This window comes from Variovorax sp. RA8 (assembly GCF_901827175.1).
Taxonomy (GTDB): Bacteria; Pseudomonadota; Gammaproteobacteria; order Burkholderiales; family Burkholderiaceae_C; genus Variovorax.
In genome coordinates, this window is sequence record NZ_LR594662.1 from 3019857 (window position 1) to 3473723 (window position 453867).

A 453867-nucleotide genomic window follows, 5' to 3' on the forward strand; every position below is an offset into this window, starting at 1 on the left:
CTTGGCCAGGATCTCCAGGCCCTTGTCGCGGCCGGGGCCGCGGAAACTGGTGCCCGAGGAGCGGTTCGCCTTGTCGAAGCTGCTCTTGAAGATGAAGGGGATGCCGAGCGAGCCGGTGATTTCCTTCAGCATGCCGGCCGTGTCCATCTGGAGCTGCTCGGACTCGACGACACAGGGCCCGGCGATCAGGAAGAAGGGCTTGTCGAGGCCGATGTCAAATCCGCAAAGCTTCATAGATCCCCCCACGCTTGCCACTTCGTGTGCTGCGCTGCCCCCCAGGGGGCTTCGCGGCTTGGTCCGGCGCCGCTCATGCCACGACCTTCAACGCCTGCTTGTCCGCGCCTTGATGCTCGAGTGCCGCCTTGATGAACGCGTTGAACAAGGGATGGCCGCTCCAAGGCGTGGACTTGAACTCGGGGTGGAACTGCACGCCCATGTACCAGGGATGCACGTCCCTCGGCAGCTCGACGATCTCGGTCAGGTGCTCGCGCTGCGTCAGCGCCGAGATCACCAGGCCGGCGCGGCGCAGCTCGTCGAGGTAGTTGACGTTGGCCTCGTAGCGGTGGCGATGGCGCTCGGTCACCACGTCGCCGTAGATGCTGTGGGCCAGCGTGCCGGGCGCCACGTCGGAACTCTGCGCGCCCAGGCGCATGGTGCCGCCGAGGTCGGACTTCTCGTCGCGCAGCTTGATGGTGCCGTCGCGATCCTTCCACTCGGTGATCAGCGCGATCACGGGACAGCTGGTGTCGGGATCGAACTCGGTGCTGTTGGCGTTCTTCAGGCCCGCCACGTTGCGCGCGTACTCGATGGTCGCGACCTGCATGCCCAGGCAGATGCCGAGATAGGGAATCTTGGTCTCGCGGGCGAAGCGGGCCGCGGCGATCTTGCCATCGACGCCGCGCTGGCCGAAGCCGCCGGGCACCAGGATGGCGTCGTACTTGCCGAGCCGGGCCACGTCCAGCGGCGAGATGGTCTCGGAGTCGATGTAGTCGATCTTCACCCGCGCGTGGTTCTTCAGGCCGGCATGGCGCAGCGCCTCGTTGAGCGACTTATAGCTGTCGGACAGGTCGACGTACTTGCCGACCATCGCAATGCTCACTTCCTTCTGCGGATGCTCGACCTCGTAGACCAGGTCGTCCCAGCGCTTGAGCTTGGCCGGCGGGGTGTTGATGCGCAGCTTGTCGCAGATCAGGCCGTCGAGGCCTTGCTCGTGCAGCATGCGCGGGACCTTGTAGATGGTGTCCACATCCCACATGGAGATCACGCCCCACTCGGGCACGTTGGAGAAGAGCGAGATCTTCGCGCGCTCGTCGTCGGGGATGGGCCGGTCGGCGCGGCACAGCAGGGCATCGGCCTGGATGCCGATCTCGCGCAGCTTCTGCGCCGTGTGCTGGGTGGGCTTGGTCTTGAGCTCGCCGGCCGCCGCGATCCACGGCACATAGCTCAGGTGCACGAAGGCCGAGTTGTTGGGGCCCATGCGCAGGCTCATCTGGCGCACGGCCTCGAGGAAGGGGAGGGACTCGATGTCGCCCACGGTGCCGCCGATCTCGACGATCGCCACGTCGACCTCGTGTGGCGTGCCGATGCCGGCGCCGCGCTTGATGTATTCCTGGATCTCGTTCGTGATATGCGGGATCACCTGCACCGTCTTGCCGAGATAGTCGCCGCGGCGCTCCTTCTCGAGCACAGACTTGTAGATCTGGCCGGTGGTGAAGTTGTTGGCCTTGCGCATGCGCGTCGTGATGAAGCGCTCGTAGTGGCCGAGGTCGAGGTCGGTTTCGGCGCCGTCGTCGGTGACGAAAACCTCGCCGTGCTGGAAGGGCGACATCGTGCCGGGGTCGACGTTGATGTAAGGGTCCAGCTTGATGAGGGTGACTTTGAGGCCGCGGGACTCGAGGAGTGCGGCCAGCGAGGCGGAGGCGATTCCCTTGCCGAGGGAGGACACCACACCACCGGTGACGAAGACGAATTTGGTCATGCCAGTTCCGAACCTGCAGGTCCGGGCAGTGGGAAATGCAGATTATAGGTGCCGCCTCATGAGCCGCACGGCCGCTCCGAAGACGAACGCGCGCGTAGTGGGGCTGCTACATTGCCGGCTTATGCAAGTTCTGCAAGACCTCGCCGGCAAGCACATCGTCCTGGGCCTCACCGGGGGCATCGCCTGCTACAAGTCGGCGGAGCTGTGCAGGCTGCTGGTCAAGGCCGGCGCCTCCGTGCAGGTGGTGATGACCGAGGCCGCGACCCAGTTCATGACGCCGGTCACGATGCAGGCCCTGTCGGGACGGCCGGTCTACACCTCGCAGTGGGACGCGCGCGAGCCCAACAACATGCCGCACATCAACCTGAGCCGCGAGGCCGATGCGATCGTGCTGGCGCCCGCCAGCGCGGACTTCATCGCGCGGCTGGTGCAGGGGCGTTCGGACGAGCTGCTGAGCCTGCTGTGCCTCGCGCGCCCCGCCGATCGCGTGCCGCTGCTGATCGCGCCGGCCATGAACCGCGAGATGTGGGTCCACCCTGCGACCCAGCGCAACCTGCGCCAGGTCGATGCCGACGGCGCCCGCGTGCTGGGCGTGGGCAACGGCTGGCAGGCCTGTGGCGAGACCGGCGACGGCCGCATGCTCGAGCCCCAGCAGCTGTTCGAGGAGATCGTGGCGCAGTTCCAGCCGAAGGTGCTGGCCGGGCGGCAGCTGGTGGTCACGGCGGGGCCGACCTTCGAGGCGCTCGATCCGATCCGCGGCATCACCAATCACTCCTCGGGCAAGATGGGCTTCGCGATCGCGCGGGCCGCGCGCGAAGCGGGCGCCGAGGTCACGCTGGTGGCGGGCCCGGTGCATCTGCCCACGCCGCGCGGCGTCGCGCGCATCGATGTCACGTCCGCCCGGGAGATGATGGAGGCAAGTCGGCAGGCCACGCAGGAGGCCGCGGTGTTCGTCGCCACCGCGGCGGTGGCCGACTGGCGGCCGGCGTCCCACAGCGAGCACAAGATCAAGAAGGACGGCAGCGGCAGCGCGCCAACGCTGCAGTTCGTGGAGAACCCGGACATCCTGCTGACGATCGCGCAGGGCGAGCGTGCCAGGGCCGGCAAGCTCTTCTGCGTGGGCTTCGCGGCCGAGAGCGAGAACCTGGTCGCGCATGCCAAGGCCAAGCGCGAGCGCAAGGGGATTCCGCTGCTGGTCGGCAACATCGGCCCGCTGACCTTCGGACAGGAGCACAACAGCCTGCTGCTGGTCGACGACAAGGGCGTGCGGGAACTGCCGCGTGCGCCCAAGCTGGCGCTGGCGCGCGAGCTGGTGGCCGAGATCGCGGCACGCCTGCCGCCAGGGAGTCCGTGATGAATCCGCAATGGAACACGCCGCCCGACGGAGATTTCGCAAGCTACGTCGAGCGCCTCGCGGAGCAGGCCTTGCAGCCGCCCCGTCCGCCCCAAGAGGGCGAGCATGGGCTCGATGTCGGCATGACGCAACGATCCGACGCGCTGCCGGCCCATCCGCCGCAGGCGCAGGCACGCGCGCCTGCCGCTGGCACCGGCCCCGGCCGCAATCTGCTCAAGGGGCTGGGCATTGCCTGGCTGCTGGCCCTGATGGTGCTGCTGGCGGCCGATGCGCCCCTCGGCATCGTCCTGGGCCTCTTCGCGGCCGGCCTGTGGCTGGGCTACAAGCTCAAGCACCTGGTGTTGCCGGCCGGCGCGGAAAACTGGAAGCAATGGCTCGAAGAAGCCGCCAAGCGACAACAGCAACTGCAGCAGCAACGAAAGCGCAATTCCAAGTGAACGTCGACGTCCGAATCCTCGATCCCCGCATGCAGGACCAACTGCCTGCCTACGCCACCCCCGGCAGCGCCGGGCTGGACCTGCGCGCCTGCCTCGATGCGCCCATCACCCTGGCGCCCAACGCCTGGCAACTGGTGGGCACCGGCATCGCAATCCACCTGGCCGACCCCGGCTATGCGGCGCTGATCCTGCCGCGCTCGGGGCTGGGCCACAAGCATGGCATCGTGCTGGGCAACCTCGTCGGCCTGATCGACAGCGACTATCAGGGCGAGCTCAAGATCAGCGCCTGGAACCGCAGCGACACGGCCTTCGTCCTGCAGCCGATGGAGCGGCTGGCGCAGCTGGTGATCGTGCCGGTGGTGCAGGCGCAGTTCCGGGTCGTGGCGGAGTTCTCGCCCAGCGAGCGCGGCGAAGGCGGCTACGGATCGACCGGCAAGCATTGAGCGCGAGTGTGTAGGCGGGCGCCTGCGACGTCGGGGCCGTGTTGCTCACAGGTAAAGAACGGAACCGGCCCTATGCCGTTCGCGTCGAAGGTTTCAACATGTGTTGACGGTCATCGCGCCGAAGCGTGATGCGTTGGAACCCATGGAGGGCGCATCGCGCCGATCTGTTCGAGGAGTACACACCATGAAAATCCCAACTCGACTTGCTTGCGTCACTGGCTCCGCGCTTGCGCTGGCTGCGTTGACTGCGTGCGTGGCGCCGCAGCCTGTCTACGAGACATCGCGCTACCCCTATCAACCCGCCTATCCCGCGGCGCAATCGGCCTACGTCGAGTACGGCCATGTAGCCAACATCGAGGTGATCCGTAGCCAGAGCTCCGGCGCAGGCCCCAGCGGCGGCGGTGCCGTTGCGGGTGGCGTCCTCGGCGGCGTGGTGGGCAACCAGTTCGGCCATGGAAGCGGACGGGCCGCAGCCACGGCGCTGGGCGTGGTTGGCGGCGCCCTGCTGGGCAACAGCATCGAAGCCAATGCCAACGCGCCGCGCGTCTACGAGAGCTACCGTCTCTCGATCCAGACCGATCACGGTGCCTATCGTTCGTTCGACGTGCCGAGCCCGGGCGACCTGCGCATCGGCGACCGCGTGCGCATCGACGGTGGGCAGATCTCGCGTCTTTGAGTGGCGTGGCCGCAAGGAAAAGCCGGGCAGCGCCCGGCTTTTTTCGTCCGTCCGTTTATCGCTTTTAGCTGGCTATCTGAGCGCGACCCTTGAGATCGCGGAGGGGGCCAAGAGGCTACGCCGGCGTGCCGAACAAGGTGCCGACGCCGGCCGTGATCGCCATGGCCAGCGTGCCCCAGAACGCCACCCGCCCGACGCTCCTGGTCACAGGCGTACCGCCGATCTTGGCTGCGACGGCACCTAGCAAAGCCAGAAAAACGATGGCGGTTGCAATGGTCCATGGCAGCAACGATGCGTGCGGGGCCACTGCTACCACGGCAAGTGGCATGGCGGCACCTCCGGCGAAGCTGGCGGCGGAAGCCAGGGCCGCCTGCAGCGGCCGCGCGCTCAGCGCCTCCGAGATGCCAAGTTCATCGCGCGCATGCGCACCCAGGTCGTCGTTCGCCATCAGTTGCGTGGCAACCTGGCTGGCGAGCCCGTGCTCGAGGCCCCGGCGCACATAGATCGCCGTCAACTCCCGTTGCTCTGCCTCGGGGTCGGAGGCGAGCTCGAGGCGTTCGCGCTCCAGGTCGGCTGTTTCCGTGTCGGCCTGGGAATAGACCGAGACGAATTCGCCAGCTGCCATCGACATGGCGCCCGCGACCAGGCCCGCCACGGCCGTCGTCATGATGGTCGTGTGGCTGGCATGCGCCGCCGCGACCCCCACGACAAGGCTCGCCGTCGAGATGATGCCGTCGTTGGCCCCGAGCACGGCGGCTCGCAACCAGCCGATGTGCTCGGTGCGGTGGCGTTCGGGGTGCGCGCGATAGTGGAACGATCTCATTGGTTGTCGTTGTTCGGTGGCTTGTTGTGACGCCACCACACGAGGTGAGGGCCCGCGAGGCGCAGACGGTGGCTCAGCAAGAGGGGATCCATGTTTCTGCCCGGTAGGGGCAAGGGGAATATGGTTTGTCGTGGCGGCCAATTTTTCTGGGATCAGCGCCCGTGTGTCAGTGCAGCGTGTCGCCCGGCGCCATTGGCGTCACCTTGAAGAAGCCGGTACCGGCCGTGCCACGGCCGATCTCCTCCTCGGTGGCTTCGCGCACCGAGCGCACGACCAGGTCGATCCGCAGCGCGATGCCCGCGAGAGGGTGGTTGCCGTCGAGCACGAGGTGCTCGGGGTAGATCTCGCTCACGGTGTAGATCGTGTCCCTGGGGATGTCGGGATTCACGCCGGCCGGCAGCGCGGCGCCATCGAAGGTCATGCCTTCCTCGATGCCTTCGGGAAAGAGGGTGCGCGGCTCGAGGAAGAGCAACTGGTCGTTGAAGTCGCCGAAGGCCTGCTCGGGCTCGAGATGCAGCTGCACGCGCGCCCCGGGCTCATGGCCGAGCAGCGCGGATTCGATCGCGGCGAAGAGATCGTCGCCGCCGACCAGGAACTCCACCGGTTCCTCGAGCACGTCCAGCACGTCGCCGAGGGTGTCCTTCAGCGTCCAGGTCAGGCCGACCACGCATTGTTCAGAGATTTCCATACGAGAATTCTCCCATGGAGATTGAACGACCCCTGGCCCTGCTCGGAGGCCTCAGTGCAACGCAGTTCATGCGGCGCCACTGGCAGAAGAAGCCCTTGCTCGTGCGCCAGGCCGTTCCCGGCATGGTGCCACTGATCGGGCGCGAGGCGCTGTTTTCCCTGGCCGGCCGCGAGGAGGTCGAGTCGCGGTTGATCCGCCACGGCAAGAGCGGCTGGACGCTCAAGCACGGCCCTTTAGCGCGGCGCGCGCTGCCTTCGCCGAAGCAGGCCGCGTGGACCCTCCTGGTCCAGGGCGTGGACCAGCACGACCAGGGCGTGCATGAACTGTTGCAGCAGTTTCGTTTCGTGCCCGACGCGCGGCTCGACGACCTGATGATCAGCTATGCGAGCGACACCGGCGGCGTCGGAGCGCACTTCGACAGTTACGACGTGTTCCTGCTGCAGGCGAGCGGACGCCGCCGCTGGTCCATCGGCAGGCAGCGCGACCTGCGCCTCGAGCCCGGCCTGCCGCTCAAGATCCTTGCGCATTTCGAGCCCGAGCAGAGCTTCGTGCTCGAGCCCGGCGACATGCTCTACCTGCCGCCGCGCTATGCGCACGACGGCGTGGCCGAGGGCGGCGACTGCATGACCTATTCCATCGGGCTGCGCGCACCGGCGGCCGCGCCGCTGGGCGCCGACCTCCTGGCTCGCATTGCGGAGGCGCAAGCCGAGCTGCTGCAGGACGCGCCTGCCGGATCGGCCGTCCACTACAAGGACCCGGCGCAGCCCGCGGTGCCCACGCCGGCCGAGATGCCGCCCGCGCTGCAGGCATTCGCACGCGAGGCCGTGCTCGCAGCCCTGCGCGATCCCGATGCCATCGAGCGCGCCTTGGGCGAATCGATGACCGAGCCCAAGCCCACCGTATGGTTCGAGCAAGGCGAGGCGCCGGCCGCATGGGCTGGCGTGTCGCTCGACCGCCGCACGCGCATGCTCTACGACGCGCGCCATCTCTACATCAACGGCGAGAGCTTCCGTGCCTCCGGCCGCGATGCCCGGCTCATGCGTCGCCTGGCGGACCAGCGGGCGCTGGCGCCGCGCGATCTTGCGACGGCGAGCGAGGACGCGCGCGCATTGCTGGAAGACTGGTGCGAAGCGGGGTGGCTGCATGCCGACGAATGAAATGCCCATCGACAACGGATTGCCCGAGGGCGCCGTCGACGGCCGCCGTGCCTTCGAGGCGCACCTGCACGCCGCGCTGGCCGCTGCTGCGCGCGAGAACTGGCGCGAGATCGTGTTCGCCGATCCGGCCTTCACCGACTGGCCGCTCGGCGAGCGCGCCATGGCCGAAGCCTTGCAGGCCTGGTCGGCCGCCGGGCGCAGCTTCGTGATGCTGGCGCAGCGCTTCGACGTGTTCGAGCGCGAGCATGCGCGCTTCGTGACATGGCGGCGCATGTGGAGCCACATCATCGATTGCCGCGCCTGCGATGGACCCGGCCTGCCGCAGGTGCCGAGCGGCATCTGGACGCCGGCCTGGTTCCTGGCGCGTATCGACGTGGAGCGCGTGCGCGGCGTCTGCGGCCGCGATCCCGAGCGCCGGCGCGTCCTGCGAGAGCGCATCGACGAATGCCTGCGTCATGCGAAGCCCGCGTTTCCGGCCACGACACTGGGCTTGTAAGCCAATGCCGCGAATCGCGATGCAACAGGCCGTTCACCGAGGGTAGAGGTCTAGAATTTTTTCTTCGAGACCCATCCAAAGGAGCCCTGTAATGAGAAAGTCCGCCCTGCTCGCCTCGTTGACCGTCGTGGTGGCCCTTGCCGCCTGCGGCAAGAAGGAGGAGCCCGCGCCGGCCGTCGTGACCCCGCCGCCTGCCGCGGTCACGCCGGCACCCGCTCCAGCCCCGGCGCCCACCACCCCCGATACTTCGGCGGCGACACCGGCCCCATCGCCCGGCGCGTCCTCGGCGCTCGACGCCGCCAATGCAGCTACCGAGGCCGCCAAGAAGAAGGAAGAAGCACCCAAGCAGTGACGCTGCGCTTCAGCTTCTGCGCAAGGCCGCCCACGGGCGGCCTTTCTATTGCGTCGGGGCCATTTTCATGCCCGCAGCTCGAGCCAGGCTGAGCCTTCGGCCGCGTTGGCCGTCAGCATCTCGTGCTCGCTCGCGCCGAGTGCCTCGGCCATCGCGCGGCGCACGAGCTCGGGCCGGTTGTTCTGTTCGCTGAGGTGCGCGCCCAGCATGTACTGCAGGCCGTCGTGGCACAGCGCCTGTGCGATTGCCGCTGCGGCGGCGTTGGACAGGTGGCCGTAGTTGCCGCCCACGCGCAGCTTGAGGAAGGGCGGATAGGCCGAGCGGGCCAGCATGTCGCTGTCGTGGTTGAACTCGAGCATCAAGGCGTGGATCCCGGCCAGGCGCGCGAGCACATGCGGCGTCGCATGCCCCAGGTCGGTCAGCACGCCGAGGCTGCGCGCGCCATCGCTGCAGCGCAGTTGCAGCGGTTCGCGCGCATCGTGCGGCACCGTGAAGGGCTGGACCAGGATGTCGCCGATCTCGATGTCGGTGCCGTCCCGCGCGAGGTGCAGGCGCCCCTCGAAGTCGTGCCCGCCGGCTGCGAGCCAGGTGCCCTCGCTCATCCAGACGGGAATGCGATCGCGCCTGGACAGCGCACGGGCACAGCCGATGTGATCGCCGTGCTCGTGGGTGATGAAGATCGCGTCGATGTCGCAGGCCGCGAGGCCGGCGCGCGACAGGCGTGCATCGAAGTGCTTGAGACCGAAGCCGCAATCGATCAGCAGCCTCGAGCGGCGCCCGCCGCTGGTCGCCTCGACCAGCGTGGCATTGCCTGTGCTGCCGCTGCCCAGGCTGCGGAAGCGCAGCACCTAGATGGACCCGAATTCAGGTGGAACACCGCGGAACCGGCTTTGCCGGGCCGCTGGTGTTGCCCCCGGTGAGGGGGGTGGCGTAGCGACACGAAGTGCGCGAAGCCTGGGGGGGAGCGTCATTTCAAGTCGTCGGCGATGACCTGGACGATGCGCTGCGCGTTGGCCGAGGTTTCGGCTGCGCCGCTGTCGTTCTGCACCGACACCGTGCTCGTCTCGCCCTGGCCCTTGACCAGGATGCGGAACTTGAGCGGTGCTTCGGTCTTGCCTGAGCTGAAGATCTTGGAGAAGAAGCCCGGCTCCTTCTTGTCGGGGTTCGGCGGAACGTAGCGCACGAAGTACACGCCGGCGGCGCGGTCGCGGTCCTCGACGGTGAAGCCGGTGCGGTCCAGCGCCAGGCCGACACGGCGCCAGGCGCGGTCGAAGTTCTCGTTGATCTGCACCATGGGCTGGCCGCCGACGTTGGAGATGCTTGCCGTCCGTGCCGGCGCGCTGGTTTGCGCAACGAGCTTCGCCTGCTCCTGGGAAACGCCCAGCTTCACCATCATGCGGCGCAGGAATTCGGTCTCGAGTTCAGGGTCGCTGGGGCGCGGCTGCCACACGGTCTGGTCCTGCCTAACGTTGGTGTAGACCTCCTGCATGCCGCGATGGCTGACGAAGATCTCGGTGGTGCCGTTGGGGCCGCGTTCGATGCGGGTGCGGAAGCGGTCGAGCTCGCCGGTGGAGTAGATCGCGTCGACCAGTTTGCCCAATGCGCCGCGGATCACGTCCTGCGGCAGCTTGGCGCGGTTCTCCGCCCAGTCGGTTTCCATGATGCCGAGGTTGCGCTGCTCGGTGGTCAGCAGGAAGCCGCTCTCCTGCCAGAAGTCCTTGAGCGGTTCCCAGAGCTGGTCGGCCGGGCGGCTGACCACGAGCCAGCGCTGCGTGCCCGAGCGCTCCATGCGCACGTCGCCGAGATTGGAGACCGCCGTCGGAATGCTGGGCGCGTTCGCGGCGCCGGCCTGGTAGGCGTTGGCCGAGACCGCATTGCCGGGCACCGCGTAGCGGTTCTCGCGCGACAGCTGCGTGAGGTCCGGCGGTACTTCGAGCGAAGGGGCCTTGCCGGCGCTCTTGTAGTCGATCTTGTCGCTCTCGAGGACCGAGCAGGCGGCGAGGCTGGCGACCAGCGCCAGCAGTGCGAATCGCGAAAGGGTATTCAACGTCATCTTCCTTGTGGAATGTTTAGCGCAATCGTCAGGCGGCAGCGCCGCTGTGTCAGAGCGCCGGCCCTGGAAAAGGTTGCCGGCGTCGAGATGCGGCAGGTAAAGATGGGATCAGTCCTTGAGGAGGCCGGTGGCACGCAGCGCGGATTCGACGATGGGCCGGGCGGGCTCGGCGAGTTCCGTCAACGGCAGGCGCAGCGCACCGCCGCACAGGCCGAGCCGCGCCATGGCCCACTTCAGCGGAATCGGGTTCGGCTCGACGAACAGATGCCGGTGCAGCGGCATCAGCTCGAACTGGATCTGCATCGCGCGCTTGGTGTCGCCGGCAAGGGCCGCCACGCACAGCTCGTGCATCTTGCGCGGCGCCACGTTGGCCGTGACGCTGATGTTGCCCTGGCCGCCGCACAGCATCAGCGCGACTGCGGTCGGGTCGTCGCCCGAGTACACGGCGAAGTGCTTCGGCACGTCGCGGATCAGCCATTGCGCACGCTCGATGTTGCCCGTGGCTTCCTTGATGCCCACGATGCCGGGCACCTGCGCCAGGCGCAGGACGGTGTCGTGCGCCATATCGGCGACCGTGCGGCCGGGCACGTTGTAGAGCACGATGGGGAGGTCGCCCACAGCCTCGGCGATGGCCTTGAAGTGCCGGTACTGGCCTTCCTGCGTGGGCTTGTTGTAGTAGGGCACCACCTGCAGCTGCGAATCGGCGCCGACGCCCTTGGCGAAGCGGGCGAGCTCGATCGCCTCCTGCGTGGAATTGGCGCCGCAGCCGGCCATCACGGGCACGCGGCCCCGGGCCTGCTCGACCGACACCCGGATGATCTCGCAGTGTTCCTCGACGTTCACCGTCGGCGACTCGCCGGTGGTGCCGACCACGCCCAGGCAATCGGTGCCTTCGTCGATGTGCCAGTCGATCAGCCGGCGCAAGGCGGGATAGTCGACGCTGCCGTCGTCGTGCATCGGCGTGACGAGCGCGACGATGCTGCCTGTCAGTTGCTCCAAGGGGGATCTCTTTGTCGGTTGCGGAAAGGCAGCCATTCTACTGACTGGCCCGGCAGGCCGGTCAGAGGGGGTAGCGCAAAGGGCTGCGAGCCAGGCCTTCCGGCGGCCGCACGGCTGCGATCCGCTGCACGAAGCGTTCCGGGTCGGCGAGAAATCCGTCTTCGTAGGCGACCACCCGCAGCCCGGCGCAGGCGGCCAGCAGCTCGCCCGGTTGCAGCAGGAAGTCCGGCCGCGAGGGCTTGCCCACGCTCTCGTTGCCGGCAGCGAAGGTCTCGTAGAGCAGGACGCCGCCGGGCGCCACCGCCGCCACGATGTCGGGCAGCCGCGCCCGCCAGAGATAGTTGGTGACGACCACCGCGCCGAAGAGCTGGCCGGCGAAAGGCCAAGGGCCGTCCTCGATGTCGGCCAGCATTGCGTGGCCGAAGCGGGACGCGGACGCGATCGCCTCGGGTGCCCGATCCACGCCGGTGGCCGCATGTCCACGCTGCGCGAACCATTGCATGTGCCTCCCCGCGCCGCAGGCCACGTCGAGCACGGTGGCGCCCGGGGCGAGCAGGTGCGACCAGCGCGCGACCCAGGGGGAGGGCGGGAGATCGTGGCTCAGAAGCAAGCCCAGAGCTGGTCGACCAGCGCCACCAGGAACGCGGGGCGGGTGTAGAGGCCGAACACCGCCAGGAGCGCCAGCACCGCGGCCGTCAGCCAGCTGGCGTGCACGAGATGGTGGCGGGTGCTCGGGCGCATGAGGTTCAGGCCGGCTGAGGGGCCGGCCGGCGCACGATCGCGCCTTCCTTGACCGGCAGGTTGACCAGCGCTGCGGCTACGCCCAGCGCGATCGCGAGATACCAGACGATGCTGTAGCTGCCGGTGCTGTCGTAGAGATAGCCGCCGAGCCAGACGCCGAGGAAGGAGCCGACCTGGTGGCTCAGGAACACGAAGCCGCCCAGCATCGAGAGATGCGCCACGCCGAAGATCTGTGCCACGATGCCGCTGGTGAGCGGCACGGTCGACAGCCACAGGAACCCCATCACGCTCGCGAAGACGTACACCGACAGGGGCGTGATGGGCGCCGCCAGGAAGACCGCGATGGTCGCAGCACGGCTGAAGTAAATCGCGGCCAGCAGCTTGCGCTTGGGGAGCCGTGCCCCGAGCGAGCCGGCGACATAGGTGCCGAACACATTGAACAGGCCGACGAGCGCCAGCGCATAGCTTGCCACTTCGGGCGAGAGCCCCTTGTCGCGCAGGTAGCTCGGCATGTGCACACCGATGAAGGCCAGCTGGAAGCCGCAGACGAAATACCCCGCCATCAAGAGCACGAAGCTGGGGTACTTGAAGGCCTCACCCACGGCCTGGAGGATGGTCTGGTCGCGATGGGCGACGGCGGCGTGTCCGAAGCGTGGCTCTCGCAGGCCGAAGGCGAGTGGCACGATCAGCAGCACCATGACCGCCAGCACCAGCAGGGCCGTATGCCAACCGAAGCCCGCGATCAGTTGCCCCTCCACCGGGACCATCAGGAACTGGCCGAAGGAGCCCGCCGCGGCCGCAACGCCCATGGCCCACGATCGCCGCTCGACCGGGATCTGCCGGCCGATCACGCCGTAGATCACGGCGTAGGTGGTGCCGGCCTGCGCCGCGCCGATCAGCACGCCGGCGGTCAGCGCGAAGATGAGCGGCGTGGGCGACAGCGCCATGCCCGCCAGGCCGACGGCGTAGAGGACGGCGCCCGCCACCAGCACGCGGAAGGCGCCCAGCTTGTCGGCCAGCATGCCGGCGAAGACGCCGATCACGCCCCAGGCCAGGTTCTGGATGGCGAGCGCCAGCGAGAAGCCCTGGCGCGACCAGCCCTGCTCCTGCGTGATCGGCTGGAGCCACAGCCCGAAGCCGTGGCGGATCCCCATCGAGAGGGTGACGATCATCGCGCCGCAGAACAGGACCTGCTTGAGCGAGAGCGGCTGGGATTGACCGTGCATCCGGCGACTGTATCCAAAAGAGAAAGGCTGCATCGGCCGCGGCCGCGACACGGATTGTTGATATTTTCGGGCGGCGTTGATGCGCCCGGCGCATCGGCGTCGCTCTGTATGTCCATCCAGGTTTTCGGGAAGCCCACGCATACAATCCGCCCCCATGGCGACTCTCCCCAAGACTCCCCCGGCCTATTCCGAAGGCTCCATCCGCGTCCTCAAGGGCCTCGAGCCCGTCAAGCAGCGGCCGGGCATGTACACCCGCACCGACAACCCGCTGCACATCATCCAGGAAGTGCTGGACAACGCGGCCGACGAAGCGCTGGCCGGCTACGGCAAGAAGATCAAGGTCACGCTGCACACCGACGCCTCGGTCAGCGTCGAGGACGACGGCCGCGGCATCCCCTTCGGCCTGCATCCCGAAGAGAAGGCGCCCGTGATCGAGCTGGTCTACACCCGGCTGCACGCGGGCGGCAAGTTCGACAAGGGCGCGGGCGGCGCCTACAGCTTCTCGGGCGGCCTGCACGGGGTCGGCGTGTCGGTGACCAATGCGCTGTCGAAGCGGCTCGAGGTCCAGTCCTTTCGCGAAGGCTCGGCCGCGCGAATCGTGTTTGCCGCCGGCGATGTGGTCGAGCCGCTCCAGGTTCGTCCAATTGAAACCGGCGAGCGCCGCCAGGGCACCACGGTGCGCGCCTGGCCCGACCCCAAGTACTTCGAATCCGGCACGCTGCCGGTCAACGAGCTGACCCATCTGCTGCGCAGCAAGGCGGTGCTGATGCCCGGCGTGACCGTCACGCTGGTGGTCGAGAAGACCAAGGAGACCCAGCAGTGGCTCTACAAGGGCGGGCTGCGCGACTACCTGATGCAGACGCTCAACGCCGACCCGGTGATCCCGCTGTTCGAAGGCGCCGGCCATGCCGACAAGAACGCCGACAACTTTGCCGAAGGCGAGGGCGCCGAGTGGTGCGTGGCCTTCACCGAGGACGGCCAGCCGGTGCGCGAGAGCTACGTCAACCTGATCCCCACCAGCGCCGGAGGCACCCACGAGAGCGGCTTGCGCGACGGCCTGTTCAACGCGGTCAAGAGCTTCGTCGACTTGCACTCGCTCCTGCCCAAGGGCGTGAAGCTGCTGCCGGAGGACGTGTTCGCGCGCGCGTCGTACGTGCTCTCGGCGAAGGTGCTGGACCCGCAGTTCCAGGGCCAGATCAAGGAGCGGCTCAACTCGCGCGATGCGGTGCGGCTGGTCTCCAGCTTCGTGCGCCCGGCGCTGGAGCTGTGGCTCAACCAGCACGTCGACTACGGCAGGAAGCTCGCCGAGCTGGCCATCAAGGCCGCGCAGACCCGCCAGCGCGCCGGGCAGAAGGTCGAGAAGCGCAAGGGCTCGGGCGTGGCGGTGCTGCCGGGCAAGCTGACCGATTGCGAGAGCAAGGACATCGCCCACAACGAGGTCTTCCTGGTCGAAGGCGATTCGGCCGGCGGCAGCGCCAAGATGGGCCGCGACAAGGAAAGCCAGGCGATCCTGCCGCTGCGCGGCAAGGTGCTCAACACCTGGGAGGTGGAGCGCGACCGCCTGTTCGCCAACACCGAGATCCACGACATCTCGGTCGCCATCGGGGTCGACCCGCACGGTCCGGAAGACTCGCCCGACCTCTCCGGCCTGCGCTACGGCAAGATCTGCATCCTCTCGGACGCCGACGTCGACGGCTCGCACATCCAGGTGCTGCTGCTCACGCTCTTCTTCCGGCACTTCCCCAAGCTCATCGACACCGGCCATGTCTACGTGGCCAAGCCGCCGCTGTTTCGCGTCGATGCGCCGGCGCGCGGCAAGAAGCCGGCGTCCAAGGTCTACGCGCTCGACGAGGGCGAGCTCACCGCCATTCTCGACAAGCTGCGCAAGGACGGCGTGCGCGAGAACGCCTGGAGCATCAGCCGCTTCAAGGGCCTGGGCGAGATGAGCGCCGAGCAGCTGTGGGAGACCACGCTCAACCCCGACACCCGCCGCCTGCTGCAGGTGCGCCTGGGTCGCTTCGACCTCCTGGGCACGCAGGGCGAGATCACCAAGCTGATGGGCAAGGGCGAGGCCGCCGCGCGGCGCGAGCTCATGGAGCTGCGCGCCGACGACGTCGAAGTCGACGTCTGAAGGCCCGCGCCTTCAGGACATGAAGGCGCCGGGCACGGGCGCCTCGCCGAGCGCGTTGCGCAGCACCGCCCAGTGCATTGCCTCGTCGCCGAGGATGCTGGCCGCGGCCTTGGCCAGCGCGCGGTCGTCGAACAGCGGCACCGCGCCCAGGTAGGCGCTGACCGCGCCTTGCTCCAGCTTGGCGGCAAAGCGCAGCACATCGGCCTGCGACTTCAGCTGCGCGGTCGGGAAGTCGTACTTCGCCTTGGCGCCCACGGCCTTGCCGCCGAGCTTCTCGACCGTCGCCGCGAGCAGCGCGGCATGGGCCCGGTGATGGCCCTGGAAGGTCAGGGCCAGGTCGAGCACGGGCTTGTCGAGCAGCTTGCTCTCGGCCCCGACCTGGTAGGCCGCGATGGCCTCGAACTCCGAGCCGAGCGCGGTATTCAGGATCTGCGCATCGCTTGCCGCGTCGCCGCCGGCCTGGGCCGCCAGCGTGTCGTTGCCCGCCAGCAGCGCGACGGCGGCACCCGACAGCAGCAGGCCCGAGCGGCCGAGGAAGTAGCGTCGCGCGGCGACGGGCGTGGGCATCCGGAAAAAGGACATGAGAGTCTCCTGTGAAGTGGGATCAGGCGGGTGGGCGCGCTTGCGCATCGGTGATGAGGGCCATCACGCGCGCGACGATCTCGTCGCAGCGCGCGCCGGCAAAAGTGAAGGCGTCGCCGATCGCGACGTCGATCTCGCGCGACAGGGCTTCGCGCAGCAGGCCCCGCGCCCGGAAGAAGCGCGAGCGCACCGTGGCTTCGGGGATGCCGAGCGCGGCGGCCACTTCCTCGATGCTCAGGTCCTCGACCGCGCGCAGCACGAAGACCGTACGGAACACCTCGGGCAGCGCGTCGATGCCCGCCTCGATCAGCTTGCGCGTCTCGCCGCGCATCGCGCGGTGTTCCGGCTGTTCGTCAGGGTCTGCCTGCATCCACGTGCCCTCCGGGGTTTCGCCTGCCTCCACGGCCGTATCGAAGGGGATGACCTGGGCGCTCCCGCGCTGCCGCAGGCGTCCCAGGGCTTCGTTGGCCACGATGCGCACCAGCCAGGTCGAGAGCCGGGCCTCGGCGCGAAAGGAGCCGAGCGCGCGCCACGCGCGCAGGTAGGCGTCCTGCAAGGCGTCCTGTGCGTCGTCGTCGTTCTTCAGGATGCTGCGGCCGGTGCGAAAGAGCAGCCGGTTGTGGCGCCGCATGATGAGCTGGAAGGCGAGGGCGTCGCCTTGCGCGGCTCGCGTGGCGAGCTCGGTATCGGTCGGCGGCGAGTGGCCGTCCGCGTCGTGGATGCGTTCGAGGGGGGGCATGGTGTTTTCGTCGTGTTGCCCATTGGATGGACGGGGACGCAATCCTGTTCCCAAACGTAAATCGGCAGGCATGGACGACAATCCGCCCGGCGATGAAATTCCGACATGCTCCCGGCCGCTGGTGGCGGCTCCCGCTCCTGCTGCTCGCACTGTGGTCATGGCAGCCGCTCGTGCACGCGTCCGACATCTTCGGCTACGTCGACGACAAGGGCGTGGCCCACTTCGCCTCCGAGAAGGTCGACGAGCGCTACCAGCTCTTCTTCCGCGGCGGCCAGGCCTTCGATACTGCCCAGGGCATCGGCCCGCTGGCGCGCGGTCGGGCGGGCCGCATCGATGGCAAGGTGCCCCGCGCGTCGCAATCGCTGCTCGCGCTGTTCGAGGCCTCGCCCAACTACAAGCCCGCACAGAAGGCGCTGCGCGAAGCGGCGCGGCGCCATGACATCGACTACGAACTGCTGCAGGCGCTGGTCGCCACCGAGTCCGGCTTCGATGCGCAGGCCGTCTCGCCCAAGGGCGCACGCGGCCTGATGCAGCTGATGCCGGCGACCGCGCAGCGCTACGGCGTCGGCGCCGACAAGCGCGGCTCGATCGAGAAGAAGCTCTTCGATCCGCACATCAACATCGCGGCCGGCGCGCGCTACTTGCGCGACCTGATCGCGATGTTCCCCGGCGATATCGAGCTCGCGCTGGCGGCCTACAACGCGGGCGAGGGCGCGGTGCAGCGCGCGGGCAACAAGATCCCGAACTACCGCGAGACGCAGAACTACGTGAAGACGGTGCTGCAGCTCTATGCGTACCTCAAGCCCTCGGCGGCTGCCGGCCGGGGCAACGCGCCGGGCCGCGTGCGCATGGAGCTGGCGGCACCGCGCGGCGGTGCGCTGGGTCGCGGGAACATGCCCTCGCCATCGGGTGCGATGCCGATGTTGCCGGACCTCGCCGAGGCACAGCAAACGGCCGAGGTGGACGCGAGTGCCGCGGCGCTGAAGCTGTCGGATCGAATCTCGACAAAGCCGTAGAAGCCCCGCGATGCAGCGCCGACGACTGGTCCTCGCGAGCGCGGCCATGGCCCTCGGGGGCGCTGCACGTGCGCAGTCGCTGCCCCCCGCGCCATCCTCGCCCGAACCCTTCGCGCGCCTGCAGGGCGGCGTTCCGCACCACATGACCCCCGAGCAGGAGGCGCAGCGCGTCACCGACAGCCCGGCGCCGGCCGGTGCGCCCGGCCGCTGGCTGGTGCGCGCGGCGCTGCCGATCCCGCGCAGCGAAATGGCCTGGGCCACCGCGACGCAGGGCCGGATGCACGTGGTGGGTGGCTACGGGGAGGGCGCCGTCAACCGCGACTACCACCACATCTACGACCCGGCCAGCGACCGTTGGTTGTCAGGCGCGCCCCTGCCGCGCGGCGCCAACCACGTGGCGGTGGCGTCGGAAGGCGGGCGCGTGTGGGCCCTTGGCGGCTTCACCGAACAGAACCGGCGCTCCGACGACAAGGCCTTCGTCTACGACACCGCTGCCGATCGCTGGACCGCCATCGCGCCGCTGCCGCGTCCGCGCGGCGCGGCGGCGGCGGTGGTGCTCGACGGCATGCTGCATTTGATCGGCGGCGCCTCCGAGCCGGCTGCCGAGCGCGCCAGCGTAGGCTGGCACGAGGTCTACGACACGCGGGCCGATCGCTGGTCCGCGCGCAAGCCCTTGCCGGCTGCGCGCGACCACGTCGGCTGCGTCGCGCACAACGGGCAGATCCACGTGATCGGCGGCCGCTTCAACACCTTCGAATACAACACCGAGCTGCACCATGTCTACCTACCGGCGCGCGACACGTGGGAGTTGCGTGCCCCGCTGCCGACCGCACGCTCGGGCCACGGGCTCGTTGTCTATCGCGAACGCCTCTACGCGATGGGCGGCGAGGGCGGCTTCCTCGTCGGCGGCGTGCCGCGCCAGGCCAAGGTTTTCGGCCAGATGGAAAGCTACGACCCGCGCTCGGACCAGTGGCAGCGCCACGCGCCCATGCCGACGCCGCGCCACGCCGTGGGCGCGGCCGTGATCGGCGACTGGATCTACGTTGCGGGCGGTGGCGCCGTGCTCGGCGGCAGCGTGCAGTCGGCGGTGCACGAGGCCTTCACGCTGGGCTGAGGCTCAGGCAGGCCCTGAGGCCGGGTCTGCGACTTCCGCATTTCCGGCCGCCGTCCCTTTCGGGAGACTGGGCGCATGCCCAAGTCTTTTTCCCCCACCAAGTCCCTCTGTCGCAGCCGGAGGCGCGTGTGAGCGCGCCAGCCCCGGAAGGCGCCGCCGTCTGGGTGGCCGTCGCCGCGATCTTCATGCTGGCCGGTGCGGTCAAGGGCGTCATCGGGCTCGGACTCCCGACGCTGTCGATGGCGCTGCTGGCGGTGTGGATGTCGCCGGCCGCTGCCGCGGCGCTGCTGATCGTTCCCTCGCTGGTCACCAACGTGTGGCAGTTGCAGCCCTGGCGCGGCCTGGGCAGCCTCGCGCGCCGGCTCGGCGGCATGCAGCTGGGCATCGTCGCCGGCACCTTGCTGGGGGCCTGGCTGTTCGGCGCGCCGGACGGCGCAGGCGCAAGGGTGGCGCTCGGCGTCGCACTCGTCGCGTATGCCGCGTGGCTGCTGCTGGCGCCACCGCTCGCGCTCGATGCACGGCACGAGCCATGGCTGGGGCCGCTGGTGGGGGCGATCACGGGTGGGATCACGGCGCTGACCGGCGTGTTCGTACTGCCCGCGGTGGTCTACCTGCAGTCCTTGTCGCTGTCGCGCGACGCGCTGATCCAGGCGATGGGACTCTCGTTCACCACCTCGACCCTCGCGCTCGCCCTGGCGCTGGCCGGCCGCGCCAGCTATTCGACGCCGCTGTTCGGCGCGTCGCTGGCGATGCTGCTGCCGGCGCTGGCGGGGATGGCCTTCGGCCAGTGGCTTCGCGTGCGCATGCCGCTGCCGGTGTTCAGGCGGTGCTTCCTTGCCGGGCTGGCGCTGCTGGGGGGCTACATGGTCGCACGGGAGCTGATCCGATGAGGGGGCGGGCACGGCCACTACACTTGCCGCTCTCACAAAGTCTCTCTCGCAATGGATTCCCAACCGCCCCTCGATTTTCAGAACCCCGAAGAGGACGGGGCCCTCACACTGGCCGATTACGCGCAGACCGCCTACCTCGAATACGCGCTTTCGGTCGTCAAGGGCCGCGCGCTGCCTGACGTCAGCGACGGCCAGAAGCCGGTGCAGCGGCGCATCCTCTACTCCATGTCGCGCATGGGCCTCGGCTTCGGCGGCGCCAACGGCACCGTGGGCGCCAAGCCGGTCAAGAGCGCCCGTGTGGTCGGCGACGTGCTGGGCCGCTTCCATCCGCATGGCGACCAGGCCGCGTACGACGCGCTGGTGCGCATGGCGCAGGACTTCTCGCAGCGCTACCCGCTGGTCGACGGCCAGGGCAACTTCGGCAGCCGCGACGGCGACGGCGCCGCGGCCATGCGCTACACCGAGGCGCGGCTGTCGCGCATCACCAGCCTGCTGCTCGACGAAATCGACGAGGGCACGGTCGACTTCATCCCCAACTACGACGGCTCGACCGAGGAGCCGCGCCTGCTGCCCGCGCGGCTGCCCTTCACGCTGCTCAACGGCGCCAGCGGCATCGCCGTCGGCCTCGCCACCGAGATCCCGAGCCACAACCTGCGCGAGATCGCGGACGCCTGCGTGGCGCTGATCAAGTCCAACGGCAAGTTCTCCGACGAGGAGCTGTTCGCGCTGGTGCCCGGCCCCGACTACCCCGGCGGCGCGCAGATCATCAGCGGGCCGGCCGAGATCGCCGAGGCCTACCGCACCGGCCGCGGCTCGCTCAAGGTGCGCGCGCGCTGGAAGATCGAGGAGCTCGCGCGCGGCCAGTGGCAACTGGTGGTCAACGAGCTGCCCCCCGGCGTCAGCACGCAGAAGGTGCTGGAGGAAATCGAGGAGCTCACCAACCCCAAGGTCCGCGCCGGCAAGAAGGCGCTCACGGCCGAGCAGACCCAGCTCAAGGCGGCCGTGCTCGCGGTGCTCGATGTGGTGCGCGACGAGTCCAGCAAGGACGCGCCGGTGCGCCTGGTGTTCGAGCCCAAGACCTCGCGCATCAGCCAGGAGGAGTTCATCACCACGCTGCTGGCGCAGACATCGCTGGAGAACTCCGCGCCCATCAATCTCACGATGGTGGGCATCGACGGCAAGCCGACGCAGAAGTCGCTGCGCCAGATGCTCAACGAGTGGATCGCCTTCCGCGAGATCACCGTAGAGCGCCGCTCGCGGCACCGGCTCGGCAAGGTGCAGGACCGCATCCACATCCTCGAGGGCCGGCAGCTGGTGCTGCTCAACATCGACGAGGTGATCGCGATCATCCGCGCCGCGGAGGACCCGAAGGCTGCGCTGATCGCGCGCTTCGACCTCAGCGAGCGGCAGGCCGAGGACATCCTCGAGATCCGGCTGCGCCAGCTGGCGCGTCTGGAGGCCATCAAGATCGAGCAGGAGCTCAAGGGCCTGCGCGAGGAGCAGAAGAAGCTCGAGGACATCCTCGCCAGCCCGGCCGCGCTGCGCCGCCTGCTGGTGAAGGAGATCGAGGCCGACGCAAAGAGCTTCGAGGACCCTCGCCGCACGCTGATCCAGGCCGAGAAGCGCGCCGTGGCCGAGGTGCGCGTGGTCGACGAGCCGGTGACGGTGATCGTCTCGCAGAAGGGCTGGGTGCGCACGCAGAAGGGCTGGGCCAGCGAGCGCGCCGCGGGCGCCGCAGCACCCGAGTACAGCTTCAAGTCCGGCGATGCGCTCTACGGCGCCTTCGAGTGCCGCTCGGTCGACACGCTGCTGGTCTTCGGCACCGCCAAGGACAAGAGCGTGCGCGTCTACAGCGTGGCCGTGGCATCGTTGCCCGGCGGGCGCGGCGACGGCCAGCCGGTCACCACGCTGATCGACCTCGAGAGCGGCACGCATGTCGCGCACTACTTCGCGGGCCCGTCCGGCGCGGCGCTGCTGCTGTCGAGCACCGGCGGCTACGGCTTCATCGCCTCGGTCGAGAACATGATCTCGCGGCAGCGCGGCGGCAAGGCCTTCATCGACGTGGGCGAGGGCGAGCAGCTGTGCCGGCCCTCGCTGGTGGGAGGCGCGAGCGGCGCGGAGCCGATGCCGCCGGCGACCCACGTGGCCTGTGCCTCGACGGGCGGGCGCATCCTGACCTTCGAGATCCTCGAGATGAAGGCGCTGCCCAAGGGTGGCCGCGGGCTCACGCTGATCGACCTCGACGCCAAGGACACGCTGGCGGGCGCCGCGGCCTACACGCGCAGCGTGAAGATCGAGGGCATCGGCCGCGGCGGCAAGGAGCGCGAGGAGACGCTGGAGATCCGCACCCTCAACAACGCCCGCGGCAGCCGCGCGCGCAAGGGCAAGGCGGCCGACCTGGGCTTCAAGCCCAGCAGTGTCGTGCGCGTGCTCTGAGGAAGACTGCACATGGATTTCGGGCCGATCGGTCTCTTCGTCCTCGTCGTGACCAGCGCTGCGAGCTTCCTGCTTGCGCGCTGGCTGTCGAAGCGGCGGCGTGATTCGAAGCGCGAGCGCGAGCGGCGCAGCGAGGAGGCCTCGCAAAGCCGCCAGGTGCGGCGGGCGCGTGAGCGCAGGCGGCAGCGCCGCTGAGCGCCTTGCCTACTTGAGGCCCTCCCACCACAGCGCATTGCTCCGCGGCCGCCCGATCGTCAGCACCTCCCCGATCACCGGCGTCGCCAGATCGATGTTCTTCGCCAGAGCCAGCTTCGCGATGCGGTCCAGCGGATCGCGCCAGGTGTGGAAGGCGAGGTCGAAGGTGCTGTTGTGCACGACGTACAGCACCTTGCCGCGGAGATCCTCGAAGGCGCGCACGCTCTCTTCGGGCGTCATGTGCACCGAGGGCCAGTAGGCGTCGTAGGCGCCGTTCTCCATCAACGCCAGGTCGAAGCCGCCGAATCGCTCGCCGATCTGGCGGAAGCCCGAGAAGTAGCCCGAGTCGCCGCTGTAGAAGATGCGCTTGCCGCCACTCTCGACGATCCACGAAGCCCACAGCGTCTTGTTGCGGTCGTTGAGCGTGCGGCCCGAGAAATGCTGCGCCGGCGCGGCCGTGAGCCGCACGTCGTCGTGCTCGGCGGCCTGCCACCAGTCGAACTCGGCCACGCGCTCGGGCGGCACGCCCATCTCCAGCAGCCGGGCACGCACGCCCAGTGGGACGAAGTAGCGCTGCACGCGCTGCGCCAGGTACTCGATGGTCGGGACGTCGAGGTGGTCGTAGTGGTCGTGCGAGAGGATCAGGCCCTCGATGGGCGGCAGCTGCTCGAGCCGCAGCGGCGGCTTGTGGAAGCGCTTCGGCCCGATGAACGAGAAGGGCGAGGCGCGATCGCCGAAGACCGGATCGATCAGCCAGTACTTGCCCCGCAGCTTGAGCAGGTGCGAGGAATGGCCGAGGCGGATCACGTGGTTGGCGTCGCGGTCCAGCGCTTCGAGCTGCGCTGCGTCCAGTGCCTGCACGGGGATGGGATCGACCGGCACCGTCCCCGTCTTGGTGCCGGCAAGAAAGCGAGACCAGATCTTCCACGAGCTGGCCGAGGGGAGGGCCTGCGGGTTCGGCAGGTTCTGGAAGCTGCAGTCCTTGAACTGCGGGGAAGTCGCGTATTGCGTTTCGCAGGCGCTGCTCGCGGTGCTGGCGCAGCCGGCGACCAGGCCCAAGGCCGTGGCCAGGATGAGGCTCTTGCAGAGGAGGGCGGTGGTCATCGGCGCCTTGGATGGACGGAGGGCACTTGCGGCGAGGGCCGAGCTTACCTGCGATCCGGCATAGACCATTCGCGGCATTGCCGCCCCCTGCCAAGCATGAAATATTCCAAGCGGAACGACGAGGAGCCGCATGGACGAAGCGATCCGGAAGCTGGTCACGGCGCGCCGCGAGGCGCTCTCGGGCGCCGACGACGGCCGGCGGCCGTGGGGCCTGGCGCTGTCGGGCGGTGGCATCCGCAGCGCGACCTTCTGCCTGGGCCTACTCAAGTCGCTGGCCGCGCGCCGGCAGTTGCTCGAGTTCGACCTGGTCTCCACCGTCTCGGGCGGCGGCTATGTCGGCGCCACGCTGGGGCGGCTGTGCTCCAACGCGAAATCGGCCGACGAGGTGCGCGAGATCGAGCGTGCCTTCGGCGACGTCGACCGCGCGCGCTTCGGCTGGTGGCTGCGCGGCAACGGCCGCTACCTGATTCCGGGCGGCTTGCGCGACACCCTGTTCGCGGGCGCGCTCTACCTGCGCAACCTGCTGGGCACGCACATCGAGATCGCGATCGCCGCCAGCCTGATCGGCATGGTGCTGGCTGCCATCAACCTGCTGCTGTGGGACTCGGTGTTCCGCGCGGTCGATCTCAACAGCGTGCCGCCCGATTCCGTGGTCGGCGTCAGCGACCTCGGCAGCGTGCATTCGCTGCGCCTGCTGGTCCAGTGGGCGACGCAATGGCCCACGTTGTGGTTCACGCTGGTGGGGCCCTTCCTCGCCTCGATCGTGCTGGCCTGCGCCTACTGGTCGGTGCGCGACAGGAAGTCCATAGGCTCGATGTTGCTGCAGGTGGCGATGTGGTGCGCGCTCGCCGCCGGCGCCTGCTGGGTCGGCCCGCAACTGGTGCGCCACTACAGCGGCCCGCTGTGGCTCGCCCCGGCCTTCGTGGGCTTCGCGCTGTGCTGGGTGCTGGCGCTGCTGTGGGTGCTGTGGCGCAGCCAGAAGCGCTCGCCGGCGCAGCTGCGCAACGAACTGACCGACGGGCTCGCCTCGGTGATCAACACCGCGCTGCTGATCGTGATGCTGGGCCTGCTCGACCGCGTCGGCTGGTGGATCGCGGCCGAGAGCCAGGACCTGCGCGCTTCCTACGGCGCTGCCCTGCTGCTGGTGGCGGCGGCGCTGCGCGGCGTGCTGCCGATGCTGCTGTCGCAGAAGCAGCAGGCACCCGGCATCGGCAAGACGCTGATGCTCAGCCTCGCCAGCCTGGCAGGCCTGCTGCTGGCCTTCTGCCTCGCGGCCTGGTGGGTGGGCGTGGTGTATGCGGCCACGCTGCTGCCGGTGTTCACGCCGGCCGGTCTGGACTTCTCGCGCGGCTGGGTCTGGCTGGGCACCATCTTCGTCATCGTCTTCAGCTATGCGCTGGTGACGGGGCGCAACTTCGGCTTCCTCAACGTCTCCTCGCTGCACATGTTCTACAAGGCGCGGATCGTGCGCGGCTATCTCGGCGCGGCCAATGCGCGGCGCCTGGGCGCGAGCCCGACCGAGCAGGTCTCGGGGCTGGAGCCGCCGCAGGTGCCGGTGGGGGAGGTCGACCCGGAGGACGACGTTTCCCAACTGCGCTACGCGCCGCATCTGCACGGCGGGCCGGTGCACCTGGCCAACGTGTGCATCAACCAGACCCACGACACCAAGCAGAAGCTCTTCAACCGCGATCGGCGCAGCCTGCCGCTCACCGTCGGTCCGCAGGGCTGGATGCAGGCCGGCGGCGCCGGATGGGCGCAGGCGCACGGCGACGGTGCGCTCACCCTGGGCGCATGGACCGCGATCTCGGGCGCCGCCTTCGCGCCCGGCCTCGGCCGCCTGACCAAGCGCGGCATTGCGGCACTGTCGGTCTTCGCGGGCCTGCGCCTGGGCTACTGGTGGAACAGCGCCGAGGCCGGCGTCGTGCAGAGCGGCGCCGCGGTGCATGGCAGCCCGCTGCTGATGAAGACGCGCTTCATGCTGCTCGAATGCTTCGGCATCTTTCCCGGCAGCAGTTCCGCCAACTGGTACCTGAGCGACGGCGGCCACTTCGAGAACACCGGCGCCTACGCGCTGCTGCGCCAGGAGGCCGCGCTGATCGTGATCGCCGATTGCGGTGCCGATCCGGACTACCGCTTCTGCGACCTCGAGATCCTGATCCGCCGCGCACGCATCGACCTCAACGCCGAGATCACCTTCATGAAGCCGCGGCCCGGCGCCGACTGGGCGCACCTGGGCGCCTTCGGTTCGCTCAACGACCTGGCCTCGACCCACAGCCAGGCCTGCCTGGCGCTGGCGCAGGTGCGCTACGCCAGCGGCGCGACCGGGCAGATCGTGCTGGTCAAGCCCAATGTGTCGGCCGCGCTGCCGGTGGACCTGGTGAACTTCAAGGCCGCCAACCCGCTGTTCCCGCAGCAGCCCACCACCGACCAGTTCTTCGACGAGGCGCAATGGGAGAGCTATTTCCGCCTCGGCGCCGAGATCGGCACCCGACTGGAAGGCGAGATGCTGGCGCAGGTGGCGAAGGGCGCCCCCGGCATGTTCGTGCCGGACGACGGCCAGCAGCAGGCAGTCGCGAAGGCCGTCGTGCAGGGCGATGGCGAGTCGACGGACAAGGACAGCGCCACTGCCGCCGCCGTGGGCTCGATGAGCCGCCTCCAGGCGCGCGTGATGCGGGCGGGCGCGGTCACTGCGTCGGTGGGCATCGGCACCGCCGCGACCTTCGCGGTCGCGGCCTGGCAGGGCATCGACAGCTGGCGCGCGCAGCGTGCCGAGACCGAGAAGGCCGAGAACAGCTCCTTCCAGGAACTGACCGAGCGCTGGGCCCGCCTGCAGGCGAGCGCATCGGGCGGTGCTTCCGCGCAACTGGCGGCCGAGCTGCTGCGCACCGGCGACCTGCTGTGTCGCAATGGCCGCGACAACTTCATGGCCAAGTTTCGGCTCTCGGTGCGCATCGTGGACGACGCGAAGCAGGCCTGCGCCAAGGACGCCCCCGACCAGCGCGCGCCGGCCTGCACGCGTCTGCTCGATGCCGGCAACGGCATCGACTGCCTGCAGCCTGCGCAGGCGCCGCCCTGCGCGCCTCGCTACTGGGCGCGCGACTACACCGGCCAGGTCGGCTCCATGCAGAACTGCAGCGGCATCCTGCCCGCGCCCTGGCCCGCGGTGGTGTGGCTGCGCGACCGCATCCAGGACCTGGGCCTGGGCGAGGTGCAGGTGGCGACGGGCCCGTCGCCTGCGGCGACCCCGGCAGCGCCGTCCTATCCGGGGCCAATGCCTGGTACAGGCGTCGAGCCGTCCGACGGGATCAAGGCGCCGCCGCCGCCGCCACCCCCGGCCGATGTCTGTGCCGGCACGGTGGTCTACATCCAGCTCTACGGCCCCGCGCTGCGTGACAAGGCGCGCAGCTGGCGCGGCCCCTGGCGCACGCTGGGCGCCTCGGTGCCGCCCATCGAGGACGTGCTGAGCACCTCGCGCCGGGCCGGACGCTCGCCGCCGGTGGGCCATCCGGAGCCCACCGTGATCATCCGCGACGAAAAGACCCGCCCCTGCGCCGAGGCCCTCATCCAGACCGCCGCCTCGCCCACCGGCCAGCCCTGGGCGATCAAGCTGCGGCCGCAGGCCGGCGCCGAGACGAAGAACAACATCGAAGTGTGGCTGCCGCGCACCGGCGGGCCGCTGGCGAACTGAAGAAGGTTCGAGTGCTCGTCCCCGCACAAGGAGAAGAACCATGGCAACCCTCGGCAAGCCCGTCGTGATCGTGCGGCCGGAGCAGCTCGGCTTCGGCGAGCGCAGCGTGAGCCCCTCGGACTTCGGCTGGCACATGCTGGCCGAAGGAGACTCGTGGTTCTCCTTTGGCGCGCTCCTGGGCAACAACCTGCTCAACCGGCTGGCCTTCACGCGCAGCACGCTGGTCACGAACACGGCGCGCCCGAGCGATACGCTGGCCCACGTGGTCGAGTGGTGGCGCGACCCGGCCTTCGCGACCCTGATCGCGGGCGGCCGGCGTGGCCGGCAGGGTTGGGCCTTCGATGCGATCCTGCTGAGCGGCGGCGGCAACGACCTGATCGATGCGATCAGCGATCGCCTGGTCGACCAGCAGCTGTTGCGTCGGCTGCCTCCCCGCAGTGACCCCGCTTCGCCCGCGGACTGCATTCATCCCGAAGCCTGGGCAGCCTTCGAGGCCTACCTGCGCACCAACTTCGCGATGGTGTCGCAGCTGGCCGCCGGGAGTGCGCAGAACGCCGACACGCCGATCTTCGTCCACACCTACGATTACCCCACGCCCAACGATGCGCCCGCCGCGCCGGGCCGCGGGCCATGGCTGCTGCCGGCCCTGGAGGCGCACCGTATTCCCGAGCCGATGCACCAGGCCTTGGCCGATCACTTGATCGAGCGCCTCGCCGGCGTGGTGCGCACGCTGGGCCACGCGAACGTGCATGTGATCGACACCCTCGGCACGCTGACCCGCGCGGCCGCCGGCGCCAACGGCGACAGCAACGATTGGCTCAACGAGATCCACCCCAACTCGCAGGGCTACGGCAAGCTGGCGTCGGTATGGCGCGCTGCGATCGAGGACGTGATCGCTCCCTGAGCACCTACACGGATCACGCGCAGCGCGTGGCGGGCGATCATGGCCTCCTCGTCGGTCGCGATCACCCAGGCGCTGACCGGCGAGCCTAGGGCCGAGACCATGCGGTCCTGGCGCCCCTCGGGCTGCGCGTCGCGATCGAATGCGATGCCGAGCCAGCCCAGCCCCGCCAGCACTTCGGCGCGCACCCGGGCCGAGTTCTCGCCGATGCCGCCGGTGAAGACCAGGGCATCGATGCCGCCCAGCGACGCCGCGAGCGCACCGGCCTCGCGCCGGATGCGGGCGCAGAAATACGCGATCGCCTCGCCGGCGTGCGGATCCGCCGAATCCTCCAGCTCGCGCATGTCGTGCGAGATGCCCGACAGGCCCTTGAGCCCCGACTCCTTGTAGAGAAGATCGGACAGCCGCGCCGCGTCGTAGCCGTGCGTTTCGATCAGGTGCAGCAGCACGCCCGGGTCGATCGCGCCGCAGCGCGTGCCCATAGGCAGGCCGTCGAGCGCGCTGAAGCCCATCGTCGTGTCGATCGATCGCCCGCCGCGCAGCGCGCACATCGAGGCGCCGTTGCCGAGGTGCGCGACGATCACGCGCCCCGCGGCCTCGCGCGGCGCCAGTTCGGCCAGGCGCCCCGCGATGTACTCATAGGAAAGGCCATGGAAGCCGTAGCGGCGGATGCCCGCGTCGAAGTAGTCGCGCGGCAGCGCGTACGCATCTGCCAGGAAGCCGCCGCCGCGGTGGAAGGCGGTGTCGAAGCAGGCCACCTGCGGCACGCGGGGGAAGGCGCGGCGTGTGGTCTCGATGCCGGCGATGTTGCTCGGCAGGTGCAGCGGCGCCAGCGGTATCAGGGCGTGCAGCGTCGCCAGCACTGCATCGTCGATCAGGGTCGCGGTACTGAAGCGGGAGCCACCATGCACCACCCGGTGGCCGATGGCCGCGAAGCGCAGCTGCGGGAACTCGGCCTGCACCAGCTCGAGGATCGCGGCGAGGGCGTCGCCATCGTTGCGCAGCTTGTCCGCGGGCAGGGCTGCGTCATGCAGCACGCGGCCGTCCGCGGCCTTCGCCTTGAGCCGCGCGTCGCCGCCGAGCCCATCGACCTGGCCCGAGGTCGTCCGTTGCAGCAATCCGTCATCGCCGATCGAGAACAGCGCGAACTTGATCGACGAGGAGCCGGCGTTGAAGGTGATGATGTGGTCGGACATGAATCCGGGTCGCAGGTCCTCAGTCAGTCCGACCCCGGGCGCCACACCCTCGCCAGCACCGCGAGCCGGCTCTTGAAGCCGTGCCGCTCGTCCGAGAGCGCGTCGATGAAGTCCGACAGGCGCTTGGATTTGATCGTGGTGTAGAGGGTCAGCCAGGTGGTGAGCATGCCCACGAAGCCGAACCATAGCAGCTTCTGCCACAACGGCGCGTCCGCCTCGGCCAGCAAATTCATCCCGAGGAAGCCCGTGGTAACGGTGCCGATCAGCCCGAAAAGCGTGACCACGGTGAGCCGCACCACCGTGTTGGCTTGCCGGCGCAGGCTGTCGGCGTCCAGGTAGGTGTTCATGTCCGCGATGCGCTCCTTGACCTCCTCGTAGAGCGGGTCGAGCGCCAGGTGCGTGGTGCACAGGCGCGACAGCGCGCGCACCTGCGCCTGCTCCGAGATCTCGTGGAACCAGTAGCGGTGCGTGAAGCGCAGGAAGCCCTCGAAGCTTGCGCGGATGGCGCGCTTGAAGCGCTTGACGCTGGCCACGTCATGCACGTCGAGCCGGCGCAGCGCCTCGACGAGGCGATCGGAGAACATCAGCAGTGCCGCCTTCTGGAAATGCGCGATGAGGAACACCAGGAAGTGCTGGTGCCGGAACTGCGCCAGCACGCCGCGGTCGCGGCAGCAGAAGAACTCGGAATCCGCCGTGCCGACCACCACGAGCGAGCGGCCGCTGCACAGGTAGCGCGTGTTCGGTGCGCTGCCGGCATCGACCCAGAAGCGGTCGTAGCAGTAGCGCTGCTCGAAGTCGGCGAGCTGCTCCTCGCCGAAGGGCAGGGGGCCTTTGCTGCCCACCGCGGGCTCGGAGGCCCCGGTCACGAGCGCCAGCCGGATGAAGTCGGTGCGCGAGAGCTTGCGCGGATCGTCGAGGGCGAGGTAGGCCATGAGCGGCATGCGGTAGTACTCGAGCTGCCGGAAGCGCAGCGCGCCGGGCTCTCCCGAATGGTCGCTCACCAGGGGCTGCATCAGCCAGGCCCAGTGCGCGGCCATGCGCGGCGCGCGGTGCTCGGCCACGTGCTCCAGGAAGAGGTCGCGCTGCTGCGCGTCGGAACTCGCGAGCACCCGCCCGTCGGCGTCCAGCCATTCGACGCTGGCCATGCAGTGGAGTGCCGCGCCCTGCGCATCCCAGCCGCCGGGGTAGGCGCGGCCGAAGCGGTAGAGGACCTCCTGCGCCTGGGGCAGGCCCAGGTCGTCCACGCCGACTTCCATGTTGAGCATCACCACGTCGACGTCGAAGAAGAAGTAGAGGTCCGTGTGCACCACCTGCAGCGTGATGGGCGCATCGCCCGTGCGCGTGAGCACGCGCACAGCCGCGAGGTCGCGCCGGCGGAAGACGCGCATCGGCGACTCCCCGCCCGTGCCCCCGGCCTCGCGGCCGCGCCGGCCTTCGCCGTAGAGGAAGCGTTGCACATAGGGGAGGAAGCTCACGAACTCGTTGTAGTGGCGCTCGTGGAAGCCGTCGCTGCTGCCCGTGTACTCGTCGAACTCCTCGCGCCACGGCGAGGCATCGCCCAGCTCCTGCAGCAGCTGCCAGGGACTGCGGCGCTGCTGCTGCTGTCCCTGCACCGGCATCAGGCGCAACGGCCACAGCAAGGTGGCGCGCAGATGGCGCACGGCGGGCATTGCGCCGGCGCCGAGGGGCTGGGTAGCGCCTTGCAGCGTGTCGGTGATCTGCATCGCGCGAGTGTAGGCATGAGGGCCGCGCGAAGAGCGCCGAAGACGTGATTAGGGGAATCCCTAGTACAGGTCTGAAACCGGTTTCATATACTTCGGTCTCTGCACATCGAAGCCCGTTCCGGTGCCATCCGCTGTGCCACTCACCCTCCCCAATCCATCCACCCGTGAACTACCAATTCCAGTTCGACGCCGTCTTCGCCGCCTGGCCGCTGCTGCTGAAGGGCACGTGGATCACCATCCAGCTCTCGCTGGTGGCCACGCTGCTGGGCCTGGTGGTGGCGATCTTCTGCGCCTGGGGCAAGACCTCGGGGCCGGGCTGGCTGCGCTTCATCGTCAATGCCTACATCGAGGTGATCCGCAACACGCCCTTCCTGGTGCAGCTGTTCTTCTTTTTCTTCGCGTTGCCGGCCATCGGTCTGCGCTGGTCGCCGTACACGGCCGCGCTCACCGCCATGGTGGTGAACCTCGGCGCCTATGCGACCGAGATCATCCGCGCCGGCATCGAGTCCATTCCCAAGGGGCAGATCGAGGCGGGCCGGGCGCTCAACCTCAAGCCCTGGGAGATCTTCCGCTTCGTGATCATCAAGCCGGCGCTGAAGGCCATCTACCCGGCGCTCACCAGCCAGTTCATCCTGCTGATGCTGAGCTCGGCCGTGGTGTCGGTGATCTCGGCCGACGACCTCACCTCGGTCGCGGCCAACCTGCAGTCGCAGACCTTCCGCAGCTTCGAGATCTACATCGTGGTGGCCGGCATCTACCTGGCGCTGGCGATGTCGTTCTCGGTGTTGTTCAAGCTGATCTACCGGCGCACGCTCAACTACCCGGACCGGCGCTGAGGCACAGACAACCATGCGTACCTTCGGCTTTCCCGATTTCCTGTTCATCCTCGAGGCCGCCAGGTGGACCCTGGCACTGTCGCTGATCGCCTTCATCGGCGGCGCGGTCCTGGGGCTCGCGATCGCGCTGGCGCGCACCTCGGAGAGCAAGACCGCGCGGCTGCTGGCCACAGGCTTCATCCAGATCTTCCAGGGCACGCCGCTGCTGCTGCAGCTGTTCCTGATCTTCTTCGGTGCGCCGGTGATCGGCTTCGACATCAACCCGTGGATCGCTGCCGGGGTGGCGCTGGTGCTCAACAGCGCGGCCTTCCTCGGCGAGATCTGGCGCGGCTGCATCGAGGCCATTCCGCGCGGCCAGACCGAGGCCGCGCATGCCCTCAACCTGGGCTACGCGAGCCGCATGCGCGACGTGGTGCTGCCGCAGGCCTTCAAGATCGCGCTGCCGCCCACCGTGGGCTACGTGGTGCAGATCATCAAGGGCACCTCGCTCGCCGCGATCATCGGCTTCACCGAGATCACGCGCGCCGGGCAGATCATCAACAACGCGACCTTCCAGCCGCTGTACGTGTTCACCACGGTGGCGGCGATCTACTTCGTCATCTGCTGGCCGCTGTCGTTGATGGCGGCGCACATGGAGCGCAAGCGCGCCCGGACACTGGCGCGCTGAGCTTGCTTCCTTCTTTTCCATTCAATCCAAGGAGACCCCTTCCATGACCTTCTTCACCACCCGCCGCGCCGCCATCGTCGCCCTGGGACTCGGCGCCGCGCTGAGCGCCTTCGCACCGCTCGCCTCGGCCCAGACCGTGGCCGACATCAAGAAGAAGGGCGAAGTCACGATCGGCATGCTGGTCGACTTCCCGCCCTACGGCACCACCAACGCGCAGAACCAGCCCGACGGCTACGACGCCGATGTCGCCAAGCTGCTGGCCAAGGACTGGGGTGTCAAGGCCAACATCGTGCCGGTCACCGGCCCCAACCGCATCCCCTTCCTGCTGACCAACAAGGTCGACCTGCTGGTCGCCTCGCTGGCGGTGACGCCCGATCGCGCGAAGCAGGTGCAGTTCTCGCAGCCCTATGCCGCGGCCACCATCGTTCTCTACGGCAAGAAGGGCAGCAGCATCAAGAGCGCGGCCGACCTGAAGGGCGTGCGCGTCGGCGTGGCGCGTGCCAGCACGCAGGACGTGGCCGTGACCAAGGCCGCCCCCGAGGGCACCGAGATCCGCCGCTTCGACGACGACGCCTCGGCCATGCAGGCGCTGATCTCGGGCCAGGTCGACGCCATCGGCTGCTCCGTCACCGTGGCCGCGCAGATCGCCAAGCGCGTGCCCGCCGACACCTTCGAGAACAAGTTCACCCTGGTGCAGCAGGCCATGGCCATCGCCATGCGCCCCGGCCAGGACGACCTGCTGAAGAACGTCAACGAGTTCGTGTCGAAGAACACGGCCAACGGCGAGCTGAACAAGCTGTACAACAAGTGGCTGCAGACGGACCTGCCGAAGCTCAACTGAGCCCGGACAGAGAAAACCGAGACAGGAGCTCAACCTCATGACGGACGCAGTCGCGACACACGCAGGCGCCGAGTCGATCATCCGCATGGAAGCGGTGAACAAGTGGTACGGCACTTTCCAGGTGCTGACCGATATCGACCTGTCGGTGCGCACCGGCGAGCGCATCGTGATCTGCGGGCCTTCGGGCTCGGGCAAGTCGACGCTGATCCGCTGCATCAACCGTCTCGAGACGGTGCAGAAGGGCAAGATCGTGGTCGACGGCATCGAGCTCACGGCCGGCGGGAAGAACGTCGACGCGGTGCGCGCCGAGGTCGGCATGGTGTTCCAGCAGTTCAACCTGTTCCCGCACCTGACCATCCTGCAGAACTGCACGCTGGCGCCGATGCGCTCGCGCGGCATGTCGAAGGAAGAGGCCGAGCAGGTGGCGATGAAGTACCTCACGCGGGTGCGCATCCCGGAGCAGGCCCACAAATACCCGAGCCAGCTCTCCGGCGGCCAGCAGCAGCGCGTGGCCATCGCGCGGGCGCTGTGCATGTCGCCCAAGATCATGCTGTTCGACGAGCCCACGTCAGCGCTCGACCCCGAGATGGTCAAGGAAGTGCTGGACACCATGATCGGCCTGGCCGAGGACGGCATGACCATGCTTTGCGTGACGCACGAGATGGGCTTCGCGCGCAGCGTGGCCGACCGCGTGATCTTCATGGCCGATGGCAAGATCGTCGAGCAGGCGCCGCCTCAGGAGTTCTTCGGCAGCCCCAGGCATGAGAAGACGCGTCAGTTTTTAGGGCAAATTCTCAGCTCGCATCAGGCATGACGAACTCTCCCCCAGGTTGGCCCGCTTCGTGTGGCCGCCCACCCCCTCACCGGGGAGTCCTGTTGCTCCCCCCCAGGCTTCGCGCACTTCGTGTCGCTACCCCAACCCCCTACCGGGGGCAACACCAGCGGCCCGGCAAAGCCGGTTCCGCGGTGTTCCTGGAAGAAGAAGCATGAACGTGTTGATTTCCCTGTCGTCCTTTGGCGCGGCCGAGGTGGGGCGGCATGGGCAGCTGTGGTGTACACGGCTGTCGCTGGAGGCTGGGGCGGACAGCGTGGAGGTGCGCGGGGAACTGCTGCGCGACGCGGCGGCCGAGTTGCCTGCGCTGGCCGGCCTTGCTTCCGTCTATTCGAGCCCGGAGGGGCTGTGGGCGGATGGCGGCGCCTTGGATGAAGGAGCGCTCGCGCGCGGCCTGGCTGCTGCGGGCGTCTTGCGCGCGCATCGGCTCAAGATGTCGATCGGCGGCTACGCCGAGGGCTCGGAGAGCTCGCTGGCGCGGCTCAAGGGGCTGCTCGATGACCAGGCGGTCGAGCTGCTGATCGAGAACGACCAGACGGCCAAGGCCGGCACGCTGCCCGCGCTGCAGGCCTTCTTCGGCGCGGCCGATGCGGCCGGGCTCGACCTGGGCATGACCTTCGACATGGGCAACTGGCACTGGCTGGGCGAATGCCCGCTCGCGGCCGCCGAGGCGCTGGCAGCGCGGGTGCGCTACGTGCACTGCAAGGGCGTGCAGCGCCTGCCGGCCAAATGGGTGGCGGTGCCGCTGGCCGAGTCGCTGGCGCCCTGGCGCGCGGTGCTGCGGGCCTTGCCCGCGGATGTGCCGCACGCCATCGAATACCCCCTGGCCGGCGATGACCTGCTCGCCGTCACGCGCGAGCAGGTCGCGCAGATCCGTTCCGTTCGCTGAGAGCCGCGCGATGACGAATCCTGCCTTCGATGTCGCGCTGTTCGGCGAAGCCATGCTGCTGCTGGTGGCCGACCAGCCCGGCCCGATCGAGAACGCGACCGGCTTCCACAAGCGCACCGCCGGCGCCGAGACCAACGTGGCGATCGGCCTCTCGCGGCTGGGCCTGAAGGTCGGCTGGGCCAGCCGGCTCGGCACCGATTCGATGGGCCGCGCGCTGCTGGCCACCATGCGGGCCGAGGGCATCGACTGCTCCCACGTGATCAGCGATCCGGCGCAGCGCACCGGGTTCCAGTTCAAGGGCCGCGTGACCGATGGCAGCGACCCGCCGATCGAGTACCACCGCAAGGGCTCGGCCGCGAGCCACATGGGCCCGGCCGACGTCGACGAGGCCTGGCTGCGCTCGGCGCGGCACCTGCATGCGACCGGCGTGTTCGCCGCCATCTCCGACACCAGCCTGCAGGCTTCCCTGAAGGCGATGGAGGTGATGCGTGCGGCCGGCCGCACGATCTCCTTCGACCCCAATCTTCGGCCTACGCTGTGGTCCTCGACCGAGGCCATGCGCCACTGGATCAACGAACTGGCCGCCCGCGCCGACTGGGTGCTGCCCGGCATGGAAGAGGGCCTGCTGCTCACCGGCCAGACCACGCCCGAAGGCGTGGCGCGCTTCTACCGTGAGCGCGGTGCCAAGCTGGTGGTGGTCAAGCTCGGCGCGCAGGGCGCCTACTACGACAGCGATGCGGCGGGCACCGGCCGCGTCGACGGCTTTCCCGTGGCGCAGGTGGTCGACACCGTCGGCGCCGGAGACGGCTTCGCGGTGGGCGTGATCAGCGCGCTGCTCGAAGGCAAGCCGGTGTCCGAGGCGGTGCGCCGCGCCGCCTGGATCGGCGCCCGAGCGGTGCAGGTGCTGGGCGACACCGAAGGCCTGCCGACACGGGCGCAACTCGACGAAGCGAAGCTGTGATGCGCAAGAAGAAAGTCCTGGTCTTTCGCGAGCTGCCTGATGACCAACTGGCGCGCCTGCAGGCCGCGCACGAGGTCACGGTTGCCAACCCGCGCATCGCTTCGCAGCTCGGCGCCTTCGAGGCCGCGCTGCCCGAGGCCCAGGGCCTGATCGGCTCCAGCTTCCCGGTCGACGAGGCGCTGCTCGCGCGCGCACCCACGCTGGAGGTGATCTCCAGCGTCTCGGTCGGCGTGGACAACTATGCGCTGGCTGCCCTGCACGCGCGCGGCATCCTGCTGTGCCACACGCCCGGCGTGCTCGACGAGACGGTGGCCGACACCGTCTTCGCCCTGCTGATGGCGACCAGCCGCCGCGTGGTGGAGTTGTCGAACCTGGTGCGCGAAGGCCGCTGGACGAAGAACATCGGCGAGGACCTGTTCGGCTACGACGTACACGGCAAGACGCTGGGCCTGCTGGGCTTCGGCCGCATCGGCCAGGCCATCGCCCGGCGCGCGGCCCTGGGCTTCGGCATGCCGGTGCTGTACCACGCGCGGCGCGCCGTCGATCTGGCGGTGCAGGCGCCGGAGCTGCTGGGCCGGGCCGTGCACACGCCGCTCGACGAACTGCTGGCGCGCGCCGACATCGTGGTCGCCATGCTGCCGCTGTCGGACACCACGCGCGGCATGATCGATGCTCGCGTGTTCGGCCGCATGAAGCCTGGCGCGATCTTCATCAACGGGGGGCGCGGCGCCACGGTGGAGGAGCCCGCGTTGCTGGCCGCGCTCGACCAGGGCACGCTGCGTGCCGCCGGGCTCGATGTGTTCGCCACCGAGCCGCTGCCTGCGGATTCGCCGCTGCGCATCCATCCACGCGTCACGCCGCTGCCGCACATCGGCTCGGCCACGCACGAGACGCGGCATGCGATGGCCGAACTCGCGACGACCAACCTGCTGAAGGCGCTTGCCGGCGAGCGCCCGCTGGCGGTTTACGACACGGGGTTGGTGTGAGCTGCCGCTGGGTTGAATTTGTACGGCGCGCTTGGCTTTCGTCTCGCCAAGAGAAAGTGACTCGCCCGCCGGGGCGAATTCCCGGCTCCGGACTCAAACCAACGGCAAAGCACAAATGAGCGCCAAGAAGCCTGCCCGCGCAACCATTGCCGACGTAGCGAAGGAGGCCGGCGTCTCCAAGGCCACCGTCTCCCGCTTCCTCAACCACCGCGATCGCCTGCTGAGCGCCGACATCGCGACACGCGTCGAGGCCGCGGTCGCCAAGTTGGCCTATACGCCGAGCCCGATGGCGCAGGCCCTGAGCCATGGGCGCTCGCGCCTGATCGGCCTGATCGTGGCCGACATCACCAACCCCTATTCGGTGGCCGTGCTGCGGGGCGCCGAGAAGGCCTGCCAGGAGGCCGGCTACCTGGTGATGCTGTTCAACCTCGGCAACGACATCGACCGCGAGCGCGAGGCCATCGATGCGCTCGCCGGCTACCAGGTGGACGGCTTCATCCTCAACACGCTCGGCCGCGGCGCCGGGCTGGTCGATGCCGACGCGCTGCACGGCAAGCCCGCCGTGCTGGTGGACCGCCGGCATGCCGGCATGCACACGGACTTCGTCTCGCTCGACAACCCGGCCGCGATGCAGGCCGCCTGCGGCCATCTGGTCGAGGGCGGCTATCGCGAGCTGCTCTACATCACCGAGCCGCTGAAGGGCGTGAGCTCGCGGCGCGAGCGGACCGCGGCCTTCGGCGACTGCGTCGCGGCGCACCAGCCGCGCGTGGCCGGCGAGGTGTTCGAAAGCAGCGGCGAGGACAACGACGCGCTCGACGCCGCCTTGCGGGCCTTGCGCAAGCGCGCCCGGGGCGCGCGCCGCGCCGCCGTGCTGTCCGGCAATGCCGTCGTGACGCTGCGCGTGGCCTCGGCGATGGCGCGCCTGGGCTGGCACTTCGGCGTCGAGCTCGGCTTCGTGGGCTTCGACGATCCCGAATGGGCGCCGCTGATCGGCCCGGGTCTCAGCACCATCGCCCAGCCCACCGATGCCATCGGCCGGACCGCGGCGACCTGCCTGATCGAGCGCCTGCGCGGGCTCGAAGGGCCGCCGCGGCAGATGCTGCTGCCCGGGGAGTTGATGGTGCGCGGGTCCTCGGGCGCGCGATAGCCACCGTCCTCGAGGCCCATTGCAGCTCGCACGTCGCGGCGCAATGTCGTAACATGCAGACATTTCTCAATGGCGCAGCGTCCACAGGTTTGGCGCTGGTTCGACCCGAAAGGAAATGTCATGTCCATCCACACCGTACCGAGCCGCGACTTCGCGCGCGACGTGGGCCACGCGAAGCGGCTGGCGGCAGAGGGCCCGGTGTTCATCACCGACCGCAGCCGGCCCGCGTTCGTGCTGCTCAACATCGACGACTACTACCAGCTGAGCGGCAAGCAGAACATGTCGCTGCTGGAGCTCATGGAAAGCCTGCCGCGCACCGACGGCATCGAGTTCGAGGCACCGCGCGCCGACATCGCCCTCCAGATCCCGGAGGCGGGCTGATGTATGTGCTCGACACCAACGTCGTCTCGGAACTGCGGCCGGGCAAACCGCACCAGTCGTCCGCGGTGATGTCATGGGCCGGCGCCATGCCGGCCAGCCAGTTTTTTCTGTCCGCGATCACTCTCCTGGAGCAGGAGATCGGCATCCAGCGCCTGGAGCGCAGGACGCCGCCCGAAGGCGGCGCCCTGCGCGCGTGGTTCGATGCCCTCGTGAAAAGCTTCGCGGGCCGCATCCTGTCCTTCGACGGCGCGGCGGCGCTGCGCTGCGCGCCGCTGCATGTGCCGGACACCAAGAGCTACCGCGACTCGATGATTGCTGCCACGGCGCTCGAACATGGCTTCACACTCGTGACGCGCAATGTTGCGGATTTCCGCGAAGTACCCGGTATCAAGCTGATCAACCCCTGGGAGCACGGGACCTGAACGAAACCCCCGCGGCCGGGGAGCCCGGTCGGGAACATCAAGGAGTTGCGGCCTCGGGAATTTGACGATTCGACGCTCGCGACCCGACGTTCCGGCCGGCTCGCCGCGCTTCCTGCCGCATTGGCGGCTTCCGCCTGCCAGCCCTCCCTTCTACAGTTTCCGCACGACTGCAAAGGAGTGCGCGATGACCCCGATCGAGAACGAGAACAACAGGATCCGCAGGGTCCTGGTGCTGGGCGCCGGCAAGGTGGGCAGCACGGTGGCCGACATGGTGGCCGAGTACCACCACCTGCCGGTGACGCTGGCAGACCGCATGCTCCCTGCCGCGGAGCCCGGCGACCGTGGGGTTGCGCGCATCGTGCTCGACGTGGAGGAGGGCGCCGCGCTTGCGGCGGCGATGGCCGGCCACCAGGTCGTGATCAATGCCTTGCCTTTCCACTTGGCCGCGCATGTCGCCGCGGCCGCCTGCGCGCAGGGCCTGCACTACTTCGACCTGACGGAAGACGTGGCGGCCACCGCCGCCATCCGCGCGCTCGCGCAGGACGCCGCCACGGTGCTGATGCCGCAATGCGGCTTGGCGCCGGGCGTGATCGGCATGCTCGGCATGCAGCTGGCCGGCCGCTTCGACACGCTGCGCGACCTGCACTTGCGCGTGGGTGCGCTGCCGCGGCATGCGACCAACCGCCTGCGCTACGCCTTTACCTGGAGCATCGACGGCCTCATCAACGAGTACTGCAATCCCTGCGCCGCCATCGTGCAAGGCCAGCCGGTGTCGGTGCAGCCGCTGGAAGGGCACGAGACGCTGCTACTCGAAGGCGAGGCCTACGAGGCCTTCCACACCTCCGGCGGCCTGGGCACCCTGGCCGAGACGCTGGCGGGCCGCGTGCGCAACCTCGACTACAAGACGCTGCGCTACCCCGGTCATCGCGACGCGATGGATTTCCTGCTGCACGACCTGCGGCTGATCGAGCGGCGCGAGTTGCTGCGCCAGGTGCTGGAGCATGCCGTGCCCCACAGCCGCGAGGATGTGGTCCTCGTCTTCGCCTCCGCGACCGGCGAGCGGGATGGCCGCTTCGAGCAACTGACGCGCATGGCGCGCATCCATGGCGGCCGGCTGCGCGGCGTGGACCGCACCGCCATCGAACTCGCGACCGCCGCCGGCGTCGTCGGCGTGTTCGAGCTGCTGCGCACGGGACGTCTGCCGGCGCGCGGCTTCGTCGGGCAGGAACAGGTGGGGCTCGAAGCCTTCTTGAGCACGCGCGTGGGCAACTGCTATGCGTCGCTGAGCGAGGCGGGCTCGACGCCGTCGCAGCCGGTCTCGCGCCAGGGCCATGCGTCCGTCCATACTTGGCCATCGCCGATCCGGCATCGCAGAGCGAAGGAGGCCTGTCCATGAACCACGATGAACGCTCGGCCCTGTTCGAGCGCTGCGGCATCGCCGCCGCGCAGCGCTCGGGCGGCAGCCTGTGCGTGCGCTCGCCCATCGACGGTGCCGAGATCGCCCGGCTGCACGAGACGCCGATGGCCTCGATGCCATCGATCATCGAACAGGCCCAGGCGGCCTTCCGGCAATGGCGCGAGGTGCCGGCACCGGCGCGCGGCGAGCTGGTGCGGCTCTGGGGCGAGGAACTGCGCGAGGCCAAGGCATCGATCGGCCGCGTGATCTCGATCGAGGTCGGCAAGATCGCGCAGGAAGGGCTGGGCGAGGTGCAGGAAGGTGTCGACATCAGCGAGTTCGCGCTCGGCCTCGCGCGCCAGCTCTGCGGCAGGACCATCGTCTCGGAGCGTCCCGGCCACCGGATCATGGAGCAGTACCACCCGCTGGGGCCTGTGGCGGTGATCACCGCCTTCAACTTCCCGAGCGCGGTGTTCGCATGGAATGCCGCCATCGCGCTGGTGTGCGGCGACCCGGTGATCTTCAAGCCCTCGGAGAAGGCACCGCTGTCGGGCCTTGCGACCTTTCGCGCGCTGGAACGCGCGATCGCCCGCTTCGGCGAGCGTGCGCCGGCCGGGCTGGCGCAGATCGTGATCGGCGGCCGGGCCCAGGCCGAGGCGTTGGTTGACAGCCCGCTGGTCCCGCTGGTCTCGGCCACCGGCTCCACGCGCATGGGCCGCGAGGTGGGGCCGCGCGTGGCGGCGCGTTTCGGGCGCCGCATCCTCGAGCTGGGCGGCAACAACGCGATGATCGTGACGCCCGAGGCCGACCTCGACATGGCGGTGCGCGCGATCCTGTTCAGCGCCGTGGGCACCGCGGGCCAGCGCTGCACCTCGCTGCGGCGACTGATCGTCCACCGCCGCGTCAAGGAGGCGCTGCTCGGCAAGCTGTTGCCGGCCTACCGCAGCCTGCGCATCGGCCATCCGCTGGAGGAGGGCACGCTGGTCGGGCCGCTGATCGACGAGGACGCCTTCGGCGCAATGCAGGCCGCCATGGCCGAGGCGCAGGCGCAGGGCGGGCGCATCCTCACCGGTGGCGAGCGCCTGAACGCGGAGCTGTGCCCGCAGGCCTGGTACGTGAGCCCGGCGATCGCCGAGATGCCGGCGCAGACCGAGGTGGTGCGCCGCGAGACCTTCGCACCGCTGCTCTACGTGATGGGCTACGAAGATCTTGACGAGGCGATCGCGATGCACAACGACGTGCCGCAGGGCCTGTCCTCCTGCATCTTTTCCAACAACCTTCGCGAGGTCGAGCGCTTCCTCTGCGCCGCCGGTTCCGATTGCGGCATGGCCAACGTCAACATCGGCCCGAGCGGGGCCGAGATCGGCGGCGCCTTCGGCGGCGAGAAGGAGACCGGCGGTGACCGAGAGAGCGGCTCGGATGCCTGGAAGCAGTACATGCGGCGCAGCACCAACACCATCAACTACTCGAGCGAGCTGCCGCTGGCGCAAGGCATCCGCTTCGGCTAGGGCGCCGGAAGTCCGCGTCAGACCGACTGCCGCAGCTCGCCCACCGCGCTGCGCCGATCGATCTTGCGGCTCAGCACCACCGATGTATGGGTGTGCTGGATGCCCTCGATCAGCCCGATCCGGTCGAGCAGCGCGTCAAGTTGCTCGTTGGTCTCGCAGCGCAGGGCGAGCATGTAGTCGTACTCTCCGCTGACGGCCGAGAGCTCTTCCAGCTCGGGCAGCCGCTCCAGCGCGCGGATCACGCCGGCCGCCATCTTCGGCGCGACGCTCAGGCCGCAGTAGGCGCGCACGGCGGCGTGATCCAGCCGCTGGCCCAGGCGCACGCCGTAACCGGCGATCACGCCCTCGCGCTCCAGGCGGGCGATGCGCGCAACCACGGTTGTGCGCGCCACCTTCAACTTGCGCGCCAGCTCGGCCGCAGGGGCGCGGGCGTTGGCCTGCAGCAGGCTCAGCAGGTGGCGGTCGGTGTCGTCCAAGTTAAAGGCAGACCGGCGTCATTCGACTTCAGCGATGAGCTCGATCTCGACGCAGGCGCCGAGGGGAATCTGCGCCACGCCGAAGGCGCTGCGCGCATGCGCGCCTTTCTCGGGGCCGAAGACCTCGGCGAAGAACTCGCTCGCGCCGTTGGTCACCAGGTGCTGTTCGGTGAAGGTGGGCGTCGAGTTGACCAGGCTCATCACCTTGACGATGCGCTTGACCTTGTTCAGGTCGCCGACGGCGGCCTGCAGCGTGCCCAGCAGGTCGATCGCGATGGCGCGCGCGGCCTGCTTGCCTTCCTCGGTGCCGAGGCCCGCGCCGAGCTGGCCGACCCAGGGCTTGCCGTCTTTCTTCGCGATATGGCCGGAGAGGAAGACCAGCTTGCCGGTCTGCACGAAAGGCACGTAGGCGGCGGCGGGAACGGCGACCGGCGGCAGGGTGATGCCGAGGCTTTTGAGTTTGTCGTCGATGCTCATGAGGGTTCCTTGTCTGGGTCTTGGAGGGGCCATTGTGTCTGTGTTTGTGCCTGAGTCTGCACCTGCTGCGCCGCCTGCGCCGCGTGGGCCCGCAGCTCTTCCAGCGGCTGCACCGTGACGCGGACGTCCAGCGTATGGCGTGCGCCCCCGTGCAGCACGCCGCGCATCGGCGAGACGTCGGAGTAGTCGCGGCCGATGGCCAACGCGACATAGTCCTCGCCGGGCTGGCGGCCGTTGGTCGGATCGAACTCGGCCCAGTCGCCCGGACCGTCGGCGCCCGGGATGTAGACCGAGACCCACGCGTGCGAGGCATCGGCGCCGAGCAGCCGGGGGCGGCCGGGCGGCGGCTGCGTCAGCAGGTAGCCGCTGATGTAGCGTGCCGGCAGGCCCAGGGTGCGGAAGCAGGCGATCATGATGTGGGCGAAGTCCTGGCACACGCCGTGGCGCTGCGCCAGGGCCTCGATCGCGGGCGTGCTGATCTCGGTGCTGCCGCTGTCGTAGCGGAAGTCGGCGTGCATGCGCAGCGCCAGGTCCATCGCGGCGTCGAAGACCGGACGCCCCGGCGCGAAGCTGGGCCGCGCATAGGCGGCGAAGTCGTCGTGCCGTGGCACGTAGTGCGAGGGGAAGACGAATTCGGCCGCGGCGTCGAAGCGCGCGTCCTTGGTGTAGCGGAAGCGCTCGCGCACCTCCTCCCACGGCAGCTCGCGCGCCGCCGCCGGCGAAAGCAGGGGCGTGGAGGTCTCGACCACGCTCTCGGCCGTGACCACCAGCTCCTCGTGGGTCGAGTCCAGCGCGAAGAAGGCGCGCGCATTGCCGTAGACGTCGGGCGATTCGCTGCGCTGCGCCGGCTCGGGGCTGACCGTGAGCGCGTGGCTCACCAGGCGCTGGGTCGGCGTGGTCCGCGGCTTGAGGTGCGCCAGGTGCTGCGCGGTTTCGACCGGGGGCGAATACGCGTAGCGCGTCTCGTGAGTCACGTGCAGGAGCATGATCAGGCGCCTACGGAGCGGAGCGATTCCGAAGTGAGGGTGAAGTAGCGGACGCCGATCGCATCCGACACATGGTAGGCCGCGGTCTCGCAGGTCTCGAGCAGCTGCATCAGTGCGCCGTAGTCCGCATCGGGCCCGGGCTCGCAGAGGTGCTCGAGGGTCCAGGCGGCCGGATCGGGCAGCTCGTGCGAGAGCGCCGTGAGCTTGCCCGGCGCGCTGCCCGCGAGCCGCGCGATGCGCCCGCGCAGCGTTTGCGTGACCCAGGCCAGCGAACGCGGGTTGTCGCCGTCGAGCACCAGCAAGTCGACCAGGGTCGCGACGTCGCGCCGCTGCTGGTAGCGCGCGTGGAAGGTGATGGTGCTGTCGAACAGGCCGACCATGGCCTCGAAGCCGCTCACGTCGTGCACCGAGCCGATGTCGAAGCCGGCTGCCAGCGCGCTGGAGAGGAAGGCCAGGCGCTCGATGTGGCGGCCGATGGAGAGCAGGCGCCAGGCGTCGTCGCGTGTCATGCGATCGGTCTGGGCGCCGGTCATCGCGGCGAGCGCGGCGCTGGTGGACTCGAGCATGCGCAGCGCGGCGGCGCTGGCGTAGCCGCCGTCGACGCGCTCGCCGGCCTGTTCGGCGCTGCGGCGCATGAATTCGCTCTCGGCACGCACGATCTGGTTCCAGTGGTCCGGCGACAGCCGCTCGCGCACCGCGGCCGCCGCCTGGCGCACGCAGCGCAGGCTGTAGCCGACGCTGCCGCCCTCGTCGATGTCGGCCAGCTCGGCGATCAACGAGCGCTCGAAGACGCGACGTGAGCGCGGCAGGCTGGGCACATCGCGCGGCACCAGCGCGTTGCGCCACGCCATGTGGTGCAGCCAGGTCAGCAGCGCGGGCGAGGAAGGGTCCTCGCCGCCGAGCAGGTCGAGCGTGAGCCGCGCCAGGCGCACCGCGTTCTCGGCGCGCTCGGTGTAGCGGCCCAGCCAGTACATGTTCTCGGCCGCGCGGCTGGTGACCGGCGCGCGGTGGCGGGCGAGCGAGGCCGGCGTGGTGTGCACCTGGAGCCGGGTGGTGCGGTCGACCTCGCCGTGCGTCTGCACCCACACGTCGGCGCTGCTGCCGCCGCGCTGCATCGAGGCGATCTGCGCGTTGGCGCCGGCCAGTCGCGCCAGGCCGCCGGGCAGCACGCGCCAGGACTGCGGGCCGACGCAGACCGCGAACACGCGCAGCAGCACCGAGCGCGGCACGATGTGGCCGGCGCCGAGGTCCTGGGTCCAGGTCGGCATCTGCGAGATCGGCAGGTAGTTCTGCACGGTGTATTCCTCACCCTCGCGCACGATGCGGCCGGCCCATTCGTCGAGCTCGCGCCGGCTCAGCCGGCTGCCGAGCAGGGTCTCGAAGCCGGCATGCCCCTCCTCGCCGGGGTAGGTCGACTTGATGGTGCAGCCGGCCAGCTGCGGCAGCACCGCCTCCATCGCGGCGCGCTCGCCGCACCACCACGTGGGCAGGGCCGGCAGCAGCAGCTTTTCGCCCAGCAGCCGGCGCGACAGCGCGGGCAGGAAGCCGAGCAGCGCGGGCGATTCCAGGAAAGCCGAGCCGGGCGTGTTGGCCAGCAGCACGTTGCCGGCGCGTATCGCCTGCAGCAGGCCGGGCACCCCCAGCGTGGAGTCGGCCCGCAGCTCCAGGGGATCGAGGAACTGGTCGTCCAGCCGCTTGATGAGACCGTGCACCGGCCGCAGGCCCTGCAAGGTCTTGAGATAGAGCCGCTGGTCGCGCACCGTGAGGTCGTTGCCCTCGACCAGCGTGATGCCCAGGTAGCGCGCGATGTAGGCGTGCTCGAAGTAGGTCTCGTTGTAGGGGCCGGGCGTCAGCAGCACGATGTGCGGCGGCTGGCCGGCCGGGCACATGCTCTGGAGGCCCTCCATCATCGCGTTGTAGGTGGCGGCCAGGCGCTGCACGTGCAGCGCCTCGAAGGCCTGCGGGAACTGCCGTGCGATGGCGAGCCGGTTCTCCAGCAGGTAGCCCAGGCCCGAGGGGGCCTGGGTGCGCTGCGACACCACCCACCAGTTGCCGTCGGGGCCGCGCGCAAGGTCGAGGGCGGCGATGCGCAGCCAGGTGTCGCCGGGCGGGCGCACACCATGCATCGCGCGCAGGTAGCCCGGGTTGCCCTGTACCAGGGCGGGCGGCAGCAGGCCTTCGGCCAGCACCTGCTGCGGCCCGTAGATGTCGGCCAGGATGCGGTCGAGCAGGCGCACGCGCTGCAGCGCGCCGGCCTCGATCGCGGCCCAGCTCTCGGGCGGGACGATCAGCGGGAAGAGGTCGAGCGACCAGGGCCGCTGCGGGCCGCCGGCGTCGGCATACACGTTGTAGGTGACGCCGTTGTCGCGGATCTGGCGCTCCAGGCTGACGGCGCGCCGGGGCAGGTCGCCGAAGCCCTCGGTGCCGAGCTGCTCGAAGAAGCCGGCCCAGTGCGGTGCCAGCGGGCCGCGCTCGCCGGTCTCGGGCTCGGGCCGCTCGGGCGGAGGCGGGGGTGGCAAGGAGGCGTCATGCAGCGGCGCCGGCTGCGAGGGCATGCCGAGCCGGGGCACGGCCGCGGGCGCAGGGGCGGCGAGGCCGCGCAGCTCGTCGAAGTGCCCCGGCGCGGCCGGCGGCGCAAGCGACGACGCCAGGTCGGCCGGCGATCCGAGTGCCTGGGCGTCGAAGAGGGATTCGTTCAAGGGGTCCACGGTGCGTCGATTGTCACCCCGCGGGCGCGAGACCCGGGCGCTCGCGTCACACCTTCTCAGGTCCGGCGCAAATCCAGGGTGAACGGGAACTCGCGGCTGCCCGCGATCTCGATGTTGGCCGGCGGCGTGCGCAGCAGCCCCGGCGAATGGCCCATGCGCGAGAAGCGCGACAGGCGCCGGCTCTCGGCCTCATAGGCATTGACGGGGAAGGTCTCGTAGTTGCGGCCGCCCGGGTGAGAGACGAAGTACTGGCAGCCGCCGAGCGAGCGCTTCATCCAGGTGTCGACGATGTCGAAGGTCAGCGGCGCGTGCACGCCGATGCTCGGGTGCAGCGCCGAGGGCGGGTTCCAGGCCTTGTAGCGCACGCCGGCCACGAACTCGCCGGCGGTGCCGGTGGGCTGCAGCGGCAGCGCCTGGCCGTTGACGGTGATGGCGTAGCGGCTTTCGTTGAGCCCGGTCACGCGCACCTCGATGCGCTCCAGCGAGGAGTCGACATAGCGCACCGTGCCGCCGGCCGAGCCTTCCTCGCCCATCACGTGCCAGGGCTCGAGCGCGTTGCGCAGCGAGAGCTCCACGCCCATGGCCTGCACCTGGCCGACCAGTGGAAAGCGGAACTCGAAGTGCGGCGCGAACCAGGCCGCATCGAAAGAGAAGCCGGCCTGGCGCATCTCGCTGATCACGTCCTCGAAGTCAATCCTGACAAAGGTGGACAGCAGGAAGCGGTCGTGCAGCTCGGTGCCCCAGCGCGTCACGGGCGCGCGGTAGGGCGCGTCCCAGAAGCGCGCCACCATGGCGCGCAGCAGCAGCTGCTGCGCGATGCTCATGCGCGCATGCGGCGGCATCTCGAAGGCGCGCAGCTCCAGCAGGCCCAGGCGGCCGGTGGTGGCATCGGGCGAGTACAGCTTGTCGATGCAGAACTCGCTGCGGTGGGTGTTGCCGGTGACGTCGACCAGGATGTTGCGCAGCGTGCGGTCGACCAGCCAGGGTGGCATGCCGTCGCCGTGGATCTCGCGGTTGCGCGCGATCTGGGCCAGCGCGATCTCGAGCTCGTAGACCTGGTCGTTGCGCGCCTCGTCCACGCGCGGCGCCTGGCTGGTCGGGCCGATGAACATGCCCGAGAACAGGTAGCTGAGCGAGGGATGGTTGTGCCAGTAGAGCAAAAGGCTGGCGAGCAGCTCGGGCCGGCGCAGGAAGGGGCTGTCGGCGGGCGTGGCGCCGCCCAGCACGAAGTGGTTGCCGCCGCCGGTGCCGGTGTGGCGGCCGTCGGTCATGAACTTCTCGGCCGACAGCCGGGTCTCGAAGGCGGCGCCGTAGAGGAACTCGGTGTGGGCCACCAGCTCGCGCCAGTTGTGGGCCGGATGGATGTTGACCTCGATCACGCCGGGGTCGGGCGTGACCTGCAGGAGCTTGAGGCGCGGGTCGCGCGGCGGCGGGTAGCCTTCGATCACCACCCGCAGGTCCAGCTCGTCGGCCGTGGCCTCGACCGCGGCGAGCAGGTCGAGGTAGTCTTCCAGCCGCGCCAGCGGCGGCATGAAGACGTAGAGCACGCCCGAGGCGCTGCCGACCTTCTCGGCCGCAGGGCCGTTGGCGCGGCGTGGGTCGCGCACCTCCACGCACAGCGCGGTGCGCGTGACCCAGTGGGCCGACTCGCCGCGGTTTGGAGGGCGCACCGTGCCCGGCTCCAACGCGGCCTGGACGCGCGCCGCGACGGGATTGCCGTGCGTGGCCTGGAAGCGCACCGCGGCCGGAGCCTGCTGCGGCGTGCCGAAGCCATAGGGCACCTCGGCGAGGTCGGGCGCATTGCCCAGCATGCCCTCGTAGCGCTCGCGGAACAGGGCCGAGGCCGGCAGGGGTGCACGTGGGGCGTTGGGGTCCCGTTCGATGAGGTAGGGGTAGTCCCCCTTGCTGGCCCAGGGCTGCGAATCCAGCGGCAGGCGGTAGCCCATCGGCGAATCGCCGGGGATCAGGTACAGGCGGTCGTCGCGCAGGAACCACGGGCCGGTCTTCCACGCCGGGCCGGCGAGCGCGGGCGCATCGGTCTCGGCGTTCGCGGCCTCGAGCGGCAGCACGTAGCCGACGACGGCATCGAGCTTCTGCGTGAACACGCGGCGCAGGCGCACGCGCTCCATCTCGTCGTCGAGCTTGGAGTCGAAGGGATCGACATTCACAGGCAGGCGGCGTTCGCGCCAGAGGTAGTAGTAGACGTCCTCGTGGCCAGGCTGCACGAAGCGGTCGGTCAGGCCCAGCTTGCGCGCCAGCGCGCGGGTGAAGCGCTGCGCGTCTTCGCTGGTGTACTGGGTGGGATGGCGCTCGTCGGCGAAGAGCTCGGGCCGCTGCCATACGGCCTGGCCGTCCGTGCGCCAGTAGATCGACAGGGCCCAGCGCGGCAACTGCTCGCCCGGGTACCACTTGCCCTGTCCGAAATGGAGGAAGCCGCCCTGGCCGTATTCGTCGCGCAGGCGTTGCACCAGCGCGGTCGCGTAGCCGCGCTTGGTGGGGCCGAGCGCATCGGTGTTCCATTCGGCCGCGTCGCGGTCGGTGGTGGCGACGAAGGTGGGTTCGCCGCCCATGGTGAGCCGCACGTCGCCGGCCGCAAGGCGTGCATCCACCGCTTCGCCCAGCGCCAGCACCTCGGCCCACTCGTCGTCGGTGTAGGGCTTGGTCACGCGCGGCGACTCGTGGATGCGGGTGACCTTCATCTCGTGGGCGAAGTCCACCTCGGCCTCGTCGACCGCGCCCTCGATCGGCGCGGCGCTCGACGGCGTGGGCGTGCACGCCAGCGGAATGTGGCCTTCGCCGGCCATCAGGCCCGAGGTGGCGTCGAGGCCGATCCAGCCGGCGCCGGGCAGGTAGACCTCGCACCAGGCGTGCAGGTCGGTGAAGTCGACCGTGGTGCCGCTCGGGCCGTCGAGTGCCTTCACGTCGGGCGTGAGCTGAATGAGGTAGCCCGAGACGAAGCGCGCCGCCAGCCCTACGTTTCGCAGCAGCTGCACCAGCAGCCAGCCGGAGTCGCGGCAGGAGCCCGACCCGCTGGCCAGCGTCTCCTCGGGCGTCTGCACGCCGGGCTCCATGCGGATCAGGTAGTTGACGTCCTGCTGCACCTGCTGATTGAGGCCGACCAGGAAATCGATGGTGCGCTGCGTCTTGCGATCGATCTTCTCGAGGTAGGCGGCCACCAGTGGGGTGGCGGGTTCGGTCACGAGGTAGGGTGCCAGCTCGCGCGCCTGCGATTCGGTGTACTTGAAGGGGAAGTTCTCGGCCTGCGGCTCGAGGAAGAAGTCGAAGGGGTTGTAGACCGCCATCTCGACCACCAGGTCGACCGTGACCTTGAACTCGCGCGTCTTCTCGGGGAACACCAGCCGCGCGAGGTAGTTCGCGAACGGGTCCTGCTGCCAGTTGACGAAGTGCTGCTCGGGCTCGACGCGCAGCGAATACGAGATGACGTTGCTGCGGCAATGCGGCGCCGGACGCAGGCGTACCACCTGGGGCCCCAGTTGCACCGGCCGGTCGTACTTGTAGTGGGTGACGTGGTGAAGTGCGGCGTGGATGGACATTTTTTTCGATGGCGTCGAAGCGCCCCTGAACGAGGACGCATACTAGCTGACACGCTTAGCAATTAGCGCGCCACAGAGCGCAGCAGGGAGGGATTGCAGCATGTCATCCGTGAGTGTTTCGTGACGGCCGACGCGCAGGGCCGCGGCCTGGGTTCCTTTGCCCTGATGGGCGGCTCGGTGCTGGGCGCGGCGGTGCAGCTTCAGCAGCCAGCTTTGTGGGAGCCCGCCGCTTATGCCGGCCTGCTGCTGGCCGCCGCGGCGGGCTGGCTGTTGCTGCGACGTGTGCGGTGGTGGTTCTTGCCGCGGCTGCTGCTGCCGGCACTGCTGCTGGTCGGCGCGCTGGCCGGGGCCGGTCTGGCAGGCTGGCGCGCCTGCGCCTATGCGGCCGAGGCACTCGACCCCGCGCTCGAAGGCCGCGACCTGGAGGTGCTGGGCGTGGTCTCGCAGATGCCGCAGCACGGCGATGGAACGGTGCGCTTTCTCTTCGATGTCGAGCGCGCCCGTTGGGCTGGCGATGCCGGGAGCGACCTGCCGCGCGCGCCCTCGCGCGTTGCGCTCGGCTGGTATGCAGACAACACCGGCCTTTGGGGGCGCGCGCCCGAGGAGTCCTCGCGCGCCGAGCCCACCGCGGCGCCGGGCGGCGTGCACGCGGGCGAGCGCTGGCGCATGACGGTGCGCCTGAAGGCGCCGCACGGCAACCTGAACCCGCATGGCTTCGACCAGGAACTGCGGCTCTGGGAGCAGGGCGTGCAGGCCAGCGGTTATGTGCGCACGGGCGCGCGGGATGCGCGGCCACAGCCGCAGGGCCAGACCTGGCGCCATCCGGTCGAGCGTGCGCGCGAGGCCGTGCGCGACGCGGTCTTCGAGCGCGTGCCCGAGCGCCGGCAGGCCGGCGTGATCGCGGCGTTGGTCACGGGCGACCAGAACGCGATCGAGCGTGCCGACTGGGACGTGTTCCGCGCCACCGGCGTCGCGCACCTGATGTCGATCTCGGGCCTGCACATCACGATGTTCGCCTGGCTCGCCGCGTGGGTGGTGGGGGCCGCCTGGCGCCGCAGCAGCCGCCTGATGCTGTGGCTGCCCGCGCCGCACGCGGCTTTGATCGGCGGCGTGTTGCTGGCGGCGCTGTATGCGCTCTTCAGCGGCTGGGGCCTGCCCTCGCAACGCACGGTGTGGATGCTCGCCACGGTCGCGCTGCTGCGCCTTTCAAGGCGGCAGTGGCCCTGGCCCTTCGTCTGGCTGTGCACCTGCGCGGTGGTCGTGGCCGTCGACCCGTGGGCGCTGATGCAGGCCGGCTTCTGGCTCAGCTTCGTCGCAGTCGGCGTGCTGTTCGCCACCGGCGCCGCCGATGAGGGCGGCACAGGCATCGCGACGCGCCTGGCGCGCATGGCGCGCGAACAATGGGCGGTGACGCTGGCGTTGACGCCACTCAGCCTGCTGCTCTTCCAGCAGGTCTCGAGCGTCGGGCTGCTGGCCAACGCCATCGCCATTCCGTGGGTCACGCTCGTGCTTACGCCGCTTGCCATGTTCGGCGTGCTGCTGCCGCCGCTGTGGGACCTGGCCGCCCGGGCGGTGCAACTACTGGCGCTGGTTCTGCAGTGGCTGGCCGAACTGCCGCTGGCCACGCTGTCGGCACCGGCGCCCGCGCTCTGGGCCAGCGTCGCCGGCGTGGCGGGCGGGGTGCTGCTGGCCATGCGCCTGCCGAGGGCGCTGCGCGTACAGGGGCTGCCGCTGCTGTTGCCCGCGCTGCTCTGGCAGGCGCCACGGCCTCCGGCGGGCGAGTTCGAGCTGCTGGCCGCCGACATCGGGCAGGGCAACGCGGTGCTGGTGCGCACCGCCACCCACGGCCTGCTGTATGACGCCGGCCCGCGCTACAGCCTGGAAAGCGATGCCGGCCACCGGGTGCTGGTGCCGCTGTTGCGCGCGCTGGGCGAGCGGCTGGACACCGTCGTCCTGAGCCACCGCGACAGCGACCACACCGGCGGCGCGCCGGCAGTGCTGGCGATGCAGGCCGAGGCCGAACTGCGCAGCTCGGTCGAGGCCGGGCATCCGCTGCAGCATCTGCGGCCGGTGCAGCGCTGTCTGGCCGGCCAGGCCTGGACGTGGGACGGGGTGCGCTTCGAGATCCTCCATCCCCAGGAGGCCGACTATGCCGGCTTCACCAAACCCAACGCGGTCTCCTGCGTGCTGCGCATCGGCAACGGGCGCGCCACCGCGCTGCTGGCCGGGGACATCGAGCGCCTGCAGGAAGCCGCGCTGACGGCGCGCGCGCCCGACCTGCGAGCCGACCTGCTGCTCGTCCCGCACCATGGCAGCAAGACCTCGTCGAGCCCCGCGCTGCTCGAGGCCGTGCAGCCGCGCGTGGCGCTGGTCCAGGCCGGCTACCGCAACCGCTTCGGGCACCCGGCCGCGGAGGTGACGGCGCGCTATGCGGAGCGCGGCATTGCCGTGGTCGACTCCGCGCATTGCGGCGCGGGCCGCTGGTCCAGCCTGCATCCGGCGGCCGTGCGCTGCGAACGGCAGGAAGGCCAGCGCTACTGGCATCACCGGCTCCAGTGAACGCCGTGTGGGCGCCGCGTTGGGGTTAGCGTGAGCACGGCCTCTGGCCTTGAACTTGCTAAGCTACGGCCAAGGAGATCGGTCGCCCATGCACAAATTCGACGAGATGTACGAGCAGCTGCCCTATCAAGGCGCCGCGATCCGGAATCACTACAAACGCTACGACCAGTGGCTCGCGAAGCAGCCCCCCGAGGTGATGCGTTCGCGGCGCGAGGAGGCGGAGATGATCTTCCGCCGGGTCGGCATCACCTTTGCCGTCTACGGCGCGAAGGACGAGGACGGCTCGGGCACCGAGCGCCTCATTCCCTTCGACCTGCTCCCGCGCATCATCCCCGCCCATGAATGGGAGAGCATGGAAAAGGGCCTGGTGCAGCGCGTGACCGCACTCAACCGCTTCATCCACGACGTCTACCACGGGCAGGAGATCATCAAGGCCGGCGTGATTCCGTCGGACCAGATCTTCAACAACGCGCAGTACCGGCCCGAGATGGTGGGCGTGAAGGTGCCCAACGATGTCTACTCCCACATCTCTGGCATCGACATCGTTCGCGCACCCGATGCCGGGGGCAACGGCGAGTACTACGTGCTCGAAGACAACCTGCGCGTGCCCAGCGGCGTGAGCTACATGCTCGAGAACCGCAAGATGATGATGCGGCTCTTCCCCGATCTCTTCAGCCAGAACCGCGTCGCGCCGGTGGCGCACTACCCCGACCTGCTGCTCGAGACCCTGCGCGCATCCGCGCCGCCGGCCACCGCCGAGCCCACGGTGGTGGTGCTCACGCCCGGCATGTACAACAGCGCCTACTTCGAGCACGCCTTCCTCGCCCAGCAGATGGGCGTGGAACTCGTCGAGGGGCAGGACCTCTTCGTCAAGGACGACTTCGTCTACATGCGCACCACCCGCGGACCGCGGCGCGTGGACGTGATCTACCGCCGCGTGGACGATGACTTCCTCGACCCCGAGGTCTTCCGCCCGACTTCCACGCTGGGCTGCGCCGGCCTGATGCGCGCGTACCGCGACGGCAACGTGGTGATCTGCAATGCCGTCGGCACCGGCGTGGCCGACGACAAGTCGATCTACCCCTACGTGCCGAAGATGATCGAGTTCTACCTCGGCGAGCAGCCGATCCTCAAGAACGTACCGACCTGGATGTGCCGCAACAAGGACGACCTCGACTACACCCTGGCCCACATGAAGGACCTGGTGGTCAAGGAAGTCCACGGCGCCGGCGGCTACGGCATGCTGATCGGCCCGGCTGCGACGCAGGCCGAGATCGAGGACTTCAAGAGGGCCGTGGTCGCCAAGCCCGACGGCTACATCGCGCAGCCGACGCTGAGCCTGTCGACCTCGCCCACCTTCGTCGAGTCGGGCATCGCGCCGCGGCACATCGACCTGCGGCCCTTCGTGCTCTCCGGCAAGGAGGTGCAGATGGTGCCGGGCGGGCTTACGCGCGTGGCGCTCAAGGAAGGCTCGCTGGTGGTCAACTCCTCGCAGGGCGGGGGCACCAAGGACACCTGGATCCTCGAGGCCGACCGGCGGGGCAAGCCGCGCAACGGGGAGTCGGGCCAGGCCGAGGCCGATACCCAGACGCAAACCCAGACGCAAACCCAGTCGAGCTGATCAGGAGAGCACCTGTCATGTTGTCACGCACTGCCGATCACCTCTACTGGATGTCGCGCTATACCGAGCGGGCCGAAAACACCGCCCGCATGCTCGACGTCAACTACCAGACCTCGCTGCTGCCGCAATCGGCCGAGGTCGCCAAGTACGGCTGGCAGGGCCTGCTGTCGATCAGCGAACTGCTGCCGGCCTTCAACGAGAAGTACGACCAGATCACGCCCGACCGGGTGATGGAGTTCATGGTCAAGGACGAATCGAACCCTTCGTCCATCCTCTCTTGCCTGCGCGCTGCGCGCGAGAACGCACGCGCCGTGCGGGGTGCGCTCACCACCGAATCGTGGGAGACGCAGAACACCACCTGGCTCGAGGTCAATCGCATGCTGCGCGCCGGCGACTTCGAGCGCGACCCGGGCCAGTTCTTCGAATGGGTCAAGTTCCGCTCGCACCTGTCGCGCGGCGTGACCGTGGGCACCATGCTGCAGGACGAGGCCTTCCACTTCTCGCGCCTGGGCACCTTCATCGAGCGCGCCGACAACACGGCACGCCTGGTCGACGTGAAGTTCCACGCACTCAACAGCGAGTTCTTCGGCACCGCCACCGAGGAGGACCAGGAGTACGACTTCTATCACTGGAGCGCGATCCTGCGCAGCGTCTCGGCCTTCGAGGTCTACCGCAAGGTGTACCGCGACGTCATCAAGCCCGAGCGCGTGGCCGAGCTGCTGATCCTGCGCGCCGACATGCCGCGCTCGCTGCACGCCAGCCTGATCGAGGTGGTGAACGATCTCCAGAAGGTGCAGAACGACCAGAGCGCCGAGACCCAGCGGCGCGCCGGCAAGCTGCTGGCCGACCTGCAGTACGCGGTGGTCGACGAGATCCTCGCGACCGGGCTGCACGCGTACCTGACGCAGTTTCTAGACCGGGTGAACGACCTCGGCTGGCGCATCAGCCAGGACTTCCTGGTGCCAGGGCACTAAAGGGATTAATCCCGAGCGGGCGAAGAGTCCGCCTGCGGTAAGGCGCAAGTCTTATCGATTTCATCCATCGACTTTTGGAGGGGGTGTGCTTCATTGCTGCCCCGCCAGGCTTCGGCTATCTTCCGCCGCCACACAGGCTCGGGACAGGGCCGCATCCCCCAGCTACCCCATTTTGAGGAGGTGCCTTCATGGCGACTCCGTCAAGCTTCGAGGGTTTTTACCCGAATAACAGCAAGGTTCAGGGAGTTGGTTCATGCAGGGAGTAGAAGAGGCCGCCGCATTGGCGGTGGGTTCGCGGGCGGGCGTGGAAGAAGCGCACGCGCCAACCGCAGCCCATGCGCTGCAGGCGTTGTGCGACGTGGCGCGCGTTCATCGCATCGCGGCCGATCCGGCGACGCTCGCCCACCAGCTCGGCGTCAGCCCCGGTGACGGCGCCGACATCCATCTGCTCTTGCGCGCGGCCCGGCATCTGGGCCTGAAGGCGATGCGATCGAGCCCGCCCGTCGCGCGCCTCGCCACGACACCATTGCCTGCACTCGTGCAGATGCGCGACGAGCAAGGGCAGATGTGCTGGATGGTTCTCGCGCGCTGCGATGCGCAGCGCGTGCTGCTGCATGATCCGGCGGCCAAGCCGACGGTGCCCAGCGCCATCGAGCCGCTCGACGATTTCGCGCGCCAATGGACCGGCGAGCTCATCCTCGTCACCAGCCGTGCCAGCCTCGCAGCCGAGCTGGCGAAGTTCGACTTCTCCTGGTTCGTGCCCAGCCTCGTCAAGTACCGCCGGCTCCTGAGCGAGGTGCTGGCCATTTCCTTCATGCTCCAGCTCCTCGCGCTGGTGAGCCCGCTGTTCTTCCAGGTCGTGATGGACAAGGTGCTGGTGCACCGCGGCCTCACCACGCTGGATGTGCTCGTCGTCGGCCTGGTGGTGGTGGTCGTCTTCGAGAGCCTGCTCAACGGATTGCGCAGCTACGTCTTCAGCCACACCACCAGCCGCATCGACGTCGAGCTCGGCACGCGATTGTTCCGCCACCTGGTGCAGCTGCCCCTGGCCTACTTCCAGGCTCGCAGGATCGGCGATTCGGTGGCCCGCGTGCGCGAGCTCGAGAACATCCGCAGCTTTCTCACCGGCAACGCGCTCACCGTCGTGCTCGATGTCGTGTTCTCGGTGGTGTTCATCGGTGTCATGCTGTTCTATAGCATGTCCTTGACGCTCATCGTGCTGGTCAGCTTGCCGCTGTACTTCGGGCTGAGCCTCGCCATCGTGCCCGTCCTGCGCCGCCGGCTGGACCAGAAATTCGCCCGCGGCGCAGAAAACCAGGCCATGCTCGTGGAGACCGTCAGCGCCATCCAGACCGTCAAGGCCACAGCCCTCGAGCCCGTCTTCGGCCGGCAATGGGACGACCAGCTCGCGGCCTATGTCTCGGCCAGCTTCAAGACCCAGAGCCTCGCGAGCTGGGGCCACGAGGGCATCAACCTGACGGGCAAGCTCGTCAACGCCGCCACGCTCTGGTGGGGTGCCCATCTGGTGATGGACAACCAGCTCAGCGTCGGCCAGTTCGTCGCGTTCAACATGTTCGCCCAGCGCGTGGCCCAGCCCATCATGCGCATGGCCCAGCTGTGGACCGACTTCCAGCAGACCGGCATCTCGATGGCCCGGCTGGGCGACATCCTCAACACGCGCACCGAAGTCGCGCCGAGCGCTGCCGCGCAGTTGCCCGCCCTCAAGGGCCACGTCACGCTGGACCAGTTGGGCTTCCGCTATCGCCCCGAAGCGCCGCCTGTGCTCCAGGGCGTCAGCCTCGAGGTTCGACCCGGCGAGGTGATCGGCATCGTCGGGCGCTCCGGCTCCGGCAAGAGCACGCTGACAAAGCTGGTCCAGCGGCTCTACACGCCCGAGCAGGGGCGGGTCCTGGTCGACGGGATCGACATCGGCCTGGTCGACGCTGCACAGCTGAGAAGACAGGTCGGCGTTGTGCTCCAGGAAAACGTGCTCTTCAACCGCAGCGTGCGCGAGAACATTGCCATTGCCGACCCCGCTGCGCCGATCGAATCCGTGATGCAGGCCGCCTGGCTGGCGGGCGCGCACGCCTTCATCAGCGAGCTGCCCGAGGGCTACGACACCGTGGTGGGCGAGCAGGGCGCTTCCCTGAGCGGTGGCCAGCGCCAGCGCATCGCGATCGCCCGGGCGCTGTTCGCGCAGCCGCGCATCCTGATCTTCGATGAGGCCACCAGCGCGCTGGATTACGAAAGCGAAGCCATCGTCCAGCACAACATGGCGCACATCTGCCAGGGCCGTACCGTCTTCATCATCGCCCACCGGCTGAGTGCCGTGCGGCATGCCCATCGCATCATCGTGATGGACAAGGGGGCCATCGTCGAAGAGGGCGCGCACGAGGCGCTGTTGGCTCGCCCGCAAAGCATCTATGCGCGGCTGTGGGCCATGCAGGCGGGCGGTCGGCCGTCCGAAGGAGCCGAAGCATGAACCCGCCGGACTTGCTCTCTCTCGGCAACCTGCTCGCCCGCTACCGCAACGTCTTCCACGCCGCCTGGCAAGCCCGCCACGAGCTCGCCGGCCCCACGCGGCTGGCCGACGAACTGGCCTTCCTGCCCGCGGCCCTGAGCCTGCAGGAAACCCCGGTGCATCCCGCCCCGCGCCGCCTCGCCTGCGCCATCGTCGCCTTGGTCCTCATCGCGCTGCTGTGGTCCATCGTCGGCCAGGTCGACATCGTCGCAGCTGCACCGGGCCGCATCGTGGTGAGCGAGCGCACCAAGCTCGTCCAGCCCCTGGAGCGCAGCGTCGTCCGCCGCGTCCTGGTGAAGGACGGCGATCGCGTCGAGGCCGGCCAGGTGCTGGTGGAACTGGACCCCACCACCGCCAGCGCCGACCGGACCAACATCGACGAGCAGTTGAAGTCGGCGCAGTCGGAGCTGCTGCGCACGCGCACGCTGCTGCGGGCCATGCACTTGCCGGCAGAGCCGCCCGGTCTCAGCGGCGGCCTTCCTGCCGGCTGGTCCGGGGCCGATGCGCGGGCCGCGCGGACCCACCTGGCCGACGAATGGAGCGACATCACCGCCAAGCTCGCCAGGGCCGCCGCCGAAATCCAGCGGCGCCAGGCCGAGATCGTCACCGTGCGCGAGATGGTTGCCAAGCTGGAGACCACGCTGCCCATCGCGAGGCAGCGAGAGGCCGACTTCCGGCAACTCGCAGAACAGGGCTTCATGTCCGCCCATGCCAACCAGGACCGCATGCGCGAGCGCATCGAGCTGGAACGCGACCTGGCCACCCAACGCGCACGGCTCGCCGAAGCCGCTGCCGCCTTGAAGGAGAGCGAGAACGCCCGTGCCGCCTTCGTGGCCGAGACCCGTCGCGGCCTGAGCGAGCGCGAGGCGGCCGCCGAGCTCCGGCAGCAGCAAGGCGTGCAGGAACAGGCCAAGGCCGCGCAGCGCGAGCGCCTGACCCGCCTCAGGGCCCCGGTGGCCGGCACCGTGCAGCAGCTCGCGGCGCACACCGAGGGCGGCGTCGTCACCGAGGCCCAGCCGCTCATGGTCATCGTGCCCGAGGGCGCGCAGGTCATGGCCGAAGTGACGCTGGAGAACAAGGACATCGGTTTCGTGCACGAAGGCCAGCGGGCCGAGATCAAGTTCGAGACTTTTCCGTTCACGAGATATGGCACCGTGGCTGCCGTGGTGCGCACGGTAACCGCCGATGCGGTGAACGACGAGAAGCGCGGCGCGATCTTTCCGGTGACGCTGGTGCTGGAGAGCCGCCATATCGACATCGACGGCAAGGCCGTCAAGCTGGGCCCGGGGATGAACCTGACGGCGGAGGTCAAGACGGGCAAGCGGCGGATCATCGAGTACCTGTTGAGTCCGGTGCAGCGGGCAGCGAGCGAGAGTCTGCGCGAGCGTTGAGGGCGAATGCCGCGAGACGAAACGGAACAGAAGAGGAGCAACGCATGGATCTGGGCGATATCCCATTTGGCATCTGGTCGAGCGTGGTGCTGGCCATTTTGGCCTTGGCATGGTTTCTCGGAGAGGACGCGACCCACGAGCGGCGATATCGACAACTCGTGCGTCTCGAGAAGATCCTGTTATGGGCCGCTGCAATCGCGCTGGTGGCAGGCGCAATTGGCTTGGTGGGGTTCGCCTTGTGGCACTGGTTGGCGTGAATCACGCAAGGCGTTGCGTGATATCCAGAGGAATCAAATCTGATCAATTCTCGCTTGAGGATTATTCACATTGAATTCGAAGTCGCGGGTCGTTAACGTCCCCGACTTGATGCAGTGAGCGCTGTGTTCTTGAGCGGCGCTGCACACAGAAGAAAGCAGGGAACCAAAATGACAACTACCCCAAACGTCGCCGACGACCTGGAGCACGCCGATCTGCAGATGGCGTCGAGGGCATTCCGCAACACGACCACTGCCATCGACGGCACCGGCAACGCACTGGACAACGTCCTGTACGCCGGAGCCGGCGACAACGCGCTCGACGGCCGGGGCGGCAGTGACTACGCTTCGTACATCCATGCCAACTCCGCCGTGAACGTCAGCCTGGCGGCCACTGGAGCGCAAGACACGATGGGTTCCGGCTTCGACACGCTGTGGAACATCGAGAGTCTCTACGGCAGCAACTACGACGATGTCCTGATCGGCAGCCCCATTGCCAACATGCTCAACGGCGGGATCGGCAAAGACACCCTGAGGGGCGGTGCGGGCAACGACATCTACTACGTCGACAACAGCGCCGATGTGGTGACCGAGCTGGCCAACGAAGGCACGGACCTCGTGCTAAGCACCGTCAGCTCCACGCTGTCGGCCGACGTGGAAAACCTCTCCTTGACCGGCACGGCCGCCATCGACGCCACCGGCAACGCGCTGGACAACCTGCTGACCGGCAACACGGCGAACAACACCTTGAGCGGCGGTTCAGGCAACGACACGCTCAACGGCAGCGGCGGTGCCGACACCATGACAGGCGGCGTGGGCAACGACATGTACTTCGTCGACAACACCGCCGACGTGGTGACCGAGCTGGCCGGCGAAGGCACCGACACGGTTCGTACCAGCATCACCCACACGCTGGCCGCCAACGTCGAGAACCTGATGCTCGATTCGACAGCGGCCATCGACGGCACCGGCAACGCGCTGGGCAACGTGCTGTACGCAGGGGCGGGCAACAACATGCTCGATGGCCTGGCCGGCAACGACTGGGTTTCGTACGTCTATGCCGGTTCCGCCGTGAATGTCAGCCTGGCGGCCACCGGTGCACAAGCCACGGGCGGCTCCGGCACCGACACGCTGCGGAACGTCGAGTACCTCTTCGGCAGCAACTACAACGACATCCTGACGGGCAGCAACACGGCTAACTCACTCAGCGGCGGGCTCGGTGACGATACGTTGACCGGCGGCCAGGGAGCGGACGCGCTGATCGGTGGCGCGGGCAACGACACCTACCGCTACCGCTCGGGCGACGGCAACGACACGGTGTCGGAAGCAGGCGGCGACGACACGGTGGAACTGCTGGACCTCAACCCGGGCGACGTGCGCATCGTCCAAGGCCTCAACGGAAACCCCGACCACATCGTCGATGCACTCACCGGCTACACCATCACGCTGGACCTGCAGATGGTGTCTCCCGGCTGGTCGGCAGACGGCTCGCAGGTGGAGCATCTGCGCTTCGCCGACGGCACGGTGTGGAACAGCGAGCAGATGCGTGCCGCCGCGGAGATGGAAAGAAGCGTAAGCCTCCTGGTGCAGGCGATGGCCACCTTCTCGGTGCCGGCGCCCGGCCTGGTGACGGCGACGGCATTGGATGATCAGGCCAGGCTGGCGCCGGTTCTAGCCGCCAGTTGGGGTTAATCGGCCGCGGCGCTGGCGTTCCTCGCGACGCTGGGCGTTCGTTCAAACCAGCGTCGCCCTCCGCACCGCCAGCTCCCAGTGCGACATCTTCTCCTGAGCCTTCTCGCGGCTCAGCGTCGGCAAGAAGCGACGCTCCACCCGCCATTGCTTCGACAGCTCTCCCGTGTCGCGATACACACCGGTCGACAGCCCTGCCAGGTACGCGGCGCCCAGCGCCGTGGTCTCGATGACCTCCGGCCGCACCACCGGAATGCCCAGCAGGTCGGCCTGGAACTGCATCAACAGGTCGTTGACGGCCGCGCCGCCGTCCACCCGCAGTTCCGCCACCGGCGTGCCTCCCGCTGCCACGGCGTCGCGGCTCATCGCCTGCAGCAAAGCCGCACTCTGATATGCAATGCTCTCCAGCGCCGCGCGTGCGATGTGCGCCACGGTGGTCCCGCGCGTCAACCCAGTGATGGTGCCGCGCGCATCGGCGTTCCAGTAAGGCGCGCCTAGTCCGGTGAAGGCCGGCACCATCATCACGCCGCCCGCATCGGGCACGCTCTCGGCCAGCGCCTGCACTTGCGCGCTGCCCTGGATGGCTTTCAAGCCATCGCGCAGCCACTGAACCACCGCGCCGCCGACGAAGACGCTGCCCTCCATCGCGTACTGCGGGGGCATGCCCGCCGTCTGCGCGGCGCTGGTCACCAGCAGGCCGTTGTGCGAAGGCTGGAAGTCACCGCCCGTGTGCATCAGCAGGAAGCAGCCGGTGCCGTAGGTGTTCTTGGCCATGCCGGCCTCGAAGCAGGCCTGGCCGAAGAGCGCGCTCTGCTGGTCGCCGGCCACGCCGCCGATGGGCAGCGGGCGGTCGAACAGGCCGGCGTCGGTGTCGGCGAAATGCGTGCTCGAGGGCTTGACCTCGGGCATCAGCGAGGCAGGGATGTCCAGCGCCTTCAGCAGGTCGGTATCCCACTGGTGCGTGTGCACGTTGAAGAGCATGGTGCGCGAGGCATTGGTGACGTCGCTCACATGCTGCTTGCCGCCGGTCAGCTGCCAGATGAGCCAGCTGTCGACGGTGCCGAAGGCCAGATCGCCGCGCTCGGCGGCGGCGCGCGCGCCGGGCACGTTGTCGAGCAGCCAGCGCAGCTTGGTGCCGGAGAAGTAGGCGTCGATCACCAGGCCGGTCTTCTCCTGGATCGTGCCGGTCATGCCGTCCTCGCGCAGCCTGGCGCACAGCGGCTCGGCGCGCCGGTCCTGCCAGACGATGGCGTGATGCACCGGCTGGCCGGTCTTGCGGTTCCACAGCACGGTGGTCTCGCGCTGGTTGGTGATGCCTATCGCATGGATGTCGCTCGCCTCCAGCTTCGCCTTGGCGAGCACCTCGTGCGCGGTGGCGAGCTGGCTGCGCCAGATCTCCATCGGGTCGTGCTCGACCCAGCCGGGCTGCGGGTAGAACTGCGTGAGTTCCTTCTGGGCGAGGGCGACGATGCGCCCCTCCCGGTCGAAGACGATGCTGCGGGAACTGGAGGTGCCCTGGTCGAGGGCGAGCAGGTAGGTCATGGCATGTCCTTGATCAATGTTCGCGCGCGATCTCGCAGCGGACCTGCGCCTGCGCCAGCAGCTCGGGGAAGGGCGGCGGCGGCTCCGCGTCGGTGAACAGGCAGTCGATCTGCGACAGCTTGGCCAGCTCGATCATGGCAGGCCGGTTGAACTTGCTCGCATCGGCCGCGAGCCAGACCTCGCGCGCCTGCGCAATGATGGTCTGCGCCACCTTCACCTCGCGCAGGTCGAAGTCGCGCAGCGTGCCGTCGGCCTCGATGCTGGAGACGCCGATCAGCGCGATGTCGACCTTGAACTGGCGGATGAAGTCGACCGTCGCCTCGCCCACGATCGCGCGATCGCGCAGCCGCACCGAGCCGCCGGCCACGATCACCTCGCAGTTCGGGTTGTCGCTCAGGATCGTCGCCACATTGAGGTTGTTGGTGATCACGCGCAACCCCGTGTGCTGCAGCAGCGCCTTGGCGATGGCCTCGGTGGTGGTGCCGATGTTGAGGATCAGCGAGCAGTCGTTCGGCACCCGCGCCGCCACGGCGCGCGCGATGCGCGCCTTGCCTTCCGCATGCAGGTTCTCGCGCTGCTGGTAGCCGATGTTCTCGGTGGTCGAGCTCGGCACCCGCACGCCGCCGTGAAAGCGGCTGAGCAGTCCCTCGTCGGCCAGGCGCTGCACGTCGCGCCGCACCGTCTGGAGGGTCACGCCGAGCATGTCGGCCAGCTGTTCGACCGTGACCGAGCCGCGCGTGCGCACGGTGTTCAGGAGCTTGAGTTGTCTGGGATTCGAATTCACGCGAATGGAACAGAGCGCAGGGCGCGCTACTTTAGAACGAAAGAAAACGAATGGACGCAAGGGTTAACGAGTAGGAAAATCGCGCAATAAGGAACCAAAATGAAAAAAACCGAAACCGCCGCAAGCGAAGTTCGAACCATCCAATCCCAGACTGTGAGCGCAAGTCCCTCATCCTCGTCGGCCGCCGTGGCCGCCTGCGACGTGCTGATCGTCGGCGGCGGCATCAACGGCTGCGGCATCGCACGCGACCTGGCCGGCCGTGGCTGGCGCGTGCTGCTGTGCGAGAAGGACGACCTTGCGGCGCACACCTCTTCCTCGTCCACCAAGCTGATCCACGGCGGGCTGCGCTACCTCGAGTACTACGAGTTCTCGCTGGTGCGCAAGGCGCTGCAGGAGCGCGAGGTGCTGCTGCGCAGCGCTCCCCACATCATGTGGCCGCTTCGCTTCGTGATGCCGCACGATCCCTCGATGCGGCCGGCCTGGATGGTGAGGCTCGGTCTGTTCCTGTACGACCACCTGGCGCGGCGCGAGGTGCTGCCCGGCTCCCGCTCGGTCGACCTGCGCGCGCACGCGGCCGGTGCGCCGCTCAAGCCGCAGTTCAAGCGCGGCTTCGTGTACTCGGATGGCTGGGTCGACGATGCGCGGCTGGTGGTGCTCAATGCGCTCGATGCGCGCGCCAAGGGGGCCGAGGTGCTGACGCGCACGCGCTGCCTGAGCGCGCAGCGCGATGCCGATGGCTGGACCGCGGTGCTCGAGGGCCCGGCCGGGCGGCGTACGGTGCGCGCCCGCGCGGTGGTGAACGCGGCGGGGCCCTGGGCCGAGTCCTTTTTGCGCGGGGTTGCGCGGCCCGCGCAGGGCGAGGCGCTGGCCACCCGCCACCTGCGCCTGGTCAAGGGCAGCCACATCGTGGTGCCCCGCCTGTTCACCCACGACCACGCCTACATCTTCCAGAACCCCGACAAGCGGATCATCTTCGCGATCCCCTACCAGGACGCCTTTACGCTGATCGGCACGACCGACATCGAACTCAGTGGCGACGACCCCGGCGCGGCGCGCATCGGCGCGGACGAGATCGAATACCTCTGCACCCAGGCCAGCCGCTACCTGGAGAAGCCGGTCGTGCCGGCGGACGTGGCCTGGACCTACTCGGGCGTGCGCCCGCTGCTCGACGACGCCTCGGGCGATCCGTCAGCGGTGACGCGCGACTACATGCTCGAATCGAACACCGCCGCCGCGCCGCTGCTGTCGGTCTGGGGCGGCAAGATCACGACCTTTCGCAAGCTCTCCGAGGACGCGGCCGACGAGGTGGGCCGCATGCTCGGCGAATCGCGCGCGGCCTGGACCGAGGGCGCATTCCTGGCGGGCGGCGACCTGTCAGGCTGGATCGGCGGCGCCACCCGGCCCGACCAGGACTTCGAGCGCTTCGTGGCGGCGGTCCGCGCGAAGCATCCCTGGCTTGACGGTGCGCTGGCGCGCCGGCTCTCGCGCGCCTACGGCGCCCGCATTGCCACGGTGATCGGGGACGCGCAATCGATGAGCGACATGGGCCAGGCCGTCGCCCCCGGCCTGCACGAGCGCGAGCTGCGCTACCTGCAGGACGAGGAGTGGGCATGCAGCGGCGAGGACGTGCTGTGGCGGCGCTCCAAGCTGGGCCTGCACTACACGCCGGAAGAACGCGAACGTGTCGGTGCCTGGATTCAGCAGCAGGCCCGCACCCCCAGGCAGCAGGAAGGAGTTGCATGCAGCTGACACTCGAGCGCGTCACCAAGAAGGTGGGTGCGCAGACCTGGCTCTACGAGCAGAGCATCGCGCCGAGGCACGGCGCGGTGACGGTGCTGCTCGGCGCCACGCAAGCCGGCAAGACCAGCCTGATGCGGCTGATGGCCGGGCTCGACACGCCCACCTCGGGCCTGGTCCTGGTCGACGGCAAGAACGTGACCGGCGTGCCGGTGCGCGAGCGCAACGTGGCGATGGTGTACCAGCAGTTCATCAACTACCCCTCGCTGCGCGTGGCCGAGAACATCGGATCGCCGCTGAAGCTGCGCGGCGAGAAGAACATCGAGGCGCGCGTGCGCGAGCTGGCGGACAAGCTGAGCATCGGCATGTTCCTCGACCGCTACCCGGCCGAGCTCTCCGGCGGCCAGCAGCAGCGCGTGGCGCTGGCGCGCGCGCTGGCCAAGAACGCGCCGCTGGTGCTGCTCGACGAGCCGCTGGTCAACCTCGACTACAAGCTGCGCGAAGGCCTGCGCGAGGAGCTCACGCAGCTCTTCGCCACCGGCGACTCGACCGTGATCTACGCCACCACGGAGCCCGGCGAGGCCTTGCTGCTCGGTGGCTACACGGCGGTCATGGATGCCGGCCAGCTGCTGCAGTACGGCCCCACCGCCGAGGTCTTCCACGCGCCGCAGTCGCTGCGCGTGGCGCGTGCCTTCAGCGACCCGCCGATGAACCTGCTGGCCGGGCGCGTGGCGACCGGCGGCGTGCAGCTGGCGGGCGGCCCGCTGGTGCCGGTGAAGTTGTCGCCTGGCGTCGATGGTGCCGTCACCATCGGCCTGCGCGCCAGCGCGCTGGACGTGCGCGCCGGCGAGGGCGATATCGCCATCCCGGGCAAGGTGGAGCTGGCCGAAATCTCGGGCTCCGACACCTTCGTGCACGTCAAGACCCTGGTGGGTGACCTGGTGGCCCAGCTGACGGGCGTGCACCGCTTCGAGCTCGGGGCGGCCATCACGCTCTACTTTCCGGCGACGCAAGCCTATGTGTTCGACGCCGCTGAACGGCTGGCCGTCGCGCCTGCCTGGCGCAGACAAGGAGCCTGACCGTGGCACGCATCGACCTCGACCTGGCCCATGCCTACCGGCCCAACCCCACGCAGGACAGCGACTATGCGCTGCTGCCGCTCACGATGAGCTTTCGCGACGGCGGCGCCTACGCCTTGCTCGGCCCATCGGGCTGCGGCAAGACCACCATGCTCAACATCATCTCGGGGCTGCTGGTGCCGTCGCGCGGCACGGTCAGCTTCGACGGGCGCGATGTCACGCATGCGTCGCCGCAGGAACGCAACATCGCGCAAGTGTTCCAGTTCCCCGTGATCTACGACACCATGACCGTCGCCGAGAACCTGGCCTTTCCCCTGCGCAACCGCAAGCTGCCGGCCGAGCAGATCAGGAAGCGCGTGGGCGAGATCGCCGAGATGCTGGACATGAGCGGCCAGCTCAACCAGCGCGCCGCCGGGCTTGCGGCCGATGCCAAGCAGAAGATCTCGCTGGGCCGCGGGCTGGTTCGCAGCGATGTGTCGGCCGTGCTCTTCGACGAGCCGCTGACGGTGATCGACCCCAACCTCAAGTGGCAGCTGCGGCGCAAGCTCAAGCAGATCCACCGCGAGCTCAAGCTCACGCTGATCTACGTCACGCACGACCAGGTCGAGGCGCTGACCTTCGCCGAGGAGGTGATGGTCATGACGCGCGGCAAGGCGGTGCAGGTGGGCAGCGCCGACGCGCTCTTCGAGCGGCCGGCCCATACCTTCGTCGGGCATTTCATCGGCTCTCCGGGGATGAACTTCCTGCCGGTGCAGAGCAGCGGCTGGTCGCTCGAGGTCGCCGGCATGCGGCTCACGACGCAACGCACGCTGCCCGAGGGCGCGCTCAAGCTGGGCATCCGCCCCGAGTACGTCACCCTGGCCGAGCCGAACGCGGCCGGTGCGCTGGCAGCGACCGTCGTGCAACTGCAGGACGTGGGCACGCACCAGATGCTGACGGCGCGGGCGGGGGAGAGCGTGATCAAGGCGCGGCTCCCATCCGACGCGCAGGCCCCGGCAGCGGGTGAGCCGGTCTGGCTGAAAGTGGTGGACGCGCACACCTGCTTCTACCGCGATGAGGAGCTGGTGGCATGAGCGCAGCGCAGAACCGCTTCAAGCAAGCTCGCGTCCCCTTGGGGGGCAGCGAGGACACGAAGTGCCGAGCGTGGGGGCAGACATGAACGGAACAACGAAGCCGATCAACCAGAAGGCCTGGTGGCTGGTGCTGCCGGTGCTGCTGTGCGTGGCCTTCTCGGCCATCGTGCCGCTGATGACGGTGGTCAACTATTCGGTGCAGGACATCATCTCGCCCGAGCGCCGCGTGTTCGTGGGCACCGAATGGTTCGCCTCGGTGATGCGCGACGACGAGCTGCATGCGGCGCTCTGGCGCCAGCTCGGCTTCTCGCTGGCGGTGCTGCTGGTGGAGATCCCGCTCGGCATCTGCCTGGCGCTCTCGATGCCGGCAACGGGGTGGAAATCATCCGCCGTGCTGGTGATCGTCGCGCTGTCTCTGCTGATTCCGTGGAACGTGGTCGGCACCATCTGGCAGATCTACGGCCGCGCCGACATCGGCCTGCTCGGCTGGACGCTGCAGAAGCTGGGCATCGACTACAACTACACCGGCAGCGCCACCGATGCCTGGATCACGGTGCTGGTGATGGACGTCTGGCACTGGACGCCGCTGGTGGCGCTGCTGTGCTTTGCCGGGCTGCGCTCCATCCCGGACGCCTACTACCAGGCCGCGCGCATCGACGGCGCCAGCCGCTTCGCCGTGTTCCGCTACATCCAGCTGCCCAAGATGCGCGGCGTGCTGATGATCGCGGTGCTGCTGCGCTTCATGGACAGCTTCATGATCTACACCGAGCCCTTCGTGCTCACCGGTGGCGGCCCGGGCAACGCCACCACCTTCCTGAGCCAATACCTCACGCAGAAGGCCGTGGGGCAGTTCGACCTGGGCCCGGCGGCGGCGTTCTCGCTGATCTACTTCCTGATCATCCTGCTGTTCTGCTTCGTGCTCTACAACTGGATGCAGCGGGTCGGCACGCAGACGGTGGAGGAGCCGCAATGAGCGCCGCGCCGGGCCGCCCCAAGCAAGCTCGGCCTTGCAGGCCGCGCTGCTGCCAGACGCAGCAGCTCTTCGGGCTGTCCATGCCTGCGCAGGCAGGCATGGAGCCGCAGCCCTCAGCCCCCTCGGGGGGCAGCGATGACACGAAGTGCAGAGCGCGGGGGCTTGAATGATGAACGAACGGAGATTCCGCAAGCGCAGCATCTTCCTGCTGCTGTACATCCTGTTCGCCCTGTTGCCCATCTACTGGATGGTCAACATGAGCTTCAAGACTAACGAGGAGATCCTTTCGAGCTTCTCCTTCTTCCCGCAGCAGTTCACCTGGGCCAACTACGCGCGCATCTTCACCGACGAGTCCTGGTACTCGGGCTACATCAACAGCCTGATCTACGTGGGCATCAACACCGTCGTGTCGCTCACGGTGGCGCTGCCCGCGGCCTATGCCTTCTCGCGCTATTCGTTCCTCGGCGACAAGCATGTCTTCTTCTGGCTGCTGACCAACCGCATGACGCCGCCGGCGGTGTTCCTGCTGCCGTTCTTCCAGCTCTACACCACCGTCGGGCTGATGGACACGCACCTGGGCGTGGCGCTGGCGCACCTGCTCTTCAACGTGCCGCTGGCGGTGTGGATCCTGGAAGGCTTCATGAGCGGCATCCCGCGCGAGATCGACGAGACGGCCTACATCGACGGCTACTCCTTCCCGCGCTTTTTCCTCACCATCTTCCTGCCGCTGATCAAGGCCGGTGTCGGGGTCGCTGCCTTCTTCTGCTTCATGTTCAGCTGGGTCGAGCTGCTGCTCGCGCGCACGCTGACCAGCGTGAACGCCAAGCCCATCGTGGCGACGATGACGCGCACGGTGAGCGCGTCCGGCATGGACTGGGCGACGCTGGCGGCCGCGGGCGTGCTGACGATCGTGCCGGGCGCGATCGTGATCTGGTTCGTGCGGCACTACATCGCGAAGGGGTTCGCGATGGGGCGGGTCTAGGTGGGAAAGGAGTTCGGAATGCTCGAATGGATGGTCTGGACCACCCCGGTGGCCGTTTTCTTCAGCTGCATCGCGCTGATGCTCGTCGGCATGACGGTATGGGAAGTCAAGTCGCCCACCACCTTGCGCCGCGGCTGGCTGCCGCTGGAGACCACGCGCGGCGACCGGCTCTTCATCGGCCTGTTGATCGCGGCCTACATCAACCTGATCTTCATCGGCCTGGCCGGCAAGTTCCAGGAATGGCTCGAGCTGCAGGCCGAGCCGTCGATCTGGATCAGCTTCGTTCTGTCGATGCTGGTGCTGGCGCTCGTCATGCGCAAGGGCTGAGCACACTTTCATTTCACGCTGTCCGGCTCTCCGCTTTCCCGGGGCCGGGATCTGCACAACACCGGGAAGCACCTAGAGGAGACATCCATGAAGATTCGCTACACAGCACTGGCACTGGCAGCGGCGGCGCTCGCCATGCAGAGCGCCTCGGCCGGCGAAGCCGAGGCCAAGAAGTGGATCGACAGCGAATTCCAGCCGTCGACCCTGAGCAAGGACCAGCAGACCGCGGAGATGAAATGGTTCATCGACGCCGCGAAGAAGTTGCAGGCCAAGGGCGTGCGTGAGATCTCGGTGGTATCGGAAACGATCACCACCCACGAGTACGAGTCCAAGACGCTCGCCAAGGCCTTCGAGGAGATCACCGGCATCAAGGTCAAGCACGACCTGATCCAGGAAGGCGACGTGGTCGAGAAGCTGCAGACCTCGATGCAGTCGGGCAAGTCGATCTACGACGGCTGGATCTCCGACTCCGACCTGATCGGCACGCACTACCGCTACGGCAAGGTCATGAACCTGACCGACTACATGGCGGGCAAGGGCAAGGAATACACCAACCCCGGCCTGGACCTGAAGGACTTCATCGGCACCAAGTTCACCACGGCGCCCGACGGCAAGCTCTACCAGCTGCCCGACCAGCAGTTCGCCAACCTGTACTGGTTCCGCGCCGACCTGTTCGCGCGCCCGGACCTGAAGGAGAAGTTCAAGGCCAAGTACGGCTACGACCTGGGTGTGCCGCTCAACTGGAGCGCCTACGAGGACATCGCCGAGTTCTTCAGCGTCGACGTGAAGACCATCGACGGCAAGCCGATCTACGGCCACATGGACTACGGCAAGAAGGATCCGTCGCTGGGCTGGCGCTTCACCGATGCCTGGCTCTCGATGGCCGGCACCGCCGACATCGGGGCGCCCAACGGGCTGCCGATCGACGAATGGGGCATTCGCGTGGCCGACGACAAGTGCACGCCGGTGGGCGCCAGCGTGTCGCGCGGCGGCGCGACCAATTCGCCGGCGGCGGTCTACGCGCTCACCAAGTACGTCGACTGGATGAAGAAGTACGCGCCGCGCGAAGCCACCGGCATGACCTTCGGCGAGGCCGGCCCGGTGCCCGCGCAGGGCCAGATCGCGCAGCAGATCTTCTGGTACACCGCCTTCACCGCCGACATGACCAAGCCCGGGCTGCCCGTCGTCAACGCCGACGGCACCCCCAAGTGGCGCATGGCACCCGGCCCGAACGGCCCGTACTGGAAGCAGGGCATGCAGAACGGCTACCAGGACGTGGGCTCGTGGACCTTCTTCGCCGCCCACGACGAGAACCGCACCGCGGCCGCCTGGCTCTATGCGCAGTTCATCACCGCCAAGACCACTTCGCTGAAGAAGACCATCGTGGGCCTGACGCCGATCCGCGAGTCCGACATCCAGTCCAAGGCCATGACCGACATGGCGCCGAAGCTGGGCGGCCTGGTCGAGTTCTACCGCAGCCCCGCGCGCGTGGCCTGGTCGCCCACCGGCACCAACGTGCCCGACTACCCCAAGCTGGCGCAGCTCTGGTGGAAGAACGTGGCCGAAGCGGTGACGGGCGAGAAGACGCCGCAGAAGGCGATGGACAACCTGGCCGACGAGATGGACAACGTGATGGCCCGCCTGCAGCGCGCCGGCATGGCCAAGTGCGCGCCCAAGCTCAATGCCAAGGGCGATCCCAACAAGTGGCTGAGCGACCAGCACGCGCCGTGGAAGAAGCTGGCCAACGAGAAGCCGAAGGGCGAGACCATCGACTACGAGAAGCTGCTGACGGCGTGGAAGGAAGGCAAGGCGCGCTGAGCGTCCCATCGTTCCTGCAGGGGCTGCCGTGCCTTGGGCACAGCAGCCCTTTTTGCTTTGGGGTCGGCGGCTTTGCTAGCCTCGCGCCATGCTCGGACGACGCGAATTCATCCTCCTGCCCGCGGCCCTGCTCGGCAGCGCCCATGCCCAGCAAGGCGAAGACGCGATGGCCGAGCGCTTGCGCGCCGGCCGCTGTGCACTGCTGTGGCGGCATGCGCAAACCACAGGGGGCATCGGCGATCCAGCGGGCTTCAGGCTGGACCAGTGCGGCACCCAGCGCAACTTGAGCGATGCCGGTCGGGCGCAGGCCCGGGCCGCCGGCGAATGGTTCCGCAGCCGCGGCCTGCGGCCGCTTGCCGTGCGCTCCAGCGCGTGGTGCCGGTGCAAGGACACGGCGGACCTGGCGTTCGGGGCGCACGAGCCGTGGGCGCCGCTCAACTCGACATTCGGCAATGCGCGGGTCGCGCCCGAGAACCGGCAGCTGCTGCTGGATGGGCTGGCGCGCATTCCGGCCGGTGCCTTCGAGGCGTGGGTCACGCACCAGGTGAACATCACGGCCTTTACCGGCGAGTCGGTAGCGATGGGCGAGGCCGTGGTAGTGGACCGCGCCGGCCAGATCGTGGCGCGCGGAGGCTTCGGCACCTGATCAGCCGATCGCGCGCTGCAAATTGACGCGGGCCTGGGCTTCGAGCCGCGCGCGGATCGACGGCGTGAGGTAGAGCGGGTCGCGTGCGAGGAAGCTGCCGAGGATCTGGCGCCGCCGGGGCTCGAAGACGCCGGGCGGCACGTGCGCGTACTCGAAGCGGATCTGCTGCTCGTACTCGGCGAAGCGCGGCGCCGGCGCGCCGAGGATCGACAGGTCGATGTCGACCAGCAATCGCGCATCGGCTTCCTCGGGCTGCGCCTGGTGACGCGTGGCCAGCACCAGCGCGTGCACGCGCTGCACCGCGTCGGCTTCCACGCCTGCATCGCGCAGTGCCTGCTGCGCCCAGTCGGCGCTGCGTTCCTCGTTGTCGTGGCGGTGGATGTCGTAGATGGCGTCGTGGAACCAGAGCGCCAGCGCGATCTCGGCAGGGCGCCTTGCATGGCTGCGCTCGAGCGCCAGGCTTTCGAGGCATTCGTCCAGGTGCTGCAGCGTGTGGTATGCGCGATGCGGCTCGCTGTAATGTGCGAGCAGCGCATCGAGGAGCGCGGCGTCGGGCGCTTCCACGCCGAGCACGTCCCAGGCGTCGGCCCATGCGGAGCGCCGCGCATCGGCCTGCATCAGTTCTCCATTGCGGCGCGCACCTCGCGCCCCAGATCGATCACCGACATCGCGTAGTAGCTGCTCCAGTTGTAGCGCGTGATGACATAGAAGTTCTTCGTGCCCGCCACGTAGGTGGGTTCATCGTCGCCGTTCTGCAACTCGATGAGCGCCAGCAGTCCCTTGTGTCGCAGCGCCTCGGCCTCGAGCACCGCGCCGCCGGCGACGAAGGCGTCGGCGCTGAAGGTGGGCAGGATGTCGGGCGCCAGCAGCACGTCTTTCTTGAGCCGCGCCGGGTCGAAGCTCACCGGGTAGATCGACGGCATGCCGGGCTGCCAGCCGAAGCCCTTGAAGTAGCTGGCCACCGAGCCGATCACGTCGGCCGGGTTGTTGACCAGATCGATGCGGTCGTCGCCATCGAAGTCGATCGCGTACTTGGCGATGCTGCTGGGCATGAACTGGGGCATGCCCATCGCGCCGGCATAGCTGCCCACCGGCACCATCGGGTCTTCGGCGGTGCGGCTCTCGGTGCTGAGGAAGCTTTCGAGCTCGCTGCGGAAGAAGGCCTGGCGCTCCGCCGCGCGCGGATGGGCCTGCGGGAAATCGAAGGCCAGGGTGGCCAGCGCGTCGATCACGCGGAAGTTGCCCATGTTGCGGCCGTAGATGGTCTCGACCCCGACGATGCCGACGATGATTTCCGCCGGAACGCCGTACTCGGCCTCGGCCCGCGCCAGCGTGGCGGCATTGGCACGCCAGAAGCGCACGCCGGCGGCGATGCGTACCGGGTCGATGAAGCGGCTGCGGTAGACGCGCCAGTTCTTCGCCGTGCCGCGAGGCGCCGGCACCATCAGGCGCGGCACGTTGGGCAGGAAGCGCGCGTTGCCGATGGTGGTGCGCACCCAGGCGCGGTCGAGATCGCGCCGCGCGGCCACGTCGTCGGCGAACTGCATCGCGTCTGCGCGCGTGGCGTAGGGCGTTTCGCCGCGCACGACTTTCTGGGCCAGGGCGGGGAGGGAGGGGAGGGCGGCGCCCAGCAGGACGAGGGCCAGCGAGAAAACAGTCGGGAGAAGGCGTCGCATGGGTTCCGATTGTGCAGCCCGTGCGCAAGGCCCCGGCGCACGACACATGTGGTTTCAGCGCGGCCAGGCGAGATGCCGGAACTCCGCGCGCAGGGCGGGCAGCGTGAGGTCGGGCGCGGCGGCGTAGCGCTGGACCTCGAGCCGCAGCAGCCAGTCCTGCACGGCCTGCGAGCCGTTTCCGAAGCGCTCGGCGAGTTGCTTCGCCATCTGGCGCGGCGGTGTGCCCTCGGGCAGTTCGATGCCGGCCTGCGCGAGGCGCGTGCGTGCCTGGCCGAGCAGCCTCAGCCACGGGTCGTGGCGGCTGCGCTCCCACAAGGTCCAGCCGGCGCCGCCGAGGCTGGCCAGGACCAGCAGCGCCAGCAGCACGGTCGCGAGGTCCTGCAGGCTCGGCGCGTCGAAGCCCAGGTGTTTCAGCAGGTCGAGCTGGCGGCTTTGGGTGTAGCTGAGCACCCATTGGTTCCAGCCGTTGTTCAGCGCCTCCCAGGCGGCGCGCAGGTTCTGGGCCAGGGTCGGGCTCATGGCGCCCACCGCGCCGGCGAACAGGCCCGGCTGCGGGACGAGGCGTTGGAACTGGCCGACGCGGTCCGGCGAGACGGCGCCGGTCGGGTCGACCCGCACCCAGCCCGTGTTCTCCTCCCACACCTCGGCCCAGGCATGGGCATCGCTGTGGCGCAGGGTCCAGTAGTTGTCGAGGCCGTTGATCTCGCCGCCCTGGTAGCCGGTCACGATGCGTGCCGGGATGTCGAGCGCACGCATCAGCACCACGAAGGCCGAGGCGATGTGCTCGCAGAAGCCGGCTTTCCGGTCGAACCAGAATTCGTCCGCGGTCTCGTCGCCGTAGATGCCGGGCTCCAGCGTGTAGCTGTAGCCGCCGGTGCGCAGCCGCCGCAGCGCGGCCTGCACGAAGGCTCCGGTGTTCGCGCTCGCCAGGGCGGGATCGCTCTTCATCTGCGCGGCCAGCGCGACGGTGCGCGGGTTGGAGCCCGCAGGCAGTGCCACGTAGGGGCGCAGGGCGAGGCCGCGGCGCTGCGGGCCGCTCTGGAACTGCGTGTAGCTCTCGGCGCGGTAGCGCACCAGGTCGCTGATCGGCCGGTTTGCCAGCCATTGCAGGTCGGCGGTGCCGAAGAGCTCGTAGCCCGGCAGCTCCGGCCTCTGCGGCGTGGCATCGAGCGTCAGCAGCCACGCCCGGTTGCTGGGCTCCAGCGTGACCTGGTAGCCGATGGGCTGGCCCTGCACGCGCACGTTCTGGGCGCCGCGCGTGAGCAGCGGCGAAGCCGTCCATTCCCGGCCGTCGAAGCGCGACAGCACCGGGCCGCGGAAATACAGGTCGCGCTGCGCCGGCACGCGGTCGCCGTCGAACTTGATGCGCGCGGCGATGCCGTCGTCGAGCGCGAGCTGCGCGATGCTGCCCACGCGCATCGTGTTCGACAGGCCGCTGCGCCCGGCCATGGCATCGCTGGGCGTGCCCCACAGCGGCGCCATGCGCGGGAAGAGCAGGAACAGCACCAGCATGATCGGCGCGCCGAGCAAGGCCATCCACCCGGCGGTGCGCGCCGCCTGCATCAGCGGCGGCCGGCCGACCGGCATGTGGGCGTTGACCAGCGCCGTGAGCAGGCCCAGCAGTGCGAGCAGCATGGCGAAGGCCGTCAGCAGCGACTGCGAGTAGAAGAAGTTCGTGAGCATCGTGAAGAAGCCCAGGAAGAAGACCACGAATGCATCGCGGCGCGCCCGCAGCTCGAGCGTCTTGAGCGCCAGCAGGATCACGATGAGCGTGACGCCGGCGTCGCGGCCCAGCAGGGTGCGATAGGTGGCGAAGGTGGCGAGCAGCGTGACCGCGAGCAGGCCGGCGCGCCACCACTTGCTGGGCAGCGGGCGGGCCTGCACCGCCAGGCTGCCGCGCCAGAGCAGCACCACGGCGGCGAGCGTGCTGCACCACCAGGGGATGTTGCGCAGCTGGGGCAGGAGGATGAGGGCGATCACGCCCAGCAGGAAGAGCGTGTCCCTGGCTTCGCGGGGGAGCGACTGGAGCCTGGCTGCGAGCTTCATGTTGTCAACAGAGTGCCAGCATTTCGAGGCAGCGTCGCCTGTGCGCCTCGCCCTGTGACGGCGCGACGGTCCGCCCCGCGACGCGCAAGCCGTAGTCCGCGCCAAGCCGGTCGGCCATCAGCACCCACGCGCAAAGCCGCGACAGGCGGCTCTCGGGGTCCGCCAGCCCCGTGGCCTGGGCATCCAGCCAGAGTTCGTGCCGCTGCGCCTGCTGCGTATCGCGGCTCACCAGGTCTTCAGACCCCGCGGCCTGCGCCTGCGCGGCCCGCTTCCAGACCACGAGCTTCAGCGGATCGCCGCGCCGGTAGGCGCGCACGCCGTCGTACTCGCCGGCCACGCTGGCGCGCAGCGCGGAATTGGCGGCCTGGCCGGCCAGCGGTTCGCCCGGCGGCAGCGGCGGCGGGTGCGGCTCGGGCGCGGGATAGACCAGCACCTGCGAGGCCGGCCGCCACACGGTCCAGACGCGGAAGGTGCCGAGCGGGAAGCGGGTCTCGGCGGTGAGCGTGGGGACCGGATGAAGCCCGCGGCGATCGGGCTGGAACGCCACCTCGACGATGGAGCTGCCCTCCGCGGGCACGTCGCTCCACGCCCACTGCCCACTGTGGCGCACCGCCAGCCCGATGCCGTAGCGCGTGCTGCGCCGCTCGTTCTGCAGCACCACGCGAACCACGGCCGCGGCGCCCGCGAACTGCGGCTCGGGCGGCATCAGGCGCAGCCCGAGCCCGCGCAGTGTTCCGTGGCCCACGTGCATGCCGACCGCCACGCTGCCGGCCAGCAGGAAGGTCAGCAGATAGCCCAGGTTGAGCTGGTAGTTGATCGAGCCGATCAGCAGCAGCAGCAGCGTGGCGGCCAGCATCCAGCCCGCTTTGGTCGGCACGATATACACGTTGCGCTGGGTCAGCTCCAGCGTGTCGGAGGGCGGCCGGCGCGACAGGAACCAGCCGTCGATGCGCGAACGGACCGGGACGAAGAGGCGCGCAGCCGGGTTCACGGCAGGGGAACGGCGGCGATCATCGCGCGCACCTGCTCGGACGCGCCGCGCCCGGCATCGCCGACGGGCGTGAGCCGATGCGCGATGGTCTGCGGCAGCACGGCCTGCACGTCGTCGGGCGCCACGTAGTCGCGGTTGGCCAGCAGCGCCTGCGCCTTGGCGGCGCGCAGCACCGCGATGCCCGCACGCGGCGACAGGCCCTGCAGGAACCAGCGGCCCGAGCGGGTCGCGGCGATCAGGTCCTGCACGTAGTTCAGCAGGGGCTCGGCCGCATGCACCTGCAGCACGCGCTGCTGCAGCGCGGTGAGCTCGCCGGCAGTCAGCAAGGCCGGCAGGCCGGCCAGCATCTCGCGGCGGTCGGCGCCGGCCAGCAGCTCGCGCTCGGCCGCGCGGTCGGGGTAGCCCAGCGAGATGCGCATCAGGAAGCGATCGAGCTGCGATTCGGGCAGCGCGAAGGTGCCCAGCTGGTCGTGCGGGTTCTGCGTCGCGATCACGAAGAAGGGGCTGGGCAGCGGGCGGGTCTCGCCTTCCACCGTGACCTGCTTCTCCTCCATGGCCTCGAGCAGCGCGCTCTGGGTCTTGGGGCTGGCGCGGTTGATCTCGTCGGCCAGCAGCACCTGGGCGAAGATTGGCCCGGGGTGGAAGACGAAGGCCTGCTGCCCGCGGTCGTAGATGGCCACGCCCGACAGGTCGCCGGGCATCAGGTCGGCGGTGAACTGGACGCGCGAGAACTGCAGCCCGAAGGTGTGCGAGAGCGCGTGGGCGAGGGTGGTCTTGCCGACCCCGGGCACATCCTCGATCAAGAGGTGGCCGCCGGCCAGCAGGCAGGCCACGCAATCGCGCACCTGCGCCTCTTTGCCCACGATCACCGTGTTAAGCTGACCGAGCAAACTGGCGAGCTTCGCGGCGACGTCCATTTTTGTATCCATATGCAAACAATACCGCAAGCCTTGCGGCCCCGTGCCGCATGAGGCTTACGACGCAGGTCGATCATGGGCAAAACCGGCTACTTCTCACACCGCGACTGCTGGAAGCATGACATGGGCGCGGGCCATCCCGAATGCCCGCAGCGGCTCGATGCCATCGAGGACCGCTTGCTCCTGACCGGCGTGGCCGATGCCCTCGAACGTGGCGATGTGCCGCTGGCGACCTTGCCGCAGATCACGCGGGCCCATGACGTCGAACACATCGAGCACCTGGAGGCCCTGCACCAGCGCCTCGTCGCCGACGAGCCTGCCGGCGGCCCCCGCCACGCGCAGCTCGACCCCGACACCGCGCTCATGCGCTTCACCATGCTGGCGGCGCGCCGCGCGGCCGGCGCGGCCATCGCGGCGACCGATGCCGTGATCTCGGGCGCGCTGGACAACGCCTTCTGCGCCGTGCGCCCGCCGGGCCACCATGCCTGCCATGACAAGGCCATGGGCTTCTGCTTCATCAACAACATCGCGGTGGGCGTGCGCCATGCGATCGAGGCGCATGGCCTGGAGCGTGTCGCGATCGTCGACTTCGACGTCCACCACGGCAACGGGACCGAGGACATCTTCAGCAACGATCCACGGGTGCTGATGGTGGGCATCTTCCAGCACCCCTTCTATCCGTACAGCGGCACCGACCACCCGGCGCCCAACATGCTCAACCTGCCGGTGCCGGCCTACACCAAGGGCATGGACGTGCGCGAGCTGATCGAGGCTTGCTGGATGCCGCGGCTGGAGGAATTCCGTCCGCAGATGATCTTCGTGAGCGCGGGCTTCGACGCGCACCGCGACGACGACCTGGGGCAGTTGCGGCTCAACGAGAACGACTTCGCCTGGATCACCGAGCGCATCCGCGACGTGGCGCGGCGCCATGCAGGGGGGCGCATCGTCTCGATGCTGGAGGGCGGCTACAACCTCGACGCGCTGGCCGCCAGCGTCGAGGCGCACGTGCGGGTGCTGGCAGACCTGTAGGCCGATGACACTGGACGACTTCCGCCAGCGGCTCAGCCAGATCCATGCCGGAACCCTCTGGGTCGAGATTGCCGCGCTGATCGCCTGCGTGGCGCTGGCCTGGGGCCTCTGCCGCTGGTTCGGCCGCGACCAGCCCAGGGAGTCGATCTGGTTCGGCGAACGCACCTTCGACGGACTGCTGTTCCCGCTGCTGGCGCTGCTCCTGACCGATCTCGCGCGTCGCTTCATGCTCGATTTCCAGCCGGTGCTGGTGCTGCGCATCGCGGTGTCGGTGTTCCTCTCGCTGGCTGTGATCCGCCTGGTCGCGCGTGTGCTGCGGGCCGTCTTCCCGAGTTCGGCACTGGTTCGGCTGGTCGAGCGCACCGTCTCCTGGCTGGCCTGGGTCGCCGCGGTGTTGTGGATCGTCGGCCTGCTGCCGGCGGTGCTGGCCGAGCTCGATGGCATCACGCTTTCGTTCGGCAAGAACCACGTCAGCCTGCGCACCATTCTCGAGGGCGTGCTGTCGGCGGGCGTCGTGCTGGTGATCTCGCTGTGGATCGCGTCCACCCTCGAGAACCGCGTCCTGCGCACGGCGGTGACCGACCTGTCGATGCGCAAGGTGGCCTCGAACGCCATCCGCGCCTTCCTGCTGTTGATCGGCCTGCTGTTCGCACTGTCGGCAGTGGGCGTGGACCTGACCGCGCTCTCGGTGCTGGGCGGCGCCGTGGGCGTCGGCCTGGGCTTCGGCCTGCAGAAGCTCGCGGCCAACTACGTGAGCGGCTTCGTGATCCTCCTGGAGCGCTCGATCCGCATCGGCGACAACGTGAAGGTCGACGGCTTCGAGGGACGCGTCACCGACATCAAGACCCGCTACACGCTGGTGCGGCAGGGCAATGGGCGCGAGTCGATCGTACCCAACGAGTCGCTGATCACGAGCCGGGTGGAAAACCTCTCGATGTCCGACCTCAAGTTCAACCTCACGACCAGCATCGTCGTCGGCTACGACAGCGACGCCGCGCAGGTGCAGGCCATCCTGTGCGAGGCCGCCGCCGCGCAGCCGCGCGTGCTCCGCGATCCCGCGCCCGTGGCCTTCCTCACGAGCTTCGCTCCCGACGGGCTGGAGTTCACGCTCAATTTCTGGATCGCCGATCCGGACAAGGGCAAGGACAACGTGCGCTCGCCCATCAACATCGCCATCCTGGAGGGCCTGCGCAAGGCGGGGATCGACATTCCCTATCCCCAGCGCGTGCTGCGCGTCGAATCGTTACCACTTGGCGTGCCGTCTGCCGGCGAAGCTCGCCTATAATCGCAAAAAAGCACGACCGTTCGTTTTCCTGCGCCGCGGCGCCCCATGATTGAAATGAACAGTTCGCGCGGAGGCCGGCGCCTAGAATCTTCGGTTCCTCTGCACCCCCGGTTTTGCAATTCAATGGAGTCAAGCCAATGAAGGTCCTGGTCCCCGTCAAGCGGGTCGTCGACTACAACGTCAAAGTGCGCGTCAAGAGCGACGGCACCGGTGTCGATATCGCCAACGTCAAGATGAGCATGAACCCCTTCGACGAGATCGCCGTCGAAGAAGCGGTGAGGCTCAAGGAGAAGGGCGTGGTCACCGAGATCATTGCCGTGTCCTGCGGCGATGCCAAATGCCAGGAGACCCTGCGCACCGCCATGGCCATCGGCGCCGACCGCGGCATCCTGGTCGAAACCTCCGAAGAGCTCCAGCCCCTGGCCGTGGCCAAGCTGCTCAAGGCGCTGGTCGACAAGGAAGCTCCCCAGCTCATCATCCTCGGCAAGCAGGCCATCGACGACGACGCGAACCAGACCGGGCAGATGCTCGCCGCGCTGGCGGACCTGCCCCAGGCCACCTTCGCATCGAAGGTGGAAGTGAACGGCGACAAGGTCAACGTCACCCGCGAAGTCGATGGCGGCCTGGAAACCATCTCCCTCACGCTGCCCGCGGTGATCACCACCGACCTGCGCCTGAACGAGCCGCGCTACGTCACCTTGCCCAACATCATGAAGGCCAAGAAGAAGCAGCTCGACACCTTCAAGCCCGAAGACCTGGGCGTGGACGTCAAGCCGCGCCTGAAGACCCTGAAGGTGGTCGAGCCCCCGAAGCGCGGCGCCGGCATCAAGGTGCCCGACGTCGCCACGCTGGTGGACAAGCTCAAGAACGAAGCCAAGGTGATCTGAGGAGGAATCGACATGACCGTACTCGTTATCGCAGAACACGACCACGCCACCGTCAAGCCGGCGACCCTGAACACCGTGACCGCCGGCATCGCCTGCCAGAGCGGCGATGTGCACGTGCTGGTGGCCGGTGCCAATGCCGCCGAAGCCGCAGCCGCGGCCGCCAAGATCGCCGGCGTGGCCAAGGTGATCGCCGCCGACAGCCCGTCTCTCGCGGAAAACCTCGCGGAGAACGTGGCCGCCCAGGTCCTGGCCATCGCGAAGAACTACAGCCACATCCTGTTCCCGGCCACGGCCAACGGCAAGAACGTCGCGCCGCGCGTCGCAGCCAAGCTCGACGTGGGGCAGATCAGCGACATCACCAAGGTCGACAGCCCCGACACCTTCGAGCGCCCGATCTACGCGGGCAACGCCATTGCCACCGTGCAGAGCAGCGATGCGATCAAGGTCGTCACCGTGCGCACCACCGGCTTCGACGCGGCCGCTGCCACCGGTGGGAGCGCCACGGTGGAGAACGCCGAAGGCGTGGCCGATTCGGGCAAGAGCAGCTTCGTCGGCCGTGAAGTCACCAAGAGCGAGCGCCCCGAGCTCACGGCAGCCAAGATCATCGTCTCGGGCGGCCGTGCCTTGGGCAGCGCCGAGAAGTTCACCGAGGTGATGGCACCGCTCGCCGACAAGCTCAACGCGGGCCTGGGCGCCAGCCGCGCCGCGGTGGACGCGGGCTACGCCCCGAACGACTGGCAAGTGGGCCAGACCGGCAAGATCGTGGCGCCGCAGCTCTACATTGCCTGCGGCATCTCGGGTGCGATCCAGCATCTGGCAGGCATGAAGGACTCGAAGGTGATCGTGGCGATCAACAAGGATCCGGAAGCACCGATCTTCAGCGTGGCCGACTACGGGCTCGAGGCGGACCTGTTCACGGCGGTGCCGGAGCTGGTCAAGGCGCTCTGAGCACCTTCCACAAACCGACCGTCGAAGCAACCAGGGCATCGTTCGCGATGCCCTTTTCATATCTGCTGCATTGGAGACAGCCATGAGCTACACCGCCCCCGTCAAGGACATGCTCTTCGACATCGAGCATCTCGCCGACATCGCGCAGGTCGCGCGGATGCCAGGCCTCGAGGACGCCGGCCTCGAGACCGCGCAAGCCGTGCTCGAGGAGTGCGCGCGCTTCAACCAGGACGTCGTCGCGCCCCTCAATTTGGCGGGCGACAGGCATCCCTCGACGTTCAAGGACGGCAAGGTCGCCACCACCCCCGGCTTCAAGGAGGCCTTTGCGCAGTACGCGGCGGGCGGCTGGCAGGGGCTGCAGCACCCGGCCGAGTTCGGCGGCCAGGGCCTGCCCAAGACCATCGGCGCGGCCTGCGGCGAGATGCTCAACTCGGCCAACATGAGTTTTGCGCTGTGCCCGCTCCTGAGCGATGGCGCCATCGAGGCGCTTCTCACCGCCGGCTCGGACGAGCTGAAGGCAGCCTATCTCGAAAAGCTGGTGAGCGGCCAATGGACCGGCACCATGAACCTGACCGAGCCGCAGGCCGGCAGCGACCTCGCGATGGTGCGCACCCGCGCCGAGCCGGCGCCCGACGGCAGCTACAGGATCTTCGGCACCAAGATCTTCATCACCTACGGCGAGCACGACATGGCTGAGAACATCGTGCATCTCGTGTTGGCGCGCGTGACCGGCGCGCCCGAGGGCGTGAAGGGCATCAGCCTGTTCGTGGTACCGAAGTTCCTGGTCAACCAGGGTGGTTCCCTCGGTGCGCGCAACGACGTGCATTGCGTCAGCATCGAGCACAAGCTGGGCATCAAGGCCTCGCCCACGGCGGTCCTTCAATACGGGGATCACGGCGGCGCCGTCGGTTACCTCGTCGGCCAGGAGAACCGCGGCCTCGAATACATGTTCATCATGATGAACGCGGCGCGCTATGCCGTCGGCGTGCAGGGCATCGCGATTGCCGAGCGGGCCTACCAGCAGGCGGTGGCCTATGCGAAGGAGCGGGTGCAGAGCCGCCCGGTGGACGGGTCGATGAACGCGAGCGCGCCCATCATTCACCACCCCGACGTCAAGCGCATGCTGATGACGATGCGCGCCTGCACCGAGGGGTGTCGCGCCATGGCGACCACCGCGGCGGCGGCCTACGACGCGATGCACCACCATCCCGATGCCGAGGCGCGCAAGCAGAACCAGGCCTTCTACGAATACATGGTGCCGCTGGTCAAGGGCTACAGCACCGAGATGAGCCTGGAGGTCGCATCGCTGGGCGTGCAGGTGCATGGCGGCATGGGCTTCATCGAGGAGACCGGCGCGGCGCAGTACCTGCGAGATGCCAAGATCCTCACCATCTACGAAGGCACGACCGCGATCCAGGCCAACGACCTCGTCGGCCGCAAGACGGCGCGCGACGGCGGCCAGGTCGCCAAGGCCATCGCCGCCCAGATCGAGAAGACCGAGGCCGAGCTCGCGAAGCGCGACAGTGCCGCCGCACGTGCAGTGGCCAAGCGCCTGGAGGCCGCGCGCGAGGCGTTCGTCGACGTGGTCGAGTTCGTCGCCGGCCGGACCAAGGCCTCGCCCAATGCGGTGTTCGCCGGCAGCGTGCCCTACCTGATGCTGGCGGGCAACCTCGTCGCAGGCTGGCAGCTCGCACGCTCGCTGCTGGTGGCAGAGGACCAGCTCAAGGCAGGCAACGACGTCGCCTTCATGCAGGCCAAGATCGCCACCGCCCGCTTCTATGCCGAGCACATTCTCATCAAGGCACCGGGACTGCGCGACAGCATCGTCGACGGGGCGGAGAGCGTGACCGCGTTGGCGATCGAGGCCTTCTGAAATCGGACAGCCGGCTGTCCGCTCCCGCTTTCAACAACCTTCAAGAGACGACCGAACCATGTCCAAGCTCCCTTCCGTGCTCGCCAACCTCCCGTTGCCGATCATCGGCTCGCCGCTGTTCATCATCAGCAACCCCAAGCTCGTGATCGCGCAATGCAAGGCCGGCATCGTGGGGGCGATGCCCGCGCTCAATGCGCGCCCGGCCGCGCAGCTGGAAGACTGGCTGGCCGAGATCACCGAGGAACTCGCAGCACACGACAAGGCGAACCCGGACCGGCCCGCCGCGCCCTTCGCGATCAACCAGATCGTGCACAAGAGCAACGACCGGCTCGAACACGACATGGAGATGGTCGTGAAGTACAAGGTGCCGATCGTCATCACCTCGCTGGGTGCGCGTACCGACGTCAACGACGCTGTCCACAGCTACGGGGGCGTGACGCTGCACGATGTCATCAACAACGCCTTCGCCCGCAAGGCGATCGAGAAGGGCGCCGACGGCATCATCGCGGTGGCGGCCGGCGCCGGCGGGCATGCGGGCATCAAGAGCCCCTTCGCGCTGGTGCAGGAGATCCGCCAGTGGTTCGACGGACCCATCGCGCTGTCGGGCGCGATCGCAACCGGCGGCGCGGTGCTGGCGGCGCAGGCCATGGGCGCCGACTTCGCCTACATCGGCACCGCCTTCATCGCGACCCAGGAGGCGCGCGCGAGCGACGAGTACAAGCAGGCCATCGTCGACGGCAACTCCGACGACATCGTCTATTCGAACCTCTTCACCGGCGTGCATGGCAACTACCTCGCGCCGAGCATCGTGGCCGCGGGCATGGATCCGGCCAACCTGCCGCAGGGCGACCTGAAGACCATGAATTTCGGCGGCGGGGAGGGCAGCAAGACCAAGGCCTGGAAGGACATCTGGGGCTCGGGGCAGGGCATCGGGGCCGTCACCGAGGTCGGCACCGCCGCCGCCTTCGTCGAGAAGCTCAAGCGCGAATACCAGGAAGCGCGGCAACGCCTTGCCCTCTGATCAACGCATTGCCCTCTGATCCGGCCGCGGCGCGCGCGGTCGCCGTGCCTGCGGCCGCGGCGCGCATGCCGCTGCTCGACGTGGCAAAGGGGATCGCCTGCGCGCTGATCGTCGGGCATCACCTCGCGCGCTACGGCCCGCTGCCGGCCAGTGCCTCCACCCTGGCGCCGGCGCTTTTCGAATGGCTGGCCGACAACGGCCGCCTCGCCGTGCAGGTGTTCCTGGTGCTCGCGGGTTTCCTGGCGGCGGGCAGCCTCGCGCCCGATGGCGTGCTGCGCATCGACCGCCCCCTGCTGCGCGTGTTCCAGCGCTACGGCCGGCTCGCCATGCCCTACCTGGCGGCGCTCATCGCCAGCGTGCTGGCCGCGGCGCTGGTGCGGCCCTGGCTCGTCGACGAGGCCGTGCCGGCGGCGCCCGGCCTGGCGCAGCTGGTGGCGCACGGCCTGCTGCTGCAGGACCTGCTGGGCTACGAGGCGCTCTCCACCGGCGTGTGGTACGTGGCGATCGACTTCCAGCTCTTCGTGCTGGCGCTGATGGCCATCGGCCTCTCGGAACTGCTGCAGCGCCGCTGGGCGCTGGGCCCGGAGCGCTCGCGCTGGCTGGCAGTGGCGCTGGTGCTGGTGCTGGCCGCGGCCTCGCTTGCAGTGTTCAACCGCAACGAAGCGCTGGACGATACAGCGCTCTATTTCTTCGGCGCCTACGGCCTGGGCATGCTGGTGTTCTGGATCGGCCGGGCCACGCGGCGCAGCACCTGGCGGTTCGCCGTGGCGCTGCTGGTGCTGGTCGGTGCCGCGGCCCTGGCGCTCGACTGGCGCAGCCGCATCGCGACGGCGCTGGTCACGGCGCTGCTGCTGGTGGTGGCACAGCGCCGCGGCGGCCTGGCGCTGGGTGCGTGGCCGCCGTTGCTGCGGCTGGGGCGCATCTCGTATTCGCTGTTCCTGATCCACTTCCCGGTGCTGCTGCTGGTGAGCGCGGTGGTGTCCCGGCTGGCACCCGTCGGGCCCTGGATCGGGCTGCTCGGCCTCATCGCCGCCTTCGGGCTGTCGATCGCCGCGGCGGCGCTGCTGTATCGCTGGGTCGAGTCGCGAGCGGTCACCTGGCCCAGGGTGCTGGCCCTGTTCGCCGGTCTGCTGGCCTGCGGGAGGATCACGGCGGGCTGAAGAGGCTCAGGGGCCGTTCGCCAGGGCGTCCTGGTAGTGGCGCGAGAAGGTCTGGGCGATCACTTCCCAGTCGTAGCGCTTGGCCCGCTGCTGGGCGGCCGCCGACATCGCGGCGCAGCGATCGCCGTCGAGGCCAGCGACCTCGCGCACCACCGCGGCGTCCGCCGCGCCCGCATCGAAGCCGAGGAAGAAACCGTTGACGCCGCGCTCGACGAAGCCGTTGATCGGCGCGATGTCGCGGCACAGCACGATCTTGCCCGCCGCCATCGCCTCGAGGATGCCGACGCCGAAGCCCTCGTATTCGCTGCCGGTCACGAACACGGTGCGCTGCTGCAGCTCGTGCATCAGCGCGGCGTCCTCGATGTAGGGGTGCAGCCGGACGGCGGCGTCGAGCTTCAGCGCATGGATCTGGTTCTGCAGTGGCTCGCGCAGGTTGTCGAAGTCCGGCCCGGCGATCAGCAGGTCGATCGCGATGCCCTGGTCGCGGGCCATGGCGACCGTGTCGATCACCGCGTCGATGCGCTTGTTGCGCGACCAGCGGCCCCAGTAGATCCATTTCGCCGGATCGGGTGTCCCGGTCAGCAGGCCCTGCTGGAACTTGGCATAGGCGATGCCGTTCTCGCACTTCTCGACGCGGTCCGAGAACTGGCTGAAGTACGCAGTGTCCGATTCGCTGGTCGCCAGGATCTTGCGGTAGTGCCGCAGCATAGAGCGCATCAGCAGGCGCTCGTGCAGCCACTTGATCGCCCGGTGCCTCGTCGTGTGGCGGAAGCCGCCATGTGTGCTCAGCACTGCGGGGATGTGCCGGCATTGCAGCAACACGTTGCCGGTGAGCATCATCAGCTGCGGGTCGTGCACGTGCAGCAGGTCATAGCCTGCAGCGAGGCGGCCGAAGTCGCGCGCATAGCCCGCCAGCCGGTTGCCGGCCACGGGCACGCGGTACACCTTCAGGCCGTCCACCTCGTCCACGGAGGGCTGCGCGAGCTTGGCCGAGACATGGGCCACGTCGACCTGCACGCCCGGACCCGAGGTGCGCACGGCCAGTTCGCGAACCACGGACTCGATGCCTCCCACCTGCGGAAAGTAGGTCGGCGTGATGGAAAGAACTTTCAATTTGGAGGCTCCGGCAGGGCGGTCACATTGGCGCTGTAGCTTAGCGGGTGCTGGCAGCCCGGCGGAAAAGCGTCCCGCCGGGGGCTTCGGCGCAACAGAATGCAGGGTGGTGCGTTATCCCTTAGACTTCAGGAAATTTCAGGAAATACTGAAATTACAAGAAACAAAGGCATGAACTTCTCCGCATCGTCCGCAAGCCTGAAGCGCCTGGCCCCGCTGCCGCGCGCGGCCAGCCTGGTCCAGGGCGCGGCGGCGTTGCTGTGGCTGCCGCAGGCCGCCTTGCTGGCCTGGGCCATCGATGGGCTGGCGAGGGGTGAAGGCATGCGGTCGGTGCTGTGGCCTGCGCTCGGCATCGTGCTGCTGGGCCTGTTGCGTGCCGTCTGCGAAGCCTGGGGCATGCGCCGCGTGTTCTCCGCCGCGCGGGCCGCACTGTCGGCACTGCGGGCGCAGGCCGCCGCCGCACTCGCCGCGCATTCGCCGCTGGATCGCGCGCGCCCGGCCTCGGGCCTGGCCGCCAGCACGATCGCAGAGCAGGCCGAGGCGGTGGTGCCCTACCTGGTGCGTTATGCCCCGGCACGCTGGCGCGCGGCGGTGGTGCCACTGCTGATCTTGCCGCTGGTCGCGGCCTATTCGTGGGTCGCGGCGGTGATCCTGCTGGTGGCGGCGCCGCTGATCCCGTTGTTCATGGCCATCGTGGGCTGGCAAGCCCGGTCCGCGAGCGAGGCGCACATGGTGGAGGCCGGCGGCATGCATGCCTTCCTGCTCGACCGCCTGCGGGGTCTGGCCAGCCTGCGCGCCCTCGGCGCCATCGATGCCACGGCGCTGCGGCTGGGCGAGGCGGCGCAGGGGCTGCGCCGGCGCACGATGGCGGTGCTGCGCATCGCCTTCCTGTCCTCAGCCGTGCTGGAGCTGTTCTCCGCGCTGGGGGTCGCGATGGTGGCGGCCTATGTGGGCTTCCACCTGCTCGGCACCTTCGAGTTCGGCACCTGGGGCCGGCGCCTGAGCCTGGGCGAGGGCCTGTTCGTGCTGCTGCTGGCGCCGGCCTTTTTCGAGCCCCTGCGCGAGCTGTCGGCCGTGTGGCACGACCGCGCGGCGGGCGAAGCGGCCCTCGCGGCGCTGGACCGGCTGGAGCAGGGCGAGACGGCGCTGCCCGGCGCGAACCCCGGACTGCCGGGCGCGGTGCGCGGCGTGGCGGGCGGTCCGCCGTCGGTGCTGCTGCGCGGGGTGCACCTCGCCCATGCCGGCGGCGGCACGGTCTTCGAGGGCCGCGACCTGCGCATTGCCGCGGGCGAGCACGTCGCGCTGATGGGCGCCAGCGGCTCGGGCAAGACGGCCCTGCTCAGCCTCATCGCCGGTCTGCTGCCGGCGCGGCAGGGGCAGGTCATGGTGGGCGGCGTCCTGCTCTCCGACCGGACGGTGGCCGCGCTGCGGCGCCGGATGGGCTGGATGGGCCAGAAGCCGCATGTGTTCGCGGGCTCGGTCGAGGCCAACGTCGCGCTGGGCCGGACCGGCGCGCAACCGGCGCAGGTCGAGGCCGCGATGCGCTTTGCCGCGCTCGACGCGGTGGCGCAGGCCCATCCGCGCGCCAGCCTGGGCGAGGGCGGCCGCGGCCTCTCGGGCGGCGAGGCGGCACGGCTGGTACTCGCACGGCTGGCCGTGAATCCGGAGGCCGACCTGCTGCTGGTGGACGAGCCCACGGCCCACCTCGACAGCGCGACCGCGGCGCATGTGGCCGAGTCGCTGATCGCGCTGGCCCAAGGCAAGACCCTGATCGTCGCCACCCACGACCCCGTGCTGGCCGCGCGGATGGACCGCGTCATCAGCCTCGATGCCGTGCCCGTGCAGGAGGCCGCATGACGAAGCGCTGGCGCGACCTGCGCACCGTCTGGCGCCCGCTGCTGGCCGCCGAGCCGCGCCGGCTGCTGCTCGGCGCGGTGCTGGCCGCGCTCACCGTGCTGATGGGCATGGGGCTGCTCGGCCTCTCGGGCTGGTTCATCACCGCGACCGCGCTGGCCGGCCTGCACGCGGCCACCGCCATCGTCTTCGACGTGTTCATGCCCTCGGCCGGCATCCGCCTGCTGGCCCTGGGCCGCACCGCGTCGCGCTATGGCGAACGGCTGCTGACGCACGACGCGACCTTCGCCGTGCTCGCCGCGCTGCGCGTGCGCCTGTTTCGCGGCTGGGCCCGGCCCGATGCGGCGCGCCAGCTGCTGGCGCGGCCGGCGCGCCTCCTGTTCCGGCTGAGCGCCGACATCGATGCGCTGGAGTCCTTCTACCTGCGCCTGCTGGTGCCCGCTGCCGCGGCGCTCGGCGCGGCGCTGCTGGCCGGGCTGGTGCTCGGCGCGATGAGCCCCTGGCTGGGCCTCTTGCTTGCGCTGTGGCTGCTCGGCGCCGGCTGGGGCATCGCATTCGTGCTCGCGCGCCGTGCCGGGCCGGCCGCCGTGCGCCGCGCGCAGGGCATGGAAAGCCTGCGTGCCCGGACGGCGGACCTCGTGGCCGGCCAGACCGAGCTGGTCATGGCGGGCCGCATCGAAGCCCAGCGCGAGGCGCTGGCCGTGGCCGACCGCCACCTGGCGGCGGCCGATCTGGCGCTGAACCGGCTCGAGGCCGGAGCCGGCATGGCCTACGCCCTGGTCGGCGCGCTGACGCTGGCGGCGGTACTGCTGGGCGTGGGCCTGCTGATGGACGAGGGCGCGATCGGCGCGCCGGCCGCCGCGCTGGCGGTCCTGGTCGCGCTCGGGGCCGTCGAGCCCTTCGCCGCCCTGCGCCGCGGCGCACTGGAGGCCGCACGCGGCTGGCTCGCGGCACGGCGCCTGGCCCCGCACATGGCGAGCGGCTCCGAGCCCATGCCCGCCCCGCCAGCGCCCGACGAAGGCCTGGCGCTGCAAGTGCGCGACTTGACGCTGGTTCATCCCGGCAGCCGCAGGCCTGCGCTGCAGCACGGCACTTTCAGCGTGGCCGCCGGCGAGCGCGTGGCCGTGATCGGCCCCAGCGGCGCGGGCAAGTCGACCCTGCTCGCCGCCGTCGCGGGCGAGCTGGCGCCCGCGGACGGCGAACTGCGCGCCCTGGCCACCTGCCTGCTGACGCAGCGCACCGACCTGTTCCAGGACAGCCTGCGCGACAACTTGCGGCTCGCCGACCCCTCGGCCGACGACGCGCGGCTGTGGTCCGTTGTGCAGGCGGCAGGGCTCGCCGACGAAGTGCGCGCCATGCCCTCGGGTCTCGACAGCATGCTTGGCGAAGGCGGCCTGGGCCTGTCCGGCGGCCAGTCGCGCCGGCTCGCCCTGGCGCGACTGCTGCTGCGAAACGTACCGTTCTGGCTGATCGACGAGCCCACCGAAGCGCTGGACACTGCCACCGCGCACGACGTGCTGCTCAGGCTGCGCGCCCAGGCCGCGGGCCGCACGCTGCTGATCGCCACCCACCTGCGGCGCGAAGCCGAGCTGGCGGACCGGCTGCTCGTCCTGCGCGCCGGTCGCATCGTGGCCGACCTGCGGCGCGGCACGACGGCCTTCGAGGCCGCAATGAGCGCCCTGCGGCCCGACTAGCAAGCGCAAGAAAACGAAAGGAAAGCCCCCCATGGACCTCGACATCGTCGCACTCTCACGGCTGCAGTTCGCACTGACGGCGCTCTACCACTTCCTCTTCGTGCCGCTGACCCTCGGGCTGGCGGTGATCGTCGCCATCATGGAGACGGTCTACGTGATGACCGGCCGCGTCATCTGGCGTGACATGACGAAGTTCTGGGGCCTGCTCTTCGGCATCAACTTCGCGATGGGAGTGGCCACCGGCATCGTCATGGAATTCCAGTTCGGCATGAACTGGAGCTACTACAGCCACTACGTCGGCGACGTGTTCGGCGCGCCGCTGGCCATCGAGGGGTTGATGGCCTTCTTCCTCGAGGCCACCTTCGTCGGCCTGTTCTTCTTCGGCTGGGACAAGCTCTCCAAGGTGGGCCACCTGGTCACCACCTGGGCCGTGGCGATCGGCTCCAACTTCTCCGCGCTGTGGATCCTGATCGCCAACGGCTGGATGCAGAACCCCGTGGGCGCCGCCTTCAACCCGCAGACCATGCGGATGGAGGTGACCGACTTCGCTGCGGTGCTCGCCAACCCCGTCGCGCAGGCCAAGTTCGTGCACACGGTGTCGGCCGGCTACACGGTCGCGGCCATCTTCGTACTCGGCGTGTCGGCGTGGTACGTGCTGCGCGGGCGGCACCTGCAGCTGGCCAAGCGCTCGATGACGGTGGCGGCCTCCTTCGGCCTCGCCGCTTCGCTGTCGGTCGTGGTGCTGGGCGACGAGAGCGGCTACCTCTCGACCGAGCACCAGAAGATGAAGCTGGCCGCCGTCGAGGCGATGTGGAAGACCGAGCCGGCGCCGGCTGCCTTCACCGCCTTCGGCTTCCCGGACCAGGCATCGCGGGAGACGCACTACGCCATCCACATCCCGGCCGTGATGGGGTTGATCGGCACCCGCTCGCTGACCACCGAGATCCCGGGCATCGACGACCTGGTGCACCGCGCCGAACTCAACATCCGCGTCGGCATTTCGGCCTACGACGCGCTGCAGCAGATCCGCGCGGCCGGCAGCGACGCCGCCGTGCCCGAATCGGCGCGCAAGATCTTCGAGGACAACGGCCATGCACTGGGCTATGCGCTGCTGCTCAAGCGCTACGTGGACGACCCGCGGCAGGCCACGCCCGAGCAGGTCGCCAAGGCCGCGCTCGACACCGTCCCGCCCGTGGCGCCGCTGTACTGGTCCTTCCGCATCATGGTCGGCCTGGGCATGTTCTTCATCCTGCTGACGGCGACTTTCTTCGTGCTGTCGGCACGGCGCAGGCTCGACGCGCATCCGTGGCTGCTCAAGCTGGCGGTGTTCGCGATCCCGCTGCCCTGGCTCGCGGCCGAGTGCGGCTGGATCGTGGCCGAGCTCGGCCGCCAGCCCTGGGTGATCGAGGGCGTGCTGCCCACCGCGGTGGCGGTGTCGAACCTGGGCGCCGGCACGGTGCTGCTCACCATCGCCGGCTTCACGCTGATCTACACCGTGCTCTTCGTGATCGAGATGAAGCTGATGCTCAAGTCGATCCGCAAGGGCCCCGAGGAACAGTCGGTGCCGCCGCCGGCCGCCTACCGCGCCGAGGCCGAACCGACCCTGCCGCCACGCACGCCGCTGGCCACTGCCGACTGAACGAAGGACGCACATCATGATCCTGCACGAACTCATCTCCTACGAAACCCTGCGCCTGGTCTGGTGGCTGCTGCTCGGCGTGCTGCTGATCGGCTTCGCCGTGACCGACGGCTTCGACCTGGGCACCAACATGCTGCTGCCCTTTGCCGGCCGCAACGATCTCGAGCGCCGGGTGATCATCAACAGCGTGGGCCCGGTGTGGGAGGGCAACCAGGTCTGGCTGATCGTCGGCGGCGGCGCGATCTTCGCGGCCTGGCCGCAGCTCTATGCCGTGTCCTTCTCGGGCTTCTACCTGGCGATGTTCGCGGTGCTGGTGCCGCTGATCCTGCGGCCGGTGGCCATCAAGTTCCGCAGCAAGCAGGAGGATGCGGGCTGGCGCGCACGCTGGGACTGGACGCTCTTCGTCACGGGCCTGGTCCCGTCGCTGATCTTCGGCGTGGCCCTGGGCAACGTGCTGCAGGGCGTACCCTTCCGGCTCGCGCCCGACATGCGGATCTTCTACGAGGGTTCCTTCTTCGGGCTGCTCAATCCCTTCGCCCTGCTGTGCGGCCTGGTTTCGGTGGCCATGCTGCTGATGCACGGCAGCGCCTGGCTGCAGCTGAAGGCGCAAGGGCCGGTGGCCGAGCGCGCACGCCGCTACGGCAGCGTGGCGGCGCTGCTCACGCTGGTGCTCTACGCGCTGGCGGGCCTGGTGCTGTGGTTCTGGATCGACGGCTACCGCGTGACCAGCGCGCTGCCCTCCGGCGGGCCTTCGAACCCGCTGCTCAAGACCGTGGCCCATCAACCCGGCGCCTGGTTCGCGAACTACGCGGCCCGTCCGTGGCTGTGGAGCGCGCCGGCCCTCGGCCTCGCGGGCGCGCTGCTGGCCTTCCTGGGGATGCGCATGCGGCGCGAAGTGCTGGCGCTGCTGGCCAGCGCGCTCGGCATCGTGGGCATCATCCTCAGCGTGGGCGCCTCGATGTTCCCCTTCATCCTGCCGTCGTCGCTCGACCCGCGCGCCAGCCTCACGGTGTGGGATTCCTCCTCGAGCCACCTGACGCTGTTCATCATGCTGGTGGTCACCGCCATCTTCATCCCGATCATCGTGGCCTACACCAGCTGGGTCTACAAGGTCCTGTGGGGCAAGGTCGATGCCGATGCCATCCGCGACGAGCGCGGCCACGCCTACTGATCGTTCAATCCATAGCATCAAAGGAACCGAACATGTGGTACTTCGCCTGGCTGCTGGGACTCCCGCTCGCCGCGACCTTCGCGGTGCTCAATGCGATGTGGTACGAGCTGATGGACGACGAGGCGATCCGGCGGGACAAGCTCGGAAGGCCCTGAGGCGTGCCGCCGGGGCAGGCGCTGATGGGCGCCTCCCGGGAATTTGACTTGCAGGGCCCGTAGGAGAAGGCTCACGCGGGCCGCCTCGGTGCGCTGGCAAGATTCGCGGCTGACTGAAGATGCCGAACGACTCCAGCCAGCCCACTACCTACCTCTCCAGCCGGAGCGCGCCAGAGGCCGACCTCACCGCATGCGATCGCGAGCCGATCCGGGTGCCGGGCGCGATCCAGCCGCATGGCCGGATGCTCGTGCTCGACGCGCCAACCCTGCGCATCGCCGCGTTCAGTGCGAACTGGGAAGCAGGAAGCACCGAGGAAGCCGCGGCGTTCCTGCGTGAGCTACGAGTGCAGGATCTCCCGGTGGGAGCGCCCGCGCAGTCGCTCGGCGTGGTGCGCGTGGGCGCGGGCACGTTCGACGCCTTTGCCCACCGCACCGCGGACCACCTGGTCGCAGAGTTCGAGCCCGCCATGCCCTCCGAGGGCAACGAGGCGCCCATCTATTCGCTGATGCGCGTGTTCCTGCCAAAGCTGCAGCAGACCACCTCCCTCGACGAGCTCAGCCGGATCGCCGTCGCAGAGATGAAGCGCCTGACCGGCTTCGGCCGCTGCCTCCTGTATCGCTTCGACGCCGAAGGCCACGGCGAGGTGCTCGCCGAGATCCTCGAGCCGGGCTACGACGGCTATGCGGGGCACCACTTTCCCGCCTCCGACATCCCGCGGCAGGCGCGCGAGCTCTACCTGCTGAACCGCTTTCGCCTGATTGCCGACGCCAATTACCGGCCCGTGCCGCTGCAGATTACGGACCCCTCGCTTGAGGCGCACCAGATCGATCTGTCGCAGTCGCAGCTGCGAAGCGTCTCTCCGGTGCACCTCGAATACATGCGCAACATGGGCACGCTGGCCTCCGCCTCCGTGTCGATCGTGGTCGACGGGCATCTGTGGGGACTGATCTCGTGCCATGACCATGCGCCGAGGCCGCTGAGCATCCCGACACGCAGGGCCTGCGAGCATCTCGGACAGCTGCTCGCCTTGCAGATCCAGTCGAACAGTGCAAACGCCTCGGTTGCCGAGCGGCTGGAGCTGCGCAAGCTCACGCTGGAGATCGTCGCGCAGCTCGCGGAGAGCGACGCCACCCTGCAACGACTCGCGGGAGAGGCGTCGCTCATGCTGGGCGTGGTGCGTGCCGCGGGCGCGGCCATCGTGCTGAACGAAGAGGTCTGGCAAGTCGGCGACACCCCGGCGAAGGCGCAGATCCTGGAGTTGTCGGAGTGGATCGTCGGCATGGGGGTCGAGGTCTATCACAGCGATGCCTTGGGCGCGCACTTCGGGGCGGCGCAGGCGTATGCGGCCAGGGGAGCAGGCGTGCTGGCGATCTCGATTTCCCAGGTGCACCGGCACCTCATCGTCTGGTTCAGGCCCGAGATCGTGCAGACCGTGACCTGGGCGGGCCAGCCGAGCAAGGCCGCCACCGCCGCATCGGACGGACGAATCCATCCGCGCCTGAGCTTCGCGAGCTGGGTGGAACATATCCGCGGCCGCTCGGCGCCGTGGTCCGACGCGGAACTCGGCGCGGCTGCCGAGCTGCGCCAGGCGCTGATCGGGATCGTGCTGCGTCGTGCCGAGGAGATGGCGGCGGTCGCCGGCGAGCTGGGCCGGGTGAACAAGGAGCTCGAGGCCTTCTCCTATACGGTGTCGCACGATCTGCGGGCGCCCATGCGCCACATAGCAGGCTACGTCGACCTGGTCGTGAGCCAGGAGGGCCAGAAGCTGTCGGATCGCTCGCTGCGCTACCTCAACCATGTGCGCGAAGCGTCCGCTTTCGCAGGACAACTGGTCGATGCCCTGCTGGATTTCTCGCGCATGGGCCGGGCCTCGCTCAGGCGGCGCGCGGTCGACACCTCGGTGCTGGTTTCGGACCTCGTGCGCGAGCTGTCGCGAGGCGAGCAGGGGCGCGTGGAATGGGAGGTCGACCCCGACCTGCCCGTGCTTCATGCCGATGCGCTGCTGCTGCAGGTCGCCGTGCGCAACCTGTTGTCGAACGCCATCAAGTATTCGCGCGGGCGTGAGCCGGCACGGATCGTGGTGCGCGGCCTGCGCCAGGAAGGCGGCGAGGGCCTGGAGATAGAAGACAACGGCGTCGGCTTCCAGATGAAGTACGCCGACAAGCTGTTCGGCGTTTTCCAGCGGTTGCACGCGGCCGAGGAGTTCGAGGGTACGGGCATCGGGCTGGCCAACGTGAAGCGCATCGTCGAGCGCCATGGCGGCGAGATCTGGGCCCGCGCCGAGGTCGACAGGGGCGCGACCTTCGGCTTCCTGCTGCCGCGCGCCGGCGATGTTGCCCCTGATGATCGTGGAGAGGAGAAAAATGCTTAAGCCGATCCTGCTTGTCGAAGATGACAAGCGCGACCTGGAACTCACGCTGATCGCGCTGGAGCGCAGCCAGCTCGCCAACGACGTGGTGATCCTGCGCGATGGCGCGCAGGCGTTGGACTACCTGCGGCGCGAGGGCGACTACGCCGGCCGCACCGCCGGCAACCCGGCCGTCATCCTGCTGGACCTCAAGCTGCCCAAGGTCACCGGCCTCGAGGTGCTGAAGGAGGTCCGGGCGGACACGGCGCTGCGCAGCATCCCGATCGTGATGCTGACCTCCTCGCAGGAGGAGTCGGACGTCATCAAGAGCTACGAGCAGGGCGTCAATGCCTACGTGGTCAAGCCCGTGCTTTTCGAGCAGTTCGTGTCGGCGATTGCCGACCTGGGCGTGTTCTGGGCCGTCCTCAACGAGCCGCCGCCCGGCTCGCTCAAAGCCCGGCGCCATGATTCATGAACCCGGCGATCCCGCGTCGGCCGCGTGCCTGCGGATCTTGATCCTCGAGGATTCGCGCTTCGATGCCGAGCTGCTGATCGAAGCCGTGCGCCTGGCGCAACCCCAGGTGCAAACGACGGTGGTCAACACCGAAGCCCAGTTCCTCGACGCGCTGCGCGGGGAGCAGCCCACCCTCATCCTTTCGGACTTCCAGCTGCCCGGCTTCAGCGGCGCACAGGCGCTCGACATCGCGAAGATGGCCGCGCCGGGCGTGCCCTTCATTTTCGTCTCGGGGGTGATCGGAGAGGACAACGCGGTCGAACTGCTGAAGCGGGGCGCGACGGACTACGTGAGCAAGGGCCGCCTGGCTCGCCTGCCGGTGGTGCTGGAGCGCGCCCTGGGCGAGGCTGCCGATCGGCGCGCCAGGGAGTCGGCGCAGCACAAGCTGCGCGAGGCGAATGCCGCCTTCAATCGGGCGGAGGCGCGCCGCGTCGCGCTGATCGAACTGGGCGACCGCATCCGCGACCTGGATGAGCCCAGCGCGATCGCCTACGTTGCCTCCGAGATGCTCGGGCGCATGCTGAACGTCGACCGCGCGGGCTACGGGGTGGTCAACAAGGCGGCGGAGACCATCACCATCGAGCGCGACTGGTGCGCCCCCGGCGTCGCAAGCCTGGCCGGAAGGCTGAACTTCAGGGATTACGGCTCCTACATCGAGGACCTGCGCCGCGGCGTGACGGTGGCTTTCGCGGACGCCCGGCAGGACCCGCGCACGCGCGCCAATGCAGGTGCGCTGGAGGCCATTAACGCGCGTGCGGTCGTCAATATGCCGCTCACCGAGCGCGAGGGCCTGGTGGGCCTGCTCTACCTGAACCACGGGGCCGCGCGCGAATGGTCCGAGGACGAGCTCGCCTACGTGCGCGAGGTCGGCGAGCGGGTGCGCACTGCCGTCGCTCGGCGCGAGGCGCAGATCGAGCTGCAGGCCTTCGCCGCCTCGCTGGAGCGCCAGGTGGAGGAGCGCACGCGCGAGCGCGACCGGATCTGGGCGTTGAGCGAAGACCTCCTGGGCGTTGCCAATCCCAACGGCTATTTCGAGAGTGTCAACCCGGCTTGGGAGTCGGTGCTCGGATGGACGCGCGACGAGATGCGCGCGACGCCGCTGCGTCAGTTGCTGCATCCTGACGACCTGGTCGCCGCACAGGTGCAGCTCGAACGCCTTGCGCGCGGCGAGCGCACCCGCGGCTTCGAAAGCCGCTGCCGCACGCGCGGCGGGGACTACCGCTGGCTCTCCTGGACCATCGTGCCGGACGAGGGCCTGTACTACACGGTGGCGCGCGACATCACCGAGCAGAAGGAGCGCGCGTCCGAGCTCGAATCCGCCCGCGAGCAGCTGCGGCAGAGCCAGAAGCTCGAAGCCGTGGGCCATCTCACCGGAGGGCTCGCGCACGATTTCAACAACCTGCTGGCGGCCGTCTCCGGCAGCCTCGAGCTGATGCGGCGGCGGGGCTTCGAGGGCCGCACCGCCGAGATGGACCGCTACCTCGACGTGGCGCAGGGCGCGGTCAAGCGGGCGGCATCGTTGACGCATCGGCTGCTGGCGTTCTCGCGCCGGCAGACGCTGGACCCCAAGTCCATCAACGCCAACCGCCTGGTCGCCGGCATGGAAGAACTGATCCGCCGCACGATGGGGCCGCAGATCTCGCTGGACGTGGTGGCCGGCGTCGGCGTCTGGAGCGTGCACGCCGACCCGAGCCAGCTGGAGAGCGCGCTGCTCAACCTGTGCATCAACGCACGCGATGCGATGCCCGAAGGCGGCCAGCTCACCATCGAGACCGCCAACCGCTGGATCGATGCGCGCACGGCCGCCGGGCGCGACCTCGCGCCGGGGCAGTACGTGTCGCTGAGCGTCAGCGATAGCGGCGTCGGCATGGCGCCCGACGTGGTGGCCCGCGCCTTCGACCCCTTCTTCACGACCAAGCCCATCGGCATGGGGACCGGGTTGGGCCTTTCGATGGTCTACGGCTTCGCCAAGCAATCGGGCGGGCAGGTGCGGATCTATTCGGAGATCGACAAGGGGACGAGGGTCAGCATCTACCTGCCGCGCGACATGCGCGACGCGGAGCCCGAGCAGCGCGGCATGCTGCCGGCGACGAGCCCGCGCGCGCATCAAGGCGACACCGTCCTCGTGGTCGACGACGAGGCGGCCTTGCGCATGCTGATCGTCGACGTCATGCAGGGCCTGGGCTATACCACGCTGGAAGCCGGCGATGGCGCCGAGGCCCTTCGCGTGCTCCAGTCCGGCGAGCGGGTCGACCTCCTGGTGAGCGACGTGGGACTGCCGGGCGGCATCAACGGGCGCCAGCTCGCCGATGCGGCCCGCACGGCCCGGCCGGAGCTCAAGGTGTTGTTCATCACAGGCTACGCGGAGAACGCCGTCCTGAGCCACGGCCACCTCGACCCGGGCATGCACGTGATGAGCAAGCCCTTCGAGCTGGAGATGCTGGCGCGGCGCGTCAAGGAGCTGATCGCCAGTGCCTGAGGAAAGCCAATCGTCCCTCGCGCTGCCGCGGCACGCCGACGTGCTGCAGGCGCTGCGCGCCGCCACCGCGCCCCTCCACGAGCGGCTCGACACCGGCTTGCCGATCGCGCGCAAGGATGCCTCGCTGGACGACTACGCGGCGCACCTGCTCGTGCTTCGGCCATGGCTGCTGGCGGTGCGGCAAGAGCTGGCGGTCGCCGGGAGCGTCGCCCTGCATGCGGCGGCGAGGCACATCGACGCCAAGCTGGCCGACCTGTCGAGCGATCTCGCGGATGCCGGCCAATTCGTGCCCATGCCCGTGCCTGCGCACGCTGCCGCTTTTCGGCCGGCGCAGCCTGCGGGCGGGCCAGCCCATGCCTGGGGACTGGCCTACGTGGCGGAGGGTTCGCAACTTGGTGGCGTCGTGCTGCACCGGCGGCTGCGCGACCGGCTCGCTCCACATCCCTTGCGCTACCTGGTGGGCGCCGACCACGAAGCGGGGGTGGCAGCGCGCTGGCGCGACTTCATCCTCCGACTGCGCGAGAGTGTCGCGGACCCGGCGTCCATCCGACAGGCCCAACGCGGCGCGACGGCGGCCTTCGAAGACCTGCTGGTACGTTTTCGCGTGTGAGTAGGCTCAGGCGGGCTTCTTGCTCTTGCTGCCGGTGATCCGATCCTTGAGTCCCAGCACTTTTGTCACCGTCGCCCCCATTCCCATCAGCTGCATCGCCGTCTCGGGCGCCAGGCGCTGTACGTCGTCGAACCACTTCATCAGCCGGTCGATCAGGTCGTGCATCTCGCGCATGCGCTGCTGGGCATGGCGCTCCTGGTCGTTGGTGGGCTTCTCCAGCAGCGCCATGCGCAGCATCGACAGCGTGGGCTCGATCTCGCGGCGGCGGCGCTCCTCGGCCAGCACGCGGAAGATCTCCCAGACATCCGACGGCGCCTCGAAGTATTCGCGCCGGTCGCCGGGCTGGTGGCGCAGTTGCACCAGGCGCCAGGATTGCAGTTCCTTGAGGCCCATGCTCACGTTGGAGCGCGAGAACGCCAGCGCCTCTGCGATCTCGTCCGCGTTGAGCGCGCGTTCCGAGATGAAGAGCAGGGCGTAGATCTGGCCAACGGTGCGGTTGATGCCCCACTTGCTGCCCATCTCACCGAAGTGGGCGATGAACTGGCGGCTGAGCGGGGGGAGGGTGTCGGTGGGCATCGGCCGATTTTCCGGCCGAATTGCTGTAGCTTCAAGAAAGACTGAAAATTCCGCACCCCGCTGAAGGGGGCACTAGGCCCAAGGCGTGGGCGCGGGCACTTCGCACACCGGGTCGACGTCGACGCTCTTGAAGTCGGCCGGCGACACGATCTCGAGGTACTCCATGTCCGGCGAATAGTCGAACAGGTAGTGCCGGATGCCCGGGCGCTGGTGCACCACGTCGCCGGCTTCCACCAGCGTCACCTTGTCCTCGTACATGAAGCGGGCCCAGCCCTTGACCATGATCACGATCTGGAAGTCCGCCTCGTGGCGGTGCCAGCCGGTGCCCGCTTCCGGTGCCATGTTGGCCTTGACCAGGTGCGCGATGACCTTGCCGTTCGTGGCCTCGGCGATGCCGAGGTCCCGGTACAGGAAGAAGTCGCGCAAGCCGCCCGAGACATAGTCGGTGTCGCCGAGCTTGACGTGAGAGAACTTCGTGTCGGTGCGGTCCAGCATGAAAGCTCCTTGCAGGTCGGGTTATGCCGTGCCGCAACATGCATAAAGCATTCCCGCGCAGCGGTTGACAAGGGGCCGCCGCGCTTCGAAATTCAACCGCGGCGCTGCCCAGCCGGCCGGGGCGGTCCTGCTCGAAGCGTCGCGCGCGGCGTTTGCGCAAGCCTTCGCGCTCACGGCCTCGATCAGCGCCGCAGTGGCGCAGGTTGGCGCTGCTTGCGGGTTTCATGCTGCGCCACGTGAGCGGTCCGCCGCAGGCCGCGCCGGCAGCGCCGCCTCGCCCTTGCGTCCGCGAGGTTCGAGCTTGCGCGGATAATCCCCGCCCATGAGCGGCAACACCTTCGGCACCCTTTTCGCGGTCACCAACTTCGGCGAATCCCATGGCCCCGCGATCGGCTGCGTCATCGACGGCTGCCCGCCCGGCCTGGCGCTCACCGAAGCCGACATCCAGGGCGACCTCGACCGCCGCCGCCCCGGCACCAGCCGGCACGTGACGCAGCGCAACGAGCCGGACATCGTGCAGATCCTCTCCGGCGTCTACGAAGGCAAGACCACCGGCACGCCGATCGCGCTGCTCATCCGCAACACCGACCAGCGCAGCAAGGACTACGGTCAGATCGCGCAGCAGTTCCGCCCAGGCCACGCCGACTTCACCTACTGGAAGAAATACGGCATTCGCGACCCGCGCGGCGGCGGCCGTTCCTCGGCGCGGTTGACGGCGCCGATGGTGGCGGCCGGCGCTGTGGCCAGGAAGTGGCTGTTCGAGAAGTACGGCACCGTTTTCCGCGGGTGCATGACCCGGATCGGCGAGGTCGAGATCCCGTTCGAGAGCTGGGACCATGTGCCGAACAACCCCTTCTTCGCGCCCATGGCCGACGTCTCCCGGCTCGAGGCCTACATGGACGCACTGCGCAAGGCCGGCGACTCCTGCGGTGCCCGCATCCGCGTGACGGCCTCGAAGGTGCCGGTGGGTCTGGGCGAGCCGCTCTTCGACAAGATGGATGCCGACATCGCCTGGGCCATGATGGGCATCAACGCCGTCAAGGGCGTGGAGATCGGCGCCGGCTTCGGCAGCGTCACGCAGCGCGGCACCACGCACGGCGACTCGATCAGGCCCGACGGCTTCGAGAGCAACAACGCCGGCGGCGTGCTCGGCGGCATCACCACCGGGCAGGACCTGGATGTGAGCATCGCCATCAAGCCCACCAGCTCGATCATCAGCCCGCGCCAGTCGGTGGACATCCACAACCAGCCGGTCGAGGTGGTCACCAAGGGCCGCCACGACCCCTGCGTCGGGATTCGCGCCACCCCCATCGCCGAGGCGATGCTGGCGCTGGTCGTGATGGAGCACGCGCTGCGCAACCGCGCCCAGTGCGGGGATGTGATCGGGGCGCCCGATCCGGGGCAGTCCGCCGCCGAGGGAACGTCGCCGCAGGCGTCCTTCCTCTAGTGGCAGCGCCGGAGTCTGCCGCAGGCGGCCGCGGCCATCTGCTGGCGTTCGCCGGCCTGTCGGCAAGCTACTTCGCGCACATCGGCTTCTTCAATCCGTACCTGCCGCTCTGGCTCCAGAGCCTGGGGCTGCCGATCTTCACCATCAGCCTGCTGACCTCGGTGCAGTCGATCACGCGCGTCTTCGCGCCCTATGCCTGGGGTGCGCTGAGCGACCACACCGGCCAGCGCGTGCTGCTGCTGCGCGTCAGCGCGGCGGTGGCGCTCTTCGCCTCGCTCGGCCTGTGGTGGAACGGCGGCGCCTGGTGGCTGGGCCTGGTGCTGCTGGTGACGTTCATCCACACCAGCTCGATGATGTCGCTCACCGAGGCGGCCATGGCCCACCTGGTGGCGGGCGACTGGGGCCGCTACGGCCGCATCCGGCTGTGGGGCTCGGCCGGTTTCCTCGTCACCGTCTTCATCGCGGGCGAGTGGTTCGAGCGTTTCGGCATGGGCCATTTCCCCGCCTGGGCCGGCGGCACGCTGGCCATCGTGCTGATCGCGACCCTGCTGCTGCCCGACACGCGCGAGGCGCCCCTTGCCCACGCGGCGCAAAAGGAGCCGGTCGGGCCGGTGCTGCGCATCCCGGCGGTGCGCTGGTTCTTCGCCTCGCTGTTCTTCCACGTGATGGCGCATTTCGCGGTCTACGGCTTCCTGTCCCTCTACCTGGATTCGCTGGGCTACGGCAAGGGGGTGATCGGCCTGCTGTGGGCGCTGTCGGTCGGGGCCGAGGTGGCGTGGTTCTTCCTGCAGGGCCGGCTGCTCGGGCGCTTCGCGATGCCGCGCTGGCTGCTGATCTGCGGCGTGGCCGCGGTGTTTCGGATGGGGCTCACCGCGGGCGGCGGTCCGTGGGTCTGGGCGCTGGCAGCGGCCCAGCTGCTGCACGCGCTGTCCTTTGCCGCGCATCACACCACCTGCATCGCGATGGTGTCGCGCCATTTCCCGGGGCGGCTGCGCGGGCGCGGGCAGGCGCTCTTCACCGTGATCGGCTACGGCTTCGGCGGCGTGCTGGGCGTGCTGGCCGGTGGCGCGATCGCGCAGCACTTCGGCTATGTGGCGATGTTCGGCGTCGCGACCCTGCTGGCGGTGGTGGGCAGTGCGTGCGCGTGGCGGACTCAGCGGCTGGAGGCAGGGCGTTGACGTTTGTGCCTGGACGACGCGGATATCCGCGCCGCCTTGCAGTGCCCTAGGCAACGCCGACTGGGACAAACCCCGATTCCGCGCGAAAGTCGAACGCGGCTGATCGATGATCGATCAAGGCCCACGGCCATTGCATTGCCGACGCTCCGCGCCCAGACCTACAGTCGCGTCGCCCCCAATCCAACGGAGACATACCCATGAGCAATCCCCAGGAGCACGAGCCCCATGGCCGGCACCAGTCGAAGAAGGCCGCCGCGAGCGGCTGGATCGGCTCGGCGCTCGAGTACTACGACTTCTTCATCTACGCCACCGCGGCCTCGCTGATCTTTCCGCAGATCTTCTTTCCCAAGGGCGACCCGAAGATCGCCATCGTCGCTTCACTGGCGACCTACGGCGTCGGCTACGTGGCGCGCCCCATCGGCGCCTTCTTCCTGGGCCACTGGGGCGACACCCACGGCCGCAAGCAAGTGCTGATCCTGTGCATGTTCCTGATGGGCTTCTCGACCATCGCGGTCGGCCTGCTGCCGACCTACGACCAGGTCGGTCTGCTGGCGCCGGTGCTGCTGGTGATTTGCCGCCTCGTCCAGGGCTTCGCGGTGGCCGGCGAGATCTCGGGGGCGAGTTCGATGATCCTGGAGCACGCGCCCTTCGGCCGGCGCGGCTTCTTCGCCAGCTTCACGCTGCAGGGCGTGCAGGCCGGCCAGATCCTGGCTGCGGCGGTGTTCCTGCCGCTCGCGCACTACATGCCGGAGCAGGCCTTCAACAGCTGGGGCTGGCGCATTCCCTTCCTGCTGAGCTTCATCGTGATCGTCGCGGGCTACATCATCCGCCGCGAGGTCGACGAGACGCCTGCCTTCGCGGAGGAAGGGCAGAAGCAGCAGCGGCCGCGCTCGCCCATCGTCGACGCCTTCAAGTACAGCTGGAAGGACATGCTGCGCGTGGTGTGCATGGCGCTGATGAACGTGATCCCGGTGGTCGCCACCATCTTCGGCGCCGCCTATGCGGTGCAGGCCGCCTACGGCATCGGCTTCGCGAAGGACATCTACCTGTGGATCCCGGTGCTGGGCAACATCCTCGCGGTGGCGGTGATTCCCTACGTGGGCAACCTGTCGGACCGGATCGGCCGCAAGCCGCCCATCGTCGTCGGCGCGCTGGCGTCGGGCCTGCTGGCTTTCGGCTATCTCTATGCCATCAGCATCAAGAACGTGCCGCTGGCGATCTGCATGTCGCTGCTGATGTGGGGCGTGGTCTACCAGGGCTACAACGCGGTGTTCCCGAGCTTCTACCCCGAGCTGTTTCCGACCCGCACCCGCGTCTCGGCCATGGCGATCTCGCAGAACCTGGGCACCGCCATCACCGCGATGCTGCCGGCGCTGTTTGCCACCGTGGCGCCTCCCGGCGCGGCCAATATCCCGCTGATCGTCGGCTCGTTGGCCTTCGGCATCACGGTCATCGCGGCGATTGCTGCCTTGAGTGCTCGCGAGACGTATCGCATCCACATGAACGATCTCGGGAATCCGGATGCAGTGCCCGTGCCCAAGCCGGACTATGAGCGGATGCGGGAGCAGACGCTGGCGGATGCGAGGTTGGCGAAGGCGGTGGGCTGAATACCCGCGCCATCAGTGAAAGCGCGTGCAGATCTCGCGGCACATGGGATCCGGGCGCGCGGGCGTCCCGGCTCCGCATCGCTACCGGGGCTGCAGGACGTCACGCGCTTTCTCGCAGAGAACAAGGTTTTCCCCAACGAGCAGCGAGAGAGCTGTCCCAGCTTCGGCCGCCAGTTCCTGCGCCGGCGCGACCTCGATCGGCGTGAGCGCGAAGCGGTGCAGGAAGTCGCCCATTCGTTGCGGCTCCATGGACCAGGTGAAAGGCTCGCTGCGCCACGCCAGCCACCGCTCTACCCAGGCATTGCGGGGGCGAAAACCGGCGCTCCCGTCGGGCCACCTCGACATGAAGCTGAACACCATGCGGGCCGATGGTGTGCGCAGCGCCGCGATGGCCTGGAACAGCCGGTCGATGGCCTCGGGCGCGAGGTACATCAGCACCCCCTCGGCGATGACCAGGGTGGCGCGACCGTCATCGAAATGTTCGACGGGCAGCGGATCGGCCGCGAGGTCGACGGCGACGAAGCGCATGTTGGGCGCAAGCTCGCCACCCAGCGCGCTGCGCTTGGCGCGCTGCGTTGCCGGGTGGTCGATCTCGATCCAGTCGATGTGCGGGAACTCCGGCGCCAAGCGCAGCGCCAGCGTGTCGAAGCCGGCACCGATGACCACGACGCGATGGAAGCCGGTGGCGATGGACTCGCGGCAGCGGCGTTCGATCCAGCGCTTGCGGTGCCAGTAGTGGGCAATGATGCCGGGCAAGACCGTGCGCTCGAGAACGCGCCACAGCATGCGCGTAGGAGCGAAGGACGCACTCTTCGCAAGCATGCGATCAGCAAGGCTGCCGCACAGGAAGCGCTCGCACAACGCACGCGCACCCGGCGCGACCAGCCTGGCCGTCCGCGGGTCGCTGGCCAGCAGGATCGTGCTCGCCGCAATCAGCTTGGCCGTGCTGCTGGCTCGATCGGACTTCACGCCGATGCACCTTCACGTGCGAGCGCACCGGGGAAGGCGTGCGCGAACGCATCGCGATAGTGCGTGTACCAGGTGCTGACGAACAGCTCGTCCGGGTCGTGTTCAAGCTTCTTTGCAAGCCACGCGCCGAACCGCGGATAGCACCGTCGCACCTGCGCGGCAGATGCGTGGCGGTGGTAGGTGAGGAAGAAGCTGCCTCCGAGTTCGGTGGCGGCGTCGATCAGTGCGCGAAAGGTGTCTGCCGTGCGGGTGAGCCCCGCAGTGTCGTGCGATGTTCTTAGATTGAAGACGACGCACGCGAAGTCATCCTTCGCCCACGGAAGGTACGAGGTCGTGTCGCGAAGAATGGACCGGATGGTGCCGTAGATCACCTCGGTGCCGAACACGCGAAGCACGTTGCGGGCTTGCTGCATGAAGGCCAGCAGCCGATGGCGCGGCACGTAGTGCTCGCCGATGACGAGCGTCTCTTTCGAGGCATCCTCGCCGGCCTGCCTGCTTGCGAGAAAGTCGGCATAGCTCGGGATGTAGGTACTGAGCTGCATGGTGTCCGACCCGTACAGCTTGCCGTGGGTGCCGAGGTAGTGCCTGGCGTATTGGGCGAAGGCCGCCTTCTTGTCGTCGTGCGCGAGGCGCAGCAGTTCCAACCAGGTATCGGGTGCGAGGTCAGCCGCCGCATCCTCGCGAACGCCGGAGACCTCCGCAGGCTCGTAGCAGGCCAGGACGCCGCGGCGCAGGAAGTGGTCGTCATGCGCGTCGATGGCGAACTGGAAGTCGCCGTACACGCAGCCCTCGTCGGCGCGGCGAAAAACGGCGTTCACCGCATCGTCCAGGTCGAGCACGTCGACGACGCGCCTGACGAGAAGACGCGGGCACAGGCGCAAGGTTGCTGCATAGACGATGCCGAAGAGGCCGTAGCCGCCGATCGCCAGCGAGAACAGTTCGGGGTTGTGGCTGCGGCTGCAGAACACCACGTCGCCGCGCGCGTCGACGAGGGTGAGGTCCTCGATGTCGTGACCCAAGGGCTGCATGGCCAGGCCGCGTCCATGCGCATTCGCCGCAATGGAGCCGCCCAGCGTGACGTCGTCGACGCCGGTCTGCTTCTGCCGGATGCCCCAGCGGTTCTGGCTGCTGGCGTCCATGGCGTGCGTCGCCTCGATGATGCGCGGCCACATCGCGCCGGCTTCAATCTGCAGCAGCCCGAGCAACGGGTCGGCCTTGAGCACCTTGTCCAGGCCCCTCATGTCGATGTGGACGGAGTCTGCGGCAAACTGCTGGCCGCCCATGGCGTGCCGGCCACCGGCGACCGAAATGCGCCGGCCCGCGACGGCGGCTCGCCTGACCGTGGCCTGCAATTCGACCAGTGTCCGAGGTCGGCATACCTGCGCCACCCTGGTGGCGTTCAACTGGGAATGCACGTCGTCGAGAATTTGCTTCATTGCTTCCGCGTCGGGGCGGTGGGTTGTGGCGAGGTGCGCATCATGGCCAGGCCTTCCCGGCTGGCTTCGGCCGTCATCGTGGAGGTCGCCGAATACGCGCTGCGACGTACCGGATTGCGATACTTCGCTCAGATCAGATTGCGCATCGCCTGCGCCGTTTCGCGCAGCACCGGGAGCACGCGGGCGACTGCGTCCTCGCTGCTTTCGTGGCCCATCGGCATGGTGATGTTCAGCGCCCCCACCAGCTCCCCGTGCCGGTCGCGCAGCGGCACCGCGATGCCGCGCGAGTTGAGGTCCAGTTGCTGTTCCGAGAGCGCCCAGCCCTGTGCGCGGATGCGTGCCAGCTCCAGCTTCATGCGCTCCTTGCTGGCGATGGTGTGCGAGGTGAAGACGGTGAGCGCGTGCGTGGCCAGCCACAGGTTGCGTTCCTCGTCGCTGCGCATCGCGAGCATCAGCATGCCCGAGGCCGTGACCTGCGCCGGCACGCGGGCGCCGAGCACGTAGCCGGTGCTCATGCTGCGGTTGGGGCCGTTGCGTGCGATGTAGACCACCTCGTCGCCGTCCATCACGCTGAGGTAGGCGATCTCGTGCGTGCCGGCCGCCACGCGCTGCAGGAAGGGCTGCACGATGCGCGGCAGCCGCGCCGATTCGAGGTACGACTGGCCCAGGCGCAACACCCGCGGCGTCAGCCAGAACAGCTTGCCGTCCCCCGCCACGTAGCCCATGTGCTGCAGCGTGAGCAGGTAGCGCCGGGCGGCCGTGCGCGTCATGCCGGTGCGCTGGCCGGCCTCGCTCGCCGTCATGCGCGGATGGTTGTCGTCGAAAGCCTCGATGATCGACACGCCGCGCTCCAGGCCTGCGATCCAGTCGCGCTTGTCGAGTCCGGCAGGGGCGGGGGAGGCGTTGGTGGCGTGGGTGCTCATTGGGGATAAACCCTGGGTTCGTTCGATTATCGATTGCGCGCGGGCGATGATCGCGCCATTCTGCGGACTTTCCCTTGGACCGCGCAAGCGGGTGCCCTACATTGGCGGCGCTCCCCGGCAATCTGCGCGATAGCCGAACAACTCCGAGCGAGACAAAGCCCATGTTCCCCTTCATCGCAGGCAGCACCGACCTCTACCTGATCCCCGGCGATCCGGTGACCAACGTGCGCCTGCCGCGCATGTTCAACGCCGTCTTCGAGCGCTTCGGCATCGACGCGGTGATGGCGCCGGTGCATGTGGCGACACGCGACTTCGCCGTCTTCGTGAAGGCCGCTTTCCTTGCGAGGAACGTGCGGGGCATGGTGATCGCGCCGCCGCACAAGCCGCTGGCGGTGGACCTGCTCGACGGTGCGGGCCTGTTCGGCCGGGTGGCCGGCTCGGTCAACGTGGTCAAGCGCATCGCCAACGGCGAGCTCGAAGGCGACCTGTTCGACGGCGAAGGCCTGCTGGGTGCGCTGGACCGCTACAACATCCCGTTCCGCGGCAAGCGCGTGCTGATCCTGGGCGCCGGTGTCAGCGCGGCGGCCGTCGGCGTGGCGCTGGCCGAGGGCGGCACGGTCAACGGTGCCGAGCACATTGCGTTCCACGACATCTCGGCCGGCAAGGCGGCCGGCGTCGCCGCCAAGCTCGATGCCTTCTTCGACGCCACCGCCGTCGCGGTCGACACCAGCGACCCGGCCGGCTACGACCTGGTCATCAACGCCACGCCGCTCGGCCTGAAGGAGGGCGATGCCCTGCCGGTCGATGTGGCGCGCATGGACGCGCACGCGGCCCTGTTCGACATCCTGCTGCGCAACCAGCCCACGCCGCTGGTGCGCGCGGCCCGCGCGCGCGGGCTCAACGCCCAGCCCGGCTTCGAGATGCTGATCCAGCAGATGCCGTACTACCTCGACTTCTTCGGCCACGCGGCCGCGGCGCAAGGCGTGCGCGAGGACGCACACTTCCTGCGCGAGCTGATCTACCCGCACGCGATGGCGGCAGAGATCGACTCCCCCTTGCGCTATCGCTCCGACAACGTAGCGTGAGCACCGCGCGCCCTGCATCATGGCCATCTCGCTCGACCGCTTCGGCTTCAACACCGTCACCATGGGCGGCGACCTGGGCCACAAGCTGGAATGCATGAAGGCGGCGGGCTTCGCGGGTGTCGAGCTGTGGGCGCGCGACCTGATCGCCCACCCGGCCGGGGTCGACAAGGCGGCCCAGCTGGTGAAGGCCAGCGGCCTCAAGGTCACGGACTTCCAGCCGCTTCGCGATTTCGAATGCGCGCCCGACGCCATGCGCCCGCACCGGCTCGAAATGGCGCGCGAGCAGTTGCGCCAGATGGCGCTGGTCGGCACCGATCTGTTGCTGGTGTGCTCCACCACCTCGCCGTTGGCGATCGACGACCCCGAGCGCGCGGCAGAGGACCTGCGCACGCTCGCAACGCTGGCGACGCCGCTGGGCATCCGCATCTGCTACGAGGCGTTGTCCTGGGGCCGGCATGTGAACCGCTGGTACCAGGCGTGGGACATCGTGCGGCGCTGCAACCGCCAGAACGTGGGCCTGAACCTCGACAGCTTCCACATGTCGGTGCACGGCGACGACACGCCCGAGACCCTGGCGCAGCTGGCCGAGGTGCCGGTGGAGAAGATCTTCCTGGTGCAGCTGGCCGATTACTTCTTCGAGTACAGCGATCGGCAGGCCGACATGATCGAGCTGGCGCGCCACCAGCGCCTGTTCCCGGGCGAAGGCCTGCACGACGTGCGCGACCTGGTGCAGCTGCTCGAGCAGAAGGGCTATCGCGGCCACTACACCTTCGAAGTGTTCAACGACGACTACGTGAACTCCGATCCGATGGTGGTCGGCCAGCGCGGCATGAAGAGCGCGCGCTGGATCAGCGAGTCCGTCATCGGCGCGTAGCAAACAGCACGAGCAACATGGTGTTCGCCTTCTTCCAGGCCCGAAGACGTGCGCTTCAGCGCTTCAGGAAACATGATGACCATCTCCGGCAAGACCACCCTCATCGCGCACCTCGGCTATCCGACCGAGAGCTTCAAGGCGCCGATGATCTACAACCCCTGGTTCGAGGCGAGCGGCATCGATGCGCTCGTCGTGCCCATGGGCGTGAAGGCCGAGGACTACCAGGCCTTCTTTCCCTTGCTGTTCCGCATGAGCAACATCCGAGGCGCGCTGGTGACCATGCCGCACAAGGTCACCACCATGGCGCTGGTCGACGCGCTCACGCCGGCGGCGAAGATCGCGGGTGCCTGCAACGCGGTGCGCAAGGACGCGGACGGCCGGCTGGTCGGCGACCAGTTCGACGGTGCCGGCTTCGTGCGCGGCGTACAGCGCAAGGGCTGCAGGCTTGAGGGCGCGCGTGCGCTGGTCTCGGGCAGCGGCGGCGTGGGCTCGGCCATCGCCGCCTCGCTGGCCGCGGCCGGCGTGGCAGAGCTCACGCTCTTCGACACGCGGGCCGAATCGGCCCAGGCGCTCGGCGAGCGGCTGAGGGCCCACTACCCCACGCTGCGCGTGGCCACCGGCTCCAGGGACCCGGCCGGACAGGACCTGGTGGTCAATGCCACCCCGCTGGGCATGAAGGCGGGCGATCCGTTACCCTTCGACGTCGACCGCATCTCGCCTTCGACCTTCGTCGGCGAGGTCGTGATGAAATCCGAGTACACGCCGCTCCTGCGTGCCGCCCGCGACAAGGGCTGCGCGGTGCAGGTCGGCACCGACATGCTGTTCGAAATGATCCCCGCCTACCTCGAGTTCTTCGGCTACGGCACCGCCACGCCCGATGAGCTGCGAGCGACTGCGCGGGTAGCGTATTGAAAATGAAGCTCACACCCAGGCTTGCCCACCATGAGTATTTTTGAGGGCTTCCTCTCCACTTCCGAAACCCTGGCCGCCTTCAGCGACCACGCCTTCGTCGCCGCCATGCTGCGCTTCGAGGCCGCGCTGGCGCATGCGCAGGCGGCCGAGGGCCTGATTCCCGATTCCGCCGCGCGCTCCATCGTCGGCAGCTGCAAGGTCGAGCTTTTCGACGTTGCCAAGATCGTGCGCGAGAGCGGGCGCGCCGGCAGCGTGGCAATCCCGCTGGTCAAGAGCCTCAAGGAGTCGGTCGGCCTCTTCAATTCCGAGGCCGTGCCCTTCGTGCATTTCGGCAGTACCAGCCAGGACGTGATCGACAGCGCGATGGCCCTGGTCACGCGCGAGGCCGTGGCGCTGGTCGAAGCCGACCTGCGCAAGGCCGCGCAGGCATTGCTGGCGCATGCGAAGCAGCACGCCGCCACGCCGATCCTCGCGCGCACCTTGATGCAGCCGGCCTCGGTGACCAGCTTCGGCCTCAAGTGCGCGGGCTGGGCCGCGCCGCTGGTGCGCAGCCATGCGCGGCTGGCCGAGGCGGCGCGCCGCGCGCTGAACGTCCAGCTCGGCGGCGCGGTGGGGACGCTCGCGCAGATGAAAGGGCAGGGGCCGGCGGTGCGCCGCCGCATGGCACAGGAACTGGGCCTGGGCGATCCTGGCCAGACCTGGCACACGCAGCGCGACGAATGGGTGGCGCTCGGCTGCGAGCTGGGCCTGATGGTCGGCAGCCTCGGCAAGATCGCCAAGGACATCGCCCTCATGGGCCAGTACGAAGTCGGTGAAGTGGCCGAGCCCAGCGAGCCCGGCCGGGGCGGTTCCTCCGCCATGCCGCATAAGCGCAATCCCGTGGCGTCGATGGTGGCATTGGCGGCCGCGCATCGCGCACCGCAGCGCGTGGCCGCGCTGCTGGCCGCCATGCCGCAGGAGCACGAGCGTGCACTGGGTGCGTGGCAGGCCGAGCTGGGCGAATGGCCGCAACTGCTGATGTGCGCCCACGGCAGCGTGCGCGCGCTGGCCGGGGCCTTGCCCGGCCTGCAGATCGATGCCGCGCGCATGCGTGGCAACATCGAGCGCCTGCGCGCCGAGCTGCCGAGCGAGGCCGCGGACGAATGGTTCGACCCGGCCATGGCCGGCGCGGCCTCCACCATCGCGCTGGCGCAGGTCCAGGACCTGCAGGACCAGCTCAACGAACGGAACACGCAACGATGACCGCATCCTCCCCGCCTGCCGGCGACTACGAAGCCGGCCTTCTCAACCGCCGCCGCATCCTCGGCGATGCGTGGGTCGACAAGTCCCTGGCCAACCGCAACGCCTTCAACAGCGAGTTCCAGGAGCTGATCACGCGCCACGCCTGGAACGACATCTGGGGCCGCCCGGCCCTGGGCGACAAGACGCGTCGCTTCATGGTCCTGTCGATGATGCTGGGCATCCACGCCTACGAAGAGTTCGCGATGCACATGCGCGCGGCGCTCGACGGCCCGCCCGAGTCGCGGCTGACGCCCGAGGACATCAAGGAAGTGATCATGATGGCCGCCATCTACTGCGGCGTCCCTGTGGCCAACCATGCCTTCGGCATCGCCACCGCGATCCTGCGCGAGAAGGGGCTGCTCGAAGAACGCACGAAGGAAGACAAGGCATGAGCCGCACGGCCGCTCCGAAGGCGAATAGCACCGAAGCCGCAGGCGAAGGTACTCCAATGACCCGACTGAACGTGCTGCGCGAGGGCGAGGGGCCCATCGTCGTGCTGAGCCACGCCCTCGGCTGCGACCTGCACATGTGGGACGGCGTGGCCGAGGTGCTGGCGCGCGCCCACACGGTGTTGCGCTATGACCATCGCAACCATGGCGCCTCCGAGGTGGTGCCGGGTCCGGTCACGATCCAGGCGCTGGCCGACGATGCGGCCGCGCTGATCGCGCGCGAGGCCGCAGGCGAGCCGGTGCATTTCGTCGGCCTCTCGATGGGCGGCATGACGGCCCAGGCGCTGGCGCTCTCGCACCCGCAGCTGCTGCGCAGCGTGGTGATCGCGAATTCCTCGGCCTACTACCCCGATCGCGCCCCCTGGCGCACGCGCGTCGAGACGGTGCAGGCACAGGGCGTGCAGGCGATCGCGCCGGGCGCCGTGGCGCGCTGGCTCACGCCCGCCTTTGCGACCACGTCAGAGGGCGCGGAAGCCGCGCGCCGGCTCCACGCCACGCTGGTTGCCACCGACGCGGCCGGCTATATCGCCAGCTGCGAGGCGGTGGCGGCCATCGACTTCCGCGAGAGCAACCGCGGCATCCGGACGCCTTCGCTGGTGATTGCCGGCGACCGGGACGAGGCCACACCGCCCTCGATGTCCGAGGCCATCGCGGAGGCGATTCCCGGCGCGAAGCTGGCCCGCATCGATGCCGCGCACCTCAGTGCTGTGGAGCGGCCGGTGGAGTTTGCGCAGCTGCTGATCGATTTCTGGCGCAGCCTCTGACGGGCTGAAGGCGCACAGGGAACGCGAGCGCTTCTCGCGTTACTCAGGCAGGAGTACCTCATTGCAAAGGGGGTATTCATCGTTCCACTGCCGGAGTCACGCTTGTGAGCTTTCATTTCGATCCCCAATACATCAGCCAGCGCCTCGGCGAGATCGGACCCGAGACCGAGAACCTCTCGGTCATCGTCCAGGATGACGACTCCACCTGGACGCTCGCCTTCGAGAACGAAGTCACCGTTCTCGTGCTCGTCGAATGGGCCGACGAGCCTGCGCGCCTGGTCCTGAGCGCCGACATCGGCACACCGCCGGAGGGCCGCGCGGCCCAGGTCCACAAGACCGCTCTCTCCTACAACACGCTGTGGCGCGACACCGGCGGCGCTCGCATCGGCATGGGGGGTGAGGAAGGGGATCTGCTCCTCGTGCGCGAGTTGGACCCGGAGAGCGTGCAGGGCGGCGAACTCGCGGGCGTCCTTGAACAATTTGCTGCGGTCGCGCAGTGGTGGGAAGGCTACGTCACCAGCGAAGAGATCGCCATTCCCGCATCCGCCCCTGCCATGGCGCAGATGGCAGCTCGGATCTAAGGAGAAGAACGATGGGCAGCAAGGTCGGCAACAACAATCCGCCGCAGAGCCGCGAAAGCCTGGCATATGCATCCGAGAAGGTTCTGAAATCCTCAAAAAGTGAGGAAAACTATCTCGTCGGGAAGAAAATCAAAGACAAGCTTGAAATCGACGGGGTCGCGCGCGGCGATATCACCTACTTGTCCCATAAGAGCAAAAAGCATGGTCCAGCGGCCGCGGCTTATCGCCTGAGCGCACGAAGAAAATCCCACTACAAGGGAGCAAGGAACTACTTGGAGGACTTGGTTGCTCCCATCTTGGCCGAACCAACCCATTTCCACAAGGACCAGGTACTTGCCGCACAAAGTATTGAGCGCATACTCCGGAGAAGCAATTCGAAAGGCTGCATCCAACTAGATGGTGTCCTCCGGAAGGATCTCGATATCATTATCGATGGCATCAAGACCGAAGCTCAAGCATCCGCGGAAGCGGTGACAAAAGATTACGGCCACGATGCCGGCAACATATCGCATTTCCTGGATGATGTTGAAAGAATAAAATCCGGCAAGAACAGTCAGTTGGCCCGCGAGGATATCCGCAAACGAGGACATGCTAACGTCCAGCTGCTGGATCAGATTACCCTTGTCAACACCTGGGCAAGAACGCTCAAGCTTCAACCGCAGACCGTCAATCGTCTGAAGTTGAAGCCCCGGTCGTTCACTGCTCCTGCGACTTCTCCGGCGGGAGAGGCTGCCGGCCAGAATCTTCTGGACAAGCTCGCCGACTGGCCTGGTTCGAATCTTCAGATGAAACTGGCAATCGTTTTCGGGTGTGCCAATTTTGACCCAGAATACGGCAGTGAATTTTTCAAGATGGCCTGCAAGGAGGTCCTCCTGGAATTGTCTGAGCAGAAATTCATATTGAATTCGCTCAGCGATGAATTTCTAGACACAATTGACGACGAGGAGGATCAGGAGAAATTGCGGGCGCTGGGCCAGTCCGTTAAAAAACTGCTGGCGGCGCTTGATTCCTCTGATTCGCCGTTCAAAAGGCTGGAAGGCCTGGTTCGGGGCGGCTATCAATGGCCGAAGGAGACGGCGCGGAAGGTTGTGGAGCAGCGGCATGAGTTTTTGATGTCTTTCACGGGAACGATCCCAACCGATCCTGTCCCGCCGCCCGTCGTCAACGGGCAGCCGGTTCCTGTCAACGGGCAGCTGTCACCTGTCAACGGGCAACTGCCGGCTGGCAATGGACAGCCAGCTGCCAATGTGCCGCGGACCCCTGGCAATGTTCCAGGGAATTCGCAAGGCCTCCGCCCGCTGCCGGCCATTCCTGGCGCAGTGCTGCCGGTTTCCGGCAGCGTGCCGTCGCCTTCGAACTTGGCACAGCCTGCCGCTAGCGTCGTGCCCTCAGCTCTGCCCAGCGTCCCATCAGTCCCTAACGGGCCGCCGCCGCCGTTGCCGGGCGGCAAGCTGCAGCCAGCGACCGTCAATGGAGTGGCTGTCGGTTCACCCCCTGACGACATGCCGGCGCCTCCCCCTCAAGTGTTCAATGTTCCGGCGGCTTCCATGCCGGCGCCGACCAGTGTGGGCGTGGCCACCACGAAGCTCTCCCCAATCGGCGCGGGGCCGCTGGTTTCTGGGCCGCTCCAGCCCAACATCCCATCGATCCCCAACGACCCGCTGCCGCCGTTGCCGGGCGGCAAGCTGCAGCCAGCGACCGTCAATGGAGTGGCTGTCGGTTCACCCCCTGACGACATGCCCGCGCCTCCCGCTGCACTGTTCATCCCGCCGCCCCCTGACGACACGCCGCCGCCTCCAAGCAACGTGGGGCAAGCTGCACAGCCTGCCAACAATGTTGTGGCTGCCGGCGCGCAGCCCCAGTCGGCCATCAGCAATGTGACACTGCCCAGTGGCCTGCAGCCGAACGCCCCGAGCTCGCCGCATGCGAAGCCCGTAATTGCCGGCACGTTGGTGAAAAAGCGTGTGGACCAAATTTTGAGCCCGTCTCCACTCATGCCCACCAACCCAGCGTTGTCCCTGACACCATCTGCCAAAGCGTCACCGGACATGCTGCCGCCGGCGAACGTTGACGACGGCGCAGATATGAGCGTGCCGCCTCCCGAGTACATGCCGCCACCACGTCAGGACATTACACCGTCAAATGTCAATGGGTCGGCGGCTCCTGCCAATTTGTCGCAGTCTCCTGATTCCTCCCCGCGCCCCGTCAGCTTGTCGCAGGCGCATAAGGACAACCTCAGCAAGAGTGATGCTGAGATCACGGACGCTATAGCCCAGATGAACTACAACGCTCCTGTTCTCTACAAATCTCAGAAATCATCGGGAGTTGCTGATAAAGCGAAGCTAAATTTCCGGATCGGAGCTCTTGGCGAAAAAATATCTGCCAAAGTTACGGCCGCCGCAGAAAAAATTGAAAAGCATATGAAAGCTTTCAACGGCGAAGATCGAGAGAGTAAAGATCAAATTCGTGAGAGGAAATTTGAAAAACATCTGATCGACAATGCAGCGATGAGTAGCCGAGTGATATCGACGCTATCGGATATCGCTGCGGATAGTGAAGAAAGTAGGTTGCTTGTTTTGGAGCAACAAGAGAAAATAGATCAACTATACCACCAGACCTTGAATGCCCCGCTGCGAAATGCTCAGTCGGCTGTCGGTGCCTTCGTTTCCGCTGATGGCGACGAGGAGCAACGCAATCTTCACAATAATTTTTTCAGACGAATCGCGGGGCGATTCAATAAAAAATCGTCTCAAAAACTACCTGAATCAGGAATCGACCTATCCGCCACAACACTACGCAATAACCAACTGGCAAACAAAATGATTGCCGTAGGAGAATCGGCGTCAAATATTGTCCGTGTTGTGGATCTTAGTTTTAAGGAATTTGAAGCAAAAACAACGGAATTTATTCGCGTGCACCCTTTGCTGGGTGTTTTGCAGCCAAAAAATTTCAATGCAAAAGAAATTTTCCCGTTCTTTTATGGCGCGTTGATTTTAAAAAATGATTATGTGACTGACGCGCTTTTTAAAAGCATAGGAGACCAGAAGATTTTTCAAAATCTGGCCAACGAGACTGTCAAGACGATGGAGCGGCAATTTATGGTGTTGCTGCTCGCAACGCGCCTGTTTACTGATGAAGAGTATGTTCGGATATTCCCGGATGAAGTCCGCCCTTTGGTTCGGGAGTTCGGTAAGTCAGTACAGCAATTGGCTGCGGATGTGTTGAACTCACACTCGCCCTTTGTTGCCACGTATTTGTTGGTTCAGGCCGGGGCACGCGATCCGCATGAAGTCATGCTGAAATTAAATGCAGCGGTGATTCCTGAGCCGCCAACTGACTTGCCTCAGCCGCTCCCTTCAGTCCCTGTACCGACGGGAGGCTAGATCGGCGGGCCGCCGCCCGAGATGCCGGCGCCGACGTGCCGAACGTTCCGACGACGGTCAACTAGCATGCCACGGGGGGTGCCCCGCCGTACGGCGCCACAGCCAGCACGGCCCGTAAGGCCATCCCGGCCGCGCCCCTCCCACGTCCGCGGCCGGTTGCATCATGCCGCCTTCCCCCAAGCTCTCATCACCCATGTCCTCCCACCTCCGCATCGACTTCGTCTCCGACATCGCCTGCCCCTGGTGCGCCGTCGGCCTCGGCGCCCTCGAAGCCGCGCTGAAACGCGTGGCCCCCGAGATCACGGCAGAGCTGCACTTCCAGCCCTTTGAGCTCAACCCCCACATGCCGCCCGAAGGCCAGGATGCCTACGAGCATCTGCACGAGAAATACGGCAGCACGCGCGAGCAGCAGGCCCAGATCCGCGAAACGATCCGCGCTCGCGGCGCTGCGGTGGGCTTCGAGTTCCGCAAGGAAGGGCGCTCGCGGGTCTACAACACCTTCGACGCGCACCGCCTGCTGCACTGGGCCGCGCTCGAGGATGCGGCCAAGCAGGTCGCGCTCAAGAAGGCGTTGCTCAAGGCCTGTCACACGGATGGCGAGAACCCGTCCGATCCGGAGGTGCTGGCGCGCCTGGCCGGCGAGGTCGGCCTCGATCCGCAGCGCGCACGCGCCATCCTCGATAGCGACGAATTCGCAGCGGAGACGCGCGAGCGTGAACGCCTTTATACCGATGCCGGCATCCACTCGGTGCCGGCCATCATCATCGACAACAAGCACCTGATTTCGGGCGGCCAGCCGGTGGAGGTGTTCGAGCGCGCCCTGCGTCAGATCGCAGGTGCCGCGCCGGCCACCACGGCCCTGGCCTGAGGCCTGAGGTCGCGGACTGCCAGGGCACGCCGCGCTTCGGTGCCCGGGCGCACAATGGATGCGCCATGCACCGCTTTCTCGTCCTCTGCGTCCTGGGCACCCTCGGCCTTCTGTGCAATGCCGAGGTGATTCGCTGCGCGGACGCTGCCGGCAACGTGAGCTATACCGATGGCGCCTGTCCTGCGGGCGCGAGCCAGGTGGGGCGTGTGCCGGTGCCGGCGCCCACGGGCCAGGCGGAGCGCCAGACGGAGCGCAACCCCGACGCCGCCCCTGCGAGCCCGCCGCCGCGCGCACCGACAGCGGCCGCAACCCCGCCGCTGACACCGGCAGGCCCGGTCATCATCGATCCCCGCGCCGGCGCCGATCGGCCCGCGGACCCGCGCCGTAGCGATCGCGGCGACGACTACTCGGTGATCGATGACGGCTACGCCTATCCAGGCGCCTACCGCCAGCCTCGGCCGCGCGACATGCGGCCGCGACTGCGCAATTGCGACGCGACGGGTTGCCAGGACACGCAGGGCAACCACTACAACCGCTCCGGCCAGCTCGACCGCTACCAGAGTCTCGACGGCAAGACCTGCCGGCCGGTGGGGACCACGACGATCTGCCGCTGAGACCGCGGCCCGGCATTCGTTCAGCCTTTGCCCAGCATCTCGATCAGCCGCGCAAGCGCCACCGAGGGCGTGCCGCGCCACACCAAGTGCGTGCGGTTCGCGCGGATGCGCTCGGGCAGCGCATGCTGGCGCACATCCGCGGTGGCGCGCAGCGCCTTGAGCACCGACAGCGGCACGATCGCGAAGCCCGTGCCCGCCGCCACGCAGGCAATCATGGCCTGGTAGGAAGAGAACTCCAGCGAACGCGAGGGCAGCACGCCGCCCTTGCCCAGCCAATGCTCCAGCACCCGCCGGTACGAGCAGCCCTGCGCGAAGGCGATCAGCGTCGCGCCGGCCAGGTCGCCGGGGCGGGTGACGGAGGCCACGCTGCGCCCGGTGATCAGCACCAGTTCTTCCTCGAACACCGGCATCGTCTCGAAGCCAGTCGCGGAAAAGGGTTGCGACACGAAGGCGGCCTCGACGTCGAAGGCCTCCAGTCGCTTCAGCAGCGCATCGGTCGTGCCGCTGACCAGTTCGACCACCACGCCTGGAAAAAGCTTGTGAAAACGCGAGAGCACGGGTGGCAGCCTGCTGCCGGCGGTGCTCTCCAACGAACCGAGCCGGAAGGTGCCGATCGGCAGGTCGCTGCGCAACTCGCCCTCCGCTTCCTCGGCCAGGCGCAGCAGCCGGTCGGCATAGGGCAGCAGCTTGCGCCCGGCCGGCGCCAGCGCCAACGAGCGGCCCTGGCGAAGGAAGAGCTTCTGGCCGAGCCGTTCCTCCAACTGCCGGATGCGGGTCGTGACGTTGGACTGCACGCGGTTGAGCTTGCCCGCCGCGCGGATCACGCCGCCTTCGCTCACCACGGTGCGGAAGATTTCCAGGGAGTCGAGGTCGATTGTTCTCATGGCTTCACCGTTCTCGAAAGAAGAATGGTTGTTCTCGATAATTCATTTGTGAAACATCCGGATTCTGGGTCCAATGGAGTCCCATGTCGAATCCCTCCATCACCGTGGCGCGGCCTTCCTTCGCAGCGATCTGCCTTGCGGGACTGATCGCGTTGGCGATCGCGATGGGCATCGGCCGCTTCGCCTTCACGCCCATGCTGCCGCTCATGATCCGCGCCGGCAGCGCCGATGTGGCGGCGGGCGGCTGGCTGGCCGCGGCCAACTACGCGGGCTACCTGCTGGGCGCGCTCACGACGGCGCGCCTTCCGCTCACGCCGCAGCGCGTCGCGCTCCTGGCCCTCGCGCTGATCGTGGCCTCGACCGCCGCCATGGGCTGGACAGGTTCGCTGCCGGCCTGGCTGTTCCTGCGTTTCGTGGCCGGCGTGGCCAGCGCCTGGGCGCTGGTGAGCACCAGTGTCTGGTGCCTGGGCTGGCTGTCGCGTTTCGAACGGCCCGCGGGGCCGGGCCTGCTCTATGCGGGGGTGGGTGCGGGCATCGCGCTGGCCGGCCTTTACTGCTGGCGGGCGGGCGCGGCGGATGTGAGGCCCGATGCGCTGTGGCTGCAGCTCGGCGCGCTCGCGCTCGCGGGCCTGGCAGCGGTGGCGCTGCTGATGCCGCGCGGCATGCCCTCCGCGGCGGCGCCTGCGCCCGCCACGGCCGGGCCGGCAGCGGCGGGCGGCGTGCCTTGGGGCCTGGTGATCTGCTATGGCCTGCTCGGCTTCGGCTACATCCTGCCCGCCACCTTCCTGCCGGTGCTGGCGCGCGCGGTGGTCGACGACCCGGCCGTCTTCGGCGCCGCCTGGCCGGTGTTCGGCGCGGCCGCCGCAGTTTCCACGCTCTTCGCGAGCCTGGCGCTGTCGAAGATGTCGCGCCGCCACGTGCTCGCCGGCAGCCATGCGCTGATGGCACTGGGCTGCCTGCTGCCGGTGCTGCACCTGTCGGCACTCACCGTGCTGCTGGCGGCGCTGCTGGTGGGCGGCACCTTCATGGTCGCGACCATGGCCGGCATGCAGGAGGCGAGGGCGCGCAGCCTCGGCGACCCCACGCGCGCACTGGGCCGCATGACGGCAGCCTTCGCGATCGGCCAGATGGTGGGACCGGTGCTGTCGTCCCTGCTCAGCGGTAGCGCCCAGGGCTTCGGCGGTCTCTTCGTTGCGCTGGCGATCGGCGCGCTGGCCCTGGCCGGCAGCGCCTGGTGGCTGGCGCGTGCCGCATGATCAGCTCATCATCTCTTCGCTGAAAGGAAAACGACGATGTTCGAACAAGGCCACACCCGACCCTGGGCCGAGCGCCTGCCGATGCCCGCTGCCGACACCATGTCCGAGGCCCAGCGCAAGGCCGCCCAGACCCTGATCGACGGTCCGCGCAAGGGCGTCTTCGGTCCCTTCATCCCGCTGCTGCAGAGCCCGGTGCTGATGGAGCGCATCGGCAGCCTGGGCGAGTACCTGCGTTTCGACAGCAAGCTCGATGCGCGCGTGCGCGAACTGGTGACCTGCGTGGTCGCACGCGAGGTCGGCAACCAGTTCGAGTGGCTGCTGCACGCGCAGGCGGCGGTCAAGGCCGGCGTGAGCGCCGAGGCCATCGAGGCGCTGCGCCTGGGCCGCCGCGCCACGCCCTTGGCCGACGACGAGCAGCTCGCCCTCGACTTCGCGCTCGAACTGCTGCGCCACCATGGCGTGAGCGAGCCCACCTATGCCGCGGCCGAAGCGCGCTTCGGCAAGCAGGTCGTCGTGGAACTCAGCGCGCTGGTGGGCTACTTCGCGATGGTTTGCTGGGTGATGAACGTCGCGCACACGCCGGGCAAGGGCGCCGAGGGGCAGACGGGGCTCGAAGCCTTTCCGCTGTAGAGCCGCGCAGCCGCGCACGAGCCGCACAGCCGCCCCGAAGGCGAAGGCGAGGTCTACTCCAGCGAGCCGCGCGGAACCACTGCACGCGCACGCGATCCGACCGGGTTGGGTGCCCACCGTCACAGGCCGTTACCAGCGCCGCCGCTGCCGCGGTGCCGGATGTCGTCCAATGGTGGAGCTCATGAAAAGGAGAGATGCCCCATGCCCGCACGTGAGTTCGACGATTTGAGGCCGGCGCGCGAGTCCTCGCTGTGGATCCTCGTGGTGCTGGTGGTGCTGGCGCTCGGCGCCGGCGCCGTCTGGTGGCGCTGGTCGCACCAGCAGGCCGCCCCTGTCGAAGCGACGCCGGCCGCCACCGCGCCGCAGCCCGATGCCCCCCCGCCGGCGCCTGCCGCGGCAGCGCCGGTGGAGCCGCAGAACCCGGTCGACACCACGGCAGACGCAACCCTGCCCAAGCTCAACGACGCCGACGCGCACGTACGCTCCGCCCTGACCGAGCTGCTCGGCGCCAAGGCAGTGGGCAGCTTCCTGCAGACCGACGGCTTCGTGCACCGCTTCGTCGCCACCGTCGACAACCTGCCGCGCGACCAGGCCGCGGCGCGCATGTGGCCGGTGCAGCGCACGCCCAAGCGCTTCATGGCCAGCGGCAGCGGGGAGGCGCAGACCATCAGCCTCGACAACGGCGCGCGCTACACGCCCTTCGTGCTGTTCGCCGAATCAGTGAACCCGCAGCACGCCGCGGCCCTCTACCAGAAGCTCTACCCGCTGTTCCAGCAGGCCTACGAGGAGCTCGGCTACCCCAACCGCCATTTCAACGACCGCCTCGTCGCGGTGATCGATCACCTGCTGCAGGCGCCCGAGCCGGCCGGGCCGCCGCAGGTGAAGCTGGTCGAGATCAAGGGCGACATGCCCTCCGAGCGGCCCTGGGTGCACTACGAGTACGTCGACCCCGGGCTCGAATCGCTGTCGGCCGGGCAGAAGATGATGATCCGCACCGGCCTGGTCAACGAGCGCCGGCTCAAGGCCAGGCTGCGCGAATTCCGCGGGCAGATCGCCGGCGGCGCGCTCGCGAAGAAGAAGGCCGAGTAGCCATTCGGACGTCGGCTGCTTCGGGCGGCAGCGGGCTCAATGATTCAGCGGACCGAGCAGGCCAGTGCGCGCATCAGCAGCAGCTTGCGCTCGCGCGCGTTGCGCGTGAGCGAGGCCGCGTGCTGGAACTCCGCGCACGCCTCGGCCTTGCGGCCCAGCTTGGCCAGCAGGTCGCCGCGCACGCTGGGCAGCAGGTGATAGCCCTTGAGTTGCGGCTCGTCGCGCAGCGTATCGACCAGCTCCAGGCCCGTGGCCGGCCCGAAGGCCATCGACAGCGCCACCGCGCGATTGAGCTCGACGATGGGCGAGGGCGCGAGCTGCGACAGCGCCTCGTACAGCGCCGCGATGCGCGTCCAGTCGGTCTGCTCCGCCGTGCGCGCACGCGCATGGCAGGCGGCGATGGCGGCTTGCAGCGCGTAGGGCCCCAGCGCACCACCGAGGGCCTCGGCGCGCGCCAGCGCGGCGAAGCCGCGGCGGATCAGCAGCTGGTCCCAGCGCGCGCGGTTCTGCTCCAGCAGCAGTACGGGCTCGCCCTGCGCATCGACGCGCGCGGCCGCGCGCGAGGCCTGGATCTCCATCAGCGCGACCAGGCCGTGCACCTCGGGCTCGTCGGGCACCAGGCCGGCCAGGATGCGGCCCAGGCGCAGCGCTTCGTCGCACAGCGCGGGGCGCATCCAGTCGTCACCGGCGGTGGCGGAGTAGCCCTCGTTGAAGACCAGGTAGATCACCTCCAGCACCGAGGCCAGGCGCGCGCCGAGCTCGTGCGCGCGCGGCGCCTCGAAGGGCACGCGCGCCGCCGCCAGCGTGCGCTTGGCGCGCACGATGCGCTGCGCGATGGTGGGCTCCGGCACCAGGAAGGAACGCGCGATCTCGTCGGTGGTGAGGCCGCCCAGCAGCCGCAGCGTGAGCGCCACCCGCGCCTCGGGCGAGAGCACCGGGTGGCAGGCGGTGAAGACCAGCCGCAGCAGGTCGTCGCCCACGTCGTCGTCGAGCGCGGCATCGACCGCGTCGGCGAAATCGGCGGCCGCCATCGCGTGCTGCGCGTCGATCTCGCGGCCGATCTCGTCCTCCTTGCTCGTATGCAGCTTGCGCCTGCGCAGCAGGTCCAGGGCGCGGTGCTTGGCGGCCTGCATGAGCCAGGCGGCGGGGTTGTCGGGCACGCCCTCGCGGGGCCATTGCTCCAGTGCGGCCACCAGCGCGTCCTGCGCCAGCTCCTCGGCCACGCCGACATCGCGCACCATGCGCGCGAGCGCGCCGATGATCTTCGCCGACTCGATGCGCCAGACGGCGTTGATGGTGCGGTGGATCTCCGGCGTGCTCATTCGATAGCGACGGGGCGGGTGAACTTCTTCAACCGTCCACTGGATGGATCTCGACCTCGGGCCGTGCCTGGGCAAAAGGATAGCGCCGGACCCAGGCGATGGCTTCGTCCATGGAGTCGGCCTGGAGCAGCCAGAAGCCGGCGACCAATTCCTTGGTTTCGGCGAAGGGCCCGTCCCTCATGCTGGTCTTGCCGCCGCCCACGCGCACGCGTGTCCCGCGGGCGGTGGAGCGAAGGCCGTCGGCCGCGAGCAGCAGGCCGTCGCGCACGCCTTCGTCGTTGCGCCGGGCCATGGCCGCGAGCTTCGCGGGATCGCTGGGCGCCTCGGCCTCGGTGTCGGCATCGGCCTTCACCAGGATCAGGAAGCGCGGCCGGGTCGCAGTGGCCAAGGGATCGACACCAGCCAACCCGCCCGCGCAGCCGGTCTCGCGGATCTCGAACCCGGCCTGCGCACAATCGGCCGCATCGCGCAGCCACGCGGCCGCAGCCTGCCGGGACTCGGCCTCGACGATGCTGAGGCCGGCGATCCGCCCCGGGCCGACGCAGGGTTCAGCTGCCGGCCCGGCGTGGGTGAAGCGGATGCGCGTGCCGGTTGCATCGGCTTTCAAGGGTGCGTGTTCGTGCAGCGTGATGTCGCGCGAAAGAGGGGGAACCGTGCCGGCCTCGCTGGAGGTCCCGGCCTGGTGCAGGATCACGAATCTCATCCGATGCAGTCCTCGGCTGGCTGAAGGGACTGCAAGGATATAGCGTCGGGATCAGCGCGCGTGCTCCTCAGCGCTGGGTCGTGGCGCGCTTCTCGGCCGCGTCTCGCAGCCACGCTTCGTGCTTGCGCATCTCGGGCGTCAACTCGGCACCGAAGTCCTCGGCCTCGTACACCTGCCGGATCTCGATCTCGACGTTGCCGCCGCCGTCGATAGGGGGCCAGCGCTTGACCCATTCGATGGCTTCTTCCCTGGATTTCACCTGGATGATGCTGAAGCCGGCGACCAGTTCCTTGGCCTCGGTGAAGGGGCCGTCGATCACCGTCGGCCTGCCGCTGCTGAACTTGACGCGCGCGCCCTTGGCGCTGGGCTGCAGGCCCATGCCGTCGAGCATCACGCCCGCCTTGATCATCTCCTCGTTGTACTTGAGCATGTCGGTGACCAGCTGCTCGCCGGGCATCACGCCCGCTTCGGTGTCTTTGTCGGCTTTTCGAATGACCACGAATTTCATTGTCGAATCTCCGTCAGAAGGGATGGGCGCTCAGGACTTGCGGTTCTTTTCCGCTTCGGCCATGAGCCGCTTTTCCTGCTCGCGCAGCTCGGGCGTGAACTCGGCACCGAAGTCCTCCATCTCGAAGACCTGGCGCAGCTCGACCTCCTCGCCATCGGTGAAGGGTGCGCGCTTGAGCCATTCGATGGCCTCGTCCCTGGAGCGCACCTGCCAGAGCCAATAGCCGGCGATCAGCTCCTTCGTCTCGCTGAAGGGGCCGTCGATCACCGTGCGGGCCTTGCCGTCGAAGCGCACCCGTGCCCCCTTGGAACTGGGGTGCAGGCCTTCGCCGGCCAGCATCACTCCGGCTTTCACGAGCTCCTCGTTGTAGTTGCCCATGTCGGTGAGCATCTTCTCCGTCGGCATCACGCCGGCTTCCGAATCCTTGTTGGCTTTCACGATGACCATGAATCGCATGTCGTACTCCTGAAGGTTGGGTTGGGTAGGTGAGCTTCCGGAATGAGGCTCTGCATGGACGTCGAAGGAGGCCGGCGCCGATCGACACCGGAGTTTGTAAAGATTTGAAACGGGACGGCGTGAGGGCGAGAACACCCGTCAGCGGGCGAGATGCCGAACCACGCCCGGCACTTCCCCTGCCAGCTCGCGTGCCAGATAGCCCAGGGGGCCCACGCGCCGCCCCAGGTTCTTGCCCGCCCTGGCATGCACCACCACGGCCCAGGCCGCCGCTTGCTCGGGCGGCAACCCGCGTGCCGCGAAACCGCCCATCAGCCCGGCCAGCACGTCGCCGGAACCCGAAGTGGCGAGCCCGGGCGAACCGCCATCGAAGCGCCAGGCGCCGCGTTGCGGCGTCGCGATCACCGTGCTCGCGCCCTTGAGCACGACGCAGGCGTTCCAGCGAGCGGCAGCTTCGCCGGCGACCGCCAGCGCTTGCTGGGCGATGGCCTCCTTGGGCAGGCCGGACAAGTGCGCCATTTCGCCCGCGTGCGGGGTCAGCAGCACCGGCTGGTCGAAGGCTCGTTCGGTTGCCACCGACATCGCGATCGAATCCAGCAGCACGGTGCACTCCCGGAAAAGGGGCAGGAGCCGGCGCACGAAAGCCATGCTGCCGCGCTCGTCGCCCAGGCCCGGGCCTACCACCACGGCCGCCATCTGCTCAGCAAGCGGAGCCAGCGCCTCGCAGCCGCGCGCGGCGATGCCGCCGCCACGCGTCTCGGGCAGGGCAATGACCCGCGACTCCGGAATTGCGAGGGCCACGCCGGAAGCGATGGAGGCAGGGCTGGCGATGGTGAGCTTGCCTGCGCCCGCCCGCAGCGCGGCGGAGCCGGCGAGCAGCGCGGCGCCGGGCAGCTCTGCGCAGCCCGCGATCACCAGCACCCGGCCGCGCGACTCCTTGTCCGCATCCGGGCCCGGATCAGGCAGCGGCCAGTGCGCCAGCGATGCCTCGGTCAGGGCGGAGGCGCGCGGAGGGGCCATCAGGGCTTGGGCGCCGCCGGCTGGTCGGGCGCGCGGGTCACCGGCGCCGCGGCTTCGCGCAGCGGCGCGAGGAAGTTCACCAGGTCGAGCTGCAGCACCTCGTCTTCGTCGCCGCTGCGCTCGGCGCGATAGGAGGTGATGGCGCAATTGGGCACGTCGCCCTGCCGATCGATCTCGAGGATCTGCTTCTCATCCAGGTGCTCGATCAAGTAGCGCAGACAGTTGACGATGACCTGGTGCGCCACCACCAGCACGCGCTGCCCTGCGTACTCGCGCGTCACCATCTCGAGCAGGCTGCGCAGGCGCAGGATCACGTCGCACCAGCTCTCTCCGCCGGGCGGGCGGAAGTAGAACTTGCCCACGTGCAGGCGCTGCGCGTCGAGCTCGGGATGCTTCTGGCGGATGCCCAGCTTGGTCAGCCGGTCGAGGATGCCGAATTCCTTCTCCCGCAGGCGCTCGTCGATGCGCAGCTTCAACCTGTCGCCGGCCAGGCCGCCATGCTCGGCGACGAGTTCCGCGGTGGCGCGGGCCCGCAAGTAGGGGGAGCAGAGGATCACCTCGGGCTGCTCGTGCGCGGAGCGTCTGGCGAACCAGTTGCCGAGCGCAATCGACTGCTCGATGCCAAGTTCGGAGAGCGGCACGTCGATGTCGCGCCACGCCAGCTCGATCAGCGGCAGACCACCCGCTTCCGCCGCGTCGCGCGCGACATTGCCGGCGCTTTGACCGTGGCGCACGATCCAGAGGGTTTGGGGCCAGTTCGATTGCATGGGCGAGGGCCATGGTAGGAAGCCCTCGCCGCGCCCCTCGTAGGCAAAGGCCTATTTCCGCCGACGCGCGCCCGGCGTCATCCCACGTAGTCGGCGACCGGCACGCAGCTGCAGAACAGGTTGCGGTCGCCGTAGACGTTGTCGACACGGCCCACCGGCGGCCAGTACTTGGCGTCCTTCACCGAGGCGATCGGGAAGGCGCCGAGCTCGCGGGAATAGGGGTGGGTCCATTCGCTGGCCAGCAGGCTGTCGGCCGTGTGCGGCGCGTTCTTCAGCGGGTTGTCCTCGCGTGGCCAGATGCCTTCCTCGATGCGGCGGATTTCGCCGCGGATCACGATCATCGCGTCGATGAAGCGATCGAGCTCGGCCAGCGGTTCGCTCTCGGTCGGCTCCACCATCAGCGTGCCGGGTACCGGGAAGCTCAGCGTGGGCGCGTGGAAGCCGTAGTCGATCAGGCGCTTGGCCACGTCCTCGGCGGTCACGCCGCTGGTGTCCTTGAGCGGGCGCAGGTCCAGGATGCACTCGTGCGCCACATGGCCGTTCGGGCTGGCGTAGAGCGTCGGGTAGTGTTCCTTGAGCCGGGCGCTGACGTAGTTGGCGCTGAGGATGGCGGTCTCGGTGGCGAGCTGCAGGCCGGCCGCGCCCATCATGCGGCAGTACATCCAGCTGATCGGCAGCACCGCCGCATTGCCCAGCGGCGCAGCGGACACGGCGCCGACGCCGTTGGAGGGGAGGCCGCCGCTCACGTGGCCGGGCAGGTAGGGCACAAGGTCCTCGACCACGCACACCGGTCCCACGCCGGGCCCGCCGCCGCCGTGCGGGATGCAGAAGGTCTTGTGCAGGTTGAGATGGCTGACGTCGCCGCCGAACTCGCCCGGCGCGGCCACGCCGACCAGCGCGTTCATGTTGGCGCCGTCCACGTACACGCGGCCACCGTGCGCATGCACGATCTCGCAGAGCTCCTTGACGCGGGTCTCGAACACGCCGTGGGTGCTGGGGTAGGTGATCATCACCGCGGCCAGGTCGTCGCGGTGCTGCTCGCAGGCGCGGGTCAGGTCGTCCATGTCCACGTTGCCTTGCGCGTCGCAGGCGGTCACCACCACCTTCATGCCCACCATCTGCGCGCTGGCGGGGTTGGTGCCGTGGGCCGAGGAAGGGATCAGGCAGATGTTGCGGTGCCCGTGGCCCTGGGCCTCGTGAAAAGCCTTGATCGCCAGCAGGCCCGCGTACTCGCCCTGCGAGCCGGCGTTGGGCTGCAGGCTGATGCCCGCATAGCCGGTGGCTTCGCAGAGCCAGGCGCGCAGCTGCGCATCGAGCTCGGCGTAGCCCCGAAGCTGCTCGGCCGGCGCGAAGGGATGGATGTCCGCGAACTCGGGCCAGGTGATGGGGATCATCTCGCTCGTCGCGTTGAGCTTCATGGTGCAGCTGCCCAGTGGGATCATGCTGCGGTCCAGCGCCAGGTCCTTGTCGGAGAGGCTGCGGATGTAGCGCAGCATCGCGGTCTCGCTCTTGTGGGTGTTGAACACCGGGTGCGCGAGGAAGGCGCTGCTGCGGCGCAGATCCGGCGGGATGCGTGCGCCGACTGTGGCCGAGAGCTCCTCGAAGCGGGGCATCGGCGTGCCGGCGGGCACGAACAGGGCCCAGAGCGTCTCGATGTCGGCGCGCGTGCTGGTCTCGTCCAGCGAGATGCCCAGGTGCTGCTGCAGCCCCTGGCGCAGGTTGACCGAGGCGGCCTGGGCGCGCTCCAGGATCTTCGGCGTGTCGTCGCCGGTCAGGACGGTGAGCGTGTCGAAGGCGGTGGCGTTGGCGAGCTCGCGGCCCATCTGCTCGAGGCCTTGCGCCAGGATCGCGGTGAGGGCGGCCACGCGCTGGGCGATGCGCGTCAGTCCCTCGGGCCCGTGGTAGACCGCATACATGCTCGCCACCACCGCCGGCAGCACCTGCGCGGTGCAGATGTTGGAGGTGGCCTTCTCGCGGCGGATATGCTGCTCGCGCGTCTGCAGCGCAAGCCGGTAGGCCGGCCGGCCCTGCGTGTCGACGCTGACGCCGACCAGCCGGCCGGGCAGCGAGCGCTTGAACTCGTCGCGGCAGGCCAGGTAGGCCGCGTGCGGGCCGCCGTTGCACAAGGGCATGCCGAAGCGCTGCGTGGTGCCGCAGACGATGTCGGCGTCCCATTCGCCGGGCGGCGCCAGCAGGGTGAGTGCCAGCAGGTCGGCCGCCACGCAAAAGGCGGCGTCGTACGCGTGGGCGTGGCCCGCCAGCGGGCGCAGGTCGTGCACGTGGCCGGTGGTGGCGGGGTATTGCGCCAGCGCCCCGAAGAAGTCGCCGCTCGCCATCAGGTGCGGCAGGGTCTCGGAGACGGTGCTGACCTTGACCTCGATGCCCAGCGGCGCGGCACGCGTGCGGATGACCTCGATGGTCTGCGGATGGCAGTCGCCGGAGACGAGGAACACGTTGCTCTTGCTCTTGACGCTGCGGCGCGCCAGCGTCATGGCCTCGGCCGCGGCGGTGGCCTCGTCGAGCATGGAGGCATTGGCGATCGCCATGCCGGTCAGGTCGCAGACCATGGTCTGGAAATTGAGCAGCGCCTCCATGCGCCCTTGCGAGATCTCGGCCTGGTAGGGCGTGTAGGCCGTGTACCAGGCCGGGTTCTCCAGCACGTTGCGCAGGATCACGCCGGGCGTGTGGGTGCCGTAGTAGCCCTGGCCGATGAAGTTCCTCGCCACCTTGTTCTTCGCCGCGATGCCGCGCAGCTCGGCCAGCGCGCCGGCTTCAGTGACCGGCGCGGGCAGGCGCATCGGATGGCTGCGGCGGATGGCCGGCGGCACGATGCCGTCGATCAGCTCGGCGCGCGTCTTCGAGCCGACGGCAGCGAGCATGCGCGCCTCGTCCTCGGCCTCGATGCCGATGTGGCGGGCGATGAATTCGCCGGCGTTCTCAAGATCGGCGAGGGTGGGCAGGGAAGGCAAGGAGGACTTCTGCATGGCGGTGAACAGGGATGGCAGGGATCAGGAAACCTTGGGTGTCCGCTTTCAGGCCTCGTCGGCGAACTTGTCGTAGGCGGTCTTGTCGAGCAGGGCGTCGATCTGCGCGGGCTCGGTGATCTTCATCTTGAAAAACCAGCCCTCGCCCTCGGGCGCGCTGTTGGCCAGGGAGGGATCGGCGCGCAGCGCCTCGTTGACCTCGGTGATCTCGCCCGCGACGGGCATGAACACGTCGGCCGCGGCCTTGACCGACTCGACCACGCCCGCAACCTCGCCCTGGGCATAGCCCTGGCCGACCTGCGGCAGGTCGACGAAGACCACGTCGCCCAGCGCGTCCTGCGCGTGCAGCGTGATGCCGACGGTGGCGGTGTCGCCCTCGGCGTTCACCCACTCGTGGTCCTTGGTGTACTTGATGGTCATTGGAATGGCTCCTTGGGGAAGGGAAGGGAGGAAGAGAAAAGAGAGAAGCTGCGGCGCTAGCCACGGTAGTAGCGCGCCGGCACGAAAGGAAGCGTGCTGACCTCCATCGGCACCGGCTTGCCGCGCACGATGGCCTGCAGGCGGGTGCCGGGCTGGGCGTAGGCGAGGGCGACATAGCCCATCGCGACGGGCCGGTCGACCGTGGGGCCCAGCAGGCCGCTGGTCACCTGGCCGATCGGCAGGCCCTCGAAGGACTCGAGCAGCGTGCCGTCGCGCACCGGCACGCGCTCCAGCGCCACCAGGCCGACGCGCTTGCGCTTGAGCGTCTCGTGGTCGACATGGCCGGCAGCGCCGGTGTCGGCCGTGAGTTGCGCCAGCACCCGGGCCGCGCCCGGAAAGCCGCCCTCGCGCGCGCCGCCGCTGCGCCGCACCTTCTGGATCGCCCAGTTCAGCGAGGCCTCGACGGGGGTGGTGGTGGTGTCGATGTCGTTGCCGTAGAGGCACAGGCCGGCTTCCAGCCGCAGCGAGTTGCGTGCCCCCAGGCCGATGGGCTGCACCTCCGGCTGCGCCAGCAGCAGCCGGGCCAGTGCCTCCGCGTCGCGGGCGGCGACCGAGATCTCGAACCCGTCCTCGCCGGTGTAGCCGCTGCGGGTGGCGAAGGCCGCGATGCCGTCGATCTGCACCGCGCCGCCGGTCATGAAGACGAAGCGCTCGATGCCGGGTGACAAGCGCGTCAGCACTGCCGCGGCCTGCGGCCCCTGCAGCGCGAGCAGGGCGTGATCGGGCAGGGGCTGCACCTGGCAGCGCTGGCCGATCTTCGCCTGGATGTGCGCGATGTCGTCGGCCTTGCAGGCGCCGTTGACGACCACGAAGATCGAATCGTGGCCCTCGTTGAAGAACATCAGGTCGTCGAGGATGCCGCCCTCGTCGTTCAGCAGCAGGCCGTAGCGTTGCTTGCCCGGCGCCAGGCCGATCACGTCGACCGGCATCAGGGTCTCGAGGGCGGCAGCGGCGTCGGGCCCGACCAGGCGCAGCTGGCCCATGTGCGAGATGTCGAAGAGTCCCGCGGCCGTGCGCGTGTGCTTGTGCTCGGCCATCAGGCCGGCGGGATACTGCACGGGCATCGAATAGCCGGCGAAGGGCACCATGCGGGCGCCGAGCGCCACATGCAGGTCGTACAGCGGGGTCTTTTGCAGATCGTCGGAAGCGGAGGCCAAGGCACTCTCCATCAGGGGCAGTCCGGATCCATGGCGTTCAAGCCATGGGCCACCCCTGCTGTCCGCTTTACCTGAGAGATTCGCCCCACGATCGAGGTTTGCTCCTTCGGTGGGCGGCTTCACTCAAGCAAAGCCGCCTCTCTCCAGCAAGGAAACGCCCGGAAACACGGGCGCCTCGTCAGTCCTTTTGCCTGAGCGTTCGGGCCTTTCGTTCGATGGGCCCTGCGCCTTCGGCGGCCCCGCGATGCGAAGCTCTCTCCTGACTCGGAAGAGTGTAAAACGAAACAGGCCCTACGACCGTTCCAGCCGCAGCCGGCGCAGCAGGAATTTCTCCCACAGCTTGTCCGAGAGGAACTGCAGGGAGCGCCGGATGTGCTCCCGTGCATTGCGGGCGTCGTAGGGCGAGCGGATGTCGGCGCCCAGTTGCCGGGCGCGCAGGCTCAGCATGTGCTCCGACAGGCAGCAGCGCGCCTTCATGCGCAGGTCCTCGAAGTTGTCGGGCCCGAGCGGGTTGGCCTTGTGCCATTCGTGGTCCCACTTGAAGCGGCGCTTCTTCTGCACGCCCTGGCCGTCGTCGCTGATGAGCCAGGCGGACACGAAATCGACATAGGCCTCGCCCACATGGTCGCGGAATACGCCCCGGCCCGGTTCGAAGCGCTCGTTGACCAGCGAATCCAGCAGCGCGTTGCCGGGCGACAGGGTGCCGAGCCGATGGCGCAGCGTGTCGTTCATCGCGAAGCAGTAGGTCGATACCCATTCGAGCAGCGGCCCCATGGGGGTCATGGTCGAGCGCGGGAAGTCGTTGATCTCGCCGAACAGCCACGGGCCCGGATGCAGCGCCAGCTTGCGGATCTCGCCGCCGAAGCGTTCCAGCCGGCGCTCGCTCCAGGCGTGGTTGAGGGCGACCGTGTCGTTCGAGAACAGCCAGACGTCGGGCTGCTCGCCGCGAGCGAGCAGGGTTTCGATGCCGCTGTCCCAGCCGGAGAACTCCCGGTTGCTGTTGTCGCCGGGGACCACCAGGCCCTGCTCGGAGGCCATGCCGGTCGCGCTTTCGGCTGGCCTGGCACGGGCGTTGTCGACGATCACACTCGAGAAGCGGTCGCCGTCCTGGGCCAGGCGGGTTCGCAATTTTTCCAGCACCTGGAGCGAACGGTCGCGGTGCTGATCGCCAAACTCCAAGTGAACGAAACCGTAGCTTGTCATGCGTGCAGGGGAGAGAAGGAAAACGGTCGCGGCCGCGCAAGATGTTACCGCTTCAATGCGGCAAACGGCGGCGCTGGCCGCGAGAAGCGGCTGCAACCCTTCAGAGCCTATTCAAGAAGAAGGGGTGTCGTTTGTCAGCGAAGACGCCGTGTCGCGATCCACGCTGTAACCCCATGTTGTTCTCGGTGCAGGGCCTGCTCCGCCGGCAGCAGGCGCAGGATGCGATCGCGGATCGAGGACACCCGCGCGGCTACTTCGCATAAACGAGATCGCGCAGCCCCAGCGAAATGCCCGGCACGTAGGTGATGACCATCAGGCAGGCCAGGATCACCAGCACGAAGGGCACCAGGTGCCCGACGATGCGGTCCAGCGAGATGCGCGCCACCGTGCAGGCCGCGAACAGGTTGACGCCGAAGGGCGGCGTGATCATGCCCAGCGCCAGGTTGACCACCATCACCAGCCCGAAGTGCACCGGGTCGATGCCGAAGTGCATGGCGACAGGAGCAAGGATCGGCGCCAGCACGATGATGGCCGCGCTGGTTTCGATGAACATGCCGATGATGAAGAGCGCCGCGTTGACGCCGAGCAGGAACATGGCCGGCGACTGCAGCACGGCCTCGAGCCAATGGCCGATGGCCTCCGGCACGCCGGCGCGCGTGATCAGGAAGGCGAACAGCCCTGCGTTGGCGATGATGAACATGATCACCGACGACGAGATCACCGACTTGCGCAGCACCGCATAGAGTTGCGGCAGCTTGATCTCGCGGTAGATCAGCATGCCGACGACGAGCGCGTAGAGCACGGCCACGGCCGAGGCCTCGGTGGGCGTGAAGATGCCGCCGTAGATGCCGCCGAGGATGATCACCGGCATCAGCAACGCCCAGCCCGCTCGCCAGGTGGCCACGCCCACGCCCAGGCGGCCGTCGCCGTCGTTCTTGCCGAGGCCCTTGAGCTTGCAGTAGAGATAGACGAACGCCATCAGCGCCAGGCTGATCAGGATGCCGGGGCCGAAGCCGGCGATGAACAGCTCGCCGATCGACACCTCTGCGCTCACGCCATAGAGGATCAGCGGGATAGAGGGTGGGATGATGACCCCGAGCTCGGCGCTCGTGGCCTGCAGCGCCGCCGCGTAGCTGGTGGGGTAGCCGTGCTTGATCAGCGCCGGGATCAGGATGGCGCCGATGGCGAAGGTCGTGGCCACCGACGAGCCCGACACCGCCGCGAAGATCATGCAGGTCAGCACGCAGGTCATGGGCAGGCCGCCCTGCACGCCGCCCACCAGGCTCTTGGCGAATTCCACCAGGCGGCGCGAGATGCCGCCGGTCTCCATCAGGTTGCCCGCGAGGATGAAGAAGGGGATGGCCGCGAGCGGAAACTTGTTGATCGCGTTGAACATCTCCTTGACGGAGATCAGCATGTTCGCATTCGAGGCCTGGATGCCGACGATGGAGGCCAGGCCAATCGAGACGGCGACGGAAATGGTGAGTGCGAAGCACACCACCATCGTGGCGACCATCACCGGGGTCATAGGGCACCCACGCTTGTCATTGTCACTTCGGCGGTCATCGAGGCACCTTCGCCTTCAGCTACGGTGCTATTCGCCTTCGGAGCGGCCGTGCGGCTCATTGCGCGGTCTCCAGTTCCTGCCGCTGCGGATCGAGCAGGTTGCCCACGATCCCGATCACGCTGAACAGGCCGCCGACCGGCATCGCCACATAGGCCCAGAACATCGAAATCGATTCGAGGCCCGCCATGGACTGCACGCCGCCGCGCTTTGCGTAGTCCCAGCCCCACCAGATGATGACGCAGATCAGCGTCAGCGCCGCGAGGCACACCAGCCAGTCGAGCACGCGCCGCATCTTCGGCGGGCTCCAGCGGTACAGCACGTCGACGCTGACCATTGCGCCCTGGCGGAAGGCGGTGGGGATGCCCATGAAGACCATCCAGATCAGGCTCACCCGGATCAGGATCTCCGACCATTCGGCCGGCTGCTCGAGCACGAAGCGGGTGACGATCTGGAACACGCCGAGCGCCGAGGCGATCACCAGCATGAGGCAGGCGACGGCCATGGACAGCGAACTGGTCCATTGGTCGAATCGGAGGAAGGCGGATTTCATGAGCGAGGCATGCGAAAGGTCGTAAAAAAAGAGCGCCCGCGAGCCAGTGCTGCGCGGGCGCGCGCCGCGGTTCATCGCGGCAGGAAGCTCACTTGAAGTTGCGGATCCTGTCGATGTTGGCCTTGCCGAACTGCTTCTCGAACTCGGCGTTGACCGGCGCCAGCGTGCTGACGAACTTCGCCTTGTCCACGTCCTCGATCACGGTCATGCCCTGGGCACGCAGTTCCTTCACGCCGTTGGCGTCGTCCTGGTCGACGCGGTCGCGATTTGCCTTCACCGCCACCTTGGCGGCTTCGAGGAAGGCGGTCTTGTCGGCCGCGCTGAGCTTGTCGAAGGCCGCCTTGTTCATCACGAAGATGCAGGGCGAGTAGACATGGCCGGTCAGCGAAAGGTGCTTCTGCACCTGCGAGAACTTCGCCGACATGATCACCGACAGCGGGTTCTCCTGGCCATCGACGGTGCCCTGCTGCAGCGCCGTGAACACTTCGGGGAAGGCCATCGGCGTGGTGATGATGCCCAGGCCCTTGTACGCGGCGATGTGCACCGGGTTCTCCATGGTGCGCATCTTCAGGCCCTTGAGGTCTTCCGGTGCCTTGACGTCGCGCTTGCTGTTGGTCATGTGGCGGAAGCCGTTCTCGGCCCATGCCAGGGCCTTGAAGCCCTTGGCGTCGAACTTGGTCAGCAGTTCCTGCCCGATCGGGCCGTCAAGCACCGCGCGCGCGTGGGCCTTGTCGCGGAACAGGAAGGGCACGTCCAGGATCTTGGTCTCCGGCACGAAGTTGGGCACCGGGCCCGTGGAGGAGAAGGCCAGCTCCTGGGTGCCGAGCTGCACCGCCTCGATCGATTCGCGCTCGCCGCCCAGCGAGCCGTTGTAGAAGGTCTCGATCTTGTAGCGGCCATTCGTGCGTGCCGCCACTTCCTTGGCAAAGGTGTCGATGGCGACGCCCTGGTGCGAGTTCTGCGCGGTCGAGATGCTGATCTTCATGGCGGTCTGCGCGAAGGCAGCGCAGGCCATACCGAGGCCGAGGACGAGGCCGGCGGCCAGGCGGTTCAACTTCATGGGGAGTCTCCTGTCGATGTGACGTTTGATGTGACGTTTGGCAAACGTATGACTATGCATTGGTCGGCAGCTTCACGGCGTCGGGATTTTCACGGACGTAGTCACGAATCACATCCTCGAAGCTGGCATCGGCCAAAAGGCCCAGGCCGCGCGCGCGGCGCGCCTCGATGCGGCCCGGCCAGGTCTTCACGATGCGCTGGATCGCCGGATCAGGCGTGCGGTCGAGCAGGGCGGTGGCGGCCGGCCCGGCCACGCGTTCGAGCGCCGCGGCCATGTCGCCCACGGTGAGGCCCAGGGAGGGCAGGTTGAGCGCCGTGCGCGGGCCCCATTGCGCGTCGCTCGCCTCGGCGGCGCGGACGATGCCTTCGATGGTGCGGGCCGGCGAGGCCAGCGCCACCGGCGTTTCGTCGGGCACGGGGCAGGCGGCACGGATGCCGGCGAGCGGCTCCCGGATCATGCCGCTGAAGAAGCCCGAGGCCGCGCCGTTGGGGCGGCCGGGACGCACGCTCACCGTCATCAGCCGCACGCTGCGGCCCCGGATGAAGCCCTTGCGGGTGTAGTCGGCCACCAGCTGCTCGCCGATGAACTTCTGAATGCCGTAGCTGGTCTGCGGCGTGGGCAGCGTGTTGTCGTCGATGACTTCGGGCAGCGGCTGCTCGGGCGAGTTGCCGAAGACCGCGAGCGAGCTCGAGAACACCAGCACCGGCGCGGTGCCGGCGGCGCGCAGGCGTTCGAGCAGGGCGTTGGTCGCGCCGAAGTTGCTTCGCATGCCGAGGTCGAAGTCGGCCTCGCATTCGCCGCTGACGGCGGCGGCGAGGTGGAAGACCGCGTCGGCTTCGGCCCAATAGCCCGCCTCGGCGTCGGCCAGCTGGGCATTGAGGTCGCCCACGACGGCTGCGACGCGCGCATCGGCTGCGAGATCGGCCGGCGGCGGCGCGCGGTCGACAAGGGTGATGCGTTCAATGGGCTGCGCCGCGGCGCCGGCCAGTGCGAGGCTGCCTTGCGCGAGCAGCGTGCGGGCCAGGCGGGCGCCGAGAAAACCGGCGCCGCCGGTGATGACGATGTGCATGGTGTCTCCTTGATGCGTTCAGTCTATCTTGGGCGCTGCCGACACTCGACCTTGCATGTAGATCTGGGCAAGCCGCGCCAACAGGATCTCCGCCTGGGCCGGTTTGGCGAAGTGGTCGTCGAAGCCGGCCTGCAGCGCCCGCTGGCGATCGGCCTCCCGTCCATAACCGGTCAATGCGACAAGTGCCATCGACCGCGTTGCAGTTTCGGCACGCAAGCGGGCGGCCAGGTCATAGCCATTCATGCCAGGAAGGCCGATGTCGATGACGGCGCCGTCACAGGGCTGCCGGCTCAGCAGTTCCAGCGCCTCTTCGGCCGAGAATGCCAGATGCGTTTCGTGCCCTTCGAGCTCGAGCCAACTGGCGAGCGCTTCGGCCGCATCCTTGTTGTCGTCGACCACCAGCAGCGACAGCGCCGGCGGCGCTGCCGCCGCAGGCGTGCCGGTCTGGCTTGCCTCGTCCGGCTCCGCCTGCAGGGGCAGACGCACTTCGAAAGTGGTGCCCTGTCCCGCGCCCCGGCTCTCAACCGTGATCTCGCCGCCGTGCAGGCGCGCCAGGCTCTGCGCGATGGGCAGGCCGAGGCCCAGTCCGCCGGCGGCCCGATGCAGCGCTTGCTCGCCCTGCACAAATCGCTCGAACACGCGCGGCAACAGGTCGGGGGTGATGCCGATGCCATCGTCCACGACGCGCAGCACCGCTTGCGGAGAAGAGGCCGCAGTGTCGCTGGCAAGCAGGATCCGGATGGAGCCCTTGGGATCGGTGAACTTGGCCGCGTTCGTCAGGAGGTTGCCGACGATCTGGGCCAGGCGCAGCGGGTCGCCCCGCACCAGGACCGGCGCCGATGGCATCTGGGCCTCCGGCATCCGATCGCGCTCCTGCAGCGCCGGGAGCGTGAGTTCCAGAGCCCGCGCGACGACATCGCGCATGTCCACCGACTCGGTCTTCAAGGTGATCTTGCCGGCGACGATGCGCGACACGTCCAGCAGGTCATCGACCATGCGGGACAGGTGTCGAACCTGTCTTTCGATGATCTGGCGCTCGCGCGGAAAGGCCTGGGGATCGCGGCGTGCCATGAGTTGCAAGGCCAGCCCCATGGGCGCAAGCGGATTGCGCAGCTCGTGTCCCAGCATCGCAAGAAACTCGTCTTTCGACCGGTTGGCCTGCTCGGCTTGGTGTTGAGCGCTGCGCGCCTGCTGGAGCAGCCGGACATTGTCCAGCGCCAGTGCGACGCGTTGCGCCAGCTCCCCGATCAGCGATCCATCTTCAGCGCTGAAACGCCTCTGCGATTCGGCCTGCAATACGGCCATGACGCCGATCGTTCGGCCGCGCGCGACCAGCGGCACGACACAGCCCGCCGTGATGCCGACGATCCGGGTGAACTCCTTGAGCTGGGGGTCCAGCTTTTCGACGGCCTCGGCGTCGTCCAGGTTGAGCAGGAACATCTTGCCGGTGGAAATGGCCCACGGGAACGAGCCCGGGACCTGCGGGGCCGTGCGCGTGCTGACCATCTGTGCAACGAAGGCACTGCGCGCCGCGTCGAAATGGTGCGTGAGCTTGCGCTCCAGCATGCCGTTTTCATCGAGCAGATCGATGCGGCAGAGGTCGGCGATCGCCGGCACGATCACTCGCGCGATTGCCGCGAGTGTCGACTCTTCTTCCAGCGACTGCGAAAGCGCTGTGCTGGCGTCCGCGAGGCGAGCCAGCCGCAGCTCTGCCGCTTGCGCGTTGGCGCGCGCCAGCCGCTCGCCCTCCAGCAGGTGCTGCCGTTCGGCTTCGCCGCGGCGCCGTTGCTCGGAAGCCGTGGCCAATGCCGAGGCGACCGCGTCCACTTCCGCGACACCCGACTTCTGCGCCGGCAGCGTTTCGCCGCGTCCCACGGCATCTGCCTGTGCTCGAAGAAGGTCCATTGGCCGCGTCACGCCGCGCGAGATCCACCAGGCAGCCAGGCCGCCGAAGCAGAGGGAGATGAGCAGGCCTCCGCCATACGCCATGAACAGCCGGCGCGACGCACTTTCAGACGTGGCCACTGCCGCGCCGAGCACCACCATCCAGGGGGCTGCATCCATCCGCGCGATCGCTGTCCTTGCCCGTACGCCTTCGACGTTGATGGTGGAGCCCACCCCTTCGCGTTGGGGCCCGATCGAGGCAAGCAGCCTGAGCAATGTGTCGCTGGGTGCCGTTCCGCGCAGTCGATCGTCGCCGATGTTGCGCGCCACGCGCGCTTGCCTCGAGTCGAACACCGACACCATCCATCCTTCCGGGACGCGCTGGCGGTGCAGGACCGCGGTGACCGCCCCGGGGTCGACGACGGCCGTGAGGACGTGGCGAAGTTCCCCTTTGCGCAGGACCGGGACGCGCACAGGAAACGCGAGCTGGCCGCGGGGCCCGCGCGTCATCGCACCGATGACAGGCCGCTTCTCGCTCACGACTTCCTGCAGGCTTGCCTGGTCAACGACGCTCGCGCCGGGCGCCACGTGGCTGCGCTCGGTACTGAAGAGAATGCGACCGTCCGGCGCGGCCAGCAGAAGGTCGCGCCATTCCGGATGAGATGCCCGCACTGCCGTCACGAGCTGGTAGGCCTCGACCAGGCCCTCCGGCGTGGTCGTGCCCAGCGGCTCGGTCAGCGCCAGTGCTTCCAGCGCGGCGACGGTCATGCGAAGTTCGCTGTCGACGGCGGTGGCAATGGCTCTTGCCACGCCGACCGTGGAAGCCTGGGTCTGGCCGCGCTGGGCCTTCAACAACGCGTCGAGTGCGAGGCCGTAGACCACGGCCAGGGGGACGATCGCGGCCGTTGCGATCAGCAATAGACGCTGCCGCAGATTGATGGTGCGCTCCTACATCCCCACGTAGTTCGGCCCGCCGCCGCCTTCCGGCGTGACCCACACGATGTTCTGCGTCGGGTCCTTGATGTCGCAGGTCTTGCAGTGCACGCAGTTCTGCGCGTTGATCTGCAGGCGCGGCTTGCCGTTCTCGCCTTCGACGAACTCGTAGACACCGGCGGGGCAGTAGCGGGCCTCGGGGCCGGCGTACTCGGGCAGGTTGATCTCGGTAGGCACCGCGGCGTTCTTGAGCGTCAGGTGCGCGGGCTGGTTTTCCTCGTGGTTGGTGTTGCTGACGAACACCGAGGAGAGCCGGTCGAAGGTGAGCTGGCCGTCCGGCTTCGGGTAGGCGATCTTCTTGCACTGTGCGGCCTTCTTCAGGCGCTCGTGGTCGGCCTGGTGGCGGTGCACCGTCCAGGGGATGTGGCCGCGCAGGACGTACTGCTCGATGCCGGTCATCAGCGTGCCCACCGTCAGTCCCTTCTTGAACCACTGCTTGAAGTTGCGCGCCTTGTTCAACTCCCGGTACAGCCAGCTCTTCTCGAACGAGGCGGGGTAGGCCGCGAGCTCGTCGTGCTGCCGCCCGGCCATCACCGCGTCGTAGGCGGCCTCGGCCGCGAGCATGCCGGTCTTGATGGCGGCATGGCTGCCCTTGATGCGGCTCGCGTTCAGGTAGCCGGCGTCGTCGCCCACCAGCGCGCCGCCCGGGAACACCGTCTTGGGCAGCGAGAGCAGGCCGCCCGCGGTGATGGCACGGGCGCCGTAGCTCAGGCGCTTGGGCGCCTTCAGTCCCTTGTCCTGGCCCTCGAAGTACCAGCGGATGTTCGGGTGCGTCTTGAAGCGCTGGAACTCCTCGAAGGGGCTCAGGTGCGGGTTCTGGTAGTCGAGGCCGACCACGAAGCCCACGATCACCTGGTTGTTCTCGGCGTGGTACAGGAAAGAGCCGCCGTAGGTGTCGGCCGGCAGCGGCCAGCCCGCGGTGTGCACGGCCAGGCCGGGCTCGTGGCGGGCTGGGTCGATTTCCCACAGCTCCTTGATGCCGATGCCGTAGCTCTGCGGGTCCTTGCCGGCGTCGAGCTTGTACCTGGTGATCAACTGGCGGCCCAGGTGGCCGCGTGCGCCCTCGGCGAAGATCGTGTACTTGGCATGCAGCTCCATGCCGAGCTGGAAGTTCTCGGTCGGCTCGCCGTCCTTGCCGATCCCCATGTTGCCGGTGGCCACGCCGCGCACCTTGCCGTCGTCGGTGTAGAGCACCTCGGCCGCAGGGAAGCCCGGGAAGATCTCGACGCCCAGCGCCTCCGCCTGCTGCGCGAGCCAGCGCACCACGTTGCCCAGGCTGACGATGTAGTTGCCCTCGTTGTGGAAGTTCTTGGGCAGCAGGAAGTTGGGCGTGCGGTAGGCGCCGGTCTCGCTGAGCATCAGGAAGGTGTCCTGCGTCACCGGCTGGTTGAGCGGGGCGCCTTGCTCCTCCCAGTCGGGCAGCAGCTCGTAGAGCGCACGCGGGTCCATGATCGCGCCCGACAGGATGTGGGCTCCGGGCTCGGAGCCCTTCTCGAGCACCACCACCGAAATGTCCTTGCCGTGCGAGGCCGCCAGTTGCTTGAGGTGGATGGCAGTCGCCAGCCCGCCCGGGCCGGCGCCCACCACAACCACGTCGTATTCCATGGCTTCACGGGGGCCGAACTGGGCGAGGATTTCGTCGTGCGTCATGTGGGGTGTGGTCGATAATGGTTTTTGAAGGGGCGAGGCGCCGCGAAGGCCGGGCCATTTTATGCGGCGCCCGGCGTCCCCCGGCACGTCGCCCCGGCGACTCCCAACAGGACCTCCTCATGGCTTACAGCATCGATCTTTCGGGCCGCGTGGCCTTTGTCACCGGCGCGTCGAGCGGGCTTGGCGCGCAGTTCGCCAAGGCCCTGGCCCGCGCCGGCGCCGCGGTGGTGCTGGCCAGCCGCCATACCGACCGCCTCAAGGAGCTGCGCGCACGCATCGAGGGCGAGGGCGGCGATGCCCACGTGGTGGAGCTCGATGCGACCGACATGGGCAGCATCAAGGCCGCGGTGGCACGGGCCGAGACCGAGGTCGGGCCCATCGACATCCTGGTCAACAACTCGGGCGTGAGCACCACCCAGCGGCTGGAGGAAGTGAAGCCGCAGGACTACGACTTCATCTTCGATGCCAACGTGAAAGGTGCCTTCTTCATCGCGCAGGAGGTGGGCAAGCGCATGCTGGCGCGGGCCCGCGGCGCGGCGCCCGGCACTTACATCGGCGGGCGCATCGTCAACATCGCCTCGGTGGGCGCGCTGAAGGTGATCCCCAAGATCGGCGTCTATTGCATGAGCAAGGCCGCCGTGGTGCAGATGACCAAGGCGATGGCCCTCGAATGGGGTCGCTTCGGCATCAACGTCAACGCACTGTGCCCCGGGTACATCACGACCGACAACAACGAGGACCACTGGGCCTCCGACGACGGCCAGAAGCTGGTCGGCGGCCTGCCGCGCAAACGCCTGGGCAAGCCCGAGGACCTCGACGGGCTGATCGTGTTGCTGGCCAGCGGCCAGAGCCACTTCGTCAATGGCGCCGTGATCGCGGCGGACGACGGATACGCGCTCTGAGCCGGAGCGACGTCATCGGCGTCGCGGCCGGCCTGGCTGCGGGGGCGCTCTGGGGCCTCGTCTTCGTGGCGCCGCGCATGGTGGGTCATTTCGGCATGGTGAACATCACCGCGGCGCGCTTCATCGTCTTCGGCGCGGTGGCCGGGGTGGCCGTCTGGTGGCGGCCGACCGGACACCGCTGGCCCGATGCGCGACAGGCCTTCACCGTGCTGGGCCTGAGCGGACTGGGCTTTAGCGGCTACTACCTGCTGCTGGCCTTCTCGATCGTGGATGCGGGCACGGAGGTGCCCAGCCTGGTCATCGGCACCATTCCGGCCTGGATGATGCTGCTGGGCCGGCCCGCGGGACTGCGCATGCAGGCCCTCTTGCCCGGGTTGGCACTCACCGCCGCCGGCATCGCGCTGATGGTGGGGGCCGCCTGGCCAGAGGGCGGCATCGGCGACACGGGGCGGGCGCATTTCGGCTGGGGCCTGGTGCTGGCCGTGCTCGCGATGGCGAGCTGGACCGCTTTCGGCCTGCTCAACGCCGCCTGGCTGCGGCGCCATCCCGAGGTGCACGCGGCGGATTGGACCAACTGGCTCGGCATCGCCACCGGCCTGGGCGCCTTCCTGCTGTGGCTGGCCGCGGGCTCCGACCTGCAGACCTTGCGCGCGCAGCCGGACGGCGCCCTGTTCGTGCTTCTGGCGCTGGCGGGCGGGCTGGGCTCTTCATGGCTGGCGACCGTGCTCTGGAGCATCGCCAGCCAGCGGCTCTCGGCCAGCCTGTGCGGCCAGCTGATCGTGAGCGAGACGCTGTTCGCCTTGCTTTATTCTTTTCTATGGGATGGCCGCTGGCCGCATGCGAGCGAGCTCGCGGCGGCGCTGCTGTTCGTCCTCGGCATCCTGGCATCCATCAAGGCGCACCGATGAGAATCGAAATCCCCGAAGTCAAGAAGCTGGTCTACGACATGAAGATCCCGATCCGCTGGGGCGACATGGACGCGATGGGCCACCTCAACAACGCCAGCTACTTCCGCTACCTGGAGACGGCGCGCATCGACTGGTTCCACTCGCTGGGCGCCGAACCCTCGCCGGAGGGGCAGGGCGTGGTGATCGTCAATGCCTTCTGCAACTTCTACAAGCAGCTCGAGTACCCAGGCGACGTGCTCGTCAAGATGTACGTGAGCGACCCCGGCCGCACCACCTTCGAGAGCTGGGCCACCATGGCCCGCGCCGATGCGCCCGATGTCATCTGCGCGGCGGGCGGCGCGACCACCATCTGGGTGGACTTTCCGAAGCAGAAGGCGTTGCCGCTGCCGGACTGGCTGCGGGCCATTGTGAGTTGAGCGCGCGGGAGCTCGGCGTAGATCTGGGACTGCGCGCCGTCGGACCCCTCAGGGGTTGACTGCCGTCTCGGCAAGCAGCGCCACATCGCGAAGCACTTCGCTGACGATGATGCGATCGAGGTCCCCGAACTTCACGCGACCGTGGAATCCGGAAGTACCGGCCCTGCGCAGCACGATGCTCGGAAGGCGCTGCCTGGGCTCGAAGTCCGGCTCGCCGACGACCATGCCGGGCGCCAGTACCAGTTGGACTTCCAGCCCTTCGCCGACCTGCTTGCTGAACCAGCCGACGTATCCGCCATCCTCGACCAAGCCGCGGCGCCAGCCGCGGTCGACGAGCCCCATCACGCTGCCCGTGGCCACCGTCTTGCCGGCGAAGCGCCGGATTTCGCTGTCCGCGTGTTCGGCATCCGCCAGGATGAAGGTCTCGCGCCCGAGTTGCCTGAAAGGCTGCACGATTCCGAGGTCACCCAGGCGCTGTCCGAACGCGGCTTGCATCGGCTGCGGCATCTCCAGCACATGGGCGATGCCGACGCTTGCATTGGCCGGAAGGTCGGTGCGCGAATCCTGGGCGACGACGAGGCACGCGTCTTCCTCGATCCGGAAATACCTCGCCGGCGCCTCCGTCCTCTCGTACATGCCCCAGACCAGGCGCGTGCCCAACTGCCGCATCAGGGGGTGATCGAGAATGAAGAGACGGAAATCCCCCGCTGACCAGCGCATGCGACGGACCATGGCCATTTCCATCCGCGTGATCTGCAGGCCAGCGATGATTCTGGCGTCCTTTTTCAGTTGCCTGAAGCGCTCGACGGCTGCATGGGCCAGCGTCGCATCGTCCTGGGGGCCTGGCCTGGGCAGGTCTTTCAGGCGCGTGCCTTGTGCATCCTGCACGCAAGGTTTGAGTGCGGCATCGAGGTACACGCGGAACTGCCGCGGTCCGAAGTCCAGCCGCAAGGCGGCATGCATGTCGAGCTCCAGGTCGGGCACGAGGCGATCGGCCAACTCGTCGGCGGTGAGTGCGCGCGCTTCGGCCATCGCCTCCATGTTGTCGCGGGCCCGCATTTGCAGGCCCTTGAACTTCAGCTTGCAGGCGATTGCGTTCAAATGCATCAGAGCGATATCGCTGCCGATTGCTGCCAGCAGGTCCAAGCCTGCCACCGCGCGCTGGTGCGCCGATTTGGCGGGCCATTCCCGGATGAACGGGGCCAGCCGGTGAGCGGTCTCGTCGTCGCCGAGTTGGCCAAGCGCCTCGAAGGCCCAGGCTTCCTTGACCGACGCGCCCGCGGACATCCAGGCTTCGAACAAGTCCCAGGCGAATTCGGCGAGCGAAGTCGGCGTGCAGGCATCCTTGACGATGGCGAGGCCGGGATAGGGCGCGTCCAGCCGGCTTATCGCCAGCATCGTGCCGAGGTGTTCCATGGCGCTGTCGGGTAGACCTGCACCGCTGTGCCGCAGCACCGGCCGGCTCGATGACGGTGCGACGAAGAACCCGGCCAGCCTGGGGATACGCGACGGCAGGACCTGCAGCGGATCTGTTTGCTGCAGCGTTTGCAGGGCCCGGGCCATCTCCGATCCGTGGCGCGCTGCCGCCTCGCGCGCTTCGGCCCCGAAGCCTTGGGACAGCAGCCACCGCACACCGTGTTGCGCCAGGTCGCGTTGCGTCCTGTCCCGGCCGAAGGCCAGCGGCAGCGCTGTTGTCAGCGTGGTGATGGCATGGGCCGTCATCCAGGCGATGGCGGGCGGCCGCGCCTTCTTGAGGTGGCGCAGGGCATGCAATGCCGTGGACACCAGTCGGGCGCTGTCTACGTCGATCGCCAGGGCCAGACCCTCTGCGGCATGGCGTTGCGCATAGGCCGCGAGTCCCGGTAACGCGGCTTCGCCATGCTTCGCGAGGATCGCTCGGATCGCATCGCCGCGGCCCGTACACCACAGCTTGGAAGGATAGCTGTTCCATACAGCCAATGCAGCCGGGTCGGGCAGCAGCAGCACGAGGTCCGGCACCTCTGCGTGGAAGGCGTGCTGCGGGAGCTCGACATCACCCTCCCGCAGCGCTTCGCCGCTCATCACCTTGGCTTGGCCGGCCGGGGCGATGCGCAAGGCTGCGAGCCAGTGCGCGGCGGGGCGGTCCAGGCGTTGCAGGCGCCAAGCGCCGGTCAGCGGACCGCATGCCGCGCTCGCCTTGTCAGCCAGAGTCCATCGGATGGTTTCCGGCAGGACGAGCGCGGGCAGGTCCAGCGTCGGCAGCTCGATCGACGTCCGGCCGTTCACCCATGGCGGTCGGCGAAGCAGCGGGGGCAGTTGCTCCGGTGAGGCCTCTTCGGTCTTCATCGAGGACAGCAGCGCCTGAAAGCGCTCCTGCTCGGCGGTCGTCAGCGCCTTCAGCGCCGTCGGGTCGCCAGGGCCAGCCGGACCGCCCAGCTTCGGGCCAGGCGCGAGCCGGAGGCCACGCTTGTTCGGTCATGCACTTGAGCGTCGCGGCCGGATGGTGCCGCGCCAGCTTGTCGAGTACGGCTCGCGCTTCCTTGCGATTCATCCATTGCACCAGCAACGGCAGGGCCTGCGATGCGGGCATGCGCTTGATCAGCGCGCTGAACTTCAGGCTGCTGTCGCGGCTCGGCGCGCTGCGCAACACCTCCAGCAGCAGCCTGGATGGGCCGTCGTGGGCCACCGCGTGCGGTGGGCTCGAGTCCTCGGCTTTCGCTGTGCCCGGGGCTTGCTCGGATCGTTTCATGGCTGGCTGTTCATCCTGGCTGTGTAGAGCGTTCCAGCCCGCCGGAGCGGCTGGAACCCGGCACTCAGGCCGCGAGCAGCACGATCCGCGCCTCGAACCCCGTCGCCGCGCCCGGCGGCGGCGAGTACAACTCGAGCCGCGCCCCGTGCTTCTCGACAATGGTGTTGACGATCGAGAGCCCGAGGCCATAGCCTGCGCGGTCGGCGCTGTGGCGCACGTGGCGTTGCTGCAGGGTGCGCAGCTGCGCACTGCCGACGCCCGGGCCGAAGTCGCGCACGACCAGGTCGGCCGGCGCGGCCACCTCGATCAGGACGCGGCCTTGGCTGTAGCGCAGCGCGTTTTCGATCAGGTTGCGCAGCGCGATCGCCAGTGCATCCACGTCGCCGAGAGCCAGCGGCGCCTCGGCGTCGGGCACCTTCAGCGACAGGCGCTCGTTGACGCGCGGGTCCTTCCAGAATTCCTGCGCCACGGTGCCGGCGAGCTGGACCAGGTTGACCTTGGCGCGTGCCAGTGAGGCACCCGACTCGGCGCGCGATAGCTGCAGCAGCTTCTCGGCACGGTGGCCCAGCACGTGCAATGCGTCGAGGGCCGCCTCGACGTCATGGCGCCGCAGGTCGTGCTCCAGCGCGGTCTGAAGACGAAGGCGGGCGGCCGAGAGCGGCGAGCGCAGCTCGTGCGCCGCGTTGGCCGCGAGCGCGCGCTCGACGTCGAGCGCGTGGGACAGCCGCTCCAGCAGCCGATTGACGTCGTCGCCGACGGAGCGCAGCTCGCGCGGCAAGCCCGCGAGCCGGATCGGCCGGAGGTCCGCGCCGTTGCGCAGCGCGATCTCGCCGGCCAGCACCTGCAGGCCGCGCAGCTCGCTGCGGGCCACGTTGCGCAGCACCAGCGCCAGCAGGGGCAGCATCGCGATCAGCGGAATGATCAGTCCGAGCAGGGTGCGGTTGAGCGCCGTGCGGCGCTCGTCCAGCGGGTCGGCGACCTGGAGGTAAAGCCCGAGCGTCGGATGGCGCGCGGTGTAGATGCGCCAGGCCTCGCTGTCGGCGAAGCCCTGCGCCAGCGGCACGTCGAAGGCATTGGCCGGCGCCTCGGAGGAACGCAGCAGCACGCGCGCGTGCACGTCCACCATCTGGTAGAGCACCGCATCGGTGGGATACAGCTGCGGCGGCGCGATCAGCGGCAGCGCGGCGTCGGGGAGGTCGGCGCGCAGCTTGTCGAACTCGTGCACCGCGGTGTCGAAAGTGCGATGCGCGACCTCGGCGAGCTCGTTGTCGAAGTTGTGGTTGATCTCACGGTCGACGTACCAGCCCACGCCCAGCACGCACAGCAGCCAGACCCCGCCGACCCAGACGATGAGCGTGCGCGTCAGCCGCCCGGCGAGCGAATCGCGGGAACCGAGCTCGGCTTCTGCCTGCTGCAGAAAACCGAGCTTCATTTGTCCTCTTCCTCGGGCGAGAACGACAACCGGTAGCCGAGGCCGCGCAGCGTCTGGATGTGGCTGCGGCCCAGCTTGCGCCGCAGGCGGCTGACGAAGACCTCCAGCGTGTTGCTGTCGGCCTCGTCGCCGAAGCCGTACAGCGCATCGGCCAGGTTCTCCCGGGTGTGGATGCGCTCGGGCCGTGTCGCCATCACGCGCAGCAGGGCCCATTCCTTTTGCGTCAGCGTGACCGGAATCCCGTTCTTGCGGACCAGGTCGCGCGCGAGATCGATCTCGAGCGTGCCTAAGTGGAGCACCGGCGTGCTGGCGCTGCTGCGCCGGCGCTCGACGGCGCGCAGGCGCGCCAGCAGCTCGGCTGGGTCGTAGGGCTTGATGAGGTAGTCGTCGGCGCCGGCGTCGAGGCCGCGGATGCGGTCGGTGACCTGGTCGCGGGCAGTGAGCACGATCACGATCGGGCGGTCGCGCAGCGCGCGCACGTCGGGCAGCAGCGACAGGCCTTCGCCGTCGGGGAGGTGCAGGTCGAGCAGCACGGCCGCGTACTGCACGGCCGCCAGCGCCGCGCGCGCCTGCGCTAGGCCGGGCGCCACGTCGACCACGAAAGCCTTGGCCTCGAGATAGCTGCAGACTGCACTGGCCAGCGCAGCATCGTCCTCGACCAGCAATATGCGCACGTCGCCTTCCTTTCCAAAGAATCGGAGTCTAGGGCAGTGCCCCCTTCAGCCAACGTTCAGCAGGCGGACTTAGGCTCTCGCCTCCATGCTGCGTTCGATGCTCGCCAGGCGGCCTCTCGCCTGGACACTCCTGACCTTGCTCCTGCTCCTGGCCTGGGATGCCACCGGCCTCGACCTCGCGCTGGCCCGCCTCGCGGGCACGCCGACGGGCTTCCCGTGGCGCGACAACGGGTTTCTGGTGCATGTGATGCACGAGGGCGCCAGGTCGCTGAGCTGGCTGCTGCTGATCGCGCTCCTCGCCGCCATCCGCTGGCCGGTGGGCGTGCTGCGCCGCCTGCGGCTGCGCGAGCGGGCCCAGCTTGCCCTCACCGTGCTGGCCTGCGTGCTGGTGGTGTCGCTGGTCAAGCAGGCGAGCGCGACCAGCTGTCCATGGGACCAGAAGGCCTTCGGCGGCATGGCCCACTACGTGTCGCATTGGGCCTGGGGCCTGCGCGACGGCGGGCCGGGTGGCTGCTTCCCGGCCGGCCACGCCTCCGCCGGCTTCGCCTACGTGGCTGGCTGGTTCGTGCTGCGGCGTGTCTCGCCGTCCGCAGCGCGGGCGTGGCTCGCCTGTGCGCTGGCGGCCGGGCTGCTGCTGGGCCTGGCGCAGCAGCAGCGCGGGGCCCACTACATGAGCCACACGCTGTGGACCGCCTGGCTTTGCTGGACCACCGGCTTTGCCGTGGATGCGCTGCTGCGCCGGAGGTACGTGAGGTGCGATGCGCCGGTGGGCGCCGTGCCCAAGCTGAACGAAAGCTGAGTTGGGCATTCAGTGAGTTTTCAGTCCGGCTTTCCAGACTCGCCGGATGCCCTTCTCGACTGTCCAGCCTTCCGTCCTCTCTGACGATCGCCCCGTTGCCGCGCCCCTGGCGCAGGCCGCCTCCACCGTGGAGACCACCGCGTCCCAGTGGCGGCGCATCGACGCCTGGCTGGCGCAGCCCCGCTCGGCGCGCAGCGTCGTCGTCTGGCTGAGCCTCTATCTCGCATTGGCCGCCAACTGGCCGCTGTGGAATGAGCTGGCGCGCATAGGCGGCGCGCCCAGTATCTACGTGCCCCAGGTCGCGATGATGACGCTGCTGGCCGTCTGCGGCACCGTGGCCCTGCTGTCGCTGAGTGCCTGGTCGCGCTGGATGAAGCCGCTGTGGTTCGCGGTGGTGGTGGTCGCCGCCGTGGCGCAGCATTTCATGCTGAGCTACCACGCGGTCATGGACCCGAGCATGCTGGCCAATGCAATGCAGACCGACCTCCACGAAGCACGCGATCTCATGGGCTGGGGCCTGCTGTCCCAAGTCGTGCTGGTATCGGCCGTGCCGGCCTGGGCCCTGTGGCGCATGCGTGTGGTGCCCATGGGCCTGCTGTCGCATGCATGGCGCAACGCGCTGCTGCTCGTCATGGCTGTCACGCTGGCAATCGGCGGCGCGCTGGCGATGAACCGGCAGCTCGCGCCCCTGATGCGCAACAACGTCCACCTGCGCTACATGATCAATCCCCTGGCCAGCATCTATTCGGCGTCATCGGTGGCGTTCAAGCCGCTGTTCAGGCACAGCCGCAAGCTGATTCCGATCTCGGGCGGCACCGCGCTGGGCGCCAGCTACGCGGCGCAGGCCCGGCCACCGCTGTTCGTGCTGGTGGTCGGTGAGACCGCACGGGCCGATCATTTCGGTCTCAACGGCTATGCCCGCGACACCACGCCGGTGCTGGCCGCGCGCAAGGTGCTGTCCTGGCGCGACGTCCATTCCTGCGGCACCAACACGCTGGCTTCCGTGCCCTGCATGTTCTCGCCCCTGGGCAAGGCGGCCTTCGAGGCGCGCAAGGATGACTACGAGAACCTGATGGACGTGCTGCAGGCCGCCGGCCTCGCGGTGTTCTGGCTCGACAACCAGCCCGGCGGCTGCAAGGGCGTGTGCGACCGTGTTCCGCATGCCTTCGCCTTCGACCAGCTCGCACCGGATGTGAAGAGCGCGCTCTGCGATGGCGACGAATGCCTCGACGACGCCATGCTCCGGGGGCTGGACGAGCGCCTGGCTGCGCTGCCGGCCGAGCGCCGCGCCAAGGGTGTCGTGCTGGTGATGCACCAGATGGGCAGTCATGGTCCGGCCTACTACAAGCGCTCCTCGCCGGATGCCAAGCCCTTCCTGCCGGAATGCAAGACCAATGCGTTGGCCGAGTGCAGCCACGCGGAGCTGGTGAACGGCTTCGACAACTCGATTGCGTACACCGATCGCTTTCTCGGCAGGACCATCGATTGGCTGCAGGCGCAGTCGGGGCGCTACGACACGGCCTTGCTCTACCTGAGCGACCACGGGGAGTCGCTCGGCGAGTATGGGTTGTTCCTGCACGGCGTGCCTTACAGCTTTGCGCCGGAGGTGCAGAAGCACATTCCGATGGTGATGTGGTTCGGGCCGCACATGCGCGAGCGTGCGGGGCTGTCGAGCGGCTGCATGGAGGCGGGGCTCGATGCGCCGTTGACGCATGACAACCTCTATCACACGGTGCTGGGGGTGATGGATGTGCGGACACCGACCTACAAGGCGGGGTTGGATGCGTTGGCGTCGTGCCGAGGGGTGGGGTGAGCGCACCCGTTCGGTTGAACTCGTACGTTGCTGTCGTGTCGAGGCTGGAGCCGGGGGTTCGTCCCGGCTCCGGCCTCAAACCAGCAGCAACGTACATACAGAAGGCCAGGTGCCCGCATCCACCCTCTCCCAGAAAGAGAGGAAGCAAGAAGAGAAGCGCTACTTCTTGTCCCTCGGCACCCGCCCCAGCAAATAAAACTCCGCATTCGGCTGCATCCCGCTGAAGCTCGCCATCCGATTCGAAAGCCCGAAGAAGGCGGTGATGGCAGCGATATCCCAAATGTCCTCGTCGCTGAACCCATGCGCGTGCAGCGGCGCAAAATCGCTGTCGCCGATCTCGTGCGAACGCTCGCACACCTTCATCGCGAACTCGAGCATTGCAAACTGGCGCGGCGTGATGTCGGCCTTGCGCCAGTTGACCGCCACCTGGTCGGCCACCAGCGGCTTCTTCTCGTAGATGCGCAAGAGCGCGCCGTGCGCCACCACGCAGTACAGGCAGCGGTTGGCGGCGCTGGTGGCGGTGACGATCATCTCGCGCTCGCCCTGGGTGAGCGAGCCTTCCTCCTTCAGCATCAGTGCATCGTGGTAGGCGAAGAAGGCGCGCCATTCGGCCGGGCGGCGCGCGAGGGCGAGGAACACATTGGGAACGAAGCCGGCCTTCTCCTGCACCTCGAGCACCCTGGCGCGGATGTCTTCGGGCAGGTCCTTGAGCTCGGCGAGAGGGTAGCGCGGGGCGGTCATGGCGTCTCCTGGGGCGTGCGGCAGAACGGCCATCATAGGGAGAGACTAGCCCGAAGGGCCGAGCGCCGCTGGTGAATCCTCCAGCGCGACAACGGCCGATGCGCTTTCGTCCTTGAGCGCCACGCCCGTCAGGCCACGGCGCAGCGCCTCGCGGACGAACCAGGCCAGCCTGAAGGCCGCCGCTTCGCAAGGCAGGCCCTCCGGGCGCACGTTCGAGATGCAATTGCGCTCGGCGTCGTGCCGGCCACGGCGCGGTGCGTGGGTGATGTAGATGCCAAGGCTGTCGGGCGAGCTGAGCCCGGGGCGCTCGCCGATCAGCATCGCGACCAGCCGGGCGCCGAAGGCTTCGCCGATCTCGTCCGCGAGCGCCACGCGCGCCTGCGTGGCGATCACGAGCGGCGCGAGCCGCAGCGAGGCGGGCAGTTGCGGGCGCAAGGCGGACAGCAGCGGCAGCGCGTGACGCGCCGCGGCCAGGGAAGAGAGGCCGTCGCCGATCACGATGCCGAGATCGATCGACGGGGTCGCCCGCGCGCGCAGGGCTGTTGCATCCTCCGGGTCGAGCTGCCTGCCCAGGTCGGGGCGCCGCAGGTATGTCGCGCGGTCCGGCGCGCGGCTGCGCACCCGCAGCACCTCCCAGCCCTCGGCGCGCAGCGAGACTTCGAGTGCGTCGGCATCCAGCGCCGCATGGATCGCATCGCGCGCCATCGCATGCGCCCAGCCGAATCGCAGCACCTCGTCCGTCGGCATGCCGGCGCCGGCGCGTCCGAGCGCGAGGCGCGCGGGCGTTGCGCTGCGCCAGTCGGCCCAGGGACTATGCGTGACAGGGTCGCTCACAAGGCGACCTCCGTTCCTTGGGCTGCGGCACCATGAGCCTTCGGGGCGGCCGCGCGCCTCATGTCAGCGCCTTCAGCGAACGCATGTCCGCGAGCAGCCGGTTGGAGGAGGGCGGCTGCAGCCGGCCCGCGATGTCGGTGATCTGCATCCGCTGCAGCCAGGCCTCGAACTCGGGCGCGCGCTTCAGCCCCATCGACTCGCGCAGGAAGAGCGCATCGTGGAAGGAGGTGCTCTGGTAGTTGAGCATCACGTCGTCCGCGCCCGGCACGCCCATGATGAAGTTGATGCCCGCAGTGCCCAGCAGCACCAGCAGGGTGTCCATGTCGTCCTGGTCGGCCTCGGCGTGGTTGGTGTAGCAGATGTCGCAGCCCAGCGGCAGGCCCAGGAGCTTCCCGCAGAAATGGTCTTCCAGGCCGGCCCGGATGATCTGCTTGCCGTCGTAGAGGTATTCCGGCCCGATGAATCCGACCACGGTGTTGATCAGCAGCGGCTGGTAGCGGCGCGCCAGCGCATAGGCGCGCGCCTCGCAGGTCTGCTGGTCGACGCCAAAGTTGGCATCGGCCGAGAGCGCGCTGCCCTGGCCGGTCTCGAAGTACATGAGGTTGCGGCCCACCGTGCCGCGCGCGAGCGATTGGCCCGCCGCATGGGCCTCGTCCAGCAGCTCGGGCGTGATGCCGAAGGAGCGGTTGGTCTTCTCGGTGCCGCCGATGGACTGGAACACCAGGTCCACCGGCGCGCCGGACTCGACCAGCTTGATCGCATGGGTCACGTGGGTCAGCACGCAGCTCTGCGTCGGCACCTCGAAGCGCTGGATCACCTCGTCGAGCATGCGCAGCAGCTCGCCCAGGTGCTGCAGGCTGTCGGTCACGGGGTTGACGCCGATCACCGCGTCGCCGGCGCCCATCAGCAGGCCGTCGAGCATGGAGGCGGCGATGCCGCGGAGATCATCGGTCGGGTGGTTGGGTTGCAGCCGGACCGCGAGGTGGCCGGGCAGGCCGATGGTGTCGCGAAAACGCGTGACCACGCAGCACTTGCGCGCCACGGCGATCAGGTCCTGGTTGCGCATGAGCTTGGAGACCGCAGCCACCATCTCCGGCGTCAGGCCGGCGACGAGCGATGTCAGCGTCTGCGTGCTCGCCTGTTCCGAAAGAAGCCAGTTGCGGAAGTCGCCGACCGTCAGGTGCGCCACCGGCGCGAAGGCGGCCGCATCGTGGCCGTCGATGATGAGGCGGGTGATGTTGTCCTCTTCGTAGGGGATCAGTGCCTCGTTCAGGAACTGCGTGAGGGGCGTCTCGGCCAGCACGTGGCGCGCTGCCATGCGCTGCTGCGCGGTCGTCGCGCCGATGCCCGCCAGGTAGTCGCCGGAGCGTGCCGGGCTGGCGAAGGCCATGACCTGCCGGAGGTCGTCGAAGGCGAAGGATTGCGAATGGAGGGTCGTCCGGTAGCGCATCTGGCATCTGCCGCGAGAAGAGTTCAGGGTAGGGTAAATAATGGACTGTTTTCAACCAATCCGGGAGACCGTCACGTGCATTCCTTTTTTCGCCTGACCACCGCAGCCCTCGCCTCCTTGTGCGCGCTGCCCATCGCGCTGGCGCAGACCGCGCCCGTCACCACGCCCAGCGGGCTGGTGTACCAGTCGCTGAAGGAGGGCAGCGGCGCCTCGCCGTCGGCCACCGACGTGGTCAAGGTGCACTACCGCGGCACCTTTCCGGACAGCGGCAAGGAATTCGACAGCTCCTACAAGCGCAACGAGCCGACCGAGTTCCCGCTCAACGGCGTGATCCCGTGCTGGACCGAAGGGGTGCAGAAGATGAAGCCCGGCGGGAAGGCCAAGCTGACCTGCCCGCCTGCCATTGCGTACGGGACGCGGGGGGCCGGCGGGGTGATTCCGCCGAATGCCACGCTCAACTTCGAGATCGAGTTGATCTCGGTGACGAAGCGCTGAGTTGCCCCGAAGCGGGGGTGAGGGCGCTCGATCTTCGAGACGCCCGCTGCCTCACTTTGCCCGCAAGAACTCCCCCACCTCCAACAACACCAGTTCGTTGTCATCCGCCTTGTTCGGCTCCCGGCTGCTCGAGAAGGGCAGGTTGTTGTCGTTCCCCACCACGATGTGCGTCGCGTCCACCACCTCGACGTTCTCGATGGTGAAGAAGGGGAAGCTCAGCACACCCTCGACCGTGGGCTTGCGCGACAGCTTGCTCGGGTCGGCGATCTGCAGCAGGTCGATGTAGCCGATCTTGCGCGCCGCCTGGCCGACGTTGGCGTCGCTCATCTCGATCTTGTAGACGCGCTTGAACTTCGCGAGGTCGTGGAAGCAGTCGGCCCGCTTCTGGGCTTCGAGGCAGGCCTTGTCCGGCGTGCCTTCGCCGTTGTCCCGCTCGATGACCAGGCCGGTGGTGGCATCGACCATGTTGAAGTCGCCGATGGCGTGGCCGTTGGCGTCCAGCGGGTACTTCCAGTGGCGGCCGGTCCACTTCTCGCTCGCGACGTCGAACTCCAGCACGCGCAGCGCCTCCTTGCCGTCGACGCGCTCGTAGTCCTTGGCCTCGGCGTTCCACACCGGGCCTTCGAGCAGCGCGTAGAGCTTGCTGCCGTCCTTGGACGCGGCCATGCCTTCGAAGCCCTTTGAGCGCTTGACCTGGAAATCGACCGGGCCGCCGGGTGCGCCCGGGGTGGTCACGGCCGGATGGTCGGGCGAACGCACGGTCTTGCCGTCGACCTGGGTCTCGAACACCGCGAGCACCTTGCCTTTCGGGTCGGCCTTGATCAGGTAGGGGCCGAACTCCTCACCGATCCATAGCGCGCCGCCGGCGAACTGGAAGCTCTCGGGATCGAAGTCAGAGCCCGTGAGGTAGCGCTGCTTCGTCCCTTCATGGACGATGCGGAAGGGCACCTTCTTGTCCGGATCGTGCACGAACACCGTGCCCAGGCGGTTGAAGCGGCCGCTCTTGAAGTCCACCTTGTAGTGGTTGAGGTAGAGCATGAAATCCGGCGAGTTGGCCTTGGCGCCCGCCCCGTTGTCGGTGAGCACCCAGAAGCTGCCGTCCTCCATCTTCTTGATGCCCGACTGGCCCTGGACCGGCTGGCCCTTGAAGGGCACCGAGACGCCGGTGCCGCGGCCGCCCGACAGGCCTTCCACGCTGCCGATCTTCTCCACCCGCTTGCCGGTGGTGAACTTGCCGCTGACCTGCAGGTCGGCCGGCGCATCCTTGGGCGCGGCGATGAAGGTCCGGGCCGGTATCAGCGCGTGGCCGGCCAGCGTGGCGGGGTAGGCGGTCTGCGCGTTCGCCGGGCTGCAGGCCAGGGCGGCGGCGAGGGCGATGAAGGAAAAGGACGTGGCGGTGCGTTGCATGGTGCGGCTGCTTCTTGCGATGAAAGCCCGGACCATGCCGTCGCCGAGTGACGCGGCCATGACATCGGCGCGCGGCGGGGTGCCGCGGCGGCATCCGCCCCCCTCAGCCCGGCTGGTACTGGTACAGCCAGGTCTCCGTCAGCGTCTGGTCGCCGTTCTTGAGGTACAGCCGCATGTCCACCGGCTCCGTACCCTCGGCCGTGAAGTCGAACTGCGCGCGCCAGTGGCCCGGCACGCCGTTGGGCACCGCCTCGGCAAAGATGTAGGAGAACTTGCCGCGCGAGGCCGTGAGCACCAGTTCGGGCTTGACGCCGAAGGGTATGGCTTCGAGCGGCTTGCCGATGAACTCGACCATGAACTTGCGCACGCCCGCCGGACGCTGCGTGCCCGGCTGGCCGCCGCGGCCGAGGCGCGTGGCGATGCAGTGCGCCAGCGGCGAGGGGAAGGGCTCCTGGTCGGTCCAGTGCAGCCTGTATTTGAGCTGGTAGCTCGCGCCGGCCTTGGCCGGCGCCTTAGGCACCCAGCAGGCCAGGATGTTGTCGTGGATCTCGTCGTCGGTCGGGATCTCGATCAGCTGCACCGAGCCCTCCCCCCAATCGCCCAGCGGCTCGACCCAGAGGCTGGGCCGCTTCTCGTAGAGCACGCCGTCCTGGTAGTGGTCGAAGTTGCGGTCGCGCTGCAGCAGGCCGAAGCCGCGCGGGCGCGTGTCGCTGAAGGCCGAGGCGCGGGTCTGGGACGGATTGTTGAGCGGGCGCCAGATGCGCTCGCCCGCACCGTTCCAGATCGCGAGGCCGTCGGAGTCGTGCACCTCGGGCCGCCAGTCGATGGCGGTCGGCTTGACCGTCTCGCCGTACCAGAACATCGAGGTCAGCGGCACCAGCCCGAGGCGGCCGACGTCGCGGCGCAGGAACAGGCGCGCCTCGATGTCCATCAGCACCGCGCGGGTCCGCTGCATGACGAACTTGTAGGCGCCGGTGATGCTGGGGCCTTCGAGCAGGGCATACACCGTCATGGTGTTGGCCTCGGGGGTGGCCGGTGGCTCGAAATAGAAGCGGGTGAAGTTGGGAAACTCTTCGGGCCGGTCGGGCATGGCGGCGTCGAGCGCGATGCCGCGCGCGGACAGCCCGTACTGGTAGAGCTCGCCGATGGCGCGGAAATAGGAGGCGCCGAGGAAGGCGACCCAGTCGTTGGTCTGCCAGGCCAGCTTTTTCTGGTCGCCCAGGCGGCTTTCCTGCAGCCGGAAGCCGGCGAAGCCGGCGCCCTCGCGCAGCTGGCGCGCAGGGCTGTCCGCGGGCATCGTGAAATAGGCGCTGTCGTAGAGGACCTCGCGCGCAAAGCCGTCGCCGCTGGCGGCCTCGGTCACGTACATGTGGACCGGCGTCTGGAAGTAGCGGCCCAGGTGGAAGAAGGTGACGGGAAATTGGCCGGGGCCGTCGCGGAAGACCGCGAGCTCGGGGTTGTACTTGATCTTGCCGTGCGCGTCGTAGTCGATGCGCTGCAGCACCTCGGCGGGCAGCGAGGTGTCGGCGACGTAGGGCCGGCCTGCAATGGTCTTGGCTTCGGTAACAAGACGTTCGAAAGAAAAAGGGCGAGGCTGGCTGAGCTTGACTTCCCCGGCCGCGAGGGCATCTGCAGGGAATCCGAGGGCGGCGAGCGCCATCGAGGCGCCACCGGCGGTGAGGAGTGAACGGCGGTCGATCATCGGCCAAGATGGTAACGAGGCTCGGACCCGCACCCCGTAGGCGGAGGGCGCAAGCCCCAGACCGCGCTGGCGGCCTTGTCCTACGATCGCAGATCGAATTCGAAAGCAAGGCCCGGAGTGCGCATGACAGTGCCGATCTCCAGAATCGGTTCATCGATCCACAAAGGACTTGCAATGAACATGATGACCAACCCCAACGAGATCCGCGCCCTTCAAACCGCAGGCGATCCACGCTGGGCGGCGGTGGTCGCGCGCGATGCGGCGGCCGACGGACAGTTCTTCTATTCGGTACGCAGCACCGGTGTGTACTGCCGGCCGTCCTGCGGGGCGCGCCAGCCGCGTCCCGAGAACGTGGCCTTCCACGCGACGGCTGCCGATGCGGAGCGCGCGGGCTTCAGGCCCTGCAGGCGCTGCAAGCCCGACGAGCCGGCGCGTGCCGCGCAGCAAGCAGCCCAGGTGGCCGAGCTGTGCCGCTTCATCGAGAACGCCGACGAGGCACCGACGCTGAACCAACTGGCCGATCGCGCCGGGCTCAGCAGCTTTCACCTGCATCGCATCTTCAAGGAAGTCACGGGGCTCACGCCCAAGGCCTATGCCGCGGCGCGTCGCGACCGGCGCGTGCGCGAAGCGCTGGGGCGCAGCGGGAGCGTGACGGACGCGATCTACGACGCGGGCTACAACTCCAACGGCCGCTTCTACGAGCGCTCGAACGAGGTGCTGGGCATGACGCCGACACGCTTTCGCGCCGGCGGCGCCGACACCGACATCCGCTTCGCCATCGGCCAGTGCGCGCTCGGCGCGATCCTGGTGGCGCAGAGCGAACGCGGCGTCTGCGCCATCGCGCTGGGCGACGACCCCGATGTGCTGGCGCGCGAGCTGCAGGACCGCTTTCCGAACGCCCGGCTGATCGGCGGCGACCCGGCTTTCGAACAACTGGTCGCGCGGGTGGTGGGCTTCGTCGAGGCACCGGGCGTGGGGCTGGACCTGCCGCTGGACGTGCGCGGCACGGCCTTCCAGCAGCGCGTATGGCAGGCGCTGCGCGAGATCCCGCCGGGCAGCACGGCCAGCTACGCCGAGATCGCCGAGCGCATCGGCAGCCCGAAGTCGGTGCGTGCGGTGGCGCAGGCCTGCGGCGCCAACGCGCTGGCGGTTGCGATCCCCTGCCATCGCGTGGTGCGCAGCGACGGCGCGCTCTCGGGTTATCGCTGGGGCGTGGAGCGCAAGAGCGCGCTGCTGAAGCGGGAGGCCGAGGCGGCATGATCGACTGGGACCGCGTGGCGCTGGATCTCGATGCCGAGGGCAGCGCGCTGATCGAAGGCCTGCTGTCGCGCGAGGCGTGCGAGTCTCTCGCGGCCTTGTATCCGCTCGATCCGCTGTTCCGCAGCCGCGTGCTGATGGAGCGCCACGGCTTCGGGCGCGGCGAGTACAAGTACTTCGACTACCCACTGCCCGAGCGGCTGGCGGGCCTGCGAGAAGAGATGTATCCGCAGCTCGCGCCGATCGCGAACCGCTGGAACCAGGTCATGGGCATCGACGTGCGCTATCCGCCGGAACACGCGGAGTTCATCGCGCGCTGCCATGCGGCGGGGCAGACGCGGCCTACGCCGCTTCTGCTGCAATACGGCGAGGGCGACTACAACTGCCTGCACCAGGACCTGTACGGCGAGCACGTGTTCCCGCTGCAGCTGGTGATCCTGCTGTCCGAGCCGGGCCGCGATTTCACCGGCGGCGAGTTCGTGATGACCGAGCAGCGCCCGCGCATGCAGTCGCGTCCGATGGTGCTACCGCTGCGCCAGGGCGATGCGGCGGTGATCGCGGTGCATCACCGGCCGGTGCAGGGCATGCGCGGCGTCTATCGCGTCAACCTGCGGCATGGCGTGAGCCGGGTGCGCTCGGGGCATCGGCATACGGCGGGCATCATCTTTCACGATGCCGCCTGACACCATGACGCCCGATTTATTCGACGATCTCGACGCGCCGGCGCTGCCGGCGACGCAGCCCCTCGCGCCCGGCGCGGTGCTGCTGCGCGGCTTCGCGCGACCGCACGAAGAGCAACTGCTGGCCGGGGTCGAAGAGGTGCTGGAGCGGGCACCGCTGCGTCACCTGATCACGCCCGGCGGCTTTCGCATGTCGGTGGCGATGAGCAACTGCGGCCGGCTGGGCTGGGTCTCCGACCGCAGCGGGTATCGCTATGACGAGAACGATCCTGACAGCGGACAGCCCTGGCCGGCGATGCCCGCTGCCTTCCTCGACCTGGCTGCGGCCGCCGCGCGCGCGGGCGGCTTCGAAGGCTTCGCGCCGGACGCCTGCCTGATCAACCGCTACGAGCCGGGCACGCGGCTCTCGCTGCACCAGGACCGCGACGAGGGTAACTACGACTGGCCGATCGTCTCGGTCTCGCTGGGCCTGCCGGCCGTGTTCCTGTTCGGCGGACCGAAGCGCTCCGACAAGGCGCAGCGCGTGCCGCTCGCGCATGGCGACGTGGTGGTGTGGGGTGGGCCTTCGCGGCTGCACTACCACGGTGTGTTGCCGGTGAAGGCGGGTGCGCATCCCCTGACGGGAGGCTGTCGCATCAATCTGACTTTTCGCAGGGCGGGCTGACGCTGTCCGGAGGAGAGCGCCCAGCAATCAGCGTGGTCGCGACCAGGCTCTTGAGGTCGGTCCATGGCCTGGCACCGGGCACGGTCGACGCGCCCGTCACCGCCGCCTTCGCGAAGGCGACCATGCGTTCCTGCAGGTAGCGCAAGTCTTCCGGGTCCCAGGTCTCGATCGAATGCGGGCCGCGCGCGACCACGATCTCCTTCAGGCCCCGGATGCGGTCGTAGGCGGCGATGGTGCCCTCCAGGCTCTCGGCACGGTCCCACAGCCCCTTGCCGAAGAACGCGGCGGGCCAGCTCGCCATGCCCGCGAGCGTGGCCGAGCTGGGATAGAAGACGATGTGATGCTCGGCCGCCATCCCGCCGAGGAACAGGTTGCGATCGGCCAGGTCGGCTGCGGCCGGCACGTAGCCCGCGCCGCTCGCGAAGGAGGCGAGCAGGATCGCGCCCTTGATGTTCGTGTAGCCCTTCGGCGGCGCGCAGGTGACGACTGGCATGTCATAGCTGCAGGACTCGACGAAGTTCTTCGTCATCGCCCAGGCCATCGACATGGAGCCGCGCGAGTAGCCGCCGAGCAGGATCGGGATCTGCCTGGCCTTCATGCCCGCCAGCAGCCGGCCACCGGCCGCGGCGCCTTCGAGCAGTTGGCCCGAGGGCGTGAGCAGGCGCAGGCCCTGGCCGCTTTCCAGCTGCTCGAGCGCGCGGAACACATCTTCACCCTGTTCGAGCGTGTTGGTGTCGCTGAACCCGCCGGATATGCCCTCGCCGCGCCTGTCGTAGGCCAGCACGTCGAAGCCGGCGACGTTCAGTGCCTGCAGGTTTTCGCGCCACCAGCGCTGGCCCATGGTCTCGGTGGTGGCGTTGGGAAAGGCGTTGGCGATGGTTCGGCCGGTAGCGGCGTCGATGCGGTAGGCCTTCTCGTCCGGGTGCTGGATGGCGGTCATCTGCCCGCCGCCGCCGTTGGCCATGATCACCAGCGCGCGCAGGCGGCCGCCGTGGCCATCGTCCACGCCCGCACCTTCGATGTACCAGCCGCGCAGCTTGATCGTGTCGCGCATCTTCAGGTCGATGCGCTCGAAGGTGTCGCGCGGCGCGCTGAACTCGACGGTGTAGGTGCGTGGCTCCGCCTGGGCGATCGATTCGCGGTAGGGCGCTTTCGCGAAGAAGGCGGGGCGCCGGATATGGCGCAGGTCCACCTCGCCCTCGGGGTCGATCCGGCCGGAAGGGTCGAGCACGCCGGTGGAGCGTCGCGCGCGCTCCCTGTTGGGCGGCAGCCATCGCTGCATCTGGGCGTCGATGCGCCGGAAGCAGGCGGCATCGGCCTTGCAGGAACGCCAGCGCGCCTTGAGCCTGGCATCCGTGAATTCGTCGACGTGGAAGTCGCGCCCCTGGTAGTCCGGCGGCGGACGGGTGGCGCTCAGCAGCAACGGGACGCAGACAGTCGTGCCCTTCGCGCCCGGCAGAAGGTAGCCCGGCAGCTCGGCGTTGCGGTCGGCACCCACGCGGGCATGGCAGTCGGTTGGCTGCGGTGCGGCGCCGGCCTGGCGCGTCGGTGGCTCCGAGCCCGTGCCGCAGCCCGCCAGGGAGCAGGCAGCGAGAGCAAGGACGACGAGCTTTTGCAGCATCCGCTCAGCCCGCCATGAGCTTCTGCACCAGTTCCGCCGTCGTCGCCGCGGCGTACTTGCGCATCAGCCGCGCGCGGTGGATCTCGACCGTGCGGTGGCTGATGCCCAGCGCCCGCCCGATCTCCTTCGAGGTCAGGCCCTTCATCAGCTGCGCCGCGACCTCGCGCTCGCGCGGTGTGAGCTCCGCCTTGGCCGCGCGGCGCGAGCCCAGGTCCTCGAAGGTCCAGATGCCGGCCTCGTGCGGTGCCGCGCGATTGAGCGCCTGACCGCTCACGTGGCACCAGAAGGTCTCGCCGGCGAAGGCGCCGTGCAGGCCGCCGACGCGCCGCATCATGCGGTTGTCGGCGTAGCGGCCGCTGGCGTTGAGGATCGGCTCCATGCGCTTGCCGATACGCTCGAATTCGGCGACGCTCGGGTAGAGCACGCGGAAGGACTGGCCGATCAGCACCTCGCGCGTCGCGCCGAACATTTCGCACAGGCGCGCGTTGCAATCGACGATGATTCGATGGCGCGACAGCACCATGCCCACCGGCGCCTCCTCGAAGGCGAGCCGGTAGTCGATGGGGGCGAGGGCGGTGTCCGGTGTCTCCATTACGAAATACTACGTATGCGCATACGTAGTATCGTCCGGCTTGTCCATCAACCACCATTTCCGAACGAGGAATCATGGCGAACAAGATCTATCCCTCCGCCGACGCGGCGCTCAAGGGCGTCGTCGCCGATGGCCAGACGCTCGCGGTCGGCGGCTTCGGCCTGTGCGGCATTCCCGAAGCCCTGATCGACGCACTGCACGATTCGGGCGTCAAGAACCTGACCTGCATCTCCAACAACGCCGGCGTCGACGGCTTCGGCCTCGGCAAGCTGCTGGAGACGCGCCAGATCAAGAAGATGATTGCGAGCTACGTCGGCGAGAACAAGGAGTTCGAGCGCCAGTACCTGGCCAAGGAGCTGGAGCTCGAGTTCACGCCCCAGGGCACGCTGGCGGAGAAGCTGCGTGCCGGCGGTGCAGGCATCCCGGCCTTCTTCACCAAGACCGGCGTCGGCACGCTGGTGGCCGAGGGCAAGGAACTGCGCGAGTTCGACGGCGAGACCTACGTGATGGAGCGTTCGCTGGTGCCCGACGTGGCGCTGGTCAAGGCTGACGTGGCCGACAAGTCGGGCAACCTGCGCTTCCGCCTGACGGCGCGCAACTTCAATCCGGCCGCGGCAATGGCCGGCAAGATCTGCATCGTCGAGGTCGAAAGAATCGTCGAGGTCGGCGAACTGGCACCGGACGACATCCACCTGCCGGGCATCTACGTGCATCGCATCGTGCTCAACGCCCATCCGGAGAAGCGGATCGAGAAGCGCACCGTGAGCGCGGCCGTCGATGTGGCCGCCGCCAAGGTCGAGGCCCAGGCCGCCATCGCCCAGGCAGCCGCCGGCAGCGAGGTGCCGGCCCCCGTCAAGAACAGCAGCAACAAAGGAGTCTGATATGCCCTGGACCCAAGACCAGATGGCGGCGCGCGCCGCCCAGGAGCTGGAAGACGGCTTCTACGTGAACCTCGGCATCGGCATTCCCACGTTGGTGGCCAACTTCGTCGGCGACAAGGAAGTGTGGCTGCAGAGCGAGAACGGCATGCTGGGCATCGGCCCCTTCCCGACCGAGGACCAGGTCGACGCCGACCTGATCAACGCCGGCAAGCAAACCGTGACCACGCTGCCGGGCTCGGCCATCTTCGGCAGCCACGACAGCTTCGCGATGATCCGGGGCGGCAAGATCAACCTCTCGATCCTCGGCGCCATGCAGGTCAGCGCCAAGGGCGACCTGGCCAACTGGATGATCCCCGGCAAGATGGTCAAGGGCATGGGCGGCGCCATGGACCTGGTGGCCGGCGTGAAGCGCGTGATCGTGCTGATGGAGCATGTGGCGCGCAAGAAGGATGGCACCGAGGACCTCAAGATCCTCGAGGAGTGCACCCTGCCGCTGACCGGCGTGGGCGTGGTGGACCGTGTGATCACCGACCTGGCAGTGATGGACGTCACCCCCGAGGGCCTGAAGGTGATCGAATTGGCCGACGGCGTCACCTTCGAGGCGCTGCAGGCCAAGACCGGCGTCAAGCTCCTGCATTAGGCAGACTGCTCCCTCTCCCTCCGGGACAGGGCAGGGGTGAGGGCGGCGGCGCTCGAACCCTTGACGACAACGCCATGCGCTCCGAAGAAGTCCTCCAGTCCCTCTGGGCCCAGGCCGCGCTGCCGCCGCAGGCCCTGGCCTTCGCCCGCCTGACCGGCGCCGACCCGGTGCTGCCTTCCTCCTTCGCCGTCGGCACGGCCGCGCAGGCCAGCATCGCTGCCGCCGCGCTCGCGGCCTGCGAGCTCGGCCATCTGCGCGGCACGCCGCGCCAGCAGGTCTCGGTCGACATGCTGCATGCGGCGCTGGAATGCACCGCCTGGTTCAGCCTGGACGGGCGGGTGGCGCCGCAGTGGGATCCCTTTTCGGGCCTCTACCGCTGTGCCGACGGCTGGGTTCGCGTGCATGCGAACTTCGCCCACCACCGCGATGGCGCGCTGCGCCTGATGGGGCTGGACCCCTCGACGGCGCAGCCGGCCGACGCCGAGGCCGCCATGAGGGGCTGGAACGCGATCGAGTTCGAAACTGCCGCGGCCGAGGCCGGCCTGGTCGCCACCGCGCTGCGCCGGTTCGACGAATGGGATGCGACGCCGCAGGGCCGGGCGATCGCGGCCCAGCCCCTGTTCACCCTCGAGCGCATCGGCGAGGCGCCGCCGCGGACGTTGGCGCCGCTGGCCGAATCGCAGCCGCCGCTCGCGGGCCTGCGGGTGCTGGATCTCACGCGCGTGCTGGCCGGCCCCGTCGGCTGCCGCGCGCTGGCGGCCTTCGGTGCGGATGTCATGCTGGTCAACGCACCGCATCTGCCGAACATCGAGGCCATTGCGGACACCAGCCGAGGCAAGCTTTCGGCGCATCTGGACCTGCGCGGCGAGGCCGGGCGGACCTCGCTCGAGGAGCTGTTGGCCGAGGCACATGTGTTCGTGCAGGGCTATCGGCCCGGCGGCCTGGCCGAACTGGGCTTCGGCCCCGAGCAGACTGCGCGCCGGTGCCCCGGCATCGTTCATGTCTCGCTCTCGGCCTATGGCACGCAGGGCCCTTGGGCGCCGCGGCGCGGCTTCGATTCGCTGGTGCAGACGGCCATGGGCTTCAACCACGCCGAGGGCGAGGCAGCCGGGGAGGGCAAGCCGCGGCCCCTTCCGATGCAGATCCTCGACGAGGCGACCGGCTACCTGATCGCGATGGGCGCGGCGGCGGCGCTGTGGCGCCAGCAGCGTGAAGGCGGCAGCTGGCACGTCCAGGTCTCGCTGGCGCAGACCGGGCAGTGGCTGCGCGGCCTGGGCCGGATACCGGGTGGCTTCGAGATGCCCCGCCCGAAGATCGAGCCCTGGCTGGAAAGCGCCGCCTCAGGATTCGGCGAACTCCGGAGCATGCGGCTCAGTGCACGGCTGGCGCGAACGCCGCTCGCCTGGCGATGGCCTTCGATGCCGCCGGGCAGCCACCCGGCTCGCTGGCCCTGAGCATCAACGCGAGAGGGTCGCCACGATCATCGACAGACCGAAGCTGGAGAAGGTCATGGAGAGGGCGACAAGCAGGATCTGGGTCTTGCGCGAGAGCTTGTGCCAGATCTCGACAGACCGCGCGGCGGTTTGGTTTAACACGGATTGCAGGGAGGCGAAGATGCGAGCCCTCTCGGGCGGCAGGTGATGCAGGGGCTGAAGGCCGGTATGCAGGTTGTCCAACGAAGTCGCAGCGGCTGAGCTCATGACAGTCTCCGATCAGTGGGGCGCCGGAGAGCGATTCATCTCTTTCCTGCGCATGATCGAAGTATTTGGTTTCCAGGTTTTGAGCACATCGACCAGAGGAGCCAGTTCGGCCCGGATGGAGGGCCAAGGCCGAAGGGCCATGGTCCGGGCCGAGGCTCAAGCCGGCGGCGATACCGAAGCGGCCGGCGTGAAACCCGTCACGAGCTGCATGGGCTCGGCCCCGATATTGACCACCTGGCTGTCGATCCCGGCGGGCAGCACCAGGCTGCAGGGGGCGTGGAAGCGTTGGGCCGCACCGTCGACCACGAGCTTGCCGTGGCCGGTGAGCACCAGCACGACCCGGGCACATTCGATGGGCTGGAGGTCGACGCGTGCGTCGATCTCGAGGACTTCCATCCAGAGCTCGAACGGCGCAAAGCCCAGGCCCCGATGGGCCGCGGCAAAGCGCTGCCGCCCATCGGCATGTAGGCGAGGCAGGGTAGAGTGGTCGATGACATGCATGATTTCGGGGCTGGGGCTGGCGCGCACCCCGTCATCGCGGGGCGCGTGCGGATACTCTTGTTGGTGTGGTGCGAGTGTTCCCCGTCCAGCCCCGGGTGCCTAGGCCAATCGAGAGCCAACGGCGAGCCAATGGGCCGGGTCCGGAGGGGTGTCCTTGGCTCTCTGGAGTCCAGCGCTTCCTGGTCTGCGTGGCGGCCTGCTCCAGGCGCGAAAGAGCTTGCCGCTGCCGGTGGGCGGCCAAGCCGTGAAGCGTTACGCCTGCGGCGGCAGCAGGACCGACCGCTGCGCCTCCACCGTCTCGCGCAAAAATCCCCAGACCGCCTGCATCCGCGCCAGGTGCTTGCTCTCGGCCGGCATCGATATCCAGAAGGTGCGCGTGAAGTTTGCCTCGCCCGGCAGCACGGTGCGCAGCCGCGGATCGCGGTGGGCGAGAAAGGCGGGCAGCACCGCGATGCCCGTGCCGGCCGCCGCCGCCTGGTGCTGCGCCAGGATGCTGGTGCTGCGCAGCGCGAAGGCGTCAGGGCGGTACAGCTCGTCGAGGTACTGCAGCTCCTTGCTGAAGAGCAGGTCGTCCACGTAGCTGATGAAAGTGTGGCCGCGCAGGTCCTCGCGCGATGCGATGCGCGGATGGGCATCCAGGTAGTCGGCCGAGGCGTAGAGGCGCAGCACGTAGTCGGTCAGCTTGCTCACCATGACCGGGCCGCGCGCAGGGCGCTCCAGCGAGATCACGATATCCGCCTCGCGCCGTGACAGGTGCACCAGCCGCGGCATCGCCAGCAGATCGATCACCAGCCTGGGATGCTGCTGTGCGAATCGCGCGAGCTCCGGCGCGAGCACCATCGTGCCGAAGCCCTCTGTGGCACCGATGCGCACCAGGCCCGACAAGCCCTCCCGCGCCGCCGGCGTCGCGCTCTCGATGGCGAGGAAGGCCCCTTCCATCGCCTCGACCTGCGGCTGCAGCCGCCGCCCGGCCTCGGTCAGCCGGTGGCCGCCGGCCTCGCGGGCGAAGAGGGCGGTGCCGATCTCCTTCTCCAGCGCCTGGATGCGCCGCGCCACCGTCGTGTGATCGACCGCCAGCCGGCGTGCCGCGCTCACCAGCGTGCCGGTGCGCGCCAGTTCCAGGAAGAAGCGCAGGTTGTCCCAATCCATGCGTTGCGATTATGCAGATCCTCGGTGCGTATTTGTCTCTTGCCATGGCAAAAGTGCAAAGCTAGCATCGGTCGTTGAAGCCCCAACACAGGAGACACACCCATGGATGCCACCACCACGCCCGCGACCCAGGTCGCCACCGTCAAGCTGCTCATCGGCGGCAAGTTCGTCGAGTCGAAGACCAGCGAATGGCGCGACATCGTCAACCCAGCCACGCAGGAGGTGCTGGCGCGCGTGCCCTTCGCGACGCAGGCCGAGGTCGACGCCGCCGTGGCCTCGGCCCAGGACGCCTTCAAGACCTGGCGCAAGACCGCGATCGGCGCCCGCGCGCGCATCTTCCTCAAGTACCAGCAGCTGATCCGCGATCACATGGGCGAGCTGGCCGCCATCCTTACGGCCGAGCAGGGCAAGACCCTGCCCGATGCCGAGGGTGACGTGTTCCGCGGCCTGGAGGTGGTCGAGCATGCCGCAGGCATCGGCAACCTGCAGTTGGGCGAGATGGCCAACAACGTCGCAGGCGGCGTCGATACCTACACCCTGCTGCAGCCGCTGGGCGTGTGCGCGGGCATCACGCCCTTCAACTTCCCGGCCATGATCCCGCTTTGGATGTTCCCGATGGCCATCGTCACCGGCAACACCTTCGTGCTCAAGCCCTCGGAGCAGGACCCGATGGTGACGATGCGCCTCGCCGAGCTAGCGCTGGAAGCCGGCATCCCGCCGGGCGTGCTGAACGTCGTGCATGGCGGCGAGGCGGTGGTCAACGCGATCTGCGACCACAAGGACATCAAGGCGATCTCCTTCGTCGGCTCCACCAAGGTCGGCACCCACGTGTACAACCGCGCCACGTTGGCAGGCAAGCGCGTGCAATGCATGATGGGTGCGAAGAACCACGCCATCGTCATGCCCGACGCGCACAAGGACCAATCGCTCAACGCCATCGCCGGTGCGAGCTTCGGTGCGGCGGGGCAGCGCTGCATGGCGGTCTCGGTCGCGGTGCTGGTGGGCGATGCGCGCAAGTGGATTCCGGAGCTGGTCGAGAAGGCGAAGTCGCTGAAGATCGGCGCCGGCACCGAGAAGGGCGTGGACGTGGGTCCGCTGGTCTCGTGCGCGGCCTACGAACGCGTCACGGGGCTGATCGAGCGCGGCGTGGCCGAGGGCGCGACGCTGGAGCTCGACGGCCGCAAGCCCACGGTGCCCGGCTACGAGAAGGGCAACTTCGTCGGCCCGACCATCTTCTCCGGCGTGAAGCCGGGCATGACGATCTATGACCAGGAGGTCTTCGGGCCCGTGCTGTGCGTGGCGGGCGCCGAGAGCATCGACGAGGCGATCGAGATGATCAACGCCAACCCGAACGGCAACGGCACTGCCATCTTCACGCAGTCGGGCGCTGCGGCGCGGCGCTTCCAGGAAGACATCGACGTCGGCCAGGTCGGCATCAACGTGCCGATCCCGGTGCCGGTGCCGATGTTCTCCTTCACCGGCTCGCGCGCGTCGAAGCTCGGCGACCTCGGACCCTACGGCAAGCAGGTGGTGCTGTTCTACACGCAGACCAAGACGGTCACGGCGCGCTGGTTCGACGATGCCACGGCGCATGGGCTGAACACCACCATCAGCCTGAAGTAATCTAGGCTGCATGGACTTCGAACTTTCCGAGGAGCAGCGCGCCTTCGCCCAGACCGCGCGCGAGTTCGCGCTCGCGGAATTCGCGCCGCACGCCGCGCAGTGGGATGCGGAAGCCATCTTCCCGAAGGAGGCCATCGCCAAGGCCGGCGAGCTGGGCTTCTGCGGCCTGTACGCGCCGGAGCGCATCGAGGGCCTGGCGCTGCCGCGCCTCGATGCCACGCTGGTGTTCGAGGAGATGGCGGCGGTCGATCCGTCGACCACCGCCTTCATCACCATCCACAACATGGCCACGTGGATGCTCGGCACCTGGGGCACGCCGGCCGTGTGCGAGCGTTGGGGCGCCGACCTGACCAGCGGCCGCAAGCTGGCCTCCTACTGCCTCACCGAGCCCGGCGCCGGCTCGGATGCCGGCGCGCTCAAGACCCGGGCCGAGCTGCAGGGAGGCGAGTACGTGATCAACGGCGGCAAGGCCTTCATCTCGGGCGCCGGCGCCACCGACGTGCTGGTGCTGATGGCCCGCACCGGCGGCGGCGGCGCGGGCGGTATCTCGGCACTGGCGGTGCCTGCCGATGCGCCCGGCATCAGCTACGGCAAGAAGGAACACAAGATGGGCTGGAACAGCCAGCCCACCCGCACCATCAGCTTCGACAACGTGCGCGTCCCGGCGGAGAACCTGCTGGGCAGCGAGGGCGAGGGCTTCCGCATCGCGATGAAGGGCCTCGACGGCGGGCGCATCAACATCGCGACCTGCTCGGTCGGCGCGGCGCAGGGCGCGCTCGATGCCTCGCGGCGCTACCTGCACGAGCGCCAGCAGTTCGGCAAGCCGCTGGCCAGTTTCCAGGCCCTGCAGTTCAAGCTGGCCGACATGGCGACCGAGCTGGTGGCCGCGCGGCAGATGGTGCGGCTGGCGGCGAGCAAGCTCGACGCGGGCCACGTCGATGCCAGCACCTATTGCGCCATGGCCAAGCGCTTCGCCACCGACGCCGGCTTCAACGTCTGCAACGAGGCCCTGCAGCTGCACGGCGGCTATGGCTACCTGAGCGAGTTCCCGCTGGAGCGGCTGGTGCGCGATGCGCGCGTGCACCAGATCCTCGAGGGCACCAACGAAATCATGCGCGTGATCGTCTCGCGCAAGCTGCTGGAGGGCGATAGCGACATTCGCTGAGCTTGACATGCGAAAAGCGCACAGCCGAGCTCCGGACCCGAATCCCCGTACCTGAAAACATGACCGACCCTGTAGTTCTCTTCGATGACATCAAGACCGCCGGCGGCCCGCGCTTCGGCGTCGCTACGCTCAATGCGCCGGCCTCGCTCAACTCGCTCTCTGTGGCGATGGTGCGCCTGCTCACGCCCAGACTGCGTGAATGGGCGCAGGACCCGTCCGTGGCCGGCGTGCTGCTGCAGGCCGCGGGCGAAAAGGCCTTCTGCGCCGGCGGTGACCTGCGGCAGCTCTACCAGACGCTGCGCGAATGCGGGCCCGCGCGCAACACCTATGCGGAGGACTTCTTCCGCGAGGAGTATGTGCTCGACCACCTGATCCACACCTACCCGAAGCCCCTGCTGTGCTGGGGCCACGGCATCGTGATGGGCGGCGGCGTGGGCTTGATGGCGGGCGCCTCGCACCGGGTGGTGACGCCGCAGAGCCGCGTCGCGATGCCCGAGATCAACATCGGCCTGTACCCCGACGTGGGCGGCAGCTGGTTCCTGCGGCGCATGCCGGGACGCGTGGGCCTGTTCCTGGCCTTGACCGCGGCACCGCTCAATGCGGCCGATGCGATCTTCTGCGGCCTGGCGGACCTCGTGGTGCCCCAGGACCGCAAGGCGCAATTGCTGGAAGCCATCGCGGCGACAAACTGGCACGGCGAGCCCCTGGCTGACCGGGCCACACTCTCGCGCCTGCTGGCGCACGCGGGGCAGGGTGCGGAGCACCAGCCGTCGAAAGTGCGCGAGCATTTCGACACCATCAACGAACTGATGGCCGGTGACGACCTGCTCGACATCGCGAAGCGCCTGCGCGCACTGCGGTCCGAAGACCCGTGGCTGCAGGGGGCCGCGCAGACCTTCACCAAGGGCTCGCCCAGTTCGGCCGCCGTGTCCTTCGCACTGTGGCAGCGGGTGGCCCGCATGTCGCTGGCCGAGGTGTTCCGCCTCGAATACTGGGCCTCGCTGGGCTTTTGCGCGCACAAGGACTTCGCCGAGGGCATCCGTGCGCTCCTGATCGAGAAGGACCGCAACCCGAAGTGGAATCCGGCCGCGCTCGAGGACATCACGCCGGAATTCGTCGAGGACCACTTGAGGCCGCGCGGCGAGATGCCGCCGGAGCTTGCAGCGCTCACCTAGGACGGACCCCGCCCTCTCGTCCGGTACCCGCATTCACAGGAGACAACAAATGAAGATTGCATTCATCGGCCTGGGCAACATGGGCGCCCCCATGGCCCACAACCTGCACAAGGCCGGCCACGTGCTGAGCGCCTTCGACCTCTCCGCCGAGGCCTGCACGAAGCTCGGCGCAGAGGGCGTGTCCATCGCGCCTTCCGCCGCCGACACGCTGGCCGGCGCCGAGGTAGTGATCAGCATGCTGCCCGCGAGCCAGCATGTGGAGTCGCTCTATTTCGGCAGCGAGGGTCAGCCCGGGCTGCTGGAGCGGATCGCGCCCGGCACGCTGGTGATCGACAGCAGCACCATCGCCGCGGCCACGTCGCGCAAGCTGGCGCAGGCCGGGGCGAAGCGCGGCGTCGCGGTGCTCGATGCGCCGGTCTCGGGCGGCACCGGCGGCGCGATCGCGGGAACACTGACCTTCATGGTGGGTGGCGCCGCGGCCGACCTCGAGCGGGCGCGTCCGGTGCTGGAGAAGATGGGCGCCAACATCTTCCATGCCGGCGAGGCCGGGGCGGGCCAGACCGCCAAGATCTGCAACAACATGCTGCTCGGCATCCTGATGATCGGCACGTCGGAAGCCATCGCGCTGGGCGTCGCCAACGGGCTGGATCCCAAGGTGCTCTCGGAGATCATGCGCCGCAGCTCGGGCGGCAACTGGGCGCTGGAAAAATACAACCCGCTGCCGGGCGTCATGGAGAACGCGCCGGCATCCAAGGGCTACGCGGGCGGCTTCGGCACCGACCTGATGCTCAAGGACCTCGGCCTGGCGCAGGAGAACGCAGCCGCCGTGCGCGCGGCCACGCCGCTGGGCGGGCTGGCGCGCAACCTGTACGCGGCGCACAGCCTGGCGGGGCATGGGGCGCTGGATTTCTCCAGCGTGATCAAGCTGGTGCAGAAGGCGGGCTGAAGCCAAGCCGATCGGCGCCGCCCGTGTGTGCGCGCGTGGCTGCGATGCAGGATCGCAACGCACTGGGGCGCCAACAATTGCACGTCCGGCCGCTGTTACCTGCGCGCCGCCTCCTGCGGACGGGTTCGCGCGCGTGCGAGTGCCTACGATTCGGCGTTGCGCTCGCGTCTGTCGTCCCCATGAAGCATTTCCACCGATTCCTTCGCTCCAAGCCCCGCCTGAGCCTCGCACTCGTCCTTGCCTTTGCCGCACTTGCCGGCGCAGCGGTGTTCTTTCTTCTTCGAGCTGCGCCCGCCGTCCACCAGTTGGAAGGGCCTGCACAGGCGATGCGCAGTGCGCCGCAGGCGTGGACGGCCGTCGAGAAGGACGGGTCCGAGCTGCTGCGCGATCTGCGTGCCGGACGTGTCGGCGCCGTGGGGCTCGCGCCGAACGCGCTCCTCGTCTCCACCACCGGCGGTGAACGCTACTTCGTCGTCGACGGCCGCGGCTCTTTTGCCGCGCTGGCCATCTCGCAGGCCCAGGCAACCGACGCCCACCCGTTCCAGCTTGTCGTGCTGCCGGACAGCACGGTCGGTGCACCTTCCGCGGACAGCCGTGCGCTCACGACGGCGCGCGACCTGGCCGCCATCTTCCTGCCGCTCTTGCTGGTCGCGGTCGTGGTCTACACCATGCGCGACTCGATCGGCGGCGCCGCGAAGCTGGTCGAGAAACCTGCGGATGTCGGCTTCGACGATGTGATCGGTGCCGGCGAGGCCAAGCATGCGCTGCAGGACATCGTCGATTACCTGAAGGACCCGGGACGATACCGAGCCATCGGGGCGCGGGCGCCGTGCGGCGTGCTCATGCTCGGCGGTCCCGGCGTCGGCAAGACCCTCCTGGCGAAGGCGCTGGCGGGCGAGTGCGGCGCAAACTTCATTGCCACGAACGGAAGCGAGTTCACCTCGAAGTTCTATGGCGTAGGCGTGCAAAAGGTCAAGAAACTGTTCGAAACCGCGCGCAAGAACGCGCCGTGCATCCTGTTTATCGACGAGCTCGACGGCATCTCCAAGCGCACTTCGTCGGGTGCCGGGCCGGCCGAATCGGAGAGCAACCGCATCATCAACCAGCTGTTGGTCGAGATGGACGGGTTCGAGGCCAACGAGGGCGTGATCGTGGTCGGCGCGACGAACCTGGAGGAGCATCTCGACGAGGCGCTGCTGCGCGAAGGCCGCTTCGACCGCCGCGTCCACGTCAAGCTGCCGGACGTGCGCGACCGCTGCGCGATCTTCGGGTTGTACATCGGCAAGCTGCGCACCGAGGGCGCGATCGACCATGAGCAGCTTGCCCGTCTGACCACCGGCCTGTCGCCGGCCACCATCGCGCACATCGTCAATCACTCGGCGCTCGTGGCCGCGCGCGCGGGCCGCCGGGCCGTCGCGATGAGCCACCTGATGGAAGCCATCGAGACGACGCGCATCGGCGAGCTCAACGGCGCGCAGCGCGCGCTGGGCGAGTGCGAGCGCCGCTACATCGCCGTGCACGAGGCCGGGCATGCGCTGGTCTCGGCGGTGCTGGGCTACGGCAAGGTCGAGAAGGTCACCATCCTGCCGCGCGGCGGCGCGCTGGGGGTCACGCTCGTGACGCAGGAGGAGGACCAGACGCTGGTGCTCAAGAGCGACATGGAGAAGCACATCCAGATGCTGCTCGGCGGGCGCAACGCCGAGCTCGCCGTCTTCGACGAGGCGTCGAGCGGGGCCAGCCAGGACCTCCAGCAGGCCTCGAGGCTGGCGCTCGACATGGTGGGGCGCTACGGCTTCGCCCAGGACGGCACGCTCTTCAGCATCGGCGCGCTCCCGGCGCAGCATGCCTCCCGGCAGATCTCGGCGGCAGTACGCCAGGCCAACCAGCTGCTCGAGGCGCTGAACCTCCAGTGCCAGCATCTGCTGCGCGCACACCGCCGGGCTCTGGACGCGCTGACCGAGGAACTGCTGGCCCAAGAGACGGTGTCCGGCGAGCGGGTGCTGGAGCTCGTCGGCGCGCGTGCGTCGGTGGCGCTCGTGGCCTGAAGAAGGTGTGAGCGAGCCCGTCCTGGGCAACTGTCAAAAGACCTCGGCGAAGACATCGCCTGTCAGCCTGGCGCCAAGGACCGCGTGCTATTCTTTTTGGGATCTGGACGACTGTCCCAACAATTCTCGGCCATGGTTTCACAACGGGAAAAGCAGGCGGATCGTGTGCCGCGCACACGCGTGGACAAGTTCGCCGAGCGGCGCGCCGAGCTCGGCGAGGCCGCGTTGCACACGCTGGCCACCCTGGGCTACGCCCGCACCAGCCTGCGCGAGATCGCGCAGAACTCCGAGTTCTCGCATGGCGTGCTGCACTACTACTTCAGCGACAAGGTCGACCTGATCGTCTGCAGCGTGCGCCAGTACAAGGCGCGGTGCGTCACCCGCTACGACCGCGTGACCGCGAATGCGGCCAGCTACGACGAGATGATGGAAGGCTTCCTGCGCGACCTGGGCGACACGCTGCGCGACGAGGCCCACATGCACCGGCTGTGGTACGACCTGCGGGCGCAGGCGCTGTTCCTGGAGGCGTTCCGCGCCGACGTGGCGGCTATCGACAACAGCCTGGAGAACATGGTCCTGCGCGTCATGAGGCGCTTCTCGGAACTGGCGGAGGTGCCGCTGGCGCTGTCTCCCTCGGTGCTCTACGCCTTGTTCGACGGGCTGTTCCAGCATTACCTGCTGCGCCACTTGTCGGGCGACGAGGCTGCCGTCGAGGCGTTGCGGGCGGATGCGCGCAGCGCGATCGACACGCTGTTCCGCGTGGCCGCGCACGCCGAGTAGAGCAGGCAGGCCCTAGTAACCGAGCTGCAGCGGATTGCGCCGCGCCACGTCGCGCTGCGTCTGCTCGCGCACCGCGTTGCAATGTGGGTGCCTGGCGTACTGCGCCTTGGCGCACTGCGCCGCCTCGCAGCGCGCCGCTGCGATGAAGTTGAGATGCGCGCAACCGGGTCTCGGGTCGGCAGCACTCGGGCGCGCGACGAGCTTGCGGGACTCCTCCGTCCGCACCGTGCTCACGTCCCTGCCGCGGCGCGGCGGCGGCACCTGCACCAGTTCGCCTTGGGTGGGGCCTGGGGCGACGAGGCTCTCGGCAGGGTCCAGCGCCTCCGCGGGGCGTACCGGTTCGAGAGGCAGGAGCCTCTCGTGGTCGGCCGGCGCCAGGGGTGGGCTTGCAGCATTCACCCGGCTCGCCGGGGGCGCCGGCACGGCGACAACAACAGCGGGCGGCCCGGATGGGGGATTAGGCACCTTGCGCGTCACATAGGCATACCAGCTCACGAAAGCCGTGGTGATCACCACCGACAACACGGCGAAGCGGATCCAGAAGGCGCGCGTCTCGATCGGCAGCATCCCTGGCGTCGGAGCGCCCGGCGGCGGCGGCGCGTGCGGGGTCCGCAGCGCCTTCATGCTCTGGAGCGCGGACGGGCCGGTGGCGGCGAAGGAGGGCAGCTTCGCCGCGCAACCCTTGCAGAACTTGGCGCTCTCGCGGTTCTCGGTCCCGCACTGGTCGCAGACCACCTGCATTTCAGATCTCCCGGGCGAGCCCCCGCGCAGTCAGCAGGGCCTTGAGCCGCCGCACTTCGTGCTGAAGATCCAGGATCAGCGCCGCCGCATCGAGGCCGACGCCGAAGTCGCGCTCCAGCCGGCGCGCATCGAGCGCGCATTGCAGGTCGGCGCTGTGGAAGCACCAGTCGCCCGGACGTTCGGCCGGGCCGCGCACCTCGATGATGCCGATCTCGACGAGTTGAACGACCCAGGCGATCTCGGCGCCGCAGGCATGCGCGAGTTCGTCGGCGCGCAGCGGATGGGTGTTGCCCAGGGGAATGATGTCGAAGGATGGGCTGGCCATGGCGTCAGACTCCCAGATGGCGGCGTGGATCGAAAGGGGCTGCCTGTGCCAACTGTTCGTAGGCTTTGCGCGCGACTTCGGTCTGGGCTGGCGGCAGCGCGATCTCCAGCAGCAGGTACAGGTTGCCCGGCGGCTGGCCCGGCAGGCCGCGTTCCTTGAGCCGCAGCTTGAGGCCGTTGCGCGCGCCTGGCGGCACCGTCACCTCGACCACGCCGCCGCCGGGCGTGGGCACCTTCACCTGCGCGCCAAGCGCGGCCTCGGTCGGCGTGACCGGCAGCGTCATGTAGAGGTCGCGGCCCTCGATGCGATAGAGCTTGTGCGGCGCGATGCGCACCTCGAGGTACAGGTCGCCGGCCGGCTCGCCGCCATGGCCGGGCATGCCTTGCCCGGCGAGCCGGATGTACTGGCCGGGATGCATGCCGGGCGGGATCTTCACGGCGAGCGTGCGCGTCTTCCATTGGGGACGGCCCTGCTCGTCAAGCTCCTGCGAGCGCAGGGTGATCTCGCGCTCGGCGCCTTTCAAGGCGTCCTCGAGCGCGATCTCGATGGCCGCGTGGTGGTCCTCGCCGCGCGCCCGGTATTGGCGGCGCTGGGCGCCGCGGCGCTCGGCCGCGCCGAAGAGCGAGGAAAAGAACTCGCTGAACTCCGCATGGTCCGCCGGGCCCTGGCCCGGACCGCGGTGGAACTCGAAGCCCTCGTCCCAGCCCGGCGGCGGCTGGAAGCCCTCGCCGGGGCCCGCGCCCGCACGGCGGCCCTGCGCGACCTGGTCGGCCAGCGCATCGTAGGCGGCACGCTTCTCCTTGTCGCGCAGCACGTCGTTGGCCTCGTTGATCTCGCGCATGCGCCGGTCGGCGTCAGGTTCCTTGCTGACGTCCGGGTGGTACTTGCGCGCGAGCTTGCGGTAGGCCTTGCGGATTTCCTCTTCCGTCGCGGTGCGCTCGACGCCGAGCGCCTGGTAGTAGTCTTTGAAGTCCATGGCGGTAATGGGCGGCTTCGGGAGCCGTTCAGGCCAACGCGGCCCCACCATCCGAATGGTGCAGGAGCGGCCTCACCGTCCATGTAGGACCGCTTCGCTCGAAGCGCAAGGGCTGCGCGTTGCCGAGGACGCTGCGATCCGGCGGGATGCCAAGCGCCGCCACCAGCACGTGGAGCGAGCCGCCATGCGCCACGATCAGCACCGGCGCCGGGTGCGCCAGCGCCGCCTCCAGCGCGGCGCGCTTGCGCGCGACGAACTGGGGCAGGGTCTCGCCGCCCTCGGGTTCGCAGGCCCAGTCCAGTTCGGCGGAGGAAGTCCCGATGAGGGCGCCGAAGTTGCGCTCTCGCAGGGCCTCGAAGTGCAGAGGTGCCATGCCCAGGCCGCCGGCGACCGCATGGGCCGTGTCGAAGGCCCGCCGGGCATCGCTGCAGACCACGGTGCGGATCGGCTCGCCGGCCAGCCGCTCGGCAGCGCGCGCCGCCTGCTGCAGGCCGAGCGTGCTCAGCGGCGCGTCGACCGCCTGGAAGATCCGCTGTGCATTGCCCGCGGTCTGGCCGTGGCGCAGGAAGTAGAAGTGGTCGCAGACCGGTGCCAGCGGCCGGGCCGCGGCGAGTTCGATCAATCGGGCAAGGCCATCGTGCATGCAGGTCCTCTTTCAGCTTGGGAAGCGTGCGCGGTACCAGTCGGCCGCCTGCATGCGCGAGGCCAGGTCGAGCCGGTCGAGGATGCGCGCGACGTGGCGCTTCACGGTGTGCGGGCTCAGGTCCAGGGCCCGCGCGATCAACTTGTTGCTCTGGCCGTAGGCCAGCAATGCGAGGACCTGGAGTTCCCGCGCGCTGAGGCCTGCGTTCTGCTGGGGTGCCGAGGCAGGCGCCTTCTGCACGCCGGCCTTGAACCGCCGCGCGATCTCGATCCATCGGCGCAAGGCCGCCAGCCCTTCGGCGGGTGCGGCGCCATCCCACGAGGCGAGGGACAGCTCGCCCAGGCTCTGCGCGCCCATGACCAGGACCTGGCCCACGTTGCCGCTGGTTTCGACTCGTTCGATCAAGGGCTCCAGCGCCCTCCAGGCGGCCGCCGGCGCGCCATCGGCAAGCTCGGCGAGGGCCAGCCGTGTCCGGACCATCGCATCGAGGCAGTTGGTGTCGAGCATGGCCGTTCTTGTCACCAATGCGCGAAGCGTCGCCCGGGCCTCGGCGACGCGGCCTTCCTGAAATGCGAGATGCGCCTCGAGAGCGCGGATGAACATCTGCATGCAGGGGTTCTCCTTGCCGGCGTCCGCCTGGAGCTCAGGCAGGTACCTGCGCACGGTCGGCCAATCCCCGATGACGGCGGAGTTCCTTACGGCGATGGCAAGGAATGTGACGGACAGATCGCCGCACTGCCTCAGCGATGCTGCCTGCGCGACGATGGCATCGCAGGTCGCACGCACCGCCTCCTTGTCGTCGCAGATGACCTGGTACATCGCGTTCAGCGAGAGCAGACGAATGCGCAAGCCTGCGGGCTGGCCCAGCCAATGGGTGTCTTCCTCGATTCTTTGAAGCGCGGCCTCCATTTCGGCGGCCCGGCCTTGCCAAAGAAGCAGCCACGCTTCCAGCATGTCCGCGGTGGATTGCAGGGACCAGTTCCTGTCGCCCGTGGCCTCCCTGGCACCGTCGACCAGGCGCTGGATCTGCGTACTCACGCCGGGGCGGCTGATGTGCATGTTGATGCGGGGCATGCAGCGGAACCACAGCTCGGCGCTGCCCCTTCGCGTGAGCAGGTCGACCATCTTGGCAAGATGACGGCCGGGACCGTCGACCGGGCCATTCTGGGCCTCGTGCCAGAAGGCGAGCAGTTCGCCCAGCACCTCGGTTTCGAGATCCATGGGCTGTTTGCGAACGGCCTGGCTCAGCCGCAGGGCGTCGTCCACGTTGCCGCAGAAGAACTCGGCCATCGCCTGCGCAGCGCGGGCGCGCTGCGCGTCGCCGTGCCGCCCCGCGGCATCGAAGCCAGCCGCGGCATGCTCCATGTTCGACCGTACCGTGGCGTACTGGTATCGCGGCCAGGCGCACAAGCCTCGGGCATAGGCGAGCAAGGGCGAGCGGGCCTGGATGTCGGCCGGAAACTGCTCGATGATGCGAATGATCTGGGCACTTCGATCGTCGGCCAGCATGTCCGCCATCGCGTCGGCGAGGCTCTGCTCTGACTCCTCCCATGCGCCCGCGCGCAGGTACGTGAGCGTGCGGCGCAGCGGATCGGGTTCGCCCTGGGCAGCGCGGCGCAGCAGTGCCGGTACTTCCTCGGGATAGACCTGACGCAATCGCTCCTCCAGGAAATCGCGGAAGAGGTCGTGCAGGCGCAGTGTCAGTTCCTCGCCATCGAGCACGGAGCTGAACAGCCGGCGGCGCCCGACGTCTTCCAGCAGTTCGGCCGCGCGCGGGTTGCCGCTGATCTGCCTGCAGCGCGGCACCGTGAGTTCGGGAAGCACCGAGCAGCGCAGCAGAAAGGCCTGCAGTTCGCCCGGTAGCTGTTCGAGGACCTCGCTGGCCAGGTAATCGAACAGGTGCCGATTGCTGAGCCGGATGCCTTTCGGCGCCGTGATGGCCGAGTGCTCCGATGCTTCGAGGCTCAGGCTGAGCCCGGCGGCCCAGCCCTGGGTCCGCTCATGCAGGTGCCTGGCTTGCTCGGGGTCGTCGGCGCCCGTGGCATGGCGCCAGAGCTCCTGCACTTCCTTCATCGAGAAGCTCAGCGCGGCTTCGTCGAACTCGGCCAGTTCCCGCCGTGCGCGCCACCGCGCGAGCGCCAGCGGCGGCTCCACGCGCGAGGAAATCACCAGCGTCCAGTTCTGCGGCAGGCCCTCCAGCAGCTGATTCAGGAACTCGAAGACGCGCGCGTCCGCGATGGCATGCAGGTCATCCAGCACGAGCACGCCGCCGTTCGGCGTGTCCGTGGCTTCGAGTGTGTTGAGCAAGGCCGGCGCCGCCTCGCGCAGGCGGCCCTGATCCACCAGCGCAAGCAAGGCCTCGGGCGCCAGGCGCCATGGTGGATCCAGCGGCTCCAGCGCCTCGATCAGGTGGGCCAGGAGCCGCTGGAGATCGTCGTCCTCGTCGGCGGTCAGCCAGGCGACCGCACAGCCCGCGGGAAGCCGCTGCAACTGTCGCGACAAAGCGGCCGTCTTGCCGTAGCCCGCCGGCGCTACGAGAAGCACCAGCCGTCGGCTCGCCAGCGCGTCGCCGAGCTGCTGTTCGAGCTCGCTGCGTTCGATCAGGCCGCTGCGGAAACGCGGCGTCTGGATCTTGGCTCTGGCGAGGCTGGCGGACTGCATGGGGATGCCGGACTATAGCCCTGCAGAGGGGGGTGGACTCAGGTGTCGAAGCGCGTGCGGTACCACTGACCCGCCTGCATGCGCGAGGCCAGGTCGAGCCGATCGAGGATGCGTGCCACATGGCGCTTGACGGTGTGCGGGCTCAGGTCCAGCGCCCTGGCGATCAGCTTGTTGCTTTGCCCGGCAGCCAGTAAAGCGAGGACTTCGAGCTCCCGCTGGCTGAGACCCGCATTCTCCTGGGCTGCCGGGCTGCGTGGCTTCTTCTGCGCGCCGGACTTGAAGCGCCGTGCGACCTCGGTCCATTCGCGCAAGACCGCCAGTCCCTCCCTGGAAGCCGCATCTCCCCAAGAGGCGAGCGATAGCTCGTTCAGACCCTGCGCACCCGTGACCAGGACCTGGCCTACATTGCCGCTGGACACGACGCGCTCGATCAGCGGCTCCAGTGCCGCCCAAGCTGCTGCCGGTGAACCATCGGCCAGCTCGGCGAGCGCAAGCCAAGTCCGCACCATGGCATCGAGGAACATCGTGTCGAACTCGGCAGACTTTGCGGCAAGCTCGCGAAGCGTCTTCAGCGCCTCGCCGGCGCGCCCTTCCTGGAATGCGAGCTGCGCCTCGATGCTGCGCAGGAACATCCGCATGCAGGGGCTCTCATGGCCGACCTGGACCGCGAGGGCAGGCAAGTGCATTCGCACGGCCGGCCAGTCCCCGATGGCGGCAGAGGCCCTCACGACGATGGAAAGGTATTGCAAAGGCAGATCGCTGGACGGGTCCAGCAATGCAGCATGCGCGGCCATGGTGTCACGGGTCTCGCGGACAGCGTCCGTGTCGTCGCAGATCAACTGATAGTTGACCTTCAGCGTCAGCAGCCGAACATGCAAACCAGCGGGCTGGCCCAGCCACTGCGCATCTTCTTCTATGTTCTGGAACGCGACCTCCAGTTCGGCGATCCTGCCTTGCCAGAGATGCAGCCAGGCGTCCATGAGGTTCGCGTTGGCATGCAGGGACCACTGGCCGTCCCCCATGGAGGCCCTGGCGCCGTCGACCATGCGCCGAATCTGCTCGCTCACCTGGGGGCGGCTGCTGAACATGTTCACGCGGGGCATGCAGCGAAACCACAGTTCGGCGCTGTGCCCTTGTTCCAGCAGGTCGATCGTCCTGGCAAGGTGATGGCCGGGTCCGTCGACCGGCCCGTGATGGCCCTCGTACCAGAAGTCGAACAGTTCGCCGAGCGTCTCGGTCTCGAGATCCATGGATCGGGAGCGAACCGTCTGGCTCAGGCACCGGGCCTGCGCCATGTGGCCGCAGAAGAACATCGCCAGGGCCTGCATCGCCCGCGCGCGCTGCGCGTCGCCGTGCCGCCCCAGTGCATCGAAGCCGGCCGCCGCATGCTCCATATGCGACCGGACCGCGCCGTACTGGTAGCGCGGCCAGGCGCACCAGCCCCGGATATAGGCGAGCAAGGGCGAGCGCGTCTGGATGTCGGCAGGAAACTGCTCGATGATGCGAATCACCTCGGCGCCTTTGTCGGAAGCCAGCAGGTCCGCCGTCGCGTCGGCCAGGCATTGCTGGGCCTCATCCAAGGCGCCTGCGCGCAGGTACATGAGCGTGCGGCGCACGGGATCGATCTCGCCCTGCGCGGCAAGACGCAGCAGCGCCGGCACTTCGTCGGGATGGAGCCGGCGCAGGCGCTCCTCCAGGAAGTCGCGAAAGAGATCGTGCAGGCGCAGCGTCAGCTCTTCGGTGTCGAGCACCGAGCTGAACAGCCGGCGGCGTTCGATGTCCTCCAACAGCCGGGCCGACCGCGGGTTGCCGCTGATCTGCTTGCAGCGCGGCACCGTGAGTTCGGGCAGCAAGGAGCAGCGCAGCAGGAACTCCTGCAGTTCGCCCGGCAGTTCTTCGAGGACTTCGCTGGCCAGATAGTCGAACAAGCGGCGGCGGTTGTGCCGCACGCTCGTCGGCGCCGTGGCGGCCGACCTTTGCGACGCTTCGAGGCTGAGGCTGAGTCCGGCGGCCCAGCCCTGGGTCCGCTCGAGCAGGCGATCTGCCTGCTCCGGATCGTCCTCGCCCGACGCATGGCGCCACAGATCCTGCACTTCCTGCTTCGAGAAGCTCAGCGCGGCCTGGTCGAACTCGGCCACTTCGCGCCGTGCGCGCCAGCGGCCCAGCGCCAGCGGAGGCTCCACGCGCGAGGCAATCACGAGCGTCCAGTTCGGCGGCAAGCCTTCGAGCAGGTGGCCCAGGAACTCGAACACGCGGGCGTCGGCGATGGCATGAAGATCGTCGAGCACGATCACACCGTGGCCGGGCGTGTCCGTGGCTTCGAGAGTGCCGAGCAACGCGGTCGCCGTCTCGCGCAGGCGGCCCTGGGCCACCCGCTCGAACAAGGCCTCGGGCGCCAGGCGCCATGGCGGATCCAGGGGTTCCAGCGCTTCGATCAGGTGGGCGAGGAGGCGCTGGAGATCGTCGTGCGCGTCGGCGGTGACCCAGGCGATGGCATAGCCGGCATGAAGCCGCTGCAACTGGCGCGACAGTGCGGCCGTCTTGCCGTAGCCCGCAGGGGCGATGAGGAGGACCAGCCGCCGATGCGCCAGCGCATTGCCAAGGCGCTTTTCAAGCTCGCCGCGCTCGATCAGGCCGCGGCGGAAACGGGGCGTCTGGATCTTGGCTCTGGCGAAGCTGGTGGATTGCATGCGGAAAACGACTATGACATGAGGCCTGCAATGCGACAGCAGGGCCTTCGGCAGCCGGTCGAGCTGCGATGGCGGACGGCGTCAGCTGCCGACGTGTGTGCGGTACCACTCGGCCGCCTGCATTCGAGACGTCAGGTCGAGCCGGTCGAGGATGCGCGCAACATGGCGCTTCACGGTATGCGGGCTCAGGTCCAGAGCCCGTGCGATCAGCTTGTTGCTCTGGCTGTCGGCCAGCAGCGCGAGGACCTGCAGTTCCCGCTCGCTGAGGCCTGCATCGTTGACTGCCAGGGGACGCGGCCGCTCGTGCTTGCCGGCCTTGAACCGCCGCACGCTCTCGACCCATTGGCGCAAGGTTGCCAGCCCATCGCTCGATGCGGCATTGCCCCACGGCGCGAGTGATAGCTCGGTCAGGCAAGGCACGCCCGCGACCAGGACCTGGCCCACATTGCCGCTGGCGGCCACCCGCTCGATCAACGGCTCCAGCGCGCGCCAGGCGGCCGTAGGCGAGCCATCGGCGAGCTCGGCGAGCGCCAACCGTGTCCTTACCGTGGCATCGAGGCTGTTGGTGTCGAGCACGGCCGATCTGGCGACCAGCTCGCGAAGCAACGTCAAAGCCTCGCCGATGCGTCCCTCGTGCAAGGCCAGCTGGGCCTTGAAGGTGCTGAGGAACATCCGCATGCTGGGGTTCTCATGGCCGACTCCGGTGTTGAACGCCGGCAGGTGCGTGCGCACGGTCGGCCAGTCCTCGATGGCGGCGGAGGCCCTGACGGCGACGGAAAGATAGAGCAGGGGCATTTCGCCGGAGCGTTCCAGCAGGGAAACATGCTCGATGATGGCGTCGCGCGTCGCGCGCACGGCATCCTTGTCGTCGCAGCTCACGTGGTACATGACCTTCAGCGTCAGCAGCCGAATGCGCAGCCCCGGGGGCTGGCCCAGCCACCGGGAGTCTTCCTCCATCCTCTGGAATGCGGCCTCCAGCTCGGCGATCCGCCCTTGCCAGAGCAGCAGCCAGGCTTCTGTCAGGTTCGCGCTCGCCTGCAGGGACCATTGTCCGTCGCCCGCCACGGCCCTGGCGCCGTTGACCAAGCGCTGGATCTGGGCGCTCACGCGGGGGCGGCTGATGAGGATGTTGACGCGGGTAATGCAGCGAAACCAAAGCTCGGCGCTGGCCCCTTGCATCAGCAGGTCGACCACCCTGGCAAGGCGATGGCCGGGGCCATCGATCGGGCCGTGGTAGGCCTCGTACCAAAAGTTGAACAGTTCGCTGAGCGTTTCGGTATCACGGTCCATGGGCTGGGAGCGAACAGCCTGGCTCAGGCTTCGGGCGTCCGGCATCTGCCCGCAGAAGAACATGGCCAGCGCCTGCACGGCCCGCGCGCGCTGGGCGTCGCGGTTTCGTCCCAGTGCCTCGAAGCCACTTGCAGCCCGCTCCATGGCCGATCTCACCGCGCCGTATTGGTAGTGGGGCCAGGCACACAGGCCGCGCACATAGGCCAGCGAGGGCGATGTGGCCTGGATGTCGGCAGGAAACTGCTCGATGAGACGAATCACCTGGGCACCCTCGTCGCAGGCCAGCATGTTTGCGGTGGCGTCGGCGAGGCTTCGCTGTGCCTCGTCCCACGCGCCTGCGCGCAGGAGGATGAGCGTGCGGCGCACAGGGTCTGCTTCACCCTGGGCGGCAAGGCGCAGCAGCGCAGGCACTTTTTCAGGATGGAGCCGGCGCAGGCGCTCCTCCAGGAAGTCGCGGAAGAGTTCGTGCAAGCGCAGTGTCAGTTCATCGCCGTCGCCCTCGAGCACGTAGGTGAACAAGCGCCGGCGCTCGATGTCTTCAAGCAGATGGGCGGCGCGCGGATTCCCGCTTATCTGCTCGCAGCGCGCTGCCGTGAGTTCGGAAAGCACCGAGCAGTGCAGCAGAAACTCCTGCAGTTCGAGCGGCAAGTCTTCGAGAACTTCGCTGGCGAGGTATTCGAACAGATGGCGTCGGTTGTGCCAGGTGCCCGCTGGCGCGCTGGTCGTCGATCTTTCGGATGCTTCGAGGCTCAGGCAGAGCCCGGCGGCCCATCCCTGGGTGCGGTCGAGCAGGCGATCCGCCTGCTCGGGGTCGTCGCGTCCGGTGGCATGGCGCCACAGGTCCTGCACTTCCTTCCTGGAGAAGCCCAGGGTGGTCTCGTCGAACTCGGCCACTTCGCGCCGCGCGCGCCAGCGCCCCAGCGCCAGCGGCGGCTCCACGCGCGATGCGATGACGAGCGTCCAGTTTTGCGGCAGGCCGTCGAGCAGGTGGCCCAGGAAGTCGAACACGCGGGCGTCCGCGACGGCATGCAGGTCGTCCAGCACGATCACGCCCTTGGTCGCGGCGGTGGCCTCGAGCACGCTGAGCAAGGCAGACGCCGCTTCCCGCAGCCGCCCTTGGGCCACCAATTCGAGCAAGGCCTCGGGCGCCAGCCGCCACGGGGGATCGAGCGGCTCCAGTGCTTCGATCAGGTGGGAGAGGAGCCGCTGGAGATCGTCTTCGTCGTCGGCGGTGAGCCAGGCAACGGCGCAGCCGGGGGGCAGCCGCTGCATTTGCCGCGACAGTGCGGCCGTCTTGCCATAGCCTGCCGGCGCGACGAGAAGAACCAGGCGCCGGGTCGCCAGGGCATCGCCGAGCTGCTCTTCGAGTTCGCTGCGCTCGATCAGCCCGCTGCGGAAGCGGGGCGTCTGGATCTTGGCTCTGGCGAGGCTGGCGGACTGCATGGGTGAATGGGACTATAGACCTGCAGACAATGGATCGCGACAGCCGCAATAGCCGTGCGACGGGGCCGCCTCAGGTGCCGAAACGTGTGCGGTACCACTGGGCCGCCTGCATGCGCGAAGCCAGGTCGAGCCGATCGAGGATGCGCGCGACATGGCGCTTGACCGTATGCGGGCTCAGATCCAGGGCCCGCGCGATCAGCTTGTTGCTCTGGCCGTCCGCGAGCAACGCGAGGACCTCGAGTTCGCGGGCACTGAGGCCTGCATCCTGGGCTGCCGAGGCACGAGGCCGCTCGTGCGAGCCGGCCTTGAACCGCCGGGCGGTCTCGACCCAATGCCGCAGGGTCGCCGATCCCTCCTTGGACGCGGCGCTCCCCCACGGGGCCAGCGACAGCTCGGTCAGGACCTGCACGCCCATGAACAGGATCTGGCCCATATTTCCGCTGGTCGTTACCCGCTCGATCAAGGGCTCCAGCGCTCGCCAGGCGGCCGTCGGTGAACCATCGGCCAGCTCGGCGAGCGCAAGCTGTGTCCGGACCGTGGCATCGAGGAAGATCGAGTCGAGAGAAGCCGATCTTGTCACCAGCTCGCGAAGCGCTGTCAGGGCTTCGCCGATGCGGCCTTCCTGAAGCGCTTGCTGTGCCTCGAAGGTTCGGATGGACAGCTGCACGCTGGGGCTGTCATGGCCAACCGCGACTTCGAAAGCCGGCAAGTGCATGCGCACGGCCGGCCAGTCCCCGATGGCGGCGGAGGCCGTCAGGACGGAGTTGAGCACCGCATGCGGCATATCGCTGGAGTGGTCCAGGAAGGCGACATGCGCCACGATGGCGTCGCGCGTCGCGCGCACGGCATCCCTGTCGTCGCAGGCCAGGTGGTACATGATCTTCGGGGTCAGCTGCCGAATGCGCAAGCCCGCGGGCTGGCCCAGCCAACGGGAGTCTTCTTCGGTCCTCTGGAACTGGGCCTCCAGCTCGGCGATCCTGCCCTGCCAGAGAAGCAGCCAGGCTTCCATCAGGTTCGCATTGGCGTGCAGGGACCAGTGGCCATCGCCGAGGGTCGCCCTGGCGCCATGGATCAGACGCCGAATCTGAGTGCTCACACCGGGGCGGCTGATGAACACGTTGACGCGGGGCATGCAGCGAAACCACAGTTCGGCGCCACCTCCCTGCATCAGCAGATCGACTACTTTGGCGAGGTGATCGCCAGGTCCGTGGACCGGCCCGTGGTGGCCTTCGTACCAGAAGTCGAGCAGCTCGCTGAGCGTCTCGATTTCGAGGTCCATGGGCCGCGCGCGAACAACCTGGCTGAGGCGCCGGGCCTCCTCCATTCGGCCACAGAAGAACATGGCCAGCGCCTGCATGGCCCGGGCGCGCTGCGCGTCGCCGTGCTGTCCGAGCGAGTCGAACCCGGCCGCGGCATGTTCCATGGCAGCGCACACCGCGCCGTACTGGTAGTGCGGCCAGGCGCACAGGCCGCGGGTATAGGCCAGGAACGGAGACCGGGCCTGGATGTCGGCAGGAAACTGCTCGATGATGCGAATCACCTGAGCGCCCTCATCGCAGGCCAGCATGTCCGGGGTCGCATCGGCCACGCTCTGCTGCGCATCGTCCCAGGCGCCCGCGCGCACGAGCATGAGCGTGCGGCGCACCGGGTCTGTTTCGCCCCGGGCGGCAAGGCGCAGCAGCGCGGGCACCTCCTCGGGATGGAGCCGGCGCAGGCGTTCCTCCAGGAAGTCGCGAAAGAGATCGTGCAGGCGCATCGTCAGTTCTTCGCTGTCGAGCACGGAGACAAACAGCCGCCGGCGCTCGATGTCCTCCAGCAACCGGGCGGCGCACGGATTGCCGCTGATCTGCTCGCAGCGCGGCACCGTGAGTTCAGCCAACAAGGAGCAGCGCAGGAGAAACGCCTGCAGTTCGCCTGGGAGTTGTTCGAGGACTTCGCTGGCCAGGTACTCGAACAGGTGGCGGCGGTTGTGCCAGATGCCCTTCGGGGCCGTCGCAGCCAATCTTCGCGACGCTTCAAGGCTCAGGCTCAGTCCGGCGACCCAGCCCTGGGTGCGCTCGAGCAGGCGGTCGGCCTGCTCGGGGTTGTCCTCGCCCGTCGCATGGCGCCACAGATCCTGCACTTCCCGCCTGGAGAAGCTCAGGGCCGTCTCGTCGAACTCGGCGATTTCGCGCCGCGCGCGCCAGCGCCCCAGCGCCAGTGGCGGCTCCACGCGCGTCGCAATGGCGAGCGTCCAGTTCTGGGGCAAGCCTTCGAGCACGTGGCCCAGGAATTCGAACACGCGGGCGTCCGCGACGGCATGCAGGTCGTCCAGCACGATCACGCCGTTGGCCGTTTCGGTGGCTTCGAGCGCGCCTAGCAATGCGGACGCGGCCTCGCGCTGCCGGCCCTGGGCCACCAGCTCGAACAAGGCCTCGGGGGCCAGGCGCCACGGCGGATCGAGGGGTTCCAGCGCTTCGATCAGATGCGAGAGCAGCCGCTGCAGATCGTCTTCTTCGTCCGCGGTGAGCCAGGCGACGGCGCAGCCTGCAGGAAGCCGTTGCAGCTGGCGCGACAGCGCGGCCGTCTTGCCGTAGCCGGCGGGCGCCACGAGCAGGACCAGGCGTCGGTTCGTCAGTGCATCGCCGAGGTGCTGTTCCAGATCCTCGCGCTCGATGAGTCCGCCCCGGAACCGGGGCGCCTGGATCTTGGCTCTGGAAAGGCTGATGGACTGCATGCGAATCCGGACTATAGGCCTGTGACACCGCCGTGCAACGGCGGGGCAGCCGGCGCCGGCCAATGAGCCGTAGCAGGCCCTACAGCAGCCACTCGATCGGCAGCAGCGACAGGAAGTCGACCCACAGGCGCCGAAGTCCGCCGGTATCGGGCTCGCTGCGGTAGCGTGTCTCGCCGTCGGGGCCTCGGTCGATCCACTCCATGCCGCCGCCCTGGGGCAGGCGCACCTCGTAGGCCAATGTCGGCACCGCCTGGTCGATCTCCACCCCTAGCCGCCGCGCGAGGGTGGGGCTGTCGATCACCACGCCCATCTCGGTGTTGAGGTGCACCGAGCGCGGATCGAGGTTGAGCGAGCCGACGAAGATGCGCCTGCGATCCACCGCGAAGGTCTTGGCATGCAGGCTCGCGGCCGAGCTGCCACCGGGGTTGCGGCGTTTTTCCTCCTCCGGCCGCGGCGGCGGCGCAGCGCTCGGCTTGAGCTCGTAGAGGACGACGCCGGCGGCCAGCAGGCCCTTGCGGTAGCGGGCATAGCCGGCATGCACCGCGGCCACGTCGGTTGCGGCCAGCGAGTTGGTCAGAACGCGCACCGCCACGCCGCGCCGGGCCAGCGCGGCGAGTTCCTGCGCGCCCTCCGCGCCGGGCACGAAGTAGGGCGACACCAGGTCGAGCTCGCGCCGGGGTTCGCCCATTGCCACCCTGAGCAGGGGGAACATGAGCTGCTGCGCGCGCCCGTCGGACGCCTGCACCTTCGACGGCAGATCGCTCACCACGTGCGCATCGGCCCACTCGAAGGGCAGGCGGCGCGCGGCGACCTCCCGCATCAGCGGCGTCTGGCGCACGGCCTCCAGGTAGAGCTGCGTCTGCGGCTGCTCGCGCAGGCCGGTCCACCTCGCGCGCAGTTGCGCTGTCGCGTCGGGCGGCGGCTGGCCGAGCAGAGCAGCAACAGGATAGGCGGCCTCGCTGTTCCAGTACAGGTCGAACTGGCGCGAGACCTCGCGCACCACCGGACCGACCGTGACGACATCGAGGTCCTGGAAGCCGAGCAACTGGTCGGCCCCGTAGTATTCGTCGCCCACGTTGCGGCCGCCGACGATGGCGACCTGGTTGTCCGCCGTGAAGGACTTGTTGTGCATCCGGCGGTTGACGCGCGAGAAGTCCAGCGCGAAGTCGCCGGCCCTGAGGCTGCGGTTGGCGAAGGGATTGAAGAGCCGGACCTCGAGCTTCGGATGCGCATCGAGCACGGCCAGCGTGCCGTCCAATCCGCTGGTGTTGTTGTCGTCGAGCAGCAGCCGCACGCGCACGCCGCGCTCGGCGGCCGCCCAGGCGGCCTCTAACAGCAACTGCCCCGTGGTGTCGCCGCGCCAGATGTAGTACTGCATGTCCAGGCTGCGCTCGGCCGCCTGGGCCAGCGCCATGCGCGCCGCGAAAGCCTCGCCTGCATCGATCAGCGGCAGGATTCCGGTGAGCCCCGGATGCGCCATCAACTCCGGCGCCAGGGCCCGGCCGAGGAGGGTGTCGTCGGTGCTGGTGAAGGCGGACGAGGGCGCGCGCTGGACCGTGGCCGGCAGCGTCGCGCAGGCTGCGAGGACGAGTGCCAGCGAAAGTGCAAGGAAGGCGCGCAGGGGTCGCATGCCGGGAGGGTAACCGGCCTGCAGGGCGTGCAGATTCCTACAGCTTCGGAATCCGCAGCGTCTTGCTGATCATCAGCGTTCCCGAGAGCGCGAAGAGCAGGGTCAGCGGGTGCAGCACCCACGGCCCGAGCATCCATGCCCCGCCCCACACCGCCTCCCCGAGGCGGCCCTGCCAGGCGGCCCAGGCCAGCACGCCGACCAGCACCACGCTGGTCGGGATCGGCGTGCCCTCGAAGTACTTGACCTTGTCGCCGCCGCCCGAGAGTGACTCGGCCGTGACGTTGTAGCGCGCGAGCCGGCTCACGCCGCAGCAGACGAAGTAGGTGAGGATCAGGCAGTCCCAGCCGCCGTCCAGCCCGGCCGCGAAGCCGAGCGCGGCGGGCGCCACGCCGAAGGAGATGACGTCGGCCAGCGAGTCGAGCTCGCGCCCGAGGGCCGACTGCGTCTGCCGCCAGCGCGCGATGCGGCCGTCGAACACGTCGAAGACGAAGGCGGCGGGCGCCAGCGCCGCCGCCCAGAGGAAAAGCGCGAGTTGCTGGCTCCCGATGTAGGCCATCGAGAGGAACACGACGCCGACGCCGCAGGCCGCGTTGCCGAGCGTGAAGAAGTCGGCCAGGTGGAAACCGCGGATCATCGAGAAGTGCTTGCGGGGCCGCGCCGCGACCGGGGAAGGAGTGGACATGTCTGCGCCTCGGTGGGTCGGGATGCGATGCACCTTAGCGCAAGTGGCGCAGATCGCGTGTAGTCGCCGTCCGATGCCACGGCCCCGGGCTTGCCGTCAACTGCCCGCTCGAATGCTCTTCTCGAAGGCCTCGATGGCAGGTGGTACCTGCCGCGCCACCCGCAGCACCAGGTCGCGCCGCTGGGGCGCCTCGCGCCAGCGCAGGCGGGCGCCGCTGTCCCAGTCCGGATGGCTGCGCGCGGGCTGGGCGGCACGCACCAGCTCTGCCAGCGGACGCCGGGCGGCTTCCAGGTCGTCCGTTGGCGCTTCCGTCGGCGCGTGGGCGGCGATGCGATCGACGGCGGCATGGCCGCGCTGCTCCAGCGCGCGCAGCAGCTTCAGCTGCCAGGCCGCGAGCACCACCAGCACGCGGTCCTCCACCGTGAGCTCGTGGACGTCGCGCAGCTTGTTGGCGAGCTTGCGGCCCAGCGGCCCGAAGCCCTGCGAGAGCGCGCCGCCGATGGCCCCGCCCAGCGCCGCTCCCGCGCCCAGCGACAGGCCGGCCAGCGCCAGGTCGGCCACCACGCCGACGGCGGCGCCCACGGCCACGCCCTTGCCGAGCAGGATGCCGGCGTGCTTCAGCGCCTCGGGGTGGAAGAAGTCCATGGTCCAGCGGCCTGCCACCAGCGGCAACGGCGCTTCGTCGGCATCGTTCTCGCGAAAGCCGTAGAGGGCCAGCAGGTCGGAGGCGCAGCGCTGCGCCTTGTCGAACACGGCCTTCTGGAGCGCGGCGACCAGGCGCTCGCGGCTGCTCTCGATCTCGAACTCGACCGCCGAGGCCGTGCGGCGCATCGCGGCCGCATCGACCAGCAGCTCGGCGATGCGCTCGCCGGCCGCTTCGCGGCGCCGGGCGGATTCCTCGTCCAGGAAGGCGGCGATCCGGTCGAGTTGCGCGCGCCGCTCGCGCAGCAGCGTGGCGAGGTCGCGGTAGAGCTCTCGCTCGGCGCCGACGAAGGGCGCGGCGGCGTCGAAGCGCACCACCACGTGCAGGCCGTAGGCGGGGAGCAGCGCCTTCCACGCGTCCTCGCGGCTTCCCGCGTCGCGCAGGAAGTTCATCACCGGCAGCAGCGGCCGGGCGCAGGCGCCGAGCAGCTCGATCTCTGCGCGGAACTTGGGCAGCACCGGCTCGCGCGCATCGATCACCAGGAAGGCGGCGTCGACCTCCAGCATGGCGCGCAGTACCTTGGCCTCCTGCTCGAACACGCCGTGCGCCTCGGGCCCGGCGAGGAAGCGCCGGATGCGCTCGGGCGGGGTGAGCTCGCCGCGCTCGTCGAGGGCGTCGATGTGCTCGCGCAGCGCGACCGCGTCTTCCAGCCCCGGCGTGTCCAGGAAGCGCACCGCGGCGCGGCCGTCCACCTGCAGCTCGATGGCTTCGACATGGCGCGTGGTGCCGGGCTGCCGCGACACCTCGCCGAAGTTCACGCGCCGCGTCAGCGTGCGCAGCAGCGAGGTCTTGCCGGCGTTGGTGTGGCCGACCACCGCGATGCGGATGGGGTCTGACATGCTCACGTCCACCCGCGCAGCGCGCCCCGTGCTTCGTCGCTGGCTTCGATGCGCCCGAGGCCGGCATCCGCCAGCCAGGCGTGCCACCGGCTGCGCGCCTCGGGCGTGGCCTCGGCGCCCTGCAGCCAGAGCCGGCATTCGGTACTGAGTGCGGCGACCTCGCGCAGGAAGCGCTCGGTGCCGCGGTCGGGGCTGGCGGCGGCGTTGCAGCCGACCAGCACGCGGCGCGGCCGCAGCCGTGCGAGCAGGTCCAGCGCCTCGCGCCGGGCGCCGGCGCTGCCGTCGACACGCAGTGCCTGCGCGCCCGCGGCGTCGAGCGCGGGCGGCGGCCAGGGCAGCTCCTCGGGCAGCTCGAAGCCAATGGCCATCAGCGTGTCGCGGGTCTGGTCCGCCGCCAGGCCGGCCAGGGCGTCGTGCCGCGCGCTGCCGGGATCGGCATCGACGATCTGCCGCGGCGCCAGGGCCTCGAAGCGTGCCAGCAGGCGGCGATGCTGGGGCTGCGACAGATCGGGCTGCAGCGCCCGGCGGCGCGAGCGCCAGACGGCCGCGCACAGCAGCAAGAAGAACAGCCGCGGCAGCAGTCCGTAGACCAGGATGCAGCCGGTGAGCCACAGCGCCCAGTCGCGCTGGCCGGCGGTGGCCGCCTGCGGCGAGAGCACGGTCTGCGCATCCGGCACCGGGAAACCCAGCCAGGCCGGCGCACGCCCCAGCCACTGGACGGCGTGCACGAAGAAGGCCGGATCGAGGATGGTGGTCTCCCAGCTCAGCGTGTAGCTGCGGAAAGCCAGCGCGAACAACAGCACCGCGAGCACCACGGCGAAGGAGAGCGACCAGATCGCATGGCTCACGAAGCCCAGCGCCCAGGGCGCGAGCCGCGCGCGGACCAGCAGTCGCGTCGCCGCGCGCAGCAGCAGCGGCGCCTGGCCCTGGCGCCCGCCCGCCACGCGCGCCGTGAGCGCAAGCCAGAGCCAGCCGAGGGAGAGATTGAGGGAGCCCAGGGGCAGCGCCAGCCCGAGCAGCCACAGCAGCAGGGTCAACAGATGCAGGCCGAGCAGGCTGGCCAGCGCCACCACCACGTTGATGCTGCGTTCGCTGCCGCCCACCACGCTGCCGGCGAGCGCCAGGCCGCCGAGCACGATCAGCGCGACCAGCGCCAGCAGGATCCAGGGCGCCCAGGCACGGGCACGGGCCAGCTCGTCCTGCAGTCCGAGGCGCTGCCCGAGAACGCGGGCCCGCTCGACGATCCGTCCGCCGCCATCGGCGCGCGCCGCCATCGCCTGGCGCATGGCTTGCGCATCGTCCAGCGGGCCGGCTTCTTCGACCAGTTGCACGGCCTCGACGATCGCCGCATCCTGAAATGAAAAGGGGAGCGCTCCGGGATTCAACGGCTTCCTTCGAGAAGAGCGCGGAATTATGCCCGGGGCCTCGATGAAAACCGGACATCGACGGCTGCACGACGCCTGCCCGGCCGGCAGGAATAGGAATGTGTCAGCGCGCAGCCAGTGCTTCGCCGGCTGCGCGCGGGCTGGAGCGGAAGCGTCCGAGCGAACCGGCATGCATCACGTGGCCGGTCAGGGTCTGGCCGAAGATTCGTTCGGCCAGCTGTGCCGCGGCGATGAGCTTGTCGAGGTCGATGCCGGTCTCGATGCCCATCTCATGGCACATGAAGACCATGTCCTCGGTGCACACGTTGCCGGCCGCATTGGAGGTATGGCCGCAGAAAGGGCACCCGCCCAGGCCGCCCACCGAGCTGTCGTAGAGGTCCACCCCGTTCTGGAGCCCGGCCAGGAAGTTGGCCGCGCCGCTGCCGCGGGTGTCATGCAGATGCAGGCCGATGCGCACCCCTGGCACCGCATCGCGCACTTCGCCGACCACCCGCTCGATGGCGAGCGGGTTGGCCCAGCCCACGGTGTCGCAGAGGTAGAGGGCGGGGATGTCCACGCCCTCGGAATTGCAGACGGCCTTGAGCCAGCGTGCGATGGCCACCACGCGTTCGGGAGGAACGGCGCCCTCCAGGTTGCAGCCGAAGGCGGTCATGATGTGGGCCGTCTCCAGCGGCACGCCGGCTTCGCGGTAGCGCGAGATCCAGCCGCGCTGCGCATCGCGCATCGCATCGGCCTCGCAGTTGTTGTTCTGTCGGCAGAAGGCGTTGGAGGCGTAGAAGCCGAGGCTGCCGATCAGGTCGATGTTCTCGGCCTTGCGGGCGCGCTCGAAGCCGCGCTCGTTGAGCCAGAGGCCGGTGTAGCGCACGCCCGGGCGCCTGCGCAGCAGGGCGAAGAGCTGTTCGGCATCGGCCATCTGCGGGACGAGTTGGGGATGCACGAAAGATGCGACCTGGATCTGGTGCAGGCCGGTGTCGGCAAGGGCCTCCACCAGCGCCGCGCGGTTTTCCAGCGCGAACGCCCGCTTGTCGAACTGGAAGCCCTCGCGCGGGCCTTCCTCGTGAATCTCGATCTTGCGCGGAAGTTGCATGATGGCCTCATGGTATCGCCCGGCCGGTTGCCGGACCAGCCGGGAGCACTTCTCGCGATCGAGGCGAAGAGGGAAGCATCGAGGACCAGCGCGGCAGGTCCGGCTGTCGCTCGATGCAGGCGTTCTGGGAGAAAGCCGCGCGCCAGCAAAAGGGCTGGCACGGGCTGTGGGAGGGGACGTGCCTTGGCGGTGGCGTGGCTTCACTGGGCTCGCGGCAAATGCCGGCGGAGCCGGTCAGCGCAACCCGAAGAAAGACAGTACGGCCACCACGACCACGACCAGACCGACGATATAGATGATGGAATTCACGGCGCAGGCTCCTCTTGCGTTGAAGACGGTGCCAGCTTGCCAGCAACCGGCTGCCGGGCTGTAGTCGCCCGGCCTCGCGCACTGTAGGACTCGCCAGGGATTCCAGGTCCCTCTTCATCGTCTTCCTCGTCGTCCTTGCCCAGGAAACCGCCGCTCTGGTGCGCCCACAGCCGCGCGTAGAGCCCGCCCCGGGCCAGCAGCGTCTGGTGGTCGCCCTGCTCGACCACGCGGCCCTGGTCGAGCACGATCAGCCGGTCCATGGCCGCGATCGTGGAAAGCCGGTGCGCGATCGCGATCACGGTCTTGCCCTCCATCAGCCGGTACAGGCTGGCCTGGATCGCGGCCTCGACCTCGGAGTCGAGCGCGCTGGTGGCCTCGTCGAGCAGCAGGATCGGCGCGTCCTTCAGCATCACGCGCGCGATGGCGATGCGCTGGCGCTGGCCGCCCGAGAGCTTGACTCCGCGTTCGCCCACATGCGCCTCGTAGCCGCGTCGGCCGTTCGCGTCGCCCAGGGTCTGGATGAAGTCGTGCGCCTCGGCGCGCTCGGCCGCCGCGCGGACCGCCGCAGCGCTCGCGTCGGGCCGGCCGTAGGCGATGTTGTCGGCCACCGAGCGGTGCAGCAGCGAGGTGTCTTGCGTGACCATGCCGATGTGTGCGCGCAGCGAGTTCTGCGTGACGTGCGCGATGTCCTGGCCGTCGATCAGGATGCGGCCGCTTTCCAGGTCGTGGAATCGCAGCAGCAGGTTCACCAGCGTGGACTTGCCGGCGCCGGAGCGGCCGACCAGGCCGATCTTCTCGCCGGGCGCGACAGTCAGCGTGAGATCGTCGATCACGCGGCGGCCGCCTTCGTCCGGGGCCAGTCCGTAGCGGAAGCTGACGTGCTCGAAGCGGACCTCGCCGCGCGGCACCGCGAGCGTGGCGGCATCGGGCGCGTCGAGCACGGTGCGCGGGCGCGACAGCGTCTTCATGCCGTCCTGCACCGTGCCGATGTTCTCGAACAGGCTGGTCATCTCCCACATGATCCAGTGCGACATGCCCTGCAGGCGCAGCGCCATTGCCGTCGCGGCCGCCACCGCGCCGACGCCCACCGCGCCCTGCGACCAAAGCCACAGGCCCATGCCCGCCATGCCGGCGGTCAGGCCCATGCTGAGCGCGTGATTGGCGATCTCGAAGGCGCTCACCAGCCGCATCTGGCCGTAGCCCGTCGCCATGAAGTCCTGCATGGCCGCGCGCGCGAAGCCGGCCTCGCGGTGCGCATGCGAGAACAGCTTGACCGTGGCGATGTTGGTGTAGGCATCGGTGATGCGGCCGGTCATCATGGCGCGCGCATCGGCTTGCGCCTTGCCGATCTTGCCCAGCCGCGGGACGAAGAAGAACAGCATCGCGATGTAGAGCAGGAGCCAGATCGCGAAGGGCAGCATCAGCTGGCGGTCGAGCACGGCCGCCAGCACGATCATGGTGGCGACATAGACGGCCATGGCCACCAGCACGTCTGCCAGCACGAAGATCGTCTCGCGCACCGCCAGCGCGGTCTGCATCACCTTGGCCGTGATGCGGCCGGCGAACTCGTCCTGGTAGAAGGCCATGCTCTGGCCCAGCATCAGCCGGTGGAAGTTCCAGCGCAGGCGCATCGGCAGGTTCACCGCCAGCGTCTGGTGCTTGACGATGGTCTGCAGCGCCACCACGCCAATGCTGGCGGTGAGGGCGATGCCCAGCCACATCAGCGTGGTGCCGCGCTCTTCCCAAAGCCGCGCAGGCACCTGGCCGCCGAGCCAGTCGACGATGCGACCCAGCATGGCGAACAGCAGCGCCTCGAAGGCCGACATCGCGGCCGTGAGCAGCGCCATCGCGAGGATCTTTCCGCGCAGGCCCTCGATGCAGGCCCAGAGGAAGGCGAAGAAGCCGCCTGGCGGAAGCCTGGGCTCGGCGGGGGGGTAGGGGTGGAGTAGTTTTTCGAAGTAGGCGAACAAGGGTGGCGGTCTCCAGGGAGGCGTCACTGTAGCGGTGCGCATGCCGATGTGCTTGGCAAGGGTTTCGCCGGCCATCCATGGGAGGCTGTGCATATTCGTCGGCCAAACCCTAGACTGGCATTCGAGGAGCATTCCATGAGCACGACCCCGCAGACCCTTCCCACCTATTTCATCTCCCACGGCGGCGGCCCCTGGCCGTGGATGAAGAAGGAGATGGGCAACGCCTACGCGCAGCTCGAAGCCGCCCTGGCCGACATGCCGCGCCAGATCGGCCGCACGCCCGAGGCCATCCTGATGGTCTCCGCCCACTGGGAGGCGCCGGCCTTCACCGTCATGGGCAACCCGAAGCCGCCGATGATCTACGACTATGGCGGCTTTCCCGAGCACACCTACCAGGTGCATTACGACGCGCCCGGCTCGCCCGCGCTGGCGCGCCGCGTGCAGGGCCTGGTCGAGGCGGCCGGCCTGCCGGCGGCCTTCGATGCCGAGCGCGGCTTCGACCACGGCATGTTCTCGCCGATGGCCGCGATGTACCCGAAGGCCGAGGTGCCGGTGGTGCAGCTGTCGCTCAAGCGCGGGCTCGACCCGGCCGAGCACGTGGCACTGGGCCGCGCGCTGGCGCCGCTGCGCGACGAGAACGTGCTGATCGTCGGCAGCGGCTTGAGCTACCACAACCTGCGCAACTTCGGCCCGCAGGCGCGCGACGTGTCCAAGGCCTTCGACGACTGGCTGGCGGACACCGTCGACGCCGACCCCGCCCAGCGGACCGAGCGCCTGCTGGCCTGGTCCCAGGCACCGTCGGCGCGGATGGCGCATCCGCGCGAGGAACACCTGATCCCGCTGATGGTCGCGGTCGGCGCGGCCGGGCAGGATGCGGGCGTGCGCATCTACCACGAGGACGCCTTCATGGGCGGCATCGCGGTGTCGAGCTATCGCTTCGGCGCGGCGGCGGGCGATGCCGCCTGAGCGTGCGCTGCACAATCGCCCGGTGCCTGAACACGCCATCTTCGACCCGGCCGCCGATGCGAGCGCGCATCGGCTGATCGCCCGCCTCGACGCGCTCTCCACCCATCACGATGTGCTGCATGCCGGCCGGCGCGTGCGCTGGCGCCGCTTCGGCGAAGACAACGACCAGCGGCCGCCACTGGTGCTCCTGCATGGCGGACATGGCAGCTGGATGCACTGGTTGCGCAACATCGAGGCGCTTTGCGCCGCGCGCGCCGTGTGGCTGCCCGACATGCCCGGCTTCAACGACTCCGACACGCCGCCGCAGGCGGAGGCCGGCCAGGCGCCGCTGGCCCCGGCGCTCGATGCGCTCGTCGGTTCGCTGGCCGCCTTGGTCGATGCCGAGGCTCCCATCGACCTGGCCGGTTTCTCCTTCGGCGGCCTGGTGGCCTCCAGGTTCGCGCTGCGGCGCGGCCATGTGCGCCGCCTTGCACTGCTGGGCAGCGCGGGCCATGGCACCAAGCGCCGCATGAACGTGCAGATGATCAACTGGCGCGAGGCGAGGGACCGGCTGGAGGAGCGCTCGGCGCTGCTGCACAACCTGCGGGCGCTGATGCTGCACGACCCCGCTGCCATCGACGCCCTGGCCTTTGCCATCCACGATCTTTCCTGCCACGGCACGCGCTTTCGCAGCAAGGAGGTCTCGATGGCTGGCGGGCTGCAGGCAGCGCTCGACGCCTTTGCGGGGCCGACGCTTCTGCTGTGGGGCGAGCATGAGGGTCGGCAGGGATTCATGTAAAACCCAGCAGAAACAGGCTTAAGTGCCTGTCCCCGTTGACTTTTTCGACTCTCTCTTCCCTGGACGACCGGCCTCTTCAACCGGGTTCGCAACCAAATTAGGGCCAGTCGCCGGCGTACTGAAGCGCTCAAGCATGCTGGCCACGACCTGCTCCTGGGCCGTGACGGATGACCTGGCCGTCGCCAGCGCCAGTTCCAGCTGTTGTTTGGCGGAAAGCAGCTCGTCGACCTTGGCCTGCAACTGCTCTTTGGAAGTGCTGAGCTGCTGGACGGCCGCGTCCTGCTCAACCAGGCGCCGGCCCAATTCCTCGGAGCGCCTTTGCGCAAACCCCAGTTCATCCTTGAGCGGCCGCAGGCCTCGCACCTCTTCCTGAGCCTGGTGCAGATCGCCCTGGGCGCGCGACAAATCGCCCAGGAGGCGTGCGTTTTCCTGAAGGGTATGGACGGCTTCCTGCTGCTTGGTGGCCAAGGTCTCGTTCACGGTGCGCAACTCGGCCTGCAGGTACTGCACCTGCTGTTCGTGCTTGCGCTGGTCCTGGTCGCGCTGCTCCTTTGTGGATTCCCGGAAATGCTCCAGCGCCTGGCGCGCGTGCTTGTGCTTTTCTTCCAGGGATTGGCGATGGCGCTCTTCGGCCGCGAGGCGCTCCTGCAGGTCGGCCACCTGCTGGACGAGCTGAGTGTTTTCCAGGGTCTTGCGGCTCAGAGCTTCGCTGGTTTTGCCGTGAGCGTTTTTTTCGTCGGCCAGGGCCCGCTGGGTTTGCTCCAGCTGCTGGCGCGTGGCCAGCGCCTCGGATTTCAGGGCCGCGACGGCTTGCTGCTGTTGGCTCAGCTGCTCGGCGTGCTTGGCCTGCGCCGTGGTGACCCGCTCTTCCGCTTCTTCATTGACGCGGGCGGCTAGGCGACCCACCAGGTCCTGGATTGCCTCGCTGACGGCTACGCGGCTGCCGGTGGCTGGCCCTTCCTCTTCCTCGATCTCCTTCAGGTAGCGATGGATCGTGGTTTTGGAGCCGCTGCCCAGCTCTTCGCGCACCGCATCGATGGACGGATTGCGCCCTGCGGCCAGCAATTTATCGCGGGCACGCAGCACTTCAGACTTGTAGATTCCGGCTCGGGCCATGGTTCACCTCGTTATTTCGTACTGTAGTATGTACCATGATATTACATACTATTTAAGAGGTCAATAAATCATAGATCTTAGTAAATATCACACTGGGTAATAGTGGATTATCCAATGTGAGGGTAATTTTTGATGGTTTCAGCCGTGGTAGCGGTTTGGGGTCGGCCTAATGTGGCGTCATATGCGCTTATGACCGCGCGGAACAAAACTCGCGTCCCCGAAAAAGGTCCGCCCCGGCGAATTGACGGGATTATGCCCAAACAGACATAATTTAAGCGATGTCGAAGCAAACCCGCAAACCCGTCAAATGGGTCAGTTCCGCCAAGCGCGATCTGGATGCGATGCCGGACTATGTCAAAGACGTTTTTGGCCATGCCATCGACCTGGCGCAGGCCAGTGGCAAGCATCAGGATGCCAAGGTCATGACGGGTTTTGGTCGGCCGGCGTGTTGGAGGTGGTCGAGGACCCCCAGGGCGACACTCACCGGGCGTCTACACCGTCAAGTTCGCCGGCTGGGTCTATGTCCTGCACTGCTTTCAGAAGAAGTCCCAAAGCGGCATCGCCACGCCGAAACCGGATTGATCACCACCCGCCTGAAGGCCGAAGCAGGACTTCGAAGCTTGGCAGGCACAGCAAGGAGCACGCAAATGAGTGAACCCGCAAGCATCACCACCGAAGAAGGCAGCACCAATGTCTATGCCGACCTGGGCTACACCGACGCGGCCGAGATGCAGCGCAAGTCCCAGCTCGCCGGCGAGATCGCCCGAGCGATCAAGGCGCGCCGCTTGACGCAGGAAGATGCGGCTGCGCTGCTGGGGATCGACCAGTCCAAGGTTTCGCGCATCACGCGCGGCCAGTTTCGCGGCGTCAGCGAGGCCAAACTGTTGGAGCTGGTGGCCAGGCTGGGCCATGACGTGAAGATCGTGGTCGGCCCGGTGCGGCGCCGCGCCGGCAAGATCGAACTGCAGTTTGACTGATTGGCCTTTATCCGGGCCCTGCTGATTTGGGTGGAGGGAACTCCCCTCCATGTACCTCCGGCTTGAATGCTGCCAGCTTGGTCGCCAAAGACGTTTCGGCCTGTGTCCTGACCCTGAGCCATGCGCCCAAGGTGTCACGCAGACAGGTCTCACATAAATCCGCCTCAACCCGATTTCCGTCCCCAAAAATCGAGTCATAGCCCGCGTCGAAGCCGATCGACGTCATCTCGGCGAAGCCAAGCTCGCCACGCTCGGTCTCTTTGCCGCACCGGTCACATCGGATCTGATGCACCACGCTCACGGCCTCCATGGTTTTGAGTTGCATCGAATTCTCCTTACAAATAACTGCCTGCATCATCCTGCTGTCCCGCGAAGCATAACCGTGCCGGAATGGCACGCTTAGCCACGATGACGAGCACCATGATCATTCCCTCCGTGACATGCCTGCCGGGTCCCAAGTCATCGGCATTTGCATGAACAGCGTAAGCATGCGCACGCGCAAGTATGGTTTCTCCCTGCCTTGCTGATGTGTCTCGGCGGATGCCAGACTATCTACGAGGGCAAATATGACTGAAAGGCGGGCGGCCGACCAGGAGCTGTCGTGAAAGTTGATTATTCGAATTAGTTAGCCAAAGAGCCATTTCGCGACTGCCGCGCCAAACTGAGCGCAGAGGAACGGCGAACATCACAGTTCGCTGTGATTTCGTACCCATTCTTAAGCAGACCCAGGAATGCCATTATTCCGATTCAACCCAGTTGAGCCGGATGCGCGGGAATCTCGCTTATCTCAACGTGCTTGACTGCAAGGCGGCATTGCAACCGCGTGTCAGCGGCGTTTTCAAGCACGGCTTCTTAACCCTCAAGCACCAGGCTTTCGAGTTTCCGGATGCATATCGCTTCTGCGCAAGGCAAAACGCCAATAATGGGTGCTTCGATAGTGCTTGCAAATGCCCACCAGAATGAGCAGATTGCGGGAGAATCGAAGTTAGCCAGCAAAAGCGCCTCGAGGCACCTGAACTCAAATCACATGACCGCTGAAAAGGAATTTTCTACCAATGCGCACTGCAAAAAAATCAACTCTGACCTTCGTCTTATTGCTTGGAATGCCTGTTGGTTTGCTACTGGCACAACAAGCCACTTTCACGTCAGCCTCCTTGACGCCAGATGCCGCTTTGAAGGCGGCACGGGCTGCGCTAGAGACTTGCCGAAAAAATGGCCATCAAGCTGCCGTATCGGTCAATGACCGTGCCGGCAACGCGCTCGTTATGCTTCGCGACCGTTTCGCCGGTCCACACACAGTCGATACGGCCATCAACAAAGCCTACACGGCCGTGACCTTCAAACTCGATACCACGAGTTTCACCCGTTCCACTCAAGGAGGTGAACCCGCATCTGGCGTGCGACACCTTCCCCGCATCGTGGCCATCGGCGGTGGCATTCCCATTGAATCGGCTGGCTCCATCGTGGGCGCCATTGGGGTTTCGGGCGCGCCGGGCGGGGATGCCGATGACGTCTGCGCCAAAGCGGGCATTGCTGCTATCCGCGACGAACTCGACTTTTGACTAGGCCGCACTCTCGTGCGGTCAGTGGTCAAGCTCCCTGCTGACGTTGCCAGCCTAACCCCGGCCATGGCCAGTATTCTTATGCATCCTGCAATAGACGAGAGTCGGTGGCTAGCCTACATACACCAGCTTGATAGAACACGCGTCAATCACTTAGGCCAAAAGTCAGGTTCGCAGCTACTTGGCTGTGGCAACGTGCGCAACAGGCGATCAAATCTGCTTTAGACGACGTTGAACAGCCGAAACGAGCGGCTGGATGGCGGAGTCCGGGAACGGCGCTACGCTGCTGACGTTGATTTCGCAAAGCACATAGCGCTCAGAGGCATCGGCGATAGATTCTCCGAACATGAAGTCGCAGTCCCAGAGGAACGGAAGTTGCTCGCGCGAAAGGCCGACGCGTGTGCGGAGCAACTCGACCCACTCAGTCTCCAGTCGTTCCTTCAAGAACTGGAACTGCGGCAGATTTGCGGCGTGGTACAGCCTCGGGCTGGACGGCGGTGCCGGCTCGTCAGGTTTGGCGGGGTAGAGCGCGTTCACCGACTGGTGCCCGAAGCCCTCGACCCGATCCTCCACCAGATAGGCGCGCACCATGCCTTCCACCAAGCGCGGTTGCCATGCCTGGTCGATCATGTGTCCGCCGTTCTCCGGCTCGAAGTACGGAGCCAGTCTTGCCAAGAGCGCTGGAATTTCCATCACCTCTTCGTCGCTGCCACGCTGGGCGTGGCGCACCCGCAGGCGCGCGGGTGTGGCCATGGGACCCACCAGTTGCACGCGCCAAACACCGTTCCCGCTCTGTCCCCGGTATTGCTTGAGTACCCGTGGGCCGTGGCGGAGTCGTTCTGGCAATTCCTCCTCGAGTTGTTTGAGGCTGTCGACTCGGCAAACGTCGCTGCCAAACGGGAGATCGCGCGTGTGGAACAAGACGTCCTTGGTTCCCAGCTTCAGGATGGCCTCCGGATGCGCGCTGACCACAATCCCCGAGTCGGCAACCCGCCGCAGCATGGCGTCCAGGACATCCCGTCGTCGTCCGCCTTCGATGGGATTGCACCAGACCAGCACGAGGCGGCAGTTGCGCAGCTGCGTCTCCACTTCTTCGGCGAAGTCGTCGTTGTACACGGCAGGGACCGCCGTCACGCCGGCGAGGGCGAAAGCATCAAACAACGCAGCAAACCGGCTCTCGGTCGGATCAGAGCGATCCCGCATGCGGCGATCGCCTGGATAAAGTAATGCGACGGTTGATGTAGGCAAGGGCAACTCCTCAGCGGCTCACACGCCAGCAAGCTGCCAGAGCAATTGAAGCGTATTTCATAAGGTCCTCATGGCATTCATAAGAGCTTCAGCAATGGATACCCCCACTGGGCCGAAGAGAGCCTCGACCAGCAAAGTATTCGCGTTTCTGGTCTGTTGACTCTTTTAATGTCGAGTTCAAGACATTACAGTATGATCATGACATGAGTTTGCTGTTCTTGCCACCCTGGTTGTTGCTGATTGTTTCGCTGCCTACATCCGGCGCCACCGCGCGGACCCGCATTTGGCGGGCGTTGAAGTCGCTTGGCTGCATGGCATTACGGGACGGGGCGTATCTCCTACCAGCTGGTGAGGAACGCGAAGTGGCGCTGCAGGAACTGGCTGAGGAATGCCGGCGCGAGGGAGGCCACGCGTGGCTGATGGACGTGCAGCCGCGGTCCGTCGACGAAGCTGCAACCTACCGGCAGCTGTTTGACCGCAGCGACGATTACGCCGAGCTGTGCAAGTCCTGGAAGGAGGCGGGACGCACGCTCAGCGGGCTGGCGGGGTCCGAGGTCTCGCGCATGCAGCGCAGGCTGCAGCGCGAGCGCGACATGGTGCGGGCCATTGACTTCTTCCCCGGCGACGCGAGCCTGGAGGCAGAGGCGGCCTGGACGGAGTTCACCCAACGCATCGAGCGGGTGTTGTCGCCAGACGAGCCTCACGAAACGGCAGGCGGCATTGCCAGGCTGGATGCGAGCAGCTACCAAGGCCGGACGTGGGCCACGCGACGTCGGCCCTGGGTGGACCGCGTTGCCAGCGCATGGTTGATTCAGCGCTTCATCGACCGCGATGCGCGTTTTCAGTGGCTGTCCCAGCCGTCAGATTGCCCGAAAGGCGCACTCGGTTTCGATTTCGACGGCGCGGCGTTTACGCACGTGGGCGAGCGGGTGACCTTCGAGACGCTAATGGCTAGCTTCGACCTGGAGCAGGATGCTGCGCTCATGCGCGTCGCCGCGCTTGTACACCAGCTCGACGTGGGCGGCGAACCGGTCGCCGAGGCTGCAGGCTTCGAGGCCGTGCTGGCAGGCGCGCATCAACGCCTGGACGAGGACGACGCGCTGCTGGCGGAGATGAGCAAAATGCTCGACTCCCTGTACGCGTACTTTCAACAAGCTGGCGGTCGCCCAGGATGACCCAGATGATCCGCCCAGCCCCCCGCACATTGGTGAGTTTCGCGCCAAGTTACCCCGAGCCACACCTGGAACCCACCCAACTGCCGATAGCGACTTTGATTCAACCAACCACCTGTTCTGTAACCATGACCGGATAACGCCATGACACTTTTCCTGACCGGCTTGCGCGCCGCTTCGATCATCCGTCCCAACCTCAACACTGAACCGGGGGCAGCATGAGTGCGCAGACGACCACCGGCGCTGCCGGCCCCGAGGCCGTGCCTCCGACGCTGACGTACTTTCAGCTTTTCATGCGGTTTCTCAAATTCGGCTTCCTTGCCTGGGGAGGCCCGGTGGCGCAGGTCGCCATGCTGCGCCGGGAACTGGTGAACGAGGAACGATGGATTTCCAGCGAACGCTTCAACCGCTTGCTGGCCGTGATGCAGGTGCTGCCCCGGACCCGAGGCGCACGAGCTGTGCGTGCATCTGGGCATGCGTGCGAAGGGGCGGCTGGGCGGGGTGCTGGCCGGTCTCGCATTCATGCTCCCGGGATTCCTGTTGATGCTGGCGCTGTCATGGCTTTACTTCCGGATGGACATCGCTGGCACGGCACTGGGCGCCGCGTTCCTTGGTGTACAGGCAGCATGATCGCCCTGATCGTACGGGCGGTGCACCGGATCGGCGAGCACATCCTGGTGGACCGTTGGCTGTGGGCCATCGCCATCGTGGCCGCACTCGCCTCCGCCGCCGGCGTGGCCTTCTGGATCACCCTGCCAGCGCCGGCGGCGTCTATGCCTTGTGGATGCTCAAGCGTGGCAGGCTCGCCCTCCTGGTCGCTGCCGGCGCGGTGGCGCTGGCCGCCGCGATGGCGCTCTGGGCGCGCGCGCACAGCCGCTGGTGGAGGCGGTCGTCCAGGGCGAGGCCTTCGCTGCTGCTCATCTTCGTCGCCGGGGTTGAAGGCGGGCCTGCTCACCTTCGGCGGTGCCTACACGGCGATCCCGTTCATCCGCAATGACGCGGTCGGCCGCGGCTGGATCACCGACGGCCAGTTCTCGACGGCCTGGCCTTGTCTGGGGTGCTGCCCGCGCCGCTCATCATCTTCGCCACTTTCGTTGGCTATGTTGCCGGCGGGCCGCTCGGTGCGCTGGTCATGACCGCCGGCGTCTTTCTTCCCGCGTTTGCCTTCTCGCTGATCTTCTACGACCGGCTCGAGGCAGTGCTAGAGGTCAAGGAGATGCACGCCTTCCTCGACGGCGTCGCCGCCGGGGTGGTCGGCCTAATCGCCGCGACCACGGTTGACCTGGCGTTCGTCACCGCCGCGCGTGTGCCGTCGTTGGCGGTGGCCGTATCGATCTTTGTCGCGGCCTTGGCCTTCCTGTATGCCTGGAAGAACAAGCTCAACATCGCAGTCGCGATCATCGGGGCCGGAGTCGCGGGTTGGCTGCTGATGCCGAGCGGCGCGTGAGCCAGCAGGGTATGCAGCCTGTTGCTTGCCCTCGCTCAGCGCGCTGCGTCGCGTTAAAGGTCGCTCCGATCAAGAAAAGTCGCGCCAGCGGAGGCCTCGGCTCAACCCGCCTAGACGGACGGCTGCGCCGAAACGTTGCTTGCGGTTGCTTGCTGCTCGTGCTTGGTGCATGGACGCTGCCGGACGTGGCCGCTGAATCGGCGGCTTTTGCTCCTTTGAATGGCCAGCAGATCCGCTCCGCGTTGCGCGGCAGCTCAGTCGGCGACGGGAGACATTGGGAGCATCAGTACCTCCCCGATGGTCGACTCATCCGCTCCGAGAGCGGGACAAGCAAAGCGGGCCAATGGTCGGTTCAAGGCGACCAGCTGTGCCTGCTGAAGCCCGAGATCAGCAGCACACAGGCGGCGTGCTTCTCGGTGCATCGACGAGGCAACGAGTTGCAGTACCTAGATGGGCAGCAACTCGTATATCAAGGTTTTCTTAAAAGGAGTTCATGATGACTACATCCCCAGCATTTCAAAGTCAGGACGCGCTCAAGCCGCTGCCGTTCGATCCGTCAAAACTAACGGGTCTGTCCGAACGAATGATTCGTTCCCATTGGGAAAACAATTACGGCGGCTCGGTCAAGGCACTGGCCGCTGTCAAGGCCCGGCTGGTGCAGGCCGCAGGCGACAAGGACCTGCCGCCCTACATCTACAACGACCTGAAGCGCGAGCACCTAATTCGCACTGGATCGGTGGTGCTGCACGAACTGTATTTCGAGAACCTCGGGGGCAGTGGCGAGGCCGCAGCTACCGAGCGAGAGGCGATCGCTCAAGCCTTCGGCAGCTTCGAAGACTGGGAGAGGGAATTCCGCCGCATCGGTGCCGGCCTCGGTGGGGGGTCCGGCTGGGTGGTTCTTGGGTTCAACCTGCACACCAGGCAGCTGGAAAATTACTGGATGGCCGATCACGCGCATGGACCGGCCGCCACCGTTCCGATCCTGGTGATGGACATGTACGAGCACTCTTATCAGATGGACTACGGCGCTGCGGCGGCGAAATACATTGATGCTTTCTTCCAGAACATCCAGTGGGAGAGCGTGAGTGCACGGCTGGCCGGCGCACGTGCGATATGAGGCATTTAGCGTTGCATGTGGCGGGTTGGCACTCTCTCGTGTGCACGTGAAGATAGGCATCTCCGGACACCGACGGCGCGACGGCGCGACGGCTCGGTATTCTCACAGGCGCGGACCCAAGCTGGCTGGTCTTGGTGCCCTTGTCCATCCTGGCCGAGCAACTGGTGCGTGCATGGAACTGGCGCCAATTGCTGTACCCCCTGCGCCCGGCGGGGCGCTTCGATTTGTTCGGCACCATCATGGCTGGCTACCTGCTGGCGGAGCGGGGCAAGCCACGCTAATGGACAGGCGAAAAACAAACTGAAATGAATCGTGTTGTTGACTACATCGAAGCCGCTGAGCGCGACAACACGCGTCGGAGCTACGCTTCGGCCATACGACATTTTGAAATAGAGTGGAAAGGCCTCCTGCCCTCGACGGCTGACGCCATCGCCCGCTACCTCGCCGACTACGCGCCTACCTTGGCCATCAACACCCTTCGCCAGCGGCTGGCGGCACTGTCCCGATGGCATGCCGACCAAGGTTTTGCGGACCCCACCAAGTCGCCCTTGGTGCGCCAGGTCCTTAAAGGCATTCGCTCAATTCACGCCGTGCCAGAAAAGCGCGCGCGCCCCCTGGAGCTGGCGGTGCTCCAGCAGATCGACCAGTGGCTCGATGTCGCGATTGGCAACGCCCAGCGGTCCGGCGACCGGCCGGCCTTGCTGCGCCAAACCCGCAACCGCAGCCTGATGTTGCTGGGGTTCTGGCGCGGCTTTCGCTCCGACGAGTTGGTCAACCTGCGCGTAGAGAACATCGAGGTGACGCCGGGCCAGGGCATGGCGTGCTACCTGGGCCGCACCAAAGGCGACCGGCAGCTGCAGGGCCGTGTTTTCAAATGCCCAGCCTTGTCCCGCTTATGTCCCGTGACGGCCTTCAATGCCTGGATCGACCTGGCCGGGTTGACCGAGGGTCCGGTGTTCCGCAAGATCGACCGCTGGGGGAATGTGGCCGACGAAAGTCTGCATGCCGACAGCCTGATTCCGTTGTTGCGCAGCCTGTTCGCCGAAGCCGGTGTCGAGTCGCCCGAGGAATACAGCAGCCACTCCTTGCGCCGCGGCTTTGCCGGCTGGACCCGCGCCAGCGGCTGGGACATCAAGGAACTGATGGAATACGTCGGCTGGAAGGATGTCAAATCGGCCATGCGCTACCTCGATGCGTCGGATTCCAGCCTGCAGGCCCGGTTCGAGCAGGGCCTGACGGCCCTGGCACCGGCAGTTCCGCAGCTACTGCCATTGTTGTTGACCGAACAAATCGAAGCGCCCCGCCCACCGGCCGAAGGAACGACGCCCATGGCAGTCCTGCGCGTCACGCTGGTGCTGGCCCGCTTCAGCAAGCAGTCGCGCGGCCTGGCTCGCGGTCACCGGCTGATCGAGCAGACCTGCTTTGAGCGTTTCGCCATGCAACGCCTGAACACCGAGGGAACGCTCTACGAGCTCGCAGTTCCCTACCTGTCACGTGACTTGCTGGACGAGGTGATCGCCACGCTGCTCGATGACATGTACCGCATCGCCGAGGACAACCAGTGCCTGCTGGAAACCTCATTTCACGAACCCGCGACCGACACCTACTGGGATTGAGGCGATGGGAAGCATTGCCGCCAGGCGGGGTAGTCCCCGCGAATGACCACGCTCCATGAGACGGCCTATCCCAGCCTGAAACCCGATCCGACACCCCGTGAGCTGGCGGAGCTTTACACACCGACCAAGGATGAACAACTCCTGGCTGCCGGCATCGGCAAGCGCGCCTTGCCGCGCATGGCGGCACTGATCCACCTGAAAGTCTTCCAGCGCCTGGGCTATTTCATCTCCCTGGCCGAAGTGCCGCCGGTGATCCGGGAGCACATTGCGCAGCAGGTGGGCGTGGTTAGGCCGCCCCCGGCGGCGGACCTCAAGCGCTTCGAGGCCTCGGGCTCGCGCACCGCCTTGTTTGCGACCTTACGCCGGCACCTCAATGTCAAACCTATGAACCCGGGGGGCCACGCCTGGCTGGAGGTCGTGGCCGACACGGCGGCCGAGACCAAACACGCGGTGGCCGACATCATCAACGTGATGCTGGAGGAGCTGGTCCACCATCGCTACGAGCTGCCCGCCTTCTCGACGCTGGACCGGATGGCGTATCGAGCCCGGGAAAAGAGCAACAACCGGTATTTCTCCGCAATCACCAACCAGCTGACAGCCCATACCCGGACCTTGATCGACAGTTTGCTTAAAACCGCCACGGGCGAGTCGGTTTCTGCCTGGCAAATGCTCAAACGCGAACCCAAGCGGCCGACCAACAAGGAAACGCGCACCTACATCCAGCACATCCGGCGCTTGCAGTACCTGGTGGAGCAGCTTCCCAAGCCCGACGTGCCGGTGCCCAAGCTCAAACAGTTTCGCCACCTGGCGCGCGCCCTCAATGCGGCCGAGATGGCCGAACTCAAGCCGCAAAAGCGCTACGCCCTGGCGGTGATCTTCATCCGGGCGCAGCATGCCCAGTCCCTGGACGATGCCGCGGACCTGTTTATTCGCCTGATGCAGAACCTGGAAAACAATGCCAGGCAGAAATTGCTCTCGTTCCAGCAGGAGCGGGTCCAAAAAACCGACATGCTGGTTGGCCAGCTCAAAGACATCCTGGGCGCCTACCAGCTGGAGGGCACCGACACGCAGCGTGTGGACGCCATCGGCACCACCCTGGTGGCCGACGTGGACGAGCTGCTCAACGAATGCGAACAGCACCTGGCCTATGCGGGCCGCAACCATCTGCCTTTCCTGCTGCAGCCCTACAAGATGGTCCGGGCCCAGTTGCTCAACTGCATCGGCATCGCCTCGCCCAAGGCCAGCAGCGAGGACCAGGTAGCGGAGCGGCTGATCGAGGCCCTTTACAAGCTGCGCGACAACCGTGCGGACATCGTGCCGCTGGACATGCTGGGCCTGACTGAAGACAAGGATTTCCGCTGGATGTCAGGCCAGTGGAAGCGGTTGGTGTTGGTCCGTCCATCCGGCAAGGGCCGGGCGGAGGCTGTCCACCGCCGGTATTTTGAACTGGCGGTCATGCATGCTGTCAAAGACGACCTGAAGTCGGGCGATCTCTTCATCAAGTACGGCGAGCGCTATGACGATTACCGCGAGCAGTTGGTCGATGACGAAACCTTTGAAAGAGAAGTGGGCGACTATGGCCAGGTCACCGGCATCGAGACAGATCCCGGCACCTTTGTGGCGATGCTCAAATCGGCGATGTCCCAGCGGGCCCACGACATCGACGCCACTTTCCCGGAAAACGCCCATGCCGAGATCGTCGACGGCCGCCTGATCCTGCGGAAACCGCCGCGCTCAGAAATCGTCGAGGCGGCCGCGCGGATCGACGCCCTGATCACCGAGCGAATGGAGGCGGCCAGCATCGTGGACGTCATGATCGACACCGAGCGCTGGTTGGACCTGCACAAGCTGTTCCGGCCACTCGCCGGGACCGACAGCCGCCTGGAGGATCTGCGCATGCGCGTCATCACGACGCTGTTTTGCTACGGCTGCAACCTGGGGCCCGTGCAGACCGCCAAATCGATCAAAGGTCTGAGCCGCCGGCAGATTTCCTGGCTGAACTTGAAATACGTCAGCGAGGACCTCCTGGACAAGGCCATTGTCAAGGTGATCAACGCCTACAACAAGTTTGAGCTGCCAGGCTACTGGGGCACGGGCAAACACGCGTCGGCGGACGGCACCAAGTGGAATCTTTACGAGCAAAACCTACTGTCCGAGCACCATATCCGCTATGGTGGGTACGGCGGTATCGGCTACTACCATGTATCGGACAAGTTCATCGCGCTGTTCAGCCATTTCATTTCCTGCGGCACCTATGAGGGCATCCACATCCTTGACGGGCTGATGACCAACGAATCGGACATTCGACCGGACACGATTCACGGGGACACCCAGGCCCAGAGTTACCCGGTCTTCGCGCTGGCGCACCTCCTGGGCATCCAGCTCATGCCGCGCATCCGGGGCATCCAAGACCTCAAATTCCATCGCCCGGAGCCGGGCAATGTTTACCGCAACATCAATGCGCTGTTCAGCGATGTGATCGACTGGCGGCTGATTGAGCTGCATTTGCCGGCGATGCTGCGGGTGGCGGTTTCCATCAAGACCGGCAAGATCACGCCGTCGGCGATCCTGCGCCGGCTCGGCACCTACAGCCGCAAGAACAAGCTGTATTTCGCGTTTGTAGAGCTTGGCAAGGTCATCCGGACCATGTTCCTGCTGAGCTACATCGGCGATGTCGGGCTGCGCAAGGTAATCCATGCCGAAACCAATAAGAGCGAGCAGTTCAACGGCTTTGCTCAGTGGTCATTTTTTGGGGGAGAAGGGATCATTGCGGAGAACATCCGGCACGAGCAGCGCAAGGTGATCAAGTACAACCACCTGGTGGCCAACATGATCATTCTGCACAACGTGGTGGGCATGACGAAGGTGCTGCAGGAGCTTCGCGACGAGGGGACCGAGATCACGCTGGAGATCCTGGGCGGCCTGGCGCCGTTCCGCACGGCGCACATCAACCGGTTTGGTGACTACACGCTGGATTTTCGGCGGAAGATTGGCCCCTTGAACTTCGATGCCACCATAATCCCAATGGAATCATAGACTTAGGGTCGTTTCTGCTGGGTTTTACATGAATCCCTGCCGACCCTCCTGCTGGCCGCGAGCGGGCAGCGCGAGGAGGCCTTCCTCGCCACCAAGGTCTGGACCTCCGGCCGCGAGGCCGGCATCGCGCAGATGGAGCAGTCCTTCCAGCGGCTGCGCACCGAGCGCATCGACCTGCTGCAGGTGCACAACCTGGTCGACTGGCGCACCCACCTGGCGACGCTGCGCGACTGGAAAACGCAGGGCCGCGTGCGCTACCTCGGCATCACGCACTACACCGCCTCGGCCTATGCCGAGGTCGAAGCGGTGCTGCGCGCCGAGCCGCTCGACTTCCTGCAGATCAACTACTCGATCGACGCGCGCCAGGCCGAAGAGCGCCTGCTGCCGCTGGCAGCCGAGCGCGGCGTCGCGGTGATCGTCAACATGCCTTTCGGCGGCGGCGGGCTGCTGCGGCGGCTGCGAACCCAGCCCCTGCCCGGCTGGGCGGCCGAGATCGGCTGCGCGAACTGGGCGCAACTGCTGCTGAAGTTCGTGCTGAGCCATCCGGCCGTGACCTGCACCATCCCGGGCACCAGCCGGGCGGAGCACATGGCGGACAACGCGGCGGCGGCAATGGGCAGCTTTCCCAACGCGGGCTTCTGGCAGCGCCACGCGGCTCCGCTACCGCTCTAACCACTGGGGCCTTCGCTTCAGGCAAAGAAGCGCAGCAGCAGCGCGTTCACCTCCACGGCCTGCTCGTACTGCACCCAGTGGCCGGCACCGTCGATCACGACGCCTTCGCACTGCGGACGTCCCGCCACGAGCTGCGCCACCAGCGCCCGGGAGTCGGCCGTCACGTCATGCTGAGGGTCGGCAGGGATTCATGTAAAACCCAGCAGAAACGACCCTAAGTCTATGATTCCATTGGGATTATGGTGGCATCGAAGTTCAAGGGGCCAATCTTCCGCCGAAAATCCAGCGTGTAGTCACCAAACCGGTTGATGTGCGCCGTGCGGAACGGCGCCAGGCCGCCCAGGATCTCCAGCGTGATCTCGGTCCCCTCGTCGCGAAGCTCCTGCAGCACCTTCGTCATGCCCACCACGTTGTGCAGAATGATCATGTTGGCCACCAGGTGGTTGTACTTGATCACCTTGCGCTGCTCGTGCCGGATGTTCTCCGCAATGATCCCTTCTCCCCCAAAAAATGACCACTGAGCAAAGCCGTTGAACTGCTCGCTCTTATTGGTTTCGGCATGGATTACCTTGCGCAGCCCGACATCGCCGATGTAGCTCAGCAGGAACATGGTCCGGATGACCTTGCCAAGCTCTACAAACGCGAAATACAGCTTGTTCTTGCGGCTGTAGGTGCCGAGCCGGCGCAGGATCGCCGACGGCGTGATCTTGCCGGTCTTGATGGAAACCGCCACCCGCAGCATCGCCGGCAAATGCAGCTCAATCAGCCGCCAGTCGATCACATCGCTGAACAGCGCATTGATGTTGCGGTAAACATTGCCCGGCTCCGGGCGATGGAATTTGAGGTCTTGGATGCCCCGGATGCGCGGCATGAGCTGGATGCCCAGGAGGTGCGCCAGCGCGAAGACCGGGTAACTCTGGGCCTGGGTGTCCCCGTGAATCGTGTCCGGTCGAATGTCCGATTCGTTGGTCATCAGCCCGTCAAGGATGTGGATGCCCTCATAGGTGCCGCAGGAAATGAAATGGCTGAACAGCGCGATGAACTTGTCCGATACATGGTAGTAGCCGATACCGCCGTACCCACCATAGCGGATATGGTGCTCGGACAGTAGGTTTTGCTCGTAAAGATTCCACTTGGTGCCGTCCGCCGACGCGTGTTTGCCCGTGCCCCAGTAGCCTGGCAGCTCAAACTTGTTGTAGGCGTTGATCACCTTGACAATGGCCTTGTCCAGGAGGTCCTCGCTGACGTATTTCAAGTTCAGCCAGGAAATCTGCCGGCGGCTCAGACCTTTGATCGATTTGGCGGTCTGCACGGGCCCCAGGTTGCAGCCGTAGCAAAACAGCGTCGTGATGACGCGCATGCGCAGATCCTCCAGGCGGCTGTCGGTCCCGGCGAGTGGCCGGAACAGCTTGTGCAGGTCCAACCAGCGCTCGGTGTCGATCATGACGTCCACGATGCTGGCCGCCTCCATTCGCTCGGTGATCAGGGCGTCGATCCGCGCGGCCGCCTCGACGATTTCTGAGCGCGGCGGTTTCCGCAGGATCAGGCGGCCGTCGACGATCTCGGCATGGGCGTTTTCCGGGAAAGTGGCGTCGATGTCGTGGGCCCGCTGGGACATCGCCGATTTGAGCATCGCCACAAAGGTGCCGGGATCTGTCTCGATGCCGGTGACCTGGCCATAGTCGCCCACTTCTCTTTCAAAGGTTTCGTCATCGACCAACTGCTCGCGGTAATCGTCATAGCGCTCGCCGTACTTGATGAAGAGATCGCCCGACTTCAGGTCGTCTTTGACAGCATGCATGACCGCCAGTTCAAAATACCGGCGGTGGACAGCCTCCGCCCGGCCCTTGCCGGATGGACGGACCAACACCAACCGCTTCCACTGGCCTGACATCCAGCGGAAATCCTTGTCTTCAGTCAGGCCCAGCATGTCCAGCGGCACGATGTCCGCACGGTTGTCGCGCAGCTTGTAAAGGGCCTCGATCAGCCGCTCCGCTACCTGGTCCTCGCTGCTGGCCTTGGGCGAGGCGATGCCGATGCAGTTGAGCAACTGGGCCCGGACCATCTTGTAGGGCTGCAGCAGGAAAGGCAGATGGTTGCGGCCCGCATAGGCCAGGTGCTGTTCGCATTCGTTGAGCAGCTCGTCCACGTCGGCCACCAGGGTGGTGCCGATGGCGTCCACACGCTGCGTGTCGGTGCCCTCCAGCTGGTAGGCGCCCAGGATGTCTTTGAGCTGGCCAACCAGCATGTCGGTTTTTTGGACCCGCTCCTGCTGGAACGAGAGCAATTTCTGCCTGGCATTGTTTTCCAGGTTCTGCATCAGGCGAATAAACAGGTCCGCGGCATCGTCCAGGGACTGGGCATGCTGCGCCCGGATGAAGATCACCGCCAGGGCGTAGCGCTTTTGCGGCTTGAGTTCGGCCATCTCGGCCGCATTGAGGGCGCGCGCCAGGTGGCGAAACTGTTTGAGCTTGGGCACCGGCACGTCGGGCTTGGGAAGCTGCTCCACCAGGTACTGCAAGCGCCGGATGTGCTGGATGTAGGTGCGCGTTTCCTTGTTGGTCGGCCGCTTGGGTTCGCGTTTGAGCATTTGCCAGGCAGAAACCGACTCGCCCGTGGCGGTTTTAAGCAAACTGTCGATCAAGGTCCGGGTATGGGCTGTCAGCTGGTTGGTGATTGCGGAGAAATACCGGTTGTTGCTCTTTTCCCGGGCTCGATACGCCATCCGGTCCAGCGTCGAGAAGGCGGGCAGCTCGTAGCGATGGTGGACCAGCTCCTCCAGCATCACGTTGATGATGTCGGCCACCGCGTGTTTGGTCTCGGCCGCCGTGTCGGCCACGACCTCCAGCCAGGCGTGGCCCCCCGGGTTCATAGGTTTGACATTGAGGTGCCGGCGTAAGGTCGCAAACAAGGCGGTGCGCGAGCCCGAGGCCTCGAAGCGCTTGAGGTCCGCCGCCGGGGGCGGCCTAACCACGCCCACCTGCTGCGCAATGTGCTCCCGGATCACCGGCGGCACTTCGGCCAGGGAGATGAAATAGCCCAGGCGCTGGAAGACTTTCAGGTGGATCAGTGCCGCCATGCGCGGCAAGGCGCGCTTGCCGATGCCGGCAGCCAGGAGTTGTTCATCCTTGGTCGGTGTGTAAAGCTCCGCCAGCTCACGGGGTGTCGGATCGGGTTTCAGGCTGGGATAGGCCGTCTCATGGAGCGTGGTCATTCGCGGGGACTACCCCGCCTGGCGGCAATGCTTCCCATCGCCTCAATCCCAGTAGGTGTCGGTCGCGGGTTCGTGAAATGAGGTTTCCAGCAGGCACTGGTTGTCCTCGGCGATGCGGTACATGTCATCGAGCAGCGTGGCGATCACCTCGTCCAGCAAGTCACGTGACAGGTAGGGAACTGCGAGCTCGTAGAGCGTTCCCTCGGTGTTCAGGCGTTGCATGGCGAAACGCTCAAAGCAGGTCTGCTCGATCAGCCGGTGACCGCGAGCCAGGCCGCGCGACTGCTTGCTGAAGCGGGCCAGCACCAGCGTGACGCGCAGGACTGCCATGGGCGTCGTTCCTTCGGCCGGTGGGCGGGGCGCTTCGATTTGTTCGGTCAACAACAATGGCAGTAGCTGCGGAACTGCCGGTGCCAGGGCCGTCAGGCCCTGCTCGAACCGGGCCTGCAGGCTGGAATCCGACGCATCGAGGTAGCGCATGGCCGATTTGACATCCTTCCAGCCGACGTATTCCATCAGTTCCTTGATGTCCCAGCCGCTGGCGCGGGTCCAGCCGGCAAAGCCGCGGCGCAAGGAGTGGCTGCTGTATTCCTCGGGCGACTCGACACCGGCTTCGGCGAACAGGCTGCGCAACAACGGAATCAGGCTGTCGGCATGCAGACTTTCGTCGGCCACATTCCCCCAGCGGTCGATCTTGCGGAACACCGGACCCTCGGTCAACCCGGCCAGGTCGATCCAGGCATTGAAGGCCGTCACGGGACATAAGCGGGACAAGGCTGGGCATTTGAAAACACGGCCCTGCAGCTGCCGGTCGCCTTTGGTGCGGCCCAGGTAGCACGCCATGCCCTGGCCCGGCGTCACCTCGATGTTCTCTACGCGCAGGTTGACCAACTCGTCGGAGCGAAAGCCGCGCCAGAACCCCAGCAACATCAGGCTGCGGTTGCGGGTTTGGCGCAGCAAGGCCGGCCGGTCGCCGGACCGCTGGGCGTTGCCAATCGCGACATCGAGCCACTGGTCGATCTGCTGGAGCACCGCCAGCTCCAGGGGGCGCGCGCGCTTTTCTGGCACGGCGTGAATTGAGCGAATGCCTTTAAGGACCTGGCGCACCAAGGGCGACTTGGTGGGGTCCGCAAAACCTTGGTCGGCATGCCATCGGGACAGTGCCGCCAGCCGCTGGCGAAGGGTGTTGATGGCCAAGGTAGGCGCGTAGTCGGCGAGGTAGCGGGCGATGGCGTCAGCCGTCGAGGGCAGGAGGCCTTTCCACTCTATTTCAAAATGTCGTATGGCCGAAGCGTAGCTCCGACGCGTGTTGTCGCGCTCAGCGGCTTCGATGTAGTCAACAACACGATTCATTTCAGTTTGTTTTTCGCCTGTCCATTAGCGTGGCTTGCCCCGCTCCGCCAGCAGGTAGCCAGCCATGATGGTGCCGAACAAATCGAAGCGCCCCGCCGGGCGCAGGGGGTACAGCAATTGGCGCCAGTTCCATGCACGCACCAGTTGCTCGGCCAGGATGGACAAGGGCACCAAGACCAGCCAGCTTGGGTCCGCGCCTGTGAGAATACCGAGCCGTCGCGCCGTCGCGCCGTCGGTGTCCGGAGATGCCTATCTTCACGTGCACACGAGAGAGTGCCAACCCGCCACATGCAACGCTAAATGCCTCATATCGCACGTGCGCCGGCCAGCCGTGCACTCACGCTCTCCCACTGGATGTTCTGGAAGAAAGCATCAATGTATTTCGCCGCCGCAGCGCCGTAGTCCATCTGATAAGAGTGCTCGTACATGTCCATCACCAGGATCGGAACGGTGGCGGCCGGTCCATGCGCGTGATCGGCCATCCAGTAATTTTCCAGCTGCCTGGTGTGCAGGTTGAACCCAAGAACCACCCAGCCGGACCCCCCACCGAGGCCGGCACCGATGCGGCGGAATTCCCTCTCCCAGTCTTCGAAGCTGCCGAAGGCTTGAGCGATCGCCTCTCGCTCGGTAGCTGCGGCCTCGCCACTGCCCCCGAGGTTCTCGAAATACAGTTCGTGCAGCACCACCGATCCAGTGCGAATTAGGTGCTCGCGCTTCAGGTCGTTGTAGATGTAGGGCGGCAGGTCCTTGTCGCCTGCGGCCTGCACCAGCCGGGCCTTGACAGCGGCCAGTGCCTTGACCGAGCCGCCGTAATTGTTTTCCCAATGGGAACGAATCATTCGTTCGGACAGACCCGTTAGTTTTGACGGATCGAACGGCAGCGGCTTGAGCGCGTCCTGACTTTGAAATGCTGGGGATGTAGTCATCATGAACTCCTTTTAAGAAAACCTTGATATACGAGTTGCTGCCCATCTAGGTACTGCAACTCGTTGCCTCGTCGATGCACCGAGAAGCACGCCGCCTGTGTGCTGCTGATCTCGGGCTTCAGCAGGCACAGCTGGTCGCCTTGAACCGACCATTGGCCCGCTTTGCTTGTCCCGCTCTCGGAGCGGATGAGTCGACCATCGGGGAGGTACTGATGCTCCCAATGTCTCCCGTCGCCGACTGAGCTGCCGCGCAACGCGGAGCGGATCTGCTGGCCATTCAAAGGAGCAAAAGCCGCCGATTCAGCGGCCACGTCCGGCAGCGTCCATGCACCAAGCACGAGCAGCAAGCAACCGCAAGCAACGTTTCGGCGCAGCCGTCCGTCTAGGCGGGTTGAGCCGAGGCCTCCGCTGGCGCGACTTTTCTTGATCGGAGCGACCTTTAACGCGACGCAGCGCGCTGAGCGAGGGCAAGCAACAGGCTGCATACCCTGCTGGCTCACGCGCCGCTCGGCATCAGCAGCCAACCCGCGACTCCGGCCCCGATGATCGCGACTGCGATGTTGAGCTTGTTCTTCCAGGCATACAGGAAGGCCAAGGCCGCGACAAAGATCGATACGGCCACCGCCAACGACGGCACACGCGCGGCGGTGACGAACGCCAGGTCAACCGTGGTCGCGGCGATTAGGCCGACCACCCCGGCGGCGACGCCGTCGAGGAAGGCGTGCATCTCCTTGACCTCTAGCACTGCCTCGAGCCGGTCGTAGAAGATCAGCGAGAAGGCAAACGCGGGAAGAAAGACGCCGGCGGTCATGACCAGCGCACCGAGCGGCCCGCCGGCAACATAGCCAACGAAAGTGGCGAAGATGATGAGCGGCGCGGGCAGCACCCCAGACAAGGCCAGGCCGTCGAGGAACTGGCCGTCGGTGATCCAGCCGCGGCCGACCGCGTCATTGCGGATGAACGGGATCGCCGTGTAGGCACCGCCGAAGGTGAGCAGGCCCGCCTTCAACCCGGCGACGAAGATGAGCAGCAGCGAAGCCTCGCCCTGGACGACCGCCTCCACCAGCGGCTGTGCGCGCGGCGCCCAGAGCGCCATCGCGGCGGCCAGCGCCACCGCGCCGGCAGCGACCAGGAGGGCGAGCCTGCCACGCTTGAGCATCCACAAGGCATAGACGCCGCCGGCGGCTGGCAGGGTGATCCAGAAGGCCACGCCGGCGGCGGAGGCGAGTGCGGCCACGATGGCGATGGCCCACAGCCAACGGTCCACCAGGATGTGCTCGCCGATCCGGTGCACCGCCCGTACGATCAGGGCGATCACTGCTGCCTGTACACCAAGGAACGCGGCGCCCAGTGCCGTGCCAGCGATGTCCATCCGGAAGTAAAGCCATGACAGCGCCAGCATCAACAGGAATCCCGGGAGCATGAATGCGAGACCGGCCAGCACCCCGCCCAGCCGCCCCTTCGCACGCATGCCCAGATGCACGCACAGCTCGTGCGCCTCGGGTCCGGGCAGCACCTGCATCACGGCCAGCAAGCGGTTGAAGCGTTCGCTGGAAATCCATCGTTCCTCGTTCACCAGTTCCCGGCGCAGCATGGCGACCTGCGCCACCGGGCCTCCCCAGGCAAGGAAGCCGAATTTGAGAAACCGCATGAAAAGCTGAAAGTACGTCAGCGTCGGAGGCACGGCCTCGGGGCCGGCAGCGCCGGTGGTCGTCTGCGCACTCATGCTGCCCCCGGTTCAGTGTTGAGGTTGGGACGGATGATCGAAGCGGCGCGCAAGCCGGTCAGGAAAAGTGTCATGGCGTTATCCGGTCATGGTTACAGAACAGGTGGTTGGTTGAATCAAAGTCGCTATCGGCAGTTGGGTGGGTTCCAGGTGTGGCTCGGGGTAACTTGGCGCGAAACTCACCAATGTGCGGGGGGCTGGGCGGATCATCTGGGTCATCCTGGGCGACCGCCAGCTTGTTGAAAGTACGCGTACAGGGAGTCGAGCATTTTGCTCATCTCCGCCAGCAGCGCGTCGTCCTCGTCCAGGCGTTGATGCGCGCCTGCCAGCACGGCCTCGAAGCCTGCAGCCTCGGCGACCGGTTCGCCGCCCACGTCGAGCTGGTGTACAAGCGCGGCGACGCGCATGAGCGCAGCATCCTGCTCCAGGTCGAAGCTAGCCATTAGCGTCTCGAAGGTCACCCGCTCGCCCACGTGCGTAAACGCCGCGCCGTCGAAATCGAAACCGAGTGCGCCTTTCGGGCAATCTGACGGCTGGGACAGCCACTGAAAACGCGCATCGCGGTCGATGAAGCGCTGAATCAACCATGCGCTGGCAACGCGGTCCACCCAGGGCCGACGTCGCGTGGCCCACGTCCGGCCTTGGTAGCTGCTCGCATCCAGCCTGGCAATGCCGCCTGCCGTTTCGTGAGGCTCGTCTGGCGACAACACCCGCTCGATGCGTTGGGTGAACTCCGTCCAGGCCGCCTCTGCCTCCAGGCTCGCGTCGCCGGGGAAGAAGTCAATGGCCCGCACCATGTCGCGCTCGCGCTGCAGCCTGCGCTGCATGCGCGAGACCTCGGACCCCGCCAGCCCGCTGAGCGTGCGTCCCGCCTCCTTCCAGGACTTGCACAGCTCGGCGTAATCGTCGCTGCGGTCAAACAGCTGCCGGTAGGTTGCAGCTTCGTCGACGGACCGCGGCTGCACGTCCATCAGCCACGCGTGGCCTCCCTCGCGCCGGCATTCCTCAGCCAGTTCCTGCAGCGCCACTTCGCGTTCCTCACCAGCTGGTAGGAGATACGCCCCGTCCCGTAATGCCATGCAGCCAAGCGACTTCAACGCCCGCCAAATGCGGGTCCGCGCGGTGGCGCCGGATGTAGGCAGCGAAACAATCAGCAACAACCAGGGTGGCAAGAACAGCAAACTCATGTCATGATCATACTGTAATGTCTTGAACTCGACATTAAAAGAGTCAACAGACCAGAAACGCGAATACTTTGCTGGTCGAGGCTCTCTTCGGCCCAGTGGGGGTATCCATTGCTGAAGCTCTTATGAATGCCATGAGGACCTTATGAAATACGCTTCAATTGCTCTGGCAGCTTGCTGGCGTGTGAGCCGCTGAGGAGTTGCCCTTGCCTACATCAACCGTCGCATTACTTTATCCAGGCGATCGCCGCATGCGGGATCGCTCTGATCCGACCGAGAGCCGGTTTGCTGCGTTGTTTGATGCTTTCGCCCTCGCCGGCGTGACGGCGGTCCCTGCCGTGTACAACGACGACTTCGCCGAAGAAGTGGAGACGCAGCTGCGCAACTGCCGCCTCGTGCTGGTCTGGTGCAATCCCATCGAAGGCGGACGACGACGGGATGTCCTGGACGCCATGCTGCGGCGGGTTGCCGACTCGGGGATTGTGGTCAGCGCGCATCCGGAGGCCATCCTGAAGCTGGGAACCAAGGACGTCTTGTTCCACACGCGCGATCTCCCGTTTGGCAGCGACGTTTGCCGAGTCGACAGCCTCAAACAACTCGAGGAGGAATTGCCAGAACGACTCCGCCACGGCCCACGGGTACTCAAGCAATACCGGGGACAGAGCGGGAACGGTGTTTGGCGCGTGCAACTGGTGGGTCCCATGGCCACACCCGCGCGCCTGCGGGTGCGCCACGCCCAGCGTGGCAGCGACGAAGAGGTGATGGAAATTCCAGCGCTCTTGGCAAGACTGGCTCCGTACTTCGAGCCGGAGAACGGCGGACACATGATCGACCAGGCATGGCAACCGCGCTTGGTGGAAGGCATGGTGCGCGCCTATCTGGTGGAGGATCGGGTCGAGGGCTTCGGGCACCAGTCGGTGAACGCGCTCTACCCCGCCAAACCTGACGAGCCGGCACCGCCGTCCAGCCCGAGGCTGTACCACGCCGCAAATCTGCCGCAGTTCCAGTTCTTGAAGGAACGACTGGAGACTGAGTGGGTCGAGTTGCTCCGCACACGCGTCGGCCTTTCGCGCGAGCAACTTCCGTTCCTCTGGGACTGCGACTTCATGTTCGGAGAATCTATCGCCGATGCCTCTGAGCGCTATGTGCTTTGCGAAATCAACGTCAGCAGCGTAGCGCCGTTCCCGGACTCCGCCATCCAGCCGCTCGTTTCGGCTGTTCAACGTCGTCTAAAGCAGATTTGATCGCCTGTTGCGCACGTTGCCACAGCCAAGTAGCTGCGAACCTGACTTTTGGCCTAAGTGATTGACGCGTGTTCTATCAAGCTGGTGTATGTAGGCTAGCCACCGACTCTCGTCTATTGCAGGATGCATAAGAATACTGGCCATGGCCGGGGTTAGGCTGGCAACGTCAGCAGGGAGCTTGACCACTGACCGCACGAGAGTGCGGCCTAGTCAAAAGTCGAGTTCGTCGCGGATAGCAGCAATGCCCGCTTTGGCGCAGACGTCATCGGCATCCCCGCCCGGCGCGCCCGAAACCCCAATGGCGCCCACGATGGAGCCAGCCGATTCAATGGGAATGCCACCGCCGATGGCCACGATGCGGGGAAGGTGTCGCACGCCAGATGCGGGTTCACCTCCTTGAGTGGAACGGGTGAAACTCGTGGTATCGAGTTTGAAGGTCACGGCCGTGTAGGCTTTGTTGATGGCCGTATCGACTGTGTGTGGACCGGCGAAACGGTCGCGAAGCATAACGAGCGCGTTGCCGGCACGGTCATTGACCGATACGGCAGCTTGATGGCCATTTTTTCGGCAAGTCTCTAGCGCAGCCCGTGCCGCCTTCAAAGCGGCATCTGGCGTCAAGGAGGCTGACGTGAAAGTGGCTTGTTGTGCCAGTAGCAAACCAACAGGCATTCCAAGCAATAAGACGAAGGTCAGAGTTGATTTTTTTGCAGTGCGCATTGGTAGAAAATTCCTTTTCAGCGGTCATGTGATTTGAGTTCAGGTGCCTCGAGGCGCTTTTGCTGGCTAACTTCGATTCTCCCGCAATCTGCTCATTCTGGTGGGCATTTGCAAGCACTATCGAAGCACCCATTATTGGCGTTTTGCCTTGCGCAGAAGCGATATGCATCCGGAAACTCGAAAGCCTGGTGCTTGAGGGTTAAGAAGCCGTGCTTGAAAACGCCGCTGACACGCGGTTGCAATGCCGCCTTGCAGTCAAGCACGTTGAGATAAGCGAGATTCCCGCGCATCCGGCTCAACTGGGTTGAATCGGAATAATGGCATTCCTGGGTCTGCTTAAGAATGGGTACGAAATCACAGCGAACTGTGATGTTCGCCGTTCCTCTGCGCTCAGTTTGGCGCGGCAGTCGCGAAATGGCTCTTTGGCTAACTAATTCGAATAATCAACTTTCACGACAGCTCCTGGTCGGCCGCCCGCCTTTCAGTCATATTTGCCCTCGTAGATAGTCTGGCATCCGCCGAGACACATCAGCAAGGCAGGGAGAAACCATACTTGCGCGTGCGCATGCTTACGCTGTTCATGCAAATGCCGATGACTTGGGACCCGGCAGGCATGTCACGGAGGGAATGATCATGGTGCTCGTCATCGTGGCTAAGCGTGCCATTCCGGCACGGTTATGCTTCGCGGGACAGCAGGATGATGCAGGCAGTTATTTGTAAGGAGAATTCGATGCAACTCAAAACCATGGAGGCCGTGAGCGTGGTGCATCAGATCCGATGTGACCGGTGCGGCAAAGAGACCGAGCGTGGCGAGCTTGGCTTCGCCGAGATGACGTCGATCGGCTTCGACGCGGGCTATGACTCGATTTTTGGGGACGGAAATCGGGTTGAGGCGGATTTATGTGAGACCTGTCTGCGTGACACCTTGGGCGCATGGCTCAGGGTCAGGACACAGGCCGAAACGTCTTTGGCGACCAAGCTGGCAGCATTCAAGCCGGAGGTACATGGAGGGGAGTTCCCTCCACCCAAATCAGCAGGGCCCGGATAAAGGCCAATCAGTCAAACTGCAGTTCGATCTTGCCGGCGCGGCGCCGCACCGGGCCGACCACGATCTTCACGTCATGGCCCAGCCTGGCCACCAGCTCCAACAGTTTGGCCTCGCTGACGCCGCGAAACTGGCCGCGCGTGATGCGCGAAACCTTGGACTGGTCGATCCCCAGCAGCGCAGCCGCATCTTCCTGCGTCAAGCGGCGCGCCTTGATCGCTCGGGCGATCTCGCCGGCGAGCTGGGACTTGCGCTGCATCTCGGCCGCGTCGGTGTAGCCCAGGTCGGCATAGACATTGGTGCTGCCTTCTTCGGTGGTGATGCTTGCGGGTTCACTCATTTGCGTGCTCCTTGCTGTGCCTGCCAAGCTTCGAAGTCCTGCTTCGGCCTTCAGGCGGGTGGTGATCAATCCGGTTTCGGCGTGGCGATGCCGCTTTGGGACTTCTTCTGAAAGCAGTGCAGGACATAGACCCAGCCGGCGAACTTGACGGTGTAGACGCCCGGTGAGTGTCGCCCTGGGGGTCCTCGACCACCTCCAACACGCCGGCCGACCAAAACCCGTCATGACCTTGGCATCCTGATGCTTGCCACTGGCCTGCGCCAGGTCGATGGCATGGCCAAAAACGTCTTTGACATAGTCCGGCATCGCATCCAGATCGCGCTTGGCGGAACTGACCCATTTGACGGGTTTGCGGGTTTGCTTCGACATCGCTTAAATTATGTCTGTTTGGGCATAATCCCGTCAATTCGCCGGGGCGGACCTTTTTCGGGGACGCGAGTTTTGTTCCGCGCGGTCATAAGCGCATATGACGCCACATTAGGCCGACCCCAAACCGCTACCACGGCTGAAACCATCAAAAATTACCCTCACATTGGATAATCCACTATTACCCAGTGTGATATTTACTAAGATCTATGATTTATTGACCTCTTAAATAGTATGTAATATCATGGTACATACTACAGTACGAAATAACGAGGTGAACCATGGCCCGAGCCGGAATCTACAAGTCTGAAGTGCTGCGTGCCCGCGATAAATTGCTGGCCGCAGGGCGCAATCCGTCCATCGATGCGGTGCGCGAAGAGCTGGGCAGCGGCTCCAAAACCACGATCCATCGCTACCTGAAGGAGATCGAGGAAGAGGAAGGGCCAGCCACCGGCAGCCGCGTAGCCGTCAGCGAGGCAATCCAGGACCTGGTGGGTCGCCTAGCCGCCCGCGTCAATGAAGAAGCGGAAGAGCGGGTCACCACGGCGCAGGCCAAGCACGCCGAGCAGCTGAGCCAACAGCAGCAAGCCGTCGCGGCCCTGAAATCCGAGGCGCTGGCCACGCGCCAGCAGCTGGAGCAAACCCAGCGGGCCCTGGCCGACGAAAAAAACGCTCACGGCAAAACCAGCGAAGCTCTGAGCCGCAAGACCCTGGAAAACACTCAGCTCGTCCAGCAGGTGGCCGACCTGCAGGAGCGCCTCGCGGCCGAAGAGCGCCATCGCCAATCCCTGGAAGAAAAGCACAAGCACGCGCGCCAGGCGCTGGAGCATTTCCGGGAATCCACAAAGGAGCAGCGCGACCAGGACCAGCGCAAGCACGAACAGCAGGTGCAGTACCTGCAGGCCGAGTTGCGCACCGTGAACGAGACCTTGGCCACCAAGCAGCAGGAAGCCGTCCATACCCTTCAGGAAAACGCACGCCTCCTGGGCGATTTGTCGCGCGCCCAGGGCGATCTGCACCAGGCTCAGGAAGAGGTGCGAGGCCTGCGGCCGCTCAAGGATGAACTGGGGTTTGCGCAAAGGCGCTCCGAGGAATTGGGCCGGCGCCTGGTTGAGCAGGACGCGGCCGTCCAGCAGCTCAGCACTTCCAAAGAGCAGTTGCAGGCCAAGGTCGACGAGCTGCTTTCCGCCAAACAACAGCTGGAACTGGCGCTGGCGACGGCCAGGTCATCCGTCACGGCCCAGGAGCAGGTCGTGGCCAGCATGCTTGAGCGCTTCAGTACGCCGGCGACTGGCCCTAATTTGGTTGCGAACCCGGTTGAAGAGGCCGGTCGTCCAGGGAAGAGAGAGTCGAAAAAGTCAACGGGGACAGGCACTTAAGCCTGTTTCTGCTGGGTTTTACATGAATCCCTGCCGACCCTCAGCAGGGCGCCCACCACCGCCTCGGCGCGGCCGTACATCGGCGAGCTGTCGATCAGCGTGCCGCCGGCGGCGAACAGGGCATCCAGCACGCCCGGCAGGCGCTGGTGCCCGGCGCTGCCGGGGCTGACATCGAAGCCGATCCAGGTGCCGCAGCCGATCACCGGGAGGGCTTCGCGGGTGGAGGGGATGGGGCGGGTGGTCATGCTGATCATTGGCTTTTCCGCATGATCGTCCCGGACTTGCAAAAAGAAAACATGAGCCCCCGAATACTGTATAAAAATACAGTTAACCTGATCATCATGGGCCTGCCTTCCTTCGACTCTTTCTCCGCCGCCGCGCGCCACAAGGTCTGGCGCGGGGACACGCTGGGCCTGGCGGATGGGCAGGTCATCGGCACCGGCCATGCGGCGCTCGATGCGCAGCTGCCCGGCGGTGGCTGGCCGGTGGGCGCGATGACCGAGCTGCTGCAGGCCGCGCCCGAGGCGCATGCCTGGCAACTGCTGCTGCCCGCGCTGGCGCAAGCGGTCCAGGGCGGCGCAGGGCCGGTCGTACTGATCGGCGCGCCGCAGGAGCCCTTCGGCCCCGCGCTCGCGGCCCAAGGCCTGCCGGTCGAGGCGCTGCTGTGGGTGCGCAGCGAAGCCAGCCCCGCGAGATTGTGGGCCTGCGAACAGGCGCTGCGCTGCGGCGAGGTGGCCGCCGTGCTGGCCTGGCTGCCGCAGGCGCGCGTGGGCGAGCTGCGGCGGCTGCAGCTCGCGGCAGCGCAGCACGACCGCCTGCTGTTCGTGTTCCGCCCCGACGCGGTGGACCACTCGGCCTCGCCGGCGCGGCTGCGCCTGCGGCTCGCCACCTGCGCCGCCGACGCCGCGCAGATCGACGTCCACATCCTCAAGCGCCGTGGCCCGCCGCTGGCCGCGCCCCTGCAACTACCGGCGCGCGCCAAGCGCATGACGGCGCTGCTCGCGGCCGGCCAGCTCAGGCGCAAGCTGCGCCAGCAGCAGGAAGGCGCGCTGCCGCCCAAGATCGAGGGCGCGACCGTGGTCCGCCTCGACCTCCCTACCGAGCAAGGCCATGCACTGGATCGCATTGCGCTGGCCGCCTGAGATCGCGTCTGCCAAGGAGGTGCCGCTGCCATCGCCCGAGGCGCTCGGCTGGTGGGCCCTGCAGTTCACGCCGCGCGTCGCCTGGGTCGAGGGCGAGGCCCTGCTGCTCGAAGTCTCGGCCTGCGAGCGGCTGTGGGGCGGGCGCCTGGCCCTGATGCGCGAGATCGCTCGGCTCAATCCGGTGCCGGACGTCCCCGTGCAGCGCGCACAGGGCGCCACCAGCCTGGTCGCGCTGGCGCGGCTGCGCATGTTCGCCCGCGGCGAGCAGCCGCCGTACGAGCTGCCGTCAGGTTTGCCTCTCGACACATTGAGCGCGGCCCGCGATCACCTCGCGGTTCTGTCGCATCTCGGTTGTCGCAGCTGGGGCGATGTCGAGAAGCTGCCACGCGGCGGCCTCACGCGCCGTTTCGGCAAGGCCTTGCGCGCGGCTCTGGACGTGGCCTACGGCCTCGCGCCCGACGGCCATGACTGGCTGCAACTGCCGGACTCGTTCGAGCAGAAGCTGGAGCTGCCCGCGCTGGCCGAGGGCGCGCCCGCGCTCATGTGGTCGGCCAACCGCCTGCTGGCGGCGCTGCAGATCTGGCTGCGCGCGCGCCAGCGCGGCGTGCTGGCGCTGGAGCTGCAGTGGACGCTCGACCTGAAGCGGCTCGACGGCGTCGCGCTGCCGCCGCACCAGCAGGTCACGGTGCGCACGGCCGAGGCCACGCAGGACATGGCGCACCTGCGGCGCCTCCTGTCCGAGCGGCTCGCGCTCACGACCCTGGCCGCGCCCGCGAGCTGGCTGCGCCTGCGCTCGGTCGAGACCGCGCCCTGGGCCGGCGCCAGCACCAGCTTCCTGCCGGAAGACAACCGCAAGGGCGACAAGCTGCACGAACTGGTCGAGCGCCTCAGCGCGCGGCTCGGGCCGCAGCAGGTGCTGCGCGCGGTCGCGCGGGCCGATCACCGGCCCGAATGCCGGCAGGCGTGGCAGCCTGCATTGCACAAGCCGCCGGCCGAGGCTGGCCGTCCCAAGGCGGCCGACGCCATCTACCCACCCTGGCTCTTGCGAGAGCCCTTGCTCCTGGACATGGAAGGCGAGCGCCCGTGCTACCAGGGGCCGCTGCGCAAGCTGGTCGGGCCGCAGCGGGTGGAAACCGGCTGGTGGGGCGAGGGCCAGCCCGCGGTGCGCGACTACTACATCGCGGAAAGCCCGAAGGCCGGTCTCGTGTGGATCTACCGCGAGCGGCCTTCGTCCTGTTTCACTTCCGAGGCTCCGCGCTGGTACCTGCAAGGCCTGTATGCCTGAACTCAGCGACAAGCAGATGCAGAAACGCACTCGGGCCTTGGCCACGGTGCATGCGATGCCGCCGCGGCTGCCTCAGCCGGAAGCCGGCCCCCCGATGCCGCCGGGCCTGCCGTCCTATGCCGAGCTGCACTGCCTCACGAACTTCAGCTTCCAGCGCGGAGCCTCGCATCCCGAGGAGCTCGTGCAGCGCGCCTACGAGCTCGGCTACGAGGCGCTCGCGATCACCGACGAATGCTCGGTGGCCGGCGTGGTGCGGGCGTTCGAAGGGCTGCGGGAGCTCCTCGAAGCGCTCGATCCGTCGCAACACCATCCCTTCCGGCTGCTGTTCGGCAGCGAGTTCCGCTTCGAACGCTTCAAGCTGGTGGCGATCGCGCACGATCTCGAAGGCTGGGGCAACCTCTGCGAGTTCATCACCGCCGCGCGCATCACGGCGCCCAAGGGCACCTACGAGGTGAGCTGGGAAGACAGCAACCTCGCCTCGCTGCGCGATTGCGAGATCCTCTTCGTGCCCCTGCGCACCCCCGGCGCCACGCCCGACGCCGAAGCGCTCCGCGCCGATGTGGCGGAGGTCGCGCGCCTCTTCGCGGGCCATCTCTGGCTCGCGGCCGAGCTGCCCAACGAACTCGACGACGACCTCTGGCTGATCACCCTGCTGCAGGCGGGTGCACAGGCCGGCGTGCCGCTGGTGGCGGCCGGCGACGTGCACATGCACGTGCGCTCGCGCAAGCCGCTGCAGGACGTGATCGCGGCCGTGCGCGAGGGCAGGGCAGTCGCCGAATGCGGCTTCGCGCTGCAGTCCAATGCCGAGCGGCACCTGCGTTCGCGGCTGCGCCTGTCGAACCTCTATCCGGCCGAGCTGCTGGCCAACACCCTCGAGGTCGCGCGGCGCTGCACCTTCGACCTGAACGTGATCCGCGAGCACTACAAGTACCCGCTCGAGAACGTGGCGAAGGGCGAGACGCCGGCCCAGACGCTGGTGCGCAAGACCTGGGAGGGCGCGCGCGAGAAGTATCCGCAGGGCGTTCCCGAGAAGGTGCAGGGCCAGATCCGGCACGAGCTCGACCTGATCATCGAGATGCACTACGAGATGTTCTTCCTCACGGTGGAAGACATCGTGCGCTTCGCGCGCTCCAGGAGCATCCTGTGCCAGGGCCGCGGCTCCTCGGCCAATTCGGCGGTCTGCTTCTGCCTCGGCATCACCGCCATCGATCCCGAGACCGGCAACCTGCTGTTCGAGCGATTCCTGAGCCGCGAACGCCGCGAGCCGCCCGACATCGACGTCGACTTCGAGCACCAGCGGCGCGAGGAGGTGATCCAGTACATCTACGAGAAGTACGGGCGCGAGCGTGCTGCCATTGCGGCGGTCGTGATCTGCTATCGCTCGCGCAGCGCGGTGCGCGACGTGGGCAAGGCGCTGGGCATCGATGCGCGCCTGGTCGACGAGTTCGCCAAGGACCATTATTGGTTCGACGGCGTAGTGCTCGACCAGCGGCTGGAAGAGGCAATGCAGCGCTCGGGCGTGCAGGAAGACATGCCCCGGCTGCTGCAGTGGATCGAGCTCACGCAGCAGCTGCGGGGCTTCCCGCGCCACCTGAGCCAGCACGTGGGCGGCTTCGTGCTCACGCAGAGCAAGCTCACGCGCCTGGTGCCGGTCGAGAACGCGTCGATGAAGGACCGCTCCGTCATCCAGTGGGAAAAGGACGACCTCGAGGCCATGGGCATGCTCAAGGTCGACGTGCTGGCCCTGGGCATGCTGAGCGCAATCCGGCGTGCGCTGGCCCTGGTCAACGGCTGGCGCGGCACGGCGCTGCAGATGCACCAGATACCGGACGACGACGAGGCCGTGTTCGACATGATCTGCGATGCCGACACCATCGGCGTCTTCCAGATCGAGAGCCGGGCGCAGATGTCGATGCTGCCGCGCCTCAAGCCGCGCTGCTACTACGACCTGGTCATCGAGGTCGCCATCGTGCGGCCGGGGCCGATCCAGGGCGGCATGGTGCATCCGTACCTGAAGAACCGCGAGAAGCTCCGAAAGGACGGCGAGATCGTCTACCGCTATCCCGACCTCATCCCGGCGCTGGGCCGCACCCTCGGCGTGCCGATCTTCCAGGAGCAGGTGATGCAGATCGCGATGATCGCGGCCAAGTTCTCGCCCGACCAGGCCGACCGGCTGCGCCGCTCGATGGCGGCCTGGAAGCGCAAGGGCGGCGTCGAGAAGTTCCACGAGCCGCTGGTCGGCGGCATGGTCGACAACGGCTACGACCGCGAATTCTCCGAAGCCATCTTCAAGCAGGTCCAGGGCTTCGGCGAATACGGCTTCCCTGAAAGCCATGCCGCCAGCTTCGCGCTGCTGGTGATCGTGAGCTGCTGGCTCAAGCTGCACGAGCCCGCCTGCTTCCTGGCCGCCATGCTCGATTCGCAGCCCATGGGCTTTTATTCGCCTTCCCAGTTGGTGCAGGACGCCAGGCGGCATGGTGTCGAGGTGCGTGCGGTCGACGTGACGACGAGCGAGCTCGACTGCACCCTGGAGCCTCCGGCTGTTGGTCCTTCCCCGTCCGAAGGAAGGTTGGGGTGGGGGCAGCAGCCTCCGCAAGCCATCCCGCCCCGTTTCGCCACCCGCCTGGGAAACCCCCGGCAACCCGCCGTACGCCTCGGCCTGCGCCGCATCTCCAGCCTCAGCGAAGCCGGCGCCAGGCGCATCGTCGAGGCCCGCGCCCAAGCCCCCTTCGCCAGCACCGAGGACCTCGCCGTGCGCGCCGAGCTCGATGCCAAGGACATGGCCGCGCTCGCCGCGGCCGACGCGCTGCTCGCACTTTCGGGCCACCGGCGCCAGCAGGTCTGGGACGCCACCGCGCAGCGGCGCGCGCCGGCGCTGCTCAAGGGCGTGCCCATCCATGAGCGCGCGCTGCAGCTGCCGCTGGCGCCCGAGGGCGAGGAGATCGTCGGCGACTACGCCTCGCTGGGCTTCACGCTGCGGCGCCATCCGCTGGCGCTGCTGCGTCCGCGGCTCGCGCGCATGAGGCTCAGCAGCGCCGAGCAGCTGCGAGACCTGCCCAGCGGCCAGACCGTGCGCGCCTGCGGCATGGTCATGGGCCGCCAGCGCCCGCAGACCGCCAACGACACCATCTTCGTCACGCTCGAGGACGAGACCGGCAACGTCAACGTGATCGTCTGGAAGCACGTCGTCGAGGCCTGGCGCGAGCCGCTGCTCAAGTCGCACCTGCTCGCCGTGCAGGGCACCTGGCAGCGCGACGTGGACAGCGGCGGCGAGGTGCGGCACGTGGTGGCCACCGGCTTCAGGGACCTGACACCGCTGCTGGGGCGGCTCGCGAAGAGCAGCAGGAGCCGGGACTTCCACTGAGAAGCTGACCCGGACCGGCTTGCCACGCGTGCACAACGACGGCACGCCGATGCCGCTTCCCGGTGCAAACCCGGTGTACGCAGGCACCGAAATTAAGTATTCTCTCCATGAATTTGGAGAAGTTGCTTACTTAACTGCTGGCACGCTTTCTGCAGCGCTCTGCGTCATGCAAGCCGCCAGCCCCCACGAGGACACATGCCCATGACCGCCTTCGCCTACAACGCCTGGTACCCACTCTCCTGGTCGCGGGACATCGGACGCGAGATCGTCGCGCGCCGCGTGCTCGAGCAGGATCTCGCGGTGTATCGCACGGAGGAGGGCGTCGTCGCCGCGCTCGAGGACGCCTGCCCGCACCGGCTGGCGCCGCTGTCCATCGGCCGGCTGTGCGGCGACGCGATCGAATGCGCCTACCACGGCCTCACCTTCGACGGCAGCGGCCGCTGCGTGCACGCGCCCGGCATGCCGCGGGTCCCGGAGAGCTTCCGCGTGCGCAGCTATCCCACGGCCGAGAGCATGGGCATGGTCTGGGTGTGGATGGGCGATGCCGAGAAGGCCGACCGCAGCCAGGTGTTCCGCCTGCCGCAGTACGACGACCCCGCCTACAGCGTGGTCGAGGGCGACGCGCTGCTCGTGCAGGCCAACTACCTGAGCCTGGCGGACAACCTCTGCGACCCGACCCACGTGGTCTACGTGCACCAGACCACGCTGGCGAGCGCCGGCCGCGAGGAAACGCGCGTGCAGCACGAGCGCCAGGGCAACAAGGTCGTGACCTGGCGCTGGGTGATCGACGGCCCGCTGATGCCGATCTTCGAAGGCCTCAAGGACTTCGGGGGCAATGTGGACCGCTGGCACTATTACCACTATCACGCCCCCAGTATCGCGGTGATCGACTTCGGCTCCGCCCTCACCGGCACCGGCGCGCCGGAGGGCAACCGGGACGACTGCATCCAGATGTACGCCTGCCACTTCATCACGCCCATCGACCAGCGCAGCTGCGTGCAGCACTGGCTGTGCCTGAAGAACTCGCCGGCCGACCCCACCGTCGACGAGCGCCTGCGCAGCAACCTGCGCATGGCCTTCAACGAGGACAAGCGCGTGCTGGAGGCGATCCAGCGCAACGAGGACAAGCCGCGCCAGTGGCACCGGATCAATCTCGCCCTCGACGGCTCCTCGATCAAGATGCGGCGCATCGTCGAGGAAATGGCCGCCGAATGAAGCTCTCCCCCAGGTTGGCTCACTTCGTGTAGCCGCCCACCCCCTCACCGGGGGCAGCACCAGCGGCCCGGCAAAGCCGGTTCCGCGGTGTTCCCCAGCAGGCCTGCACAGCTTCGAAGCGACTGATTGAGCCACGAGCCGCTACCTTCTTCTTTTTCTCCGTCCCCAGCCATCGCCAGAAAGGACTTCGCCATGAAACTCATGCCCTCCGTGTCCACCCGCCTGCTCGCGGCCAGCCTCTGCTTCGCAGCCGCGCACGCCGCGGCGCAAGGCACCATCAAGATCGGCGAAATCAACAGCTATAAGGCCCTCCCGCAGAACCTGGTTCCCTACAAGCAGGGCTGGATGCTGGCGCAGGAAGAGATCAATGCCGCAGGCGGCGTGAACGGCAAGAAGCTGGAGACGGTGTTCCGCGACGACAACGGCAACCCCGGCGATGCCGTGCGCATGGCGGAGGAACTGCTCGCGCGTGAGAAGGTCGACATCCTCTCCGGCGTGACGCTCTCGCATGTCGGCCTGGCGCTGACCGATTTCGCCAAGCAGAAGAAGGTCTTCTTCCTCGCATCCGGCCCCCTGAGCGACAAGGTGGTGTGGGACAACGGCAACCGCTACACCTACCGCCTGCGCTCCGGCACCTATGCGCTCTCGGCCTCGGTGATCGGCGAGGCGGTCAAGCTGAAGAAGAAGCGCTGGGCACTGGTCTACCCCAACTACGAATACGGCCAGGCGGCGGTGGCGGCCTTCAAGGAGAACATGAAGAAGGCGCAGCCCGACGTCGAGTTCGTGGCCGAGCAGTCGCCGCCGCTCGGCAAGATCGATGCCGGCGCCGTGGTGCAGGCGCTTGCCGACGCCAAGCCGGATGCGATCTTCAACGTCATGTTCGGCAGCGACCTGACCAAGCTCGCGCGCGAAGGCAAGACCCGCGGCCTGTTCGAGGGCCGCGAGGTGGTGAGCCTGCTGACCGGCGAGCCCGAATACCTCGACCCGCTGAAGGACGATGCGCCCGCCAACTGGATCGTGACCGGCTACCCCTACGCCAACATCGACACGCCCGAGCACAAGGCCTTCCTGGCTGCCTACCAGAAGAAATACAACGACTATCCGCGCCTGAACTCGGTGGTGGGCTATGCCACCGTGAAGGCGATCGCCGCGGGCCTGCAGAAGGCCGGCTCGACCGACACGGAGAAACTGGTCGCGGCCTTCAAGGGCCTGCAGTTCGATTCGCCCTTCGGGCCGGTGGTGTTCCGGCCTCAGGACAACCAGTCGACGCTCGGCATCTTCGTCGGCCGCACCGCGGTGAAGGACGGCAAGGGCGTGATGCCCTCGGGCACCTACCTCGACGGCGCGAAGCTGCAGCCCGCCGAGGAGCAGATCCGCAAGCTGCGCAATCCCTCGTGATGAGCGCGACCCTTCCGCCGATCGGCTGCAACGGCCGCGGCGCGCAGGCCTCCTCGCTCGAGCGGCCGGTGTCGCTGGCCGAGCCGCCGATCGAGGAGCAGTTCCGGCTGGTGCGCGAGAGCGGCGCCTTCGATTGCTTCGACCGCCTGCCGATGCCGGGCCAGGTCGACACCTACCTGCGCTGCATCGAGCGCTTCGGCCTGCCGGTGCACACCGCGAGCTGGTTCTATGCGCTCGGGCGCGACGAGGCGCTGCTCGCCGACAAGCTGCAGCTCGCTGCCGAGGTCGGCGCCCGCACTCACAACATCATGCTGCACTGGCACGATGCGACGGGCAGGCCCATCGGCAACGACGAGGTGGCGGACTTCTACCTGCGCGCCTACGACGAGGGCATGGCACGCGGGGTGGAGCCGGCCTTCGAGCTGCACGTCAACATGTGGAGCGAGGACCCGCGGCGCGTCGCGCCCGTGGCCGAGGCGGTGCGCCGCCGCGGCGTTCCCTTCCACTTCACGCTGGACTACAGCCATGCGATCTTCAAGATCGGCAATGCGCAGGAGCAGGCGATCTGCGGACTGACGGAAGACGTCGCTTCAGGGCGCGCGGTGCTCGACCCCTTCCAGCCCGGCAACTTCGTGGACCAATGGCTGGAGATGGGCATCGTGCGCTGGCTGCAGGTGCGCAGCGTGGCGCCGAACGGGCCGCGCAACCGCTGGTCGCTCGGCGACTCGGGCGAGGCGGTCGCGGCCGTGCCCGAGCATTCCATCTTTCCGTATGCCAAGGGCGAGCCGGGCCGCGGCATCCTCTATCCCTTCACCGAGCCGGCGCCCGGGGAATGGCACTCACCGTGGGACGCGGGCGCGCTCGCCTGCACACGCGAGGTGGTGCGCAAGGTGCTGGTCTATCACCGCACCCACGCCGACTCGCCGCTGCGCTGGATCACCACCGAGATGATCAACCTGCCCGACTACGCGCACAACGCGCGCTTCTCGCTGATCGGCCAGAACGCGGCTATCGCGCGCTTCGTGCGCGAGCAGTGGGCCGCGCTCGCCCCAGCCTGATCACTTCTTCGAGGCGGCCGGCTTGCGCCGGGGCTTGGGCGCGGCTTCCGCCGCAGCAGGTTCGTCGCCCGTCGCGAGCATGCGCAGCACCACGTCGCAGATGTGATCGCGCCAGGCGGCGCGGCGGGGCCGGCTCATCAGGTCCGCGCCGATCCAGGTGGCACAGGTGTATTGGTTCGAGAGATAGAAGAAGCCGAGCGACATGATCGTCATGAGCACGTGCTCGGACGACACGTCGCGGCGGAACACCCCGCGCGCCTGCCCGCTCTCGAGCAGGGTCGCGACCGTCTGCACCAGCGGCAGCGCGGTGCGCTCCACCACCTGCGGTGCCTGCCGGATGTGCTTGCCGCGCAGCAGGTTCTCGTTCATCAGCAGCCGCACGAGGTTCGGATGCGAGAGGTAGTGGTCCCACGAGTGCTGCACCAGCTGGCGCATGCCTTCGACCGGATCCTCCGGTGTCACGAACTCGCGCTGCGCGCCGATCATGTCCTCGTAGATCTTCGCCAGCACGGCCTGGTACAGGCGCTCCTTGTTGCCGTAGTAGTAGTACAGCATCCGGTCTACCGTACCGGCCGCGGCGCTGACGCGCTCGATGCGCGCGCCGGCGAATCCGTGCTCAGCGAATTCCTCGGCGGCAGCGTCGAGGATGCGTGTCTCCAGCAGGTCCGTCCGCTCGCGCCGCAGGCGCCGGCGCGTCGGGCCGCCGCCTCCCTCGATCGGCGCAGGCTCGTCCGCGCGTGCGGCAGGGCGGCCGGTGCGGCCGGCTGAAGAGGATCGTTCTGGCACGGTGGATTCGCTCCTTGTCTTTCGGGTCCGGGCGACGGACGGTGAACAGGCATTCTCTCGCATGCCGACCGAGGTGTGGCCCTGGTGCATGAGGTGCCGCGTCACGCGCGGCTCCCCAGTTCAATGGATTGCAGATCGGCGTGCGCGCCTCCAGAATCCGCGCGGTGCAGCGGCATCGGGCAAAGCCTGCGCGAAGGCGCGAAAAGCCTGAAGACAACGAGGTGCGAAATGAGCGGTGCAACGTCAGGAGCGATCGAGCGGATTCGCGCGCATGTTCCAGGCTTCCTCGACGCAGCCGCCCGCAGGGCAGGCGAGGGCCTGGCCTTCGTCTTCGGCAGCGCACGCATCCTGGGCGTGGCGCTGGTCAGCGCCGGGATGATCATGCTGCTGCTGCGGTCCATGCTCTACGTCCGCACGGGGTGGGGCGTGGAGGACTATCTCGGCTGGGCCGACGACGGCCCCGCAGGCCCCGCGGCAGCGCTGCTGGAACTGTGGCGCCGCTGCCAGCTCCTCTGGCTCGCCAGGCTCTACATGGCGCTCGACAGCATCGCCTTCGTGCCGATCTATGCGGCCTTCTTCCTCAAGACCGGCTGGGTGCTGGCGCAAGCGCTGGACGACGACACCGGCCGGCCGACACCGGCAGGGCGGCGCTGGTTCGCCTTGTTCTGGGTGCCGGTGCTGATGCTGGTGGCGGTCGACCTGCTGGAGAACCTGGCCGGGCTGCAGCGCACCGGCGGCTACGGCGCGGTGATCGGGGCGATCGCGCTCGTCCTCGGCATCGCGGGCGTGTGGGGCCTGGCCGCGCTCGGGGTCTGGAAGATCCCTGCGCACCGGGGCGCGCTGGCGCTCGGGCTGCTGCTGCTCGCAGCGCTGCTGGCGGGGATGTTCTTCGGAACCGACGCCTGCGCGGCCGTCGACGGCGCGAGCTGGCGCGGGCGGCTCGGCTGCGCGGCGCACCGCTCGAAGTCGTGGCTGATCGTCGCTGTCTTCAGCCTGCTGGCCGCCGCCGGAATCTGCTGGCTCTTCGGCGCCGTGCTCTCGACACATGCCGATGTGGCCGGGAACCCGGAACGCGCCCGGCGCCGGGCCGACCTGCGCGCCGCCATCTTCGACTGCCTGGTGCGCAGCCGCTATGTACTGGCCGCGCTTGCGCTGTTCGCCGCGCTCACCGTCGTCATGGACCAGTCGCGCGACATCATCGCCTCCACGGCCTCCTTCGTGCCCCGCTTCTTCACGATGATCCATGTCGACTGGGGCGGCGCGCCGGCGCCGGCGCCGGGCGTGGCGATCGACTGGGTCGGCGTGCTGTGGCTGCTCGCCGGATCGCTCACGGTCTTCGGCCTTTCCATCCTCGGGCTGGCGCTGCTGGTGTTCGCCTGCTGGCTGTGGACGCGCAGCGTCTGCCATCTGCGCTCGGCGGGCCGTCGCCCCGTCGCCGCGGGCTTCGAGCCCGCCCGCGACGGCAATCGGCACGAGGACATCTTCGCCCGCGACTGGGCCCGCGTCCTGGCCCTGGTGCCGGTGCTGCTGGTGGTGCTGCTGTGCGCCAACGTGCTGGAGGACCTCGCCAAGGCCCAGACCGGCGCGGGCGCGCATTCGGCCGGAGGTTTCGGCTGGCTCGCCTGCCTGTTGCCCAGCGTGGGCGTGGTGGCCTTCGCCGTGCTGGCCGTGTTCGCCGGCGGCGGCTTCATCTGGCGGCGCGGCGATCGCGCCTCGACCGCCGGCTACTACGACTGCATCGACTGGGCCGACTGGAGCACCCGCGCCGGCCTGATGGACGCCAAGCCGCACGCGGGCCCGGCAGCGGCATCGGGGGATGCCCGCCCCACGGACCTCAAGTACAACTTCCTCGGAAAGGTCACGCCCTACCTGCTGCCGATGGTGGCGCTCGGGCTGGTCTTCCTCTGCCGCCTCATCGACGTGCTGCCGGGCCGCACCGGCGACTACTTTCCCTCGATGGCCTTCCCGGTCATCCTGCTGTCGCTCACCTTCTGGCTCTGCTTCTTCGGCTGGCTCTCGCTGCTCGAGGTCTATGACGCCGTGCCGTGGGTGCTGGTGCTGGTCGCCTGGATCGGGGTGCTCGGACTGGCGGGCCTCACCGACAACCACCTCGTCTGGCCGGGCCCGCTGGAGGGCGAGCCCAGTACCTGGGGCGGCATCCGCATGTGGGCCTGCAGCGCCGTGCTCGGCGGCGTCATCGTGGTGGCCTACCGCTGGGCCATGGAGCGGGTGCGGCATCCCGGCACCGTCGCTTCGCTGAAGGTCTACTGGCCGCTGGTCCTCGTCGTGCCCGCGCTGACCATTGCCATCATGGTTGTCGGCAACTATTTCGCGACAGCGCGCCGGCCGCAGGCGCCTGCAGTCCCGGCGCAGGCCGCCGCTCCCGCGGTGCCGCTCGAGACGGCCCTGGCCGGCTGGCTTCGCACGATCTGCCATGCCCCCGACGACAACAGCCCGTGTGCCCCGCAACTGGCGCCTCGCCCGGGCCGGGGTGGGTACGACGTGTACTTCGTCTCGAGCGAAGGGGGCGGCATTCGTGCCGCCATGTGGACCGCCTTCGCCCTGCACGAGCTCGAGGCCGAGGACCCGGGCTTCGCCCAGCGCACCTTCGCGGTCTCGGGCGTGTCCGGCGGCGCCATCGGCGCTGCGGTCTACCGCGCCTGCAGCGAAGGTGCGCAGGGCGCGGCCCGCACCGCCCGCGAGGCCCGCGACGCCCGCGAGACTTGCATCCGGCGCTTCGCGCAGACCGATCTGCTGTCGCCGCTCCTGTCCTCCTGGATGTTCGAGGACCTGCTGGGCCGCCTCGTGCCCAGCGGGCTGTGCCGCACGCCGGGCTGCGGCTTCATGTCGCGCGGCGCCTGGTTCGAACAGACGATGGAAGTGGGCGCGCCGCGACTGCGCCGCGGCATGCGCGAGCTGCGCCACGCCGACACCACCGGCCCGAACGCCGGAAAGCATGTCCCCTACCTGCTGCTGAATGCCACCTGGGTGGAGACCGGCGAGCGCGCCATCGCGAGCGAGCTGGTCGTGTCGCAGACGGACTTTCCGGGCAGCAAGGACCAGTTGGGCCTGGTGGGCGCGGACATGCCGCTGGGCGCCGCCGCGCACAATGCGGCGCGCTTTCCCTACGTGAATGCGATCGGCGGCCTGAAGACGCCGGCCGATCTTTGCGACCGCCGCGGCGTGGCGGTGCCCGGCAAGCATTCCCCGGACGCGGACACCAGGATCTGCGGGCATCTGGCCGACGGCGGGTACTTCGACAACGGCGGCGCGCAATCGACCACCGACCTCGTGCGCGCCTTCGTTGCCTGCCTCGCCGCGCGCGAAGCCAAGGACGCGGCGACCGGATGCGGAAGCCTGCCGGAAGGCCAGCGCACCTGGCTGCGCGAGAACCTGGTGCCGCGCGTGCTGATGATCCGCAACGAGTCCGACCCCGGTGCCGCGGTCGCGGACCGCTGCGGCGAGATCGCCCAGCCCGCAGCGGCGGATGTCTTTCCCGTCGTCGACAACGCCTGCACTGCGCCCATCGGCAAGCGATACCAACCCGCGCGGCCCCTGTGCGCGCAGGGCAAGGTCCCGTACCTGGACCTGATCGGGCCGTTGCTGGCCGTCATCAACACCAGCGGCGTGGGCGCCGCCGGGCGCCTGGCCGAGGCCCGCGAGGCCGATGCGATCGTGCAGGCGCGCATCGCGATGCGCGGCAAGGCCGCGGCCGCGACGACCGAGCCCGTGACCGCAATCGACCTTTTGCCCAAGGGCGTGCATTTCCCGCTCGGCTGGCACCTGTCGCACTCCGGCGTGGACAACATGAGCGAGCAGGCCGCGAACTGCCGGATCCTTCCGGCCGCGGACAAGTCTTGACGGCGCGGCCGGCCATCACTGGATCCTGACGATCTCGGCCTGCGGTCGCGCCTGCGGCTCGATGCTCGTGCTGCGCATCAGCTTCTCGCCGTCGCGGAAGAAGTACCAGCAGCCGTCGTCGGGGCTGCGCGCATCGGTGAGCCGACCCGGCACCGTCGGGTTGAACTTTGCGCAGAGAGCGCCATCGTCCTTCAGCTCCCAGCGGCCTGAGCCTCTGATTGCGGCGCTGGTGGTGCCCTGGCTGTTGTAGTAGACGGTGCCGCCGCTGCGCAGGTCCAAGTGAACCAGACCGCCCGCCAATGGGTCCTTGAGCGTGTGGGTCTTGCCGACCAGGAGCTGCTGCAACTCGTTGCGGTCGAGGATCTTGCGCGATGAAGAGGACGGTTGCGAGGGGAGGGGCGACGGTGAGGGAGTCGGGGTCAAGGCCGCGACGGGCGGCTGCGGCGGTGGGGATGGCTGCCGCGGCGCGGCCTGCACTGCCGGGGGCTGCGCCACCGATGGCGGCGCGGGCGAGGGCGGCGCTGCTGCGACTTCGGTATCGCGCTCGCGCCGTGCCTGCGAGAACAAGGTGTCGATGTCCTTCGGCCTGTTGTCGCGGCCGGCCGGCACTGCCGGCAGAGCCGTGGCCGGTGCGGCGGGCGGCGCAGATGCGGCAGCCGGGTTCTCCGCCGCCGGCCGCCGCGCCGCCGGGTTGAAGGTGAAGTTCGACGTCAGCGAGGTGTTCACCCACGGGAGCTGGCGCTGGCGCGTCTCGCTCAGCACGCGCACGCGCACGTTCTTGAACATCTGCTCGACCTCCAGGCCGGGGACCATCATCTCCTCGGCGAGGTTGCGGCTGTAGATGCTGTTGCGGCCGGCCGGCCCGTCCTCGGCCGGCGCGCCGGGCGCCGAGGCGAAGGCGATCAGCGAGCCGCGCGCCCCCATCTCCGCCAGCCCGCCGGCCGATCGAACGTTGCGCGTCTTCGTCGCGAAGGGGTTGTCGCGACAGGCATCGAGGATCACGATGCGCGGGTGGGAGCCCACCTTGTCGATCTTGCTGAGGAACAGCTCCTCGATGTCGACCGACTCGTCCTTCACCTCCTCCTGGTCGCGCAGGTTGATGTCCACCGGCAGCAGGTAGTTGCGCCCGTCGATCTGCACGCCGTGGCCCGCGTAGTAGAGCACCGCGGTGGCATCGTCCTGCTGCACCTGTCGCGCGAACTCGCGCAGTGCCCGCCTGAACTGCAGCACGCCGACGTTGAGCTGCAGGTTCACGTCGAAGCCCAGCTTGCGCAGGTTGCCCGCGATCAGGCGCGCGTCGTTCACGGGGTTGTCGAGCGGGACCTTGGGGTACTGGCTGTTGCCGACCACCAGCGCGATGCGCTTTTCAGCGGGGCGGTCCTGCGCGTGAGATGGCACTGGGAGCTGCAGGGTCCAGGCGAGCGTGAGCGACAGCGCCCAGCCGAGCCGGCGTACGAGCGTCGTCGTCGAGCCGTCACTGTGGCCTGCGCACGGGGGCTTCATGGCGCGGACTATCCACCTGCGTGCTTGGGATCGCAATCCATATTTCCCAGGCGAGCCGGAGTCCGCGCTTTTCGCTACCCTAGCGCGATGAACGCACTCGCCCCGCAGCGCTCCGCCGTCGGCATCCCCATTGGCCCGCCGCCCCCCGCGCCCGACCTGCCAGTACCGCCTTCGCCGCCCCCGGCACCCTCACCCCCGCCCGAGGGCGACCCGCCGCCTGCCGATCCGCCCATGACCGAACCCGGCACGCCGCCGCCGGTGGCCGATCCACCGCCCGGCGCCTCGGCGCTGGGCCGCCTGCACGCGCGGCGCCTGCGCGAGATGTACCGCTCGGCCGGCTGGCCCTGCTGCGACGAGATCGAGGTCGAGCTGCTCGCGGCTGGCCTGCTGGAGCGCGTGCGCTGGCCGCAGGTCCACGAGACGCTGCGCGTGAGCGACGCCGGCATCGCCCACATCGCAGGCAGCCTGGTCGTCAACCGGGCGGCACGCTCGCGGCACGAGGCCCTGGTCGAGCAGGTGGCGCGCGAGATGACGCGCGCCGGCCGGGTCGCGTGGCGCGGGCTGAGCCTGCGCGCGCGGCTGCCGGCCGTGAACGAGGGCGACAAGCCGCGCTGGTGCATCGCGCGGCCCGACGTGTTCTCGATCCGCAATACCAGCGTCGAGGCCTACGCCCAGCCGATCGTCCACGAGGTGAAGGTCAGCCGCGCCGACCTGCTCGGCGATCTGCGCAAGCGCGACAAGCGCGCCGCCTACCTGGATGTGGGCGGGGAGTGCTGGTACGTGCTGGGCTGCGATGCCAAGGGCCGGCCGATCGCGGAGCCCGAGGAGATCCCGGCCGAATGCGGCGTGCTGCTCGCGCTCGGCGAGCGGCTGGTGGTGGCGCGCGCGGCGGTGCACCGCGCGCAGCCGCGGCTGCCCTTCAGCGTCTGGATGGCCCTGGCCAAGGCGCAGCCGGTGCCCGGCTTCGACGACGAATCGCAGGAGCTGCTGGCGGGCATCGACGGCTGAGCGTGCTCAGGAGCCGCGCCGGACCGGCACCGCCCGGCCGAGCGGGGCTGACCCGTCGTCTTTCCCGCTCTCGTCGTTGTCGTCGCTGTCCGCCTCTTGCGCGTCTTGATCATCCGCATCTTCGGCCAGTTCTTCGGTCGAAGCCGCCGTGGGATCGTCGACCGCGTCGGTCACCTCGCCGACATCCAAAGGCACGGTCCCGATGCGGTCGGGCAGGATGTCGGCGTTCTCCATGGGTGCGGCGGGATCGGCCGAGGCCCGCTCGCCGGTGCCCTCGGCATCGGTATCCGTGCCGTGGGAGATGGGCAGCGCGCCCTCGGCGCCCTCGTCGGGCATGGCGCTGCGGTTGCGGTCGGTCTGCACGTCGCTGCCGCTGTCGCTGCTGTCGCTCGGGCCGAGTGAATCCACATCAGTGCCGCGGTGGCGCGACGGCGCATGCTCGCCGCCCAGGATGCTGCTTTTGGCCATGAGGGTCCTCCTTCGGGTCGATGGCATGACTCGACTGTGCGCGGCGGCTCGTGGGCCCGTGTGGGCAGCGGCCGACGCCGCATGTCGGCCGGGGTGCAGGCGTGAAGGCGGGTGGACTCAGCCCACCAGCCGCGGCAGCGCCTGCACGAGCAGCAGGCCCGCCATGCCCTGCACGGTGGCGCAGTGCCAAATGGGCAAAGTGTTGTCGAGCGTCGAGCGCGCCTGCGGCTGCAGGCGGCCGGCGAGGGAGCGGACCAGCAGGTAGCCGCCCATCATCATCAGCACCGCGACATGCAGCCCCTGGTAGGCGAGCAGCATCGCGACGGTTGCGCTCCAGGCCTCGGCCTGTGGGTTCAAGCCGGCCTGCGTCTGCGCGAACAAGTCGATGCCGAAGGCGCCGGCCACGCACAGCATGGCCAGCGCCACCTGCAGTCGCAGCATCCGCTGGCCGCGCGGGTCGGCATCGCGCAGCCGCCGCGGCGCCGTCGCCATCAGCAGCGAACCGATGGCGAGCAGCGCGGCCGATGCCCACGGCCAGCGCAGCGCCGGCAAGGCGGCGCCGGGCGGCGGGCAGGTGTCGGCCGCCATGGCGACATGCACATGCGCATACACGAAGGACGCGAAAACCGTCATGTCGACCGCCACCAGGATGAGCGACGCCCACCATGAATGCGAGTCGGCGACCCGGCTGCTGCCTACGGGCAACTGCACGCCGTGCGCGGCTTCGACGCACGGACGCGGCGGGGGGCGGTCCGTGGCCCAGAGCCAGCGCAGCACCGCCACGATGGCAACCAAGCCGAAGGCGAAGGCTGCGACCACCAGCTCGACGGTCAGCAGCAGGAAGAAGCCCGCCGTCCCGATGGCCGCCAGCAGCGGCCACCAGCCGTCGGTGGGCAGGCGCAGCAGGTGCAGCGGGCGCGCGTCGACGATGCTGGTGACCAGCGTCTCGCGGCCGCCGAGGGCGGTGCCAGGCAGCCAGTGCCGCCCCTCCTCGACCTCCCGCGGGAGCGACGGCTGCTCCCACAAGGGCTCGCGCGACACCAGCTGCGGAATGCTGCGGACGCCGTACTCGCGCAACGGCAGCCATTCGAGCGTGCCGGCCCGCCACGGATTGCCGTGGTCCTTCTCCGGCCGTCGCAGCGTGCGCGCGGCATCGACGACGAACAGCAGCACGCCCGTGGCCAGCACGAAGGCGCCGACCGTGGACAACAGGTTGAGCGCGTTCCAGCCCAGATCGCCCGGGTAGCTGTGGACACGCCGCGGCATGCCCAGCAGGCCCGCGATGTGCATCGGGAAGAAGGCCAGGTTGAAACCGCCGAACATCAGCCCGAAGACCCAGCGGCCCCAGCGCTCCGAGAGGCAATGGCCGTTGAACACCGGCGCCCAGTAGTAGAAGCCCGCGAACAGCGGGAACACCATGCCGCCGATCAGCACGTAGTGCAGATGGGCGACGATGAAGGAGCTGTCGTGCGCCTGCCAATCGAAGGGCAGCACCGCCACCATCACGCCGGTGAGGCCGCCCAGCACGAAGATGAAATGAAAGCCCAGCAGGAACAGCGTGGGCGCGTTGGGCCGCACCTCGCCGCGCCAGAACGTCGCGATCCAGGCGAACACCTGTACGCCGCTGGGGAGCGCGACCAGGAAGCTCGCGGCCGAAGTCACCGTCATCGCCAGGTCGCCCACGCCCGCGGCGAACATGTGGTGGATCCAGAGCGCGAAGCTCACGAGCCCGACGCCGGCGAGTGCGGCCACGATCGCCCGGTGGGCCACCAGCGGGGTGCCCGCGAGCGCCGGGATCATCATCGAGACCATGCCCGCGGCGGGCAGGAAGATGATGTAGACCTCCGGATGCCCGAAGAACCAGAACAGGTGCTGCCACAGCAAGGGATCGCCGCCGCGCCCGGCGATGAAGAAGGGCCAGTCGAAGGCGCGCTCTATCTCCAGCAGCGTGGTCGCGGCGATCACCGCAGGAAAGGCGAAGACGATCATCAGCGCCGTCACCAGCATGGCCCAGGCGAAGATCGGCATGCGCATCAGCGTCATGCCTGGCGCGCGCGTGAACAGGATGCCGACGATGAGCTCGATGGCGCCCGCGATGGCCGAGATCTCGATGAAGCCGATGCCCAGCAGCCACCAGTCAGCGCCGCGCCCGGGCGAGAACTCCTTGCCGGTGAGTGGCGGGTACATGAACCAGCCGCCATCGGGCGCCTCGCCGAAGAACAGGGTGCAGAAGAAGACCAGTCCGCCGATCGCATAGGCCCAGAAGGCATAGGCCGACAGCCACGGAAAGGGCAGGTCGCGCGCGCCCAGCATGCCCGGCAGCAGGTAGACCGCCACCGCCTCGACGATCGGCACGGCGAACAGGAACATCATCACCGTGCCGTGCATGGTGAAGAGCTGGTTGTAGGTCCGCACATCGACCAACGCGTTGTCGGGCACTGCAAGCTGCGCGCGCATCACCAGCGCGAGCACACCGGCCAGCACGAAGAAAAGCATCGCGGTCGCGATGTAGTACACGCCGATGCGCGTGTTGTTGACGGCCGAGAGCGCCCGCCAGCCCTGCGGCGCCTGCCAGGCGCGCTCGAGCGCCTGGCGCTCGCCCGCGGGCCGGGGCAGGGCGGATGGCAGCTCGCTCATTTCAGCTGCGCCAGCCAGGCGGAAATGGCCTGCAGGCTGGTCTCGTCGATGCGCTCGTGCGACGAAGGCATGCGTGCGCCGGGCTTCAGTTGCTGCGTGTGCGCCACCCAGCGCGCCAGGCCCTCGGCGTCGTTCGGCATGAGGCCGGCGCCCAGGTACAGGCGGCTGCCCACGTGGGTGAGGTCCGGGCCCAGGCGGCTTTCCTCGCTCACGCCGCGCACGGTATGGCAGGCATTGCAGCGGTGCGCGAGGAAGGCATCCCGTCCGCGCTCGAGCGCGGGCGTGGCCGGCGGCGCGGCCGGCCGTGCCTGCGCCGCGAGCCAGGCATCGAAGACCGCGGGCGGCTCGGCCACCACCTGCAGCGCCATGCGCGTATGTTGGTCGCCGCAATACTCTGCACAGGCGCCGCGCCAGGTTCCGGGGCGATCGGCCTGCAGCTGCAGGTGCTGCATGCGGCCCGGCACCATGTCCATCTTGCCGCCGAGCGCCGGCACCCAGAAGCTGTGGATCACGTCGGCGCTGGCGAGCGCAAAGTACACCGGCCGGCCGACCGGAATGCGCAGCTCGTTCGCGCCCGCGACCTCCCGGCCCGTGGCCGGGTCGCGGTAGCGCAGCTCCCACCACCACATGTGGCCGGTGACGGCCACGATCAGCGCATCCCTGGGCGGCGCCACGCGCCAGGGCGGCTTGTGCCATTCGCTGTAGACGAAAAGGGCGGCGAGCACGGCGCCCGGGAAGGCCAGGCCGCCGCCGAGCACCCACCAGCGCGCATTCACCCGTCCGCGGCGGCGGCGGACCGCGAGCGCGAGCAGCGCCATCACGCCGACGAAGATCAGCGCCGCGCCCGCGACGAGCACGCCGGTCACGCCGAGCAGCGTCTCGGCCACAGGGCCGGCCACGTGCAGGGCGGACTGTGCGCGGTCGCTGCTCATTCGAGCGCCAGCAGATAGGCCGCCATGTCGCGTGCCTGATCGGCCGGGACGCCCATGGCCGGCATGAGGGTGTCGGGCACCAGCGCCTTCGGCTGGACGATCCACCGCGCCAGCGTGTCGGGGCGGTTCGGCACCTCCCCGGCGATGTAGCTGCGATGGCCGAAGCCCGCGAGCGCAGGTCCGACGCCGCCGCGGGCCGCCGGCACCTCAGGTATGGCGTGACAGCTGCCGCATTGGTATTGGGCCAGCAGCGCCTGTCCGCGGAGCACCTGCGCGCGTGGGGCATCGGCGTAGGGCAGCCGGCTTTCGCCGACGCAGCCGGTTGCGAGCGCCAGCGGGACCAGCGCCAGCAGCAGCGCGGTCCGTGGGCCGGGGCGGTCCAGCGGGAGGGCCATGGCCGGGATTGTGCGGGCGCGAATGCGCGCTGCGCCGACAGGGGGGCGCTGTTGCGCGTCGGACAATGCCGCCAGAACATGGGAATCCTCAAGACCGTTCTACTGACGTCGGCGGTGCTCGGCCTTGCCGCCGCGGCCGGCGCGGCGGCCGTGGTGTATGGCGGCCTCTACAACGTGGCGGCGACTTCCCAGCACACCCAGCCGGTGCATACGCTGCTCGAGATCGCGATGCGCCAATCGGTCCGGCTGCGTGCCCGCGCCATCGAGGTGCCGCGGCTCGACGACCCGCAACTGGTGCTGCGCGGCGCGGCCTGCTTCCGCGACAAGTGCCAGCAATGCCACGGCGGGCCGGGGGTGGCGCAAGGCGACATCGGCAAGAGCATGCAGCCGCTGCCCGGCCCGCTCGTGGACGCACGCCACCACTGGAAGGCGCGAGAGCTCTACTGGGTAACGAAGCACGGCATCAAGATGAGCGGCATGCCGGCGTGGGAATACCGCCTGGCGGAGCAGGACCTGTGGGCGGTGGTCGCCTTTCTCGAGCGGATGCCCGACCTGACGGCGCGGGAGTATGCCGAACAGACGGGGAGGCAGGCCACCTGCGGCCCGGGCGAAGCGACGGTGGCCGGCACGCCAGGCGACGCGCGGCGCGGCGCGCGGGCGCTGCACCAGTACGCGTGCAATGCCTGCCACAGCATCCCCGGCATCACCGGGTCTTCGGTCCATGTCGGCCCGCCACTCGATGGCATCGCCCGCCGCACGATGATCGGCGGCCGCCTCGCCAACACGCCCGACAACATGGTGCGCTGGCTGCGCCGCACGCACGAGGTCGATCCACGCACCGCGATGCCGGAGATGGGCCTGACCGAGCAGGACGCGCGCGACATCGCCGCCTATCTGTCGACGCTCGATTGAATTCGCGGCTTGCCGGCCGGGCGGCCGTCGAGCGCGATCAGGTCGTGTAGTCGCCGCTGGCTTCGGGCTGGAACAGGATCTCGGCCACTTGCGCGCGGCCCTCGGCGCCGCCGGGCAAGGTCCAGTTCGCCGTGGCGCCCAGGCGCAGGCCGATCAGGCTGATGCCCACGGGCGACAGCACCGAGACGAAGCCCGATGCAGGCTCCGCGTCCTGCGGATAGCACAGCGTCAGCTTGCGGCGCTCGCCCGTGTGGGCGTCCACCAGCGTCAGCTGCGAATACATGGTCACGATGTCGGCCGGAACCTCGCGCGAGCGGATCACATCGGTGGAGTCGAGCAGCGCCTCGAGCACCGGATGGTGCGGGGAGTTGTCGAGCAGCTTGGACAGGCGGGCGTGATCGAGTTCGGTGAGCACGCGCTCGCCGAGAAGAAGCGTGGTGGACATGAAGCACTCCAAATGGCGGCGCGCCGTGCAAGGCAAAGACGCTCGCGAATGCGCGGGGCGGGTGCCCGGCGATCGATGGTTTGCGCTACAGAAGAGAGAAGGGGGATCGCCGGGCGGGGGAGGGTGCGGCCGGCACGCGCTGCTGGCCGGACGGCATGGCGGCCTCGACGCGGGCCACCCGCGCCCGAAGCACGGGCGCGCGCATGGGCGTGGCAGCGTCGAGGTGGGTGCGGGCGAGGGCCGGGAAGCGCATCGCGCCATTCTAGGCCGGGTGCCAGCGGGTCGCCGCGCCGGCACGCACCAACCCGGACATTCGTGCGCCATTGCCGCGCACGGGCTCGTTGCGCAGCGAACGATCGATCCAGTTCCGTGCGGAAAAGGGGGCAACCCCCCCTTCAAGAACGGCTACGGGCGTTGGCACGGTTGTTGCTCGATTTCCTTCACTGTTCCGCCGGCACCGTTGTCGCGGAAATCGCAGTGCCTCCGCTAATGACGGCGGGAGCCGAGCGAATCGACAGCAATGACGCTGCCGGTCCATCTGTTCCAACCCGTTTTCGCATCTGTTCGATGCGGTGGCCTGCTTTCGACTGCCTGTGTCACGGCGCGTGTCGAATGCCTGCTCTCCTATCCGAGCGGACGCGTGCAGGAATCTCAAATGAAAATCGCACTGATCGGCCACGGCATGGTGGGCCACAAGTTTCTGGAGCAACTCGACGAGCTCGGCCTGGCGGATGCGCAGGTCACGGTGCTTTGCGAGGAGCCTCGCCCGGCCTATGACCGGGTGCACCTGTCCGAGTTCTTCTCCGGCAAGACGGCGGATGACCTGTCGCTGGTCGAGCCGGGCTTCTTCGAGCGCACCGGCTTCACGCTGCGCCTGGCCGCCCGGGCGGTCGCCATCGAGCGCCGCAACAACACGGTGACCACGGCCGACGGCGAGGTGGTGCCCTACGACAAGCTGGTGCTGGCCACCGGCTCGGCCCCCTTCGTGCCCTCGGTGCCCGGGCGCGACCGGCCGCATTGCTTCGTCTATCGCACCATCGAAGACCTGGAGGCCATGAAAGCCAGCGGTGCCCGCTCGAAAAGCGGCGTGGTCGTGGGTGGCGGCCTGCTCGGCCTGGAATGTGCCAAGGCCCTGCGCGACATGGGCCTGGAGACGCACGTGGTGGAGTTCGCGCCGCGCCTGATGGCGCTGCAGGTCGACGAAGGCGGCGGGCGCGCACTGCGCAACAGCATCGAGGCGTTGGGCCTGCATGTGCACACCGGCCGCAACACGGTGGAGATCGTCGACGGCGCGACCGCGCGGCATCGGATGGTGTTCGCCGACGGCACCTACCTGGAGACCGACATGATCGTGTTCTCCGCCGGCATCCGGCCGCGCGACGAGCTGGCGCGCCAGTCGTTGCTGGCGATCGGCCCGCGCGGCGGCATCGCGATCGACAGCCACTGCCGCACCAGCGACCGCGACGTCTACGCGATCGGCGAGTGCGCCTCGTGGAACGAGCAGACCTTCGGCCTGGTCGCACCGGGCTACGAGATGGCCCGCGTCGCCGCGAAGCAGCTCGCCGGGCAGGACGACGCCGCCTTCACCGGCGCGGACATGAGCACCAAGCTCAAGCTGATGGGTGTCGACGTGGCCAGCATCGGCGACGCGCACGGCAAGACGCCGAAGTCGCGCGCCTGCCAGTACATCGACGAGCGCAAGCAGGTCTACAAGAAGATCGTGGTGAGCGAAGACGGCAAGCAGTTGCTGGGTGCGGTGCTGGTCGGCGATGCATCCGAATACGGCACGCTGCTGCAGATGGCGCTCAACGGCATCGCGCTGCCGCCCGAGCCGGAGTTCCTGATCCTGCCGTCGAGCGACGGCAAGGCCAAGCCGGGCCTGGGGGTCGACGCGCTGCCCGACAGCGCGCAGATCTGCTCCTGCAACAACGTGACCAAGGGCCAGATCTGCGCCGCCGTCGGCGACGGCGCCTGCACCGTCGCCGAGATGAAGGCCTGTACCAAGGCCGGCGCCACCTGTGGCGGCTGCTCCACGCTGGTCGGCCAGGTGATGAAGGTCGAGATGGCCAGGCGCGGCATGGCGGTGAACAACCACCTCTGCGAGCACTTCCCCTATTCGCGGCAGGAGCTCTACCACCTGATCCGCGTCGACGAGATCAAGAGCTTCGACGACCTGCTCGCCCGGCACGGCAAGGGCCTGGGCTGCGACATCTGCAAGCCGACCGCCGCGAGCATCTTCGCCTCCTGCTGGAACGAGTTCGTGCTGAAGAAGAACCTGGCGAGCCTGCAGGACAGCAACGACTACTTCCTCGGCAACATCCAGAAGGACGGCAGCTACTCGGTCGTCCCGCGCATGCCGGGCGGCGAGGTCACCCCCGAAGGCCTGATCGCGGTGGGCCAGGTCGCAAAGAAGTACGGCCTCTACACCAAGATCACCGGCGGCCAGCGGGTGGACCTGTTCGGCGCCCGGGTCGAGCAGTTGCCGCTGATCTGGGAAGAACTGATCGCCGCCGGCTTCGAATCGGGGCATGCGTACGGCAAGTCGCTGCGCACGGTGAAAAGCTGCGTCGGCTCGACCTGGTGCCGCTATGGCGTGGACGACAGCGTCGGCCTCGCGGTCGAGCTGGAGAACCGCTACAAGGGCCTGCGCGCGCCGCACAAGATCAAGTTCGGCGTTTCCGGCTGCACCCGCGAATGTGCCGAGGCCCAGGGCAAGGACGTCGGCATCATCGCCACCGACAAGGGCTGGAACCTCTACGTCTGCGGCAATGGCGGCATGAAGCCGCGCCATGCCGAGCTGATCGCCGTAGACCTCGGCAAGGCCGAACTGATCCGGCTGATCGACCGCTTCCTGATGTTCTACGTACGCACGGCCGATCGCCTGCAGCGCACCAGCACCTGGCGCGAAAACCTGGAGGGCGGGCTCGACTACCTCAAGAACGTGCTGATCGACGACAGCCTCGGCCTGGCCGCCGAACTGGAAGCGCAGATGCAGCACGTGGTCGACACCTACCAGTGCGAATGGAAGACCGCGGTGAACGACCCGGCCACGCGCCAGCGCTTCCGCTCCTTCGTCAACAGCGAGAAGCCCGACGAGCACATCGTCTTCGTGAACGAACGCGGCCAGATCCGGCCGGCCCGGACCGAGGAACGCACCGACGCCGCCACGGCCTGAATCCTTCGAGGAAATTCCCCATGACCACCGACACCCTTCACTGGACCGCAGTCTGCGCGGCCACCGACATCCTGCCCGACACCGGCGTCTGCGCGCTGGTCGAAGGCGTCCACGTCGCGATCTTCCACGTCGCGAAGGCGCAGCAGTTCTTCGCCATCGACAACGTCGACCCGAAGGCGCAGGCCAGCGTGCTGTCGCGCGGCCTGGTCGGGAGCGTGGGCGACCGCGTCGTGGTCGCTTCACCGCTCTACAAGAACCACTTCGACCTGCGCAGCGGCGAGTGCCTCGAAGCGCCGGAGCACTCGGTGCGGGCGCATGCGGTGCGTGTCGAGGACGGCCGCGTGCACGTCGCGCTGGGCTGACCCGGCATCCCCTTCTCCTTGCCTTCTCTTTTCAGGAATCCCATGGCCTACCTCGCACCCAACGAATTCGTCACCAAGATGGTCGACGCCGGCGAATCCAAGCTCCTGATGTCGACCCGCGACACGCTCATCCGCTCCTACATGGCCGGTGCCATCCTGGCACTCGCCGCGGCTTTCGCGGTGAGCGTGACCGTCAACACGGGCAATGCGCTGGTCGGCGCGATGCTGTTTCCGGTCGGCTTCATCATGCTGTACCTGATGGGATTCGACCTCCTGACCGGCGTGTTCACGCTGGTCCCGCTCGCCGTGTTCGACAAGCGGCCCGGCGCCACCTGGAGCGGCGTGATGCGCAATTGGAGCCTGGTGTTCGTCGGCAACTTCGCGGGTGCCCTCACGGTGGCGGTGTTCATGGCCATCATCTTCACTTTCGGCTTCAGCGAAGCGCCCAATGCGATCGGCCAGCGGCTCGGCACCATCGGCGAGGGGCGCACCGTCGGCTATTCGGCGCACGGCGCCGCCGGCATGCTGACGCTGTTCATTCGCGGTGTGATGTGCAACTGGATGGTGTCCACCGGTGTCGTCGCGGCGATGATGTCCACCACCGTTTCCGGCAAGGCCATCGGCATGTGGATGCCGATCATGGTGTTCTTCTACATGGGCTTCGAGCATTCGATCGTCAACATGTTCCTCTTCCCCACCGGCCTGATGCTGGGCGGCAAGTTCACGCTGATGGACTACCTGATCTGGAACGAGCTTCCCACGGTGATCGGCAATCTCGTGGGCGGTTTGACCTTCGTCGGCGCCACGCTCTACTCGACGCACTACAAGACAGCAGCAAAGCGCGTGCTGAGCTGATCGGTCTGGCGTGGGCCACACCATGCGCGTGACGCTCGGCCAGCATTCGCTGGCCAAGCCCGAGTCGGTCAACCAGGATTTCCACGGCGCCATGCTCCCCACGGGGGCGCTGCAGTTCTCGAAGGGCATCGCGGTGGCGATCGCCGACGGCATCGGGTCCAGCCGGGTCAGCCAGGTGGCCAGCGCCGCGGCCGTCCGCGGGTTCCTCGAGGACTACTATGCCACCTCGGAGGCCTGGTCGGTGCGCCGCGCGGCCCAGCGGGTGCTGGACGCCACCAACTCCTGGCTGCATGCGCAGACGATGCGCAGCGACGCGCGCTTCGACAAGGACAGCGGCTATGTCTGCACCTTCAGTGCGCTGATCCTCAAGGGACGCGAACTGCACCTGCTGCATGTCGGCGATGCGCGCGTCTATCGCCTGCATCCGCAGGCACTGGAGCAACTCACGGAAGACCATCGCGTCCACCTGTCGTCGGCCCAGTCGTACCTGGGACGCGCTCTCGGCGCCGGGCCCCATGTGGAGATCGACTACCGCTGCTGGGACGCCGAGGCCGGCGAGATCTACATGCTGGCGACCGATGGCGCCTACGCCCACCTCGATGCGCAGCAGGTGCACGATGCGCTCGGCCGATGCGGCGACGACTTCGACGAGACCGCGCGATTGCTCGCGTCGGCGGCGCGCGCGAGGGGGAGCGACGACGACTGCACGGTCCAGCTCCTGCGCATCGACGAGCTGCCGCCGGCCGATGCATCTCGACTGCTGCTGCAGCGCGAAAGCCTGGCGATCCCGCAACCGCTCGCCCCGCGCGCCCGCTTCGAGGGCTTCGTCGTGGTGCGCGAACTGCACATCAGCGCGCGCAGCCATGTGTACCTGGCGGTCGATGAGGCCACCGGTCGGCAGGTGGTCCTGAAGCTTCCTTCGATCGACCTGCGCGAGGACACGGAATACCTCGACGGCTTCGTCCTCGAGGAATGGGTGGCGCGGCGCATCAACAGTCCACATGTGCTCAAGGCCAGTCCGATCGACCGGACGCGCACGCACCTGTACGTGGCGATGGAATACGTCGACGGCCAGACGCTGGCGCAGTGGATGGTCGACCATCCGCATCCCACGCTCGACCAGGTGCGGGGCATCGTCGAGCAGTTGGCCAAGGGGCTCCAAGCGCTCCATGGGCGGGAGATGCTGCACCAGGACATGCGTCCGGAGAACGTCATGATCGACCGCACCGGCACGGTCAGGATCATCGACCTCGCGTCGACCCACGTCGCGGGGCTGGCCGACAGCGCAGCGAAGCGCCGTGCGCACGCGATCGCCGGCACCTTGCAATACACGGCGCCCGAATACTTCATCGGGGAGGGCGGCAGCACTCGCTCGGACCTGTTTTCGCTGGCGGCGATGGCCTACCAGATGCTCACCGGGCGGTTGCCTTACGGATTGCAGGTCACGCGAGCGCGGTCGTCGCGGGACGTGGCCCGGCTTCGCTATGCGCCGCTGCGCCAGTATCGGCCGGAGTTGCCGGCCTGGGTCGATGCCGTCCTGCAGAAGGCGCTGCATCCGCAGCCGGCGAAAAGACAGGAAGCGGTGTCCTTGTTCGCGCACGACCTCAAGGCGCCGGGGCCCGAGTTCCTTCGGCAGCGGACGCCGCCGATCATCGAGCGGCATCCGGTACGTTTCTGGCAGTGGACGACGATGCTGCTGGGCATCGTGGTCATCGTGCTGCTGGGGCTGCGCATCCTGGGGCGCTGAAGAGGGTGGGCGCGGCGGAGGGGAGCCGTGGAGCGGGTGAAGGGAATCGAACCCTCGTATGAAGCTTGGGAAGCTGCCGTTCTACCATTGAACTACACCCGCAGCAGACGCGGATTCTAGCGCGCGTCGCATCGAAGCGGACAAGTTCAAACGACGCCCTGCGCCAGCATCGCGTCCGCCACCTTGACGAAGCCCGCGATGTTCGCGCCATCCACGTAGTTGACGGTCCCGTCGGCCTGGGAGCCATGCTGCACGCAGGTCTGGTGGATGCCCACCATGATGTCGTGCAGGCGGCGGTCAACCTCCTCGCGCGGCCACGACATGCGCATCGCGTTCTGGCTCATCTCCAACCCCGACGTCGCCACGCCGCCGGCATTGCTGGCCTTGCCCGGTGCGTAGAGCACGCCGGCATCCTGCAGCCGCTTGATCGCGTCCATCGTCGTCGGCATGTTGGCACCTTCGGCGACGCACTTGACGCCATTCGCCACCAGCATGGCCGCATCGTCGGCGCCCAGTTCGTTCTGCGTGGCGCAGGGCAGGGCGACATCGACCGGCACGACCCACGGCTTCGTGCCGGCCCTGAAGTTGGTCTTGGTGCGCTCTGCGTAGTCGCTCACCCGGCCGTAGAGGTGGTTCTTGACCTCCATCAGCTCGGCGAGCTTTGCGGGAGTGAAGCCGTCCTCGTCGATCACGGTGCCGCTGGAGTCGGACACGGTCACCACCTTCGCGCCCATTGCCATGGCCTTCTGCACTGCGTATTGCGCGACGTTGCCCGATCCCGAGACGCTGACGCGCAGCCCTTCGAAACTGCGGCCGGCGCGCTTGAGCATCTCCTCGGCGAAGTACACCGTGCCGTAGCCCGTGGCCTCCGGGCGGATGAGCGAGCCGCCGAAGCTCAGGCCCTTGCCGGTGAACACGCAGTCGGCGCGGTTGCTGAGCTTCTTCATCATGCCGGCCATGAAGCCGACCTCGCGGCCGCCCACGCCGATGTCGCCGGCCGGCACGTCGGTGTCGCTGCCCACATGGCGGAACAGTTCAGTCACCAGCGCCTGGCAGAAGCGCATGACCTCGCCCGGGCTCTTGCCCTTGGGATCGAAGTCCGAGCCGCCCTTGCCACCGCCCATGGGCAGCGTGGTCAGCGCGTTCTTCAGCGTCTGCTCGAACGCGAGGAACTTGAGGATCGACAGGTTCACCGACGGATGGAAACGCATGCCGCCCTTGTAGGGGCCCACCGCCGAGCTGTGCTGGATGCGGTAGCCCCGGTTGACCTGCACGTCGCCGTGATCGTTGGTCCACGCGATGCGGAACATCACGATGCGCTCGGGTTCGATCAGCCGTTCGAGCAATCCATGCTCCGCATACTTGGGGTGGGCCGCAATGAAGGGCCAGAGGCTCTCCATGACTTCCGCCACCGCCTGCAGGAACTCCGGCTGTCCTGGGTTGCGGCTGGCGACATGGTCGAGGAAGTCATGTACCGAGGTGTGTCTCATCTGCTAGCTGCTCCTTGCGAATTCGAGTCAAACGCATATTGTGCGTTGCTCGCTCGCCCAGGTGTCTCGGGGCACAACATCCGCTCATGCTGCCTGCGGTCGTCCGCGAACTCGCCCGTGAACGGCAGCAACGCGCTGATCCGCCTACGGAAACTTCACCACCGGCCCTTGCGCCTTCTGCCCCGGCGGTACATACGCCGGCGCCGGCGAGCCGCCGGGCCCCAGCGAGCGGGTGAATGCATAGATGGCCTTCAGCTCGGCATCGCTCATCGCGCGCACGTTGAACCAGGGCATGGGCGGCCTCGGCTCCATGTGGCGCGCGTGGTGCAGCCATTGCCGCTCGCTCATGTTGGCCATCATGAGGCGCAGGTTGGTCGCATAGGTCGTGCCCCACGGGCCCGCCCAGCCCAGGCCGTCACCCGTCAGCCAGAGCTTCTCGTCGACCTGCCCGTTCTTCTGCGCGTAGCCGGGCGTGTGGCAGTCGTTGCACCCGGCGATGCGGACCAGGTGGCGGCCGCGTTGCAGCTGGCTGCCGCCCGGTTCGGGCGGCCCGGCCAGGGCAGGGGTGGAGGCGAGGGCGGTCAAGGCTGCAGCGGCGAGTATCCGGGACGGGGTCATGGGGCACTCCTTCCGTGGGTGTGGAGGAACATCACTTCTTCGCGCCTGCCCGGGGCGCCAGCCCGCCCGGCGCTGCGGCCTCGACGAGCGCCCGGATGGCCCAGCGCCTGGACTTGAGGGCCTCGGCATCGTCGAGCCGGAGCACGTCCTTGAAGACCATCATCGCTTCCGGCCCGACCACCAGCGCGAGCGCATGCTTGAGGCGCTTGAGCGCCGCCGGCTTGAAGCGGTCGCGGGCCGGACCGAGCGCGGCTTCGATCAGGGGCGTGCGGCGGTTCTGTCGCAAGGGCATCTGCGCGTCGATCTCGCCGCGCGCGCTGCGCTCCAGCGACTGCGCCAGCATCATCCGAAGGGGCGCCTCGTTGGCCGCGATCATGGTGTGCAGGGCACGGTCGACGTGCTCGAGGCGCGCGACGACGTCGTCGGGCGGTGCACCGCGCAGCGCGTCTTCGGTGAGCGGCGTCTCGATGTCGATCGACGCTTCGAGGTACAGCGCTTCCACGTTGGGGAAGTAGCGGTAGGCGGTGGCGCGCGACACCAGGGCCTGCTCGGCGATCTGCTCCAGCGTCGGCCGGCTCCCCTGCTGGCTCAGCTGTGCGGCGGCCTCCAGCAGGGCCTTGCGGGTGCGCTCCTTCTGCCGCGCGCGGCCCTGTTGTCCGGCCATGCTCAAGCCGCCGGGGGCAACTGGCGCAGGATGGCACCCATGTCGACCCAGACGTTCTCCCTGCGGATGTCGCCGCTGTCCGCGAACTCGATGACGTGCAGCAGGCGGAAGGCGAGCGGGCGGTCGCGGCCTTCCAGGCCGAACGGGCGGCCCGGCGCCTTGCCGCTCCACAGCGAGTCGTCGACCATGAAGTTGTCGCCGTACAGGCGGCGCAGCGACTGAACCTTGCCTTCCGACAGGTCGGCGAACAGCGCTTCGTAGAAAGGACGCGTGGCATCGCGGCCCTGGCTGGGCCCGCTGGGCCAGCCGACCACGTCGTGCTCCACGTCGGCGGCGAGCGTGGCCAGCACGCCCTCCACGTTGTCCTGGGCTTCGAAGCCGAAATGCTCGTCGAGCTTGCGATCCATCTCTCTGCGGGTCATGGCCATGGCGGTCCTCCGGAGGTTGGTGCGTCTCCATCATAATGAGACAAAAATCTCATTACAAGAGGTTTGTCTCATCATTTCAGACCGGCATGGCGGCACTTGCACCCCGGGCTCCGGAATCAGGGGCGCCCGACCCGGCGATGCCGCCGCCGCAACAGCAGCGCATAGACACCCACGTTCAGCAGCGTGACCAAGACACCCACGCCGATCTCCAGCTCGCGCGTGAAGCCCTCTGGATAGATCAGGCCGGGCAGGTAATGCTGCACGAAGCCGCCCTGGTAGCCGGCCTGGCCGGCGGCACGGCGCAGCGAGTTCTCCAGCGGCGTGAGCGGGCAGACCCCGCCGGCCCACGAGATCCAGGCGGCCCAGGCCACGGCCGGCAGGTGCAGCAGCGCCGCCAGCGGCCAGCGCCACACCAGCGCGCCGCCGCCCACGACAAAGAGGATGAAGAGGCCGTGCAGCAGCAGCACGCCGTCTGCGAGCAGGCGGGGGGTCATGGGCGCGAGGGTCGCACGGGCGCGGCCTTTCGGCAAAGGCGCCCCGCATGGCCTTGGGGGCGGCAAGGGCGGGCCAAACCTATAATCGACGGCTCAGCAGATCAATGGTCAGGTGGGTTCGATGCAGGGGCTGCCCGCAGCCGGCCGCCTCCCTCAGAACTCCAATCCCAAGATGAGCCAGCCCACCTTCAGCGTCGCGGACATCCGCAAGTCCTTCCTCGATTTCTTCGCCTCCAAGGGTCATACCGTGGTGCCGTCGAGCTCGCTGGTGCCGGGCAACGATCCGACCCTGATGTTCACCAACTCCGGCATGGTGCAGTTCAAGGACGTGTTCCTCGGCACCGACAAGCGCCCCTACGTGCGCGCCGCCTCGGTGCAGGCCTGCCTGCGTGCCGGCGGCAAGCACAACGACCTGGAGAACGTGGGCTACACCGCGCGCCACCACACCTTCTTCGAGATGCTGGGCAACTGGAGCTTCGGCGACTATTTCAAGCGCGATTCGCTGAGCTGGGCCTTCGAGCTGCTGACGCAGGTCTACAAGCTGCCGGCCGAGCGCCTGTGGGCCACGGTCTACCAGGAGGACGACGAGGCCTACGACATCTGGACCAAGGTCATCGGCCTGCCGCCCGAGCGCGTGGTGCGCATCGGCGACAACAAGGGCGGGCGCTACATGTCCGACAACTTCTGGATGATGGCCGACACCGGCCCCTGCGGCCCCTGCTCCGAGATCTTCTACGACCACGGCCCCGAGGTCGCGGGCGGCCCGCCCGGCTCGCCCGATGAAGACGGCGACCGCTACATCGAGATCTGGAACAACGTGTTCATGCAGTTCGACATGCAGCCCGACGGCAGCGTCAGGCCGCTGCCCGCGCCCTGCGTCGACACCGGCATGGGCCTGGAGCGCCTGGCCGCGATCCTGCAGCACGTGCACAGCAACTACGAGATCGACTTGTTCGACCGGCTGGTCAAGGCCGCTTCGCGGGAGACCGGCGAGAAGGACCTGCACAACAAGAGCCTGCGCGTGATCGCCGACCACATCCGCGCCACCGCCTTCCTGGTGGCCGACGGCGTGATCCCCTCCAACGAGGGCCGCGGCTACGTGCAGCGCCGCATCGTGCGCCGCGCCATCCGCCACGGCTACAAGCTGGGGCAGAAGAAGCCCTTCTTCCATAAGCTGGTGCCCGAGCTGGTGGCGCTGATGGGCGAGGCCTACCCGAAGCTGGTGGCCGACGAGCAGCGCATCACCGAGACGCTGAAGGCCGAGGAGGAGCGCTTCTTCGAGACGCTCGCCAACGGCATGGAGATCCTCGACGCGGCCCTGGCCGGCGGCGCCAAGGTACTGCCGGGCGAAGTGGCCTTCAAGCTGCACGATACCTACGGCTTCCCGCTCGATCTGTCGGCCGATGTCTGCCGCGAGCGCGGCGTGGAGGTCGATGCCGCCGGCTTCGATGCCGCAATGGAAAAGCAGAAGGCCGCCGGCCGCGCCGCCGGCAAGTTCAAGATGGAGCGCGCCGTCGAGTACGCGGGCGCGGCCAACGCCTTCACCGGCTATGAGCACCTGGAAGAGAAGGCCCGCGTGCTCGCCCTCTACGTCGAGGGCGCACCGGCACAGGAACTGAAGGAAGGCCAGCCCGGCATCGTGGTACTCGACACCACGCCCTTCTATGCGGAGAGCGGCGGCCAGGTCGGCGACCAGGGCGTGCTGGTGGCCGAAGGCCTGCAGTTCGGCGTCGACGACACGCAGAAGATCAAGGCCGATGTCTATGGGCACCACGGCACGCAGACGCAGGGCACGCTCAAGGTGGGCGACACGGTCACGGCCCGCGTCGACACGGCGCTGCGCGCCGCCACCATGCGCAACCACAGCGTGACCCACCTGATGCACAAGGCCCTGCGCGAGGTGCTGGGCGGGCACGTGCAGCAGAAGGGCTCGCTGGTCGATGCCGGGAAGACCCGCTTCGACTTCGCGCACAACGCGCCCGTGACGCTGGCGCAAATCATCGAGATCGAGCGCCGCGTCAACGCCGAGATCCTGGCCAACCAGGCCACGCAGGCCCGCGTGATGGACATGGACTCGGCCCAGCAGACCGGCGCCGTCATGCTCTTCGGCGAGAAGTACGGCGAGACCGTGCGCGTGCTCGACATCGGCACGAGCCGCGAGCTGTGCGGCGGCACGCACGTGGCGCGCACCGGCGACATCGGCCTCTTCAAGATCGTGAGCGAGGGCGGCGTGGCCGCCGGCGTGCGCCGCATCGAGGCGGTGACCGGCACGAATGCGCTGGCCTACCTGCAGGAGCTCGAGGCCACGGTCAACAGCGTCGCCGCGACGCTCAAGACGCCAGTGCCCGAGGTGCAGCCGCGCCTGGTGCAGGTGCTGGAGCAGGTGCGCGCGCTGGAGCGCGAGGTCGGCGCGCTCAAGGGCAAGCTGGCTTCCTCCAAGGGTGACGAACTGCTGGCCCAGGCGGTGGAGGTCAAGGGCATCAAGGTGCTGGCCGCCAAGCTGGACGGCGCCGATGCCAAGACGCTGCGCGAGACCATGGACAAGCTGAAGGACAAGCTCAAGACCGCGGCCATCGTGCTGGCGGCGGTCGACGGCGCCAAGGTCCAGTTGGCGGCCGGCGTCACGGCCGACAGCATGGACAAGCTCAAGGCCGGCGAGCTGGTCAACTTCGTGGCGCAGCAAGTGGGCGGCAAGGGCGGCGGCAAGGCCGACATGGCCATGGCCGGCGGCACCGATGCGGCCGGGCTTCCGAAGGCGCTCGCCTCTGTGCAGGACTGGGTCGCGCAGCGGGCCTGACACCTGCCCAGCGAGGCCCGTCCGTGCCATAGTCGCGCGGATGCAAGGGGCTTTCCGGATCGATTTTTACTCTCTCGTGCCGCCGCAGGCGGCCGTCCCCGCCCATGGCTGAGGCCCCGCCGGTCGACGTCCTGGTGATGGGCGCGGGTGCCATCGGCTGCTACATCGGCGGCAGCCTCGCGTCCGAGGGCGTGCGGGTCCTCTTCGTCGGCCGTCCCCGCGTGCTCGAGGCGCTGGAGCGGCACGGCCTGCGGCTCAGCGACCTGGACGGCGGCGAGCGCTACATGCCGCCCGGCAGCCTGCGCGTGGCGGACCGGATTCCGCCCGGCGTGCGGCCGGGCCTGGTGCTGCTGACCGTGAAGAGCAGCGGCACCGCGCAGGCCGCGGCCGAGCTCGGCGAGGCGCTGCCGCCGGGCACGCCGGTGATCTCGCTGCAGAACGGCATCTCGAACGCCGCGACCGCGGCGCAGGTGGCGCCCCGGCTGCGGGTGCTGCCGGGCATGGTGCCGTTCAACGTGGCCGAGATCGGACACGGCGCCTTCCACCGCGGCACGGCCGGCCGCCTGGCCGCGCAGGACGACGCGCTGCTGCGGCCGTGGCTGGCCGTGTTCGACAGCGCCGGCGTGCCGATCGACCGGCACGCGAACATGCTGCCGGTGCAGTGGGGCAAGCTGCTGCTCAATCTCAACAATCCGATCAACGCGCTGTCCGGTCTGCCCCTGCGCCAGCAGCTGATGGACCGCGGCTACCGCCGCTGCCTCGCGGCCCTGATGGACGAGGCGCTGGAGGCGCTCAAATGGGCCCACATCAAGCCGGCGCAGTTGGCGGCGGTGTCGCCTCGCCGCATGCCCATGATCCTGCGCCTGCCCGATCCGCTGTTCAAGGTGGTCGCGGCGCGCATGCTGCGCATCGACGAGAAGGCGCGCTCCAGCATGGCGGACGACCTGGCAATGGGTCGCCGCACCGAGATCAATGAGCTGTGCGGCGAGGTGGTGCGGCTCGCGCGCTCGAACGGCGCCCGCGCCCCGCGAAGCGCAAAGATGGTCGAGCTGATCGAAGCGTGGCCCAGCCGGCCGCAACCGCTCTCGGCGCAGGAATTGATGTCTGCGCTGGGCCTGGCGCAGGGCGCAGACCATTCTCGAAAAGGCTAGGCGGCATGCACGTCCTGATCCTCGGCAGCGGCGTCATCGGCACCACGGTGGCCTACTACCTCGCCAAGGCGGGCCACGAGGTCACGGTGCTGGAGCGCCAGGACGGTCCGGCGCTGGAGACCAGCTACGCCAACGCGGGCGAGGTTTCGCCCGGCTACTCGGCGCCCTGGGCCGGGCCCGGCGTGCCGGCGAAGGCCGTCAAGTGGCTGCTGATGCGCCACAGCCCGCTGGTGGTCCGCCCCATGCTCGATCCGGCCATGTGGCGCTGGGGCATCGCGATGCTGTGCAACTGCACGCAGGCACGCTACGAGATCAACAAGAGCCGTATGGTGCGGCTGGCCGAGTACAGCCGCGATTGCCTGCGGCAGCTGCGCGCCGACACCGGCATCCGCTACGACGAGCGCTCGCTGGGCACGCTGCAGCTGTTCCGCACGCAGAAGCAGCTCGACGGCACGGGCAAGGACATCGAGATCCTCAAGGCCTACGGCGTGCCGTACCAGCTGCTCGACCGCGAGGGCTGCGTGCAGTACGAGCCGGCGCTGGCCGCCGTGCGGCACAAGTTCGTGGGCGGGCTGCGCCTGCCGGGCGACGAGACGGGCGACTGCTTCAAGTTCACCCGGGGCCTGGCGCGGCTGGCCGAGGCCGCGGGGGTGCGCTTCCGCTTCGGCGTGACCATCACCGACATCGCGTGCAATGCCGAGGGCGTGGCCGCGGTCCATACCGATGCCGGCCCCTTCCATGCCGACCGTTACGTCGTCGCGCTGGGCAGCTATTCGCCGCTCCTCCTGAAGCCGCTGGGCATCCGCTTGCCGGTGTACCCGGTCAAGGGCTTCTCGATCACCGTGCCGATCACCGATGCCGCGATGGCGCCCGAGTCCACGGTGATGGACGAGACCTTCAAGGTCGCGGTGACGCGCCTGGGCGAACGCATCCGCGTCGGCGGCACGGCGCAGCTCTCGGGCTACGACCTGCGCCTGAACGACCGCCGGCGCGACACGCTCGAGCACGTGGTCACCGACCTGTTCCCGGAGGCCGGCAGCGCCGAGGGGGCAGAGTTCTGGACCGGCCTGCGGCCGATGACGCCCGACGGCACGCCGCTTCTGGGCGCCACGCCGATTCCCAGGCTGCTGCTGGCGACCGGCCACGGCACGCTGGGCTGGACCATGGCCGCAGGCACGGGGCGAGTGGTGGCCGACCTGGTCGCCGGCCGTTCGCCCGAGATCGACATGGAAGGCCTGGGCCTCGACCGCTACGCCTGAGAAGGTGCGAACGCGCCCGCCGGCGCCACGGTCGCGCCCTGGATGCGGTGGCGCGCCAGCGCCTCGGCCACGAAGCCGCTGGCTTTCATCTCCTCGACGTAGGCGGAGAGCGCCGCGGCCGCTTCGGCGCCGCGCGAGGCCGGCGTGCCCATGGCCTGCTGGATCACCATGAAGCGCCCGGGCAGCAGGCGCAGGCCCGGCGCGCGCGCGGCCTCGGCCTCGAGCACCTGGCGGATGCCCGCGGCCACCTCGACCTCGCCCGCCTGCAGGCTGTCGAACACGCCCTGCGCACCCTGCACGCGCAACAGCTGCGCCTTGCCGATCTCGCGCGTGAGGAAGAGGTCGTAGGCGCTGCCGGCGCCGACCGCGATGCGGATGCCTTCGCGGTCCACCTCCTCGTTGCGCTGCAGGGCCGAGGCGGTCGGCACCAGGTAGCTGCCCTCGATCAGCACATAGGGCGCCGTGAAGCGCAGGCCCTCGCTGCGCGCCGGATCGATGGCGAAGAAGCCGAGGTCGGCCTTGTCGTTGCGCACCGCATCGACCGAGGCGGCAGCCTTCTCGAACACCAACAGCTCGACGGGCACGCCCAGGCGCTGCGCGAAGTTGCGCGCCAAGTCGACCGAGACGCCGACCGGTTCGCCGGTTGCGGCGTCCTTGTTCGCGAGGATCGGGTTGCCGAGGTTGATGGAGGCGCGCAGCACGCCGGTGGGCGTGAAGGCCCGGACGACCGGGGAGGGGAGGGAGGTGCTCATCGTCGCTTTCTTCGGTTGCGCCGCCCGCCGGGGTTCGCTTGGCGGCCGGCGGCTCGCCGAGTGTAAGTTGGCGATCGCCGGCGATGCGAGCTCCCTTGACCCCAGTTTGATCCGGTTGATGTAGATCTGTAGAATCAGATCAAACAGATCAGACAGATCAAGCGAGGCCTCCATGAGCACAAGCGATCTCACCGCCAAATTACAGGGCGACCTGCTGTCGCTGGAGCCCTATACCTCTGCACGGGCGGCTCGCAAGACCAGCGCGCGCAAGTTCCTGCTGGAGATCAAGGACGAGGCGATCTCGAAGGTGCTGCTGGCCTCGTTTCCGATGCTGGAACGCGCGCTGCTCGAGAAGACCGCCCAGGCTCGCGAACGCCGCATCGAGGCCGTGGTCGACTTCATGGCGGGGCAGATGGTGCTGCCCAGCGAGATCGACAGGGAGATGGCCCAGCGGCTCGCCAAGCGGCATGCCCGCGTGCTGAACGAATTCGGGTACTTCACGGCCGAGCAACTGGCCGACGCCAACCGCTCGCAGGCCAGCAGCCGCAGTGCACTGGTCGACAACTGGCGCAAGCGCCGCCAGGTATTTGCCGTGCCGCATCCCGACAAGAGCGCGCGCGAGCGCGACGTGTATCCCGCCTTCCAGTTCGAGGACCACAAGCCGATCAAGGCGGTGCAGGCCGTGCTGGAAGCCTTCGGCGATCGCCGGGCGCCCTGGAAGCTCGCGCTGTGGTTCACCTCGAACAACGGCTGGCTGCCCGACAGTGCGCGGCCGGTCGACCTGCTGGCATCGAATCCGCAGGCCGTGATCGAGGCGGCGCGGCGCGACGCGGAAGGGAGCGCGGCTTGAGTTGCCGCGCGCCGGTACCGCCCCTCGACCCTCTCTTCGATCGCTGGCCGGCCGGCGCGCTGATCCACGTCATCCACGACACGGCCTTCGCGCCGGAGAGCTTCAACCCCGGCGTCGATAGTGCCGGCACGTTGCGCAAGCCCACGCGCTTTGCGCCCATCCGCGATGCCAAGGGCCGGGTCGTGCCCTACCTCTACGGCGGTGCGACCTTGGACTGTGCGATCTTCGAGACGGTCTTTCACGACGTGCCGATCGACGCGCCCGACAAGTTCGTCGCCCTCGACGACTTCGCGCAGCGCGCCCATGGCCAGCTCGTGCCCCGCCGGGAACTCCTGCTCGTGGACCTGACGAGCGAAGGGCTGCACCGGCTCAAGGTTCCGAAGGAGGAACTCATCGCCAGCCCGGCACGCGACTACGTGGACACCGCCAGATGGGCAGAGGCGCTGCACCGCCAGTGCAAGGATGCCGATGGCCTGGTGTGGATGTCGCGCCAGCGCGATCGCGACAGGGCGTTGCTGCTCTTCGGCGACCGCGTGAAAGGCGTTCTTTCCGGAACGCGCGTCGGCGGGCCGCTGGCGCGCAACGATGCGTTGCGCCAGGCCATCGTGGCCGCGGCGCTGCGCGCCGGCATCGACGCGTCCTGAAGCTCAGGGCTCGGCCGCCGCCGGCTCCAGCCCGCACTTGACGTCGCATCCACGCACGTCAGGGTAACCGCGGCCGGATAAGGGGTTTATGCCTAGACAGCCCGTGCACTTCGGGATTATTCTTCGCCCGTTCGTTCCATTAATAAATCACTGTTTTACTAATGGAACAAAACAACCCCTTGTCCAATGCACGGATCGACACCACGATGATGAAGCCCACCCGTCGCCAGGCGCTCGCACTGGCCGTTTCCATTGCCGCCGCCGGCGCTGCCGCCCCGACCTGGGCGCAAGGCTATCCGGCCAAGCCGATCACCATCGTGGTTGCCTACCCGGCCGGCGGTGACACCGACGCCCTCGCGCGCCTGTTCGCCGAGAAGCTGGCCACGCGCATCGGCCAGCCGGTGGTGGTGGACAACCGGCCAGGCGCCAGCGGCGTGATCGGCAGCAGCTTCGTGGCCAAGGCTCCGGCCGACGGCTACACGCTGCTGCTGGCGCCCAGCACCTTCTCGATCGCGCAGCTGGTGTTGAAGACCGGCGGCAGCACGAGCTACGACGTACTCAACGGCTTCACGCCCATCGTGCAGGCCGGCACGCTGCCGCTGTTCCTGGTGGCGGGTTCGGCCTCCGGGTTCAAGAGCCTCAAGGACGTGCAGGCCAAGGGCCAGTCGCTCTCCTACGCCAGCCCGGGCAGCGGCTCGCCCATGCACATCCTCGGCGAGATGGTCAACAAGGCGGCGGGCATGAGCCTCGGCCATGTGCCTTACAAGGGCGTGGCGCCGGCGGTCAACGACGTGCTGGGCGGCCATGTGCCGCTGACCTACATCACCTACGGCCCCATCGCGCCGCACCTGGCCGGCGGCAAGATGCTGCCGCTCGCGATCGCCGACCGCGCCCGATCGCCGCTCGCGCCCAGCGTTCCCACGTTCGCCGAGCTGGGCTACAAGAACGTCGAAGTGACGGCCTGGCACGGCCTGTTCGGACCCAAGGGCCTGCCGCCGGAGATCGTGAAGACGCTCAACGGCCACATGAACGAGATCCTCAAGATGCCGGACGTGGTCGCCAAGATGGCGGTGCTGGGCGCCTTGCCGCTGGGAGGCGCGCCCGAGGTGCTAGCGAAGACCAACGCCGCCGACTTCGAGCGCTTCGGCAAGATCATCAAAGAACTCGGCATCCAGGCGGATTGATATGGCTCTCCCCCAGGTTGGCCCACTGCGTGTGGCCGCCCACCCCCTCACCGGGGGCAACACCAGCGGCCCGGCAAAGCCGGTTCCGCGGTGTTCCACCAACGGGCCGCGCTTCGCGGGCCAGGTGCGACACGGGGCCGCAACGTTTTTTGGAAGCTGTTCATGAGTACTGAAAGCATCAAGGCCATCCCCGATCCCGACAGCCTGCAGGCCCTGCTGGCCGAGCTGCCGGCCAACCTGCTTGCCGGCCGCCGCGTGCTGGTGACCGGCGCCGCGCGCGGCCTCGGGCTGGCATTCGCCAAATGCGTTGCCGCCGCGGGCGCGTCCGTGGTGCTGGCCGACATCCTTTCGGAGCTCGCCGAGACCGAGGCCCAGGCCTTGCGCAAGGCCGGCTTCAAGGCCCATGCGCTGGCGCTGGACCTGTGCGATCCGGCCTCGATCGATGCCTGCGCCGCTGCTGCAGTGCAAGCGCTCGGCGGCCTCGACGGCCTGGTCAACAACGCCGCGATCACGAACTCGGGCGGCCGCGACGCCCATGCGCTGGACATCGAGACCTGGGACCGCGTGATGGACGTCAACGTGCGCGGCACCTGGCTCATGAGCCGCGCCTGCCAGCCGGCGCTCGCCCAGGGCGGGCGCGGCGCGATCGTCAACCTGGCCTCGGACACAGCCCTCTGGGGCGCGCCCAGGCTGCTGGCCTATGCCTCGAGCAAAGGCGCCGTGATCTCGATGACCCGCTCGCTCGCACGCGAGTGGGGCGAGTCCGGCATCACCGTCAATGCCGTCGCGCCCGGGCTCACGCTGGTCGAGGCCACCGAGTACGTGCCGCTGGCGCGCCACCAGAAGTACCTCGAGGGCCGCGCCCTCCCGCGCGAGCAGCAGGCCGTGGACGTCTGCGGCGCTGTGCTGTTCTCCCTCTCCGGGCTGGCGCGCTTCGTCACCGGCCAGCTGCTCGCCGTCAACGGCGGCTTCGTCATGCACTGATGCATGGATGCACTGATTTCCCCAAGGAGTTTTCGATGAGCGATTTGTCCGAGCAAAAGAAATTCGACGACAGCAAGGTGGGCGAGACCCTGCGCCGCCCTGAAGGCGCGAGCCTCGAGGCGTGGATGAACACCCGCATCGCGCGCTACGCGACGCGCAAGTACGACTGGGACGCGCTGAAGTTCCAGGCCGACTTCGACCCCAAGTTCCGCCGCGCGCAGATGCGCTACGTGGGCACCGGTGGCACCGGCGTGGCGAGCGACGTCAATACCATCCCGGCCGAGAGCTTCACCTTCTCGACCATGGTCATTCCCGCCGGCCACGAAGGCCCGCCGCACCTGCACGTCGACGTGGAAGAAGTCTTCTTCCTGCTGCGCGGCAAGCTCAAGGTGGTGCTGACCACGCCCGAGGGCGAGCGCTACGAGACCGTGCTGACCGACCGCGACCTGATCTCGGTGCCGCCGGGCGTGTACCGCGAGGAGATCAACATCGGGGACGAGGATGCGCTGATGTGCGTGATGCTGGGCGCGAAGAAGCCGGTCACGCCGACGTATCCCGCCGACCACCCCCTGGCCAGCATCAAGCGTTGAGCGAACGGGACAACGCAGCCATGAGCGATGCAGCCGTGATCGACGCCCAGCCCCTGCCGGCATCCGAGCTGGCGCGCCTCGATGCGCGCTTTCCGGCGCGCAGCGTGAGGGTGCAGGGCGGTGCCGTGGTCTCGGTGCGCGAATGCGGCGCGGGGCCGGCGATCGTGTGCCTGCACGGCATCGGCTCGGGTTCGGCCTCGTGGCTGGACACGGCCCTGCTGCTCGAAGGCGAGGCGCGCCTGATCGCCTGGGATGCGCCAGGCTACGGCGAATCGACGCCGCTGGCAGCGCAGGCGCCCACTGCGCACGACTACGCGCAGCGCCTGCATGGCCTGCTCGATGCGCTGGAGATTTCATCGTGCGTGCTGGTCGGCCACTCGCTCGGCGCGCTGATGGCAGCCTCTGCGGCGCATCCGGGCTCGCCGCTGGCGCCGCGCATCTCAACGCTGGTGCTGATCAGCCCGGCCGCCGGCTACGGCGCCGCGGGCCGTGCAGAGGCGCGGGCCCGCGTGCGCGCCGAACGCCTGGGCACGCTCGATGAGCTCGGCATCGCCGGCATGGCCGCGAAGCGCTCGGGCCGGCTGGTCTCTGCGCACGCAAGCGAGACCGCCCGGCAGTGGGTGCGCTGGAACATGGCGCGCTTGCACGAGACAGGTTACCGCCAGGCCGTGGAGCTGCTGTGCGGCGCCGACCTGCGGGCCGACCTGCCGCCTGCCGTGCCGGTGCGCGTGGCCTGCGGTGCGCTGGACGTCGTCACTACCCCCGAAGCCTGTGCCGAGGTGGCAAGGCTATGCGCAGTGCCGCTCGAACTGCTGCCCGAGGCGGGCCACGCGAGCTACGTCGAGCGGCCCGCCGCGGTGGCCGCGCTGCTGCGCGAAGCCATTGCAGCCTGATCGATTCACAAGAACGACGAGAGACCTATGAGCAACGACCTGATGGAAGAGGGCGCCGATCGTTACAACGTGCCGGCCCTGGAACGCGGCCTTCGCATGCTGTGCGAGTTCAGCCGCGAGAGCCGCACCCTGTCCGCGCCCGAGATGGCGCGGCGCTTCGACCTGCCGCGCTCCACCGTGTTCCGCCTGCTCAGCACGCTGGAGAACATGGGCTTTTTGGAGCGCGCAGAGGGTGGCCGCGACTACCGCCTTGGCCTGGCGGTGCTGCGCCTGGGCTTCGAGTACCTGGCTTCGCTGGAGCTCACGCAGCTGGGCACGCCCTTGCTCAACCGCCTGTGCGAGGAGCTGCGCACGCCCTGCAACCTGGTGGTGCGCGATGGCCGTTCCATCGTCTACGTGGCCAAGGTCGCGCCGCCCACGCCCTTCGCGAGCTCGGTCAGCGTCGGCACGCGCCTGCCGGCCCATGCGACCGTGCTGGGCCGCATCCTGCTGGAAGACCTGACGCTGCCCCAACTGCGCGCGCTCTACCCGGAGGACAAGCTGGAGACCTTCTCGCCGAGCACGCCCAAGACCGTCAACGAGCTCTTCGACATGGTCCAGGCCGACCGCGAGCGCGGCTACGTGCTGGGCGAGGGCTTCTTCGAATCGAACATCTCCACCATCGCCGCGCCGGTGCGCGACCACAGCGGCCACATCGCCGCCGCGCTGGGCGCGACCATCACCTCCGGCCACATCGACGAGAACCGCATGGACGAGATGGTGCGCCGCGTGCGCGAGACGGCCGACGAGATCTCGGGCCTCCTGAACTACGCGCCCGCCAGCAAGGCCAAGGTGGTCCCGCTGCGCAGCGCCTGAGGCCGACGACATGCCTGCATCCACTTCCTCCTTCTTCGCCGCCGACGCGCTGGCCGGCCGCGTGGCCGTGGTGACCGGCGGCTCGTCCGGTATCGGGCTCGCGACCGTCGAAGCCCTGCTCGGCTGCGGGGCCGCGGTCGCGCTGTGCGGCCGCAACGCCGAGCGGCTCGAGCGCGCGGTGGCCGGCCTGCGCGAGGCGCGGCCCGATGCCAGGCTTTTCGCCCAGACCTGCGACGTGCTGGACCCGGCCTCGGTGCGGGCCTTCGCCGCGGCCAGCGAGGCCGCGCTCGGCCCGGCCTCGATGCTCGTCAACAACGCCGGGCAGGGCCGCGTTTCCACCTTCGCCGACACGACAGACGCGGCCTGGACCGAGGAGCTGCACCTCAAGTTCTTCTCCGTCATCCATCCCACCCGCGCCTTCCTGCCGCAGCTCGCGGCACAGCGCGCGGTGTGGGGCGATGCCGCCATCGTCTGCGCCAACTCGCTGCTGGCGCGCCAGCCCGAGCCGCACATGGTCGCGACCTCGGCCGCGCGTGCGGGACTGCTGAACCTGGTGCGCTCCATGGCCACCGAGTTCGCGCCGCAGGGCGTGCGCGTCAACGGCATCCTGATCGGCCTGATCGAGTCGGGCCAGTGGCGCCGCCGCTTCGAGGCGCGCGAAGACAAGTCGCTCGACTGGCCCGCCTGGAGCGGCCAGCTCGCGCAGAACAAGCACATCCCACTGGGTCGCCTGGGGCTTCCGACCGAAGCCGCGCGCGCGATTCTCTTCCTGGCTTCGCCCCTCGCGTCGTACACGACGGGCAGCCACATCGATATTTCTGGAGGCCTGTCCCGTCATGCATAACCCATCCACCCCCGCGCAGGTCACGGTCGGCGCCGTCGTCGCCGCCTTCCTCGAGCAGTGCGGCGTCAAGGCGGCCTTCGGCGTGATCTCGATCCACAACATGCCGATCCTCGACGCCTTCGCGCAGCGCGGGGCGATCCGCTTCATCTCCGCGCGCGGTGAGGCCGGCGCGGGCAACATGGCCGACGCCTACGCCCGCTCCACCGCCAGCCTTGGCGTGTGCGTGACCAGCACGGGGCCGGCGGCGGGCAACATCGCGGGCAGCATGGTGGAAGCCCTCACCGCCGGCGCGCCCGTGCTGCACATCACCGGCCAGATCGAGACGCCCTACCTGGACAAGGGCATGTCCTATATCCACGAGGCGCCGGACCAGCTGGCCATGCTCAAGGCCGTCTCCAAGGCCGCCTTCCGGGTGCGCAGCGTCGACAACGTGCTCGGCACGCTCAAGCGCGCGGTGCAGGTCGCGCTGACCGCGCCCACCGGCCCGGTCAGCGTGGAGATCCCGATCGACATCCAGTCGGCGCTGACCACGATGCCGGCCGACCTCTCGCCGCTGCCCATCGAGGCCGCCGTGCCCTCGAAGGCCGGGCTCGATGCCCTGGCCACGCACCTCGCGGCCGCGAGGCGCCCGATGCTGTGGATCGGCGGCGGGGCACGCCGCGCCGGTACCGCGATCCAGCGGCTGCAGAAGCTCGGCTTCGGCGTCGTGACGACCACGCAGGGCCGCGGCACGGTGCCCGAGGATGATCCGGGCTCGCTCGGCGCCTACAACATCCAGAAGCCGGTCGAGGACTTCTACCAGAGCTGCGACGCGATGCTGGTCGTCGGCTCGCGCCTGCGCGGCAACGAAACGCTCAAGTACGAGCTGAAGCTGCCGCGCCCGCTGTACCGCATCGATGCCGATGCGGCCGCCGAAGGCCGCTGCTACGCGACCGACGCCTTCGTCTGCGGCGATGCCGCGCTTGCGCTCGAAGGGCTGGCCGACCGGCTCGAAGCGCTGCAGTACCAGGCCGATCCGGCGCTGCTCACCGACCTGCGCGCCGCGCACGAACAGGCGGTCGCCACGCTGCGCGACGGCCTCGGCCCCTACGCCGAACTCGTGCGCCAGATCCAATCGGTGGCGGGGCGCAGCTTCAACTGGGTGCGCGACGTGACCGTCTCCAACAGCACCTGGGGCAACCGAGAACTGCGCATCTTCGAGCCGAGCGCAGGCGTCCACGCCACGGGCGGCGGCATCGGCCAGGGCATGCCCATGGCCATCGGCGCGGCCATCGGCGCGGCGGTCACGGGCTCGGGCCGCAAGACCTTTTGCCTCGCCGGCGACGGTGGCTTCATCCTCAACCTGGGCGAGCTCGCCTGCATGGTGCAGGAAGAGGCCCCGATGGTGATCGTGCTCATGAACGACAAGAGCTACGGCGTCATCAAGAACATCCAGGACGCACAGTACGGCGGCCGCCGCTGCTATGCGGAGCTGCACACGCCCGACTACGCGCTGCTGTGCAGGTCGATCGCGCTGCCGCACGCGCGCGTGTCGCACCTGGAAGAGCTGAAGGGCCAGCTCGATGAGGCGCTGGCCGCCCGCGGCCCCTTCCTGCTGGAGATCGACATGCTGTCCATCGGCGGCTTCAAGAGCACCTTCGCCGGCCCGCCGACCAACACCGTGACGCAGATCCCTGCGCTCGCGAAGTGAGGCACTGACATGCTGCGCGTGGCACTCATCGGTTGCGGCGCCATCGGCAGCTCGGTCATCGAGCTGCTGAAGGGCGATGCCGGGCTCGCGGTGGTGGCCGTGGTCGTCCCGGCCGACGGCCTGGCCGCGGCGCAGGCGGCGCTGCAGGCATTGGCGCCGGGCGTGCAGGTCGGGACCGGCGTGCCTGCGTCCGGCGTCGACCTGGTGGTCGAGACCGCCGGCCACGCGGCCATCGAGGAACACGTGCTGCCGGCGCTGCGGCGCGGCACGCCCTGCGTGGTCGCCTCGGTGGGCGCGCTGTCCGCGCAAGGCCTCGCGGAAAAGCTCGAGATCGCGGCCATCACCGGCGGCACCCAGGTGCAGCTGATCGCCGGCGCCATCGGCGCCATCGATGCGCTGGCCGCGGCCCGCATCGGCGGGCTCGACAGCGTGCGCTACACCGGCCGCAAGCCGCCGCGCGCCTGGAAGGGCACGCCGGCGGAGCAGGGCCGCGACCTCGACGCGCTCACGGCCGAATGCGTGATCTTCGAAGGCAGCGCGCGCGAGGCCGCCGCCCTCTACCCCAAGAACGCCAACGTGGCGGCCACGGTGTCGCTCGCGGGACTGGGGCTGGACCGCACGCAGGTGCGCCTGGTGGCCGACCCGGCCGTCAGCGAGAACGTGCACACGGTCGAGGCCGAGGGCGCCTTCGGCAGCTTCGAGCTGAGCATGCGCAACAAGCCGCTCGCGGCCAATCCCAAGACATCCGCGCTCACTGTCTACAGCGCCGTTCGCGCCCTGCGCAACCGCGCCGCGGCCCTTGCCATCTGAAGAAGCCATGATCTCTACCGAACTCCTCCCCATCAACGTAGCCGGCGAATGGCGCCTGGGCGGCGGCGACGCCTACGAGAGCCTCTATCCCGCCACCGGCGAGCCCATCGCGCGCCTCAAGGCCGCCAGCCTGGCCGACGTCGAGGAGGCCATCGTGCGCGCTGACCAGGCCTTCCGCACCAGCGGCTGGGCGCAGAAGCTCCCGCACGAGCGCGCCGCGGTGCTGCACCGGGTGGCGCAGTTGATCCGCGAGGAGGCCGAGCCGCTGGCGCAGAAGCAGCGCCTGGACAACGGCAAGCCGATCAACGAGACGCGCGCGCTGGTCGCCAGCGCAGCCGGCACCTTCCAGTTCTTCGCTGCGGCGCTGGAGACGCTGGAGGAAACGATCACGCCCTCGCGCGGCCCCTTCGTGACGATGAGCGTGCACGAGCCCATGGGCGTGGTGGCCGCCATCACGCCGTGGAACTCGCCGATCGCGAGCGAGGCGCAGAAGCTGGCGCCGGCGCTGGCGGCTGGGAATGCGGTGATCGTCAAGCCGGCCGAGGTCACGCCGCTGATGGCGCTGGAACTGGCCCGCATCTGCGAGGCCGCCGGCGTGCCGAAGGGCATCGTGAGCGTGCTGCCGGGCAAGGGCTCGGTCATCGGCGATGCGATCACCAAGCACCCGCTGGTCAAGCGCGTGTCCTTCACCGGCGGCACCACCACCGGCAAGCACATCGCCCACATCGCGGCCGACAAGATGATGCCCGTGTCGCTGGAACTTGGCGGCAAGTCGCCCACCATGGTGCTGGAAGATGCAGACCTGGACCACGCGGTCAACGGCGTGCTCTACGGCATCTTCAGCTCCTCGGGCGAATCGTGCATCGCGGGCTCGCGGCTCTTCGTGGCGCGCAGCATCTACGACGAGTTCGTCACACGCGTGGCCGAGGCGGCCGCGATGCTGCGGGTCGGCGACCCGGCCTCGGAGCGGACCCAGATGGGCCCGCTGATCACCGCGAAGCATCGCGAGAGCATCGAGCGCTACGTGGAGATGGGCGTGTCCGAGGGTGGCCACATTCGCACCGGCGGCGTGCGCCCGCACGGCGCGGCTTTCGACAGCGGCTACTTCTACACGCCGACCATTCTCGAAGGCCTCACGAACAGCGCGCGCATCAGCCAGGAAGAAGTGTTCGGCCCGGTGCTGGTCGCCATGCCCTTCGACAACGAGGAACAACTGATCGCGCAGGCCAACGACAGCGTCTACGCGCTGGCGGCGGGCGTGTGGAGCCGCGACTTCAAGCGCGCCTGGCGCCTCGGACGCGCGGTGCAGGCCGGCACGGTCTGGGTCAACACCTACAAGCAGTTCTCGGTCTCCACGCCGTTCGGCGGCTGGCGCGACAGCGGCCTGGGCCGTGAGAAGGGACGCGAAGGCATCTTCCAGTACATGGAGCAGAAGAGCATGTACTGGGGGACCAACGAGCAGCCGCTGCCGTGGGCCAATTGAACGGAGTCATGCAATGAGCATTCTTGGAATCGACCAGATCACCTATGCGGCAGACGACCTGCCGACCTGCCGGCGCTTCTTCTCGGATTGGGGACTGGCGCTGAAGTCGGAGACCGCCGACGAGCTCATCTTCGAGTGCCTGAATGGCTGCCGCGTCGTGGTCGCCGCCATGGACAGGCCAGGCCTGCCGCCGGCGATGGAAGAGGGCCCGACCCTGCGTGAAGTGGTGTGGGGCGTCGAGAGCGACGCCGACCTCGCCCGTTACGCCGCGGCCATCGCCGATGAGCCCGGCTTCGTCGACGCAGAAGCCGAGGGCGCCCGCCGCATCGGCTGCACCGACCCGAACGGCCTTGCGGTGCGCCTGCAGGTCAGCCGCAAGCGCAGCATCGACCTCGAGTGCGGCGCGATGAACACCTGGAATGCCAAGCCCCGCATCAACCAGGCCGCGCCGGTCTACGAGCGCGCCACGCCGATTGAGGTGGGTCACGTGGTCTTCTTCGTCGCCGACGTGAAGGCCACCGCCGAGTTCTATGCGCACCGCTTCGGCTTCGTGGGATCCGACAGCTACCCCGACCGCGGCGCCTTCCTGCGCTGCGCGCCCGAGGGCGGGCACCACGACCTGTTCCTGCTGCAGCTGCCCTCGGGCAAACGCGGGCTCAACCACGTGGCCTTCACCGTGCGCGACATCCACGAGGTCTTCGGCGGCGGGCTGCATTTCTCGCGTTGCGGCTGGGAAACCCAGCTGGGCCCGGGCCGGCACCCGATCTCCTCGGCCTACTTCTGGTACTTCAAGAACCCGGCCGGAGGCCTGATCGAGTACTACGCCGACGAGGACCAGCTCACGGCCGAGTGGCAGCCGCGCGAGTTCGAACCGGGCCCGACGGTGTTCGCCGAATGGGCGGTCGATGGCGGGCTCGACGGAAACACGCGCCGCCAGAAGAACGCCGAAGGCCCGCAGGGCAAGTTCCTCACCGAAAAGAAATGACTTCGAAGACCATGCAACGACGTACCTCCCTGTTGTCCCTCGCCGGCGCCGCCTTGATGGCGATGGCAGCAATCGCGCCCGTCCATGCGCAGAACGCCGTGGAGAAGCAGCTTTCGAGCGACCGCTTCACCATCGTCTCGCCGTTCCCGCCGGGCGGCCCGGTCGACACGCTGGCACGCGTGCTCTCCGAGGGCCTCGCCAAACGCTACGGGCAGGCCGCAGTGGTCGAGAACATGCCCGGCGCTGCCGGCAACATCGGCATCGACAAGGTCAAGCGCGCGAAGGGCGACGGCCACACGCTGCTGGTGGTGCCGGCCGGCAACCTGACCATCAACCCGACGCTGATGCCGAACTTCCCCTTCAACATCGAGAAGGACTTCGTGCCCGTCACCATGCTGGCCAAGGCGCCCAATGTGCTGGTGGCCTCGCCCTCCGCCGGCATCAGGACCGCGAAGGACCTGGTCGCCCAGGCCAAGGCAAAGCCGGGCACCTTGTCCTATGCCTCGCCGGGCGTGGGCAGCGGCCTGCACCTGGCGGGCGAGCTCTTCAAGCAGCAGGCCGGCGTCGACCTGCTGCACGTGCCCTACAAGGGCACCGCGCCCGCGCTGAACGACGTGCTGGGCGGCGTGGTGCCGCTGATGTTCAGCAACCTGCCCGCCACGCTGCCCTTCATCAAGAACGGCAAGCTGGTCGCGCTGGCCGTGACCGAGGCCAAGCGCAGCCCTGCCGCGCCGGAGATCCCGACGCTGGCGGAGCAGGGCATCCAGGGCGTGACCGTCACCTCCTGGTATGGCCTGCTTGCGCCCGCCGGCACGCCGCCGGCCGTGGCCGAGCAATTGGCCCAGGATGCCGCGCAGTTCCTGGCGCAGCCCGAGGTGCGCGAGCGCCTGAAGGCCCAGGGCATGACCGAAGCCACCATGAAGCCGGGTGAGTTCGCCGTCTACATGCGCGACGAGACCGCCATGTGGGCCGGAATCATCAAGGCCCGCAACATCGTGGCCGAGTAATGCAATAACGGACACAGACAAGCATGAAAACCAGCCAATCCACCATCGGCATCGTCGGCGCGGGCATCGGCGGCCTGGCCGCGGCCATCGCCCTGCGGCGCGCGGGCCACGAGGTCGTCGTGTTCGAGCAGGCGAAGCAGTTCGCCCGTGTCGGTGCCGACATCAACCTCACGCCCAACGCGGTGCGCGCGCTCGACGGGCTGGGCGCCGGCGAGGCGGCGCGCGTGACCGCCGCGAAGCCCAGCCACCGCATCAGCCGCAGCTACGACACGGGCGAGGAGACCTCGCGCCTGGAAATGGCCGAGACCGCCGAGCACAAGTACGGCGCGCCGCAACTCACCATCCACCGCGCCGACCTGCTGGCGGCGCTGGCCGAGATGTTCCCGGCCGATCGCGTGGCGCTCGGCAAGCGCGCCTCGGCGATCGAGGCCGACGCGGAGGGCGTGAGCCTGGCTTTCGAGGACGGCAGCAGCGCCCGCGTGGGTGCGCTGGTCGGGGCCGACGGCATCCATTCGGCCGTGCGCCGCGCCATGTTCGGCGCCGAGAGCCCGCGCTTCACCGGCATCGTCGCCTACCGCGCGGTGGTGCCGGCCGAGCGCGTCGCCAGCCTGCCCAACCTGGGCGCCTTCACCAAGTGGTGGGGGCCGAATCCGCAGAGCCAGATCGTCACCTTCCCGCTCAACCGCGGCAAGGACATCTTCATCTTTGCGACCACCCCGCAGGACAGCTGGCAGCTCGAATCCTGGACGGCGCCCGGCAGCGTGGACGAACTGCGCGAGCAGTACGTCGCCTACCACCCCGAGGCGCGCGCGCTGCTCGAGGCCTGCGACACCGTGCTCAAGACCGCGCTGTACGAACGCGACCCGATGCCGGCCTGGGCCGCGGGCCGCATGGCGTTGCTGGGCGACGCGGCGCATCCGATGCTGCCCTTCATGGCGCAGGGTGCAGGCATGGCCATCGAGGATGCGGTCGTGCTGGCCCGCCATCTCGAAGGCGTGGCGATGCGCGACATCGCCGGCGCGCTGCAGCGCTACGAGCGCGCGCGAATCGAGCGCACGAGCCAGATCCAACTGGGCTCGCGCGGCAACAACTGGCTGCGCGAAGGCGGCAATGCGGACTGGGTCTACGGCTACGACGCCTGGGGCGTGCCGCTCGCCGCCGCTGCCTGACGAACCCAACCCTTCCCACGGAGGCCACGATGCAACAAGACCGCTACCTGCAACCCCACCAGGCGCGCCAGCGCCCGGCAACCACCTACGAAGACCTGCTCGGCGACGCGATCGAACGCGCCTTCGGCGACGGCGTCCACGACCTCGCCGGCCTGGTCGAACGGCTCAACGACAGCGGCCTGGCGACGCCCGGCGGGCAGCGCTGGACCGAGGACCTGTACCGCCAGGAAATGGCGAAGCTCGGCGCTTGAGGAGAACAGCACCATGACCACGATTGCCATCCAACCCATCGCCCAAGACCCGGTGGACCAACTGCTCGAGATCGGCCTGAAGGATCTCTGGTACCCGATCTGCCCCTCCCATTTCATCGGCGAGAACCCCGTCTCGCTGCGCCGCCTGGGCCGCAAGCTCGCCCTCTGGCGCGACGGGGACGGCAAGCTGCATGCGCTGGAGGACCGCTGCCCGCACCGCGGCGCGCCGCTGTCGCAGGGCGTGATCCTGGGCGACCGCCTGTCCTGCCCGTATCACGGCGTCGAGGTGCGCCATGACGGCGTGGTGACGCGCGTGCCCGGTAGCCCGGGCTGCAAGCTCGAAGGCTCGCAGGCCACGCGGCACTTCCATGTCGAGGAGCGCGCCGGCGCGGTGTTCCTCTACAACTCGAAGGAATCGGTCGACGTACCGCCGCCGCTGGTGCTGCCCGAGCAGCTCTCGGACGATACGCAGTACGCGTCCTTCCTCTGCTACACCGAGTGGAAGGGCGACTACCGCTACGTGCTGGACAACGTGATGGACCCGATGCACGGGACCTTCCTGCACAAGCAGTCGCACTCGATGGCAGAGGGCGAGTCGCAGGCGAAGTTCGGCATCCGCCCGACCGACCACGGCTTCGTTTTCGAGAAGGAAGGCCAGCGCAACGTGAACTTCGACTGGACCGAATGGGCCGACACCGGCATCCACTGGATGCGGCTGGAGATCCCGTACCCGCGCACCGGCGGGCCTGGCGGCAACTTCATCATCGTCGGCGCCTTCGCGCCGATCTCCAAGGGCGTGACCGCGACCTTCTTCTGGCGCGTGCGCAAGCTGCCGCCCGGCTGGGAGCGCGACACCTGGCGCTTCCTCTACAAGAACCGCCTGGAAGCGCGCCACTGGCACGTGCTGGAGCAGGACCGCGTGATGCTGGAGGACATGGAGCCCGACGCCAACCAGCACGAGAACCTGTACCAGCACGACCTGGGCATCGTGCGCCTGCGGCGCCACATGCGCAACCTGGCGCAGCAGCAGCTGGAGCAGGCCGCGGCCTGACGTCTTCAACGGTTCTCTCGAGGTCCACGCCCATGTCTTCCCCCACGCTCAACGCTCTGGTGCATACCATGCGCTACGAGGCCGAGGGCATCGTCAGCGTCGAGTTCCGCCCGGCTTCGCCCGAGGTGGACTTCCCCGCCTTCGAAGCCGGCTCGCACATCGACCTGCACCTGCCCAACGGCCTGGTGCGCAGCTACTCGCTGTGCAACCCGGCCAGCGACCGCCAGCGCTACGTGGTCGGCGTGGCCAACGACCGCAAGAGCCGCGGCGGCTCGCGCTACGTGCACCAGCAGCTGCGCGTGGGCATGACGCTGCCGATCTCGGCGCCGCGCAACAACTTCCACCTGGAGGAGGGCGCGGAGCGCTCGGTGCTGGTGGCCGGCGGCATCGGCGTGACGCCCATCTGGTGCATGCTGCAGCGCCTGGTCGCCATCGGCAAGCCGGTGGAGATGATCTACTGCGCGCGCACGCGCAAGGAAGCCGCCTTCTGCGACGCGATGGAGGCGCTGGCGCGCGAGAACAAGGTTGCGCTGACCTGGCATTTCGATGCCGACAAGGGCGCGCCGCCCGACCTCGCCACGCTGCTGGCCGGCAAGAGCGCGGGCAGCCATTTCTACTGCTGCGGCCCGGCGCCCATGCTGGATGCCTTCGAGAAGACCTGCGAGCAGCTGGGCTACGCGCATGCGCACATCGAGCGCTTCTCGGCCGCGCATGTCGAGGCACCCAGCGCGACCGAGACCTATGTCGTCGAATGCGCCAGGAGCGGCAAGAGCGTGGAGGTGCCGCCGGGCAAGTCCATCCTCGACAGCCTGATCGACGCCGGCCTCAATCCGGACCACAGCTGCAAGGAAGGCGTTTGCGGTGCCTGCGAGACGAAGGTCATTTCGGCCGGCGAGATCGAGCACCGCGACGGCATCCTCACCAAGGCCGAACAGGCCGCGAACAAGACCATGTTCATCTGTGTCTCGCAGTGCAAGCGTGGCCCGCTGGTGCTGGACATCTAGTTTTCCAACTCCCTTCTCCCAACAATCAAATGAAGAAATCCCTTGTGGCCGTGGCCGCATGCGCGGCTGCGGCCGGCGCCTGCGCGCAATCCTCCTCCGTGCAGCTCTTTGGTGTCGTCGATGCCGCCGTCACCTACACCACCGGTTCGGGCTACGGCTCCTCCAGCAAATGGCAGCTGACCAACAGCGGCAACAGCTTCAGCCGGCTGGGTTTTCGCGGCAGTGAAGACCTCGGCGGCGGCCTCGCCGCCAGCTTCTGGTTGGAGGCCGGCCTGCAGAACGACAACGGCACCGGCTTCAACTCGAACACCAACAACCAGTCCAGCGGCGCGGGCGTTCCCGGCGTGCTGAGCTTCAACCGGCGCTCGACCGTGAGCTTCTCCGGCGGCTTCGGCGAGCTGCGGCTGGGCCGCGACTACACGCCGACCTTCTGGAACACCGCGCTCTACGATCCCTTCGGCACCGGCGGCGGCATCGGGGCCAACCAGCTCTACTTCTCGGGCCTCGGCGGCCTCACGGCGCCGACGGGCACGCGCGCCTCGAACAGCATCGGCTACTTCCTGCCGCCCAACCTGGGTGGCTTCTACGGGCAGGTGATGTACGCCATGGGCGAGAACGACAACCGCTCCGTGCTGCCGGGCACGCTGATCTCGAACCGCGACGACGGCGACTACGCGGGGATCCGCGTGGGCTATCTCAGCGGCCCGTTCAACGTGACGCTCGCCACCGGCAAGACGCGCTATGCGACGGGCGACCTGCGCGTGTCGAACATCGGCGCTTCCTACGTCTTCGAGTCGCTGATGAGCCTCAAGCTGATGGGCGAGATCTACAGCGAATCGCTGGGCGCGGTGGACGGCAAGGGCGCGCTGCTGGGCTTCAGCCTGCCGGTGGGCGTGGGCGAGATCAAGGGCTCGTACGCGCGCTACAAGCGCGAACCGGCGGGCAACGTGCCGGAGCCCACGACCTCGAAACTCGCGCTGGGCTATGTCTACAACCTGTCGAAGCGCACGGCGCTGTATGGCACCCTGGCTTATCTGCGCAACCGCAATGGCGCGACGCAGGCGCTTGCAGGTTCGACCACGGCGCCCAACCGCGCCTCCAGGGGCACGGAGTTCGGCATTCGCCACGCCTTCTAGCGCCGCATCGCGCGTTCAATCGAGGTAGTCGAGGAAGAAGGGGATGACGTCCTGGAGGAAGGCCACTTCCTCCTGCGCGATGCTGCGCGGCTCCACGTCGAAATGGATGAAGGTGCCCCAAGGCGATCCGTCCTCGCGCCTCAGCAGCTGGCCATGGTAGGACTCGACGAGGCCGTCGTAGGGGCTCACCAGGCTCGGGTCCTGGGAGGCATGGTGGACGGTGAACTCGCCCTCGCGGATCGCGAACTGGCAGAAGCTTCTGTCCAGCGGCACGGCCTTGAGCCAGCTGCGGTATTCGGCATTGCGGTCGAAGACATGGACGGCCTCCATGGTCTCGCCGATGAGCTTGTGGATCGCCGTGTAGCGATACGGCGTCCTGTCGTTGAGCAAGGCCAGCGCGGAACGGATCCCACGGTTGGCAAGAACGTTGCGAACCGCCGCCGCCTGGGCGGGCAAGTCGATCTCGTGCATGAGGACCTTGGGGTAGGCGAGGGGAAGCCCGGGAGTGAATCGTTGACGGAAATTCTAGGAAGGCTTGCCACCGCTACCTGACTTCGATGGCAATCTCCCTGGCCGGGTGGGGCGATTGCCCGCTGCCATCGTCAGGTCATGTGCACGCGCTGATCCGGCAGCGCTCGAACGACGAGGACCCTGAGGACGAAAGGCCTATATGCCCGGCAACCGAGCCACGCCCTCAATGCATCGGCGACTTGCTGAACATCCCGTGCGGCTGGGCGCGCATCAGCTCGTGGAACTGATCGTGCGACATCCGCAGCAACTGCTCGTGGTCGCCGACCTCCATGTAGACGACCTCGTTGCTTTCCAGCTCGTCATCCACGATCGTCGGGATGCCCCAGGCCATGCCCACGGGCGGCACAGCGCCGCGCTCGCAGTCCTCGAACAGCGAGGCGATGCGATCCTCGTCCGCCAGGCGGAGCCGGTAGCGGCCCGCGAGGCGGGAGAACTCGCCCACCATGAGGACCCTGTCGGCCGGCAGCACGGCCATCACGCAGCCCTCGTCGTCCTGCAGGATGACCGACTTCGCCAACTGGCTCGGGGGCACGTGGGCACTGCGCGCCGTCTCCGCGCTGCTGCGGCTGTGCTCGTGCGTCCAGATCTCGTAACCCGTGCCGCGCTCCTCGAGGTAGCGGGTCAGATGCGAAGGGATGGACATGGCATCTCCTTGTGCGAAGTGGACGACCCGGTCCGACGCGGACCGGGTCCTCCCGGCAGTTTGCGCCGCAGACCTGCCGATCGCAAGGGCTGCGTGGGCCGGCGCCGCAGCGCGTTGGCGGCGGTCAGGCCGAGGCAGCAAGCTCGGAAGCGAAATCGCGATAGGAGCGCAGCGGGCGCCCCAGAAGCGTCGTCAGGCGCTCGATGTCACCGGCGTCCGGGATCATTCCTTCCGACAGGAATCGTTCGCTCATGAGGCGCATGTCGTACGCCATCCAGCTCGGCATGAAGTTCAGGAGGCTCTTCTCGAAGGCAGCGCTGTCGTCGCCGCCGTAGACGATCGGGCGTCCCAACGCGGCCGACCAGATGCCGGCGACGTCTGCTCCCGTCAGCGTGTCGGGGCCCACCAGATTGATCCGATTCAGTGGCAGCGCTCCGGGCGCTCGCTCACGGCGCAGCAGTTCGATGGCGGCAATTTCTGCGATGTCGCGTGCGTCGATCATGGCGAGCCCCTTGCCGCCGATCGGCATCGGATACACGCCGTGGCCGAGAACGACATCCTTGATGGTGAGCTCGTTCTGCATGGAGTAGGCCGGCCGCAGGATGGTGGCGCCGAAGCCCATCTGCTCGAGCATCCGCTCGACCCCGAACTTGCCCGCGAAGTGCGGGACGTTCAGGTACCTGTCGCTATGGATCACGGACAGATAGACGATCCGCTCGATCCCCGCATCGCGTGCCAGGTTGAGCGTGACAAGGGCCTGCGTGAACTCGTCGGGGACCACGCCGTTGAGCATGAACAGTGTGGAAACGCCGGCCAGGGCGCGGCGCAGCGCCTCCACGTCCAGCAGGTCGCCCTGCACGACCTCGACACCTGCCGGGAAGGTGGTTTTCGACGGATTGCGAACGAGCGCGCGGACAGTGGCTCCGCGATCAGTGAGTTGCTGGACGACTTGGCGGCCGACAGTGCCGCTTGCGCCGGTGATGAGGATGGTCATGGGAAAACTCCGGTTTCGTTGGGGAAGCCCGCATCTTCATCGTTCCACCATCGGTCCACTAGACCTTATATTTAGACACTTCGGCTCAAAATTGGAACAGATGGATCTGCTCGCTCTGGCTGACTTCAACCTCGTCGCACGGCATGGCGGGTTCGGGCGCGCGGCCCGCGAAACGGGTCGTCCCAAGGCGACGCTGTCCCGCCGGGTCGCAGACCTTGAAAGCGGGCTCAACCTGCGTCTGTTCGAGCGGGGAGCGCGGGCCCTGAAGCTCACTGAGGAAGGACGCGCGCTCTACGAGAGGACCGCTGTGTTGCTGACCGAACTCGACGAGACGGCGGCGGCGATCGCGTCTGGCGGCGACACGCCGCGAGGCAGCTTGCGGGTGAGTGCGCCACTGCTTTTCTCGCAGGCCGCGATGGGAAAACTCGCGGCCCGATTTGCACTCAGGCATCGCGAGATCCGGCTGGAGGTCACCAGTGAAGACCGGGCCGTCGATATGGTGGAAGAGGGCTACGACCTGGTGATCCGAGTGAACCCGGACCCTGATGCGCGATTGGTAGGAAGGATCTTCATGAGAGATCGGCTCGTTATGGTTGCGAGCCCGAGCCTCCCGCGACCGGCAGGCAAGTCGCCTGTGCCGGCCGTGGTGCGAGGAGCGGGGGCGGGTGGTCAGACAGCATCATGGGAATTGACCGGACCATCCGGCAAGAAGCGCATCGCCGTGCAACCGGTGTTGCACTTGTCCTCGTTGTTCATGGTGCGTGACGCTGTCCGAGCAGGCGTCGGGGCTGCACGCCTGCCCCTGTCTCTCGTGACGCCGGACCTGGTCGCAGGAAAGTTGGTGCATTGGGGTGATGTCGACGGGCCTGAAATTGCACTGTGGGCGTTGTATCCGTCTCGCAGGTTGCTGAGCACGCGCGTTTCAACCTTCATGGATTTCTTGAAGGAAGCCTTTCCAACGGGATCACCTGGTGAACTGGCGTCCTTTATCGATTGAAAGATCAGGCTACGAACTTGCAGAGTGATGCCACCGTGCGCGTGTCCATGTTGCGCCCGCGGTTCAGGTGGTCGTCGATTTCGGCGGCGCATCCCAGCATGCGCGGGTACAGGAAGATCGTGAATGCAGCAGTTTCGAGCTCGCGCTCGCCGATCTCGCCGGACTGCAGCGGCTTCCACAGCATCTTGAGCAGCAGCGCGGCGATCACCGCGTCCACGTTCACGCAATAGACATTGCGCGAGACGCCGGCATCGAAGAGCTGCTGCACCAGCGCGCGGTAGAAATCGTGGAAGACGTTGTGGTCGCCGCGCGCCTCGCGCAGCTTCGCGATGAAGACCTCGCGCGGGTCGACGTTGACCGGCTTGTCCTTGAAGACCGGGTGGTTCACGCCCGGCAGCTTGGCGATGTCCAGGCTGCCCGCGCTCTTCTTCCGGGTCTTGTACTGCGCATACTGGTCCACCGCCTTCGCGGCCAGGGCCTGGAGATCGACGCCGTGGTCCGGGGCGCCCGGATCCTCGAGGCCGCTGCCCTTGAACTGCTCGATCAGGAAGGCGATGCCCTCGTAGCCGTTGCCGCCGTGCGCATAGCCGGTGTGCGTGAGGAAGCCGATCAGCGCCTTGTTGAGCTGCACCCGCTCGGGCTGCTCGGGCCCGTCCGCCGACACGGCGCCCTTGGCGCCCTGGGCCGAGATCGCGCCGGGGCCGTTGGTCAGCAGCAGGCCGACCAGGGTCTGGAAGGCAAACAGGTCGGCCTCGCCCGGCGTGCGGCCGAGGAGGGCGGCGAACGCGATCTCGCCGAGGCTCGCGCTCTCCAGCAACTGCTGCTGCGCGATGCCGCAGAAGCGGCCTTCCTCGTGCCGCGCGGCATCCGCCGAGGCGCCGATCAGCGTGCCGAAGAGCTGCAGCCACCAGGGGAAGTTCTGCGCCGTCAGCAGAGAGATGCGTTTGCGCGACAGCGGCCCCCAGGCCAAAGTGGCCGAGATCGCGGCCAGCACCGCTGCCTCGGTCGGGTGGCCGGGGAGGCTCTGCAGCCAGCGCAGGAACACCGAGCGCCCGCCGCGCGCCTGCACGCCGGCCTGTAGGACCTGGGCGCGGACGTCGGGCGTGTCGCTCGTGAGCGCTGGCGCACCCGCCATGTCGATCTGCGCGATGTCGAAGCTGTCGCTGAGCGAGGCGCCGAACTCGTTGCCGAGGCCCGCGGCATGGAAGCGTTCGAGCATGAAGCCCAGCGCCTCGCGCGCCGCCTGCTGGCGCTTCGGTCCGACGATGGCTGCCGCCGCCGCCAGCACCGAGTTCGGCGCATTGCCCGCCTCGCGGCTGGCTTGTGCCGCAGCGAGCTCGGGGCGCCCGTGCAGGTTGACATGGGCCGCGATGGCGGGCGCGATCAGCCGGCGGTCGTTCTCGCCGCCGGCGTCGTGCAGCAGCGCGAGCGCCACGTTGGATTCGAGCGCCAGGGTGGCCGCGTCCAGCATGCTGGTGCCGTGCAGGCTGCTGACCTGCGTCTTCGCATCCATCTGGGAGGCGCCGGAGGCGTCCTTCATGGCCTGGCGCGGCACCACGCCGCCGATCTGCGTGTTGAGCAGCGCCACCTGCTCGTTGTAGGGCGCGAGCGCCTCCACCACCTGCGGACGCAGCTCTTGCGGCAGGTCCAGGCCCTCATCGGAGCCGAACCAGGGCTTGAGGGCCAGCGTGCCTTCGGGCGCGAAATCGGGCAGGCTCGCGTTGGCGCGCATCACCGCCGTGAGCGCGGCCGGGATGTGGGCGATGTTGGTCACCAGCGCGCCCTTGGCCGAGAACACCGGGTTGTCGGGCGTGAAGATCGCGTCGACGCCGAACTTCTCCATGAACCAGCGTTCCTTGGCCAGTGCATCGTCCGAGCCGCCGGCCATCGCGCCGGCATGGCCGACCGCGCGCGTGAGCTTGCTCTTCCAGCGCCCGACCACGCAGGCGACGACCGGCTTGGTGAACTTCGCGTCCAGCTCGTAGTAGCCGCCCGGCTCGCAATACAGCACCGCGGCCTTGCTGCGCGCGTCGTTGGCCAGGGCGAAGGCGAACTCGGGCGCGGCGTAGTGGATATAGACGTCCTTGCCCGAGGAGATCACGGTGGTGGTGCCCCAGCCCGCCATGCGCAGGTACTGCGCGATGGTGGTGGAGAAGCCGCCCGAGTTCGAGAAGATCGCGATCGAGCCCGGTCGCAGCGAGTCGCCGGGCTTGTCGCCGCCCAGGGCGCCGCCGATGCGCACCTGGTTCCACGAGTCGGCCACTCCCAGGCCGTTGGCGCCGAAGATGTCGATGCCGTTCTGCTGACCCATGGCGCGAATCTCGCGTGCGTCGTGCACGGCAATCTTCTCGGTGATGATGAAGATCTTGCGCAGCTCCGGGTTCACGCGGATCAGTTCGGCCACGCCGTCGCGCGCCGCCGAGGGCGGCAGGTACACCACGCCGCAGTTGAAGCGGTGGCCCGCCGCCAGCCCGTCGCGCACGTTGTTGAAGACCGGGATCTCGCCGATCGGCGTTTCCAGCACCGCGCCGCCCTTGCCGGGCGCGGTGCCGAAGACCACGTTGCCGCCCGAGTAGGCATGGCTCACCGGCGTCACCTCGCTCGATTCGCCGCCCAGGATGTTGAGCACGCAGACGCGGTCCTCGCGCGAGGCGACCTGCGTGAGCGAGCTGATGCCGACGTGGTACTTGAAGTCGCCCACGCCTGTCTTCTGCCAGCTGGATTGCATGATGTTGTCCTCCCTTTTCAAGCGGCCGTCGCGGCCTGGATGCCCAGGCGTGCCGCGACCTGCTCGCGCCCGCCGTCCTTCATCCACGCGTTGACCTTGCGGGCGAACTGGATCACCTCGCTCATGTCGGAGTCGAAGCCGAAGAGCCGGTAGGGCAGGCCCAGCGCATCGCAGGTGTCGCGCAGGGCGCCCATGCCGCGCACGAGGTTCGGCCCGCCGCGGCCCAGTACGACGTAGAGCGGCGTGGGCCCATGCTGGCTGAAGTGCTCGCGCAGCGCGTCGGCCATGGCGCGCAGGGTCTCGAAGATGTCGGTGTTGTTGCTCTTGCCGCCGATGATGAAGAGCACGTTGGCCTGCTTCAGCCAGTGCCTGAAGCAGATGCGCGCCACCTCCTTCATCTTCTCGTAGGGCGGGTTGCCGCCGAAGTCGGAGCTGATGATCGCATCGTCGCCCAGCATCTCGGTCACGAGCGAGTTGGCACCGCCGCCGAAGGTGGGAGCGAGCACCGTGCCGTTCTCGTTGATCACGTAGACGTCGCTCTGGCCCTGGTGCGTGCGCAGGGTGTTGATCTCCTGCTCGAAGTCGGAGTAGTCGGCCGCGAACAGGTGGGGCGGCAGGCCCAGGCGCAGCCAGCGCGGGTCGTCGCGGTCGAAGCCGCACTTAAAGTCGCAGGCCACCGGGGTGAGCCGGCCCTTCTTGTCCTCGCGCATGCGGATCGGGTTGAGCTCCAGCGTGGTCATGCCGAAGTCGTGGAACAGCTCCCACAGCTTGGGCAGCTGCTGGACCAGCGGCGAGATGATTTCCTTCGGCGCGCCGATCTCGGTCAGCGCATTGGCCACCACGAAGGCCTTCAGGCCGGTGAGCGGGTCGAAGGGCACCGTCGCGACCTGGCTCTTGTCGAGCTCCTCGATGTCCATGCCGCCCATGTGCGTGAGCGTCATGGTCGGCGCGCGGAAGCGGGTGGAGTCGCTGATGGAAAAGTAGACCTCGTGCTTGGCCGGCACGCCCGCCTCGAACGTCACCCCGTTGGCCTTGGCCTTGACATGGCCGACCGTGTGCTCGGCGAAGTAAAGGCGCTCCTTCTCGGCCAGCGCGGTCTTCAGGTCGCTGGCGCGGCCCAGCAGGCCGGCCTTGCCCTTCTTGCCGATGCCGCCCTTGAAGACGGGCTTGACGAAGACGAGGCCATATTTGTCGATCAGCGCCTTGATTTCCTCTTCGCTGGCCGCGGGGCCCGGCACCTCGGTGGCCGGAAAGCCCGCGAAGTGCAGCAGGCGTGCGCCGTGCAACATGCCGGTGATCTGCATGGTCGATGTCTCCTGTGGTGCGCGAACTGCGCCGTGGGCTGCCCGCGTCTCGGGAGGCCTCGGAGAAATCGTAGGAATCGAAGCTGTCGATCCGCCGTCAGTGCGGTGAGGGTAAGTACGGGTAGCGGGAGTACCTGGTGGCCCGCTGCTAGTCCTTGTAGCTGGGGTCGATGCGGTCGAGCTTGCGGATCAGCGCGGGCCAGGCGAAGGCGCCGCCCAGGCCACCGGTCTGCACCTTCAGCGCCTGGCCTACGCCGTCGATGATGCGCGGATCCACACGGGTGAGCTCGCCGCCGCCCGCTTGTGCGGCGATCTGGATCTGGCAGGTGTTCTCGAAGATGTACATCGAGAGGAAGGCGTCGGGGATGGTCCTGCCCACGGTCAGGAGGCCGTGGTTGCGCAGCATCAGGAAGTTGGCCTCGCCCATGTCGGCCTGCAGCCGCGGCCTCTCGTCGTCACGGAAGGCCACGCCCTCGTAGTCGTGATAGGCCAGCGAGGCCAGCACGAAGGTGGACTGCTGGCTGATCGGCAGCACGCCGTTCCTTTGCGCGCTGACGGCGATACCGGCACGCGTGTGGGTGTGCAGCACGCACTGGATGTCCGGCCGCGCCGCATGCACCGCGCTGTGGATCACGAAGCCGGCGGGATTGACGGGGTGGGGCGAGGTGATCACCTTGTTGCAGTCCTGGTCCACCTTGATCAGGCTGGAGGCGGTGATCTCATCGAACATCAGCCCGTAGGGATTGATCAGGAAATGGTGCTCGGGCCCCGGCACGCGCGCGCTGATGTGGGTGAAGACGAGGTCGCTCCAGCCGTGGAGGGCGACGAGCCGGTAGCAGGCCGCGAGGTCCACGCGCAGCTGCCATTCCTCGGCCGAGACGAGCTTCTGGATTTCGGAATGCGTGGTGGTGTTCATGGCGGTGCGCGGCGCTCTGCGTTCGGATGGCTGATTCTCAGGAAACCGCGGCCGGTTTCAACCGGGAAAACGCCGGTGCTCAATCCGGGTGGTGCCTCAACCGCGATGCCAGCCCGAGTGTCGCCATGCCGACCACGGCGAAGGCTATGGCGACCATCGCCCAGTCGTCGCCGTGCAGCGGCCGAAGGTTCAACAATCGACTGGCCACCGGGATCTGGACGAGCATGCCGAGCGATGCGAGCGTGCCGACGACGAGCCAGCGCGCGGTGGCCTGGCGCAGCTTCGTCAGGCCGGTCGTGATGCCGGCGCTGGCCGCCAGCAATACAGTCAGGGCCATCGCGCGGGCGTGCTCGACGTCCTGGTCAGCGCCCAGCGCGTGGAGGTAGCTCCAGACCACGGCCACGCTCATGAGCCCGCCGACCAGGCCGATGCCCAGCCAGCCTTCGGTCGAGAAGAAGCGCGCACGTCGACGGCGCCGCACCGGAGCGAGCGGCCCCAGGCCCGGGAGATCCTGGAATGCCAGCATGGCCGTCGGATGGATGACGAGTTCCAGCCACACGATGTGGATCGGCAGGAACAGCAAGGGCAGGCCCATCAGCGGGATCGCGGCGGCCCCGATCACGAGCGGCAGGTGCACCAGGAGCAGGTAGGCGAAGGCGAGCCGCAGGTTCTGGAAGAGCTGGCGGCCTTCGGCCACGGCATCGACGATGGTCCTGAAGTTGTCGTCGAGCAGGACCACCGGCGCCACCTCGCGGGCGCTGCGCGTGCCGCGCTCGCCCATGGCCACGCCGACGTCGGCCAGGCGCAGCGCCGGTACATCGTTGACGCCGTCGCCCGTGACGGCGACGAGTTCACCCTCGGCTTGGAGCGCCTGCACCAGCGCGAGCTTTTGCGCGGGTGTGGCGCGCGCCACCACATGCGCGCCGCCATTGGCGCCGAGCACTGCACCGGCATCGTCCCCGGGTGCAAGAACGACGACCTTCGGCTCTGCGCCGCCGAGCCCGATCTCGCGCGCAATCGCCGCGGCCGTGGCCGGATGGTCCCCGGTGACCATGATGACGCGCATGCCCGCGGCCATGCAGTCGGCCATGGCCTCGCGCACGCCGTCGCGCACCGGGTCCTCGAAGGCCAGCAGGCCCGTGAACGCGAAGCCCGCCTCGGGCTCGACGCCGGTGGGCATCCCGGCAGGCATCTCACGCCGGGCGCACGCAATGACCTTGTGCCCGCTGCGTGCGTACGCCTCGACGCGAGCGAGCCATTTGGCTCGTTCCGGCTGGGACAACTCACAGGTGGCCAACACGGTCTCCGGAGCGCCCTTGGTGAAGGCCGTTGGATCGCCGGCGGCCAGGCGCCAGATGACCGTCTCGCGGCGTCGGGCTTCGGTGAATGGGAAGTCAGCCACCCTGGCCGCCTGCGGCAGTTGCCCCGCCGCCGCATGCAGGGCCTGGTCGAGCGGATCGCCGCTGTCGGGCCTTGCGGCGAAGGTAGCCACCTGCAGCACCGAAGCCTCGTCCTCGCCGTCGGCCGGGGCCCGGTGTGCCAACACCAGCGAGCCCGCGGTGATCGTCCCAGTCTTGTCCGACACGATGCAGGTGACGCGGCCGATGTTCTCCACCGCAACCGCGCGCCGCACCAGGGCCTTCTTGCGAGCCAAGCGGTAAACCCCGACGCCGAGAAAAAATGTGTAGACGACCGGGAACTCCTCGGGCAGCGCGGCCACGGCCAGCGTCACAGCGCTCAGGAGTGCATCGATCCACCCGTGGCCGTGCCACAGCCTGATCGCGGCAAGGACGATGCACATCACGACCGCCATGCCGAGCAGCACGGCGACGAGTTCGCCAATGGCCCTCTGCAGGGGGGTCGGGGCGTGGCTGCCCTCGGTGGCGGAACGGACGATCTCGCCATAGCGCGTCTCGCTGCCGATGCAGACGATGCGCAGCCAGGCCTTGCCGGTCAGCAGGCGTGTGCCCGCGGTGCCCCAGTGCTCCTCGGACGCGCTTGCAGGCAGTGGCGCGGCAGGCTCGATGGTTTGCTTGGCCACCGGCAACGACTCGCCGGTCAGAGTCGATTCGTCCACCTGAAGGCCGTTGCCGGAAACCAGCAGGCCATCGGCCGGGAAGTACTCGCCCGGCGCCACCTCGACCAAGTCGCCCGGAACCAACTCCCGCGCCGGGATGGCCTGCCACTGCCCGTCGCGCAGCACCCGTGCCGAACTGGCCAGCCGACTCGCCAGCCCTGCGGAGGAAGCATTCGTGCGTCGATGCAGATACGCGTCCATGCCCAGTAGCGGCGCCATCGCGACCAGCAGCGTCAGCGACTCGGTGACTTGCCCCAGCAGGCCGAACAGGCCCGCCGTCAGCACCAGGAACCACAGCATGGGGTCGCGCGCCGTGTCGCGCGCGACCACGAGCCAACCGCTGGCGGCTTGCTCCACGATGTCGTTGAAGCCGTGACTGCGTTGCACCTCGACCTGCGCCGCGCCCAGGCCCGCTGCATTCGGGCCCAAGGCGGGCAGTCTGTCGAGAGGGACATGGCGCTGGCTCATGGTGATTCAGTCTGGCAGGCGCTCGACGCGCTGGCCTGACGCCTCTGCGCCATGGTGCATTGCAGCGATGCAAGTCATGACAAAGCGCCTAGCGGCGATGAATGCTCTAGGCGTATTCTCGGGTGAACATTCATCGTGGGCCAAAGACATGCGGTCACCAGCAGAGGCGCGCAGGAGACATCAACGGTGGTTTGCCTGGATGTCCGTGCTCGCGACCCTCTCACTGTCCTGCCTGGTCGCGATCGAGATCGTCTTTCCACCTCCGCCCTTGTCCCCGCCGCCGGAGCGCTCACTCCTTGATCTTCTCGAATTCGATCTGCCCGACCCACAGTTGCTGATCGTCGTCACGATGCTGGTCGTGGACCTCGCCTCGTTCGCCGGCCTGATCATCACGACGCTGCTGGACTGGGTGGGAACTCGCCATCGACAGCGCCAGCGCTCCGCGTAGCGGACAACGCGCAGCCAACATCAAGGCGGAGCAGGGCGTTGGCACGCTGCTGCGCGACCCACGCACCCAGGCGGCCCGAATGGCCGCCGAACATGCTGTCCTCTGTGAACTTCCTCGTGTGCGCGCGTCGCGAGAGCAGCTTGTCCATGTCGAAGCCTTCTTCAGCGCGGGCTTCGGATAGGCAGTGAACTACCGCTCGCTATTCGCTCGCAGCCGAGTACCTCGAGTCCATCCGGGGGAGAGTAGCCCGATCGCGTCCACGTCACGGCGAGCAGTTGGGCTCACCGCCGCGGAGCCGGTGCAATGCGATTTAACATAATGCACATTGTATTTTTTGAGCCGATGAGACAACCACGGGGCAAGCGGGCTTCGCTCACCATTTCCCATCGCTCGGCCGCTTGTTCGCCCGGGCCGCGGTACTCAACAGCCGCACCGCATCCGGCCGATTGGCGCGCTGGGCAAAGTCCAGGGCCGTCATGCCGAGCTGGTTCTTCATCGCCGTATCCGCGCCCTCGTCGAGCAGCAGCTGGACCGCGGCGCTGGAGCCGTACATCGCGGCCATCATCAGCGGCGTGCTGCCGTTGGGCGACTGCGCGTCGATGAAGGCGTAGTGCTCCAGCAGCTGCTTCATGATCGCCACGTGCCCGCCGGTGGCCGCGTAGTGCAACGGAGCCCAGCCAGGCTTGTTGACGTCGGCGTCGCGTGCGATCAGCCGCGTCACCAGGTCCTGCTGCCCCTTGAGCGCGGCCAGCATCAGCGGGCTTTCGTCCTTCGCGTTGCGCAGCTCCACATCGGTCTTGGGTGAGTCCAGCAGCACCTGGATGACCTTGGGCGACGGCTCGCGCATGGCGATCAGCAGGCCGGTCTGGCCTTGCTCATCGCGCGTGTTGGGGTCGAAGCCGCGGTTCAGCAAATCGGCAATGCCGCCGGCGTTGTCGCTGCGCACCGCCCGGAAAAAATCGTCGAACGAGCCCGCATGCAGCGAAAAAGACGCTGTAAAAACAGCAAGATAAACCGCTTTTTTAAAGTATTTCTTCATCTCTTGACGCCTGCGAACAGGGTCTCGAAGTTATGGCTGGTGACCTGGCCAATGGTCTCGACCGGCAGCTTGCGCAGTTCCGCGATCTGCCGCGCCACAAAAGGCACGTAGGAAGGATTGTTGGTCTTCCCGCGGTACGGCACGGGCGCCAGGTAGGGACTGTCGGTCTCGATCAGCATGCGGTCCAGCGGCACGAAGGCGGCCACGTCGCGCAAATCCTGCGCCTTCTTGAAGGTCAGGATGCCCGAGAAGGAAATGTAGAAACCCAGGTCCAGCGCGGCGCGCGCGACCTCGGCCGTCTCGGTGAAGCAATGGAACACGCCCCCGGCAGCCCTGCCAGCGCCATCCTCGCCCTCCTCCTTCAGGATCGCCAGCGTATCGGCGGAAGCCTCGCGGGTGTGAATGATCAGCGGCTTGCGCACCTGCTGGGCGGCGTGGATGTGCACCCGAAAACGGTCGCGCTGCCATCCCAGGTCGGCGATGCTGCGGCCGCCCTTTCGCTCTTCCATCTGGTAGTAGTCGAGGCCGGTCTCGCCAATCGCCACGACCTTGGGCAGCGCGGAACGAGCCACCAGATCCTCTACCGAAGGCTCGGCGATGTCCTCGTTGTCCGGATGGACGCCTACGCTGGCCCAAAAATTGTCAAAACCAGCCGCCAGGGCTTGCACCTCGGGGAATTCTTCCAGGGTCGTGCAGATGCACAGCGCACGGTCGACCTGCGCGGCGGCCATGGCCTCGCGGATCTGCGGCATCTGGCCGGCGAACTCGGGGAAGCTCAGGTGGCAATGGGAGTCGGTGAACATCGCAAGACTTCGGAAAACGGCGGCGCGACCGCAGCACCTGCGGTCTGCGCCATGCGGACGGACCTCAAATGGTCTGGGTCGGGCGGTCGGAGGCCGCGATGCCGCCGAGCGCCTCTTCGATGCGCGCCTTGAGCTGGCGCGACTTCTCGTCCGAGGGGAAACGGATGCCGACACCCGGCGCCCGGTTGCCGGCCGCGCGCGCTGGCGTGATCCAGGCCACCTTGCCGGCCACCGGGTAGCGCTGCGGGTCCTCGGGCAGCGTGAGCAGCACGTAGACGTCGTCGCCCAGGCGGTACTCGCGCGAGGTCGGGATGAAGATGCCGCCTTCGGCGAACAGCGGGATGTAGGCCGCATAGAGCGCACCCTTTTCCTTGATCGCGAGCTGAATGACGCTGGGGCGGGCGGGTGCGGCGGGGGTGGGGGTGGCTATTGTGTTCATGGGCGGCGGCTGGCGGAGTTTAGGGTGCTTCGTGCTTCGCTCACAAGCGCTTCGAGCATCAGGCCGGCATTGAAGGGATGTTCTGCGGTTTTTGCCGCACTGGCGAGCGACCGGGCCCATCGGGCCAGCGCGGCTTTCGGCGGCACGGCCGGCAGGTCGGCGGCTTCGAAGAAGCGCGGCGCGGCGCCACTGTCCACGGTCATGAGGTCGTGGCACAGCTTCTGCAGCGCGCTGATGGCCTGGGCCGGCGCGTGGTCGGCCAGGGCGCCAACGTCGCCGCGCAGCATGGCCTTGGGCAGCAGGCTCCAGGCCTTGGGCGACTGGCCCGAGGCGGCAAGCCGCAATGCATCACTGGGCCGGCCGCCGGCAGCGCGCAGCAGGGCGGCTGCGTCTGCAGCCGGGACGCCCTGCCCCACCAGCCATTCGCGCGCCTCGTCGTCACCGGGCCAGGGCAAGGTGAAGCCGAGGCAGCGGCTGCGGATGGTGGGCAGCAGCTGCCAGGCGGCCTCGCTGGCCAGCACGAAGCGCACGTCGCCGACCGGCTCCTCCAACGTCTTGAGCAAGGCGTTGGCGGTGATGGTGTTCATGCGCTCGGCCGGATAGACCAGCACGACCTTGCCGCGGCCGCGCGCGCTGGTGCGCTGGGCGAACCCAACCGCATCGCGCATCGCCTCGACGCGGATCTCGCGGCTGGGCTTGCGCTTCTTGTCGTCGATGTCGGCCTGGCTCTTCTCGTCGAGCGGCCAGCCCAGCTCCTGCATCGCCACCTCGGGCATCAGCACGCAGAGATCGGCATGGGTGCGCACCGCGATCGCGTGGCAGCTTGGGCAGTTGCCGCAGGCGCCCTGCCCGCCCGTTTCGTCCCGCTGCTCGCAGAGCCACGCAGCGGCCAGCGCCAGGCCCAGCTCGTACTGCCCCAGGCCCGAGGGCCCGTGCAGAAGCCAGGCGTGGCCGCGCTGCCGCAGCAGCTCGGCCAGCGGCTTGCGCAGCCAGGGCGACAGGGCGGGCTGGGTCATTGCACACCCTCCGCGCCACCGCTGCAGGCTGCCGTGCCATGAGCCTTCGGAGCGGCCGTGCGGCTCATGGCTTGCCGCCGGCCAGGCCGCGCTGGACCAAGGCCGCCTCGATCTGCTGCCACACCTGCTCACGCGGGCGGTTCGCGTCGATGCGCACGAAGCGCGACGCGGACGCGGCGCGCTCGGCATAGCCGGCCGCGACACGGCGGAAGAACTCCACCGGCTGCGATTCGAACTTGTCCGGCAGACGCGCGCCGGCCAGGCGCTCGGCGGCCGTCTCGGGCGGCAGGTCGAACCACAGCGTGAGCGTGGGCTGCAGCAGCACGGCATCGCGCCCCTGCACCCACTGCTCCAGAGTCGAGAGCACCGCCTTGTCGAAGCCGCGGCCCGCGCCCTGGTAGGCGAAGGTAGCGTCGGTGAAGCGGTCGCACAGCACTACATCGCCCCGCGCCAGCGCGGGCTCGATCACTTGCACGATGTGGTCGCGCCGCGCCGCGAACACCAGCAGCGACTCGGTGAGCGGGTCCATGGCTTGCGTGAGGACCATCGTGCGCAGCGTCTCGGCCAGCGGCGTGCCGCCCGGCTCGCGCGTGCGCGTGACCTGCCGCCCCTGGGCCTTGAACAGCGCCTCCAGCGCATCGATGTGGCTGGACTTGCCGGCGCCGTCGATGCCTTCGAGCGTGAGGAACAAGCCCGGCTGCGTCATCGCCCGCTCCGTGGTGCCGTGTCGGTGCCGCGCTGGTAGCGGTTCACCGCCCGGTTGTGCTCGTCGAGCGAACTGCTGAAATGGCTGGAGCCGTCGCCGCGGGAAACGAAGTACAGCGACTTGCTCTGCGCCGGCTGCACCGCAGCCAGCAGCGCGGCCTTGCCCGGCATGGCGATCGGCGTGGGTGGCAGGCCAGGCCGCAGGTAGGTGTTCCAGGGCGTGTCGGCCTGAAGGTCTTTCTTGCGCAGGTTGCCGTCGAAGCGCATGCCCAGACCGTAGATCACGGTGGGGTCGGTCTGCAGCGGCATGCCGGTGCGCAGCCGGTTGACGAACACGGCCGCGATCTCGGCCCGGTCCTTGGCCACGCCTGTCTCCTTCTCGACGATGCTGGCAAGGATCAGCGCCTCGTCGGACGTCTTGAGCGGCAGGTCGGACGCGCGCGCGGCCCAGGCGGCTTCCAGTTTCTTGTCCATGGCCCGCATCGCCCGCTGCAGCAGCGCGAGGTCGGTGGAACCCTTCGAATAGGTGTAGGTGTCGGGAAAGAAGCGGCCCTCGGGATGCACGCCGGGCTTGCCGAGCCGGGCCATGAGCTCCTCGTCGCTCTGGCCCAGGGTCTCGGGCTTCAGCTGCTCGGCCTTGGCGAGCGCGGCGCGAACCTGGCGGAAGCTCCAGCCCTCGACCAGCACGATGCTGCGCGTGGCCTCCTCGCCGCGCACCAGCATGTTGAGCAGAAGGCGCGGGGTGACGCCCTGCTCCAGCTCGTAGCTGCCGGCGCGGATCTGCCGGTCCTGGCCGGAGAAGCGGAACCAGCCGTAGAGCAGCTGCCATGGCACGCGCACGCCTGCATCGGCCACCGCCTGCGCGACGCCCCGCGGCGTGGTGCCCGGCTCGACCGACAGGTCCACCGTAGGCGCCGGCAGCTTCAGCGGATGCTGCACCCACCAGAGCCCTGCCGCGCCGGCGCCGAGAACGACGAAAGCGGCGAGGAGGAAGAGCGTGAGAAGGAAGCGGCGCACGGATGCGAATGAAACGGCGGACGAAAGGGAAAAGCGCGGTAGCCCTGCGGACCGAACGGAACGGAGCAGCCCATGATAATTCAGCGATGACCCCAGTCGTTCTGAATGGCGTAACAGCCCTTTCTCACCTCGGCGTGATCCGCGCCGAGGGCCCCGAAGCCGCCGACTTCCTCAATGGCCAACTGACGCAGGACTTCGCCCTCCTCGGTCCGACCGAAGCGCGCCTTGCCGCGCTGTGCACGGCCAAGGGCCGCATGATCGCGAGCTTCATCGGCATCAGGCCGCAGCCCGACCGGGTGCTGCTGGTCATCGGCCGCGACATCCTTGCGGCCACGCTCAAGCGCCTGTCGATGTTCGTGCTGCGGGCCAAGCTCAAGCTCAGCGATGCCAGCGAGGAGTTCATGCTCCACGGCCTGGCGGGCACGGCGCTCGCGGCCAACGGCGTCGGCGCGGATGCGCCGCCCGGGCGCTGCTGCCAGGCCGGCGATGTCAACGTGGTCTCGCTCTATCCCTCGGACGGCGTGCCGCGCGCACTGCGCATCGCGCCCGTGGGCAGCACCGAGCCCGAGGGCCCCGCGCTCGACCCGGCGCTGTGGCAATGGAGCGAGGTGCGCAGCGGTATCGTGACCGTGAGCGAGCCGATCGTCGAAGCCTTCGTGCCGCAGATGCTCAACTACGAATCGGTGGGCGGCGTGAACTTCAAGAAGGGCTGCTACCCCGGCCAGGAGGTGGTGGCGCGCAGCCAGTTCCGCGGCACCCTCAAGCGCCGGACCTACCTGGTGCAGGCGCCGGCCGCGGTGGCCGCGGGCCAGGAGGTCTTTGCCGCCAACGATCCCGAGCAGCCGGTCGGCACGGTCGCGCAGGCGGCCCCGGCGCCCGGCGGCGGATGGGCCGCGCTGGTCTCCATGCAGATCGCGGCGCTCAGTGCGGGCGGCCTGCGCGCCGGCAGCGCCGAGGGACCCGCCCTCAGCGTCGAGCCCCTGCCCTACCCGCTGCTCGAAGACATCTGAGGCGCGGGCCCAGGCCGCCGCCGCTCAACAGCAGCGCCCCTTGCCACCGCCGTAGCGCGCCTCCAGGCGCTCGCGAAAAAACGCCTCGTAGCTCATCGGCGCCGCGTCGGGATGCGTGCGCGCCATGTGGCTGAGGTAGGCGTCGTAGTCCGGCAGGCCCACCATCAGCCGCAGCGATTGCGCCAGCGAGCGCGTCAGGTAGCGCCCGGCCTCGGGCAGCGATCGCATCAGGCCGCCTGCGCCTGCGCCGGCATCGGCTCGAAGGGCGTCTCGTGCGCAGTGGGCCTGTTCGAGGCGCGCGCCGCGAGTGCGCTGCGCACGCTGTAGAACAGCACGCTCAGCACCACGAAGATGAAGAGCCCGCAGAGCGCGGCGTCGAGCCGGTCGTTGAAGACGATGCGTGCCATCGCCTCGGGCGTCTTGGCCGGCGCGAGCAGCACGCCCTTCTCGATCGCGTCCGCGTACTTCGCCGCGTGCGACAGGAAGCCCACCTTCGGGTCTGCCGAGAAGATCTTCTGCCAGCCCGCCGTCAGCGTGCACGCCAGCAGCCAGACGGCCGGCGCGATCGCCACCCAGGCGTAGCGCTCGCGCTTCATCCGGAACAGCACCACCACGCCCAGCATCAGCGCCACCGCGGCCAGCATCTGGTTGGAGATGCCGAACAGCGGCCACAGCGTGTTGATGCCGCCCAGCGGATCGACCACCCCCTGGTACAGGAAATAGCCCCAGGCCGCGACGCACAGGAAGGTGGCGATCAGGTTGGCGACGGCCGAGTCGGTGCGCTTCAGCGCCGGAACGAAGCTGCCCAGCAGGTCCTGCAGCATGAAGCGTCCGGCGCGCGTGCCGGCGTCGACCGCGGTCAGGATGAACAGCGCCTCGAACAAGATCGCGAAGTGGTACCAGAAGGCCATCATGGCCGGCCCGCCGATGGCCTGGTGCAGGATGTGCGCCATGCCCACGGCGAGCGTCGGCGCGCCGCCGGCACGGCCGAGGATGGTGCTCTCGCCCACGTCCTTGGCGGTCTGCACCAGCATCTCGGGCGTGACCACGAAGCCCCAGCTCGAGATGGTCTGCGCCACCGCGGCCGGCGTGTTGCCGACCAGCGCGGCCGGGCTGTTCATCGCGAAGTACACGCCCGGCTCGATGCAGGCCGCCGCCACCAGCGCCATCACCGCCACGAAGGACTCCGCCAGCATGCCGCCGTAGCCGATGAAGCGCGCATGGCGCTCGTTGTCCAGCATCTTCGGCGTGGTGCCCGAGGAGATCAGCGCATGGAATCCCGAGACCGCCCCGCAGGCGATGGTGATGAACAGGAAGGGAAAGAGACTGCCCGACCACACCGGCCCGTTGCCCTGCGCGAACTGCGTGACCGCCGGCATCTGCAGCGTCGGCGCGACGAACACGATGCCGATCGCCAGCGCGACGATGGTGCCGATCTTCAGGAAGGTCGAGAGGTAGTCGCGCGGCGCCAGCAGCAGCCACACCGGCAGGCTCGCGGCGATGAAGCCGTAGCCGATCAGCATCCAGGTCAGGGCCTTGCCGTCGAAGGTGAAGAGCGGCGCCCAGTCCGGGTTCTGCGCCACCGCCTGGCCGCCGAAGATGGCCAGCATCAGCAGCACGAAGCCGATCACCGAGACCTCGCCGATGCGCCCCGGCCGGATGTATCGCAGGTACACGCCCATGAAGACCGCGACCGGAATCGTCGCAGCGACGGTGAAGGTGCCCCAGGGCGATTCGGCCAGCGCCTTCACCACGATCAGCGCCAGCACCGCGAGGATGATGATCATGATCATGAAGGTGCCGAACAGCGCGATCAGCCCCGGCACGGTGCCCATTTCCTGCTTGACCAGGTCGCCCAGCGAGCGCCCGTCGCGCCGGGTCGAGATGAAGAGCACGATGAAGTCCTGCACCGCGCCGGCGAAGACCACGCCGGCCACGATCCACAGCAGCCCCGGCAGGTAGCCCATCTGCGCCGCCAGCACCGGCCCGACCAGCGGACCGGCCCCTGCGATGGCCGCGAAATGGTGGCCGAAGAGCACGTTCTTGTCGGTGGGCACATAGTCCAGCCCGTCGTTGTGCCGGTGGGCGGGTGTCATGCGCTTGCCGTCGAGCCCGAGGACCCGGTCGGCGATGAAGAGGCTGTAGTAGCGGTAGGCGATCAGGTAGCAGCAGATGGCTGCGACCACGACCCACAGGGCACTGATGGCCTCGCCGCGGGCCAGCGCCACGATGCCCAGGGAAAAGGCGCCGGCCACGGCCACGGCAAGCCACACCAAGTGGCGGCGGATGCTGTGCATGCGGATGTCTCCAGAGGTTGAACCCCGGCGAGTGTCCTGATTCACCGGGCTGCAGGCATCCGTCGCACCGCGTGGGTGGGCTGCGTGGTGTTGCCTAAGGGATAACCCTGAAGCGTTTTGTCCTGATGCTCATCCGGCACTATTCCACGGGCGGGCGGGGCGTCTCGCAAGACGAGTAGCTATTGGTCGGTGAATATGGAACTGACTCCAATCGGGGGCAACTCAATGGTGAACTCTCCCACCGGGGCTGCTCCGTCTCCGATGATGGATGCGGCTCGCCGTCACATGCATGCAGCGGTCGCAGCGCCCTTGCGCGCAGCCCACGGAGCGCCTGCAACCATTTCAATCATGAACCCGTCCACGTTCAACCCTCCGCCTCGCCGCTCAACTTCGAGTCTTTTCAAAAGCCCCGCAGAATCCTTGCAAACCGCACACTTTCCCGATTCAGCACCGCTTCGTGAATGGGCAAGCAGCGAGCACGTGACGCCGGAGGCGAACGCCGCACGATGGGAAGTCGTGCGCAGGCTCGAAAGCGCTGTCAAGTCTCCCACGAGCGAGTTGGATCTGCGTAGTTGCGACCCGCAGGCATGCATGGACCTGCCAGCCTCTGTGGTGCGCGCCCATGCCCTGAAGTGCACGACATCGGAGCCGCCGACGAGCCGGTTGACGCTTCCTTCAGGACTCAAGAACATCCCAGTGTGGATCGTCGAACTCAAATCGACGCTCAAGCAGGTCACGGCGCACGATTTCGCCGGCGGCGAACAGGCCTTGCGCGCCAATTTGAAATTTCTTTCGTGGACGGATTCAGACGTGAGCTGGGATTGGTCGGCCGGGGAAACCGGGGACTCTGCACAAGTCCCGGACACTCGCGAAATGGAACACCGGCTCGATGTGCCGGCTGTCCAGTCCGACAACGCGCTTCGTTCGATTTATCGTCCCTTCGTTGGCGAATTAGATGAAGGTGCGAAGGCAGGGCTCAAACGTTTCATGGACAAAGTAAAAGAAGCTTCGCCGTTTGACCCGAAGACCGGTGTCGACTACGACTTGGGAGGGTTCAAGTTGGTTCGCTCGCACTGTGGCAAGCTCGAGCTGTCGAAGCTTTCGACTCCGCCCTATGTTCAAAGTCATTTTGATCCTGACTCCCCAGACGCGACAGGTTTGTCGAAGGCGATTGAGGTGTTTGACACGCTCTTCTCGGATGTTCATGTCGCCGTTTGGCAAGCGATGTCCGAATGCGGCTATGTTGATTACTTCACAGGCAACGCCGCGCAGCTCATAGACGGCCCCTGGGACATCCTGGTCAATATCAATCCCTATTTCAGCCGCAATCCGTTGCAGATATCAGCTCACAAAGACACGGTAGGAGAGAACATGTTCTTGATCCTCTTGTACTGCAATGACGGAATGGGTATCGAGTATCAACTGAGGCAGAAGAATCCACCAGGCTATCTGCAATTCATGGGGCAGCATTTGCCTGAGGTCTTCGTCGACGACGTGAAAGGGATCCTCAAGGAGCCGGGCGACGGCACCGCGTACGTGGACAGGGTCAGGCACGGGACCTTCATCGGGGGCTGCGACGAGACGATGGTTCACTCGACCCCGTTCGTTCATCACCGAGGCGCATTTATGCTGAAATCGGTCTTCAAATCGATGGACGAGGCACTCGAACTCTGCTTTGGTGCTTGCACTCAGGAAGAATATTCCGGACATGTGCTGCCGACTGTCAACAAGGTGCTGGAACAACTGAAAGAACTGACGTCTTACGATGACTGCGTCGATCGTGGCGAACTTGAACGGCTTTTGCGCGTTGCCGGGTTTACTGCCCCCGATGCGGCGAAGCTCGTCGAAACGCTGGCACCCAGGATGCGCACCAAAGATCCCTTCGACGGAACGGCCAGTGTGGGAATTCCCGGGTTCGATGAGATCAAAGTGCCGCGCGGCAAAAAGCTTCATCGACAAATGAGCGACTACCTTGACGCAGGAACAGCGGTTCGCAACACAGGACCTCGTGACTACATGAGAGTCTGGATCATGGCGCGACCAAAACAAGAGTGAACGATCGCTACTTTCGCCCCAGAGCTCGCAGCGGGCCGCCCTACCCGCTTGAGTTTTTCCCGAACTGACGGGCGTGCTCCACCGCATACTTGATCAGCTCCGCCTGCCCCTCGATACCCAGCCGCCGCTTGATGCTCTGCCGGTGGGCTTCGACGGTGCGCACGCTCAGCCCGAGGTCGCGCGCGATCTGCTTGCTCGATTCGCCGCGGCCCAGTGCCGACAGGATCTCGCTCTCGCGCGGCGTGAGCAGCGGCCGGGGCGCCTGGTTGCGGAACAGCCGCTGCGACACCGCCGGGCTCAGGAAAGTGCCGCCCGCGGCTGCCGCCTCGATGGCGGCCACGATCTCGGCCGCCGGCGCGTCCTTGAGCACATAGCCGCGCGCGCCGGCCGCCAGCGCCTGCTGCACGTACTCGGGGTTGTCGTACATGCTGAGCATCACCACGCGCACCGCGGGCGCAAGCCCCTGCAGCCGCGCGGCCAGCTCGATGCCGTTCATGTCCTTCATGCCGACGTCGGCCAGCACCAGCTGCGGCTGCAGGCGCTCGATCGCCGCCAGCGCCTCCGCCGCGCTGCCAGCCTCGCCCACGATCTCGATGCCGGGCAGCGGATCGAGGCGCGCATGCAGGCCGTCGCGCACCAGCGGATGGTCGTCGACCAGGAACACGCGGATCGGCTGCGTCGTCGTCATGCCGCCTCCAGGCTCTTCGATGGGACGAAGGCGACGATGGCGGTCCCCTTGCTGCCCGAGTGCAGGTCGAGCCGCCCGCCGATGGCCGCGATGCGCTCGCGCATGTTGCGCAGTCCGATACCCCGGTGCGGATCGAGCTGCGTGGACGCCAGGTCGAAGCCGACGCCGTCGTCGCTCACCTCCAGCCGCACGCCGCGCCGCTCGAAGAACAGCGCGATGCGCACCTGCCGCGCCCGTGCGTGCTTGCGCACGTTGGTCAGCGCCTCCTGGGTCACGCGGAAGAGCGCGGTCTTGACCTCCTCCGGGAGCTCGCGCGGCGCCCCCTGCACCGCGACCGCGGCGGCCACCTCGCCCTCCTCGCCGAACTCCGCACCCAGCCGCTCCAGCGCGGCCGGCAGGCCCAGCTGGTCCAGCAGCGCCGGCCGCAGCCGGTGGGAGATGCGCCGCACCTCGGCGAGCGATTCGTTGAGCCGTACCAGCGCCCTCCCCAGCACCGCCGGCGCGGGCTGATGCGCCCGCTCCAGCGTATCCACCGCGGATTCCACCAGCAGCTTGGTCGACACCAGCGTCTGGCTGGTGCCGTCGTGCAGCTCGCGCGCGAGCCGGCCGCGCTCCTCCTCCTGCGACTGCACCACCTGGCGCGCCAGCAGGCGCAGCTTGGCCTCGGCCACCCGGTGCTCGCTGAGATTGAGCAGCAGCCCGCCGGCGCTCACCGCCGCCAGGCACAGCGCCGCGATAGCTGCGATCCACAGCATGGTGGTGGCGACGTTGAGATTCATCTGGCGGTCCAGGGTCTGCATGGCTGCCTGGATGTCGTCCAGGTACAGGCCGGTGCCGACCATCCAGTTCCATCGCGGCAGCGCGGTCACGTAGCCCAACTTGGGCGCGGTCTGCGAGCTCGAGGGCTTGCGCCACTCGTACTCGACGAAGCCGCCGCCGTCGCGGGCCCGTGCGATCAGCTCCTGGATGGTGAAGCGCCCGCGTGAGTCGCGCAGCTCCCACAGCTTCTGGTTCACCAGCTCGGGCTGGCGCGAGTGCATCAGCGAGCGCCCCTGCAGATCGTAGACGAAGAAATAGCCGTCGTTGCCGTAGTCGAGCGCGGCCAGCCGGTGCAGCGCCTCGGTGCGCGTGGCCTCGTCGTCGCGGCCTGTGTCGTACAGCGGCTGCACCACGCTGACCGCTAGCGCCACGTAGCTGCGCAGCTCGCTGCGGCGCTGGTTCATGTACGTCTCTTCGATCAGCGCGCGCTCGCGCGTCGCCAGGTCGCGCTCCTGGTGGCGCACGGCCAGCGCGACCAGTACCAGCGCGACCAGCAGCGGCGCGACGGCCAGCGCGACGATCTTGAGGCGGAGGTTCATGGGGCGTGGCGGCCCGAGCACCGGGCGCTCAGAGCGCGCGGCGCATCTCGACGTGCGCGATGCCCGCCTCCTCGAAGGGCTCGCCGTGCGGCGCGTAGCCGAGGCGCGCGTAGAAGGCTTCGGCGCTGCGCTGCGCGTGCAGCGTCACCTCGCGATCGCCGCGTGCCTTGGCGGCTTCTTCGAGCGCGCGCAGCACCGCCGCGCCATGGCCGCCGCCGCGCAGCACGCGGTGCACCGCCATCCGGCCGATGCGGCCCTGGCCCGTCGCGCCCGGCACCAGCCGGCCGGTCGCGATCACCTGGCCCAGCCGATTGCGCGCTACCGCATGCACGGCGCTCTCGTCGTGCTCGTCCCACTCCAGTTCCTTGGGAATGCGCTGCTCCTCGATGAAGACGCTGCGGCGCACCGCGCCGGCGCCCTCGCCGAGCTCGGCCCAACTGCCGGTGCGGACTTCGGCGAGGGCTTCGCCAGCCTCGTAGGCCGTGAAGATCTCGCGCAGCGGCGCCGGCACCGGCTTCGAGGTCTGCGTGGCCGGATCGGCGAACACGTAGACCAGCTCGCACCCGACCAGGAAATCGTCGCCCCGGAACAGCCCACCATGGAAGACGATGGAGGAGTTGCCCACGCGCACGCATTTCATGGCGACATCCAGCACGTCGTCCACCCGCGCCGAGGCCTGGAAGTCGATGGTGGCCTTGCGCACGTAGAGATCACCGCCCAGCGCGTGCATCGCCTCCTCGTAGGGCAGCGCCAGCGCGCGCCAGTAGTCGGCAATCGCGGTGTCGAAGTACATCAGATAGTGGGCGTTGAAGACGATCTTCTGCATGTCCACCTCGGCCCAGCGCACGCGCAGGCGGTGGAAGAAGCGGTAGTCGGTTCGGCGGGTGTTCTCGGTCATGGTTGCAAGGCTTCCTTCAAGGCGCGCGCCGCATCGGCCTGGGCCTGCAGCGCTTCGGGGATGGCGCGGCCCATTTTGACGAACTCGTGGATCACGCCGCGGTAAATTTCCAGGTCCACCGGCACGCCCGCGGCGCGCAGCTTGTCGGCATAGGCGATGCCCTCGTCGACCACCGGATCGCACTCGGCCAGGCCGATCCAGGCGGGCGCGACGCCTTCCACGTCTTCGGCGTTGAGCGGGGCGAAGCGCCAGTCGTCCCGCTCGGCCGGGCTGTGGAGGTACTGGGCGAAGAACCAGGTGATGAGCTGCTCGTCCAGCAGCGGGCCATCCGCCAAGCGGCGGTGCGAGGGCGTGTCCTGATGCGCGGTGGTGCCCGGGTAGAAGAGCATCTGCAAGGCTATCGGCAGGCCCGCGTCGCGCGCCAGGATGGCGCACACCGCTGCCAGCGTGCCGCCTGCGCTGTCGCCGCCCAGTGCCAGGCGGCTACCGTCCAGGCCCAGTTCGGCCGCGCTCTGCGCAACGAACTGCACGGCATCCCACGCGTCGTTCGAGGCGGTCGGAAACTTGTACTCGGGCGCGAGGCGGTAGTCCACCGACACGACGGCGCAGCCGCTTTTCTCGCTCAGCACGCGGCACAGCGTATCGTGGGTGGCGATGCTGCCGACGGTGAAGCCGCCGCCGTGGAAGAACAGCAGCACCGGCAGCACGGCACGCGAAGGGGCATAGAGCCGGGCCGGCAGAGGATGGCCATCGCGCGCGGGAATCGCGAAGTCCTCGACGTGCCCCAGCTGCGGCCTGGGCACCTCGAGCACACCGGCGCCCTTCTCGTACGCGGCCCTGGCCTGGGCGGGTGTCAACGTGTGGTAAGGCGCCTGGCGGGCGCGCGCCATGCGCTCGACCACGCCGGCCATCTTGGCGGTGAGCGGCGGGGCGAGGGTTTGGGTCATGGGCAAGACAGGCGGCACTTGTTAAATTGGAAGGCCCGAATCGTAGCCTCCACCTCCAAACGCCCCATGGCCCTCATCCAATACCTGACCCAGATCCAGTTCGACTTCGGCGCCATCCAGCTGCTGCGCAGCGAATGCGATCGCATCGGCATCGCCCGGCCCCTGATCGTCACCGACGCCGGCGTGCGCGCCGCCGGCATCCTGCAGAAGGCGCTGGACGCGCTCGGCGGCCTGCCGGCCGCGGTGTTCGACCAGACTCCCTCCAACCCCACCGAGGCCGCCGTGCGCGCCGCCGCGGCGATCTACCGCGACGAGCGCTGCGACGGCCTGGTCGCCGTCGGCGGCGGCTCGGCCATCGACTGCGCCAAGGGCGTGGCGATCGCGGCCACGCACGAGGGGCCGCTCAAGACCTACGCCACCATCGAAGGCGGCTCGCCGAAGATCACCGAGCGCGTGGCGCCGCTGATCGCCGTGCCCACCACCAGCGGCACTGGCAGCGAGGTGGCGCGCGGTGCCATCGTGATCGTGGACGACCACCGCAAGCTCGGCTTCCACAGCTGGTTCCTGATGCCCAAGGCCGCGATCTGCGATCCGGAGCTCACCGTGGGCCTGCCGCCGCGGCTCACGGCTGCGACCGGCATGGATGCCATCGCGCACTGCATGGAGACCTTCATGTCGGCCGCCTTCAACCCGCCGGCCGACGGCATCGCGCTCGACGGGCTGCAGCGCGCGTGGAACTACATCGAGCGCGCCACCAAGGATGGCAGCGACCGCGAGGCGCGCCTCAACCTCATGAGCGCCTCGATGCAAGGCGCGATGGCATTCCAGAAGGGATTGGGCTGCGTTCACTCGCTGAGCCATAGCCTGGGCGGCATCGACCCGCGCCTGCATCACGGCACGCTGAACGCCCTCTTCCTGCCGGCCGTGATCCGCTTCAACGCGGGCGCGGAATCGGTGCAGAAGGAGCAGCGCCTGCAACGGATGGCGCAGGCCATGAACCTCGACTCGCCGGGCGACCTGTCAGTGGCGATTCGCGACATGAATGCGCGCCTGGCCTTGCCAAAGGGGCTCGCAGAGGTGGGCGTGACCGAGGCGATGTTCGAGCCCATCATCGACGGTGCGATGGCCGACCACTGCCACAAGACCAACCCGCGGCTGGCGACCCGCGAGGACTACCGGGCCATGCTCGAAGCCTCGATGTAATCGGCCAGCGCCAGCGGCGGAAGCCTTGCCCATCAGATTTGTCCTTCGAGTGCACGTTCTGCAGTGACTGCGCCGTGAGCCTATCGCTTCTCGACTCATTCCGGCTGGATCCCCGCCTCCTTGACCACCTTGCCCCATTTGACGAGGTCGGACTTGATCAGCGCGGCGTACTCCTGCGGCGTGCCGCCCTGGATCTCTATGCCGGCGGCCTCCAGCTTGGTCCGTACATCGGGCAGCTTCAGCGCCGCGTTGATTTCGGCATTGAGCTTGGCGATGATCGCCTTGGGTGTGCCGGCCGGCGCGAGGAAACCGCCGTTCGTATTGGCATCGTAGCCCTTGAATCCCTGTTCGTCCGCGGTGGGCACGTCCGGCAGGGACCTTGTCCGTTTGCGCGTCGACACTGCAACCGCCCGCGCATTGCCGGCCTTCACCTGCGGCAGGATGGCGCTGATGGAGTCGATGTAGAGCGCGGTACGTCCGGCCAGCAGGTCCGGGTGCGCGGCGGATGAGCCCTTGTAGGGGACCAGCAGCATCTGCGCGCCGCTCGCCATGCGGAACATCTCGGCCGCCATTTCCTGCGCACTGCCGCGGCCGGAGGTGGCGACCTTGGCCTCATCCGGGTGGGCCTTCATCCATGCCACGAACTCGGGCAGCGTCTTGGCGGGAAGCTGCGGGTAGATGGCGAACACCAGCGGAACCTCGTGCGTGTAGACGATGGGCTCGAAGCTCTTCTCCGGATCCCAGCCGAGGTTCTTGAACAGGAACTTGTTGGTGTTGTGGCTGCCACCCACGATGCCGATCGTGTAGCCATCAGGCACCGACTTGGCGAGGACGTCCGTGCCGAGGTTGTTGGACGCGCCGGGTCTGTTGTCGACGATCACCGGTTGACCCATCGACACCGCAAGCTTGTCTCCGACGACCCGGGCAATCATGTCGATCGCGCCGCCCGGTGGGGCGGGCACGATGATCTTTATGGCGCGGGTCGGGTAAGCCGCCTCGGCCGATGACACGGTCGGTACGGCGGCCAGGGACGCCGAGACCGCAAGGATCTTGATCAGGGATATGGGCTGCATGGAGGTCTCCTCTTCAGGGTGGTTCTGTCGTCTTGAAAGGCCGGCTTGTCGATGCCGGCGGGGAACTGCAATCGGCTCAGGCGCGCCCGTGTGTCGACCTGGCCCCAGGGGTAGTTGCGGCCGATGCAGAACACGCGACCGACCGGGAACACCGCCGTTGCGCGTTTCACCCGTAAAGTGGTCTGCGTTACCGGCGGGATCACGAAGTCCGTCATGGCTTCGCTCACTCGACCGTGATGTTGCGGCTGCGGATGACCTGCGCGTAGCGGGCCCGGTCGTCGGCGATCAGCTTGGCGAACTCCTGCGGGAAGGTGGCGCGCGGCACGCCGCCCAGGCCCACGAAGCGCGCCTTGACCGCTTCGTCGGTCATCACCGCGCGCAGGTCAGCGGCGATCTTGTCCACGACCTCCCGCGGCGTGCCCGAAGGCGCCAGCAGGCCGATCCAGGAGATCGCGTTGAAGCCGGGGAGCACGCCCTCCGCCAGCGTGGGGACTTCTGGAAACGCCGCAACGCGCTTGTCGCCGGTCACGCCGAGCGCGCGCAGCTTGCCCGCCTTGATGTGGCCGGAGGCCTCCAGGACTGTCATGAACGACAGCTGCACATGGCCCGCGAGCAGATCGGCGATGGCCGGACCACCGCCGCGGTAGGGCACATGCAGGATGAAGGTACCGGTCTGGTCCTTGAACATCTCGGCCGCCAGGTGCGGCGCGCCGCCGGCGCCCGAACTGCTGTAGCTCATCTGGCCCGGCCTGGACTTGGCCAGCGCCACGAAGTCGGCCGCCGTCTTCGCCGGGATCGACGGATTGACCATCATCGCCAACGGCAGCTCGGCAACCAGGGAAACCGGGGCGAAGGCCTTGTCGGCGTCGTAGGGCAGCTTCGGGTACAGCAAGGGATTGATCGCCTGCGTTCCGATGTTGCCCAGCAGCAGCGTGTAGCCATCCGGCTTGGACTTGGCGACGAAGTCGGCACCGATCTGTCCGGCGGCACCGCCCCTGTTCTCCACGACGACAGGTTGGCCCCAGCGCCGGCTCAATTGCTCGGCGATGACGCGGCCGCCGGTGTCGGTCCCGCCACCCGGCGGGAACGGCACCACCAGCGTCACGGGGCGGGCGGGAAAGGTCTGCGCGAAGGCGGGCGCGTGGATGGCGCAGAGGGCAATGGCGAAGGGGATCGCAAGGCTTCGAATGAACAAGGTCGTGTCTCCGTGTGGGTCGGGTGCGGTTGCTGGGTCGAACGCAGGGGTTCAGGTGGTCAGACTCATCGCCGGGCGCTCGCCTCTCAGGGCCTGCGCAACGCTGGCCAGCACCATCTCGGCCATGGCGGTACGCGTCTCCCAGGTCGCGCTGGCCCGGTGGGCCTGCAGGGTCACGCTGTCGGACTGGCGCAGCGCCAGCGGCACGCGCGGCTCGTCGACGAAGACGTCCAGGCCTGCACCCGCAATGCGGCCGTCGGCCAGCGCTTGTGTCAGGTCGGCCTCGTTGACGAGCCGGCCGCGGGCGACGTTGACCAGGAAGCCACGCGGTCCCAGCGCGTCGAGCACGGCCGCATTGACGAAGGCTTCGGCCTGGTCCGCAGCGGCGCACAGCACGAGCGCGTCCGATTCGCGCGCCAGATCCACCAGGCTGGGCATGAAGCGGTGCGCGACGTCGTCCATGACGCGGAGGTCGGTATAGCGGATGGGGCAACCGAAGGCGGCCGCCCGCGCTGCCACGGCGCGGCCCACCCGGCCCATTCCGACGATGCCGACGCGCATGCCGCTGAACCGGCGGGCGAGCGGAATGGCGCCGGGCTGGGGATGAAGCTCCCACTGGCCGTCTCGCACGAAACGGTCGCCGGCGCACAGGTTTCGGCAAGCCGCGATCAGCAAGCCGATGGCCAGGTCGGCCACGTCTTCCGTCAGCGCGCCCAGTGTTGCGGTGACGGGCAGGCCGCGATCCCGGCAGTACGCCAGATCCACGGCGTCGGTGCCGACGCCATTGACGGCCACCACCTTCAGGCCAGGCAATTGATCCAGCATCGCTCGCGAAACGCCGGTGTGCCCGCCGGTGATCACGGCGTCGATCGACGCGCCGTGTTCACGCAGCCAGGCCTCCGGATCGGTTGCCTCGAAGTGCTTGTGGACGACGTAGAGCGACGCGAGCTTGTCGTTGATGGCAGGGATCAGGATCGGATTGAGTTGAAGGACTTGGGGTTTCATTCACTGTTCGCGCAGAGTGGCTGGAGTTGGGTACATGCTAGTAATGGATTGACGGATTGGTCAATATTGATCTATATAATCAATATAAATTAACTCCCGTTCGGCACCGCCATGGCTTCCTGGATTTCGATGAACGAGGCGTGCAAGCTTCTGGGTGTGCAGCCTCAGACGGTCTACGCGTACGTGAGCCGCGGCAAGCTGGAAGTCATGCCCGACCCGGCCGATACGCGGCGCAGCCTCTACCGTGCCGAAGACGTTGCCCGCTTGGCCAAACGGAAACAGGCTGGTCGCAAGCACGAGACGCTGGCCGCCAATACCTTGTTCGGTTCGGAGCCCAGCATCCCAACGGCGCTTTGTGCGTTTTCTCGCGGGCGCCTGTACTACCGAGGTCGGGATGCGGTGAGCGCGGCGCGGACGGCGCAACTGGAAGATGTGGCTCAACTGTTGTGGGGCGCCGAGCACGCCGTCGATTTCTCTTCCTCGACGCCAATGCGCTCAGGCAATCCTGGGCGGGAGGCGGCATTCGCCGCCTTGGCCAGCCTGGCGGCCGCTGGGCATTCCACCGGCGGACGTCTGACCCGAGTGCTGCACGCCGAGGGCCAGAGTCTCGTAGGTCAGTTGGCCAATGCGTTCGGCGCCTCGCCAGGACGCGAACCTCTGCATCTGCGCTTTGCCAAAGGGTGGAAGCAATCTTCCAAGGTGGCTGATCTGCTGCGAACGGCCATGGTGTTGCTGGCCGATCATGAACTGACCAGTTCAGCCTTTGTCGCGCGCATTGCCGCTTCCACAGGTGCCTCGTTGCCGGCATGCCTCCTGGCCGGATTGACCACTCTCTCCGGCCCCTTGCATGGAGATGCCTCAGGGCGCGTCCGGGCGCTGTTCAGCGAGGTGGAACGACTGGGTGAGGACAAGGTGCTGGCCCACTACTTGTCGAACGGCTTGTCGCTGGCAGGATTTGGCCATCCCCTCTATCCCGACGGCGATCCGCGTGCGGCTGCATTGCTGGCTTTGTTCGAGCCTCCCAAGGTGATCGCGCGCTTCATGGCAAAGGTGCCGAAGCTGACCGGGTTGCAGCCCAACATCGACGTCGCTCTGGCCGCCCTGGTCGCTCACCACCGACTTCCTGCCGATGCGGCCTTTGGCCTGTTCGCAACGGCGCGTAGCGTCGGGCTGTTGGCGCACAGCCTGGAGCAACTGGGCGTGGCGCAGGTCATCCGCCCGCGCGGGCGCTATGTAGGCCCGCTGCCCGAACCGCATGACTGTGCCTAGTGGAACAGTAGTCGGCCAGCCAGCGGCGGAAGGCCTCCATGGCGGCGCTGGGCTTTCTCGACTTGAGCCGCACGAGCCAGTAGCTGCCGGTCGTCACCTCGGTCGAAAGCGGTCGCACGAGCCGGCTCTCGTCCAGTTCGCGTTCGAACATCGAGGCCGGCGCGAGCGCCACGCCGGCACCCTGCATGGCGGCTTCCACCATCAGCCGCGAGGAATCGAACACCGGCCCGCGGATCGCCGGGCAGGCAGCGCCGGCCGCCGCGAACCAGGCAGGCCAGTCCTCGCTACGGTAGGAACGCAGCAGCGTCTGCGGCGCCAGGTCCCGGGGCTTGGCGATGCGCGCAGCGATCGCCGGCGCGCACAGAACCGAGAGCGGCGCCGCCATCAGGTGCTCGGCCTTCAGGCCGGGCCAGTTGCCGTCGCCGAAGCGGATCGCACAGTCCAGCCCCTCGCCCGCCAGGTCGACTACGTTGTTGTGCGTCATCAGCCGCAGGTCGACGAAGGGGCAGCTTTGCTGGAACAGCCTCAGCCGCGGCAGCAGCCAGCCGACGGCGAAGGTGCCCACCACCCCCACCGTGAGCACCTCGAAGAAGTGGCCGTTGTCGAACTGCTGGACCACCGCCTCCATGCGACCGAAGGACTCGGCCAGCACCGGCAGCAGCGCGTGGCCCTCGTCGCTGAGCGCCAGCCCGCGCGGCAGGCGTCGGAACAGCGCCACGCCCAGCCGGGCCTCGAGACCGCGCACCTGCTGGCTGACCGCGGCCTGCGTCACGTTCAGCTCGGCCGCCGCCAGCGTGAAGCTCAGGTGGCGCGCCGAGGATTCGAAGGCGCGCAGTGCGTTCAGAGGAAGATGGGTGCGAGCCATAAGATTTTCTTGTGCAAGACAGCAAATACTATCGTTTGTGCTGCCACCTCAGATCACGGAAAGTCGCTGCTTTTCAGGAGCAGCATCCCCATGATTCAACGACGTCAATTCGCAGGCGCCCTTCTTCTTCCGCTGGCCGCCGTTTCCTTCGACATCCACGCCGACGGCCGCCCGGACCTCGCGCGGCAGTTTGCCGGGATCGAGAAAAAGACCGGCGGACGCCTCGGCGTCCATGTGCTGGACACCGCCAACGGCCGGCGTGCCGGCCATCGCCAGGACGAACGCTTCGCCATGTGCAGCACCTTCAAGTTCCTCGCCGCGGCGCTGGTGCTGGCACGGGTGGACCAAGGCAAGGAAAAGCTGGATCGCCGCCTCACCTACTCGCGCCAGGAACTCGCGCCTCATTCACCGGCGACGGAGAAACACGCGGGCGGCGATGGCATGACGATGGCGCAGTTGTGCGAGGCCACCATCACGCTCAGCGACAACACCGCCGCCAATCTGATGCTGGCGAGCTTCGGCGGGCCCGCGGGCCTGACCGCCTACATGCGCTCGCTCGGCGACCCGCACACGCGGCTCGATCGCATCGAGCCCGGCCTCAACGAGGCCCGTGCAGGCGATCCGCGTGACACCACAACGCCTGCCGCCATGGTGGGCAGCATGCAAAAGATTCTCTTGGGCGATGCGCTCTCGCCGGGCTCGCGCGCCCTGCTGCTGCAGTGGCTGGACGACAACAAGACCGGCGGCGAGCGCATCCGCGCCGGCCTGCCGGCGGACTGGAAGGTGGGCGACAAGACCGGCACGGGCGAGAACGGCGCGGCCAACGACATCGCGATCCTGCGCCCGCCGGGGCGCCCGCCCATCCTGCTGTCTGTGTACCTGACGGAGACGAAGGCCTCGATGGCGGATCGCAACGCGGCCCATGCGGCCGTCGCGGCGGCGGTCGCGGCCTGGGTCGGCAGGGGGGCGTGACGGCCCATTCACCAGCGCCGGCCAGGGAGCTCACGCAAGCCGCGTCACACCGCTTGCGGCGCACTGCCGCCCAGGCTTGCGCAGGCGCGGCGCAAGCGCTCCTCGGCCGAGTCCGCCACGCGCTTGACCTCGGGATTGCCGACCAGATTCACCATGACCTGCGGGTCGAGAAAGCCGACCACCACCCGGTCCGTTGCTTCCTCGCGCACGGTCACGTTGCACGGCAGCAGCAGCCCGATGTCCGCCGAGGCCTGGAGCGCCTGGTGCGCCAGCGGTGGGTTGCACGCGCCCAGGATGCGGTATGGGGGCATTTCCACGCCAAGCTTTTCCTTCATGGCGCGCTGAACGTCGATGTCGCTGAGCACGCCGAAGCCTTCGGCCTTCAACGCGGCGATGGTCTTGGAAAGCGCTTCGTCGAAGGACGAACCGACGAGCGTCGTGGTGAATCCATACATGGGAACCTCCGTGGCGGGATGAATGGGATGGTTTCAGATGCGGCCTGCCGGCGTGCACGATCCTTCGGTGACCAGCTTGGACAACTCGGCGAATCCGATCGGGGGGCGGGTCAGCCAGGGAAGCGTGAAGATGCGCTTGGCCAATCCGGTCGACATGCGCTCCATCTGCTTGCGTTCACCCGCCAATCGCGCCCCCAGCAGTGGGTCGCGAGTGCCGGCGGCCAGAACGCTCTTGTTGAGGACCCACGCATAGGGCTCGATACCGGCGCGGCGCAGGTCATCCTGCAATGCAGCGGCTTGGGAAACCGGGGTCACTTCCGGCAGCGTCACCAGGATGATCCTGGTGTACGCAGCGTCCTGCAGCCTCATCAGGGGCGTGACGACGCGAGCGCTTCCGTGCCCCTCGAACTCCCGCACCATCTGCCGGTGGTAGGCGCCCGTGGCGTCCATCAGCAGCAGCGAATGCCCGGTGGGCGCCGTGTCCAGCACCACGAAGGCGCTGCGCGCTTCGCTGACGATGCGCGAGAAGGCGTGGAACACGGCCACCTCCTCGGTGCACGGCGATCGCAGGTCTTCGAGCAACAGCGCTTGCTCCTGCGCGCTGAGACCAGGTGACCTGGCGGCCATGATCTTGTCGACGTAGCGCTCGGTCTCTGCCTTGGGGTCGATGCGGTCCACACGCAAGCCCTCCACCTCGCCGTCGAGCGTTGCCGACAAGTGAGCCGCCGGGTCGGTGGTGCTCAGATGAACGGTCTTGCCGCGCTGGAGCAGGCCAAGCGCCAACGCGGCGGCCACCGTCGTCTTGCCGACGCCGCCCTTGCCCATCACCATGATCAGCCCGCGGTCCGCCGCGGCGAGTTCGTCTGCCAGCGCATCCAGGCCCTGCAGCGGGACCGTGATCTCGGCTGCCACAGTCTCGCCGGTCAGGCTCGGGGCACCTGCGTCGCCGAGCAGCGCACGCAACGCGGGCAGGCCAACCACATCGAACGCTCGCAATGGCACGCTGTCTTGCGGCAAGGCACGCAGGGACGCAGGCATTTCCACCAGGGCCTGCCGGCCCATGGCCTCGATGGCGCGTGCCACCGCATCCGTGGAGTCGCTGGCGCGGAACACGCCGTTGATGGCGAGGCGCTGATTGTTCAGGCCAAGCGCATGCAACTCGTCCGATGTGCGCGCCGCTTCGGTGATCGCGCCCTTGTCAGGTCGGGTCACCAGGACAACCGTGGTCCGCGCCGGATCGCTCAAAGCCTCCAGCGCAGCCTTGAAGCGCGTCTCCTGCATCTTCAATCCCGAATGCGGGCCCAGGCAGGACGCGCCACGGTCGTTGCCGGCCAGGAACCCGCTCCATGCCTTTGGAAGGCTGAGCAAGCGCAGCGTGTGCCCTGTCGGGGCCGTGTCGAAGACGATGTGGTCGAAGTCTGCCGCGCCGTCGGACAAGAGGGATGCAAACTCGTCGAAAGACGCGATCTCGGTCGTGCAGGCGCCCGACAGCTGTTCGCGCACGGTCGAGAGTTCGGCTTCGCTCGCGGCGCCGGCGGCCATCTGCCCCAGGACCCGCTGCCGATAGGACTCGGCCGCGGCGCCGGGGTCGATGTTGAGCACCGACAGGCCGCGAGCTCCAGCCACGGGCGTCGGTGTGTTGCGCAGTTCGATGCCCAGCATCTCATCCAGATTGGAAGCCGCGTCGGTACTGACGAGCAGGACCGATTTGCCCGAATCCGCCAGCGCCAGTGCAGCCGCTGTGGACAGGGACGTCTTTCCGACGCCACCCTTGCCGGTGAAGAACAGATGACGGGTGGCCTGCCTCAGAAATCCCATGGCCATCCCGTGAGGCTTCGACCAGTCTCCTGAACCCGGGACCTTGACTTCCATCTTTGGGTACTCGTTCGCATTCGTGAAGTTGGAGCAGCGCAGCCCCGAGGGCGGACCCGCCCACATTCGTCGCGACACCGTGAAGTTCAAAGGTGCCACTCGAGATGACGACTGTGCCCGGCGCTGCGGATCCGACCTTGAGATTTATCAAGAGATGCGCTGCAACTTTGCGCGCCACGACTACCGCCTGGGGGCGGCCGTCAATTGCTGGTCACTCGGCCTTCACGCCCGCAGTGCGGATGACCTTGCCCCACTTCTCGGTCTCGGCCGCGATGAAGGCATCGAACTCCTCGGGTGTGCTGCCGGCCGGGAAGGTGCCCATGGCCTCGAGCTTCGCGCGGGTCTCGTCGCTCTTGATGATCCGGGCCACTTCTTCCGACATGCGCTTGATGATCTCGCGCGGCGTGGCCGCCGGCGCCAGCATGCCGGCCCAGGTGCTCCCGGTGAAGCCCGCGAAGCCCTGCTCGATGAAGGTAGGCACCTCGGGCACTGCGGGCAGCCGTCGATCGCTGGCCACGCCGATCAGCCGCACCTTGCCGGCCTTGGCCTGGTTGATGAGCCCCGTCGGCGCATCGAAGAAGAGCTGGATCTGACCGCCCATCAGGTCGGTCAGCGCCGGAACCGCGCCGCGGTACGGGATGTGGATCATGTAGGTCTTGGTCAGCGACTTCCACAGCTCGCTGGTCAGGTGCGCGGCAGACCCGTTGCCCGAGGAGCCGAAGCTGATCTTGCCCGGGTGCGCACGCGCATAGTCGATCAGCTCCCTTGCCGTCTTGAAGGGCGCGTCGTTGTTGACCGCTGCGAGCAGCGGCGATATGCCCATCAGCGAAACACCGCTCAGGTCCTTCTTCGGGTCGTAGGGCAGCTTGGGGTAGAGCGTGGTGTTGGCCGCGTAGGCCGCGATCACCACGCCGAAGGTGCCGCCGTCCGGTGCCGACTTGGCCAGCGCATCCACGCCGATCAGGCTGTTGGCACCAGGCTTGTTGTCGATCAGCATCGGCTGGCCGAGCCGCGCCGACAGGCCCTGCTGCACCAGGCGCGCCATCTGGTCGGTGAATCCGCCGGGCGTGTAGGGGACGATGATGCGAATCGGCTTGTTCGGCCAGGGCGCCTGCGCGAACGCGGGCGCGGCGATGGAGGCGGCCGCCGCGGCGGCCGAGAGATGAAAGGTGCGGCGGGACAAGAGGCGAGTTGGCATGAGGCTCTCCGGTGGAGCGGCCATTCTGGGAGATGGTCCCGGTCGGCCTGCTCAGGGTTTGCCCCCCGCGCCGGGCCTTGCGGCAGCCCGTCGCGCCAGGCCTCAGCCCTTCCTGCCGCCGAATGCAACCAGCGCGCCGCCGACCACGATCGCCGCCACGCCGGCCCAGGTCGGGAAGTTGATGGTCTCCTTCTCCTTCACCGACAGCTCGATCGGGCCGATCTTGGCCTGGTGCGTTTCCTTGGTGAAGCTGAAGCCGCCGAGGCCGATGGCGGCGATGCCGGCGACGATCAGGATCAGGCCGATGATTCGTGTTGCATTCATGGTGTCGTGCTTCCCCGTGGTTTGAAGTGGATGCCCGACTGTAGCCGCCGCGCGGCATGCCGCGGTTCAGAGCGGCTGCACGTCCGCCACCGGGCTGCCGCGATGCAGCCACTCGCCCAACTCGTCCGCCAGCCGGCGCGCCTCTTGCGCGGCCGTGCTCCAGGCCTTGATCCGGGCCGGCGCATCGTTGCCGTAGCGCAGGAAGTCGTTGCGGTCGGGCAGCTTGCCATCGGGCAGCTTGCGCACCCACTCCGGATCGGGCGCCAGCACCACCGTGCGCTCGAGAAAGCGAGTGGCTTTATGGCGCCACTTGAGGCCCTTGTCCAGCCAGCCCGGTACCACCGCCTTCTGGAAATGCGGGTACAGCACCACGCCGTCCGGATTGCCGTAGTTCAGGTGCAGGTGGTAGTCGGTGATGCCGCCGTCCCAGTAGGCGCCGGGCGGCGCGCCTGGGATGTCGTGCACCGCCTCCAGCATGAAGGGGACTGAGCCCGAGGCCTGCAGCGCGAGTTCGAAATTGGCCTCGGCCAGCGCGACCTGGCGCGTGCGGAGGTCCTGCGTGCCGAAGGGCAGCGCCGCGCCGGGACTGGAGAACACCACGCGCTCCAGCCACGCGCCCAGGCCCTTGCGGTGCACGGTGTTGGCGATGACGGCGCCAAGGTAGCCGGCCGGCGTGCGCGCCCTGCCCTCGCGCCCGAGGATGTGGCGCCCCCGCGCGGTGATCACATGCAGCCGGTAGCGCGGATGCGCGAGCACCTCGCGCGTGCGGCCATCGTAGAAGTCGCGCAACTCCTTGCGGAATTTCGCGCTGACCTGTTGCGCGCTCATGCGCTTCTGTCCCGCCGGCGCTTCGAAATGAAGGTGGATGTACTGCCGTTCAAACCGCTCGAAGGCCGTCTTCGGATCGCTCAGGCAGGCGCTGGCAAGCCGCCATGCGCCGATGGAGGCCCCGACCAGGTCTACCGGCTGCGTCGCCTGCGGCAGCCACTCGCCGAACAGGAAGCGGTCGATGGGCCCGAGGACCAGCCCCTTCGGGCCGCCGGCCGCGCCCGGGACGGTGCGCACATCCTGCGGCGCCAGCCCGTTCGCGGCAATGTGTGCGTGCGCCGCCGGGCCCGCGTAGATGCGCAGGGCCTTCATCGCTTGCCCACGAGCACCCCGAGGCCAAGGACCTGCAGCAACCAGCCGACGCCAAGGCCGCCGAGCATCGTCGCGGCGACCACGGCGAGCAGGCCCCAGGGGCCGGCATGCGACACGGCGAAGGCCGTGAAGCCCGTGCTCCTGCTGACCTCCAGCATCGCGACATTGGCCACGTAGATCGCGAAGGTGTTCCTGCCGACGAGAGCGACCACCCGGCCCAGCACCCCCTGCTGCCGCGGCGGCGCGCGATCGGCTGCGACGGCACTCATCAGCAGCAGCAGGGAGGCGAGCGTCACGGTCAGCGCCAGGTATGCAGAATGCTCGGCGAACAGCCGGCTCTCGATCGGCGCCGCGAGCAGCAGCAGCACCCCGACGATGCCCAGGCCCGGCCTGCGGCCGAACTCGCCGCGGGCCAGCGCAATGCCCATCGCCACGTAGGGAATCCAGTAGATGAAGAGCCGGTCGCCGACCGCCGAGATCCACCGGTTTTCGAACAGCCAGTAGCCCGCGGCCACGTTCAGTGCCACGCCGGCCGCGATCACCGGCAGCGTCGGCGCATCCGCCACCCATCGCCGCAACAGCGGGAAAAGCAGCGTGAGCTGGAACAGGATGACGAAGTAGTACTGCCCGGACCACCCGTAGCCTCCGAACCAGCCGCCGACGATGGTGTGCAGCGGCGTGACGTCCCAGCGCCCGTCGTAGAACTTCTCGATGTAGAGCAGGGTCCAGGCGATGTAGGCCACGCCCAGCTCGACCAGCCGCTGGCCCAGGTAGGCCAGGTGCGTGCCCGGCCCGCGGCGTGCCAGCGCCTTCTCGAGGTAGTAGGCCCACAGCCCGATGAAAACCGGCACGCCGAAGCGGTACACGTCCTCGAAAGGCAGGCCCGCGTGGATGCAGACCACGCCGACGATCGCGGCCGCCTTCAGGTAGTCGGCGTTCAGGTCGCGAGTGCCGGCCGCTTCGGCGGGTCGGGCCGGCAGGCCGTCGCCGCGATCGGCCAGTGCGCGAAGATCAGGTTGCTGGCTTGCCATCAGGTTCCTAGGGCTTGCGCAGGCCCTGCAGCTTGGCGAATGCGCTGGCCATTTGGCCGGCGGGCTGCGGCGCGTTGTCGCGGCGCGGGCCCTGCTGTCCACGCCCCGCCCCTTCGAAGCGGTTCTCGCGCGGGCCGTCGCGCCGGCCGGGCGCCGCGTCCAGCTTCATCGACAGGCCGATGCGCTTGCGCGCCACGTCCACTTCCATCACCTTGACCTTGACGATGTCGCCGGTCTTCACGACCTCGCGCGCGTCGTTGACGAACTTGTGCGAGAGCTGGCTCACATGCACCAGGCCGTCCTGGTGCACGCCGAGGTCGACGAAGGCGCCGAACTGCGCCACGTTGCTCACCGTGCCCTCGAGCACCATGCCCTCCACCAGGTCCTTGATGTCCTCGACGCCGTCGTTGAAGCGCGCCACCTTGAAGTCCGGACGCGGATCGCGGCCTGGCTTCTCGAGCTCGCCGAGGATGTCCTTCACCGTGATGACGCCGAACTTCTCGTTGGCGAAGAGCTCGGGCTTCAGGGTCTTGAGCATCTCGGCACGGCCCATCAGCGCATCGATGGGCTTGCCCGTCTTCTCGATCATCTGCTCGACCACCGGGTAGGTCTCGGGGTGCACGCCCGTCATGTCCAGCGGATTGGTGCCGCCCCGGATGCGCAGGAAGCCCGCGCTCTGCTCGAAGGTCTTGCCGCCGAAGCCCGTGACTTCCAGCAGCTGCTTGCGGGTGGCAAAGGCGCCATTGGCCTCGCGCCAGCGCACCACCGCCTTGGCGACGCCCGCGGACAGGCCCGAGACGCGCGACAGGAGCGGCACGCTCGCGGTGTTGAGGTCCACGCCTACGGAGTTCACACAATCTTCGACCACGGCATTCAAGGTACGCGCCAGCTCGCTTTGGTTCACGTCGTGCTGGTACTGGCCGACGCCAATGGATTTGGGATCGATCTTCACCAGCTCGGCCAGCGGATCCTGCAGGCGGCGCGCGATGCTGGCGGCGCCACGAAGGCTGACATCGACGTCAGGCATTTCCTGCGAAGCGAACTCGCTGGCGGAATAGACCGACGCACCGGCCTCGCTCACCACCACCTTCTCGACCTTCAGCGGCGGTGCGCCGGCCTGCTCGGCCATCTTCGCCAGCAGCTTGATCAGGTCCGCCGCCAGCTTGTCGGTCTCGCGGCTGGCGGTGCCGTTGCCGATCGCGATCAGGTTGACGCCGTGCTTGGCGCACAGCTTGCCGAGCGTGTGGAGCGAGCCTTCCCAGTCGCGCCGCGGCTCATGCGGGAACACTGTGGCGGTGTCGACCAGCTTGCCGGTGGCATCGACCACCGCGACCTTCACGCCGGTGCGGATGCCCGGGTCCAGGCCCATCGCGACGCGCTGCCCTGCCGGTGCGGCCAGCAGCAGGTCGCGCAGGTTGTCGGCGAAGACCTTGATGGCGACCTTCTCGGCCTCCTCGCGCAAGCGGGAGAACAGGTCGCGCTCGGTCGAAAGCGAGAGCTTCACGCGCCAGGTCCTGGCCACGCATTTGCGGATCAGGTCATCGGCCGCGCGGCCTGCATGGCTCCAGCCCAGGTGCAGCGCGATCTTGCCTTCCGCGATCGAAGGCTTGCCCGGCTCGGGCTCGATGGGCAGCACCAGCTTGGCGTCGAGGATGTCCAGCGCCCGGCCGCGGAACACGGCCAGCGCGCGATGCGAGGGCACGCGGCCGATGGGCTCGTCATAGTCGAAGTAGTCGCGGAACTTGGCGACGTCGGCGTTGTTCTCGTCCTTGCCCGCCATCAGGCTGGACTTGAACAGGCCCTCGGCCCACAGCCATTCGCGCAGGCGCTGCACCAGCACCGCGTCCTCGGCCCAGCGCTCGGACAGGATGTCGCGCACGCCGTCGAGCACCAGCTGAACGGTCGAGAAATCCAGTCCGTCGGCGGCGGGCTTGACGAAGGCCGCGGCCTCCTCGGCCGGGTCCAGCGTCGGGTCGGCGAAGAGCTTGTCGGCCAGCGGCTCGATGCCCGCCTCGCGTGCCATCTGGCCCTTGGTGCGGCGCTTGGGCTTGTAGGGCAGGTAGAGGTCCTCCAGCTCCTGCTTGGTGGGCGCGGCATCGATGGCGGCGCGCAGTTCGGCCGTGAGCTTGCCCTGCTCCTCGATGCTCTTCAGTACCGCCGCGCGGCGCTCCTCGAGTTCGCGCAGATAGGCAAGGCGTGCCTCCAGTTCTCGCAACTGCACGTCGTCGAGTCCATCGGTGGCTTCCTTGCGGTAGCGGGCGATGAAGGGCACGGTGGCGCCGCCGTCGAGCAGATCGACGGCGGCCTTCACCTGGTGCTCGCCGACCTTGATCTCGGCGGCAAGCTGGCGAATGATTTTCTGCATGTCTGGAAAGAGTCCCTGCACGGCAGCGAGCAGGGGTGCCTCGGGTCAAGAAAAGAGAGCGACGGAAGCGCCGAAGTTTGCCATACCGCGCGACCGGCTTTGCCCAGTGCCGTCAGTGTCTTCAGAAGGGCAACGTTTAACAGCGAACCATGCCGAACGGCTGGATTCGTCACTCCGAGGAGGTGCCGCGCTATGGAGAGCGCTCAGGCGGATCGGGAATCAAGCCAAGCTCGTACAGGACTCCGCCTCGAAGATATTGGTCCAAAACTGATCCCATGCTGTTTTGGCCATCTCATAGCCAATACGGATCTCTTGCTCGCACTCGGGCGATTGGATGATCTCTTCATCGATCGCCGCACGCAGCCGGACTCGATGCAGGATGTCGATCTCTCCGCTATGAATGTCCCAAAAGCGCCAATCGACTCCGTCAGCAATTGCAACAATGGCCGGGTTGCGGCTGAAATGCAGATGCATCGCTGCGAGGTACTGCTGGCAGAGGCATTCCCCACCCAAGCCACGAAGCCCGATACCTTGGGCGCAGGACTCTTGGAGCATGCGCTGGCTGATATCTTCGAGTAAAGCGATATTGCTTTCGATAGGCTTGCAATCTGCAGGATCAGCGCCGACGCTCAGGAGAAAGGCGTCATAGAGATTAGGATGGGCATCTGGCGCACTGCCGACGCCGAGCTCCTCACTCAGGAACTCGGCCAGTAGGCTGCGCAGCTTGCCGAAGGGCAAGCGATGGACAAGCAAGGCCATGTCAGCGATGTAATAGATCGTGAAGTAGGATACTGAACAAAGATGCGCCTCAACGACTCCATCGGCAACGTCTGAAGCGTCCGCAGCTTGTGATCTGCCAGAAACTCAGCCTCCATCCGGCTCGCTTCCGCGCGTTTCCAAAACTCCTGCATTGCACGTCTCCTTCCTATGGGTAATCTCTGGGTTAGCCGATCGAATGACGAGAGCGTTCATATCTTTTCGTATTTGCCGACGTAAATCTGGTTGGTGAGGTAGTAGTCGGTGATCGCGAGCAAAACCAATTCATCTGTTCCAGTGTTGTGTGTCTGATGAATGGCCCAGCGCGGGCAAAACACCGCATCGCCCGGCCCGACCTGCACCCAGATCTCGCCCACGAGGACCTTGCCAGTTCCCGAGATCAAGTAGAAGAGGGTCTCATGAGCGTGCTTGTGCCGGTTGTTGCACTTGCCCGCAGGAATGCGCACGACACGGGGATCCAGTACCTCCGCCGTGCAGGGATATCGCTCGACCGTGAACTGGATTCCCCGTGTGTCGTCGAGTTGGGTACACATGATTTCCCCGGCGCCAGGGTAAAGAGCTATCGGGGGCTCGATCTCATTCTCAAGACTTCTTCGGGATTGAATGCGCTCGATGGAACACTCCATGCGTGCAAGCCGCATCATGGCAAAGAGATCAGACAGGAATTCGAGCTGATGGGTCAAGAGTTGATCCAGAACCGCGTAGTTCACGTCACCGCAAAGACTCACTGCCGTTGCAGGTATGCCTTGGATGTCCGGCCGTGCTTCGACATCGGTAGACTTCGCAATGGCCTCCTCAACGGCCGCGAGAGACAGAGCCGAGAGATGCACGGTTGCACGGATAAGGGCGCTTCTCTCTTGCGTTGGAATGCCCGCGTACAGCGCAAGCACGGCGCTTACGAAATGCCTTGCGAACGTGGGGGCTGCCGCGCTGCCGCCGATCGCAGAGGCGCCGATCTGGCGAAGTGCAGTCTGGTACCTCTGTCGCTGATAGTCCCCCATCAGAACAGCCAAATAGGCGACGGAGTTCTCGCCTTCAGCCCGAAGAGCGTGAGCGCCAGGTCCTTCGAGTAGCTCGGCGTGTGTCCATGCAAGAATGGGAATGATGAATAAGCGGTCTTCGTGAGTTGTCCATCCTGCGCTGAGCATGCGCAGGATGGGTACAGCGGGCAAGGCGTCAAATCGTTCTGCGCGTGCGATGGCTTGCTTGGAATGAAGTCGCCCTCCAGGCCGCTCATCTCTGGTTACTTCAGACTGCATGCATATCTCCCATGAACATCTCTGTGTTTTGTCTTGCCGCATATGTGACAGCTTCGAATGATTAACCTTAACCTGGGACTTTTCGCGCACCAGTCACGACCAGTGCGACTCCGGTCATGACCAGTCCGATCCCTGCCAAGGTTAACGGAGCCGGAACTTCGTCGAGCACGAACATGCCGATCAGAACGGCGAGAGCCGGCGCGAGCGCACCGAAGATCGCCGCTCTCGGGGCGCCCAGACGACGCACAGCTTCCGTGTAGAAGAACATTCCCAGGATCGCGACCGCAACGCCCTGCGCCAACACCTGGAACGCCACCGTGCTCAACGGTGCCTCGAAGATGTTGGGCTTCAACCAGAGGAAGTAGATCGGCGCAAAGAGGACAGCCGAACAGACATTGACCAGAGCGGTGGCATGCCATGGGCTGATGCCGGCGCGTCGCTGCGCAATCGTGAAGCTAGCGAAGCACAGGCCCGCCACCAGGAACAGCAAGTCGCCGCGCCATTCCCCTGCCGCTCGATGCGCAACCAGCGCATAGCCACCGATGCAGAGCACGCCGATCACGACAATGGCCATCCCTCCCAGCTGCTTGCGCGTGAATTTCTCGCCAAAGAAAAGTCCCGATAGCACGGCCACCCAGATCGGCATCATTCCAATCATGAGCGTCGCGACGTGCGATGCGGGCGCGAAACGCATGCCGAGCGAGCCCAGCATCATGAACGGCACGCCGGCGCCCATGACCATCACCAGCAGGCGCACGGCGCCGATCTGCGCGATGCCCAGACCCTTGCGGACAAGAATCGGCCATAGCAACAGTGCGGACACGCCAAAGCGAAGGAAAGTCACGTCGTGCGGTCCCAAGCTGGTGGTGACGGCGAAGCGTGTCGCCACGGCCCAGCCGGACCAGATCAACGCGACGGCGAGGCCGCAGAGAACACCGGCGGTCAGTGTCTGCCTTCCGGACGAGCCGGCAACTGGAACGGGAATCGCCGACATGATCAATGGCCCGCGCGCAGAAGCTTGATGATGCCGATGGCGTCATCCTGCGACTGGCCGGCTTGCATGGCCTTGGCAAACAGTGCGCGATTGGCAGCGGCAATTGGCAGCCAGATGTTGACCCGAGCGGCCTCGTCGCACACCAAGCCGATGTCCTTGGCGACGTGCCGGATCGGTGCCTGCTGTGCAAAATCGTTGGCCGCGAGCTTGGCCACCTTCGAGCGCAGCACATCGTTGGCCAGGGGACTCGCCAGGGCCATGTCGAGGAACTCCTGCACGTCCAAGCCAATGCCGGCCGCGAAATGAGTGGCCTCGGAAATCGCCTCGAACCAAGCGATGAGCAGCAGTTGATTGGCCAGCTTCATGCGCATCGCCGTGGGTACCGGGCCGCATCGCACGGTCTTCTTGCCGATCGCATCGAACATGGATTGGATCTCATCGATGTGATGGGCATGGGCTGCGGAGGCCAGAACCACGAGTTGACCCGCTTCGGCCGGCAGCCTCGAGCCCGAGACCGGCGCTTCTACGTACCGCGCACCCGCGTCGGAGAGAGCAGTGCCCAATGCTTGCGAATATTCCGGTGCGACGGTGGCCATCAGGACGATCGTCTTGCCCTGAACCGGCAGCCCGACTGCGCCATTGGCCGTTCGGCCAAGCACCTGGTCGACCTCCGCGTGGGTCGGCACCATGACGATGACGACTTCCGAAGATGAAATGGCTTGGCGGGCTGAGTCCGCAATCTCGATGCCCAGCGGCCGGAGGACGTCGCAGCGGCTGGGCGTGCGGTTGTAGACCGTGACGGCGAAACCCGCCTTCTTGAGGTTCCTGGCCATGGGCTCGCCCATGACGCCGACACCGATGAGTGCAATTTTCATCACGCTGCGATTTCTCCGTTATCAAGTTGATCCGCCGCACCACGGGGCTGGTGTTGTCGCGTGCCGTGACTCTAAGATGGGAAGGGTGTGACGTGAAATGAGTTATCGAGAACGAATCGTTCGCAGGGAGTGATATATGGAGTTTTCCGATTTGCAGATTTTTAGGACCGTCGTGCAATCAGGTGGCGTGGTGCGTGCCGCCGAGGTGTTGCATCGGGCTCAATCGAGCGTGACGGCACGCGTTCGCGTGCTCGAGGAGAAGCTGGGCGTGCAGTTGTTCCTGCGCGAAGGACGCCGCCTTCAGCTCTCTCCTGCCGGCAGGATTCTGGTGGGCTACGCGGACCAGATGCTGGAACTGGCCAAGCAGGCGGCCAGCGCGGTCAGGACCGACCGCCCCACCGGCGTGCTGCGGATCGGTGCAATGGAAAGTACGGCTGCAGTACGCCTGCCCGAGCCGCTGGGACGTTTTCACGAGCGCTATCCGGAAGTGGCGCTCGAGCTCTATACCGGCGATCCGCGGGAGTTGGTCAACCGGGTGATCAAGGGGGAGCTGGATGCGGCCCTGATTGCAGACCCGGTGTCCGATCGGCGCCTCGCGACGCAGGCGATCTACGACGAGGAGCTCGTCATCGTCGCCGAGGCCAGGCATGCGTCCATCACGTCGCCCAAGGACGTGTGCTCAAGGGCCATCCTCGCTTTCCATCCGGGCTGCCCTCATCGCAGGCGAATCGAGGAATGGTTCGCGCGTGGCCGCGTCATGCCCGAGCGGATTGTCGAAGTCGGCTCCTACCACCTGATCCTGGGCTGCGTCGCCGTCGGCATGGGCGTGGCCCTGGTACCGCTCAGCGTGCTCGAAGGCTATTCGGAGCGCGACCGGCTAAGCATCCACAAGCTGGGCTCGAAGTTCGGCCACGCCAAGACCCGGCTCGTCTGGCGCAAAGACTCCCCGCAGATGAAGATCCAGGCTCTCTCCTCCGTTTTGCTGGAGAGCTACAACGTCTAGGCATCACGCGACGCGGCGCTGCGCCGACGCTGACGCCAGCGGCGTCAATTCTTTCAGGATCGCCCGCACCCGCGCCGGCACCATCCGGTTGGCCGGCATCACCGCGTGGATCGGCGTGCTGGGGGGGCGGCAGGTCGGCAGGAGCTCGATCAAGGTGCCCGCAGCCAACTGGCGGTTCACCATGTAGTCGGGCAGTTGCGCGACACCCAGCCCCAGTTCGGCGGCCTGGGCCATGGCTTCGCCATCGGAGAACCGGAACTGGGCCACGGCGCGAAAGTCGCGCTGGCGCCGGCCTTCGCGAAAGTGCCAGACCTGGTCGCGGCCGCTGGTCGGCATGCGAAACAGGATCGCCCGGTGTCCGGCCAGGGCCGACACATCTTCTGGACGGCCATGGGCGTCCAGGTAGGCCGGCGCGGCACACAGGACCCAGTCCTGGCTCGCGATGCGCCTCGCCACCAGGCGCGAGTCCGCCATGGCGCCGATGCGGATCGCCAGGTCCACGCCCTCCTCGACCAGATCGACGAAGGCATCCGACAGCCGCACATCCAACCGCAGTTCCGGATGCTTGGCCGCGAGCTGGACGATCGCGGGCATCACGCGCTCGCGACCGAACACGACCGGCAGGTCCACCCGCAGGGTTCCGCAGGGCTTGGTCAGCGTGCCCAAGGCTTCGGCCTGAAGCCCTTCGAGTTCGGCGATGACGCGCCGGCAGCGGTCGAACAGCCGCTCGCCATCGGAGGTCAGCGTCACGCGTCGAGTAGTGCGATGAAAAAGCCGCAGCCTCAGCTTGGATTCAAGCCGGCCCACGGCCTTGGCGACCGTCGAGGGTGTGGTCCCGAGCTCTCGCGCCGCGGCGGCGAACGAGCCGTGCTTGACGGTCTCGGTAAAGGTCAAAAGCCACTCCATTCCCAGCATGTCGATCCTCCCTATTGCAGAAATTTATTCCTCAGTGTCATGCCTGAGGTGCGCATTCTCAATCAGGGTTGACGAGCGCAAACTGCCGGCCTTCAACGCACGCGAGCTCAGTCTTCGCGGCCTCGCAACATCACGGCAAATCAGGGAGACCTCATACATGGACACGTTCATCGATGATGAGCACGACTCGAAGTTCATTCTGTCCGCGAGACGTGACGAACTCAGCGCCCGGGCCCTCGTAGTCCTGGCAAAAGGCCCGGCCATGGTGCTGCACGTACGCGGCTTCGTCGACGCGACCACCTGCGCGCTCCTGGCGCAACGCGCCGAGTACCTCGGCTATTCGCCGTACTTGAACGTCCCCAATGTGCGACGCACCGGCATGGCGTTCTACGAGACCGAAGGCAAGCCTGAGCTCATCGACGACTGCTTCGCATTGGCGCCACAGAATCTCTCCGACTTCAGGCGCACCTGCGCGCCCTTCTGCTCGCCAATCGACACCTTGCGCTGCACGCTCGACGAAATCTGGCCGCAGGGCGCGCGCCTGCAATCCCTGAGCGGCCGCAAGATGTTCGTCGGCCTCTCGCGCTGCCTCGAGCCCGGCACCACCTTCCTGGCACACCACGACATCTTCGCGGAAGACGCCCCGCGACAACCCGAGGCCACCAGCCTGAGCGCCCAGTTCGGCGCCAACATCTACATGCAGATGCCCGGTGCCGGTGGTGCGCTGCTGATGTGGAAGGGCGAGATTGCGCCGGCGGCATTCAACAAGATGCGGGGCGAGGACTATGGCATTCCCATCGATCGACTGGGCCCGCCCGATGTCAGGGTGCGGCCTGCGCCGGGCGACCTCCTGATCTTCAATTCTCGAAAGATGCATGCCGTTTCGCCCGGGACCGGGCGCAGCCGCCTTGCGTTGTCCTGCTTCGTCGGCTACCGCGGCGAATCCAATCCCCTGAGTTTCTGGAGCTGAGACACCATGTCCAACGTCATCGAAGAAAAGCCTCGCGATCTGCTCACGTTCCCCGAGGGGCTGAGCCATCAGGCGCTGCAGGCGCTGGCGAGTCGCAAAGCGCTGATCGTGCGCATACCCGAGTTCATGTCCACCGCTCAGTGCGACCTCATCGCGCGCGGCCTGCGCAGCCAAGGCTTTGGGTACGTCAGCGGCTGGATCGGGACTCCCTTCCCGTCACTCTTTTCGTTCGGGGCCACGCGTGCGGCTATCGATCACTACTTCGCCACTGCACTATCCAACATCCGCGTCTTGCGCGATGCCTGTGCGCCCTACCCGTCCCCCATCGATGTCTTTCGATGTGTGGTCGACGAACTCTGGCCTTCGGGCGCAGGTCTTCAGTCCCTGTTCGGGCGCAAGATGTTCGTCGGCATGTCCTGCAATCTGCGCGCGGACATGCCGTTCCTCGCTCAGCACGATCTTTTCGCGCGGCTCGTGCACTGCGACCCGCAGGCCACCGATGTCCTGATGCATTTGGCTGCAAGCGTCTACGTCAATGTGCCGCAGCAGGGCGGCGAGCTCATGATGTGGCGCGACGAGATCACGGATGCGGAATTCCTGCGTCGACGCGGCGACAAGCACGGCATGGACATCGAACCGCTGGGCGCGCCAGATATCGTCGTGAAGCCGCAAATGGGCGACCTGATTCTTTTCAACGCGCGCAAGCTGCACGCGGTGGCCCCTGGCGCCGGCTCTGACCGGCTGACCCTGTCTTGCTTTCTCGGCTTCCGTGGTGATTCGCACCCGCTGACCTTCTGGAGCTGACGACAGATGACGCCGATGACCAGGGGCCGGGCGCTTGTCGTCTTCGCCGTCTTCGCACTGGGCTACTTCCTCTCATCCTTGGTGCGCGGCGTGACAGCGACACTGGCGCCGGCGCTGACCCAGGAGTTCGCGCTCTCGTCGAGCCAACTCGGCCTGCTCGGCGGCGCCTACTTCCTGGGCTTCGCGATGCTGCAGTTGCCGCTGGGCAACTGGCTGGACCGAGTCGGACCCCGGCGCGTGTTGAGTCTCTCTCTGGCCGCGGCGGCGCTCAGCTGCATCGCCTTTGCGATGGCGGGGGGCTTTGCGTCCTTGCTGCTGGCGCGCTTCATCTGCGGCGTGGGCGTGAGCGCGTGCCTGATCGCGCCGCTCACCGGAGCACGCCTGTGGTTGCACGGCAGCCAGCAACAAAGCGCCAATGCATGGATGCTGATGGTGGGATCCCTGGGTCTGCTGACCGCCACGCTGCCGGTGCAATGGGCCCTGCCGCTCTACGGCTGGAGATCGCTGTTCCTCGTGCTCGCCCTCCTCTTTGCGCTGACGGTGCTCGGAACGGCGTGGCAAGTGCCGGCCATGCAAACCCCATCGGCGCCCGCGCATTCAACCTGCTGCTGTTCGCCGGCGTCTTCGCCACACAGTGGTGCGTCGGCGCGGGCCTGGACTGGCTCCAGGCAGCGCCCGTCGTCGATGCCTACCGCGCGGTGTTCGCGGTCCTGGCGCTGGCCTGTTGCCTGAGCTATCTCTGGCTGCTTCAAGGCCTGACCACTCAGAGGCCAGTGCCAGCCAACGCCTGACCGCCCAGGGCAGGAGCCGGCGGCATCGGGGCAGCCCCTTGCCGAACTCACGACGGGCCTCGGGTCGCATGGGACGTCCAGGGGAGGACTCGCGCAAACTTTTCACCCGGGTAGATTGCGAAACGCGTTTTGCCCGGGTATTATTCGCGCCATGTCCTCTGTTCCCGATCCCACCCTCACCGCCTTCGCCGGCTTCGAGCGCGTCGCTGCCGGCTCCCGCGCCGAGGTCATCGCCCAGCTGCGATGGCGCGCCGATGCCCAGCCGGTCTTCGTCTTCGATGACGCCACCGGGGAGCGCCTCGATCTCGACCTGCGCGAAGACGCGTCCGCCGCTCCGGACGGCCCCGCTACCGACGAGCAAGCCACCCGCGGCGTCGGCCGCCCCAAGCTCGGCGTGGTCGCCCGCGAGGTCACGTTGCTCCCGCGCCATTGGGACTGGCTCAGCCGCCAGCCCGGCGGCGCTTCGGTGGCGCTGCGCCGGCTGATCGACGAGGCGCGCCGCGTGCATGCCGACCGCGACGCGCAGCGCGCCTCGCGCGAGGCCGCCTACCGCTTCATGAGCGCCATCGCGGGCGATCTGCCGGGCTTCGAAGAAGCGGCGCGCGCGCTGTTCGCCGGCGAAGGCACGCGCTTCGCGGAGCTCTTGTCTGCATGGCCCGAGGACGTGCGCGCGTACCTGCAGCGACTGGCGGCCGCGGCGTGGAGCGGCCAATGAACCGGGCGGCGCCTGCCCGGCCGACGGAGCCCGACGACGTGGAGCACACCGGCGAGATCGTCGCCCCGCCGGCGACGGTGACCGATCCGGTGCCGCCGCAGATCGCCTCCAAGACCAATCCACGCGCGGCGGCCATGGCTTCACGCCCCCTGTGGAAGACCTTCCTGGTCTTCCTCGCGCCCATGCTCCTGAGCAACATCCTGCAGTCGCTCTCCGGCACGCTCAACAACGTCTACCTGGGCCAGATGATCGGCGTGGGCGCGCTGGCCGCGGTGTCCAGCTTCTTTCCGGTGATGTTCTTCTTCATCGCCTTCACCATCGGCCTGGGTGCCGGCGCCTCGGTGCTGATCGGCCAGGCCTGGGGTGCGCGCGAGCCCGAGAAGGCGCGCGCCGTCGCCGGCACCACGCTGACCGTGGGTGTGCTGTTCGGGCTGTGCGTCGCGGTCTTCGGGGGCGCCTTCACGCAGCCGATGCTGGCCGCGCTGGGCACGCCGCCCGACATCCTGGCCGATGCCACGCGCTACGCACGCATCGTCCTGATCGCGATGCCGGGCCTCTTCGTGTTCCTGCTCTCGACCGCGATGCTGCGCGGCGTGGGCGACACGGTGGCGCCGCTCTACACGCTGATCATCTCCACCGCGCTGGGCCTGGTGATCACGCCGGCGCTGATCCGCGGCTGGTTCGGCCTGCCGCAGATGGGCGTGGCCAGCGGCGCCTGGGCCACCGTGATCTCCTTCGTGGTCGCGACGACGTGGCTCGCCTTCCACCTGAGGCGCAAGAAGAGTCCGCTGGCGCCCGACGCCGGCTTCGTGCGGCACCTGCGCGTGCGGCCGGCGCTGCTGAAGGCGGTGCTCAAGGTGGGCGTGCCGACCGGCGTGCAGATGATCGTGGTCTCGCTGGCCGAACTCGCCCTGCTCTCCTTCGTCAACACCTACGGCTCGGGCGCCACCGCGGCCTACGGTGCGGTGAACCAGGTGGTGGCCTACGTGCAGTTCCCGGCCATCTCGATCGCCATCGCTGCCTCGGTGCTGGGCGCGCAGGCCATCGGCGCCGGCCAGGTGCAGCGGCTGGGCGCCATCGCGCGCACCGCACTGATGATGAACCTGGTCCTCACCGGCGGGCTGGTGCTCCTGGGCTACCTGTTCTCGCGGCCGCTGATGGGCTTCTTCATCACGAGCGAGCCGGTGATCGAGGTGGCGCAGACGCTGCTGCACATCATGCTGTGGAGCACGGTGATCTTCGGCATGGGCGCTGCCCTGTCGGGGATCATGCGCGCCAGCGGCTCGGTGCTGGTGCCGACCTCGATCTCGATCTTCTGCATCGCGCTGATCGAGGTGCCTGTGGCATGGTGGCTCAGCCATCGGATGGGGCTCAACGGGATCTGGGTGTCGTACCCGGTGGCCTTTGCGGCGATGCTGACGCTGCAGGCGAGCTACTACCGGTTCGTGTGGCGCAAGAAGGCGATCCGCAGGCTGATTTGAGGGGCGTCCCTACTCGAACACCTCGTCTCCCGTCGGCTCGTAGTGCGGCACCGCATTCATGTCATGCCGCAGCTTCGACAGCTCCCAATACATCCGCCGACGCGCCCGGCTCTGGTTGCCCAGCGGCCGGTGCTCGGCAATGGTGTGCCAGGGGTTGTACGAGAGCTTCTTCGCGAATTCCATCTGCGCGGGTGAATCGAAGCTCTGCCTCGGGATGCGCAGCGTCGCCACGCTGACGCGCGGCGACAGCTTCTCAGGCCACAGCACGCCCGCGTTCTCGATCGGCATCCGGTGCGGATCGGTCTGCAGCTGCAGGCGGATGTCGAACTCCACCTCTTGCCTGCCCAGGGTCGCGGCCATCGCCTGGCGCAGGTAGTCGTCGGGTGGGCGCAGCGGCAGGCGCGGGATCGGCGTGCGCGTGGTCGACTTCGGCCATACCGAGTACTGCATCGCCTGCCCTTCGCCCAGCAGGTAGGGCACGCAGCTGAAGTACGGCGCTTCGAGCGGGCTGGACTGCGTCTTGATGAAGAGCGACTGCATGACCAGGTCGAGCACATGCGACTCGCGCAGGTTGACGAAGTAGAAGATCTGCGCGTTCTTTACGCTCTCGATCTGCAGCGCCGCATTCGCCTTGACGTCGGGCGTGACGAAGGTGGGCGTGGAAACGCCGAACATGTCCAGCGTGTGCTGCTCCTCCTCCATCAGCTTCGGGCCGGGCACGCCCATGAGCTTGATGCTGATGCTCATGAAGCCCACGTCCTCGATGTCCGGCGTGATGTAGGGCCCGGGGCCCGAGAAGCGCACCCAGGCGCGGAAGCGCTGAGGCCTGGCGTAGATGCCCCTCTTCATCTGCGCGGGGATGTCGTCGTGCACGATGAACTCGCCGCGCACGATGCCCTGGGTCTTGGTATTGCCGCCGCGCTCGAAGCCGCCGGGCTTCCACAGGTCGCGCATCTGCTGCGTGAAGCTGCGCACGATCGAGTCGACGAACTGCTCCTCGCCGGGCAGCGCTTTCTCTTCCGCGATCGCGAGGCCCTCGTTCGGGCGGCGGCTGTTGATCAGCGCCGTGGTCAGGCGCGCCAGCGGGTCGCGCAGCAGCGCGTCGAAGGCCGGACGCACGAAGGGATCGAAGCGCCGCTCCAGCCGCAGGAGCGCCATGCCGGAGTCGCTGACGAAGTTCTTCAGCGCCGAGCCGGTGTTGGCGCGCGGCGCGGGGCGACTGGCGTTCGAATTGGTCATGTTCTCCTCACGAGGACTGTCCCTTCGACAGGTAACGCAGCGCGCGAATACCGGGCATGAAAAAGTATCCCCCGCCCCGCACGGTCACGAACTGCGGCAGGCCCGAGAGCCGGCGATCCGGCCCCGTGCCCACCGGCATCGAGAAGCCGTCCGTCGGGCTGCCATCCGCATCCGGCAGCCGATGGCCCAGCAGCGGATCGGACTCGCCGGAAAGACCATCGAAGCGCGTCCCCGCCAGCCATGCGTTCTGGACGAACTCGAACTGGCGCGCGATGTTGGCGCCCAGGCAGATGAAATGCAGCCCCGTCTCCTCGCCCGGCCCGCCGCCATATTCGCGGCCGCGGCGCAGCAGGCGATGGAAGCGGGTGGAGGCGACCAGGTCGGGACGCAGCGGGTCCGCGCCGAAGCCCAGCCGCCGCCACAGGCGCGAGAGCGGATTCGCCCAGCCCGGCGGCAGGTCGGCATTGCGCGGGTTGGCGCGGCGGATGTGCGCACCGAGCGGGCAGCGCTGGCCGTCGGGATCGCTGCGGTAGGTGAAGCCGTTGCGCCGGTGGGCGTCCTCGTCGATGCCGTCGATGTGCTCCCGGCCAGGCCCCACGAGCGCCTCGCCGCCATCCATCTTGCGGCCGACCATGGCCTCCGCCAGACGCCGGCGCAGGACCGGGTCGCCGCCGGCCTGGCGATCGAGGAACTGCCAGAAGCCGCCCACGTCCTGGCGCAGTTGGCGCATCACCAGGTAGCTGCCGTTGCGCCCCAGGTCGGCCATCCCGGGCGCATCCTCGGCACGGGGCAGCATCGTGTCGGGGTCGCGTTGCGGCTCCAGCAGGGGGCGATCGGTGTAGGCGCCGTACTCGTTGGGATAGCCCAGCAGGTACTCGCCGAGGCAGGACCGGTTGGTGAAGCCGAACTGCTCCTCGTCGCGCGCCGGACGCCTGCGCTCCCAGTCGACGCGCGGCTGCGAGATGCCATCGACAAAGCCGAAGGGCTCGGTCTCGCGCAGCCGGGCGGTGAAGAGGCAGTCCATCTCCTCGAAGCCGGCTGCGCACTCGCCACGCACGGTGGCGAGCCAGGCGTCGAACTGGCCCGGCACCGCATAGAGCATCAGCAGCACATGCGGCACTTCGTGCGGCGCGCCGCCCCACTGCCAGCCGGCGGGATCGTTCGCCCCCAGGTCACCGAGCCGCCGCGCCCGGCTGGCATCGCTGCTCATGCCGGCCAGGAACTCCGCCGAGAAGCCTTCGACGATGGAGCGTGCCACGCCCAGCTTGTGCAGGCCCGGGGCGCTGATGGCGATCTGCAAAGCGGTGCTCGGCGGCGGCTGGCGTTCGACGGCCGGGGTGACCGGCGCACGCGCGAGCCAGGCGCGCGCGGCCTCGGCATCGTGGATGCGCAGCAGCAGGAAGCAGGCCTGCGTCAGGTGCTTGTAGCCATAGCGCACCAGGCCCTGGATGTCCTCGAAGTCGACCTGGGTCACTGGAGTACCTTCGCCTTCGGAGCGGCCGTGCGGCTCATGCCCCTGCTCATATCAACCTCAGCCACGCGAGCGCTTCCGCATCGCTCATGCCCACTTGCTCGAAGCCTTCGCGGATGCGCCGATTGCGCTCCAGGTCGCTGAGCGTGAGGCCGGGGTAGGCCTTGTACCAGACCTCGGTCGGCAGCTGGTGGCCGCGCTGGTAGTACTTGAAGGGCAGCTCGCGGCGCGCGCCCTGCCGGATCAGCCAGGCAGTGCGGGGCCAGCCCAAGCCGTTGCTGAAGACCAGGTTGAGGCCCCATGCGACCTTGTTGATGAAGTCGTCCATGTAGGCCTCGTGGCTGCCGTCGTAGTTGCTGACGAACAGCACGCGGATCTTGTTGTCGAGGAAGACCCAGTGCGCGAAGTGGATGGTGCGTACGCGTCCCAGGTGGCCGCGCCCGAAGACATGGCGGCAGGCCCAGGCGATCGCGAGCAGCAGCACCTGCACCAGCACGCGCCGGAACCAGCCCGGCTTGACCGCCCCCAGCGCGGTGAAGCTGTTGCTCGGGCCGTGGTCCTCCAGCTCCTGCATCTCGCTCACCGCGGCCGCGCGCGGACGCGGGCAGTATTCAGGGTCGGTGCGCTCGTGCCGCCGCAGCAGCACGAGAAAAAACGGCAGCACGATCAGCAGCAGCGGCGACAACAGCAACGCCGCCAACGGCAGCCCGATGGCATGCAGCGCATTGCGCGCCCACCAGCCCAGCGGCGTCGGCGCCGGCGGCGTCAGCAGCAGCCGGCCGGCCGCCTGCTGGGCGCGCACGAAGTTCAGCAGTTCGCGCCGCAGCGTTTGCGGGTCGACCGCCGCGTCGCGCACGCCGCGCGGCACCCGCGCTGCCAGCGCCCGCTGCAGCGCGCTCTCCTCGCGGATCTGCCGGACGGTGCGGCCGATGCGGTTGACGTACGGTGCGGCCACCGGCCGGTCATGCTCGATCAGCCACTCGAGCAGGTCATCGCGCAGGTCGAGGCCGCGACAGTGCGAGAAGATGCGGCGCAGGCCCTCCCCTGCGTGCTGCACCATCTCGGCCAGCTGCGCTTCGGCCGAGCCGTCGCAGTCGCCCATGAAGAGCAGGTAAGTCGGCAGCTTGGGCCGCGGCAGCCCGAAGACTTCGAAGTCCGCCATCGTCCCGTTGCCCAGTATCGCGAAGCGCGCGAAATGCAATCGCTCGAAGGCGCCGAACGGCAGTACCGCATTGGCCGGGTCGGCCGTGCCCGGCGCGAGGGTCATGGTGGCGAGCAGCTTGCGCAGCCCTGCTTCGCGTCCGGGGGCGATGGCGGCGACCACCACGAAGTGCGATTGCGGAGTCACTGCGTCGAAGCGGACATCAGCGCCCTAGAACTTGAGGCAGAAGTCGATGAGCCGCTCCTTGCCCCAGTACACCTTGCCCAGGTAGAAGGCCGGCGAGATCAGCCGGATCTCGTCGCGGATCCAGTGGGCCACCACCGAGGTCTTGGAATAGTCGAGCACGATGCATTCCTTCTGGTCCAGCCAGCTGTCGCCCTTGTACACCTTGGCCACGATGGCCTGGATGCCGAAGGGGCTGACCTTGTTCTTGAGCACGCCGTTGGCCGGGTCGAAGACCTTCCCCTGCCAGCCGAAGAAGTTGATCATCTTCGCGATCGACTCGGTGTAGCGGGTGCCGGGCGCGATGATCGCGGTGCCCTCCGCCTCGCCGGAGGGAATCTCGCCCGCCGGGCTGGCGGTGAAGAGCTCGTCGAGCTGCTGCTGGGTCATGTCGAGCAGTTGCTGTACGTCGTAGGCCATGCGCCATCTCCTCGAGTGAAGACCCCGTCGTCCAAGTGTCCGGCCAGGGTCGCGGGCCGTCAATTTGCCGAAAGTGGTGTGCGCGCGGCCGTGCGCAGCACCGCATCCGCCGCCTTCTCCGCGGCCATGTAGACCGCCGAAGCGACGAAGAAACCTGGAATGCGCGGGAACACCGAGGCATCGACCACGCGCAGCCGCGGCACACCGTGCACCGCGAAGTTGCCGTCGAGCACCCCGCCCTGCTCCCGCGGGCCGATCGCGCAGGAGCAGGAGGCGTGATGGCCCCAGGCGGTGTCACGCACATAGTGGGCCAGGGCCTCGTCGCTCTGCACGGCCGGGCCGGGCGCGATTTCCTCTGCGATCCAGCCCTTGGCCAGCAGCGGCGCCGTCATCCGGCGCACCAGGCGGATCGCCTGCACCACCGCGCCCAGGTCCTCGGCGCCGGGGTCGTCGGTCTCGTCGAAGAAGTGGAAGTCCACCAGCGGCATGTCGCGCGGGTCGGCCGAGCGCAGGCGCACCGTGCCGGCGCGGTTGCGCGTATGGCCTTTCAGCACGGCCCAGGTCAGCTGGTCGGGCTGCTCCCGTATCAGCGTGGAGAAGCCGGGGAAGTAGCCCTCGAAGCGCGCCAGCAGGGCCATGCAGAAAAGATCAGGCTCCGCGCCCGGCTGCGCCGCGAAGCTCGAGCGCTGCACCACGCCGAGCGCCGCGCCGTTGGAGGCGTACATGCCGAGGCGACCTTCGTCCCAGCGCCGCCACAGCGTGTCGTCGCGGTCGAAGCGCGCGCCCTCCAGCACCTCCCACGACCGGCGCATGCGGTGCGTGACGGCGATCTCGTAGCGGTCCTGCAGGTTGCGCCCGACGCCGGGCAGCGCCGCACGCAGCGCGATGCCGTGCCGGCGCAGCTCCTCCTGCGGCCCGATGCCAGAGAGCATCAGCAGCTGTGGCGTGTTGAAGGCGCCGCCGGAGAGGATCACCTCGCGCCGCGCCCGCGCCTCGCGCCGCTGACCCGCGTCCGTGCTCGGCGCCGCATGGGCTCGGTACAGGTGCGCGCCCTTGAGGTACTCCACGCCGCAGGCCGCGCCGGCCTCGTCGAACAGCACGCGCGCGGCCAGTGCATCGAGCTCGATGTGCAGCCGGCCCGGATGCTTCTTCGCCACCTCCAGCAGCCGCTCGCGGATGCCCGCGCGCCGATGCGCCGAGGTGGACAGCGGCGTGTAGCACAGCCCCTCGAAGCTGCCGGGCCACAGGCGCCGCGAGTTCGGGTCGCCCAGCCCGCCGCGCAGCCAGCGCAACGTGCTGCGCACCGGCGTGGGCAGGCTGCCGGCGAACACGCCGGCGGAGTCGCGCAGCACGCGCATCAGGCCGTCGTCGCCCAGCACCGTGAGCGGGATCGCCTTCTCCGTGCGCAGCCAGCCACCCCAGCCGTGCCCTGTCGGATCGAGCCCCACATGGCGCAGCGCCCGCCACAGCGGGCGGTGCCCGCAGTTCTCGATGCGCTGGGCATAGCGGCGCATGCGCGAGGCGCGCCACGAGCGGTCGCCGGTCAGCCGCGCGATGTGGTTCCAGTCGGACGCGTGCGGCAACATGAAGATCATCGCGTTGTGCGCGCTGCATCCGCCCAGCGCCGCTGCGCGCGGGTAGAGCACGCCCTGCCCTGCCTTGTATTTCCAGTCGCGTGCCTGCCGCGCCTCGTCGGCATAGTGGCGCACGCGGAAGTTCCAGCTGATGGCCGGGTTCTCGCAGGCGAAGGCGTGGAAGGCCGGCACGTCGTAGTCTTCCGGCAGGCGCGGCGCCGAGGCCCGCGGATCGCCGCCGGCCTCGATCAGGAAGACCCGCATGCCGGCCTCGGCCAGCCGCGCAGCCAGCGTGCCGCCGCCGGGGCCGGAGCCGACAATCACATAGTCCCATTCGGGTTCGGTCATCGAGCCTCAGAAGGTTTTCAGGAAAGCGATCAGTGCCCGCTTGTCCTCGTCGCCCAGCTCCGGCTCGCGGCCAAAGGCCTTCTCGTCCTCGCTCAATCCGTCCTGCCGGTTGAACTGCGCGGTGCCGAAGTAATGGCCCCGGTTGACCACGAAGTCCGGGCACTTGCTCAACTGCATCATCGGCTCGCGCAGCTTCGAGAAATGCTCGCGCAGCTGCTCGTCGGTGACGCCGGCGGGGGCGCTCTTCAGCGCGCGCCTGAGCTCGATCAGCAGCTCGCCCACGTCGCGCACGTGGGTCGCCTTCTCGTGCAGGCTGTCCCCCTCGGCGCGCAGCTTGAGGTTGGCCAGCAGCGCCACCGGCGTGCCCTTGGGAATGGGGCCGAGCACGATGTCGCCGTCCTTCTCCGCCAGCCACGGCGCCCAGCGGTGCAGCGTGCCTTGCAACGGCCGAAGCGCCTCGGGCACGAAGCCGGTGGGCACGGTCACGGTGCTGCGCTCGGTGGTGCGATCGATGAGGCCCTCGACCTTGTCGCCCAGCTCCGGGTCGCGCTCGCGCCGCTCGGGCCACAGCATCTGCTCGATCGAGGCCTCGAAGCTGCGCAGGCGGGCATTGACCGAGGGATCGATGTCGAAGGGCCCGACCGTGTTGTTGAGGAGCAGCGGCGCCGTCGACCAGACGCTGATCAGCGAAGGCACGCGCGTGTAGCCGCGCCCGCCGGCCGGCATCGCATAGGGCCGCGGCTCGCCGCTGAAGGGGTCGCGCAGCGTCACCGTTCCTACCGAGGGCAGCTGCTTGTAGGTCTGCGACGAGAAGTCGTTCCAGATGTTGCCGGCCAGCGCATTGGTCGCGAGCGGGCTGCAGATGTTGGTACGCAGCAGCGTCGCCGGGATGCGCGCGTCGGTCGACAGGTAGTTGCCCTGGAGGAAATCAGGCGCCTGCACGATCTTGCGCATCTCGGCCTTGTACTCGTCGCTCTGGGTCCACTTCCAGTAGCGCTTGAAGCAGTCGAGGTAGCCGGCGCCCGCGCACTTCGCGGCCGTGAGCTCCAGTGCGGGCGGCGGCATTGGCGCCTTGCTGGAATGGCAGCGCGCGCAGGTGTCGGCATAGGCCGTCTTGCCGCGTTCGAGCAGGCCCGCGCCGGCCTGCAGGTGCTCGGTGCCGCCGGGCGCGTCCTTGAGCCGGTCGGGCTGCGCCGCCTTGAGGAAGAACAACGCCGTGTCGGGCGTGCCCGCCTCGGTCGCCTGCCAGTAGCTGGAGTTCTTCTGCGCCGTCGCGATCGGGATCGGCGTGATCGTCTTGCCGCCCACCACCGGGTTGAAGTGCAGCAGCCATTCCTCGCTGAACAGGCCGATGTTGAGGTAGACCCGATTGAGAGCGCCCAGCAGGCCCACCGAATCCGCGCCGTCCTTCAGCACGTGCGGCGTACGCACCGCGTCGGGCTTGGCGAAGAAGTCCAGCAGCGGCCCGCTGGTCACGAAGTCGTTGAACTGCTTGTTGTGCAGCTCGCCGCCGGCGAGCTTCTCCTGCCCGATGCGCTTGGCCATTTCCAGCCGGGCGCCGAAGTCGTACACCGCATTCATCGTGCGCGGATTGTTGATGCTGTCGGTGGAGACCAGCGAGGTGTCCATGCTGCCCGGCCGGTACGTGTGGGCCAGCTGGAACATGTAGTTGGTGCGGCCTTCGGGCTTGTTGGCGTTGTAGATGAAGAGCCGGTCCACCCACATGTACTGCGCGCCCACCGAGGAGCTGAGGTTCTCGAACTTCGGGCTGTTGGGATCGGCCGGCGGCTTCACCGGGCTGGGGCCGATGTGGCAGAAGCCGCAGGACATGCCCACGCGGTACGGCCGCACCAGGTCCTTGCGGTTGTAGTAGTTGGGGTCGGTGTAGTACTTCTCCGCGTCCCATTCCTTGGCCGCCTTGGCATCGAAGGCCGGGTTGGGAAAGAGCCGAAGTCCCGCGATGCCCGTGCCCCAGCCGTAGAAGGAGCCCACCGGCTGCGTCGTGCCGTCGCCCAGCGGCTGGCCGCGCGATCCGATCTTGACGCCGGGGTACTTGCTCTCGTTCTCGAAGGGGTCGGGGCCGCAGTCCTTGCTGCGCACATCGAGCCAGAGGCCGCGGCGCGTCTTGTCGGGCGCGGTAGCGGCCTCGAAGCAGGGTTCGTTCACCAGCCCGAAATAGCTCCAGCGATTGGCGCGCGAGTAGCCGAGCGTGGGATGCGTGCTCACCACCTTCAGCAGGTCGAAGGCGCCGAAGGTGTAGTCGGTCATCTGCGTCCAGAAGCGGTCGTTGCCGCCGCTCCACACCAGCCACATGTTGCGGCCCTTGACCTCTTCGGGTGTGAGCGCGATGCCACCGTCCATGTCGCGGAAGTAGTCCTCGGTGGCGTGCGGGAAGGAGGCGGCGTCGCGGCCGGCCTGTTTGGCCTCGTCGAGCACTTCGCCGGGCTTCGGGCCTTTGCTGCAGGCCGCGAGGCACAGGATGACTGCCAGCGGCAACAGCACTTGCGTCGCCGCAGAGCAGCGTCTTGGGATCATGGCCATTCCTCCTGCGTCCGACAACGTCGGTGAACGGGGGATCACGAGGCGCAGTGTGGGTGCGCGGGGTGGGATTGGGTATCGGCCATGTGGGTTAACCAAAGGTCGTAGGTGGACCTGCACATGGCAGAACTTTCCCCTGCTGGATGACCTTGCCCTGCTCGACGTATCCCTTGACGAGCACGTTGAGCGGACCTTTTCTCCTGGGGCCGCTATTGTCAGGAGTGAGAGGTTGAGGCCTGAAGTCTCCCGAGGTCTCTCGAAGCGACGGTAAGTGCTACCACCGGGTGCCCAGATTGACTCCGCTTGAACTTTCTCCTGCCTGTTGTGTTGTGGCTTGCGTGACTATGATCCGCGCCACCAATGGAGTGGATGCGGCGGCAGGATGTCGTTGCCGCCGCGACGCCTCTCATTGAATTGCGCCGCTGCGTGCCACGACGCGCAGCGAGAAGATCAAACCTCCAGGGAGAACCCATGGCAAGCCGCCAACGGAGTGCACGCGTGCGCGCTCACTTTCAACATCTTCTTATCGAAGCCTGACCGCCACCGCGCCTCGCCCGGGACCGGGGACTTTCACCTCCGTCTGGTCGGCCTGTGTCGCGATGGTCTTGGCATCGGTCACTCCAGCACATTCGCTTCCACGAACGATCGTGGCGTATTCGCCCAATGTGCCTGATGCACCCACAAGACCGACTGTTCGCTATTCACACGGAGCTTGATAACCCAGACGTGTGCTTCGTAGGAATTCCGCTTGAAGTGACATGCGCGGATCTCCTGCTCGACAGCATTTCCTCACTTGGTCTAAACATCATGGCCCCACGGGCGCGGCGCGGCCAGAGATCGACGCCCCTGATTCGCCTATCCAACCACAGCCCCGCGCCTTGACGACAAGCCTGCCAAGGCCTTCTAATGCCCCAGCCTGTCGGCGCCAGCCCGGCAAACCGGAACCCGTCGCAAGAGCTTCGGACCGGTACTCACAAAGATTTCCCAAACCTGCAATGGAGAACAACATGAGCGTGCACAGACGCATTCAAGGCACCTGGATTCGTCTGGACTCGAACGAGCACGATGATGCCTCCGCGCACGCCGGCGAGGAGCCTGAAGACGTCGAGGCACTCGCTCATGAATCGGCCTCGGCAATGCAGGTTCGCAGGGCATTCCTGTATTGCTCGTTACTTGGTTTCTCCCTCTACGCACTGCTGGGTCTCGACGACGCCGACAACAAGGACTTCGTCGTGACGCACGCCCCGGGCCAGTACGTGCGCATGCTTCGCACGGCGGCGCAGCTCTCGCTCACCGAGCTCGATCAAGAAATCGGCCGTGACGCCGGCTTCATCGAAAGCGTCGAGGCCGGCGACATCGACCTCGTGGAGTACCCCGTCCAGCTTGCGCTCGACATTGCGCGAAGCACTCAATCCTCCGCCTCTCGGCTGCTCAAGGTTCTGGAGCAAGCAGCCAAGCGCTCCTAGGAGACCCGGCGTCTCACTCGCCCTAACGCGGCCTCGGCACCGCCACCCCCGCCCCACTCGGCCCGCGTCCGATCATCACCCACGCACTCAGCGCACTCAGCAGTGCCAGCCCCGCGCAGATCAGCATCACCCACCGGAATCCCGCCACAAAAGATTCGGCCACCGCGCGCTTGAGCGCCGCCGCAGCCGCAGCATCAATGCCCGGCGGCATCTCCGCCCCTGCCAGCTTGCTGCGCTGCCCCTCGATGAACGCACTGGCCTGTGCCGAGGCCCCTGTCTCGCGCAAGCCTTCCGCCAGCACCGAATCGAAGGCCCACGCCATCACCACCCCGAACACAGCGATCGCCAGCACCGACGCCGCACGTGACACCGCGTTGTTCACGCCCGATGCGATCCCCGCAGCCTCCGGCCCGACCGCATTCATCACCGTCGTCGTCAGCGGCGCCACCGTGACCACCATGCCGAACCCCAGCACCACCACAGCGGGGAAGAACGCCGTCCAGTAGTTCGCGCCAACGCCCGGTACCGCAAATAGCGCAAAGCCCGCCGCGGCGATGCTCGGGCCCACCACCAGCGGCAATCGCGGCCCGAACCGATCGACCAGTTGCCCCGCCCAGCGCGAGAGCGCGAACATGATCAGGATGAACGGCAGCAGCGCCGCACCCGCCACCGTGGCCGAGTAGCCCTGCACCTGGATGAGGTTGAGCGGAAAGAAATACAACCCTCCCCCCAGCGCCGCATACAACAGCAGAGTCAGCAGGTTGGCCCCCGCGAAATTGCCGATGCGCAAGAGCGGCAAGGGCAGCATCGGCGATTCGACACGCCGCTCGACGAGCACGAAGGCGACGCTGCTCGCAATGCCGATGCCCAACGCCCCAAGCACGGCCGCCGAGCCCCAGCCCTGCGTGGGCGCCTCGATGAAGGCATACACAATGCCGCCCAGCGCCGCCGTCGCAAGCGCGGCGCCCCACGCATCCAGCCCGCTGCCGGCGGAGCTGCCGCGGCTCTCCGGCACATGGCGCCACACGATCCACAGCACCGCCAGCGCCATCGGCACGTTGATCAGGAAGGCCCAGGTCCACGAGTAGTGATCGACCAGGAAGCCGCCGAGCACCGGCCCGAGGGCCGCGGTGATGCCGCTCGCGCCTGACCAGGTGCCGATGGCGCGGCCTCGCTCCTTCTGCGCGAAATTGGCGCTGATCAGCGCCAGGCTGCCGGGCACGAGCAAGGCGCCGCCGATGCCTTGTACCGCACGCGCCAGGATCAGCTGCTGCACCGTGCCCGACAGCGCGCAGCCCACCGAGGCGAGCGCGAAGAGCACGACGCCGAGCGCGAAGATGCGCCGCCGCCCGAAGAGATCACCCAACGCGCCGCCGACCAGCAGCAGCGCAGCCAGGAAGAGCGCATACGACTCCACCACCCATTGGGCCTGGAAGGCCGTGGCGTCCAGCTCGCGCTGGATCGCGGGCAGCGCGACGTTGACCACCGTGCTGTCGATGAAAGCCATGCTCGAGCCGATGATGGCCGCGGCCAGGACCCAGGGCTTCGAGCGCGGGGGGCACGGCGCCGCTTCGCAGCCGTGCCGGATCAGGGCGTCGTCGCCCGGAGGTTTGCCGATCTGACTCATTGGACGAAGTATGGATGCCGGTGGCTCGGCGTCCAAGCCCGTCGTGCGTCTCAGGCGCCTCAGGCGCTGCGAGTGCGCGGTTCGCGCGTACGCAGCGTGCTGCACACCGCGGCCACGGCAGCGCAAGCCGCGGCCAGGCCGAGCGCGATGAACGGCCCGCGGCCCGCGTGCGGAGGCCAGACGCTGAAGATCCCCGCCAGCAGCACCGCGCCCAAGGTCTGGCCTGTGAGCCGCGCGGTGCCCAGCATGCCGCTGGCCGCGCCGCTGCGATGCGCGGGCGGCGAGGTCACGATCGTGTGGTTGTTGGGCGACTGGAACAGGCCGAAGCCCAGCCCGCACAGCGCCATGCGCCAGACGATGTCGGCATTGCCCGGCTGCGCCGGCAGCGCCGCCAGCAGCACCAGGCCGAGCGCCAGCAGGCTCAGGCCGATGCCGCCGAGCCAGCCGTCCGGGTAGCGGCCGATCAGCCGGCCCGCGATCGGCGCCATCACCACGATGGCCAGCGGCCATGCGGTGATCAGCAAACCCGCTTCCACATGCGTGCGCCCGTAGGTTTCGAGCAGCAGGAAAGGCAGCGCGATGAAGGACAGCATCTGCGCGCAGAAGGCGCCCACCGAGGTCCCCATCGACAGCGCGAAAACGGGGATGCGCAGCAGGTCCACCGGGAACAGCGGCACGGCCAGCGCGCGTTGCCGCCGCAGGTAGACGAAGCCCACGGCCACCCCTGCCAGCAGCAGCGCCCAGGCAATGGGCGCAGGGCCCTGCCCGGACCCGCTGCGCACGCCCAGCCGGTCAGCGCCGACGAAGATGAGCGCGAACATCAGCACGTTGAGCACCACGTCGACCCAGGAGAAGCGCTCGCCGGCAAGCGCGGCCGCGCGTTGCCCCGGCAGCGCGCGCCAGCCCAGCGCCAGCACCAGCAAGCCGAGCGGCACGTTGAACGCGAACAGCCAGGGCCACGAAGCCACAGAGAGGATCGCCGCCGCCACCGATGGTCCGGCCACCGAGGCGCTGGCCACCACCACCGAGTTGAGCGCCATGCCGCGGCCCAGCTGCGCACGCGGGTAGACCACCCGCACCAGCGCCGAGTTGACGCTCATCAGCCCGGCGGCGCCGAGCCCCTGCACGGCGCGCGCGGCGATCAGCGTGCCCAGCGAGTCGGCCAGCATGGCACCCAGCGAGGCCAGTGTGAACAGCACCATGCCGCACAGGTACACACGTCGATAGCCCACCAGGTCGCCGAGGGAGGCCAGCGGCAGCAGCATCACCAGCGTCGCGATCTGGTAGGCGTTGACCACCCAGATCGCATGCGCCGGATCGGCCTGGAGCTCGCGTGCGATGCCCGGCAGCGCGAGGTTGACGATGGTGCCGTCGAGCACGGCGACGGTGATGCCCAGGATGATGACCAGCATCGCCCAGCGGCGCTGCGGCTGCGGCAGCCCGTCCACTTCGGGCAGCTCTGCAAGCGCGGCCGGCTCAGCGCGCCGCATAAGCCAGGGGCCGGTGCGCGCCGAGCGTCAACCAGGTGAGCACGACGGCGATCAACGCGCCGGCCGCCATGCCCGCGACCATCGGCAGCGGCCGGCCGTCGGTGAACAGGCCGATCACCGCCATCACCACCGCGCCGGTGAGCATCTGCAGCGTGCCGAGCAAGGCCGAGGCCGTGCCGGCAATGGCGCCGTGCTTCTCGAGCGCGAGCACCGACGTCGTCGGGATGACGAAACCCATGAAGCCGCTGGCGATGAAGTACAGCACGATCAGCACCGCCAGGCGATCGCCGCCGGCGAGGTAGTAGGCCAACATCGCCAGCATCACCAGCCCGCAGGCACTCACGCTCGCCTTGACCACCCGCACGATGCCGAAGCGCTCGCACAGCAGGCCGTTGAGCTGCGCCGCGCCGAAGAAGGCCGCGGCGTTGATGCCGAAGGCCAGGCTGTAGAGCGTCGGCGAGAGCCCATAGTGGCCGATCATCACGAAGGAGGAGTTGGCCAGGTAGGTGAAGAAGCCCGCCATCGCGAAGGCGCCGATGAAGACCAGGCCCAGGTAGTGCGCGTCGCGCAGCAGCACGCCATAGGCACGCAGGGCGCTGCCCAGGCTGCTTTCGACGCGGTCTTCTGCCGGCCGCGTTTCCCTGAGGGTCGCGGCCATGAGCGCGAGGCCGGCGGCGGCGGCCAGGGTCACGGCCCAGAACACGCCGCGCCAGCCGGCGAAGGCGATCACCGCGCTGCCGGCAAGCGGCGCCAGGATGGGCGAGACACTGAAGACCAGCATCAGCAGCGACATCAGCCGGGCCGCGTCGTTGCCGGTGTGCAGGTCGCGCACCACGGCGCGCGGGATCGCCATGCCGGCGGCGGCGCCCAGGCCCTGCACGAAGCGCAGCGCGATGAGGGTCTGGATGTCCGTGGCCAGGGCGCAGCCCACGCTCGCCGCCGCGAACAGCAGCAGCCCGAAGTACAGCGGCGGCTTGCGCCCCACCATGTCCGACACCGGGCCGTAGAGCAACTGGCCCACGCCCAGGGAAATGAAGAAGGCCGTGAGGCTCATCTGAACCGGCCCGATGCCGGCGCCCAGGCTGGCACCGATCTCGGGCAGCGCCGGCAGGTACATGTCGATGGCGAAGGGTCCGATGGCCGACAGGAGTCCGAGCACGAGCGCGATCTTGAAAAAGCGCGAGGAAGTCATGCCCCGATTGTGAACGCGGCCGCAATGGGCAAGCGCCAGCGGGATGGCGCTCGCTGTGCTAGGTCGGCCCCGCCAGGCTCACCGGACGAGCAACACGGGCGTCTTGCTGAGGGCAAGAACCTTCGTCGCCACCGATCCCATCAGCAGTCCGGCCAGCGCCCCATGACCATGCGAACCCATGACGACCAGGTCGAAGTTTCCGCCGTCGGCCATGGTCGCGATCACCTCCGCCGGGCTCCCCACCTGGCTGACGAAGTTCACGTCGACCCCGTGGTGCTTGAAGAAGGTCCGGATCGGCTCGAACACAAGCTCGGACTCGCTCGCGTAGTAGCGCCTTCGCGCGTCGGCGTCGAGGTACGCGCCAGCGCGCGGGGGCAAAGGCTCCACGCAGTGCAGGACCGTGTATCGGTGCTCTCCGCGCAGCCACACATCTTGCATGTCGAGATGGGCCAGCATTCGTGTGGTGTAGATGCTTCCATCCGCCGCGATGAGAATCTTCATGGCCTCTCCTGAACGCGTATCTCCTGAACACCGGTGCGCACGACCATCCCGGCGCTCTCCTCGAAAAATGGCAGTCGGCGAACGAGCATTTTCTCGGCCTCGAGCAGCAACATCAAGGCGATGCCCGCGCCGCCTGCGAGCAGCAGATCGGCGGCCGCAAGGGGTTGCGTCGCGAAGAGCCGGTTCATCGCCGGCAGGTAGGTGAAGGCCAGTTGCATGGTCGCCAACACCCCCACCGCGGCCAGAACGGCGGGCGTGCCAAGCACCCCGCGCAGCGTGAACGACCGCATGCCGAGATAGCGCACGTTGAACAGATACGCCACCTCCATGGCCATCACCGCATTCACGACCAGCGTGCGCGCGGTGTCGAGGCTGTCGCCGCGACCCAGCACATGGAAGAGCAGGCCCAGCGTCACCAAGGCAAAGAGGGACGACACCAGCACGACTCGCCACAGCATGAACCGCGAGAGCAGGGGCGCATCGGCACGCCGCGGCGGCCGGGCCATCACGCCGGGTTCGGGCGGCTCGAAGGCGAGCGCCAGCCCCAGTGTGACCGACGTGACCAGGTTCACCCAGAGGATCTGCGCCGCGCTCATCGGCAGTGCGAAGCCCAAGAGGACCGCGATCAACACGCCCAGTACTTCCCCGCCGTTGGTCGGCAAGGTCCAGGCGATGACCTTTCGGATGTTGTCGTACACGGTCCGGCCCTCGTGCACGGCATTCACGATGGATGCGAAGTTGTCATCGAGCAGCACCATCTCGGATGCCTCCTTGGCCGCCTCGGTGCCCTTGATACCCATCGCCACGCCCACGTCGGCCTGCTTGAGCGACGGCGCGTCATTCACCCCATCGCCGGTCATCGCGACCACACGCCCCAGCGATTGCAGGGCCCGCACGATGCGCAGCTTGTGCTGCGGGCTCGTGCGCGCGAACACGTGAGTCTGCTCCACGACGTCCGGCAGCAACGCATCCGGCACCGTATCGAGCTGCGCGCCGGTGAGTGTGCGCGGTTCGTCGCTCAGAGCAAGCTGCCGGGCGATGGTCGTCGCCGTATCGGCGTGGTCGCCGGTGATCATCTTGACAGCGATACCGGCCGCCCTGCACTGCGCAATCGCGTGCTGGGCTTCCCGGCGCGGTGGATCGATGAAGCCCACGATCCCCAGCATCTCGACGCCACGGGCCACGTCGTCGAAGTGCAGATGCTCTTGCCCTTCCGGTAGGCGCTTGGTGCCGAAGCCGAGCACCCGTTCGCCGTTCGACGCAGCTTCGGTGAGCGCCCTCGCCCACCGTGCACGGGCAGCGTCGGGCATCGGCTGCGCCATTTCCAGCAACTGCTCGGGCGCGCCCTTGACGAACACGACCGATTCTTGCGCAGCATTGCGGTGCAGCGTGGCCATGAAGCGATGGGCGGCGTCGAACGGGATCTCGTCCTTGCGCAACCATTCGCTGCGTTCATGGTCCGGATCGAGTCCCGCCTTGCCGGCTAGCGCGAGCAGCGCCCCCTCCATCGGATCGCCCACGACAGTCCATGTCCCATCCACCTCGTGGAGCGTCGCGTCGTTGCACAGCACCGCACAGCGCAGCAGCGCGCTCGCATCGGCCAGGGCATCGGCATCATCGCTGTCGCCAGTGGCACGCAGGCGCCCATGAGGCGCGTACCCTTCGCCATCGACGAGCAAGGCGTGAGTCGTTCCGACGACACGGCAGGCCGTCATCTCGTTGCGCGTGAGCGTGCCAGTCTTGTCCGAACAGATCACCGAGGTGGCGCCGAGGGTCTCCACGGCGGGCAGCCGGCGGATCACTGCGTTGCGCGCGGCCATGCGCTGCACGCCGATCGCCAGGGTGATCGTGATGACGGCAGGCAGCCCCTCCGGAATCACCCCGACCGCCATCGCGACGACGGCCATCAGCGCGTCGACCCAGCTCCATTCCCGAATCCACACGGCGTAGGCGAAGAGCATCGCCGCCCCGGCAGCCACGAGGACGGCGAAGCGGCGGCCGAACCGGTCGACCTGGCGCAGCAACGGGGTGGTCAGCGGCTCTACCGAAGACAGCAGGTCGCTGATGCGCCCGAGCTCGGTCCGCGCGCCCGTCGCGACGACCACGCCGCTTGCCTGTCCGGCCGCGACCATCGTGCCGGAGAACGCCATGCTGTGGCGGTCGCCGAGCGCGGCATCGCGGGCCGCCGGCCGTTCCTGCTTCTGCGCAGCAACCGACTCGCCCGTCAGCAAGGCCTCGTCGATCAGCAGGCCGCGCGCCCGCAGCAACCGCAGATCCGCCGGCACGCGGTCGCCTGCTTCCAGCAGCACCACGTCGCCCGGAATCAGGTCTGCGACGGGCACGCTCAGGCGGCGGCCGTCGCGCACCACGTGGGCACGCGGCGAGATCAGGCGCCGGATCGCGGCCAGGGCGTTCTCCGCCTTGCCCTCCTGCACGAAGCCAACGATCGCATTGACCAGCACGACGGCGCCGATCACCGCAGCGTCGAGCCCATGCCCCAGCCACGCGGCCGCCAGCGCAGCCGCCAACAACGCATAAATGAGCGTGTTGTGGAACTGGGCAAGGAACCGGGCCAACGGGTTGGGGACGGGCGCCGGCGGCAGCGAGTTCGGACCGTGCACAGCCAGGCGCGACGCGGCTTCGGCCTGGGTGAGACCTCCGTGGCTGCTGTCCATTGCAGCGAGCACGTCGTCCTTGTCGCAAGCGTGCCACTGCGAATCTTCGGGCGCCGGCCGGCGTCCAGAATCAGGGCTCGGTGGCGTGTAACCCATCTGCGCACCATCAGGGCGTGATCGCCACCTTCAGCACACCCTCGCGTTGATGCCCGAACAGCTCGTAGGCCTGCTCGATGTCGTCGAGCTTGAAGCGATGCGTCACCATCGGGCCGAGGTCGACGCGACCGGACTGGATGACGGCCATGAGGCGGCGCATGCGCTCCTTGCCGCCCGGGCACAGCGTGGTCACGATCTGGTGATCGCCCAGGCCCGCTGCGAAGGCGCCGAGCGGGATCGTCAGGTCACTGGAGTAGACGCCCAGGCTCGACAGCGTTCCGCCCGGCCGCAGTACCCGCAGGCAAGCTTCAAACGTCGACTGCGCGCCGAGGGCTTCGATCGCGACGTCCACACCCCGGCCGTCGGTGAGGCGCATGATTTCGTCGATCGGGTCCTTCGCGCTGCTGTCGATCACAAGATCAGCGCCCATGCGCCGCGCGATCTCGAGCCGGTTCGCCAGCCGGTCCACGCCGATGACTGTCGTGGCGCCGCTCAGCTTGGCGCCCGCCGTGGCGCAAAGGCCGATCGGACCCTGTGCGAACACCGCGACGGTGTCCCCGATTCGGATGCCCGCGCGCTCGGCCCCCCCGAAGCCGGTCGACATGATGTCGGGACACATCAGGACTTGCTCGTCCGTCAGGTCATCAGGCACGGGCGCCAGGTTGGCCATGGCGTCGGGCACGAGAACGTACTCCGCCTGACAGCCGTCGATGGTGTTGCCGAACTTCCAGCCGCCCATCGGCTTCCAGCCATGTTTCGTTCCGGCGCCGTCCTGCGAACATGCGCCGCAGAGGCAGGCATTGCTCCATCCGCTGGGTGTGATGGCGCCTGCGATGACCCGCTGCCCTTCGCGAAAGCCCGAGACGGCGGAGCCCAGCTTCTCGATCACGCCGACCGGCTCGTGACCGATGGTCAGGCCCTTGGCGACCGGATACTCGCCCTTCAGGATGTGGACATCGGTCCCGCAGATCGTCGTCGTGGTCACTCGCATCAAAGCATCGAGGGGCCCGACATCGGGAATCGGCTTTTGTCCAGCACGATGCGGCCCGGTTGCACAAAGATCGCCGCCTTCATCTTCGCCATTTGACACTCTCCAATCTCGAATGTGGTACCAGGGGAACGAGCCAGGGTAGCAGCCGCGTTGCGCAGGACATTGACATGCGTCAACTCCGGTCATGCGAAGACCATCGCGGCCACGCAGGTGATCGCGCCGATGCACACCAGGTTGATTAGGCAGCGGGGTCACGGGTGTACTGCGCGCAGAGCGACATGCACGCTGCCCTTGCTTCTAGGCCCGCTACGTCCCGGTGTTGCAGGTGAGCCGCGCGCGAGCTCATGTGAATCGTCGGATCGATCCGAAGCCCGAAGGCGCTCGCTTCCCCCTGCGCCGCAAGGGTTCCCGCTAAAGGAGCGTAAACGCCGCCACGGCGACCAGCGTCGGAAACAAGGCGCCCAGGAGCAGCCCGCCCGCACTGATCGTCTCGTCGGAAAAGCCGCGCTTGAGCAGCGCCACGCCAGCCGGGTTGGGCGCATTGGCAATGATCGTCAGGCCCCCTCCAGCGACCGCGCCGGCCACGAGGCTGTACTTGGCCGGCTCGGAGATTCCCGTGATGAGCGAGCCCAGATAGGTCAGGGCCGCGTTGTCGGTCACTGCGGTCAGTGCCGTCGCCCCGAAGAACAGGACTTGCGGCGACATGCCGGAGACAATGGGCTGCAGCCACCACTGCTGCATGCCACCGAGCACCACCAGTCCCGCAAGGAAGAAGGCCACCAGCAGCGCTTCCTTGATGATGAGCGGGTTCTGATGGCGTTCATAGGCCTGTGCGAAGCCCAGGAACATCAGAAACAGGCCCAGGAATGCGACTGGATGATGGGCCAGGACTACGACGCCGACGAGAAATCCCAGGTGTACCGCCATCACGGGCAGGGGAACCTTCTCCTGCGCGGCGCTGTTCGCAGGCGCCGGCGCCGCAGAGAGGTGGGTGCGAAGCACCACCGTCGCCACGGTGGCGTTCACCAGCACGGCAATCGCCGCTTTCCATCCGAAGGTGAGCAGCATGAACCAGCTGTCCCAGCCCCACGTCGAGGCGACCATCAGGACAGGAGGGGCTGCGAAGGACGTCAGCGTGCCGCCGATGGAGATGTTCACGAACAGCACGCCGAGGGCGAGGTACTTGACGCGCTCCGGGAGGTCCTGCCTGAAGACCTGCGGGGCGAGCATCAAGGCGGCGATGGTCATTGCCGCGGGCTCCGTGATCGCGGAACCCAGAATGGGGACAGCCGCCAGCCCCAGCCAGGCGGTCGCCAATGAGGTGCGCACGGGAAGACGTCGTGCAAGCAGGTCGATGGCGCCCATCACGGCCTGCAGGATGGGCCGGGATGCCGCCACCACCATCACGACGAAGACGAACAGCGGCTCGGTGTACTGCCGCGATTCGGCGTACGCCAACGCCTGATCGCCGCCGCTGATGGCCGCCATGACCAAGACCAGCACGATGGCCCAGAAGCCGAAGACGACCTCGACCTCGCCCATGAGATGGAAAACGCCGGCGTGGCTGGGAAAGCGCTTCGACAGCCGCTCGAACTGCTTGGCTGCAAAGGTGTGGATGAGCGCGATGGCGAAGAGGGCGGCAGCAATCAGCTCGATCGTGTGGTTGGGCATTGGGTACGGGCGCGGGGAAGCTGCGTGGCGGCCCGACCATCGCACAAACCTGCCGCACCCGAATGTGTGACACCCACCGGTAGTCTAACCAGGCGTGGAGGCCGTGGGCCGTACGTCGCGCCAACTGGAAGGCGAGCACGGGGACGGGCGCGTGGTGCTTCGCGGCGACCTACCACATCTGGTAGTTGTGCGAGGGCGAGCTCGAAAGCCAAATGCGCCTTGCTGTTCGCAGCCTTGTCATGAATCCCTGGCAAGTTGGATCCACACCCCAAGGAGGACGACATGAACCTGAAAGAACTGAGCCTGGCCACCTTCAACCTCTACAACCTCAACGAGCCGGGCCGGGCGCTCTACTCGGACAAGGACGGCTGGACGCAGCAGGAATACGAGTCGAAGATCGCCTGGACGGCGAGGCAGCTGAGCATCCTGAAGTCGGATCTCTTCGGCTTCCAGGAGCTCTGGCACGCGGACTCGCTCGCCAGGGCGCTCGACGACGCAGGCCTCACGCAGGAGTACGACCTGCTGGCGCCGCCCGATGCCGACGGCCGCAAGATCGTCTGCGCCGCGATCGTGCGCAAGGGGCTGCTCAGCAGCGAGCCGGACTGGATCAGCGAGTTCCCCGCGAAGTTCAAGCTCCAGTCCAGCGGCGACGATCCGCAGACGCCGGTGATCGATGTGAGCATCCGCGGCTTCTCCAGGCCGGTGGCGCATTTCACGATCAAGCCGCGCAAGGACGAGCCGGACGTCCATGTGTATGTGTGCCACTTCAAGTCGAAGGCACCGACCAAGGTCTTCAACGAGCCGTGGTTCAAGGCCGACAAGCCGAGCTACGGCAGGCACTCGACGGCGCTGGGCGCCGCGCTGTCGACGATCCGGCGCACCGCCGAGGCCGCCGCGCTGCGCTTTCTGCTGACCGAACAGATGAAGGGCAATGACACGCCGGTGATCGTGCTGGGCGACATCAACGATGGCCAGCAGAGCAACACCGCCAACATCCTGACCGAGCAGCCACGATACCTGGTGGGCGACTCGGTGGGCGGCGGTGACGTGGCGTTCTACACAGCGCAGACGCTCCAGGAGTACCGCGACACGCGCGACGTCTACTACACCCACGTGCACCAGGACTTCCGCGAGTCGCTGGACCACATCCTGGTCAGCGAGCAGTTCTACGACAACAGCCGCAAGCGGTTGTGGCTCTTCGATGGGCTGGCCATCAACAACGACCACCTCAACCTTGACAACCACAAGGCCGACGGCACCAATGACCACGGCATCATCCGTGCCGTCTTCAAGCACAGGCCGATCAGGGAAGCGATGTAGCGCACCGCCCCGGTCCCGGTCAGCTCTTGTAGTGCAGCGCTCACCGCCAGAACGGCCGGGGCGTGAGCAGCATCAGGAGCACCGCGCCGTAGCGCAGGGACAAGCGGTGCTCCCAGGGCATGCCCCCGCCTGCACCCGGTAGCGCGACACGGCCTGCCCCACGAAGTGCGCCCTGGCGGGCCGGTGCCGAGCAACCCGGTCGCATGACCGCCTCAACCTCCCGGATCTCGCCTTCCTCGATCTTCGGCGATCCGATCTGGACGTGTGTGGCGCGGAACTCCGCCTACACGTGTGGGCGCCCGGCGCGCCTGCGGCTCAGAACAGGGGCGCCGTGTCGCTTGGCGGGCGGGCGCCTTCGATCATCAGCATCCTGAGCTTCGCTGCCGCGCCGCCATGTGCCGAGAAGCCGCCGGGCTTTCCGCCTGCGGCGAGTACGCGGTGGCAGGGCACCACCGGCGCGAAAGGGTTGTGGCCCAGCGCCTGCCCGACGGCGCGCGAGAGCTGCCGGTCGCCCAGCTCGGCGGCGATTTCGCCGTAGCTGCGCGTGCTGCCGGGCGCGATGCGGCGCGCGATGTCGTAGACGCGGCGGTGGAAGTCCGGCACGTCTTCATAGTCCAGCACGATCTCCGCCAGGTCGCGCGGCTCGCCCGCGAGCAAGGCACGGATCGCATCGCACGCCGCCTGTACCGCTACCGGCGGCGGCGCCTCGGGGACCTGCGCAAAGCGCTGCTGCATGCGCGAGCGCGTGGCGCCCTCCCCGGCCTCGGGCAACTGCACGCCGACGATGCCCCGCGGGCCCCATGCGATGCCGCAGGCGCCGATGGCGGTATCGAACAGCGCGAAACCCTCGGGGTTCATTTACACCTTTTTCAGCGCTGGCATGCGTTCGCTGCGTTGGCCTGCATCGCGGTGACGCTGCGCGCAATGGCGTCGGCAAGCTGTGCCGTCGCGCGTTGCGCGCCGAGGGCCAGAGCGTCGATGCCGCCGCCGACCGGTTCCGACACGAAGAGCTGGCAGGCGACGGCGGGACTCTCGTCGGTACGGCGCACAGTCCAGCTGAAGCCGGCGTCGACGCGGCTGCTCTCCACCGCATCGAGCTGCCGCAGCTGCACCGCAATACGCGTGACCGGCTGGCCGCGCGGACGCCCGCTCTTGGTCGCATCGACGGCGCCCAGGCGCTGCGCAATGCCACTGGCCAGCGCGTCGCGCAACTCGTTCTCGAACGAGGAGGACCAGCGGTGCTGCTCCAGGATATCGACCTCCGGCCCCGCGCCCGCCTCCTTCTGCCGCACCACCAGCTGCGGGCGCGCGAAGCGCTCGGGCATGGCAATGGGCGCCAGCTCGATGAAGCCCGCAGTGCCGCCGGTGGACGCGGGCCGCCCCGTCTCTGCATCGGGATCGGCCAGGCTGTAGTACCGGGGCGCGGGGCTGGCGCAGGCGGCCAGCATCGCGGCGGCGACCCATGCCAGGCCGCGTGCTCGGATCGTGTTCATTTCTTCTTGTCCTCCGGCTTGCCGCGCAGCAGCGACTCGGGATGGCGTTCGAGGTAGTCGGTCAGCACGCGCAGCGAGCCCGCCGCGCGCGTCACCTCCTGCAGCGTCTGGCGCATGTCCTGCTGCAGGGGCGAATCGTCGGCCAGAGTCTTCTCCGCGCTGTTGAGCGTCTTGCGTACGTCCTTCATCGCGGCGGCCATCTCCGGGCTCACGTCGTTCTTCAGGCTCGCAACCAGCTGCTCGGCGCCGAGCAGGGTCTTGTCCAGCGTGGCCAGCGTCTTGCGCAGGTCGCGGCCGATCTCCTCGAAGGGGACCTTGTTGAGCTTGCGCGCAATGTCGCCCACCTGCGCCTGGATCTCGTCCAGGCTGTTGGCCACGGTGGGCAGCTCGATCGGGTTCTGGTTGATGTCGACCTTGGCCGGCGGCGCCTTGGGGAAGAAGTCGAGCGCCACGTAGACCTGCCCGGTCAGCAGGTTGCCGGTGCGCAGCTGGGCGCGCAGGCCCTTGTCGATCAGGAACTTCAGGCGTTCGGCCTGCGTGTAGCGCGGTTCCTGCGATCCCGGGCTCTGGCGGCGCAGCCGGTCCGGATAGACCTGGACCAGCACCGGCATCTTGAACTCGCGCACCTGCGGATCGAACTCGACGCCGATGGACTTGACCTCGCCGATCTCCACGCCACGGAAGTCCACCACCGCGCCCGGCGACAGCCCGCGCAGCGACTGGTTGAAGTGCATCAGCAGGGGCTGCGAAGGCCCGTCCGGCTCCTTCATGGCGGCGGCCTCGTCCTCGGCCAGCGCAAACGTCGTGTTCTCCTGCGCGACCGGGCCCTGCGCATCGTCGGGCGCCTGGAAGGCGATGCCGCCGAGCACGATGGTGGCCAGCGACTGGGTGCGCAGCTTCACGCCGTTGGCGCCGAGCTGCACGTCGAGCCCACTCGCATGCCAGAAGCGCGTGTTGGCGCCGACGAACTTGTCGTAGGGCGTGTTGATGAACACGCGCAGCGTGACGCCGCGGCCATCGCCGTCGAGCTCGTAGGCCGCGAGCTGGCCGACCTTGATGCGCCTGAAGTACACCGGCGAGCCGATGTCCAGCGAGCCGACGTCGCGCGCGCGCAGCAGGAACTGCTTGCCCGAGGCGTCGCGCGTGACGATGGGCGGCGTCTCCAGCCCGGTGAATTCGCTGGCCGTCTCCTCGGAAGCGCCCGCATCGGCGCCGATGTAGGCGCCCGAGAGCAAGGTGCCCAGGCCGGAGATGCCCGAGGTGTCGAGGCGCGGGCGCACCACCCAGAAGCGCGTGTCCTGCGCGGTGAAGCTCTTCGCTTCCTTGTTCAGCTGGACCGTCACGCGCACGTTCGAGCGGTCGCTGGCCAGGCGGATGGTTTGCACGGTACCGATCTGCACGTTCTTGTACCGGACGGCCGTCTTGTTGGCCTCCAGTCCCTCGGCGGTCTTGAAGGTCAGCACCACCTCGGGCCCGCGCTCCGTGAGGATGCGCGCCACCAGCGCGATGCCGACCAGCGCAGCGACGATGGGGATCAGCCAGATCAGCGAGGGCAGCCAGTTGCGGCGCCTGACGACGACCGGGGTGGGCAGGGGCCTCGTCCCGTCCTGCGGGTCGGTCATACCACTTGTTCCTTGCTAGCCATTCGGGGTTCGGGCTCCTTGTCTTCCATCACGTCCTTGGTGTCCCAGGTCAGCCGCGGATCGAAGCTCAGCGAGGCCATCATGGTCAGCACCACCACCGCGCCGAAGGCCGCGATGCCGACGCCGGCCGAGATCTCGGCAAAGCCCTGGATGCGCACCAGGCCAGCCAGCAGCGACACCACGAAGACGTCGAGCATGGACCAGCGGCCGATGACCTCCAGCGCCTGGTAGAGCCTGGCACGCTCCGGCCGTCGCCAGTCGCTGTGCCGCTGGGCCAGCACCGCCAGCAGGATCAACGCCGTGAGCTTGAAGAGCGGCACCAGGAAGCTGGCGACGAAGATGATCGCCGCCAGGCCGTACGCACCCGAGACCCAGAAGTAGATCACGCCGGACAGGATGGTGTCGTATTGCGTGCCCAGGAGGCTCTTGGTGATCATCACCGGCAGCAGGTTGGCCGGCACGTACATGATGCAGGCCGCGATCAGGAAGGCCCAGGTGCGCTGGATGCTCTGGGGCTTGCGCCTGTGCAGGTGCGTGGCGCAGCGCGCACAGCGCTCACCCTGCGCAGCATCGCGCCAGACGGTGCCGCAGTGGGGACATGCCAGCAGGCCGAGCTCGGCGGCGGTCTGGGTGGTCACGGCTTCTGCCCCGGCCGAGGTTCGACCGCCATTTCCCAGAAGGTGCGCGGATTGAACGACAGCACCGAGGTGAGCAGCACCGTCAGGCCCATGAAGGCCCACAGCGCCGGGCCCGCCACCACCTGCGCCAGGCTCGAGAGCTTGACGATGGCGACCAGCACGCCCAGCAGGAACACCTCGACCATGCCCCATGGCCGCACCACCTGCAGAATCCGAACCAGCACGCCGAAGCCGGCCGGCTGCCGCTCGCGGGCCATCGGCACGAGCAGGTAGAACAGGATGCACAGCTGCGCCAATGGGAACAGGATGGTGGTGGCCAGCACCAGCAGCGCCACCAGCGACATGCCTTCGGTACTGAGCGCAACCACGGCACCGGCCAGGGTGGTCTGGCTGTGCAGGCCCTTCACCTGGATCTCGACGATCGGGAACAGGTTCGCGATCGCGAACAGGATCAGGCTGGCCACCGTGAGCGGCAGCACGCGCGCGGCCTGGTCGCCGGCATGCCGGTCGAGCTCGGTGCCGCAGCGGCCGCAACGGGCGACCTGCCGCCGGCGAAGGGGTTTGCGCTCGTACACCGCATCGCAGCCTTCGCAAATGATGGCTTCGGGAACTTCCTTCATGGTTGGGAATGGCGCGGGCCGGCGGCCCGCTGCGGCTTATTGTCGGCGAGGCGCGCGGCCAGGTAGTCGAGCAGCGCGCGGATGCGCGCCGGCAGCCGCCCGGCCTTGCCCAGGTAGACGGCGTGGACCGGCACTGTGTCGCGCGGGTTGAACTCCTCCATCACCGGCACCAGCCGGCCGGCGTCGATGTCGGGCTGGATGTGATAGAGCGAAAGCCGCCCCAGGCCCACGCCCTCCAGCACCAGCCGGCGCAGCGTCTCGCCGTCGCCGGCGCGCACCGTGCCCATCACCGGCATCTCGAGCGGGCGTCCGTCGACCAGCAGCGGCCAGTCGGCCACGTGGCGCCGGTAGGTGGAGCCGATGCGGTTGTGCGCCTCCAGTTCCTCGGGGGTGCGCGGCGTGCCGTAGCGCTCCAGGTAGCCGGGCGAGGCGACGATCGCCTGTGCGGTGTCGAACAGATGGCGCGCCACCAGGTCGGAGGGCGGCAGCGGGCCCCAGCGGATCGCGATGTCGGTGCGTTCGTCCATCAGGTCGACCACGCGATCTGTCAGCACGATGTCGAGCGTGACCTGCGGGTGCAGTTCCAGGAAGCGCGGCACCAGCGGCAGCAGCACGCAGTGGCCGAAGGCGTAGCTGGCGTTGATGCGCACCCGCCCGCGCGGCGCGGCACCGGCGGCGGCGCAGCGCTCGGCCTCGTCCATGTCCGCCAGCACGCGCACGCTGCGCTCGTAGAAGTTCTGTCCCTCGGGCGTGAGCTGCAGCTTGCGGGTGGAGCGATGCACCAGCTGCGTCGCCAGCCGCGCCTCGAGCCGTGCCACCAGCTTGCTGACCGCCGAGGGCGTCATGCCCAGCACCCGCGCGCCGGCCGAGAAGCTGCCGCGGTCGACCACCTGCACGAAGGCTTCCATTTCGCCGGAGCGGTTGACGTCGATCCGCGCCATGTGTGAATTCAACTCACAGTTCTGTGTCCGAACGGCATTCTAGTCATCCAGCGGGGATGCCCGCACAGTACTGGGCATCATGCCCATCGCCCTCCTCGCCCTCACCGCCGGTGCCTTCGGCATCGGCACCACCGAGTTCGTCATCATGGGCCTGCTGCTGCAAGTCTCGGCGGATCTTCATGTCTCCATCGCGGCCGCCGGCCTGCTGATCTCGGGCTATGCGCTCGGGGTCGCGGTCGGCGCGCCGCTGCTCACCATCGCCACCCGGCGCGTCTCGCGCAAGACCGTGCTGCTGGCGCTGATGGCGATCTTCACGTTCGGCAACATCGCCTGCGCGCTGGCACCCAGCTACGAGACGCTGATGGCCGCGCGGGTGATCACCTCGCTGGCGCACGGCACCTTCTTCGGCGTCGGCTCGGTGGTGGCTACCGGCCTGGTGGCGCCCGAGAAGCGCGCCTCGGCGATCGCCATCATGTTCACCGGCCTCACGGCTGCCACCATGCTCGGCGTGCCGGCCGGCGCCTGGCTGGGCCTGCACTTCGGCTGGCGCTCGACCTTCTGGGCGGTGGCGCTGATCGGCGTGCTCGCCCTGGCGGTGCTCGCGCTCTTCGTGCCGCGCGACCGCAGCGCGGACGCGCAAGCCCCGGCGCCGCTGCGCGAGGAACTCGCGGTGCTGGCCCGGCCGCAGGTGCTGCTCGGCCTTGCCATGACGGTGCTGGGCTATGCCGGCGTGTTCGTGGTCTTCACCTACATCCAGCCGCTGCTGACGCGCATAGCCGGCCTGTCCGAATCCGCGGTCTCGCCGCTGCTGCTGCTCTTCGGCGGCGGGCTCGCGCTCGGCAACATCCTGGGCGGCAAGCTGGCCGACCGGGCGCTGATGCCGGCCGTGCTGGGCACGCTGGCGGCGCTGGCCCTGGTATTGGCGGTGATGCAGCCGGCGCTGCAGACCGGCGTGACCGCGGCCGTCTTCGTCGGCCTTCTGGGCATCGCGGCCTTCGCGACGGTCGCGCCGCTGCAGCTGCGCGTGCTCGAGAAGGCGGCCGGGGCCGGCCAGAACCTCGCCTCCAGCCTCAACATCGCTGCCTTCAACCTCGGCAATGCGCTGGGTGCCTGGGTCGGCGGCGCGGTGATCGACCGCGGCCCGGGCCTGGGCGCGCTGGGCTGGGTGGCGGCGCTGCTCACGCTGGCAGGCCTGGCCATCGCGCTGTGGAGCCGCGGGCTCGACCGGCGCGATCCGGCGCCGGCGGACTGCGCGCCGGCACGCACCTGAAACCCCCTTCCTCAACCAAACCCAAACCAAGACCAAGGACTTCTCATGGAACATCGCTTGCTCGGCAGCTCCGGCTTCAAGGTGCCCGCCCTCGGCTTCGGCGCCGGCACCTTCGGCGGCCAGGGGCCGCTCTTCAGCGCCTGGGGCAACACCGACGTGGACGGGGCGCGCCGCCTCATCGACATCTGCCTCGACGCCGGCGTCAATCTCTTCGACAGTGCCGACGTGTATTCGAACGGTGCCTCGGAATCCATCCTCGGCGCCGCCGTCAAGGGGCGGCGCGACAAGGTGATCCTCTCGACCAAGATGGCCCTGCGTGCGGGCGACGGGCCGAACGATGTCGGCGCCTCGCGCCACCACCTGGTCGCGGCGACCGATGCCGCGCTCGCGCGCCTGGGCACCGACTACATCGACCTCCTGCAGCTGCATGCCTTCGATGCGATGACGCCCGTCGACCAGGTGCTGCGCACGCTCGACGACCTGGTGCGCGCGGGCAAGGTGCGCTACATCGGCGTGTCGAACTTCTCGGGCTGGCAGCTGATGAAATCGCTGGCCGCTTCCGACCGGCTGGGCCTGTCGCGCTATGTCGCCAACCAGACCTACTACTCGCTGATCGGCCGCGATTACGAATGGGAGCTGATGCCGCTGGGCATCGACCAGGGCGTGGGCGCGATCGTCTGGAGCCCGCTGGGCTGGGGCCGCCTCACGGGCAGGATCCGGCGCGGCCAGCCGCTGCCGGCCGGCAGCCGGCTGCACGACACCGCGGGCTTCGCGCCGCCGGTCGAGGAGGAGCGGCTCTACCGTGTGATCGATGCCATGGACCAGGTGGCCGAGGAGACCGGCAGGACCCTGCCGCAGATCGCGCTCAACTGGCTGCTGCAGCGCCCCACCGTGGCCAGCGTGCTGATCGGCGCGCGCGACGAGGAACAGCTCAGGCAGAACCTCGGCGCGCTCGGCTGGCAGCTCACCCCGGAACAGGTCGCGCGCCTCGATGCGGCCAGCGCCGTGACACCGCCCTACCCTTACTACCCGTACTGGAATGGGCAGTTCGCCGAGCGCAGCCCGGTCCCGGTCTGAGGGCTGGGCGGCTGCCCGTGCGCCCAGCCGCGTGAACGCGTCAAGGCGTTAAGGATTCGATAAGGCGGGGCACGCATCATGGCGGCCGCCCCGCATGAACACGAACGCCGAATCTCGATCAGTCCTCCGCCACCGAAGCCCGGCGCGAGCCAGGGGACAATGACTGAACGTCTCGCCCGGACCAAGACAATCCCGACCCATGCGCATCCTTCTCGCGGAAGACGACGCCTTGCTCGGCGAAGGGCTTCGCGCCGGCCTCCAGCAGCTCGGCTTCCGGGTCGACTGGGTGCGCGACGGCCTGGCCGCAGAACACGCGCTGCGGGCCAATCCCTATGCAGCTTCCGTCCTCGACCTGAGCCTGCCCGCGAAGGACGGGCTGGCGGTGCTCGCCGCCGTCCGCAACGCCCAGGTCAAGCTGCCCGTGCTGGTGCTGACGGCCCGTGATGCGGTGCACGATCGCGTCCGCGGCCTGGATGCGGGCGCGGACGACTACGTGGTCAAGCCGGTGGACATGCTCGAGCTGGCGGCACGCCTGCGGGCGCTGGTGCGGCGCTCGCACGGCCAGCCGCAGGATTGCCTGGTTGCGCAGGATGTTCTGCTGGACCCCGCCGCACGCGCGGTCCGCAAGGCCGGCGAGCCGGTGGTGCTCTCCACGCGGGAGTTCGACCTGCTGCACACGCTGATGCTGCATGCCGGCCGCGTCCTGTCGCGCGAGCAACTGGAGCAGCACCTCTACAGCTGGGGCCAGGAAGTGGAGAGCAACGCCATCGAGGTCCATGTCCACCGGTTGCGGCGCAAGCTGGGCAATGCGCTGATCCAGACCGTGCGCGGCGTGGGCTACGTGCTGATGCGGGCCGCCGCCTCACCGTGATCCGGGCCGCCTACTCGCTGCAGGGCCGACTGGCATGGCTGCTGCTGGGCCTGCTGGTCGCGGTCTGGGGTGGCATCGCCGCCATCACCTGGTTCGACGCACGCCACAAGGTCGAGGAAATCCTCGACAGCCACCTGGCCCAGGCCGCGGCCCTGGTCCTCGCCCATCAGCGCGGGGCCGCGCGCGGTCTCCCGGTCGACGCACCCGCGCTGCACCGCTACGCCTACAAGACCGCGATCCAGGTGTTCCACGACGAACGCCTGGTGCTGCGCTCCGCCAACGCGCCGCGCGCGCCGCTGGTGGAGGGCCGCATCAGCGGCACGCCAGGCTTCAGGACCGTCCGGCTCGAGGGCCGCGAGTGGCGCGTGTTCTCGGTCGATGACCCCAAGGCCGGGTTGCAGGTCCATGTGGGCGAAGAAGGGAAATCCCGCGACGCGATCCTGTGGGCGGTTCTGCGGAGCACCCTGTGGCCCTTGTTCGCTGCCCTGCCGGTGCTGGTGCTGGCCGTGTGGTGGGCGGTGCACCGGGGGCTGCGCCCGATGCGCCGGCTCGGCCGCGCGCTGCTCGAGCGCAGGCCGGACGTGCTCGACCGCGTGCAGCTCGACGATGCGCCTTTCGAGATGGTGCCCATGATCGATGCGCTCAACGCCATGTTCCACCGCATCGAGTTCCTGCTCGAATCCGAGCGGCGCTTCACCGCCGATGCGGCCCACGAGCTGCGCACGCCCATCGCGGCGATCCGCGCGCACGCACAGGTCGCGATGCACGAGGCCGACGGCGAGCGCCGCTCCCGTTCGCTGCAAGGCACCATCGACGGCTGCGACCGCGCCACCCGCCTCGTGGAGCAGTTGTTGACCCTGGCCCGCCTGGAAGCCGATGCCATGCCGGAAGAAAAGGACGTGGACCTCGGCGCCCTCGCCCGCGGCGTGCTGGCCGACATCGCGCCGCGGGCGATCGCCAAGCACCAGTCCCTGGAATTGAACAACGGCCCGGCCTGTATCGTCCGCGGCGACGAGACGCTGCTGACGGTGCTGATCCGCAACCTTGTCGACAATGCCGTGCGCTACAGTCCGCCCTCGGCCCGCATCGCGGTGCGCGTCGCATGCGGCGCGTCGGGCGTGCGGCTCAGCGTGGAAGATGGCGGCCCCGGCCTGGACGACTCGGACATGTGGCGGCTGGGCGCGCGCTTCTTCAGGGCGCTCGGCAACTCCGAAAGCGGCAGTGGCCTGGGTCTGTCGATCGCGCGCCGCATCGCCGCAGTCCATCGCATGGCAATAGACATCGGCCGCTCCCCGCAGCTGGGGGGACTCGCGGTCCATGTCCGCTGCCTGCCTCCTTCACGCCCCTGAACCATGACCGACGCAACCGACACGACCGACGCGACCGCCGCCCCCCGGATCCCCTTCAAGCTGACTCTGCTCAACGCGCAGCGCCGCCACATCCTTTGCATGAAGTGGGGCACCAAGTACGGCCCCGAGTACGTCAACCGCCTGTATGCCATGGTGCGCCGCCATCTGCTCAGCGGCTTCCGCTTCACCTGCCTGACGGACGACCCGCGTGGCATCCGGTCCGAGGTGGAGTGCCAGCCCATCCCCGCGCTCGACCTGCCCGAGGGCATTCCCGAGCGCGGCTGGAACAAGCTGGCCGCCTTCTCCGCGGATCTGTACGGCCTGCGCGGCACGGCGCTCTTTCTCGACCTGGACGTGGTGATCGTCGGCGGACTCGATCCATTCTTCGACCATCCGGGCAAGTTCCTCATCATCCGCGACTACAAGCGCAAGCACCGCCTGACGGGCAATTCCTCGGTCTACCGCTTCGAGATCGGCGCGCATGCGGATGTGCTCGAGTATTTCCGCAACAACTTCGCCGAGGTGCGCGCGGCGTTCCGCAACGAGCAGGCCTACCTCTCCGACTTTCTGCACCGCCAGGGCAAGCTCGAATACTGGCCGGCGCCCTGGTGCCCGAGCTTCAAGTACCGCAGCATCCCGGCATGGCCGACCAACTACTGGCGCGCGCCCTTCGTCCCGCCCGAGGCACGCATCGTGATCTTCCATGGCGAGTGCAACCCGCCGGACGCGCTCGCGGGCCAGCGCAACCGGGCCTTGCGCTTCATCCGTTCAGCAGGTTGGGTGGCGGAGCACTGGCGGGAGTGAGCCGCGCTTTTGTGCCGTCTCCGGCCGAGAGCTGGTCGACCAGGCGATCGACGGCACGCTCGGCCTGCGCCAGCGACTGCGCCAGCCGCTCCCCGCCGAACTCGTCGTACTCGACCGCGATCTCGTGCACGTCGTCGATGCCGATGTAGCCGAACACTGAGCGCACGCTGGCTTCCGTGTGGTTGAGATGCGCGATGCGCTGGCCCTTGCCGTAGCCGAAGTCGCCGCGCGAGCTCAGCAGCACCAGGCGCTTGCCCGTGTCCAGCATCGGCCAGTACGGCACCTCGCCGCGCGCGCGGTCGAAGCCGAAGCTGCGGCCCACGCGCACGATGTTGTCGATGTAGGCCTTGAACTGCGCCGGGACGCCGAAGTTGTACATGGGCAGGCCCACCACGATCAGGTCCGCGGCGATGAGCCGGTCCAGCAGGCCATCGCTCTCGGCCAGCGCCTCCTGCATCCACGACTCGCGCGCGGCCGGCGGCGTAAAGGCGGCGTGGACCCATGCGCCGGACACCGGCGAGGGCGGATGGCTGCCCACGTCGAGATAGTCGACGCGATCCTCGGCACGTGCGGCACGCCAGCGCTCGACGAAGCGCGCGGACAGGCGGCGTGTATGGGAACCATGGGCATCGACGTCCGAGCGGCCCGGCCGGGCGCTGGCGTCGATGTGCAGAAGCGTGTTCATGAAGATGGCCTTCCTTGGAATCAATGGATGAGAATGGCTCGTGTGTCGTACCTTTGCGGGACACCCAGGCCTGGCCCGAATCTAGGCTCACGCCGGGCTCATCACAAACGACGATTTCTTCCTCATGAGTGAGACCATTTCATCCATCAGGCCGGCCCGCCGCCTGCCGCCGCTGTCCTCGTTGCGGGCCTTCGAAGCCGCTGCCGCACATGCCAGCTTCCAGCGCGCTGCGGCCGAGCTCTCGGTCACACCCACCGCCATCAGCCACCAGGTGCGCGGCCTCGAGAGCACGCTGGGCCAGCCGCTGTTCCGGCGCATGACGCGTCAGCTGGTGCTGACGCCCGCGGGCCTGCGCCTGTTCCACGCGTTGCGCGAAGGTTTCGACACGCTGGAGGCCGGCGTGCAGGCCTTGCGCATGCGCATCGAAGGCGAGACGGTCACGCTCACGGCCAACACAGCCTTCGTCGCGAAATGGGTGCTGCCGCGGATCGCGGCTTTTCGCCTGGCCTGCCCCGGCATCGAGCTGCGGCTGCATGCAAGCGACACGCTCGTCGATCTTGCGCGCGGCGATGCGGATCTCGCGATCCGCTCCGGCCAGGGCGACTGGCCCGGCCTCGCGACGGCCGAGCTGATGCCCGAGCGCTATGCGCCGCTGTGCAGCCCGCGACTGGGGCTGAAGCGCGCCCGGGATCTGGCGCAGCACCGCCTGATCCACAGCGATTGGCAGCCCCACGCGAGCGCGCCCGCGCAATGGCCGCGCTGGTTCGCGGAAGCAGGCCTCGCGATGCCGGCGAGGCCTCGTTCGAAGGCGTCCGCCGGCCTCTCGTTCTCGGACGAGACCCACGCGATGCTCGCCGCACTGGCAGGCCACGGCGTGGCGCTCTTGAGCCTCACGCTCGCGGCCGAGGAACTGCGCAGCGGTGCGCTGGTGCAACCCTTCGGTCCCGCGCTCGACACCGGCCGCTATTTCCTGGCCACCGCCAAGGGCCGGGAACGCGAGCCCGCGATCCGCGCCGTGTGGGCGTGGATCGCGGCGCAGGCCGGCAAGGACTGAGGCGGCCCAGGGCTCAGACCGAGACCAGCGTCTCGAACCCGCCCCAGAACATGCGCTTGCCGTCGAAGGGCAAGGTCTTCGGGTCCATCATGTCGGCCAGGCGCGGATCGCTCATCACCTTGGCGTTGACCTCGTCGCGGTGCGCGCGCGACTCGAACACGATGTACGAGAAGACCACCAGTTCGTCGTCCTTCAGGTTCACGCTCTGAGGGAAGGACGTGAGCTCGCCGGGTTTCACGTCGTCGGCCACGCACTCGCGGTACTCGACGGCGCCGTGCTCGCGCCAGATCTTGCCGGCCTTCGTGGCCATCTCGCGGTACTGCTCGATATTGCGCTTGGGGACCGGAAGAACATATCCATCGACGTAAGCCATGCGGATCTCCTAGGATTGTGGGGTGCCTTCAAGCGTAGTGCGCCTCGGCGCGATCGCAAGTGCCGGCACGATGTCGAAGGATGCCCGGCGCGCCCTGGACATGTCCCCCCCGGAGGTGGACAAGCTTGTGGAAAAGTACCGGAGCAACTTCGCGAAGCCTTGTCCCACGGGGCCTCCCGCCAGATTGCCTGCTGAAGAAGCAGTGGGTTACAACTAAATGCAACAGATACAACGAAGGGCCTATTTTTCGCGGAGCCAGGACTCGGCGCAGGCTTCGAACAGCGGGATGTTCTGGTTGATCTCGTCGTGCAGGAACCGGCGCGCGCCTTCGCGCACATGACCGTCGAGGGCGATCCAGGCCTCCCACAGGCGGCTGTCCGGCGGCGGCGGCGTCGCCTCCCACACGAGCGCGACGATGGGCAAGGTTTCCGCCGGCGGCAGGTCCGACCAGATGATCCCGAGCTTCGACAGCACGCCGGGATGCTCGCCGAGCTCGATGCCGGTACGGACCTGGCCGTCCTCTTCCACGATGACGGGGCTGAGGCCGCCTGAGAGCAAGACGCTCAAGAGCTCGGCGGGCGTGGCCTGCCGGACCCATTCGTCGGCACGCCGCGCCAGTTGGGCGCCGAGATCGGCCTTGGTGAGGTGCTGATGCACCGGTCCGTAGTTGCGCCGCGGGGCGTCGGGCATGGCATAGGCATGGTTCAACATCCGGCCAGTTTCACCAAAGCAGGTGAACTGTCTGCCAGCGGCGGCCTACGCGCCTGCCCTCCAATGTCCGACTCCGATTCCGACTCCGGGCGCCCAACGCGCCGCGCGCGACGGACGAGCGCTCAGCCGCCTCGCAGCTGGGCGCGCAACTGCGCGCCGATCTCGGGCCGCTCGAGGAAGGGATCGGCCGGGTTGGCGACGGAGACGATGTTCTCCATGCGGCTCCTGACGTTGCCCAGTGCCTTGGGGTGGCTGAAGACGTAGAACTGGTTGGCGCTGATCGCCTCGAAGACCTTGTGTGCCACCTCCGCGGCGGTGATCTTGCCGCTGCTCACCGCCTTGTTGCTCATGGCCTGGCCGATCAGCTGGCTGCGGGTGGGCTTGTCGGCGGGCAGCCCGCCCGGCCGGTTGCGCTCGCTGCTGGTGATGCCGGTGGGCACGAAGTACGGGCACAGCAGGCTCGCGCCCACCTGGTCGGTGATGAGCTTCAGGTCCTGGTAGAGGGTTTCGGTGAGGCTCACCACCGCGGCCTTGGCGGTGTTGTAGATGCCCATGTTGGGCGGCGTCAGCAGGCCCGCCATGCTGGCGGTGTTGACGATGTGGCCGCGCCAGGACGGGTCGGCAGCAGCCGCCTCGAGCATCATCGGCGTGAACAGGCGCACGCCGTGGATCACGCCCCAGAGGTCGACGCCGAGCACCCATTCCCAGTCGGCGACAGTGTTCTCCCACACCAGCCCGCCGGCACCCACGCCGGCGTTGTTGAAGACGAAATGCGGCGCGCCGAAGCGCTCCTTCACGTCTCTTGCAAGCTGTTCCATCTGCGCGGCGTTGGCCACGTCGACCTTGCGCGCCATGACCTGGGCGCCGGCCGCCTCCATCTCGGCGCGGGCCTTGTCCAGCGCGTCCTGCTGCACGTCGACCAGCACGAGGTTCATGCCGCGCGCCGCGCCGATGCGCGCGCATTCGAGGCCGAAGCCGGAGCCGGCGCCGGTGAGGACGGCGGTGGTGCCTTGGAAGTCTTGAATCATTGGGGGTCCTGGTTTGAAGTCGCAGAAGAAGACATTTCAAAATTCTGGCTGTCCTCCCGCGACTTCTGCGTAACCTCTGCGACTGCTGCGTTCGGCTCCCGTGTTCGATTCAGCCTTCGACCTTGCGTAGCGTGTACCCGATGCGCGGAAAGTGCACATGCACCGTGCCCGCCCGCGGGTCGGTGCGGCGCAGCGTGTAGTGCGTGCGGGTAGCGGCCAACAGCTCGCCCTCGGTGGGCTCGGTGCCGAAGCTCTCCGCAGCGACCGTGACGCGCGTGCCCAGCGGGATGCCGTGCTCGTCCTGGAAGGTGCTGTCGGACAGCAGCGTGTGCGGCGTGTTGGCGGCCGCCACCGCAATGGCCTGGGCGGCGTCGAAGGTCTCCATCGTGCCGTGGCCGATGGCGGCCATGCGGTCCATCCAGTCCGTCACCGCGGGCGTGATCTGCAGGATGCCGGCCATGGAAGGCGTGCGCTTGCGGGTGAACCACAGCGCGTGGTAGCAGGCGAAGTCGGCCACGGTGGGATAGGCCCCGACCAGGTAATCGGTGTCGTCGAGCATGTCGGACATGCGCCGCAGGTAGGACTTGTACGCCGCCGCCGCATCGCCCGGGCGGTGCCGCACCATGTTGACGCTCATGGCCTTGCGGTCCTCGCCGAAGACCTTCGCCGCCTCGGGCGGTGCCTTGGCGAACAGGTCTGCCGCGCCCTTGCCGCTGAAGCTGTAAGCCATCGCGGCCCAGAAGAGGATGGTGTCGCCCCACTGGGCGACCACGCGCTCCAGGCCCTTGCCCGGCTCGGGATAGAGCGAGGGCAGCGGCGCGACATGCTCCAGCACGTCGCAAATGAGCGCGGTGTCGCAGTAGATGTCGGCGCCGATCTGCAGCACGGGCGCACGGCGGTAGCCGCCGGTGAGCGCGACCAGGTCGGGCTTGGGCGCGATCTGCGGAATGATCACGGACTTCCAGACCAGCTTCTTGTAGCCGAGGACGAGGCGCAGCTTCTCGGAGAAGGGCGACGTGGCGTAGTGGTGGAGGATCAGGTCTGGCATGAGGTCCTAGCTTCCTTGCCGCTCAGCGGGGCTGGGCGCGCGCGATGATGGAATCGAAATCGGTGCCGGCGCCCAGGGTGCCGAAGGCATGGCCCCAGTCGCCGGCGATGCGGGAGGCGCAGAAGGCTCCCGCGACCGCAGGGGGCGCGGTCTGCACCAGCAGCGCGGCCTGCACCGCGAGCGCCACGTCCTGCGCGAGGCGGCGCGCCTCGGCCTCGGTGGCCATGGCTTCGATGCGCGCGGGCAGCGCGTCGGCCAGCCGGTCGAGGGCCGCGTCGCTGCCGCGCGCGGGTTTCAGCTCCTGCGCCAGCGCGGCGACGGCATCGCCCTTGCGCAGGCCGCGCAGCAGGTCGAGCGCCATGATGTTGCCGGCGCCTTCCCAGATCGAGTTGAGCGGCATCTCGCGGTAGATGCGCGCCATCACGCCTTCGCCGCCCTCCTCCACGTAGCCATTGCCGCCGAGGCATTCCATCGCCTCCTGCGCGAAATGGCTGCCGCGCTTGCAGATCCAGAACTTGGCCACCGGCGTGAGCAGGCGCGCCATCAGGCGCTCGTGCGCGTCCTGCGGGCGATCGAAGGCGCGCGCCAGGCGGATCGCCAGCGCGGTGGCCGCTTCGCTTTCGAGGGCGAGATCGGCCAGCACGTTCTTCATCAGCGGCTGCGCGAGGAGCGGCTTGCCGAAGGCCTGCCGCTGCGACGCATGGTTCAGCGCAAGGCCGAGCGCCTGGCGCATCAGGCCGCTGGTGCCGAGGGCGCAGTCGAGGCGGGTCATGGTGCCCATCTCGAGGATCTGCGGGATGCCGCGGCCCTCCTCGCCCACCAGCCAGGCGCTGGCGCCGTGGAACTCGACCTCCGAGCTGGCGTTGGCCTTGTTGCCCAGCTTGTCCTTCAGGCGCTGGATGCGGATTGCGTTGCGGCTGCCGTCCTCCAGCACACGCGGCAGGAAGAAGCAGCTGAGGCCTGCGGGGGCCTGTGCCAGCACCAGGAAGGCGTCGCACATCGGTGCGGAGAAGAACCACTTGTGGCCCGTGATCTCGTAGCGCTCGCCCCAGGCGTCGCTGCCGGCGCGTACGGCGCGCGTGGTGTTGGCACGCACGTCGGAGCCGCCCTGCTTCTCGGTCATGCCCATGCCCATGGTCACGCCGGGCTTGTCGCGCCAGGGCTTGAGGGCCGGGTCGTACCAGAGGCTCGCGAGCTTGGGACCCCAGTCGGCATGGATGGCCGTGTTGCCGCGCAGTGCAGGGGTGACGGCGTAGCTCATCGAGATGGGGCACAGGATGGAGGGCTCGAGCTCGGTGAAGAGCATGAAGCCGGCCGCGCGCTGGACGTGCGGCGACATTGATGCGCCCGTCCACGGCGTCCCGTGCAGGCCCGCCCCCACCGCCGTTTTCATCAGCACGTGGTAGCTCGGATGAAACTCCACCTCGTCAATGCGCCGGCCGAAGCGGTCGTGCGTATGCAGCACCGGCGGATTCGTGTTGGCCAGCCGGGCATGCGCCTGCATCTCGCCAGACCCGAGCACGCCGCCCAGATGCGCCAGCGGCGAAAGCTCCAGTTGCGGCGCATTGAACTTCAGCGCATCGGCGAGCGGCCGGTTGGTGTCGAACAGGTTGTAGTCCGCCAGCGGCTCCGGCTGGTTGAAGACCTCGTGCGTCGCATCCATCGCGGCCTCCTTGCGCGAATGAAGCCTAGATCAGCTTCACCAGCTGCTTGCCGAAGTTCCTGCCCTTGAGCAGTCCCAGGAAGGCCTCGGGCGCCGACTCGATGCCCTGCGCCACCGACTCGCGCGGCCTGAACTTGCCGCTGCCGACCAGCTGGCCCAGCTCGGCCAGCGCCTCGGGCCAGACCTCCATGTGCTCGCTGACGATGAAGCCTTCGAGCTTCATCCGGTTGATGAGAAACAGCGCCGGATTGGCCAGCGGCACCGGCTGTCCGTCGTAGCCGGCGATCATGCCGCACAGCGCGACGCGCGCGAAGGCATTGGCGCGCAGCAGCACGGCATCGAAGATATAGCCGCCGACGTTCTCGAAATAGCCGTCGATGCCGCCGGGGCAGGCCTCCTTGAGCGCGGTGCTCATGCTCTTCACGTCGGGATGCTGCCTGTAGTCGATGCAGGCATCGAAGCCCAGCTCGTCCTCCACGTAGCGGCACTTGTCCGCGCCGCCCGCGATGCCGACGACCCGGCAGCCGCGCGCCTTCGCCAGTACGCCGACGGCACTGCCGACCGCGCCGCTGGCGGCCGTGACCACGACGGTCTCGCCGGCCTTCGGGTTGATGATCTTCACCAGGCCATACCAGGCCGTGACGCCCGGCATGCCGACGGCGCCGAGGTAGTGCGACAGCGGCACGTGCGTGGTGTCCACCTTCTTCAGCGCGCCCGGCTGCGAGGCATCGACCACGCTGTATTCCTGCCAGCCGCCGAAGCCAACCACCTTGTCGCCCACGGCGTACTTGGGATGCCGGCTCTCGACCACCTCGCCGGCAGTGCCGCCCTGCATCACCTGGCCCACCGGCTGCGGTTGGGCATAGCTCTTGGCATCATTCATGCGGCCGCGCATGTACGGGTCCAGGCTCATGTAGTGGTGTCGCACCAGGACCTGGTTCTCCTTCAGCGGCGGCGTCTCGACGCTCACGAGCTTGAAGTTGGAGGCGACGGCCTCGCCGTCGGGGCGGTTGTCGAGCAGTTGCTGGCGATTGGTGGGCATGTGGTGTCTCTCTTTCTCTCTCGATCGGTCTCAATCCGTGGAAGGCGGGCGCATGGCATTCGCGCTGCCGGGGCCGGTGGGCAGGCGCCGCTTCACGTACTTGAAGGTGCCGGTCGCATGGGCGCAGGCGCGCTCCTGTTCATCGTAGATCGTGGCTTCGGCGAAGGCCAGCGTTGCGGTGCGGTGGATCACCCGGCCGCGCGCATGCAGCGGACCGACGGAGGGCCGCATGAAGCTGGTCTTCATCTCGATGGTGACGACGCCGATCTCGGGCGTCTGGCTGCGCGCTGCAGCGGCCATGGCGATGTCCAGCAAGGTCATGCAGGCGCCGCCATGGGTCACGTCGAAGGTGTTGAGGTGCTCGGGCTTCGCCGTATAGCGGATCTCGGATTCACCGCCCTCGAACTTCGTGAGCTCGAAGCCCAGGTGGCGCGCAAAGGGGATCTGGCTCGTGTAGGAGCGGACGTTGATGTCGTCGGAATCGGCCATGTCAGGCGGCGCCCAGCACGACGCTCACCCCGCCGTCCACCGCCAGCCACTGGCCGGTGATGTGCTTGCCGGCATCGCTGGCGTACAGCAGCGTGATGCCCTTCAGGTCCTCGTCGTCGCCCAGCCGGCCCAGCGGCGCCGCCGCGGCCATCTTGTCCTCGCCCAGCGACTTGATCAGGCCGGCCGCCATCTTGGTCATGAAGAAGCCGGGGCAGATCGCGTTGACGTTGATGTTGTAGCGGCCCCATTCGGCCGCCAGCGTCCGGGTGAAGCCGATCACCGCGGTCTTGGAGGTGTTGTAGGCCAGGGTCCGCATCTCGGGCGGGTTGCCGTTCAGGCCGGCGATGGAGGCGATGTTGATGATGCGCCCGCTCTTCTTCGGGATCATGTAGCCGCGCGCGATCTGCTGCGCCAGGATGAAGTAGCCGCGGACGTTGAGGTTCATGACCTTGTCCCAGGCCTCGACCGGGTGCTCCTCGGCCGGGGCGCCCCAGCTGGCGCCGGCGTTGTTGACCAGGATGTCGACCGCGCCCAGGCGCTCCAGGGTCTCGTCCGCCAGGCGGCGCGTGTCCTCCTCCTTCGAGCAGTCGGCGGCGATCCAGCGGGCATCGATGCCCGCCGCCTGCAGCTCGGCCGCGGCCTGCTCCAGGTCATCCGCCTTGCGCGAGCTCAGCATGATCTTCGCGCCGGCCTCGCCCAGCGCGTGGGCCATCTGCAGGCCCAGGCCGCGGGAGCCGCCGGTGACCAGGGCGACCTTGCCGCTCAGGTCGAACAGTTTCTGGATGCTTCGTGCACTCATGGTCTCTTCTCCGGGTTCAGGGGGTCATGGTCGAGCACGCTGCGCGACTCGCGCAGCGTGCCCAGGCATTGCGGACACCTCGACGTGCTCGATCATGGCTTGAGCCTCGAGCGAACGTAGATGAGGACGACGCCGACCACCGCCATCACGACGCCGGGCATGGCGACCGACCAGCCCAGCACTTCGTTGGCGCGGCCGGTTGCAATGCCGAGAATGAGCAGGAACAGGCCGCCGTAGATCAGGATCCAGATCCACTTCTCGAGCGTGGCATGGGGCTTGGGGTCGCTGGCGGTCATCAGAAGGCTTCCTCGGGCAGGGTCGCACAGGTCGGGTCGCGGCGCTCCACCACCTGGAGCCAGGCGCCGATCTTGGGCAACTCGTAGTGAAAGAAATAGTCGGTGGCGCCGACGCGCCCGGCGGTGGCCGGCAGCGCCCGGGCGCCGTCGCTGCGCAAGGCGTGCTCGGCCACGTCGAGCCAGATCCAGGCCAGCACCGTGTGGCCGAAGGCCTGCATGTACGGCACGGCGTTGGCCAGGGCCTCCTGCGGGTTGCCGGTGGACCAGGCCGCACGGGTCGCGTTGCCGATGTGCTGCAGGGCCTCGGCCAAGGCCTTCGCGTGCGCGGCGAGCGCCGGCACGCGCGCGGCGCGGGCGATGGTGTCGGTGAAGCGCGCGGCCAGCAGTTGCAGGCCGCGGCCATCCTCCATCAGCACCTTGCGGCCCAGCAGGTCGGCGGCCTGGATGCCGTGGGTGCCTTCATGGATCATGTTGAGGCGGTTGTCGCGCCAGTACTGCTCCACCGGGAAGTCGCGCGTGTAGCCGTAGCCGCCATGCACCTGGATCGCGAGCGAGTTGGCTTCCAGGCACCACTCGCTGGGCCAGCTCTTGGCGATCGGCGTCAGCACTTCGAGCAGCAGGCGCGCATCGTCGGCGGCCTGGGCGTCGCCGGTCTTCTGCTCGTCGACCAGGCGCGCGCAGTAGAGCTCGAGCGCCAGCGCGCCTTCGCAGTAGGACTTCTGCGCCAGCAGCATGCGGCGCACGTCGGCGTGCTCGATGATGCGCACCTGCGGCTTGGCCGCATCCTTGCCGGCCGGGCCCGCGGGTCGGCCTTGCGGCCGGTTCCTGGCGTAGTCCAGCGAGGCGTGGTAACCGGCCATGCCCAGCATGGTGGCCGCGGTGCCGACGCCGATGCGGGCCTCGTTCATCATGTGGAACATGCAGTGCAGGCCTTTGCCGGGCTGGCCCACCAGGTAGCCGATCGCACCGGGCCTGCCGTCGACCGGGAAGCTGCCTTCGCCGAAGTTCAGCAGCGTGTTGGTGGTGCCGCGCCAGCCGAGCTTGTGGTTGAGACCGGCGAGCGCGACATCGTTGCGCTGGCCGGTGAGCCGCCCCTCCGTGTCGACCATCTTCTTCGGCACGATGAACAGCGAGATGCCGCGCGTGCCCGGGATCAGCTTGCCGTTCGCGTCCGGGATCTTGGCCAGCACGATGTGAACGATGTTCTCGGTCAACTCATGATCGCCCGCCGAGATCCACATCTTGTTGCCGGTGAGCCGGTAGCGCGGGCCCAGCGGATCGTCCTGGAAGTCCGGCCCGTCCGGCACGGCGCGCGTCGCGACGTCGCTGAGGCTGGAGCCCGCCTGCGGCTCCGACAGGCACATCGTGCCCGACCAGCGGCCGGAAAACTCGTTCTTCGCGAATACCGCCTGCTGCATCGGCGTGCCGTGCACCATCAGCAGGTTGGCGTTGCCGCTGGTCAGCATGTTCGAGCCGATGCTGACCGAGGCCATGGCGAAGAAGCTGTTGGCCGCCGCCTGCAGGGTGTAGGGCAGCTGCATGCCGCCGATGTCGTAGTCCTGCGCGGCGCTCAGCATGCCCGACTCGACGAAGGCCTTGTGGGCGTCGTGCGTGGCCTGCGGCAGGATTACCTTCTCGCCATCGAAGTGCGGCTCCTGCGTGTCGACGATGCGGTTGTACGGCGCGTACTTCTCGCGCGCGATGCGCTCGCAGGTGTCGAGCACGGCGTCGAAGGTCTCGCGCGAGTGGTCGGCGAAGCGCTCGCGCTGGTTGAGCGACTCGGCGTCGAGCCAGTCGTAGAGGAGGAAGTCGAGCGTTGGGCGAAGGCTCATGGCGGTGCTCGTCTCAGAGGACCTCGAACACCCCCGCCGCACCCATCCCGCCGCCGATGCACATCGTCACCACCACCTTCTTCGCGCCGCGGCGCTTGCCCTCGATCAGCGCGTGCCCGGTCAGCCGCTGGCCGCTCACGCCGTAGGGGTGGCCCACCGCGATGGCGCCGCCGTTGACGTTCAGCCGGTCGCCCGGAATGCCCAGCTTGTCGCGGCAGTAGATCACCTGCACCGCAAAGGCCTCGTTGAGTTCCCACAGGTCGATGTCTTCGATCTTCAGGCCCAGGCGCTTGAGCACCTTGGGGATCGCGAACACCGGGCCGATGCCCATCTCGTCGGGCTCGCAGCCCGCGACCGCGAAGCCGAGGAAGCGGCCCAGCGGCTTCAGGCCCTTCTTCTCGGCGTAGCTCTCCTCCATCACCACGCAGGCGCCGCCGCCGTCGGAGAACTGGCTGGCGTTGCCCGCAGAGATCAGGCCGCCGGGGATGGCCGGACGGATGCCGCTGATGCCTTCCTTGGTGGTGCCGGGGCGGATGCCCTCGTCGTTCTCTACCGTGACTTCCTTGGTGCGCAGGCCCAGCACCGGGTCGGCGACGCCGGCCAGCACGGTGATGGGGGCGATCTCGTCCTTGAACAGGCCCTTCTCGAGCGCGGCGGCGGCCTTCTGCTGGCTAGCGGCGCCGTACTCGTCCATGGCGTCGCGGCCGATGTCGTAGCGCTTGGCCACCTGCTCGGCGGTCTGCAGCATGTTCCAGTAGATCTCGGGCTTGTGCTTGACCAGCCAGGGGTCGGCCAGCATGTGCTTGTTCATCTCGTTCTGCACGCAGGAGATGCTCTCGACACCACCGGCCACGTAGACCTCGCCCTCGCCGGCCACGATGCGCTGCGCGGCGGTCGCGATGGTCTGCAGGCCCGAGGAGCAGAAGCGGTTGATGGTCATGCCCGCGGTGGTGATGGGCAGGCCGGCACGCAGGGCGATCTGGCGCGCGATGTTGGCGCCGGTGGCGCCCTCGGGGTTGGCGCAGCCCATGATGACGTCGTCGACCTCCGCGGCGTCGATGCCGGCGCGCGCCACGGCGTGCTGCACGGCATGGCCGCCGAGGGTGGCGCCGTGCGTCATGTTGAAGGCGCCTTTCCAGCTCTTGGCGAGCGGGGTGCGGGCGGTGGAGACGATGACGGCGCGGGTCATGGTGAGGTCCTTTGCAGAAATGAGAGGGAAAAGGTTTACTGAGGCTGCGCGGTGTTGCGCAGCAGCTGGTGATAGAAGCGGATCATCTCGACGTAGTTGGCAATCGAGATGCGCTCGTTGGTGCCGTGGAAGCGCGACAGGTCTTCAGGCCGCGCGCGCACTGGCGAGAAGCGGTAGACCGCGTCGCTCAGGATCGAGAAATGGCGCGAGTCGGTCGCGGCGATCATGAGGCCGGGTGCCACGATGGCATCGGGGAATACCTGGCGCACCGACTGGGCGATGGTGCGGTAGCCGAGGCTGTCGGTCGACGAGACCGGCGAAGGCTCCGAGTTGCCGGGATAGGGCTTGATGGCGATCGCGTCGTTGTCGATGGTCTTGCGGATATGGGCTTCGACCGAGGCCAGGCTGTCGCCGGGCAGCACGCGGAAGTTGACGGCGGCCTCGGCGCGCCCAGGCAGCACGTTGTCCTTGTTGCCGGCGCGCACGACGGTCAGCGCCGTGGTGGTCCGAAGCATGGCGTTGCTGCTCGTGCCCTTCTCGAGCTGGCCCCGCACCAGCGGTCCGAACAGCCACAGGTTGGACAGCGCGACGCGGTTGAAGCCGTTCATCTCGGGCGCCAGCGTGGCGAACATCTCGCCCGCCACGCCGCCGATGGCAGCCGGCATCGGGTTCGCTTCGAGCTTTGCCAACGCAGTGCTTATGCTGCCGATGGCGCTATGCGCAGGCGGCATCGAGGAGTGGCCGGGCGGCTGGTCCAGCGAGAGGAAGAAGGTGCCGTAGCCTTTCTCGGCCAATCCGATCAGGGCGGCCGGCTTGTCCAGCCCGGCGAGCACCCCTTCGGTGACGAGCAGGCCTTCGTCGAGCACCCATTCGAGGCGCACGCCGCGCGACTTCAGCAGTTCGGCGATCGGCTTGGCACCGCGCAGGCCGCTGACCTCCTCGTCGTCGCCGGCGACCAGGTAGACGGTCTGGCGCGGCTGAAAGCCACCCGCAAGCAACATCTCGACGGCCTCCATCTGCGCCAGCAGGTTGCCCTTGTTGTCCCAGGTGCCGCGGCCCCAGACGAAGCCGTCCTTGATCTGGCCGCTGAAGGGCTCGCTCGCCCAGGCTTTCTCGGTCCCGGGCGCGATGGGGACCACGTCCTGGTGCGCCATCAGCGCGATCGGCCTGGCCGTCGGATCGCTGCCGGTCCAGGTGTAGAGCAGCGCGTTGTTGCCCACCACTTCCTTCTTCAGCGTGGCATGCAGCTTGGGGAACTGTTGCGCCAGGTAGGCGTGCAGTTCCTTGAAGGCCTGCCCGTCGGACTGGAGGCCTTCCATCCCGGAGACGGTACGGATCGGGATCGCGCCCGCAAGACGCTCGGCGGCGGCTTTCTCGTCGATCTCCACGCGCGGGGCCGGCGGCACCTGCAGTTGCAGCGAAGGCCGGCGCCAGGTATTGCCCGCGATCACCGCCGCCAGCACGAGCACGGCCAGCAGCAGCACTACCAACACCCGTTTGACCATGGCCTGCCTTCGCGCTCGCGGTCAGCCGAACTGCCTGCCTTCGGCCACCAGCTTCCGGATCAGCGGCGCGGGCTGCCAGAACGCCGCATCGTCGCGCGGGTTCCTTGCGAAGCGCTTCATCGCCTCGGCCACGTTGAAGAGTCCGACCTGGTTGGCGTAGTGCATGGGGCCGCCGCGCCATATGGGGAAGCCGTAGCCGGTGAGGTAGACCATGTCGATGTCGCCCGACTTGGAAGCGATGCCGTCCTCCAGGATGTGCGCGCCCTCGTTGACCAGCGCGTAGACCAGGCGCTGCACGATCTCCTCGTCGGAGATCTTGCGCGGCGTGATGCCGAGCTCCTTGCGGTGGTCCTCGATCATCTTGTTGACGAGCTGCGACGGGATCGCGTCGCGCTTGCCCGCCTGGTAGTCGTACCACCCTGCCCCGGTCTTCTGGCCGAAGCGGCCGAGCTCGCACAGCTTGTCGGCGGTGCGGCTGTACTTCATGTCGGGATGCTCGACGGCGCGGCGCTTGCGGATCGCCCAGCCGATGTCGTTGCCGGCCAGGTCGCCCATGCGGAAGGGGCCCATGGCGAAGCCGAACTTCTCGATGGCGCGGTCCACCTGCTGCGGGGTGGCGCCCTCGTCGAGGAGGAAGCCGGCCTGGCGCGAGTACTGCTCGATCATGCGGTTGCCGATGAAGCCGTCGCACACGCCGGAGACCACCGCCGTCTTCTTGATCTTCTTGGCGACGCCCATGACGGTGGCGAGCACGTCCTTGGCGGTGTGCTTCCCGCGCACGACCTCCAACAGCTTCATCACGTTGGCAGGGCTGAAGAAGTGCATGCCGACGACGTCCTGCGGGCGCTTGGTGAAGGCGGCGATCTTGTCGACGTCGAGGGTGGAGGTGTTGGACGCGAGGATGGCCCCGGGCTTGGCGACGCGGTCGAGTTCCTTGAAGACCTTCTCCTTGACGCCCAGCTCCTCGAAGACGGCCTCGATGATGAGGTCGGCGTCCTTCAGGTCGTTGTAGTCCAGCGTGGTGGACAGCAGCGCCATGCGTTGCTCGTACTTGTCGGCCTGGAGCTTGCCCTTCTTGACCTGGGCCTCGTAGTTCTTGCGGATGGTGGCGATGCCGTGGTCCAGGGCCTCCTGCTTCATCTCGAGGATCTTGACGGGGATGCCGGCGTTGAGGAAGTTCATGGTGATGCCGCCTCCCATGGTGCCGGCACCGATCACACCCACAGACTTGATGGGGCGCTGGGGCGTGTCTTCGGGCACGTCGGGAATGCGCGAAGCCGCGCGCTCGGCCATGAACAGGTGACGCAGCGCCGCCGACTCGGGCGTGAACATCAAGGCTACGAAGGAACGGCGCTCCTCGGCCATGCCCTCGTCGAACTTGAGCTTGGTGGCAGCCTCGACCGCGTCCACGCACTTGAGCGGCGCCGGATAGTTCTTCGACATCGCGCCGACGGTGTTGCGCGCGAACTGGAAGTAGGCGTCGCCTTGCGGATGCTTGCACGGCAGGTTGCGCACCAGCGGCAGATCGCCGCCCTTGGCAGCCATCGCCTTGGCGAACTCGATCGCCTCCTCGAACAGCGACTCGGGCGAGGCCGCCAGCTTGTCGAACAGCTTCTGACCCGGCAGCGAAGCGAGCATCTCGCTTTTCACGGCCTCGCCGCTCACGATCATGTTGAGCGCGGTCTCGACACCCAGCACGCGCGGCAGGCGCTGCGTGCCGCCGGCGCCGGGCAGGAGGCCCAGCTTGACCTCGGGCAGCGCGACGCTGGTGCCGGGCGCGGCGACGCGGTAGTGGCAGCCCATGGCCAGTTCGAGGCCGCCGCCCATGCAGACCGAATGGATGGCCGCGACGATCGGCTTGGTCGATGCCTCGAGGGCGAGGATCACGCTCAGAAGGTTGGGCTCCTGCAGCGCCTTCGGCGTGCCGAATTCCTTGATGTCGGCGCCGCCCGAGAAGGCCTTGCCGGCGCCGGTGATCACGATCGCCTTGACGGCCGCGTCGTCCAGGGCCTTCGAGAGGCCGTCGGTGATGCCGATGCGCGTCGCGTGCCCGAGTCCATTGACCGGGGGGTTGGCCAGGGTGATCACGGCGACATCGCCAAGCACTTTGTATTCAGCCGTCATGCTGCATTCCTTTGGGATGGGAGAGGATCGAAAAACGGGTTGGGGATGCAGCATGCGCTTTGCTTCGCTGCTTCGCATCTAAAAAGCACGAACGTTCTTTTTCTCGGGGAATTCTAGGCGTTTCGCGCGAGGCGGCAACGGTCCCCAGTCGCTGGCGAGACAAAGTCTCGCCGCAGCTTCAGACCTCGAGCCACTCCTTGCGCGTCGCGGCATCTCCGCGCAGGCTGTTCGGCGTGCCGTCGAACACGATGCTGCCGTGGCCCATCACGAGGGCGCGGTCCGAGATCTCCATCGCGATGGTCAGCTTCTGCTCGATCAGCAGCACCGAGATGCCCTTGTCCTTGAGCGTGCGCAGGTACTGCCCCACCAGCTCCACGATCTTGGGCGCCAGGCCCTCGGTGGGCTCGTCGATGATGATCAGGTCGGGGTCACCCATCAGGGTGCGGCACAGCGTCAGCATCTGCTGCTCGCCGCCCGAGAGCACGCCGGCCTCGGTGTGCTGGCGTTCCTTGAGGCGCGGGAACATGCCGTACATGTCGTCGAAGGACCAGCGGCTTCCTTTGCCGCTGCCCTTCTGCCCGAGCATCAGGTTCTGGTGCACGGTGAGCCTGGGGAAGATGTCGCGGTTCTCGGGCACGTAGCCGATGCCCAGATGCGCGATCTCGTAGGCCTTGCGGCGCAGGATGTCCTGCCCCTTCCAGTGCAGGCCGCCCTCGGCATGCACCAGGCCCATGATGGCCTTGGCGGTGGTCGAGCGGCCCGAGCCATTGCGGCCCAGCAGCGCCACGATTTCGCCCGGGTTGACGCCGAAGGAAACGCCATGCAGCACGTGGCTCTTGCCGTAGTAGGCGTGGATGTCTTCGAGTTTCAGCATGTCAGTGCCCCCCGCTCTGCGCATCGGCCACGGCCGACCCGAGGTAGGCCTCCTGCACGCGCGCGTTGGCACGCACCGCCGCGGGTGTGTCGAAAGCGATCACCTCGCCGTACACGACCACGGCGATCTTGTCGGCCAGGCCGAAGACCACGCCCATGTCGTGCTCGACGGTCAGCAGGGTCTTGCCCACCGTGACCTGCTTGATCAGCGCGATGAAATGCGCGGTCTCGGTCTTGCTCATGCCGGCGGTGGGCTCGTCCAGCAGGATCACGCCGGCGCCGCCGGCGATGGTGACCCCGATCTCCAGTGCACGCTGCTCGGCATAGGTCAGGTTGACTGCGAGCACGTCGCGCTTCTTTTCAAGGTGGACCTGGCGCAGCAGCTCCTCGGCCCGCTCGTTGGCGTCGTCCAGGTTCGAGAGAAAGCGCAGGAAGGTGTAGCGGTAGCCGAGGCTCCACAGCACGCCGCAGCGCAGGTTCTCGAACACGCTGAGCTTGGGGAAGATGTTGGTGATCTGGAAGCTGCGTGAGAGGCCGAGCCGGTTGACCTCGAAGGGCTTCTTGCCGTCGATGCGCTGGCCGTTGAGCAGCACCTCGCCGCTGGTGGGCGCGAGCCGCCCGCTGATCAGGTTGAACAGCGTGGACTTGCCGGCGCCGTTGGGGCCGATGATGGCGATCCGGTCGCCAGCCTCCACGGCGAGGTCGACGCCGCGGATGATCTCGGTCTTCCCGAAATTCTTGCGCAGCGACTTCAGTTCCAATGCATGGGTCATGCCGCCTCCCCGCGCTTGATCTCGGCCTCGATCTCTTCCTGGGCCTTGCCCCAGACCCGCACGAAGCGGCGCCGCACCAGCTCGATCAACACCACGCCGACCACCAGCAGCGCCACCGAGACCGCCCAGCTCGCGAAGCCGGAGGTGTCGAGCGTCATGCCGAAGAAGTTGAGCGTGGGCCCGAGGGCCGAGTTGAGCTGGATGTGATAGATCATTTCGATCACCGCGGCGGCGCCTGCCACCAGCGGGATGGCCGCCAGCGCGAACGCGCCGTACAGGCCCCACAGGCGGTTGAACTTGCCGAACTTCGCCACCCGCAGGTTCATCATGATGAGGCTCGCGATGCCGCCCGGCGCGAACATCACCATGAAGACGAACACCAGGCCGAAGTAGAGCTGCCAGGCCTTGGAGAGCTCCGACAGCAGCACCGACGCGAACACCAGCAGCACCGCGCCGATGATCGGCCCGAAGAAGAAGGTCGCGCCGCCGAGGAAGGTGAACAGAAGGTAGCCGCCCGAGCGGATCGCGTTCAGGCTGTCGGCCGCGTTGACGATCTCGAAGTTGATCGCCGCGAGCCCGCCGCCCACGCCCGCGAAGAAGCCGGCGATGATGAAGGCGAAGTAGCGCACCCGCTGCGTGTTGTAGCCGATGAACTCCACCCGCTCCGGGTTGTCGCGCACCGCATTCAGGATGCGGCCCAGGGGCGTGCCGGTGAAGGCGTACATCAGCGCCGTGCACACGAAGCAGTAGGCCGCGATCAGATAGTAGACATGGATCTGCGGGCCGAAGGTAAAGCCCAGGAAAGGCGTTCCGTAGACCCGGTTGGTGGTGACGCCACCCTCCCCACCGAAGAAGGTCGGGAACATCAGCGACATCGCCGCCACGAGTTCGCCGATGCCCAGCGTGATCATCGCGAAGGTGGTGCCGGACTTCTTGGTCGTGACGTAGCCGAAGATCACCGCGAAGAACATGCCCGCCAGTCCGCCAACGACCGGGATCAGCACCAGCGGCACCGGGACCGCGCCCTTGGTTGCCAGATTCATCGCGTGGATGGCGATGAAGGAGCCGAGCCCGGTGTACACCGCATGGCCGAAGCTCAGCATCCCGCCCTGGCCAAGCAGGATGTTGTAGCTCAGGCAGATGACGATGAGATAGCCCATCTGCGAAAGCATGGTCAGCGCAAGGCTGCTGCGGAACACGTGCGGCGCGGCGATCAACGCGAGCGCGAACAGGGTCCAGATGAGGTAGCGGCCGATGTTCCAGGGCTTGAAACGGTAGTACTGCCTGGGGCTCGCGGGGCCGGCGGGCGCAGCCACCGATGCCGGCGCCTGCTGGAGACCGTCGTGGGTCGTGCTCATTCTTCAATCCTCCCGGGTGCCGAGCAGACCCTTGGGCCTGAAGATCAGGATCAGGACCAGGAACAGATAGGGCAGGATCGGCGCAACCTGCGAGATCGTGAGCTTGAGCAGCTCGTAGCCGAAGGTCTGCTCGCTGACGGCCACGCCGATCGCCTGCAGGCCGGTGGCCAGCGACTGGTCCATCGCCACCGCGAAGGTCTGGATGATCCCGATCAGCAGCGAGGCCAGGAAGGCCCCGGCCAGCGAGCCCATGCCGCCGACCACCACCACCACGAAGATGATCGAGCCGACCGCGGCCGCCATCGCCGGCTCCGTGACGTAGGTGTTGCCGCCCACCACGCCGGCCAGGCCCGCCAGTGCCGCGCCGCCGCCGAACACCAGCATGAACACGCGCGGCACGTTGTGGCCAAGGGCCTCGACCATCTCCGGGTGCTTGAGCGCGGCCTGGATGACCAGGCCAATGCGGGTGCGCGTCAGCAGCAGCCATACCGACAGCAGCATCAGCAGCGCCACCAGCATGATGAAGGAGCGCGACCTGGGGAACTGGGTGCCGTAGAGCGTGAAGAGCGGGCCCTGCAGCTGCGGCGGCAGGCCATAGGGCACGGTCGAGCGGCCCCAGACCAGCTGCACCAGTTCGAGGATCAGGTAGGACAGGCCGAAAGTCACGAGCAGCTCGGGCACGTGGCCGTACTTGTGCACGCGCCGCAGGCTGTAGCGCTCGAAGCCGGCACCGAGCACGCCGATCAGCAGCGGCGCGATGAACAGGGCCGGCCAGAAGCCGATGATCCCGGACAGCGTGTAGGCCACGTAGGCCCCGAGCATGTAGAAGCTGGTGTGGGCGAAGTTGAGCACGCCCATCATGCTGAAGATCAGCGTCAGGCCGGAGCTCAGCATGAACAGCAGCAGCCCGTAGCTGACGCCGTTGAGCAGCGAGATGACGAAGAATTCGAGGTTCATCGTTCCTCAGACGGAAAGAGAAAAGAAAAAGGCCCGAGTGTTGAAGTCGGGCCTCGACCGCACTGCTGGGGCCTGTTCAGGCCATCAGGGGCTGGGCCGCTTCATCTGGCAGGAGGTCGGGGTGCTGGCCACGTAGGGCTCGTAGTACTTGACCGGGACGAAGGTGTAGCCGGTCTTCTCGGCATCGACCTTGTACTTGCCCTCCGCCTTCTCCCACCTGGCGATGTAGAGGCCTTGCTGGAGCTGGTGGTCGGTCTTGCGCATCTCGACCTCGCCGTTGAAGCTCTTGAACTTCATGCCTTCCAGCGCCGCAGCGACCTTGACCGGGTCGGTGGACTTGGCCTTGACGAAGGCTTCGCTCAACATGACGAAGGCGGTGTAGGCGGACGAGGTGTAGAGGTCTTCGTTGAACTTCTTGTTGAACTCCTCGGCCAGGCGCTGGATGTCGCCACCCATGTTGTAGTGGCCGTAGCCCACCTGGTACACCTTGCCGGCCGAGGCCGCGCCCATGGCGGTGGGCGTGCCGCTGACGGTGCCGTAGTAGGTGTAGAACTTGACATTGTTCAGCCCGGAGTCGTTGGCCGCCTTGATGAGCAGCGCCAGGTCGGAACCCCAGTTGCCGGTGATCACGGTGTCGGCGCCGGAGGCCTTGATCTTGGCGATGTAGGGCGCGAAGTCGCGCACCTGGGCCAGCGGGTGCAGGTCCTCGCCGACGATCTGCACGTCGGGCCGCTTGGTCTTCAGGTTCTCCTTGGCGAACTTGGCGACCTGCTGGCCGTGCGAGTAGTTCTGGTTGAGCAGGTAGACCTTCTTCACGTCGGGCTGGTCCTTCATGAAGGTGGTCAGCGCCTCCATCTTCATGGAGGTGTCGGCGTCGAGGCGGAAATGCCAGTAGCTGCACTTGCTGTTGGTGAGGTCCGGGTCGACGGCGGCGTAGTTGATGTACAGCAACTCCTTGCCGGGATTGCGCGCGTTGTTCTTCTCGAGCGCATCGATGATGGCCAGCGCGGCGCCGGAGCCATTGCCCTGGAACACGTACCGTGCACCCTGGTCCTGGGCCGAACGCAGGGCGTTGGTGGTTTCCTGCGGGCTGAGCTTGTTGTCGATGCCGATGATCTCGAACTTGACGCCGGCGACGTTCTTCTTGTTGAACTCCTCGGCCAGGAACTGGTAGGTCTTGAGCTGGTTCGTACCCACCGCGGCCATCAGGCCGGACAGCGGATCGAGCCAGGCGATCTTCACGGTCTCGCCCTTCTGGGCCAGGGCGCCGGTGGCGGTGGCGGCGAGGATGGCCGCGCTTGCAATTCTCAGTACGCTCAGTGGGCTCGGTGCGAATTTCATTCCTGTCTCCTGTTCATGCTGCAATGCGGGATGAGGTTACTGGTCTTTGCACCCCTGCCCGTCAGGGAATGCCCGTAAGCGCCCGCCCGCGGGGGCGCTTTTCTATCACCCATGCGACAGGTCGCACCTCACTGGTGCTACCGGCCGGTAGGATCGCGGCGCCTCAGCACTCCGGCAGCTTGTAGTCGCGCAGTTGCTCGCGCAGCCTTGTCTTGAGGATCTTGCCGGTGGCGCCCAGGGGGATCGCCTCGACGAAGACCACGTCGTCGGGCACCTGCCACTTGGCCACCGTCTTGCCGCCGTAGAAGGCCAGCAGTTCCTCGCGGGTGAGGTCGGCGCCGGGCTTCTTCACCACCACCACGATCGGGCGCTCGTCCCACTTGGGATGGGGCACGCCGATGCAGGCCGCCATTGCGACAGCCGGGTGGGCCACCGCGATGTTCTCGATGTCGATGGAGCTGATCCATTCGCCGCCGGACTTGATGACGTCCTTGCTGCGGTCGGTGATCTGGAGGAAGCCGTCGGCATCGATGGTGGCGACGTCCCCGGTGGGGAACCAGCCGCGGCCCCGCTCGTCTGCCACCAGCGGGTCGCCGCCCTCGCCCTTGAAGTATTCCTTGACCACCCAGGGCCCCTTGACCAGCAGGTCGCCGGAGGCCTTGCCGTCCCAGGGCAGCTCCTTGCCGTTGCCGTCGACGATCTTCATGTCGACGCCGAAGATGGCCCGGCCCTGCTTCATGCGGATGGCCGTCTGCTGCTCCTGCGACTGCGACAGGTGCTTGTTCTTCAGCGTGCACAGCGTGCCGAGCGGCGACATCTCGGTCATGCCCCAGGCATGCAGCACCTCCACCCCGTACCGCTGCTGGAAGGCGTTGATCATGGCCGGCGGGCAGGCCGAGCCGCCGATCACGGTGCGCTTGAGGGTGGAAAACTTCAGATCCTGCGCCTGCAGGTGGCCCAGCAGCATCTGCCAGACGGTGGGCACGCCGGCCGCGAAGCTGACCTTCTCGCTCTCGATCAGCTCGTAGACCGACTTGCCGTCCAGTGCCGGGCCGGGGAAGACCAGCTTGCATCCGGTGAGCGCCGCCGAATACGGGATGCCCCAGGCGTTGACGTGGAACATCGGCACCACCGGCAGTACGGAGTCGCGCGCCGATACGTTCATCACGTCCGGCAGCGCGGCCGCGTAGGCATGCAGCAGGGTCGAGCGATGGCTGTAGAGCGCGGCCTTGGGGTTGCCGGTGGTGCCGCTCGTGTAGCACATGCTCGAAGCCGAGTTCTCGTCGAAGCTCGGCCAGTCATACTGGTCGGACAGGCGGCCCATCCAGGCCTCGTAGCTCACCAGGTTGGGGATGCCGGTGTCGGCCGGGAGCTTGTCGGCATCGCACAGCGCGATCCACTTGCGCACGGTCGTGCACTTGGGGTGGACCGCCTGCACCAGCGGCAGGAAAGTGAGGTCGAAGCACAGGATCTGGTCTTCGGCATGGTTGGCGATCCAGGCGATCTGGTCGGGATGCAGCCGCGGATTGACGGTGTGCAGCACGCGGCCGCTGCCGCTGACGCCGTAGTACAGCTCCAGGTGGCGGTATCCATTCCAGGCCAGGGTCGCCACCCGGTCGCTGAAGAGCAGCTGTTCCTGGTCCAGCGCGTTGGCGACCTGGCGCGCACGGGAAGCGATCTGGCGCCAGCTGCTGCGGTGGATGTCGCCTTCGACCCGCCGCGAGACGATTTCCCCGTCGCCGTTGTGGCGTTCGGCGAACTCGATCAGCGACGAGATCAGCAACGGTTGGTCCTGCATCAAACCCAGCATCGGAAGGCTCCTTCAAACAACGAAACGTGAAACCGCGGGCCGCGACAACGGACCCGTGCGGTACCAGCGATTCACGCAATCTTCGGGCGATCCGACAATGACAGAAACCCGCAGAACACCCCAGGGAAGTCCCCGGGACGCTGCTGCCGAGCCGGCGCCATCCCGGCGCCCTGCGGCCCTACTCGTCCTGCGTCCACTCCACGCGGACCCCCAGGCTGCGCAGGTTCTCCACGAAGCGCGGATGGGCGCGCCGGATCGGCGCCGCGTTGCGGATCTCCGAGCGTCCCTCGATGCTCGCCGCGACCATGAAGAGCGCGATCGCCACGCGGATGATGTAAGGGCTCTCGACCACGGCCGGCGCCAGCGGCCCGCCGCCGAAGGTGATCAGCCGGTGCGGGTCGGACGAGAACACATGGGCGCCGAACTTCGAGAGCTCGCCGGTCCAGCCCAGCGCTCCGTCGTAGACCTTGTTCCAGAACATCGCGTTGCCCTCGGCGCGCACGCCCAGCGCGATGAAGATCGGCAGCAGGTCCACCGGGAAGTAGGGCCACGGGGCGGCCTCGACCTTGGTCAGAACGTTGGCCGTGAACGGGGCCTGCACCTTCAGCGGGCCACTGCGGTGGGCCTGGGACCAGCCGTCGCGGTGCTCGATCCGCACGCCGAACTTGGCGAAGGTGCGGTCGATCAGCGGGAACTGCTCCGGCGCGGTGTTGCGCACCTGCACCTCCCCGCCGGTGATGGCGCCCAGCGCCAGGAAGGTCGTGATTTCGTGAAAGTCCTCGTTGAAGCGGAATTCGCCGCCGGCCAGCGGTGCGCCGCCATGCACGGTGAGCTTGGAGGTGCCGATGCCCTCGATGCGCGCACCCATCATCGCCATGAAGCGGCAGAACTCCTGCACGTGGGGCTCCGAGGCTGCGTTCGTCAGCGTGGAGGTGCCCGCGGCGGCGACGGCGCAGAGCACGAAGTTCTCGGTCGTGGTGACGGAGGCGTAGTCCAGCCAGTGGTCCACGGGCCGCATGCACTCGGCCAGGCGCACGAGCAGCGAGCCCTCGGTGCGTTCGACGCGGCCGCCGAAGTGGCGGAAGACCTCGACGTGCGGATCGATCTCGCGCACCCCCAGGGTGCAGCCCTTGACGTTGTCCTCCAGCCGCGCCACGCCGAAGCGGGCGAGCAGCGGCGGCACCAGCATGATCGAGGAACGCATTTCCTCCGGCAGCCGATGGCGCGCGGCGTCGAAGGCGGTGTCGCGGTGGTGCAGGTCCAGGGTGCCTGCCTCGCGGTCGAGCCGAACGTCGCTGCCCAGGGCCCCGAAGATCTCGAGGATCTTGCGCACGTCGGTGATGTCGGGCACGCCGTGCAGGCGCAGGGGCTCGCGGGTGAGCAAGGTGGCGCAGAGCACGGGCAGCACCGCGTTCTTGTTGGCCGAAGGGCTGATCCGGCCGCGCAGGGGCGTGCCGCCGTGGACGATGAGACTGGACATGGGAGGGGGAAGACCTGGATGTGGGGGCGCGAGGGAGCGCACGCCGAACTCTACCGGCTCGCGCCGGGGAAACCGAGGCGCAGCGCCTTGCTTGAACAAATGGAAACAGAAAGCCTGTAGAGAGCCGATGGCCCCCGCGGCCCGGGGTTTAGGTGGGTACGGGACAATCCCCCCATGAGCATCCTTGCAGACGAAGCGGAAGTGGTCGATCTCGGACTGGACTGGACCGCCGGCTTCTCCACCCTGGGCCCCGCCTTCTTCACCGAGCTCCGCCCATCCCCGCTGCCCGAGCCCTATTGGGTCGGCCGCAGCCATGCGTTGGCGCGCGAGATCGGACTGGAGGAGGCCGGCCTGCATTCGGAAGACGGCGTGGCAGCCTTCACCGGCAATGTGCCGGTCGCCGGCACCCGCCCGCTGGCCAGCGTCTACAGCGGCCACCAGTTCGGGGTCTGGGCCGGCCAGCTGGGCGACGGCCGGGCCATCCTGCTGGGCGAGACCGCGAGCGGCTGGGAGCTGCAACTCAAGGGCGCGGGCCGCACGCCCTATTCGCGCATGGGCGACGGCCGCGCGGTGCTGCGCTCCAGCATCCGCGAGTTCCTCTGCAGCGAAGCCATGCATGCCCTCGGCATCCCCACCACGCGCGCGCTGTGCGTGACGGGCTCCGACGCGCCGGTGGTGCGCGAGGAAATCGAGACGGCCGCCGTGGTGACGCGCGCTGCGCCCAGCTTCATCCGCTTCGGCCACTTCGAGCATTTCGCCGCCGCCAACCGCGTCGACGAGCTGCGCGCCCTGGCCGACTTCGTGATCGACCGCTTCTACCCGGCCTGCCGCCATGACGCACGCTTCCAGCGCTTCGGCGGCAACGCCTACGCGGCCTTCCTCGAGGCGGTGAGCGAGCGCACCGCTACGCTGCTGGCGCAGTGGCAGGCCGTCGGCTTCTGCCACGGCGTGATGAACACCGACAACATGAGCATCCTCGGGCTCACCATCGACTACGGACCCTTCCAGTTCCTCGACGGCTTCGACCCCCGCCACATCTGCAACCACAGCGACACGGGCGGGCGCTACGCCTACAACCAGCAGCCCAACGTCGCCTACTGGAACCTGTTCTGCCTGGCCCAGGCGCTGCTGCCGCTGATCGGCGACCAGGAGGTGGCGGTGGCTGCGCTGGAGTCGTACAAGACGGTGTTCCCGCAGGCCTACGAGGCGCGCATGCGCGCCAAGCTGGGCCTGCCGGAGGCCGCGGCGGAAGACCGCGCGCTCGTCGAAGGCGTGCTCAAGCTGCTGGCGCAGGAGAAGGTGGACTACACGATCTTCTGGCGCCGCCTCGCCGACCACAAGGCCGGTGGCGACGTGGCCTCGGTGCGCGACCTGTTCCTCGACCGGGCGGGCATCGACGGCTGGCTGCAGTCCTTCGCGCAGCGCCACGCGCAGGTCCCGGCCGCCCGGGCGGCACAATCGATGCGCGGCGCCAATCCGAAATTCGTGCTGCGGAACCATCTGGGCCAGCAAGCCATCGAATCGGCGCAGCGCAAGGACTTCTCGGGCGTGGCCACCTTGCTGAAGCTGCTCGAAACCCCATTTGAAGACCACGCCGGCCACGAGGCCTATGCCGGCTTCCCGCCCGACTGGGCTTCCACGATCGAAATCAGCTGCTCATCATGACTGCACCCGTCCAGAAAACCGACGCCGAATGGAAAGCCTTCCTGGCCGAGAAAGGCGCCGAGCCCGGCGCCTTCGAGGTCACGCGGCATGCCGCCACCGAACGCCCCTTCACCGGCAAGTACGAGGCGCATTGGGATGACGGCACCTACCACTGCATCTGCTGCGGCGCCAAGCTGTTCGAATCCGCCACCAAGTTCGATGCGGGCTGCGGCTGGCCCAGCTTCTCGCAGGAGGCGGTGCCCGGCGCCATCAAGAACGTGGTCGACCGCTCGCACGGCATGGTGCGCACCGAGAACGTCTGCGCCAACTGCGGCGCCCACCTGGGCCATGTGTTCCCGGACGGCCCGACCGATACCGGCCTGCGCTACTGCATGAACTCCGCCTCGCTCGATTTCCAGAAGCGCTGAACATGAAGGTCCTGCTCGACTTCTTCCCGATCCTGCTGTTCTTTGGCGCCTTCAAGCTCTACGACATCTACACCGCCACCGGCGTGCTGATGGCGGCGACCGTGCTGCAGATGGGCATCGTCTGGTTCACCGAGCGCCGGCTGGCGCCGATGCAGAAGGCCACGCTGGTGCTGATCCTGCTCTTCGGCTCGCTCACGCTGCTCCTGCACGACGACCGCTTCATCAAGTGGAAGCCGACCGTGCTCTACGGTGCCATGGCCGTGGCGCTGGCCGTCGCGCTGTGGGTCTTCAAGAAGAACTTCCTCAAGATGCTGCTGGGCGCGCAGCTCGACCTGCCGGTGCAGGTCTGGGGCCGCCTCAATGTCGCCTGGATCGCCTACTGCGTGTTCATGGCCGTGATCAACGCCTACGTGGCGGCCTACTTCAGCACCGACGCCTGGGTGAACTTCAAGCTCTGGGGCTATGCATTCCCGATCGTGTTCCTGGTGGCGCAGGGGCTGTACATTTCGCCGCACCTGAAATCGGACAAGCCTGCGGCATGAGCCTTCCTACCGCCAGCGACCTGGAAGCGCGCCTTCGGGCCACCCTGCAGCCGACCGTGCTCGAAGTGATCGACGAAAGCGCCGCACATGCCGGCCACGCGGGCGCCAACGCCGAGGGCTACGGAACCCATTTCCGGGTGCGGATTGCCTCTCCTCTCTTCGAGGGAAAGCCGCGCGTGGCGCGCCATCGGCTTGTGTATGATGCGCTGCAACTTTTCATCGCACAGGGCCTTCACGCCATCGCCATCGAGACGCTTTGAAGCGCTTTGTTTCCCGCCCTCCCGGGCGGCAAAAGTACCCTCCCCCTCTATGAAGAAACATCTCCTGCAGGCCGCAGCCGCCGCCGCTCTTCTGGCTGCCCTTCCCGCGTTCGCGCAGAACGCGGCCATCGTCAATGGCAAGCCGGTGCCCAAGGCGCGCATGGACGTGCTGGCCCAACAGCTGGCGGCAGCCGGCCGCCCGGTCACACCCGAGATGCAGGGCCAGTTGCGCGAAGAAGTGGTCGCCCGCGAGATCTTCATGCAGGAAGCCCAGAAGCAGGGCCTGGACAGTACCGACGACTACAAGAACCAGCTCGAACTCGCGCGCCAGGCCATCCTGATCCGCCAGCTGTTCGAGGGCTACCGCAAGGCGAATGCGGTGTCCGATGCCGAGGCGCAGGCCGAGTACGACAAGTTCGTCGCGGCCAACGGCGGCAAGGAGTACAAGGCCCGCCACATCCTGGTCGAGAAGGAAGACCAGGCCCAGAAGATCCTGGCCGACCTCAAGAAGGGCGCCAAGTTCGAGGACCTCGCCAAGAAGCAGAGCAAGGACCCGGGCTCCGGCGCCAACGGCGGAGACCTCGACTGGGCCGCACCCGCCAGCTTCGTGCCCGAGTTCTCGGAGGCGATGATCAAGCTCAAGAAGGGCGAGACGACCCCCGCGCCCGTCAAGTCGCAGTTCGGCTACCACATCATCCGCGTCGACGACGTCCGCCAGGCCCAGCTGCCCAAGCTGGAAGAGGTCAAGCCGCAGATCGTGCAGCAGCTGCAGCAGCAGCGCTTGCAGAAGTACCAGGAAGAGCTGCGGGCGAAGGCCAAAGTCGAATAAAACCTACGCCTCAACAAAAAGCGGCCCTTGCGGGCCGCTTTTTTGCGCGTAATTAATTTTTAGGCGGATTGGGGTCCAGTTGGGGTTTCAGTCCCTTTTCCGCCAGCTTGGTGAATATTGCGTTCGCCGCATTGAGTGTCAAAATATCTGCAGGTTTAAAAGACCCACCATTGACCGCCTCCGTCCCCAGTTCTTTCGGCAATCCCATGAGCCCGAAGTATTCCTGGGCCTTGGCATGCAGCGAGGGGTTGATTTGCAGATAGCTTTGCCAGCCGTCGATCGCCGGCAAATAGCTTTCCAGTCGTATATTCTCTACTGGGTTATTTTGAGTCGCTTGGATGAATTCTGTTTTATCTTTTTCGCCGGAAAAAAGCGAGAAATTCGATTGAACCACAATATTCAAACCAGGTCTCAACTTAATTGAATTTTTGATGGCTTCCAAGAGCAAAAATTCTTGCGGCTCGTCGTCTGAAATACTGCAGCAAATGTGCAGTTCGTTCAAAAAATCCATTTTCTCTTCTTTCTCCATGAACGAAGCAAGCAAATCGGCAGCCACACTCGGCGTGATCAAGTCAAGTGAAAGAGAACTCGGCTGCATCATTTTGAGCAATACCTTGATAAATGAATTTTTCTCGCCTGCTCCTCGAAGAATGACAGAATCTGCATTGACCAAATAACCCGATAAATCCAACCCCATGTCGGTTTCCGAAAAATCCAGATCAAAATATTCCTCGAAAGTCAGAGAGAGTTTTTTGACATCTTTCAAATTTGCAACGGAATTGATGATCAAGCTCGCGCTATCTACGCTGAGATCTTTGCTTAGCCTCAAATCCAATTTTGAGAAGGCATCGCCGCAATATTCCATTATTTCATTAAATTGCTCGACGTTTTGTTCGGTCAAACGGATTTCAAGAGTGCAAGGGATTGTGCAGCCGATAATCAAATTCATTTGATCTTGGGAAGGTATTGCATTTCGGAAAGTCCAGGAACAGTCTGGTGCCAGCACGCCAATGGCCCGGAGAAGATTGCAATCATCAGAATCCAGAGCCACATGCACGAGCACATCGATAAACTGGTTTTTTATGAAGCGACCAGTTTCCGGGCAGCTTGTCATTTCAAGAAATTCCTGCAAAGCCTGAGAGGAGAATTTTTCCACCGCAGCCTGTTGACGTTTATATGCAGCATTCGTTCCCTCCATTTCAGCACTGAAATCAAGCCATGCTGCTTGCGCTTCGGTTTTCGATCTTGTAGGTCCCAAGGGAAGAGTTTGAGCTTTGTATCGATCTTGCCTTGCAAACGCTCGTAAATCATTAGCGCTATTTTCCAGGTATTGAATAGCGTTTTGATGCATTACATAATGTGTTTCTGGTGCTGCATCGTCATCGCCGCCACTCTCAGAAAGATCGTCAACATGATCAGAGAGATCGTCAACATGACTCAAAATCAACGAGCGTGCAGTTGTGGATAAAATCAGGCAAACTCTGGAGCTTGCCAAAGCCCAACTGATATGCTTGGAAATGGGCCCAGTGAGATTTCCATCCACTTTGACTTCCAGCTTTTTCAGATCGGAAAGAGCATCGACAGCTTGAAGCAAGTCATGGAGCAACTTCAGATCAATATCGGAGGAAATGTCCAGATGCAGCCCTTCGATTTTCACTGGATTCTGCAGGAATTCAATGATTTCAACCGCGTTAGCCGAATTTATGCTGCCAGGGTGAAATTCGATAGAAAGTTCTGACTTGATTGCCAATTCCAGTATATCATGCGAATACACGGAAGACACGCAGATCGGTCCCTGAAAACCATCGCTGGCCAGTTGCCTCAGCAGATTTACTTCGCCTTTTTCGACCGCCCAATTCTGCACGGCGAGAAGATTGCAGGACTCCTGTCCGTCAAAGTAGTCGCGTACAGGCTGAGGCGAGCCTTTCAGGGATGCGGGCGTTAAAGGTTTGTTTAAGGCGGCCTGCCGATTCAGCGCTCGTGAATGATTGCTCTGCAAAACGATCGGTGCTGCACCAGCAGTGGCATTGCGAAGATTCATAAAAACACCTTTAAAAACGTCGAAATGATTGTTGAAAAGAGAGCACTTACGGTAGGCGGATAATAATGACAGAGTGGCACAGAAAATCTGAAAAATAGAACTGTCGAATACAGATTTCGCGACGTCCAACGAGATTTTTCGAGCCACACCGCCACGCTCTTTCGGCCACAGAGGCTGCTCAATTCGCCATGCTCTGTCTGTTTAGCGTGCAACAAATCCAGGTTTGCATACCAATGCTTGATGACGGGCCGCACGCCCGACTGCAGACGTACAAAACAAAAACGCGGCCACAGTGGCCGCGTTTTTTTGTTTGCCTATCGCCCCTGCCTCAGCAGCACCGAAGACCCAGATGCTTCTCGAAGGCGTCGAAGTCCCTGTCGTCGTGCAACAGGGTGCCATCGTTCTCGATGCACCACGTTGCAATCAGGGTGTCGATGGTCTTGCGGACCGTGAAGCCGAGCGCACGCAAGCGACGCTGGTTCCCCGCAGCATCGATCGCAAACGCCTCGCCACGGAGCGTCACGACCTCCAGCGCCGTCAGCAGCTTTCGGGCCTCGGTGAAGTCGCGTTCGCTGCTGAAGCCCTGCAGTACTTCCGCCAAGATCAGGTCGCCGATGGCGACGGGCTCCGTCTGGAGCAGTTGGTCCAGTCGATCGGCCGAGACCGAATCCGTGCCCCTGAAATAGTCGATCCAGACGCTGGAATCGACCAGGATCACTTGTCGGTCCGCATCTCGGCCAAGTCACCCTGGCAGTTGCGCTTGCAGCGCAAGCGCCGAAGCGCTTCCTGCTGCCGCAGCCGAAGCAAGGTGCGCAAGCCCAGCTCCACGACCTCACGTTTGGTCCCCAGACCCGTGGGCGCAAGGTGTCGTTCATGAGCCTGTCGTCGATGACGATGTTTGTTCGCGTGATGTGTATGAGTTCACCAATCCATACACGTGATAGCGTCACCGAACGAGCGCAAGCGCCTACCCCACCCACTTCCGCGCATTGCGCCAGATCCGGATCCACGGGCTGAGTGCACTGCGGTCGCCCGAGGTCCAGCTCATCTGGATATTGCGGAACACGCGCTCCGGATGGGGCATCAGCGCGGTGAAGCGGCCGTCGACGGTGGTCACCGAGGTCAGGCCGCCGGTGCTGCCATTGGGGTTGAAGGGATAGCGCTCGGTCGGCTGGCCATGGTTGTCGACGAAGCGCATCGCCGCGATGGCCTTCGCCGGGTCGCCGCGGTGCTTGAAGTTCGCGTAGCCCTCGCCGTGCGCGACCGCGATGGGCAGCCGGCTGCCAGCCATGCCGGCGAAGAACAGGCTGGGCGAATCGAGCACCTCGACCATCGACAGCCGCGCCTCGAAGCGCTCGCTCTGGTTGGTGGTGAAGCGCGGCCATGCCTCGGCGCCGGGAATGATGTCGGCCAGCTCGGCGAACATCTGGCAGCCGTTGCACACGCCCAGGCCGAAGGTGTCGCCCCGGCCAAAGAAAGCCCTGAACTGCTCGCCCAGCTTCGGGTTGAAGGTGATGCTGCGCGCCCACCCGATGCCGGCGCCCAGGGTGTCGCCATAGCTGAAGCCGCCGCACGCCACCACGCCCTTGAAGTCGGCCAGGTCGGCGCGGCCGGTCTGCAGGTCGGTCATGTGGATGTCGAAGGATTCGAAACCCGCCTCGTGGAAGGCATAGGCCATCTCGACGTGCGAATTCACGCCCTGTTCGCGCAGGATCGCGACCTTGGGCCGCGCGAGGTTGAGAAAAGGCGCGGCGACGTTCTCCTCCACGCCCGGCGCCAGGTGCACATGACGGCCGGGGTCCTGAGGCTCGCCGGCGGCGGCATGCTCGGCGTCGGCGCAGTCCGGGTTGTCGCGCTCGCGGCAGATCTTCCAGCTCACGGCATCCCAGACCTGGTGCAGGTCCTGCAGGCTGGCGCTGAAGATGGCCTTGGCATCGCGCCAGACCTCCACCTTGCCCTTGCCGGCCTCGATGGCCGAGGCGCCGGGCCGGGTCTTGCCGACGAAATGACTGTGGGTGCTGAGGCCGTGCGCGCGCAGCGTCTGCATCACCTCGTTGCGCTCGGCGGTGCGCACCTGCAGCAGCATGCCGAGCTCTTCGTTGAAGAGCGCCTTCAAGCTGAGCTCTTCGCGCCGGGCGCTGACCTGGCCGGCCCAGTTCTTGGCGTCGCCGTACTCGGCGCGGCTGTCGCTGATGCCGTCGCCCTCGGTCACCAGCAGGTCGATGTTGAGGGCGACGCCCACATGGCCGGCAAAGGCCATCTCGCAGGCGGCGGCGAACAGGCCGCCGTCGCTGCGGTCGTGCATCGCGAGGATCTTGCCCTCGGCGCGCAGCGCGTTGACGGCCGCGACCAGCTTGACGAGATCCTGTGGGTCGTCGAGGTCCGGCACGACGTCGCCGCTCTGCCCCAGGGTCTGGGCCAGGATGCTGCCCGCCATGCGCTGCCGGCCGCGGCCCAGGTCGATCAGGACGAGCGTGCTGTCCAGCTCGGTCGCATCCAGCTGCGGCGTCAACGTGCCCCGCACGTCGGCCAGGGTGGCGAAGGCGCTCACGATCAGGCTCACGGGCGAGCTGACCTTCTTCTGCTCGCCCTGCGCCTGCCACTGGGTGCGCATGGACAGCGAATCCTTGCCCACCGGAATCGAGATGCCGAGCGCCGGACAGAGCGCCAGGCCCACGGCCTTCACCGTCTCGTACAGCGCCGCATCCTCGCCCGGCTCGCCGCAGGCCGCCATCCAGTTGGCCGAGAGCTTGACGCGCGAGAGCTCGATGGGCGCGGCGAGCAGGTTGGTGATGGCCTCCGCCACCGCCATCCGGCCCGACGCCGGGGCGTCGAGGGCGGCGAGCGGGGTGCGCTCGCCCATGCTCATGGCCTCGCCGGCGAAACCCTTGTAGTCGGCCAGGGTCACGGCGCAGTCGGCCACCGGCACCTGCCAGGGGCCGACCATCTGGTCGCGATGGCTGAGGCCGCCGACAGTACGGTCGCCAATGGTGACGAGGAAGCGCTTGGAAGCAACAGTGGGGTGGGAGAGGACGTCGATGGCGGCCTTCTGCAGGTCGACGCCGGTGAGGTCGAGGGGCTTGAACTTGCGCTGGATCGACTGGACATCTCGCAGCATCTTGGGAGGTTTGCCGAGGAGGACGTCCATGGGCATGTCGACGGGCGGGGTGCCGTCGTCCGCCACGACCAGTTGCCGCTCCTCCGTGGCCACGCCTACCACTGCAAACGGACACCGTTCCCGCTCGCAAAAGGCCTTGAACTGTTCAAGCGACTCGGGCGCAATCGCCAGCACATAGCGCTCCTGGCTCTCGTTGCACCAGATCTCCTTCGGCGCCAGGCCTGATTCTTCCAGCGGCACGGCGCGCAGGTCGAAGCGTGCGCCGCGGCCTGCATCGTTGGTGAGCTCAGGGAAGGCATTGCTCAGTCCACCCGCTCCCACGTCGTGGATCGCCAGGATGGGGTTCGCCCCGCCCTGCTGCCAGCAATGGTTGATGACCTCCTGGGCGCGTCTTTCGATCTCGGGATTGCCGCGCTGCACCGAGTCGAAGTCCAGTTCTGCCGCATTGGCGCCGGTGGCCATCGAGCTCGCCGCACTGCCGCCCATGCCGATGCGCATGCCGGGGCCGCCGAGCTGGATCAGCAGTGTGCCCGCGGGGAACTGGATCTTCTTCGTCTGTCCCGCATCGATGCTGCCGAGGCCCCCCGCGATCATGATCGGCTTGTGGTAGCCGCGCTGCAGCGTGTCGCGGTCGCTGGCGATGGCCTGCTCGTACTCGCGGAAGTAGCCCAGCAGGTTGGGCCGGCCGAACTCGTTGTTGAAGGCGGCCCCGCCCAGCGGGCCCTCCGTCATGATCTGCAGCGGGCTGGCGATGTGTTCGGGCTTGCCGTAGCCGCCTTCGGCGGGCCAGAGCTTCGACACGGTGAAGCCGGTCAGCCCGGCCTTGGGTCTGGAGCCGCGGCCCGTGGCGCCTTCGTCGCGGATCTCGCCGCCCGCCCCGGTGGAGGCGCCCGGGAAAGGCGAGATCGCGGTGGGGTGGTTGTGCGTCTCGACCTTCATCAGCACGTGGTTCAGCGCCTCCTGCCTGTCATAGCGGCCGGCAGCCGAGGCGGCGACGAAGCGCTCGACCCTCGAGCCCTCCATGATCGAGGCGTTGTCGGCGTAGGCCACCACCGTGTGCTGCGGGTTCTGGCGCTCGGTGTGCCGGATCATCGAGAACAGGCTCTGCGGCTGCGGCTGGCCGTCGATCACGAAGTCGGCGTTGAAGATCTTGTGGCGGCAGTGCTCGCTGTTGGCCTGGGCGAACATCATCAGCTCGACGTCGCTCGGGTTGCGGCCGAGCCGGGTGAAGGCGTCGATGAGGTAGTCGATCTCGTCCTCCGCCAACGCCAGGCCAAAGCGCGTGTTGGCCTCGACCAGCGCGGCGCGACCGCCGGCCAGGACATCCACCTGCGCCATCGGCTGGCCCGGCAGTTCGGCAAACAGCGCCGCCGTCTGCGCGAGCCCGGTGAGCACCGATTCGGTCATGCGGTCGTGCAGCAGCGCAGCCAACGCAGCCAGCGTGTCGTCGTCGAGCACCGGCGCCTTGCCCAGCAGCGGGGCCTTGAGCGCCAGGTGGTACTGCGTGACCCGCTCGACGCGGCGCAGCGCCAGCCCGCAGTTGTGGGCGATGTCGGTGGCCTTCGAGGCCCATGGCGAGACGGTGCCCAGGCGCGGCGTGACGACCAGCACGGTCCCCGCCTTGGGCGGCGCGTCGAAGGGCTCGCCGTAGCCCAGCAGGGCGGCGAAGCGCTCGCGTTCGGCACCCTCGAGCGCGTGGTCGGTCGCGACCAGGTGTACGAAGCGCGCCGAGAGGCCCGCGACGCGGGGCTCGATCGCCTGCAGCCTCGGCAGCAGCTGCCGGGCGCGGAACTCGCTGAGCGCGCTGCCGCCCTCGAAGAAAGTCACCACCGGGGCGACGGGATGGGAGGGCGCATTCAGGGGCAAGGTCACGATCGGATCGGCCGTCGGGCCGCATTGGAAACCAGGAGAGGAAGGCGGTGGCCGCTGACTGGGGCCATCCGCGCCAAGCCCGGAATTTTAGCGGGGTGGATGGGATAATTCCGGCCCATGAGCATCACCTACAAAGACGCCGAGGGCGTGGCCGGCATGCGCACGGCGGGCCGCCTCGCAGCCGAAGTGCTGGACTACCTGACCCCCCACGTGAAGCCCGGCGTGACCACCAACGAGATCGACAAGCTCGCGCACGACTACATCACGCAGGTCCAGGGCGCGATCCCCGCCCCCCTCAACTACATGGGCGCCTCGAGCGTGCCTTACCCCAAGTCCATCTGCACCTCGACCAACCACGTGGTGTGCCACGGCATCCCGAACGACAAGCCGCTCAAGAAAGGCGACATCGTCAATATCGACGTCACGGTTATCAAGGATGGGTGGCATGGTGACACGAGCCGGATGTTCATCGTCGGCGACGCCTCGATCGCTGCAAAGCGCCTGTGCGCCTTCACCTACGAGGCCATGTGGCATGGCATCGTCAAAGTGAAGCCTGGCGTGCATTTGGGCGACATCGGCTTCGCCATCCAGCGCTTCGCCGAGAGCAACGGCTTCTCGGTGGTGCGCGAGTTCTGCGGCCACGGCATCGGCCGCGGTTTCCACGAGGAGCCGCAGGTGCTGCACTACGGCAAGCCCGGCACGCTCGACGAGCTCAAGCCCGGCATGACCTTCACCATCGAGCCGATGATCAACGCCGGCAAGCGCGACATCAAGGAAGACGCCCGCGGCGGCCAGTACGACGGCTGGACCATCGTCACCCGCGACCATTCGCTGTCGGCGCAGTGGGAGCACACGGTGCTGGTCACCGAGACCGGCTACGAGGTGCTCACGCTCTCGCCCGGCAGCCCGCCGCCGCCTGCCTTCGTCAGCGCCTCGGCTTGAAGGCGGCGTCCAGCCTTCGACAGGCTGCCATGGTGGACATCGCTTCCTTGCGTGACGCCTACCGCACGCACAAGCTTGCGCTGTATGACCAGGCACGCAGCGCGCGCGCACCCACGCGCAGCGTCCACACCGTGCTGCGCCAGCTGGCGGCGCTGGCCGACGAGGCGCTCAACGCACTGTGGGAGGACGCGGGCTTCGGCAACCGCCTGGCGCTGGTCGCGGTCGGCGGCTTCGGTCGCGGCGAGCTGTTCCCCTTCTCCGACGTCGATGTGCTGCTGCTGCTGCCTGCCGACCATGCGACCGAGATCGAACCGGCGCGCATCGAGGCCTTCATCGGCCATTGCTGGGATGCGGGCCTTGAGATCGGCTCCAGCGTGCGCACGGTGGACGAATGCCTGGCCGAGGCCGCAAAGGACGTCACGGTCCAGACTTCGCTGCTCGAATCCCGTCTCGTCGCCGGCGACAAGAAGCTCTACGCGGCCTTCCGCAAGAGCTTCCTTGCCGACATCGACCCGCACGCCTTCTTCGCGGCCAAGACGCAGGAGATGCGGCACCGGCACCAGAAGTACGAGAACACACCCTATGCGCTGGAGCCCAACTGCAAGGAATCGCCGGGAGGGCTGCGCGACCTGCAGACCGTCCTCTGGGTCGCCAAGGCCGCCGGCTTCGGCAGGCGCTGGGACGACCTGGCGAAGAACGGCCTGGCCACGCCCTTCGAGGTGCAGCAGATCAAGCGCAACGAGGCCCTGCTGAGCCTGATCCGCGCCCGCCTGCATCTGATCGCCAACCGGCGCGAAGACCGTCTGGTGTTCGACCTGCAGACTGCGGTCGCCGCCACCTTCGGCTACGTCGGCGAGTCGCAGCGCAAGTCCAGCGAGGCGCTGATGCGCCGCTACTACTGGGCGGCCAAGGCGGTCACGCAGCTCAACCAGATCCTGCTGCTCAACATCGCCGATCGGCTGAATCCGCAGGAGGAGCAGGCCACCCGCATCAACGAACGCTTCTTCGAGAAGGGCGGCCTGATCGAGGTCGCGAGCGACGACCTGTACCTCAAGGATCCGCACGCGATCCTCGAGACCTTCCTGCTCTACCAGAAGACCATCGGCGTCAACGGCCTGTCGGCGCGCACGCTGCGCGCGCTCTACAACGCGCGCCACGTGATGGACAGCAAGTTCCGCAACGACCGCGTGAACCATGCGACCTTCATGCGCATCCTGCTGGAGCCGCGCGGCATCACGCATGCCTTCAGGCTGATGAACCAGACCTCGGTGCTGGGCCGCTACCTGCGCGTGTTCCGCAGCATCGTGGGGCAGATGCAGCATGACCTGTTCCACGTCTACACGGTCGACCAGCACATCCTGATGGTGCTGCGCAACGTGCGCCGCTTCTTCATCGCCGAGCACGCGCACGAGTACCCCTTCTGCTCGCAGCTCGCAGGCGGCTGGGACAAGCCGTGGATCCTCTACGTCGCGGCCCTGTTCCACGACATCGCCAAGGGTCGCGGCGGCGACCACTCGGAGCTCGGCGCGCGCGACGTGCGGCGCTTCTGCCGCCAGCACGAAATCCCGCGCGAGGACGCCAGGCTGATCGAGTTCCTCGTTTCCGAGCACCTGGTGATGAGCCAGGTCGCGCAGAAGCAGGACCTGAGCGATCCCGAGGTGATCGGCGGCTTCGCCCGGCGCGTCGGCAACGAGCGCTACCTGACGGCGCTGTACCTCCTCACCATCGCCGACATCCGCGGCACCTCGCCGCGCGTGTGGAACGCCTGGAAGGGCAAGCTGCTCGAGGACCTCTACCGATCGACGCTGCGCGCCCTGGGCGGCCGCATGCCCGACCCGGGCGCCGAGGTGGAGGCACGCAAGCGCGAGGCTCTGGTGCAACTGGCCTTGCATGCGCAGCCCTTCGAGGCGCACAAGGCGCTGTGGGAGACGCTGGACGTGGGCTACTTCATGCGCCACGACGCCTCCGAGATCGCCTGGCACACCAAGCAGCTCTCGCGCCACGTGCCGCCGAGGAACGTGCCGGTGGACCCGCATGCGCCCGCGATCGTGCGCGCCCGGCTCTCGCCGGTGGGCGAAGGACTGCAAGTGGTGGTCTACACGCCCGACCAGCCCGATCTGTTCGCGCGCATCTGCGGCTACTTCGACCAGTCCTCCTTCAGCATCCTCGACGCCAAGGTGCACACCGCCACCAACGGCTACGCGCTCGACACCTTCCAGATCGTCACCACCTTCATTCCCGAGCACTACCGCGACCTGATCAGCATGGTCGAGACCGGCCTGGCCAAGACGCTGGACGACGCCGGCCCCCTGCCCTCGCCCAGCAAGGGCCGCGTGTCGCGCCGGGTGCGCAGCTTCCCGATCAAGCCGCGGGTCAGCCTGCTGCCCGACGAAAAGGCGCAGCGCTGGCTGCTCAACATCTCGGCCAGCGACCGCGCGGGCCTGCTGTACTCGGTGGCACGCGTGCTGGCGCGCCATCACCTCAACCTGCAGCTCGCCAAGATCACGACGCTGGGCGAGCGGGTGGAGGACACCTTCCTGATCAGCGGGCCCGAGCTGCAGGGCCAGCGCACGCAGGCGACGATCGAGACTGAGCTGCTCGAGGCCCTGGCCGCTTGAGAGTGAGTCTCCCCAAGCCCTCAGAGGACGGTCAGGAAGACGTGGACGGAATCGACCACAATCGCCCCTGTTTTTTTAACAACAGAAGGGCCTTTCGAACATGATCCGTTCCGACGACACCGGCAAACTCATCCTGCGCCTCGCGCTGGGCATCCTGATGCTGCTGCATGGCATTGCCAAGATCCAGGGCGGCGTAGGGTTCGCGGCGAGCATGTTGACTTCGCATGGCCTGCCGGGCGCCCTCGCCTACCTTGTCTATGTCGGCGAGATCGTCGCGCCGGTGCTCCTGATCATCGGCCTCTACACGCGGCCGGCGGCATGGATCGTGGTCATCAACATGCTCGTCGCCATCTGGCTGGTGCACATGAAGCAGATCGGCATGCTCAACAAGCAGGGCGGCTGGGAGCTGGAGCTGCAGGGTCTGTTCCTCTTCAGCGCGCTGGCCGTGGCCTTCCTGGGCGCCGGGCGCTTCAGCATCGGCGGCAACAGCGGACGCTACAACTAAGCGCGCTACTCGTCTTCGGCCGCATCGAGGCCCGGGAACAGGATCTCGGTGTAGCCGAAGCGCGAGAAATCGCGCACCCGCATCGGGTAGAGCTTGCCCAGCAGGTGATCGACCTCGTGCTGCACGACGCGTGCGTGGAAGCCGCTGACGGTGCGGTCGATGGGATCGCCGTACGGGTCGAAGCCGGTATAGCGGATGTGGGCGAAGCGCGGCACCACGCCGCGCAGCCCGGGCACGGAAAGGCAGCCTTCCCAGCCTTCTTCCTCCTCGGCGCCGACCGGCGTGATGACGGGATTGATCAGAACCGTGCGCGGCACGGCCGGCGCATCCGGATAGCGCGGGTTGAGGGTGTCGGTGCCGAAGATCACGAGCTGCTGGTCGACGCCGATCTGCGGCGCGGCAAGGCCGGCGCCGTTCACCGCATGCATGGTCTCGAACATGTCCCGCACCAGCAGGTGAAGCTCGTCGGTGTCGAAGGCGGCGACCGGCTGCGCGATGCGCAGCAGCCGTGGGTCGCCCATCTTGAGGATCTCGCGTACCGTCATGGCCGCCATTATCGCGACCGTGCAGGGCGCGGCGCCATCAAGGAGGGGTCTGGGTGTTCGAGTCCGGCGAGGTCAGCATGCGGTTGATCTCGCGCCCGCTGCGCCCCGGGGGAATCGGCACCTGCGTGCCGGCAACGCCGCCGGTCCGCGGGCCGAGGCCCGGCGGCGGCGGCACGGGAACGCCGGGGCGGGCCCCGCTCCAGCCGGAGCGCGGATAACCCGCACGAGGGGAGTAACCGGGCCGTCCCTGGTCGTAGCGGTACGGATAGGGATAACGCGGACGGGAGTAATAGCCGCCGCCATAGCTGCCGTCGATGTACACGTTCGGCTGGACCACGACCGGGCCGGGGTCCACATAGTAGGGGTCGGAGTACCCGTAGGAGCCTGCTGGATAGGCGACACAGCCGCCGAGCAGCGCCGCGCCGCCGAGCACGGCACACACACCCAATAGACGGCGATTCTTGATCATGATGGACTCCTGGTCGGTACTTGGTCTATTCAACGTCCCTTTGTAGACCTTGTTGACTACTGGCGAATGAAGCTGCGTAACGCACGGTAAACGCCCGGTAAAGCTTGGGCGACCTCAAAGGCCGTCGGCAAGGATTTCGAGCATCCGCTCCTCGTCGATCACGGCCACCCCCAGATCGCGTGCCTTGTCGAGCTTGCTGCCGGCCTCGGCACCCGCGACCACGAAATCGGTCTTCTTGCTGACCGAGCCGGCCACCTTGGCACCCGCCGATTCCAGTTTGTCCTTCGCTTCGTCACGGCTGAGCGTAGGAAGGGTGCCGGTGATGACGAAGGTCTTGCCCGCAAGCGGCTTGGGCGCGCGTGCGGCCGGCTCGCCCTCTTCCCAGGTCACGCCGCAGGCGCGCAGCTGCTCGACCACCTCGCGATTGTGTTCCTGGTCGAAGAAGGTGCGCAGGCTCTTCGCGACCACCGGGCCGACGTCGTTGACCTCCAGCAATTGCTCCTCGCTCGCGCCCATGATCGCGTCGAGCTTGCCGAAGTGCCTGGCCAGGTCCTTGGCGGTGCTTTCGCCGATGTGCCGGATGCCGAGCCCGAAGAGAAAGCGCGGCAGCGTGGTCTTCTTGGAGGCCTCCAGCGCATCGACCAGGTTCTTCGCCGACTTGTCGGCCATGCGATCGAGGCCCGCCAGGGTCGTGAGGCCCAGTTTGTAGAGGTCGGGCAGCGTGCGGATCAACTGGCCATCCACCAGCTGCTCGACCAGCTTGTCGCCCAGGCCTTCGATGTCCATGGCGCGCCGCGCCGCGAAATGCAGGATGGCCTCCTTGCGCTGTGCGCCGCAGAACAGGCCGCCGGTGCAGCGGTAGTCGACCTCGCCCTCCTCGCGCAGCGCATCGGAGCCGCAGACCGGGCACTTCTTCGGCATGGTGAAGATGGGCCCGCGCTGCCCAGGCGGGCGTGCAGCGCTCTCGGGCACCACGCCCACCACCTCGGGGATCACGTCGCCGGCGCGCCGCACGATCACGGTGTCGCCCACCCGGACATCCTTGCGCCGCGCCTCGTCCTCGTTGTGCAGCGTGGCGTTGGTCACGGTGACGCCGCCGACGAAGACCGGCGCCAGCTTCGCCACCGGCGTGAGTTTGCCGGTGCGGCCCACCTGCACCTCGATGCTTCGCACCTCGGTCATTTGCTCCTGCGCCGGGTACTTGTGCGCCATGGCCCAGCGCGGCTCGCGGCTCTTGAAGCCCAGCCGGCGCTGCAGTTCCAGGCTGTCCACCTTGTAGACCACGCCGTCGATGTCGTAGGGCAGCTTGTCGCGCTGTGCCGCGATGCGCGCGTGGAAGGCCACCAGCGTGTCGGCGCCGGCCCCCGCGGCGCGCTCCTTCGCCACCGGCAGGCCAAAGGCATCCAGCGCATCCAGCATGCCGCTGTGCGTGGACGGCATCGGCGTCCAGCCCACCACTTCGCCCAGCCCATAGGCGAAGAAGCTCAACGGCCGCTGCGCCACCAGCGCGGGATCGAGCTGGCGAATGGCGCCGGCCGCGGTGTTGCGCGGGTTGATGAAGGTCTTGTCGCCGAGCTCGCGTTGGCGCTCGTTCAGCCGTTCGAAGGCATCGCGCCGCATGTAGACCTCGCCGCGCACTTCCAGCACTGGCGGGGCGTCGCCCGAGAGGCGCAAGGGGATCTGGCCGATGGTGCGAAGGTTCTGCGTCACGTCTTCGCCGGTTTCGCCGTCGCCGCGGGTGGCGCCCTGCACCAGCACGCCGTTCTCGTAGCGCAGGTTGATGGCAAGGCCGTCGAACTTGAGCTCGGCCGAGTACTCGACGGGCGGCGCGTCCGGCCCCAGGCCCAGCTCGCGCCGGACGCGCGCGTCGAAGGCCAGGGCACCGGCCGCGGTGGTGTCGGTTTCAGTGTGGATGGACAGCATCGGCACGGCGTGCCGCACCGGCGTGAGGCCTGGCAGCACCGCGCCCCCCACGCGCTGGGTCGGCGAGTCGGGCGTGCGCAGCTCGGGGTATTCGGTCTCCAGCGCCTGCAGGCGCTGGAACATGCGGTCGTACTCGGCGTCGGGCAGCTCGGGCGTGTCGAGCACGTAGTAGAGATGGGCGTGGCGGCGCAGCTGCTCGCCCAGCGCGGCGGCTTCGCGAGCCGCTTCCTCGCGTGGTGTCATGGAAATCTCCGGGATCAGGGACGAGGTTAGCTGAATAGCCGCCGGGCCAGCGGCGAGCCCGCCGACAGCTCGCGCGAATCGAGGGTGTCGTAGAGCTGCTCGAGGTCCGCCCCGATCGCGTCCATCGTCTCCTCGCGCAGCAGCTGGCCGTCGCTGTCGGTCACGACGCCGTCCATCTCGCGCGCCAGGGTCGCGGCTGCTTCGCGCATGCGCGCGAAGGGGCGCTCGGCGCGGTCGACCTGGGGCACGTCCAGGCTCAGCGTGAGCTCGCGGATGGCGGACTGGGCCGGGTCGTCGGCCAGCGCGGCCTGGGTGTCGAAGGACAGGCCGAGGATCGGCGGCAGGCCGAGCTCGCTCGCCGGCAGCACCATGCGGCCGGGGATGATGCCGGCGACGAAGCCGAGCCGTGCGGCGTTCTGCTGCACATAGCCCGGGCTCCAGGCGGCGTGCAGCGCGCGCAGCACGAAGCTCAGCTGGGCGTCGTGTGCGCTCGCGAACTGGTCGAGCTCGCGCGCCCGCGCGACTTCGTCGAGCATCTCGGGGAACTCGGGCGCGCCGTTGACGGCATCCGCAAAGGCCTGGGCCTTGACCACGAACTCTGAGTACTCGATCTCGTTGAGCGCCCCGGTGCGGTTGGCCAGTTGCACGCCGGCCTGGAAGGCGCCGTAGCGCTGGCCGGGCGCGGCCGGCTCCCATTCGCCGGTATGTTCGTTGAGTCCCTCGATCGCCACCGGCTTGCTGCCGGCGCGGCGCGTGGCGGGCATGGCCGCGATGGCGGCGTCGCCGGACGCCAGGCCGTCCAGCGTGATGGGCGCGATCACGTCGATCAGCGGGTCCAACCCACCCCGACGGTCGGCGGTCGGGATCGGCAGCGCGCTGGGCGCGGGCAGGTCGGGGTCGAACAGGGGCTCGTGGCGCTCGGCCCCGGCAACCGGGTGGCCGGCCACGTGCAGCACCGGCTCTTCATTGCGGTTGAGGGGCGCAGGCGCCGTTTCGGGCCGTTCGCCGTCCGGCGCATCGGGCTGGCGCGGCGCGTTGCGGCGCGACATCCAGGCGTTGTAGCCGACCACCGTGGCCAGCACGAGGCCGCCGAGGATGGCAAGGGCGACGGTGAGGTTGCTCATCCGGTGCCTACGCGGCCTCGGCCATCGACACGGCCGATTCCATGTCGACCGCCACGATGCGCGAGACGCCCTGCTCCTGCATGGTCACACCGATCAGTTGCTCGGCCATCTCCATCGCGATCTTGTTGTGGCTGATGAAGAGGAACTGGGTCTCGCGGCTCATCGCCGTCACGAGCTTGGCGTAGCGCTCGGTGTTGGCGTCGTCCAGCGGCGCGTCCACCTCGTCCAGCAGGCAGAAGGGCGCGGGATTGAGCTGGAAGATCGCGAACACCAGCGCAATCGCGGTCAATGCCTTCTCGCCGCCCGACAGCAGGTGGATGGTCTGGTTCTTCTTGCCGGGCGGCTGGGCCATCACCTGCACGCCGGAGTCGAGGATCTCGTCGCCGGTCATCATGAGCCTGGCGTTGCCGCCGCCGAAGAGCTCGGGGAACATGCGGCTGAAGTGCTCGTTGACGATCTTGAAGGTGCCGCCGAGCAGCTCGCGCGTCTCGCCGTCGATCTTGCGGATCGCGTCCTCCAGCGTGTTGATGGCCTCGTTGAGGTCGGCCGACTGCGCGTCGAGGAAGGTCTTGCGCTCGCTCGCCACCGCGAGCTCGTCGAGGGCGGCGAGGTTGACGGCGCCCAGCGAGGCAACCTCGCGGTTGAGCCGGTCGATCTCCGACTGCAGGCCGGTGAGCCGGACCTTGTCCTCCTCGATCGATCGTGCGACCGCCTCGAGGTCGGCCTCGGCATCGGCCAGCAGCTGCTGGTACTGCTCGAAGCCCAGGCGCGCGGCCTGCTCCTTCAGCTGCAGCTCGGTGATGCGCTGGCGCAGCGGATCGAGCTCGCGCTCAAGCTGCAGCCGGCGCTCGTCGCTGGCACGCAGTTTGAGCGTGAGGTCGTCGTACTGGCTGCGCGCGGCGCCCAAGGCGGTCTCGCGCTCCAGCTTGAGTGAGAGCGCGTCCTGCAGCCCGGCCTGGGCCGCGGCGTCGGACAGGCGGCCGAGCTCGGCGCGGGCGCGCTCGTTCTCTTCGGTGAGCGAAACGACCTGCTGGGTCGCCGTCTCGATGGCGCGGTTGAGCTCGGCGCGCCGCGCTTCCAGCGTGCGCTGTGCGAAGACGGCCTCCTGCGCCTGGCGCTCCAGGCTGCGGTGCTGCTCGCGGCTGGCGGACAGGGCGCGGCCGGCCTCGATCACGCGCTCGTCGAGCTGGGCATGACGCTCCTGGCTGTCGGCCAGCTGCATGTCGAGCTCTTCGAAGCGGCCCTCGGCGGCGACGCGCTTTTCCTGCAGCTCCTCGAGCTGGGCCTCGACCTCGCCGAGGTCGGTGGACAGTTGCTCGCTGCGCGCGCGCGTCTGCTCGGCCAGCTGAGTGAGGCGCAGCGTCTCGACCTGCAGCTCGTGCGCGCGCGACTGCGTGTCGGCTGCTTCGCGCCGCACCGCGACCAGGCGCTGCGCGGCGTCGCCATAGGCAGACTCGGCGCGGGCCAGCGCGGTGCGGGCCTCCTCGCTGATCAGCGTCTGGGCGCGCAGCTGGCGCTCCAGGTTCTCCATTTCCTGCTGGCGCGCCAACAGGCCGGCCTGCTCGGAGTCCTGCGCGTAGAAGCTCACGCTGTGAGCCGTGACCGCATGGCCGCTCTTGACGTAGATCGCCTCGCCCGGCTGCAGCTTGTCGCGCTGGGCCAGGGCTTCTTCGAGCGTCGGCGCGGTGAAGCACCCGTGCAGCCAGTCGGCGAGCAGCGCCTGCTGGCCAGCGTCGCCGAGGCGCAGCAGGTCCGCCAGGCGCGGCAGCGCGCCCGGCGCCTGCGGCGCGGCCGCCGTGGGCGGGCTGTAGAAGGCCAGCTTGGCCGGCGGCGCATCGCCGCCGAAGGCGCGGACCATGTCGAGGCGGCTGACCTCGAGCGCGCCGAGGCGCTCGCGCAGCGCGGCTTCGAGCGCGTTTTCCCAGCCCTGCTCGATATGGATGCGGCTCCACAGGCCCTGCAGGCCTTCGAGGCCGTGCTTGGCCAGCCAGGGGGCCAGCTTGCCGTCGGTCTTGACCTTTTCCTGCAGGGCCTTCAAGGCTTCGAGCCGGGCCGACAGCTCGGCGTGGCGCGCGCCCTCGGTGTTGACGGCCTGCTGCTTGCCGCGGCGGTCCTCGTCGAGCTGCGGCACGGATTCCTGCAACTCGTGCAGGCGCGCATCGGCTTCACTGGCGGCTTCCTGTGCGGCGGCCAGCTGTTCCTGCAGCTCGCGCAGGCGGGACTCGTCGGGCGCCGCCAGCGCGTTCTGGTCGCTGCGCAGGCGCTCGGCGCGCTGCGTGAGCTGGCGGTGCTGATCCTCGATGTTGCGCTGGTCGGCGGCCAGCACCTGGATCTGCTGCTGCACCTGCGCGACGCTCGCACGCTGGGCATTGGCCTCCTCCTGGGCGCGCTGCTGCGCTTCTTCGAGGCCGGGGAGGCGCGCGTCGTGCTCCTCGAGCTGGGCGGCCAGCAACTCGGCCTGCTCCTCGGCGTTCACGCCCTGGCCGGCGAGCGTCTCGATCTCGGCCTCGGCGTCCTCGCGGCGCGTGTTCCATTGCGCAATCTGCTCGCCGAGCTGCACCAGGCGCTGCTCGACCCGCTGGCGGCCCTCGACCACGAAGCGGATCTCGCCCTCCAGCCGGCCGACCTCGGCACTGGCCTCGTAGAGCTTGCCCTGCGCCTGGTTGACCTGGTCGCCGGCCGCGTAGTGCGCCTGGCGCACGGTCTCGAGCTCGGACTCGACATGGCGCAGGTCTGCCATGCGCGATTCGAGGTCGTTGATGGCCTTCTCGCCATCGGCCTTGACCTTGGCCTGGTCGCCCTCGCTCTCGCTGCGCTTCAGGAACCACAGCTGGTGCTGCTTGCGCGTCGCGTCGGCCTGCAGCGTGTTGTAGCGGGTGGCGACCTCGGCCTGCTTCTCGAGCCGCTCGAGATTGCTCGTGAGCTCGCGCAGGATGTCCTCGACGCGCGTGAGGTTCTCGCGCGTGTCGCCGAGCCGGTTCTCCGTCTCGCGGCGGCGCTCCTTGTACTTGGAGACCCCGGCCGCTTCCTCGAGGAAGAGCCGCAGCTCTTCGGGCTTGGATTCGATGATCCGGCTGATCGTCCCCTGCCCGATGATCGCGTAGGCGCGCGGGCCGAGGCCGGTGCCCAGGAACACGTCCTGCACGTCGCGCCGGCGCACCGGCTGGTTGTTGATGAAGTAGCTCGAATTGCCATCGCGCGTCAGCACCCGCTTGACCGCGATCTCGCCAAACTGCGACCACTGGCCGCCGGCGCGGTGATCGGCGTTGTCGAACACCAGCTCGACGCTCGAACGGCTGGCCTGCTTGCGCGTGGTGGTGCCGTTGAAGATCACGTCCTGCATGGACTCGCCACGCAGTTCGGAAGCGCGCGATTCGCCGAGCACCCAGCGCACGGCATCCATGATGTTCGACTTGCCGCAGCCGTTGGGGCCTACCACGCCCACCAACTGGCCGGGCAAAAGGAAATTGGTGGGTTCCGCGAAGGACTTGAAGCCGGAGAGCTTGATCGAATTGAGACGCACGGCTGGTCTGGCTTAGGTGGCCAAGGTATTGATTTGTAAGGGAATATTTGCCGATCTGATCCTCCGGGATCGGCTCTCTGCCCGAGCCGGCGATGATAACGTGCGGGCCATGAGCGAATCCCTCCGGTCTTCCCCTCTCGCGCGCCGCGCCGTACTCATGGGCAGCCTGGCCGCTGCGGCCATCGGCCTTTCGGGCTGCGCCAGCACCGAGCGCGCAGAGCCTTACGGCAACAACGAGTGGCTGCAGAGCGGCGCCAATCGAATCGCGAACCTCGCCTTGCGCGACAACCTGCAATCGATACGGCGCGTGCAGCTCTCGCTGTACCGGCGCAACCCGCGCGAATGGCGCAAGTGGGCGACGAGCGCCGAGGATGCGACCCAGCGCACCTGGGACGCCATCTCGCAGGACGTTCCCCTGGCGCAGTTGCGCGGCGCCACCGGCATCGACGCCATCCGCCTCGCCTTCGAGACCCAGCCCAGGCCTTACGAAAGCGACCGCGTCGCGGCACTCGTGGTCGGCTGGGCGTCACTGCTCAAGCACGCCAACGGCGGCACCTGGGAGCAGACCATGCTCGACGGCGTGAACGCGGAGAACAGCTACCGCGCGGCGCGCAACGTCGAGATCTCGCTGTGGCTGATCGGCTCGAAGACCGGGCCGGACGGCCAGCCGCTGCTGCTGGCCACCGAGATCAGCGAGCGCGGGCGCAACCTGGTGGTCGATCGGGAACTTTCCAAGGTGGTGGCGCGGCTCGACCTGATGGCGGCGCAGGCGGATGAGAAGTACCGGCGCGCGGCGCTGGACTTCAGCCAGAACTGGCTGCTGGGCAACCTGGGGCCCTTCTTCGCGATGGTTCAAAGATAGGGCGCTTCCTCGGCCGCCTTGGCGGTGGAAACTTTCGTTTCCGGAATGTATCGCTTTCTTCAAGAAGTGGCAGGGTCACAAAGGTTTCCTAGCCGGCGAGAAGTTGGCCGCGCCGCGCAGTACACCAGCTATTTGGCTCCTGACTCCCTCTTCACAATGATTCTGGGATAGGTCGATTTTGAACAGGCCAGCCCATGGAACTTTGGTTTCCTGAACGTTCCTGATCAACAAGGCCGGGACACGGTTCCCGAAGTCCACAGGGGGTTTCGTCGTGGCGGCACAGCGCGCAGTCAACCGGAAGCATCGCGCCACATCCAAGCAGGTAATCAATTCAGGCCATGATCAATCGTTCAACCTTCAAGTCAGCGATTCCCACGGGCCGTGTTGGCGCTGTTCCATCTCCTGAGACAGGGGCGCCGACAGGACGTGCAAACAGCGACGCCTCCGACAACATTGTCCAAAATCGTTCCTAGACCCAGAAGATTCGTGAAGGCAGTTCCTCCTTCTTCAAGAATTCTCAACACGAATGCAGATCGGTCGTCATCCTCCAGCACTCTCCAGGAGGACTCAACTGGAAGCGAAGAGGCATCGGCAGTTGTCGAAGACGAGGCTTCGAGCCTCTCCGAATCCGGGCAGTCGACTGAAAATATCCAGAGCGACGCCAATAGAGGGAAAAATGCCCTCCCGAATACCGGGCATTCTTCCGTCTCAGGCGAACAAGATGCGACCAAACCCCGATGGGAACCCAAAAAAACGCCGCATCAAAGAAAACTGGATGCACTGAAGAAAAAAAGGCTCGATCCAAAGCTAATGCCAAAGCGGGAGATGGCTCGATCTATGCCCCGAGGATTTCAATCAGACTTGAAATTCTCGAGCAGCCCTGAATCTTCACCGAGCATGGCGGAGCTCAGCCATTCACTTGCTCCTCCGACAAACATAAACAAGCCCGACCCGTCGCATCGAAACAAGAAAACCCTTGGCGCTTTGATCCCAAAGCGCTTGATCGAGAAGCTCAAACACATCGCGTCGCCCGACGCTGCCGAGCCTTTGGTCGACGACGAAACCACCGACGCGAATACTCGCAATGCTTTCGGCAAGAGCTTGGCGAGCACCTTGAAAAGCCTGCACAAATCCGAGCTCTATAAGAACGCCGAGGAGCATCACGAGGCCAAGGGCACTCTGCTTACCGGTGTCCTGGAAAGTTACCTCTCGAGTTTGCTCAAGGATGAAAAAGCACGGGACACGATCGAGAAGTGGAAATTGACCGCGGACGGGGCAGTTGCTATCAGGTGGTATGGACGCGAGGGGTTTCAGTACGTGCAGCCATCACTCAGGAAAAAGCCGGACCCTGCGCTCATCAGCATTGCTGTCGCTGAGCCTGGAACCTTCAAGCACTTGGTGAAGGCGTGCGAAAGCGCCTTCGCCAAGCTGCCAGCGCTGCCGCGCGGCACAGCGCTCTTCCGGGGCACGAACTTCCTTTTTGATGAAAACCTCAAGCCAGGTGACGTTTATACGGACCCGGCATTCGTCTCCACGAGCAAATTGAAAGAGGTCACAGAGGTAAGGTTCCCAGGCCGCTACTTGCTGAAGTTCGTCAACATTCCGGATGACGACCCACGTTTGCGCGACGTCTCCTCCCTGACCGGCAACTCGAGCGAGTCCGAAGTTCTCTGGCTGCCCAACACGAGCTTCAGAGTCATCTCACGCGAAAACACCGGTGAACAGGTAGAGGTGGAGGTGGCCGGAAAGATGGAGATCGTGAATCAGGAGGTGCTCACGCTCGAGCCCGTCAGCATTAACTGAGCCGGCCTTGCCCCTCGCACATATCCATTGTTCTTCATGGATATCGGCTAGCACACCGCCGTCGCGAGGACCGCCTTCTTCGCGCAGGTCGACGCCCGGGCAGTGACCGACTGATCCTGGACCGTTCATAGCGATCACTCGCTGCGCCGAGAAATCACAGCTCAACTCAATTCACCTACCAAGCGTATCAGGACTCCAATTGATGTATCAATCAAAGTATCAGTAAAGCCTTGGCGCTCTGTTCAATTGCCAGCTGGCTTGAATAGCATTTTTCCATTCCATTATTCCTCACCCGTCTCTAAATCTAGCCATGAAACCAACATTCACTTCAAACTCGAGAGTTATTGGATCTTATCGCGCTCAAACACCGTTGAAGACGAAAGATGAAGCAAATACAGAAGCGACCACTCCGCTGGGAAAATCTGTTCCGCGGAGAATCAAAAATGGCGATTTCCTGGGAGTTGCTCGGCGGGGGCGTAGAGCCGACCCGTTCTTGATGCTGAGGGATGAGCAAAATCGACAAGACCTGGCGTCATCTCCTTCCACTGAAGAAAACCATGTAATCGATAAACAAGACAACGAATCTTCGGGTGGCGATGCGATCAGCGACTCAAACATTATCAGGATACCTGATGATCTTAGGACTTCCGACCCGATTATCGATGAGAGCCTCTCAGGCAGCGAAGTGATCGGCGGGGCAGCCGTAATCGAGGCATCAGATCAGCCCCAAACCCCCGGTAACCTTGATGAGGAGAGCCTCACAGGCAGCGAGCCTTCATCATCGGAAGTGCATCTTTCTGAAAACATTGGATCTCCAGTGACGGAGGTTGGCGACTCGCCGCCCGCATCTCTAAACCTGCCTAAAAAGCGACAACCGGTTCTCTCAAAGCGGAAGGTTGTCGCCGACTTAACGTTGGACCCGGTTTTAGGGGGGCTGATTCACAGAAGGGAGCCAAAGGAGCCGCGTCCTGCAAGAAAGTTGGCTCAAATTTTGCCCCCACTGCAGTCGAAGAGAGAAAAGACCAGATCTAACAAATTTAAGTCGCCCAGAAGGCTGATCAATGAAGCCAAAGAAATCAAGGCAACCAAAAAAATCGAGCACGCCAAGCGCACCAACCTTCAATCCATTCTAGCCAATTTACCGGCAGGGATAAATCTGGATGACGACGGTAATTTGAGCGGCACCTCCCTGATCACCAGCCTTCCGAAGAAATATCGAGAAGGCACGACGAACTTTCAACCTGGAAAGGAGGGCATGAAGTATCAGGATTTTGTTAACGCGAAATATAAAGAAGCACTAGCGGGTCAACCCACAAGTATTGGCGGAAGCAATTTCGTCAAGCAGGCCGCCTCCGATTTTTATCGAACAGACTATGAATTTATTGGCGAACACAAGATTTTTCGTTCTGCCGATATTGAATCCAAGACCCAGGCGGTGCGCCAAGAGACCGTCGCTGCCAACTTGGTTGAGTTCGCAGGCACAGAAGAAGCCGCGCACGTTTTATCGTCCGTTCTTCAGCAAGGTGTAGTGACTGGACTCTTGACCAGCCTGAGCAATAGTGAAGGGGTGGCACTTAACAGCCATTTGCGCCCCGTCAATATAAAGACAACAACTGGGATTCATCGGCAGGTCACGCTATTCAAGGACGACGGCACTCGGGAAGTGATTCTGGACCCTCGCGGCATGGGCACCGCCAAGTTCAAGCTTTCCCGTAATGAAAATAGCGATTTCAAGCTGTTGGTCGACTGGCAGGCTTACTACGATTTACAACGCGACAACGTGGGCGAAAATCTTGTCGACGGTTTGCCGCTGGGCGAGAACGATGTCATTGGAGTCCATTTTCAGACCGAGTTCATCATCAATAAAGTCGAGGCCGACAAAGGTGAAATACAAATTTCGACAGACGGTATTTCGGCGACGTTCTCCGGGCGCCTTCAGATGAACTGAACGGGGAACTGGTCGACGAGCCCGCCGAGTCGGTTCGCCGGGGAAGACAGCGTGGACTGCCGTGCATCGTCACGGCGCTGACGCCTAGAATGCCTCCGCATTCAACGATGCGTTCAACCACAAGCTGATGAACTCCATCAACTTCATCGGCGGCGAAAAAGGCGGAGTCGGCAAGTCCGTTAACGCTGGGCTCCTAGCGCAGTGCTCATCGATCACAGCAAGCCCTTCGTAGGCTTCGACACCGATCGATCGCACAGCCTCCTTCACCCGTTCCTACGACGGCTTCGAGACGCATCCGCAGCAGAGCGTGTGATCGTGGATCTCGCAGCGCAGATGCTGGCGTCGCTGGCGCACTGGATCCAATGATTCGGAGCCTTTCGACGTCTTCGCCGGCCGCAGCCAGCGATCAACGGGCCTGCGGCGCCTTGGTCAGCCGATCGATCGCGAGCGGTCGAAGGTTGTCGCCCGACTCGACGTGATGGCCGCGCAGGCCGACGAGAAGGACTGGCGCGCGGCGCTGGACTTCAGCCAGAACTGGCGGCTGGGCAACCTCGATCACTTCTTCTCAATAGGTGGGTAACAGGTAACTTGATCCTGGCATTTTTATGGCTAGTACTTTTATTCGCAAAATTTCAATTGCCCTGCGAACAAATCCTCGCAGTAACGACTATCGAAGCTGACGAGAAGTACCGCAATCCGCACTGGATGAAATCTGTTCCTTTTTATTTCTTTTCGATGTGTTAGAAAAAGTCAACTCCTAGGCCTCTTTGATAGTGGAACCTTCGTTTGCAGAGAGTTACTGATTCGATGAGAAAACCAGGTCACAAAGGTTTCCAAGATTTGCAGGGGGTTCCACGTTGTAGCGAAGAAGCAAGCCGTCGTGCGGCGGCTTGCCACGTACAAGTAGATAGGTATCCATGAATATTGATTCAGATCAGGTAGCCCAACTCCTCGTGGAGTTGGGCGAACGCACGCCGCGCATCGAAAGCATCGTCCAGGAGGCGGGTGCACCCCGGTGGGCCATCGAGCTGGAAGACGGTCTCATCGTTTTCGCAGAACTTGATCAAGAACGCAGCAGGCTCAGCCTTGAGACGGACTTGGGCCAGCCGCCCGATGAGCATCGGCTAGCAACCTGCGAGGCTTTGATGATGCTCACATCCCTTGAGCACGCAACCGCCGGCATTGCCACTGCCTTGAGTGAACCCCACGGTGCATTCCAACTATGCGGACATGCTCTCTTGAAAGAATTTGCTCCTGCAGATCTGCAATCCGTTTTTATTTCTTTTGCAGATCACGCACGACATTGCCAGGAAATCGTTGCACGTGGCGCCCAGCAAAATTTAATCGAAGAAAGTGATTTTTCAAACCATCCTCTTTTAGCTTAGTTTGAAAAAACTTTCCCCTAAAAAGCCACACCAAATATTCAACCAAAGTCAATATCATGCCACAAATCCTACTCAACAAGAACACTTCAATTCTTGACCTCAAAGATTTTCTATTGAAAAACAAGGACGCCGAGCTTCACTCAAAAAACACAGAAAAAGGCGTATGCATCTACACCAAAAAAAATGGAATAGGTGTAAAAGAATTTGCATTCAAGGAAACAATGGATGCTCGACGACTACGAGCACGAAGGGCGCTCATTACATTTGTGCAATCGAAAAATCCAAGTGTCGTGGTCGAAGAATTTAAACATTTTCTTGTGCCAGATGAAAAAACACTCACGCAACCATTGCACGGAAGTCAAGCGCTTCTTGCACTAGCAGAAAGCCAATACACGCCGCTTATCAATAAAACAAAATATCGCCAGAAAATAGAAAATGAAAAAGATCTATATTCGCTAAAAGACGATCTAAAAGCAGTAAATTGGCGACTGATTGCTGCCAAACCAAGCACCTTCCTCACGGAGATTTGCATTTGGATGTGTGATCAAGCCAAAGCTCCAATACTTCCCGCTCCTTCCTTTGAAAAGGATCCTGGAAAATTCAATTTGGCGCTAAATTTTGCAAAGCATTCGACCATCACAGATACCGTGATCTCAAACGACGCCGCACAATACCAAACCCTTCAAAACGCGACACGTGAATTCATTGATCAAGATTTGGCGAAAAACGCGGAGAAAAAGGATCTACATGATTTATTTGTGAGATCTGATGTGGTTTCGTCAGCCGCATTAAGAGAGGTGCTCGGCTCTCCAAATTCAATGATACGAAGTACCGAGGTAGCAGCCAGGGACTTTATTAAATCTATTGAAGAAAAGCCAGAAACAAGTAAGTTCCTGGCCAGAGATCTGAGGACAAGCAGTGCGAAGCAAATTGAGAGAATTAAATTTGGCGCACGGCTGTTTACCGATGAGAGCTATCTCCTTCTTTACCCAGAGTTTAAGCGTCCGATATTGCGCAGTATGGGCTTGAGCATGGGAGAAATGGCCAAAGAGCTCGAAAACCCCCAGGGGGCATTTCAAGCACTTCTTCGTATAGCAAAGGCTGCAGAGGACACCCCGTCGGCTTTCCTCGAAGATTTGTCAGGACTCAAGGAACGTAGTGTTCCAGCCTATCGCAAGAAGTGGCTCGAGGTCCACAAAATTTTTAAAAAGGAGATAGCCGACAAGCAAGAAAAAAGGGAAAAATAAATGGCTGATCTTGAAAAAATGCAAAGAGAAATGAAAAGACAAATGATTGGAAAGTTTATTTATGGCGGTCCGCAGCCGACAACAATTCAGCCTCCGGAACTTCAGCCCATGCAATTTCAGCCCACGTAAGTAGCCCAACTGCTGGTGGAACTGGGCGAACACACACCGCGCATCGAAAGCGTCGGCCAACAGGCCGCGTGCCTCGCTGGGCCATCGGAAATGGACGGTGGTCTCATCGTCCCTGCGGAACTCGTTGGAGAACGCAGCAGGCCTCAACCTCGAGACGGACCTGGGCCGGCCGCCCGAGAAGCACCAGCGGGCGGCTTGCGAGGCTTTGATGATGCTCACATCCCCTGAGCATGCGTCTCACGACTGGGCGATGGCACTCAGTGAGCCTGCTGGCGAGTTCCAATTCTGTGGCCGCGTCACTGTGCCGGATGCCCATTGGGTCAATCTGCGGCCCTTCTCTCCTTCATCGACGAAGGACAGCAGTGGAAGGAAATCGTCGCGCGAGGAATCCAGCGTTGGGGGATGCCAAGCTTCAGCAGATGCATGGCACCTAGAATCCCTCAGGCTTCTTCACCCCCATCCTCCCAGCAACCTCATGAGCTCCATCAACTTCATCGGCGGCGAAAAAGGCGGAGTCGGCAAGTCCGTCACCGCCCGGGTCTTGGCGCAGTACTTCATCGATCACAGCAAGCCCTTCGTGGGCTTCGACACCGATCGATCGCACAGCTCCTTCACCCGCTTCTACGAGGGCTTCGCCTCGCCGGTGGTGGTCGACAGCTACGAGGGCCTGGATACGGTGGTCAACGGCTTCGAGACGCATCCGCAGCAGAGCGTGATCGTCGACTTGGCGGCGCAGACGCTGGCGCCGCTGGCGCGCTGGATCAAGGATTCGGAGCTATTCGATGTCTTCGCCGGGCTCGGCGTGACGGTCAATTTCTGGCATGTGCTGGACGACGGCAAGGATTCGAGCGACCTGCTCGGCACGCTGGTCGACACCTTCGGCAACCGGCCGAACTACATCGTGGTGCAGAACTACGGCCGCGGCAACGACTTCGCCCTGCTGCTCGGCTCGCAGTCGCTCAGCAAGGCGACGGCGCACGGGGCGCGCGTGATCGCCCTGCCCCGCCTGCACGACGCGAGCATGCGCAAGATCGATGCGCGCAACACCAGCTTCTGGAAGGCGGTCAACGACCGCGAGGGCCCGAACGCGCTCGGGCTGCTGGAGCGCCAGCGCGTCAAGAGCTGGCTGGCAACCTCTTATGCAGCCTTCGACACGCTGCCGCTTTGATCGCCCCTGGCTCCTGCCGCCACGGTAGGACAGCTGGCCCGGGATTAACTGGTTTTCGAAGCCCGAAGGCGCTGTCGTTGCTCACACAAGGCGCGGGTACGACGGCTTGATACCCCGGCAAGTGGATTGGCAGCGCTTTCGCCGTGCTGCACCGGCTTGGCCGCCATCGCGCTGATCTCATCGCTCGCGCGGTGCATTCGACCGAGCGCGCCGCGTGATCGGCTTTGTCCGTGTCATGAATCTCGAGCTCAAGTTTGATGGGCTCACACCCTTCTCTTTAACGCTTTGTGACTTTTGGCGCATCGATCTGCAACTTTCGATTGAGTGGCCGTTACAAAGATCAAGAGAACGGCGGTCACCCATCAACCGCACGCCGCACTTCGAAATCGAACGCCATGCCTCCCACACATTCTCTTGACGTCACCACCGCTACAACTGTCCACCAACTGCAGGATTTCCTGAATAGCGCAAAAAGCGAGCGCACTCTTCACGCAAAGATCGGCAAGGACGGTTCACGCGTGCTCTATGTAAGCAAAAGCAAGGGGGGGACTGGCTTCAAGCAAGCACTGTTTCCCAAAAAATTCGAGCAGCGGAAAATTGCCGCGCGTCAGGCCATCCTGGACATCACAGGGGCAAATAGCACAGGACAAAACACAGCTTTGTATGCCTGGATAACAAGCGGAGTTATACGGAAAGAGCTGGATGAAGGTAATTTCGTAGTCGACATCGCCCCGCTGATCGTGGGAGAGTTGAAATCCAGACTGTCCGAGCAAATCGAGCTCCATCAGCAAGCCTTGGCAGAAAAATATTTCAAGGGAATCGAGCTTGACTTCGGCAGCGGCAAGGCGCGGACGCCGTTCTCAGCTCAAAACGAGAAGACCTCGCCATTGGCAAAAGGTTTGCAGCATGCAATGGTTGGTATTCAAGATGCAGCTCATCAACTGAGCGGGTCCAATCGCAAGGAGCTCCGGGACAGCACGACGGCTTTCATCAAGGACAATCTGCCAGACTGCCCTTTCGAGGCCCCGTACGAATACGAACAGATCGTTGACTTCAGCCTTGCTTTCGACAGAGACATAAACAAGCTGTTGAACCAGATTTTTGAAAAAGCGCCGCAAGACAAAACGGCGCAAAATGTCGCGATGGCATTAGCCGATAATTTCAAGAAATTAAAGTTCAGCACAGATCTTTTCGCCAACAAGAAATTCATTGAGAGCTGTCCGGAAACGAAGCGCGAGGGCGTGATCGAACTCGGAAAGAAACTGGGCGCACTTCACGAGCTTCTCCATCAGCCCGAAGGATTCTATACATCCCTCGGCGCGCTTACCGGCTTGGCAATCAAATCGCCCCCCGACTTCAGGATTTACCTGGATAAATTCAAAACCAATTTCATTCTTGCCAATTTGCCAGAAGGCGCAATCGCGGATGAAAATGGAAATTTGAGTGGAAGTCAGACACTTCGGGTAGTGCCGGACATCTCCAAATACCCAGATCTGCTATCACCAACAATCGGCTATGCTGGCTCATCCATTTCAGAGATGCTCGAGCGCGAAAAAACAATTAGCCTGAAGAATGGCAAAAAGGAGATTGGTCCAATTACGGTTCACAAACAGGCAATTGCTGATTTCTGGCGATTCGACTACGAGATTCCGACTGAACCAGGTACTGTGTTCAGATCCAGCGACTTGCCAGTGGGAACTGAACAGCAAGACAATCGCAACATGGCCGTTGCTTACGCGGTCAACGCGTTTGCGGGAGGTAATCCCAATGCCACCGTAGTGCTCTCTTCAGTTCTTACCCAGACTACATTAGCTCCGCTGTTTCATTGCCTGGCCGACCCGGAAGGAAAAATTGTTCCTTTCAGAATGGTCACCACCTCCAATTCAGCGACCTTCGATGAGCCGCTGATGCTTCAGAAGAGCGACGGGACCTACGAAAAAATCTCAACCAAAGGCATGGGAGCGTGCAAATGGAAGCTTTCCCATGTGATCTCCGAAAACGGTCGCATTGACTACAAGATCTCGATTGATTGGCAGACTTATGTAGTTGCCGGCAAAATGCAGGATTGGCTATCACTGCCAGAGAACCATGTTCTTGGAATTCACTGGAAGGCAGATTTCATCGTCGACGGCGATGAAGCTCGCGACGGAGCGCTGAAACTATCGATTCCGAACGCGATCGAGGCGACCTTTTCAGGCCGCGTGAACGTTCAGAAAAAAAGCGAGGGCATCGAGGTCTGACTCGCGCCCGGTCATGCCACCTTCGACGCCCTGCCGCTCAGGGAATCGGAGCGTGAGCCACGCGAGAACAGCAGGCCGAGCAACAGCAAGCCAAACCCCACAAAGGCAACAAAAGACCAGTTCGCAATCGACAGTCCCAGAAAGGTCCAGTCGATCTGCGTGCAGTCGCCGCCGCCGCGGAAGATCATCGGCAGGGCCCGCTTGAGCGGGAAGGTCTCGATCATCCCGTAGAGGTCGCGCCCGCAGGACACGACCTCGGGCGGGTACCACTGCAGCCAGCTCTGGCGTGCGGCGGTGTAGGCGCCGCCAGCGGCCATCACCAACGCCAGCGTTGCGCCGGTGAGCTGCAGGCCGCGGCTCTTGCTCAGGGCCGCCAATCCCGTGAACACTGCCACCAGCACCAGCGCATAGCGCTGCACGATGCACATCGGGCAGGGCTCGAGACCCACCACATGCTGCAAATAGAGCCCGAAGGCCAGCATCGCCACGCAGGCGGCGCAGATCAGCGCGAGCGCGCGGCGCGGCGCCCGGAAGTACCAGTCGAACAAATCAATGCCCCTCTACGAAGACGCGGGCCCGGCGCGGCGTGGCAACCACCGTCTCGCCTTCGCGCAAGCCCAGGTCCCGGAACTGTTGCGCAGGGAGTTGCGCTTCGATGATGGTTCCGGAGCCAGGATTGTCTGGATTCGATTCCACCGGTTCGAGTTCCAGGCGCGCGATGGGCCCGACCACGATGGCCCGGCTCAGGGTCGCGACGATGCCGCTGGCACCGGGCACATAGCGCTCGATGTCGAGGTCATGCGGCCTCACATAGGCCAGGGCCTTGCCGTTTTGCAGATCGCGGTGCTCGGGCGAGTCGATGCGGATGCCTTCGACATGCACCTCGCCTTCGTGTGCGCGGCCGTGAAAGAGGTTGACGTCGCCGAGGAAGCCGTAGACGAAGGGGCTGGCCGGGTGGTCCCACACGTCCTGCGGCGAGCCGACCTGCTCGATGCGGCCGCTGTTCATCAGCACCACGCGGTCGGCGACTTCGAGCGCCTCCTCCTGGTCGTGGGTGACGAAGATGCTGGTCACGTGCAACTCGTCGTGCAGCCGGCGCAGCCAGCGCCGCAGCTCCTTGCGCACCTTGGCGTCGAGCGCGCCGAAGGGCTCGTCGAGCAGCAGCACCTTGGGCTCCACCGCCAGCGCACGGGCCAGCGCGATGCGCTGGCGCTGGCCGCCGGAGAGCTGGGCCGGGTAGCGGTCGGCCAGCCAGTCGAGCTGCACCAGCTTGAGGAGGTCGTGGACCTTGGCCTTGATCTGCGCCTCGCTCGGGCGCAGGCTGCGCGGCTTGACGCGCAGGCCGAAGGCCACGTTCTCGAACACCGTCATGTGGCGGAACAGCGCGTAATGCTGGAAGACGAAGCCGACCTGGCGCTCGCGCACGTGGACGTCGGTCGTGTCCTCGCCGGCGAACAGGATGCTGCCGGTGTCAGCCGTCTCCAGGCCCGCGATGATGCGCAGCAAGGTGGTCTTGCCGCAGCCCGATGGGCCGAGCAGCGCGACCAGCTCGCCGGAGTCGACGTCGAGGCTGACGTCGCGCAGCGCGTGGAAGTCGCCGAACTGCTTGCTGACGTTGCGGATTTCAATGCTCATGTCTTGTTCTCCTCAGGCTTGCGCAGCCGAGAGCGGACGCTCGGGCGGCAGCTCGGCAAGGGCCTTCATCTCGCGCTCGTGGCGCCATTCGATGACCGACTTGATGACCAGCGTGACCAACGCCAGGATGGCCAGCAGCGAGGCGACCGAGAAAGCCGCGACCGATTGGTATTCGTTGTAGAGCACTTCCACGTGCAGCGGCATGGTGTTGGTCTGGCCGCGGATGTGGCCCGAGACCACCGACACGGCGCCGAACTCGCCCATGGCGCGCGCATTGCACAGGATCACGCCGTACAGCAGCCCCCACTTGATGTTGGGCAGGGTCACGCGCCGGAAGGTCTGCCAGCCGGTGGCGCCGAGCACGATGGCGGCCTGCTCCTCCTCGGTGCCCTGCGCCTGCATCAGCGGGATCAGCTCGCGTGCGATGAAGGGGAAGGTGACGAAGACGGTGGCCAGCACGATGCCGGGCACGGCGAAGATGATCTTGATGTCGTGCGCCGCAAGCCAGGGCCCGAACCAGCCCTGCGCGCCGAAGACCAGCACGTAGATCAGGCCCGCCACCACCGGCGACACCGCGAAGGGAAGATCGACGAGCGTGGTCAGCAGCGCCTTGCCGCGGAATTCGAACTTGGCGATGGCCCAGGCCGCGGCCACGCCGAAGATCAGGTTCATCGGCACCGCGATGGCGGCGGTGATGAGCGTGAGGCGGATGGCGCTCCAGGCATCGGGCTCCTTCAGCGCGTCGAGGTACGCGTCGACGCCCTTGCGCAAGGCCTCGGTCGCTACAGCGGCCAGCGGCAGCACGAGGAACAGGAACATGAAGGCCAGTGCCAGGCCGATCAGCGTGAAGCGGACCCAGGGCGCCTCGGTGGTGCCGGCCTGGGCGCGGCGAACGGTGCGGCTGCTGCTCATGCCGACGCTCCACGCCGCCGCTGCCACGCCTGCAGTGCATTGATGACCAGCAGCAGCATGAAGGAGATCACCAGCATCACCAGCGCGACCGCCGTCGCGCCAGCGAAGTCGTACTGCTCCAGTTTGCCGATGATGATCAGCGGCGTGATCTCCGAGATCATCGGCATGTTGCCGGCAATGAAGATCACCGAGCCGTATTCACCGATCGCACGGGCGAAGGCCATGGCGAAGCCCGTCAGCAGCGCCGGCGTGATCGAGGGCAGGATCACCTTGGTGAAGGTCTGCAGCCGCGTCGCGCCCAGGCTGGTGGCGGCCTCCTCCAGTTCCTTCTCGGTGTCCTCGAGCACCGGCTGCACGGTGCGCACCACGAACGGCAGGCCGATGAAGATCAGCGCGATCACCACGCCGGCCGGCGTGAAGGCAAGCTTGATGCCCATCGGCTCGAGGTACTGGCCGATCCAGCCGTTGCCCGCAAGCAGCGCGGTCAGCGAGATGCCGGCCACGGCGGTGGGCAGCGCGAACGGCAGGTCGACCAGCGCGTCGACGATGCGCTTGCCGGGGAACTTGTAGCGCACCAGCACCCAGGCCACCAGCAGCCCGAAGACCAGGTTGACGAGCGCCGCGATGAGCGAGGCGCCGAAGGTCAGGCGGTACGAGGCCATCACGCGCGGCGCGGTCACAGCGGCCCAGAACTGCTCCCAGCTGAGCAGCGAGGTCTTGAAGGCCAGTGCCGACAGCGGGATCAGGACGATCAGGCAGAGATAGAAGATCGAGAAGCCGAGCGTGAGATGGAAGCCCGGCAGCACGCGCCGGGATACGCCCGTATTCCCCCGACGCGGCAAAGGCGCTGCCGAGGACGGCAGCGCCGAAGAGAGGGCTCCGCTCATTTACTTTGCGCCGGGCGTATACAGCTTGTCGAACTGCCCACCGTCGTTGAAGTGCACCTTCTGCGCCTCGCCGAGGCTGCCGAACAGTTCCTGCACGGTGAAGAGCTGCAGCGGCTTGAAGGTGGCAACGTGCTTCTTGAGCACCGCCTCCGAGCGCGGGCGCAGCGCGTGCTTGGCCGCGATCTCCTGGGCCTCGTCGGAATAGAGGTAGTCCAGGTAGGCCTTGGCCAGCTCGGCGGTGCCCTTCTTGGCGACCGTGCGCTCGACCACCGCCACGGGGTTCTCTGCCACGATGCTGATCGAGGGATAGACGGCGTCGGCCTTGCCGGCACCGAACTCGCGCTCGATGGAGACCACTTCCGATTCGAAGGTGATCAGCACATCGCCGATGTTGCGCTGCAGGAAGGCGGTGGTGGCATCACGCCCGCCGCGCGCGAGGATGGGTACGTTCTTGAACAGCTTGCCCACGAACTCGGCAGCCTGCGCATCAGTGCCGCCCTTCTTCTTCACGTAGCCCCAGGCCGCGAGATAGGCATAGCGGCCGTTGCCGCCGGTCTTGGGATTGACGATCACCACCTGCACGCCGGGCTTGATGAGGTCGTCCCAATCCTTGATGCCCTTCGGGTTGCCATTGCGCGTGAGAAACAGCATGGTCGAGGTGGTGGGCGCCGCGTTCTGCGGGAAGCGCTTGGCCCAGTCCTTGGCGACCACGCCGGCGTTGGCGAGGAAGTCGATGTCGGTGGTGGTGTTCATGGTCACCACGTCGGCCGCCAGGCCGTCGGCGACGGCGCGCGCCTGCGCGCTGGAGCCGGCGTGCGACTGGTCGATCTTGACGTCCTTGCCCGTGGTCTTCTTGTAGTTCGCGATGAAGGCCGCGTTGTAGTCCTTGTAGAACTCGCGGGCCACGTCGTAGGACACGTTCAGCAAAGTCTGGGCCGAGGCGGCACCGGCGGCGGCTGCCAGCGCCAATGCAGCAATGATCGTCTTCGTCGTCTTGAAAGTCATAGGGTAGCCAATGGTTGGAAAGGGGGACGGGCGCCCATCAGCGCGCTGGGTTCGTCCGTCAGCGACCGGAGCAGCGCCAGGCCCAAAGGCCAGTCGCCATGCCCCGAATCGATGTTGATATGGATATGGCCGGCATTCTGCATGCGAACGAATTCGCCAGGAGCGCCGATTCTGCGGAGCATTGCTTCAAAGCCAAACGAATATCTAATTGTTTGAATATATCTGTGGTGAATAAGCCCGCCCCTACACCAGGAGATTGAAGCCCTCGGCGCCGACGTGCTCGCCCAGGAAATCGATCAGCTTCCGGATCGCCGGCACCAGCGCCCGCCGTGACGGAAACACCGCATGCAGGATGCTCGCCGGCGGCCCCCAGCCCGGCAGCACCTCCACCAGCCGGCCCGCCTCGAGGTCCTCCTTGCACATGTAGCCCGGCAGGATGCTGGCGCCGATGCCCTCCACCACCGCGAACTTGAGCGTCAGCAGATCGTCCGCCAGGTAGCGCGGCCGGTGCTGGACGGTGTGCGATGCGCCATCGGGGCCTTCCAGGCACCAGCTCACCCGTCCATCCGCGGCCGACTGGGCCACGGTGTCCAGGCGCGCGAATTCGCCCACCATGCTGACCGGGCCCTGGCGCCGCAACTGCTCCGGGCTGGCCACCAGCACGCCCCGGGCGACGGCGAGCTGCTTGGCCACCAGCGTGGTGCTGTCCTCGATGACCGGCCGCACGCGCAGGGCCAGGTCGATGCCCTCCTCGATCAGGTCGACCGCCCGGTTCAGGATGCGCATCTCGATCTGAACCGCCGGGTAGCGCCGCATGAACTGCGACACCAGCACGCCGACGCCGCTCTGCGCCAGCGTGATCGGGCAGCTGATGCGCACCAGGCCGCGCGGCTCGGTTTGCACCTGGGCGATGGCTTCGGCGGCCGCCTCCGCGGCGTCGCGCATGGCGATGCTGTGCCGCAGGTAGAGCTCGCCGGCCGGGGTCAGCGAGAGCTGCCGGGTACTGCGCTGCAGCAGCTGCACGCCCAGGCGTGCTTCCAGCTCGGCGACCCGGCGCGAAAGGCGGGACTTGGGAATGCCCAGGGCCCGCCCGGCGGCCGCAAAGCCCCCACGCTCGGCCACCTCGGCGAAGAAAACCATGTCGTTGAGATCCTGCATGGGGCGGATTGTTCCACCAACAGGACGATCTGTGTGAATTTTGCCTTCTTATCAAGCAATCGTCTCATAAATAGACTTACACCATGCCGACCGATCCCTGCGCCGGCGCCTTATCGAAAGAGAGCGATTGATCATGAAACTGCTGCATGTCGATTCCAGCGTCCTCGGTACCAGCTCCGTTTCCCGCCAGCTCACCGCGGAGATCGTGGCCGAATGGCGCAAGAGCCATCCGAACACGAGCGTCGAGTACCTCGACCTCGCCGTCGACACCCCCAACCACTTCAATGCCGATGCGCTTGGCATCAAGGTCGGCGTGCAAGCCAGCCCCACCGAAGCCCAGCGCCGGGAGAATGCAGTCTCCGAGCGGCTGGTGAGCCAGTTCCTGGCCTCCGACGTGATCGTGATCGGCGCACCGCTCTACAACTTCACCGTGCCGACCCAGCTCAAGGCCTGGATCGACCGCCTGGCGCAAGCCGGCCGCACCTTCACCTACACCGACAAGGGCCCGGTCGGCCTGGCCGGCGGCAAGACGGTGATCGTGGCGTCGACCCGCGGCGGCATCTACTCGACCAGCGAAGGCGGCCAGGCGTTGGAACATCAGGAAAGCTACCTGAAGGCCATCTTCGGCTTCTTCGGCATCACCGACGTGCGCTTCGTGCGCGCCGAGGGCCTGGCAATGGGCGACGCGCCCAAGGCCGCTGCGCTCAGCGCAGCGCGTGCCGACATCTCGGCCGCAACGGGCGAAGCCGCGAACCAGGACCGCGCCGCCCTCGCAGCCTGATGAATGCCGCGGGCGCGCACAAGGCGCCCGTGCTCATGGCAGCGCGTGGCGCTCGCCGCTCGGGCGAGCGGCTCGGCGCTGCAGCGACCTTACCGCGCTGTGACCTTCGAAATGCGCGAGGAGCAGTTCCTTCTGCCGGGCCGTGAGATCGGACCCGCCGATCAATGCCGGCCAGCTCGCCACTGCCGCCTTCACGCAGGCCCGCAACGCCGACGCGGCCGGCTTCTCCGCAATGCCCAGTCGCTCGCAGAAGACGCGCAGCATTGCCGGCGACAGCGACGGCTTCGCGTTCGGCTCCAGCTTGTCCCTGGGCGCAATGGCGGGCGGCACGATGGCCAGCGCATGGCCGCTGTTCCTGGCGAAGGCCGCATAGCCCACGATGTCGTAGGCTGGCGGGAACTCCGGCGTCACCCCATCAGGATAGCGCAGCCCCATGTTCTTCAGGTGCATGTCAGGGTTGCCCAGGAGCTCGTTCACCATCAGGCGACGCAGCAACTCGTGCACGGCGGGCTCGCCGAGGCTGGGCTCGCTCATCAGCACGGCGGCCACGGCCAGGTAACTGGCGCGTTCCCCTCGCGTCCCCGTGCTGCCGGCCAGCATCTCGCCCGTGTACTTGTCCTCGGGCATCACGCCCAGCACCTGTGCGAAGTCCTCGCAATGGATACGGCCTTGCGGGCTGCGGTCGTAGCGGACCACGGCCAGGAAGCGGGTTCTGGCGTCGACATCGCCCAGGTCGTAGCCATGCTCGACGGCCAGCGTTTCAAGCGGCTCCAGATAGGCCTCGCACACGCTGACGCCGGCGGCCGCGGCAAGCCTGAGCGACAAATATTCGAGCTCGGGCAGCCGTGGCTGCCCCACCACCGGCAGCTTGGCGATGATGTGGGTGTCATGCTCCTTGGTACGGCCCACGTAGCGCCCGCCTTCCTTCAGGACTGCAAGCTTGGGCTGCACGCCTGAGAGCGAAACCCCCTCCTCCATCGGGTCGGCCATCACGCTCATCTCGAGCGCATCGTTGTTCTGGGTCACATAGCGGGCCAGCTCGTCGCGCGTGAGCTCCAGCGGCCTGGCATAGACATTCCCCGGCAGGTCGAGGCCGCAGGCCGCCAGCATCTCGAGGTGGTCGCGCGGATCGCATTGCCGCATCTCGGCAATGCGGTCGCGGAACACCCCCTCCGGCAACAGGTTCTGGAAGAAGGCGGGCAGCAGCCAGCTGCGGTCGCGACGCGAAGCGCGCCCGTTGAAAGGAATGGCGCGCACATCCAGCCAGAAGGCGGCCTGCTGCTCGGGCGTGTCGGCCAGGAAGGAGGTCGACAGCACCGGCGCATCGCGCCGGCGTGCGAAGTCTTCGTCCGCGACGAAGCGGTGGATGACCTCGGCGCCCGGCATCGCGTACTCGAAGAGGACGCCGATACGAAGCGAGCCCAGGAAGATGCCGAGCGCCTTGACGTTCATGACGCCCCCTCGCCCCTCTTGGCGGAATCGACCTGGTCGAGTGCCGCCTGGACCCGGCTCTTGACCGCTGGGGGGCGCGCCGCTTCCGCCTGCACGCCGGCTGCCGCGCCCTTGGGCAGCAGCACCAGCTCCAGGCCCAGCTTGTCTGCCACGGCCAGCAGGGTCGTGAGCCTGTAGTCGGCCTTGCCGCTCAGCACATTGGTCAGCGTCTGCTTGGAAATCCCGGCGGCGGCGCGCAGGGTCTCCTGGCGCATGCGGCTGAGTTGCAGCCTGTGGCGGAGGGTTTCGGCAATGCCTTGGAGCGTGAGCATGTCAAATAAACCAGGATTCTAGTGAAAGATCCTACTTTATTTGACCGCCTTTTCATTCAAGGTCCCGCTATAATAGGATTATTCCAATTTATCCTATTTTATTAGGGAATTTAGCTCCCGTGCCGCTTGATCCAGGCCACGTAGGCGTCCACCCAGCCCTGGAGGAACTTCTTGCTGCCTTCGGCGATATGGCCCTTGTCGTCGAACAGGCCTTCCTTGTTCTGGATGAAGGCCTCGGGCTGGCCCATGGTGGGCACATCGAGATAGGCGAGCACGTTGCGCAGGTGCTGCTGCGCGAGCGCCGTGCCGATCGCGCCGACCGAGACCCCGATCACGCCCGCCGGCTTGCCGGCCCACGCGCTCTGCCCATAGGGCCGCGAGGCGTTGTCGATCGCGTTCTTGAGCACGCCGGGCATGGACCGGTTGTACTCCGGCGTCACGAACAGCAGGCCCTGCGAGGCCGCGATCTCGGACTTGAGCCGCTTGACCGAAGGCGCCTGGTTCCCGTCCTCGTCCTGGTTGTAGAGGGGCAGGTCGTCGATGCGCAGATGCTCGAAGGTGAAGTCCGAGGGTGCGAGATGGGCGATGGCAAGCGCAAGCTTGCGGTTGAACGAGTCCTTGCGCAGGCTGCCGACGATGACGGCGATTCGGGTCTGGCTCATGAAAGCTCCTTGGAAAAGTGGATGGGCGGAAGGTCCGGCAAATTATGCGAAGCGCCTTTGACCTTTTCTGGACAAGCTCAATCGCAACCCGCCTTCTGCAGGTTCGCCTGGGTGATGTTGGCACCGGCCGGCACGTCGTCGGTGATCCATGTGTTGCCGCCGATGACGGCGCCCTTGCCCAGTGTGACCCGCCCGAGGATGGTGGCGCCGGCATAGATCACCACGTCGTCCTCCACGATCGGATGCCGCGGCAGCCCCTTCTGCAGGTTGCCGTCAAGGTCGGTGGGAAAGCGCTTGGCGCCGAGGGTCACCGCCTGGTACAGCCGCACGCGCTTGCCGATCACGGTGGTCTCGCCGATGACGACGCCGGTGCCGTGGTCGATGAAGAAGCCCGCATCGATGTGTGCGCCGGGATGGATGTCGATGCCGGTCTGCGCGTGCGCCAGCTCGGCCACGATGCGCGCCAGCAGCGGCAGGCCGAGCCCGTAGAGCTGGTGCGCGAGCCGGTGGTGGATCATCGCGAGGATGCCGGGGTAGCACAGCAGCACCTCGTCGACACTGCGTGCCGCCGGATCGCCCTGGTAGGCGGCGAGCACGTCGCCGTCGAGCAGCCGGCGGATCGCCGGCAACGCTGCGGCGAAGTCGCGCACGGCCTGCTGCGCCTCGTCATCGATGGCGGCCGCTTCGCGCGGCTGGTGGCGCGCGTTGTAGCGCAGCTCCAGCCGGGCCTGCACCAGCAGCGACTGCAGGGCCGAATCGAGCGTGTGGCCGACGTAGAAGTCCTCGCCTTCGTGGCGCAGCTCGGGCGGACCGAGCCGCATCGGGAACAGCGCGCCTTTCAGCGATTCCACGATCGCGGCCAGCGCATCGCGCGAGGGGAACTCGCGGCTGCCCGGTTCGCGCGATCGCTTCTGCGCATCGCGCCACTCCTCGCGCGCCTCGCGCAGCGCGGCGACGATCTCACCCACTTCGAATCCGGCCATGGCTCTCTCCTTGTGGCGCCCATTGTTGCGGCAAACGGGCGCCGGCCGCGGCCGGTGGGGACTTAGGGCCTGGCGATCGACACGGCCACGTGGGCCGCGCGGGCCGCGCTCACTTGGTGGGTGCGTAGATCTGATCGAAGGAGCCGCCGTCGGCGAAATGCTCCTTGTCCGCCTTCGCCCACCCGCCGAAGGCCTGGTCGATGTTGAACAGCGTGAGCTTCGGGAACTGCTTGTCGTACTTGGCCTTGGCCTTCTCGGAGGTCGGGCGGTAGTAGTTGCGCCCCGCGATGTCCTGGCCTTCGTCGGAGTAGAGGTACTTGAGGTACTCCTCGGCCACGGCGCGCGTCCCCTTCTTGTCGACCACCTTGTCGACCACCGTCACGGTCGGCTCGGCCAGGATGCTGATCGAGGGCACCACGATCTCGAACTTCTCGGGGCCGAATTCCTTCAGAGCCAGGAAAGCCTCGTTCTCCCACGCCAGCAGCACGTCCCCCACGCCGCGTTGGACGAAGGTGATGGTGGAGCCGCGGGCACCGGTGTCCAGCACCGGCACGTTCTTGAAGACCTTGCCCACGAACTCCCTGGCCTTGGCGTCGCCGCCGTACTTGCGCTTGCCGAATTCCCACGCCGCCAGGTAGTTCCAGCGCGCGCCGCCCGAGGTCTTGGGGTTCGGGGTGACCACCTGGACGCCAGGCTTGGCGAGGTCATCCCAGTCCTTCAGGCCCTTGGGATTGCCCTTCTTCACCAGGAAGACAATGGTCGAGGTGTACGGCGCCGAGTTGTGCGGCAGGCGCTTCTGCCAGTCGGTCTTGACCAGGCTGCCGTGCTTCACCAGTGCATCGGTGTCGCCGGCCAGCGCCAGCGTGGCGACATCGGCGTCGATGCCGTCGATGATCGAGCGCGCCTGCTTGCCCGAGCCGCCGTGCGACTGCTTGATGGTGACGTCCTGGCCCGTCTTGCCCTTCCAGTAGGCGGCAAAGGCCTTGTTGTAGTCCACGTAGAACTCGCGGGTCGGGTCGTAGGAGACGTTGAGCAGCGTCACGCCTTGCGCGAACGACGGCGACGCCGTCAGGGCGATGCCGGCCGCAGCGGCGGCTGCGAGGGAAAGCTTGATAAAGTTGCGGCGGTAGCTCATGGTCTTGTGCGTCTGGAAGGCATAACAGTGAAGCTTCGAATTCTGAATACGGCATAAGGAAACGGGAACGACTGAGTTCTCACTTCTAAATAGCCAGATCAACTAAGCAACCCCCATCTCCTTCAAGAGGCATCCAAATGGCACGCATGATCCAGTGCATCAAGCTCGGCAAAGAGGCCGAGGGGCTCGATTTCCCGCCCTACCCCGGTGAACTCGGCAAGCGCATCTGGGAAAGCGTCAGCAAGGAAGCCTGGGCCGCCTGGCTCAAGCAGCAGACCATGCTGGTCAACGAGAACCGGCTGAACCTGGCCGATGCGCGCGCCCGCCAGTACCTGGCGCGCCAGATGGAAAAGCATTTCTTCGGCGAAGGCGCCGACGTCGCGCAGGGCTACGTTCCCCCGGCAGACTGATCGTTGGGCTCGCGCGATGGCCGAGCCGGTCGCCTGGGGCGCCGACGGCGTGCCGCATAGCGCGCGCTTCGGCGATATCTATCACTCCGAAAGCGGTGCCGTAGCGCAGGATCGGCATGTGTTCCTGGGCGGCTGCGGCCTGCCCGAGGCATGGGGCGGGCAACCGCAATGGCGGATTCTCGAAACCGGCTTCGGGCTCGGCCTTTCATTCCTGACAAGCTGGCACGCCTGGCGCCAGGACGCTCGACGGCCCGGGCTGCTGCACTTCGTCTCGATCGAAGCCTACCCGGTCGGGCGCGACGATCTCCTGCGGGCCGCGGCAAGCCACCCCGAACTCGCGCCGCTGGCCGAGGCGCTGGCAGCGCAGTGGTGGGGCCTGTTGCCCGGCTCCCATCGCCTCGTCTTCGAAGACGGCCGGGTGCTGCTCACGCTGTGCGTCGGCGATGTGCAGGCCATGCTGCGCGCCCAGCATCGCTTCGAGGCCGACAGCATCTTCCTGGACGGATTCAGCCCCGAGCGCAATCCGCAGATGTGGTCGGCCGAGACGCTCAAGGCGGTGGCCCGCTTCGCGCGCCGCGGCACGCGGCTGGCGACCTGGAGCGTGGCGCGGCCGGTGCGCGATGCGCTGGCGCCCTGCGGTTTCCGGCTGCACAAGGCCCCGGGCCTGCCGCCCAAGCGCGACTGCCTGCAGGGCGTGTTCGATCCGTCGTGGACGCTGCGCCGGCATGCACCGGATCCAGCGGCGGTCTCGGGACCGGGCCGCTGCGCCGTGGTCGGGGCCGGGCTCGCCGGCGCCGCCGTCGCCGCCAGCCTGGCGCGGCGCGGCTGGCAGGTGCAGGTGCTGGAGGCGGGCCCGCATCCCGCGGCCGGCGCCTCGGGCCTGCCGGCAGGCGTGCTCGCGCCGCATGTCTCGCCCGACGACGCCCTGCTCTCCCGGCTGATCCGTGCGGGCGTGCGCGCCACGTGGGAACAGGCCAGGACGCTGCTGGTGGAAGGCAAGGACTGGCGCGCAAGCGGCGTGCTCGAGCGCCGCGTCGCCGGGCTGGCCCGCCTGCCCGAAGGCTGGAGCGCCGAGGGACCCAACGAGTCCTGGCATGCCTCGCCCGAGCAACTGCGCGAGGCCGGCCTGCCCGCCGATGCGACCGGCATCTGGCACGCTCGCGGCGGCTGGGTGCGGCCGGCGCGCTTGGTAGAGGCTTGGCTGGGCCTGCCCGGCATCCGCGTCCGGACGGGACGCCGCGTTGCGCGGATCGAGGTTTCGCCCCGGGGCCTGGGCGCCTGGGTCTTGCTCGATGCCGAAGGCGAGTTGCTGGCCGAAGCCGACCGCGTCGTGATCGCGGCCGGCCACCACAGCACTGCGCTCGCGCCGGCGATGCCGCTGCAGCCGGTGCGCGGCCAGCTCGCCTGGGGACGCATGGTCGAAGGCATGCGCCTGCCGTCGATGCCGATCAACGGCGATGGCCACCTGATCGCCCATGTACCCGATTCCGGCGGCGCGCTGTGGCTCAGCGGCGCCACTTTCGATCGCGATGACGACGAGGCCGGGTTTCGCAGCGAAGACACCGAAGCCAACCGGCAGCGGCTCGCGCGCCTGCACCCGGAGGCAGCGCGGCAGCTCGCACCGCTGTTCGAGCGCGGCGAGCTGCAGGCCTGGGCCGGCGTGCGCTGCGCCTCCAGCGACCGGCGCCCCCTGGTCGGCCCGCTGCGCCCGGGTGCGCCGGCCGGCCCCTGGGTGTGCACCGCGATGGGCTCGCGCGGCCTGAGCTTCGCCGCGTTGTGCGCCGAGCTCCTGGCGGCGCGCTGGCATGGCGAGCCCCTGGCGCTGCCGGCATCGCAGGCCCGGGCCCTCGATGCGCAGCGCGGGCCGGCCGGTCGGCGCCACAATGGGCCGTCCGGCTGAGCGTCCGCCGACGGGCGGCGTGTCATTCCCAGGCAAGACAATTCCATCCCGCATGGCCATCCGCTACGACATCACCCATACCACGGTCTACCGCTACAAGGAGCCCGTGCGCTTCGGCCTGCACCGCGTGATGTTCAGGCCGCGCGACAGCCACGACCTGCGCGTGCTGGCCACAGACCTGCATGTCAGCCCCGAGGCGCACGTGCGCATGATCCAGGACCCCAATTCCAACTCGATTGCGCTGGTGCAACCGATGGGCGAGGCGACGGAGCTGCGCATCGTGTGCTCGTTCACCATCGAGCATGTGGCGGAGCCGCCGGACCTGCTCACGCTGGAGCCCATGGCCGAGTACCTGCCGTTCGCCTACTCGGTGCAGGACCGGCTGGACCTGGAACACTACCTGCGTCCACACCACGACGACCCCGAAGGCACGCTGATCCGCTGGGCCCACCAGTTCCTGCACATCGACAAGCCCAACGGGACGCTGGAGGTCCTGACCCGCATGAACGCGCACATCGGCCAGAGCCTGCAGTACTCGGCACGCGACGAGGAAGGCACGCAGACGCCGCTGGAGACGCTGGCGCTGGGCAGCGGCAGCTGCCGCGACTATGCGCTGCTGATGATGGAGGCGGCGCGCCGACTCGGCGTGGCGACGCGCTTCGTCTCGGGCTACCTCTACGATGCCGCGCTCGACGAGGGCGGCGCCGCGCCCGGAGAGACGATCACCGGGGCCGGCGCCACCCACGCCTGGCTGCATGCCTACCTCCCGGGTGCCGGCTGGGTCGCCTTCGATCCGACCAACAACCTGACGATGGGCAGTGGTCAGCTGATCCGTGTCGGCGTGGCACGCGACCCGGCCCTGGCGGCGCCGATCAGCGGAAGCTGGTTCGGCGAAGCCGAGGCCTACGAGGGCCTCGAGGCCACGGTGCAAGTGCGGCGCAGCGCCAGCTGACGACGGCCGGCCTTTTTATTGCCCGGCCGGGCGCGTCCTGGCAGGAGGCTGTCATGACACTGTATTTTTATACAGATAAGATGCCCTGCCTTCCCAAGAAAAATCCAAAGGCACCGGCATGCAAACCCTCCATCCACCCGCCTGCGCCCCGGCGCGGGGCCGACACCTCTTCCTGCTCCCCAGACCCGCCGTCCCGCGGCATGCGCCCGCGCAGCGCGCGCCTTCGGACGACCTGCGCCGGCAGGCGGCCCGCGTGATCGCCATCACCGTGCGGCACTGGTGGCCCTGAGCAGGGCCGCGGGCCGCTACGGCTCCAGCCCCGCGCGCGCGGCCGCGACCACGTCCTGCGTGAGCCGTTCCAGCATCGGGATCTTCAGCCGCACGTGATGCCAGTACAGCGGCACCTGCAACTCCGCGCCGCGCACCAGTTCCACCAGGCTACCGTCGCGCAGGTGCGGCGCCACGAGCGGCGCAGGATTCATCCCCCAGCCCACGCCAGCCACGCTGGCCGCCACGAAGGCCTCGCTCGACGGGAGCCAGTGCCGCGGCACCTCGACCGGCTGGCCGCATACGTCGTGCAGCCATTGCGCCTGCAGCCTGTCCTTGCGGCTGAACGCCAGGCTGGGGGCCTCGGCAAGCGCCTTGGCCGTCACTCCGCGCCCGAAGTACTTCTTCTTGAATGCCCGGCTCGCCGTGGCGCGATAGCGCATGTGCCCGAGCGGCACGCTGCGGCAACCCTGGGCGGGCTTGGGGCTGGAGGTCACGGCAGCAAGCACGGTGCCGGAGCGCAGCCACTCGGCCGTGTGCGTCTCGTCGTCCACGCTGAGGTCCACCAGCGCCGGCTCGCGCGCGCTGAAGGCAGCGAGGGCGGGAATGAACCAGGTCGCCAGGCTGTCGGCGTTGACGGCCACGCGCAGGGTCAGGCGCCGGCCGGGGTCGTCGAGCGCGCCGAGCGCGGGCATGGCGCGGTGCAACTCGCGCTCGAGCATGTCGACCTGCTCTACGTGGCGGCACAGCCAGGCGCCCGCCTCGGTCGCCACGCAGGGCGAGCCGCGCACGACCAGCGCCAGGCCCAGCCGATCCTCCAGCTGCTTGACGCGCTGCGACACCGCCGAGGGCGTGACGTGCAGGGCGCGCGCCGCGCGCTCGAAGCTGCCCTCGCGCACCACCTGCGCCACGGCCGAGAGGGAGAGGTAGTCCAGCAATGAAGTATTCCTAATGCAGCTGCAGATAAGTTAACTGGACTGATTCTGCCGCGCCGCCAATCATCGGCGCATGGCCAGCAGCTTCCTCCCCTCGTTCACCACCGGCTTCGCCCTCAGCCTGGGCTTGATCGTCGCCATCGGCGCGCAGAACGCCTTCGTGCTGCGCCAGGGCTTGCGACGGGAGCATGTGCTGCCCGTGGTCCTGTTCTGCGCGGCGGCCGACGCGCTCCTGGTGGCATTCGGCGTGGTCGGCATGGGTCGGGTGCTCGATCGCCTGCCGGTGCTGGCCCCGGTGCTGACGATGGGCGGCGCCCTCTTCCTTTTCGCCTATGCGGCCCTGGCCTGGCGGCGTGCGCTGAATCCCGGTGCGTTGCACGCCTCGTGTGCCGCCGGCGCCGGCAGCCCGCTCTCGCGCGTGATGGCGCAGACGGTCGCCTTTACCCTGCTGAATCCGCATGTGTACGTCGACACGGTGTTGCTGGTGGGCGCCGTCGGCGCGCAGCAGCCCGGCGCCGGCAAGGCCGCCTTCGTGGCGGGCAGCGCGCTGGCCAGCGCGGGCTGGTTTGCGACGCTGGGCGCCGGTGCCCGCCTGCTGGCGCCGCTGTTCGCCCGGCCAGCCGCATGGCGCTGGCTCGATGCCTTGGTGGGCTCGGTGATGCTGGTGCTCGGCGGGCTGCTGGCCGGCCAGGGCCTGTCAGCGCTGCTGCCGCGCTGAGGCGGCGCGCGCCTGCGCCGCAGCGCCTCGAGCGCGGCGCCCCCTGCTTTTGGCGGTCCCCAACATGCAGGAGGTCTAAGGCCAACGGTTGATGTGCAGCCGCGGACCTTCGTTGTCTGATGTCACGACGGCGCAGCAAAACCAAGGCCCACTCGACCCACTCCCTTTGAGGTGACACCATGTACCAAGGCGAACGCTTCAACGGCTACAGCCACCTGCTCGGCCTGATGCTGGCCACGGCCGGCTCCGCCCTGCTCTTGACGAAGACGGTGCCCGGCAACGACCCGGCCAGGACTGCCAGCGCGCTGGTGTTCGGGCTCTCGATGGTGGCCTTGTACGGAGCCTCCACCCTCTTCCACAGCACGCGCGGGCGCAGGAAGCTGTTCTGGCAGCGCGTGGACCATTGCGCGATCTACCTGCTGATCGCCGGCAGCTATACCCCCTTCGCGCTGGTCACCCTGCAGGGCGCCTGGGGCTGGGCACTGCTGGCCGCGGCCTGGAGCGCGGCGCTGTTCGGCATCGCGCGCGAGCTGCGGCGGGGCGAGCCGCCGGCGCCCTCGCTGGCGCTGTATCTGGGCATGGGCTGGCTGGGCGTGCTGGCGGCCGTGCCGCTGGTCGAGCGGCTTGATGGCGCCGGCCTGGCCTGGTTGTTGGCGGGGGCGCTGTGGTACTCGGCCGGGACGGTCTTCTATCGCAACCCGCTGGGCTGGCGGCACGCGCACGGCACCTGGCATCTGTTCGTGCTGGCGGGATCGGCCAGCCACTATGTGACGGTGGCGCACTTCGTGTTGTAGTCGGGGTGTGCGCCCGTTTTCACGGCATAGCCTGTTCCTCGCCCTTCTGATTGCCCTGGCGGCGCTGCTGGCCGCGGCGCTCCACTTCGGCGCGCTCGATATTCCCGACCGCTTCGACCCCCTGGCGCCACTGGACGTCGCAGCGCAGCCGAACCTGCTGACCGGCCTCAAGCTGCGGCGCGCGAGATCCGACCCCGCGCGCTGCTTCGCCGCCCTCGAGCCGTCAGGCCTGCAGTACGAGCCGGTAGCCGACCGCAGCACCGGCCCCGGCTGTGGCCTGACGGGCGCCCTGCGCCTGCGCGGCGGCCGCAGCGTCTCGCTGCCCTCGCCGACGCTGTTGACCTGCCGCGCGGCGCTGTCCTTTGCGATGTGGGAGCGGCACGCCCTGCAACCGGCCGCGTCGCAGCGGCTGGGCGGCCCCATCTCCACCGTGGAGCACCTCGGCAGCTACGCCTGCCGCGACATCAACACCGGCGAAGGCAGCACGCGCGACGGGCGACGCAGCCGCCATGCGACCGCGGACGCGATCGACATCGCCGGCTTCGTGCGCGAGGACCGCACGCGCGTCACCGTGCGTCGCGATTGGGGCGGCAACGACGCACAAGCGCTCTTCCTGCGCGACGTCCATGCCGGCGCCTGCCGCTTCTTCGAGGGCGTGCTGGGCCCCGACTACAACGCCGTGCATGCGGACCATTTCCATCTCGAAGTGGGCGGCTGGGGCTTCTGCCGCTGAGCGCTTCGCTACCATGTGCGGCCTCGAGAGACCGCATGAAACCTCAGAACTTCGCCTTCCACCACCCCATCGCCTTCTGGCTCGGCTGCATCGCCATCATCGGCGGCGTGCTGGCCCATGTACCGATGTTCATGATGGGCCGCCACACCGGCTACCAGATGGTCGGCATGGAGATGGACGCCACCATGCTCGCCGGCATGGCCATGATCCCGCTGGGCGTGCTGCTGGCCATGTACGGCCTGATGCCGCGCATCGCACAGATGAAGAAGAGCCTGCATGCCGACCGCCACCTGCAGTTCCACGTGGCCGATGGCGTGCCGCTGAACGGCGAGCACTGGAGGCTGGTGGTTGTGCTGGTGATCGCCCTGGCGGTCGACGTGCTCAAGCCCGCCACCCTGGGCTTCGTGATGCCCGGCATGACGAAGGAATACGAGATCAGCAAGCAGACCGCCGGCGTCCTCGCGCTGGTGGCGCTCACCGGGACAACGGTCGGCTCGGTGCTGTGGGGCCGGCTGGCCGACATGTTCGGCCGCCGCGCGGCGATCCTGCTGTCGGCGCTGATGTTCATCGGAACAGCGATCTGCGGCGCGATGCCGGCCTTCGGCTGGAACCTCGCGATGTGCTTCCTGATGGGCGCCTCGGCCGGCGGCCTGCTGCCGATCACCTTCACGTTGATGGCGGAAACCGTGCCGGCTGCGCACCGCGGCTGGCTGCTGGTGGCGCTGGGTGGCGTCGGCACCTCGGCCGGCTACCTGCTGGCGGCCGGATCGGCGGCGCTGCTGGTGCCGGAGTTCAGCTGGCGCGCCCTGTGGCTGCTGGGCCTGCCGACCGGGCTCGTGATCGTCTTCCTGGGCCGCTACATCCCCGAGTCGCCGCGCTTCCTCGCCAACGTGGGGCTCGACGACGAGGCGCGGGCGGTGCTCGCGCGCTTTGCCGGCAAGGGGGCGGCGAGCGACAGGCAGGCCGGCGCCGCCGCCGTGGTGGCCGAAGAGGAAGCGCCGGCCGGCGGCATCCGGCAGCTGCTGCGCGGCAGCCACGCGCGCATCACCTGGGGCCTGATGGTGTGCGGCGTGGCCTGGGGCCTGGTGAATTTCGGCTTCCTGCTGTGGCTGCCCACCAACCTCGGCAGCATGGGCATGGACGCTACCGCCGCCAGCGCGCTACTGGCCCGATCGGCGCTGCTGGCGCTGCCGGGCATTGCGATCGTGATCTGGCTCTACCACCGCTGGAGCAGCATCAAGGCGCTGGTGCTGTTCATCGCGCTGACCGCGGCGACGCTGCTGCTGTTCTTCGGCCTCGGGCTGGCGCGTGTGCAATCCAACCTCGCGATGGTGCTGACCACCGCCCTGCTGCTGGTGAGCTCGAGCGGGGTGATCGCGATGCTCATCCCTTATGCCGCGGAGATCTATCCCGTCCACCTGCGCGGCACCGGCTCGGGCGTGGTGGCGGCCGGCTCCAAGTTCGGGGGCATCCTCGGCGCGGGCTTCGGCGTGCTGGGCGTGTTCGGTCATTTCGCCGCCTCGGCCCTGCTGATCGCGCTGCCGATGGCGGTGGCCGCGCTGATGCTGATACGCAGCGGGATCGAGACACGCGGACGCCGCCTGGAGGACATCCAGCAGGCGCTGGGCGGGACTTCTCCCTAGTGGTCGCAGTCTGCGCCAGTGACGTAGCAACCGTGCGGGTTGTTCACTCGGCCCTTACCATGCGTACCCCAGTTGAGCGCGTGACGCCACCCTTAGGGCGCCGCCGCCCGTTGCACCTGAAATCCCGACCCCGACGTTCAGGCCCTTGTTGATCTGGTAGCCCCAGGCCAGCCCGACGGCCGTTGCGCTTGCGTAGTTTCCCGTCGCCAGTCCCACCCATTGCATGCCTGCGGTCAGCGCGGGCATGGCAGGCATCGCCAGCGATGCCGCCACGCCCTTGGCCGCGAAATCGTTTGCCTGCTGGCCTATCGCACCTACGGCCTGTTGCATCTGCCCCAGGTTCACCGCATCACCTGGCAGTACGCCCGACGCCACGTTGGTGACCTGACGTGCCAGGCCTGTTTGTGCATTGCCGACCGACACCGTATTGGGCCGATCGGCCAGCGAGCCTTGGCCAAGCGCCACGCTGTTGTTGCCCGCCGCCAGCGTGTTGGCGCCCAGCGCCACGCTGTTGTCGCCCAGGGCCACGGCGTTGTTCCCTACCGCAGTTGTCGGATCGGCCAGCGCCCGAGCACCCGCGCCGATGGCAACCGAGCCCGCGTAGCGGGCTTGTGCGCCGGTACCCAGCGCTGTCGTGTTGTCGCCCAGGGCCTGGGCATTGTTGCCGATCGCCGTTGCGCCGGTCCCTTGCGTCGTTGTTCCCGTACCGCAACTCACATTGCCGTTGCTGAAGTTGCAGAGCCCGCTCGTGAAGGCTTGATTCACGAGCGTTTGCAGTACCGCCACTTGCTGAGTGGTGAAACTGTTGGCCGCGCTCAGCGTGGCCTGGCTGGCCTCCTTCAACTGGCCGACGTTGGCGGCGTCGGTGGCTGACTGCCCGGCGCGCACGTTGGTGATTGCGGTTCCTTGGCCGCCGTTGCCTTGCAGTGCAAGCGACTGGCCGTCGGCGCTGTACTGCGCCGAGTTCTGGGCCAATCCCAGTGCCGTGCTCGCCGTGCTCTGTGCCGCGGTCGCTGTCGTCGATGCGGCGTTGGCCGTGCTCTGGGCCGCATTGGCTGCATTCAATGCGGTGTCGGCCGTGCCCTGGGCCGCACTTGCCGCCGTGACTGCGGTGTTGGCCGTTGTCTGGATGACAAACGCCTGCGACCCATTCATCGCATCGGTGCTGGAGGCCGAGATCGAACCGGCGGCCACATTGGTGATCGTCCGCTGTTGTGCGGCCGAGCCCACCGATACCGTGTTGGCCGTCGCCGCAACCGACCCCTGCCCCAGCGCCACGGAGTTCGTGGCTCCGGCCTGCACGACAGCTCCATTGCCCAGTGCAGTAGCGTTGTCGGCCAGCGCCTGGGCGGCCTGCATGCTTGCGTTAGACCCCCCAATCGCTGTCGAATAGTTGCCACTGGCGACCGCGCCGTTGCCCCCGGCCTGCCCTGTGCCGGTGCCGGAAGCATTCGGCCCTGGCGCCGAAGCGCCACCGCCGATGGCTGTGCTGGCAACCCCGCTGGCAAGGGCGCCGTTGCCGCCGTTGCCGCCCGGATTCGTCCCTGTCGAATTGCTTCCGGAGCCGCCGCTGCCGATCGCGGTGGCGCCAGACGCCGTCGCCTGCGCGCCGCTTCCGCCGGACCCACCCGCGGTACTCGCGTCTCCCGACATTCCGCTGCCGCCCCCGCCACCACCGCCAATGGCCAACGTTCCGTTGACAGTGGCCGCCGCACCACTGCCACCGCCGCCGCCAACGTGGGAGGCATCGAGGCCGTTGGCGCCGCTGGCACCGTTACCGATGGCCACTGCACCATCTGTGGCGATGCTGCCTCCACCGCCACCCCCGCCACCCGCGATCCCGCTTCCGCCGCCTCCGCCGGATCCCGGCGAACCACCTTCGCCCCCTATACCTCCGGCGGCGCCATTTGTGAAGCCACTGGTGCCCCCATTGCCGGGTTCACCTCCAGCAGCGGCACCAAGTCTCCCTAAGTAGCTGCCGCCATCACCGCCACCGCCGATTTGCACGCCCTGTGCCCAGGCGGGCGTTGCCCCAGCCAGCAGTGTCGCGCCGCCGAGTCCCAGGACAGCCGCGCTCAGCACTGAGCGCGGGAAGGCCGTCCACCGTGCCGCGCGGGCCTGCTGAGCCCGGAAATTGTCGATGGCAAAGCATGGCGAAGGGGCAGAAGAAGAAGACAAGAGCGGGAGCGTCATGACACCTCACGGAATTCCGAAGACAGAAGAAGGGGGAATTCTGGGAGGCTGGATACAGCCGTACTTCAAAACAAAACAAAATGTCAGGAACAGGCGAGGTGCGCACACGCGGAGGTAGATGCCGGGTCTTCTGGCTCGGCTGGACACCAGGGGGTCGAGTGTTCGGGACCCGCCCGACCGAGGCGATCGGCCTTATCCGGAATAAGCATTTCATCGGCCCGCAGGCCGCATGCAGACTGGCGAATAAGCTTATCCGCATAAGGCGCGAACCAAAAAATAGTTTGTTTCCATAAGGCGCACTTCTAAAGTCCGTGGCTCGCGTTGACGGGGCCGTGGACGCACGCCTTCAAGCAGCAAAGAAAAGACGATGTACCAATACACAGACTTCGACCGCCAGTTCGTGCACCAGCGCGCGGCGCAATTCCGTGACCAGCTCGAGCGCTGGCAGGCCGGCAAGCTCGCCGAAGAACAGTTCCGGCCGCTGCGCCTGCAGAACGGCTGGTATGTGCAGCGCTATGCGCCGATGCTGCGCGTGGCCGTTCCTTATGGCGAACTCTCCAGCGCGCGCCTGCGCGTGCTGGCAAAGATCGCACGCGAGTACGACGCGCCCGATCCCGAGGTCTACAAGCATGCGAACGAGGTGCAAGGCAAGCTGGGCAGCGTCCGGTTGCCGACGCACTACGCGCACTTCACCACGCGCACCAACGTTCAATACAACTGGATCCCGCTGTCCAAGTCGGCCGACGTGATGGACCTGCTGGCCTCCGTCGACATGCACGGCATCCAGACCAGCGGCAACTGCATCCGCAACATCACCAGCGACGAGCTGGCCGGCATCGCGGTGGACGAGATCGCCGACCCACGTCCTTTCGCCGAGATCATGCGCCAGTGGAGCACGCTGCATCCGGAATTCGCCTTCCTGCCGCGCAAGTTCAAGATCGCCATCACCGGTGCGGTGGAGGACCGCGTTGCGACGGGTTGGTATGACGTCGGCCTGCAGCTCTACAAGAACGACGAGGGCGAACTCGGCTTCCGCGTCAAGGTGGGCGGCGGCATGGGCCGCACGCCGATCATCGGCACGGTGGTCCGCGAGTTCCTCCCGTGGCACCAGCTGATGAACTACCTGGAAGCCGTGATCCGGGTTTACAACCGATACGGCCGGCGCGACAACGCCTGGAAGGCCCGCATCAAGATCCTGGTCAAGGCCGAGGGCCAGCGCTACATCGACGACGTCGAGGCCGAATACAAGGAGGTCGTCGAGCGCGATGGCGCGCCGCACACCATTACGCAAGCCGAGCTCGACCGCGTGACCGCGAGCTTCGTGACGCCGAAGATGGCCACGCGCGTATTCCGCAGCGCGGAGGAAACCGATGCCGAGCTGCGCGCGCAGGCCGACGAGGACGTGCAGTTCGCACGCTGGCTGCAGCGCAATGTGGCCCCGCACAAGAATCCGGCACTGCGTGCCGTCACGCTGTCCTTCAAGCGCCTGGGCCAGGCGCCGGGCGACGCTTCGGCCAGCCAGCTCGAGGCCGCCGCGCAGCTTGCCGACCGCTTCAGCGCCGGCGAGGCCCGCGTCACGCACGAGCAGAACCTGCTGCTGCCGTGGGTCCATGCCGAAGACCTGCATGCGCTCTGGCTCGCCGCCCGCGAGGCCGGTTTCGCGAGCCCCAACATTCATCTGCTGACCGACATGATCTCGTGCCCCGGCGGCGACTTCTGCTCGCTGGCCAACGCGCGCTCGATCCCGATTGCCGCCGCCATCACCGAGCGCTATCAGGACCTCGACGAGCTCGACGACCTGGGTGAGATCGACCTGCACATCAGCGGCTGTATCAACTCCTGCGGCCATCATCACAGCGGCCATATCGGCATCCTCGGCGTCGACAAGGACGGCAAGGAGTGGTACCAGGTCACGCTCGGCGGCTCCGACGGCGCTGCGCGCAACGGCCCGGCCCTGCCCGGAAAGGTGGTCGGCCCGTCGTTCTCGGCGGCGGAGGTGCCCGACGTGGTCGAGGCCGTGCTCAACACCTACCGCGACCTGCGCAATGCCGGCGAGAGCTTCATCGACACGCTGCGCCGCGTCGGCATGGATCCCTTCAAGACCGCTGCCAATGGCGCGCGCTTCAAGGTCGAGGAGGCCGCATGAAAAGAACGCTCCAACTGATCGCCGCAGAGGACCATGTGGATGACGGCGACCCGAGCGTGCTGCAGCTCCCCAACGATGCCGATCCGCTGGCGATCGAAATCTGCCTCGGCGACGTGCAGCGCATCGACCTGAACTTCCCGAAATTCACCGACGGCCGCGCCTTCAGCCAGGCCTACCTGCTGCGGCGGCGCCTCGGCTTCAAAGGAGACATCCGCGCCACCGGCGACGTGTTGATCGACCAGCTGGTGCAGATGCAGCGCAGCGGATTCTCGAGCGCCGTGCTCAAGGAGGGCGTGGACGCCTCGGACGCACAACGCCAGTTCGACCGCTTCGGCGATTTCTACCAGGGCGATGCGGTGCAGCCCACGCCGCACTTTGCCGCGGCGGACTCCGAGGCCGCTTGAGAACCCTCGACATGAGCATCGACGTTCCACGCATCAACTCCGAACTCGGCCACAACGCGGAGGGCTTGGTGGACTGGGCGATCGGCCTGGGCCAGCCTGCCATCGTTACCACGAATTTCCGCCCGTTCGAGGCCGTGATCCTCCACATGGTGGCGCGCGCGAAGGCCGATATTCCCGTAGTCTGGATGGACAACGGCTACAACACCGAGGCCACCTACCGGTATGCCGACGAGGTGACGAAGCTGCTGGGTCTGGATCTGCGCATCTATCTGCCGCGCCGCTCGCGTGCGCATCGTGAGGCGGTGGAGGGCCCCACGCCGGCGCTCGACGATCCGCGCCATGCTGCATTCACGGAGGAAGTGAAGCTGGAGCCCTTTGCCCGTGCGCTGCGCGAGACAGCACCGAAGGTCTGGTTCACCGCGCTTCGGGCCACCGACACAGCCGTGCGGGCTCAAATGGACGCGGTCAGCGTCAATCCGGATGGCCTGATCAAGGTTGCTCCGCTGCTGCATTGGTCGTCCAAGGATCTGCATGCCTACTGCGAAGCGCATGGCCTGCCCAACAACTTCGACTACGTGGACCCGACCAAGGGCGAAGAGAACCGCGAGTGCGGATTGCATCTCGCGCATTGAGCGCCAAGGTTTCACCGATTCCCTGCACTGAGTATTCCACCTCGATGAACGCCAGAACCGAACACGACCTGTTGCTGCAGACTGCGCACACGCCGGCCCGCTTGTCCAATGCGCAGCTCGATGCGCTGGAAGAAGAAGCCATCTTCGTCCTGCGCGAGGTCGCCGCCTCCTTCGAGCGGCCGACTTTGCTGTTCTCGGGCGGCAAGGACTCGCTGGTGCTGCTGAAGTGCGCAGAAAAGGCCTTCGGCGCCAGCCGCTTGCCCTACCCGCTGCTGATGATCGACACCGGCCACAACTTCCCTGAGGTGACGGCCTTCCGCGACCAGCGTGCGCAGGAGCTGGGCGCCGAGCTGATCGTGCGCAGCGTCGAGGACTCGATGGCGCGCGGCACCGTACGCCTGGCGCATCCGGGCGAGTCGCGCAACGTGCACCAGTCGGTGACGCTGCTCGAGGCGATCGAGGAATTCCGCTTCGACGCGCTGATCGGCGGCGCGCGCCGCGACGAGGAGAAGGCGCGCGCCAAGGAGCGCATCTTCTCGCACCGCGACGCCTTCGGCCAATGGCAGCCCAAGGACCAGCGGCCCGAGCTCTGGACCTTGTTCAACACGCGCCTCGCACCCGGCGAGCATTTCCGCGTGTTCCCCATCTCGAACTGGACCGAGCTCGACGTCTGGCAGTACATCGAGCGCGAACAGATCGCCCTGCCCTCGCTCTACTACACGCACAAGCGCGAGGTGGTCGAGCGCCGCGGCCTCCTGGTGCCGGTGACCGAACTCACGCCGCCGCGCGATGATGAAAAGGTCGAGGTCCGCGACGTGCGTTTCCGCACCGTCGGCGACATCACCTGCACCTGCCCGGTCGACAGCCTGGCGGCCGATGCGGCCGACGTGGTGGTCGAGACGCTGGCGGCCGAGGTGAGCGAGCGCGGCGCGACGCGCATGGACGACAAGACTTCCGAGGCTTCGATGGAAAAGCGCAAGAAGGACGGCTACTTCTGATGACTGCGACGACCCCCACCTTCTCTGCGCCCGAGACCCTCCACGGCGACACCGGCACCGCCCTGCGCTTCATCACCTGCGGCAGCGTCGACGACGGCAAGAGCACGCTGATCGGCCGCCTGCTGGTCGACAGCAAGACCGTGCTCCAGGACCAGTTGGCCGGCGTGCAGCGCGGCGGCGAGACCGACCTGGCGCTCCTGACCGACGGCCTCTCGGCCGAGCGCGAACAAGGCATCACCATCGACGTCGCGTACCGCTACTTCTCCACGGCGCGGCGCAAGTTCATCATCGGCGACGCGCCGGGCCATGAGCAGTACACGCGCAACATGGTCACCGCGGCCTCCAGCGCGGACGCCGCCGTGGTGCTGATCGACGCGACCAAGCTGGACTGGGCGGCCGAGGTCGGGGATGGCGAGGTGGTGCGCCGCGAGCTGCTCCCGCAGACGCGCCGCCATACGCTGCTGTGCCACTTGCTGCGCGTGCAGTCGATCGTGTTCGCGGTCAACAAGCTGGACGCCATCGCCGATGCCGGGCTTGCCTTCGAGCGCATCTCCACCGCGCTCGCGAGCTTCGCAGAAGCCGCCGGCGTGCGGGTTGCCGCCACCGTGCCGATCTCGGCGCTGAAGGGCTGGAACGTCGCCTCGCGCCATGGCGACTGGTGCGGCTACGAAGGCCCGAGCCTCATCGAGCTGCTCGAGGATCTGCCCGTGACCCAGCAGGACGAGGCCGTGCCCTTCGCCTTCCCGGTGCAATGGGTCGAGAAGTTCTCCGGCTCGGCCGATACCTCCAAGGGCCGCCGGGTGTTCTGGGGCCGCGTGGCAAGCGGCCATGTGGAACCGGGCCAGCGTGTCGCCGTGCTGCCGGGCAACCAGACGGCCACGGTGGCGCAGGTGCTGAGCCATACGCGCCGGCCGAAGACCGTGCATGCGGGCCACAGCGCCGGCATCGTGCTCGACCGCGAGCTGGATGTGTCGCGCGGCGACTGGCTGCTGGCGCCCGGGGCCTTCGAACCGGTGCGCGAGATCACGGCCACCATTGCCTGGCTGGACGACGAGCCGCTGCTCGCAGGCCGCGTCTACTGGGCGCTGCAGGGCCACCGCTGGGTCAAGGCCAAGGTCGCACGCATCATCGACCGCGTCAACATCACGACACTGGACTCCGAGCCCGCGGACCGCCTGGAGCCCAACGCCATCGGCGACGTGGTGCTCACGCTGCAGCAGCCGCTCGCGGTGCTGCCCTTCGCGCAATCGCGCGCCCTGGGTTCGCTGGTGCTGGTCGACACCGCCTCCCACCGGACCTCGGCAGCCGTGCTCGTGCAGCCTTCGCCGGCAAGCGCCTAAAATTCCCAGTTTCCCCGATCGATCTCCAAGCCCAGCCATGACCCACGTCGTCTCCGAATCCTGTATCCGCTGCAAGTACACCGATTGCGTCGATGTGTGTCCCGTGGACTGCTTCCGCGAGGGCCCCAACATGCTGGTGATCGATCCGGACGAGTGCATCGACTGTGCGGTCTGCATCCCCGAGTGCCCGGTCAACGCGATCTACGCCGAGGAAGACCTGCCGGCCAACCAGCTCGCCTTCATCAAGCTCAACGCCGAGCTGGCCCAGGCCGACGGCTGGAAGAGCATCACCAAGCGCAAGCCCGCGCTGCCGGATGCCGACGAGTGGAAGGACAAGACCGACAAGATCGGGGAGCTGGTGCGCTGAACGCGCTGGCCGCACCCATCCAAACCGACGCGCTGGTCATCGGCGCCGGCCCGGTCGGGCTGTTCCAGGCCTTCCAGCTGGGGCTGCTCGAGATCTCCTGCCATATCGTCGACGCGCTGCCCGCCGCGGGCGGCCAGTGCGTGCAGCTGTACGGCGACAAGCCCATCTACGACATCCCGGGCATTCCGGCGACCAGCGGCAGTGGCCTGGCGGCGGCGCTGCTGCAGCAACTGGCGCCGCTGAAGCCCACCTTCCATTTCGAGCAGCAGGTCGCCACGCTTGAGCGCCAACCCGATCAGCGCCTGCTGCTTCGCACCACCACGGGCACGGGCTTTCTCGCCAGGACGGTGTTCATCGCCGCCGGCGTCGGCGCCTTCGTCCCCAAGCGCATCGCGCTCGAAGATATCCAGCGCTTCGAGGGATCGGCGCTCTTCTACCACCCGGACTCGCTGGAACGCTTCGACGGCCAGGCGGTGGTCGTCAATGGCGGCGACGACGCGGCACTGGCCACTGCGCTGGCGCTCGTGGGCCGGGCCCGCGCGGTAACGCTGGTGCATCGGCGCGACGGCTTCCAGGCCGACGAGGGGCTGGTGGCGCGCATGCGGGCTGCGGTGGCCGAAGGCGCGATGCGCTTCGCCGTGGGCCAGCCTGCGGCCTTCGACGGCCGGGCGCTGCAGATCTCGACACCCGATGCGCAGCCCCTGACCCTGCCGCTCGATGCGCTCATTGCCTGCCTCGGCATCTCGCCCCGGCTCGGGCCCATCGCCGACTGGGGGCTGGACCTGGTGCGCAAGCAAGTGCCGGTCGATACCGAGCGCTTCCAGACGCGCGAGGCGGGAGTGTTCGCGGTCGGCGACATCAACACCTACCCGGGCAAGAAGAAGCTGATCGTCTGCGGCTTCCACGAGGCCACGCTGGCGGCCTGGGGCGCCACCGGCATCGTGTTCCCCGGCAAGGCCGTGCCCCTGCAGTACACCACCACCAGCACACGCTTGCACCAACTGCTGGGCGTGGGCTGAGCCCGCGCTACCTTCCGAGACGATCATGAACGAAGCATGAAGGCATCGTTCATCAAAATCGTTGCGCCCCACCTCTATCATGATCGCCATGCAGGCGCTGAACATCGCACTTTTCCAATG

General features: G+C 67.5%; 397 protein-coding genes, 1 tRNA gene, 6 pseudogenes and 2 riboswitches (2 of these 406 running past the window's edge). Of the genes and pseudogenes, 197 read left to right on the forward strand and 207 right to left on the reverse strand.

Annotation, left to right across the window (positions count from 1 at the left end):
* Both kdsA and E5P3_RS14220 read right to left on the reverse strand, forming a co-directional pair.
* A protein-coding gene (gene kdsA, locus E5P3_RS14215; RefSeq protein WP_162586576.1) for a 3-deoxy-8-phosphooctulonate synthase crosses the window boundary here: on the reverse strand, nucleotides 1-234 show its 5' end (the start). 621 nt of this gene lie to the left of the window's left edge; only the first 234 of its 855 coding nucleotides appear in the window; the start codon lies at nucleotides 232-234; its stop codon lies beyond the left edge, outside the window.
* Nucleotides 235-307: 73 nt separating this feature from the next.
* Nucleotides 308-1978 (reverse strand): CTP synthase, encoded by a 1671-nt coding sequence (locus tag E5P3_RS14220; protein ID WP_162586577.1) that lies wholly within the window; start codon nucleotides 1976-1978, stop codon nucleotides 308-310.
* Between the two features lie 130 nt (nucleotides 1979-2108).
* On the opposite strand from E5P3_RS14220, the gene coaBC reads away from it, so the two are divergent.
* The 4 genes from coaBC to E5P3_RS14240 all read left to right on the forward strand — a co-directional run bounded on the left by coaBC (nucleotide 2109) and on the right by E5P3_RS14240 (nucleotide 4888).
* Nucleotides 2109-3332, forward strand: a complete 1224-nt coding sequence (gene coaBC, locus E5P3_RS14225) for a bifunctional phosphopantothenoylcysteine decarboxylase/phosphopantothenate--cysteine ligase CoaBC (RefSeq protein ID WP_162589686.1) — start codon at nucleotides 2109-2111, stop codon at nucleotides 3330-3332.
* Nucleotides 3332-3769, forward strand: a complete 438-nt coding sequence (locus E5P3_RS14230) for a hypothetical protein (protein ID WP_162586578.1) — start codon at nucleotides 3332-3334, stop codon at nucleotides 3767-3769. Before coaBC ends, E5P3_RS14230 begins: the two co-directional genes overlap by 1 nt.
* The gene (dut, locus tag E5P3_RS14235) at nucleotides 3766-4212 is read left to right on the forward strand and encodes a dUTP diphosphatase (protein ID WP_162586579.1); all 447 of its coding nucleotides are present in this window, start codon (nucleotides 3766-3768) and stop codon (nucleotides 4210-4212) included. The genes E5P3_RS14230 and dut overlap by 4 nt, the downstream gene beginning before the upstream one ends.
* 184 nt (nucleotides 4213-4396) lie before the next feature.
* Nucleotides 4397-4888: a glycine zipper 2TM domain-containing protein gene (locus E5P3_RS14240; protein WP_162586580.1), complete on the forward strand. Its 492-nt coding sequence runs from the start codon at nucleotides 4397-4399 to the stop codon at nucleotides 4886-4888.
* Between the two features lie 115 nt (nucleotides 4889-5003).
* Here the strand turns inward: E5P3_RS14240 and E5P3_RS14245 are convergent, their stop codons facing one another.
* Together E5P3_RS14245 and E5P3_RS14250 are read right to left on the reverse strand one after the other, a co-directional pair.
* Nucleotides 5004-5711, reverse strand: a complete 708-nt coding sequence (locus E5P3_RS14245) for a VIT1/CCC1 transporter family protein (protein ID WP_162586581.1) — start codon at nucleotides 5709-5711, stop codon at nucleotides 5004-5006.
* A gap of 166 nt (nucleotides 5712-5877) precedes the next feature.
* On the reverse strand, nucleotides 5878-6399 hold the full coding sequence (locus tag E5P3_RS14250; protein WP_162586582.1) for an FKBP-type peptidyl-prolyl cis-trans isomerase: 522 nt from the start codon (nucleotides 6397-6399) through the stop codon (nucleotides 5878-5880).
* 14 nt (nucleotides 6400-6413) lie between these two features.
* On the opposite strand from E5P3_RS14250, the gene E5P3_RS14255 reads away from it, so the two are divergent.
* The 3 genes from E5P3_RS14255 to E5P3_RS14265 all read left to right on the forward strand — a co-directional run bounded on the left by E5P3_RS14255 (nucleotide 6414) and on the right by E5P3_RS14265 (nucleotide 8404).
* Nucleotides 6414-7556 carry a cupin domain-containing protein gene (locus tag E5P3_RS14255; RefSeq protein WP_162586583.1) on the forward strand — a complete coding sequence of 381 codons (1143 nt, stop codon included), beginning with the start codon at nucleotides 6414-6416 and terminating at the stop codon, nucleotides 7554-7556.
* Entirely contained in the window at nucleotides 7543-8052 is a 510-nt protein-coding gene (locus tag E5P3_RS14260) for a hypothetical protein (protein WP_232073135.1), read from the forward strand. The genes E5P3_RS14255 and E5P3_RS14260 overlap by 14 nt, the downstream gene beginning before the upstream one ends.
* Before the next feature lie 91 nt (nucleotides 8053-8143).
* Nucleotides 8144-8404: a hypothetical protein gene (locus tag E5P3_RS14265; protein ID WP_162586585.1), complete on the forward strand. Its 261-nt coding sequence runs from the start codon at nucleotides 8144-8146 to the stop codon at nucleotides 8402-8404.
* 65 nt (nucleotides 8405-8469) lie between these two features.
* Here E5P3_RS14265 and E5P3_RS14270 read toward each other — a convergent pair whose 3' ends face one another.
* The 6 genes from E5P3_RS14270 to E5P3_RS14295 all read right to left on the reverse strand — a co-directional run bounded on the left by E5P3_RS14270 (nucleotide 8470) and on the right by E5P3_RS14295 (nucleotide 13423).
* Nucleotides 8470-9252, reverse strand: coding sequence for an MBL fold metallo-hydrolase (locus E5P3_RS14270; RefSeq protein WP_162586586.1), 783 nt, complete (start codon nucleotides 9250-9252; stop codon nucleotides 8470-8472).
* Between the two features lie 119 nt (nucleotides 9253-9371).
* Nucleotides 9372-10451, reverse strand: coding sequence for an outer membrane protein assembly factor BamC (bamC, locus tag E5P3_RS14275; RefSeq protein ID WP_443083249.1), 1080 nt, complete (start codon nucleotides 10449-10451; stop codon nucleotides 9372-9374).
* A gap of 114 nt (nucleotides 10452-10565) precedes the next feature.
* The gene (gene dapA / locus E5P3_RS14280; protein ID WP_162586588.1) at nucleotides 10566-11492 is read right to left on the reverse strand and encodes a 4-hydroxy-tetrahydrodipicolinate synthase; all 927 of its coding nucleotides are present in this window, start codon (nucleotides 11490-11492) and stop codon (nucleotides 10566-10568) included.
* A gap of 25 nt (nucleotides 11493-11517) precedes the next feature.
* A complete protein-coding gene (locus E5P3_RS14285) occupies nucleotides 11518-12066 on the reverse strand; it encodes a class I SAM-dependent methyltransferase (RefSeq protein WP_232073136.1) in 549 nt (182 codons plus the stop codon).
* Nucleotides 12057-12197 carry a hypothetical protein gene (locus E5P3_RS14290; protein ID WP_174263070.1) on the reverse strand — a complete coding sequence of 47 codons (141 nt, stop codon included), beginning with the start codon at nucleotides 12195-12197 and terminating at the stop codon, nucleotides 12057-12059. The genes E5P3_RS14285 and E5P3_RS14290 overlap by 10 nt, the downstream gene beginning before the upstream one ends.
* Before the next feature lie 5 nt (nucleotides 12198-12202).
* Nucleotides 12203-13423 carry an MFS transporter gene (locus tag E5P3_RS14295; protein WP_162586589.1) on the reverse strand — a complete coding sequence of 407 codons (1221 nt, stop codon included), beginning with the start codon at nucleotides 13421-13423 and terminating at the stop codon, nucleotides 12203-12205.
* A 154-nt stretch (nucleotides 13424-13577) separates the two neighbouring features.
* Between E5P3_RS14295 and E5P3_RS14300 the strand changes: the two genes are divergently transcribed.
* A complete protein-coding gene (locus E5P3_RS14300) occupies nucleotides 13578-15554 on the forward strand; it encodes a DNA topoisomerase IV subunit B (RefSeq protein ID WP_162586590.1) in 1977 nt (658 codons plus the stop codon).
* A gap of 12 nt (nucleotides 15555-15566) precedes the next feature.
* Here the strand turns inward: E5P3_RS14300 and E5P3_RS14305 are convergent, their stop codons facing one another.
* The gene (locus tag E5P3_RS14305) at nucleotides 15567-16136 is read right to left on the reverse strand and encodes a ferritin-like domain-containing protein (protein ID WP_162586591.1); all 570 of its coding nucleotides are present in this window, start codon (nucleotides 16134-16136) and stop codon (nucleotides 15567-15569) included.
* Nucleotides 16137-16158: 22 nt separating this feature from the next.
* The gene (locus E5P3_RS14310; protein WP_162586592.1) at nucleotides 16159-16875 is read right to left on the reverse strand and encodes an RNA polymerase sigma factor; all 717 of its coding nucleotides are present in this window, start codon (nucleotides 16873-16875) and stop codon (nucleotides 16159-16161) included.
* A 92-nt stretch (nucleotides 16876-16967) separates the two neighbouring features.
* Between E5P3_RS14310 and E5P3_RS14315 the strand changes: the two genes are divergently transcribed.
* The 5 genes from E5P3_RS14315 to E5P3_RS14335 all read left to right on the forward strand — a co-directional run bounded on the left by E5P3_RS14315 (nucleotide 16968) and on the right by E5P3_RS14335 (nucleotide 22526).
* A complete protein-coding gene (locus tag E5P3_RS14315) occupies nucleotides 16968-17891 on the forward strand; it encodes a lytic transglycosylase domain-containing protein (RefSeq protein ID WP_162586593.1) in 924 nt (307 codons plus the stop codon).
* A 10-nt stretch (nucleotides 17892-17901) separates the two neighbouring features.
* The gene (locus E5P3_RS14320; RefSeq protein WP_162586594.1) at nucleotides 17902-19005 is read left to right on the forward strand and encodes a Kelch repeat-containing protein; all 1104 of its coding nucleotides are present in this window, start codon (nucleotides 17902-17904) and stop codon (nucleotides 19003-19005) included.
* Nucleotides 19006-19190: 185 nt separating this feature from the next.
* Nucleotides 19191-19895: a sulfite exporter TauE/SafE family protein gene (locus tag E5P3_RS14325; protein WP_162589688.1), complete on the forward strand. Its 705-nt coding sequence runs from the start codon at nucleotides 19191-19193 to the stop codon at nucleotides 19893-19895.
* Between the two features lie 51 nt (nucleotides 19896-19946).
* Nucleotides 19947-22331: a DNA topoisomerase IV subunit A gene (gene parC, locus E5P3_RS14330; RefSeq protein ID WP_162586595.1), complete on the forward strand. Its 2385-nt coding sequence runs from the start codon at nucleotides 19947-19949 to the stop codon at nucleotides 22329-22331.
* Between the two features lie 12 nt (nucleotides 22332-22343).
* On the forward strand, nucleotides 22344-22526 hold the full coding sequence (locus tag E5P3_RS14335) for a hypothetical protein (RefSeq protein ID WP_162586596.1): 183 nt from the start codon (nucleotides 22344-22346) through the stop codon (nucleotides 22524-22526).
* 9 nt (nucleotides 22527-22535) lie between these two features.
* Here the strand turns inward: E5P3_RS14335 and E5P3_RS14340 are convergent, their stop codons facing one another.
* A complete protein-coding gene (locus E5P3_RS14340) occupies nucleotides 22536-23630 on the reverse strand; it encodes an MBL fold metallo-hydrolase (protein ID WP_162586597.1) in 1095 nt (364 codons plus the stop codon).
* 130 nt (nucleotides 23631-23760) lie between these two features.
* Here E5P3_RS14340 and E5P3_RS14345 point away from each other — a divergent pair, with 130 nt between their 5' ends.
* Both E5P3_RS14345 and E5P3_RS14350 read left to right on the forward strand, forming a co-directional pair.
* A complete protein-coding gene (locus tag E5P3_RS14345) occupies nucleotides 23761-27318 on the forward strand; it encodes a patatin-like phospholipase family protein (protein ID WP_197893966.1) in 3558 nt (1185 codons plus the stop codon).
* A gap of 40 nt (nucleotides 27319-27358) precedes the next feature.
* Nucleotides 27359-28222 (forward strand): GDSL-type esterase/lipase family protein, encoded by an 864-nt coding sequence (locus E5P3_RS14350; RefSeq protein WP_162586598.1) that lies wholly within the window; start codon nucleotides 27359-27361, stop codon nucleotides 28220-28222.
* On the opposite strand, the gene E5P3_RS14355 is transcribed toward E5P3_RS14350, so the two are convergent.
* Together E5P3_RS14355 and E5P3_RS14360 are read right to left on the reverse strand one after the other, a co-directional pair.
* Nucleotides 28165-29415, reverse strand: a complete 1251-nt coding sequence (locus E5P3_RS14355) for an acetate/propionate family kinase (protein ID WP_162586599.1) — start codon at nucleotides 29413-29415, stop codon at nucleotides 28165-28167. The genes E5P3_RS14350 and E5P3_RS14355 overlap by 58 nt on opposite strands.
* Before the next feature lie 23 nt (nucleotides 29416-29438).
* Nucleotides 29439-31139, reverse strand: a complete 1701-nt coding sequence (locus E5P3_RS14360; protein ID WP_162586600.1) for a hypothetical protein — start codon at nucleotides 31137-31139, stop codon at nucleotides 29439-29441.
* Between the two features lie 164 nt (nucleotides 31140-31303).
* Between E5P3_RS14360 and E5P3_RS14365 the strand changes: the two genes are divergently transcribed.
* The 12 genes from E5P3_RS14365 to amaB all read left to right on the forward strand — a co-directional run bounded on the left by E5P3_RS14365 (nucleotide 31304) and on the right by amaB (nucleotide 42005).
* Nucleotides 31304-31975: an amino acid ABC transporter permease gene (locus E5P3_RS14365; protein ID WP_162586601.1), complete on the forward strand. Its 672-nt coding sequence runs from the start codon at nucleotides 31304-31306 to the stop codon at nucleotides 31973-31975.
* Between the two features lie 13 nt (nucleotides 31976-31988).
* On the forward strand, nucleotides 31989-32642 hold the full coding sequence (locus E5P3_RS14370; RefSeq protein ID WP_162586602.1) for an amino acid ABC transporter permease: 654 nt from the start codon (nucleotides 31989-31991) through the stop codon (nucleotides 32640-32642).
* Between the two features lie 43 nt (nucleotides 32643-32685).
* Nucleotides 32686-33483 carry a transporter substrate-binding domain-containing protein gene (locus E5P3_RS14375; RefSeq protein ID WP_162586603.1) on the forward strand — a complete coding sequence of 266 codons (798 nt, stop codon included), beginning with the start codon at nucleotides 32686-32688 and terminating at the stop codon, nucleotides 33481-33483.
* 37 nt (nucleotides 33484-33520) lie between these two features.
* Complete coding sequence (locus tag E5P3_RS14380; RefSeq protein WP_162586604.1) at nucleotides 33521-34297, forward strand: amino acid ABC transporter ATP-binding protein; 777 nt, start codon at nucleotides 33521-33523, stop codon at nucleotides 34295-34297.
* Between the two features lie 172 nt (nucleotides 34298-34469).
* Nucleotides 34470-35204 (forward strand): glutamine ABC transporter ATP-binding protein, encoded by a 735-nt coding sequence (locus E5P3_RS14385; protein WP_162586605.1) that lies wholly within the window; start codon nucleotides 34470-34472, stop codon nucleotides 35202-35204.
* 10 nt (nucleotides 35205-35214) lie between these two features.
* Nucleotides 35215-36165: a sugar kinase gene (locus E5P3_RS14390; protein WP_162586606.1), complete on the forward strand. Its 951-nt coding sequence runs from the start codon at nucleotides 35215-35217 to the stop codon at nucleotides 36163-36165.
* Entirely contained in the window at nucleotides 36165-37151 is a 987-nt protein-coding gene (locus tag E5P3_RS14395) for a 2-hydroxyacid dehydrogenase (protein ID WP_162586607.1), read from the forward strand. The genes E5P3_RS14390 and E5P3_RS14395 overlap by 1 nt, the downstream gene beginning before the upstream one ends.
* Before the next feature lie 115 nt (nucleotides 37152-37266).
* On the forward strand, nucleotides 37267-38298 hold the full coding sequence (locus E5P3_RS14400; RefSeq protein WP_162586608.1) for a LacI family DNA-binding transcriptional regulator: 1032 nt from the start codon (nucleotides 37267-37269) through the stop codon (nucleotides 38296-38298).
* A 120-nt stretch (nucleotides 38299-38418) separates the two neighbouring features.
* Complete coding sequence (locus E5P3_RS14405) at nucleotides 38419-38679, forward strand: prevent-host-death protein (protein WP_162586609.1); 261 nt, start codon at nucleotides 38419-38421, stop codon at nucleotides 38677-38679.
* Nucleotides 38679-39101 (forward strand): type II toxin-antitoxin system VapC family toxin, encoded by a 423-nt coding sequence (locus E5P3_RS14410; protein WP_162586610.1) that lies wholly within the window; start codon nucleotides 38679-38681, stop codon nucleotides 39099-39101. Before E5P3_RS14405 ends, E5P3_RS14410 begins: the two co-directional genes overlap by 1 nt.
* 184 nt (nucleotides 39102-39285) lie before the next feature.
* Nucleotides 39286-40497, forward strand: a complete 1212-nt coding sequence (locus E5P3_RS14415; protein WP_162586611.1) for a saccharopine dehydrogenase family protein — start codon at nucleotides 39286-39288, stop codon at nucleotides 40495-40497.
* Nucleotides 40494-42005 carry an L-piperidine-6-carboxylate dehydrogenase gene (amaB, locus tag E5P3_RS14420; RefSeq protein ID WP_162586612.1) on the forward strand — a complete coding sequence of 504 codons (1512 nt, stop codon included), beginning with the start codon at nucleotides 40494-40496 and terminating at the stop codon, nucleotides 42003-42005. The genes E5P3_RS14415 and amaB overlap by 4 nt, the downstream gene beginning before the upstream one ends.
* A gap of 17 nt (nucleotides 42006-42022) precedes the next feature.
* Here the strand turns inward: amaB and E5P3_RS14425 are convergent, their stop codons facing one another.
* Genes E5P3_RS14425 through E5P3_RS14445 form a run of 5 tightly spaced genes read right to left on the reverse strand, consistent with a single transcriptional unit; the run spans nucleotide 42023 to nucleotide 50206 of the window.
* Entirely contained in the window at nucleotides 42023-42481 is a 459-nt protein-coding gene (locus E5P3_RS14425) for an Lrp/AsnC family transcriptional regulator (RefSeq protein WP_162586613.1), read from the reverse strand.
* 18 nt (nucleotides 42482-42499) lie between these two features.
* On the reverse strand, nucleotides 42500-42958 hold the full coding sequence (locus E5P3_RS14430) for a RidA family protein (RefSeq protein WP_162586614.1): 459 nt from the start codon (nucleotides 42956-42958) through the stop codon (nucleotides 42500-42502).
* A complete protein-coding gene (locus E5P3_RS14435; RefSeq protein ID WP_162586615.1) occupies nucleotides 42955-43944 on the reverse strand; it encodes a transglutaminase family protein in 990 nt (329 codons plus the stop codon). The genes E5P3_RS14430 and E5P3_RS14435 overlap by 4 nt, the downstream gene beginning before the upstream one ends.
* Nucleotides 43945-43946: 2 nt before the next feature.
* On the reverse strand, nucleotides 43947-46652 hold the full coding sequence (locus E5P3_RS14440; protein ID WP_162586616.1) for a circularly permuted type 2 ATP-grasp protein: 2706 nt from the start codon (nucleotides 46650-46652) through the stop codon (nucleotides 43947-43949).
* A 56-nt stretch (nucleotides 46653-46708) separates the two neighbouring features.
* Nucleotides 46709-50206: a transglutaminase family protein gene (locus E5P3_RS14445; protein ID WP_162586617.1), complete on the reverse strand. Its 3498-nt coding sequence runs from the start codon at nucleotides 50204-50206 to the stop codon at nucleotides 46709-46711.
* Nucleotides 50207-50371: 165 nt separating this feature from the next.
* Here E5P3_RS14445 and E5P3_RS14450 point away from each other — a divergent pair, with 165 nt between their 5' ends.
* From E5P3_RS14450 to E5P3_RS14480, 7 genes are all read left to right on the forward strand, one after another.
* Nucleotides 50372-52765, forward strand: a complete 2394-nt coding sequence (locus E5P3_RS14450; RefSeq protein ID WP_162589689.1) for a DNA internalization-related competence protein ComEC/Rec2 — start codon at nucleotides 50372-50374, stop codon at nucleotides 52763-52765.
* A gap of 88 nt (nucleotides 52766-52853) precedes the next feature.
* Nucleotides 52854-54386 carry a circularly permuted type 2 ATP-grasp protein gene (locus E5P3_RS14455; RefSeq protein ID WP_162586618.1) on the forward strand — a complete coding sequence of 511 codons (1533 nt, stop codon included), beginning with the start codon at nucleotides 52854-52856 and terminating at the stop codon, nucleotides 54384-54386.
* 17 nt (nucleotides 54387-54403) lie between these two features.
* On the forward strand, nucleotides 54404-55360 hold the full coding sequence (locus E5P3_RS14460; RefSeq protein ID WP_068684444.1) for an alpha-E domain-containing protein: 957 nt from the start codon (nucleotides 54404-54406) through the stop codon (nucleotides 55358-55360).
* A 253-nt stretch (nucleotides 55361-55613) separates the two neighbouring features.
* Nucleotides 55614-57842: a type I secretion system permease/ATPase gene (locus tag E5P3_RS14465; RefSeq protein WP_162586619.1), complete on the forward strand. Its 2229-nt coding sequence runs from the start codon at nucleotides 55614-55616 to the stop codon at nucleotides 57840-57842.
* The gene (locus E5P3_RS14470; protein ID WP_162586620.1) at nucleotides 57839-59272 is read left to right on the forward strand and encodes an HlyD family type I secretion periplasmic adaptor subunit; all 1434 of its coding nucleotides are present in this window, start codon (nucleotides 57839-57841) and stop codon (nucleotides 59270-59272) included. Before E5P3_RS14465 ends, E5P3_RS14470 begins: the two co-directional genes overlap by 4 nt.
* Nucleotides 59273-59316: 44 nt before the next feature.
* Entirely contained in the window at nucleotides 59317-59529 is a 213-nt protein-coding gene (locus tag E5P3_RS14475; protein WP_162586621.1) for a hypothetical protein, read from the forward strand.
* A gap of 168 nt (nucleotides 59530-59697) precedes the next feature.
* On the forward strand, nucleotides 59698-61218 hold the full coding sequence (locus E5P3_RS14480; protein ID WP_162586622.1) for a calcium-binding protein: 1521 nt from the start codon (nucleotides 59698-59700) through the stop codon (nucleotides 61216-61218).
* Nucleotides 61219-61260: 42 nt separating this feature from the next.
* On the opposite strand, the gene glpK is transcribed toward E5P3_RS14480, so the two are convergent.
* Both glpK and E5P3_RS14490 read right to left on the reverse strand, forming a co-directional pair.
* Entirely contained in the window at nucleotides 61261-62757 is a 1497-nt protein-coding gene (gene glpK, locus E5P3_RS14485) for a glycerol kinase GlpK (protein ID WP_162586623.1), read from the reverse strand.
* Nucleotides 62758-62770: 13 nt separating this feature from the next.
* Nucleotides 62771-63541 (reverse strand): DeoR/GlpR family DNA-binding transcription regulator, encoded by a 771-nt coding sequence (locus tag E5P3_RS14490; protein ID WP_162586624.1) that lies wholly within the window; start codon nucleotides 63539-63541, stop codon nucleotides 62771-62773.
* Nucleotides 63542-63640: 99 nt separating this feature from the next.
* Here E5P3_RS14490 and glpD point away from each other — a divergent pair, with 99 nt between their 5' ends.
* The 8 genes from glpD to E5P3_RS14530 all read left to right on the forward strand — a co-directional run bounded on the left by glpD (nucleotide 63641) and on the right by E5P3_RS14530 (nucleotide 72176).
* A complete protein-coding gene (gene glpD, locus E5P3_RS14495; protein ID WP_162586625.1) occupies nucleotides 63641-65290 on the forward strand; it encodes a glycerol-3-phosphate dehydrogenase in 1650 nt (549 codons plus the stop codon).
* On the forward strand, nucleotides 65281-66357 hold the full coding sequence (locus tag E5P3_RS14500) for an ABC transporter ATP-binding protein (protein WP_162586626.1): 1077 nt from the start codon (nucleotides 65281-65283) through the stop codon (nucleotides 66355-66357). Before glpD ends, E5P3_RS14500 begins: the two co-directional genes overlap by 10 nt.
* A gap of 2 nt (nucleotides 66358-66359) precedes the next feature.
* Nucleotides 66360-67430, forward strand: coding sequence for an ABC transporter ATP-binding protein (locus E5P3_RS14505; RefSeq protein ID WP_162586627.1), 1071 nt, complete (start codon nucleotides 66360-66362; stop codon nucleotides 67428-67430).
* Nucleotides 67431-67512: 82 nt separating this feature from the next.
* Complete coding sequence (locus E5P3_RS14510; protein ID WP_162586628.1) at nucleotides 67513-68403, forward strand: carbohydrate ABC transporter permease; 891 nt, start codon at nucleotides 67513-67515, stop codon at nucleotides 68401-68403.
* 169 nt (nucleotides 68404-68572) lie between these two features.
* On the forward strand, nucleotides 68573-69385 hold the full coding sequence (locus E5P3_RS14515; RefSeq protein WP_068684468.1) for a carbohydrate ABC transporter permease: 813 nt from the start codon (nucleotides 68573-68575) through the stop codon (nucleotides 69383-69385).
* 18 nt (nucleotides 69386-69403) lie between these two features.
* A complete protein-coding gene (locus E5P3_RS14520) occupies nucleotides 69404-69712 on the forward strand; it encodes a DUF2160 domain-containing protein (RefSeq protein WP_162586629.1) in 309 nt (102 codons plus the stop codon).
* Nucleotides 69713-69799: 87 nt separating this feature from the next.
* Nucleotides 69800-71530: an ABC transporter substrate-binding protein gene (locus E5P3_RS14525; protein ID WP_162586630.1), complete on the forward strand. Its 1731-nt coding sequence runs from the start codon at nucleotides 69800-69802 to the stop codon at nucleotides 71528-71530.
* A gap of 88 nt (nucleotides 71531-71618) precedes the next feature.
* Entirely contained in the window at nucleotides 71619-72176 is a 558-nt protein-coding gene (locus tag E5P3_RS14530; RefSeq protein WP_162586631.1) for a histidine phosphatase family protein, read from the forward strand.
* Here the strand turns inward: E5P3_RS14530 and E5P3_RS14535 are convergent, their stop codons facing one another.
* From E5P3_RS14535 to E5P3_RS14555, 5 genes are read right to left on the reverse strand one after another with little or no spacing between them, the layout of a single operon-like run.
* Entirely contained in the window at nucleotides 72177-72794 is a 618-nt protein-coding gene (locus E5P3_RS14535) for an HD domain-containing protein (protein WP_162586632.1), read from the reverse strand.
* Complete coding sequence (gene mltB / locus E5P3_RS14540; RefSeq protein WP_162586633.1) at nucleotides 72794-73852, reverse strand: lytic murein transglycosylase B; 1059 nt, start codon at nucleotides 73850-73852, stop codon at nucleotides 72794-72796. Before mltB ends, E5P3_RS14535 begins: the two co-directional genes overlap by 1 nt.
* A 54-nt stretch (nucleotides 73853-73906) precedes the next feature.
* On the reverse strand, nucleotides 73907-75898 hold the full coding sequence (locus tag E5P3_RS14545; protein ID WP_162586634.1) for a transglutaminase family protein: 1992 nt from the start codon (nucleotides 75896-75898) through the stop codon (nucleotides 73907-73909).
* Nucleotides 75899-75902: 4 nt separating this feature from the next.
* On the reverse strand, nucleotides 75903-76889 hold the full coding sequence (locus E5P3_RS14550; protein ID WP_162586635.1) for a DUF58 domain-containing protein: 987 nt from the start codon (nucleotides 76887-76889) through the stop codon (nucleotides 75903-75905).
* Nucleotides 76886-77806: an AAA family ATPase gene (locus E5P3_RS14555; RefSeq protein WP_162586636.1), complete on the reverse strand. Its 921-nt coding sequence runs from the start codon at nucleotides 77804-77806 to the stop codon at nucleotides 76886-76888. Before E5P3_RS14555 ends, E5P3_RS14550 begins: the two co-directional genes overlap by 4 nt.
* 75 nt (nucleotides 77807-77881) lie before the next feature.
* Here E5P3_RS14555 and E5P3_RS14560 point away from each other — a divergent pair, with 75 nt between their 5' ends.
* From E5P3_RS14560 to E5P3_RS14590, 7 genes are all read left to right on the forward strand, one after another.
* Nucleotides 77882-78835, forward strand: coding sequence for a histone deacetylase family protein (locus E5P3_RS14560; protein WP_162586637.1), 954 nt, complete (start codon nucleotides 77882-77884; stop codon nucleotides 78833-78835).
* Between the two features lie 4 nt (nucleotides 78836-78839).
* Nucleotides 78840-80120 carry a mechanosensitive ion channel family protein gene (locus tag E5P3_RS14565; RefSeq protein ID WP_162586638.1) on the forward strand — a complete coding sequence of 427 codons (1281 nt, stop codon included), beginning with the start codon at nucleotides 78840-78842 and terminating at the stop codon, nucleotides 80118-80120.
* Between the two features lie 137 nt (nucleotides 80121-80257).
* Nucleotides 80258-81007 carry an electron transfer flavoprotein subunit beta/FixA family protein gene (locus E5P3_RS14570; protein WP_162586639.1) on the forward strand — a complete coding sequence of 250 codons (750 nt, stop codon included), beginning with the start codon at nucleotides 80258-80260 and terminating at the stop codon, nucleotides 81005-81007.
* 12 nt (nucleotides 81008-81019) lie between these two features.
* Nucleotides 81020-81955 (forward strand): electron transfer flavoprotein subunit alpha/FixB family protein, encoded by a 936-nt coding sequence (locus E5P3_RS14575; protein ID WP_162586640.1) that lies wholly within the window; start codon nucleotides 81020-81022, stop codon nucleotides 81953-81955.
* A gap of 82 nt (nucleotides 81956-82037) precedes the next feature.
* Nucleotides 82038-83828 (forward strand): acyl-CoA dehydrogenase, encoded by a 1791-nt coding sequence (locus E5P3_RS14580; protein WP_162586641.1) that lies wholly within the window; start codon nucleotides 82038-82040, stop codon nucleotides 83826-83828.
* A gap of 58 nt (nucleotides 83829-83886) precedes the next feature.
* Complete coding sequence (locus E5P3_RS14585; RefSeq protein ID WP_162586642.1) at nucleotides 83887-84849, forward strand: NAD(P)H-dependent flavin oxidoreductase; 963 nt, start codon at nucleotides 83887-83889, stop codon at nucleotides 84847-84849.
* A gap of 65 nt (nucleotides 84850-84914) precedes the next feature.
* Nucleotides 84915-86009 (forward strand): acyltransferase family protein, encoded by a 1095-nt coding sequence (locus E5P3_RS14590; RefSeq protein ID WP_162589690.1) that lies wholly within the window; start codon nucleotides 84915-84917, stop codon nucleotides 86007-86009.
* Between the two features lie 6 nt (nucleotides 86010-86015).
* Here E5P3_RS14590 and E5P3_RS14595 read toward each other — a convergent pair whose 3' ends face one another.
* A complete protein-coding gene (locus tag E5P3_RS14595) occupies nucleotides 86016-87122 on the reverse strand; it encodes a glycosyltransferase family 4 protein (RefSeq protein ID WP_162586643.1) in 1107 nt (368 codons plus the stop codon).
* Nucleotides 87123-87293: 171 nt separating this feature from the next.
* Here E5P3_RS14595 and cydD point away from each other — a divergent pair, with 171 nt between their 5' ends.
* The 9 genes from cydD to E5P3_RS14640 all read left to right on the forward strand — a co-directional run bounded on the left by cydD (nucleotide 87294) and on the right by E5P3_RS14640 (nucleotide 99586).
* Nucleotides 87294-88979 carry a thiol reductant ABC exporter subunit CydD gene (gene cydD / locus E5P3_RS14600; RefSeq protein WP_162586644.1) on the forward strand — a complete coding sequence of 562 codons (1686 nt, stop codon included), beginning with the start codon at nucleotides 87294-87296 and terminating at the stop codon, nucleotides 88977-88979.
* Nucleotides 88976-90670, forward strand: a complete 1695-nt coding sequence (locus E5P3_RS14605; protein WP_162586645.1) for an amino acid ABC transporter ATP-binding/permease protein — start codon at nucleotides 88976-88978, stop codon at nucleotides 90668-90670. The genes cydD and E5P3_RS14605 overlap by 4 nt, the downstream gene beginning before the upstream one ends.
* Nucleotides 90671-90701: 31 nt before the next feature.
* Nucleotides 90702-92309: a cytochrome ubiquinol oxidase subunit I gene (locus E5P3_RS14610; protein ID WP_162586646.1), complete on the forward strand. Its 1608-nt coding sequence runs from the start codon at nucleotides 90702-90704 to the stop codon at nucleotides 92307-92309.
* Between the two features lie 16 nt (nucleotides 92310-92325).
* On the forward strand, nucleotides 92326-93480 hold the full coding sequence (gene cydB, locus E5P3_RS14615) for a cytochrome d ubiquinol oxidase subunit II (protein ID WP_162586647.1): 1155 nt from the start codon (nucleotides 92326-92328) through the stop codon (nucleotides 93478-93480).
* Between the two features lie 32 nt (nucleotides 93481-93512).
* Entirely contained in the window at nucleotides 93513-93635 is a 123-nt protein-coding gene (gene cydX / locus E5P3_RS14620; protein WP_162586648.1) for a cytochrome bd-I oxidase subunit CydX, read from the forward strand.
* Nucleotides 93636-93754: 119 nt separating this feature from the next.
* Complete coding sequence (locus E5P3_RS14625; RefSeq protein ID WP_162586649.1) at nucleotides 93755-96007, forward strand: ATP-binding protein; 2253 nt, start codon at nucleotides 93755-93757, stop codon at nucleotides 96005-96007.
* Nucleotides 96000-96458, forward strand: coding sequence for a response regulator (locus E5P3_RS14630; RefSeq protein ID WP_162586650.1), 459 nt, complete (start codon nucleotides 96000-96002; stop codon nucleotides 96456-96458). Before E5P3_RS14625 ends, E5P3_RS14630 begins: the two co-directional genes overlap by 8 nt.
* Nucleotides 96448-98976 (forward strand): response regulator, encoded by a 2529-nt coding sequence (locus tag E5P3_RS14635; RefSeq protein WP_162586651.1) that lies wholly within the window; start codon nucleotides 96448-96450, stop codon nucleotides 98974-98976. Before E5P3_RS14630 ends, E5P3_RS14635 begins: the two co-directional genes overlap by 11 nt.
* Nucleotides 98969-99586, forward strand: coding sequence for a biliverdin-producing heme oxygenase (locus tag E5P3_RS14640; protein ID WP_232073138.1), 618 nt, complete (start codon nucleotides 98969-98971; stop codon nucleotides 99584-99586). Before E5P3_RS14635 ends, E5P3_RS14640 begins: the two co-directional genes overlap by 8 nt.
* A 6-nt stretch (nucleotides 99587-99592) precedes the next feature.
* Here E5P3_RS14640 and E5P3_RS14645 read toward each other — a convergent pair whose 3' ends face one another.
* Both E5P3_RS14645 and E5P3_RS14650 read right to left on the reverse strand, forming a co-directional pair.
* Nucleotides 99593-100162 carry a GbsR/MarR family transcriptional regulator gene (locus E5P3_RS14645; protein WP_162586652.1) on the reverse strand — a complete coding sequence of 190 codons (570 nt, stop codon included), beginning with the start codon at nucleotides 100160-100162 and terminating at the stop codon, nucleotides 99593-99595.
* Nucleotides 100163-100234: 72 nt separating this feature from the next.
* Nucleotides 100235-100657, reverse strand: coding sequence for a cupin domain-containing protein (locus E5P3_RS14650; protein WP_162586653.1), 423 nt, complete (start codon nucleotides 100655-100657; stop codon nucleotides 100235-100237).
* 322 nt (nucleotides 100658-100979) lie between these two features.
* Between E5P3_RS14650 and aroC the strand changes: the two genes are divergently transcribed.
* From aroC to E5P3_RS14665, 3 genes are all read left to right on the forward strand, one after another.
* The gene (gene aroC, locus E5P3_RS14655) at nucleotides 100980-102104 is read left to right on the forward strand and encodes a chorismate synthase (protein ID WP_162586654.1); all 1125 of its coding nucleotides are present in this window, start codon (nucleotides 100980-100982) and stop codon (nucleotides 102102-102104) included.
* The gene (locus tag E5P3_RS14660) at nucleotides 102104-103282 is read left to right on the forward strand and encodes an MFS transporter (protein WP_162586655.1); all 1179 of its coding nucleotides are present in this window, start codon (nucleotides 102104-102106) and stop codon (nucleotides 103280-103282) included. Before aroC ends, E5P3_RS14660 begins: the two co-directional genes overlap by 1 nt.
* 197 nt (nucleotides 103283-103479) lie before the next feature.
* On the forward strand, nucleotides 103480-104889 hold the full coding sequence (locus tag E5P3_RS14665; RefSeq protein ID WP_162586656.1) for an MFS transporter: 1410 nt from the start codon (nucleotides 103480-103482) through the stop codon (nucleotides 104887-104889).
* A gap of 81 nt (nucleotides 104890-104970) precedes the next feature.
* On the opposite strand, the gene E5P3_RS14670 is transcribed toward E5P3_RS14665, so the two are convergent.
* The 3 genes from E5P3_RS14670 to E5P3_RS14680 form a co-directional block, all read right to left on the reverse strand.
* A complete protein-coding gene (locus E5P3_RS14670; protein ID WP_162586657.1) occupies nucleotides 104971-105858 on the reverse strand; it encodes a class I SAM-dependent methyltransferase in 888 nt (295 codons plus the stop codon).
* The gene (locus E5P3_RS14675; protein WP_162586658.1) at nucleotides 105855-107294 is read right to left on the reverse strand and encodes an FAD-binding oxidoreductase; all 1440 of its coding nucleotides are present in this window, start codon (nucleotides 107292-107294) and stop codon (nucleotides 105855-105857) included. The genes E5P3_RS14670 and E5P3_RS14675 overlap by 4 nt, the downstream gene beginning before the upstream one ends.
* Nucleotides 107295-107422: 128 nt before the next feature.
* Nucleotides 107423-108217 (reverse strand): IclR family transcriptional regulator domain-containing protein, encoded by a 795-nt coding sequence (locus E5P3_RS14680; protein WP_162586659.1) that lies wholly within the window; start codon nucleotides 108215-108217, stop codon nucleotides 107423-107425.
* 161 nt (nucleotides 108218-108378) lie between these two features.
* Here E5P3_RS14680 and E5P3_RS14685 point away from each other — a divergent pair, with 161 nt between their 5' ends.
* From E5P3_RS14685 to E5P3_RS14730, 10 genes are all read left to right on the forward strand, one after another.
* The gene (locus tag E5P3_RS14685; protein ID WP_162586660.1) at nucleotides 108379-109302 is read left to right on the forward strand and encodes a shikimate dehydrogenase family protein; all 924 of its coding nucleotides are present in this window, start codon (nucleotides 108379-108381) and stop codon (nucleotides 109300-109302) included.
* A gap of 19 nt (nucleotides 109303-109321) precedes the next feature.
* Nucleotides 109322-110176 carry a sugar phosphate isomerase/epimerase family protein gene (locus tag E5P3_RS14690; protein ID WP_162586661.1) on the forward strand — a complete coding sequence of 285 codons (855 nt, stop codon included), beginning with the start codon at nucleotides 109322-109324 and terminating at the stop codon, nucleotides 110174-110176.
* 72 nt (nucleotides 110177-110248) lie between these two features.
* Nucleotides 110249-111088 (forward strand): shikimate dehydrogenase family protein, encoded by an 840-nt coding sequence (locus tag E5P3_RS14695; protein ID WP_232073139.1) that lies wholly within the window; start codon nucleotides 110249-110251, stop codon nucleotides 111086-111088.
* A gap of 30 nt (nucleotides 111089-111118) precedes the next feature.
* Complete coding sequence (gene pcaB, locus E5P3_RS14700; RefSeq protein ID WP_162586662.1) at nucleotides 111119-112330, forward strand: 3-carboxy-cis,cis-muconate cycloisomerase; 1212 nt, start codon at nucleotides 111119-111121, stop codon at nucleotides 112328-112330.
* Entirely contained in the window at nucleotides 112327-112761 is a 435-nt protein-coding gene (locus E5P3_RS14705) for a carboxymuconolactone decarboxylase family protein (RefSeq protein ID WP_162586663.1), read from the forward strand. The genes pcaB and E5P3_RS14705 overlap by 4 nt, the downstream gene beginning before the upstream one ends.
* Nucleotides 112762-112817: 56 nt before the next feature.
* Complete coding sequence (locus tag E5P3_RS14710) at nucleotides 112818-113582, forward strand: alpha/beta fold hydrolase (protein WP_162589693.1); 765 nt, start codon at nucleotides 112818-112820, stop codon at nucleotides 113580-113582.
* Nucleotides 113583-113686: 104 nt separating this feature from the next.
* A complete protein-coding gene (locus tag E5P3_RS14715; protein WP_162586664.1) occupies nucleotides 113687-114163 on the forward strand; it encodes a type III secretion system chaperone in 477 nt (158 codons plus the stop codon).
* Nucleotides 114164-114174: 11 nt separating this feature from the next.
* On the forward strand, nucleotides 114175-117546 hold the full coding sequence (locus E5P3_RS14720) for a hypothetical protein (protein ID WP_162586665.1): 3372 nt from the start codon (nucleotides 114175-114177) through the stop codon (nucleotides 117544-117546).
* A gap of 193 nt (nucleotides 117547-117739) precedes the next feature.
* On the forward strand, nucleotides 117740-118414 hold the full coding sequence (locus E5P3_RS14725) for a DsbA family oxidoreductase (protein ID WP_162586666.1): 675 nt from the start codon (nucleotides 117740-117742) through the stop codon (nucleotides 118412-118414).
* 65 nt (nucleotides 118415-118479) lie between these two features.
* On the forward strand, nucleotides 118480-119028 hold the full coding sequence (locus E5P3_RS14730) for a DUF4124 domain-containing protein (RefSeq protein ID WP_162586667.1): 549 nt from the start codon (nucleotides 118480-118482) through the stop codon (nucleotides 119026-119028).
* A 20-nt stretch (nucleotides 119029-119048) separates the two neighbouring features.
* Here the strand turns inward: E5P3_RS14730 and E5P3_RS14735 are convergent, their stop codons facing one another.
* Nucleotides 119049-119912 (reverse strand): LysR family transcriptional regulator, encoded by an 864-nt coding sequence (locus tag E5P3_RS14735; RefSeq protein WP_162586668.1) that lies wholly within the window; start codon nucleotides 119910-119912, stop codon nucleotides 119049-119051.
* A gap of 83 nt (nucleotides 119913-119995) precedes the next feature.
* Between E5P3_RS14735 and E5P3_RS14740 the strand changes: the two genes are divergently transcribed.
* The 3 genes from E5P3_RS14740 to E5P3_RS14750 all read left to right on the forward strand — a co-directional run bounded on the left by E5P3_RS14740 (nucleotide 119996) and on the right by E5P3_RS14750 (nucleotide 122887).
* The gene (locus E5P3_RS14740) at nucleotides 119996-121168 is read left to right on the forward strand and encodes a YbfB/YjiJ family MFS transporter (protein ID WP_162586669.1); all 1173 of its coding nucleotides are present in this window, start codon (nucleotides 119996-119998) and stop codon (nucleotides 121166-121168) included.
* Between the two features lie 36 nt (nucleotides 121169-121204).
* Nucleotides 121205-121798 (forward strand): carboxymuconolactone decarboxylase family protein, encoded by a 594-nt coding sequence (locus E5P3_RS14745; protein ID WP_162586670.1) that lies wholly within the window; start codon nucleotides 121205-121207, stop codon nucleotides 121796-121798.
* Nucleotides 121799-121999: 201 nt separating this feature from the next.
* Entirely contained in the window at nucleotides 122000-122887 is an 888-nt protein-coding gene (locus E5P3_RS14750) for a DUF3014 domain-containing protein (protein WP_162586671.1), read from the forward strand.
* A gap of 44 nt (nucleotides 122888-122931) precedes the next feature.
* On the opposite strand, the gene E5P3_RS14755 is transcribed toward E5P3_RS14750, so the two are convergent.
* The 16 genes from E5P3_RS14755 to E5P3_RS14830 form a co-directional block, all read right to left on the reverse strand.
* A complete protein-coding gene (locus E5P3_RS14755) occupies nucleotides 122932-124209 on the reverse strand; it encodes an RNA polymerase sigma factor (protein WP_162586672.1) in 1278 nt (425 codons plus the stop codon).
* A 28-nt stretch (nucleotides 124210-124237) separates the two neighbouring features.
* Nucleotides 124238-124912 (reverse strand): YciI family protein, encoded by a 675-nt coding sequence (locus E5P3_RS14760; RefSeq protein WP_162586673.1) that lies wholly within the window; start codon nucleotides 124910-124912, stop codon nucleotides 124238-124240.
* Between the two features lie 67 nt (nucleotides 124913-124979).
* Complete coding sequence (locus E5P3_RS14765; RefSeq protein ID WP_162586674.1) at nucleotides 124980-125420, reverse strand: YciI family protein; 441 nt, start codon at nucleotides 125418-125420, stop codon at nucleotides 124980-124982.
* Between the two features lie 30 nt (nucleotides 125421-125450).
* Nucleotides 125451-125876: a YciI family protein gene (locus E5P3_RS14770; RefSeq protein WP_162586675.1), complete on the reverse strand. Its 426-nt coding sequence runs from the start codon at nucleotides 125874-125876 to the stop codon at nucleotides 125451-125453.
* A gap of 138 nt (nucleotides 125877-126014) precedes the next feature.
* Complete coding sequence (locus tag E5P3_RS14775; RefSeq protein WP_174263071.1) at nucleotides 126015-126893, reverse strand: NAD(P)H-hydrate dehydratase; 879 nt, start codon at nucleotides 126891-126893, stop codon at nucleotides 126015-126017.
* Nucleotides 126893-127660 carry a histidine phosphatase family protein gene (locus tag E5P3_RS14780; RefSeq protein WP_162586676.1) on the reverse strand — a complete coding sequence of 256 codons (768 nt, stop codon included), beginning with the start codon at nucleotides 127658-127660 and terminating at the stop codon, nucleotides 126893-126895. Before E5P3_RS14780 ends, E5P3_RS14775 begins: the two co-directional genes overlap by 1 nt.
* Nucleotides 127661-127737: 77 nt before the next feature.
* Nucleotides 127738-130644: an aminomethyl-transferring glycine dehydrogenase gene (gene gcvP, locus E5P3_RS14785; protein WP_162586677.1), complete on the reverse strand. Its 2907-nt coding sequence runs from the start codon at nucleotides 130642-130644 to the stop codon at nucleotides 127738-127740.
* A 48-nt stretch (nucleotides 130645-130692) separates the two neighbouring features.
* A complete protein-coding gene (gcvH, locus tag E5P3_RS14790; RefSeq protein WP_162586678.1) occupies nucleotides 130693-131064 on the reverse strand; it encodes a glycine cleavage system protein GcvH in 372 nt (123 codons plus the stop codon).
* A gap of 56 nt (nucleotides 131065-131120) precedes the next feature.
* Nucleotides 131121-132293 carry a glycine cleavage system aminomethyltransferase GcvT gene (gene gcvT / locus E5P3_RS14795; protein ID WP_162586679.1) on the reverse strand — a complete coding sequence of 391 codons (1173 nt, stop codon included), beginning with the start codon at nucleotides 132291-132293 and terminating at the stop codon, nucleotides 131121-131123.
* Between the two features lie 36 nt (nucleotides 132294-132329).
* Nucleotides 132330-132438, reverse strand: a riboswitch (glycine riboswitch).
* A 12-nt stretch (nucleotides 132439-132450) separates the two neighbouring features.
* Nucleotides 132451-132553: riboswitch (glycine riboswitch) on the reverse strand.
* Nucleotides 132554-132572: 19 nt separating this feature from the next.
* Complete coding sequence (locus E5P3_RS14800; protein WP_162586680.1) at nucleotides 132573-133460, reverse strand: hypothetical protein; 888 nt, start codon at nucleotides 133458-133460, stop codon at nucleotides 132573-132575.
* Between the two features lie 274 nt (nucleotides 133461-133734).
* Nucleotides 133735-135012, reverse strand: coding sequence for a TRAP transporter large permease (locus E5P3_RS14805; RefSeq protein ID WP_162586681.1), 1278 nt, complete (start codon nucleotides 135010-135012; stop codon nucleotides 133735-133737).
* Between the two features lie 94 nt (nucleotides 135013-135106).
* A complete protein-coding gene (locus E5P3_RS14810; RefSeq protein WP_162586682.1) occupies nucleotides 135107-135601 on the reverse strand; it encodes a TRAP transporter small permease in 495 nt (164 codons plus the stop codon).
* Nucleotides 135602-135689: 88 nt separating this feature from the next.
* The gene (locus E5P3_RS14815) at nucleotides 135690-136661 is read right to left on the reverse strand and encodes a TRAP transporter substrate-binding protein (RefSeq protein WP_162586683.1); all 972 of its coding nucleotides are present in this window, start codon (nucleotides 136659-136661) and stop codon (nucleotides 135690-135692) included.
* A gap of 52 nt (nucleotides 136662-136713) precedes the next feature.
* Nucleotides 136714-137730, reverse strand: coding sequence for a D-erythronate dehydrogenase (denD, locus tag E5P3_RS14820; protein WP_162586684.1), 1017 nt, complete (start codon nucleotides 137728-137730; stop codon nucleotides 136714-136716).
* Between the two features lie 18 nt (nucleotides 137731-137748).
* Nucleotides 137749-140532: an ATP-binding protein gene (locus tag E5P3_RS14825; protein ID WP_162586685.1), complete on the reverse strand. Its 2784-nt coding sequence runs from the start codon at nucleotides 140530-140532 to the stop codon at nucleotides 137749-137751.
* A 30-nt stretch (nucleotides 140533-140562) separates the two neighbouring features.
* The gene (locus tag E5P3_RS14830; protein WP_162586686.1) at nucleotides 140563-142257 is read right to left on the reverse strand and encodes an electron transfer flavoprotein-ubiquinone oxidoreductase; all 1695 of its coding nucleotides are present in this window, start codon (nucleotides 142255-142257) and stop codon (nucleotides 140563-140565) included.
* Between the two features lie 119 nt (nucleotides 142258-142376).
* On the opposite strand from E5P3_RS14830, the gene E5P3_RS14835 reads away from it, so the two are divergent.
* The 3 genes from E5P3_RS14835 (at nucleotide 142377) to E5P3_RS14845 (ending at nucleotide 144483) form a co-directional block, all read left to right on the forward strand.
* Nucleotides 142377-143159 carry an SDR family oxidoreductase gene (locus tag E5P3_RS14835; protein ID WP_162586687.1) on the forward strand — a complete coding sequence of 261 codons (783 nt, stop codon included), beginning with the start codon at nucleotides 142377-142379 and terminating at the stop codon, nucleotides 143157-143159.
* A gap of 77 nt (nucleotides 143160-143236) precedes the next feature.
* On the forward strand, nucleotides 143237-144067 hold the full coding sequence (locus tag E5P3_RS14840) for a DMT family transporter (protein WP_162586688.1): 831 nt from the start codon (nucleotides 143237-143239) through the stop codon (nucleotides 144065-144067).
* A complete protein-coding gene (locus E5P3_RS14845; protein ID WP_162586689.1) occupies nucleotides 144064-144483 on the forward strand; it encodes an acyl-CoA thioesterase in 420 nt (139 codons plus the stop codon). Before E5P3_RS14840 ends, E5P3_RS14845 begins: the two co-directional genes overlap by 4 nt.
* 48 nt (nucleotides 144484-144531) lie before the next feature.
* Here the strand turns inward: E5P3_RS14845 and E5P3_RS14850 are convergent, their stop codons facing one another.
* The 3 genes from E5P3_RS14850 to E5P3_RS14860 form a co-directional block, all read right to left on the reverse strand.
* Nucleotides 144532-146808: a DUF4132 domain-containing protein gene (locus E5P3_RS14850; RefSeq protein WP_162586690.1), complete on the reverse strand. Its 2277-nt coding sequence runs from the start codon at nucleotides 146806-146808 to the stop codon at nucleotides 144532-144534.
* Nucleotides 146809-147275: 467 nt separating this feature from the next.
* Nucleotides 147276-148643, reverse strand: a complete 1368-nt coding sequence (locus tag E5P3_RS14855; RefSeq protein WP_162586691.1) for a sensor histidine kinase — start codon at nucleotides 148641-148643, stop codon at nucleotides 147276-147278.
* On the reverse strand, nucleotides 148640-149317 hold the full coding sequence (locus E5P3_RS14860) for a response regulator (RefSeq protein ID WP_162586692.1): 678 nt from the start codon (nucleotides 149315-149317) through the stop codon (nucleotides 148640-148642). The genes E5P3_RS14855 and E5P3_RS14860 overlap by 4 nt, the downstream gene beginning before the upstream one ends.
* Nucleotides 149318-149402: 85 nt before the next feature.
* On the opposite strand from E5P3_RS14860, the gene E5P3_RS14865 reads away from it, so the two are divergent.
* Both E5P3_RS14865 and E5P3_RS14870 read left to right on the forward strand, forming a co-directional pair.
* The gene (locus E5P3_RS14865) at nucleotides 149403-150116 is read left to right on the forward strand and encodes a phosphatase PAP2 family protein (protein WP_162586693.1); all 714 of its coding nucleotides are present in this window, start codon (nucleotides 149403-149405) and stop codon (nucleotides 150114-150116) included.
* 46 nt (nucleotides 150117-150162) lie between these two features.
* A complete protein-coding gene (locus E5P3_RS14870) occupies nucleotides 150163-151929 on the forward strand; it encodes a phosphoethanolamine transferase (protein ID WP_162586694.1) in 1767 nt (588 codons plus the stop codon).
* Nucleotides 151930-152088: 159 nt separating this feature from the next.
* Here E5P3_RS14870 and E5P3_RS14875 read toward each other — a convergent pair whose 3' ends face one another.
* The 3 genes from E5P3_RS14875 to E5P3_RS14885 are packed head-to-tail and all read right to left on the reverse strand — an operon-like array spanning nucleotide 152089 to nucleotide 154954.
* Nucleotides 152089-152670: a peroxidase-related enzyme gene (locus E5P3_RS14875; RefSeq protein WP_162586695.1), complete on the reverse strand. Its 582-nt coding sequence runs from the start codon at nucleotides 152668-152670 to the stop codon at nucleotides 152089-152091.
* A 45-nt stretch (nucleotides 152671-152715) separates the two neighbouring features.
* Complete coding sequence (gene eutC / locus E5P3_RS14880) at nucleotides 152716-153504, reverse strand: ethanolamine ammonia-lyase subunit EutC (protein ID WP_162586696.1); 789 nt, start codon at nucleotides 153502-153504, stop codon at nucleotides 152716-152718.
* 58 nt (nucleotides 153505-153562) lie between these two features.
* Nucleotides 153563-154954 (reverse strand): ethanolamine ammonia-lyase subunit EutB, encoded by a 1392-nt coding sequence (locus E5P3_RS14885; protein WP_162586697.1) that lies wholly within the window; start codon nucleotides 154952-154954, stop codon nucleotides 153563-153565.
* A 93-nt stretch (nucleotides 154955-155047) separates the two neighbouring features.
* On the opposite strand from E5P3_RS14885, the gene E5P3_RS14890 reads away from it, so the two are divergent.
* Nucleotides 155048-155449 (forward strand): FKBP-type peptidyl-prolyl cis-trans isomerase, encoded by a 402-nt coding sequence (locus E5P3_RS14890; protein WP_443083285.1) that lies wholly within the window; start codon nucleotides 155048-155050, stop codon nucleotides 155447-155449.
* 51 nt (nucleotides 155450-155500) lie between these two features.
* Here E5P3_RS14890 and E5P3_RS14895 read toward each other — a convergent pair whose 3' ends face one another.
* Together E5P3_RS14895 and E5P3_RS14900 are read right to left on the reverse strand one after the other, a co-directional pair.
* The gene (locus E5P3_RS14895) at nucleotides 155501-156856 is read right to left on the reverse strand and encodes an esterase-like activity of phytase family protein (RefSeq protein WP_162586699.1); all 1356 of its coding nucleotides are present in this window, start codon (nucleotides 156854-156856) and stop codon (nucleotides 155501-155503) included.
* A 103-nt stretch (nucleotides 156857-156959) separates the two neighbouring features.
* Entirely contained in the window at nucleotides 156960-158558 is a 1599-nt protein-coding gene (locus E5P3_RS14900; RefSeq protein WP_162586700.1) for a glucan biosynthesis protein, read from the reverse strand.
* Nucleotides 158559-158732: 174 nt separating this feature from the next.
* Between E5P3_RS14900 and ada the strand changes: the two genes are divergently transcribed.
* The 3 genes from ada to alkB are packed head-to-tail and all read left to right on the forward strand — an operon-like array spanning nucleotide 158733 to nucleotide 161159.
* Nucleotides 158733-159818, forward strand: a complete 1086-nt coding sequence (gene ada / locus E5P3_RS14905) for a bifunctional DNA-binding transcriptional regulator/O6-methylguanine-DNA methyltransferase Ada (RefSeq protein ID WP_162586701.1) — start codon at nucleotides 158733-158735, stop codon at nucleotides 159816-159818.
* Entirely contained in the window at nucleotides 159815-160498 is a 684-nt protein-coding gene (locus E5P3_RS14910) for a 2OG-Fe(II) oxygenase (protein ID WP_162586702.1), read from the forward strand. The genes ada and E5P3_RS14910 overlap by 4 nt, the downstream gene beginning before the upstream one ends.
* Before the next feature lie 4 nt (nucleotides 160499-160502).
* A complete protein-coding gene (gene alkB, locus E5P3_RS14915; protein ID WP_162586703.1) occupies nucleotides 160503-161159 on the forward strand; it encodes a DNA oxidative demethylase AlkB in 657 nt (218 codons plus the stop codon).
* Here alkB and E5P3_RS14920 read toward each other — a convergent pair.
* A complete protein-coding gene (locus tag E5P3_RS14920; RefSeq protein WP_162586704.1) occupies nucleotides 161131-162780 on the reverse strand; it encodes a hypothetical protein in 1650 nt (549 codons plus the stop codon). The two genes, alkB and E5P3_RS14920, sit on opposite strands and share 29 nt — an antisense overlap.
* A gap of 4 nt (nucleotides 162781-162784) precedes the next feature.
* Nucleotides 162785-163372: a LuxR C-terminal-related transcriptional regulator gene (locus tag E5P3_RS14925; RefSeq protein ID WP_162586705.1), complete on the reverse strand. Its 588-nt coding sequence runs from the start codon at nucleotides 163370-163372 to the stop codon at nucleotides 162785-162787.
* 74 nt (nucleotides 163373-163446) lie between these two features.
* Here E5P3_RS14925 and E5P3_RS14930 point away from each other — a divergent pair, with 74 nt between their 5' ends.
* The 3 genes from E5P3_RS14930 (at nucleotide 163447) to E5P3_RS14940 (ending at nucleotide 166347) form a co-directional block, all read left to right on the forward strand.
* Nucleotides 163447-164253, forward strand: coding sequence for a CoA transferase subunit A (locus E5P3_RS14930; RefSeq protein WP_162586706.1), 807 nt, complete (start codon nucleotides 163447-163449; stop codon nucleotides 164251-164253).
* Between the two features lies 1 nt (nucleotide 164254).
* On the forward strand, nucleotides 164255-164893 hold the full coding sequence (locus E5P3_RS14935; RefSeq protein ID WP_162586707.1) for a 3-oxoacid CoA-transferase subunit B: 639 nt from the start codon (nucleotides 164255-164257) through the stop codon (nucleotides 164891-164893).
* Nucleotides 164894-164967: 74 nt separating this feature from the next.
* On the forward strand, nucleotides 164968-166347 hold the full coding sequence (locus tag E5P3_RS14940; RefSeq protein ID WP_162586708.1) for a CoA transferase: 1380 nt from the start codon (nucleotides 164968-164970) through the stop codon (nucleotides 166345-166347).
* 3 nt (nucleotides 166348-166350) lie between these two features.
* Here the strand turns inward: E5P3_RS14940 and E5P3_RS14945 are convergent, their stop codons facing one another.
* The 3 genes from E5P3_RS14945 to E5P3_RS14955 form a co-directional block, all read right to left on the reverse strand.
* The gene (locus E5P3_RS14945; protein WP_162586709.1) at nucleotides 166351-166593 is read right to left on the reverse strand and encodes a hypothetical protein; all 243 of its coding nucleotides are present in this window, start codon (nucleotides 166591-166593) and stop codon (nucleotides 166351-166353) included.
* A gap of 156 nt (nucleotides 166594-166749) precedes the next feature.
* Nucleotides 166750-166989 carry a cupin domain-containing protein gene (locus E5P3_RS14950; protein WP_162586710.1) on the reverse strand — a complete coding sequence of 80 codons (240 nt, stop codon included), beginning with the start codon at nucleotides 166987-166989 and terminating at the stop codon, nucleotides 166750-166752.
* A gap of 357 nt (nucleotides 166990-167346) precedes the next feature.
* On the reverse strand, nucleotides 167347-168243 hold the full coding sequence (locus E5P3_RS14955; RefSeq protein WP_162586711.1) for a LysR family transcriptional regulator: 897 nt from the start codon (nucleotides 168241-168243) through the stop codon (nucleotides 167347-167349).
* A 102-nt stretch (nucleotides 168244-168345) separates the two neighbouring features.
* Here E5P3_RS14955 and E5P3_RS14960 point away from each other — a divergent pair, with 102 nt between their 5' ends.
* The 6 genes from E5P3_RS14960 (at nucleotide 168346) to E5P3_RS14985 (ending at nucleotide 175977) form a co-directional block, all read left to right on the forward strand.
* On the forward strand, nucleotides 168346-169866 hold the full coding sequence (locus E5P3_RS14960) for a CoA-acylating methylmalonate-semialdehyde dehydrogenase (protein ID WP_162586712.1): 1521 nt from the start codon (nucleotides 168346-168348) through the stop codon (nucleotides 169864-169866).
* A 10-nt stretch (nucleotides 169867-169876) separates the two neighbouring features.
* On the forward strand, nucleotides 169877-171031 hold the full coding sequence (locus E5P3_RS14965) for an acyl-CoA dehydrogenase family protein (protein ID WP_162586713.1): 1155 nt from the start codon (nucleotides 169877-169879) through the stop codon (nucleotides 171029-171031).
* A 59-nt stretch (nucleotides 171032-171090) separates the two neighbouring features.
* Nucleotides 171091-172206: an enoyl-CoA hydratase/isomerase family protein gene (locus tag E5P3_RS14970; protein WP_162586714.1), complete on the forward strand. Its 1116-nt coding sequence runs from the start codon at nucleotides 171091-171093 to the stop codon at nucleotides 172204-172206.
* A 49-nt stretch (nucleotides 172207-172255) separates the two neighbouring features.
* Nucleotides 172256-173152 (forward strand): 3-hydroxyisobutyrate dehydrogenase, encoded by an 897-nt coding sequence (mmsB, locus tag E5P3_RS14975; RefSeq protein WP_162586715.1) that lies wholly within the window; start codon nucleotides 172256-172258, stop codon nucleotides 173150-173152.
* Nucleotides 173153-173331: 179 nt separating this feature from the next.
* Nucleotides 173332-175197, forward strand: coding sequence for an AAA family ATPase (locus E5P3_RS14980; protein ID WP_162586716.1), 1866 nt, complete (start codon nucleotides 173332-173334; stop codon nucleotides 175195-175197).
* A 132-nt stretch (nucleotides 175198-175329) separates the two neighbouring features.
* Nucleotides 175330-175977: a TetR/AcrR family transcriptional regulator gene (locus tag E5P3_RS14985; protein WP_162586717.1), complete on the forward strand. Its 648-nt coding sequence runs from the start codon at nucleotides 175330-175332 to the stop codon at nucleotides 175975-175977.
* Nucleotides 175978-175989: 12 nt separating this feature from the next.
* On the opposite strand, the gene E5P3_RS14990 is transcribed toward E5P3_RS14985, so the two are convergent.
* The 14 genes from E5P3_RS14990 to E5P3_RS15055 form a co-directional block, all read right to left on the reverse strand.
* Nucleotides 175990-176718, reverse strand: a complete 729-nt coding sequence (locus E5P3_RS14990; protein ID WP_162586718.1) for a zinc ribbon domain-containing protein — start codon at nucleotides 176716-176718, stop codon at nucleotides 175990-175992.
* Nucleotide 176719: 1 nt separating this feature from the next.
* Nucleotides 176720-177043 (reverse strand): chaperone modulator CbpM, encoded by a 324-nt coding sequence (locus tag E5P3_RS14995; protein WP_162586719.1) that lies wholly within the window; start codon nucleotides 177041-177043, stop codon nucleotides 176720-176722.
* 4 nt (nucleotides 177044-177047) lie between these two features.
* Nucleotides 177048-178019: a DnaJ C-terminal domain-containing protein gene (locus E5P3_RS15000; RefSeq protein WP_162586720.1), complete on the reverse strand. Its 972-nt coding sequence runs from the start codon at nucleotides 178017-178019 to the stop codon at nucleotides 177048-177050.
* Between the two features lie 28 nt (nucleotides 178020-178047).
* The gene (locus E5P3_RS15005) at nucleotides 178048-178662 is read right to left on the reverse strand and encodes a histidine phosphatase family protein (protein WP_162586721.1); all 615 of its coding nucleotides are present in this window, start codon (nucleotides 178660-178662) and stop codon (nucleotides 178048-178050) included.
* A gap of 12 nt (nucleotides 178663-178674) precedes the next feature.
* Nucleotides 178675-181323: a LuxR C-terminal-related transcriptional regulator gene (locus tag E5P3_RS15010; RefSeq protein ID WP_162586722.1), complete on the reverse strand. Its 2649-nt coding sequence runs from the start codon at nucleotides 181321-181323 to the stop codon at nucleotides 178675-178677.
* Nucleotides 181324-181361: 38 nt separating this feature from the next.
* The gene (locus E5P3_RS15015; protein WP_162586723.1) at nucleotides 181362-184013 is read right to left on the reverse strand and encodes a helix-turn-helix transcriptional regulator; all 2652 of its coding nucleotides are present in this window, start codon (nucleotides 184011-184013) and stop codon (nucleotides 181362-181364) included.
* 81 nt (nucleotides 184014-184094) lie between these two features.
* Entirely contained in the window at nucleotides 184095-186746 is a 2652-nt protein-coding gene (locus tag E5P3_RS15020) for a LuxR C-terminal-related transcriptional regulator (protein ID WP_162586724.1), read from the reverse strand.
* A gap of 70 nt (nucleotides 186747-186816) precedes the next feature.
* A complete protein-coding gene (locus tag E5P3_RS15025) occupies nucleotides 186817-189525 on the reverse strand; it encodes a helix-turn-helix transcriptional regulator (protein ID WP_162586725.1) in 2709 nt (902 codons plus the stop codon).
* Between the two features lie 16 nt (nucleotides 189526-189541).
* Complete coding sequence (locus E5P3_RS15030) at nucleotides 189542-191092, reverse strand: phospholipase D family protein (RefSeq protein WP_162586726.1); 1551 nt, start codon at nucleotides 191090-191092, stop codon at nucleotides 189542-189544.
* Between the two features lie 37 nt (nucleotides 191093-191129).
* Nucleotides 191130-191774: a CDP-alcohol phosphatidyltransferase family protein gene (locus E5P3_RS15035; protein ID WP_162586727.1), complete on the reverse strand. Its 645-nt coding sequence runs from the start codon at nucleotides 191772-191774 to the stop codon at nucleotides 191130-191132.
* 96 nt (nucleotides 191775-191870) lie between these two features.
* Nucleotides 191871-193316: a GTPase/DUF3482 domain-containing protein gene (locus E5P3_RS15040; RefSeq protein ID WP_162586728.1), complete on the reverse strand. Its 1446-nt coding sequence runs from the start codon at nucleotides 193314-193316 to the stop codon at nucleotides 191871-191873.
* Between the two features lie 2 nt (nucleotides 193317-193318).
* Nucleotides 193319-194701, reverse strand: coding sequence for a DUF2868 domain-containing protein (locus E5P3_RS15045; RefSeq protein ID WP_232073140.1), 1383 nt, complete (start codon nucleotides 194699-194701; stop codon nucleotides 193319-193321).
* Between the two features lie 103 nt (nucleotides 194702-194804).
* Nucleotides 194805-195788: a hydroxymethylglutaryl-CoA lyase gene (locus E5P3_RS15050; protein ID WP_162586729.1), complete on the reverse strand. Its 984-nt coding sequence runs from the start codon at nucleotides 195786-195788 to the stop codon at nucleotides 194805-194807.
* A gap of 305 nt (nucleotides 195789-196093) precedes the next feature.
* Nucleotides 196094-198067 carry an ABC transporter ATP-binding protein gene (locus E5P3_RS15055; RefSeq protein WP_197893967.1) on the reverse strand — a complete coding sequence of 658 codons (1974 nt, stop codon included), beginning with the start codon at nucleotides 198065-198067 and terminating at the stop codon, nucleotides 196094-196096.
* 135 nt (nucleotides 198068-198202) lie between these two features.
* Between E5P3_RS15055 and E5P3_RS15060 the strand changes: the two genes are divergently transcribed.
* Both E5P3_RS15060 and E5P3_RS15065 read left to right on the forward strand, forming a co-directional pair.
* Nucleotides 198203-199033: a DODA-type extradiol aromatic ring-opening family dioxygenase gene (locus E5P3_RS15060; RefSeq protein WP_162586731.1), complete on the forward strand. Its 831-nt coding sequence runs from the start codon at nucleotides 198203-198205 to the stop codon at nucleotides 199031-199033.
* A 22-nt stretch (nucleotides 199034-199055) separates the two neighbouring features.
* Entirely contained in the window at nucleotides 199056-199811 is a 756-nt protein-coding gene (locus E5P3_RS15065; protein ID WP_232073141.1) for an alpha/beta fold hydrolase, read from the forward strand.
* Between the two features lie 18 nt (nucleotides 199812-199829).
* Here E5P3_RS15065 and E5P3_RS15070 read toward each other — a convergent pair whose 3' ends face one another.
* Nucleotides 199830-200927 carry a DNA-binding protein gene (locus E5P3_RS15070; RefSeq protein ID WP_024815569.1) on the reverse strand — a complete coding sequence of 366 codons (1098 nt, stop codon included), beginning with the start codon at nucleotides 200925-200927 and terminating at the stop codon, nucleotides 199830-199832.
* Nucleotides 200928-201205: 278 nt separating this feature from the next.
* Here E5P3_RS15070 and E5P3_RS15075 point away from each other — a divergent pair.
* Nucleotides 201206-201578: pseudogene (locus E5P3_RS15075) on the forward strand (type II toxin-antitoxin system RelE/ParE family toxin).
* Complete coding sequence (locus tag E5P3_RS15080; RefSeq protein WP_024815568.1) at nucleotides 201575-201904, forward strand: helix-turn-helix domain-containing protein; 330 nt, start codon at nucleotides 201575-201577, stop codon at nucleotides 201902-201904. The pseudogene E5P3_RS15075 and the gene E5P3_RS15080 overlap by 4 nt, the downstream one beginning before the upstream one ends.
* 7 nt (nucleotides 201905-201911) lie before the next feature.
* Here the strand turns inward: E5P3_RS15080 and E5P3_RS15085 are convergent, their stop codons facing one another.
* Nucleotides 201912-202229, reverse strand: coding sequence for a hypothetical protein (locus tag E5P3_RS15085; RefSeq protein WP_024815567.1), 318 nt, complete (start codon nucleotides 202227-202229; stop codon nucleotides 201912-201914).
* Nucleotides 202230-202959: 730 nt separating this feature from the next.
* Between E5P3_RS15085 and E5P3_RS15090 the strand changes: the two genes are divergently transcribed.
* Nucleotides 202960-203466, forward strand: a complete 507-nt coding sequence (locus E5P3_RS15090) for a GlcG/HbpS family heme-binding protein (RefSeq protein ID WP_024815566.1) — start codon at nucleotides 202960-202962, stop codon at nucleotides 203464-203466.
* A gap of 210 nt (nucleotides 203467-203676) precedes the next feature.
* Here E5P3_RS15090 and E5P3_RS15095 read toward each other — a convergent pair whose 3' ends face one another.
* Nucleotides 203677-204714: a Cj0069 family protein gene (locus E5P3_RS15095; RefSeq protein ID WP_230305084.1), complete on the reverse strand. Its 1038-nt coding sequence runs from the start codon at nucleotides 204712-204714 to the stop codon at nucleotides 203677-203679.
* Between the two features lie 203 nt (nucleotides 204715-204917).
* Here E5P3_RS15095 and E5P3_RS15100 point away from each other — a divergent pair, with 203 nt between their 5' ends.
* Together E5P3_RS15100 and E5P3_RS36135 are read left to right on the forward strand one after the other, a co-directional pair.
* Nucleotides 204918-205889: a chromate resistance protein ChrB domain-containing protein gene (locus E5P3_RS15100; protein ID WP_024815564.1), complete on the forward strand. Its 972-nt coding sequence runs from the start codon at nucleotides 204918-204920 to the stop codon at nucleotides 205887-205889.
* A gap of 459 nt (nucleotides 205890-206348) precedes the next feature.
* Nucleotides 206349-206516, forward strand: a complete 168-nt coding sequence (locus E5P3_RS36135) for a chromate transporter (protein WP_269473978.1) — start codon at nucleotides 206349-206351, stop codon at nucleotides 206514-206516.
* Nucleotides 206517-206657: 141 nt separating this feature from the next.
* Here the strand turns inward: E5P3_RS36135 and E5P3_RS36140 are convergent, their stop codons facing one another.
* Nucleotides 206658-206807 carry a hypothetical protein gene (locus E5P3_RS36140; protein WP_269473979.1) on the reverse strand — a complete coding sequence of 50 codons (150 nt, stop codon included), beginning with the start codon at nucleotides 206805-206807 and terminating at the stop codon, nucleotides 206658-206660.
* 74 nt (nucleotides 206808-206881) lie between these two features.
* Here E5P3_RS36140 and E5P3_RS36145 point away from each other — a divergent pair.
* The 7 genes and pseudogenes from E5P3_RS36145 to E5P3_RS15135 all read left to right on the forward strand — a co-directional run.
* A pseudogene (locus E5P3_RS36145) lies at nucleotides 206882-207333 on the forward strand (chromate transporter); the annotation flags it as partial.
* A 149-nt stretch (nucleotides 207334-207482) separates the two neighbouring features.
* Nucleotides 207483-207830 carry a hypothetical protein gene (locus tag E5P3_RS15110; protein WP_024815562.1) on the forward strand — a complete coding sequence of 116 codons (348 nt, stop codon included), beginning with the start codon at nucleotides 207483-207485 and terminating at the stop codon, nucleotides 207828-207830.
* Complete coding sequence (locus E5P3_RS15115) at nucleotides 207827-208450, forward strand: superoxide dismutase (protein ID WP_230305086.1); 624 nt, start codon at nucleotides 207827-207829, stop codon at nucleotides 208448-208450. Before E5P3_RS15110 ends, E5P3_RS15115 begins: the two co-directional genes overlap by 4 nt.
* Nucleotides 208451-208584: 134 nt before the next feature.
* Entirely contained in the window at nucleotides 208585-208731 is a 147-nt protein-coding gene (locus E5P3_RS15120; RefSeq protein ID WP_153587080.1) for a hypothetical protein, read from the forward strand.
* A gap of 24 nt (nucleotides 208732-208755) precedes the next feature.
* Nucleotides 208756-210066 carry a site-specific integrase gene (locus tag E5P3_RS15125; RefSeq protein ID WP_024815560.1) on the forward strand — a complete coding sequence of 437 codons (1311 nt, stop codon included), beginning with the start codon at nucleotides 208756-208758 and terminating at the stop codon, nucleotides 210064-210066.
* 42 nt (nucleotides 210067-210108) lie between these two features.
* Nucleotides 210109-213102, forward strand: coding sequence for a Tn3 family transposase (locus E5P3_RS15130; protein WP_024815559.1), 2994 nt, complete (start codon nucleotides 210109-210111; stop codon nucleotides 213100-213102).
* Between the two features lie 30 nt (nucleotides 213103-213132).
* A pseudogene (locus E5P3_RS15135) lies at nucleotides 213133-213774 on the forward strand (aldo/keto reductase); the annotation flags it as partial.
* Between the two features lie 17 nt (nucleotides 213775-213791).
* Here E5P3_RS15135 and E5P3_RS15140 read toward each other — a convergent pair.
* The 8 genes from E5P3_RS15140 to E5P3_RS15175 all read right to left on the reverse strand — a co-directional run bounded on the left by E5P3_RS15140 (nucleotide 213792) and on the right by E5P3_RS15175 (nucleotide 222180).
* The gene (locus tag E5P3_RS15140) at nucleotides 213792-213938 is read right to left on the reverse strand and encodes an alpha/beta fold hydrolase (RefSeq protein WP_232073143.1); all 147 of its coding nucleotides are present in this window, start codon (nucleotides 213936-213938) and stop codon (nucleotides 213792-213794) included.
* A 56-nt stretch (nucleotides 213939-213994) separates the two neighbouring features.
* Entirely contained in the window at nucleotides 213995-216988 is a 2994-nt protein-coding gene (locus tag E5P3_RS15145; RefSeq protein WP_024815559.1) for a Tn3 family transposase, read from the reverse strand.
* Between the two features lie 42 nt (nucleotides 216989-217030).
* Complete coding sequence (locus tag E5P3_RS15150; RefSeq protein WP_024815560.1) at nucleotides 217031-218341, reverse strand: site-specific integrase; 1311 nt, start codon at nucleotides 218339-218341, stop codon at nucleotides 217031-217033.
* 24 nt (nucleotides 218342-218365) lie between these two features.
* A complete protein-coding gene (locus E5P3_RS15155; protein ID WP_153587080.1) occupies nucleotides 218366-218512 on the reverse strand; it encodes a hypothetical protein in 147 nt (48 codons plus the stop codon).
* Between the two features lie 134 nt (nucleotides 218513-218646).
* Nucleotides 218647-219270, reverse strand: a complete 624-nt coding sequence (locus E5P3_RS15160; protein ID WP_230305086.1) for a superoxide dismutase — start codon at nucleotides 219268-219270, stop codon at nucleotides 218647-218649.
* Nucleotides 219267-219614 carry a hypothetical protein gene (locus E5P3_RS15165; RefSeq protein WP_024815562.1) on the reverse strand — a complete coding sequence of 116 codons (348 nt, stop codon included), beginning with the start codon at nucleotides 219612-219614 and terminating at the stop codon, nucleotides 219267-219269. Before E5P3_RS15165 ends, E5P3_RS15160 begins: the two co-directional genes overlap by 4 nt.
* 149 nt (nucleotides 219615-219763) lie before the next feature.
* On the reverse strand, nucleotides 219764-220993 hold the full coding sequence (locus E5P3_RS15170; protein ID WP_051463546.1) for a chromate transporter: 1230 nt from the start codon (nucleotides 220991-220993) through the stop codon (nucleotides 219764-219766).
* Between the two features lie 215 nt (nucleotides 220994-221208).
* Nucleotides 221209-222180, reverse strand: coding sequence for a chromate resistance protein ChrB domain-containing protein (locus E5P3_RS15175; protein WP_024815564.1), 972 nt, complete (start codon nucleotides 222178-222180; stop codon nucleotides 221209-221211).
* Nucleotides 222181-222383: 203 nt separating this feature from the next.
* Between E5P3_RS15175 and E5P3_RS15180 the strand changes: the two genes are divergently transcribed.
* Complete coding sequence (locus E5P3_RS15180; protein ID WP_230305084.1) at nucleotides 222384-223421, forward strand: Cj0069 family protein; 1038 nt, start codon at nucleotides 222384-222386, stop codon at nucleotides 223419-223421.
* Between the two features lie 210 nt (nucleotides 223422-223631).
* Here E5P3_RS15180 and E5P3_RS15185 read toward each other — a convergent pair whose 3' ends face one another.
* Complete coding sequence (locus tag E5P3_RS15185) at nucleotides 223632-224138, reverse strand: GlcG/HbpS family heme-binding protein (RefSeq protein ID WP_024815566.1); 507 nt, start codon at nucleotides 224136-224138, stop codon at nucleotides 223632-223634.
* Between the two features lie 730 nt (nucleotides 224139-224868).
* Here E5P3_RS15185 and E5P3_RS15190 point away from each other — a divergent pair.
* The gene (locus E5P3_RS15190; protein ID WP_024815567.1) at nucleotides 224869-225186 is read left to right on the forward strand and encodes a hypothetical protein; all 318 of its coding nucleotides are present in this window, start codon (nucleotides 224869-224871) and stop codon (nucleotides 225184-225186) included.
* A gap of 7 nt (nucleotides 225187-225193) precedes the next feature.
* Here E5P3_RS15190 and E5P3_RS15195 read toward each other — a convergent pair whose 3' ends face one another.
* Together E5P3_RS15195 and E5P3_RS15200 are read right to left on the reverse strand one after the other, a co-directional pair.
* Nucleotides 225194-225523 carry a helix-turn-helix domain-containing protein gene (locus E5P3_RS15195; protein ID WP_024815568.1) on the reverse strand — a complete coding sequence of 110 codons (330 nt, stop codon included), beginning with the start codon at nucleotides 225521-225523 and terminating at the stop codon, nucleotides 225194-225196.
* Nucleotides 225520-225892: pseudogene (locus E5P3_RS15200) on the reverse strand (type II toxin-antitoxin system RelE/ParE family toxin). The gene E5P3_RS15195 and the pseudogene E5P3_RS15200 overlap by 4 nt, the downstream one beginning before the upstream one ends.
* Before the next feature lie 278 nt (nucleotides 225893-226170).
* Here E5P3_RS15200 and E5P3_RS15205 point away from each other — a divergent pair.
* Complete coding sequence (locus E5P3_RS15205) at nucleotides 226171-227268, forward strand: DNA-binding protein (RefSeq protein ID WP_024815569.1); 1098 nt, start codon at nucleotides 226171-226173, stop codon at nucleotides 227266-227268.
* Here E5P3_RS15205 and E5P3_RS15210 read toward each other — a convergent pair.
* Entirely contained in the window at nucleotides 227265-227513 is a 249-nt protein-coding gene (locus E5P3_RS15210; RefSeq protein ID WP_443083250.1) for a hypothetical protein, read from the reverse strand. The two genes, E5P3_RS15205 and E5P3_RS15210, sit on opposite strands and share 4 nt — an antisense overlap.
* A gap of 96 nt (nucleotides 227514-227609) precedes the next feature.
* Between E5P3_RS15210 and imuA the strand changes: the two genes are divergently transcribed.
* The 6 genes from imuA to E5P3_RS15240 all read left to right on the forward strand — a co-directional run bounded on the left by imuA (nucleotide 227610) and on the right by E5P3_RS15240 (nucleotide 236730).
* The gene (imuA, locus tag E5P3_RS15215; RefSeq protein ID WP_162589696.1) at nucleotides 227610-228410 is read left to right on the forward strand and encodes a translesion DNA synthesis-associated protein ImuA; all 801 of its coding nucleotides are present in this window, start codon (nucleotides 227610-227612) and stop codon (nucleotides 228408-228410) included.
* A complete protein-coding gene (locus E5P3_RS15220) occupies nucleotides 228379-229695 on the forward strand; it encodes a DNA polymerase Y family protein (protein ID WP_162586733.1) in 1317 nt (438 codons plus the stop codon). The genes imuA and E5P3_RS15220 overlap by 32 nt, the downstream gene beginning before the upstream one ends.
* Nucleotides 229688-233059 (forward strand): error-prone DNA polymerase, encoded by a 3372-nt coding sequence (locus E5P3_RS15225; RefSeq protein ID WP_162586734.1) that lies wholly within the window; start codon nucleotides 229688-229690, stop codon nucleotides 233057-233059. Before E5P3_RS15220 ends, E5P3_RS15225 begins: the two co-directional genes overlap by 8 nt.
* A 195-nt stretch (nucleotides 233060-233254) precedes the next feature.
* Complete coding sequence (locus E5P3_RS15230; protein WP_232073147.1) at nucleotides 233255-234274, forward strand: aromatic ring-hydroxylating dioxygenase subunit alpha; 1020 nt, start codon at nucleotides 233255-233257, stop codon at nucleotides 234272-234274.
* A gap of 192 nt (nucleotides 234275-234466) precedes the next feature.
* Nucleotides 234467-235672 carry an ABC transporter substrate-binding protein gene (locus tag E5P3_RS15235; protein WP_162586735.1) on the forward strand — a complete coding sequence of 402 codons (1206 nt, stop codon included), beginning with the start codon at nucleotides 234467-234469 and terminating at the stop codon, nucleotides 235670-235672.
* Entirely contained in the window at nucleotides 235672-236730 is a 1059-nt protein-coding gene (locus tag E5P3_RS15240; RefSeq protein WP_162586736.1) for a xylose isomerase, read from the forward strand. Before E5P3_RS15235 ends, E5P3_RS15240 begins: the two co-directional genes overlap by 1 nt.
* Here E5P3_RS15240 and E5P3_RS15245 read toward each other — a convergent pair whose 3' ends face one another.
* Nucleotides 236731-237516, reverse strand: coding sequence for a TetR/AcrR family transcriptional regulator (locus E5P3_RS15245; RefSeq protein WP_162586737.1), 786 nt, complete (start codon nucleotides 237514-237516; stop codon nucleotides 236731-236733).
* Between the two features lie 228 nt (nucleotides 237517-237744).
* Between E5P3_RS15245 and E5P3_RS15250 the strand changes: the two genes are divergently transcribed.
* Nucleotides 237745-241377, forward strand: coding sequence for a hypothetical protein (locus E5P3_RS15250; protein ID WP_162586738.1), 3633 nt, complete (start codon nucleotides 237745-237747; stop codon nucleotides 241375-241377).
* Between the two features lie 15 nt (nucleotides 241378-241392).
* Here the strand turns inward: E5P3_RS15250 and E5P3_RS15255 are convergent, their stop codons facing one another.
* The gene (locus tag E5P3_RS15255; RefSeq protein WP_162586739.1) at nucleotides 241393-242880 is read right to left on the reverse strand and encodes a caspase family protein; all 1488 of its coding nucleotides are present in this window, start codon (nucleotides 242878-242880) and stop codon (nucleotides 241393-241395) included.
* An 87-nt stretch (nucleotides 242881-242967) separates the two neighbouring features.
* Between E5P3_RS15255 and E5P3_RS15260 the strand changes: the two genes are divergently transcribed.
* Nucleotides 242968-243888 (forward strand): hypothetical protein, encoded by a 921-nt coding sequence (locus tag E5P3_RS15260; RefSeq protein ID WP_162586740.1) that lies wholly within the window; start codon nucleotides 242968-242970, stop codon nucleotides 243886-243888.
* 6 nt (nucleotides 243889-243894) lie between these two features.
* Here E5P3_RS15260 and E5P3_RS15265 read toward each other — a convergent pair whose 3' ends face one another.
* The 4 genes from E5P3_RS15265 to E5P3_RS15280 form a co-directional block, all read right to left on the reverse strand.
* Nucleotides 243895-244356, reverse strand: coding sequence for a hypothetical protein (locus E5P3_RS15265; RefSeq protein WP_162586741.1), 462 nt, complete (start codon nucleotides 244354-244356; stop codon nucleotides 243895-243897).
* Between the two features lie 117 nt (nucleotides 244357-244473).
* Nucleotides 244474-246993, reverse strand: coding sequence for a cbb3-type cytochrome c oxidase subunit I (locus E5P3_RS15270; protein WP_162586742.1), 2520 nt, complete (start codon nucleotides 246991-246993; stop codon nucleotides 244474-244476).
* Nucleotides 246990-247925, reverse strand: a complete 936-nt coding sequence (locus E5P3_RS15275; RefSeq protein ID WP_162586743.1) for a cytochrome c oxidase subunit II — start codon at nucleotides 247923-247925, stop codon at nucleotides 246990-246992. The genes E5P3_RS15270 and E5P3_RS15275 overlap by 4 nt, the downstream gene beginning before the upstream one ends.
* On the reverse strand, nucleotides 247922-248320 hold the full coding sequence (locus E5P3_RS15280; RefSeq protein WP_162586744.1) for a c-type cytochrome: 399 nt from the start codon (nucleotides 248318-248320) through the stop codon (nucleotides 247922-247924). The genes E5P3_RS15275 and E5P3_RS15280 overlap by 4 nt, the downstream gene beginning before the upstream one ends.
* A 78-nt stretch (nucleotides 248321-248398) precedes the next feature.
* Between E5P3_RS15280 and E5P3_RS15285 the strand changes: the two genes are divergently transcribed.
* Nucleotides 248399-249232 (forward strand): c-type cytochrome, encoded by an 834-nt coding sequence (locus E5P3_RS15285; protein WP_162586745.1) that lies wholly within the window; start codon nucleotides 248399-248401, stop codon nucleotides 249230-249232.
* A 37-nt stretch (nucleotides 249233-249269) separates the two neighbouring features.
* Here E5P3_RS15285 and E5P3_RS15290 read toward each other — a convergent pair whose 3' ends face one another.
* The gene (locus tag E5P3_RS15290; protein WP_162586746.1) at nucleotides 249270-249677 is read right to left on the reverse strand and encodes a GreA/GreB family elongation factor; all 408 of its coding nucleotides are present in this window, start codon (nucleotides 249675-249677) and stop codon (nucleotides 249270-249272) included.
* Nucleotides 249678-250332: 655 nt separating this feature from the next.
* Between E5P3_RS15290 and nirB the strand changes: the two genes are divergently transcribed.
* The 4 genes from nirB to E5P3_RS15310 are packed head-to-tail and all read left to right on the forward strand — an operon-like array spanning nucleotide 250333 to nucleotide 255816.
* Nucleotides 250333-252852: a nitrite reductase large subunit NirB gene (gene nirB / locus E5P3_RS15295; protein ID WP_162586747.1), complete on the forward strand. Its 2520-nt coding sequence runs from the start codon at nucleotides 250333-250335 to the stop codon at nucleotides 252850-252852.
* A gap of 20 nt (nucleotides 252853-252872) precedes the next feature.
* Nucleotides 252873-253214 carry a nitrite reductase small subunit NirD gene (nirD, locus tag E5P3_RS15300; RefSeq protein WP_162586748.1) on the forward strand — a complete coding sequence of 114 codons (342 nt, stop codon included), beginning with the start codon at nucleotides 252873-252875 and terminating at the stop codon, nucleotides 253212-253214.
* Nucleotides 253215-253256: 42 nt separating this feature from the next.
* Nucleotides 253257-254069 (forward strand): formate/nitrite transporter family protein, encoded by an 813-nt coding sequence (locus E5P3_RS15305; protein WP_162586749.1) that lies wholly within the window; start codon nucleotides 253257-253259, stop codon nucleotides 254067-254069.
* Nucleotides 254070-254091: 22 nt separating this feature from the next.
* Nucleotides 254092-255816: a bifunctional protein-serine/threonine kinase/phosphatase gene (locus E5P3_RS15310; RefSeq protein WP_162589698.1), complete on the forward strand. Its 1725-nt coding sequence runs from the start codon at nucleotides 254092-254094 to the stop codon at nucleotides 255814-255816.
* 28 nt (nucleotides 255817-255844) lie between these two features.
* Here the strand turns inward: E5P3_RS15310 and E5P3_RS15315 are convergent.
* From E5P3_RS15315 to E5P3_RS15340, 6 genes are all read right to left on the reverse strand, one after another.
* Nucleotides 255845-255918, reverse strand: a tRNA-Gly gene (locus E5P3_RS15315).
* Nucleotides 255919-255962: 44 nt separating this feature from the next.
* Complete coding sequence (gene gdhA, locus E5P3_RS15320; protein WP_162586750.1) at nucleotides 255963-257306, reverse strand: NADP-specific glutamate dehydrogenase; 1344 nt, start codon at nucleotides 257304-257306, stop codon at nucleotides 255963-255965.
* 144 nt (nucleotides 257307-257450) lie between these two features.
* Nucleotides 257451-257924, reverse strand: a complete 474-nt coding sequence (locus E5P3_RS15325) for a c-type cytochrome (protein WP_162586751.1) — start codon at nucleotides 257922-257924, stop codon at nucleotides 257451-257453.
* Nucleotides 257925-257955: 31 nt separating this feature from the next.
* Nucleotides 257956-258588 carry a TetR/AcrR family transcriptional regulator gene (locus tag E5P3_RS15330; protein WP_162586752.1) on the reverse strand — a complete coding sequence of 211 codons (633 nt, stop codon included), beginning with the start codon at nucleotides 258586-258588 and terminating at the stop codon, nucleotides 257956-257958.
* Nucleotides 258589-258590: 2 nt separating this feature from the next.
* Entirely contained in the window at nucleotides 258591-259016 is a 426-nt protein-coding gene (locus tag E5P3_RS15335) for an ester cyclase (protein ID WP_162586753.1), read from the reverse strand.
* A 116-nt stretch (nucleotides 259017-259132) separates the two neighbouring features.
* On the reverse strand, nucleotides 259133-259510 hold the full coding sequence (locus tag E5P3_RS15340; protein WP_162586754.1) for a DUF2784 domain-containing protein: 378 nt from the start codon (nucleotides 259508-259510) through the stop codon (nucleotides 259133-259135).
* A gap of 172 nt (nucleotides 259511-259682) precedes the next feature.
* Here E5P3_RS15340 and alaS point away from each other — a divergent pair, with 172 nt between their 5' ends.
* From alaS to E5P3_RS15355, 3 genes are all read left to right on the forward strand, one after another.
* Nucleotides 259683-262307, forward strand: coding sequence for an alanine--tRNA ligase (alaS, locus tag E5P3_RS15345; protein ID WP_162586755.1), 2625 nt, complete (start codon nucleotides 259683-259685; stop codon nucleotides 262305-262307).
* Nucleotides 262308-262411: 104 nt separating this feature from the next.
* Nucleotides 262412-263458, forward strand: coding sequence for a 2-dehydropantoate 2-reductase (locus E5P3_RS15350; protein ID WP_162586756.1), 1047 nt, complete (start codon nucleotides 262412-262414; stop codon nucleotides 263456-263458).
* A gap of 5 nt (nucleotides 263459-263463) precedes the next feature.
* On the forward strand, nucleotides 263464-264717 hold the full coding sequence (locus E5P3_RS15355; protein WP_162586757.1) for a D-amino acid dehydrogenase: 1254 nt from the start codon (nucleotides 263464-263466) through the stop codon (nucleotides 264715-264717).
* Here the strand turns inward: E5P3_RS15355 and E5P3_RS15360 are convergent.
* On the reverse strand, nucleotides 264708-265469 hold the full coding sequence (locus tag E5P3_RS15360; protein ID WP_162586758.1) for a transporter substrate-binding domain-containing protein: 762 nt from the start codon (nucleotides 265467-265469) through the stop codon (nucleotides 264708-264710). The genes E5P3_RS15355 and E5P3_RS15360 overlap by 10 nt on opposite strands.
* 172 nt (nucleotides 265470-265641) lie before the next feature.
* On the opposite strand from E5P3_RS15360, the gene E5P3_RS15365 reads away from it, so the two are divergent.
* The 18 genes from E5P3_RS15365 to E5P3_RS15450 all read left to right on the forward strand — a co-directional run bounded on the left by E5P3_RS15365 (nucleotide 265642) and on the right by E5P3_RS15450 (nucleotide 282899).
* The gene (locus E5P3_RS15365) at nucleotides 265642-266319 is read left to right on the forward strand and encodes a hypothetical protein (RefSeq protein ID WP_162586759.1); all 678 of its coding nucleotides are present in this window, start codon (nucleotides 265642-265644) and stop codon (nucleotides 266317-266319) included.
* Nucleotides 266316-266963, forward strand: coding sequence for an RES family NAD+ phosphorylase (locus E5P3_RS15370; RefSeq protein ID WP_162586760.1), 648 nt, complete (start codon nucleotides 266316-266318; stop codon nucleotides 266961-266963). The genes E5P3_RS15365 and E5P3_RS15370 overlap by 4 nt, the downstream gene beginning before the upstream one ends.
* Before the next feature lie 209 nt (nucleotides 266964-267172).
* On the forward strand, nucleotides 267173-268147 hold the full coding sequence (locus E5P3_RS15375; RefSeq protein WP_162589699.1) for a Bug family tripartite tricarboxylate transporter substrate binding protein: 975 nt from the start codon (nucleotides 267173-267175) through the stop codon (nucleotides 268145-268147).
* A gap of 162 nt (nucleotides 268148-268309) precedes the next feature.
* Nucleotides 268310-269131, forward strand: a complete 822-nt coding sequence (locus tag E5P3_RS15380; protein ID WP_162586761.1) for an SDR family oxidoreductase — start codon at nucleotides 268310-268312, stop codon at nucleotides 269129-269131.
* Between the two features lie 35 nt (nucleotides 269132-269166).
* On the forward strand, nucleotides 269167-269721 hold the full coding sequence (locus E5P3_RS15385) for a cupin domain-containing protein (RefSeq protein WP_162586762.1): 555 nt from the start codon (nucleotides 269167-269169) through the stop codon (nucleotides 269719-269721).
* A gap of 20 nt (nucleotides 269722-269741) precedes the next feature.
* Nucleotides 269742-270614: an alpha/beta fold hydrolase gene (locus tag E5P3_RS15390; protein ID WP_162586763.1), complete on the forward strand. Its 873-nt coding sequence runs from the start codon at nucleotides 269742-269744 to the stop codon at nucleotides 270612-270614.
* A gap of 27 nt (nucleotides 270615-270641) precedes the next feature.
* Nucleotides 270642-271469 carry an IclR family transcriptional regulator gene (locus E5P3_RS15395; protein ID WP_162586764.1) on the forward strand — a complete coding sequence of 276 codons (828 nt, stop codon included), beginning with the start codon at nucleotides 270642-270644 and terminating at the stop codon, nucleotides 271467-271469.
* A 10-nt stretch (nucleotides 271470-271479) separates the two neighbouring features.
* Complete coding sequence (locus E5P3_RS15400) at nucleotides 271480-272313, forward strand: SDR family oxidoreductase (RefSeq protein ID WP_162586765.1); 834 nt, start codon at nucleotides 271480-271482, stop codon at nucleotides 272311-272313.
* Entirely contained in the window at nucleotides 272306-274003 is a 1698-nt protein-coding gene (locus E5P3_RS15405) for a thiamine pyrophosphate-binding protein (protein ID WP_162586766.1), read from the forward strand. Before E5P3_RS15400 ends, E5P3_RS15405 begins: the two co-directional genes overlap by 8 nt.
* Nucleotides 274004-274012: 9 nt before the next feature.
* Nucleotides 274013-274813, forward strand: a complete 801-nt coding sequence (locus tag E5P3_RS15410) for an aspartate dehydrogenase (protein WP_162586767.1) — start codon at nucleotides 274013-274015, stop codon at nucleotides 274811-274813.
* 7 nt (nucleotides 274814-274820) lie between these two features.
* Nucleotides 274821-276296, forward strand: a complete 1476-nt coding sequence (locus E5P3_RS15415) for an aldehyde dehydrogenase (RefSeq protein WP_162586768.1) — start codon at nucleotides 274821-274823, stop codon at nucleotides 276294-276296.
* A gap of 13 nt (nucleotides 276297-276309) precedes the next feature.
* Nucleotides 276310-277281 carry a VOC family protein gene (locus E5P3_RS15420; RefSeq protein WP_162586769.1) on the forward strand — a complete coding sequence of 324 codons (972 nt, stop codon included), beginning with the start codon at nucleotides 276310-276312 and terminating at the stop codon, nucleotides 277279-277281.
* 11 nt (nucleotides 277282-277292) lie between these two features.
* Entirely contained in the window at nucleotides 277293-278288 is a 996-nt protein-coding gene (locus tag E5P3_RS15425) for a Bug family tripartite tricarboxylate transporter substrate binding protein (RefSeq protein ID WP_162586770.1), read from the forward strand.
* A gap of 23 nt (nucleotides 278289-278311) precedes the next feature.
* The gene (locus E5P3_RS15430; protein WP_162586771.1) at nucleotides 278312-279457 is read left to right on the forward strand and encodes an FAD-dependent monooxygenase; all 1146 of its coding nucleotides are present in this window, start codon (nucleotides 278312-278314) and stop codon (nucleotides 279455-279457) included.
* A 29-nt stretch (nucleotides 279458-279486) separates the two neighbouring features.
* Nucleotides 279487-279708, forward strand: coding sequence for a recombinase-like helix-turn-helix domain-containing protein (locus E5P3_RS15435; RefSeq protein WP_106554704.1), 222 nt, complete (start codon nucleotides 279487-279489; stop codon nucleotides 279706-279708).
* A gap of 13 nt (nucleotides 279709-279721) precedes the next feature.
* Nucleotides 279722-280759 (forward strand): aromatic ring-hydroxylating oxygenase subunit alpha, encoded by a 1038-nt coding sequence (locus E5P3_RS15440; RefSeq protein ID WP_162586772.1) that lies wholly within the window; start codon nucleotides 279722-279724, stop codon nucleotides 280757-280759.
* A 32-nt stretch (nucleotides 280760-280791) separates the two neighbouring features.
* Complete coding sequence (locus tag E5P3_RS15445; protein WP_162586773.1) at nucleotides 280792-281763, forward strand: PDR/VanB family oxidoreductase; 972 nt, start codon at nucleotides 280792-280794, stop codon at nucleotides 281761-281763.
* Nucleotides 281764-281792: 29 nt separating this feature from the next.
* Nucleotides 281793-282899: a porin gene (locus E5P3_RS15450; RefSeq protein ID WP_162586774.1), complete on the forward strand. Its 1107-nt coding sequence runs from the start codon at nucleotides 281793-281795 to the stop codon at nucleotides 282897-282899.
* 15 nt (nucleotides 282900-282914) lie between these two features.
* Here E5P3_RS15450 and E5P3_RS15455 read toward each other — a convergent pair whose 3' ends face one another.
* The 3 genes from E5P3_RS15455 to E5P3_RS15465 all read right to left on the reverse strand — a co-directional run bounded on the left by E5P3_RS15455 (nucleotide 282915) and on the right by E5P3_RS15465 (nucleotide 285067).
* Nucleotides 282915-283370, reverse strand: coding sequence for a hypothetical protein (locus E5P3_RS15455; protein ID WP_162586775.1), 456 nt, complete (start codon nucleotides 283368-283370; stop codon nucleotides 282915-282917).
* 223 nt (nucleotides 283371-283593) lie between these two features.
* On the reverse strand, nucleotides 283594-284073 hold the full coding sequence (locus tag E5P3_RS15460; RefSeq protein ID WP_162586776.1) for an aminoacyl-tRNA deacylase: 480 nt from the start codon (nucleotides 284071-284073) through the stop codon (nucleotides 283594-283596).
* Nucleotides 284074-284197: 124 nt separating this feature from the next.
* Nucleotides 284198-285067, reverse strand: a complete 870-nt coding sequence (locus E5P3_RS15465) for an SDR family oxidoreductase (RefSeq protein WP_162586777.1) — start codon at nucleotides 285065-285067, stop codon at nucleotides 284198-284200.
* Nucleotides 285068-285167: 100 nt separating this feature from the next.
* Here E5P3_RS15465 and E5P3_RS15470 point away from each other — a divergent pair, with 100 nt between their 5' ends.
* Complete coding sequence (locus E5P3_RS15470; protein ID WP_162586778.1) at nucleotides 285168-286064, forward strand: LysR family transcriptional regulator; 897 nt, start codon at nucleotides 285168-285170, stop codon at nucleotides 286062-286064.
* 4 nt (nucleotides 286065-286068) lie between these two features.
* Here the strand turns inward: E5P3_RS15470 and E5P3_RS15475 are convergent, their stop codons facing one another.
* From E5P3_RS15475 to E5P3_RS15490, 4 genes are all read right to left on the reverse strand, one after another.
* Complete coding sequence (locus E5P3_RS15475) at nucleotides 286069-288792, reverse strand: CoA-binding protein (protein ID WP_162586779.1); 2724 nt, start codon at nucleotides 288790-288792, stop codon at nucleotides 286069-286071.
* 17 nt (nucleotides 288793-288809) lie between these two features.
* Nucleotides 288810-290096, reverse strand: coding sequence for an ATP citrate lyase citrate-binding domain-containing protein (locus E5P3_RS15480; protein ID WP_162586780.1), 1287 nt, complete (start codon nucleotides 290094-290096; stop codon nucleotides 288810-288812).
* 148 nt (nucleotides 290097-290244) lie between these two features.
* On the reverse strand, nucleotides 290245-291012 hold the full coding sequence (locus E5P3_RS15485; RefSeq protein ID WP_162586781.1) for a class II aldolase/adducin family protein: 768 nt from the start codon (nucleotides 291010-291012) through the stop codon (nucleotides 290245-290247).
* 79 nt (nucleotides 291013-291091) lie between these two features.
* Entirely contained in the window at nucleotides 291092-293557 is a 2466-nt protein-coding gene (locus E5P3_RS15490; RefSeq protein WP_162586782.1) for a cation-translocating P-type ATPase, read from the reverse strand.
* Nucleotides 293558-293756: 199 nt separating this feature from the next.
* Between E5P3_RS15490 and E5P3_RS15495 the strand changes: the two genes are divergently transcribed.
* Complete coding sequence (locus E5P3_RS15495) at nucleotides 293757-294005, forward strand: hypothetical protein (protein WP_162586783.1); 249 nt, start codon at nucleotides 293757-293759, stop codon at nucleotides 294003-294005.
* 373 nt (nucleotides 294006-294378) lie between these two features.
* Here E5P3_RS15495 and E5P3_RS15500 read toward each other — a convergent pair whose 3' ends face one another.
* The 6 genes from E5P3_RS15500 to mltG all read right to left on the reverse strand — a co-directional run bounded on the left by E5P3_RS15500 (nucleotide 294379) and on the right by mltG (nucleotide 299024).
* Entirely contained in the window at nucleotides 294379-295044 is a 666-nt protein-coding gene (locus E5P3_RS15500) for an ankyrin repeat domain-containing protein (RefSeq protein ID WP_162586784.1), read from the reverse strand.
* Entirely contained in the window at nucleotides 295041-295847 is an 807-nt protein-coding gene (locus E5P3_RS15505) for a TatD family hydrolase (protein ID WP_162586785.1), read from the reverse strand. Before E5P3_RS15505 ends, E5P3_RS15500 begins: the two co-directional genes overlap by 4 nt.
* A 64-nt stretch (nucleotides 295848-295911) precedes the next feature.
* Entirely contained in the window at nucleotides 295912-296286 is a 375-nt protein-coding gene (locus E5P3_RS15510; protein WP_162586786.1) for a PilZ domain-containing protein, read from the reverse strand.
* Nucleotides 296283-297302, reverse strand: coding sequence for a DNA polymerase III subunit delta' (locus E5P3_RS15515; protein WP_162586787.1), 1020 nt, complete (start codon nucleotides 297300-297302; stop codon nucleotides 296283-296285). The genes E5P3_RS15510 and E5P3_RS15515 overlap by 4 nt, the downstream gene beginning before the upstream one ends.
* Before the next feature lie 64 nt (nucleotides 297303-297366).
* Nucleotides 297367-298008 carry a dTMP kinase gene (gene tmk / locus E5P3_RS15520; RefSeq protein WP_162586788.1) on the reverse strand — a complete coding sequence of 214 codons (642 nt, stop codon included), beginning with the start codon at nucleotides 298006-298008 and terminating at the stop codon, nucleotides 297367-297369.
* Nucleotides 298005-299024, reverse strand: a complete 1020-nt coding sequence (mltG, locus tag E5P3_RS15525) for an endolytic transglycosylase MltG (protein ID WP_162586789.1) — start codon at nucleotides 299022-299024, stop codon at nucleotides 298005-298007. Before mltG ends, tmk begins: the two co-directional genes overlap by 4 nt.
* Before the next feature lie 86 nt (nucleotides 299025-299110).
* On the opposite strand from mltG, the gene ygfZ reads away from it, so the two are divergent.
* A complete protein-coding gene (ygfZ, locus tag E5P3_RS15530) occupies nucleotides 299111-300034 on the forward strand; it encodes a CAF17-like 4Fe-4S cluster assembly/insertion protein YgfZ (RefSeq protein ID WP_162586790.1) in 924 nt (307 codons plus the stop codon).
* A gap of 24 nt (nucleotides 300035-300058) precedes the next feature.
* Here the strand turns inward: ygfZ and E5P3_RS15535 are convergent, their stop codons facing one another.
* Together E5P3_RS15535 and E5P3_RS15540 are read right to left on the reverse strand one after the other, a co-directional pair.
* Entirely contained in the window at nucleotides 300059-300262 is a 204-nt protein-coding gene (locus tag E5P3_RS15535; RefSeq protein WP_174263072.1) for a YbdD/YjiX family protein, read from the reverse strand.
* The gene (locus E5P3_RS15540) at nucleotides 300262-302331 is read right to left on the reverse strand and encodes a carbon starvation CstA family protein (protein WP_162586791.1); all 2070 of its coding nucleotides are present in this window, start codon (nucleotides 302329-302331) and stop codon (nucleotides 300262-300264) included. Before E5P3_RS15540 ends, E5P3_RS15535 begins: the two co-directional genes overlap by 1 nt.
* 348 nt (nucleotides 302332-302679) lie before the next feature.
* Between E5P3_RS15540 and E5P3_RS15545 the strand changes: the two genes are divergently transcribed.
* On the forward strand, nucleotides 302680-304386 hold the full coding sequence (locus E5P3_RS15545) for a hypothetical protein (protein ID WP_162586792.1): 1707 nt from the start codon (nucleotides 302680-302682) through the stop codon (nucleotides 304384-304386).
* Nucleotides 304387-304426: 40 nt separating this feature from the next.
* On the opposite strand, the gene E5P3_RS15550 is transcribed toward E5P3_RS15545, so the two are convergent.
* The 4 genes from E5P3_RS15550 to E5P3_RS15565 are packed head-to-tail and all read right to left on the reverse strand — an operon-like array spanning nucleotide 304427 to nucleotide 308277.
* Entirely contained in the window at nucleotides 304427-305074 is a 648-nt protein-coding gene (locus E5P3_RS15550; RefSeq protein WP_162586793.1) for a response regulator transcription factor, read from the reverse strand.
* A complete protein-coding gene (locus E5P3_RS15555; RefSeq protein WP_162586794.1) occupies nucleotides 305071-306432 on the reverse strand; it encodes a cache domain-containing protein in 1362 nt (453 codons plus the stop codon). The genes E5P3_RS15550 and E5P3_RS15555 overlap by 4 nt, the downstream gene beginning before the upstream one ends.
* A gap of 28 nt (nucleotides 306433-306460) precedes the next feature.
* The gene (locus E5P3_RS15560) at nucleotides 306461-307330 is read right to left on the reverse strand and encodes a YbgC/FadM family acyl-CoA thioesterase (RefSeq protein ID WP_162586795.1); all 870 of its coding nucleotides are present in this window, start codon (nucleotides 307328-307330) and stop codon (nucleotides 306461-306463) included.
* On the reverse strand, nucleotides 307327-308277 hold the full coding sequence (locus E5P3_RS15565) for an alpha/beta hydrolase (protein WP_232073148.1): 951 nt from the start codon (nucleotides 308275-308277) through the stop codon (nucleotides 307327-307329). The genes E5P3_RS15560 and E5P3_RS15565 overlap by 4 nt, the downstream gene beginning before the upstream one ends.
* A 66-nt stretch (nucleotides 308278-308343) precedes the next feature.
* Here E5P3_RS15565 and E5P3_RS15570 point away from each other — a divergent pair, with 66 nt between their 5' ends.
* Entirely contained in the window at nucleotides 308344-309480 is a 1137-nt protein-coding gene (locus E5P3_RS15570) for an iron-containing alcohol dehydrogenase (RefSeq protein ID WP_162586796.1), read from the forward strand.
* A 95-nt stretch (nucleotides 309481-309575) separates the two neighbouring features.
* On the opposite strand, the gene E5P3_RS15575 is transcribed toward E5P3_RS15570, so the two are convergent.
* Genes E5P3_RS15575 through E5P3_RS15590 form a run of 4 tightly spaced genes read right to left on the reverse strand, consistent with a single transcriptional unit; the run spans nucleotide 309576 to nucleotide 312753 of the window.
* Nucleotides 309576-310553 carry a Bug family tripartite tricarboxylate transporter substrate binding protein gene (locus tag E5P3_RS15575; protein ID WP_162586797.1) on the reverse strand — a complete coding sequence of 326 codons (978 nt, stop codon included), beginning with the start codon at nucleotides 310551-310553 and terminating at the stop codon, nucleotides 309576-309578.
* Nucleotides 310535-310768: a hypothetical protein gene (locus tag E5P3_RS15580; protein WP_162586798.1), complete on the reverse strand. Its 234-nt coding sequence runs from the start codon at nucleotides 310766-310768 to the stop codon at nucleotides 310535-310537. The genes E5P3_RS15575 and E5P3_RS15580 overlap by 19 nt, the downstream gene beginning before the upstream one ends.
* A gap of 8 nt (nucleotides 310769-310776) precedes the next feature.
* Nucleotides 310777-311748, reverse strand: coding sequence for a Bug family tripartite tricarboxylate transporter substrate binding protein (locus E5P3_RS15585; RefSeq protein ID WP_162586799.1), 972 nt, complete (start codon nucleotides 311746-311748; stop codon nucleotides 310777-310779).
* A 51-nt stretch (nucleotides 311749-311799) separates the two neighbouring features.
* On the reverse strand, nucleotides 311800-312753 hold the full coding sequence (locus E5P3_RS15590; RefSeq protein ID WP_162586800.1) for a 2-hydroxyacid dehydrogenase: 954 nt from the start codon (nucleotides 312751-312753) through the stop codon (nucleotides 311800-311802).
* Nucleotides 312754-312864: 111 nt separating this feature from the next.
* Here E5P3_RS15590 and E5P3_RS15595 point away from each other — a divergent pair, with 111 nt between their 5' ends.
* Entirely contained in the window at nucleotides 312865-314022 is a 1158-nt protein-coding gene (locus E5P3_RS15595) for a citrate/2-methylcitrate synthase (protein WP_162586801.1), read from the forward strand.
* Here E5P3_RS15595 and E5P3_RS15600 read toward each other — a convergent pair.
* Nucleotides 313964-314887, reverse strand: coding sequence for a LysR family transcriptional regulator (locus tag E5P3_RS15600; protein WP_162586802.1), 924 nt, complete (start codon nucleotides 314885-314887; stop codon nucleotides 313964-313966). The genes E5P3_RS15595 and E5P3_RS15600 overlap by 59 nt on opposite strands.
* Nucleotides 314888-314977: 90 nt before the next feature.
* Here E5P3_RS15600 and bla point away from each other — a divergent pair, with 90 nt between their 5' ends.
* Nucleotides 314978-315859 (forward strand): class A beta-lactamase, encoded by an 882-nt coding sequence (gene bla / locus E5P3_RS15605; RefSeq protein WP_162586803.1) that lies wholly within the window; start codon nucleotides 314978-314980, stop codon nucleotides 315857-315859.
* A 44-nt stretch (nucleotides 315860-315903) separates the two neighbouring features.
* Here the strand turns inward: bla and E5P3_RS15610 are convergent, their stop codons facing one another.
* The 11 genes from E5P3_RS15610 to E5P3_RS15660 all read right to left on the reverse strand — a co-directional run bounded on the left by E5P3_RS15610 (nucleotide 315904) and on the right by E5P3_RS15660 (nucleotide 328149).
* Complete coding sequence (locus tag E5P3_RS15610) at nucleotides 315904-316314, reverse strand: DUF302 domain-containing protein (protein WP_162586804.1); 411 nt, start codon at nucleotides 316312-316314, stop codon at nucleotides 315904-315906.
* 33 nt (nucleotides 316315-316347) lie between these two features.
* Nucleotides 316348-318132, reverse strand: a complete 1785-nt coding sequence (gene arsA, locus E5P3_RS15615; RefSeq protein WP_197893968.1) for an arsenical pump-driving ATPase — start codon at nucleotides 318130-318132, stop codon at nucleotides 316348-316350.
* Between the two features lie 265 nt (nucleotides 318133-318397).
* On the reverse strand, nucleotides 318398-319384 hold the full coding sequence (locus E5P3_RS15620; protein WP_162586805.1) for a tripartite tricarboxylate transporter substrate binding protein: 987 nt from the start codon (nucleotides 319382-319384) through the stop codon (nucleotides 318398-318400).
* A gap of 102 nt (nucleotides 319385-319486) precedes the next feature.
* A complete protein-coding gene (locus E5P3_RS15625; protein ID WP_162586806.1) occupies nucleotides 319487-319708 on the reverse strand; it encodes a hypothetical protein in 222 nt (73 codons plus the stop codon).
* Nucleotides 319709-319774: 66 nt separating this feature from the next.
* Entirely contained in the window at nucleotides 319775-320848 is a 1074-nt protein-coding gene (locus E5P3_RS15630; protein ID WP_162586807.1) for a phospholipase, read from the reverse strand.
* Entirely contained in the window at nucleotides 320845-321879 is a 1035-nt protein-coding gene (locus E5P3_RS15635; RefSeq protein ID WP_162586808.1) for an acyltransferase family protein, read from the reverse strand. Before E5P3_RS15635 ends, E5P3_RS15630 begins: the two co-directional genes overlap by 4 nt.
* 7 nt (nucleotides 321880-321886) lie before the next feature.
* Nucleotides 321887-324244, reverse strand: coding sequence for a Tex family protein (locus tag E5P3_RS15640; protein ID WP_162586809.1), 2358 nt, complete (start codon nucleotides 324242-324244; stop codon nucleotides 321887-321889).
* Nucleotides 324245-324463: 219 nt separating this feature from the next.
* Nucleotides 324464-325003 (reverse strand): iron-containing redox enzyme family protein, encoded by a 540-nt coding sequence (locus E5P3_RS15645; protein WP_162586810.1) that lies wholly within the window; start codon nucleotides 325001-325003, stop codon nucleotides 324464-324466.
* A 209-nt stretch (nucleotides 325004-325212) separates the two neighbouring features.
* On the reverse strand, nucleotides 325213-326280 hold the full coding sequence (locus tag E5P3_RS15650) for a cupin domain-containing protein (protein ID WP_162586811.1): 1068 nt from the start codon (nucleotides 326278-326280) through the stop codon (nucleotides 325213-325215).
* Nucleotides 326281-326347: 67 nt separating this feature from the next.
* The gene (locus E5P3_RS15655; protein WP_162586812.1) at nucleotides 326348-327274 is read right to left on the reverse strand and encodes a DMT family transporter; all 927 of its coding nucleotides are present in this window, start codon (nucleotides 327272-327274) and stop codon (nucleotides 326348-326350) included.
* 2 nt (nucleotides 327275-327276) lie between these two features.
* The gene (locus E5P3_RS15660) at nucleotides 327277-328149 is read right to left on the reverse strand and encodes an NAD(P)-dependent oxidoreductase (protein ID WP_269473980.1); all 873 of its coding nucleotides are present in this window, start codon (nucleotides 328147-328149) and stop codon (nucleotides 327277-327279) included.
* Nucleotides 328150-328285: 136 nt separating this feature from the next.
* Here E5P3_RS15660 and E5P3_RS15665 point away from each other — a divergent pair, with 136 nt between their 5' ends.
* Nucleotides 328286-329152 (forward strand): LysR family transcriptional regulator, encoded by an 867-nt coding sequence (locus tag E5P3_RS15665; RefSeq protein WP_162586814.1) that lies wholly within the window; start codon nucleotides 328286-328288, stop codon nucleotides 329150-329152.
* A 3-nt stretch (nucleotides 329153-329155) separates the two neighbouring features.
* Here the strand turns inward: E5P3_RS15665 and E5P3_RS15670 are convergent, their stop codons facing one another.
* A complete protein-coding gene (locus E5P3_RS15670; protein WP_232073150.1) occupies nucleotides 329156-330046 on the reverse strand; it encodes a LysR family transcriptional regulator in 891 nt (296 codons plus the stop codon).
* 178 nt (nucleotides 330047-330224) lie between these two features.
* Here E5P3_RS15670 and E5P3_RS15675 point away from each other — a divergent pair, with 178 nt between their 5' ends.
* The 5 genes from E5P3_RS15675 to E5P3_RS15695 all read left to right on the forward strand — a co-directional run bounded on the left by E5P3_RS15675 (nucleotide 330225) and on the right by E5P3_RS15695 (nucleotide 334828).
* On the forward strand, nucleotides 330225-331037 hold the full coding sequence (locus tag E5P3_RS15675; protein WP_232073151.1) for a 2OG-Fe(II) oxygenase: 813 nt from the start codon (nucleotides 330225-330227) through the stop codon (nucleotides 331035-331037).
* A 6-nt stretch (nucleotides 331038-331043) separates the two neighbouring features.
* The gene (locus tag E5P3_RS15680; RefSeq protein WP_162586816.1) at nucleotides 331044-331841 is read left to right on the forward strand and encodes a 2OG-Fe(II) oxygenase; all 798 of its coding nucleotides are present in this window, start codon (nucleotides 331044-331046) and stop codon (nucleotides 331839-331841) included.
* Between the two features lie 6 nt (nucleotides 331842-331847).
* Nucleotides 331848-332573 (forward strand): MFS transporter, encoded by a 726-nt coding sequence (locus E5P3_RS15685; RefSeq protein ID WP_162586817.1) that lies wholly within the window; start codon nucleotides 331848-331850, stop codon nucleotides 332571-332573.
* Nucleotides 332574-332783: 210 nt separating this feature from the next.
* A complete protein-coding gene (locus tag E5P3_RS15690) occupies nucleotides 332784-333347 on the forward strand; it encodes a DUF2239 family protein (protein ID WP_162586818.1) in 564 nt (187 codons plus the stop codon).
* 134 nt (nucleotides 333348-333481) lie between these two features.
* Nucleotides 333482-334828 carry an MATE family efflux transporter gene (locus E5P3_RS15695; RefSeq protein ID WP_162589704.1) on the forward strand — a complete coding sequence of 449 codons (1347 nt, stop codon included), beginning with the start codon at nucleotides 333482-333484 and terminating at the stop codon, nucleotides 334826-334828.
* Between the two features lie 9 nt (nucleotides 334829-334837).
* Here the strand turns inward: E5P3_RS15695 and E5P3_RS15700 are convergent, their stop codons facing one another.
* Genes E5P3_RS15700 through E5P3_RS15725 form a run of 6 tightly spaced genes read right to left on the reverse strand, consistent with a single transcriptional unit; the run spans nucleotide 334838 to nucleotide 343799 of the window.
* Nucleotides 334838-336067 carry a hypothetical protein gene (locus tag E5P3_RS15700; RefSeq protein WP_197893969.1) on the reverse strand — a complete coding sequence of 410 codons (1230 nt, stop codon included), beginning with the start codon at nucleotides 336065-336067 and terminating at the stop codon, nucleotides 334838-334840.
* Between the two features lie 7 nt (nucleotides 336068-336074).
* Complete coding sequence (locus E5P3_RS15705) at nucleotides 336075-337541, reverse strand: Dyp-type peroxidase (RefSeq protein WP_162586819.1); 1467 nt, start codon at nucleotides 337539-337541, stop codon at nucleotides 336075-336077.
* A 46-nt stretch (nucleotides 337542-337587) separates the two neighbouring features.
* Nucleotides 337588-338886: a hypothetical protein gene (locus E5P3_RS15710; protein WP_162586820.1), complete on the reverse strand. Its 1299-nt coding sequence runs from the start codon at nucleotides 338884-338886 to the stop codon at nucleotides 337588-337590.
* Nucleotides 338887-338910: 24 nt separating this feature from the next.
* Nucleotides 338911-339342, reverse strand: coding sequence for a hypothetical protein (locus E5P3_RS15715; protein WP_162586821.1), 432 nt, complete (start codon nucleotides 339340-339342; stop codon nucleotides 338911-338913).
* A gap of 59 nt (nucleotides 339343-339401) precedes the next feature.
* Nucleotides 339402-341264 (reverse strand): GMC family oxidoreductase, encoded by a 1863-nt coding sequence (locus E5P3_RS15720; RefSeq protein WP_162586822.1) that lies wholly within the window; start codon nucleotides 341262-341264, stop codon nucleotides 339402-339404.
* Between the two features lie 6 nt (nucleotides 341265-341270).
* Complete coding sequence (locus E5P3_RS15725) at nucleotides 341271-343799, reverse strand: hypothetical protein (RefSeq protein ID WP_162586823.1); 2529 nt, start codon at nucleotides 343797-343799, stop codon at nucleotides 341271-341273.
* 998 nt (nucleotides 343800-344797) lie between these two features.
* Here E5P3_RS15725 and E5P3_RS15730 point away from each other — a divergent pair.
* A complete protein-coding gene (locus E5P3_RS15730) occupies nucleotides 344798-345268 on the forward strand; it encodes a helix-turn-helix domain-containing protein (protein ID WP_162586824.1) in 471 nt (156 codons plus the stop codon).
* A 22-nt stretch (nucleotides 345269-345290) separates the two neighbouring features.
* Here E5P3_RS15730 and E5P3_RS15735 read toward each other — a convergent pair whose 3' ends face one another.
* From E5P3_RS15735 to E5P3_RS15765, 7 genes and pseudogenes are all read right to left on the reverse strand, one after another.
* Nucleotides 345291-346895, reverse strand: coding sequence for an MFS transporter (locus E5P3_RS15735; protein ID WP_162586825.1), 1605 nt, complete (start codon nucleotides 346893-346895; stop codon nucleotides 345291-345293).
* A 59-nt stretch (nucleotides 346896-346954) separates the two neighbouring features.
* A complete protein-coding gene (locus E5P3_RS15740) occupies nucleotides 346955-348385 on the reverse strand; it encodes an MFS transporter (protein ID WP_162586826.1) in 1431 nt (476 codons plus the stop codon).
* Nucleotides 348372-349577, reverse strand: a complete 1206-nt coding sequence (locus tag E5P3_RS15745; protein ID WP_162586827.1) for a multidrug effflux MFS transporter — start codon at nucleotides 349575-349577, stop codon at nucleotides 348372-348374. Before E5P3_RS15745 ends, E5P3_RS15740 begins: the two co-directional genes overlap by 14 nt.
* A gap of 78 nt (nucleotides 349578-349655) precedes the next feature.
* Nucleotides 349656-350078 carry a universal stress protein gene (locus E5P3_RS15750; protein WP_162586828.1) on the reverse strand — a complete coding sequence of 141 codons (423 nt, stop codon included), beginning with the start codon at nucleotides 350076-350078 and terminating at the stop codon, nucleotides 349656-349658.
* The gene (locus E5P3_RS15755) at nucleotides 350075-352849 is read right to left on the reverse strand and encodes an HAD-IC family P-type ATPase (RefSeq protein WP_162586829.1); all 2775 of its coding nucleotides are present in this window, start codon (nucleotides 352847-352849) and stop codon (nucleotides 350075-350077) included. The genes E5P3_RS15750 and E5P3_RS15755 overlap by 4 nt, the downstream gene beginning before the upstream one ends.
* A 10-nt stretch (nucleotides 352850-352859) precedes the next feature.
* A pseudogene (locus E5P3_RS15760) lies at nucleotides 352860-353932 on the reverse strand (NAD(P)-dependent alcohol dehydrogenase).
* A 319-nt stretch (nucleotides 353933-354251) separates the two neighbouring features.
* A complete protein-coding gene (locus E5P3_RS15765; protein ID WP_162586830.1) occupies nucleotides 354252-355511 on the reverse strand; it encodes a putative Na+/H+ antiporter in 1260 nt (419 codons plus the stop codon).
* Between the two features lie 282 nt (nucleotides 355512-355793).
* Between E5P3_RS15765 and E5P3_RS15770 the strand changes: the two genes are divergently transcribed.
* The gene (locus E5P3_RS15770; protein WP_162586831.1) at nucleotides 355794-356831 is read left to right on the forward strand and encodes an endonuclease/exonuclease/phosphatase family protein; all 1038 of its coding nucleotides are present in this window, start codon (nucleotides 355794-355796) and stop codon (nucleotides 356829-356831) included.
* A 315-nt stretch (nucleotides 356832-357146) separates the two neighbouring features.
* Here the strand turns inward: E5P3_RS15770 and E5P3_RS15775 are convergent, their stop codons facing one another.
* Genes E5P3_RS15775 through E5P3_RS15800 form a run of 6 tightly spaced genes read right to left on the reverse strand, consistent with a single transcriptional unit; the run spans nucleotide 357147 to nucleotide 362166 of the window.
* Nucleotides 357147-357689 (reverse strand): methylated-DNA--[protein]-cysteine S-methyltransferase, encoded by a 543-nt coding sequence (locus E5P3_RS15775; protein ID WP_162586832.1) that lies wholly within the window; start codon nucleotides 357687-357689, stop codon nucleotides 357147-357149.
* An 11-nt stretch (nucleotides 357690-357700) separates the two neighbouring features.
* The gene (locus tag E5P3_RS15780) at nucleotides 357701-358324 is read right to left on the reverse strand and encodes a PqiC family protein (RefSeq protein WP_162586833.1); all 624 of its coding nucleotides are present in this window, start codon (nucleotides 358322-358324) and stop codon (nucleotides 357701-357703) included.
* Complete coding sequence (locus E5P3_RS15785; protein WP_162586834.1) at nucleotides 358321-359946, reverse strand: PqiB family protein; 1626 nt, start codon at nucleotides 359944-359946, stop codon at nucleotides 358321-358323. Before E5P3_RS15785 ends, E5P3_RS15780 begins: the two co-directional genes overlap by 4 nt.
* Nucleotides 359943-360605: a paraquat-inducible protein A gene (locus E5P3_RS15790; protein WP_232073152.1), complete on the reverse strand. Its 663-nt coding sequence runs from the start codon at nucleotides 360603-360605 to the stop codon at nucleotides 359943-359945. Before E5P3_RS15790 ends, E5P3_RS15785 begins: the two co-directional genes overlap by 4 nt.
* Entirely contained in the window at nucleotides 360602-361225 is a 624-nt protein-coding gene (locus E5P3_RS15795) for a paraquat-inducible protein A (protein WP_162586835.1), read from the reverse strand. The genes E5P3_RS15790 and E5P3_RS15795 overlap by 4 nt, the downstream gene beginning before the upstream one ends.
* Nucleotides 361222-362166, reverse strand: a complete 945-nt coding sequence (locus E5P3_RS15800; RefSeq protein ID WP_162586836.1) for a LysR family transcriptional regulator — start codon at nucleotides 362164-362166, stop codon at nucleotides 361222-361224. Before E5P3_RS15800 ends, E5P3_RS15795 begins: the two co-directional genes overlap by 4 nt.
* 79 nt (nucleotides 362167-362245) lie before the next feature.
* Between E5P3_RS15800 and E5P3_RS15805 the strand changes: the two genes are divergently transcribed.
* The 5 genes from E5P3_RS15805 to E5P3_RS15825 all read left to right on the forward strand — a co-directional run bounded on the left by E5P3_RS15805 (nucleotide 362246) and on the right by E5P3_RS15825 (nucleotide 367537).
* Nucleotides 362246-363436, forward strand: coding sequence for an MFS transporter (locus tag E5P3_RS15805; RefSeq protein ID WP_162586837.1), 1191 nt, complete (start codon nucleotides 362246-362248; stop codon nucleotides 363434-363436).
* Nucleotides 363437-363481: 45 nt separating this feature from the next.
* Nucleotides 363482-364513: an aldo/keto reductase gene (locus E5P3_RS15810; RefSeq protein WP_162586838.1), complete on the forward strand. Its 1032-nt coding sequence runs from the start codon at nucleotides 363482-363484 to the stop codon at nucleotides 364511-364513.
* Between the two features lie 199 nt (nucleotides 364514-364712).
* Entirely contained in the window at nucleotides 364713-365384 is a 672-nt protein-coding gene (locus E5P3_RS15815) for a winged helix-turn-helix domain-containing protein (protein ID WP_162586839.1), read from the forward strand.
* Nucleotides 365381-366733 (forward strand): ATP-binding protein, encoded by a 1353-nt coding sequence (locus E5P3_RS15820; protein WP_162586840.1) that lies wholly within the window; start codon nucleotides 365381-365383, stop codon nucleotides 366731-366733. The genes E5P3_RS15815 and E5P3_RS15820 overlap by 4 nt, the downstream gene beginning before the upstream one ends.
* A gap of 99 nt (nucleotides 366734-366832) precedes the next feature.
* Entirely contained in the window at nucleotides 366833-367537 is a 705-nt protein-coding gene (locus tag E5P3_RS15825; RefSeq protein ID WP_162589707.1) for a glycosyltransferase, read from the forward strand.
* Here E5P3_RS15825 and E5P3_RS15830 read toward each other — a convergent pair.
* A complete protein-coding gene (locus E5P3_RS15830) occupies nucleotides 367494-368222 on the reverse strand; it encodes an FMN-dependent NADH-azoreductase (RefSeq protein WP_162586841.1) in 729 nt (242 codons plus the stop codon). The two genes, E5P3_RS15825 and E5P3_RS15830, sit on opposite strands and share 44 nt — an antisense overlap.
* A gap of 124 nt (nucleotides 368223-368346) precedes the next feature.
* Between E5P3_RS15830 and E5P3_RS15835 the strand changes: the two genes are divergently transcribed.
* Nucleotides 368347-369276 (forward strand): LysR substrate-binding domain-containing protein, encoded by a 930-nt coding sequence (locus E5P3_RS15835; protein WP_162586842.1) that lies wholly within the window; start codon nucleotides 368347-368349, stop codon nucleotides 369274-369276.
* A gap of 13 nt (nucleotides 369277-369289) precedes the next feature.
* Here the strand turns inward: E5P3_RS15835 and E5P3_RS15840 are convergent, their stop codons facing one another.
* The 20 genes from E5P3_RS15840 to E5P3_RS15935 all read right to left on the reverse strand — a co-directional run bounded on the left by E5P3_RS15840 (nucleotide 369290) and on the right by E5P3_RS15935 (nucleotide 391967).
* Entirely contained in the window at nucleotides 369290-369649 is a 360-nt protein-coding gene (locus E5P3_RS15840; RefSeq protein WP_162586843.1) for a DUF1428 domain-containing protein, read from the reverse strand.
* 240 nt (nucleotides 369650-369889) lie between these two features.
* Nucleotides 369890-370339 (reverse strand): hypothetical protein, encoded by a 450-nt coding sequence (locus tag E5P3_RS15845; protein WP_162586844.1) that lies wholly within the window; start codon nucleotides 370337-370339, stop codon nucleotides 369890-369892.
* A gap of 143 nt (nucleotides 370340-370482) precedes the next feature.
* Nucleotides 370483-371388: an SDR family oxidoreductase gene (locus E5P3_RS15850; RefSeq protein ID WP_162586845.1), complete on the reverse strand. Its 906-nt coding sequence runs from the start codon at nucleotides 371386-371388 to the stop codon at nucleotides 370483-370485.
* Nucleotides 371389-371497: 109 nt separating this feature from the next.
* The gene (locus tag E5P3_RS15855; RefSeq protein ID WP_162586846.1) at nucleotides 371498-372436 is read right to left on the reverse strand and encodes a glutathione S-transferase family protein; all 939 of its coding nucleotides are present in this window, start codon (nucleotides 372434-372436) and stop codon (nucleotides 371498-371500) included.
* Between the two features lie 22 nt (nucleotides 372437-372458).
* Nucleotides 372459-374099 carry an isovaleryl-CoA dehydrogenase gene (locus E5P3_RS15860; protein WP_162586847.1) on the reverse strand — a complete coding sequence of 547 codons (1641 nt, stop codon included), beginning with the start codon at nucleotides 374097-374099 and terminating at the stop codon, nucleotides 372459-372461.
* A 25-nt stretch (nucleotides 374100-374124) separates the two neighbouring features.
* A complete protein-coding gene (locus E5P3_RS15865; RefSeq protein ID WP_162586848.1) occupies nucleotides 374125-375141 on the reverse strand; it encodes an NADP-dependent oxidoreductase in 1017 nt (338 codons plus the stop codon).
* Between the two features lie 30 nt (nucleotides 375142-375171).
* Nucleotides 375172-375630 carry a PaaI family thioesterase gene (locus E5P3_RS15870; RefSeq protein WP_162586849.1) on the reverse strand — a complete coding sequence of 153 codons (459 nt, stop codon included), beginning with the start codon at nucleotides 375628-375630 and terminating at the stop codon, nucleotides 375172-375174.
* A gap of 1 nt (nucleotide 375631) precedes the next feature.
* Complete coding sequence (locus E5P3_RS15875) at nucleotides 375632-376429, reverse strand: SDR family oxidoreductase (protein WP_162586850.1); 798 nt, start codon at nucleotides 376427-376429, stop codon at nucleotides 375632-375634.
* A gap of 92 nt (nucleotides 376430-376521) precedes the next feature.
* Nucleotides 376522-376725, reverse strand: coding sequence for a hypothetical protein (locus E5P3_RS15880; RefSeq protein ID WP_162586851.1), 204 nt, complete (start codon nucleotides 376723-376725; stop codon nucleotides 376522-376524).
* Nucleotides 376725-378557 (reverse strand): acyl-CoA dehydrogenase, encoded by a 1833-nt coding sequence (locus tag E5P3_RS15885; RefSeq protein ID WP_162586852.1) that lies wholly within the window; start codon nucleotides 378555-378557, stop codon nucleotides 376725-376727. The genes E5P3_RS15880 and E5P3_RS15885 overlap by 1 nt, the downstream gene beginning before the upstream one ends.
* A gap of 13 nt (nucleotides 378558-378570) precedes the next feature.
* The gene (locus E5P3_RS15890; RefSeq protein ID WP_162585707.1) at nucleotides 378571-379746 is read right to left on the reverse strand and encodes an acetyl-CoA C-acyltransferase; all 1176 of its coding nucleotides are present in this window, start codon (nucleotides 379744-379746) and stop codon (nucleotides 378571-378573) included.
* Nucleotides 379747-379781: 35 nt separating this feature from the next.
* On the reverse strand, nucleotides 379782-381251 hold the full coding sequence (locus E5P3_RS15895; RefSeq protein ID WP_162586853.1) for a M20 family peptidase: 1470 nt from the start codon (nucleotides 381249-381251) through the stop codon (nucleotides 379782-379784).
* Nucleotides 381252-381272: 21 nt separating this feature from the next.
* Nucleotides 381273-383375 (reverse strand): 3-hydroxyacyl-CoA dehydrogenase NAD-binding domain-containing protein, encoded by a 2103-nt coding sequence (locus E5P3_RS15900; protein WP_162586854.1) that lies wholly within the window; start codon nucleotides 383373-383375, stop codon nucleotides 381273-381275.
* Between the two features lie 178 nt (nucleotides 383376-383553).
* Complete coding sequence (locus tag E5P3_RS15905; protein WP_162586855.1) at nucleotides 383554-384249, reverse strand: ABC transporter ATP-binding protein; 696 nt, start codon at nucleotides 384247-384249, stop codon at nucleotides 383554-383556.
* Between the two features lies 1 nt (nucleotide 384250).
* Nucleotides 384251-385021: an ABC transporter ATP-binding protein gene (locus tag E5P3_RS15910; RefSeq protein WP_162586856.1), complete on the reverse strand. Its 771-nt coding sequence runs from the start codon at nucleotides 385019-385021 to the stop codon at nucleotides 384251-384253.
* Complete coding sequence (locus tag E5P3_RS15915; protein WP_162586857.1) at nucleotides 385018-386379, reverse strand: branched-chain amino acid ABC transporter permease; 1362 nt, start codon at nucleotides 386377-386379, stop codon at nucleotides 385018-385020. The genes E5P3_RS15910 and E5P3_RS15915 overlap by 4 nt, the downstream gene beginning before the upstream one ends.
* Nucleotides 386380-386382: 3 nt before the next feature.
* Nucleotides 386383-387336 (reverse strand): branched-chain amino acid ABC transporter permease, encoded by a 954-nt coding sequence (locus E5P3_RS15920; protein WP_162586858.1) that lies wholly within the window; start codon nucleotides 387334-387336, stop codon nucleotides 386383-386385.
* An 84-nt stretch (nucleotides 387337-387420) separates the two neighbouring features.
* Nucleotides 387421-388677 carry a branched-chain amino acid ABC transporter substrate-binding protein gene (locus tag E5P3_RS15925; RefSeq protein ID WP_162586859.1) on the reverse strand — a complete coding sequence of 419 codons (1257 nt, stop codon included), beginning with the start codon at nucleotides 388675-388677 and terminating at the stop codon, nucleotides 387421-387423.
* A gap of 163 nt (nucleotides 388678-388840) precedes the next feature.
* Nucleotides 388841-390487, reverse strand: a complete 1647-nt coding sequence (locus tag E5P3_RS15930; protein WP_162586860.1) for a 3-(methylthio)propionyl-CoA ligase — start codon at nucleotides 390485-390487, stop codon at nucleotides 388841-388843.
* Between the two features lie 178 nt (nucleotides 390488-390665).
* Nucleotides 390666-391967: a UDP-N-acetylglucosamine 1-carboxyvinyltransferase gene (locus E5P3_RS15935; RefSeq protein WP_162586861.1), complete on the reverse strand. Its 1302-nt coding sequence runs from the start codon at nucleotides 391965-391967 to the stop codon at nucleotides 390666-390668.
* Between the two features lie 174 nt (nucleotides 391968-392141).
* On the opposite strand from E5P3_RS15935, the gene E5P3_RS15940 reads away from it, so the two are divergent.
* From E5P3_RS15940 to E5P3_RS15960, 5 genes are read left to right on the forward strand one after another with little or no spacing between them, the layout of a single operon-like run.
* On the forward strand, nucleotides 392142-393632 hold the full coding sequence (locus tag E5P3_RS15940) for a protein adenylyltransferase SelO (RefSeq protein WP_162586862.1): 1491 nt from the start codon (nucleotides 392142-392144) through the stop codon (nucleotides 393630-393632).
* A complete protein-coding gene (gene msrB, locus E5P3_RS15945; protein WP_162586863.1) occupies nucleotides 393629-394039 on the forward strand; it encodes a peptide-methionine (R)-S-oxide reductase MsrB in 411 nt (136 codons plus the stop codon). The genes E5P3_RS15940 and msrB overlap by 4 nt, the downstream gene beginning before the upstream one ends.
* Nucleotides 394040-394041: 2 nt before the next feature.
* Nucleotides 394042-394581 (forward strand): septation protein A, encoded by a 540-nt coding sequence (locus E5P3_RS15950; protein ID WP_162586864.1) that lies wholly within the window; start codon nucleotides 394042-394044, stop codon nucleotides 394579-394581.
* Entirely contained in the window at nucleotides 394578-394841 is a 264-nt protein-coding gene (locus tag E5P3_RS15955) for a BolA family protein (RefSeq protein WP_162586865.1), read from the forward strand. The genes E5P3_RS15950 and E5P3_RS15955 overlap by 4 nt, the downstream gene beginning before the upstream one ends.
* Before the next feature lie 49 nt (nucleotides 394842-394890).
* Nucleotides 394891-395670, forward strand: coding sequence for a peptidylprolyl isomerase (locus tag E5P3_RS15960; RefSeq protein WP_162586866.1), 780 nt, complete (start codon nucleotides 394891-394893; stop codon nucleotides 395668-395670).
* Between the two features lie 52 nt (nucleotides 395671-395722).
* On the opposite strand, the gene E5P3_RS15965 is transcribed toward E5P3_RS15960, so the two are convergent.
* From E5P3_RS15965 to purL, 4 genes are all read right to left on the reverse strand, one after another.
* Complete coding sequence (locus E5P3_RS15965; protein WP_162586867.1) at nucleotides 395723-397711, reverse strand: hypothetical protein; 1989 nt, start codon at nucleotides 397709-397711, stop codon at nucleotides 395723-395725.
* A gap of 328 nt (nucleotides 397712-398039) precedes the next feature.
* Nucleotides 398040-398429: a type II toxin-antitoxin system VapC family toxin gene (vapC, locus tag E5P3_RS15970; RefSeq protein WP_162586868.1), complete on the reverse strand. Its 390-nt coding sequence runs from the start codon at nucleotides 398427-398429 to the stop codon at nucleotides 398040-398042.
* Nucleotides 398426-398539 (reverse strand): hypothetical protein, encoded by a 114-nt coding sequence (locus tag E5P3_RS36465; RefSeq protein WP_443083251.1) that lies wholly within the window; start codon nucleotides 398537-398539, stop codon nucleotides 398426-398428. The genes vapC and E5P3_RS36465 overlap by 4 nt, the downstream gene beginning before the upstream one ends.
* Nucleotides 398540-398678: 139 nt before the next feature.
* Nucleotides 398679-402701: a phosphoribosylformylglycinamidine synthase gene (purL, locus tag E5P3_RS15980; protein ID WP_232073154.1), complete on the reverse strand. Its 4023-nt coding sequence runs from the start codon at nucleotides 402699-402701 to the stop codon at nucleotides 398679-398681.
* A gap of 117 nt (nucleotides 402702-402818) precedes the next feature.
* Between purL and map the strand changes: the two genes are divergently transcribed.
* From map to E5P3_RS15995, 3 genes are all read left to right on the forward strand, one after another.
* Nucleotides 402819-403643, forward strand: coding sequence for a type I methionyl aminopeptidase (gene map, locus E5P3_RS15985; RefSeq protein WP_162586869.1), 825 nt, complete (start codon nucleotides 402819-402821; stop codon nucleotides 403641-403643).
* A gap of 29 nt (nucleotides 403644-403672) precedes the next feature.
* Entirely contained in the window at nucleotides 403673-406261 is a 2589-nt protein-coding gene (locus tag E5P3_RS15990) for a [protein-PII] uridylyltransferase (protein ID WP_162586870.1), read from the forward strand.
* A 100-nt stretch (nucleotides 406262-406361) separates the two neighbouring features.
* Nucleotides 406362-406766, forward strand: coding sequence for a DoxX family protein (locus E5P3_RS15995; protein WP_162586871.1), 405 nt, complete (start codon nucleotides 406362-406364; stop codon nucleotides 406764-406766).
* Between the two features lie 5 nt (nucleotides 406767-406771).
* On the opposite strand, the gene def is transcribed toward E5P3_RS15995, so the two are convergent.
* The 5 genes from def to smc all read right to left on the reverse strand — a co-directional run bounded on the left by def (nucleotide 406772) and on the right by smc (nucleotide 414593).
* Nucleotides 406772-407311 (reverse strand): peptide deformylase, encoded by a 540-nt coding sequence (gene def / locus E5P3_RS16000; RefSeq protein WP_162586872.1) that lies wholly within the window; start codon nucleotides 407309-407311, stop codon nucleotides 406772-406774.
* A 37-nt stretch (nucleotides 407312-407348) separates the two neighbouring features.
* On the reverse strand, nucleotides 407349-407813 hold the full coding sequence (locus E5P3_RS16005) for a hypothetical protein (RefSeq protein WP_332107379.1): 465 nt from the start codon (nucleotides 407811-407813) through the stop codon (nucleotides 407349-407351).
* 81 nt (nucleotides 407814-407894) lie between these two features.
* Nucleotides 407895-409946 carry an NAD-dependent DNA ligase LigA gene (gene ligA / locus E5P3_RS16010; protein WP_162586873.1) on the reverse strand — a complete coding sequence of 684 codons (2052 nt, stop codon included), beginning with the start codon at nucleotides 409944-409946 and terminating at the stop codon, nucleotides 407895-407897.
* A 26-nt stretch (nucleotides 409947-409972) separates the two neighbouring features.
* Nucleotides 409973-411070: a cell division protein ZipA C-terminal FtsZ-binding domain-containing protein gene (locus E5P3_RS16015; RefSeq protein ID WP_162586874.1), complete on the reverse strand. Its 1098-nt coding sequence runs from the start codon at nucleotides 411068-411070 to the stop codon at nucleotides 409973-409975.
* A gap of 7 nt (nucleotides 411071-411077) precedes the next feature.
* Nucleotides 411078-414593: a chromosome segregation protein SMC gene (gene smc / locus E5P3_RS16020; protein ID WP_162586875.1), complete on the reverse strand. Its 3516-nt coding sequence runs from the start codon at nucleotides 414591-414593 to the stop codon at nucleotides 411078-411080.
* Nucleotides 414594-414702: 109 nt separating this feature from the next.
* On the opposite strand from smc, the gene E5P3_RS16025 reads away from it, so the two are divergent.
* The 3 genes from E5P3_RS16025 (at nucleotide 414703) to E5P3_RS16035 (ending at nucleotide 419206) form a co-directional block, all read left to right on the forward strand.
* Nucleotides 414703-415455, forward strand: coding sequence for a hypothetical protein (locus E5P3_RS16025; protein WP_162586876.1), 753 nt, complete (start codon nucleotides 414703-414705; stop codon nucleotides 415453-415455).
* A gap of 486 nt (nucleotides 415456-415941) precedes the next feature.
* Entirely contained in the window at nucleotides 415942-417258 is a 1317-nt protein-coding gene (locus tag E5P3_RS16030) for an ADP-ribosyltransferase (RefSeq protein WP_162586877.1), read from the forward strand.
* Between the two features lie 310 nt (nucleotides 417259-417568).
* A complete protein-coding gene (locus E5P3_RS16035; protein ID WP_162586878.1) occupies nucleotides 417569-419206 on the forward strand; it encodes a hypothetical protein in 1638 nt (545 codons plus the stop codon).
* A gap of 406 nt (nucleotides 419207-419612) precedes the next feature.
* Here E5P3_RS16035 and E5P3_RS16040 read toward each other — a convergent pair whose 3' ends face one another.
* Entirely contained in the window at nucleotides 419613-419765 is a 153-nt protein-coding gene (locus E5P3_RS16040; protein ID WP_162586879.1) for a hypothetical protein, read from the reverse strand.
* 358 nt (nucleotides 419766-420123) lie between these two features.
* On the opposite strand from E5P3_RS16040, the gene E5P3_RS16045 reads away from it, so the two are divergent.
* The 5 genes from E5P3_RS16045 (at nucleotide 420124) to E5P3_RS16060 (ending at nucleotide 425375) form a co-directional block, all read left to right on the forward strand.
* A complete protein-coding gene (locus E5P3_RS16045; protein ID WP_162586880.1) occupies nucleotides 420124-420591 on the forward strand; it encodes a type III secretion system chaperone in 468 nt (155 codons plus the stop codon).
* Between the two features lie 56 nt (nucleotides 420592-420647).
* Nucleotides 420648-421838, forward strand: coding sequence for a hypothetical protein (locus E5P3_RS16050; protein ID WP_162586881.1), 1191 nt, complete (start codon nucleotides 420648-420650; stop codon nucleotides 421836-421838).
* Nucleotides 421839-421967: a hypothetical protein gene (locus tag E5P3_RS36150; RefSeq protein WP_269473981.1), complete on the forward strand. Its 129-nt coding sequence runs from the start codon at nucleotides 421839-421841 to the stop codon at nucleotides 421965-421967. It begins immediately after the preceding gene.
* Between the two features lie 475 nt (nucleotides 421968-422442).
* Nucleotides 422443-423135: a mobilization protein gene (locus tag E5P3_RS16055; protein ID WP_162586882.1), complete on the forward strand. Its 693-nt coding sequence runs from the start codon at nucleotides 422443-422445 to the stop codon at nucleotides 423133-423135.
* 320 nt (nucleotides 423136-423455) lie between these two features.
* Complete coding sequence (locus tag E5P3_RS16060; RefSeq protein WP_162586883.1) at nucleotides 423456-425375, forward strand: hypothetical protein; 1920 nt, start codon at nucleotides 423456-423458, stop codon at nucleotides 425373-425375.
* A gap of 11 nt (nucleotides 425376-425386) precedes the next feature.
* Here E5P3_RS16060 and E5P3_RS16065 read toward each other — a convergent pair whose 3' ends face one another.
* The 7 genes and pseudogenes from E5P3_RS16065 to E5P3_RS16095 form a co-directional block, all read right to left on the reverse strand.
* The gene (locus tag E5P3_RS16065; protein WP_162586884.1) at nucleotides 425387-425923 is read right to left on the reverse strand and encodes a disulfide bond formation protein B; all 537 of its coding nucleotides are present in this window, start codon (nucleotides 425921-425923) and stop codon (nucleotides 425387-425389) included.
* A 1-nt stretch (nucleotide 425924) separates the two neighbouring features.
* A complete protein-coding gene (locus tag E5P3_RS16070) occupies nucleotides 425925-427010 on the reverse strand; it encodes a sulfate/molybdate ABC transporter ATP-binding protein (RefSeq protein WP_162586885.1) in 1086 nt (361 codons plus the stop codon).
* 12 nt (nucleotides 427011-427022) lie between these two features.
* A complete protein-coding gene (gene cysW / locus E5P3_RS16075) occupies nucleotides 427023-427922 on the reverse strand; it encodes a sulfate ABC transporter permease subunit CysW (RefSeq protein WP_162586886.1) in 900 nt (299 codons plus the stop codon).
* Nucleotides 427919-428809 carry a sulfate ABC transporter permease subunit CysT gene (gene cysT, locus E5P3_RS16080; protein ID WP_162586887.1) on the reverse strand — a complete coding sequence of 297 codons (891 nt, stop codon included), beginning with the start codon at nucleotides 428807-428809 and terminating at the stop codon, nucleotides 427919-427921. Before cysT ends, cysW begins: the two co-directional genes overlap by 4 nt.
* Nucleotides 428810-429814, reverse strand: coding sequence for a sulfate ABC transporter substrate-binding protein (locus E5P3_RS16085; protein ID WP_162586888.1), 1005 nt, complete (start codon nucleotides 429812-429814; stop codon nucleotides 428810-428812).
* Nucleotides 429811-429969 (reverse strand): annotated as a pseudogene (locus tag E5P3_RS16090) (alpha/beta hydrolase); the annotation flags it as partial. The pseudogene E5P3_RS16090 and the gene E5P3_RS16085, both read right to left, overlap by 4 nt.
* A gap of 88 nt (nucleotides 429970-430057) precedes the next feature.
* The gene (locus tag E5P3_RS16095) at nucleotides 430058-430972 is read right to left on the reverse strand and encodes a LysR family transcriptional regulator (protein WP_162586889.1); all 915 of its coding nucleotides are present in this window, start codon (nucleotides 430970-430972) and stop codon (nucleotides 430058-430060) included.
* A 133-nt stretch (nucleotides 430973-431105) separates the two neighbouring features.
* Here E5P3_RS16095 and E5P3_RS16100 point away from each other — a divergent pair, with 133 nt between their 5' ends.
* A complete protein-coding gene (locus E5P3_RS16100) occupies nucleotides 431106-431753 on the forward strand; it encodes an FMN-dependent NADH-azoreductase (RefSeq protein WP_162586890.1) in 648 nt (215 codons plus the stop codon).
* 33 nt (nucleotides 431754-431786) lie between these two features.
* On the opposite strand, the gene E5P3_RS16105 is transcribed toward E5P3_RS16100, so the two are convergent.
* From E5P3_RS16105 to E5P3_RS16125, 5 genes are all read right to left on the reverse strand, one after another.
* Complete coding sequence (locus E5P3_RS16105; RefSeq protein WP_162586891.1) at nucleotides 431787-433205, reverse strand: type II toxin-antitoxin system HipA family toxin; 1419 nt, start codon at nucleotides 433203-433205, stop codon at nucleotides 431787-431789.
* Nucleotides 433202-433516: a helix-turn-helix domain-containing protein gene (locus tag E5P3_RS16110; protein ID WP_162586892.1), complete on the reverse strand. Its 315-nt coding sequence runs from the start codon at nucleotides 433514-433516 to the stop codon at nucleotides 433202-433204. The genes E5P3_RS16105 and E5P3_RS16110 overlap by 4 nt, the downstream gene beginning before the upstream one ends.
* Nucleotides 433517-433626: 110 nt before the next feature.
* On the reverse strand, nucleotides 433627-434178 hold the full coding sequence (locus tag E5P3_RS16115) for an NADPH-dependent FMN reductase (protein ID WP_162586893.1): 552 nt from the start codon (nucleotides 434176-434178) through the stop codon (nucleotides 433627-433629).
* Nucleotides 434179-434255: 77 nt separating this feature from the next.
* Entirely contained in the window at nucleotides 434256-435161 is a 906-nt protein-coding gene (epsC, locus tag E5P3_RS16120; protein WP_162586894.1) for a serine O-acetyltransferase EpsC, read from the reverse strand.
* A gap of 109 nt (nucleotides 435162-435270) precedes the next feature.
* A complete protein-coding gene (locus tag E5P3_RS16125) occupies nucleotides 435271-436296 on the reverse strand; it encodes a sulfate ABC transporter substrate-binding protein (protein WP_162586895.1) in 1026 nt (341 codons plus the stop codon).
* 137 nt (nucleotides 436297-436433) lie between these two features.
* Between E5P3_RS16125 and E5P3_RS16130 the strand changes: the two genes are divergently transcribed.
* From E5P3_RS16130 to E5P3_RS16145, 4 genes are all read left to right on the forward strand, one after another.
* Entirely contained in the window at nucleotides 436434-436706 is a 273-nt protein-coding gene (locus tag E5P3_RS16130; RefSeq protein WP_162586896.1) for an oxidative damage protection protein, read from the forward strand.
* Between the two features lie 16 nt (nucleotides 436707-436722).
* A complete protein-coding gene (mnmC, locus tag E5P3_RS16135) occupies nucleotides 436723-438606 on the forward strand; it encodes an FAD-dependent 5-carboxymethylaminomethyl-2-thiouridine(34) oxidoreductase MnmC (RefSeq protein ID WP_162586897.1) in 1884 nt (627 codons plus the stop codon).
* A 52-nt stretch (nucleotides 438607-438658) separates the two neighbouring features.
* Nucleotides 438659-439558 carry a transglutaminase family protein gene (locus E5P3_RS16140; RefSeq protein WP_162586898.1) on the forward strand — a complete coding sequence of 300 codons (900 nt, stop codon included), beginning with the start codon at nucleotides 438659-438661 and terminating at the stop codon, nucleotides 439556-439558.
* Between the two features lie 118 nt (nucleotides 439559-439676).
* Entirely contained in the window at nucleotides 439677-439847 is a 171-nt protein-coding gene (locus E5P3_RS16145) for a hypothetical protein (protein WP_162586899.1), read from the forward strand.
* A gap of 16 nt (nucleotides 439848-439863) precedes the next feature.
* Here E5P3_RS16145 and E5P3_RS16150 read toward each other — a convergent pair whose 3' ends face one another.
* On the reverse strand, nucleotides 439864-440763 hold the full coding sequence (locus E5P3_RS16150; protein WP_162586900.1) for a LysR family transcriptional regulator ArgP: 900 nt from the start codon (nucleotides 440761-440763) through the stop codon (nucleotides 439864-439866).
* 70 nt (nucleotides 440764-440833) lie between these two features.
* Here E5P3_RS16150 and E5P3_RS16155 point away from each other — a divergent pair, with 70 nt between their 5' ends.
* The 4 genes from E5P3_RS16155 to E5P3_RS16170 all read left to right on the forward strand — a co-directional run bounded on the left by E5P3_RS16155 (nucleotide 440834) and on the right by E5P3_RS16170 (nucleotide 444648).
* Nucleotides 440834-441478, forward strand: a complete 645-nt coding sequence (locus E5P3_RS16155; RefSeq protein WP_162586901.1) for a LysE/ArgO family amino acid transporter — start codon at nucleotides 440834-440836, stop codon at nucleotides 441476-441478.
* 179 nt (nucleotides 441479-441657) lie between these two features.
* Entirely contained in the window at nucleotides 441658-442272 is a 615-nt protein-coding gene (trhA, locus tag E5P3_RS16160; protein ID WP_162586902.1) for a PAQR family membrane homeostasis protein TrhA, read from the forward strand.
* Between the two features lie 7 nt (nucleotides 442273-442279).
* Entirely contained in the window at nucleotides 442280-443005 is a 726-nt protein-coding gene (locus tag E5P3_RS16165) for an extensin-like domain-containing protein (RefSeq protein WP_232073156.1), read from the forward strand.
* Nucleotides 443006-443040: 35 nt separating this feature from the next.
* Nucleotides 443041-444648, forward strand: a complete 1608-nt coding sequence (locus E5P3_RS16170; RefSeq protein ID WP_162586903.1) for an MFS transporter — start codon at nucleotides 443041-443043, stop codon at nucleotides 444646-444648.
* 54 nt (nucleotides 444649-444702) lie between these two features.
* Here E5P3_RS16170 and E5P3_RS16175 read toward each other — a convergent pair whose 3' ends face one another.
* Entirely contained in the window at nucleotides 444703-446436 is a 1734-nt protein-coding gene (locus E5P3_RS16175; RefSeq protein WP_232073158.1) for a YadA family autotransporter adhesin, read from the reverse strand.
* A gap of 772 nt (nucleotides 446437-447208) precedes the next feature.
* Between E5P3_RS16175 and E5P3_RS16180 the strand changes: the two genes are divergently transcribed.
* From E5P3_RS16180 to E5P3_RS16215, 8 genes are all read left to right on the forward strand, one after another.
* A complete protein-coding gene (locus tag E5P3_RS16180) occupies nucleotides 447209-448987 on the forward strand; it encodes a nitrite/sulfite reductase (RefSeq protein WP_162586905.1) in 1779 nt (592 codons plus the stop codon).
* Entirely contained in the window at nucleotides 448984-449391 is a 408-nt protein-coding gene (locus tag E5P3_RS16185) for a DUF934 domain-containing protein (protein ID WP_162586906.1), read from the forward strand. Before E5P3_RS16180 ends, E5P3_RS16185 begins: the two co-directional genes overlap by 4 nt.
* Nucleotides 449392-449402: 11 nt before the next feature.
* Entirely contained in the window at nucleotides 449403-450023 is a 621-nt protein-coding gene (locus E5P3_RS16190; protein WP_162586907.1) for a phosphoadenosine phosphosulfate reductase domain-containing protein, read from the forward strand.
* Nucleotides 450024-450067: 44 nt separating this feature from the next.
* Entirely contained in the window at nucleotides 450068-451021 is a 954-nt protein-coding gene (gene cysD, locus E5P3_RS16195) for a sulfate adenylyltransferase subunit CysD (RefSeq protein ID WP_162586908.1), read from the forward strand.
* On the forward strand, nucleotides 451021-452361 hold the full coding sequence (locus tag E5P3_RS16200; RefSeq protein ID WP_162586909.1) for a sulfate adenylyltransferase subunit 1: 1341 nt from the start codon (nucleotides 451021-451023) through the stop codon (nucleotides 452359-452361). The genes cysD and E5P3_RS16200 overlap by 1 nt, the downstream gene beginning before the upstream one ends.
* A gap of 37 nt (nucleotides 452362-452398) precedes the next feature.
* Nucleotides 452399-452728, forward strand: a complete 330-nt coding sequence (fdxA, locus tag E5P3_RS16205; RefSeq protein WP_068675027.1) for a ferredoxin FdxA — start codon at nucleotides 452399-452401, stop codon at nucleotides 452726-452728.
* Nucleotides 452686-453747 carry an NAD(P)/FAD-dependent oxidoreductase gene (locus tag E5P3_RS16210; protein WP_162586910.1) on the forward strand — a complete coding sequence of 354 codons (1062 nt, stop codon included), beginning with the start codon at nucleotides 452686-452688 and terminating at the stop codon, nucleotides 453745-453747. The genes fdxA and E5P3_RS16210 overlap by 43 nt, the downstream gene beginning before the upstream one ends.
* 79 nt (nucleotides 453748-453826) lie before the next feature.
* Nucleotides 453827-453867 carry the start of a phosphatase PAP2 family protein gene (locus E5P3_RS16215; RefSeq protein WP_162586911.1) on the forward strand. 526 nt of this gene lie beyond the right edge of the window, so 41 of the gene's 567 nt are visible here — the first part of the coding sequence; the start codon lies at nucleotides 453827-453829; the stop codon falls past the right edge of the window.

Coding starts and splice junctions, on each gene's coding strand:
- E5P3_RS15660 (WP_269473980.1), bottom strand. CDS start 328,149: ATGAAAATTGCACTCATCGGTGTCGGCGTCATGGGCGAGCCCATGGCC.
- E5P3_RS15885 (WP_162586852.1), bottom strand. CDS start 378,557: ATGAGCCTTCGCCCAACGCTCGACTTCCTCCTCTACGACTGGCTCGAC.
- E5P3_RS15955 (WP_162586865.1), top strand. CDS start 394,578: ATGAGCCTTCCTACCGCCAGCGACCTGGAAGCGCGCCTTCGGGCCACC.
- E5P3_RS15835 (WP_162586842.1), top strand. CDS start 368,347: ATGAGTGAGACCATTTCATCCATCAGGCCGGCCCGCCGCCTGCCGCCG.
- E5P3_RS14875 (WP_162586695.1), bottom strand. CDS start 152,670: ATGACCGCCCCGCGCTACCCTCTCGCCGAGCTCAAGGACCTGCCCGAA.
- E5P3_RS15805 (WP_162586837.1), top strand. CDS start 362,246: ATGCCCATCGCCCTCCTCGCCCTCACCGCCGGTGCCTTCGGCATCGGC.
- E5P3_RS15905 (WP_162586855.1), bottom strand. CDS start 384,249: ATGCTGAAACTCGAAGACATCCACGCCTACTACGGCAAGAGCCACGTG.
- E5P3_RS14955 (WP_162586711.1), bottom strand. CDS start 168,243: ATGGATTGGGACAACCTGCGCTTCTTCCTGGAACTGGCGCGCACCGGC.
- E5P3_RS14845 (WP_162586689.1), top strand. CDS start 144,064: ATGAGAATCGAAATCCCCGAAGTCAAGAAGCTGGTCTACGACATGAAG.
- E5P3_RS14900 (WP_162586700.1), bottom strand. CDS start 158,558: ATGATCGACCGCCGTTCACTCCTCACCGCCGGTGGCGCCTCGATGGCG.
- E5P3_RS14805 (WP_162586681.1), bottom strand. CDS start 135,012: ATGACCCCGGTGATGGTCGCCACGATGGTGGTGTGCTTCGCACTCACC.
- E5P3_RS15375 (WP_162589699.1), top strand. CDS start 267,173: ATGAAGCCCACCCGTCGCCAGGCGCTCGCACTGGCCGTTTCCATTGCC.
- E5P3_RS14570 (WP_162586639.1), top strand. CDS start 80,258: ATGAAGGTCCTGGTCCCCGTCAAGCGGGTCGTCGACTACAACGTCAAA.
- E5P3_RS15380 (WP_162586761.1), top strand. CDS start 268,310: ATGAGTACTGAAAGCATCAAGGCCATCCCCGATCCCGACAGCCTGCAG.
- E5P3_RS16025 (WP_162586876.1), top strand. CDS start 414,703: ATGAGCGAATCCCTCCGGTCTTCCCCTCTCGCGCGCCGCGCCGTACTC.
- E5P3_RS15430 (WP_162586771.1), top strand. CDS start 278,312: ATGAAAACCAGCCAATCCACCATCGGCATCGTCGGCGCGGGCATCGGC.
- E5P3_RS15815 (WP_162586839.1), top strand. CDS start 364,713: ATGCGCATCCTTCTCGCGGAAGACGACGCCTTGCTCGGCGAAGGGCTT.
- gdhA (WP_162586750.1), bottom strand. CDS start 257,306: ATGAGACACACCTCGGTACATGACTTCCTCGACCATGTCGCCAGCCGC.
- E5P3_RS14535 (WP_162586632.1), bottom strand. CDS start 72,794: ATGCAGGCCGATGCGCGGCGCTCCGCATGGGCCGACGCCTGGGACGTG.
- E5P3_RS14335 (WP_162586596.1), top strand. CDS start 22,344: ATGGATTTCGGGCCGATCGGTCTCTTCGTCCTCGTCGTGACCAGCGCT.
- E5P3_RS15305 (WP_162586749.1), top strand. CDS start 253,257: ATGGCCTACCTCGCACCCAACGAATTCGTCACCAAGATGGTCGACGCC.
- E5P3_RS15650 (WP_162586811.1), bottom strand. CDS start 326,280: ATGCAGTCTGAAGTAACCAGAGATGAGCGGCCTGGAGGGCGACTTCAT.
- E5P3_RS14385 (WP_162586605.1), top strand. CDS start 34,470: ATGAACGTGTTGATTTCCCTGTCGTCCTTTGGCGCGGCCGAGGTGGGG.
- E5P3_RS15875 (WP_162586850.1), bottom strand. CDS start 376,429: ATGAGTGCACGAAGCATCCAGAAACTGTTCGACCTGAGCGGCAAGGTC.
- E5P3_RS14945 (WP_162586709.1), bottom strand. CDS start 166,593: ATGAGCTCAGCCGCTGCGACTTCGTTGGACAACCTGCATACCGGCCTT.
- E5P3_RS15385 (WP_162586762.1), top strand. CDS start 269,167: ATGAGCGATTTGTCCGAGCAAAAGAAATTCGACGACAGCAAGGTGGGC.
- E5P3_RS15420 (WP_162586769.1), top strand. CDS start 276,310: ATGAGCATTCTTGGAATCGACCAGATCACCTATGCGGCAGACGACCTG.
- nirD (WP_162586748.1), top strand. CDS start 252,873: ATGACCACCGACACCCTTCACTGGACCGCAGTCTGCGCGGCCACCGAC.
- E5P3_RS15325 (WP_162586751.1), bottom strand. CDS start 257,924: ATGACCCCGTCCCGGATACTCGCCGCTGCAGCCTTGACCGCCCTCGCC.
- E5P3_RS14430 (WP_162586614.1), bottom strand. CDS start 42,958: ATGAGCATCGACGACAAACTCAAAAGCCTCGGCATCACCCTGCCGCCG.
- E5P3_RS15990 (WP_162586870.1), top strand. CDS start 403,673: ATGGTGGACATCGCTTCCTTGCGTGACGCCTACCGCACGCACAAGCTT.
- E5P3_RS14625 (WP_162586649.1), top strand. CDS start 93,755: ATGCCGAACGACTCCAGCCAGCCCACTACCTACCTCTCCAGCCGGAGC.
- alaS (WP_162586755.1), top strand. CDS start 259,683: ATGAGCCAGCCCACCTTCAGCGTCGCGGACATCCGCAAGTCCTTCCTC.
- E5P3_RS15440 (WP_162586772.1), top strand. CDS start 279,722: ATGACCACGATTGCCATCCAACCCATCGCCCAAGACCCGGTGGACCAA.
- nirB (WP_162586747.1), top strand. CDS start 250,333: ATGAAAATCGCACTGATCGGCCACGGCATGGTGGGCCACAAGTTTCTG.
- E5P3_RS14895 (WP_162586699.1), bottom strand. CDS start 156,856: ATGCAACGCACCGCCACGTCCTTTTCCTTCATCGCCCTCGCCGCCGCC.
- parC (WP_162586595.1), top strand. CDS start 19,947: ATGGATTCCCAACCGCCCCTCGATTTTCAGAACCCCGAAGAGGACGGG.
- E5P3_RS14745 (WP_162586670.1), top strand. CDS start 121,205: ATGTTCGAACAAGGCCACACCCGACCCTGGGCCGAGCGCCTGCCGATG.
- E5P3_RS15335 (WP_162586753.1), bottom strand. CDS start 259,016: ATGGCCATGACCCGCAGAGAGATGGATCGCAAGCTCGACGAGCATTTC.
- E5P3_RS15125 (WP_024815560.1), top strand. CDS start 208,756: ATGAATCGTGTTGTTGACTACATCGAAGCCGCTGAGCGCGACAACACG.
- E5P3_RS15860 (WP_162586847.1), bottom strand. CDS start 374,099: ATGGATGCGACGCACGAGGTCTTCAACCAGCCGGAGCCGCTGGCGGAC.
- E5P3_RS15695 (WP_162589704.1), top strand. CDS start 333,482: ATGGCTTCACGCCCCCTGTGGAAGACCTTCCTGGTCTTCCTCGCGCCC.
- E5P3_RS14735 (WP_162586668.1), bottom strand. CDS start 119,912: ATGAGAACAATCGACCTCGACTCCCTGGAAATCTTCCGCACCGTGGTG.
- E5P3_RS14740 (WP_162586669.1), top strand. CDS start 119,996: ATGTCGAATCCCTCCATCACCGTGGCGCGGCCTTCCTTCGCAGCGATC.
- E5P3_RS14305 (WP_162586591.1), bottom strand. CDS start 16,136: ATGTCCTTTTTCCGGATGCCCACGCCCGTCGCCGCGCGACGCTACTTC.
- E5P3_RS15750 (WP_162586828.1), bottom strand. CDS start 350,078: ATGAAGATTCTCATCGCGGCGGATGGAAGCATCTACACCACACGAATG.
- def (WP_162586872.1), bottom strand. CDS start 407,311: ATGACGGTACGCGAGATCCTCAAGATGGGCGACCCACGGCTGCTGCGC.
- E5P3_RS15770 (WP_162586831.1), top strand. CDS start 355,794: ATGAACCTGAAAGAACTGAGCCTGGCCACCTTCAACCTCTACAACCTC.
- E5P3_RS15515 (WP_162586787.1), bottom strand. CDS start 297,302: ATGACCCAGCCCGCCCTGTCGCCCTGGCTGCGCAAGCCGCTGGCCGAG.
- E5P3_RS14525 (WP_162586630.1), top strand. CDS start 69,800: ATGAAGATTCGCTACACAGCACTGGCACTGGCAGCGGCGGCGCTCGCC.
- E5P3_RS15340 (WP_162586754.1), bottom strand. CDS start 259,510: ATGACCCCCCGCCTGCTCGCAGACGGCGTGCTGCTGCTGCACGGCCTC.
- alkB (WP_162586703.1), top strand. CDS start 160,503: ATGACGCCCGATTTATTCGACGATCTCGACGCGCCGGCGCTGCCGGCG.
- E5P3_RS14590 (WP_162589690.1), top strand. CDS start 84,915: ATGCCGCTGCTCGACGTGGCAAAGGGGATCGCCTGCGCGCTGATCGTC.
- gcvH (WP_162586678.1), bottom strand. CDS start 131,064: ATGACCATCAAGTACACCAAGGACCACGAGTGGGTGAACGCCGAGGGC.
- E5P3_RS15115 (WP_230305086.1), top strand. CDS start 207,827: ATGATGACTACATCCCCAGCATTTCAAAGTCAGGACGCGCTCAAGCCG.
- E5P3_RS15765 (WP_162586830.1), bottom strand. CDS start 355,511: ATGCCCAACCACACGATCGAGCTGATTGCTGCCGCCCTCTTCGCCATC.
- E5P3_RS15280 (WP_162586744.1), bottom strand. CDS start 248,320: ATGGCCCTCCCGCTGGACCGCCCCGGCCCACGGACCGCGCTGCTGCTG.
- E5P3_RS15500 (WP_162586784.1), bottom strand. CDS start 295,044: ATGAAGAAATACTTTAAAAAAGCGGTTTATCTTGCTGTTTTTACAGCG.
- E5P3_RS15490 (WP_162586782.1), bottom strand. CDS start 293,557: ATGAGCCAGCGCCATGTCCCTCTCGACAGACTGCCCGCCTTGGGCCCG.
- E5P3_RS15190 (WP_024815567.1), top strand. CDS start 224,869: ATGCAACTCAAAACCATGGAGGCCGTGAGCGTGGTGCATCAGATCCGA.
- E5P3_RS15540 (WP_162586791.1), bottom strand. CDS start 302,331: ATGCACAGCATCCGCCGCCACTTGGTGTGGCTTGCCGTGGCCGTGGCC.
- E5P3_RS15415 (WP_162586768.1), top strand. CDS start 274,821: ATGATCTCTACCGAACTCCTCCCCATCAACGTAGCCGGCGAATGGCGC.
- E5P3_RS15150 (WP_024815560.1), bottom strand. CDS start 218,341: ATGAATCGTGTTGTTGACTACATCGAAGCCGCTGAGCGCGACAACACG.
- E5P3_RS14500 (WP_162586626.1), top strand. CDS start 65,281: ATGCAGCTGACACTCGAGCGCGTCACCAAGAAGGTGGGTGCGCAGACC.
- E5P3_RS15275 (WP_162586743.1), bottom strand. CDS start 247,925: ATGAGCAGCGACCGCGCACAGTCCGCCCTGCACGTGGCCGGCCCTGTG.
- E5P3_RS14460 (WP_068684444.1), top strand. CDS start 54,404: ATGTTGTCACGCACTGCCGATCACCTCTACTGGATGTCGCGCTATACC.
- E5P3_RS15195 (WP_024815568.1), bottom strand. CDS start 225,523: ATGAGTGAACCCGCAAGCATCACCACCGAAGAAGGCAGCACCAATGTC.
- E5P3_RS14765 (WP_162586674.1), bottom strand. CDS start 125,420: ATGAAATTCGTGGTCATTCGAAAAGCCGACAAAGACACCGAAGCGGGC.
- E5P3_RS15020 (WP_162586724.1), bottom strand. CDS start 186,746: ATGCAGTCCGCCAGCCTCGCCAGAGCCAAGATCCAGACGCCCCGCTTC.
- E5P3_RS15410 (WP_162586767.1), top strand. CDS start 274,013: ATGCTGCGCGTGGCACTCATCGGTTGCGGCGCCATCGGCAGCTCGGTC.
- arsA (WP_197893968.1), bottom strand. CDS start 318,132: ATGGGATTTCTGAGGCAGGCCACCCGTCATCTGTTCTTCACCGGCAAG.
- E5P3_RS15950 (WP_162586864.1), top strand. CDS start 394,042: ATGAAGGTCCTGCTCGACTTCTTCCCGATCCTGCTGTTCTTTGGCGCC.
- E5P3_RS14220 (WP_162586577.1), bottom strand. CDS start 1,978: ATGACCAAATTCGTCTTCGTCACCGGTGGTGTGGTGTCCTCCCTCGGC.
- E5P3_RS15445 (WP_162586773.1), top strand. CDS start 280,792: ATGTCTTCCCCCACGCTCAACGCTCTGGTGCATACCATGCGCTACGAG.
- tmk (WP_162586788.1), bottom strand. CDS start 298,008: ATGACGCAGCCGGGCTTGTTCCTCACGCTCGAAGGCATCGACGGCGCC.
- E5P3_RS15505 (WP_162586785.1), bottom strand. CDS start 295,847: ATGTTCACCGACTCCCATTGCCACCTGAGCTTCCCCGAGTTCGCCGGC.
- E5P3_RS14730 (WP_162586667.1), top strand. CDS start 118,480: ATGCACCGCTTTCTCGTCCTCTGCGTCCTGGGCACCCTCGGCCTTCTG.
- E5P3_RS15895 (WP_162586853.1), bottom strand. CDS start 381,251: ATGGTCAAACGGGTGTTGGTAGTGCTGCTGCTGGCCGTGCTCGTGCTG.
- E5P3_RS14775 (WP_174263071.1), bottom strand. CDS start 126,893: ATGGCCCCTCCGCGCGCCTCCGCCCTGACCGAGGCATCGCTGGCGCAC.
- E5P3_RS15995 (WP_162586871.1), top strand. CDS start 406,362: ATGATCCGTTCCGACGACACCGGCAAACTCATCCTGCGCCTCGCGCTG.
- E5P3_RS14920 (WP_162586704.1), bottom strand. CDS start 162,780: ATGCTGCAAAAGCTCGTCGTCCTTGCTCTCGCTGCCTGCTCCCTGGCG.
- E5P3_RS14580 (WP_162586641.1), top strand. CDS start 82,038: ATGAGCTACACCGCCCCCGTCAAGGACATGCTCTTCGACATCGAGCAT.
- glpD (WP_162586625.1), top strand. CDS start 63,641: ATGAAAAAAACCGAAACCGCCGCAAGCGAAGTTCGAACCATCCAATCC.
- E5P3_RS14255 (WP_162586583.1), top strand. CDS start 6,414: ATGGAGATTGAACGACCCCTGGCCCTGCTCGGAGGCCTCAGTGCAACG.
- E5P3_RS14300 (WP_162586590.1), top strand. CDS start 13,578: ATGGCGACTCTCCCCAAGACTCCCCCGGCCTATTCCGAAGGCTCCATC.
- cydD (WP_162586644.1), top strand. CDS start 87,294: ATGAACTTCTCCGCATCGTCCGCAAGCCTGAAGCGCCTGGCCCCGCTG.
- E5P3_RS15830 (WP_162586841.1), bottom strand. CDS start 368,222: ATGAACACGCTTCTGCACATCGACGCCAGCGCCCGGCCGGGCCGCTCG.
- E5P3_RS14265 (WP_162586585.1), top strand. CDS start 8,144: ATGAGAAAGTCCGCCCTGCTCGCCTCGTTGACCGTCGTGGTGGCCCTT.
- E5P3_RS15480 (WP_162586780.1), bottom strand. CDS start 290,096: ATGCAGATCACCGGCATGTTGCACGGCGCACGCCTGCTGCACTTCGCG.
- E5P3_RS16200 (WP_162586909.1), top strand. CDS start 451,021: ATGACTGCGACGACCCCCACCTTCTCTGCGCCCGAGACCCTCCACGGC.
- amaB (WP_162586612.1), top strand. CDS start 40,494: ATGAACCACGATGAACGCTCGGCCCTGTTCGAGCGCTGCGGCATCGCC.
- E5P3_RS14295 (WP_162586589.1), bottom strand. CDS start 13,423: ATGCACGGTCAATCCCAGCCGCTCTCGCTCAAGCAGGTCCTGTTCTGC.
- E5P3_RS14855 (WP_162586691.1), bottom strand. CDS start 148,643: ATGAAGCTCGGTTTTCTGCAGCAGGCAGAAGCCGAGCTCGGTTCCCGC.
- E5P3_RS14815 (WP_162586683.1), bottom strand. CDS start 136,661: ATGAAGTTGAACCGCCTGGCCGCCGGCCTCGTCCTCGGCCTCGGTATG.
- E5P3_RS14675 (WP_162586658.1), bottom strand. CDS start 107,294: ATGAAGCAAATTCTCGACGACGTGCATTCCCAGTTGAACGCCACCAGG.
- E5P3_RS36140 (WP_269473979.1), bottom strand. CDS start 206,807: ATGAGCAGCAGCGAAGGCCTCGCCCTGGACGACCGCCTCCACCAGCGG.
- cydB (WP_162586647.1), top strand. CDS start 92,326: ATGATCCTGCACGAACTCATCTCCTACGAAACCCTGCGCCTGGTCTGG.
- E5P3_RS14690 (WP_162586661.1), top strand. CDS start 109,322: ATGGCCATCTCGCTCGACCGCTTCGGCTTCAACACCGTCACCATGGGC.
- E5P3_RS16050 (WP_162586881.1), top strand. CDS start 420,648: ATGCCACAAATCCTACTCAACAAGAACACTTCAATTCTTGACCTCAAA.
- E5P3_RS14435 (WP_162586615.1), bottom strand. CDS start 43,944: ATGCTCCTGCACGTGACTCACGAGACGCGCTACGCGTATTCGCCCCCG.
- map (WP_162586869.1), top strand. CDS start 402,819: ATGAGCATCACCTACAAAGACGCCGAGGGCGTGGCCGGCATGCGCACG.
- E5P3_RS15545 (WP_162586792.1), top strand. CDS start 302,680: ATGAACCCGTCCACGTTCAACCCTCCGCCTCGCCGCTCAACTTCGAGT.
- E5P3_RS15485 (WP_162586781.1), bottom strand. CDS start 291,012: ATGAACACCACCACGCATTCCGAAATCCAGAAGCTCGTCTCGGCCGAG.
- E5P3_RS15450 (WP_162586774.1), top strand. CDS start 281,793: ATGAAGAAATCCCTTGTGGCCGTGGCCGCATGCGCGGCTGCGGCCGGC.
- E5P3_RS15840 (WP_162586843.1), bottom strand. CDS start 369,649: ATGGCTTACGTCGATGGATATGTTCTTCCGGTCCCCAAGCGCAATATC.
- E5P3_RS14560 (WP_162586637.1), top strand. CDS start 77,882: ATGGGCAAAACCGGCTACTTCTCACACCGCGACTGCTGGAAGCATGAC.
- E5P3_RS15040 (WP_162586728.1), bottom strand. CDS start 193,316: ATGTCAGACCCCATCCGCATCGCGGTGGTCGGCCACACCAACGCCGGC.
- E5P3_RS14935 (WP_162586707.1), top strand. CDS start 164,255: ATGCCCTGGACCCAAGACCAGATGGCGGCGCGCGCCGCCCAGGAGCTG.
- E5P3_RS15070 (WP_024815569.1), bottom strand. CDS start 200,927: ATGGCCCGAGCCGGAATCTACAAGTCTGAAGTGCTGCGTGCCCGCGAT.
- E5P3_RS14465 (WP_162586619.1), top strand. CDS start 55,614: ATGCAGGGAGTAGAAGAGGCCGCCGCATTGGCGGTGGGTTCGCGGGCG.
- E5P3_RS15400 (WP_162586765.1), top strand. CDS start 271,480: ATGCCTGCATCCACTTCCTCCTTCTTCGCCGCCGACGCGCTGGCCGGC.
- E5P3_RS15230 (WP_232073147.1), top strand. CDS start 233,255: ATGCCCATGACCGCCTTCGCCTACAACGCCTGGTACCCACTCTCCTGG.
- E5P3_RS15005 (WP_162586721.1), bottom strand. CDS start 178,662: ATGCACGATGGCCTTGCCCGATTGATCGAACTCGCCGCGGCCCGGCCG.
- E5P3_RS14705 (WP_162586663.1), top strand. CDS start 112,327: ATGACCGCATCCTCCCCGCCTGCCGGCGACTACGAAGCCGGCCTTCTC.
- E5P3_RS15080 (WP_024815568.1), top strand. CDS start 201,575: ATGAGTGAACCCGCAAGCATCACCACCGAAGAAGGCAGCACCAATGTC.
- E5P3_RS15425 (WP_162586770.1), top strand. CDS start 277,293: ATGCAACGACGTACCTCCCTGTTGTCCCTCGCCGGCGCCGCCTTGATG.
- E5P3_RS14575 (WP_162586640.1), top strand. CDS start 81,020: ATGACCGTACTCGTTATCGCAGAACACGACCACGCCACCGTCAAGCCG.
- E5P3_RS15260 (WP_162586740.1), top strand. CDS start 242,968: ATGAACGCACTCGCCCCGCAGCGCTCCGCCGTCGGCATCCCCATTGGC.
- E5P3_RS14565 (WP_162586638.1), top strand. CDS start 78,840: ATGACACTGGACGACTTCCGCCAGCGGCTCAGCCAGATCCATGCCGGA.
- E5P3_RS15225 (WP_162586734.1), top strand. CDS start 229,688: ATGCCTGAACTCAGCGACAAGCAGATGCAGAAACGCACTCGGGCCTTG.
- E5P3_RS16070 (WP_162586885.1), bottom strand. CDS start 427,010: ATGAGCATTGAAATCCGCAACGTCAGCAAGCAGTTCGGCGACTTCCAC.
- E5P3_RS14960 (WP_162586712.1), top strand. CDS start 168,346: ATGGATGCCACCACCACGCCCGCGACCCAGGTCGCCACCGTCAAGCTG.
- trhA (WP_162586902.1), top strand. CDS start 441,658: ATGTACCAAGGCGAACGCTTCAACGGCTACAGCCACCTGCTCGGCCTG.
- E5P3_RS15160 (WP_230305086.1), bottom strand. CDS start 219,270: ATGATGACTACATCCCCAGCATTTCAAAGTCAGGACGCGCTCAAGCCG.
- E5P3_RS15535 (WP_174263072.1), bottom strand. CDS start 300,262: ATGCGATCGCTGCCCGAGGCCGGGCGCTACCTGACGCGCTCGCTGGCG.
- E5P3_RS16155 (WP_162586901.1), top strand. CDS start 440,834: ATGGCCAGCAGCTTCCTCCCCTCGTTCACCACCGGCTTCGCCCTCAGC.
- E5P3_RS14230 (WP_162586578.1), top strand. CDS start 3,332: ATGAATCCGCAATGGAACACGCCGCCCGACGGAGATTTCGCAAGCTAC.
- aroC (WP_162586654.1), top strand. CDS start 100,980: ATGAGCGGCAACACCTTCGGCACCCTTTTCGCGGTCACCAACTTCGGC.
- E5P3_RS15630 (WP_162586807.1), bottom strand. CDS start 320,848: ATGAAGGCCCTGCGCATCTACGCGGGCCCGGCGGCGCACGCACACATT.
- E5P3_RS15755 (WP_162586829.1), bottom strand. CDS start 352,849: ATGGGTTACACGCCACCGAGCCCTGATTCTGGACGCCGGCCGGCGCCC.
- E5P3_RS16085 (WP_162586888.1), bottom strand. CDS start 429,814: ATGACTTTCAAGACGACGAAGACGATCATTGCTGCATTGGCGCTGGCA.
- denD (WP_162586684.1), bottom strand. CDS start 137,730: ATGCACATCGTCATCACCGGCGGCGCCGGTTTTCTCGGCGCCCGCCTG.
- E5P3_RS16185 (WP_162586906.1), top strand. CDS start 448,984: ATGAAAAGAACGCTCCAACTGATCGCCGCAGAGGACCATGTGGATGAC.
- E5P3_RS15495 (WP_162586783.1), top strand. CDS start 293,757: ATGTCCGTGCTCGCGACCCTCTCACTGTCCTGCCTGGTCGCGATCGAG.
- E5P3_RS15130 (WP_024815559.1), top strand. CDS start 210,109: ATGACCACGCTCCATGAGACGGCCTATCCCAGCCTGAAACCCGATCCG.
- E5P3_RS15060 (WP_162586731.1), top strand. CDS start 198,203: ATGAGCACGACCCCGCAGACCCTTCCCACCTATTTCATCTCCCACGGC.
- E5P3_RS14455 (WP_162586618.1), top strand. CDS start 52,854: ATGCACAAATTCGACGAGATGTACGAGCAGCTGCCCTATCAAGGCGCC.
- E5P3_RS15030 (WP_162586726.1), bottom strand. CDS start 191,092: ATGCGACCCCTGCGCGCCTTCCTTGCACTTTCGCTGGCACTCGTCCTC.
- E5P3_RS15825 (WP_162589707.1), top strand. CDS start 366,833: ATGAAGTGGGGCACCAAGTACGGCCCCGAGTACGTCAACCGCCTGTAT.
- E5P3_RS14360 (WP_162586600.1), bottom strand. CDS start 31,139: ATGCAGATCACCGACACGCTGCAAGGCGCTACCCAGCCCCTCGGCGCC.
- E5P3_RS14310 (WP_162586592.1), bottom strand. CDS start 16,875: ATGCCCCCCCTCGAACGCATCCACGACGCGGACGGCCACTCGCCGCCG.
- E5P3_RS14850 (WP_162586690.1), bottom strand. CDS start 146,808: ATGAAGACCGAAGAGGCCTCACCGGAGCAACTGCCCCCGCTGCTTCGC.
- E5P3_RS14645 (WP_162586652.1), bottom strand. CDS start 100,162: ATGCCCACCGACACCCTCCCCCCGCTCAGCCGCCAGTTCATCGCCCAC.
- E5P3_RS14840 (WP_162586688.1), top strand. CDS start 143,237: ATGGTGGGTCATTTCGGCATGGTGAACATCACCGCGGCGCGCTTCATC.
- E5P3_RS15145 (WP_024815559.1), bottom strand. CDS start 216,988: ATGACCACGCTCCATGAGACGGCCTATCCCAGCCTGAAACCCGATCCG.
- E5P3_RS15510 (WP_162586786.1), bottom strand. CDS start 296,286: ATGAACACAATAGCCACCCCCACCCCCGCCGCACCCGCCCGCCCCAGC.
- E5P3_RS14830 (WP_162586686.1), bottom strand. CDS start 142,257: ATGACGCACGACGAAATCCTCGCCCAGTTCGGCCCCCGTGAAGCCATG.
- E5P3_RS15565 (WP_232073148.1), bottom strand. CDS start 308,277: ATGACCCAAACCCTCGCCCCGCCGCTCACCGCCAAGATGGCCGGCGTG.
- E5P3_RS14995 (WP_162586719.1), bottom strand. CDS start 177,043: ATGGCCAGCCCATCCTTCGACATCATTCCCCTGGGCAACACCCATCCG.
- E5P3_RS15880 (WP_162586851.1), bottom strand. CDS start 376,725: ATGACCGCCAGCGACCCCAAGCCCCATGCCACGCTCGAGAAGTGGATC.
- E5P3_RS15800 (WP_162586836.1), bottom strand. CDS start 362,166: ATGGCGCGGATCGACGTCAACCGCTCCGGCGAAATGGAAGCCTTCGTG.
- E5P3_RS15250 (WP_162586738.1), top strand. CDS start 237,745: ATGAGCGGTGCAACGTCAGGAGCGATCGAGCGGATTCGCGCGCATGTT.
- E5P3_RS15210 (WP_443083250.1), bottom strand. CDS start 227,513: ATGACCACCCGCCCCATCCCCTCCACCCGCGAAGCCCTCCCGGTGATC.
- E5P3_RS15350 (WP_162586756.1), top strand. CDS start 262,412: ATGGCTGAGGCCCCGCCGGTCGACGTCCTGGTGATGGGCGCGGGTGCC.
- E5P3_RS14325 (WP_162589688.1), top strand. CDS start 19,191: ATGCTGGCCGGTGCGGTCAAGGGCGTCATCGGGCTCGGACTCCCGACG.
- E5P3_RS15285 (WP_162586745.1), top strand. CDS start 248,399: ATGGGAATCCTCAAGACCGTTCTACTGACGTCGGCGGTGCTCGGCCTT.
- E5P3_RS15795 (WP_162586835.1), bottom strand. CDS start 361,225: ATGAAGGAAGTTCCCGAAGCCATCATTTGCGAAGGCTGCGATGCGGTG.
- E5P3_RS15675 (WP_232073151.1), top strand. CDS start 330,225: ATGGACACGTTCATCGATGATGAGCACGACTCGAAGTTCATTCTGTCC.
- E5P3_RS14260 (WP_232073135.1), top strand. CDS start 7,543: ATGCCGACGAATGAAATGCCCATCGACAACGGATTGCCCGAGGGCGCC.
- E5P3_RS14395 (WP_162586607.1), top strand. CDS start 36,165: ATGCGCAAGAAGAAAGTCCTGGTCTTTCGCGAGCTGCCTGATGACCAA.
- E5P3_RS16095 (WP_162586889.1), bottom strand. CDS start 430,972: ATGCAGGATCTCAACGACATGGTTTTCTTCGCCGAGGTGGCCGAGCGT.
- E5P3_RS15730 (WP_162586824.1), top strand. CDS start 344,798: ATGGAGAACAACATGAGCGTGCACAGACGCATTCAAGGCACCTGGATT.
- E5P3_RS15330 (WP_162586752.1), bottom strand. CDS start 258,588: ATGGCCGGACAACAGGGCCGCGCGCGGCAGAAGGAGCGCACCCGCAAG.
- E5P3_RS15900 (WP_162586854.1), bottom strand. CDS start 383,375: ATGACGGCTGAATACAAAGTGCTTGGCGATGTCGCCGTGATCACCCTG.
- E5P3_RS14720 (WP_162586665.1), top strand. CDS start 114,175: ATGGGCAGCAAGGTCGGCAACAACAATCCGCCGCAGAGCCGCGAAAGC.
- E5P3_RS15220 (WP_162586733.1), top strand. CDS start 228,379: ATGCACTGGATCGCATTGCGCTGGCCGCCTGAGATCGCGTCTGCCAAG.
- E5P3_RS14870 (WP_162586694.1), top strand. CDS start 150,163: ATGCCCTTCTCGACTGTCCAGCCTTCCGTCCTCTCTGACGATCGCCCC.
- E5P3_RS14685 (WP_162586660.1), top strand. CDS start 108,379: ATGTTCCCCTTCATCGCAGGCAGCACCGACCTCTACCTGATCCCCGGC.
- E5P3_RS16100 (WP_162586890.1), top strand. CDS start 431,106: ATGAAACTGCTGCATGTCGATTCCAGCGTCCTCGGTACCAGCTCCGTT.
- E5P3_RS16125 (WP_162586895.1), bottom strand. CDS start 436,296: ATGAGCTACCGCCGCAACTTTATCAAGCTTTCCCTCGCAGCCGCCGCT.
- E5P3_RS14885 (WP_162586697.1), bottom strand. CDS start 154,954: ATGCGCTACCGGACGACCCTCCATTCGCAATCCTTCGCCTTCGACGAC.
- E5P3_RS15680 (WP_162586816.1), top strand. CDS start 331,044: ATGTCCAACGTCATCGAAGAAAAGCCTCGCGATCTGCTCACGTTCCCC.
- E5P3_RS16115 (WP_162586893.1), bottom strand. CDS start 434,178: ATGAGCCAGACCCGAATCGCCGTCATCGTCGGCAGCCTGCGCAAGGAC.
- E5P3_RS15915 (WP_162586857.1), bottom strand. CDS start 386,379: ATGAGCACGACCCACGACGGTCTCCAGCAGGCGCCGGCATCGGTGGCT.
- E5P3_RS14290 (WP_174263070.1), bottom strand. CDS start 12,197: ATGCGCCCGAGCACCCGCCACCATCTCGTGCACGCCAGCTGGCTGACG.
- E5P3_RS14950 (WP_162586710.1), bottom strand. CDS start 166,989: ATGGAAGTCCTCGAGATCGACGCACGCGTCGACCTCCAGCCCATCGAA.
- E5P3_RS14990 (WP_162586718.1), bottom strand. CDS start 176,718: ATGCAGGTGGTCTGCGACCAGTGCGGGACCGAGAACCGCGAGAGCGCC.
- E5P3_RS16035 (WP_162586878.1), top strand. CDS start 417,569: ATGAAACCAACATTCACTTCAAACTCGAGAGTTATTGGATCTTATCGC.
- E5P3_RS14320 (WP_162586594.1), top strand. CDS start 17,902: ATGCAGCGCCGACGACTGGTCCTCGCGAGCGCGGCCATGGCCCTCGGG.
- E5P3_RS14415 (WP_162586611.1), top strand. CDS start 39,286: ATGACCCCGATCGAGAACGAGAACAACAGGATCCGCAGGGTCCTGGTG.
- E5P3_RS15050 (WP_162586729.1), bottom strand. CDS start 195,788: ATGCAACTTCCGCGCAAGATCGAGATTCACGAGGAAGGCCCGCGCGAG.
- E5P3_RS15010 (WP_162586722.1), bottom strand. CDS start 181,323: ATGCAGTCCGCCAGCCTCGCCAGAGCCAAGATCCAGACGCCGCGTTTC.
- E5P3_RS15090 (WP_024815566.1), top strand. CDS start 202,960: ATGCGCACTGCAAAAAAATCAACTCTGACCTTCGTCTTATTGCTTGGA.
- E5P3_RS15235 (WP_162586735.1), top strand. CDS start 234,467: ATGAAACTCATGCCCTCCGTGTCCACCCGCCTGCTCGCGGCCAGCCTC.
- E5P3_RS14400 (WP_162586608.1), top strand. CDS start 37,267: ATGAGCGCCAAGAAGCCTGCCCGCGCAACCATTGCCGACGTAGCGAAG.
- E5P3_RS14520 (WP_162586629.1), top strand. CDS start 69,404: ATGCTCGAATGGATGGTCTGGACCACCCCGGTGGCCGTTTTCTTCAGC.
- E5P3_RS14650 (WP_162586653.1), bottom strand. CDS start 100,657: ATGCTGGACCGCACCGACACGAAGTTCTCTCACGTCAAGCTCGGCGAC.
- E5P3_RS14985 (WP_162586717.1), top strand. CDS start 175,330: ATGGTTTCACAACGGGAAAAGCAGGCGGATCGTGTGCCGCGCACACGC.
- E5P3_RS14345 (WP_197893966.1), top strand. CDS start 23,761: ATGGACGAAGCGATCCGGAAGCTGGTCACGGCGCGCCGCGAGGCGCTC.
- E5P3_RS16140 (WP_162586898.1), top strand. CDS start 438,659: ATGGCCATCCGCTACGACATCACCCATACCACGGTCTACCGCTACAAG.
- E5P3_RS14370 (WP_162586602.1), top strand. CDS start 31,989: ATGCGTACCTTCGGCTTTCCCGATTTCCTGTTCATCCTCGAGGCCGCC.
- E5P3_RS14350 (WP_162586598.1), top strand. CDS start 27,359: ATGGCAACCCTCGGCAAGCCCGTCGTGATCGTGCGGCCGGAGCAGCTC.
- E5P3_RS15015 (WP_162586723.1), bottom strand. CDS start 184,013: ATGCAATCCACCAGCTTCGCCAGAGCCAAGATCCAGACGCCCCGTTTC.
- E5P3_RS14665 (WP_162586656.1), top strand. CDS start 103,480: ATGAGCAATCCCCAGGAGCACGAGCCCCATGGCCGGCACCAGTCGAAG.
- E5P3_RS15685 (WP_162586817.1), top strand. CDS start 331,848: ATGACGCCGATGACCAGGGGCCGGGCGCTTGTCGTCTTCGCCGTCTTC.
- E5P3_RS15625 (WP_162586806.1), bottom strand. CDS start 319,708: ATGAATGCAACACGAATCATCGGCCTGATCCTGATCGTCGCCGGCATC.
- E5P3_RS15940 (WP_162586862.1), top strand. CDS start 392,142: ATGAGCATCCTTGCAGACGAAGCGGAAGTGGTCGATCTCGGACTGGAC.
- E5P3_RS15085 (WP_024815567.1), bottom strand. CDS start 202,229: ATGCAACTCAAAACCATGGAGGCCGTGAGCGTGGTGCATCAGATCCGA.
- E5P3_RS14555 (WP_162586636.1), bottom strand. CDS start 77,806: ATGGACGTCGCCGCGAAGCTCGCCAGTTTGCTCGGTCAGCTTAACACG.
- E5P3_RS15435 (WP_106554704.1), top strand. CDS start 279,487: ATGCAACAAGACCGCTACCTGCAACCCCACCAGGCGCGCCAGCGCCCG.
- mnmC (WP_162586897.1), top strand. CDS start 436,723: ATGGCCGAGCCGGTCGCCTGGGGCGCCGACGGCGTGCCGCATAGCGCG.
- E5P3_RS16180 (WP_162586905.1), top strand. CDS start 447,209: ATGTACCAATACACAGACTTCGACCGCCAGTTCGTGCACCAGCGCGCG.
- E5P3_RS15865 (WP_162586848.1), bottom strand. CDS start 375,141: ATGCCCACCAATCGCCAGCAACTGCTCGACAACCGCCCCGACGGCGAG.
- E5P3_RS15575 (WP_162586797.1), bottom strand. CDS start 310,553: ATGCAGCCCATATCCCTGATCAAGATCCTTGCGGTCTCGGCGTCCCTG.
- E5P3_RS16105 (WP_162586891.1), bottom strand. CDS start 433,205: ATGAACGTCAAGGCGCTCGGCATCTTCCTGGGCTCGCTTCGTATCGGC.
- E5P3_RS15255 (WP_162586739.1), bottom strand. CDS start 242,880: ATGAAGCCCCCGTGCGCAGGCCACAGTGACGGCTCGACGACGACGCTC.
- E5P3_RS16145 (WP_162586899.1), top strand. CDS start 439,677: ATGCAAACCCTCCATCCACCCGCCTGCGCCCCGGCGCGGGGCCGACAC.
- E5P3_RS15735 (WP_162586825.1), bottom strand. CDS start 346,895: ATGAGTCAGATCGGCAAACCTCCGGGCGACGACGCCCTGATCCGGCAC.
- E5P3_RS15745 (WP_162586827.1), bottom strand. CDS start 349,577: ATGACTTCCTCGCGCTTTTTCAAGATCGCGCTCGTGCTCGGACTCCTG.
- E5P3_RS14545 (WP_162586634.1), bottom strand. CDS start 75,898: ATGAAGCTCGCAGCCAGGCTCCAGTCGCTCCCCCGCGAAGCCAGGGAC.
- E5P3_RS15725 (WP_162586823.1), bottom strand. CDS start 343,799: ATGATCCCAAGACGCTGCTCTGCGGCGACGCAAGTGCTGTTGCCGCTG.
- E5P3_RS15360 (WP_162586758.1), bottom strand. CDS start 265,469: ATGAGCACCTCCCTCCCCTCCCCGGTCGTCCGGGCCTTCACGCCCACC.
- E5P3_RS15775 (WP_162586832.1), bottom strand. CDS start 357,689: ATGAACCCCGAGGGTTTCGCGCTGTTCGATACCGCCATCGGCGCCTGC.
- E5P3_RS14630 (WP_162586650.1), top strand. CDS start 96,000: ATGCTTAAGCCGATCCTGCTTGTCGAAGATGACAAGCGCGACCTGGAA.
- cysT (WP_162586887.1), bottom strand. CDS start 428,809: ATGAGCGGAGCCCTCTCTTCGGCGCTGCCGTCCTCGGCAGCGCCTTTG.
- E5P3_RS15690 (WP_162586818.1), top strand. CDS start 332,784: ATGTCCTCTGTTCCCGATCCCACCCTCACCGCCTTCGCCGGCTTCGAG.
- E5P3_RS15780 (WP_162586833.1), bottom strand. CDS start 358,324: ATGAACACGATCCGAGCACGCGGCCTGGCATGGGTCGCCGCCGCGATG.
- E5P3_RS15100 (WP_024815564.1), top strand. CDS start 204,918: ATGAGTTTGCTGTTCTTGCCACCCTGGTTGTTGCTGATTGTTTCGCTG.
- E5P3_RS14965 (WP_162586713.1), top strand. CDS start 169,877: ATGGACTTCGAACTTTCCGAGGAGCAGCGCGCCTTCGCCCAGACCGCG.
- E5P3_RS15845 (WP_162586844.1), bottom strand. CDS start 370,339: ATGCCCGACGCCCCGCGGCGCAACTACGGACCGGTGCATCAGCACCTC.
- E5P3_RS15850 (WP_162586845.1), bottom strand. CDS start 371,388: ATGATTCAAGACTTCCAAGGCACCACCGCCGTCCTCACCGGCGCCGGC.
- E5P3_RS14380 (WP_162586604.1), top strand. CDS start 33,521: ATGACGGACGCAGTCGCGACACACGCAGGCGCCGAGTCGATCATCCGC.
- E5P3_RS14770 (WP_162586675.1), bottom strand. CDS start 125,876: ATGCGATTCATGGTCATCGTGAAAGCCAACAAGGATTCGGAAGCCGGC.
- E5P3_RS14970 (WP_162586714.1), top strand. CDS start 171,091: ATGACCGACCCTGTAGTTCTCTTCGATGACATCAAGACCGCCGGCGGC.
- E5P3_RS15290 (WP_162586746.1), bottom strand. CDS start 249,677: ATGTCCACCACGCTTCTTCTCGGCGAGCGCGTGCTCACCGAACTCGAT.
- E5P3_RS15870 (WP_162586849.1), bottom strand. CDS start 375,630: ATGGCCGATTCCGACGACATCAACGTCCGCTCCTACACGAGCCAGATC.
- E5P3_RS14780 (WP_162586676.1), bottom strand. CDS start 127,660: ATGCAATCGAACTGGCCCCAAACCCTCTGGATCGTGCGCCACGGTCAA.
- E5P3_RS14250 (WP_162586582.1), bottom strand. CDS start 6,399: ATGGAAATCTCTGAACAATGCGTGGTCGGCCTGACCTGGACGCTGAAG.
- E5P3_RS14680 (WP_162586659.1), bottom strand. CDS start 108,217: ATGAGCACCCACGCCACCAACGCCTCCCCCGCCCCTGCCGGACTCGAC.
- E5P3_RS15465 (WP_162586777.1), bottom strand. CDS start 285,067: ATGACCATCCTCATCACCGGCGCAAGCGGCACTGTCGGCCGCCAAGTC.
- ygfZ (WP_162586790.1), top strand. CDS start 299,111: ATGACCCCAGTCGTTCTGAATGGCGTAACAGCCCTTTCTCACCTCGGC.
- epsC (WP_162586894.1), bottom strand. CDS start 435,161: ATGGCCGGATTCGAAGTGGGTGAGATCGTCGCCGCGCTGCGCGAGGCG.
- E5P3_RS15355 (WP_162586757.1), top strand. CDS start 263,464: ATGCACGTCCTGATCCTCGGCAGCGGCGTCATCGGCACCACGGTGGCC.
- E5P3_RS15890 (WP_162585707.1), bottom strand. CDS start 379,746: ATGACCCGCGCCGTCATCGTCTCCACCGCCCGCACCCCGCTCGCCAAG.
- E5P3_RS14355 (WP_162586599.1), bottom strand. CDS start 29,415: ATGTCCGACCACATCATCACCTTCAACGCCGGCTCCTCGTCGATCAAG.
- E5P3_RS15170 (WP_051463546.1), bottom strand. CDS start 220,993: ATGAGTGCGCAGACGACCACCGGCGCTGCCGGCCCCGAGGCCGTGCCT.
- E5P3_RS14515 (WP_068684468.1), top strand. CDS start 68,573: ATGAACGAACGGAGATTCCGCAAGCGCAGCATCTTCCTGCTGCTGTAC.
- E5P3_RS14315 (WP_162586593.1), top strand. CDS start 16,968: ATGAAATTCCGACATGCTCCCGGCCGCTGGTGGCGGCTCCCGCTCCTG.
- E5P3_RS15655 (WP_162586812.1), bottom strand. CDS start 327,274: ATGTCGGCGATTCCCGTTCCAGTTGCCGGCTCGTCCGGAAGGCAGACA.
- E5P3_RS15405 (WP_162586766.1), top strand. CDS start 272,306: ATGCATAACCCATCCACCCCCGCGCAGGTCACGGTCGGCGCCGTCGTC.
- E5P3_RS14725 (WP_162586666.1), top strand. CDS start 117,740: ATGTCCTCCCACCTCCGCATCGACTTCGTCTCCGACATCGCCTGCCCC.
- E5P3_RS14980 (WP_162586716.1), top strand. CDS start 173,332: ATGAAGCATTTCCACCGATTCCTTCGCTCCAAGCCCCGCCTGAGCCTC.
- cysD (WP_162586908.1), top strand. CDS start 450,068: ATGAACGCCAGAACCGAACACGACCTGTTGCTGCAGACTGCGCACACG.
- E5P3_RS14940 (WP_162586708.1), top strand. CDS start 164,968: ATGCGCTCCGAAGAAGTCCTCCAGTCCCTCTGGGCCCAGGCCGCGCTG.
- E5P3_RS16045 (WP_162586880.1), top strand. CDS start 420,124: ATGAATATTGATTCAGATCAGGTAGCCCAACTCCTCGTGGAGTTGGGC.
- imuA (WP_162589696.1), top strand. CDS start 227,610: ATGGGCCTGCCTTCCTTCGACTCTTTCTCCGCCGCCGCGCGCCACAAG.
- E5P3_RS15270 (WP_162586742.1), bottom strand. CDS start 246,993: ATGAGCGAGCTGCCATCCGCCCTGCCCCGGCCCGCGGGCGAGCGCCAG.
- ligA (WP_162586873.1), bottom strand. CDS start 409,946: ATGACACCACGCGAGGAAGCGGCTCGCGAAGCCGCCGCGCTGGGCGAG.
- E5P3_RS14865 (WP_162586693.1), top strand. CDS start 149,403: ATGCTGCGTTCGATGCTCGCCAGGCGGCCTCTCGCCTGGACACTCCTG.
- E5P3_RS15930 (WP_162586860.1), bottom strand. CDS start 390,487: ATGCTGGGTTTGATGCAGGACCAACCGTTGCTGATCTCGTCGCTGATC.
- E5P3_RS36150 (WP_269473981.1), top strand. CDS start 421,839: ATGGCTGATCTTGAAAAAATGCAAAGAGAAATGAAAAGACAAATGATT.
- mltB (WP_162586633.1), bottom strand. CDS start 73,852: ATGCGACGCCTTCTCCCGACTGTTTTCTCGCTGGCCCTCGTCCTGCTG.
- E5P3_RS14750 (WP_162586671.1), top strand. CDS start 122,000: ATGCCCGCACGTGAGTTCGACGATTTGAGGCCGGCGCGCGAGTCCTCG.
- E5P3_RS16190 (WP_162586907.1), top strand. CDS start 449,403: ATGAGCATCGACGTTCCACGCATCAACTCCGAACTCGGCCACAACGCG.
- ada (WP_162586701.1), top strand. CDS start 158,733: ATGAACATGATGACCAACCCCAACGAGATCCGCGCCCTTCAAACCGCA.
- mmsB (WP_162586715.1), top strand. CDS start 172,256: ATGAAGATTGCATTCATCGGCCTGGGCAACATGGGCGCCCCCATGGCC.
- E5P3_RS15550 (WP_162586793.1), bottom strand. CDS start 305,074: ATGACGACGACGCAGCCGATCCGCGTGTTCCTGGTCGACGACCATCCG.
- E5P3_RS15205 (WP_024815569.1), top strand. CDS start 226,171: ATGGCCCGAGCCGGAATCTACAAGTCTGAAGTGCTGCGTGCCCGCGAT.
- E5P3_RS15600 (WP_162586802.1), bottom strand. CDS start 314,887: ATGGCTCGCACCCATCTTCCTCTGAACGCACTGCGCGCCTTCGAATCC.
- E5P3_RS15560 (WP_162586795.1), bottom strand. CDS start 307,330: ATGACCGAGAACACCCGCCGAACCGACTACCGCTTCTTCCACCGCCTG.
- E5P3_RS15175 (WP_024815564.1), bottom strand. CDS start 222,180: ATGAGTTTGCTGTTCTTGCCACCCTGGTTGTTGCTGATTGTTTCGCTG.
- E5P3_RS14755 (WP_162586672.1), bottom strand. CDS start 124,209: ATGAGCACGCCGGAGATCCACCGCACCATCAACGCCGTCTGGCGCATC.
- fdxA (WP_068675027.1), top strand. CDS start 452,399: ATGACCCACGTCGTCTCCGAATCCTGTATCCGCTGCAAGTACACCGAT.
- E5P3_RS15240 (WP_162586736.1), top strand. CDS start 235,672: ATGAGCGCGACCCTTCCGCCGATCGGCTGCAACGGCCGCGGCGCGCAG.
- E5P3_RS15920 (WP_162586858.1), bottom strand. CDS start 387,336: ATGAACCTCGAATTCTTCGTCATCTCGCTGCTCAACGGCGTCAGCTAC.
- E5P3_RS15960 (WP_162586866.1), top strand. CDS start 394,891: ATGAAGAAACATCTCCTGCAGGCCGCAGCCGCCGCCGCTCTTCTGGCT.
- E5P3_RS15265 (WP_162586741.1), bottom strand. CDS start 244,356: ATGGCCAAAAGCAGCATCCTGGGCGGCGAGCATGCGCCGTCGCGCCAC.
- E5P3_RS14450 (WP_162589689.1), top strand. CDS start 50,372: ATGGGCGGCTCGGTGCTGGGCGCGGCGGTGCAGCTTCAGCAGCCAGCT.
- E5P3_RS15935 (WP_162586861.1), bottom strand. CDS start 391,967: ATGTCCAGTCTCATCGTCCACGGCGGCACGCCCCTGCGCGGCCGGATC.
- pcaB (WP_162586662.1), top strand. CDS start 111,119: ATGAGTATTTTTGAGGGCTTCCTCTCCACTTCCGAAACCCTGGCCGCC.
- E5P3_RS14390 (WP_162586606.1), top strand. CDS start 35,215: ATGACGAATCCTGCCTTCGATGTCGCGCTGTTCGGCGAAGCCATGCTG.
- E5P3_RS14340 (WP_162586597.1), bottom strand. CDS start 23,630: ATGACCACCGCCCTCCTCTGCAAGAGCCTCATCCTGGCCACGGCCTTG.
- E5P3_RS16110 (WP_162586892.1), bottom strand. CDS start 433,516: ATGCTCACGCTCCAAGGCATTGCCGAAACCCTCCGCCACAGGCTGCAA.
- E5P3_RS15395 (WP_162586764.1), top strand. CDS start 270,642: ATGAGCAACGACCTGATGGAAGAGGGCGCCGATCGTTACAACGTGCCG.
- E5P3_RS15595 (WP_162586801.1), top strand. CDS start 312,865: ATGGCTTCCTGGATTTCGATGAACGAGGCGTGCAAGCTTCTGGGTGTG.
- E5P3_RS14410 (WP_162586610.1), top strand. CDS start 38,679: ATGTATGTGCTCGACACCAACGTCGTCTCGGAACTGCGGCCGGGCAAA.
- E5P3_RS15700 (WP_197893969.1), bottom strand. CDS start 336,067: ATGACCAATTCGAACGCCAGTCGCCCCGCGCCGCGCGCCAACACCGGC.
- E5P3_RS15635 (WP_162586808.1), bottom strand. CDS start 321,879: ATGGCAAGCCAGCAACCTGATCTTCGCGCACTGGCCGATCGCGGCGAC.
- E5P3_RS15740 (WP_162586826.1), bottom strand. CDS start 348,385: ATGCGGCGCGCTGAGCCGGCCGCGCTTGCAGAGCTGCCCGAAGTGGAC.
- E5P3_RS15475 (WP_162586779.1), bottom strand. CDS start 288,792: ATGCAATCCAGCTGGCAGAAGACAGGCGTGGGCGACTTCAAGTACCAC.
- E5P3_RS15810 (WP_162586838.1), top strand. CDS start 363,482: ATGGAACATCGCTTGCTCGGCAGCTCCGGCTTCAAGGTGCCCGCCCTC.
- E5P3_RS15590 (WP_162586800.1), bottom strand. CDS start 312,753: ATGAAACCCCAAGTCCTTCAACTCAATCCGATCCTGATCCCTGCCATC.
- E5P3_RS16055 (WP_162586882.1), top strand. CDS start 422,443: ATGAGCTCCATCAACTTCATCGGCGGCGAAAAAGGCGGAGTCGGCAAG.
- E5P3_RS14910 (WP_162586702.1), top strand. CDS start 159,815: ATGATCGACTGGGACCGCGTGGCGCTGGATCTCGATGCCGAGGGCAGC.
- E5P3_RS14695 (WP_232073139.1), top strand. CDS start 110,249: ATGATGACCATCTCCGGCAAGACCACCCTCATCGCGCACCTCGGCTAT.
- E5P3_RS15185 (WP_024815566.1), bottom strand. CDS start 224,138: ATGCGCACTGCAAAAAAATCAACTCTGACCTTCGTCTTATTGCTTGGA.
- E5P3_RS14475 (WP_162586621.1), top strand. CDS start 59,317: ATGGATCTGGGCGATATCCCATTTGGCATCTGGTCGAGCGTGGTGCTG.
- E5P3_RS15620 (WP_162586805.1), bottom strand. CDS start 319,384: ATGCCAACTCGCCTCTTGTCCCGCCGCACCTTTCATCTCTCGGCCGCC.
- cydX (WP_162586648.1), top strand. CDS start 93,513: ATGTGGTACTTCGCCTGGCTGCTGGGACTCCCGCTCGCCGCGACCTTC.
- E5P3_RS15640 (WP_162586809.1), bottom strand. CDS start 324,244: ATGCAGAAAATCATTCGCCAGCTTGCCGCCGAGATCAAGGTCGGCGAG.
- E5P3_RS14510 (WP_162586628.1), top strand. CDS start 67,513: ATGAACGGAACAACGAAGCCGATCAACCAGAAGGCCTGGTGGCTGGTG.
- gcvT (WP_162586679.1), bottom strand. CDS start 132,293: ATGGAGAGTGCCTTGGCCTCCGCTTCCGACGATCTGCAAAAGACCCCG.
- E5P3_RS15645 (WP_162586810.1), bottom strand. CDS start 325,003: ATGGCCTTGCTTGTCCATCGCTTGCCCTTCGGCAAGCTGCGCAGCCTA.
- gcvP (WP_162586677.1), bottom strand. CDS start 130,644: ATGCAGAAGTCCTCCTTGCCTTCCCTGCCCACCCTCGCCGATCTTGAG.
- glpK (WP_162586623.1), bottom strand. CDS start 62,757: ATGACCTACCTGCTCGCCCTCGACCAGGGCACCTCCAGTTCCCGCAGC.
- E5P3_RS14810 (WP_162586682.1), bottom strand. CDS start 135,601: ATGAAATCCGCCTTCCTCCGATTCGACCAATGGACCAGTTCGCTGTCC.
- E5P3_RS14245 (WP_162586581.1), bottom strand. CDS start 5,711: ATGAGATCGTTCCACTATCGCGCGCACCCCGAACGCCACCGCACCGAG.
- E5P3_RS16015 (WP_162586874.1), bottom strand. CDS start 411,070: ATGAGCAACCTCACCGTCGCCCTTGCCATCCTCGGCGGCCTCGTGCTG.
- E5P3_RS14930 (WP_162586706.1), top strand. CDS start 163,447: ATGGCGAACAAGATCTATCCCTCCGCCGACGCGGCGCTCAAGGGCGTC.
- E5P3_RS15925 (WP_162586859.1), bottom strand. CDS start 388,677: ATGAAATTCGCACCGAGCCCACTGAGCGTACTGAGAATTGCAAGCGCG.
- E5P3_RS15570 (WP_162586796.1), top strand. CDS start 308,344: ATGGCCCTCATCCAATACCTGACCCAGATCCAGTTCGACTTCGGCGCC.
- E5P3_RS14405 (WP_162586609.1), top strand. CDS start 38,419: ATGTCCATCCACACCGTACCGAGCCGCGACTTCGCGCGCGACGTGGGC.
- E5P3_RS16130 (WP_162586896.1), top strand. CDS start 436,434: ATGGCACGCATGATCCAGTGCATCAAGCTCGGCAAAGAGGCCGAGGGG.
- E5P3_RS14585 (WP_162586642.1), top strand. CDS start 83,887: ATGTCCAAGCTCCCTTCCGTGCTCGCCAACCTCCCGTTGCCGATCATC.
- E5P3_RS15785 (WP_162586834.1), bottom strand. CDS start 359,946: ATGACCGACCCGCAGGACGGGACGAGGCCCCTGCCCACCCCGGTCGTC.
- E5P3_RS15720 (WP_162586822.1), bottom strand. CDS start 341,264: ATGACCGAACCCGAATGGGACTATGTGATTGTCGGCTCCGGCCCCGGC.
- dapA (WP_162586588.1), bottom strand. CDS start 11,492: ATGGCTGCCTTTCCGCAACCGACAAAGAGATCCCCCTTGGAGCAACTG.
- E5P3_RS14835 (WP_162586687.1), top strand. CDS start 142,377: ATGGCTTACAGCATCGATCTTTCGGGCCGCGTGGCCTTTGTCACCGGC.
- E5P3_RS15455 (WP_162586775.1), bottom strand. CDS start 283,370: ATGCACGAGATCGACTTGCCCGCCCAGGCGGCGGCGGTTCGCAACGTT.
- E5P3_RS14445 (WP_162586617.1), bottom strand. CDS start 50,206: ATGTCCATCCACGCCGCACTTCACCACGTCACCCACTACAAGTACGAC.
- E5P3_RS15310 (WP_162589698.1), top strand. CDS start 254,092: ATGCGCGTGACGCTCGGCCAGCATTCGCTGGCCAAGCCCGAGTCGGTC.
- E5P3_RS14605 (WP_162586645.1), top strand. CDS start 88,976: ATGACGAAGCGCTGGCGCGACCTGCGCACCGTCTGGCGCCCGCTGCTG.
- E5P3_RS15610 (WP_162586804.1), bottom strand. CDS start 316,314: ATGTATGGATTCACCACGACGCTCGTCGGTTCGTCCTTCGACGAAGCG.
- E5P3_RS14530 (WP_162586631.1), top strand. CDS start 71,619: ATGCTCGGACGACGCGAATTCATCCTCCTGCCCGCGGCCCTGCTCGGC.
- E5P3_RS15365 (WP_162586759.1), top strand. CDS start 265,642: ATGAGCACAAGCGATCTCACCGCCAAATTACAGGGCGACCTGCTGTCG.
- E5P3_RS14925 (WP_162586705.1), bottom strand. CDS start 163,372: ATGGAGACACCGGACACCGCCCTCGCCCCCATCGACTACCGGCTCGCC.
- E5P3_RS15665 (WP_162586814.1), top strand. CDS start 328,286: ATGGAGTTTTCCGATTTGCAGATTTTTAGGACCGTCGTGCAATCAGGT.
- E5P3_RS15555 (WP_162586794.1), bottom strand. CDS start 306,432: ATGAACCTCCGCCTCAAGATCGTCGCGCTGGCCGTCGCGCCGCTGCTG.
- E5P3_RS15965 (WP_162586867.1), bottom strand. CDS start 397,711: ATGAATCTTCGCAATGCCACTGCTGGTGCAGCACCGATCGTTTTGCAG.
- E5P3_RS14240 (WP_162586580.1), top strand. CDS start 4,397: ATGAAAATCCCAACTCGACTTGCTTGCGTCACTGGCTCCGCGCTTGCG.
- E5P3_RS14480 (WP_162586622.1), top strand. CDS start 59,698: ATGACAACTACCCCAAACGTCGCCGACGACCTGGAGCACGCCGATCTG.
- E5P3_RS14635 (WP_162586651.1), top strand. CDS start 96,448: ATGATTCATGAACCCGGCGATCCCGCGTCGGCCGCGTGCCTGCGGATC.
- E5P3_RS14610 (WP_162586646.1), top strand. CDS start 90,702: ATGGACCTCGACATCGTCGCACTCTCACGGCTGCAGTTCGCACTGACG.
- E5P3_RS14375 (WP_162586603.1), top strand. CDS start 32,686: ATGACCTTCTTCACCACCCGCCGCGCCGCCATCGTCGCCCTGGGACTC.
- msrB (WP_162586863.1), top strand. CDS start 393,629: ATGACTGCACCCGTCCAGAAAACCGACGCCGAATGGAAAGCCTTCCTG.
- E5P3_RS15035 (WP_162586727.1), bottom strand. CDS start 191,774: ATGTCCACTCCTTCCCCGGTCGCGGCGCGGCCCCGCAAGCACTTCTCG.
- E5P3_RS15580 (WP_162586798.1), bottom strand. CDS start 310,768: ATGACGGACTTCGTGATCCCGCCGGTAACGCAGACCACTTTACGGGTG.
- E5P3_RS15715 (WP_162586821.1), bottom strand. CDS start 339,342: ATGGCCTACGACGTACAGCAACTGCTCGACATGACCCAGCAGCAGCTC.
- bla (WP_162586803.1), top strand. CDS start 314,978: ATGATTCAACGACGTCAATTCGCAGGCGCCCTTCTTCTTCCGCTGGCC.
- cysW (WP_162586886.1), bottom strand. CDS start 427,922: ATGAGCAGCAGCCGCACCGTTCGCCGCGCCCAGGCCGGCACCACCGAG.
- E5P3_RS16170 (WP_162586903.1), top strand. CDS start 443,041: ATGAAACCTCAGAACTTCGCCTTCCACCACCCCATCGCCTTCTGGCTC.
- E5P3_RS15470 (WP_162586778.1), top strand. CDS start 285,168: ATGGATCTGCTCGCTCTGGCTGACTTCAACCTCGTCGCACGGCATGGC.
- E5P3_RS14470 (WP_162586620.1), top strand. CDS start 57,839: ATGAACCCGCCGGACTTGCTCTCTCTCGGCAACCTGCTCGCCCGCTAC.
- E5P3_RS14710 (WP_162589693.1), top strand. CDS start 112,818: ATGACCCGACTGAACGTGCTGCGCGAGGGCGAGGGGCCCATCGTCGTG.
- E5P3_RS15910 (WP_162586856.1), bottom strand. CDS start 385,021: ATGACCCATGCATTGGAACTGAAGTCGCTGCGCAAGAATTTCGGGAAG.
- E5P3_RS15390 (WP_162586763.1), top strand. CDS start 269,742: ATGAGCGATGCAGCCGTGATCGACGCCCAGCCCCTGCCGGCATCCGAG.
- E5P3_RS15000 (WP_162586720.1), bottom strand. CDS start 178,019: ATGGACTTCAAAGACTACTACCAGGCGCTCGGCGTCGAGCGCACCGCG.
- E5P3_RS15855 (WP_162586846.1), bottom strand. CDS start 372,436: ATGCCAGACCTGATCCTCCACCACTACGCCACGTCGCCCTTCTCCGAG.
- E5P3_RS15460 (WP_162586776.1), bottom strand. CDS start 284,073: ATGTCCATCCCTTCGCATCTGACCCGCTACCTCGAGGAGCGCGGCACG.
- E5P3_RS14760 (WP_162586673.1), bottom strand. CDS start 124,912: ATGAGATTCGTGATCCTGCACCAGGCCGGGACCTCCAGCGAGGCCGGC.